This is a genomic window from Pseudomonas sp. B21-012, assembly GCF_024749305.1.
GTDB lineage: Bacteria > Pseudomonadota > Gammaproteobacteria > Pseudomonadales > Pseudomonadaceae > Aquipseudomonas.
Genome location: NZ_CP087197.1, coordinates 1383584 through 1838465, shown reverse-complemented (window position 1 = coordinate 1838465; position 454882 = coordinate 1383584). Strand labels below are relative to the sequence as shown.

Here is a 454882-nt window from a genome sequence, read left to right as displayed (position 1 = left end):
GCCGACGTTGCCGCCTTCGTGCTGACCAACCTCGATGGCCGCAGCCTGCCGCAGGAAGCCAAGGCGGATCCGGCCAACGGCGAGAAGCTGTTTGCCGCCAACTGCGTGGCCTGCCACGGTCCACAAGGCAAAGGCACCCCGGCCATGGGCGCACCGGACCTGACCCACCCGACCGCGTTCATCTACGGCTCAAGCTTCGCCCAACTGCAGCAGACCATCCGCTACGGCCGCCAGGGCCAGATGCCTGCCCAGGAAGCGATCCAGGGCAACGACAAGGTCCACTTGCTGGCCGCCTATGTCTACAGCCTTTCCCAGGAGCAACCTGCACAAGGCGAAAGCCTGTCTGCCAAGTAAAACGATTGAGTAACTGAGCCTTGACTCAAATCGCCGCATCGGCACCCGATGCGGCGGTTCCCTTCGCCCCTTGCGACCAAGTGTCGCACCCCGCCCTGCCCCCGCCTTGCACCCCCCTCGATCACAACTAAGCTTGTTGCCACAGCGACTGAAACAGCCGGTGTGTTTGCACCTTTTTGGGGCATTTTTCGCCAGCGGTTCTGCGCAAAGGCTGATGGGGCCGACTCAAGCGCCGATCGGCGAGTGATGAACGGTACTGCGCACGCGCTCATCGAAAGCCTTTGCCATAGACGAAAAATCAAATTTTGGTACACATATTAGATATTTAATTGTGTACAATTTGCCCGCCACAAAGGCTCGAAACCGCCGTGGAACAGGCTTTGGCAAGGATCGGCGCGGGCGCCATCGCGTTGCAATAACCACACGGTTTATACATACTTGCGCCGATTTTTACCCTATAAAAACACCCAAACCGTGGAACCTTAGAATGAGCACAGCAATCAGTCCGACTGCTTATAACTATAAGGTCGTCCGCCAGTTCGCCATCATGACGGTGGTCTGGGGGATCCTTGGCATGGGGCTTGGTGTCTTCATCGCCTCGCAACTGGTCTGGCCCCAGCTGAACCTGGACCTGCCGTGGACGAGCTTCGGACGCCTTCGCCCATTGCACACCAACCTGGTGATCTTCGCCTTCGGTGGTTGTGCACTGTTTGCCACTTCCTACTATGTCGTGCAGCGAACCTGCCAGACGCGACTGATTTCCGACAGCCTCGCGGCCTTCACCTTCTGGGGTTGGCAAGCGGTCATCGTCGGTGCGCTCATTACCTTGCCGCTGGGCTACACCACGACCAAGGAATACGCCGAGCTGGAATGGCCGATCGCCATTTTGCTGGCCATTGTCTGGGTCACCTACGGCGTGGTGTTCTTCGGCACCATCGTCAAGCGCAAGACCAAGCACATCTATGTCGGTAACTGGTTCTACGGCGCCTTCATCGTGGTTACCGCGATGCTGCACATCGTCAACCACGCCTCGTTGCCGGTCAGCCTGTTCAAGTCCTACTCGGCGTATTCGGGTGCCACCGATGCGATGATCCAGTGGTGGTACGGCCACAACGCCGTAGGTTTCTTCCTGACCACAGGCTTTCTCGGCATGATGTACTACTTCGTGCCGAAACAGGCCGAGCGCCCGATCTACTCCTATCGCCTGTCGATCGTGCACTTCTGGGCGCTGATCACCCTGTACATCTGGGCCGGCCCGCATCATTTGCACTACACCGCCCTGCCGGACTGGGCACAGTCGCTGGGCATGGCCATGTCGATCATCCTCCTGGCGCCAAGCTGGGGCGGCATGATCAACGGCATGATGACCCTCTCGGGCGCCTGGCATAAGCTGCGTACCGACCCGATCCTGCGCTTCCTCGTGGTTTCGCTGGCGTTCTACGGCATGTCGACCTTCGAAGGTCCGATGATGGCGATCAAGACCGTCAACTCGCTGTCGCACTACACCGACTGGACCGTCGGCCACGTACACGCCGGCGCCCTTGGCTGGGTAGCGATGATCTCGATCGGCGCCCTGTACCACATGATTCCGAAGGTCTACGGCCGCGAGCAGATGCACAGCACCGGCCTGATCAACGCGCACTTCTGGCTGGCGACCATCGGTACCGTACTGTACATCTCCTCGATGTGGGTCAACGGCATCACCCAGGGCCTGATGTGGCGTGCAATCAACGACGACGGCACCCTCACCTACTCCTTCGTCGAAGCCCTGCAGGCCAGCCACCCGGGCTTTATCGTCCGCGCCCTGGGCGGTGCGTTCTTCGCCTCCGGCATGCTGCTGATGGCGTACAACGTTTTCCGAACCGTGCGCGCCTCGAAGCCGGCCGAAGCTGAAGCCGCCGCTCAGATCGCTGTAGTTGGAGCTCACTGATGAAGCATGAAGTAGTCGAGAAGAATATCGGCCTGCTGGCCTTCTTCATGGTCATCGCCGTGAGCATCGGCGGCCTGACCCAGATCGTCCCGCTGTTCTTCCAGGACGTTACCAACAAGCCGGTCGAGGGCATGAAGCCGCGTACCGCGCTTGAACTCGAAGGCCGCGACATCTATATCCGCGAAGGCTGCGTGCAGTGCCACTCGCAGATGATCCGGCCGTTCCGCGCCGAAACCGAACGCTATGGCCACTACTCGGTCGCCGGTGAAAGCGTCTGGGACCACCCGTTCCTCTGGGGTTCCAAGCGTACCGGCCCGGACCTGGCCCGCGTCGGCGGTCGTTACTCCGACGACTGGCACCGTGCTCACCTGTACAACCCGCGCAACGTCGTGCCCGAATCGAAGATGCCGGCCTACCCATGGTTGGTGGAGAACAAGCTCGATGGCAAGGACACGGTGAAGAAGATGGAAGTCCTGCGCACCCTCGGCACGCCGTACACCGATGAAGACATCGCCGGTGCCCGCGACGCGGTCAAGGGCAAGACTGAAATGGACGCCCTGGTTGCCTACCTGCAAGGCCTGGGCACCATCATCAAAAGCAAACGGTGACATTGATGGATATCGGGATGATTCGTGGCCTGGGCACCGTCGTGGTGATGGTGGCCTTTATCGGCCTGGCGTTGTGGGTGTTCAGTTCTCGGCGCAAGTCCGAGTTCGACGAAGCGACCATGCTGCCCTTCGCGGATGATCCCGAAGCCAGCAAGCACGTCGAGCAAGCGCAAGCGAAAGCGTCTAGGAGTAACAACGAATGACTACCTTCTGGAGTCTGTACGTCACCGTTTTGAGTCTGGGCACCATCTTCGCCCTGACCTGGCTGCTGCTGTCCACCCGCAAGGGCCAGCGCAGCGAAACCACTGAAGAAACCGTGGGCCACGCCTACGACGGCATCGAGGAGTACGACAACCCGCTGCCAAAATGGTGGTTCATGCTGTTCGTCGGCACCATCGTTTTCGCCCTTGGCTACCTGGTGCTGTACCCGGGCCTGGGTAACTGGAAAGGCATCCTGCCGGGCTACCAGTACCTGGACAACGACAAGAAAACCGAGTTTGCCAACGGCCAGGCCGGCTGGACCGGCGTGCACGAGTGGGAAAAGGAAATGGCCCGCTCGGACGCCAAGTTCGGGCCGATCTTCGCCAAATTCGCGTCGATGCCTATTGAAGAAGTGGCCAAGGACCCACAAGCGCTGAAGATGGGCGGGCGCCTGTTCGCCTCCAACTGCGCGGTGTGCCATGGCTCCGACGCCAAGGGCTCCTACGGCTTCCCCAACCTCACCGACAACGACTGGCGTTGGGGCGGCGAACCGGAAACCATCAAGGCCACCATCATGGGCGGTCGTCACGGGGTGATGCCGGCCTGGGCCGAAGTCATCGGCGAACAAGGTGTTGCCGACGTTGCTGCCTACGTGCTGACCAACCTCGATGGCCGCACCCTGCCCAAGGATGCCAAGGCGGATCCGGCCAACGGCCAGAAGTTGTTTGCCGCCAACTGCGTGGCCTGCCACGGCCCTGAAGGCAAGGGCACCCCGGCCATGGGCGCGCCCAACCTGACCCACCCGACCGCGTTCATCTACGGTTCGAGCTTCGCCCAACTGCAGCAGACCATCCGTTACGGCCGCCAGGGCCAGATGCCTGCCCAGGAAGCAATCCAGGGCAACGACAAGGTCCACCTGCTGGCCGCCTATGTCTACAGCCTGTCGCACCAGCCTGAGAAAACCGCTGAAGCGCAGTAATTCGCCCAGCTGGCAAAAGCCCCGTCAGTGAAACTGCCGGGGCTTTTTTATAGACCCTGCCCCGACCCATGACCTGTGTCAATTGACACGGGCCAATACACTATTAACCGCGATTCCCCAACGCGGCCAAAGGTCGCACCCCTCCCCCCTGGCGGCAGGACAGGCGTATCATGCGCCCTAGAGCAGCAAGCTTTCGACTGCGGCCGGCAGGTACTGGCCGCGGCACTTCTCCACTGCCGTGGGACTCAATGATGAGCAAGCAGATTCCGGTACATGACGTCACCCCGCCTGCCAGTAAAGACACCAGCAGCGTCGATCTCTACGCCTCCCGAGAAAAAATCTACACCCGCGCCTTCACCGGCGTGTTCCGCAACTTGCGCATGGTCGGCGGCGCCGTCCTGTTCCTGCTGTACTTTGGTACGGTATGGCTGAACTGGGGTGGCCACCAGGCCGTCTGGTGGAACCTGCCGGAGCGCAAGTTCTACATTTTCGGCACCACCATCTGGCCTCAGGACTTCATCCTGCTCTCGGGCCTGCTGATCGTCGCCGCCTTCGGCCTGTTCTTCATCACCGTTTACGCCGGCCGCGTCTGGTGCGGCTACACCTGCCCGCAAAGCGTGTGGACCTGGATCTTCATGTGGTGCGAGAAAGTCACCGAAGGTGACCGCAACCAGCGCATGAAGCTCGACAAGGCGCCAATGAGCGGCAACAAATTCCTGCGCAAGCTGGCCAAGCACAGCCTGTGGCTGAGCATCGGCTTTGTCACCGGCATGACTTTCGTCGGCTACTTCTCGCCGATCCGCGAGCTGGTGATTGAGTTCTTTACCGGCCAGGCCGACGGCTGGGCCTATTTCTGGGTCGGCTTCTTCACCCTGGCCACCTACGGCAACGCCGGCTGGCTGCGCGAGCAAGTGTGCGTGTACATGTGCCCGTATGCACGCTTCCAGAGCGTGATGTTCGACAAAGACACCCTGATCGTTTCCTACGACCCGCGCCGCGGCGAAACCCGTGGCCCGCGTAAAAAAGACCTGGACTACAAGGCCAAGGGCCTGGGCGACTGCATCGACTGCACCATGTGTGTACAGGTGTGCCCGACCGGCATCGACATCCGTGACGGCCTGCAGATCGAGTGCATCGGCTGCGCCGCCTGCATCGACGCCTGCGACACCATCATGGACAAGATGAACTACCCCAAAGGCCTGATCAGCTACACCACCGAGCACAACCTGTCGGGGCAGAAGACCCACATGGTGCGCCCGCGCCTGATCGGTTATGCCGTGGTGCTGTTGACCATGATCGGCCTGCTCACTACCGCGTTCGTCATGCGTCCGCTGGTCGGTTTCGACGTCAGCAAAGACCGCGTGCTGTACCGCGAGAACGCCCAGGGGCGGATCGAGAACGTCTACAGCCTGAAGGTCATGAACAAGGACCAGCGCGACCACGTCTACGTGCTCGAAGCCGGCGGCCTGCCTGACCTCAAGCTTGAGGGCGCACGGGAAATCCGCGTCGCGGCCGGCGATATCGTCAGCCTGCCGGTACAACTGTCGATGGCCCCGGAGCAACTGCCGTCGACCACCAACGAAGTCATCTTCACCCTCAAGGACGCTGACGACAGCGCCACCCAGGTTGAAGCCAAGAGCCGCTTCATCGGCCCGCAAATTCGATAAGAGACTGAGCCCATGCCTTCTGCAACTGCCGCAAGCCCCTGGTACAAGCACCTCTGGCCGTGGATCATCATCGGTGTATTGGCCACCTCGGTGACCCTCAGCCTGACCATGGTGACCATCGCGGTGAACAACCCGGACAACCTGGTCAACGACAACTACTACGAGGCCGGCAAAGGCATCAACCGCTCGCTGGACCGCGAGCTGCTGGCCCAGACCCTCAACCTCAAGGCCAGCGTGCACCTGGACGCGCTGACCGGTGAAGTCGACCTGCGCCTGACCGGCAACAGCCAGCCGCAAACCCTGGAGCTGAACCTCATTTCGCCGACCCAGCCGGAGAAGGACCGCAAGATCATGCTGACCCGCAGCGACAGCGAAGCCGGCCGCTACCTCGGCCAGCTTGGCGACAAGGTCGAGGGCCGGCGTTTCGTCGAGCTGCTGGGCAGCCAGGACGCGCATGTCTGGCGCCTGTTCGAGGAAGAAGAAGTCGCTCACGACAAGACCCTGGTACTCGGTGACGAGGCGCTGCAAGGGGCTGAACACCTCGAGAAATGAGTCGTTGCTGATCGCGGGGCAAGCCCGCTCCCACAGGTGCAATGAATCCCTGTGGGAGCGGGCTTGACCCGCGATCAGCCCAACACCACACCTTGCGACTGACACCATGACCAGCCCCACGCCCTGCTACCACTGCGCCCTGCCCGTGCCCGCCGGCAGCCACTTCACCGCCGTGGTGCTTGGCCAGCCGCGGGCGTTTTGCTGTCCGGGCTGCCAGGCGGTGGCCGAAGCCATCGTCGCCGGCAACCTGGAAAGCTATTACCAGCACCGCAGTGAAGCCAGCGCCAACCCCGATGCCCTGCCCCAGCAACTGGTCGACGAACTGGCCCTGTACGACCGCGCCGATGTGCAAAAGCCCTTCGTGCGCCACAGCGGCGAGCTGGCCGAAACCACCCTGCTGATCGAAGGCATCAGTTGCGCCGCTTGCGGCTGGCTGATCGAAAAGCACCTGCGCAACCTGCCGGCGGTGGCCGAGGCGCGTTTGAACCTGTCCAACCACCGCCTGCAGGTGAGCTGGGCCGACAGTGCGTTGCCGCTGTCCAAGCTGCTCGCCGAGCTGCGCCACATCGGCTACGCCGCCCACCCCTACCAGGCCGACCGCGCCGCCGAACAACTGGCCAGCGAGAACCGCACCGCCCTGCGCCAACTGGGCGTGGCCGGGCTGCTGTGGTTCCAGGCGATGATGGCAACCATGGCCACCTGGCCGGAGTTCAACATCGACCTGAGCCCGGAGCTGCACACCATCCTGCGCTGGGTGGCGATGTTCCTTACCACGCCGATCGTGTTCTACAGTTGCGCACCGTTCTTTCGCGGCGCCGCCCGCGACCTGCGTACCCGCCACCTGACCATGGACGTCTCGGTATCGCTGGCCATCGGCCTGGCCTACGGTGCCGGGATCTGGACCGCAATCACCGGCAGCGGCGAGCTGTACTTCGACGCCGTGGGGATGTTTGCCCTGTTCCTGTTGGCCGGGCGCTACCTTGAACGCCGCGCCCGCGAGCGCACCGCCGCCGCCACCGCGCAACTGGTCAACCTGCTGCCGGCCTCGTGCCTGCGCCTGGGCGCGGCCGGGCAGAGCGAGCGGATCCTGCTCAGCGAACTGCGCCTCAAAGACTGCGTATTGATCCAACCAGGCCACGTGATCCCCGCCGACGGGCGCATCGTCAGTGGCCAGTCGAGCATCGACGAGTCGCTGCTTACCGGCGAGTACCTGCCGCAACCACGCAGCGCTGGCGACGCAGTCACCGCCGGTACCCTCAACGTCGAGAGCGCGCTGACCGTCGAGGTCCAGGCTCTGGGCCAGGACACCCGGCTGTCGGCGATCGTGCGCCTGCTGGAGCGGGCACAGTCGGAAAAACCGCGCCTGGCGGAAATCGCCGACCGCGCCTCGCAGTGGTTCTTGTTGTTTACCCTGATCGCCTCGGCCGCCATCGGCCTGCTGTGGTGGCAGATCGACCCGTCGCGGGCGTTCTGGATCGTCCTGGCCATGCTGGTCGCTACCTGCCCCTGCGCCCTGTCGCTGGCCACCCCGACCGCGCTGACCGCCGCCACCGGCACCCTGCACAAGCTCGGCCTGCTGCTGACCCGCGGCCACGTGCTGGAAGGCCTGAACCAGATCGACACGGTAATCTTCGACAAGACCGGCACCCTCACCGAAGGCCGCCTGACCCTGCGCGCAATCCGCCCCTTGCGCGACACCGACGCCGATCGTTGCCTGATGCTCGCCGCCGCCCTCGAAAACCGCTCCGAGCACCCCATCGCCCGCGCCTTTGGCCGCGCCAGCCAGGCTGCCGACGAAGTTCAGGCAATGCCCGGGCTGGGTCTTGAAGGCAAGGTAGGCGAGCACGTGCTGCGCATCGGCGAAGCCGGCTTTGTCTGCGCCCTCAGCGGCGCCCCCACACCGGCGATGCCAGACGAAGCCGGGCAATGGCTGTTGCTCGGTGACCAGCAAGGCCCGCTGGCCTGGTTCGTCCTCGACGACCGCCTGCGCAGCGATGCCGCCGACCTGCTGGCGGCCTGCCGCGCCCGTGGCTGGCAGACCCTGCTGCTGTCTGGCGACAGCTCGCCGATGGTCCACAGCGTGGCCGCCGAACTGCAGATCGACCAGGCCATTGGCAGCCTGCGCCCGGACGACAAGCTGGAGCAACTCAAGGCCCTGCAGCAGCAAGGGCGCAAGGTGTTGATGCTCGGCGACGGGGTCAACGATGTGCCAATCCTGGCGGCGGCCGACATCAGCATCGCCATGGGCTCGGCCACCGACCTGGCCAAGACCAGCGCCGACGCCGTGCTGCTGTCCAACCGCCTGGACGCCCTGGTCCAGGCCTTCAGCCTGGCCCGGCGCACCCGGCGGATCATTATCGAGAACCTGCTGTGGGCCTCGGCGTATAATGGCGTCATGCTGCCGTTCGCCGCACTGGGCTGGATCACGCCAATCTGGGCGGCGGTCGGCATGTCGGTCAGTTCGCTGATCGTGGTCCTCAATGCCCTGCGCCTGACCCGCGTCAGCGGCCTGCCGGCCAGCCATGCGCCAGCCACTGCCACGCATCCCGCGACGGCCTGACCAGGAGCCCCCATGCCCGCGCTTTACATCATGATCCCGGCGGCCCTGCTGATCGTCGCCATCGCCATCTACATCTTCTTCTGGGCGGTGGACAGCGGCCAGTACGACGACCTCGACGGCCCGGCCCACAGCATCCTCTTCGACGACCAGGACCCGCAGCACCAGGCAGCCATGGACGAGGCCGACGGCAAGAAACCCGACGACGGTACCCCGCGCCGTGACTGAACTTCTGCCCCTGCTCAGCTCGGCGTTGATTCTCGGCCTGCTCGGTGGTGGCCATTGCCTGGGCATGTGCGGCGGCCTGATGGGCGCGCTGACCCTGGCCATTCCCAAGGAGCAACGCAGCCGCCGCTTTCGCCTGTTGCTGGCCTACAACCTGGGGCGCATCCTCAGTTATGCCCTGGCCGGCCTGCTGCTCGGCCTGGCCGGCTGGGCGGTGGCCAACAGCCCGGTGGCGACCGCCATGCGCGTACTGGCGGCGCTGCTGCTGATCAGCATGGGCCTGTACCTGGCCGGCTGGTGGAGCGGCCTGACCCGTATCGAGGGCCTGGGCCGGGGCCTGTGGCGGCATATACAGCCGCTGGCCAACCGCCTGCTACCGGTCTCCAGCCTGCCGCGCGCCCTGCTGCTGGGCGCCCTGTGGGGCTGGCTGCCGTGCGGGCTGGTGTACAGCACCCTGCTCTGGGCCGCGAGCCAGGGCAATGCCGCCGACAGCGCGCTGTTGATGCTGGCCTTCGGCCTGGGCACCTGGCCGGTACTGCTGGCCACCGGCCTTGCCGCCGAACGCACCAGCGCCCTGCTGCGCCAGCGGGGCGTGCGTATCGCCGGCGGCGTGCTGGTGATGCTGTTTGGCCTGTGGACCCTGCCAGGGCCACACCAGCACTGGCTGATGGGCCACTGAAGCGGCGTTGATACAAATCAACACGGGTTTGCCCGGCACTCCCTAGACTCCGGACACTGCTGCTCTTTCTGGGGACTGCCCGCATGCTCGACGTTCTTCGTTGGGACTCCGACCTGATTCGCCGCTACGACCTGGCCGGCCCACGCTACACCTCCTACCCGACCGCGGTGCAACTGCACAGCGAAGTCGGCTCCTTCGACCTGCTGCACGCCCTGCGTGACAGCCGTCGTGCCGTTCGCCCACTGTCGATCTATGTGCACGTGCCGTTCTGCGCCAACATCTGCTACTACTGCGCCTGCAACAAGGTCATCACCAAGGACCGTGGCCGCGCCGCGCCCTACCTGCAGCGCCTGGAGCAGGAAATCCAGCTGATCGCCTGCCACCTGGACCCCAAGCAGACCGTCGAGCAGTTGCACTTTGGCGGCGGCACCCCGACCTTCCTCAGCCACGTCGAGCTGCGCCAGCTGATGGCCCACTTGCGCCAGCATTTCAACCTGCTGGATGACGACTCCGGCGACTACGGCATTGAAATCGACCCGCGCGAGGCCGATTGGTCGACCATGGGCCTGCTCCGTGAGCTCGGCTTCAACCGCGTCAGCCTTGGCGTGCAGGACCTCGACCCGGTTGTGCAGCGGGCGATCAACCGCCTGCAGAGCCTGGAGCAGACCCGGGCGATCATCGAAGCGGCGCGCACCCTGCAATTTCGCTCGATCAACCTCGACCTGATCTACGGCCTGCCCAAGCAGACCCCGGAAGGTTTTGCCCGCACCGTCGAGGAAGTGATCAAACTGCAGCCCGATCGCCTCTCGGTGTTCAACTATGCGCACCTGCCGGAACGCTTCATGCCCCAGCGGCGCATCGACAGCAACGAGCTGCCGGCCCCGGCGGCAAAACTGGAAATGCTCCACAACACCATCGAGCAACTGACCGCCGCTGGCTACGTGTACATCGGCATGGACCACTTCGCCCTGCCCGATGACGAGCTGGCGATTGCCCAGGAAGAGTCGACCCTGCAGCGCAACTTCCAGGGCTACACCACCCACGGGCATTGCGACCTGATTGGCCTGGGGGTATCGGCCATCAGCCAGATCGGCGACCTCTATTGCCAGAACAGCAGCGACCTCAACACCTACCAGGACACCTTGTCCACCGCTCAACTGGCGACCAGCCGCGGCTTGATCTGCAGCGAGGATGACCGCGTGCGCCGGGCGGTGATCCAGCAATTGATCTGCCATTTCGAACTGGACTTCGCAACCATCGAGCGGGATTTCACCATTGACTTTCGCGGCTATTTCAACGACCAGTGGCCCGCCCTGCAGGCCATGCACAAGGATGGCCTGATCGAACTAGGCAACGACAGCATCAAGGTGCTGCCCGCCGGACGACTGCTGGTGCGCTCGGTGTGCATGGTCTTCGATGCCTACCTGGACCTGCACAACCGCCAACGTTTCTCCCGGGTTATCTGAGGTTTTTTGTCGCAGTCTTGTCCCGTCTGGCCTCGGCACAATCGTCCAAGCTGGCCGAAACACCCTAGCCTGGGTTACCCTTACGGCTTATGTGTGCTTTCCCACAAGGATTGAAGAAATGTCCGAGCCAGTTAAACTGCGCCCCCATAACCAGGCCCATTGCAAGGATTGCAGCCTGGCGCCTCTGTGCCTGCCCTTGTCATTGAACTTGGAAGACATGGATGCACTGGATGAAATCGTCAAACGCGGGCGTCCGCTGAAAAAAGGCGAGTTTCTGTTCCGCCAGGGCGACAATTTCGGCTCGGTCTATGCGGTGCGCTCCGGCGCCCTGAAAACCTTCAGCCTGAGCGACAGCGGCGAAGAGCAGATCACCGGCTTCCACCTGCCCAGCGAACTGGTCGGCCTGTCCGGCATGGACACCGAGGCCTACCCGGTGTCGGCCCAGGCCCAGGAAACCACCTCGGTGTGCGAGATTCCTTTCGAGCGCCTGGATGAGCTGTCGGTGCAACTGCCACAGCTGCGTCGCCAGCTGATGCGGGTGATGAGCCGGGAAATCCGCGATGACCAGCAAATGATGCTGCTGCTGTCGAAAAAGACCGCTGACGAGCGCATCGCCACCTTCCTGGTCAACCTCTCGGCACGCTTCCGTGCCCGTGGTTACTCGGCCAACCAGTTCCGCCTGAGCATGTCACGCAACGAAATCGGCAATTACCTGGGCCTGGCGGTCGAGACCGTCTCACGGGTGTTCACGCGCTTTCAGCAGAACGGCCTGATCCAGGCCGAGGGCAAGGAAATCCATATCCTTGACCCGATTCAGCTGTGCGCCCTGGCCGGTGGTTCGCTGGAAAGCTGACCCCGCGGATAACAGGTATACTGGCGGGCATTCGTTTCTCAGGATACCCGCCCATGCCCAGCGCCACTTTCGACCTCAAAGCCCTGATCCGCCCCGTACCGGACTTCCCCAAGCCGGGCGTGATCTTTCGCGACATCACCCCGCTGTTCCAGTCGCCGCGGGGCCTGCGCCATGTCGCCGATGCCTTTATCGAACGCTATGTTGAAACCGAGTTCAGCCATATCGGCGCGATGGATGCGCGCGGCTTTCTGATCGGCTCGATCATCGCCCACCAGTTGAACAAACCCCTGATCCTGTTTCGCAAGCAAGGCAAGCTGCCGGCCGACGTGCTCGCCGAGGGCTACCAGACCGAGTACGGCGAAGCCTTCCTCGAAGTGCACGCCGACAGCCTCTGCGAAGGCGACTCGGTACTGATTTTTGATGACCTGATCGCCACCGGTGGCACCCTGCTGGCCGCCACCAAGCTGGTACGGCGCATGGGTGCGCAGGTGTTCGAGGCAGCGGCGATCATCGACCTGCCAGAGCTGGGCGGCTCCCAGCGCCTGAACGACGTGGGTGTGCCGACCTTCTGCCTGACCGAGTTCTCGCTGAGCGAGTATTGACAGCATCGCGGGGCAAGCTCGCTCCCACAGGCTAAGGTTCTGTGGGAGCGGGCTTGCCCCGCGATTAAAGACCCTGGGTTACAGCGAAATCGGTTTGCGCCCGGCGAACGAATGCGCCAGGGTGCCGCCGTCGACCAGCTCCAGCTCACCGCCCAATGGCACACCGTGGGCGATACGGGAAGCGACCAGACCTTTGTCGGCCAGCAACTGGGCGATGTAATGGGCGGTCGCTTCACCTTCCACCGTCGGGTTGGTGGCCAGGATTACTTCGGTGAAGCTGCCCTGCTCCTCGATCCGCGCCATCAGTTGCGGAATGCCGATGGCTTCCGGGCCCAGGCCATCAAGCGGCGACAAATGCCCTTTGAGCACGAAGTAACGGCCGCGATAGCCGGTCTGCTCGACGGCATAGACATCCATCGGTCCTTCTACCACGCACAGCAGCGTGTCGTCCCGGCGCGTGTCGGAACACTGCGGGCACAGCTCCTGCTCGGTCAGGGTCCGGCACTGGCGGCAATGCCCCACCCCTTCCATGGCCTGGTTCAAGGCCTGGGCCAGCCGGGTACCGCCACTGCGATCACGCTCCAATAGCTGCAAGGCCATGCGCTGGGCGGTTTTCTGTCCGACGCCAGGCAAGATGCGCAACGCGTCGATCAGCTGTCGGATAAGCGGACTGAAACTCATGGGAAAAGGCCTTGATGCAAGTGAAGGCGGTTTATACCTGCCTGACTGGGCAACGTCAAATCTTACAGACATTAAGACTAGCCGCGTAAGAAGCTAATGTTTCTTTCACGCTAACAGCAATATTGCCTACATCACATAAAGCATACCACCCCCTTTCTAACACTTCCTGCCTCACTCCTTTCTATAAACACCCAATCTTACAATACCCGGCTAAGTTCCCTCCGCCATCACCACCCTTCTTCCTACATCCAGCCAAACAAATAATCCGCATAATTTCCTGGCGCTCAAAAGCAAGTAAATATGTCTATGCAACACCTCATTTTACTTATCAACGCGCAATCTTAATTAATCCAGTTGGAAAAAAAATGAACAAACGCATTTTCGCTCTTGCCCTGTCCTTACCTCTGTTGGCTGGCGTCACCCTCAATGCCCAGGCAACTGATGGCCTGATCGATTTCACCGGCAGCATCTCGGGCACCACTTGCACCATCAACGGCGGCCCTGGCGGCCAGAACTTCACTGTTGCCATGAGCCCGGCGCATACCACCGAATTCACTACTGTCGGCAGTATCGCCCAACCTCGCCCCTTCGAGATCTCCCTGACCAACTGTGTCGCTGGCACCAGCGGCGAAGTGGACATCGAGTTCCTGGGCGGCGCCAATGTGCAGAACGGCCGACTGAACATGGATGCCGGTCCTACCAGCGCAACTGGCGTGCAGTACCAACTGCTCAACCAGGCGGGCATTCCGATCATTATCGGCGGGGTAAGCGGTGGCCAAAACACTGTCCCCGTAGAACTGGTAGATGGCGCTGCGACCCTGCGCTACACCAGCCAGTACTACGCTTCCGCCGCAGCGGTCACCCCGGGTGCCGCCAACTCCCGCGTTCAGTACGTGATCAATCTGCCGTAATGAACCAGCAGGCGCGCCTTGCGCGTCTGCTACCCCCAATCAGGTCGGATATCGCTTTCATGACTCGCTTTTCTTCCTTCCTGCTGGCTGCCCTCGCGCTACTGGCGGCCAGCGCACCCGCGCATGCCAGCGTTGTAATTACCGGCACCCGTATCATCTTTGCGGCACAAGAGCGCGAGGCTACCGTCAACCTCCTCAACAATGGCAAAGACCCCAGCCTGGTTCAGGTCTGGGTAGACGATGGCGATTCCCGAGCAGCACCCGAGACTCTACAGGTCCCCTTTACCGTAACGCCGGCGCTGGCCCGCATCGAACCTGCTCAAGGGCAGAGTATTCGCCTGTTGCACACCGGCAGCCCGATGGCCAGTGATCGAGAGTCAATCTTCTGGTTCAACATGTTAGAAGTCCCCCCAAAAGCCAAAGACAGCAACGTCCTGCAACTGGCCTTTCGTACCCGCATCAAGCTGCTGTACCGCCCACAAGGCCTGCCAGGCAAGCCCGAGGACGCACCCGCCCTGGTAACCTGGCACCGAGCGCCTGGCCAGGACGGCAAGCCGCACACGCTGGTTGGCCGCAACCCAACGGCCTACTTTGTCAATCTCGGGGGAATAAAAGTCGAATTCAACGGCCAGTCGACGTCCTTGGGCACCGGCTATATTGCACCTTATTCGCTCGCACACTTCAGCCCTTCGGCACCTATTAATCCAAGCGCAACCATCAACTTTACCAGCATTAATGATTATGGCGCAGGCCATAACAATAGCGCGCCCCTAAGTGCAGTGACGGCTACTACACCCAGCCCATAGCCTTACTCCTTATCTGACACTCCGGGCGGTCTCGAAGTTTTCGTGCGTGCCCAGGTTTACTATTGGCACTTCTGAAAATGACGATAATGTTATTGCACTTTCGCTCGTATCGAAAAAGCTCAGCTTCGTTAGTAAGCCGATTACCCGTTGGCCTGGCCAGTCTGTTGCTTTGGCAAGTACCGGCCATGGCCGACACACCTTCGTCCGCAATTGTCGAGTTTGAACCGGCGTTTTTGGGCAACGGTAGTACCTCCCCCGTGGACCTCTCGCGCTATCAGCGACGCAACATCACAAGCCCCGGAACCTACAGCGTGGATGTGCTGGTCAACGATAACTGGCACGGGCGCATGAACCTCAGCTTCAAGGCCTGGCCCGGTAAAGAAGAAGCCCTGGCCTGTTTCGACAACGCTTTGCTGGAGCGTCTGGGCCTGGATATCAGCAAGTTCAGCCCGCAGGCGCAACAGCAGCTGCTTGCCGTCGATACCTGCATCCCCCTGGACGGCGCACTTGACGATGCCAGCAGCCGTCTGGATTTTGCCAGCCAACGCCTGTACCTGTCGGTACCGCAAATCGCGGTCAAGCGCAGTGCGCGTGAAACAGTCGACCCGGCGCAATGGGATGAGGGCATAACGGCGGGTTTTCTCAATTACAACCTCAACAACTACAGCACCCGGCACCGCAATCAGGATAATTCGCGCCAGACCTACCTGGGCTTGGGCGCCGGGCTCAACATCGGGCCATGGCGCCTGCGTCATGACGGTTCACTGAACTGGAGCGACCAGGGCCAGCAGCGCTATCAGAGCATTGCCAGCTATGCCCAACGCGATATCACGCCCTGGCGCTCGCAACTTACCCTGGGCGAAAGCTACACCTCGGGCGAGCTGTTCGACTCATTGAGTTTCACCGGCATACGCCTGGCCAGCGACAATCGTATGCTCCCCGCCTCGCAGCGCGGCTATGCCCCCGTAGTCCGCGGGATTGCCAGCAGTAATGCCCGGGTGGTGGTCCGCCAACGCGGCGTGACCCTGCATGAAACCACTGTGGCGCCAGGCGCCTTCGAAATCGATGATTTGTATGCAACCGGCTACGGTGGCGATCTGGAGGTCACGGTAACCGAGGCCGACGGCCGCGAACATAGCTTCTCCGTGCCTTACGCTGCTGTTCCGTTATCCTTGCGCGCCGGTGCCAGCCGCTTCAGTGCAACCCTGGGTACCCTGCGTAACCAGGCACTGGACAGTGACCCGGTATTTGTCGAAGGTACCTGGCAATATGGCCTGAACAACCTGGTCAGCACCTACAGCGGCATGACCCTGGCATCAGGGTATGGCTCGGCCTTGTTCGGTGGCAGCCTGAACACCGAGCTTGGTGCGTTCGGCGCCGACCTCACCCAGGCCCGCACCCATCTGCCCGGGCTCGGCAGCCAGCAAGGCCAGAGCCTGCGCCTGAGCTACGCCAAGACCCTGAGTGAAACCGACACACAAATCGCTCTGGCGACCTATCGCTACTCGACCCGCGGCTTTTATGGCCTGGAAGACGCCCAGTTGAGCCGCCAGTTCCTGCGCGATGCAAGCGATCAGCGCCACCAGCGTCATCGCAACCGCACGACCCTGTCGCTGGCGCAACCGCTGGCCGAGCACTATGGACAGTTGCACCTGAGTGCTTCGGCATCAAGCTATTGGGACCATGCCGGCAGCGACGTCAACTATTCGATCGGCTACAGCAATCACTACAAGACGCTGGGCTATACCCTCAGCAGCACCAGGGAACGTGACCGCTTCGGGCGCGCCGACAACACCTATTTCCTGAGCTTGTCCCTGCCCCTGGGCGGCGAACGCGCGCGTAGCCTCAGCAGCAGTATTTCCAGGGACGGCAGAGGCAACAGCCGGGCCCAGGCCACGCTCACCGGCGCCCTCAGTGCCGATCAGCAGGTCAACTATGGCATCACCGCCAGCCAGGATCGCTCCGATGGTCTGAACAACCATACGCTGAGCAGCAACGTACTGTACCGCGGCTCTGCCGCCGAACTCAGTGCATCGATCAGTCAGGGCCGGCATACCTCACAAGCCTCGCTCGGCCTGCGCGGCGCCATTGTCGCCCACGCCGATGGCATGACCTTGTCGCAACCCTTGAGTGAGACCTTCGGGTTGATTCAGGCCAAAGATGCCGATGGCGCTCGGGTGATTTCGGCTTCCGCGCTGAAAGTCGACAGCAGCGGCTACGCAGTCGTCCCGAACCTTACGCCTTACCAACGCAATACGGTTGCCATTGACCCCAAGGGCCTATCGACCGATGTCGAACTGCAATCGAGCAGCCAGCAGACCGTGCCGCGCGCCGGCGCCATTGCGTTGCTGGTGTTCCAGACCCGCTCCGGACGTTCGGCCGTCATCCATGCCCGCCAGGCCGATGGCCAGCCGCTGCCGTTTGGCGCCGCAGTGCTGGATAGCCAAGGTAACGAGCTGGGCGCGGTGGGCCAGGGTAGCCAATTGTTTGCCCGCGGCCTGCAGGACGCAGGTGAGTTGATCGTGCGCTGGGACAGCGGCCTGGCAGGCAACTGCCGAATTACCTATGCCCTGCCCGCCGCCGCGAAAAAAGCCGCGAACGCTGCACCACAGCACATTCACTCCGTTTGCCTCGCACCCCCAGCCCACCCTTGACCCGCCGAGACCTGCCCATGTTTTGTTCTCTACCCGCGCGCCTCGCCGGCGCTACAGGATTGTTGCTGCTGGCCCACTGCGCAATCAGTACCGCCAGCTGCCAGCATATCGGCGCAGGCCCGTCCCAGGCTTACATCACCGTAGACTCGAGACTGACGGTGTCTGCCGCAGACCCGGTCGGCACGGTGATTTATGACAGCAACACCCAGTTCGCGACACGCATGGCCTACCGTTGCTCAGCCGCCCATGAGCAGCGCGCCGGCTTTACCCAGGGCTTCACTCACATCGGTGAGGGCATTCATCAAACCAACCTGGAGGGTATCGGTATCAGGATCACCGGTTCCGAAGCCGGCGCCAGTCGTTTTTACCGCTGGCCGGTTCCTACTACCAGACATCCTGCCGGCACTACCGACGTCACCCCCTGGTACAGACTGCAGTTGATCAAGACCGGACCGGTAACCAGTGGGGTGCTGTTTTTCCCTCAGACAATCATTAGCCACACCTTTGAGCCGCATCACATCCCGGCCAATACCGCCAGGCTGACGATGGTGCAAACCCGAGTAGAGGTTGTTTCGGCCGATCCCACCTGCGCCGTCGACCCCGGTTCGAAAACCATCCCCGTTAACCTGCGGGATCATCCAGCAGGGTTCTTCGACGCTGTTGGCAAGGCTACCGCACCCCAGCCACTTGAAATCCGCCTCAACTGTGCCGGCGGCAGTAGCGGCAGCCGCCTCAACGTCAGCTATACCGTCAGCGACGCCAGCAACCCGGGCAACCAGACCTCCATCATCAGCCTGGCCAGTCACGCTACTGCACGTGGCATCGGCATTCGCTTGTTGCGTAGCGACAACACCCCGATCGTGCTGGGCACCCGGCAACCGGGCGGTACGGTCGGAGCAGGCCCGGTAACGCATAGCATCCCCCTGCTCGCGCAGTATGTGCAGACTGCATCCCGGGTAACCCCAGGCTCCGCGCCAGGCCGGGCGACATTTCTGATGAGTTATGACTGAGCAGAAAAAAGCCAGGCAATAGCCTGGCTTTTATTTACGCTGCGACCGCTTCAGAACGGCATCTTGAAGCCTGGCGGCAACTGCATGCCGGCGGTCATGCCGCCCATTTTTTCCTGGCTGTTGGCTTCGACCTTGCGCACCGCGTCGTTGACGGCGGCGGCGATCAGGTCTTCGAGCACTTCCTTGTCTTCCTGCATCAGGCTGTCGTCCAGGCTGATGCGCTTGACGTCGTGACGACCGGTCATCACCACGCTGACCAGACCGGCACCGGATTGGCCAGTCACTTCGGCGTTGGCCAGTTCTTCCTGCATCTTGGCCATTTTTTCCTGCATCTGCTGGGCCTGCTTCATCAGGCCGGCCATGCCACCTTTCATCATGGGGTTCACCTCAACTATTAGCTTACGGGGTGCGGCGAGGGTCGGGCCCGGGCCGCTGCTGTTTTTCCGTTACTCGCCCTGGGCAACCGGGGCGTCGACAGGTTCAATCGTATCGTGGCGGACCATGGCGCCGAACTGCTGGATCATCTGCTGGATCAGCGGATCATCCTCGATCGAGGCCTCGGCCAGGCCCTGGCGCTCGGCGCGTTTGCGGGCTGCGGCCTGGGCGGGGGTTTCCTGCTCCGGGCGAATCAGCTCGATGGTCAGTTTGAGCGTACGGCCCAGGTGCTGGTTCAACGCATCGTTCAGGCGCCGCTGTTGCGTGCTGTTAAACAGGGCGCTGTGGGCCGGGTCCAGGTGCAGCAGCCAGTCGTCGCCTTCGGCGCTGATCAGCGTACAGTTGGCGGCGATATTGCCGGTCATCCCGGAAATCGGCAACTGCGGGAACAATTCCAGCCATTTCAGCGCCAGCCCCGTGGCCGGTTGCGCGGCCGGCAAGGGCTCGGCCGGTGGCGCGTCGACTTCGTGGGCATGCTCGATGGCCAGCTCGTCCAGATAACTGTAGCTGGCCGGGTCCATTTCCGGCTCGTAATAATCTTCGTCCAGCGGCGGTTCGTCGTCGCGGTCCATGCCGGCCGGGCTGTAGCCGATACCGTCGTCGGGCGTCGGCATATCCACTGCGGTTGCCTGCTGAACCGGCGCTGACGGCGCTTCAACGACAAGCGGTTCAGGCTCGACCTCGACCTCGACCTCGACCTCGACCTCGACGGCGACAGGATCGTTCCAGGGCAGATCGACCACCGGCTCAGGCGCAGAGACCCCGACAGGGGTGGGCTCTGGCTCTGCAACGGGTTCCGGTTCCGGTTCAGCAACCACAGGCACCGGTGCAACCGCCATGGCTGGCGCAGCCTGGGGGGCTACTGCCACCGCGCTTGCAGAATCAGCTGTGGCCTGGCTGATCCCCACCGGCTTTAGCACCGGTTTCGGTGCATCGTCGCTGTCGGCGGGGCGGAACGCCAGCATGCGCAGCAGGACCATTTCAAAGCCGCCACGCGGATCTGGTGCCAATGGCAGGTCGCGACGGCCGATCAGGCCCATCTGGTAATAAAACTGCACATCTTCGGCCGGCAATGCCTGGGCCAAAGCCAGCACCCGGTCACGATCGCCCTGGCCGTTGTCAACTGCCTCAGGCAGCGCCTGGGCAATGGCCACGCGGTGCAGCACATTGAGCATTTCGGCGAGCACGCCGTTCCAGTCCGGCCCCTGCTCGGCCAAATGGCGAACGGCTTCGAGCAAGGCCCGGGCGTCACCTTCGAGCAACGCCTGCAGCACGCCATACACCTGGCCATGATCCAGAGTGCCGAGCATCGCCCGCACATCTGCGGCCAACACCTTGCCTTCACCGAAGGCGATGGCCTGGTCGGTCAGGCTCATGGCGTCGCGCATCGAGCCGTCCGCGGCGCGGCCAAGCAGCCACAGGGCATCGTCTTCGAAGGGGACGTTTTCGGCGCCGAGCACATGGCTCAGGTGCTCGACGACCCGTTCGGGGGTCATGTTCTTCAGCGAGAACTGCAGGCAACGCGAGAGGATGGTCGCCGGCAGTTTTTGCGGGTCGGTGGTGGCGAGGATGAACTTGACGTAGGGCGGCGGCTCTTCCAGCGTCTTCAGCAAGGCGTTGAACGAGTGGCTGGAGAGCATGTGCACTTCGTCGATCAGGTAGACCTTGAAGCGCCCGCGGCTCGGTGCGTACTGCACGTTGTCGAGCAGCTCGCGGGTGTCTTCGACCTTGGTGCGACTGGCGGCGTCGATTTCGATCAGGTCGACAAAGCGCCCCTCATCGATCTCCCGGCACACCGAGCAGGTACCGCAAGGCGTCGAGGTGATGCCGGTTTCGCAGTTAAGGCACTTGGCGATGATCCGCGCAATGGTGGTCTTGCCCACACCGCGGGTACCGGTGAACAGGTAGGCATGGTGCAGGCGCTGGTTGTCCAGCGCGTTGATCAAGGCCTTGAGCACATGGGTCTGGCCGACCATTTCGCGGAACGAGCGCGGACGCCATTTACGTGCAAGAACCTGATAACTCATCGAAAACCGTCGCGACTGCAAGCTGAAGACCGCTAATCGTAGCGGAGCGGGGGCAAAATTGCACCCTGCCGATCTCGGCTAAGCTGTCAGGCGGGCCGGCATCAGGAAGGATGCAGCATGTGGCGAATCGTGGGTGCACTGCTGCTGATCAGTTCTGCCAGCTTCGCGCAGCAACCGGTGCTGCGCTTTTCGGTGCCCGAGAGCTGGACCATGGCGCAAGAGCAGCCCCTGGCCTGCCTGGTGCGTAACGATCCGGCCTTGCCGGTACAAGGCATCCTGCAGGCCTTGCTGCGAATGAAGGCGTCCGGGGAGATTGAACGAATGATCGAGCGCTATACACACATCCGTGGACACCCGCCCCAATCAAGCTCCCCGCCACCTTCATGACCGGTCAGCCACCGGGGGCAGCCGGTATGCCCAGCGCTTCGCGGGTCAACCGCAGCAACAGCGCGGCCTCATCCATCGCCTGTTGCAACTGCCGGCCGCGTTCAAGCTGCAAACGTTCGGCCTCGGGCAGGCCGGCCTCGCGTAACCGTTGCGCAGCGCTGAGCTGATTAAAGCGCACATCCAGTTCAAGCCACGCCGAGGCATGCCGCTGATGCAGGTACTCGACCCAGTTCGGTTGCCTGGTCATGAAGCGCGGCAAGCGCGCCTGTACCTGCGCCCCTTGCACATGGGCCAGCGCCGCGTCGAGCTGCGCCGTTGAAAGGGCAAGATCGGTGAGGATCAGATCCCGGGCATCGCCCGGCAACGCAAGCCGCCCGTACAGCTCTTGTTGGTAAAGCAACTGCAACTCGTCTCTGCGCGCAAACAGTTCGGGCTCCAGCAGCACCTGATCGATCACAAAGCGCCGCAACTCCTCACGATTGAAGGAGGCCCGGGCGAAATCCAGCAGTTGTCGCGGCCCGTGCTCCTGCAAGGCATCCAGCAAGGCGCGATGCCCTTGAACCCTGCTTTCCAGATTCTCAAACGCCAGCAACGGATGACCTATGCTCTGTTGCGGATCACCGGCAAAGCGCAACAGGTCTTCGGCCATCGGCCCTTCGACGGCGTAACGCAAGATCCCCGCGACCCGTGTGCGCATCGACTCTGACTGCTCCTGCGCTTCGACGGTCTGGGCCAAGCGCTCCAGGACTGTCATCAAGTTGCCGGCCTGGGGCTCGTTGCGCAGTCGCTGCCAGTACTCGACAAGCTGGCGGTTGGCAGACACCGGTCCGGTCCAGAACTGTTGCGCGGCATCTCCCGCCGCAACCCGCACTGGCGTCGGCGGCGCCTGCAAACGGCGCAGTCGACGATACTGCTCGTCGGACAATGCATTGCCTTCCAGCTCGATCATGCGCAAAAAACTGCGTGGTTCTTCAAGGAAGTGTTCGGGCAACTGGCTGATCTGGTTGTCGCTCAGGTCGACCCACTCCAGCCTTGAGCGATCATGCAGGCTTTCCGGCACGCGGGTGATCTCGGTATTGTTCAAGGTCAGGATACGTAGCTGGGGCAGCCTGCTCACATCGGGCGGGATGCCCAGAGGGTTGCCTTCCAGGTGGAGGCTGTCCAGATTCAAAAGATCACCTATTCGCGCGGCATCGCGTGCATCAAGCACAATCCGGTTGTTGCTCAGGCGCAGGTTCTGCAGGCTCAGGCGATTTTCGATTGCTGGCGGAATCAGGGCCAGCTCATTACCGGAAAGATCCAGATAACGAAGACGGCCAAAGTGGGCGAGAAACTCCGCCGGCACGGTCGCCAGGTTCATGCCTGCCATATCCAGCTCCAGCACATGATGCAGGTCCACCGCCTGCAACCCGGGCAATTCGCCAACCATCAGGCCTCCCAGATCCAGGCGATAACCCAGGGTACGCCCCAGCGGCGTGCGTATGCCCGGCGACTGGTGACGCCAGGCCTGGACCAGGCGCTCGCTGAATTGCTGGCGACCGAGCGCCTGCTCACTGTCCACTGACGCACCTTGCCAGCGCCGCAGCCCGGATTGCAGCCCTTGCAACTCTTCGCGACGGCGCTGCAACAGCGCGCGAGCCTCGGCGGGTCGAGCACGATAGGGCTCAAGGTAAGCGGCGATCTCTTGCGCTGAATAGTCAGGGTAAAGCTCAAGGATTTCTTCTTCAATGGAACGGGGTGACACCGGGAGCCGTGCCCCGCCCCCACTCAGGGCATAGCCCAGGCGACCATCGGCAAAACGCTGAAGCGGCGTCCACCACCGCTCATGTACGCCCCCCAATACGCGTCCAACCATGGCCCGCTGTGCACCGGCCTGTACGCCAAGCTGACGGCGCAAGGCCGGCAGATCTTCTGCAACGTCCAGCCCGGCCAGTTCCCACGCCAGCTCAAGCAGGTCGCGAGGCGCAGCTTCAGGCCGTTGACCGTCGATGTACAGGTCGCCTCGGCGGATCAGGGTCGGGCCTTGCACCGCAGGACCTACCCCTTCGATACCGAGTTCCAGCGCCGCAGGCCAGCGCGGGTCCTGCATCAGCATATGCAGCAGCAGCCGGTCACAATCAGTGTTGGCCATTTGCGGCCAGAAAAACCCCTCCAGCGCATGCGCCAGCCGTGTCTCACCCAAGGCTTGCCGCGCCTGCCTGGCCAGCCGCAGGGGCACACGACGGCCATCAGCCATGCGCAAGCGCTCAGCGCTGGTGGCACTGGCTTCGATTTCCTCGACCATGGCCGGCCCCAGACCAGGGAAATCACGCGCCACCAGGGACGATACAGGTGGCCGCTCGGCGGCCAGGCAGTGCTCGAAAAATCGCCGCCAGTTCGCCTTGAGCCACTCCTGCACCTGCCCTTGCGGCACTGGCTCATCCGCCGAAGAAGGCATCAGTTGCAACGCGCGCATCAGCAAACTTTCATCGGCTACGGCTGCCGGGTTTTGCAACTGCTGGCTAAAACGCTGCAGGCGCCGCTGCAGCCGCGCCCGCTCGCAGGCGTCCACAAGAGCCCCGCCGGGTGGAAGCCGATGCAGATGCAATTGACGCAACTGTGCTTCATCGGCACCACTGACGGCGAGTACCGAAGTTACCTCCTCATCGCCGAGATCTTCAACACTGGGGCCCAGGCGACGAAACAGGTACTGACTGCCTTGCCAGCGGTGTGGACTGTCAAAGCGGCTGCGCCAGGCGCCCTTGCCATTGTGTTCCAGCACCGGCGCCCAAGCGCCACTGCGCACGGGATGGCGAATGCGCCAGCTCCCCGTCTCGGCGTCTTGCTCAACGCGATAGAAACTGTCCTCGATGCGCACAACCTGTTGTTCACCGATCTGGTAAATACCTTGCTCGGACGCCGTCCCGGCAATCGTCGAGTCCAGGTCAAGGGCATAGGGCTTCAGGTCAGGCAAGCAAAGACGTAGCGCGCCATTGTCCTTTCTCACCAGGGCCAGCGCCTTGAACAGTGCCGAGTTGCGTACCAGCGTTGCCGCCGTGCCGACAACGACTGCCCCGGCCGCCAGCCCGGCCACTTCGCCAACAACATGGGTAAGGCAATTGAACGCCTCATGACGATCACCTTCGGCCCAATCATCCAGCCCGGTAAACACCTCTTTCATCAATTGACTGGCCACCAACCCGAACAGCACCTCACCTAAACCTGGCACCACAAAGGCCGCCAGACCCAGCACATCCAGGCCAATTTCCAACGCCTTGTCCAGCGCGGCCTGGCGTTCGCTGGCATCCAGCGTTGCGGTGGGCACCGCGATGAAACGGGCATCATCCTGAAGCTGCTCCAGGCACTGATTGAACAAGTCCTCGAACAGCGGCTCCGGCCGCAGAATGGCATCCAGCGCCAAGGACGGACTGGACAGCGCCACTCGCTGGCCATTGCGCTGTTCAAACAGCCGGTTTTGCAGCTGCGTATGAAGCTCCGGCCATTGACGACGCAATGCCAAACGCATAAAGAACTGCCGGTAGCTGTCCCGGGAGAGCTTGCCGGCCAGGTCCTGCTCGAACTCATCCCAACCGGCGTACTCCTTGAGGGGTGAAAACGGGTCCTGGGGGATGTGCACCAGCAAGCGGACCCAGGACCGCTGAATCGCGGCCAGATGCCCCAGCGGCTGAAAACTGAACTCGAAGACACTGACCCCACGCAGTTCGATCCCCGCCAGCTTCAGCCGTTTGAGCCGTAGCGGCACGCCCTGCTCCTGGATCCCGGTCTTGAGCTCACTGATTTCAAGCACTTGCTTGTACATTGCCGCGCTGATTGCCCCGCGCATCAGCGCCACATGAGCATCGACCTGCAAGGCGTAACGGTCACACTCGCGGAACAGCTCACGGGTCGACTGGGGAATGCCGACAACGCCATCGGGATCGAACACCGAGTCAATGTGTTTTTGATACTGCCCACCCAGATCCAGTTCGCGGCAGAACCTGACGAAATCCAGAACACTGACGCCCTGCACTCGCCTACCGGCATGCCGAAAGGATGACATCCTGACCAGGGCGCTATCACTCTGCTGCTCAGCGGCAGTGAAATTGTGCAAGGCCGCTTGCAGCAATCCCTGCTCGGTGTAATTTCGTTGCCAGAGCCATTTAAGACCGGGGGCTTGCCAGCCACCCATGAGCCGATTGACGCGAATCAAACGATCGCCAGTAGGTTTGAGTCTTGAACCAAAGCGTCGACGCAACGCCTCGTCGAATCGCGCCTGGGCAAACACCTGAACCGACTGCAGTGGCGCCAGCAAGCGGGCCCGCGCCGCCCGACTGGCCTCGCAGGCACGCATGCTGACACTCAGTTTTGCCAACAGTGCTGGCGGAGCAGAACGCAACCAGGCAGGTAGCTGCTGGCGAAGGAATTCGAGATTGAGACTGGCGGCGGAAAAATCCGCAGGTGATGTGGCCGCTGATGGTACTTGCTCGGGGGCTGACATGAAGATTCTCCCTGTAGGTCCAAAACCACAGACACTACGGGGCTGTCGAGCAGCCACGGCACTATAGGGTTATCGCACGCGCGCGAAAAACGGCAATGTAGGTTGTTGGGCCAGCGTTTTGGAAAAATCTTAGAGAGGAGGTGATGCAGAGCGCCAACAGGCAAGATGGGTGGCGACCCCACCAGCCACACCCCGGCACACAATGTTCCCGCTGTGGCTGCTTCCTTCCGGATCTGACCAGGTTCACGGGTAATCGTTGCGGGGGGACCGATGGGGTCACCATAACGCATGCTCATCTGGCGACGAGCCGCGCCATTGTACCGGCATCAACTCAAGATACAACCACTAAATTTAAAAAAACCATCACCACTCAATGACTTGGCATTGCTTCACGGCAGCGCAGCACCCGCTTGGTCGGCTATCGGTGGCGTTGGCTGGGTGACCCGCAGGTGGATAAAGTGCAGCTTGGCAACCACCGGCTTACCCAGCACGAACGGATAGAGATCCACCTGGCCCATGCTGCGCGACAGCTCATTGAGCATTGCTGACAGCTCGACCCAGGCATTGATGAAGGCGAGAAACTCCTTTGCCCCGGGGTCGTCCGGGCGATAGAGGTCCTCACGCGTGAACGGCGGGAAGTCCAGCTCCAGGCTGCTGGCATTCATGCCCAGTGCCAGCGCGGTGTCGAGCGCATCGGTCATGTGCAGGTAGTGTGCCCAGGTTTCAGCCCAGTCTTCCCAGGGGTGCATGGTCGCATAGGCACTGACGTGAGCAGCCGCCCAATCACTTGGCGCCCCTTGCTGATAGTGACGTTCCAGCGCCTCGCTGTAGCTTTCGCGCTCGTCACCGAACAGGTCACGAAAGCCGTCGAGCCAATGGCTGTCGGCAATCAGGCGATCCCAATAGTAGTGACCGACTTCATGACGCAAGTGGCCCAGCAGGGTGCGATAGGGTTCGTGCAGTTGCACGCGCACCCGCTCGCGCCAGTCATCATCGGCCTCGCGCACGTCGAGAGTAATCAGGCCATTGGCATGGCCGGTGATGGGCGCGTTGCCCTCAAGATCGACGCCGATGAAATCAAAGGCCAGGCCCGGGCCGTCCTGCGCGCTTTTCGGCTCCACCGGCAAGCCCAGGTGCAACAGCTGCGCGGTCAGCCGGCGCTTGGCGGTTTCCAGCTTGCGCCAGCGCGGGTGGTTTTCAGCAATGCCAAGGTCGGGGATGGTGCGGTTCAGGCGACAGGCCAGGCACAGGTTGTCGGGCTCATGCTCGGCCAGCAGCCAGTTGCAGGCCGCCGGGGTGTCGAGGTTGGCACAGCGACGCAGCGGCCCGGCTTCAGGCTCGCCATCGAGCAGCCAGAGCCCCTCTGCAGGGCCGGGCGACAGGCTGGCGACACGGTTACTGAGCGGCCAGTAGCCCAGTGCCGACTGGCAGGCCAGGCACTGGCTGTTGCGAAAGAACACCGACTGCCCACACCGGCATTGCCAGACCCGATCCGGACGTTGTTGCTGGCTGACGAAGGGCGCCGCGATCCTGGCGCCCAGCTGTTCGAAAAAACGGTACATGGCGATCCCTCCTGGCTGCCTGCCAAGACTAGACCATGGCGAACGCCACCAGTGCCGCCTTTAGACCTCGATACCCTGCCCGGCCAGGAAGCTGACAAAAGCATCTTCATCCAGCACCTTCAGGCCCAGCTCATTGGCCTTGGCCAGCTTCGAGCCGGCGCCGGGGCCGGCGACCACGCAGTGGGTCTTGGCCGAGACCGAGCCCGCAACCTTGGCCCCCAGGCTTTCCAGCTTGTCCTTGGCCACGTCGCGGCTCATGCGCTCCAGCGAACCGGTCAGCACCCAGGTCTGGCCGGCCAGAGGCAAGCCTTCGGCGACTTTCTTCTCGCTCGACCAGTGCATGCCGAAGTCGCGCAGTTGCGCTTCGATAGCCAGGGCCAGGGCGGCATTCTCAGGCACCTGGAAGAACGCGCGCACCGCTTCGGCCGGCTTGGCCGCCAGGGCCTGGCGCAGGTCGATGCCATCGGCGGCGATGATCTTCTCCAGGCTGTCGAGCTTGGCCACCAGCTTCTCGGCACCGGTGGGCCCGACCGAGGGAATATCCAGTTTGGCAATCAGCCCGGCCAAGGTGGTACTCGCAGCGAATTCGGCGCCCAGCTCACCTTCATCCTGCAATTGCAGGCCGCGCTCAAGCAACTGGGCGATCACTGTGCGGTTGTGTTGGTCTTCGAAAAAGCTGTGGATCTCGTGGGCGACTTCCAGGCCGATATCCGGCAGGTAGGTCAGCACTTGCGGCAGCGCCGCCATGACCCGCTGCAACGAACCCAGCGAGCGCGCCAGGACCTTGGCGGTCTCCTCGCCCACGTCCGGGATGCCCAGTGCATAGATGAAACGCGCCAGGCCCGGCTGCTTGCTCGCCTCGATCGCCGCCAGCAAGTTCTTGCTCGACAGTTCGGCAAAGCCCTCGAGGTCGACAATCTGCTCGAACGTCAGCTGGTAGAGGTCGGCTGGCGAACGGATCAGGCCTTCATCCACCAGTTGCTCGACGCTCTTCTCGCCCAGGCCTTCGATGTCCATGGCCCGCCGCGATACATAGTGGATGATCGCCTGCTTGAGCTGCGCAGCGCAGGCCAGGCGGCCGACGCAACGGTACACGGCGCCCTCGCTGACGGTCTCCTTGCCCTTGCTGCGCTTGACCAGCTGGGTGCGCTCGACTTGCGAGCCGCACACCGGGCACGCGGTAGGAATGTGCACCGGACGGGCGTCTTCAGGGCGACGCTCGGTGACCACCTGCATGACCTGCGGGATCACATCGCCGGCGCGGCGGATGATCACCGTGTCGCCGATCATCAACCCCAGGCGCGCCACTTCGTCCATGTTGTGCAAGGTGGCATTGGACACCGTCACACCCGCCACCTTGACCGGCTTGAGCCGGGCCACGGGAGTTACCGCGCCAGTACGGCCGACCTGGAACTCGACATCCAGCACTTCGGTCAGCTCTTCCATGGCCGGGAACTTGTGGGCAATCGCCCAGCGTGGTTCACGGGCACGGAAGCCCAGCTCGCGCTGGGAAGCCAGGCTGTTGACCTTGAACACCACGCCGTCGATCTCGTAAGGCAGCTCGTTGCGCCGGGCGCCGATATCGCGGTAGTACTCCAGACACTCGGCAACGCCAGCGGCATGGCGCAGCTCGCGGCTGATCGGCATGCCCCAGGCCTTGAGCTGCTCCAGGGTGCCGATATGGGTGTCGGCAATCGGCGCCGAGACCTGGCCGACGCCGTAGCAGCAGAACTCCAGCGGGCGGCTGGCGGTGATTTTCGAATCCAGCTGGCGCAGGCTGCCGGCGGCAGCGTTGCGCGGGTTGGCGAAGGTCTTGCCGCCGGCGTCGATCTGCGCCTGGTTCAAGCGCTCGAAACCGGCCTTGGACATGAACACCTCGCCGCGCACTTCCAGCACCGCCGGCCAGCCCTCACCCTGCAGCTTGAGTGGAATGTTGCGCACGGTGCGCACGTTAACGCTGATGTCTTCGCCGGTGGTGCCATCGCCACGGGTGGCGCCCTGCACCAGTTGCCCGTCGCGGTACAGCAGGCTGACCGCCAGGCCGTCGAGCTTGGGTTCGCAGCTGTAATCGACGGCGGCGCCATCACCCAGCAGGTCACCGGCCGGCAGGTCCAGGCCCTCGACCACGCGGCGGTCGAATTCGCGCAGGTCGGTTTCTTCAAAGGCGTTGCCCAGGCTGAGCATCGGCACTTCGTGACGCACTTGGCTGAACGCCGAAAGCGCCGAGCCACCGACACGCTGGGTCGGCGAGTCAGCGGTCACCAGCTCCGGGTGTTCAGCTTCCAGGGCCTTGAGTTCATTGAACAGGCGATCGTATTCGGCGTCTGGCACGCTCGGCTCATCGAGCACATAGTAGCGATAGTTGTGCTGGTCGAGCTCGGCGCGCAGCTCAAGGATTCGGGATTCGGCGGTCATGGTGTGTCGTCTCTTGCAAAGCAAAAGAGCAGCCTTGGCTGCTCTTGCGTGTTTCTTATCGCGGGGCAAGCCCGCTCCTACTAGCGCTTCTGGGTCAGCGCGCGGCGCTCGAACTCGACAATGCGCTGGCGGTAGTGCTCGATGGTCTGCGCGGTCATCACGCTGCGCTGGTCATCCTTGAGCTCGCCATTGAGTTCGTGGGCCAGCTTGCGCGCTGCCGCCACCATCACGTCGAAGGCCTGCTTGGGGTGACGCGGGCCTGGCAGGCCGAGGAAGAAGCTCACCGCGCGAGTGCTGAAGTGATCGATGTCGTCGAGGTCGAACACACCGGGCTTGACCGCGTTGGCCATCGAGAAGAGTACTTCGCCATTACCGGCCATGCTTTCGTGACGGTGGAAGATATCCATTTCACCAAAGCGCAGGCCGCTTTCAAGAATGTTCTGCAGCAATGCCGGGCCCTTGAAGCCGCCTTCATCGCGGGAAATCACACTGATCACCAGTACTTCTTCAACCGGCGGCAGGTCTTTGTCCGGCGCGGAACCGTAGCCGCTGGTTTTCGGGCTTTCATCCGGGAAGTCGTCGTCGGCATTGCCAAACAGGTCCGGCTCACGCGGTTCGGCGGCCAGGTTCAGGTCGCCCTGCTGAGGCTCGCTGCCGCGCTTGTTGCGCTTGCTCTTGCCGACCTTGGGTTCACGCTCACGCTCACGCCCGGCACTCATCGACGGCAGATCGTGTTCGTCCAGCGCTGGCTCTTTGTGGTTGTCGAGCACACGCGGCTCACCGATCACTTCAGGGGAGCTGTCATCGTCCGGCAGGTTGGAAAAGCTGCGGTCCAGACGGAATTTCAACTTGCCCTTGCCGCCGCGCATGCGGCGCCAGCCGTCGAAAAGAATACCGGCAATGACAATAATGCCGATGACGATCAGCCACTCGCGCAGACCGATTTCCATGTAATCCCGTGCCTCTGTAAAAAATGCTGAAAAATAAAGGGTTTAAACCCCTTTAAAACGTGGCGCCAACTCTATGTTCTGACAGGCGTTTTACCCACGCAAAAAAATAAGTGACATTAAGCTAGCACGACCAAAGATAACTTTACACCGTCTGTCGCAACTGACAGGGCCATTTACCGCAGGTTCACGCGTTATTGCTTCAAATCAGGCGTCGACCATGGCCATCGCCTCCTCCACATCCACCGCCACCAGCCGTGAACACCCCGGTTCATGCATGGTCACGCCCATCAGTTGATCGGCCATCTCCATGGCAATCTTGTTGTGGGTGATGTAGATGAACTGCACCGTCTGGCTCATCTCTTTCACCAGCCGGGCGTAACGCCCGACGTTGGCATCGTCCAGTGGCGCATCGACTTCATCGAGCATGCAGAACGGTGCCGGGTTCAACTTGAAAATGGCAAATACCAGGGCCAGGGCGGTCAGCGCTTTCTCACCGCCCGAGAGCAGGTGGATGGTGCTGTTCTTCTTGCCCGGTGGCCGCGCCATGATCGTCACCCCTGTATCGAGTAGATCTTCGCCCGTCAGTTCCAGGTAAGCGCTGCCACCACCGAAAACTTTTGGGAAAAGTGCCTGTAATCCGGCATTTATCTGATCAAAGGTATCTTTGAAGCGGTTGCGGGTTTCCTTGTCGATCTTGCGAATGACGTTCTCGAGGGTGTCCAGGGCTTCGACCAGATCGGCGTCCTGGGCATCCAGGTAGCGCTTGCGTTCGGACTGCTGCTGGTACTCGTCGATGGCCGCCAGGTTGATCGCACCCAGGCGCTGGATACGCGCATCGATGCGTTCGAGCTCCTGTTCGGCTTCCTGCTCGCTGGCCTGCTCGCCCAGGGTCGCCAGCACCCCGTCGAGGTCGTAACCGTCGGCGAGCAGTTGCTCCTGCAAGGTCTTGCGCTGCACGCTCAGCCCTTGCCACTCCAGGCGGTGCTGCTCGAGCTGGCCACGCAGCAACTGCGATTGCTGTTCGGCCTGGGTGCGGCGTTTTTCGGCATCACGCAGCTCGCGGTCGGCTTCGTCCATGTGCAGGCGCGCCTGACGCATCTCGTCGTCGACGCTCATGCGTTTTTCCAGCAGCTCTTCAAGCTTGAGGCGCAGCTCTTCGAGCGGTGCCTCGCCCTCCTCCAGGTTCAGGGTCAGCTGTTCGCGTTTTTCGCTCAGGCGCTCGGACTGCAGCTCCAGCCGCTCCAGGGCCTGGCGGGTGGAGTCGTGCTGGGCGCGTAGCGACCCCAGGCGCACGGCCAGCTGGTGGCCGTGGTCCTTGTGCTGGCGGGCTTCCTGGCGCACCCGGTCGAGGCGCTCGCGCAGGCTGTCGCGTTGGGCCAGCAACAGTTCGCGCTGTTCGGTGTCCTGGGCCATCAGGTCGAGGGCTTCCTGCAGCTGCAGGCGCGACTCACCGAGGTTTTCGTGCTCGATGCTGCGTTGCTCAAGCAGCTCGGCAAGCTCTTCTTCCAGGCGCCGGCGGCGCAGGCTCAACTGCTCGGCGCGGGCCTTGCCGGCCGAGAGCCTGGCGTTGAGCTCGCTTTGCTGGCGCGCTTGGTCCTGGGCGCTGCGACGCAACTGCTCGCGGCGCTCTTCCAGTTCTTGCTGCTGCTCGCGCAGTTCCTGCAATCTGGTTTCCAGTAGCTCCAGCGCCGCTTCATGCTCTTGCAGCTCTTGGCCCAGGCGCTCCAGTTCCTGGCCACGGGCGAGTACGCCACCCTGGGCGTCGCTGGCGCGGCTGACACGCAAAAAGTGCCGGCCAACCCAGTAGCCGTCACGGCTGATCAGGCTTTGCCCGTCCGCCAGCTGAGCGCGCAGGGTCAGGGCCTGATCGAGGCTCTCCACCGGTTTGACCTGGCCGAGCCAGGGCGCCAGATCGATGCGCCCCTCGACCTTGTCGAGCAGGCTGCCGGGAATACGCACGCCTTCGCCACGGCTGGCGAGCAGGCGCAATTCGCCCTGATCGAAGGCACTGAGGTCCAGGCCATTGAAGTCTTCGACCACTACCGCCTGCAGGTCGGCGCCGAGCACGGTTTCCACCGCCAGCTCCCAACCCGGCTCGACGCGCAGGCCTTCAGCCAGGCGCGGACGCTGCTCCAGGCCCTGCTCGCGCAGCCATTGCGCGGTGCCGGTGCCGGGGTCGAGCGCCGCCTGCTGCAAGGCTTCGAGCGAAGCCAGGCGGCCGCCCAGGCGCTGCAATTCGCCCTGGGCTTGCTGCTGAGCGTGCACCGCCTGCTGCAGTTGTTCGCGCAGGGTTTCTAGCTGCTCGACCACCTGCAACTCTTCTAGCTGGAGCTCTTCGAGCAGCAATTCACTGCTGGCCACCTGCTCGCCCAGTTCGAGAATCGCGGCGTCTTCCGGGTCGGCGCTGAGCTGGTCGCGCTCTTCGCCAAGCTTGCGCTGGCGCTCGGCCAAACGCTCGAGGCTGGTTTCCAGCTGCTGGATGCGCGCCTGCTGCACTTCGGCCTGGCGCCGCGGTTCGGCCGAGCGGGTGTTGAAGCTGTCCCACTGCTCCTGCCAGCCGTGCATGGTGGTTTCGGCGTCTTCCAGGGTGGCGGCGGCCTCTTCGGCGGCGGCCAGGGTCAGCTCCTGCTCGGGTTCGAGCATCTGCAGCTCTTCGCCCAGGGTGGCGAGCATCGTGCGGTCGTGGCCCAGGTGCGACTCGGTTTCAAGGCGCGCGCGCTCGGCTTCCTTGAAGTCGTCCTGCAACTGGCGCAAGCGCTGCTGGCCGTGCTGGATGCTCTGCTCGACCCGGGCGATATCGCCGCCAACCGAATAGAAACGCCCCTGCACCAGGTTGAAACGCTCGGACAGCTCGTGATGGCCATCACGCAGGCGCTCGATGCTGGCATCGGCATTGCGCTGTTCGGCCACCAGGGCCTCAAAGGCCACTTCCTGATCGCCAATCACCGCTTCGCGCTGGCCGACCTGATCGTTCAGGGCCTGCCAGCGCAGGGCTGCCAGTTGCGCCTTGAGCTGGCGTTCCTCGGCCTTGTATTCCTTGTACTTCTCGGCTGCCTGGGCCTGGCGATGCAGACGTTCGAGCTGGCGCTCGAGCTCTTCGCGCAGGTCGGTCAGGCGTTCGAGGTTCTCGTGGGTACGGCGGATGCGGTTCTCGGTCTCGCGCCGGCGCTCCTTGTACTTGGAGATGCCCGCCGCTTCTTCGATGAAATTGCGCAGGTCCTCGGGCTTGGCTTCGATCAGCTTGGAGATCATCCCCTGCTCGATGATCGAATAGCTGCGCGGGCCCAGGCCGGTGCCGAGGAAGATATCGGTAATGTCCCGGCGCCGGCATTTGGCGCCATTGAGGTAGTAGGTGTTCTGCCCGTCGCGGGTCACCTTGCGGCGAATGGAGATTTCCGCATACGCCGCGTACTCACCGACCAGGGTACTGTCGGAGTTGTCGAAGACCAGTTCGATACTGGCCTGGCTCACTGGCTTGCGGCTGGTCGAGCCATTGAAGATGACGTCGGTCATCGACTCGCCACGCAGGTTTTTCGCCGAGCTTTCGCCCATCACCCAGCGCACCGCGTCGATGATGTTGGACTTGCCGCAGCCATTGGGCCCGACCACGGCCGCCATGTTGCTGGGGAAGTTGACCGTGGTCGGGTCGACGAACGACTTGAACCCGGCCAGGCGAATGCACTTTAAGCGCATGCTCAGGCAGTCGCCAGCGCCGCCAGCACCAGCTCGCAGCTGCGCTGGCAGTACTCGGCCAATACCGTGCGGATACGCACCTGGTCTCGGGCCACCACGGCTTCGAGCAGGTTGGCGAACAACACCAGGAAGTCGTTCATGTTGGCCTTGCGCTGGTCCAGCGCCAGGTAATAGGTACGACTCATGGCCGGCTGCAGGTTCTCGACGGTTTCCTGCAGGTACGGATTGTTGGCAAACGGATAGGCGGCGCGCATCACCGCGAAGCTTTCATCGACGAAGGCGCGGATGTCCTGGCGCTCGAACGCGCCGGTCAGGCGCTGCTGGATCTTGAGGAACGGATGCAAATCGCCATCGTTGCGCCAGTTAAGGGCCACGGCGTTGCCGAGCAGGTTGTACAGCTCGCCCATCAGCGTGCACAGGCTGCGCACATTGTGCTCATTGAGCTCGGTCACATGGGCGCCACGGCGCGGCAGGATGGTCACCAGGTGGCGGCGTTCGAGGATCAACAGCGCCTCGCGCACCGAGCCACGGCTGACATTCAATGCCTGGGTGACCTTCTGCTCCTGGATTCGCTCGGCGGGCTTGAGCTCGCCGCGGATGATCCGTTCGGCCAGGTAATGGGCAATTTGCTCGGAGAGGCTGTCCGGCGCCTTGAACGTCATGGTTTTCCTTCAAAATCATTGAACTGTGCACAAGCGCCGAATTGTAGCGCACTTGCCCCCGCGCCGCGCAGTGGCCATGCAGCAGAAGTTGGCACGATTGGCGCAAAAGATTCGGATCACGCAGGGCCAACTATGCTCATAACAGAGCACCTGTGAAAGGGCGGAAGCGCCACGAGAAATTTCCTGACCCAAAGGTCAGAAAATTGTTGACCTGAAAATCAAGTCTGCTTACAGTCCGCTCAACAACAATAAGTCGCTTGTGAGGCCTTCCCGTGATCCAGTTTCTACTTAACCAGGAGCTGCGCAGTGAGCATGCCCTGGACCCCAACCTGACCGTGCTCGAGTACCTTCGTGAACACCTGGGCAAGTCCGGTACCAAGGAAGGCTGCGCCAGCGGCGATTGTGGCGCCTGCACCGTGGTGGTCGGCGAGCTGGCCGAGGGCGAAGACGGCGGCGAGTTCATTCGCTACCGTAGCCTCAACTCGTGCCTGACTTTTGTCTCCTCGCTGCACGGCAAACAGCTGATCAGCGTCGAAGGGCTCAAGCACCAGGGCAAGCTGCACAGCGTGCAACAGGCCATGGCCGATTGCCACGGCTCGCAATGCGGCTTCTGTACTCCGGGCTTTGTCATGTCGTTGTTCGCCCTGCAAAAGAACAGCGACGCACCCGATCTGCACAAGGCCCAGGAAGCCCTGGCCGGCAACCTCTGCCGCTGCACCGGCTACCGGCCGATCCTCGCCGCCGCCGAGCAGTCGTGCTGCCAGGCCCAGCCGGATCAGTTCGACAGCGGCCAAGCGCAGACCATCGCCCGCCTCAAAGCCATCGCCCCAAGCGAAACCGGCGAGCTCAACAGCGGCGACAAGCGCTGCCTGGTGCCGCTGACCGTGGCCGACCTGGCCGAGCTGTACGGTTCGCACCCCGAAGCCCGCTTACTGGCCGGCGGCACTGACCTGGCGCTGGAAGTCACCCAGTTCCACAAGACCCTGCCGGTGATGATCTATGTCGGCAACGTCGCCGAACTCAAGCGCATCGACACTCAAGCCGAACACCTGGAAATCGGCGCGGCCACACCACTGACCGACTGCTACGACGCCCTGAGCCGCGAATACCCGGATTTTGGCGAACTGCTGCACCGCTTCGCCTCGCTGCAGATCCGCAACCAGGGCACCCTGGGCGGCAACATCGGCAACGCCTCGCCGATCGGCGACTCGCCGCCCCTGCTGATTGCCCTGGATGCGCAGATCGTCCTGCGCAAAGGTGACAACACCCGCACCCTGGCCCTGGAAGACTACTTCATCGACTACCGGATCACCGCGCGCCAGGAAAGCGAGTTCATCGAAAAGATCATCGTGCCACGGGCCCGCGCCGACTGGGCGTTCCGCGCCTACAAGGTGTCCAAGCGCCTGGACGATGACATCTCGGCAGTCTGCGCGGCATTCAACCTGCGTATCGAGAACGGTGTTGTCGGCGCAGCGCGCATCGCCTTCGGCGGCATGGCGGCGATTCCCAAGCGCGCCCGCGCCTGCGAAGCGGCGCTGGTCGGCAAGGCCTGGAACCAGGCCAGCGTCGAGCGCGCCTGCCAGGCCCTGGCCGAAGACTTCACGCCGCTCTCGGATTTCCGGGCGAGCAAGGAATACCGCCTGCTCAGCGCGCAGAACCTGCTGCGCAAGTACTTCATCGAACTGCAAACGCCGCACATCGAAACTCGGGTGACCGCTTATGTCTAACCATCACGTCGCCAAAAGCCAGGCCGAAATGGCAGAACTGTTCAGCCAGGACCTGACCACCGGGGTCGGCCGCAGCCTCAAGCACGACAGTGCCGACAAACATGTGTCGGGCGAAGCGGTGTATATCGATGACCGTCTGGAATTTCCCAACCAGTTGCATGTGTATGCGCGCCTGTCCGACCGCGCCCACGCCCGGGTGCTGAGCATCGACACCAGCCCTTGCTACGCCTTCGAGGGCGTGCGCATCGCCATCACCCATGAAGATGTGCCGGGCCTCAAGGACATCGGCCCGCTGCTGCCCGGCGACCCGCTGCTGGCGATCGACACCGTCGAATTCGTCGGCCAGCCAGTGGTTGCCGTCGCCGCCCGTGACCTGGATACCGCGCGCCGCGCGGCGATGGCCGCGATCATCGAGTACGAAGACCTGGAGCCGGTGCTGGATGTGGTCGAGGCACTGCGCAAGAAGCACTTCGTGCTCGACAGCCACACCCACCAGCGCGGCGATTCGGTCAGCGCCCTGGCCAGCGCCCCGCACCGCCTGCAGGGCAGCCTGCACATCGGCGGCCAGGAGCACTTCTACCTGGAAACCCAGATCTCTTCGGTGATGCCCACCGAAGACGGCGGGATGATCGTCTACTGCTCGACCCAGAACCCCACCGAAGTGCAGAAGCTGGTGGCCGAAGTGCTCGACGTGCCGATGAACAACATCGTCGTCGACATGCGCCGCATGGGCGGCGGTTTCGGCGGCAAGGAAACCCAGGCGGCAAGCCCCGCCTGCCTGTGCGCGGTGATCGCCCACCTCACCGGCCAGCCGACCAAGATGCGCCTGCCGCGGGTCGAGGACATGCTGATGACCGGCAAGCGCCACCCGTTCTATATCGAGTACGACGTCGGCTTCGATGACAACGGCCGCCTGCATGGCATCAATTTCGACCTGGCCGGCAACTGCGGTTGCTCGCCGGACCTCTCGGCCTCTATCGTCGACCGTGCGATGTTCCACGCCGACAACGCCTATTACCTCGGCGATGCCACCATCCACGGCCACCGCTGCAAGACCAACACCGCCTCCAACACTGCCTACCGTGGCTTCGGCGGCCCGCAAGGCATGGTCGCCATCGAGGAGGTGATGGACCATATCGCCCGCCACCTGGCCCTCGACCCGCTGGCGGTGCGCAAGGCCAACTACTACGGCAAGACCGAGCGCAACGTCACCCACTACTACCAGACCGTTGAGCACAACATGCTCGAAGAGATCACTGCCGAGCTCGAAGCCAGCAGTGACTACGCCGAGCGCCGCGAATCGATCCGCCGCTTCAACGCCAACAGCCCGATCCTGAAAAAAGGCCTGGCGCTGACCCCGGTAAAATTCGGCATCTCGTTCACCGCCAGCTTCCTCAACCAGGCCGGCGCCCTGGTGCATATTTACACCGATGGCAGCATTCACCTGAACCACGGTGGCACCGAGATGGGCCAGGGCCTGAACACCAAGGTCGCGCAGGTGGTAGCCGAAGTGTTCCAAGTGGATTTCCAGCGTATCCAGATCACCGCGACCAACACCGACAAGGTGCCCAACACCTCGCCGACCGCGGCTTCCAGCGGCGCCGACCTGAACGGCAAGGCGGCGCAGAATGCCGCCGAGATCCTCAAGCAGCGCCTGACCGAATTTGCCGCACGCCAGTACAAGGTCAGTGAAGAGGACGTCGAATTCCGTAACGGCCATGTGCGCGTGCGCGATGAAATCCTCAGTTTCGAAGCGCTGGTACAACAGGCCTATTTCGCCCAGGTGTCGCTGTCGAGCACCGGCTTCTACAAGACCCCGAAGATCTATTACGACCGCAGCCAGGCCCGCGGCCGGCCGTTCTACTACTTCGCCTTCGGCGCAGCCTGCGCCGAGGTGATCGTCGACACCCTGACCGGCGAGTACAAGATGCTGCGCACCGACATCCTGCACGACGTCGGCGCCTCGCTGAACCCGGCCATCGACATCGGCCAGGTCGAGGGTGGTTTCATCCAGGGCATGGGCTGGCTGACCACCGAAGAGCTGGTGTGGAACGCCAAGGGCAAGCTGATGACCAACGGCCCGGCCAGCTACAAGATCCCGGCGGTAGCGGATATGCCGGTGGATTTGCGGGTGAAACTGGTGGAAAACCGCAAGAACCCGGAAGACACGGTGTTCCATTCCAAGGCCGTGGGCGAGCCGCCGTTCATGCTCGGCATTGCCGCCTGGTGCGCGATCAAGGACGCCGTGGCCAGCCTTGGCGACTACCGCGTGCATCCGCTGATCGATGCGCCAGCGACGCCGGAGCGGGTGCTCTGGGGCTGCGAGCAGATGCGCAAGGCGCTGGCGGCGCAGCAGCCTGCTGCCGAGGTTGAGACAGTCGCTCCGTAGGGCGCCAATCGCGGGTCAAGCCCGCTCCCACAGTGGACTACTGTGGGAGCGGGCTTGACCCGCGATGAGGCCAGAACAGGCACCACATAGGTAACTGAACATGCACACCTGGATCAACGCCCTGTCCGACCTGCAGTCCCGCGGCGAGCCCTGCGTAGTGGTAACGATCATCGAAGAGCGCGGCTCGACGCCGCGCAACGCCGGCTCAAAGATGGTCGTCAGCGCCGAGCAGTTGTTTGACACCATCGGCGGTGGCCACCTGGAATACAAGGCCATGCATATCGCCCGGCAAATGCTCGCCGAGCGCCGCGAAGCGCCGCACCTGGAGCGCTTCAGCCTCGGCGCCAGCCTCGGCCAGTGCTGCGGCGGTGCCACCGTGCTGCTGTTTGAGCCGATGGGCCAGGTTCAGGCGCAGATTGCCGTCTTCGGCGCAGGCCATGTCGGCCGCGCTCTGGTACCCTTGCTCGCCGCCCTGCCCTGCAAGGTGCGCTGGATCGATTCGCGCGAGCAGGAATTCCCCGAGAGCATTCCCGCCGGGGTCAGCAAGATCGTCAGTGAAGAGCCGGTGGATGAAGTCGATGAGCTGCCCGCTGGCAGCTACTGCATCGTCATGACCCATAACCATCAACTGGATCTGGAACTGACCGCGGCGATCCTCAAGCGCAATGATTTCACCTGGTTCGGCCTGATCGGCTCGAAGACCAAACGCGTCAAGTTCGAGCATCGCCTGCGCGAGCGCGGCTTTGCCGAGGAGCGCCTGCAGCGCATGCGTTGCCCGATGGGCATCGCCGAGGTCAAGGGCAAGCTGCCGATCGAGATCGCCGTGTCGATTGCCGCAGAAATCATTGCCACCTACAACGCAAGCTTTGGCCAGCACAACAACGCTGCCAACGCCGGCCCCATTGCCCAATTGCTGCCGCCATCACGGCGCAGCCAAGCCATATGACGAGAGCCCTATGAGCGCAACCCGCAAAGCCTACCGTGCCGCCATCCTGCACAGCATCGCCGACCCTGCTGAAGTAGGCGTCGAAGCCTCCTATCAGTATTTCGAAGACGGCCTGCTGGTGATCGACAACGGCAAGATCAGCGCTGTCGGCCATGCCCGCGACCTGCTGCCGAGCCTGGCCGCCGACATCGAGGTCGAGCACCATCAGGACGCCTTGATCACCCCGGGCTTTATCGACACCCATATCCATTTCCCGCAGACCGGCATGATCGGTTCCTACGGCGAGCAGCTACTGGACTGGCTCAACACCTACACCTTCCCCTGCGAAAAGCAGTTCGCCGACAAGGCGCATGCCGACAAAGTCGCGAAAATCTTCGTCGAGGAACTGCTGCGCAACGGCACCACCACCGCCCTGGTGTTCGGCAGCGTGCACCCGGAATCGGTTAATGCCTTCTTCGAAGAAGCCGAGCGCCTGGACCTGCGGATGATCGCCGGCAAGGTGATGATGGACCGCAACGCCCCGGACTACCTGACCGACACCGCCGAATCCGGTTATGTAGAAAGCAAGGCGCTGATCGAGCGCTGGCATGGCAAGGGCCGCCTGCACTACGCAGTGACCCCGCGTTTTGCGCCGACCAGCACCCCGGAGCAACTGGCCCTGGCCGGCCAGCTGCTGGGCGAATACCCCGACCTGTACATGCACACCCACCTGAGCGAGAACCTCAAGGAGATCGACTGGGTCAAGGCGCTGTTCCCGGAGCGCAAGGGCTACCTCGACGTCTACGATCACTACAAGCTGCTCGGCCAGCGCTCGGTGTTCGCCCACGGCGTACACCTGTGCGACGACGAATGTCAGCGCCTGGCCGAAACCGGCTCGGCCGTGGCCTTCTGCCCGACTTCCAACCTGTTCCTCGGCAGCGGCCTGTTCAACCTGCCGCAAGCCGAGAAGTTCAAGGTCAAGGTCGGCCTGGGCACCGACGTCGGCGCCGGCACCAGCTTCTCGCTGCTCAATACCCTGAACGAAGCCTACAAGGTCATGCAGTTGCAGGGCGCGCGCCTGAGCCCGTTCAAGTCACTGTACCTGGCAACCCTGGGCGGCGCCCGGGCGCTGAGCCTGGATGACCGTATCGGCAGCCTGCAGCCGGGCAACGATGCCGACTTCGTGGTCCTCGACTACAAGGCCACGGCGTTGATGGACTACCGCATCCAGCAGTCGAACAGCATCGACGAGACGCTGTTCGTGCTGATGACCCTGGGCGATGACCGCACCGTCAAGCAGACCTTCGCTGCCGGGCGCTGCGTGCATCAGCGCTAAGGCTCGCGGAACAGCCCCTTGTACAGCGCGCCGCCGATCACCGCCCCGATCAGCGGCGCCACCCAGAACAGCCACAGCTGCTGCAACGCCCAGCCACCGACGAAAATCGCCGGGCCCGTGCTGCGCGCAGGGTTCACCGAGGTATTGGTGACCGGTATCGAGATCAGGTGGATCAAGGTCAGCGCAAGGCCGATGGCAATCGGCGCAAAGCCTGCCGGGGCACGGCTGTCGGTGGCGCCCATGATGATCAGGATGAACATCGCGGTCATCACCACTTCACTGGCAAAGCCTGCCGCCAATGAGTAGCCGCCGGGGGAATGCTCGGCATAGCCGTTGGACGCCAGCCCCGCCGACAACTCGAAACCGGCCTTGCCGCTGGCAATGAAGTAGATCACCGCCGCACCGAGAATTGCCCCGATCACCTGGGCGATGACGTAGGGCAGCAGGTCTTTGAGTGGAAACCGCCGACCCACCACCAGCCCGACCGACACTGCGGGGTTGAGGTGGCATCCGGAAATATGGCCAATGGCGAAAGCCATGGTCAGCACGGTCAGGCCGAAGGCCATGGCCACTCCGACCAGGCCGATACCAATGGGGAACGAGGCGGCGATCACCGCACTGCCGCAGCCACCCACCACCAGCCAGAACGTCCCGATCAGTTCAGCACCCATGCGTTTGCTCAGGGGCATCGACATATACCAGTCCTCAAGTAGTTGAAGTTCTACGCAAAGCGCGCAAGCCCAACTGCTTGATGAAGGTTTGCGGTGGATCAGGTGAGAATCTAGCAGAGGCTGGATAACCTGCCAGTGGCCTGAAACGCATCGCGGGGCAAGCCCGCCCCACAGGAGCTCTGTGGGAGCGGCGGTGCGACGATTCGACTTGCCCCGCGATTTGATGTTACTGGCCTTCAACCCTTGAGCGGTGCAACCCCACCCCGCTTCTTGGTTTGCAGCAGGTGCGAGAACACCGCGTGCAGGTCATCCGAAGCGCTGTCTTCGTCGAGGTTGAGCTTGCTGTCGATGTGGTCCATGTGGTGCATCATCAGGCTCACCGCCTGGTTGACGTCACGGGCCTCGATGGCGTCGATCAGCTGCATGTGCTCGTCGTAGGAGCAGTGCGAGCGGTTGCCGCTTTCGTACTGGGCGATGATCAGCGAGGTTTGCGACACCAGGCTGCGCTGGAAGCTGATCAACGGGGCGTTGCCCGCCGCTTCCGCCAGTTTCAGGTGGAACTCGCCAGACAGGCGAATGCCGGCACCGCGATCGCCACGGGAGAAGCTGTCGCGCTCTTCGCGGACCATCTGGCGCAGTTCGTTGAGTTGCTCGGCGGTGGCGTGCTCAACCGCAAGCTCGGTGATCGCGCGCTCTACCATGCGCCGCGAGAAGAACACCTGGCGGGCCTCTTCGACCGTCGGGCTGGCCACTACCGCGCCGCGGTTGGGCCGCAGCAGCACCACGCTTTCGTGGGCCAGGCGCGACAGCGCGCGACGGATGATGGTGCGGCTGACGCCGAAGATCTCGCCCAGGGCTTCCTCGCTCAACTTGGTACCCGGCGCCAGACGCTGCTCGAGGATGGCCTCGAAAATGTGCGCGTAGACGATATCGTCCTGGGTTCCGCTACGACCGGCCTTGCCGGTACGCACTGGTTTCTTGAGAGGTTGCAGCTGTTCGTTCATGGGCACTCGAGCACGGAGATCCGCCAGTCGGACCCTGACTGTAATACCAGCCAGAGGGGCGATGGCAAGTCCTGGTAAGAAAATTAAACGATTAAGGTATTGGCACATTGTACACAGCCGCAGGGATTTCTGCAGGTGCCGATGGCCTTTATAGCTACGCCTGCAAATTATCTGGCCACAACAACGAAAACATTATTTGCATTCTTTGTATACAAACGCATAATCCATCCGTGCAACTTCCTGACCCAGAAGTCAACAAACGGTCCGGTGGCCTGCCATCCCATCCGCCTCACAGAGCCCCCCAGTGCGTGCGCAGGACTGGTTCTGGAAAACAAGAAAAGACTTGAGGAGTACACGCTGTGGAAAGCCGCAAATCCGACGCCCCTACGCTGGATCTTGCCCCACCGCTCGAAACGAGCTGGCTGGAGCGGATTTTCAAACTCAAGCTACATGGCACCACCGTCAAAACCGAGATGATCGCCGGGTTGACCACCTTCATCACCATGGCCTACATCATTTTCGTCAACCCCAACATCATGGCCGATGCCGGCATCGATCACGGTGCGGCGTTTGTCGCCACCTGCATCGCTGCCGCCCTCGGCTGCCTGTTGATGGGCCTGTACGCCAACTGGCCGGTCGGCCTGGCACCGGGCATGGGCCTGAACGCCTTCTTTACCTACACCGTGGTCGGGACCATGGGCTACACCTGGGAAGCCGCGCTGGGCGCGGTATTTGTCTCCGGGGTGCTGTTCATGCTGCTGACTTTGTCGCGGGTGCGCGAATGGCTGCTCAACAGCATTCCGGTCAGCCTGCGCCATGCCATGGGTGCCGGCGTCGGATTGTTCCTCGGACTGATCGGTCTTAAAACCGCAGGGATTGTCGTCGACAGCCCGGCGACCCTGATCAAGCTCGGCTCGCTGCACGAGCCCGGCCCGCTGCTGGCAGCCATCTGCTTTCTGATGATCGCGGTGCTCAGCTACCACCGTGTGTTCGGCGCGATCCTGATCAGCATCATCAGCGTCACCCTCGCCGGCTGGGGCCTGGGCCTGGTCGAGTACGGCGGCTTGTTCTCGCTGCCGCCGAGCCTGGCACCGACCTGGATGGCCATGGATGTTGCCGGGGTGTTCAACGTCAGCATGATCGCGGTGGTGTTTGCCTTCCTCTTCGTGCACATGTTCGACACCGCCGGCACCCTGATGGGCGTGGCCCAGCGGGCCGGCCTGGTGAATGCCGACGGGCGCATCGAGAACCTGTCACGGGCGCTTAAAGCAGACAGCGCCTCGAGCGTGTTCGGCGCGGTGGTTGGTGTACCGCCGGTGACCAGCTATGTAGAGAGCGCGGCAGGTGTCGCCGCCGGCGGCCGTACCGGGCTGACTGCGGTGGTAGTCGGCCTGTTCTTTATCGCCGCCATGTTCTTCGCCCCGCTGGCCGGGATGATTCCTGCCTACGCCACGGCTGGCGCGCTGATCTATGTGGCGATGCTGATGATGGGCAGCATGGCCCACATCAACTGGGATGAAGCCACTGACAGCATCCCGGCGATCGTCACCGCGATCATGATGCCGCTGACCTTCTCGGTCGCCGACGGCATCGCCCTGGGCTTTATCACCTATGTGGTGCTCAAGGCCGGGACCGGACGCTACAAGGAGATCTCGGCCAGCCTGTGGGTGCTGACGGCGATCTTCATTGCCAAGTTTGTGTTCCTGTAAACAAGGCGATTGCGAGACAAGGGCCTCACCTTCGGGTGGGGCTTTTTGTTGTGTGTGAGGGACCTATCGCGGGTCAAGCCCGCTCCTACACCCGCGATGAGGCCGCAGAAAAATCACAGGCAAAAAAAAGCCCGCAGTGTGAGCGGGCAAGGGACCTACGAAGATTCTTCTAGCGACCAACTAGCTTCCACGATAGGTCGAGTAACTGTACGGCGAGATCAACAGCGGCACGTGGTAGTGATCCTGTTCGGCGCTGATGCCGAAACGCAGTACCACCACGTCAAGAAAAGCAGGCTCGGGCAGTTGTAAGCCGCGGGCACGGTAGTAGTCGCCGGCGCTGAACTGCAGCTGGTAAACGCCGCTGCGGTAATCATCGCCTTGCAGCAGCGGTGCGTCGCAACGGCCATCGCTGTTGGTCAGGGTAGTGTTCACCAGTTCCAGCTGCTGGCCTTCGACCCGGTACAGCTCGACCTTGATCGAGCTGCCAGGGCAGCCATGAGCGGCATCCAGTACATGCGTGGTCAAACGTCCCATTGCTTGCTCGCCTCTGTTCTATCTGTGGGCAAAAAATACCCGCACGCCAGCGTCAGGAAGCCCGACAACGTGCGGCTGTCGGATTATTAAGACATTTTTCTATGAAATTGTACACAATAATTCGGTATTCTTTCCTGGCACGCCGCTTATCCCCTGTAAATAGGCCATCAGTCGCAAAACCACGCCAATAGCCGACGCGTCCGTCATTAGCTGACCGATCAGGCAGGTTTCTTGCAGGGCTCCTTATAGAGGTGGGAGTGGCCAAAAAGGCAAAGAAAAGCGAAAAAACAGGCTTACAAATCGCAAACAAAGTTGTATACAATCATTCCATCGTCGTGGCCGATACCCTACCCGGGTGCCCACGCCCTCCGTATTCACGTACAAGAAGGAAGACTGCAGTGAGCGCTGATTACCCTCGCGACCTGATCGGTTACGGCAACACCCCACCTCATCCGCGCTGGCCGGGGAATGCCCGCATTGCTTTGTCTTTCGTGCTCAACTACGAAGAAGGTGGCGAACGCAACATCCTTCACGGTGACAAAGAGTCCGAAGCCTTCCTCTCGGAAATGGTCGCCGCCCAGCCGCTGCAGGGCGCGCGCAACATGAGCATGGAATCGCTGTACGAGTACGGCAGCCGTGCCGGCGTCTGGCGCCTGCTCAAGCTGTTCAAGGACACCGGCGTACCGCTGACCGTCTTCGCCGTGGCCATGGCCGCCCAGCGCCATCCGGACGTGATCCGCGCCATGGTCGAAGCCGGCCACGAGATCTGCAGCCACGGCTACCGCTGGATCGACTACCAGAACATGGACGAGGCCCAGGAACGCGAGCACATGCTCGAAGCCATCCGCATCCTCACCGAACTCACCGGTGAACGGCCGCTGGGCTGGTACACCGGCCGTACCGGGCCGAACACTCGGCGCCTGGTGATGGAGGAAGGCGGCTTCCTCTACGACAGCGACACCTACGACGACGACCTGCCCTACTGGGAACGCAACAATCCCACCGACAAGCCGCACCTGGTGATCCCCTACACCCTGGACACCAATGACATGCGCTTCACCCAGGTACAGGGTTTCAATTGCGGCGAGCAGTTCTTCCAGTACCTCAAGGATGCCTTCGATGTGCTCTACGAAGAAGGCGCCGAGGCACCGAAAATGCTCTCGATCGGCCTGCACTGCCGCCTGATCGGTCGCCCGGCGCGCCTGGCTGCGCTCAAGCGCTTCGTCGAGTACGCCAAGAGCCATGACCAGGTCTGGTTCGCCCGGCGCGTGGACATCGCCCGTCACTGGCATGCCACCCACCCTTTCCAAGCCGAGAACGCCTAATGACCGCATTCAAGACCCTGAAGCCTTCGACCCTGGATCGCACAGCGTTTGTCGAAGCCTTCGCCGACATCTACGAACACTCGCCATGGGTTGCCGAAAAGGCCTACGACCTCGGCCAGTTGCACGAAGCCGACCAGATCGAAGCCCTGCACCAGCGCATGAGCGACATCCTCCTGAGCGCCGACCACGCCGCCCAGCTGGCGCTGATCAATGCTCACCCGGACCTCGCCGGCAAGGCCGCGATCCAGGGCGAACTGACCGAATCGAGCACCAATGAACAGGCCGGCGCCGGTATTCACCAGTGCACCGCCGAAGAGTTCGAGCGTTTCACCGAACTCAACGATGCCTACAAAGAGAAGTTCAAGTTCCCGTTCATCATGGCGGTCAAAGGCAGCAACCGGCACCAGATCCTCGCCGCTTTTGAAAAGCGCATCCACAACTCGGTCGAGGCCGAGTTCAAGGAAGCGCTGGCGCAGATCAACCTGATCGCCCTGTTCCGCCTGCTGCAGCTTTAAGGGCGTCGACCGCCGGGCTGGCCCGAGTGCGCGACGCGAGCGTACCCAGGGCCTGACCGGCGCCACAACGGCACCCTCCACAACACAGAATAAAGAGAATCCGCATGCGCACTTTAGTGATTGAGCCCCTGAGCAAAGAAGCCTTCGCCCCTTTCGGTGACGTGATCGAAACCGACGGCAGCGACCACTTCATGATCAACAACGGCTCGACCATGCGCTTCCATCGTCTGGCCACGGTCGAAACCGCGCAACCCGACGACAAGGCGATCATCAGCATCTTCCGCGCCGATGCGCAGGACATGCCCCTGACCGTACGCATGCTGGAGCGCCATCCGCAGGGCAGCCAGGCTTTCATTCCGCTGCTCGGCAACCCCTTTCTGATCGTGGTCGCGCCCGTTGGCGATGCACCTGTATCAGGCCTGGTCCGTGCCTTCATCAGTAATGGAAGGCAGGGCATCAATTACCATCGCGGCGTCTGGCACCACCCGGTGCTGACGATCGAAAAGCGGGATGACTTCCTGGTGGTTGATCGCAGTGGCACTGGCAACAACTGCGATGAGCATTTTTTCAATGAGGATGAGCAATTGATCCTCGCCCCCCACCAATAAGAGAAGACCTGAGCGCCCGGCTACAGGGTGCCAGGGTAGAGGTAAAGACTGTGGAAGCACATCTGTTGGAATGGCTGAACCTGAGCGTGCGTTGGGTTCACATGATCACTGGCGTGGCATGGATTGGCGCGTCGTTCTACTTTGTCTGGCTGGAAAACAACCTCAACCGGGCCAACCCGCGCGACGGTCTGTCCGGCGATCTCTGGGCGATTCACGGTGGCGGGATCTACCACCTGGAGAAGTACAAGCTGGCTCCGCCAAAAATGCCGGAGAACCTGCACTGGTTCAAATGGGAAGCCTACTTCACCTGGATGTCGGGTATCGCCCTGCTGTGCCTGGTGTTCTACTGGAACCCGACCCTCTACCTGCTGGCCCCTGGCAGCACCCTGAGCGGTGGTGAAGGGATTGCCATCGGTGTCGGTTCGCTGATCGCCGGCTGGTTCATCTACGACTTCCTCTGCGACTCGCCACTGGGCAAGCGCCCTGGCCTGCTCGGCCTGGTCCTGTTCGTGCTGGTCATTGCCGCCTGCTACGGCTTCAGCCAAGTGTTCAGCGGCCGCGGCGCGTACCTGCACACCGGCGCGATCATCGGCACCATCATGGTCGGCAACGTGTTCCGCATCATCATGCCGGCCCAGCGTCAGCTGGTGGCCGCCATCGAAGCCAACCAGACCCCCGACCCGCTGCTGCCGGCCAAGGGCCTGCTGCGTTCGCGACACAACAACTACTTCACCCTGCCGGTGCTGTTCATCATGATCAGCAACCACTTCCCGAGCACCTATGGCAGCCAGTACAACTGGTTGATCCTGGGCGGTATCGCGGTGGCTGCGGTGTTGGTGCGTCACTACTTCAACACCCGTCATGACAGCAACAAGTACGCCTGGACCCTGCCGGTCGGCGCCCTGGCGATGATCTGCCTGGCTTACGTTACCGGCCCTGCGCCGATGCCGACTGCGCCACAGCAGGCCGCCGCCAAGGTTGAGTACCAGCCGCTGCCGGAAACCGCCCTGGGTGGCAAGACCGCTGCCGAGAAAGCCGCCGAACAAGCTGCCGCCCCTGCCCAGCCAGCCGCCCCTGCTGCTGCCCCGGCCGAGGCCACCGCCAAGCTCGACGATGCCGGTTTCGACAAGATCCACAGCGTCATCCAGGAACGCTGCGCGGTGTGCCATTCGGCCAAGCCGACCAGCCCGCTGTTCAGCGCCGCCCCTGCCGGGGTGATGCTCGATACCCCGCAGCAGATCCAGCAACAGGCCGCGCGCATCCAGGCGCAAGCGGTAGCCACGCAGATCATGCCCCTGGGCAACATCACGCAGATGACCCAGCAGGAACGTGAACTGATTGGCGCCTGGGTCGCCAAGGGAGCACCGACCAACTAAGGCAGCCGCAAGCTGCCAGCTGTAAGCGGCAAGCAAAAAAAAGCTGCAAGCCAAGCGCGACCTCCTGCTTCTTCTTGAAGCTTGGCGCTTGAAGCTTGCAGCTCCAAGAATAAAAACAAAACCGAGGTGTTGCATGTCCGAGTCACGCAAGGCGTACATCCCTGTTGCGCCCCCACGACAGCCACTGCCCCTGTTCCAACTGTTCCTGGTGGGTCTGCAGCATGTGTTGCTGATGTACGGAGGCGCGATTGCCGTGCCGCTGATCATCGGTCAAGCCGCCGGACTTTCTCGTGAAGAAGTCGCTTTCCTGATCAATGCCGACCTGCTGGTCGCTGGTGTCGCCACCATCGTCCAGTCGTTCGGCATTGGTGCTGTCGGCATCCGCATGCCGGTGATGATGGGCGCAAGCTTTGCCGCGGTCGGCAGCATGGTGGCCATGGCCGGCATGCCCGGCGTCGGCCTGCAGGGGATTTTCGGCGCGACCATCGCCGCCGGCTTCTTCGGCATGATCATCGCGCCGTTCATGTCCAAGGTGGTGCGCTTCTTCCCGCCCCTGGTGACCGGCACGGTCATCACCTCGATCGGCCTGTCGCTGTTCCCGGTTGCCGTCAACTGGGCCGGCGGCGGCGCCGATGCCGCACCCTTCGGCTCCCCCGTGTACCTGATCGTCGCCGGCCTGGTGCTGGCCACCATCCTGCTGATCAACCGCTTCATGCGTGGCTTCTGGGTCAATGTCTCGGTGCTGATCGGCATGGGCCTGGGCTACATCATCGCCGGCTCCATCGGCATGGTCGACCTCACCGGCCTGAGCGAAGCGCCCTGGGTCCAGGTCGTCACCCCGCTGCACTTCGGCATGCCGACCTTCAGCCTGGCGCCGATACTGTCGATGTGCCTGGTGGTGGTGATCATCTTTGTCGAGTCCACCGGCATGTTCCTCGCCCTGGGCAAGGTCACCGACCGTGAAGTCACCCCGGGCATGCTGCGCCGTGGCCTGATGTGCGATGCCGGCGCGTCGTTCGTGGCCGGCTTTTTCAACACCTTCACCCACTCCTCGTTTGCCCAGAACATCGGCCTGGTGCAGATGACCGGCGTGCGTTGCCGCTACGTTACGGTAGTTGCCGGAGGTTTTCTGATCCTGCTCAGCCTGCTGCCAAAAGCGGCGTTCCTGATTGCCTCGATTCCGCCAGCAGTACTCGGCGGCGCCTCGATTGCCATGTTCGGCATGGTCGCCGCCACCGGCATCAAGATCCTCCAGGAAGCCGACATCGCCGACCGTCGTAACCAGTTGCTGGTGGCCGTCAGCGTCGGCATGGGCCTGATCCCGGTGGTGCGCCCCGAATTCTTTGCACAGATGCCGCAGTGGATGGAACCGATCACCCATAGCGGCATTGCCATGGCCACCGTCAGCGCGTTGATCCTCAACCTGCTGTTCAACATCCTCGGTGGCGCCGAGCGCGCCGCCCACAACGATACCGCCCACCAGCACTGAGCCTTTGGGCGGCGCTTGCCGCCCGGCGTCACCCGAGCAACATGCAAGGCCGTCGACCCGTGGGAGCGGGTCGGCCGGGGCGCTTCGCGCCAAAAAACCGAAAACCAACAATAACAAAGCCGGGAATCACAACATGAAAGGCATCACCACTTCCCTCCTGCTGGGTAGCAGTCTGCTGGCCACCTTGCCAGCCGCCGCAGGGGACTTGCTGCTCTGGCACACCAACAGCCTCACCTACCTCTACGGCAAGGACTTCCAGGTCAACCCGGCGATCCAGCAGACGCTGACCTTCGAACACGCCAACAAGTGGAAGTACGGCGACACTTTCCTGTTCATCGACAAGATCTTCTACAACGGCGGTACCGACCGCAACAAAGGCAGCAACACCTACTACGGTGAGTTCAGCCCGCGGCTGTCGCTAGGCAAGATCTTCGATCGCAAATTCGAGTTCGGTCCGATCAAGGACGTACTGATCGCCATGACCTACGAGTCGGGCGAAGGCGACAACGAGGCCTACCTGATCGGCCCCGGCTTTGACCTGGCGATTCCCGGCTTCAACTACTTCACCCTCAACATCATGCAGCGCAACACCGAAGGCAGCCGCCCAGGTGATCGTGTCTGGCAGATTACCCCAACCTTTTCCTACACCATCCCCGTGGGCAAGTCCGACGTGCTGATCGATGGCTACATGGACTGGGTGGTGGACAACGATCAAACCCGGCGCGGCACCTACCACGCCAACCTGCAGTTCAACCCGCAGGTCAAATACGACCTGGGCAAGGCCCTGAACCTGGGCGCCAAGCAGTTGTACGTAGGTATCGAATACAGCTACTGGAAAGACAAATACGGTATCGAGAACAGTGGGAAGCTCGACACCAACCAGAGCGTTACCAGCGCCCTGGTTAAGGTTCACTTCTAAAAGCTGACCAAACGCACAGTTTTTGCCACACCTGCTCCAGGACGGAGCACTTGAGGACCGGCGCGCAAGCCAGTAATCTGCGCGCCCCCTCGCTCAGGGCAGGACGGATCCTGTCTGCGTTTGCTGACCGCTCAGTCAATGAATTCGGGCGGTTGGCAAGCGTCACGCCATCCAGCAATACCCTTTTCATCTGTTCAGTCTGACGTCGAGCAGGATTGTTGAGCCAGCCCCGAAAAGTTGGCCCAGCTCTTGCCAAACAGCTGTGGCCAATCGAAAAAAACTGACTCAGAAGACAAGTAATTACCCAAAAGGTGCCACACCAGAGCACCGACACAGAATCAATCAAGGGAGCAACTACGCGATGCGTATTACCAACAGCCTGATCCTCGCCAGCGGCCTGCTGGCGGCCAGCACCGGCGCCAGCGCCGGTGACCTGCTGCAATGGCAGAACAACAGCCTGACCTACCTGTGGGGCAAGAACTTCGCCGTCAACCCGTCGATCCAGCAGACCGTGACCTTCGAGCACGCCGATGCCTGGAAGTACGGCGACAACTTCATCTTCGTCGACAAGATCTTCTACAACGGCGACAAGGACTTCAACAACGGCCCCAACACCTACTACGGCGAGATCAGCCCGCGCCTGTCATTCGGCAAGATATTCGACCAGAAGCTGGCCTTCGGCCCGGTCAAGGACGTGCTGCTGGCCATGACCTACGAGTTTGGCGAAGGTGACACCGAGTCCTACCTGATCGGCCCGGGTTTCGACCTGGACATCCCGGGCTTTGATTACTTCCAGCTGAACTTCTACCAGCGCCACACCGAAGGCAGCCGCGCCGGTGACAACGTCTGGCAGATCACCCCGGTATGGTCCTACACCATTCCCGTGGGCAAGTCCGACATCCTCATCGATGGTTTCATGGACTGGGTCGTCGACAACGATGCCACCAGCCGCCGTGGCACCTACCACGCCAACCTGCACTTCAACCCGCAGGTCAAATACGACTTGGGCAAGGCGCTGAACTGGGGCGAGAAGCAGTTGTATGTCGGTTTCGAATACGACTACTGGAAGAACAAATACGGCATTAAGGACAGCGATGCCTTTGATACCGATCAGAACACGGCCAGCTTCCTGGTCAAAGCGCACTTCTGATCTGCACGAATACAAAGTTGCGCCTTACATGGGCGCAACTTTTATAAGCAAGTCAAACTTCGGAAATCTCTTACATCAACTAAGGCGCTTTCCTACAAGCGAATTCAACCGATACTCGCGCGCCGCAGATTCAGACGCAGATACAAACCAGCAGCCGCAAGCCCCGGTGCAATAACCCCAAAAACCAACAGACTGAATAACACCGCCCGGTGATCGATCAGGCGCAGTACATCTGCCAACAGGATTCCCAGGCAGACCAGCACGCCCAGCCCAGCCACGCCCAGGCAACTGCCCGGCACAGTAGCAAAGCGACGCCTGCGCGCGCAAAGCAAAACCATGACGCACAGGCTGGTCCAGGCCAATGCAGTGGCCATGTACAAGCCCAGGTGAAAGACATCGTAGGTCAATGTTCTGAAGGGCATTCATGGGCTCCTTATTTAGTTATCAGGGGCGATTATCATTAGCGCCTCGTGCGCATCCTTGCGGCATGAAAGAACTATCACTATAAACTACAGACAAACTTCTTCACTGCATTTATTTGACAATTTTTTCTCATTTCAAGCGTTAGTTTGCCGCCCCACCTCCCCTGCAATAACAAGGCAAACGCCATGCACGCTACACGCTCAGCGCCGGTGCGCTATCTACTGCTATTAACGTCGTTGTGGTTGGTTATTTTCTTACTGACAAGAAGCGCCCTGTACTTCACTCACCTGAGTGAAGCCGGGGGGCATTTTTTCTCGATCTTTACCACCGGCCTGGTCTATGACCTGGGCTTTCTGATTTATGCCGCCCTGCCCCTGGCCGTCTACCTGCTGCTGTGCCCGGCGCCGCTATGGCGGTTGCGGGCGCATCGCGGGTTGCTGCGAGTGGTGATGTTCGCCAGCGTATTCATCATGTTGTTCGTCGCCGTTGCCGAATGGCTGTTCTGGGACGAGTTCGGCGTGCGCTTCAACTTTATCGCCGTGGACTACCTGGTGTACTCCGATGAGGTACTGAACAACATCCTCGAGTCCTACCCCATCGGCCTGATTCTCAGCGTACTGGCACTGGTCGCGCTGGTAGTGACCCTGGCAATTGCCAAACCGTTGCGCCAGGCCCTGGATGCGCCTTTGCCCAGTTGGCGTAAACGCCTTGCCAGCCTTGCTGGCCTGGCACTGCTGGCTGGCAGTTGCGCGCTGTTGATCAACCAGGACATGCCTCGCGGCCAGGGTGGCAATGCTTACGCCCGCGAACTGGCAAGCAACGGGCCGTACCAGTTCTTTGCCGCGTTTCGCAACAACGAACTGGACTATTCACAGTTCTACGGCAGCCTCAGCGAAAGCGAATCCACCCAGTTGATCCGCGCCGAACTGCAAGAACCCAATGCACGCTTCGTCGATCAGGAACCCATGGGCATTCGCCGGGAAATTACTGCCTCGGGCAGCCCGCGCACGCCGAATATCGTCCTGGTTACCATCGAGAGCCTGAGCGCCAAGTACCTGGGCAGCAATGGCGATACCCGCAACCTTACCCCCAACCTCGACGCACTGCGCAAGCAGAGCCTGTACTTCAACAACTTCTATGCCACCGGCACGCGCACCGACCGCGGCCTGGAGGCGATCACCCTGTCGATGCCGCCAACGCCCGGGCGTTCGATCGTCAAGCGCATCGGCCGTGAAAGCGGCTTCGCCAGCCTTGGCCAGCAACTGGCCGAAGTCGGCTATGACAGCGTGTTCGTCTACGGCGGGCGCGGCTATTTCGACAACATGAACGCGTTTTTCAGCGGCAACGGCTACCGGGTCGTCGACCAGAGCAGCGTTGCCGAAGCCGACATCAGCTTCAAAAATGCCTGGGGCATGTCCGATGAAGACCTGTACACCCAAGCGCTAAAACTGGCGGACGCCGACCACGACAACCAGGTGCCGTTCTTCCTGCAACTGATGACCACCTCCAACCATCGTCCCTACACCTACCCCGATGGCCGTATCGATATTCCATCAGGCAATGGCCGCGACGGCGCGGTGAAGTACACCGACCATGCCATCGGGCGCTTTTTGCAACAGGCCCGCAGCAAACCCTGGTTCGACAACACCCTGTTCATCTTTGTCGCCGATCACACGGCGGGCAGCGCCGGCAAGGAGGACCTGCCGGTCAGCAACTATCAGATCCCGCTGTTCATCTACGCCCCGAAGCTGATCGAAGCGCGCGAGGAGTCAAAACTGGCCAGCCAGATCGACCTCGCACCGACCCTGCTGGGCCTGTTGAACATGAGCTACACCTCGACCTTCTTCGGTCGCGACCTGATGCTCGATGACCGCCTGCCACCGCGGGTGCTGATCGGCAACTACCAGCACCTGGGCCTGTTCAACGGCCAGGACCTGGCCATCCTCAGCCCGCGTGACGGCTTGCGCCGCCACAACCAGGCGCTGGGTGAAAGCCAGGAAGTGAACAGCAGCACCAGTGACCCGTTGATCCAGCGCGCAATCGCCTACTACCAGGTCGCCAGCTACGGCTTCACCCACCACCTGCTCGACTGGCTGCCCGCAGCCAACGAGCGCACAGCACTGAAGAACTGATCGAACCTCGCGGCATCAGGCTCTGGCAGCACGCCAGAGCTTGCCGATGACCGCCACCACCGCCAGTACCGCGGCGCCGGCAACGATACCGACGCCGGCGTTGAGCAAGGCGCCGGTCAAGGCGCCGCCGCGGCCTGCGCTGAAGGCTTCAATGGCATGGTGCAGCGGCGCCACGCCGTGCACCAGAATCCCGCCACCGACCAGAAACATCGCCGCCGTGCCGATCACCGACAGGCTTTTCATCATGTACGGCGCCGCGCGCAGGATGCCGTTGCCGATCGCCTTGGCGGCGCTGGAAGCCTTCTGGGTCAGCCACAGGCCCAGGTCATCGAGCTTGACGATGCCGGCCACCAGGCCATAAACACCGATGGTCATGACAATGGCGATGCCCGAGAGCACGATGATCTGCTGGGTCAGCGGCGCATGGGCGACCGCGCCCAGGGTGATGGCGATGATCTCGGCCGAAAGGATGAAGTCGGTGCGCACCGCGCCCTTGATCTTGCCTTGCTCGAAGGCCACCAGGTCGACTGCCGGGTCCGCCACCGCCTCGGTCAGCGCCGCATGCTCGGCCTGGTCTTGCTCCTTGCTGTGGAGGAACTTGTGCGCGAGCTTTTCGAAGCCTTCAAAGCACAGGAACGCGCCGCCGACCATCAGCAGCGGCGTCACCGCCCAGGGGATGAAGGCGCTGATCAACAGCGCCGCCGGCACCAGGATCAGTTTGTTGAGGAACGAGCCCTTGGCCACCGCCCAGACCACCGGGATTTCCCGCTCGGCGCGCACGCCGGTAACCTGCTGGGCATTAAGCGCCAGGTCGTCGCCCAGCACCCCTGCGGTCTTTTTTGCCGCGACCTTGGTCATTACCGAGACATCGTCGAGTACCGTGGCGATATCGTCGATCAATACCAGAAGACTGCTTCCTGCCATGTTTGCCTGATTCCAGCGGGTTGAGAGGGCCACAGTCTAGCTCAAAGTCGCCACCTTGAGCCGCTTGCGAACGCGGTGCTACCATGCGCAACCGCCCTCCCAGGCCCGGGTGCCGCCAGCGGCCAGACACGAGGAACAGCGTCAACCATGAGCAGCATTCGCGAGCGCAACAAAGAACTGATCCTGCGCGCGGCCAGTGAAGAGTTTGCCGACAAGGGCTTCGCTGCCACCAAGACCAGCGACATCGCGGCCAAGGCCGGCCTGCCCAAGCCCAACGTCTATTACTACTTCAAGTCCAAGGAAAACCTCTACCGCGAGGTCCTGGAAAGCATCATCGAGCCGATCATGCAGGCGTCGACACCGTTCAATGCCGACGGCGATCCCAAAGAAGTGCTGAGCGCCTACATCCGCTCCAAGGTGCGCATCTCCCGCGACCTGCCGTTCGCCTCCAAGGTGTTCGCCAGCGAGATCATGCACGGCGCGCCGCACCTGAGCCCGAGCCAGGTCGAGCAGCTCAACGACCAGGCCCGGCACAACATCGAGTGCATCCAGGCGTGGATCGACCGCGGCCAGATCGCCCCGCTCGACCCGCACCACCTGATGTTCAGCATCTGGGCCGCGACCCAGACCTACGCCGACTTCGACTGGCAGATCTCGGTGGTCACCGGCAAGGCCAAGCTCGATGACAGCGATTATGAAGCGGCGGCGCAGACCATCATTCGTTTGGTGCTCAAGGGCTGTGAGCCGGACGCTTGATCGGTAGTGCATCCATCGCGGGTCAAGTCGAGTCGTCGCACCGCCGCTCCCACAGGGTCAGGTGATTGTGGGAGCGGCGGTGCGACGACTCGACTTGACCCGCGATACATTTTAAGCCGCTACACCGGCATCCGCCGTCAACCCCGCCTCTTCGATCGCACTGATCGCGCACTGCTCGTCGATATCCGACGTATCGCCACTGATACCGATCGCCCCCAGCACCACGCCCTGCTGATTACGAATCAGCACCCCGCCCGGCGCCGGCACCACCGGGCTTTGACCCAGGCCATTGAGCGCGGCGAAGAACGCCGGGCGCTGTTGCGCGTCCAGCGCCAGCAGGCGCGAGCCCTTGCCCAGGGCAATTGCGCCCCAGGCCTTGCCCATCGCCACTTGCGGGCGCAGCAGGCTGGCGCCGTCTTCACGCTGCAGTGCCAGCAGGTGACCGCCGCTGTCCAGCACCGCCACGGTCAGCGGCGCGGAGGAGATCTTGCGCCCGGCCACCAGCGCAGCGTTCACCAGGCTGACAGCGACTTTCAGGGTCAAAGCGTTCATGGAAAGGTCCTCTTGTTGTTAGAAGCCCGAGGGCAGGTGTAAAAATCAATAGAACAAATAGAACACAATGGCGAATATTTTTGTATACAATAATTTCGACGCGATGAACCAATTCTGACGAAACGCCATTTTTAAAGGCTTCCCGACGAAAGCGCCGATCGCCGATGAAAATGGATTGACCAGAGTCGCCTGGCGTGAATACACTCTGGTGAAAAGCCATTTGTATACAATTACAAAATCAAAGAGGCACAAAACCATGAGCAAAATGAGAGCAATTGATGCAGCCGTTCTGGTGATGCGCCGCGAAGGTGTGGAAACCGCGTTTGGCATTCCGGGTGCAGCCATCAACCCCCTGTACTCGGCCCTGAAGAAAGTCGGCGGTATCGATCACGTCCTCGCTCGTCACGTTGAAGGCGCCTCGCACATGGCCGAGGGTTACACCCGCACCAAGGCCGGCAACATCGGCGTGTGCATCGGCACCTCCGGCCCTGCCGGCACCGACATGGTCACCGGCCTGTACAGTGCCTCGGCCGACTCCATCCCGATCCTGTGCATCACCGGCCAAGCGCCGCGTGCCCGCATGCACAAGGAAGATTTCCAGGCCGTCGACATCACCAGCATCGTCAAGCCGGTGACCAAGTGGGCGACCACCGTTCTGGAACCCGGCCAGGTGCCATATGCGTTCCAGAAAGCCTTCTATGAAATGCGCTCCGGCCGCCCAGGCCCGGTGCTGATCGACCTGCCGTTCGACGTGCAGATGGCCGAGATCGAATTCGACATCGATGCCTACCAGCCGCTGCCGGTGCAAAAGCCTGCGGCCAACCGTGTCCAGGTCGAGAAAGCCCTGGCCATGCTCGACACTGCCGAGCGTCCATTGCTGGTCGCCGGTGGCGGCATCATCAACGCCGATGCCTGCGACAAGCTGGTGGAATTCGCTGAGCTGACCGGTATCCCGGTGATCCCGACCCTGATGGGCTGGGGCATCATCCCTGACGATCACCCGCTGATGGTCGGCATGGTCGGCCTGCAGACCTCGCACCGCTACGGCAACGCCACTATGCTCAAGTCCGACGTGGTGCTGGGTATCGGCAACCGTTGGGCCAACCGTCACACCGGCTCCGTTGACGTCTACACCGAAGGCCGCCGCTTCATTCACGTCGACATCGAGCCGACCCAGATTGGCCGCGTGTTCACCCCGGACCTGGGTATCGTTTCCGACGCTGGCGCCGCCCTGGACGTGTTCCTGGAAGTGGCCCGCGAGTGGAAAGCCGCCGGCAAGCTCAAGGACCGCAGCGCCTGGCTCGAAGACTGCCAGCAGCGCAAGTCGAGCCTGCAGCGCAAGACCCACTTCGACAACGTGCCGGTCAAGCCGCAGCGCGTTTACCAGGAAATGAACCAGGTGTTCGGCAAGGACACCTGCTACGTCAGCACCATCGGTCTGTCGCAGATCGCCGGCGCACAGTTCCTCCACGTCTACAAGCCGCGCCACTGGATCAACTGCGGCCAGGCCGGCCCGCTGGGCTGGACCATTCCTGCGGCGCTGGGCGTGGTCAAGGCCGACCCGACTCGCAAGGTCGTGGCACTGTCGGGCGACTATGACTTCCAGTTCATGATCGAAGAGCTGGCAGTGGGCGCGCAGTTCAACCTGCCCTACGTCCACGTGCTGGTGAACAACTCCTACCTGGGCCTGATCCGCCAGGCCCAGCGCGGCTTCGAGATGGATTACTGTGTGCAGCTGGCGTTCGAGAACGTCAACGCGCCGGAACTCAACGGTTATGGCGTCGATCACGTCGCCGTGGTCGAAGGCCTGGGCTGCAAGGCCCTGCGCGTGACCGAGCCTGGCGAGATCGCCCCGGCCCTGCTCAAGGCGCAAAAGCTGGCTGAAGAGTTCCGGGTACCGGTGGTGGTCGAGGTTATCCTCGAGCGCGTGACCAACATTTCCATGGGCACCGAAATCAACGCGGTCAACGAATTCGAAGACCTGGCCCTGGTCGGCAACGACGCGCCAACCGCGATTTCCCTGCTCGACTGATCGCTGCGAAGGCCCTGCTGCCGGGTGCACAGGGCCCCTTTTTGCAAGGAGACAACCATGCCACGTTTCGCCGCCAACCTGTCCATGCTGTTCACCGAGCAGGACTTCCTCGCCCGTTTCAAGGCTGCTGCCGACGCCGGCTTCAGCGGTGTCGAGTACCTGTTCCCGTACGACTTCAGCTCGGCTGAAATCAAGCAGCAGCTCGATGCCCACGGCCTGACCCAGGTGCTGTTCAACCTGCCGGCCGGCGACTGGGCCAAGGGTGATCGCGGCATCGCCTGCGACCCGGCCCGTGTCGAGGAATTCCGCGCCGGTGTCGATCTGGCCATCGCCTACGCCCAGGTGCTGGGCAACACCCAGGTCAACTGCCTGGCCGGCATCCGTCCACAAGGCCCGGACTGCGCCACGGTGCGCAAGACCTTCGTCGACAACCTCAAGTTTGCCGCCGACAAGCTACAGGCCGCCGGGATCAAGCTGGTCATGGAAATGATCAACACCCGCGACATCCCGGGCTTCTACCTGAACACCACCAAACAGGCCCTGGAGATCCAGGCCGAGGTGGCGAGCAGCAACCTGTACCTGCAATACGACATCTACCACATGCAGATCATGGAGGGCGATCTTGCCCGTACCGTGCAGAGCAACCTGGCCAAGATCAACCACATCCAGCTGGCCGACAACCCCGGCCGCAACGAGCCGGGTACTGGCGAGATCAACTATCGCTTCCTCTTCGAACACCTGGACCGCATCGGCTACCAGGGCTGGGTGGGCTGTGAATACAAGCCGCTGACCACTACCGAAGCGGGCCTTGGCTGGCTGAAGACCCATAACGCGATTTAAGGATTCCCTGTAGGAGCGGGCTTGCCCCGCGATAGCGGCGGTACGGCCACTATCAAATCGCGGGGCAAGCCCGCTCCTACAGTGCCCTGCATCCAACAATTACAAGAGGCATTTCTCATGGCTAAAATCGGATTTATCGGCACCGGCATCATGGGCCGCCCAATGGCGCAGAACCTGCAAAAAGCCGGTCACAGCCTGTTCCTCTCGACCCACCACGACGCCGCGCCTGCCGACCTGGTCGCCGCCGGCGCCGTAGCCCTGGCCAACCCGAAAGAAGTGGCCCAGGAAGCTGAATTCATCATCGTCATGGTCCCCGATACCCCGCAGGTTGAAGCGGTGCTGTTCGGCGACAACGGCGTGGCCCAGGGCGTCGGCCCGAACAAGGTGGTGATCGACATGAGCTCGATCTCGCCAACCGCCACCAAAGCCTTCGCCGAGAAGATCAAGGCCACCGGCGCCACCTACCTCGACGCGCCGGTGTCCGGCGGTGAAGTCGGTGCCAAGGCCGCGACCCTGAGCATCATGGTCGGCGGCTGCCCGAACGCCTTCGAACGCGCCCTGCCGCTGTTCCAGGTCATGGGCAAGAACATCACCCGCGTCGGCGGCAGCGGCGACGGCCAGACTGCCAAGGTCGCCAACCAGATCATCGTCGCCCTGAACATCCAGGCGGTGGCCGAAGCGCTGCTGTTCGCCGCCAAGAACGGCGCCGATCCTGCCAAGGTGCGTGAAGCACTGATGGGCGGCTTCGCTTCGTCGAAAATCCTCGAAGTGCACGGCGAGCGCATGATCAAGGGCACCTTCGACCCGGGCTTCCGTATCAGCCTGCACCAGAAAGACCTGAACCTGGCCCTGCAAGGCGCCAAGGAACTGAACATCAACCTGCCCAACACCGCCAACGCCCAGCAAGTGTTCAGCACTTGCGCGGCCATCGGCGGCGCCAACTGGGACCACTCGGCGCTGATCAAGGGCCTTGAGCACATGGCCAACTTCTCGATCCGCGGTGAAGAGTAAGAGGCCAGTTGCAAGCTTCAAGCTGCAAGTAAAAGCAGGCCGCGCATCGATCCGCTTTCTCTTGCGGCTTGGAGCTTGAAGCTTGCCGCTTTCAGCGCCCCTGGGTCGGCCTGCACGGAGGCAGAACCAGGGGCGTTTTCGATTTTGAAAAACAATAAGATTGGAGCCTGCCATGTCGGTCGATCCGCAACACTTTCTGCGCGAGCTGTTCGCCACAGCCATCGATGCCGCGCATCCCCGCCAGGTCCTTGAAGCCCACCTGCCCAGCGACCGCAGCGGTCGCGTCATCGTCATCGGCGCCGGCAAGGCTGCCGCGGCCATGGCTGAAGTCGTCGAGCGCGCCTGGAAGGGCCCGGTTTCCGGCCTGGTGGTTACCCGCTACGGCCATGGCGCCAGCTGCTCGAAAATCGAAGTGGTCGAAGCCGCCCACCCGGTCCCGGATGCCGCCGGCCTGGCCGTGGCCAAGCGGGTACTGGAAATGGTCAGCAACCTCACGGCTGACGACCGGGTGATTTTCCTGCTCTCCGGCGGTGGTTCGGCGCTGCTGGCGCTGCCTGCCGAAGGCCTGACCCTGGCCGACAAGCAACAGATCAACAAGGCCCTGCTCAAATCCGGCGCGACCATCGGCGAGATGAACTGCGTGCGCAAGCACCTCTCGGCGATCAAGGGCGGGCGCCTGGCCAAGGCTTGCTGGCCGGCCACCGTCTATACCTATGCGATTTCCGATGTACCCGGGGATCTGGCCACGGTCATTGCCTCCGGCCCCACCGTGGCCGACCCGAGCACCTCGGCCGAAGCCCTGGCGATCCTCAAGCGCTACAACATCGAAGCGCCTGCTGCGGTCACCGCCTGGCTCAACAACCCGGCCTCCGAGACCGTCAAGGCTGACGACCCGGCCCTGGCCCGCAGCCACTTCCAGCTGATCGCCCGGCCCCAGCAGTCGCTGGAAGCGGCAGCGGTCAAAGCCCGCCAGGCCGGCTTCAGCCCGCTGATCCTTGGCGACCTCGAAGGCGAGTCGCGCGAGGTGGCCAAGGTCCATGCCGGCATCGCCCGGCAGATCGTCCAGCACGGCCAGCCGCTGTCGCCACCCTGCGTGATCCTCTCCGGTGGCGAAACCACCGTGACCGTGCGCGGCAATGGCCGTGGCGGGCGCAACGCCGAGTTTTTGCTGAGCCTGACCGAAAGCCTCAAGGGCCTGCGCGGGGTCTATGCCCTGGCCGGTGACACCGATGGCATCGACGGCTCCGAAGACAACGCCGGCGCACTGATGACCCCGGACAGCTACGCCCGCGCCGCGGCCCTGGGCCTGTCGGCCAGTGACGAGCTGGACAACAACAATGGCTACGGCTACTTCGCCGCGCTCGATGACTTGATCGTTACCGAGCCGACGCGGACCAACGTCAACGATTTTCGCGCCATCCTGATTCTCGAGAGTGCCTGACATGACGCCAGATAAAAAAGTCAAAATCCTCGCCACCCTCGGTCCTGCGATCAAGGGCATCGATGACATCCGCCAGCTGGTCGAGGCCGGGGTGAACATCTTTCGCCTGAACTTCAGCCACGGCGAGCACGAAGACCACGCCCTGCGCTACCAGTGGATCCGCGAGGTGGAAAGCCAGCTCAACTACCCGCTGGGCATCCTCATGGACCTGCAGGGGCCTAAACTGCGCGTCGGCCGTTTTGCCGAGGGCAAGGTCCAGCTGCAACGCGGCCAGGCCCTGCGCCTGGACCTGGACAGCACCCCGGGTACGCTTGAGCGGGTCAACCTGCCGCACCCGGAAATCATCGCTGCGCTGGAGCCGGGCATGGACCTGCTGCTCGACGACGGCAAGCTGCGCCTGCGGGTAACCGCCAAGCACAGCAACGCGATCGAGACCGAAGTGCTCAACGGCGGCGAGTTGTCCGACCGCAAGGGCGTCAACGTGCCGCAAGCGGTGCTCGACCTCAGCCCGCTGACCGCCAAGGACCGCCGCGACCTGAGCTTCGGCCTGGAACTGGGCGTGGACTGGGTGGCGCTGTCGTTCGTGCAGCGCCCGGAAGACATCGTCGAAGCGCGCCAGCTGATCGGTGACCGTGCCTACTTGATGGCCAAGATCGAAAAGCCCTCGGCGGTGACCCAACTGCGCGCCATTGCCGAGCTCAGCGACGCGATCATGGTTGCCCGTGGCGACCTGGGCGTGGAAGTGCCGGCCGAAAGCGTGCCGCAGATCCAGAAGAGCATCATCAACACCTGCCGCGAACTGGGTAAACCGGTGGTGGTGGCCACGCAGATGCTCGAATCGATGCGCTTCTCCCCGGCCCCGACCCGCGCCGAAGTCACCGACGTCGCCAACGCCGTGGCCGAAGGCGCCGATGCGGTGATGCTCTCGGCCGAGACCGCTTCGGGTGACTACCCGCTGGAAGCGGTGCAGATGATGAGCAAGATCATCCGCCAGGTGGAGAACGGCCCGGATTACCAGGCCCAGCTCGACGTTGGCCGGCCAAAAGCCGAGGCCACTGTGTCGGATGCCATCAGCTGCGCAATCCGCCGCATCAGCGGCATCCTGCCGGTGGCGGTGCTGGTCAACTACAGCGAATCGGGGGCTTCGACCCTGCGCGCTGCGCGCGAGCGGCCACGGGCGCCGATCCTCAACCTGACGCCCAACCTGTCCACCGCCCGGCGCCTGAGCGTGGCCTGGGGTGTGCATTCGGTGGTCAACGATCGCTTGCGCCAGGTCGACGAGATCTGCTCCACCGCCCTGGAGATCGCCCAGGCCCAGGGCATGGCCAGCCGCGGCGACACGCTGTTGATCACTGCCGGTGTGCCTTTTGGCAAGCCGGGGTCGACTAACACGCTGCGGATCGAGACCTTGATCTGAGGTAGACCGCTCCCACAGGTTTGTGGGAGCGGGCTTGACCCGCGATGAATGCAACACAAACCCCAGGTGGGACAACCCGGCCCAAAGAGGCTCCCCACTCCACATCAACCCAGACTGCCCCCATGTACACCAAGAATTTCGTCAACCCGTGCCCCGACTGGGCCACTGCCTTGCTCAACGGCTTCAGCCAGGTGCTGCTGCAGCGCAATCCGCTGTGTGGCCTGTGCTGCCTGCTGGCTATCACCCTGACCGCGCCCGACCTGGTCGGCGGCGCGCTACTCGGGGCCCTCGCCGGGCTACTGACTGCCCAGCGCCGTGGCTACAACCGCACTGACCGCCAGGCCGGCCTGTACAGCTACAACGGCGTGCTGATTGGCCTGCTGATCAGCTATGCCCTGCCCTGGTCGGCGATTCTGCCGCCACTGATCATCGCCGCTGGCGGCCTGAGCAGCATGCTCGTGCACCAGTGGCTCAAGCGCGGCCTCAAGCCACTGCTGCCTGCCTATACCGCGCCGTTCGTGTTGCTCGGCTGGGCCGCCCTGGCCATGGCCGAACCCGCCAGCGCCACCAGCACCAGTGTCGAGGCCAACCCGCTGTTCGCCCTGGCCCGCGGCCTTGGGCAGATCTTCTTGCTCGACCAGCCGCTGGCCGGCGTGCTGATCGCCCTCGGCCTGCTGATCTCCAATCGCTACGCCGCCGTCTGGGCCCTGCTCGGCTCGGCCATCGGCGGCAGCGTGGCGTTGATCGGTGGCGAGGCCACGGCGGCCTACAACGGCCTGTTCGGTTTCAATGCCGCCCTCGCCGCCCTGGCCTTCAGCCAGGAACGCCAGCGGCCCTGGCTGCCGCTGCTGGCCATCGTCCTGGCAATTGCCCTGCAACCAGCGGTGAGCCTGCTGCCGGTCGCCGGCCTGACCGCGCCGTTCATTCTCGCCTGCTGGCTGCTGCACGCCGGTGGCCGCCTGCTGCGCCTGCCGCTATCCCACAGCCGGCGTCGCTTGCACAGCTGAGGTGCAGCCCCTAGGCTCTGCCCATCTGCCTTTGGAACGAGCCTATGGACACCCCTTCGAGCTGGCGCGAGCGGCTCTACGTCATCGTCTTTCAAACCGACACCACGGCCGGCCGGCGCTTCGACAAGATCCTCCTGCTGATCATTCTCGCCAGCCTGGTAACGGTGATCCTCGACAGCATCGACGAGGTGCACCAGGGTTATGCCGGGTTGCTGGCGGCCGTCGAGTGGGGCTTTACCGCGATCTTTCTGGTCGAGTACCTGATCCGCTTGTATTGCTCGCCCAAGCCCTTGCGCTACGCCTTCAGTTTTTATGGCCTGGTCGACCTGCTGGCGATCGTCCCGGGGATCATCGCCCTGTACTACAGCGACGCCCAATACCTGCTGATCATCCGCGTCGTACGTATGCTGCGGATCTTTCGCGTGCTCAAGCTCAGCCCCTACCTCAAGCAGGCCCATTACCTGCTCGCGGCGCTGCGCGGCAGCAAGCAGAAGATCATCGTGTTCCTGCTCAGCGTCTCGACCCTGGTCACCGTGTTCGGCACCCTGATGTATGTGGTCGAAGGTCCCGAGCATGGCTTTACCAGCATCCCCAAGGGCATCTACTGGGCGATCGTCACCCTGACCACGGTCGGCTTTGGCGACATCGTGCCCAAGACCCCGCTGGGCCAGGTGTTGTCGTCGATGGTGATGATCACCGGTTACTCGATCATCGCCGTGCCCACCGGGATTTTCACCGCCGAGCTTGCCAACGCCATGCGCGGCGAACAGCTGCAGCACGACTGCCCGGTGTGCCGGAAAAACAGCCACGAGCACGGCGCGGCGTTCTGCTCGCGCTGCGGCAATGCGCTGTTCAAAAAAATGGAATAAGCAAAGCACTTTTTAATCTTTTAGCGCCTAAAGCCCAACCGTTATAGTCGCTGGCATAATGCCTTTAACGCTAACTCGAACAAGGAATGCGCAGTGAAAAAACTCTTCAGTGCCTCGCTTCTGGCCGCAAGCCTCGCCTTCGGCTCCGTGGCCCAGGCCGCTCCGGCGCCGCTGCTGAACGTCTCGTACGACGTGATGCGCGACTTCTACAAGGATTACAACGCCGCGTTCCAGAAGCACTGGGAAGCCGAGCACAAAGAGAAGATCACCGTGCAGATGTCGTTCGGTGGCTCGAGCAAGCAGGCCCGTTCGGTAATCGACGGCCTGCCGGCTGACGTCATCACCATGAACATGGCCACCGACATCAATGCCCTGGCCGACAACGGCAAGCTGGTGCCGGACAACTGGGTCACGCGCCTGCCGAACAACAGCGCGCCGTTCACCTCGGCCACTGTGTTCATCGTGCGCAAGGGCAACCCCAAGGCCCTGAAAGACTGGCCCGACCTGCTCAAAGACGGCGTCCAGGTCATTGTGCCAAACCCGAAAACCTCCGGTAACGGCCGCTACACCTACCTCTCGGCCTGGGGCTATGTGCTGAAGAACGGCGGTGACGAGAACAAGGCCAAGGACTTTGTCGGCAAGCTGTTCAAGCAGGCGCCAGTGCTCGATACCGGTGGCCGCGCCGCCACCACCACCTTCATGACCAACCAGATCGGCGACGTGCTGGTGACCTTCGAGAACGAAGCCGAAATGATCGCCCGCGAGTTCGGTCGTGACCAGTTCGAAGTCATCTACCCAAGCGTCTCCGCCGAAGCCGAGCCACCGGTGAGTGTGGTCGACAAGGTGGTCGAGAAGAAAGGCAGCCGCGCCACCGCCGAGGCATACCTGAAATACCTGTGGTCGCCTGAGGCCCAGGAAATCGCCGCCAACAACTACCTGCGTCCGCGTGATCCAGCGGTGCTGGCCAAGTACACCGACCGCTTCCCGAAAGTCGACTTCCTCTCGGTCGAGAAGACCTTCGGTGACTGGCGCACCGTGCAGAAAACCCACTTCAACGATGGCGGGATTTTCGACCAGATCTACACCGGGCAGTAATGGCCTCATCGCGGGTCAGTCGAGGTGACGCCTCGACTTGACCCGCGATTGCTTCACCCCCTATCGAACTTACCCTCCCATTTGCTGATCAGTTCATTGACTACCCTTTCCGTCATCCACGGCTCAAGGAGTGCCCAGTGACCCGATCTTTACTCACCTTGCTGTTCAGTTGCCTGTTGAGCAGCCAGCTGTTCGCCGCCGAACCTTCGCCCGCCGCACCAACACCTGAACCTGAACCCGTGGTCCAGGGCGGCCTGCTCGGCGCCATTGCCGATGGCCTGGACGATGTCAGCCAGGAACTGGATATCGACAGCCACCTGTTCGACAGCTGGCGCCTGCGCGCCGACCGCGCCGTCAATGAAGTCGATCAACTGGTCAACCGCCACGCCGGTCGCGATGGCCTCGACCTGCTGGGCGATTTCGCCCTGCTGAGCATCACCTGGCTGGTCGCCTTCGCGGTGCTCAGCAACCTCGGCCGCCTGCTGGCCCATCGCAGCAACAACAGCCGCCCGCTGCGCCAACGCCCGCGCCTGCAGAAACTGCTCGGCTACCTGCTGCCCTATACCCTGCCGGCCCTGGCCAGCCTGCCGACCACGCTGTACGTCAGCCACTATCTGGAGCCGTCGGTAGGCCGCGCCCTGGGCCTGAGCCTGGCCTATGCCACCAGCAGCGGTATCTTCTCGACCTCGATCATCCTGTGCCTGATCACCCTGTTCGACACCGGCCACAAGCGCGCGGCGGTGCGCATCATTCGCCAGCTGGCGCCTCGGCCGCTGTTCATGATCGGCTTTCTGGCGGCCTGGAGCGATGCCCTGACCAGCCCGCAGATCGCCCGGCAACTGGGCGGCAACATCACCAGCAGCGTGGCGGTAATCACCGGCCTGCTGGCGACCCTGGCGTTCGCCGTCCTGGTGATTCGCCTGCGCCGCCCGGTGGCGCACCTGATCCGCAACCGCGCGCTCAAGGAGCGCTTGCAGCACCGCGCCGTGCAGGAAACCCTGCGGATCTTTTCCTGGCTCTGGTACCTGCCGATCCTGATGATGATCCTGGTCTCGGCCATCACCCTGATCGGCGCCGGCGAAGAGAGCCAGAAGGCCCTGCAAAACGCTTTGCTGACCACCATTTTGCTGATCGCCACGCTGTTTCTCAGCACCACCTTGCAGCACCTGTTCAAGGCCCACGACATCGAACCCGGGCAACGCCTGCGTCCGTACAAGGAACTGCTGCGCAACCTTGCCCACGCGCTGCTGCGCATCGCCATGGCAGTGGCCTTCATCGAGCTGCTGGGGCGCATCTGGGGCTTTTCGGTGCTCGATTTTGCCCTGCGCAACAGCCTGGGCCGGGCGATCAGTGATTCACTGAGCAGCATCGGCCTGATCCTGCTGGTCACCTGGCTGCTGTGGGTGGTGATCGACACGGCGATCCAGGAAGCCCTCAAGCCCACGGTGGGGCGGCGCTCGTCGCGCCAGCCGAGCACCCGGGTGCGGACCATCCTGCCGATGCTGCGCAATGCCATCAAGATCATCCTGGTGGTGATCTGCACCATCACCACCATGGCCAACCTGGGCATCAACGTCGCGCCCTTGCTGGCCGGCGCCGGGGTGGTCGGCCTGGCGATCGGTTTCGGCTCCCAGCAACTGGTGCAGGACGTGATCACCGGGCTGTTCATCCTCATCGAAGACACCATCGCCATCGGCGACTGGGTGGTGCTCGATTCCGGGCATGCCGGCACGGTCGAGAGCCTGACCATCCGCACCTTGCGCCTGCGTGATGGCAAGGGCTTCGTGCACTCGGTACCGTTCGGCCAGATCAAGGCGGTCACCAACCAGTCACGGCAGTTCGCCTATGCGTTCTTCTCGGTGCAGTTCAGCTACCAGACCGACGTCGACAGCGCGCTGAAACTGATCCGCGAAGTCGGCCAGTCGATCAGCGAAGACCCGCTGCTGCGCCACAGCCTGCAAGGGCCGCTGCAGGTGTTCGGGGTCGACAGCATGAACCTCAACGGCATCACTTTGACCGCGCAGTTTCGCACCAGCTCCGGCGGGCAATATGCGGTCAATCGCGCCTTCAACGAACGGCTGAAAAAGCGCGTCGACCAGACCGACGACGTGAGCTTTGCGCAATACAATCCGCCACCGCAAAAAGTCGCTGAAGAACCGGCCTGATTGCTTTAACCCCAGCGGCCATCGGTGCTAAAGTCGCGGCCATGAACCGCGCCCCCGCCGACCGCCCGCTGATTGCCTGGACCTTGTACTTCTGTGTCCTGTTCAATCTGTTCGCCTGCGGTATCGGTCACGGGCAGATGATGGGCCTGCAACTCAACGGTATCGGCGGCGCCTATTGCTCGGCCATGGGCAGCGCCGGGCCGACGCTGAAAAGCGATTTCGGCGATCAGACGGTGGCCGGCTGGGACAGCATGCAGACCTGCCCGGTGTGCGCTGCCGCCGTGGTCTGCCTGGGCCTGGTGCTGGTCATCGGCTGGCTGCTGGCGGTTACCCGGGTACGTCGCTATCACCGTGAACTGCGCAGCAAAGCGCCGCCGCGATATTGCTGGCCGGCCGCCAACCCCCGCGCCTCCCCGCTTCTGGCTTGAACCTCCTGGCAGCCGCTTGGGCTGCCCGAAACCGGCCGTTTTTTGCTGTGCCTGCCTGACAGGTGCAGGCGGCCGCTGGCTCAATTTCCAGAGTGTGATTCATGCCCTACTCCTATCGCCTTTACGGTTGCGCGGCGCTGCTGTGCGCGTTGCCCTTCCACGCTGTGGCCGAGGCGCCGCTGACCCTGCCCGACCTGCGTATCAACAGCCGCGCCGACGCCGAAGACGGCGTGCTGCTCGACACCCCGTCGCAAACCGCTTCGCGCCTTGGCCTCACCCCGCGGGAAACCCCGGCCTCGGTGAGCATCGTCAACCGCCAGCAGATCGAGCAACGCGGCGCGCAGACCACCCAGGACGCGCTTAACGGCGTGCCCGGTATGACCGCCGCCTCACCACCGGGCTCGGCAGGCTCGGTGGCTTACCGGGGGTTCTCCGGGGGGCAGATCACCCAGTTGTTCAACGGCATCAGCGTGCAGTACGACTCGGTTGCCGCGCGCCCGGTCGACAGCTGGATCTATGACCGCGTCGAAGCCGTCGGCGGGCCGTCGAGCTTCCTGTTTGGCGCTGGCGCCGTCGGCGGCTCGATCAACTACATCAGCAAACTGGCCAGCCGCGACGAGAACTTCAACGAAGGCAGGATCAAGTACGGCTCCTACGACAGCAGCGAGACTTCGTTCGGCTTTAACCATGCGCTCAACGACGGCGATGGCATCCGCAACTACGCACGCCTGGATTTCAGCCACAGCAAGAGCAACGGCTATGTCGATCGCGAAGAGCGCGATGCCTGGACCGTGGCGTTCTCGCTGCTCACCGACATCAACGACCAGCTGTCCCACACCCTGGCCGTGGAGTACCAGAACGAAACGGTCGACAGCCCCTATTGGGGCAGCCCGGTGCTCAACCCGCTGGGCGGCGAAATGAAGGTCGACGAGAGCCGCCGCTTCGAAAACTACAACGTCGAGGACGGCCGCTACGAGCAGCGCGTGCGCTGGCTGCGCTCAATCACCGAGTACCGCTTCAACGACAACACCTCGCTGCGCAACACCCTCTACCACTACAACACCGAGCGTGATTTTCGTAACCTCGAAACCTACGCCTACAACGCCGACAACAGCCGGGTCAACCGCTCCAATGCGCTGCTGCAACGCCATGACCAGGAGCTCAACGGCAACCGCTTCGAATTGCTGCACGAGGGCCAGTTGTTCGGCCTGAACAGCCAGTGGTCGGCGGGCCTGGACTACAGCCACAACGTGCAGATGACCTACCCGCGCTCGATCACCGGTATTTTCGACAGTGTCGATCCGGCCAACTTCGAACCCGGGCATTTCTATGACCTGAAGGGCATGGTCCCGGGCTTTCAGAAGAACCGCGAGAACACCGTCGACACCTGGGCGGCGTTCGTCGAGAACCGCCTGCAACTGACCGAGCGCCTGTCGCTGCTGACCGGCTTGCGCTATGACCATATCGACCTCGATGTGCACAACTACCGCACGGTCGATGCCAACAACCCGCTGGACTTCCAGCGCAGCTACGAGCCCACCACCGGGCGCATCGGCCTGGTCTACGAGCTGACCCCGGCGGCCAACGTCTATGTGCAGTACAGCACCGCCGCCGACCCGCCCTCGGGCATGCTCAGCACAGCCAGTTTTGCCACCGTACGCGACTTCGACCTGAGCACCGGCAAGCAGCTGGAAGTGGGCAGCAAGTTCAGCTTCCTCGATGGCCGCGGCGCCGCCACCGTTGCCGCCTACCAGATCGAGCGCAAGAACCTCGCCACCGCCGATGCCGCTAACCCCAGCGTCACCCAGCCGGTGGGCAAGCAGACCTCGCGCGGGGTAGAAGTGGCCGCCTCGCTGCACGTCACACCGAAGCTGTTGGCCGAGGGCAACTTTGCCTACGTCGACGCCCAGTACGACGAGTTCAACGAGAACGTCGGCGGTCGCTCGATCTCGCGCAAGGGCAATACCCCGACCAACATCCCCGAGCGGGTCGCCAACCTGTGGCTGACCTACGACATCGACCCGAGCTGGCAAATCGGTGCCGACAGCCGCTACGTGTCTTCGGTGTATGCCGACGCGGCCAACACCCGCTACGCACCGGCCTACACGATCTTCGGTGCCTTCGTCGGTTTCAAGGTCGATGACGACACGCGCATCACAGCCCGGGTGCGCAACCTGACCGACGAGGTGTATGCCCGCTGGACCTCCTCGAGCATGCTCTACCTCGGTGCCCCGCGCACCCTGGAGCTGGCCGTGCAGACGCGCTTCTAGGACGCCGCCGATGAAACGTTACCTGTACCTGTGGCACCGCTGGCTGGGCATCGGCTTATGCCTGTTCATGGCCCTGTGGTTCTTCTCGGGGATGGTCATGCTGTATGTCGGCTACCCCAAGCTGACCCCGCGCGAGCACTTCGCTCACCTGCCGCAGTTGCGTTTGCAGGATTGCTGCGTCGACCTCGGCACTGCCCTGCGCAGTGCCGATGCCGAGCGCACCCCGGCCAGCATCCGCCTGAGCACGGTGGCCGGCACGCCGCGCTACCTGTTCAGCTACCCGGGCCGGGCCAGCGTGGCGGTGGATGCCCGCACGGGCCTGCGCCTGCAGGCGATCGATCGCGAACAGGCCCTGGCCAGTGCGCATCAATACGACCCGCAGGCAACAGCCCGTTATGCCGGGGTGGTGACCGAAGACCTGTGGAGCCACTCGCGCGCCCTCGACGCTGAGCGCCCGCTGCAGCGGGTGCAGCTCGACGATGGCGCACGCACCCTGCTGTACATCTCCGGCCATACCGGCGAAGTGGTGCGCGATGCCAGCGCCCTGGAGCGCGGCTGGAACCTGGTCGGCGCCTGGCTGCACTGGCTGTATCCGTTGCGCGGCATTGGCGTCGACGGCCTGTGGAGCAACCTGGTGATCAGCCTGTCGCTGGCCGGCACGCTGATGGCGTTGCTTGGCGCGGTGATCGGGATCCTGCGCTGGCGCCTGCGCAAGCCCTACCGCAGTGGCTCGCGCTCGCCCTACCGGGGCTTTGCCCGCTGGCACCATATTGGCGGCTTGCTGTTTGGCCTGCTGGCGATTACCTGGATTTTCAGTGGCTTGATGTCGATGAACCCGTGGCGGCTGTTCAGCAGCTCAATGCCGTTGAATGTTGCGGCCTATCAAGGCGGGCCGTTGACCGCGGCGGCTTTTCCGCTGTCGGCCTCTGAGGCGCTGGCGCGGTTCGACCAGCAAGGTTTCAAGGCCCGTGAACTGGAATGGCGCTTGATTGCGGGTGCGGGGTACCTGGTCGGTCATGATGGCGCCGGGCGCACGCGGGTGCTGTCGATGGCCGACGGCCAGGTACTCGAACGCCTGCCGCGGGAGGTGCTGGAGGGCGCCGCACAAGCGATCCTGCCCCAGGGCCAGATGCACAGCGAGCAGCTTGAAGCCTACGACTTCTACTACTACGCCCGGGCCGAGCAGAGCATGCTCGGCCACCTGGAAAAGCGTTTGCCGGTATTACGCGTGCGCTTTGCAGACCCGCAACAGACCTGGCTGCACCTGGACCTGTACACCGGCGAAGTGCTGGGTGTACTGGACCAGCCACGGCGCGTGTCGCGCTGGTTGTTCTCGTTGCTGCACAGCTGGGACTGGCTACCGCTGTTGCAACGGCGGCCATTGTGGGATGCCTGGATGATTGCCTTCAGCCTGGGCGGGCTGGTGCTGAGTGTCAGTGGTGTGGTGCTGGGCTGGCGGCGCTTAGGCAAATAACCTGGCGCTACAGGGAGGTGAACACCAGCGCCTTCAAGCCACCCGCCGGATCGCTATCGGGAAACTCCGGCGGGTTGGCCAGGCGCTCGACAAAGGCCAGCCCCGGTGCTTCCTCAGCCATGCCTTCGATGAGAAAGTCCGGGCCGATGGCCGGGTCGTTGACGCAGGCCAGCACCGTGCCGCCGGCGTTCAACAACTCCGGCAGGCGCCGCAGGATCTTGCGGTAGTCCTGGGTCAGGACAAAGCTGCCCTTCTGGAAGCTTGGCGGGTCGATGATGATCAAGTCATAGGGCCCGGACTTGCGCACCTTGCCCCACGACTTGAACAGCTCATGGCCAAGAAAACTCACCTTGCCCAGGTCATGGCCGTTGAGCCGATGGTTATCGCGCCCGCGGCTCAATGCCGAGCGCGCCATGTCCAGGTTGACCACCTGCTCGGCGCCACCGGCAATCGCCGCCAGCGAAAAACCGCAGGTGTAGGCGAACAGGTTGAGCACGCGCTTGCCCGCCGCCTGCTCGCGCACCCAGCGCCGACCATAGCGCATGTCGAGGAACAGACCGGTGTTCTGCTTGAGGCCCAGGTCCAGCTGATAGCGCAAGCCGTCCTCATCGATCAACCAGTGCTCGCTGGGGGTACCCAGCAGCCACTGCCCGGGGCTGTCCGGCAGGTAGCGGTGCTGAATCAGAATGGCCTGGCCGCGCCAGCCTGGCGCCTGGGCAAGCGTCAGGAGCATCTGCTCCAGGGCCGGCAACTGGCCCTCGGGCGGCTGGCGAAACAGCGACACCAGCAACACCCCCTGCAGCCAGTCCACGGTGATCTGCTCAAGCCCCGGCCAGCAGCGCCCGCGGCCATGGAACAGGCGTCGGGTTTCGCTCGGCGCCGGGTCGAGGGCGGCGAGCAGGTGCTGCTGGAGGGTGTCGATCACAGAGGTCATGGGCAGATTCAATCGGGTAAAGCCGGCTATTCTACCCTGCCAGATCAGGTTCGACCCGCGCGATTCAACGTTGCGCAGCCACCAGACACAGCATGGGCCGTTCCTGCTCTTCGGCCAATGCCGGGCAGGCCTGGATCTGTTCAGCGCTCGGCCCCCACTCCTGTACATGGGCCAGAGTAAAACCGGCGCCAACCAGCTGATTGAGCAAGGTGCCCAGGGTGCGGTGGTACTTGATCACGCCATCGGCCAGCCAGTTGGTCACGCGCTGGCCCTCGTGCTGATAGCTGTCCACCGGCCAGGTCTTGCCGCCGTCCGCAGCGACGATCCAGCCAGGATTGCGCGAAGCCATGTAGATCGGATGCTCGATCGAGAACACCAGCCGTGCACCCGGGCGCAAGGCCGCGTGCACGCTGGCGAACAGGCGCGGCAGATCGTCAATGTAATGCAGGGTCAGGGAACTGTAGGCAAGATCGAAGGCGGCCTTGGGCAATTGCAGAGTGTCGAGGTCTTCGCGGGCGTAGCGGATGCGCGCATCGAGCGTGCTCGACCGCGCCTTGTCGAGCATCAGCGACGAGACGTCCAGGCCCAGCACCGAGGCTGCGCCCTGCTCCGCCGCCCAGCGGCAGAACCAGCCGTAACCGCAACCGAGGTCGACCACATCAAGGCCCTCCACTGGCGGCAACAGTGCTTGCAGTGCCGGCCATTCGGCAGCACCGGCCAGGCCTTCGCGCGAGCGCCCGAGCTGGCTGTAACCGTGGAAAAAATCCGGATTGTCGTAGATGTTCTGGGCCATCGGCGAGGTCCTTCATAAACAGGCACAAGCATCTACACTAGCATTCCACCCCTGTGCTGGAGAACGATCATGAGCGACACTCCGTCCATAGTCCTGGTCCATGGTTTCTGGGGCGGCGCCGCCCACTGGAGCCGGGTCATCCTCGAACTGTCACGCCTGGGCCACCGCAACCTGCATGCGGTGGAGATGCCCTTGACCTCGCTTGCCGATGACGCTGAACGCACGCGCAAGATGGTCGCCTCGATACCCGGCAAGGTGCTGCTGGTCGGCCACTCCTACGGCGGCGCGGTAATTACCCAGATGGGCAACCAGGCCAATGTCGCCGGCCTGGTGTACATCGCCGCCTTCGCCCCCGACAGCGGCGAAAGCCCCGGCGCCATCACCGCCAAGAACCCGCCGCAAGCGGCGGCCAACCTGCAACCGGATGGCGATGGCTACCTGTGGATCAAACCCGACAAACTGCACGAGAGCTTTTGCCAGGACCTGAGCAAGGATGAAGGGCTGGTGATGAGCGTGACCCAGAAGGCGCCGCTAGCGAGCACCTTTGGTGACACCATCGATGAGCCTGCGTGGAAGCACAAACCCAGCTGGTACCAGCTCTCGACCCACGACCGGATGATCCACCCGGACAACCAGGCCTTTATGGCTGAACGCCTGCAGCCCAAGGAGCTGCTGCCCCTGGAGGCCAGCCATGCCTCGCTGGTGTCCAGGGCCGCCGAAGTGGCCGCCCTGATCGACCGCGCGGCCGTCAGTCTGGCTTGACCGCCGGGGCCTTGAGCGCAGGCTTGAACCACCAGCCTTGCTGCATGCCGGCCGCGGCCAGGAGGATCGCGGCCACACCCAGCCATTGCAGCGGCGCCAGGCGATGGCCAAAGGCGAACCAGTCGACGAAAATCGCTGCGATCGGGTAGATGAACGACAGCGCCCCGGTCAAGGCGGTCGGCAGCTTCTGGATCGCGCCGTACAGCAGCACATACATCACCCCGGTGTGGACGATGCCCAGGGTCACCAGGCTGGCCAGCGCACCGACGTCGCCCGGCAGGCCACTGGTATTGGCCCAGGGCGCCAGCAGGAGGATGCCGGTGCACACCTGGATCAAGGCGATCAGGTGCGGCGGCGTGCCGCTCAGGCGCTTGATGATCAGCGCCGCCACGGCGTACAGAAACGCCGCGCCCAGGGCCAGGGCGATGCCCAGCAGGTAGTCGTTGCCAGTGCCACCCTGGCTGCCATGGGCACTGACGATCGCCAGCATGCCGGCAAAGGAGACCGCTAGCCAGAACAGCTTGGGCGCGGTGATTTTCTCACCGAGAAACAGCGCCGCCAGGCCCACCAGCATGAACGGCTGGACGTTGTATACCGCAGTGCCGATGGCAATCGAGGCGCGTGAGTAGGAGGCAAACAGCAGCACCCAGTTGCCGACGATGGCCACGCCGCTGAGTACCGCCAGGGCGAAGGTGGCCAGGGTCAGGATACCGGGCTTGAGAAAGCCCATGGCCAGGCAGATCAGCAGCAAGGTTCCGGCACCGAACACACAGCGCCAGAACACCACATCCAGTACCGGTTGCCCGGACACCAGCACGAACCAGCCAATGGTCCCGGATATCAACATCGCGGCGACCATCTCGAACGACCCACGGCGGATTGAACTGTCCATCACTCACCTCCTTGACGATGGGCAAATTATGGCAAGGGCAGCGGCGACCGTTCCAGTGGATAAAACAGGCTAGACTGACCTTGCACCTTTACTATCAAGGCAGTTTTCGTATTTTGCCTAACGAGGCCTATATGACCGACGATATCGACCAACTGTTGATCCAGGCACTGATGGAAGACTCGCGGCGCTCGCTCAAGGCCCTGGCGCAGCTCAGCGGGCTGTCAGCACCGAGCGTCAGCGAACGCCTGCGCCGCCTTGAAGAGCGTGGCGTGCTCAAGGGCTACACGGTAGAGATCGACCCGCGCTGCTTCGGCTACCAGCTACAGGCCATCGTCCGCGTGCGGCCGCTGCCCGGGCAACTGCAGGAAGTGGAGCGGCAGATCATGGCCATCCCCGAGTTCACCGAGTGCGACAAGGTCACCGGCGATGACTGCTTTATCGCGCGCCTGCACGTGCGCTCGATGGAAGAGCTCGACACCGTGCTGGACAAGCTCAACAGCCACGCCGAGACCAACACCGCGATCGTCAAGAAGACCCCGGTGAAACGGCGCTTGCCGCCGATGGCCTGATAACTGCGCAGAAACTACTGCACCGGCTCACTCGACGGCCTGGCAATCAGGCCCTTCAGTTCACTGGTCATCGCAAACTCCAGATTCAGGCCATTGGGCGGGATCGGCTGCTGGAACCAGCGGTTGTAGATCGACTCGATGCGCCCGCTGCGATAGACATCCGCCAACGCTTCATTGACCAGCGCCAGCAAGCCATCATCGCCCTTGCGCACCATGCAGCTGTAGATCTCCTTCGATTGCGCCTCGCCCACCACCACCCAGTCGTGCGGATTGCGCGCCTTGGCCCGCTCGCCCTACAGCAGCGCATCATCCATGTAGAACGCCGCCGCGCGCCCGGACTGCAGCATCATGAACGCCTCGCCGTGGTCCTTGGCACTGATCACCGAAGCCCCCAACTGGTGCTCCAGGTTGTAGTTCTTCAGGTACTTCTCGTTGGTGGTGCCAGCGGTGCTGACCACATTCTTGCCCTTGAGGTCATCCAGGCCCTGGATGCCGCTGTCTTTTTTGGTCAGCAACTGGCCTTTGACGAAAATAAAGCCATAGGAGAAATCCACCTGCTTCTGCCGCTCGGCGGTGACCCCGGTGGTGCCGCACTCCAGATCGACCGTGCCGTTCTGCACCAGCGGGATGCGCGTCTGCGAAGTCACCAGGTTGTAGCGCACCTTGAGCGGCGGCACCGCCAGCTTGGCCTGCAGGTGCTTGACGATCTCAGCCGCAAGATCGACCGAATAGCCCATGGGCTTGCCGCTGTGGTCGCCCACATAAGAAAAAGGAATGGACGAGTCGCGATAGCCGAGGGTGATGCTGCCGGATTCGGCGATCTTCTTCAGGCTGCCGCTGAGCGTCGGCGTTTGCGCCAGCAGCGGCTGGGCAAAACACAATGACAGGGCAAGCAGAGCAGAACGGTGCAAACGGGGAATCGACATCGGGACACTCCTTGCGGTTGTTGTTCTTGTTCGGTTCAGGCCGCCCGTGGGGTCAGGCCGTGCAGGTCGATTGACGGCGCGCGACCCGCGATCAGTTCGGCCAACAGCTGGCCACTGGCGCAGGCCAGGGTGAAACCCAGGGCGCCGTGGCCAAGATTGAGCCACAGGTTGCGGTACGCCGTGGCCCCGAGCAACGGCACGCCGCTGGGGGTGGCCGGGCGCATGCCGGCCCATTCGCGGGCCTGGGCGTAGTCGGCGGCATCGGGCAAGGTCGCCCCGGCCAACTGGCGCATGCTCGCCAGCCGTGCCGGATCGAGCGATTCATCAAAGCCGACGATGTCGACCATGGCGGCGACGCGCAGTTGGTCTTCGAGGCGGGCATAGACGATTTTGCGGTCGTAGTCGGTGATGCTTACCTGCGGCGCCCGCTGCCCGGCCTTGATCGGTGCGGTCAGGCTGTAGCCCTTGAGCGGATAGATCGGCAACTGCAGCCCCGGCAGGCCGAGGCTGGCGCTGCGGTGCCCGGCACACAGCACCAGGCGCTCCACCGGCACGACCTGCTCGCTCAGCTCCAGCGCCTGCACTACCCCACCACTGTGGCGGATGCGCTTCACTGCCTGCCCGAGCATCAGGCGGCATTGCCCCGACGCCTGCAGGCGCTCGACCAGGGCCAGGCAGAAACGATGACAATCGGCGACCTCTTCATCCGCGGTGAACACCCCGCCAATGAACGGCGCATCGGCCAGGGCCGGTTCCAGCGCGCGGATCTCCTGCGCATCCAGCACCTGCTGGCCCTGCGGGTCGAGCAGGTGCTGGCGGGCATGGGCAAAGGTTGCGCGATTACGAAAGGTCACCAGCTTGCCATTGCGCCGCCAGGCAAAGCCGTCCAGGCCATCGTCCTCGCGCCATTGCTTGAGCGTACCCTGGCTGTGCAAGGCCAGGCGTAGCAGGTGTGCGGCATTGGTGCGATTGACCGAACTGCGACACGCCGCCATGAACGCGCCCATCCAGCGCCACTGCGCCAGGTCCAGGCGCGGGCGTAACTTGAGCGGTGACTCGCTGCGCAGCAGCCAGCCCAGCGCCTGCAACGGCACCCCGGCATCGGCCAGCGGCGCGACATAGCGATAGGACAACTGCCCGCCATTGGCAAAGCTGGTGCCGCCCGCCAGGCCCTCGCGTGCCTCGACCAGATCGACGGCAAAGCCTTCGCGCACCAGCGCGTAGGCCGTTGCCAGACCAATCACGCCGCCGCCGATCACCGTTACCCGCTGTGCCATGTGCTTTCATCCGCCAATCTGAAGGCCTTCAGACTAGGCCCGGTGACAGCCTGACGATAATGAATAAAAATGGGCAGACCATAAACAAAGGTTATGGGCTACCCCATGCGCTTGCGCCATATCGAAGTGTTCCAGGCCATCCGCCAGACCGGCTCCATCAGCGGTGCCGCGCAGTTGCTGCACGTCACCCAGCCGGCGGTGTCGAAGATACTCCAGCACGCCGAAGCGCAGCTGGGTTTCCCGCTGTTCCTGCGGGTGCGTGGCAAGTTGCAGATCACCCCCGAGGCCCTGGCCCTGGAACGCGAAGTCGACAAGGTCAGCGACAGCGTTGAAGGGGTGCGGCGCCTGGCCGCCAGCCTGCGCCGGCAACCGGGCATGCGCCTGCGCATCGGGGCGACGCCGGCGCTGGCCCTGGCGTTGTTTGCGCCGGTGATCCGCCAATGGGCCGAGCGCCACCCGCAGTCCGAATGCGAGCTGTCGAGCCTGCACAGCCGCGAGCTGGTGCAGCAGTTGCTGATGCGCGAAATCGATGTCGCCCTGACCTTGCGCCACCCCGAACACCCTGGCCTGAATGTCCAGCCCCTGGCCCACGGCAAGCTGGTGGCACTGGCCCCCAAAGGCTACTGGAGCGCAGACAGCCAGGGCTTGGCGCTGGCAGTTGAAGAACTGGCCGATGCGCCCTTGATCGGCCTGAGCAGCAGCGACCCGCTGGCCGCCCAGGTCGGCCAGTACCTGAAGAACCTTGAGCCGGCGCCGCGCATCAGCATCCGGGTGCAAACCTACTCCCTGGCCCGGGCCATGGTCGAATCCGGAGCGGGGCTGGCCTTGATCGATCCGTTCACCGCCCAAGGCTCGGCGCAAACGCTGGTGCGGCCGTTGGATCCGGCCTTGCCGATTACCCTGTACGCCCTGACCCGCGCCAACGAAAGCCAGCCGCACACGCTCGACGACCTCTTGCAACTGTTCAGCGAACGGGCCGAAGAACAGATCGCCCACGTCAGCCGCGCGTCTCGCCTTGAAAAGCGCTGACAAGCAGCCCATCCTTGCGCCCCCACCTTTGCAAGGATCGCAGCATGGTTCGACTTTTCATTGCGTTTGCCGCGCTGTTCGCCAGTGCCACCGTCCTGGCCGTGCCGCCCGTGCACGTCTATCGCGGCACCCAGGGCGACACCCCCATTGAAGTCGCCCTGACCTACGACGCCCAGCACAAGACCCTCGAGGGTTACTGGCTTGATGAACAGCGCCAGTGGCTGATCCCCCTTGAGCGCACACCCCATGACTATCGCTTGCCGCTGTTGATCAACATCTTCAACAACCCGGAGCTGCCGTCCGCTGCGCTGCTGATTCAGCCGTTTGCCTTCAGCCACGACCGCGAGCTGACCGGCACCCGGGTTGATCTGCGCAACCGCGAACGACAGGCGCTGGCGCTCAAGCGCGTGACCCGCTTCAGCGACCGTCAGGATTCGTCCTGGCAGGGCGAACTGCTGCAACTGCCGCTGGACGGCCGCCGGCTGTTTCGCGTGCATGCACACAAGGCCGCCGGCGAGTATGTCGGCACCATCGATCGCATCACTGTCCTCGATCGCACCAGCGGTCAGCCGGTGCAGGTCATCGATAACCTGGCGCTGTTTTTCCAGGGCACTGCGAGCCTGAGTTTTGCCGACTTCAACGCTGACGGTGTGACCGATTTCAAGGCCATCCCGGTCGGGCAATTGGCCAGCGGCGGTGCTGCAGGGCAAGACCCGCAGTACTACGTGTATCAAGCCGACAGCAATCGCTATGAGCTCAAGACCGAGCAACAAGCCAGGGAGCGCAACCAATGAACACCTTGGGCAAATGCCTGCTGGGCGCCGGGTTGCTCGGCCTGAGCCTGGGCGCCCAGGCTTACCAGTCCGTTTACCAGGGCACCCTGGGCAAGCAGGCGATCACCCTGGTGATCGAGAAAACCAATGACTACAAGCACGGTTTCTACTTTTACGACCGCTACCGCACGCCGATCCGCCTCAAGCGCTCGGTCAACGCCGGCCGCCAGTTGTTCATGGACGAACTGGACAGCGCCGGTCTGCCCACCGCTCGGCTGAAGTTCTACAACCCCGATGACAACGCCGCCACCAAGCCGATACTCGGCACCTGGACGGCCTACGCCAATGCCCGGCAACTTCCCCTGGAGTTGCGCCTGGTAGCGGACTTCGGTCATCAACAGGTCTGGCCTGCCGGCACTGCGTCACTGCCCCAGGCGGCCTCCACCGAGCGTTTCTATTTCCAGATTCCGCTGGCCGATGACCACGACCGGGTGAAGACCATCGAGGTCATCGACAAGGCCAGCGGCAAGCGCGTGCAAACCCTCGAGGTAGGCCTGCCCGGTTGCTACAGCCAGGGTATCGACAGCGTCAAGGTGCGTCTTGAAGGCGGCAGTACCCAGGTGCTGCTGGAAGCCAACAGCTATTGCCTGGGCAAGGTGTTTGAATGGCGCGAGGCCAAGGGGCAGTTCGAAGCGCTGAACTGAGCATCAGCTCGGGCAGCTGTGCTCGCCGTTGTTCAGGCCCTGCTTGTAGTTGCGGCTGAGCAGGCTGGCCTTGCCGTCGTGCCAGGTCAGGGTCAGTACGTACATCGAGTCGAAGTCCTCGCCGTCCCAGTCGTCGGTGATCACCCGTTTTTCACCGAGGGCCTTGCCGGCCACGGTGTTGATCAGTTCCGGCAGGTAGCCGTGGGACCAGGCGGTATAGACGGTGGCGTTGCGGTACTTGTCCTGCAGCAGCTCGTCGGCCAGATCGCCGGTATCGTTGGCGCCGAAGTCGATGTTCACCGGCAGGCCGAGCTTGATGGCACTGGGGCTGATGGTCATCAGCGGGCGGATATAGCTGTAGGCGTCGTCGTTGCTGCCCTCTTCGACGTGCCGGGACGGGTTGGCCGCGAACACATAGTCGGCCTTGCCGAACTTCTCCGGCAGCAAGGTGGCCAGGTCCAGGGCACGGTTCAGGCCCTGGCAGTTGAGCTGCCCCAGGCCCTCGCCGGGCTTTTCGGCATGACGCAGGAACACCAGGGTCTGCACACCGTCCACAGGTGCTGCGCGGCTTTCCACCGCCTCGACGGCCAGCAGGCCGACACCGGCAAGCAGGGCAAGGGACAACGCAGCGTGACGGTGACGCTTGAACAGGGAGGGCAACTTCATAGGGCTCTTCACAGCAAAAAGGGTTGAGGCTGACCCGCCTGTGCCACCCCGCGGCCGAAGCCGCGGGGGGGATCCCTGTCTGATGCTCCATCCGTGGAATCGGGCATGCTTCAGAGTGCAAGAATGCCATTTGGTTCGATCCCTGAGCGCTCGGCCCTGAGCCAGAGCTACTGTAGCGCCTTGATGTTGCTGAATTAAGACCGACGGCGCTCAATCGTCGCGGGTAAGGACTTCGAGCAGCTCGATCTCGAAGGTCAGGTCGGAGTTGGGCGGGATCTTGCCCATGCTGCGCTCGCCATAGCCCAGGTGCGCCGGCACCAGCAGTTTGCGTTTGCCGCCGACCTGCATGCCCATCAGGCCCTGGTCCCAGCCCTTGATCACCCGGCCGGTGCCGATCACGCACTGGAACGGCTTGCCGCGGCTGTGGGATGAGTCGAACTCCGTGCCGTCGGCGAGCCAGCCGGTGTACTGGGTGGTGATCAGCGCGCCCTTGACCACGGCCTTGCCGTCGCCTGGCTGGATATCGATGATTTGCAGTTCGCTGCTCATGCTTGACCTCGTTGAAGCGGGATATGCCTTTGGTGGCCAGCGTTTTCGCAGGGTTGGCGAGGTTTTGCAAGGCCAGCGATCAAGCCTGGGCAGTCACCACCGCCCTGCCCGGCTCGTGCTGGCGCATCGACCAGCAGACGCCGCCGATCACCAGGACAATCGCCAGGCCCTCCAGCAGGCTCGGGCCGCTCTGGCGCCAGATGAAGGCGTAGAGCAAAGCGAACAGGGTCTCGAAGACGATCAACTGGCCGCTCAAGGTCAATGGCATGCGCTTGGACGCGGCATTCCACAGCAGCGCCGCCAGCCACGAGCCGAACACCGCGCAACCCAGGCTGTACAGCCAGAACAGCGTCCAGCGCTCAGGCGCCGCCTCGACCTGCAACTGCGCCGGCTGCCACAGCGCCAGCAGCGCCACCAGCACCAGGCTCAACACGCCGGTCATCACCCCGTTGAGCACCGACCATTGATGGCTGTCGAAATGCCCGCACTGCTTGAGGTAACGGCTGTTGTGCACCGCGTACCAGGTCCAGCAGGCCAGCGCGCCGAGGGCATAAAGTACCCCGGCCAGTTTGTCGGCCACCGCTCCCGGCTCGAGGGCAAAGGTCTGCAGGTTGATGCACAGCATGCCGGCCAGGATCAGGCCCAGCGGCAGCAACAACTGACGCAGCGCCACCCCGCCGCTGTCGTGACGGCCATACAGGGTGATGGTCAGCGGCAGTACGCCGACAATCAACGACGCCGGCGCTACACCCAGGCGCTGGATCGCCGCCACCAGGCAGATGAAGTACAGCAGGTTGCCGATCAGCGCCAGGCGCCCGATCATCCACAGGTCGCCCAGGGTCGGGCGTGCGAGGGCCTTGCGCATGGGAATCGCCAGCACCAGGGTCACCAGGCCGAACAGCACGAAACGCGCGCAGCTGAGCAGCACCGGGCTGAACTCCGGCAACAGCTGCGGCACCATCAATACCAGCCCCCACATCGCACCGGCTACCCCGGCATACGCCACACCCCGTTTCACGTGCCTGCTCCTGATCTAAGAAGAGCGCAGGCTAACGCCTGGACAGCACCTGGACAAAAGATCATTCGGCATGCAGGCATTCCCTGCAGGAATACCTTTCACGCTGAAAGCATCGACCTTATGATTCAGACATTCCCCAGACCGGACCGTCACATGAGCCGCTTCAGCCGTCACCTGCCACCCCTGGACACCCTGATCGCGTTCGAGGCAGTGGTGCGTACCGGCAGCTTTACCCGCGCGGCCAGCGAGCTGTACCTGACCCAGAGCGCGGTGAGCAAACAGATCAAGCTGCTGGAAGAACACCTCGGCGCGCTGCTGTTCGAGCGCCGCGCCCGGGGCATCGCATTGACGGCGGCCGGCGACGGCTTCAATGCCATCGTCGAGCCCATGCTGGAAAGCCTGCTGGCCAATGTGCTGCGTCTTAAAAGCGGCCACGGCAGCCGCAACGTCAGCGTCATCTGCACCCATGCGGTGGCCCAGTACTGGTTGTTTCCGCGCCTGCTGCGCTTCAACGAACAGCACCCGGAGCTGACGGTGAACATTCATGCCAGCAACGAAATCAGCGAAAGCGATATTGGCAATTACGACTTCGGCATTCTCTATGGCCATGGCCACTGGAGCTCGCTCAAGGCCAGCAAGTTGTTCGATGAGGCCATCTACCCGATCGCCAGCGTCAAACGTGCCCTGCCCGCTGTGCAGTCACTGAGTGAGTTGCAAGCCTTGCCGTTGATCCAGCTGGATGCCTCGGCCTGGAACTGCCTGGACTGGCAGGACTGGTTCGGCCATCAGGGCTTGCGCTACCAGGCGCCGGCCAATGCGGTGACCTTCAACCAGGTCAACCTGGTGTTCGATGCGGTGATGCAGGGGATGGGCGTGGGCCTTGGCTGGGAGTTCATGGCCCGCGAGCGGATCGACAACGGCCTGATCCGCCAGGTCTCGGAGTTTGTCGTGCACACCGGGCAAGCCGACTATCTGGTGCACGACAAACAGGCCCTGCGCTCGCCGGCGGCGCAGGTGTTCGAGGACTGGTTGCTGGCGCTTAGCTGAACATGGCCTCAACTTCGGCTGCGGTCATCGTCGGCGTGCCTCGGGCCAGGCAGTAGTACTCAGGTTTCTTGTCGATATACACCTGTAGGTCGAACACCCAGTCGGTGTCACCCTCAAGTACACCCACCGACACCGCGTCGAAATTGCCGGATTTCAGCCGGTACAACAGGTGCGTGCCACAGGCGCCGCAGAACCCGCGCTGGGCCCAGTCGGAGGAGTCATGGAACACCGGCTGGCCGCGGGTGAACTTCACCGGCTGCGCGCAGTGCACCGACAAAAACGGCCCGCCGCCCCACTGCCGGCACATGCCGCAATGGCAGGCGTTGACGCTGGCTTTCTCAAGGCTGACGCTGAGTTTGACGGCGCCGCACAGGCAGCTACCGTGTTTTTCCAGGGACATGATCAAGGCTCCTTGCTGGGAGAAGAGCCGGCAAGTCTAGCAGCTGTCAGGCCGTGACCGGGGTCAGCACCGGCTCGCCGGCAAAAAACGCCTGCAGGTTGCGTAGCACCAGTTGCACGGTGTCGCGCGCCGCTTCCGGCGACTGGCCGGCGACGTGCGGGGTCAGCACTACCGTGGGCAAGGCCTTCAGGGCTTCGGGCACTGCCGGTTCGTCATCGAACACATCCAGCCCGGCACCGGCGATCACGCCGTTTTCCAAGGCATCGACCAGGTCCGCCGTGCTGACGACGCTGGCCCGGGCGATGTTGACCAGAAAGCCCTCTGCCCCCAGCGCTTCAAGCACCGGCTTGTCGATCAACTGGCGAGTAGCGGCGCCGCCCGGGGTGGCGACAATCAGAAAGTCCGATTCCCGGGCCAAGGCCAGGGGGCTGTCGCAATAGTGATAAGCGACGTCGCTACGCGGCGTGCGGTTGTGGTAATTCACCGGCATGTCGAAGCCCTGCGCCGCCCGCTTGGCGATCGCCAGGCCGACCGCGCCGAGGCCGAGAATGCCCAGGCGCTTGCCGCTGACCGACGGGCTGATCACCCGGTTCCACTCGCCACGGCGGGTCGAGGCATCGGCGCGGGGAATATCGCGCACCACCGCCAGCAGCAAGGCCATGGCATGGTCGGCGACCGCCGTGGCATTGGCGCCAGCACCGTTGGTCACGGTAATGCCCCGGGCAGCAGCGGCCGCAAGGTCGACCTGCTCGTAACCGGCACCGATCACGCAGATGATTTTCAAGGCGGGCAACGCGGCCATTTCATCGGCGTACAGGCCCAGCGGACCCCGGGTCAGCACTGCATCGATCTGGCTGCCATGGCGGGCAATGGCCTCGGCGCGCAAGGCCGGGGTCTGCGCGCGGATCAGGCGAAAGCCGTTGTGTTCCAACAGGGGAAGGTAGTCGTCGACCGTTTCTACCAGCACCAGTACCGTCTGTGTCATGCCTTGCTCCCGGGCTATTGGCGAGGGGGCATTATGCGCAGCTCAGGTTACTGGGCGAAAGCCCGGCCCAGACCGCCCGGCACGCCACTGCTGTCGGTTTCCTGCCAGGGGCCGTTGAGGTTGGTCGACCAGCTCCAGCCGTTGTTCCAGCGGTAGTAGGTGCGCTGGCGATAGAAGGTGTTGGTCTTGCCGTCGAGCACATACACGCCCAGGCGCGGGTCCCAGTGGCTGGCGCCACCGGGCGGAGGCGCAAAGCTCGGTGAGGTACGCTGCACTGGCTTGGGCACCGGGGTCACGGCCGGCTTGCTCGGCACCGCGCCCGGCTTGGGCGCAGGCTTGCTGCCCGGGCCCGGCGGCAGGGTTTCGATTGGCGGCGCGGTGGGTTCGGAGGGCTGGTGAACGGTACATGCACTCAAGCCCACAACCAGGGAAAGAAGGGTCAGGCGTGCGATGCTGTTCATAGTCGGTCTCTTACTGGTCCGGGCTGTCGATGGTCAGGTGCTGCGCAGCGGTCGTGCTGCTGGCCAGCGGAGCACCCTTGCCAACCCATTCGCCCTGGGTCGGCTGGCCAGCGCGAGAGATGCGCGCAACCAGTTGGACTTCAGGGAAGCTCGACAGTTTCATGTTCGGCATCATCGCGTCGCTGTCGCTCAGCTCGACCTCGATCGGCAGCTGCGCCACGGTTACCCGCTTGGCCGCCAGCGGCATCGGCGGGCCGGAACTTGCACGGGCAAAGATGAATACAGTGTCATCGGCCTTGACCTTGTCCTTGAGCGCCGCCGCAAGTTCGACCCGAACCTTCAGGCGTGCCGTGCCCTGCTCGGCAACTGCCGGTGCGGCCTTGCCCTCGCCGGCCTTGAGCTTGTCGCTGGCGCGCTCGATACCGCCCTGCAGCGCTGCCCGCGAGGCGTCGCCCTCGGGCAGTTGCGCCAGCAGGCGGTTCCAGTAATCGATGGCTTGCTGGTAGTGCTCAGCCTCGAACGCAGCGATGCCCAGCAGGCCAAGGCTGGTGACTTCGTTGGGGTCGGCCTTGAGCGCTTCGTCGGTGAGGGCCTGCAATTGCCCGCTCCATTGCTTGTTGTTGGCAAAGTACAGCGCCTGCGCCCACTGCCCGAGCAGCTCCGGCTGGCGCCCGGCAACCGCGGCGGCACGCTCGAAGACCTTGGCGGCGTCGGCCGGACGCTCCTGGGCCATGTAGGCACGGCCAAGGAAGTACAAGCCTTCGGCCGAATCCGGCTGGGCCTTGACGGCCAGCTCCAGGCGGCGGGTCATTTCTTCCATGGACTGCGGCGCCTTGGCGAACTGCTGGGTCAGCTCGACCTGCTCGCTGGCACCAAAGTGCAGGTACAGGCCCAGGCCCATCAGCGGCACCAGCACCGCCGCCAGCAGCGGCAAGGGTTTGCCCAGGCGGCCCAGGCGCTGCGGTTCAGCGCCCTCGGTGTCGGCCAGCAGCTCGCGCGCGGCCTCGTCGCGGCCCTTGCCGAACTGCCCGGCATCGAGCACCCCGGCGGCCTGCTGGCTTGCCAGTTCGGCGACGCGCTCCTGATACAGGGCGACGTTGAGGGCGGTACGGTCTTCTTCCTGTTGCGCACGACGGCCGCGCAACACCGGGATCAGCAAAAAGCTCAGGGCCACCAGCAACAGCAGGCCTGCAGCAAGCCAGAAATCAGTCATGGGTCTGTTCTTTGTCCAGCAATTTGGCGAGGCGCTCACGCTCCTCGGACGAAAGGTCGGCGTTGCCTGCTGCCGCCTGGCCACGGCGCTTGCGCACGATCAGCGCGAGCACGGTGAAGCCGCCCAGCAGCAACACGCCAGGGCCAAACCAGAGCAGCCAGGTGCGGGCGCTCAGGGCCGGTTTGTAGCGGACGAAATCACCGTAGCGATCGACCATGAAGTCGATGATCTGCTGATTGCTCTGGCCCTCGCCGAGCATGCGGAAGATCTCCCGGCGCAGGTCGGCGGCAATCGGTGCGTTGGAGTCGGCGATGTCCTGGTTCTGGCACTTGGGGCAGCGCAGTTCCTTGGTCAGCTCGTGATAACGCGCGCGTTCCGCCTCATCGGCAAACTGGTAGGTATCGATCGCCGCCTGGGTTACCCCGGCCAGGCTCAGGCCGAGCACGGCGGCCGCCAGCCAGCGCTTCATGGCTTGGCCTCATCGACCAGGCTCTGGTACTGCGGCGCCAGTTGCTCGCGCCAAACGGTGGCGTCAACCACCCCGACGTGCTTGTAACGGATGACGCCCTTGGCATCGATCAGGAAGGTTTCCGGCGCGCCATAAACACCCAGGTCCAGGCCCAGGCTGCCCTGCTCGTCACGGATGTCGAGCTGGTAGGGGTTGTGGAACTCGGCCAGCCACTTCAGTGCGGCGGCATTGTCGTCCTTGTAGTTGACGCCGTGGATCACCACACCCTGCTCGGCCAGCTTGTTCAGGTACGGGTGCTCGACCTTGCACGACGGGCACCAGGTGGCCCAGACGTTGACCAGCGCCGGCTTGCCGAGCAGGTCGGCCTCGGTCAGCGGCTTGCCGTCGACCGATTGCAGGGCAAAGGCCGGGAACGGCTTGCCGATCATCGCCGAGGGCAGTTCGCTCGGGTCGAGGAACAGCCCGCGGTAGAGAAACACCGCCACCAGCAGAAACACCGCCAGCGGCAGCACCATGATCCAACGTTTCATGCAGTAGCTCCAGACATGCCCAGTGCCTCACGCACACGGGTTTTGACCTTGACGCGATAGCGACCATCCAGTGCCGCCAGCAAACCGCCCAGGCCGGTCAGCAGGCCGCCCAGCCAGATCCAGCGCACAAACGGTTTGACGTGCACCCGCACCGCCCAGGCGCCGTTATCCAGCGGCTCGCCGAGGGCGACGTAGAGATCACGGGTGAAACCGGCATCGATGCCGGCTTCGGTCATCATCGACTGCTGCACGGTGTACAGGCGTTTTTCCGGGTGCAGCACGCTGATCTCACGACCGTTTTCGACCACCCGCACGGTGCCCTTGTCGGAGGTGAAGTTCGGCCCCTCAAAATGCTTGGCGCCCTCGAAGATGAACTGGTAACCGGCCAGCTCCACCGACTCGCCCGGCGCCAGGCGCAGGTCGCGTTCGGCGCTGTTGTTGCTCGACAGCACCACACCCAGGGCGCACACCGCCAGGCCCAGGTGGGCGACGTGCATGCCCCAGTAGCTGCGGTTGAGGCCGCGCAGGCCCTTGAACAAGCCTTTGTGGCGGGTCTTGTCGAGGATGTCGCGGGCCCCGGCCAGGACAATCCACGCAGCCAGAGCGAAGGTGGTCAGCACCTGCCAGTCAAAGTCATCCACCAGCAGGCCGCCAATCGGCGCCAGCACGGCGCTGGCGATCAGCACCGGGGTGAGCATGCCCAGCAACCATTTGCTCGGGGTGTCTTTCCAGCGCACCAGCACGCCCACCGCCATGACCACCATCAACAGCGCCATCAACGGGATGAACAGCGCATCGAAGTACGGCGGGCCGACCGACAGCTTGGCCCCGGTCAGGGCATCGAGAATCAGCGGGTAAAGGGTGCCGAGCAGGATCATCGACGCCGCCACCACCAGTATCAGGTTATTGGCCAGCAGCAGGGTTTCCCGCGACCACAGGGCAAAGCCGACCTGGCTCTTGACCACTGGCGCGCGCAGGGCGAACAGGGTCAGCGAACCGCCGACCACGAACAGCAGGAAGATCAGGATGAATATGCCGCGCTCAGGGTCGGAGGCGAAGGCATGCACCGAGGTCAGTACCCCGGAACGCACCAGGAAGGTACCCAGCAGGCTCAGGGAGAACGCGGCAATGGCCAACAGCACCGTCCAGCTCTTGAACACGCCGCGCTTCTCGGTGACCGCCAGCGAGTGAATCAGCGCGGTGCCGACCAGCCAGGGCATGAACGAGGCGTTCTCGACCGGGTCCCAGAACCACCAGCCGCCCCAGCCCAGCTCGTAATAGGCCCACCAGGAACCGAGGGTGATGCCGATACCGAGGAAGGCCCAGGCGACGATGGTCCACGGCCGCGACCAGCGCGCCCAGGCGGCGTCCAGGCGCCCGCCAAGCAAGGCGGCGATGGCAAAGGCGAAGGCCACCGAGAAGCCCACGTAGCCCATGTACAGCATCGGCGGGTGAACGATCAGGCCGATGTCCTGCAGCAGCGGGTTGAGGTCGGCGCCGTCACTCGGCATCTGCGGCAGCAGGCGCTTGAACGGGTTGGAGGTGATGATCAGGAACGACAGGAAGCCGACGCTGATCATGCCCATCACCGCCAGCACCCGCGCCAGCATCACCTGCGGCAATTGCCGGGAGAAGATCGACACGGCAAAGGTCCAGCCGCCGAGGATCATCGCCCACAGCAGCAGCGAGCCCTCGTGGGCGCCCCACACGGCGCTGAACTTGAAGTACCAGGGCAAGGCGCTGTTGGAGTTGTTGGCCACATAGGCGACCGAGAAGTTGTCGGTCATGAAGGCGTGGGTCAGGCAGGCGAAGGCGAACGCCAGAAAGGCGAACTGGCCCCAGGCGGCCGGGCGCGCCAGGCTCATCCACAGGCTGTCGCCGCGCCAGGCGCCGAGCAGCGGGATGGTGGCCTGGACACAGGCGAAGCAGATCGCCAGGATCATCGCCAACTGGCCCAGTTCAGGAATGATCAGTGCCGCATTCATGGCTTGGCTCCGGCATCGGTGGCGACCTGGCCGCTTTCCTTGAGGGCCTTGGTGACCTCTGGCGGCATGTATTTCTCGTCGTGCTTGGCCAGCACTTCATCGGCCACTACCACGCCTTCGGCGTTGAGCTTGCCCAGGGCGACGATGCCCTGCCCTTCGCGGAACAGGTCGGGGAGGATGCCGCGGTAGGTGATCGGCACCGACTTGTTGAAGTCGGTGACCACGAAGCGCACGTCCAGCGAGTCGCCGGAGCGTTGCAGCGAGCCTTTCTCGACCATGCCGCCAGCGCGGATGCGGGTGTCCAGCGGCGCTTCGCCGTTGGCGATCTGGGTCGGGGTGTAGAACAGGTTGATGTTCTGTTGCAGGGCACTCAGGGCCAGGCCCACGGCAATGCCAATCCCGGCCAGCAGGCCGAGGATGATGAACAGACGCTTTTTACGCTGCGGATTCACGGTTTGTTCTCCCGGCGCAGACGGCGCGCCTGTTCTTGCAAATAACGGCGCTTGGCGCGCACCGGCGCGGCGACGTTGAGGGCCAGCACCAGCAGGCAGATGCCGTAGGCCGACCAGACGTACAGGCCGTGATGGCCCATGGCGAGAAAATCACTGAAGGAGGCAAAGCTCATCGCGCCATCTCCCGACCCAGGCTGTTCAATACCTCCTCCTTGACCCAGCTGGCGCGCGCCTCGCGCTTGAGCACTTCAAGGCGCATGCGCAACAACAGCACGGCGCCGAAGAAGCAGTAGAAACCCAGCACCGTCAGCAGCAGCGGCAGCCACATCTCGGCGGGCATCGCCGGCTTTTCGGTGAGGGTGAAGGTGGCGCCCTGGTGCAGGGTGTTCCACCACTCCACCGAGTATTTGATGATCGGGATGTTGATCACCCCGACGATGGCCAGCACCGCGCAGGCCTTGGCCGCGCTCTCACGATTGCTGATGGCATGGCTCAAGGCAATGAGACCGAAGTACAGAAAAAGCAGGATCAGCATCGACGTCAGTCGCGCATCCCAGACCCACCAGCTGCCCCAGGTCGGCTTGCCCCAGATGGCGCCGGTGACCAGCGCCACGGCGGTCATCCAGGCGCCGATGGGCGCCGCGCATTGCAGGGCGACGTCGGCGATCTTCATCTTCCACACCAGGCCCACCACCCCGGCCACCGCCAGCATCACGTAGCAGGACTGGGCAAGCATCGCCGCCGGCACGTGGATGTAGATGATCCGGAAGCTGTTACCTTGCTGGTAATCCTGGGGCGCGAAGGCCAGGCCCCAGACCACGCCGATGCCGATCAGCAGGATGGCGGCAATCGCCAGCCACGGCAGCATCCGCCCGCTGATGGAATAGAACCATTTGGGTGAACCCAGTTTGTGAAACCACGTCCAGCTGATTGCGCTGCTTTTCATCACGGTACATCCAGGGTCTTTGCTGGGCTGGGCCCAGACCTCATTATTCGCCGACGCTGATCTTCAGGCCAGCCGCTATTGCAAAGGGTGCCAGAGTTACTGCCAGGGCGGTCAGGCTGCCAAGCCAGAGCAGATAACCGGTCGCCGGCATAGCTTGCAGTGCCGCCTGCAAGGCGCCACTGCCCAGGATCAATACCGGGATATATAACGGCAAAATAAGTAGCGCCAGCAGCAGGCCGCCACGTTTCAAGCCGACTGTCAGGGCCGCACCCACGGCGCCCAACAGGCTCAGTACCGGGGTACCGAGCAAGAGCGATGCCAGCAGTACCGGCAGGCACGCCGCAGGCAAACCTAGCATCAGTGCCAGCAAGGGTGCCAACAATACCAGTGCCAGGCCGGAAAAGGCCCAGTGTGCCAGCACTTTCGCCAGCACCAGAAGAGGCAGGGGGTGCGACGAAAGGACCCACTGTTCGAGCGAGCCATCCTCGAAATCACTGCGGAAAAGCCCGTCCAGCGAGAGCAGAACCGATAAAAGCGCTGCCACCCAGACCAGCCCCGGAGACAAGGTTTGCAACAATTGAGTCTCGGGTCCGACCGCCAACGGGAACAGCGCAACGACGATGGCGAAGAACACCAGCGGGTTGGCAAGCTCGGCGGGACGTCGGCACAACAGGCGCGCTTCACGGCGCAACAACAGCACAAAGACACTCATGCGGCCCACTGCCCCAGGTTCAGTTCACGGTAACCGGACGGCTTGCGCTCCAGCGTGTGGTGGGTGGTCAGCACGACCATGCCGCCCTGCTCGCAATGGGCGGCCAGGTGCGCTTCGAGCTGGGCCACGCCCTGTTTGTCGAGGGCAGTGAACGGTTCGTCGAGAATCCACAGCGGCGGGCTGTCCAGGTACAGCCGGGCCAGGGCCACGCGGCGTTGCTGGCCGGCCGACAGGGTGTGGCAGGGGACGTCTTCGAAGCCGCGCAGGCCGACCGCTTCAAGGGCCGTGCGGATGGCCGCCGGCGCTGCCGGGCGATGCAGGGCGCAGAGCCAGGCGAGGTTCTCTTCGGGGCTGAGGACATCCTTGATGCCGGCGGCGTGGCCGATCCACAGGAGGATCCGCGCCAGTTCGTTGCGCTGTTCGGCCAACGGCTTGCCGCTGACTAGAATCTGCCCGGCGGTCGGGCTCATGAGCCCGGCCATCAGGCGCAACAGGCTGGTCTTGCCACTGCCGTTGGGGCCGCTGATCTGCAGCATGTCGCCTGCGCCCAGGTGCAATTCGAGGTTTTCGAAGAGCATTCGCCAGTCGCGCTCGCAGGCCAGGCCCACGGCTTGGAGATGAGGGGTCACGGTTTCGCCTTATGCTTGGGATGCCTGTCTCAAGTCGGTCCCGGCCTTGCCGTTATACTGGCAACGACGATGTGGCCCGGCCGCGCTGATCGCCAAAGATCGGGCGGCATTATACATGTGATGTCCTACTGCAAAGAGGGCTATTTCAACAGGTTGCGAGCGGATGACAGGCGAAATCAACAACCTCGGCACACAGATTCCGGCCAGCCCGCAGCTGCGCTCGGCGATGACCGGCGAACTGCTGCGCCTGCTGCAACCGCAGCAGGCCCTGCTGGCCCCGGGCGAAACCGCCAAGGCCGAGGTCTTGGCCCTGCGCCAGGTCGGCCAGGACTTCCAGATGCTGCTCAAGCTGACCCAGGACAACGGCAAGCAAACCAATGTCCAGGCCAGCAGCACCCTGCCTCTGGCCCAGGGCAGCCAGCTGGCGGTCACCCAGAGCAGCAATGCCAACCTGAGCATTACAGTGCAGCAAGCCATCGCCAGCAGCGTCGCCACCCTGACCCGCATCGACACCCGCGAGCTGCCGGTGGGCACCCTGCTGCAAGGCAAGGTCGTTACCAGCCAGGCATTGCCGGCAAACGCCGGCCAATTGGCGCAGTTTCGCTCGCTGGTCACTTTGCTCGGCGGCCCGCAGGCTGGCGCCACCCTGGCCATCGACAGCCCACGCCCGCTAACGGTGGGCAGCTTGCTCAGCGCCCGGGTGCAGGGCGATCAGTCGCTGAGCTTCGTGCCGCTCAGCGGCCGCCAGGAGCAACTGGCAATCAGCCAGCAATTGAGCAGCCAGCAGAGCCGCCAAGCCTCACTGCAGGGTTTGTTCAGCGCCCTGCAGAAGTTGCGCAGCGATAACAATCAGCCCGCCGAGGTACGCGTCAACGTCGACAAGTTGCTGGCCAGCCTGCCGGATGTGCGTCAGCTCAGCGACCCTAAAGGCCTGGCCCAGGCCTTGAGCAACAGCGGCGTGTTTCTTGAGGCCAAGCTGCTGGCCGGGCTGCCCGCGACTCTCGCACCTGACCTCAAGGCGCAGGTGACGCGCCTGGTGGCGCAACTGCTGCCGGGGCTGCCGGGCAACGTCACCTTCAACCCCGCTGCGGCCGCCAGTACCCTGGCCCAGGTCATGCCCGGCATGGTCCGCAGCGCCCTGGGCATGCTCGGCCAGGTCAGCCCGCGGCCACAGCCCGGCGGCTTCCCCCTGCCCTCACGGTCATTGCCAAGCCAGGATGGGGAAGGCGACCTCGAGCACCTGTTGCGCCTGGCCGCCTCAGCCATCTCGCGCCTGCAAAGCCATCAGCTGGCAAGCCTTGAGCAGACCGGCACCACCGCCGATGGCAACCTGCAGACCACCTGGCAACTGGAAATCCCCCTGCGCAACGGTCAGGACTTCATGCCGCTGCAAATGAAGCTGCAGCGCGAAGAAACCCCGGAGCAGCAAAGCGACCCGGAACGCGAGCGTCGCGATCCTCTGGAAATGCTTTGGCGCATTGAGCTGGCCTTCGATCTCGATCCACTGGGGCCACTGCAGGTGCAGGCGCAAATCACCCAGGGCAGCCTGTCGAGCCAGCTATGGGCCGAACGGCCGAGCACTGCGCAATTGATCGAAAGCCAGCTTGGCAACTTGCGCGAACGCTTGCTGGCCCGTGGCCTGAACGTTACCGAACTGCACTGCCATCACGGCACACCGCCCCAGGGGCCGCGTACGCACCTGGAACAACGATGGGTGGATGAACAGGCATGAGCGACAAGAACCCACGCCAGGCCATCGCCCTGACTTACGACGGTCAGCAGGCCCCGACCCTCAGCGCCAAGGGCGACGACGAGCTGGCCGAGGCAATCCTGAAGATTGCCCGCGAGCATGAAGTGCCGATCTACGAGAACGCCGAACTGGTGCGCCTGTTGGCGCGCATGGAACTGGGCGATCAGATCCCCGAGGCCCTGTACCTGACCATCGCCGAAATCATCGCTTTTGCCTGGCAGCTCAAGGGCAAGGTGCCGGTGGGGTTTGTCGACGAGGGGCCGCAGGAGCGCGATATCACCCCTACCGACCTGAGATTGCCGGGTACCTGAAAGCATCGCGGGGCAAGCCCGCTCCCACACAAGGTGTAGGAGCGGGCTTGCCCCGCGATTGATTCACTACAACCCTCAGCTGCGGTGCAACTTGCTCATCAACTCCGCCTCAGCCTGGGTCAAACCACAGGACTGGGTCAGCTCATCGACGCTGGCACCCATGCCCACCAGCCGCGCCGCTTGCGCAAACGACAGGCTGTTGGGGTCACGCTGCTCCAGTTGCAGGAGCTTGTCCGGCAAGGGCGCAACCACCGCGCGCAGCTCGTGCAGGGCTTCGCCCATACGCACGCTGCCGTTCTGGTAGTCGTCCAGGCTTTTGGCCAGGTCCTTGATGCGCTGGTCACGCACGGCATCGCCCTGGGCCTGTTGCGCGGCCAGCTCGCGCTGGCGCTTGCTGTAGTTCAGGAAGAACCACAGGCTGACCGCCCAGAGCAGCGCCAGAAATATGACTGCAACCTCGAGGATCAACTCAGATGTTCTCCAGCTCGGACCACTCTTCCTCGGTCATCATCTTGTCCAGCTCGACCAGAATCAGCAGTTCGTTGTTCTTGTTGCACACGCCCTGGATGAACTTGGCCGATTCTTCGTTGCCGACATTCGGCGCGGTCTCGATTTCCGACTGACGCAGGTAAACCACTTCGGCAACGCTGTCGACCAGAATGCCGACCACTTGCTTGTCGGCTTCGATGATGACGATACGGGTGTTGTCGGTGATCTCGCTGGACAGCAGGCCGAAGCGCTGGCGGGTGTCGATCACGGTGACCACGTTACCGCGCAGGTTGATGATGCCCAGCACGTAGCTCGGGGCACCCGGGACCGGGGCGATCTCGGTGTAGCGCAGGACTTCCTGCACCTGCATCACATTGATGCCGTAGGACTCGTTGTCCAGCTTGAAGGTCACCCACTGCAGGATCGGATCTTCGGAACCTTGTGCAGACGATTTTTTCATTCCCCTATCCCTCAAATTCCGCCATCGGCGGTGTGCTCAGTGCGGTCGCGGCAGATGCGGCCGATTATTTATGGGTGTTGTGCAGTTGCTTGACTGCGCCGCTGGCGATCAACTCGGCCAGCTCGGCGACGTCGAGCAACGCGCACATGTGTTCAATCACGGTGCCGGCCAGCCATGGCCGCTGGCCACGCTGGCTGCGCCACTTGATCTCGTTGGGGTCCAGGCGCAGCGAACGGCTGACCTGATGCACCGCCAGGCCCCATTCGTAGCCCTGGACCGAAATCACGTACTGCAGGCCCTGACGAAAGTCGTCCCGGTAACGGTCGGGCATGACCCAGCGGGCGGTGTCCAATACCTTGAGGTTGCCGCTCTGGCTCGGCAGGATGCCAAGGAACCAGTCAGGCTGGCCGAACAGTGGTGTCAGTTCATGGCCGGCCAGCGAGTAGATCGAGCCCAGGCACACCAGCGGTACCGCCAGGGTCAGGCCGGCAACATCGAACAGCAGGCATTCGAACGGCTCGGCGGCCCAGGCCGGACGGCCATCGATGGTGGCCGGCGGTACCGGTTGATTGGGCGCCGGCGGCAGGTGCACGTCCACCAGCGGCTCGACCGGTGCAACCTGGGCAACCTCAGGCACTTCGAGCACAGGCTCCAGCACAGGCTCGACAACCGCTGGCAAGGTCAGCGGCAATACCGGCCGAGATGGCTCGGCAAACGGCCGTGGTTCGGGTTTTACCGCGGCCTGGGCCGCCACCTGGGCATCACGGGCCTGCTCTTCACGCACAGCCGCCTGGAATTCGTCGGGCTCAACCGAAACTGGCAGCACTTCGTCGAGTTCTTCGGTGGCCTCCTGCAGCAAGCCATCGAGGTAGCTCTGCAGGGCCATCTGCGGCCGGCTGGCAAGCTGTTGAGGACGATTCATCAGGCCACCTGCAAGGCAAGGTTCTGCGTCAGCAGGTGCTTGAGCAAGGCGCGGTAAGCCACCACGCCGCGGCTTTTGCCGTCGAACTGCGAGGGTGTCAGCCCAGCCCGGCTGGCGTCACGCAGGCGCGTGTCGACCGGGATGTAGCCTTGCCAGATATACTCGGGGTAAGCGTCGCGCAGCACCCGCAAGGTACCCATTGAGGCCTGGGTACGGCGGTCGAACAGGGTCGGCACGATGTGGTAAGGCAAGGCCTGCTTGCGCGAGCGGTTGACCATCGCCAGGGTGCTGACCATGCGCTCCAGGCCCTTGACCGCCAGGTACTCGGTTTGCACCGGGATCACCAACTGCTGGCTGGCCGCCAGGGCGTTGACCATCAGCACGCCGAGCAACGGCGGGCTGTCGATGATGGCGTAGTCGAAATCCTGCCAAAGCTGCGCCAGAGACTTGGCGATCACCAGGCCCAGCCCACTCTGGCCCGGCGACTGGCGCTCAAGCACGGCCAGGGCGGTGCTCGAGGGCAGCAGCGAGATGTTCTCGTCGCTGGTGGGCAACAGCAATTGCCCGGGCAAGCCCTCGGGCACCGTGCCCTTGTGCAGGAACAGGTCGTAGCAACTGTGCTCCAGCGCATCGGGGTTGTGCCCGAAGTAGCTGGTCATCGACCCGTGCGGGTCGAGGTCGACGACAACCACGCGCTTGCCCGCCTCGGCCAGCAGGCCGGCCAGGGCGATGGACGTGGTGGTCTTGCCGACTCCACCTTTTTGATTGGCTACTGCCCAGACTCTCATTGCGTTGCTTCCTCCCGGTACGGCAGCCTGCCCTGCCGGGATCGGTTATAGGGTCGGTGACGGGGAATTGACGCGATTGTCGCCCACCGTCGGTGCTACCGCTGGCGGTGCAGTTTGTGTGCCAGCCCGCTTCATCGCCGCGTCCGGGGTGGCATTGGCGCTGCCAGTGCCAGTCAGGCTGCGGCGTACTTCGAGGTTGCGCGAGATCACCAGCACCACCCGTCGGTTGCGCGCCCGGCCTTCAGCGCTGTCGTTGGCGGCGATCGGCTGGAACTCGCCATAGCCGACCGATGCCATGCGCGCCGGGTTCACCCCTTCCATCGCCAGCAGGCGGACGATACTCGCCGCCCGTGCCGATGACAGCTCCCAGTTGGTCGGGTACTGCGCGGTGCGAATCGGCAGGTCGTCGGTAAAGCCTTCGACGTGCACCGGGTTGGCGAACGGCTTGAGGATCTTCGCCACCTTCTCGATGATGTTGAACGCCACGTCGCTGGGCATGGCGTCGCCGCTGCCGAACAGCAGCGAGGAATTGAGTTCGATCTCGACCCACAGCTCGTTGCCGCGCACGGTCATCTGGTCGGACTTGATCAGGTCGCCGAAGGCGTCGCGCACGTCATCGGTGATGGTCTTGAGCGGGTCGCTGCTGGTTTGCGCCAGGCCCGCATCGACCTGCTCGCTGTCCTTGATCAACGGCTCGGCCGGCTTGACGCTGAGCGGGCGCTCGTCGCCAATGGGGATCGGCTTCATGCTCCGCTCGGGGTCGTTGAACACGCCGATCAGCGCCTGGGAAATGACCTTGTACTTGCCCTCGTTGATCGACGAGATCGAATACATGACCACGAAGAAGGCAAACAGCAAGGTGATGAAGTCGGCGTAGGACACCAGCCAGCGTTCGTGGTTTTCATGCTCTTCGGGTTGTCGACGGCGCGCCATGTGTTACTCCATGAAGCCCTGAAGCTTCAGCTCGATCGAGCGCGGGTTTTCGCCTTCGGCGATCGACAGCAAGCCTTCCAGAAGCATTTCCCGGTAGCGCGACTGACGCAGGGCCAGGGCCTTGAGCTTGTTGGCGATCGGCAGCAGGATCAGGTTGGCACTGGCAACACCGTAAATGGTGGCGACGAAGGCCACGGCAATGCCGTTGCCCAACTGCGACGGGTCAGCAAGATTGCCCATGACGTGAATCAGGCCCATCACCGCACCGATGATACCGATGGTCGGCGCATAGCCGCCCATGCTCTCGAACACCTTGGCGGCCTGCACGTCGCGGCTTTCCTGGGTGTAGAAATCCACCTCGAGAATGCTGCGAATGGCTTCCGGCTCGGCGCCGTCGACCAGCAACTGCAGACCTTTGCGTGCGTACGGGTCCGGCTCGGCATCGGCGACGCCTTCCAGGCCCAGCAGGCCTTCCTTGCGTGCGGTCAGCGACCAGTTGACGACCCGGTCGATACCGCCAGCCAGGTCGACCCGTGGCGGGAACAGGATCCAGCGCACGATCTGCAGCGCGCGCTTGAAGGCGCTCATCGGCGATTGCAGCAAGGCCGCCGCCAGGGTGCCGCCGAGCACGATCAAGGCCGCCGGGCCATTGAGCAGTGCCGACAGGTGGCCGCCTTCGAGGTAGTTGCCGCCAACGATGGCGACAAAGGCCAGGATGATCCCGATAAGGCTCAAGACATCCATCAGACGCAGGCCTCGACCAGGTGCTTGCCGATCTCGTCCAGGCCATACACGGCGTCTGCCAGGTTGGCTTTGACGATGGCCATGGGCATGCCGTAGATCACGCAGCTGGCTTCATCCTGAGCCCACACGGTGCTGCCGCCCTGCTTGAGCAGGCGTGCACCTTCACGGCCGTCGGCGCCCATGCCGGTGAGCACCACCGACAGCACCTTGTCGCCATAGGACTTGGCCGCCGAACCAAAGGTGATGTCCACGCACGGTTTGTAATTCAGGCGCTCGTCGCCCGGCAGGATCTTCACCGTGCCGCGGCCGTCGACCATCATCTGCTTGCCGCCAGGGGCCAGCAGGGCCAGGCCCGGGCGCAGCATGTCGCCGTCCTCGGCTTCCTTGACGCTGATCTTGCACAGCTTGTCGAGGCGCTCGGCAAACGCCTTGGTAAAGGCCGCCGGCATGTGCTGGATCAGCACGATCGGCGCCGGGAAGTTGGCTGGCAACTGGGTCAGAACCCGCTGCAGGGCAACCGGGCCGCCGGTGGAAGTACCGATGGCAACCAGCTTGTAGGGTTTGCGCTTGGGTGCCGGCGAAGCACTCGATGCTGGCGCAGCCGCTGCCCGCACAGGTGCTGCGGCGCGTGGTGCAGGCGTGCTGCCCAGGCTGCTGACGGCAGGTTGCGCGGCTGGCTGCGGCGCGGGCGCCGGGCTTGCGTAGGCACTGAAACGACGGTTGCTGCGGGAAATGGTATGAACCTTTTCACACAGCAGTTGCTTGACCTTCTCGGGGTTGCGCGAGATGTCTTCGAAGTTCTTCGGCAGGTAATCGACCGCACCGGCATCCAGCGCATCGAGGGTGACGCGGGCGCCTTCGTGGGTCAGCGAGGAGAACATCAGCACCGGGGTCGGGCAACGCTGCATGATGTGACGCACGGCGGTGATGCCATCCATCATGGGCATTTCGTAGTCCATGGTGATGACATCGGGCTTGAGCGACAGCGCCTGGTCGATCGCTTCCTTGCCATTGGTCGCGGTACCGACGACCTGGATAGTCGGGTCCGCTGAAAGAATTTCCGAGACGCGGCGGCGGAAGAAACCGGAATCATCCACCACCAGGACCTTGACTGCCATAAACACTCCATTAGGGGGCGCGGCATGTGAGCCGCGCCACCAGAATCAAATACGCCGGGCGGCGTAACGCTTGAGCATGCTCGGTACGTCGAGGATCAGCGCAATGCGCCCGTCACCGGTAATGGTGGCGCCCGACATGCCCGGGGTGCCCTGGAGCATCTTGCCCAGCGGCTTGATGACCACTTCTTCCTGGCCCACCAGTTGATCGACGACGAAGCCGATCCGCTGGGTACCCACCGAAAGGATCACCACATGGCCCTCGCGCTGCTCTTCATGAGCGGCCGAGCTGACCAGCCAGCGCTTGAGGTAGAACAGCGGCAAGGCCTTGTCACGCACGATCACCACTTCCTGGCCGTCGACCACGTTGGTGCGCGACAGGTCGAGGTGGAAGATCTCGTTGACGTTGACCAGCGGGAAGGCGAACGCCTGGTTGCCGAGCATGACCATCAGCGTCGGCATGATCGCCAGGGTCAGCGGCACCTTGATGACGATCTTCGAGCCCAGGCCCTTGGTCGAGTAGATGTTGATCGAGCCGTTGAGCTGGGAAATCTTGGTTTTCACCACGTCCATGCCCACGCCACGCCCGGACACGTCGGAAATCTCGGTCTTGGTCGAGAAGCCCGGGGCGAAGATCAGGTTGTAGCACTCGGTCTCGCTCAGGCGATCGGCGGCGTCCTTGTCCATCACTCCGCGCTTGACCGCAATGGCACGCAGCACGTCGGCGTCCATGCCCTTGCCGTCATCGGAGATCGACAGCAGGATGTGGTCGCCTTCCTGTTCGGCCGAGAGCACTACCTTGCCGCCGCGGGACTTGCCCGAGGCTTCGCGCTCTTCCGGGGTTTCGACGCCATGGTCGACGGCGTTGCGCACCAAGTGCACCAGCGGGTCGGCCAGGGCCTCGACGAGGTTCTTGTCGAGGTCGGTCTCTTCGCCGACCAGTTCCAGGTTGATTTCTTTCTTCAACTGCCGGGCCAGGTCGCGAACCAGGCGCGGGAAGCGCCCGAAGACCTTCTTGATCGGCTGCATGCGGGTTTTCATCACCGCGGTCTGCAGGTCGGCGGTCACCACGTCGAGGTTCGACACGGCCTTGGACATGGCTTCATCGCCGCTGTTCAGGCCCAGGCGCACCAGGCGGTTACGCACCAGCACCAGCTCGCCGACCATGTTCATGATCTCGTCGAGCCGCGCGGTGTCGACCCGTACGGTGGTTTCGGTTTCGCTGGCAGGATGCTTCTCGGCAGCCGGAGCGGCCTGGCGTGCAGGTGCAGGCGCCGCAGCCGCTGCTTTGGCCGCAGGGGCTGGCGCAGCAGCTGGCTTGGCGGCAGGTGCTGGCGCAGGCTTGGCCGCCGCTTTCGCAGGTGCTGCGCTGGCAACTGGTGCAGCCGTGGCTACTGCGTCCGGCGCAAACTTGCCCTTGCCGTGCAGTTCGTCGAGCAGCGCTTCAAACTCGTGCTCGGAGATGTGATCGCCAGCCGCGGCAGGCGCGCAGGCTTCCACAGGCGCGGCAGCAGCGCCCGGCAGTGCATCGACGGCAAAAGTACCCTTGCCGTGCAACTGGTCGAGCAGCGCTTCGAATTCATCGTCGGTGATGTCGCCACTGACATCGCCAGCGGCAGCTGCAGCAGCCGGTGCTTCAGCCGCGCCGCCGAGGTTGTCGGCGGCGAACTGGCCCTTGCCGTGCAACTGGTCAAGCAGCGACTCGAACTCGGCGTCGGTGATTTCGTCACCGGCAGGCTCGGCGTCCTGGGCTTGTGCCTCGGCCTTGACTGCATTGAGCGAGTCGAGCAGTTGTTCGAATTCGGTGTCGGTGATGTCCGCCTCGGCCTCGGCCGCCGGCGCTTCAACCACCTCGGGCTCAGCGGCAGGGGCTGGTGCTTCGTCTTCCCCGGCAGGCTCGGCCAGGCGCGACAGCGCCGCCAGCAGCTCTGGGGTCGCCGGGGTGATGTCGCTGCGCTCGCGAACCTGGCCGAACATGCTGTTGACCGTGTCCAGGGCTTCCAGGACCACGTCCATCAGTTCGGAGTCGACGCGTCGGGCACCCTTGCGCAGGATGTCGAACACGTTTTCGGCGATATGGCAGCACTCCACCAGCTCGTTGAGCTGGAGGAAGCCGGCGCCCCCTTTTACAGTGTGAAAACCGCGAAAGATCGCATTGAGCAGGTCGGCATCATCCGGTCGGCTTTCCAGCTCGACCAATTGCTCGGACAGTTGCTCAAGAATTTCGCCGGCTTCTACCAGGAAATCCTGAAGGATTTCTTCATCGGCGCCGAAGCTCATTAAACGTGCTCCCTAAAAACCCAGACTGGACAGCAGATCGTCGACATCGTCCTGACCGGACACAACGTCTTCACGCTTATCGGCATGAATCTGCGGACCTTCACCCCGAGTCGGATGTTTTTCTTGATCTTTTTCAGCGCGCAGCTGCTGGTGGTCGTGTTCGATACCGGCGAAACGGTCGACTTGACTTGCCATCAGCACGAGCTTGAGCAGATTGCTTTCTACTTCGGTGACCAGCGCCGTGACGCGTTTGATCACCTGGCCGGTCAGGTCTTGGTAGTCCTGAGCCAGAAGAATGTCATTGAGGTGGCTGGCGACCTTGCGGTTGCCCTCCTCGCTGCGCGTCAGGAAACTGTCGACACGCTTGGCCAGCTCACGGAACTCCGGTGCCGCCACTTCGCGGCGCATGAAGCGCTGCCAGTCGACGCTCAGCGCCTTGGCCTCGTCGCTCAGTTCGTTGAGTACCGGCGTGCTGGCTTCGACCAGGTCCATGGTGCGGTTGGCCGCGCCCTCGGTCAGCTTGACCACGTAGGACAGGCGTTCGGTCGCATCGGTGATCTGCGACACTTCCTCGGCTTGCGGCATGTGCGGGTCGATCTGGAAACTGACGATCGCGCTGTGCAGCTCGCGGGTGAGTTTGCCGACTTCCTGATACAGGCCAAGGTCACGGGTCTGGTTCAGCTGATGGATCAGTTGCACCGCGTCGCCGAACTTGCCTCGTTCAAGGCTGTCGACCAGTTCCCGGGCGTGTTTCTTGAGTGTCGACTCAAACTCGCCCAAGGATGATTGTGTTTGCTCCATAGCGCCCCCGTGGCGTACCTCAGCTATTGACGCGCTCGAAGATCTTTTCGATCTTTTCTTTCAGCACCTGGGCGGTGAACGGCTTGACCACGTAGCCGTTGACCCCGGCCTGGGCGGCTTCGATGATCTGCTCGCGCTTGGCTTCGGCAGTCACCATCAGCACCGGCAGGTGCTTGAGGCGCTCATCGGCACGCACTTTGCGCAGCAGGTCGATACCGGACATGCCAGGCATGTTCCAGTCGGTCACCAGAAAGTCGAAATGACCGCTTTCGAGCATCGGCAGTGCGGTGTTGCCGTCGTCGGCTTCCTGGGTGTTGGTAAAGCCCAGATCACGCAACAGGTTCTTGATGATCCGCCGCATCGTCGAAAAGTCGTCCACGATGAGGATTTTCATGTCTTTGTTCAATTAGACCTCCAAGCAGTCTTTAACGCGTTCAGCGCGGAACGCGCATTCAATCAATTCGGCACTACATTTCACGACTGCATCGAACCTGCGTTCAACGCGCCCGCCATTCCCCCAGGCGACCACGCAAACGTGCCGCGCACTGGCTGTGCAACTGGCTGACACGCGACTCGCTCACCCCCAGGACCTCACCGATCTCCTTGAGGTTGAGCTCTTCGTCGTAGTACAGCGCCAGGACCAGACGCTCGCGTTCCGGCAGGTTGGCGATGGCATCGGCCAGGGCTGCCTGAAAACGCTCGTCTTCCAGATCGCGCGAAGGCTCGAGCTGGGCACTGGCACCGTCCTCGTGCAGGCCTTCATGTTCGCCGTCCTGCAACAGGTCGTCGAAACTGAACAGGCGGCTGCCCAGGGTGTCATTCAAAATCCCGTAATAATCATCGAGACTCAATTGAAGTTCGGCAGCAACCTCGTGATCTTTAGCGTCACGGCCGGTTTTTGCTTCAATTGCACGAATCGCGTCACTGACCATGCGGGTATTGCGGTGTACCGAACGCGGCGCCCAGTCGCCCTTGCGCACTTCATCGAGCATGGCGCCACGGATGCGGATGCCGGCGTAGGTCTCGAAACTGGCCCCCTTGCTGGCGTCATACTTGTTGGCGACTTCGAGCAGGCCGATCATCCCGGCCTGGATCAGGTCCTCCACCTGCACACTGGCCGGCAAACGTGCCAGCAAGTGGTAGGCGATGCGCTTGACCAGCGGCGCGTAACGCTCGATCAGTTCGTACTGGGCGTCACGCGAAGCCTTGCTGTACATCCGATAACCACTGGCGTTCATAGCACCGGACCCGCACTCGTCGGTTGCACCAGGCGCTCGACGAAGAACTCCAGGTGCCCCCGTGGGTTGGCAGGCAGCGGCCAGCTATCGACCTTCTGGGCAATGGCCTTGAATGCCAGCGCGCACTTGGAACGCGGGAAGGCTTCATAGACCGCTCGCTGCTTCTGCACCGCCTTGCGCACACATTCGTCGTAAGGCACCGCACCGACGTATTGTAGGGCGACATCGAGGAAGCGATCAGTGACCTTGGTCAACTTGGCGAACAGGTTGCGCCCTTCCTGAGGGCTCTGGGCCATGTTGGCGAGGACGCGGAAGCGGTTCATGCCGTAATCGCGGTTGAGCAGCTTGATCAGCGCGTAGGCGTCAGTGATCGAAGTGGGCTCGTCGCACACCACCAGCAGCACTTCCTGGGCGGCGCGGACAAAACTGACTACCGAGTCACCGATACCTGCAGCGGTGTCGATCACCAGCACGTCGAGGTTGTCGCCGATCTCGCTGAAGGCCTGGATCAGGCCGGCGTGCTGGGCCGGAGCCAGGTGCACCATGCTCTGCGTGCCCGAGGCCGCCGGCACGATGCGCACACCGCCGGGGCCTTGCAGCAGCACGTCGCGCAGTTCGCAACGGCCTTCAATGACATCGGCCAGGGTGCGCTTGGGCGTCAGGCCCAGCAGCACATCAACGTTGGCCAGGCCCAGGTCGGCGTCCAGCAGCATGACCCGACGGCCAAGCTCAGCCAGCGCCAATGACAGGTTCACTGACACGTTAGTCTTGCCAACGCCACCTTTGCCGCCGGTCACGGCGATCACCTGTACGGGATGCATGCTACCCATGTTTGTTCTTTACCTTGTCTTACTTAGACCGAGGCCACATGACTGGGCTGCGCTTTCAACACCTGAAAAATGCCTGGCAGACCATTGATGTAGGTACTTTGCAACGTATTCATATTCCCCTCAGCCCACGCGTTTGCCGGAGCTGTGGTAGAGATCAGCGAACATGTCGGCCATGGCCTCTTCGCTGGGCTCGTCCTGCATCTGCACGCTCACTGCGCGGCTGACCAACTGGTGCCGGCGCGGCAGGTGCAGGTCGTCAGGAATGCGCGGGCCATCGGTAAGATAGGCCACCGGCAGTTCGTGACTGATCGCCAGGCTCAATACTTCGCCGAGGCTGGCGGTTTCATCTAGCTTGGTCAGGATGCAACCGGCCAGGCCGCAGCGCTTGTAGCTGTGGTAGGCGGCGGTCAGCACCTGTTTCTGGCTGGTGGTTGCCAGTACCAGGTAATTCTTGGCCTGAATCCCGCGCCCGGCAAGGGTTTCCAGCTGCATGCGCAGCGCCGGGTCGCTGGCTTGCAGGCCGGCGGTATCGATCAGTACCACGCGCTTGCGCAGCAGCGGGTCGAGGGCCTGGGCCAGCGACTGGCCCGGGTCGACGTGAGTAACCGAAACATTGAGGATCCGCCCCAGGGTCTTGAGCTGCTCCTGGGCGCCGATACGGAAGCTGTCCATGCTCACCAGGGCCAGGTTCTGCGCGCCGTACTTGAGCACGTAGCGCGCGGCGAGCTTGGCCAGGGTGGTGGTCTTGCCCATGCCGGCCGGACCGACCATGGCAATGACACCGCCTTCTTCGATCGGTTCGATTTCCGGCACCTGGATCATCCGCGCCAGGTGCGCCAGGAGCATGCGCCAGGCGTGACGCGGCTCTTCGATTTCGGTGGTCAGCTCGAGCAGTTCGCGGGCAATCGGCCCGGACAGGCCGATGCGCTGCAGACGGCGCCAGAGGTTGGCCTGCTGCGGCTTGTTGCCCTGCAACTGGCTCCAGGCCAGCGAGCCGAGCTGTACTTCAAGCAGTTCGCGCAGGCCCGAGAGCTCCGAGCGCATCGAGTCGAACAGGCGCGGGTCGATGGGTGCCGCGGCCGGCGCAGCAGGCACGGCCGGCGCTTCGACCTGCGGGTCGACCAGCGGCTCGGAAGCGGTCAGCGGCAAGCCGGCAAACAGCTGGCGATTGCCATCTTCGCTCTCGCTACGGCTGCTCAGCTCGGCCTGGGCGGTGACGATGCGCGACTGGGTCTTGCGCAGCTCGTCTTCGAGCTCGACATTCGGCACCCGTGGCGCCAGGGCGGACAGCTTGTAGTCCAGCGCAGCCGTCAGCTCGACACCGCCAGCAATCCGTCGGTTGCCAATGATGGCGGCATCGGCCCCCAGCTCATCGCGAACCAGCTTCATGGCCTGACGCATATCGGCGGCGAAAAAACGCTTAACTTGCATAACCCACTACCTCAGCCGTTCGGGCCCACTGTGGCGACGATGGTAACTTGCTTGTTGTCAGGTATTTCCTGATACGCCAAAACATGCAAATTCGGTACAGCCAGACGACCGAAGCGCGACAGCATGGCTCGTACCGGTCCTGCGACCAGGAGGATCGCCGGCTGCCCTTGCATCTCCTGACGCTGGGCGGCTTCGATCAACGAACGCTGAAGCTTTTCGGCCATGCTCGGCTCCAGAAGAACACCGTCTTCCTGGCCTTGCCCAGCCCTTTGCAAACTATTGAGCAAAATCTGTTCCAATCTTGGCTCAAGGGTGATCACAGGCAGCTCGGACTCAACGCCGACAATGCTTTGCACGATAGCGCGACACAATCCGACGCGCACCACCGCCACCAGCGCGGCGGTATCTTGACTCTTGCCCGGGTTGTTGGCGATGGCTTCGGCAATGCTGCGAATGTCACGCACCGGAACCTGCTCGGCGAGCAACGCCTGCAGTACTTTGAGCAGGCCCGACAAGGAAATGACGCCCGGCACCAGCTCTTCGGCAAGCTTGGGCGAAGCCTTGGCCAGCACCTGCAGCAGTTGCTGCACTTCTTCGTGGCCGATCAGCTCATGGCAGTGCTTGTGCAGAATCTGGTTGAGGTGGGTGGCGACCACGGTACTGGCGTCCACCACCGTGTAGCCCAGCGACTGCGCCTGGCTGCGCTGGTTGACGTCGATCCACACCGCTTCCAGGCCAAAGGCCGGATCGCGGGCGGCAATGCCGTTGAGGGTACCGAACACCTGCCCGGGGTTGATCGCAAGCTCGCGGTCCGGGTAGATCTCGGCCTCGGCCAGGATCACCCCCATCAGGGTCAGGCGGTAGGCACTGGGTGCCAGGTCGAGGTTGTCGCGAATGTGCACCGTGGGCATGAGAAAACCCAGGTCCTGGGACAGCTTCTTGCGCACGCCCTTGATCCGCGCCAACAACTGGCCGCCCTGGTTGCGATCGACCAGCGGAATCAGCCGGTAGCCGACCTCTAGGCCGATCATGTCGATCGGGGTGACGTCATCCCAGCCCAGCTCCTTGGTTTCCATGGCGCGCTGTGGCGATGGCAGCAGGTCCTGCTGACGCTGCACCTCTTCCAGGGCCTTGAGCTTGGCCTGGTTCTGCTTGCGCCACACCAGGTAGGCGCCGCCGGCGGCCAGCAGGCCGAGGCTCAGGAAGGCGATGTGCGGCATGCCCGGCACCAGGCCCATGACGATCATCAGGCCAGCCGACACCGCCAGGGCCTTGGGTGAATCGAACATCTGGCGGTTGATCTGCTTGCCCATGTCCTCGGAGCCCGAGGCGCGGGTAACCATGATCGCCGCTGCGGTGGACAGCAACAGCGATGGCAACTGCGCCACCAAACCGTCACCGATGGTCAACAGTGCATAGACCTTGCCGGCGTCGGCAAAGGTCATGTTGTGCTGGAACATACCGACGGCCATGCCGCCGATCAGGTTGATGAACAGGATCAACAGGCCGGCAATGGCGTCACCGCGGACAAACTTGCTGGCACCGTCCATCGAACCGTAGAACTCGGCCTCGCCAGCCACTTCGGCGCGCCGCGCCTTGGCCTGGGCCTGGTCGATCAGGCCGGCGTTGAGGTCGGCGTCGATGGCCATCTGCTTGCCGGGCATGGCGTCGAGGGTGAAGCGCGCGCTCACTTCGGAAATACGCCCGGCACCTTTGGTAACCACCACGAAGTTGATGATCATCAGGATCGCGAAGACGACGATACCGACCACGTAGTTACCGCCGATCACCACCTCGCCGAAGGCCTGGATCACCTTACCGGCGGCCTCGTGGCCGTCATGGCCGTGGAGCATCACCACCCGCGTGGACGCCACGTTGAGCGCCAGGCGCAAGAGCGTCGCCACCAGCAGGATGGTCGGGAACGCGGCGAAGTCCAGCGGGCGCAGGGCGTAGACGCAGACCAGCAGGACCACGATCGACAAGGCGATGTTGAAGGTGAAGAACACGTCGAGCAAAAACGGCGGGATCGGCAACATCATCATTGCCAGCATCACCAGCAGCAACAGCGGCACACCCAGGTTACCCCGGCCTAGACCGACCAGGTTGCTACGGGCACTGTTGATTAACTGAGAGCGATCCACCGGTATTCCTCGTTAGCTCAAGCAAAACTTTGACGCGTTTGAGGCGCGCAGCGCTGCCTTTGCAAGAAGCTTTCCAACTTTGCCAAACGAGGTGGTTTGAGTGGCTCGGGGCTGCTGCGCAGGCAGCGCCGATCAGGAATCGCGACGCAAATCCGGCGGGATCGGCAGATCCTTGAGCGGCTCCGGCGGCTTGCCCTTGCCGGCGCGATACTGGCGGATCTGGTAGACGTAGGCCAGCACCTGGGCCACTGCCAGGTACAAACCGGCGGGAATCTCTTCTTCAAGCTCGGTGGAGTAGTAGATCGAACGCGCCAGCGCCGGCGATTCGAGCACCTGGATCTTGTGCTCGTTGGCGATCTCGCGAATTTTCAGGGCGATGAAGTCGGCACCCTTGGCCAGCAGCAGCGGCGCCGCGCCCTTCTCCGGGTCGTACTTGAGCGCCACGGCATAGTGGGTCGGGTTGGTGATGATCACGTCCGCCTCGGGAATCGCCGCCATCATCCGCCGCTGCGAAGCCTCGCGCTGCAGTTGGCGAATGCGTTGCTTGACCTCGGGCTTGCCTTCGGAGTCCTTGTACTCGTCGCGCACCTCTTGCTTGGTCATCAGCAGCTTCTTGTGCGCCTGCCAGAGCTGGATCGGCACGTCCACCGCGGCAATGATCAACAGCCCTGCTGCCATCCACAGCGCACTCCAGCCAACCACCTGGACGCTATGGATGATCGCCTGCTCCAGCGGCTCGTTGGCAATCGCCAGCAGGTCATCGCGATCAGCCGACAACACCGTCAGGGCGACGATCAGAATCATGAAGAACTTGGCCAGCGCCTTGAGCAGCTCGGACAAGGCGTTGACCGAGAACATCCGCTTGATCCCCGATAGCGGGTTCATGCGGCTGAACTTCGGTGCCAGGGAGCTGCTGGAAAACAGGAACCCCCCCAGCGACACCGGGCCGATGATTGCCGCAATCAGCAGCACCAGCAATACCGGCTGAGTCGCGAGCAAGGCCATCTTGCCGGAGGCCATGAGGAAAATGCCCATAGACCGCTCATCGATGAGCACCTCGCGGGACAAGCTGAAATTGATGCGCATCAACTCCATCAGGGTTTGCGCCAGGCCACCGCCAAATGCCAGCAGCGCTCCAGCGCCCGCCAGGGTCACCGCGACCGTGTTGAGCTCCTTGGAACGGGCAATCTCGCCCTTCTCGCGCGCGTCCTTCTTGCGCTTGTCGGTGGGGTCTTCTGTTTTGTCCTGACCGCTTTCGCTTTCTGCCATGCTCAGCGCGCCCGTGCCAGTTCACGCAGCCACTGCAAGGCTTCGGAAGCCAGTGACTGATAGTGAGGAAGAATATCGGCCAGGGTGATCCAGAAGATCACCATCCCCAGCACCAGGGTCAGCGGAAAGCCGATGGAAAAGATGTTCAACTGCGGCGCCGCCCGGGTCATCACGCCAAAGGCAATGTTGACCACCAGCAACGCGGTCACCGCCGGCAATACCAACAGCATGGCTGCACCCAGCACCCAACCCAGGCGCCCGGCCAGGTCCCAGAAATGATTGACCAGCACACCGCCGCCCACCGGCAAGGTGGTAAAGCTCTCGGTCAGCACCTCGAAGACCACCAGATGGCCGTTGATGGCAAGGAACAACAAGGTCACCAGCATGGTCAGGAACTGGCTGACCACCGCCACGTTGACACCGTTGGCCGGATCGACCATGGAGGCGAAGGCCATGCCCATCTGGATTGCGACGATCTGCCCGGCGATTACGAATATCTGAAAGAACAGCTGCAGCGCCATACCAAACACGGCGCCAATGATGATCTGCTCGGCCACCAGCAACATTGCCCTGAGATCCAGCGATTCGACCACCGGCATCGGCGGCAGGCCGGGAACGATGACTACGGTGATTGCCAGAGCGAAATACATGCGGATACGTGTCGGCACCAGGGTGGTACCGAAAATAGGCATGGTCATCAGCACCGCCGTGACGCGAATCAACGGCAGAATGAAACTGGCCACCCAGGCGCCGATCTGCGCGTCGGTCAGCTCAAGCATCGCCGGGTCAACCGATCAGCTGCGGAATGCTGCCGTACAACGACAGAATGTATTCCATGAATTTCTGCACCAGCCACGGGCCAACCACGATCAGCGTCACCAACATCACCAGCAGGCGCGGCAGGAAGCTCAGGGTCTGTTCGTTGATCTGCGTGGCAGCCTGGAACATCGCCACCACCAGGCCCACCAGCAGGCTTGGCACCACCAGGATGGCAACCATCAAGGTGGTCAGCCACAACGCATCGCGAAACAGGTCGACAGCCACTTCAGGGGTCATGGACTTCTTCTCCTCGCGGCGTCAGACGCCGCCGAAACTGCCGGCCAGGGTACCCATGATCAGCGCCCAGCCATCGACCAGGACGAACAGCATGATCTTGAACGGCAACGAGATGATCAGCGGCGACAACATCATCATACCCATGGCCATCAGCACGCTGGCGACCACCAGGTCGATGATCAGGAACGGGATGAAGATCATGAAGCCGATCTGGAACGCGGTCTTGAGCTCCGAGGTGACGAATGCCGGCACCAGGATGGTCAATGGCGCCTGATCGGGGCTGGCGATGTCGGTGCGCTTGGACAGGCGCATGAACAGGTCCAGATCGCTCTCGCGGGTCTGCGCCAGCATGAAGTTCTTCAGCGGCGCCTGGGCCTTGCTGATCGCATCCTGGGCGCTGAGTTTCTCTGCCAGGTACGGCTGCACGGCCTCCTGGTTGATGCGCTCGAACACCGGCGCCATGATGAACAGGGTCAGGAACAGCGCCATGCCGTTGAGGATCTGGTTCGACGGCGTCTGTTGCAGGCCCAGGGCCTGGCGCAGGATGGAAAAGACAATGATGATGCGGGTAAAGCTGGTCATCAGCACGACGAACGCCGGAATGAAACTCAGCGCGGTCATGATCAGCAGAATCTGCAGGCTGACCGAGTATTCTTGCTGGCCGTCGGCCCCGCTGGACAGGGTGATCGCCGGGATCGACAGTGGATCAGCCGCCAGGGCCAGCGGCGCCGCCAGCATCAGCAGCAGCGTCAACATCATGCGCAACGCGCCCATCACGACCTTCCCTTCTGATCCTTGCCCATCAGCTCCATCAGCCGCTGGGCGAATTCTGGTGTTGCCTGGCGCGCACTGGCGGGCACTTCAACCGGTTCGGCCATGACATGCAGGGCCTCGATGGTGCCTGGCGAATGGCCGATGAGGATCTGCTCCTTGCCGACCTGGATCAGCAACAGCCGATCACGCGGCCCCAGCGAACGGCTACCGAGGATCTCGATCACCTGGCCACTGCCGGGCGCGGCGTTCTGCACCCGGCGCAGCAGCCAGGCGAGGACGAAGATCAAGCCCAGCACCAGCAGCAGCCCCAGCACCAGCTGGGTCAACTGCCCTGCCGCGCTGCCACTGCTTGCCGGTGCCACTACCGCAGCCGCCGGCTGCGTGGTAGCCAGGGCGACATCCACGTACAGGCCGCAGGCCAGGCCCAGGCCGTTGCGCAGGAGCTTGCTCACTCAGCGCAGCTTCTTGATGCGTTCGCTCGGGCTGATCACGTCCGTCAGGCGGATGCCGAACTTTTCGTTGACCACCACCACTTCGCCGTGCGCAATCAGAGTGCCGTTGACCAGCACGTCCAGCGGCTCGCCGGCCAGGCGGTCGAGCTCGATCACCGAACCCTGGTTGAGTTGCAGCAGGTTGCGGATGTTGATCTCGGTACTGCCGACCTCCATGGAAATGCTCACCGGAATATCCAGGATCACATCCAGGTTCGGACCATCGAGGGTGACCTGTTCGTTGCTGCGCGGCGAGCTGCCGAACTCTTCCATGGCCAGGCGGCTGGACGCCGGTGCGCTGGCGGCGCTATCGGCAGCGAGCAAGGCGTCGATGTCGGACTGGCCGGCATCGCCGGTTTCTTCCAGGGCCGCAGCCCATTCATCGGCCAGGGCCTGGTCCTCCGGGGAGGTGATGTCGTTTTCGTTAGCCATTTTGTCCTCGACGGGCAATCAATTCGGAGTTGGAACCGCGAGCGCCTCAGCGGCGCTCGATCGGATCGATAATCTGCAGGGCCAGGGTGCCCTTGTGCGAACCCAGCTTGGCCTTGAACGACGGCACGCCGTTGGCCCGCAGGATCAGCTCATCCGGCAGCTCGACCGGAATCACATCGCCCGGCTGCATGTGCAGGATGTCGCGCAGCTTCAGCTGGCGACGGGCAACCGTGGCGCTGAGCGGCACGCTGACGTCCAGCACGTCTTCGCGCAGGGCCTTGATCCAGCGCTCGTCCTGGTCGTCCAGATCGGACTGGAAACCGGCATCGAGCATCTCGCGCACCGGCTCGATCATCGAGTACGGCATGGTCACGTGCAGGTCGCCGCCACCGCCATCGAGCTCGATGTGAAAGGTCGAAACCACCACCGCCTCGCTCGGCCCGACGATGTTGGCCATGGCCGGGTTGACCTCGGAGTTGATGTACTCGAAGTTGACCGGCATGATCGCCTGCCAGGCCTCCTTGAGGTCAACGAAGGCCTGGTCGAGGACCATGCGCACCACGCGCAACTCGGTCGGGGTGAACTCGCGACCTTCGATCTTGGCGTGACGACCGTCGCCACCAAAGAAGTTATCCACCAGCTTGAACACCAGCTTGGCGTCGAGGATGAACAGCGAGGTACCGCGCAACGGCTTGATCTTCACCAGGTTGAGGCTGGTGGGCACGTACAGCGAATGCACGTACTCGCCGAACTTCATCACCTGCACGCCGCCGACCGCCACGTCCGCAGAGCGGCGCAGCAGGTTGAACATACTGATGCGGGTATAGCGGGCAAACCGCTCGTTGATCATTTCCAGGGTCGGCATGCGACCGCGGACGATCCGATCCTGGCTGGTCAGGTCATAACTTTTGACACTGCCGGGCTCGGCATTGCTTTCGGTTTGCACCAGACCATCGTCGACGCCATGCAGCAAAGCATCGATTTCATCCTGGGACAGCAGGTCCTGCACGGCCATCTGGGGCTCCTACTGCAATACGAAATTGGTGAACAGCAACTGGTCGATGACCGGCTTGCCGACTTCCTTCTGCGCCACTTCCTGGACACTGGCAGTGGCCTTCTGGCGCAGCATTTCCTGGCCGACCGGGCTGGACAGGGTGTCGAAGCCCTGGCCCGAGAACATCATGACCAGGTTGTTGCGAATCACCGGCATATGCACCTTGAGGGCATCCAGCGCTGCCTGGTCACGCCCCTGCATGGTGATGCTCACCTGCATGTAGCGCTGGCGGCCGTTCTGGTTGAAGTTGACCACGAAGGCCGGTGCCAGCGGCTCGTAGATCGCTGCCGGCTTGAGGTTGGCCAGGGCCGGATCGACCGCAGGCTTATCCTCGGACTTGTGCAGGAAGAACCAGGTGGCGCCAACCGACAGGCCGATGGCAAGCAGCAATGCCAGCACCAACAGCAGGATCAGCTTGAGTTTGCCTGTAGCGGCGGGGTCTTTCTCTGCTTCGCTCTTCGCCATGCCAATAATCCGTCATTCATCGGAGATTTCAGTCACATGGCGAGGGTTGAGCAAGTGTTATGCCAACCTGGAAAAGCAAGGTCGGCCAGCACAAAGAGCACAGCCAATCAGGCGTAGTAATCCACCGCGCTGGAACCCACAACCGACTGCTGCTCGACCGGCATTGCACCTGGAGCGATTTCAGCGGACTCAGCGGATTCACCAGCTTCATTACGCCGTGCGGCCACGCCACTGAGTTTCGGCGTGTCCTGGGCGCCCTGCTGCTGGCCACCACGGGACTGGTCAGCGACGTTGACGTCCGGCTGGCCGAGCCCCTGCTGGGCAAACATTTCCTTGAGCCGGTGCACCTGGTTTTCCAGCGCCTCGCGCACCCCGGCGTGACCACTGACAAAGGTCACCTGGGCCTGCTGTTCCGGCGCCAGGTTGACGCGGATGTCCAGGCGCCCGAGCTCGGCCGGCTCAAGCTTGATATCGGCCGATTTCAGGTTCTGGCTGGACAGGTACATGACCCGGTTGACCAGGCCTTCGGTCCAGCCGCCCTGGTTCATCGCCAACGGCTGCTGCAGCGGCGTGGCCACCGGCACGGCATTGGCGGTCTTGGCCGTGGCGGCCAGGGTCAGGTTGCTCAGGCGCTCGGCAAAGTTGTCGACGCGCGTATCGCTGGAGGCGCTCTTGAGGTCCTTGAGGCCATCATCGAGCAGGCCACTGAAGGCTTTTTCACCCGGCTCGCCTGATTCGGCATCGGCACCCGGCTTGTCCAGCAGGGCCGCCAGTGTATTGACGGCAGGCTGCGCCGTCGGCGCTTCAGGCTGGGCATTGCCGGCCTTGCCGGCGGCATGGGCAGACGTAGTGCCCTGGGCCTGGGCACTTTGCTCAAGGGCCAGGCGCAAGGCTGGCAGGTCAGACAGCGGATCGGCCTCAGGATCGAATTCGGGCGCTTCGGCTACCGGCTGGGCTGGCGCCGCAGCCACCTGCAATTGTGCTGCCGCCTGAAGCACCGGCGCCACGGCTTCAGCCTGGGCCTGGATCAATTGCGCGCCGGGCTGGGCGTCGGTCACTTGACCCGCCACCAGGCTGGGGTCAAGCAGGGTGGGATCAGCCACCAGCGCCGGATCAACCTCGGTGCTGTCCTGCTCCTCAGGCAAACTATTGCCGCTGTCGGCAACCTTCGACGAATCAGCGGCCGTTTTATTGCCGCTGCCCGGGGCGGTGACGACCTTCTCAGGCACAGGCGCGTCCTTGGTGCCTGCAGTCGTCTCGCAAGATTGCTTGGCATACACATCGGAAAAGCCAGACGCCTTGTCGTTAGAGGCCTGCAGCGATTTATCCGGCGCACCGGCAGTGGCGCGCGACGGCTTCGCCACGGCACTGGCTTGCAACAGGGGGTTGGAGGCGACAGGCATGCAGGAGTCTCCGCTACAGAAGTCGTAATCGTGAATTAGCGAAGACTACGCAAAACTCGCGCCAGGTTTGCCCTCGCGCTCAACCAATCGATACTCGCTGGCGTTCGTCGTGGTAAAGGTCACGAACGGCCGCATACTCGCGATCGATCTGGTTGATCAGGTCTTCGATGCCTTGCAGCGGGCCGTGATTGACGCGGTCTTCGAGCTGCCTGCACAACTCGGCCAACGCTACCGCCCCCATATTGCTGCTACTGCCCTTGAAACTGTGCGCGGCATGCGCCAGCTCGTCGGCGTTCTTCGCCTCATGCAATTGACTGAGGCGTTTTTCGGAATCTTCAAGAAAGGTTTCCAGCAAGTACAGGTAGCCATCTTCCATGACCTCCTGCAAGTCGCTGAGCACCTTGCGATCGATGTGAATGTCGGACACTTGCTCACTCCTTGATCAAGTTGGATTATGCCAGAGCCTCCCAGGCGAACTCCACGCATGCGCGGCGCCCCTCGTCGGCCCATTCGGCACGCCGGCTCAACCGGCGTATGAGGGTCAGACCGCGTCCGCACAACCCTTGTTCGGACACAGGCCTGGCCAGCACTTTACTCACATTGAAGCCCTTGCCGCTATCTTCGACTTCAATCTTCAGACGCCCGCCTTGGCGATCCGGCTCGACTCGAAGGGAGACGCGGATGAAGCCCTCGTTCAACGCCTGCAGGCGCTCGTCGCGCATCTGATAGTAGGCGGCAAAGCCCTGCGCATCGCGCTTTAGCGCCGAGTCCAGCCCCAGCACGCCGTGTTCCAGGGCATTGGAATACAGCTCGGTGAGGACACTGTGCAACGCCCCGCTCTGAGCCCGCAAACCGTGTATTTCCTGCAACAGCTGTAGCAAATAAGGTAATGGATTGAAACGTTTTAGCGTGTCGGCGCGAAACTCGAACTGCAGCGACCAGTCCAGCGGACTGGACTGCCCACTGTCAGAATAGATCACCGGCAGCGGCGACAACAGTTGCGGTTCGACCACCTCGATATCCAGCAGGCTGACATCATCGCGCGAGCGACCACGAAACGCTTCCAGCGCCTGCAGCACCTCCTCGAACAACAGTGCCGGCTGTCGATTGGCACTCAGCACCCGACGCAGGCGCTCGACACCGAACAGCTGGTCATTGTCATCACTGGTATCGACCACGCCGTCAGACAACAGAAACAGGCGCTCGCCCAGGGCCAACGGCAGCACCTGGGTGGCGTCATCAAAGCGCTCCGGCGCCAGGATACCCAAGGGCAAATGACGCGATACCAAGGCCACAGGCTCACCCCCACCGGCGGGCAACAGATAGCCGTCGGGCATGCCGCCATTCCAGACCTCGACCACCCGCCGCTGGAAACTCAGGTTGAGCAACAATGCACAACAGAACATGTCCACCGGCAGGATGCGCTTGAGCTTGGCGTTCATCTCGCGCAGGGTTTCGGCCAGGCCGTAACCCTTGGCTGTCATGCCATAGAACACCTCGGCCAGGGGCATCGCCCCCACCGCCGCCGGCAAGCCGTGGCCGGTGAAGTCGCCGAGCAACACATGCATGTCACCTGCCGGCGTGAAGGCGGCCAACAGCAAGTCGCCATTGAACAGGGCATAAGGTGACTGCAGGTAACGGATGTTCGGCGCACTCAGGCAACCGGCATGGGCCACCTGGTCGAACACCGCCTTGGCGACCCGCTGCTCGTTGAGCAGATGAGTGTGATGGCGGGCAAGCTGGTCACGCTGCTCCAGCACCGTGGCCTGCAGCCGGCGCATACGCTCCATCGCCTTGATTTTGGCGGCCAGGATCACCGGGCTGTAGGGTTTTGCCAGAAAATCGTCGCCACCTGCCTCCAGGCAACGGACCAGCGCCTGTTCTTCGCTAAGCGAAGTGAGAAAGATGATCGGCACCAGCGCTTCACCGGCCAGCGCCTTGATCTGGCGCGCCGCCTCGAATCCATCCATGACCGGCATCAGCGCATCGAGCAGGACCATGTGCGGGCGCTGCGCGGCGAACAGCGCCAGCGCCTGCTCGCCATTTTCGGCGGTGAGCACCTGATGCCCCTGCTTGCGCACAAGGGTGGCCAGCAACAAACGATCAGCAGCACCATCCTCGGCGATCAGGATGGTGAGCGCCTCGAAAACATGGGCTGGCTGGTTCAACTGATGTCGAACAGCTTGTCGAAGTTGGAAATGGCGAGGATCTTTCGCACATCGGAGCTGGTGTTGACCACACGGATTTCCGAGTCGTCGCCGCCGACGTGGTCACGCAGCAGCAACAGCATGCCCAGGGCCGAACTGTCCAGATAGGTGGCCTCCTTGAGGTCGACGACCACTGAGTCCGGCATGTTCTGCTTGAGCTCGTAAGCCTGGCGAAATTCCAGGTGCTTGCCAAAGTCAAAACGCCCCCTGACCTTGATCGTCAGTTTTTTCCCATCCGGGGATACTTCAGATAAAACTGCCATGTCGATGATTCCTTCCATTGCGACGATTGCAGACATCTAGAAGGTTTAGCAGCCCCACCCCCCGGCAGCAAGCACTGCCGAGCAAAGCACGCTTCAGTAGCGATCGTGGCGCGGCAGGCGCTGGGACAGTTCATCGAGCAGTTTTTGTTCGCGCTTGTCTTCCACCATGCGCGCCTCGTCGATGTAGCGCTGCACCAGCTTGCGCAAGCCCTCGACCCGGGCGTAGGCCTGCTGCCAGGTGCCGCGGGCGTTCTTCAGATTGTTCTGGTGCCAGGCCAGGCTTTGGCGCTGCTGAGTCATGGCAGTTTCCAGCTGGCCGAGAAAGCTCTGGTAGTTGACCAGCCAGCTACCGGACACGCCCTGCCCACCGCGGTTGATCCACTGCAACTGGTAGTCTTCGCGAAAACGGTCAAGTTCGCTGAGCTTGGCCTGGGCCATGTTCACTTGCTGCTGGAATTGCCCCAGGCGCTGGGCGGCCTGGCGCTCGGCGTTTTCCGCCATCTCCACCACCGGCGCCAGACGCGCGGCACGGCTTGGCTGGGCCATGGCCTATCAGCCGCCTGCCGCAGGCAAGGGGGCAAACACGCCAGCCAGGTGCTCGCGGCTTTGCTGCATGCCGACATTGTCGTTCAGGCCCTGGCGCAGGAAGTGCACCAGGCGCGGCTGCAGGGTAATGGCAAGGTCGGTCTCGGCGTCTCCACCGGCGACATAAGCGCCGACGCTGATCAGGTCGCGGCTTTGCGACAGGCGCGACCACAGCTGTTTGAACTGCTGCGCTTCGGTCATCTGCTCGGGGCTGACTACCTGCGGCATGACCCGGCTAATCGAAGCTTCGATATCGATGGCCGGGTAATGCCCCTCCTCGGCCAGGCGCCGGGACAGCACGATGTGGCCGTCGAGCACGCCCCGCGCCGAGTCGGCAATCGGATCCTGCTGATCGTCGCCCTCGGACAATACGGTATAGAACGCGGTGATCGAGCCACCACCGGCTTCGCCATTACCCGCACGCTCCACCAGCTTGGGCAGCTTGGCGAACACCGACGGTGGATAGCCCTTGGTCGCTGGCGGCTCACCAATAGCCAAGGCAATTTCCCGCTGGGCCTGGGCGAAACGGGTCAGCGAATCCATCAGCAACAGGACGTTCTTGCCCTTGTCGCGAAAGTACTCGGCAATGCGCGTGCAGTACATGGCCGCGCGCAAGCGCATCAGCGGCGCATCGTCGGCGGGCGAGGCCACCACCACCGAGCGCTTGAGGCCTTCTTCGCCAAGAATGTGCTCGATGAACTCCTTGACCTCGCGGCCGCGCTCACCGATCAAGCCGACGACGATGATGTCCGCCTCGGTAAAGCGGGTCATCATGCCCAGCAGCACACTCTTGCCCACGCCGGTACCGGCGAACAGGCCCAGGCGCTGACCGCGGCCAACCGTCAACAAACCGTTGATGCTGCGGATGCCGACGTCCAGCGGCTGGCTGATCGGATCGCGATTGAGCGGGTTGATGGTCGGGCCGTCCATCGGCACCCAGTCTTCGGCTTTCATCCCGCCCTTGCCGTCCAGGGCACGACCGGCGCCGTCAAGCACCCGGCCAAGCATGCTCATGCCCATGGGCAGGCGACCGCTATCGGCCAGCGGCACCACGCGCGCCCCAGGGGCGATGCCGGCAACGCTGCCGACCGGCATGAGGAACACCTTGCCGCCGGCAAAACCCATGACCTCGGCCTCGACACGCACCGGGTGATAGCTGTCGTCATTGATCACCACGCAGCGGCTACCAACCGCCGCGCGCAGGCCTTCGGCCTCGAGGGTCAGGCCGACCATGCGTAGCAGGCGGCCCTCGACCACCGGCTGAGACGGCAAATTGACGGCGTCGGCATACGCCCCCAGGCGCTTGCCGAAACTGGTTCGTTCAAGGCGCATCAGGGGCATCCAGCTCAACCTGCACATCCGCCGCTGCCGGGTGCAGGCTTTGGTCATGGAGCTGATCGAACAATTGCGCCATGGCCTTTTCGATACGGGTTTCCATGCTGGCATCGATACGGCTGTGATCAGTCTCGATGCGACAGCCTCCTGGCAGCAGGGCTTCGTCTTCGAGCAGCTTCCAGCGCTCCTCGTGACGCTCGCGCAGGGCTTTGACCTGCTCGAAGTCCTGCGGATTGATATGGATGCGGATGTTCTCGGCACCCATCGGCAGCAACTTCAGGGCTTCACGCAGTACCTGGCCGATCTGGCTGGAATCGCTGCGCAGCTCGCGACCGATGACCTCGCGGGCGATGTGCCCGACCAAATGGACCACAGCTTTTTCAATCTGGCTGTCTTGTTCGGCGATGGGTTCGAGCAGGTGGGTCATCACCTGTTCGAGGCTGGCCAGCTTGGCGCTCAGGGCCTCTTCGGCTTCCTGGCGAACCTTGAGCTGAGTGCTGTGAAAACCCTCGCGCTCGCCGGTGGCAAAGCCTTCGTTGTAGGCTTCCTGGCGAATGCTTTCAAGCTCTTCGAGGGTCAGTGGCTGGACTTCTTCCAGCGGCACTTCTTCGATTTCGTCCTGAACCGCTTCGGGCTCCGGTTCAGGCTCAGGCTCTGGTTCCGGGTCGAAACTGGGCAGCGCCCAGCGGTCGAAGCCCTCGACGTCGTTAGCGCGAATCAGTTCACTCAGGTGCTCGTTGGTTGACATGATTGCACGCACTCGTAAAGCATCGCGGGCCAAGCCCGCTCCCACAGGAGCGCTGTGGGAGCGGGCTTGACCCGCGATAAGGTCTTAGATCATCTCTTCGCCGCCCTTGCCACCGAGCACGATCTCTCCGGCTTCGGCCATACGGCGGGCGATGGTGAGGATTTCCTTTTGCGCCGTCTCGACGTCGCTGACACGCACCGGGCCCTTGGCCTCGAGGTCGTCGCGCAGCAGCTCGGAGGCACGTTTGGACATGTTCTTGAAGATCTTCTCCTTGACCTTCTCGTCAGCGCCCTTGAGCGACACCACCAGCACGTCGGAAGACACTTCGCGCAGCAGCGCCTGGATACCGCGGTCGTCGACATCGGCCAGGTTGTTGAAGACGAACATCAAGTCTTCGATCTGCTCGGAGAGGTCGCCGTCGATGTCGCGGATCGCGTCCATCAGCTGGCCTTCGACGGAGCTGTCGAGGAAGTTCATGATGTCCGCGGCACGCTTGATACCACCCAGGGTGGTGCGCGCGGCATTGGAGTTGCCCGAGAACTGCTTCTCGAGGATCTGGTTCAGCTCCTTGAGCGCCGCCGGCTGGACGGTATTGAGCGACGAGACGCGCAGGATGATGTCCAGACGCACCTTGTGGTCGAAGTTGCCCAGCACTTCACCGGCCTGGTCCGGGTCCAGGTAAGCCACGACGATGGCCTGGATCTGCGGGTGCTCGTAGCGAATGACATCGGCAACCGCGCGCGGCTCCATCCACTTGAGGCTGTCCAGGCCGCTGGTGTTGCCACCGAGCAGGATGCGGTCGATCAGGCCGTTGGCCTTGTCCTCGCCCAGGGCCTGGGTGAGCATCTTGCGGATATAGCCGTCGGAACCGACGCCAAGGCTGGTCTGGTCGCCGACGATCTCGACAAACTCGCTCATCACCTGCTCGACCTGCTCGCGATGGACGTTGCCCATCTGCGCCATGGCCACGCCGACCCGCTGCACTTCCTTGGGGCCCATGTGCCGCAGCACCTGCGCGGCATCGGTTTCACCCAGCGACAGCAGCAGGATCGCAGCCTTGTCGACACGGGTCAGTTTGGCGGTAAGGGCTCGGTTATCACTCATCGGCGTTGATCCACTCTTTCACGACCTGGGCCACGCGACCCGGGTCTTCGGCCACCAGGCTCTTGATTGCATTGAGCTGTGCGTCATAACCCTCGCTCGGGCTTGGCAGCAGAATGCTTTGCGGACCACCCAGGCTGACGCGGTCGTTGGCCAGCTCGCCATCCAGACCGAGCATGCCGCCCAGTTCCATATCGCCATCGGCACCGGCGCCTTGCTTGCCATTGCCGGTGATGTTGTTAAGTACCGGACGCAGCACGCCGAACACCAGGACGAGGATGAACAGTACGCCCATGACCTGCTTGATGATGTCCCAGAACCACGGCTGCGAATAGAACGGAATCTCGGCAATTACCTCGCCACGGTCGGCGGCGAACGGCACGTTGATCACGCTGACACTGTCACCACGGCTGGCATCGAAGCCCACCGCGTCCTGCACCAGGCGGGTAAAGCGTGCCAGGTCTTCGGCAGCCCACGGGGTGCGCGCGGCATCGCCGGTGGCCGGGTCGACCTTGAGCTGGTCATCGACCACTACCGCCACCGACAGGCGGGTCAGGCGACCCTGCTGCTGGCGGGTGTGGCTGATGGAACGGTCAAGCTCGAAGTTCTTGGTCGACTGCTGACGCTTGTCGGCCGGGTACGGTGCAAGCATCGGCTGGCCGGTGGCCGGGTCCATGATCTGCTGGCCGTTGGCATCGAGCAGCGGCTGGCCAGGCTGGATGGCGCTGGCGGCGGTTTGCGTGCCACCGGTGGTTTGCGGCGCCGAGGCCGGGCCTGGCGGCTGGTTGCTCAGCGCACCAGGCACGCCCTGCGGGCCCATGCTGCTGGAGCGCTGTTCGTTGACCGACTGCTCGCTGCGCAGCGCCGGCTGGTCAGGGTTGAACTGCTCGGAGGTGGATTCTACCGCGCTGAAGTCAACGTCCGCCGATACTTCGGCCTTGTAGCGGTCGTTGCCCAGCACCGGCTGGAGAATGTTGTGCACACGCTGGGTGAGCAGGCCTTCCATGCGGCGGCTGTAGTCGAACTGCTTGCCGGCCATGGTCAGCTCGGAATTCTCGACCTGGTCGGAGAGCAGGTTGCCCTTCTGGTCGACCACGGTGACCTGGGACTTGTTCAGTTCCGGCACGCTGGTCGCCACCAGGTTGACGATGGCCATCACCTGACCGGCTTCCAGGGCGCGGCCCGGGTACAGCTCGACCAGTACCGAAGCACTTGGCTTGCGCTCGTCACGGACGAACACCGAGCTCTTCGGGATCGCCAGGTGCACGCGTGCCCCCTTGACGTTGTTGAGGCTGGAGATGGTCCGCGCCAGTTCGCCTTCCAGGCCACGACGGTAACGGGTGGCCTCCATGAACTGGCTGGTGCCCAGGCCCTGCTCCTTGTCGAGGATCTCGAAACCGACATTGCCATCGCTCGGCGCCACGCCGGCGGCTGCCAGCTTCAGGCGGGCACGGGAAATATCGTCGGCCTTGACCAGCAAGGCGCCGGAATTGGGTTCGACGTTGTAGGGGATATCGGCAGCGGCCAGGGTCTCCATGACCTGCTTGGTGTCCATGCCGGCCAGGCTGCCGTACAGCGGCCGGTAGTCCGGTTGCTGCGACCAGAGCACCACGGCAAAACCGATCGCCACGCTGGCGGCCAGACCGACCAGCAGGCCGACCTGACGCAGCATGGGCATCTGCGAGATGTTTTCCAGGAACGACATACCGAACAACGGCGGCTTGGGCGCTGCTGCGCTGCTTTTCGCGGGCACGTTATCGACGACTGCTTCGGCCATGACTCAATCTCGCCCTTATACCGGCATCTGCATGATGTCTTGATAGGCCTGCACCAGCTTGTTACGCACCTGGGTCAAGGCCTGGAACGACACAGTGGCTTTTTGCGAAGCGATCATCACGTCGGTCAGGTCAACCCCGCTCTTGCCGATTTCGAAGGCGCTGGCCAGCTGCGAGGAAGCCTGCTGGGTGTCGTTGACCTTGTTGACGGCCTGGCCGAGCATGTCGGCAAAACTGCTGGAGCCGACCTCAGGCGCAGCGGCAGCCTTCGGCATCGACATGGCGTCCATTTGCATGGCCCGCATGTCCAACATCAATCGATTAAATTCAACACCTTGGCTCATGGACTTCTCTCTCCGACGGCCCGCATTTTTTTGACACTCACGCAGCGGATAGGCAGGACATAGCAACAAGAGTGCCAGCTCTGCCCGCGGCCCGAACAAAAACTCTAATTCATTAATGGCTCAGCTGGCGTACAGGCTGGCCTCGACGTCCATGCCGGCATCACGCATCTGCGCCAGCTTGTAGCGCAGGGTGCGCGGGCTGATGCCCAGGCGCTCGGCGGCCTCCTTGCGACGACCGCGCTCGGCGCGCAAGGTGTCGATGATCATCTGGAACTCATGGCGACGCATGTCATCACCCAGACCGCCCGCCGCCTCGGTTTCAATATTCGGCACGACTGCGGCGACCGGCGCTGCAGCGAACATCGGCAGGACCCCGGCGAGACAGAAATCCGCCGCTTCGATCACCCCACCCTGCTGCAGGATCAAGGCACGCTGAATGGCGTTGTCCAGTTCGCGTACGTTGCCCGGCCAGGCATAACCTTGCAGACACGCCTGAGCATCAGGCGAGAGTCGAACCGGGGCATGCTTCATTTTATTGACGTGGCGCGCCAGCAATCGCTCGGCCAGCGGCAGAATATCGGCGCTACGTTCGCGCAGCGGCTTCCACGCCAGCGGGAACACCGACAGGCGATAGAACAAGTCTTCACGAAAACGCCCCGCCGCCACCTCGCCGGCCAGGTCACGGTTGGTGGTGGCGACCACGCGAATGTCCAGGGCAATCGGCTTGCGCCCGCCAACCCGCTCCACCTCACGCTCCTGCAACACCCGCAGCAGCTTGGCCTGCAAGCCCAGGGGCATTTCGGAAATCTCGTCGAGCAGCAAGGTGCCGCCATCGGCCTGTTCAAACTTGCCGGCCTGGGCGGCGATGGCGCCGGTGAACGAGCCTTTCTCATGACCGAACAGGGTGGCTTCGAGCATGTTGTCGGGGATCGCCGCACAGTTGATCGCCACGAACGGCTGCTCGGCGCGCAGGGACTGCTGATGTATGTAGCGCGCCAGCACCTCTTTGCCAGTGCCTGACTCGCCGGAGATCAGCACAGTCGAATCGCTGCGCGCAACCCGCGCCGCCAGCTCCAGCAACTGCGCACTGGCAGGCTCGCGCGCCACCGGTCCGTCGCCTTCGCCCGCCGCCGCCACCCCCAGAGCGTGGCGTGCCACCAGCTCAAGCAATGCCTTGGGCTCAAATGGCTTGACCAGGTAATCGGCCGCGCCCTGGCGCATGGCCTCCACCGCGCGCTCGACGGCGGCATGCGCGGTCATCAGCAACACCGGCAACTGCGGCTGGCGCGCGCGCAGCAGGGCCAGTAACTGATGGCCGTCCATGCCGGGCATGTTCACGTCACTGACCACCAGGCTGAACGCCCCGCCAGCGACCACTTCCAGTGCTTCTTCGGCCGAACCTACGGCCTGGTAGGCAAAGCCGCCCAGCTCCAGGGTATCGGCCAGTGCCTGCCTCAGGGCGCGGTCATCTTCGACCAGCAGCACCTTGATTGCTTTCATTACTCTGCCTCCACCGACTGCGCGCCGATCAGCGGCAGGCTGATCCGGGCGCAGGTGCCGCGACCGGGTCGCGAACGTAATTGCAAACTGCCCTGGTGGGCCCTTGCCACCGCCTTGACTACCGCCAGACCGAGCCCGGTGCCGGTAGCCTTGGTGGTCAGGAACGGCTCGCCCAGGCGCGCCAGCAAGGCACTGTCGATACCGGCGCCAGCGTCGCTGATGCACAGGTGCAGGATCTGCCCGCGCCGGTATAGGTGAACCTTGAGCCGCGCAGGCTCGCCACTGGCCTGCAGGGCGTTCTCGATCAGGTTGAGCATGGCGCCGACCAGGGTGTCGCGGTTGCACAGCAACTCGCCCAGGTGACTGTCGCACTGCCAGCGCACCGCATGACCCTGAACATGGGTCTGCGCCGCCTGCTGCAGGGCCTGGAACAATGCCTTGGGTGTCAGCCGATCGGTCAGCGGCAACTCGCCACGGGCGAACACCAGCATGTCGCGCACCTGGTGCTCGAGCTCGTGCAGGCGCTCCTTGAGGTTGCCGGCAAAGCGTTGCTGGGTTTCCACCGGCAAGTTCTGCTCGGCCAGGTGGCTGGCGTATAGCATGGCCGCCGACAAAGGCGTGCGGATCTGGTGGGCCAGCGACGCAACCATGCGCCCCAGCGACGACAAGCGCTGGTGGCGGGCCAGCTGGTCTTGCAGGTGACGGGTTTCGGTCAGGTCATTGAGCAGTACCAACTGCCCGGGCTCGGCATCCAGCGAGCGCGTGGCAATCGACAGGCGCCGGCCATCACGCAGCGACACTTCATGACCGTCATCCTCGCGCGGAGCAAAGCTGCGAGCGATCACTTCACGCCACAACTCACCCACCAGCGGTTCGCCCAACAGGTCGCTGGCGGCGGGGTTGGCCTCACGCACCCGGCCCAGGCCATCGATAACGATCACCCCGCCCGGCAGCAGGGCCAGCAGATTCTGCAGGCGGTTGGCCAGGCGCTCCTTCTCGGCAAGCTCGGCCATGCGCTGGGCGCTGACCACCGCCAGCTCGCCCTTGAGCTCGGTAACCCGGGCTTCGAGCAGGCTATAGGACTCACTAAGCTGGCTGGAAACCTGGTCGAACATGGCAAAGGCCTGCTCAAGACCAAGGCGGCTTTCCTGTTCGGCGGCGTTCGGCCCCTTCGGTTCAGGGACACAGGAGATGGTGGCGACCTGGGGCATCATGCTCTCTCGCGTGGCTGACCGTCATAAAACGGTGTGTTGCCTGCGATATAGCAATAGCCGTGCCGGATAGTTTGGGTGTGGCGGCGAGGAAACCAGCGAGGTGGCAGCAAAGGCCGATGGGACGGACGTTACAGCCCTTTGAAAGATAGGGTTATTAGCCATGATGAGCGCATTGCGCGACTCACCATGGCCACCCAGGCGTCAATCCTCCGCCTGTTCATCCCCTTCCCGCCGGCTCATGCCGTACTTGCGCATCTTCTCCACCAGGGTGGTGCGACGAATGCGCAGGCGCTCGGCAGCGCGGGCGACGATACCGTTGGCATCATCCAGCGCCTGCTGGATCAGGCCCTGCTCCAGGCCACCGAGGTAGTCCTTGAGGTCCAGGCCTTCAGGCGGCAGCATCGCGTGGCTGGCGAAGTTCGGCGTATGGCCGTTGATGGCCACGCGCTCTTCGAGGTCCGAGCGCAGGCTGTCGACCAGTTGCTCGTCTTCGTCGTCGACGTAGCGGAATTTCTTCGGCAGCTCCGACACGCCGATCACCCCGTACGGGTGCATGATCGCCATGCGCTCGACCAGGTTGGCCAGCTCGCGGACGTTGCCCGGCCAGCCGTGCCGGCACAGCGACATGATCGCGGCCGAGTTGAAGCGGATCGAACCGCGCTTCTCGTGCTCCATGCGCGAGATCAGCTCGTTCATCAGCAGCGGGATGTCCTCGACGCGCTCGCGCAGCGGGGCCATCTCGATAGGGAAGACGTTGAGGCGGTAGTACAGGTCTTCGCGAAAGGTCCCCACCTCGATCATGCTTTCGAGGTTCTTGTGGGTCGCGGCGATGATGCGCACATCGATGCTCTGGGTCTTGTTGCTGCCCACGCGCTCGAAGGTGCGTTCCTGCAGCACACGCAGCAGCTTGACCTGCATCGGCAACGGCATGTCGCCGATCTCGTCGAGGAACAGGGTGCCGCCGTTGGCCAGCTCGAAACGCCCGGCACGGCTGGTAATCGCCCCGGTAAAGGCACCCTTCTCGTGGCCGAACAGTTCGCTTTCCAGCAGCTCGGCCGGAATCGCCCCGCAGTTGACCGGCACGAACGGCGCTTCGCGGCGCTTGGAGTGGTAGTGCAGGTTACGCGCAACCACCTCCTTGCCGGTGCCCGACTCACCGAGGATCAGCACGCTGGCGTCGGTATCGGCCACTTGCTGCATCATCTGGCGCACGTGCTGGATCGCCCGGCTGGTGCCGACCAGGCTGCGGAACAGATTGGGTTCGCGCTGGCGGCCGCGCTCGCGGGCCTGGTCGTACATCTCGCGATAGACCTGGGCACGGTGCAGCGAATCGAGCAATTTGCTGTAGCTCGGCGGCATTTCGAGGTTGGAGAGTACGCGACGGCGCAGGTCGTCCGGCAGCTCGGCAGAAGAAATTTCGCCCAGAAGCAGAACCGGAAGGAACTCATCCCATCCAGCCACTGTCTTAAGCAAGCCCATCAGACTTGCCGGAGCATTCACGGTCCCGATCAGGACACAGAGCACTTCACGACTGGATGACAACGACTCGACAACCTGCTGCCAGTCATGGCTCGAGCAGGGCAGATTTTCTTCGCCAAGAAAATTCAACACTACCGCCAGATCACGGCGGCGAGCGCTATCGTCATCGATCAGGAGAATTTTGGTTTCACGCCACATGCAATAACAACTTCCCTAGTCATCTCGGCGCCCTTGTAAGGGCAAGCTCGACATCATTCCGACTGAACGGTCAGTGTTCGGACGTCTGAAATTAGAAAACAGCCACTAGTTAAGTCAAAAAACCGTACATAGTCAAATTTATGGCGCACTGCTTTTTGTTTTGCCCAGTTTCAGCTGAACAAATGGTATACCTTTGCCGCGTTTTTGGCTTGTCGGATCTGCGTCATCTCATCGACTATTGATTGACGCTCCCCACTTGCAACTTCAATTAATTCCTTGTAGACGCCCAGCAACTCCTCAAGCTTGCTGCGCAGCGTCAGCTCATCCACCGACGCTTCGGCCAGCACGTCGTCCACGCACAGACGGCAACTGACGTCGAGCTCGCTGATCGCCTCCCAGTCACGACTGGCCAGGGCACCCAGCAATGCCTCGCGGGTTTGTTCGATACGTTCGAGCACGACACTCATTGCAATCTCCTAGGCGTCGGCGAGTTGATCGCCGATCGCGTCCCAGCCTTCCTTGACGGTAATCAGCAGGCGCGCCACTTCGTTGAGGATTTCCGGATCGTTCTGCACGTTCGCCTCGACCAGGCGCTTGCTCATGTACGAATACAGGTTATCCAGGTCGGTCAGCGAATCGGCGTGGTTTTCCAGGTCCAGGCCTTCACGCAAACCGCCGACAATACCGATTGCCTTGCCGATCAGGATGCCGCGCTGGGCCACGTCGTTACGCGCCATGGCACCCTTGGCCTGGGCAATGCGATCAAGACCGCCCTGCATCAACATCTGCACCAGACGATGCGGGCTGGCCACGGAGGTCTGGGCTACGCCGTTGACTTTCTGGTACTGCCGAAGGGCCAACATCGGATTCATGTTCTACCTCGTCACCGCAAAAAAGGTTTCATATACCGCTTGTATCGCCTGCGCGTCAAAAAACTTTAGCGCGTACGGCAAAAAGCCCGGAGTCCCCCTAGGGGTACTGCCGGGCTTCTGGCACAACGCCGAATCAGGAGTTTTTCTGCTGCGCCTCGATCGAGGCGAACATCGAGGCGATGTTCTTGCGCTGCGCTTCGAGCTTGCCCACCAGGGTATCCATGGCCACGTAGCGCTTGGTCAGGGATTCGGTCAGCGAAGTGATGCGCCGGTCCAGGGCCAGCTGCTGATTGTCGAGGTCCTTTTGCAGCTTGTCCAGGCCAGCCTTGCGGGTGTCGAGGATGCCACCTGTCTGCAGGTACGGCTCGACCGCCTTGGTCATGTGCGCGAACACGCCTTCAGTGCCGGTGAACAGCTCCTGCACGTCCGGGCCGAGCTTCTTGTCCTTCATCGCGGCATCGTACTTGGTGGAGTTGAACTCCAGGGTACCGTCCTTTGCCGTGTTGATGCCCAGCTGGCTGAGGGTGGTCAGACGACCACTGCCCGACTCGGTCGCCAGTTGCTTGCGCAAGTCCGACAGCATCGAGCGCGTGGTCGGATCGTTGGTCAGCGGCCCGAGCACAGTCTTGCCATCAGCGTCCTTGGACACCGCCGTCAGGCTGTTGGCCGCCTTGACCAGGGTGTTGTAGGCATCGACAAAGTTCTGCACCGAGGCCTTCAGGCCGGCAGTGTTTTCACCGACCGTTACCTTGATAGGCTTGTCAGTGGCAGTAACCTGCAGCAGCTCCAGGCTCATGCCACTGATTGCGCCGTCGACGGTATTGGACTTGCTGGTAACCTTCAGGCCGTCGATGCTCAGCTCGGCGTCCTGGGCGAGGCCGTCGATGTAGCCGGCACCATCACCGTTCATTTTGGTAGTACCGTTGATCTTCAGCTCGGCGATACCGTCGACTGAAATATCGGTACCCTCACCGGTCTTGGTCGAGCTGAAGACCAGGCGCGAGCCGTCCTTGCCATTGACGATGTTGGCAGTGATGCCCTGCTCGGCCAGCGACGAGTTGATCGAGTCGCGAACCGATTGCAAGGTCGCACCTGCCCCCACCTTCACAGTGTGGATCACGCCATCCTGGGTAATGGTCAGGTCGCCTTCAGGGATCGAAGTGCTGGCCCCGCCGGTAAAGTTCTGGCTGGCCACCTTGGACGCGGTCGCCAGCTTGTCGACCAGAACGGTGTAGGTACCGGGCACCGCCTTGTTGTTCGACGTGGCCTTGACCGTGGTGTCACTGCTGGAGGTCGCGGTGTAGGCACTGAAGGCTGGCGCCTTCGGATCGTTGAGCTTTTTCATCGCTTCCTGGTAAACAGAAAGCGCACTCTTGAGCGACGCTACCCCGGAAAGCATGGCCGTGTTGTTGGCGGTCTGGCGTTTGATCTGGTTCGCCTTGGGACCGGTGTCCGCCTTGACAAGCACATCAACGATCTTGTTGATGTCTACCCCGGAACCCAGACCGACACTCGGTAAAATTGTACTCGCCATTGCTACTCCCTCATGGTTGCGCGCCGCCCTAGCCTTGCCAGACTAGCGAACTTGCCGCTCAGCCGCCAGCATCAGGCCTTGGCGTTGAACAGCAGGCTGTTTACATCGCTCAGACTGTGAGCGATCTTCAACGCCTCTTCCGAAGGAAGTTGGCGGATCAGCTCTCCGGTCTCGCTGGCGATGACTTTAACTATAATTCGGCCGGATTCTTCATCCGTGGAAAATTCAAGGTTACGTCGCGATGAAGCAAGGAATTTCTCGATATCCTTGACCGCGCTCTTGACCTTCTCAGCTTCGGACAGCCCCTTGTCGGTAGCTTCCTTGACTGGCGTGATGGCTTCAACTGCCGCTACAGGCTTGGCCGCAGGGCGTTCGGTGGTCGGCTCGACCGGCTTCACCGTCGGGTAAGACAGGTTCAGCTTGACGCTCATATCCATGTCACCACCTCTCAATGCAAAAGGCGGAGGAGTGCCGTAGATGCACTCCCCCGCCGACAACTACCGAGTGATTAGCCCAGCAGCTTCAGTACAGCCGACGGCAGTTGGTTGGCCTGGGCCAGAACCGAAGTCGAAGCTTGTTGCAGAGTTTGCTGCTTGGTCATCTGAGCAGTTTCAGCGGCGAAGTCGGTATCTTGTACGCGACCACGAGCAGCTTCAGCGTTCTCGTTGATGTTTTGCAGGTTGTTGATGGTGCTGGTCATACGGTTCTGCACCGCACCCAGGTCAGCACGAGCGGTACCGATCTTCGCCAGAGCGGAGTCGATCGCGCCCATGGCAGCCGAGAAGTTGGTCTGGGCAGTGGTGCTGTCGCTACCGGCGATGGTGATGGCGCTGGTGATACCCAGGTCGCTGGCCAGGAACTTGGCGCTCAGGTCGATGCTGATCTGGTTTTCGCCGCCAGTGTTGGAACCAACCTGGAAGGTCATGGTGCTAGCCGAACCGTCCAGCAGGTTTTTGCCGTTCAGCTGGGTGGACTGGGCGATACGAGTCAGTTCCGCAGACATCTGCTTGAACTCGTTGTCCAGCGAAGTACGGTTAGTCGAATCGTTCGAGTCGTTTCGCGATTGCAGAGCCAGTTCACGCATACGCTGCAGGATGTTGACCTGCTCTTGCATCGCGCCTTCAGCGGTCTGGGCGATCGAGATACCGTCGTTGGCGTTTTTGATTGCCATGGTCTGACCGCGGATCTGCGAGGTCATACGGGTAGAGATCTGCAGGCCGGCGGCGTCGTCTTTGGCGCTGTTGATTTTCAGGCCGGAGGACAGACGGCTCATCGAGGTGCTCAGAGCGTCGGAAGCGCGGTTCAGGTTCTTCTGAACGCCCAGGGAGGTAGTGTTGGTGTTAACGGTTAATGCCATGACGAATTCCTCGTGTTTGGGATACTGCGGCTTCCGGCCCTGGCATCCGCCGGGTGTGGCCTAGAGAACCTTCGTAATAGTTATCGTCGTCTGGCGCGGTTGCTTTAGGGGTTTTTGCAAATTTTTTAATGGCACCCTGCCACCCCAATGAAATCAAGGGTTTGACGCCAAAAAAACACTTACCAATAAATGCTGGAGATAAAAAAAAGCGCCACCGGGCAACCGGCAGCGCTCTATTTTCAGGCTGGCGCAGAAATCAGTCGTTGCGCTCGATAATCGCCGAGCCCCACGAAAGACCTACACCGAAACCGCTCAAGGCAACGCGCTGGTGGCGCGAACCGAGCACGTGCTTCTCAAGCAGCAAGGGAATGCTCGACGACACGGTGTTACCCGTCTCGACCATGTCCTTGACGAATTTGTCCGGGTCATCTTCGAAGCGCCGGGCGACGGCGTCGACAATCGCCGCACTGCCCTGGTGGATACAGAACAGGTCGATGTCAGCCGGTGCCAACTGGCTTTCGCCCAACAGCTCATGCAGGTGCGCCGGCACCTTGAGCAAGGCAAAGTTGAACACCTGGCGACCGTTCATGAAGAACACCCCGTCACTGACCTTCAGGTGCGCAGCGCCGCCGCCGTCAGTACCGAACTTGGCCTTGCCCAGCTGCCACTGGGCGCCCTCGCCCATCCAGGTAACAGTCGCGGCATCACCAAACAGCATGGTGGTGTTGCGGTCTTCAGGGTCGACGATCTTCGAGTAAGGGTCAGCGGTGATCAGCAGACCGTTTTTCAGCCCCGCCGCCTCCATGAAGCCTTTCATGGCATACAAGCCGTAGACATAGCCCGAGCAGCCCAGGGAAATATCGAAGGCCGCCACGTGGGTCGGCAGGCCCAGTTTGTCCTGGACGATGGCTGCAGTGTGCGGCAAACCTTCTTCGTCGCCGTTCTGGGTAACGACAATCAGGGCGTCGATGGACTCAGGCACCAGGCTCGGATTGGCAGCGAACAGGGCCTTTACCGCCTCCACACACAGGTCGGAGGTTTCCTGGCCTGCGTCTTTGCGCGGCAGGAAGGTCGAACCGATCTTGCCGAGAATGAATTCCTGGTCCTTGGCGAATTTCGCACCCTGGGCGTAGTTGTCCACACCCTCGACAGGTACGTAACTCGCAATGCTTTTGATGCCAATCATTGTGGCTTCCCGATAGATATGCGGATTTTCACGGGCACTGGAACCTGGTAACCAAGGGCTTGCGAGCCTGCGCGCACCCCGCCCGCCAGTACCGCCCGACGACTCAATAGATTAAAGATGCCCGTTTCGACTGCCAAGTCACTGTTGCACAAAGATTACCCATCACAAATGTCAGCCATTGGCACTTTGTGACTATCAAAGATTGCTAGTTTGGCGGGTGTCGACGCTGCGAAAGGCACCCCGGGAGGCTGGCGACACGGGACGAGCACGCCATCCACCGGGCTGCCGATCGACTCGGGCAACGCGGTGGACGCGGGGTCAGCTGGGGATCAGGCGGGCAACCAGGCGCTGCGCCAACGCTGCAGATGATCCTCGTCGAGCATCCAGCACCGATGAACGGCATCCCTGAGCTCATCACCGCGGCGCTGGGCAGCATCAAGATTGGCCAGGTGCAGGCCAATAGCCTCGATCCAGTGCTCGTAGCTGTTGTGCACACGGGACACGGGCAAGTCGTCCTGCTCCTGGCCGATGTCGCTACAGATCACCGGCACGGCGCATGCGCCGAACTCCAGTTGACGCTGGTTACCTCTGCAAACATTGAACAGGGTCTGCTGCAGCGGCACCAGAGCGAGGTCCAGGTTCAAGCCTGCCAGCTTTTGTGGGTACTGCTGAACTTCGACACCCTCGTGGTACTCGTGTACATAGGGCCGCAGGCTATTGGGGCAGAAGCCGAAGAAAACCCACTCGACATCCGCAGCCAAGGCCTTGATAACGGGCGCGATAACCTCCAGGTCACTTGCCTGCTCGCTGCTGCCGACCCACCCCAGGCGAGGCCGGCCAGCCGTTCGGCGCTGCCCCTTTATATGGCGCCAGGCGTCGATCGACAAGCGCGTCTCGACCACCCGGATATCGCCATGCAGGCCGGCAAACGCCTGTGCCAGCGCCGCCGTCGGCACCACCAGGCGGTCGACGCACCCCAGGGCTTGCTGCAGGCTGTGGAACACATCCTCGCCCAGGCCCTCACGGCGGGCACTGCCCACCGGCAGATCCGGCAGGTAGTCGCTCAACTCCAGAACCGTAAAGGCACGCGAGAACGCCTGAATCCGCCGCATGACTTCAAGGCGCGGTGCATCCAGCCCACCCTGGAACACCACTACATCCGCTGCCAGGCGCTCCAGCTCGACCAGGGGCGTCAACCCCGGCGACACCCGGCCATCGATGTAACCGGCAGCCTTCAAGCCATTGAATGGACGCACTACCCGCGAATAACCCAGTTCACCCTGATCAAGCGGATGGACCACCAGCACCGGCATCTCTCGCTGCCCCTGTGGCGGCTGCCAGGTCGACTGCAGGCTGGCGACCTTGAAGCCACCGGCATGGGCCAGCGACAGATGGCGGTTGTAGGCCGGATCATGGGCCAGCACCGGCAACCAGCGCGCATACAGGGCGTCCTCTTCTTCCACACTGGCATCGGCCATTGCCGGCCTGTCGATCAACAGTTGTGCATGAGGCGTCCAGACGTTGAGGTAACCGGCCTGGCGCAGGCGCAAGCACAGATCGACGTCCATCCAGCGCGCCAGTGCAGGCGCCTCGTCAAACCCCCCGGCCTCGACAAACAGGTCGCGGCGTACCATCAGGCATTCACCGCTGAGCGCCGAGTAATTCTGATCGACCGTGAGCCGCTGCATGTAGCCGGAGTCGCTGTGAGCGTAGCCGGCAAATACCCGTCCCACCGGCCCGCGCAAGCCCAGAACCAGCCCAGCGTGGTGAATCCTGCCGTTCATCGACAGCAGCTTGGCGCCCACGGCTGCGACCTCCGGACGCTGGGCGTGATTGAGCAACTGCTGCAACCAGCCCTTGGCAATCGGCGCCGCTGTCGCATCCAGCCACAGCAGGTACTCACCGCGTGCCAGTCGCCCTGCGTCATTGCGCAACAGTGCCGGGCACTGGCCCTGGGCAAAAGACAGCACCCGCAACTGATCGCCACCGATTTGCTCGATCCCCTGCAACCATTGGCGCACTTGCGGTTCGTCACTTCCCGGATCGAGCAACAGGACCTCATAGCAGGGGTAGTCGGTGTGCTGCAACAGCGCCTCAATGCAGCGCTGGAACTGTTCGAGGGCACCATCGAGCAAAATCACAATGCTCACCATGGGCTGATCGGCATGCCCATAGTCCAGTCGATAGTGGCCAGGCAGGTGCGAATCGACGTGCGCCTGAGCATAGCCCCGGGCCTTGAGATGACGCCCTACCACCTCCCGCTCGCTGGCACAGTCAGCGAAGCGCAACGCTTCGCTGACCAACAGCGGCTCACTGATATGCTCGATACCACTCAAGCCGCACTGCTCGACCAGGCGCAGCTGGTACTCCAGCTCGAACGCCTGGCCACAGCCGGTATCGAAGCCGCCTTGCGCCAGGAACTCGCTACTTCGCAACAGCCAGTGCGGCGAGACACTGGCCGGCAGGCTCAAAAGCAGATCAAGGTTCAGGTCTGGCCGAAGCGAAATACCCAACGAGCCGTTGCCCATGCGCATGGCTTCGTCAGCGTAGGCGGCAACACAGGCATCGGCTGCATTGACAAGCTCCAGGGCCACCAGCAACAAACCGCCAGGGGTGAACTCGACCCCCGCCTCGACCACCATGAACCAGTCGCAGCCGCTGTCGGCCACGACCCGGTTGATGACCTCGCTACGCTGCGCTGCCTGGCACGGCCGGTGGTGCACCGATAAACCCGGCACGTCTGACGCTGGCGTCGCAGCCCCGAGGGTCACCACCTGCAGGTGGCGATAAAGGCACTGATCGGGAGCAAGGCTCTCAAGGGTACGCATCAACGCCTGATCAGCGTCGTCACTACCCAGCACCAGCACGCCCAGCATCGGCGCGCGGCCGCTGGCCAGGCGCTGCATCAATGCCGCGCGTTGCGGTTCTTCGGGGCAGCGCTGCTCGAGCCAGGCCAGCATGCCTTGCTTGTCCGCCAGTGCCTGCTGTTGCGCTGCCGCCTGGGTTTTTTCAATGAAGACATCCAGCTGCTGCCAGAACGGCTCGGTGACCGCGACGTAACGCTGCAAGGCCCCCTGCACCCCGGCACGGGCAACCTCCAGCGCATCGGTTTCATCCGACAAGGCAAAACCTTGCCTGCCGAAGAAGATACCGTCGAGAAACACCTGATCGACGCTGTGCCCGGCCATGAAGATCACCGGGCAACCGCATAGCACAGCAATGGCACAGGTCATCGACCATTCATAGCTGTACAGCACTTCGGCACTGCGCAGGACCTTGGCCAGTTCAACCAGCGACAGCGGGTTGGCAACACTGAGCAGGCGAATGCCTGCCGGCAGCGAGGCATAGTCCACCTGATCCAGAGGATGCCGGTTCTGATACAGGTAATGCCCCTGGCGAGGCACGCTAGGATCAGGTGCATTGAACAGCGAGATATCGATAATCGGGAAGCACAGCAGGTCGGCGACACTGACCCCCTTCTTGGCGGCGATCCGCGCATCGTAATAGAACAGCAGATCGTCCGGCTCTTCCTCCATCGCCCTGCCCGTCAGGAAGCCCTCGACGTTCAACAGGTAGCGTGCGACTACTTTGCCGCTGAGCGGGTTGCCGCTGGTGACTTCCGGATAGACCGTAATGGGCACCTTGCCGCTGGCGATATGGCGATCGGCGGTCGCCTGGTCGAGCAGTGGCGTTTTCAGCTCGGGGTTGACCACCTTGCCGCCGCAAATATAGGCCTCGCGGCCGCTCAGGTTCAACGCGTGGCACAGGTAATGAAGCGTGCAGACTCCTGAAGACGTCTCCCGGTAATCCGGCGCCGCAATATAGTAGGGATGCGCCGGCTTGGTATAGATCAGCTGCAAGCGAGCCATCGCCTGCTCAAGCCTATACCCATCAACGCCCAGGGTATTCGACATCTTCAAACTCCAGAATTGGTTGGAAACCCGACAGCCGATGACAGGTTGCCCAGGCAACGGCGGTGGCCTGCGAGGCGAACTGTCAATAATCTGCCATCGACCCCCTGCCAGTGCAGGAGCACAAGGCTGTAGACACGGGGGCTTAGCGAATCGCAGGCATAAAAAAGCCGGGCATTGCGCCCGGCTTTGCATATTTCGCGCCAGAGGCCTGTTAAGGCAACCACTCCAGCACGCCGTTGCCACCGGCCACGACTACACGCGAAACGTCAACGCCATGCTCGACATCGACTACAACACGGGTGCTGAAGGCTGCCGGCCAGCGCTGGACCAGCGCTTGGCACTGTTCCCGCACAGGCAATGGCACTGCGATGTTAAGCACTTGCGCCTGGGGTACGCAGATCGCCAGCAAACCGGCTTGTGCAGCCTTCAGGCACAGGTCGACATCGGTACCACCCGCAAGCTGTTCATCCAGCCCGGCACACTGCTCGAACAACGCCTTGCCCACCATCAGGCAGTCGGCCGACACCGCCTGGCAACCTCTTACCGCTTCCAGCCCGGGCAATGTCACTCGCACACGCGAAGCACCCTGCCGGGCATTGCGTACCAGGCCACTGCCGAGCAGCTCGTAACCGGCATGACTGATGACGCCATCGCGATCGAACATCTGGCAACCGACAACACCCACCTCAGGGCGCTGAGCCTGGTTGAGCAGGGATTCGATCCAGGCCGGCGACACCACCTCGCTGCGGCTCGACATCAGCACCAGGTACTGCCCCTGGGCCTGGGCCGCAGCCTGGTTGACCATCTGTGCCCGCACCGACGACTCACAGGCAAACAAGCGCACCCGCGATCCCAGCCCCTGCACCGTGGCAAGGCCTGCGGCTACCGCCTCGGCATTGGCCGCCTCGCAGGTGACGATCACCTCGTAACGGGCATAGCGAGTACGCTGGACCACGCTTGCTAGGCTTACTTTGAGCTGCTCGAGATCGGAATCGGCAACCAGCACAATGCTCACTTGCGGGGTCTGCGGATGACGGAAGTCAACCTGGAAGGTACCGTCGGTACTTTCGTTGACCTGGCCACGGTAACCCAGCACGTTCAAATGACGCTTGAGGGTGGTCAGGGCTTGACCAGCCATCGACTCCGGCGCTTGCTGGCCGATCACCAGGTACTCGTCCAGGTGGGCCATGCCGCTGATACCGCTGGCTTCGACCAGACGCAGGAGCAGATCGAATTCCAGCGCTTGCGCACAGTCTTCACTGTAACCGCCCAGGTCGACAACGGCCTGGCGACGCACCAGCCAATGCCGGGCCATCAGGTCAGGACGACTGCGCAGCAGGTCCAGGTCGCAACCAGGACGTACGACGCTGAGCAGGCGCCCGTCGCTGTCGCGCTGAACTTCGTTGGCACAGATCGCATGGCACGCCTGGGCGCCAGGCAGCTCGACCTGCAAACGCAACAAGCCGCCGGTAGCCAGTACATCGCCCGCCTGCAACATCAGCAGCCATTCGCTGGAAAGCTGGCGTACCACCTGGTTCAGGTGCGCAACCATGTTGGCCGGCGTAACCTTGATAAAGTGCAGGGCATCCCGGGCCGTGGTGATGGCCGGCAGTTCGCCGGCCTTGAGCACGACAATCTTGAAGTTGCGCAAACCGCTGGCGACCAGGCTGTCGAAGGTATCCTGCAAACCTGCGTTATCGTCCGCAAGATCGATCACCACAAAGGCTGTCTGCGGCGCCGGGTTTTTCCCCAGGTGGGCAAAAATGCGCTCGCGGGCGGCGCTGTCCGGAGTGGCCGCAGCGATTGCCGCCAGCACCTTGCCCGAAGGCGTGCTCGCCAGCTGCGTCTGCACAGCGGTAGCCGGCAGCAATTGGAGCTGCTCCAGCCAGGTGCCAAGGTCGCGGCGCAGCCCCTGGTCCTGCTCGCCCAGGCCTGCCAGCAGGCGCTGGCAAACCTGCGGGTTGAACACACCCAGTGCAAAGGCCTGCCAGTAGCGGGCCATGAGGCTCTCGGCGGTATCGTTGGGATGCTCGGCAAGCAATGCTTGCTGCCGTACCCAGGTACCTTCCAGCGCCCGGCTGTGAAGCTGTCCGGCGGGCCAGGCATGGACCATGAACTCGCTCGAGCGCAACTGACCGAACACGCTGCCGTTGTAGTACGGCATATCGACAAACTGGGTGGGCTCGAACGTCACTTGTGGTTCGGACGACAGGCTGTCCCAGCGCGAAGTGAACAGCAATGGCGCCTCACAGCGCGAGTGGGTATTGCGCACGAAGGCATTGAGGACTTCGAAGCCCCTGGCACTGGCAAATACCGCTGCCTGCTCGCCATCCCAGTGCTGGAGCTGGCGCACAGCCTGGCTCAGCAACTCTTCGCGAGCCTGCTCGGAAAGACTCCAGGGACGGTATTCGACCATCGCACTGGTGTGCGCCAGCAGCCGCGATGCACCCTGGGCCAGCAGCCCATAGGAAACCGCCACACACCAGCTATCGAACGACAGGTTCGCCGGCACGCTGCGCACCGCGGTTTTCAACACCTCGGTCCTGATCACTGCCCGCCACGCCTGCAAACCGTACTCGGCATGCACGGCAATACGCCCCAGGGCGTTGCTGGCATGCAACTGAGCCTTGGGTGCAGAGCCGATCTTGTAGTAGTCCACGTCGCCATTACCAGGCTGGTAACCCAGCGAGTAACCTTGAGCCATTACGTAATCGGCGTCATCTTGCAAGGCTTGCACCGCCGCAGCGATGCCATCGGTCAGAAGGAAATCGCACTCCAGGGTCAGCACCGCAAACGCGGTATCGACCTGCTCCAGGGTCTGCAGCACCTGCTCGGACCAGTCACCGACCGACGTTTGCGACGCCGGCGCTGCGAGTGTCTGCAGGTGTGCAAAGCGCGCCTGGTAATAGTGAGCGGCGCGCCCTGAATAGCCAGGCTCGTCCTGACCCAGCAAGACGACGGTGACGTCATCCAGCAGCGCTGCACAACCGATTGCTTGTTCGCCCATAGTGCACCTAGTTCTCATGTTATCTGTCATGGCCAGCATCAAGGCCGGCCACTGTCGTTAATCGGCCAACCAGGCGTTAGCCCAGTGCTGAAGCTTGTCGGGTGTCAGCATGAAGTCGCGCAGCACCACTTCGCGCAGGGCATCGCCCTGGCGATAACTGGCCTGGGGATCGTCCAGATGCATGCGGATCGCTTCCAGCCAGGCCTGCGTCGAGTTGCCTGCCACCCGCGTGCATGGCAGGTAGCCCTGGTAAGCCTTGGTATCGGAACACACCACGGGGAAGCCGCAGGCGCCATACTCGAGCAAGCGCAGGTTGCTCTTGCAGTCGTTGAACAGGTTGGTTTCCAGCGGTGCCAGCGCCAGATCCAGGTTCAGGCTCGCCAGCTTCTGCGGATAGAGCGACATGGCAATGCCGGTGTGGTACTCCTTGACGTAGGGCCTGAGCACCTCCGGGCACATACCAAAGAACACCCAGTCGACCTCGTCGGCAAGCTCGCGGACCACCTCGGCCAGCAGCTCCAGGTCACCTTGATGGCTGGTGCCCCCAGCCCAGCCGACACGCGGCTTGAGGGTAGTTTGTCGATGGCTCTTGAGGTCGCTCCACATGTGCATCGCCAGCATGTTCGGCACCACCCGGATATCATGGTGCATGCTCGACAGCGCATCAGCCAGCGGCTGGGTCGACACCACCACGCGGTCGCACAGGGAAATGCCGCGGCTCACCAGTTCGTGCATGTTCTGCGGCATGTTGCGGCTGTGCGCATTCTTTTTCGGCACGTCGATGATGTAGTCGTCGATCTCGTAGATTCGCCGCGCACTGGAAAAGGTTTTGACCCGCTCGATATCCCGAATGGTACTGGCCATGTAACGGCACTGCAGGATGATCGAGTCCGGCTTGCAACGCTCCATTTCGATAGTGTTGGGCGTGGCGTAATCCAGCTGACCCTGGATCCAGCCGGCCCGCTCCAGCTCGGTAAATGGCTGCACCACCCGGTAATGCCCAACCGCCGTGGTGTTGACCGGCAACGCCAGCACATAGGGCAATGGCCGGCTGATGAACGGGTCCCAACCACTACGCAAACCCGGTTCCAGATTGTAGCTGGACAGCTTCAGGCTAAGGTTGCGGTTGTAGGCCGGATCGTTGGCCACCAGGGGCAGCCAGCGCTGGTAGAAGGCGCGTTGATCCCGCTCTATCGCCTTGGTGTCGACAACCTGCTCGACTGGCAGGCGCGCCACCATCGAAAACGGTGTCCAGACCACCAGGTAACCCTGCTCACGCGCACGCAGGCAGAAATCGGCGTCGAGCAACTCAACGCTGAATGCCTGGACATCCAGACCACCCAGCGCATCGAACAGGTCGCGCCGCACCAGCAGGCAATGGGCGCTGACAGCGCTGAGGTTCTGTACCGCAAGCAAGCGGTTCATGTAACCACCGGCATCGACCGGCTGACCGTAGAACGGGCTTCCCGCCAGGCCATGCACACCCAGCAGCAGCCCGGCATTGACCACCATGCCGGCGCTGCTACACATCTTCGGACCGACAATTCCGACTTCCGGACGCTGGCCCTGGCGCATCAATTCGCTCAGCCACTGGCCATCGAACATCAGGCAGCCAGAGTCGACCAGCAACAGATAGCTGCCTCGCGCCTGCTCGGCGGCCTGGTTGATCAGTTGCTGCCCGGCGCTGTCCTCGGACTGGACAATGTGCAACTGATCGCTGCCCAGTTGCCGCATCGCAGCAAGCCAGGACTGCAGATCCTGAGGCTCGTCACCCTTGGTGGCGATCAGTACTTCATAGTTGCGGTAGGCGGTGTGTTCGAAAATCGATTCGACACAGCGCCGAAGCGCCTGCAGGTCTTGCCCGGCCACGATGATGATCGACACCGCGGGCGTATCAGCGTGCTGGTACAGCACTCGGGTCAACATGCTGTTTTCGGCCGATACCAGCTCGGCCTCGATACCCAGGCGCTGCAGGTGCGCCTGCAATACGCGTGGTGCCTGGGCCAGGCAGGCCGGCTCGGACTGCCAGCTGGAATAGCTGTACTGACTTTGCACCAGCAGTTCGGCGACGTGCTCGACCACCTGCAAACCATGGCTTTCAACCATCCGCCAGAGCAGATCTTGCGGCGCCAGGACGTCATAATCAGCCGTGAAGCCGCCCAGCTCCAACAGCCGGGTCCGCTCGAAGGCCAGCATTCGTCCGACGTAGGGGAAGCTGCGCATCAGATCGAGGTTGAAGTCGGGTTTGAAGATCGGCTGGCCAACCTGCAGGTTATCGTCACTGCCCTCATCGGTGTACAGGCACAACCGGTCCGTGTGCAAGGCCAGGCGCTCGGCCATGATCACCAGGGCATGAGGATGCAGGCGATCACCAGCGCGTAGCAGCAACACCCAGTCTGCCGATTCGGCCCTGGCGATCCGCGCATTGAGCTGTTCAAAACCATTGCCACGCAAAGCGCTGTACTCGACACCCGCATCACTCGCAGGCGGCTCTTGAGTGCCAAGCACCCAGACCTGATGCGGCGCATAAGACTGGGCGGCCAGGCTGTCGAGTGTCGACTTCAACGGCATCGCCTCGCCCTGTGGATCGAACACCACAGCAACGATGCGCGGTTGTCGTGGCCATTGCTCGATCCGTTTGGGCAGCAGGCTGATCTGCGCGGGCGACAAAGTGCGGCACTCAAGCCACTCGGCATAGAGCTCGGCAAAGCTCAGGCTGTGGGTACCGACTTGCTGCTGATAGTGGCCCATCTGCCCGGCGTACAACCGGGTCAGTTCATATTCGTCCCACTCCAGCGTCTCGCCTGGGCGAAAATCCTCAAGCGCCACGTAGCGAATCCAGCCGGTGGCCGGTGGCGCTTCGCCGGTGTTGGCGGCGAGCATCTGCTGCAACCATTCGCTCTCGGTCTTGTGTGCAAGGGTGATGCCGGCCTGATGGCTCAGACGCCCGGCATGGACCCGCTCGATACTGAGCATGTTGGACAGGTAGGCCAGGTGCCCACGGCGCAACAGGCACATGTACAGCGCCATGTCCAGGCGCGCAACGAACCCTGCGCCCTGCTGCACCAACTGCGGCAGGTACTGCTCTACCGCAGCCCGGCGCATGAGCATGTGACTAATGCCGCCAAACAGGTTGGGAACCTTGCTGGTGACCGCATCGAGCATGTCACCGCCGTTGAGGATCGCGCTGCAAGGGGCAATCACGCAGTTGGCCGGCCGCGGCGGCAACAGCGTCTCGTCCGCTGCGCAGATCAGCCGGTGGTTGACCACCATGTTGACCTCGGGGCAATCGGCCATGATCCGCGCCTGTTGCTCGATGCAGTTTTCGATCAACCAGTCGTCGTCACAAAGAAACTTGACGAACTCGCCCCGGGAGTGCTCCAGGCATTGCAGCAGGTTACCGGCAAAGCCCAGGGTCGCGGGGTTGCGCGAATAGCGCAGCTCGCAGCTTGCCTGCGCAACCCTCTCATCGAAAATGGCCTTGATCTCGTCCCCCTGACTGTCGTCACAAACGATGACCTCGAGGTTGGTGTAGCTCTGGGAGATGGCACTGAGCAGCGCGCGACTGAAGAACTCGGGGTTGAAGGCAGGAATGGCGATGCTGACGAGGGGTTGTTCGATCATAGTGGTAGGCCTGGAGAGGGTTCCGGGTGATGCCGGCAGGGGGCATCACCCGGTGATGTTGCGCAAAGATGTATCAGAGCCGGTTGAACAGGCTCAGCGAGGAGATCTTGGTGAACGCCAATTGCGACGCCTGCAGCATTGTCTGCTGCAGGTTCAGGCGGATCAGCACATCGGCCGGATCGGCGTCGCGGATCGAACTCTGGGTCTTGGTATTGGCCATCTTCAGGCTTTCGTTGGTATCGGCCTGGACGTCCAGGGCGGCACCCCGGGCACCGATCGAGCTGATCGCTTCGGCAACCTTGTTGGCGCCGCTTTCCAGGTTACCGATGGCCGACTGCAAAGCCCCCTGGTATTTCTGCCGCGCCGCCAGGTTGTTGTCGACCGGCAATTCAAGCGCCTTGCGAAACTCCGAGATGGTGTCGAGGATATTCTGGGTCTGATGGGTATCGACCTTGACCGAGAACTGGTCGCCGCTAGCCGGCACTGCCGAGAAGTCGAAGTCGACACCGGCAATATTGGCCTTGGTCGCCGGGGTACCGGTCAGGTTGCCAGTGGCCACCGGGCGCGCATCCGGCCCCATTGGCTGGGCATACACTTCATAGGCCGAGGCACTGGTGAACTTGATGATCGCGCCACCGCCAGGAAAGGCATTGTGGTACGCCGTCTGGTCGGTAATCTTGGCTCCGGTGATCTGCGATGACGAGGTATTGCCGGCGCTGCGCGAGCCACTGACTTCGTCGGGTTTGGAGCTTAGCGAGAAGCTGTGACCGGCGATGACCGCGTCCGGGTTGGCCTTGTCGGCATCCGTCAGGTTGATGTCCAGGCGCATCTCGACACCACGGAAGGTGATGTTGGCCGGCTTTTTCGGGTCGAAGGCGCCTTCACCGGTGGCTTCCAGGGTCACGTCGTTGTTGGCTGCGTCAGTGATCTTGAACTGCGTGCTGCTGGTGAAGGTGATGGTGTACGGCTCGCCACCACGGAAACGATCGTTGTACTGGGTGCTGCCGGAGACCTGGCCATTGGACAGACTGACACGGCCGTCATCCACGGCCGGCGAGGTCAGCTTGGTCTGGCTGCGGCTGGTGTTCAGCGCCTGTTCGAACACACTGTAGCCACTCTCGTTGGTAGCCATGGTGAGCATGTCACCGACCTGCAGGCTCAGGGTGCTCTGGTCGCCCTGGTAGGTGTAGGTACCATCGGCATTACGCACGTAGGGCGGGGTGTCGCCACGGGAGCCGGAGAACAGGTATTTGCCGTTCTCGTCACGGCTGTTCATCAGGCTGTAGAGCTGCTCTTCGAGCTGGGTCAGTTCCTGGGCATCGGCCTTGCGGTCGGCGTCGGTGTAGCCACCGCTGCCGGCGCTGATGGCCAGTTCCTTGACCCGCGCCAGGATGTTGGTAATGCCGTTGAGGGTCGACTCGGAGGTGCCCAGGCTGTTGCGCACGTTGGTGATGTTGCCATCGTACTGGTCGATCAGGTTGCTCTGCTGTTGCAGTTGCAGCAGGCGCGCAGCCCCTACCGGATCATCGGCAGCGGTACGCACACGAATGTTGTCGCTGGCCTGCTGGCCGGTCTTGACCACGTTGGAAAAGTTGCGCTGATAGTTCGCGGAGCTGGTTTCGTAAAACTGGGAAGTAGAAATACGCACGGTCTACCACTCCTTAAAGGGCGTTGATCAGCGTGGAGAAAATTTCCTGCGCCGCTTTGATGATTTGCGACGAGGCCGTGTAGTACTGCTGGTACTTGATCAGGTTGCCGGCTTCTTCGTCGAGCTGTACGCCCGACAGCGAATCGCGTGCGCCCCGGGCCGACTCATGCAGGGCGCCGGTAGAGTCGACGTCCATCTGCGCCTGGGCAGTCTTGCCGCCGACGTTTTCCACCAGCTTGCCATAGGCGTCGGTGAGGCTGATGCCCTTGCCGTTGGCGCCGACTTCAACCGTACCTTTGGTCTGCAGGTCGATCAGCGCCTGACCGTTGCGGTTGTTGTCCGAACCCGAGCCGGTCATGCCGATGGTGTAGTTGTCACCCTGCTTGGGTGCACCCGAGACGCTCATCTCGAAGGTGAACGACTTCTGGTTGCCGCTGGCATCCTTGATCGGCGCGCCGGTGGAATCGACCATCGGCACCGAGAACTGCAGTTTGTTTTCCTGACCGGGAATAATGGTGCCGCTACCCAGGGTACCGCCCTTGGCATCGAGCAGCTTGTAGGTCTGCGGGTTGGCCTTTTCGTCACCGAACACCAGCTTGACCGGGGTCGAGTACTTCAGGCCATTCTGCAGATCCAGGCGCTGGGCCGGGTCGTAGATGTCCAGGGTCGAGGTCAGGTTGGGCTGTCCGATGATCCCGGTGCCCTGGTTGCCGGCACCACTGGTAGACGTCAGCGGCGATGCCAGCGCCAGGCGCTTGGGGTCGGTAAGGACGGTGTCCAGGTTGGTCGCGGCATTACGTGTCGGGGTGATCTTGAAGGTGTCACCGGCCTGCAGCGCGCCGCCATTGAGGTTGAGGCTGAAACCGTCGATGACCGGTGCCGGATCGTCATTGAGATCATAGGAACCGACCACGCTGCCCTCCGGCAGCTTCTTGACGCTGTAACCCGTGGCGCTGGTGAAGGTCACCTGATAGTCGCTGGTGCTCAGCTTGCCGGTGTCCTTGATGGTCACATCGAGGTTGCCGGAGCCTGCGCTGTTGCCCGCCTGGGCAATGCTGCGCTGGCTGATCAGTTCGGGGCTGTTGATGTTGTTGAACAGGGCCGCGCCGAACTCGCCGTTCTTGTCGATACCCTGGGCCAGCTGGCTGTTGATCCGGTCGGCCATGACCAAGGCCACGCGCCCCAGCTCGTTCAGCGACGGGTCGAGCACTTCGCTGCGATAGCGCAGCAGGCCGCCGATCTCGCCACCGCGAAGGCTCGAGGTAACGTCCATGGTGGTGCTGCCACGGTTGAGCTGCACGACAAATCGGGTCGGGTCGGTCTTGCTCGGCGCGGTCTCGAGGTTGTTGGTGGTTTTACCCAACACCAGCGGCTGGCCGTTTTCCAGGTAGATATCGAGGTTGCCTTCGCGCTCGACCACCTGGGTACCGACCAGCTCGGAGAGCTGACGTACCGCCTCGTTGCGTTGATCGAGCAGGTCGTTGGGGGTGCCCTGCACCACCGCCACCTTGGAGATCTGATCGTTGTACTGGGCAATGGTTGCCGTCAGCTTGTTGACCTGGTCGGCCATCGAAGCGAGGTTGCCATTGATGTTGCTGTTCTGCTCGTTGAGCTGGCTGGCGATGGTGTTGAAGCGCTTGCTCAGCGATTGCGCGCTGGTCAGCAGCAGCTGACGCGAGGCATCTTCATTGGGCTTGGCAGCAGCGCTCTGCAAGGCACTGAAGAAGCTCTTCAAGGCACCCGTGATACCCGTGTCGGCGCCCGACAGCATCTGGTCGATCGGCCCGACCTGCTTCAGGTACGAGGCGGCATCGCTGCTCAGCGAGGTGGTGGTACGCAACTGGTTTTCAAGGTAGGCGTTGTACACCCGACGCACATCGGAGAGGGTCGTGCCGGTGCCGATGAACACACCGCCAACCTGCTGCGCGCCGTTGGACCGCTGCACATTCTGCTGGCGCGAATAACCGGCAACATCGGCATTGGCAATGTTGTTACCCGTGGTGTGCAGGCCCGCCTGGTTGGCGTTGAGCCCCGACATCCCGATGTTGATCAAACTCGCCATGGTTCAAACCTTATAGTTTCGTTGTAGTGCCAATCGCTGCGTAGCTTTCGTACGATTTCATCTGTTTGGCGATCTGCGAAATCTTGCTCGCGTAATCTGGGTCGGTTGCGTATCCGGCTTTCTGCAGCTCGCGTACAAACTGTTCCGGTTTATCGGCAGCCTTGACCGCTTCTTTATAGCGCGCGTTGTTCTGTAGCAGGCTGACCAGGTCATGGAAGCTGTCCTGGTAGGAATCGTAGGAACGGAACGCCGCGGTCTCCTTGACGAACTGACCGTCACGGAACTCGCTGGTGATCGCCCGCGCCTGGCCGCCCTGCCAGTTGCCGGTAGCCTTGATGCCAAACAGGTTGTGACTGCTGCTGCCATCGGCCTGGCGCATGACCGATTTGCCCCAACCGGTTTCCAGCGCCGCCTGGGCCACCAGGTAGCGCGGATCGATACCGATGCGCTTGGCAGCCTGCTCGGCCATTGGCAGCATGGTGGCAACGAATTCATCCGACGAGCCGAATGCGCGCTTGGCCGGTGCCAGCGGCGGCTGGGCCACGGCGCGACCATAGATGCGCATCGAACCCGGCGCGGCAAAGCTTTGCGCCGACTGCCAGTCACCCTTGACCACGGCATCGGTCATGGCCGTGGTGCGTTGCGGCAAGGCTGCGGTGTTGGTGGTGGCAGCGACGGCACCGGCGGACGGCACGATGCCGGCCAGCAGGCGATCGGTGAGTTTGCCCGGCAGCGCCAGGCGCCGCGAGTTGAGCGCCGCCATGTCGTTGCGGGTAACGGCGGTTTCTTCGCTGCGCGCAGGCTCGGCAACCTTGCTTGCCCACAACGGCCGCTGCTGGATATCCACGCGCGGGAACGGGCTGTTGTTGCTCGCAGCGCTGGCCTTCTGCTTGGACAGCTGGCGCATCAGTACTTCCTGCAGGCCGATACCGCCGCCCTCGCGGGACATGCTCACCGCCAGCTGCTGGTCGTACATCTGCTGGTACTGCTTGGTGGTCTCGGTGTTGAGCGGGTTGTCCTTGGCCAGTACATCGCTGGCCGAGCGCATCGACTTGAGCATCTCGTTGAGAAACAGCGACTCGAATTCCTGGGCCACCTTGCGCAGGTTGGCATCGCTGTCGCGATCACCAACCTTCAGCGAGTTCAGGCGATTGAGGTCGGTGTAGGCACCACTGTCGGCGGCATTGAAAGCACTTTTAGGCATATCCATGGCCAGCCCCCTCAGATCACGATCAGGTCGGCTTGCAGGGCGCCGGCCTGTTTCAGGGCTTCGAGGATCGCCATCAGGTCACCAGGCGCAGCGCCCACCTGGTTCACCGCACGGACGATTTCATCCAGGGTGGTACCGGGGCCGAACTTGAACATCGGCTTGGCTTCCTGCTCGGCATTGACCCGTGAGCGCGGCACCACGGCAGTCTCGCCATTGGAGAACGGCCCCGGCTGGCTGACGATCGGGTCTTCGGTAATGGTCACGGTCAGGCTGCCGTGGGTGACCGCCGCCGGCGACACCTTGACGTTCTGGCCAATGACGATGGTACCGGTACGCGAGTTGATGATGACCTTGGCCACAGCCTGGCCCGGATCGATCTCAAGGTTCTCGAGAATCGACAGGTAGTCAACCCGCTGGCTCGGATCAAGCGGCGCGGTAACCCGTACCGAACCACCGTCCAGGGCCTGGGCCACACCCGGACCGAGCAGCTCGTTGACCTTGTCGACGATGCGCTTGGCGGTGGTGAAGTCGGGGCGATTGAGGTTCAGGGTCAGGCTGTTGCCCTGGTTGAAACCACTGGGCACGGCGCGCTCGACCGAAGCACCACCGGGGATGCGACCGGCCGACGGCACGTTGACGGTAATCTTCGAGCCGTCGCGGCCTTCGGCATCGAAACCGCCGACCACCAGGTTGCCCTGGGCAATGGCGTAGACGTTGCCATCGATACCCTTGAGCGGAGTCATCAGCAGGCTGCCGCCGCGCAGGCTCTTGGAGTTGCCGATCGAGGAGACGGTGATATCCACCACCTGCCCCGGCTTGGCGAACGCCGGCAGGTCGGCATGCACCGACACCGCGGCAACGTTTTTCAGCTGCACGTTGCCCGAGCCTGGCGGCACCTTGATGCCGAACTGCGAGAGCATGTTGTTGAAGGTCTGCAGGGTGAACGGCGTCTGGGTGGTCTGGTCACCCGTGCCGTTGAGCCCCACCACCAGGCCGTAGCCGATCAGCTGGTTGGTGCGCACGCCGGAAATGCTGGCGATGTCCTTCAGACGCTCGGCCTGCACGGCGAACGCAGTGGACAGCAGAATCGTAGCGGCAATCAGCTGCTTGAAGTTGAACATGGTCATCCGAACCTAGAAAGGCCAAAGCGGGCTGATGAAGAACCGGTCAAACCAACCAGGCTGGCTGGCGTCGGCAAACGAGCCGGTACCCGAATAGGTGATGCGCGCATCGGCAACACGGGTAGAAGGCACGGTGTTGTCGGTGGCGATGTCATCGGCACGGATCATCCCGGCGATACGTACCAGCTCATCACCGGTGTTGAGGGTCAGCCACTTCTCGCCGCGCACGGCAATGATGCCGTTGGGCAACACGTCGGCCACGGTGACAGTGATCGAGCCGGTCAGGGTATTGCCCTGAGCCGCCTTGCTGTCGCCCTTGGTTGCACGGTCGCCGCTGTAGCCGGCACTGAGGCTCAGATCGCCATCACCAAATGGATTATTGGTGGTCAAGCCACCGCCAAACAACGAGGTCAGGCCGATATCGGCCTTGCTGTTCTTGGCAATCTGCGAGTTGGCGTTCTTGCTCGCCTGGGTGCGCTCGTTGAGGGTAATGGTGATGATGTCACCCACCCTGAAAGCCTTGCGGTCGCTGTACAGGTTCTGGTCGAAACCGGCCTGGTAGATCGAGCCGTTGTTGGCCGCCGCCGGCAATGGCGTGCGCGGCAATACCGGCGCGTAGTAAGGATCGTTAGGCTTGGGCGTCGGCGCGACGCAGCCGGCCAGCAAGGCGATCCCACTCAGGGCAAGCACGGATAACAAACGACTCATGACTCTGACCTCACGGTGTAACAGGCGCCGTTCAAGCGACCTCGAAGACTTCACTTACAGGTTCTGGGTAACGTACGAGAGCATCTGGTCGGCGGTGGAAATGACCTTGGAGTTCATTTCGTAGGCCCGCTGGGTGGTGATCATGTTGACCAGCTCTTCAACGGTGCTGACGTTGGAGTTTTCCAGGGTTTGCTGCTGCACCACGCCAAAACCGTTGAGGCCTGGGGTACCGATCTGCGGCGCGCCGCTGGCGGCGGTTTCCAGGAACAGGTTGCCGCCCATGGCCTGCAGGCCGGCCGGGTTGATGAAGTCGGCGGTCTGGATGTTGCCGATGATCTGCGCCGCCGGGTTGCCGGCAGTGGTGATCGACACGGTGCCGTCCTGGCCAACGGTGAAGGTCTGCGCCTCTGGCGGCACGACAATCGCAGGCTCCAGGGCAAAGCCGTTGGCGGTAACGATCTGGCCATCGGAATTCAGGTGGAAGGTACCGTCGCGGGTGTACGAAACCGTGCCGTCCGGCTGCAGGATCTGGAAGAAGCCACGACCGTTGACCGCCATGTCCAGCGGGTTCTCGGTGGTCTGCAGGCTGCCGGTGCTGAAGTTTTTCTGGGTGCCGACGATGCGCACACCGGTACCCACTTGCAGGCCCGACGGCAGCTCGCTGTCCTGGGTCGACTGGGCGCCTGGCTGACGCTTGATCTGGTAGAGCAGGTCCTGAAACTCGGCGCGATCACGTTTGAAGCCGGTGGTCGAGACGTTGGCCAGGTTGTTGGAAATGGTCGTCAGGTTGGTGTCCTGGGCGGACAAACCGGTTTTACTGACCCAAAGAGCCGGAAGCATGCTGTTCTCCTCGCGCGCCTGTTTTACGGCGCTACGTCTGTGTAATTAGCCGATCTGCAAAACCCGAGCCATGGCTTCGTCGCCTTCTTTGGCCGTGGTCATCATCTTGATGTGCAGTTCGAATTGACGGGACAGCGCCAGCACCGAGGTCATTTCCTCGACCGCATTGACGTTGCTTGACTCCAGGAAACCAGAAACCACCTGGACGTTGGCGTCGGCAGGCGCGGGCTGGCCGCTCTTGGTGTGGATCATGCCGTCCAGGCCCTTGGTCATGGTCTTGAGGTCCGGATTGACCAGCTTGATGCGGTCGACCTCGGCCATGACCCGCGGGCCTTCGCCCATGGCGCGGATGCTGATGGTGCCATCCTGGCCGATCTCGACCTTCTGCTCTGGCGGCACGGCAATCGGCCCGCCATTGCCCATCACCGGCATGCCGTTGCCGGCGCGCAGCACACCCAGGCCGTCAATGTTGAGGCTGGCGGTGCGCACATAGGCTTCACTGCCATCCGGAGCCTGTACGGCAATGAAGCCGTCGCCGCCGATGGCGATATCCAGGTCACGGCCGGTCTCTTGCATCGAGCCCGGGCTGAAATCGGTGGCCGGGCGCTCGGTCATGGCGTAGGCCCGCGCCGGAAAGCTGTCACCAAACACCGGCATCGAACGCGCCTGCTCCAGGTCGCGCTGAAAACCGCTGGTGGAAATGTTCGCCAGGTTGTTGGCATGGGCCTTTTGCGCCAGCGCGTTCTGGCTGGCACCGGTCATGGCCACGTATAGCATCTTGTCCACAGTCATCCTCCGCTGCGCTGGCGAACACTTGCCGTCCGCCGCTGCTCTGCAGTGCCTGTAGCAAGTTTCAAACCAACTTTTGCAAAAGACCCAAAAGCCCAATAGAACAAGGGTTTCAGCGCTGCGCGAAGACTCGCATGGAGAAAGCGCCGTCGAAATTACGGCGCCGGTTTGCCGCTAGCGGCAAGCTTAGTACTCGCGGCAGGCCGCGTTATTGAAAGGACCGGCAAAACGCTTCCAGCCCTCGCCCGGGGAAAACTGCGCGCACACCAGACGCCCGGTGACCTGGCTTTCCCAGCGATACCAGGGCGCGGCATCGGCCCAGACCTGGCTCATCAACAGCACGGCAAACAGCGCCAGCAGCCATCGCTGCAACATGATCGATACCCCTGAAATACAAGACCCCTTCCGAGAAAGGGGTCTGTTTATACCAACTACCTTACACCCGCATCAGGCCATCTGGATGATGGTCTGCATGATGGTGCTCTGGGTCGAGATGGTCTTGGCGTTAGCCTGGTAGTTGCTCTGCGCCTTGATCAGCTCGACCAGCTCGTTGGTCAGGTTGACGTTGGACGCCTCCAGCGAGTTGGAAGCGATGGCGCCCAGGGTACCGGTTTTCGGTGCATCGATACCCGGGATACCCGAGGAGTAGGTTTCGGTCCAGCGAGTACCACCCATAGGCTGCAGGCCTTGCTCGTTGGCGAAGCTGGCAATCGCGACCTGGCCGATGGCGCGCGACTGCTGGTTGCTGAAGCTTGCGAACATCACGCCGCTGGAGTCGATGCTCAGGCTCGACAGGATACCGGTAGCGTAACCGTCCTGGCTTTGCGACAGGCGCGTGGTCGGGGTGTTGTACGAGGTGGTGTCGGTCATGTCGATGGCGATACCGCCAGCATTGGCAGCCGAACCGTTGGAACCCCAGACCGGTGGCTTGGCACTGGCGTTGGTCACCTCGGCAGGAATCCAGCCGGTCAGCTTGAAGACCTTGTTGACCACTTCGTAGCCCGAGCCCGCAGCACCGGCAGTCATGCTCTTGACGCTACCGTCAGAGTTGAACACGATGGTGCCTTCCAGCGCCTTTGGCGGCTCTTCGGCAGGGTTCAGCGGGTTGCGGCCATCGATCAGAGTGTACGACTTCCAGGTATTGGTCCCGGTCTTGACGTAGTACTGATCCATGACGTGCTCGTTACCCTGGCTGTCGTAGATCTTGGTGGCGAAGGTCTTGTTCCAGCTGTTTTCGTCGGTCGGGCTGAAGGTGGTGGTCGCCGGAATGACCTTGTCCGACGAGTTCAGGTTCAGGCCCTGATCGATCGCGGTGGTGCTCTTTGGCGCCAGCGCCGAGGTGTCGATCTTAAGGTCGGTCAGCACGCCATTGATGATCTTGCCGTTTTCATCAACGCCGTAGCCGCGCAGGCGCAGGCCGTCAGCAGTGACGACATAGTTGTCCTTGTTGGTCTGGAAGGCACCGGCACGGGTGTAGCTGAGCGCACCGTTGTCGCTCAGCACGAAGAAGCCCTGACCCTGGATACCCATGTCCAGCACGTTGCCGGTGTTGGTGATATCGCCATTGGTGAACTGCTGCGATACCGCGGCCAGGCGCACACCGTTACCGATGTTGTTGGTACCGACGCCGAGCTTGTTGGCCGAGTAGACGTCGGCGAATTCTGCGCGCGACGATTTGAAACCGGTGGTGGCGACGTTGGCGATGTTGTTGCCGGTCACGTCCAGTTGCTTGTTGGCTGCATAGAGACCGCTAAGGCCGATATTGAATGACATCTTTCACTCCTTGTGCCGCGTTAGCCGGCTCTATATACCGATGGTTTGGACTTTGGACAGGGCGATACTGCCCAGGCCGGCGAGATTGAGCATCATCTCGCCGCCAGTCTGACTGATGGTGACGCTGCTGACGGTGGCCGGCAGCATGGTGTACATGTCCAGCTGCTTGCCTTCGACGGTGGTCTTGGCGGCAAAGGTGTAGGTACCCGGGTCGACTTTCTCGCCCTTGTCGTTGGTACCGTCCCAGACGAAAGCGGCATTGCCGGCCTTCTGCGCCCCCATGTCGATGGTCTTGACCAGCTTGCCATCCTTGTCGGTAATAGTGACGGTGGCATTGCTGAGCGCCTGCGGGACCACCACCGAACCGTTGAAGCTCTTGGTGGTGTCGACCACGGCCTTGTCGGTCTGGGCGATCACCGAGCGACCGACCAGCGACGAGGCCTGCAGTGCCTGCGAGGACTTGTAGTTGCCGGAAATCGCGGTCACCGACTCATTCAGCGAGGTGATGCCTTCCAGGCTGCTGAACTGCGCCAGCTGGGCCACGAATTCGCTGTTGTCCTGCGGATCGAGCGGGTTCTGGTGCTGCATCTGGGTCACCAGCAACTGCAGGAACGCGTCCTTGCCCAGTGCCTGCTTGTTGGCGCCGGTCTTGCTGTTGGTGGCCGAGGCGATACCGGCGGCGCTGTTGGCACTGGTTTCGCTGTTCTTCTTGCCCGACGCCTTGATGACGTCGTTCAGGCTTACGCCGGCTGTTGGGTCATTAACACTTGCCATTGGCTTAGTCCTTTATCACTGACCCAGGGTCAGGACCTTCTGCATCATGGATTTGGCCGTGTTCATCAGCTCGGCGTTGGTCTGGAACGAGCGGCTGGCGGAGATCATGTCAGCCATCTCTTCCACCACGTTGACGTTCGGGTAGTAGACGTAGCCGTCCTTGTTCGCCGCCGGATGGTTTGGCTCGTAGCGCGCCTCAAGGTTGCTCTGGTCCTCGACCACGCCGAGCACCTGCACACCCTGGCCGGCAGCGTCCTGGTCCTGAAACAGCGACTGGCTGACGCCGGCCTGGGCCTGCTGGAAGGTGGTGGCGAATACCGGGTGACGGGCGCGGTAGGTCTGGTCGATGCTCGACGAGACGGTCTCGGCGTTGGCGATGTTCGAAGCGACGGTATTCAGACGCGTGGTCTGGGCGCTCATGCCGCTACCGGCAATGTTGAAGACACTGGCGAGGGACATGACTTACTCTCCGCGCAGGGCCGATACCAGCCCTTTGAATTTACTGTTGAGCAGCGTGAAGCTGGCCTGGAAACCCACGGCGTTTTCCGCATAGCTCGATTGCTCGAGCTGGGCATCGACGGTGTTCTGGTCGATCGACGGCTGCATCGGCGTGCGGTACTGCAAGGTCTCGTCGCCCATGCTCAGGCCTTCGGCCTCGATGTGCCGGGCGTTGGTACGATCCAGTGCGAAATGGCCCTTGCTGGTCTGCTCGGCCTGCGCCGCCAGCACCGAAGCGAAGTCCATGTCGCGCGCCTTGTAGTTTGGCGTGTCGGCGTTGGCGATGTTGTTGGCCAGCACCTCGGCACGCTGGGCGCGAAAGCCCAATGCCTTTTCGTGGATGCCGAGCGCTTTGTCGAAGCTGATGCTCATGTCGTGGAAACCTTCGAAGGTTTTTCGTTGACTGTGTCAGAGCAAGAGCCATGCCAAAAAACAAAACCCCGTAAATACGGGGCTTTGAGGAGTTTGCCGCCAGCGGCAATGCCAGAAAAGTGGCAAAAGAGCGGCAAGCGGCAAGCTTCAAGCGGCAAGAAAAAGCCAGGCGGCGCGCGAGCGGCTCTCTTTCTTGCCGCTTGAAGCTTGCCGCTAAAGCCTACTTGGCCTGGTAGATGATCCCCGGGCTGCACTGGACCATCTGGTAGTGATCCGGCAAACCGTTGAGCGCTTCAGAAGCCCCCAGGAACAGGTAGCCTCCCGGCTTGAGCGTGCCGTGAATGCGCAGCAGGATGTCCTTCTTGACCTGGGCCGAGAAGTAGATCAGCACGTTGCGACAGAACACGATGTCGAACTTGCCCAGGCTCGCATAACTGTCCAGCAGGTTGAACGAGCGGAACTCGACACGGCTGCGGATCGGGGCCTTGACCGCCCAGCGCCCCGGCCCCTTGACATCAAAGTAGCGCTGCAGGCGCTCCTGGGACAGGCCGCGGGCAATCGCCAGGCTGTCGTACTCGCCGGTCTTGCAGTTGGTCAGCATCGAGCCGGAGAGGTCGGTGGCGACGATCTGCGCACCCATCTTCAACTGGCCGATGTTGCTGCGCTCGAACTCGTCGATGGCCATGGAGATCGAGTACGGCTCCTGACCCGACGAACAGGCAGCCGACCAGATGCGCAGGCGCTGGCCAGGGTTGGCCTTGATCTGCTCGGGCAAAACCTTGTTCTTCAGCACTTCGAACGGATAGGTGTCGCGAAACCAGAGGGTTTCGTTGGTGGTCATGGCATCGACCACCTGCTCGCGCAAACCGCTGCGCGGCTGGCTCTGGATACGCTGCACCAGTTCGCCCAGGGACTTGATACCCTGCTGTTCCATCAGCTTGTTGAGACGGCTGGAGACAAGGTATTGCTTATTTTCGCCCAGCAGGATGCCACAGGCTTTTTCCAGGAAGACCCGGAACTGTTCGAAATCCAAATTACCCGTAGACAATGATGCCGCCTCTTAAATCGTATGTACCGCCAGGGGCAAAGGCCCCCGGCCGTTAGTGCGTGGCCTTGATCCGATCAACAACGCGCTGGGCGAGGTCGTCCGGGCGGAATTTGGCCAGGAAGTCATCAGCACCGACCTTCTTGACCATCGCCTGGTTGAACACCCCGGAAAGCGAAGTATGCAGGATGATGTGCAACTTTTGCATGCGCGGGTCGCTGCGAATCTCGGCGGTCAGGGTGTAGCCGTCCATCTCCGGCATTTCGATGTCGGAGATCATCATCAGGAATTCTTCCTCCGGCCGCTTGCCCTCGTCGACCAGCTTGCGCAGGTAGTCGAGCGCCTGGCGACCGTCGTTGAGCGCCACCACTTCGACGCCAACGGTCTGCAGGCAACGACTGACCTGCTTGCGTGCCACCGACGAGTCATCGACCGTCAGCACCCGCAGCATCACTGCCTTGTCCTGCACTTCGGCATCGACCACGCCGGCGGAGATCGCCTCGGAGGTCGGCGCCACTTCGGCGAGGATTTTCTCCACGTCGATGATCTCGACCATTTTGTTGTCAACCCGGGTCACCGCCGTCAGGTAGTGATCGCGCCCGGTGCCCTTGGGTGGCGGATGGATCTCCTCCCAGTTCATGTTGACGATGCGCTCCACCGAATGCACCAGAAACCCCTGGGTCTTGGTGTTGTACTCGGTGATGATGACGAAACTCTTGCTGGTTTCTTCACTCAGACCGGGCATCCCGGTCGCCATCGCCAGATCGAGGATCGGGATGGTTGCCCCACGAATATTCGCGACACCGCGCACGACGGGGCTGGATTTGGGCATAACAGTCAGGTTCGGACACTGCAGCACTTCCCTTACCTTGAACACGTTGATGCCGTAGAGCTGCTCGCCATTGAGACGGAACAACAGCAGCTCCAGGCGGTTTTGCCCTACCAGTTGCGTGCGCTGGTTCACCGAATCCATTACACCAGCCATGCCAGACTCCTTCACCAAACGCTTCGAGCTTCGTACCCAGTCGGCACGCGCTTTGCTTTTTTTAATCGTATGAACATGAAAACGACATTTTTCCGACGCCTGACCCGCCACCTGCCCGGCTTCCTTGCTGCGCTGTGCCTCGCGGCCCCTGGCGTTCGAACTCTGGCTGACGCTTTCACCTTGCCTGAACAGCTTATCGGTGTCACCCAAGGGTTTCTTGAATTCACCGTAGAAGACTACCTGGCCACCAGCCAGACCGAAGGCCGCTACGAGATCCAGGTCAACAACCTCGACCCGCGCCTGCGCATGCCACTGTGCGACCAGCAACTGGGCGCTTCGCTGGAGAGCCCGGCGCAGCCGCTGGGCCGCGTGACCGTGCGGGTTCGCTGCGACGGCAGCTCACCGTGGACGGTGTTCGTGCCCGCCCAGGTACGTCTTTTTCGCAACGTGGTGACCGTGGTCCGTCCGCTCAAGCGCGACAGCGTCGTCGGCGAACAGGACGTCGCCCTGCGCGAACGCGACGTAGGCATGCTCAACCAGGGTTTTCTCGCCAGCCTCGACCAGGCGGTGGGGCTCAAGGTTATCCGACCAACGGTCATGGATCAGGTCCTCACTCCCCAGCACCTGGAGCAGGCCGAAGTGGTGCGCAAAGGCGACCAGGTGGTGATCACCGCTCGCAGCGGCAGCCTGGCTGTGCGCATGCCAGGCGAAGCGCTGAGCAAGGGCGGCCTGAGCGAACAGATCCGCGTGCGCAACCTCAACTCCAAGCGGGTGGTCAAGGCCAGGGTGACCGGGCCGGGTCAGGTGGAAGTGGCCATGTAGAGCGCTGAATCAATATCAATGCTGGCGATCAGGAACTGCTTTTCCTAAACTGTGTCCATTGGATGCCCCGAACCGGCCGCGCACGCCTTTGAGCATTTGCGCCTAAAGTTTCTTTCGGGTTGGCCGAAAACAAGGCAAGCGTCCAAACACCCAGAGGTTTTCTGATCATGGTCATCGACTTCAGTCGTTTGAATAATTCCCCGTCGGTTGCCGGCGGCGTGCGCACTGGCAGCAGCCAGGAAAGCACCGCCAGCGCAGCTTCGGCCAAGGCCGGCAGCGTTGCTCAAAGCAGCGCCAGCGGGGAAACCGTACACCTCAGCCACGAGGCCCAGCAGTTGCAAAAGGTCAGCGACAAGCTGCGCGACCAGCCGATTGTCAACAGCGCCCGGGTGGCCGAGTTGAAACAGGCTATCGCCGACGGCAGCTACCAGGTCGACAGCAACCGCGTCGCCAGCAAACTGCTTAATTTCGAAGCCCAGCGCTAGCCCCTGGCGCGCTGACTTCAGGACGCTTGAACCAAAGAGCCAGCCATGCACGACACTACTCTGCTGCAACTGATCGAAAACGATATTGCTCCAGCGCAAGAACTGCTCGAATTGCTGCAGACCGAGAACGTTGCCCTGCACGGCCGCGACATGCCGCTGCTGGAAAACATCCTGGCGCGCAAGCAGTCGCTGGTGATCCTGCTCGATCAGCATGGCCGCCAGCGCAGTGAACTGCTTGCCGGCCTGGGCCTGTCCCAGGACCGCGAAGGTGTCGCCCAACTGGCCAGCAACTCCTCTTTCGGTGACCTGCTGCTGCAACAACTGGATGTGCTTGGCCAACTGCTGGCTGACTGCCAGGCGGTCAACGAGCGCAACGGCCGCTCGATCCAGATCCAGCAGAGCACTACCGCCAACCAGATCAGAATCCTCATGGGCGGCGAAGCACCGTCGCTCTATGACAGCCGCGGGGCCACCTCCCCCCTCGCCAAGCCGCGGGCGTTGAGCCAGGCTTGATTCCCTGTATCAAGGCACGGAACATACTGGCAAAATGCCGTAACTTGCGTGTGACGTTTTTGCCTGGAGAATGATTAACCGTGTTCAATGAAGCAGAAGCTCCGCAGCCTCCGAAGGTGCTCACTACTCCTTTGGAAATTGCCGCCAACTTGCGGTCGCTGCAAGAGAGCCATGACCCGCTGATCATCACTTTCCACGAACGCAGCCAGCGTTTTCAAAGCTATGTGGTCGAGGTCGACCGCGAAGGCAATCGCCTGGCCCTTGATGAAATGATCCCTCGTGACGGCGAACGCTATCTGCAGAATGGCGAACCATTTCGCGTTGAAGGCTTTCATGATGGCGTGCGTATCGCCTGGGAATGCAACACACCGTTGAGCATTGTCGAGGAAGATGGCCATCGCTGCTACCGCGGCACCCTGCCTACCGAAGTCGCCTACCACCAGCGCCGCAATGCCTTTCGTGCAGCGCTGAAGCTGACCCAGCTGGTAGACGTCGTGCTCGACGGCGAAAAACTCAAGGGCAACGGCGCGCTGCGCGGCAAGTTGCTGGATATTTCCGCAACCGGCTGCAAGCTGCGCTTTGAAGGCAATGTCGAAGAGCGCCTGCAATTGGGCCAGGTTTACGAGAAGTTCGCCAGCGGTGCACCGCTGGGTTTGTCCCAGGTCGAGGTCGAGTTGCGTCATCTGCATTTCGAAGAGCGCATCAACGCCACCTTCGCCGGCGTGCGCTTTCACAACCTCAACGGGCAGATGCAGCGCAAGGTGGAAACCTTCGTTTACCAGCTGCAGCGTGAAGCACGGCGCTTCGATAAAGACGACTACTGAGTCGACCCCATCGCGGGGCCCGCTCCCACGGGCCCCGCGATGGCATCACACCTGTGTCGGCTTGACCTCTTCAGCCACAACCTCAGCGTCATCCCCCTCCTGCGCCTCGGTATCTTCAGCCGCCACCGGCGTCTGCATCTGATCCTGCACCACCTGCTCGTCAACCCGTGGGTCCAGCGCTGCCGACAACGGTGAACCTGCCGCCGGCATGGCCACGTGATGCAGCGGCGCATCGTCGACCTGGTGCAAACCGGTCACCGCTTTCGGGCGGATCCGCCAGACCAGCACCAGGGCAAAGAACACAAAGAAGGCATAGAGCATCTGGTTGCCCAGCACCTTCATCAACACCCCGGCCACCAGCGGCCCGATACTCGCGCCCACGCCATAGGTCACCAGCAGCATCGCCGTCAGCGACACCCGCCGCTCGCCCTCGACGTGGTCGTTGGAAAACGCCACCGCCAGCGGATACAGGCAGAACTGCAGCAGCGACACGGCAAAGCCTGCGACAAACAATACCTCCAGCGGCACTGATGGCATGATCGCCAGCGGCAGGGCAACAATCGCCAGGCCCACGGCAACGCTACGAATCAGCAAGGCCCGGTCATAGCGATCGGACAACCAGCCCAGCGGCCACTGCACCAGCAGCCCGGCGAAAATGCAGCAGCCCATGAACAGACCGACCTGCTCGGTGCTCAGCCCCTGCTTGGACGCATACAGCGGCGCCAGGCCGTAGAACGAGCCGACGATCAGGCCGGCTCCCAGCACCGTACTCAGCGACTGCGGCACCCGCTTGATAAAGAAGCGCGGCTCCATCGGTGCCGGCCGCAATGGCGCCGGGTGAATCCGTCGGGTGAGTGCCACCGGCACCAGGCACAGGGCAAAGCACATGGCGACCAGCATCAGCAGTTCAAGGCCCAGCTGCGGATGCGCCACCAGGATCAACTGGCCGAGCACCAGGCCCAGGTACGAGGCAATCATGTAGCCGCTGAACACCGCGCCTCGCTGCTTGGCGTCGGCCTGCTCGTTGAGCCAGCTTTCGATGACCATGTACTGGCACATCATCCCCAGGCCGACGATGACCCGCAGCAGCACCCAGGCCGGCAACCAGCTGACCAGGCCATGGCCGAGCACCGCCGCGCCGACAATGCCGGCGCAGGTGGCATAGGCACGGATATGCCCGACCCGGGCAATCAGCCGGTGGCCGATCTTGCCGCCCAGGGCCAGGCCAAAATAGTTGGCGGCCATCAGCGCACCGACCCAGAGGCTGTCGACATGATCGGCAGCCAGGCGCAAGGCCAGGTAGGTACTCAACAGGCCGGAGCCGATCAACATCATCAGCGCAGCGAAATACAGCGCGCGAAAAGACTTCCAGATCTGTCGCATCAGCGTCCCGAACGGCTCCTTGAGCTGGTGGAAAAACTGCTTGAAAGCATAAGTGAAAATAACCGCCTTGCAGTTGATGCAGATAAAAAAACAGGTGCCAGGGTGTTTACCAACACCGCTGCCACCTGCCTTGAAACTGAGCGATTGCCCCGGCAAAAACGCCTCGCCGGTTATGCCTGCGCGGCCAGCACGCGGCGCTCCCACGGGGTGATCTCATCGAAGAAGCTGGTCAGCTCCAGGGTTTTGGTGGCGATGTAGCCTTCGATGAACTCCTTGCCGAACAGTTCCCGCGCAAGCTCGCTACGCTTCAGACGCTCCAGGGCCGCATGCAAGGTACATGGCAGGCTCAAATGATCCGGCACCTCGAATTCGCCCTGGATCGCCGGCGTCGGTTCGAGTTGCTGCTCGATGCCATAAAGCCCCGCGGCGAGACTGGCGGCAATTGCCAGGTAAGGGTTGGTATCGGCGCCTGGCAAGCGGTTTTCGACCCGCCGCGCCACTGGCGAGCTGGCCGGAATGCGCAGGCCGGCGGCGCGGTTGTCTTCAGACCAGCAAGCATTGTTCGGTGATGCATAGGGGTGGCAAAGGCGCTGGTAGGAGTTCACGTTCGGCGCGAACAAGGCGGTGAAGTCGGCCATGCACGCCTGCTGGCCGCCAATGAAGTGATAGAACGCCGGAGTCGGCTTGCCCTCGGCATCGCTGAAGACATTGCCCCCACCCTCCACCGCCACCACGCTCTGGTGAATGTGCATGGAACTGCCCGGCGTATGCGCCAGTGGCTTGGCCATGCACACCACGGTCAGGCCATGCTTGAGCGCGACTTCCTTGAGCAGGTGCTTGAACAACAGGGTCTGGTCGGCCAGCAACAGCGGATCGCCGTGCAGCAGGTTGATCTCGAACTGGCTGACGCCCATTTCGTGCATGAAGGTATCGCGCGGCAGGCCCAGTGCCGCCATGCACCGATAGACCTCGCTGAAGAACGGGCGCAGGCCGTTGTTGGAACTGACGCTGAACGCCGAATGACCTTCTTCGCGTCGACCATCCTTGCCCAGCGGCGGCAAAAACGGCTGGTCGGGATCGCTGTTGGGGGCGAAGACAAAAAACTCGAGTTCCGTCGCCACCACCGGCGCCAGGCCACGGGCGGCGTAACGGGCAATCACCGCCTTGAGCAGGCCACGACTGGAGAGCCCGGAGCTTTCACCGCTAAGCTCGAGCGCATCGCAAATCGCCAGGGCCCGTGGCTCGTCGCTCCAGGGCAGGCGATAGATATGCTGCGGGTCGGCGACCAGCGCCAGGTCGCCGTCGTCGCTGCCATAGAAACGCGCCGCCGGGTACCCGCCCATGATGCATTGCAGCAGCACACCGCGGGCCATCTGCAGGCGCCGGCCTTCAACAAAGCCTTCAGCGGTCATCACCTTGCCGCGCGGTACACCATTGAGGTCCGGGGTAATGCACTCGATCTCATCAATGCCCGTCAATCGCTCGGCGAGAGAGTTTTGGCCATTGGTCGTCATGACTCTATCCTTGTTGTTTTCGCATGCCGGGAACGGCGACGGCTACAACATAGGCACCGGCCGTTCGAAATTTCAAGCGCCAAACGGACGATATGATCGTAATTATCTACACGGACTAACCTGGCAGGGTCAGGCCATTGGCTGGCAGCGGCAGCGCGGTCTTGTAGCGCACCTGCTTCAAGGCAAAACTCGAACGGATGTTGGCCACCCCCGGCAGGCGGGTCAGGTAGTCGAGAAAACGCTCCAGGGCCTGGATGCTGGGCAGCAGCACGCGCAGCAGGTAATCCGGGTCACCGGTCATCAGGTAGCACTCCATGACCTCCGGGCGCTCGGCGATTTCTTCTTCGAAGCGATGCAGCGATTGCTCGACCTGTTTCTCCAGGCTGACATGGATGAACACGTTAACATCCAGGCCCAGCACCTCCGGCGCCAGCAGGGTCACCTGCTGGCGAATCACCCCAAGTTCCTCCATGGCCTTGACCCGGTTGAAGCAGGGGGTTGGCGAGAGATTCACCGAGCGCGCCAGCTCGGCGTTGGTGATACGGGCATTTTCCTGGAGGCTGTTGAGAATGCCGATATCCGTACGATCCAGTTTTCGCATGAGAGAAAATCACCTGTTTTTTGTCTTTATAAGGAATGTTTATCCGCTAGCCGAGGCAAAGGCAACGAAGTTGAGAAAAATATTCTTCAGGCGCCGGAATATCATGTAGGACAAGACTGACTCCCTGGTCACAAGCCGGGTGTCAGCAGCGACCGCTTCAAAGCTCAACAAAAACACAAGACAGAGCGAGCGTAAAAAAGCATGAACGAGTACGCCCCCCTGCGTTTGCATGTGCCCGAGCCTACAGGCCGGCCAGGCTGCCAGACTGATTTCTCCTACCTGCGTCTGACCGATGCCGGTCAGGTTCGTAAACCTCCCGTCGATGTAGAAGCCGCCGATACCGCGGACATCTCCTCTAGCCTGATCCGGGTGCTGGATGACAAGGGCAATGCCCTGGGCCCCTGGGCCGAGGACGTCAGCCCCGAAGTCCTGCGCCAGGGCATGCGCACCATGCTCAAGACCCGGCTGTTCGACAGCCGCATGGTGGTTGCCCAGCGGCAGAAGAAGATGTCGTTCTACATGCAGAGCCTGGGTGAAGAAGCCATCGGCAGCGGCCAGGCCATGGCCCTGAACCGCAGCGACATGTGCTTTCCCACCTACCGCCAGCAAAGCATCCTCATGGCCCGCGACGTGTCGCTGGTAGAGATGATCTGCCAGCTGCTGTCCAACGAGCGCGATCCGCTCAAGGGTCGTCAGCTGCCGATCATGTACTCGGTGCGCGAAGCCGGCTTCTTCACCATCAGCGGCAACCTGGCGACCCAGTTCGTCCAGGCGGTCGGCTGGGCCATGGCTTCGGCCATCAAGGGCGATACCAAGATCGCCTCGGCCTGGATCGGTGACGGCGCCACCGCCGAATCGGATTTCCACACCGCCCTGACCTTCGCCCACGTCTACCGCGCGCCGGTGATCCTCAACGTGGTCAACAACCAGTGGGCGATCTCGACCTTCCAGGCCATTGCCGGCGGTGAGTCGACCACCTTCGCCGGTCGTGGCGTAGGTTGTGGCATTGCCTCCTTGCGTGTCGACGGCAACGACTTCATCGCTGTCTACGCCGCTTCACGCTGGGCCGCCGAACGCGCCCGCCGCGGCCTGGGCCCGACGCTGATCGAATGGGTCACCTACCGCGCCGGCCCGCACTCGACCTCGGACGATCCGTCCAAGTACCGCCCGGCCGACGACTGGAGTCACTTCCCCCTGGGCGACCCGATCGCCCGCCTCAAACAGCACCTGATCGCCATCGGTCACTGGTCCGAGGAAGAGCACCAGGCGGTCAGCGCCGAGCTCGAAGCCGAGATCATCAAGGCGCAGAAAGAAGCCGAACAGTACGGCACCCTGGCCGGTGGCCAGATGCCGAGCCCGGCCTCGATGTTCGAGGATGTCTACAAGGAGATGCCGGAGCACCTGCGCCGGCAGCGCCAGGAACTGGGGATCTGACATGAACGATCACAACACTTCAATCCAGTTGGAAACCGCCATGGCGACCACCACCATGACCATGATCCAGGCCCTGCGCTCGGCCATGGACATCATGCTAGAGCGCGATGAAGACGTAGTCGTCTATGGCCAGGACGTCGGCTACTTCGGTGGCGTGTTCCGTTGCACCGAAGGCCTGCAGACCAAGTACGGCAAGTCGCGGGTGTTCGATGCACCGATCTCCGAAAGCGGCATCGTCGGCACCGCCGTGGGCATGGGTGCCTACGGCCTGCGCCCGGTGGTGGAAATCCAGTTCGCCGACTACTTCTACCCGGCCTCCGACCAGATCGTTTCGGAAATGGCCCGCCTGCGCTATCGCTCGGCCGGCGAGTTCGTCGCCCCGCTGACCCTGCGCATGCCTTGCGGTGGTGGTATCTACGGCGGCCAGACGCACAGCCAGAGCCCCGAGGCGATGTTCACCCAGGTCTGCGGCCTGCGCACCGTGATGCCGTCCAACCCCTATGATGCCAAGGGCCTGCTGATCGCCTCGATCGAAAACGACGACCCGGTGATTTTCCTCGAGCCCAAGCGCCTGTACAACGGCCCGTTCGACGGCCACCACGACCGCCCGGTAACGCCGTGGTCGAAACACCCGGCCAGCGCCGTGCCGGATGGCTACTACACCGTACCGCTGGACAAGGCGGCAATCACCCGCCCGGGCAAGGACGTCACCGTGCTGACCTACGGCACCACCGTCTATGTTTCGCAGGTGGCCGCCGAAGAAACCGGCGTCGACGCCGAAGTCATCGACCTGCGCAGCCTGTGGCCGCTGGACCTGGAAACCATCGTCGAGTCGGTGAAAAAGACCGGCCGCTGTGTGGTGGTGCATGAAGCCACGCGCACCTGCGGTTTTGGTGCCGAGCTGATCGCGCTGGTCCAGGAACACTGCTTCCATCACCTCGAAGCCCCGATCGAACGCGTCACCGGCTGGGATACCCCCTACCCGCACGCGCAGGAGTGGGCGTATTTCCCCGGCCCTTCACGAGTGGGCGCGGCATTGAAACGGGTCATGGAGGTCTGAATGGGCACGCACGTCATCAAGATGCCGGATATCGGTGAAGGCATCGCACAAGTTGAACTGGTGGAATGGTTCGTCAAGGTTGGCGACACCGTCACAGAAGATCAGGTCGTGGCCGATGTCATGACCGACAAGGCCACCGTCGAAATCCCTTCGCCGGTCAGCGGCAAGGTCCTGGCCCTGGGCGGTCAGCCCGGTGAAGTCATGGCGGTCGGCAGCGAGCTGATCCGCATCGAAGTCGAAGGCGCCGGCAACCACCAGGAAGGCACCAGCCAACCTGCTGCCGCTGCAGCAGCACCGGTGGGAGCGGGCTTGCCCCGCGAAGCAGCTCCAGCGGTTCCTGCCAAGGCCGTGGAAGCTGCCCCCAAACCGGCTGCCCCCGCAGCCTCGGCCCACCAGCCCGCCGCCATCGTCCCGCGCCAAGCCCACGACCGCCCACTGGCCTCGCCTGCCGTGCGCAAGCGCGCGCTGGACGCTGGTATCGAGTTGCGCTACGTACACGGCAGCGGCCCCGCCGGGCGCATCCTGCACGACGACCTCGACGCCTTCCTGGCGCAGCCGACCACCCGCACCCAGAGCACCCCGGGCGGCTACGCCAAACGCAGCGACAGCGAGCAGATCCCGGTGATCGGCCTGCGCCGCAAGATCGCCCAACGCATGCAGGATGCCAAGCGCCGCGTCGCCCACTTCAGCTACGTCGAGGAAATCGACGTCACCGCCCTTGAAGAACTGCGCCTGCACTTGAACAAGAAGTGGGGTGACAGCCGTGGCAAGCTGACCCTGCTGCCATTCCTGGTGCGCGCCATGGTCGTTGCCCTGCGCGAGTTCCCGCAGATCAACGCCACCTACGACGATGAAGGCCAGGTCATCACCCGCCACGGCGCAGTGCATGTCGGCATCGCCACCCAGGGCGACAACGGCCTGATGGTGCCGGTGCTGCGCCACGCCGAAGCCGGCAGCCTGTGGAGCAACGCCGGCGAGATCGTGCGCCTGGCCAATGCTGCCCGCGGCAACAAGGCCAGCCGTGAAGAACTGTCAGGCTCGACCATCACCCTGACCAGCCTCGGCGCCCTTGGCGGCATCGTCTCGACACCGGTGGTCAACACCCCGGAAGTGGCGATTGTCGGGGTCAACCGCATGGTTGAACGGCCGATGGTCATCAATGGCCAGATCGTCATTCGCAAGATGATGAACCTCTCCAGCTCGTTCGATCACCGGGTGGTCGACGGCATGGACGCGGCACTCTTCATCCAGGCCATCCGCGGCCTGCTCGAACAACCTGCCAGCCTGTTTGTGGAGTGACCATGCAACAGACGCTCAACACTACCCTGCTGATCATCGGCGGCGGCCCCGGCGGCTACGTCGCCGCCATTCGCGCCGGCCAGCTGGGCATTCCCACGGTGCTGGTCGAAGGCCAGGCCCTGGGTGGCACCTGCCTGAACATCGGCTGCATTCCGTCCAAGGCGCTGATTCACGTCGCCGAGCAGTTCCACCAGACCCAGCAGCACAGCCAGCAGTCGAACCTGGGCATCAAGGTCTCGCCACCGAGCCTGGACATCACCCAGAGCGTGGCCTGGAAAGACGCCATCGTCGATCGCCTGACCAGCGGCGTCGCCGCCCTGCTGAAAAAGCACGGGGTCAAGGTGATCCATGGCTGGGCAAAAATTCTCGACGGCAAGCACGTCGAGGTCGACGGCCAGCGCATCCAGTGCGAACACCTGTTGCTGGCCACCGGTTCCAGCAGCGTTGAACTGCCGATGCTGCCATTGGGCGGCCCGATCATCTCCTCCACCGAAGCCCTGGCACCGAAAACCCTGCCCAAGCACCTGACCGTGGTCGGCGGTGGTTACATCGGCCTGGAGCTGGGCATCGCCTACCGCAAGCTCGGCGTCGAGGTCAGCGTGGTCGAAGCCCGCGAGCGCATCCTGCCGACCTACGACAGCGAACTGACCGCGCCGGTGGCCGAGTCGATCAAGAAGCTGGGGATCAAGCTCTACCTCAAGCACAGCGTCGAAGGCTTCGATGCCGGCCACCAGGCCTTGCAGGTGCGCACGCCCGAAGGCGAACTGCTGCAACTGAGCACCGACCAGGTGCTGGTCGCGGTCGGCCGCAAGCCACGTACCCAGGGCTTCAATCTGGAAAGCCTGGCGCTGAAGATGAACGGCTCAGCGGTGGCCATCGACGAGCAATGCCAGACCAGCATGCTCAACGTCTGGGCCATCGGCGATATCAGCGGTGAACCGATGCTCGCCCACCGGGCCATGGCCCAGGGTGAGATGGTTGCCGAACTCATTGCCGGCAAATCGCGGCGCTTCGAGCCGGCCGCGATTGCCGCGGTGTGCTTCACCGACCCGGAACTGGTGGTCGTCGGCAAGACCCCGGAACAGGTCGAGCAGGAGGGTCTGGACTGCATCGTCACGCAGTTCCCGTTCGCCGCCAACGGCCGGGCCATGACCCTGGAATCGAAAAGCGGCTTCGTGCGCGTGGTCGCCCGTCGTGACAACCACCTGATCCTTGGCTGGCAAGCGGTTGGCGTGGGCGTCTCGGAACTGTCCACAGCCTTTGCCCAGTCACTGGAAATGGGCGCTTGCCTGGAAGATGTGGCCGGTACCATCCACGCTCACCCGACCCTGGGTGAGGCGGTGCAGGAAGCGGCGCTACGCGCCCTGGGTCACGCCCTGCATCTGTAGACACTGAAGCGGCTGAGGCCGATTTGACCCGCTGCCCCGTGCAGCGGGTCCTTTTTCATTCACCGATCTCATCCTTGCCGGCCGCCTTGGCCCGGTACAGCGCCTGGTCCGCGCGGCCCAGCAATTGCGCTTGCCCTTCACCCTCCAGCCATTCGACCACGCCATAACTCATGGTCAGCAATCGCTCGCCCACCGGCGGCGCCTGCTCCAGCGCCTGGCGAATCTGCCGCGCCAGTTGCAATGCCTCTTCGCGCTGGGTGCCCGGCAGCACTGCCACGAACTCATCACCGCCCCAGCGTGCCAGCAAGTCACCGGCACGCAGGCAAACCTTGATCCGCTCGACCGATGCGATCAGCGCCTGGTCACCCTGGGCATGGCCATACTGATCGTTGATCGGCTTGAAGTCGTCGATATCCATGACAATCAGCGCCAGCGGCTGGCGAAACCGCCGTGCCCGCTCGCACTCTTGCTGCAGGACCTTTTCCAGGCGGTAACGGTTGGCCACCAGGGTCAGCGCATCGCGTTCGGCCAGGTCGCGGTTCTCGTCGAGCTGGCGCTGCAGTTGCTGGTTGACCCACGACAGCTCGCGGGTGCGCTCGGCGATCTGCGCTTCCAGCGACAGGTTTTCCAGCTGCAGTTGCTCGACCAGGCGCTTGCCATCGTCGATATTGCGATGAGCGCCGAGCATCCGCGCCACCGAACCATCCGGGTTGCGCTCAATGATGTGACCGCTGTCCTCGATCCACAGGAAGTTGCCGTCCTGGCAACGGCAACGGTACTCGATGCGGTACTGGTCGGAGCGGTCACCGATGTAGTCCTCGAAATGGCGCATCACCCGCGGGTAGTCCTCGGGGTGGATCACGCCTTCCCAGGTCAGCACGGTGTTGTCCAGCGAGTGGCTGGGGTAGCCGAGCATCCGGTACCAGCCGGGGTTGCGGTAGACGTAGCCGGTATTGGCGTTCCAGTCCCAGATACCGTCGCTGATCAGGTCCAGCAGGGTGTGCAACTGCTCTTCCCTGAAGTCGCCCAGCGGGGCCTTCAATGGTGGTGCATCTGACGTTTGAGTCACGGACGATCTCCCTTGTCCAGGCAACTACGCCCCAGCCGGATGTTGGTGCTGCCGGTTTGAAATGACTTGCCGCTGACGGCAAGGGTTTACCTCTTCGGGGCAAAGCATGCGCCGATTCACCAGCCGCCGTACAGCGCTACCCCCTGAATATACTAGCGCGTAAGCCTGTCAGCAGAGCTGGCACAAGACTTGCCACCGATCGAAGGTCAACTTGCATCCATCAAGGAGAGTGATCAGGTGAGTAGCATCAATGCCCTCGGCGTCCACACGCCGGTCATCAACCCGACCCGTGGCGTGGCTGAAGCCGCCGCCGAACAGGCCCAGTTCCGCCCGCCGGTGCCAACCAGCAGTGCCAACCGCCAGCAGCAAAGCCAGGCCAACACCTCCCAGCAAAGTGCCGAAGACGCCCGCGAGGAAGCCTTCGCCAAGCTCAAGGTGCAACTGCAGAACCCCGACGTGGACATGCGCGAGCAAGCCACAATCAGCGCCAGCGAAACCGGCAAGAGCGCTGCCCAGCAATTTCGCGAGTACATGGCCCTGAGCCCGGCAGAGAAGATCAAGCTCAAGCTGCTCAATGAGCTGGGCATCAGCCAGGAAGAGTTCGAAGCCCTGCCGCCGGCGGAAAAGGACAAGATCGAGCGCAAGATTGCCGAGCAGATGAAAAAGCAGACCGAGCTTGAGTCGCTGGCCAGCCTGAACTCCGAACTGCAAGGCCCGGCGATGTCAGCCAAGCTGGTGGCCAACCTGACCGCCACCCAGGGCGGCAGCAATGACGCAAAGGATCAGGACCTGGCGTCAGCCTCGGCCCTGACCCAATCGGCGAAGGCCTGAACCTCGGGGCGCTGCAAGGCGTCCTGACGGCACACCAGGTAGTAGGCAAAACGCGCTGGCCAGGGTTTGTCGAGGGCCAGCTGCAGCTTGCCGCTGGCCAGGTCTTCAGCCGCGTGGGTGTCCTGCACCAGGGCGATGCCCTGGCCTGCAGCCGCGGCACGCAGTAACAGCAGGTCATCCTCGAAACTCGCACCGCGTGCTGCCCGCGGGTCCTCGGCAACGCCATGGGCCTGCAGCCAGAGCATCCAGTCGGCGCGATCGGCATCGTGCAACAACGGGTACTTCAGGCAATCGGCGGGCCGTTTCACGGCCGGCCCTTGGGCCAGCAACTGCGGGCTGGCCACCGGCAGCAAAACCGGCGCCACCAGGCGCACGGACTCCAGCCCCGGATACTGCCCCAGGCCATGGCGCAGGGCGACGTCAATGCGCTCGCGGTGAAAATCCACCAGCTTGGCCGAGGCCTCGACGCGCACTTCGATCTGCGGGTGCAAGGCGTTGAAGCGCCCTAAACGCGGCACCAGCCAGGAGGCGGCAAACGACGGTACGGTGCTGATGGTCAGAGCCTTGCCTGGCGCCAGTTGCTCCAGCAACGCCAGCGACGCCTCGATCTGATCGAATCCCCTGAGCAGCCCCGGGTACACCCGCGCACCGGCTTCGCTAAGGTGCACGCCATGGCGACCGCGCACGAACAGCACCACGCCCATGCGCTCCTCGAGCAGGCGCACCTGCTGGCTGACCGCCCCAGGCGTAACCCCCATGTGCGCAGCGGCGGCCTTGAGGCTGCCCAGCCGGGCCGCTTCAGTGAAGGCCCGCAATGCCAACAACGGTAGAACTGCGCCCATTTCCACCCACTCCATGGTTTAGAAAAACTATCGCCAAAGCGCAGGATTGATCGTTTTTCAAGCAGCCCAGGCGCGCCTAGCATAGCCCGTCTCTGATCACTGCTGAAGAGAAAGCCCATGCCGCTAATTCTGTATAGCGATAGCTCACCTAATGGCTTCAAGATCACCATCGCCCTCGAAGAGCTGGGGCTGCCCTACATCCTCAAGCATGTACAGATCGACCATGGCGAGCATCGCCTGCCTGAGTTTCTCGCACTCAACCCTCATGGCCGCATTCCGGTGCTGGTTGATCCCGAGCGCGATATCACTCTGTTTGAGTCAGCGTCGATCCTTTTGTACCTGGCCGACAAGAGCGCACGCCTGCTGCCCGATTCCCCCCGTGAACGCTGGGCGGCCATCACCTGGTTGCAGTTTCACGCGGCGAGCATGGGGCCGATTTTGGGCCAGCGCGTGCATTTCGAACGGTTCGCCGAACAGCCCTGCCCCGAAGCCATCGCCCGCTACCGGCGCCTGAGCGAAGAGCTGTTCAGCACCCTCGACCAGCGCCTGACCGGCCGGCCCTGGCTGGCGGGCAGCAGTTACTCGATCGCCGACATTGCCACCTTCGGCTGGACCCATATCGCCCGGATCATCGACTTTGATTTCAGCCACTACCGACACCTGAGCGCCTGGCATGAACGCGTCAGTCAACGCCCTGCCGTGCAGCGCGGCATCCGCCTGCCCGCCCCCGCAACCGGCCCCTGAAGGACTAAAAGGAATTAATCGATGAACCCAACCCTGAACGGCGCCAGCGCCCACGCCTTCGCCCACCACCCTGGCTATCGACGCATGTTCGCCGCCGACCGCCTGACCCTGGGGATCTTCCTGCCGCTGCGCTTCTATCGCGGCGACATGGCCGTGCTCACTGGCCAGGCCGCGCTGGTCAGCGACATCGACCGCCTGGGCTTCGCCGGCGTCTGGGTGCGCGATGTGCCGCTGTACGATCGGCACTTCGGCGATGCCGGCCAACTGTTCGACCCCTTTGCCTACTTGAGCTACCTGGCCGCGCACACCCGGCGCATCGCCCTGGCCACGGGCAGCGCGATCTTCGCCTTGCGCCACCCGATCGACCTGGCCAAGGCCGCCTGCACCATCGACCAGCTGTCAGGCGGGCGCCTGGTGATGGGCATCGCTTCCGGGGATCGGCCGGTGGAGTTTCCCGCCTACGGTCTGGATCATGCCGAGCGCGGCGAACGCTTTGCCGAGGCGGTGAACTATTTCCGCCAACTGCTGCACAAGGGCGACCACCCGATTGAATCAACCCTCGGCCAAATGAGCGGCGCGCAGCTGCTGCCCAAGCCCGTTGCCAGCGCCATCCCGCTGCTGGTCACCGGCAGCTCGCGCCAATCCATGCAGTGGCTGGGCGAACAGGCCGATGGCTGGCTGACCTTTCCTGATGCGACTGAAAACATCCTCGGCCCCCGGCGCCTGGCCGAGAAAATCCGCGCCTGGCGCGACTGCATTCCCGGCGGCGGCTTTCGCCCGCACGTGACCAACGAGTGGATCGATCTGGACGCCAACCCCGATTTTCCGCGCACGGCGATGCAGGGCGGCTACGTGCTGAGGACCGGGCGCAAGGGGCTGATTGATCTGCTCGGGGAATGGCAGGATGCGGGGGTCAATCATGCGGCACTGGGCATTCAGTTTTGCCAGCGCCCGGCGGCGGAGGTGATTCAGGAGCTGGCAGAAGAAGTGCTGCCGTCATTTGCATCCCATGAAGGACCGTTGCCGTTGCGCCAGGATTGGTAGATCCCAGGCCGCAGCTGTTGCTGCGGCCTGACACCAGGCATCATCGAGTGTTGCCAATCACCGCACTCATGTATTGATTCAAATCGCGAAAATCCTGAACTCGCCAAGCGTACGGCGCCACCTTCACACCATTCTCGCGCAGCGTTCTGGGGATCAAGTCGCCGTTGGGGCGAAGTATTACCGATGAGACGATAACGCCCGGGTAGTCTTTCAAGCGTTTCTTGAAGGCCGAGGTGGTCAGATCAGGGGTAGGCGGGTTGCTTTTATTCGCCAAGGGTCCGGTCCCCTTGATGTCTGCCCCATGGCACATGGCGCATCGTTGCAAAAAGAGCTGTTTGCCATTGGCATTATCCGCCAAGGACGTGGATGCCTGAATCAACGATAGAATCCCGAGCGCAGCGATGATTAGTCTTTTCATTTTCAGGGCTTTATTGACTCTTCATGCAGCTGCGCGGTTGCCACAAAGAAACGCAGCAGTCAGAAGAATGGCCAGAGAGGCGAAAGTGAGATGGTGTCCCAGGGCAGGTTCGAACTGCCAACCTTCCCCTTAGGAGGGGGATGCTCTATCCAATTGAGCTACTGAGACACAGAGCCGGCAACGGGCGTCGCGCGGCAAGGACGGCGTGCATGTTAACCAGCAGGCCGGCATTTGTCATGTCATCCGTGGGGCTTTTTGCCTGTGGGTTTTTCAACGGATCGTGCAATCTGCAATGAGGCAGTCAGCCATCATTGCAGATTGCACGCAAAAGCGCACAAAAAACCAGCCTAAGCCTCTGATTTTAAAGGGTAAATCACGATAAAGAGGCTGGCATGCAGTGTGCATTGTCTAGTTCATGACACGTGGCTCGGGGCCCCGCCCCGCCTTTGCGGAGTATGTCCATGAACAGCACCCTGCTTCTGCTCAATGCCCTGGCCCTGGCCGCCCTGGTTGGCCTGGTCGTGCAACCCGACAGCATCGCCACTGCGGCACAAGCCCATGCGGCACCAGCGATGAAAGCGCAACTGGCCGTGTTCGGCGCACAGGCTGCGCAAGTGCAAAGCGCACCGCTTGCAAGCAGCGAACGGCTGGCGTTCTAGGCTTCAACCCAGGCCAGGCACACCCTGTTCGCGCAACAGCCCAAGCAAGCGCTGCACCGCCTCGTCCAGCGAGCTGGAGTTGTCCAGCACTTGCACCTCGCCTTCTTCTACCCTCACCTGCTGCGCCCGCGCCAGGCGCTGTTCGATGTCTTGCGCAGTTTCCCGGCCGCGATCCAGCAGGCGCTGGCGCAGTACGTGATGGTCGACCCGCAGCAGCACCGGCAACAGGTCGGGATAGCGTTCACGCGCCTGCTGCAAATGCGCGCGCGAGCCATTGACCAAAACCGCGTGCCCTGCAGCCAGCCAGGCATCGATTTGCACCGGTATGCCATAGGCCAGGCCATTGGCCTGCCACTGCAGGGCAAAGGCGCCCTCGGCGCTCAGGCGCTGGAACTCTTCGAGGGAAACACCGACGGCGTCTTCACCCTTGGCCTCGGCCGAGCGGGTGATCACCCGCCGGGCGATGTGCACGTTCAGGCGCTGCAATTCAGCGCGCGCTGCATCGATAAGGGAATCTTTTCCGGCCCCCGAGGGTCCCATCAGGTACACCAGGCGACCCGGGTTCGCTGTACGCCGCGTCGCGCTTGCGTCATGCTGCATAGCCACTATGCTCAATGGTAGGAAAGCACGCGCATTCTAGACGCTTTCCATGGCCTTTTCTGCCTGATGCATGGCGTTGTCGACGAAGGTCTGCAGGCGCGGAAAAAGAGAAAATGAAAACTTTTCAAACCAGTACTCATTTCTGATAATTGGTACTGGCAAAACGCCTTTATCCGGTTCAATATTTGTCACAGAATTGACGCCAAGGAACCGGCGATAATGAGGCATGATTCACGCCTCATTCACAATTCAGGTTGAACATTTTGACGCCGGGATGGTCGTAGTGACATCGTGCGGCCAATTTCGAGAACCGCTTCCCCCTGAACTAAACCGGTCAATTATATGCGCCCAATGAAACAGGCTATTTACTCAAGCCGCACCGCTGACAAATTCGTCGTCCGCCTCCCCGACGGAATGCGTGAGCGCATTGCCGAGGTAGCGCGCAACCACCACCGCAGCATGAACTCGGAAATCATCGCTCGCCTGGAGCAGAGCCTTATTCAGGAAGGTGCGCTGGGTGAAGAACTGAGCATGCGTCTGGACAGCCCGGAACTGTCCCTGCACGAACGCGAACTGCTGCAACGTTTCCGCCAGCTTTCCCATCGCCAGCAAAACGCGCTGGTGTCGTTGATTGCCCATGACGCCGAGATGGCAGCTGACGCTTCCTGATTGCGTGGCTCAATCACTCAAGGCCAATGCCCGTGCATTGGCCTTTTTTATTGCCTGGGTCAAACCCGCCTGCTGCGCGACAACAACCACAGCAGATAGAAACCACCGAGCAAACCCGTGGTCAGGCCAATGGGCAGGTTGAGATTGAAGGCCAGGCGCTGACTGATCAGGTCGGCCACCAGCAACAACACCGCGCCCATCAACGCGCCAGACAACAGCGGCACTTCTGGTGCAGCGGTCAGACGCCTGGCCAGTTGCGGGGCAGCCAGGGCGACAAAGGCGATGGGGCCCGCTGCCGCCGTGGCAATCGCGGTCAAGCCCACAGCCGCCAATACCATGATCAGCCGCGTACGCTGCGGGGCAATGCCGAGCTGACTGGCGCTGTCATCGCCCATTTCCAACAGGTCGATGTGTCGCGCATGGCCAATCACCACGGGCACGATGGCGATGAAACCCAGTGCTGCTGGCAGCACGTGAGACCAGGTCCGGGTGTTGAGCGAGCCGGCCAGCCAGATTTGCGCCGACATCGCCCGGTCAAGGTCGCCCATCACCAGCAGTACGGTGTTGAGCCCCGAGAGCATCGCCCCCACGCCAATCCCCACCAGCACCAGGCGATAGCCACCAGTGCTGCGCCCGCGCATCGACAGCACGAACACCAGCAAGGCGGTGCCCACCCCCGCCAGCACCGCCGCCAGCGAGGTACCCAGGGGACCGGCATCAAACAGGATGATCTGCACGATGGCACCGCTGGCAGCGCCGGTGGTAAAGCCGATGATATCCGGTGAGCCGAGGGCGTTGCGCGAGATCGACTGGAAAATTGAACCGGCCATGCCCAGCGCGCCGCCGACCAGCAGCGCCGTCAGTACCCGCGGCAAGCGAACCCGTTGAACGATCCGCTCGGCGGTCGAGTTGCCACCACCTGCGAACAGGCTGTCAAACACCTGACCTGGTGTCAGCGACAACGAACCTACGCCCAGCAACATGATCGCCAGCCCTGCTGCCAGTAGCGCCAACAGCGCACACACCACCGCAACCCGAGGCCGCCAACGCAACGAGTAATTGCCCAGGCGCAGCACCGCACCCGTCATGACCGACTCATCCGGAACCTGCGCACGATGACGATGAAGAACGGCCCGCCGATCAACAGGGCAATGATCCCGGCCGCGACTTCCGCTGGCGCCGCCACGACCCTACCGATCACATCGGCGCCCAGCAGCAGGATCGCCGCCAACAACCCGGCATACGGCAGGATCCAGCGGTAATCAGGCCCCACCAGCCGCCGGGCCAGGTGCGGCGCGAGCAGGCCGACGAAACCAACCGGCCCGGCCGCCGCTGTTGCTGCCCCGGCCAGCAACATCACTGCCAGGCACGCGAGCAGCCAGGTGGCGCGAAGATTGACGCCCAGCGCCTGGCCAAGATCCGCGCCCAGGGCCATGGCATTGAGGTTGCCGACCATGGCGATGGCCAGCGCCAGCCCGACTGCAACGACCACCGCCAGCACGCCAAGGGTCTGCAAGCCGCTGCCTTCGACCGAGCCTGCCGACCATTTGCGAAAACTGTCAAATACCTCAAGGGGAGCATTGAGCAGGATGATGCCAGTGATCGACACCAGCATCACCGACAAGCCTGCCCCAGCCAGCACCAGGCGCACCGGATTGGTCCCGGTTTCGTGGGCCTGGCCCAGAACGAACACGGCAACCCCGGCCAGCCCGGCGCCGGCAAAGGCAAAGCCGACATACTCGACAATGCTCACCAGCTTGAACAGGGTGACAGCGATGATCACTGCCAGCGCCGCACCGGCGTTGATGCCCAGCAGCCCGGGTTCGGCCAGCGGGTTACGCGTCAGCGCCTGCATCAGCGCCCCGGCCACGCCCAGGGCCAGGCCTGCGAGAATCGCCACCAGAGTGCGCGGAACACGCAGTTCGCGAATCACCAGATGCTGATTGTTCTGTGGGTCATACGCCCAGAAGGCATCGGCGATTTCGCCAAGAGCGATGCTGCGCGAACCGATCAGCAAGCTGCAGGCGGCGACCAGCGCAAGCACGCCCAGGCCGCACAGCAGCCCCGATGAGCGCATGCGCCGTTGGCGATTGAAAACCATGGCGGGCAACACGGCAGTCGCCATGACTCAGCGCAGGTGCCGGGCGACGGTATCGATCATCTGCCGGCCAGAGTAGTAGTCGATACGAAACGAAGTCGGGCCCAGCGCGTAGACCTTTTTCTGCACCACCGCCGGCAGGTTGGCCAGCAGCGGGTCGGCAACAAACGCCTGTACATCGGCATCGGTGCCACCCAGCAGGAACACGCTTTCACCGGTGATCGCAGCCGAAAGGTTTTCGCGGGAAATGAACTCGAAGTCGACGGCGCGAGTGACCTCACCGGTCAGGGCCGGCGGCAGGCTCGCGACCTTGATCCCCAGCGCGGTGAACAAGCGGGCCTGCGGGCTGGACGCACGGCCAACAGAATAACTGCCACCAATGTTGTAGCCGACGATACTCACCCCGCCCACGGGCGCTTTGATCGTGGCAGCGGTGCGTGCGGTGTAGTCGTCAAAATCCTTGATCGCCGCCGCTGCCTGCGCCTGCAGCCCCGCCGCCTGACCAAGGCGGGTAGCGATCTGTTGCCAGCTCTGGTTCGAATAATTGACCACGACGGTGGCGATGCCCTGGGCCTCAAGCTCGGCCTGGTGCTGGACGACGCTATCGGCGCCAGTGGCAACCAGTACCAGCAGGTCGGGATTGACGCCGATCACCGACTCGATATCGAACACCAGGTTGGGGTACAGCACCTCGACTTTGCGCTGATCCGCAACCGCCGCCCACTGGCTGAAAAAGCCCTTGCTGTCGGTCATCCGGCTCGGCGTGGTGGCCGCGCTGGCAACCAGTGGCGCCTCCATGGCCAGCAAGATGCCGGTGACACTCGGCGAAGTCGAAGCAATGCGCAGCGGTTTGGCGGGCTCGCTGGCGGCACTTACCGGGCTCGGCCCAACGGCGCTGCAGGCAAGCAGGATCAGCGCCGCAACAGCAAGCATTGGCGCGAAGGTGAGCTTTTTCATCGGCAATCGGTCTTTTGCTACAAGGGCGGCAGGAAGGGTTCGAGAACGGGCACAAGCTCGTCTAAACGTGGATGCGATGCAATCGCATTCCATATTGCAGAATTAATTCTGCACATGCAATACTCGCCGCCGAGCTGCCAGCAAGGAAAGGCTACCCATGACGCATCGCCTGCATGCTGACGCCGTGACGCTGCGTTACGATCAGCGCACCATCTCCAGCGACCTCTCCATCGCCATTCCCGACGGCTCTTTCACGGTGATCGTCGGGCCCAATGCCTGCGGAAAATCCACTCTGCTTCGAGCCTTGTCGCGGCTGCTGGCCCCAGCCCATGGTCGTGTGGTGCTCGACGGCAAGAATATCACTGCGCTTGCGGCCAAAGAGGTTGCCCGGCGCCTCGGCCTGCTGCCGCAAAGCGCCACGGCGCCGGAAGGGATTACGGTTGCCGACCTGGTGGCACGCGGGCGCTTTCCTCATCAGTCATTTTTGCGCCAATGGTCGGCAGCCGATGAGCAGGCGGTCAACGCTGCCATGGCCGCCACCCAGGTCAGCACGCTGGCCGATCGGGTGCTTGATGAACTCTCCGGCGGGCAGCGCCAGCGGGTCTGGATTGCCATGGTGCTGGCGCAGGAAACACCGATCCTGCTGCTCGATGAACCGACCACCTTTCTCGACATCGCCCACCAGATCGAATTGCTCGAGCTGCTCAACGACCTGAATCGCCAGGGCCGAACCATCGTCGCGGTGCTGCACGATCTTAACCAGGCCTGCCGCTATGCCACGCACCTGATCGCCATGCGCGATGGCGCGGTGCTGGCCGAGGGCGCGCCCGGGGCGATTTTCACCGAGGCGCTGGTGCAAGAGGTATTCGGCCTGCCGGCGGTGATCATTGCTGACCCCGTCAGCGGCACGCCGCTGGTGGTGCCCAAGGGTCGCCAGGCTCAACCGCGCTGATCGAAAATCCGCCCGCCGGTGGCCTGGTTGACCAGGCCGGCTTCGCGGTGCAGGGCGTCGCGATCCTCTGCTGACTTGAGCTGGCCAAGGTCAGTGACCGTGGTCATTACGCAGGCGATTTCCTGCTGCGCATCGAACACCGGCGCCGCCTGGCCGGTGACGTTCGAGAGCAGATGGCTGGTCAGCTCGGCCCAACGGCCATTACGCACCTGATCGAGCAGCGCCTTGTTAGGCGGCGTGCCACGAAAATGCGCGGGCTGCTGCTTGCGCGCGGCATCGATCACAGCTTTGGGCAGGAAGGCCTGGAACACCAGGCCGCACGCGGTGTTGTCGATCGGCAGGATGTCGCCCAGGGCCAGCGGGTTGATCGAGAAGTAGGCGCTGCGGTACCAGCGCACCAGGGTCGGGCCGCGGTCGGTCCAGATCGCCACCCCGCCGCTGGCGGCATGCTGTTGGGCCAGGGTCTTCATGTGCTGGGCGGCAATATCCACCGCATCGACGCGCTTCAAGGCGCTGATGCCGATGTTCAGCGCTGCCGGCCCCAGGTCGTAGAGGCCGCTGGCCGGGTCCTGCTTGGCCAGGCCTTCCTTGACCAGACTCTGCAAATAGCGATGGGCAGTCGAGCCACCGGTAGCAGTGCGCCGAGCGACCTCCCCCAGCGCCAACTCACTCTCGGCATTGGCCAGTACCTGGAGAAAACGCACCGCAATCGACACCGACTGAATAGTGCCGGAGCGCTTTTCCGGGGCTGATTGCGCCTCTTCGTCCAGGGCGCTCATCTCATTGTTCAATTCTTCGCTCTCCTCGCCGGCGCGCACGGTCGCGCTTGTTGGCGGTCATGATACCGATTCCCTGAATCCGTACCTATTGCCATTTTGTGGAATGAATTCTTTATTGAGGAACGCAATAGCACCGTGCTACCCTCGAACGGGAAAGAGGATCATTCTCATTTGGGGGCATCTTGAAGGCACATCCACATCGCACACTGCGCCAAGGCTTTAGTGTGTTCACACTCTCGACATTGCTGGCTTCGCCCTACGCGTTCGGGCAAAGCGTGGTTACCGGCGACAAGCCGGGTGTAGTTTTCGAGCCGATCATCGTCACCGGTGAAAAGCTCGAGCGCGAACTCAAGGACACCGCCTCCTCCGTGTCGATCAAGACCGCCAAGGAGATCGACAAGGAAAAGACCGGCAGCGCCTCGGTGGCCGAAGTACTCAATGATGTGCCCAACGTGATCTACACCGACTCGGTCGGCGCGCCGATCATCCGCGGCCAGGACACCCAGGGCCCGAACAACGGCCAGAACGTGTTCTGGGGCGGCACCGTGCCACGGGCGACGATCAACCTCGACGGCCACTACCTGAACTACAACGAGATGTTCTTCGGCGCCACCTCGGTCTGGGATATCGACAGCATCGAAGTGTTCCGTGGCCCGCAAACCACCTCGCAAGGGGCCAACGCAATTGCCGGCGCGATCATCGTCAACACCAAGGATCCGACCTTCACTCCCGAAGCTGCCTACCAGACCGAGGTCGGCAGTTATGACGCCAAGCGCAGCTCGGTGGCTGTTTCCGGCCCGTTGATGGGCAACGAACTGGCCGGCCGCCTGGCGGTGGACTACTCGGCGCGCGACACTTTCATCGATTACGACAACCCGAAGTTCCAGCGCGGCAAGGCCGACCAGAACTTCCGCGCCGTCACCGCCCGAGTCAAGCTGCTGTGGGTGCCCGAGTCGCTGCCGGGCCTTGAGGCCAAGTACACCTTCGCGCACAACGACAGCAACCGCCCAAGCCAGGAGGCCGCCTCGGCGCCCTTGCACAAGCTCGACCACGACACCACCACCATGCCCAGCTGGGAGCAGGACACCAACACCAGCGTGGTGGATGTCAGCTACGACTTCGACAACGGCATCAAACTGTTCAACCAGGCGCAATACTCGCTGTCCAACGTGCAGCGGTTCACCGGCATCGCTGGCGAAGGCGACGCCGATATCAAGCAGAAAAACGCCTCCAACGAATCGCGCATCACCTTCGGCGACGCATTGGATACTTTAAGCGGCATGGGTGGCATCTACTACGCCCACACCAAGACCGACGAAACCCTGAACCTGCGCGGGCTCTCGGCCTTCGATGACACCAAGGAGAACCTCGGCATCTTCGGCGAACTCAGCTACCGCCTGAGTGAGCGCTGGACCCTGAGCACCGGCCTGCGCTTTCAGCAGGATCACATCGAGCGCCAGGGCAATTCGGTGCTGGCACCGACGGCACTGGACTACGAGAAAACCTTCTCCGCCCTGCTGCCCAAGGTCTCGCTGGCTTACGCAGCGACGCCGGACTGGACCGTCGGCGCCCTGGTCAGCCGCGGTTACAATCCCGGTGGCGTGTCGCTCAACCTGACCACCCGGCAATGGGCGTACTTCAAGGAAGAGTCGATCTGGAACTATGAGCTGTTCAGCCGCGCCAACCTGCTCGACGACCGCCTGATCCTCAGCAGCAACCTGTTCTACATGGACTTCAAGGACGCTCAGTACAACATCCCGGTGGTGATTTCCCCGGGTGTCGCCCAGTCCTACACCATCAACGCCGAAAAGGCCCACGCCTATGGCCTGGAGCTGAGCGCCGACTACCGTGTGCTCGACAACCTGACCCTCAAGGCCAGTGCCGGCGCCTTGCGTACACGCATCGACAAGATCTCCAGCAACGCCGACTACCAGGCCAACGAGTTTGCCCGCTCCCCCGGTTACACCCTGAGCGTTGGCCCGAGCTGGGACATCACCGACAAACTCAACCTCAACGTCCAGGTCCGTCACCTGGATGGCTATTACTCCGACACCGCCAACACCTCGTCCTACTCGGTGAAGCCCTACACCCTCACCGATGCGCGGATGAGTTACCAGTTCAACAAGCAGGTGCAGCTGTACGGCTACGTGAAGAACGTGTTCGACGACCGCTCGCCCACCTATATGCAGCAGAACCGCGGCATCGGCGGCACCGAGGCGAGCATGACCCTGCCGCGCATGGTCGGCGTCGGCGTCAAGGGCGCGTTCTGAGTCCATCAAAAGACCACAAGGAGAATTGCAAGGATGAGTACCCCCAAGCGCCTGCACATTGGCCTGTCACTGGCACCGACCTGGTTGAGCGGCGATGGCTGGCGGCGCGAGAACAGCAACATAGAAGGTATTTTCACCGCCGAGTTTGCGATTGATCTGGCCAAGCGCGCAGAAGCTGCGCACCTGGACTTTGTCTTTCGCCCCGATGTTCATGCTTTGGTGCCGCAGATGCTCGAAAGCGGCTCGGGCTTCGCCAGCCTCGACCCGAGCATCCTGCTCGCCGCAGTTGCCCAGCACACCTCGAAGATCGGCCTGGTTTCGACCGTATCGACCACCTTCCTGCCGCCCTATGTAGTCGCCCGCCAGTTGCAGTCTTTGAACTGGATCAGCAAGGGCCGGGTCGGCTGGAACATCGTCACCGCGCTGCAAGGCCACGAGAATTTCGGCCTGACGGCAATGCCCAGTGCCGATGAGCGTTACCAGCGGGCTGCGGAGTTCACCCGGGTGGTTCATCAGCTGTGGGACAGCTTCCCCAGCGACGCCCTGAAACTGGATCGCAGCACGGGCCGTTACGCAGACGCCTCACAGGTTCGCCCGATCGACCACGACGGCGCTCACCTGAAGGTCAAGGGCCCACTCAACCTGCCGGTGTACGCCAACACCCGAATCCCGCTGGTGCAAGCCGGCGCATCCGATTCGGGCCGTGACTTTGCCGCGTCGGTGGCCGACCTGGTATTCGCCCCCACGCCGGATATCGACGCTGCGCTCGAGCTGCGTCACGACCTGTCCCGCCGCGCTGAAAAACACGGCCGCGATCCGGCCGACATTCGCCTGCTGCCCGGCCTGAGCCTGTACCTGGCCGAGACCCGCGAACAGGCCCGCGAGCTGTTCATGTGCACCCACGCGCGCATCGACAAGCCGCGCAAGTTTGCCTCGATCAAGGAGATGACCGGGCTCGACCTCAACCAATGGCCAGAAGACCGCCCGATCACCGCCGCTGACCTGCCTGCGCCCGTGAGCAATCCTGGCAGCCGTACCCACACCAACCTGCTGCGACGTCTGATCGAACGTGAATCGCTGCGGGTCAGTGAGTTACTGTTGCGCCCAGAGGTGATCTCGGCTGCACACTGGCAGGTGATCGGTACGGTGGACGATGCCGTCGAGAGTATTGTCGAATGGGCTGCATCCGGTGCCATCGATGGCTTCATCGCGGCGCCCGGTGGCTCGCTGGAATCGGTGCACCTGTTCCTTGAACAGGTGATGCCACGCCTGGTGCAGGCCGGGTTGTTCCGCGAGTGCTACAGCGGCTCGACCTTTATCGAGCACCTCACCGAGCAATAAACGCCAGGCAAAAAAACACCCCTCGCGAGGGGTGTTTTTTGTCGGATGCTCAATCAGAGCAGGAAGATGGTGGCAAGGCCCAGGAAGATGAAGAAGCCACCACTGTCGGTCACCGCCGTGATCATCACGCTGGAGCCCATCGCCGGATCGCGGCCCAGGCGCACCAGGGTCATCGGGATCAATACCCCCATCAGCGCCGCCAGCAACAAGTTGAGGGTCATGGCACCGGTCATGACCACGCCGAGCGACCAGCTGTCATACAGCAGGTAGGCGACCACACCAATCACTCCGCCCCAGATCAGGCCGTTGATCAGCGACACTGCCAGCTCCTTGCGCATCAACCGCGAGGTGTTGCCGGGGCTGACCTGGTCGAGGGCCATGGCGCGCACGATCATGGTGATGGTCTGGTTGCCGGAGTTGCCGCCGATACCGGCAACGATCGGCATCAGCGCCGCCAGTGCCACCAGTTTTTCGATCGAGCCTTCGAACAGGCCGATCACCCGCGAGGCGACGAAGGCAGTGATCAGGTTGATTGCCAGCCACGCCCAGCGGTTGCGCAGCGAGCGCCAGACCGAGGCGAAGATGTCTTCTTCTTCGCGCAGACCGGCCATGCTCAGCACTTCGCTTTCGCTTTCTTCACGAATCAGGTCGACCATTTCATCGATGGTCAGACGGCCGATCAGGCGATCGCTCTTGTCCACCACCGGCGCGGAAATCAAGTCGTAACGCTCGAACGCCTGAGCGGCATCGTAGGCGTCTTCATCCGGGTGGAAACTCACCGGATCGCTGGCCATGACCTCGGCGACTTTCTTCTCCGGGTCGTTGACCAGCAAGCGCTTGATCGGCAGCACGCCCTTGAGGATGCCGTCGTAATCAACCACGAACAGTTTGTCGGTGTGGCCTGGCAGCTCCTTGAGCCGGCGCAGGTAGCGCAATACCACTTCGAGGCTGACGTCTTCGCGGATGGTGACCATCTCGAAGTCCATCAATGCACCGACCTGGTCCTCGTCGTAGCTCAGGGCCGAACGCACGCGTTCGCGCTGCTGGGCATCGAGGCTTTCCATCAGCTCGTGGACAACGTCACGGGGCAGCTCGGGCGCCAGGTCAGCCAGTTCGTCGGCGTCCATTTCCTTGGCAGCGGCGAGCAGCTCGTGATCGTCCATGTCGGCGATCAGGGTCTCGCGGACCGAGTCGGACACTTCGAGGAGGATGTCACCATCGCGCTCGGCCTTGACCAGTTGCCAGACGGTCAGACGATCGTCCAGCGGCAAGGCTTCGAGAATGTAGGCAACGTCGGCGGAGTGCAGGTCGTCGAGCTTGCGTTGCAGCTCGACCAGGTTCTGGCGGTGAACGAGGTTTTCTACCAGGTCATGGTGATGACCTTCCTGACGGTGGGTCAGGTCTTCGACCACGCGTTGACGCTGCAGCAGTTCGACCACCTGGGCCAGGCGATCCTGCAGGCTTTCTTGCGTCTTTTTTACTTCTACTTCAGTCATAGGCGAACTCCACTCCCAGCAGCGGAGCACGCCGGGAGATCAATCAGTCAATTCTTGATTGGCAAAACTTGCTATTGAGTAACTACTGGGTAAGTCCATGGTGGTATTCCACAAGCCCCGGCGGGGCTGACGGGCGCAATCATACACCGCTTGAGCTGTCAGGGTGCTGAAAAAATCGCGGCTAGAACAATCGTTTGCGAGACATACTTGTGACAACGTATGCAGGCAACAGTGCGACGGCGGTAGCGCGAAAAAAAACACATCGGGATCGGCATAAAATAGCGCGGGGCTGGCACGGCAACGATGACAGTCTATTCATCACGCCTTACCGGAAGATGAATGCCGGAAAGCAAAAAGCCCGCCTTGATAGGCGGGCTTTCTGTTGTATGGTGCACTCAGGAGGATTCGAACCTCCGACCGCTCGGTTCGTAGCCGAGTACTCTATCCAGCTGAGCTATGAGTGCAGGTTGGCGCTTGATGGACCAGATCACCTCTGGTTACAGCTAAAGCAACTTTCAAACTGAAAACTGCTTCGGTGTATGGTGCACTCAGGAGGATTCGAACCTCCGACCGCTCGGTTCGTAGCCGAGTACTCTATCCAGCTGAGCTATGAGTGCAGGGTTGGCGCTTGATGGACCAGATCACCTCTGGTTGCAGCTGAAGCAGCATTCAAGTTGAAAACCGCTTCGTCGTATGGTGCACTCAGGAGGATTCGAACCTCCGACCGCTCGGTTCGTAGCCGAGTACTCTATCCAGCTGAGCTATGAGTGCATTTGTTACCGCGCATTATAGGCCGCTAAATCATTTTGCCAACCACTTTTTCGTTTAATTTCAACGACTTAGGCGATTCAGGCAGATTACAGCGTCCTACATGAATAATGGCGGAGAAGGGGGGATTCGAACCCCCGATACCCTTGTGAGGTATACTCCCTTAGCAGGGGAGCGCCTTCGGCCACTCGGCCACCTCTCCGCAACACGGGGCGTATAATAACCAGACCCTTCCCCGTTTGCAAACTCTTTTTTGAAAAAAACTCGATAAAAATTAATGGGTTGGTTCTTCGTCCTTCTCTTTCTTGATCCGCAGGTAGATTTCCTCACGGTGGACGGCCACTTCTTTAGGGGCGTTGACCCCTATCCGCACTTGGTTTCCTTTGACGCCGAGCACGGTCACGGTGATTTCGCCGTCGCCAATGATCAGGCTCTCGGCGCACCGACGAGTCAGAATCAACATAGCTTTCTCCTCACGCAATTCAGTTCAGGGATAACAGTCTGCAAAAAAAAGGGCTTCAGCCTACAACCCGTGACGGCTGCTGACCTACGCCTAAGTATTGACTAGCGCGAGCAAAAGCACAGATTTCTCACGCCAGCCAGAAACACGAAGGGCGCGGCATGGCCGCGCCCCCAGAGGCAGCCGCCTTACTCGCCCTGTCGGGCAGGGGCGTCGAGCTCGAAGGCGGTGTGCAGGGCGCGCACTGCCAGCTCCAGGTACTTCTCTTCTATTACCACCGAGACCTTGATCTCGGAGGTGGAGATCATCTGGATGTTGATGCTCTCCTTGGCCAGCGCTTCGAACATGCGGCTGGCGACACCGGCATGGGAACGCATGCCGACGCCGACGATCGAGACCTTGGCGATGTTGGTGTCACCTACCACTTCGCGAGCGTTGAGCTCGGCGGCGGTCTTGTCCAGGACCTTGTGGGCCTTGTCGTAGTCGTTGCGATGCACGGTGAAGGTGAAGTCGGTGGTGTTATCGTGCGAAACGTTCTGCACGATCATGTCGACTTCGATGTTCGCGGCACTGATAGGGCCGAGGATCTTGAAAGCAACGCCCGGGGTATCCGGTACGCCACGGATGGTCAGCTTGGCTTCATCGCGATTGAAGGCGATGCCGGAAATGATCGGCTGTTCCATGGATTCCTCTTCATCAATGGTAATGAGGGTACCCGGACCCTCCTGGAAGCTGTGCAGCACGCGCAGCGGGACGTTGTACTTGCCGGCGAACTCGACGGCGCGGATCTGCAGCACCTTGGAACCGAGGCTGGCCATTTCCAGCATCTCTTCGAAGGTGATCTTGTCCAGGCGCTGGGCCTGGGCCACCACGCGCGGGTCGGTGGTGTAGACACCATCGACATCGGTGTAGATCTGGCACTCGTCCGCCTTGAGCGCTGCCGCCAGGGCCACGCCGGTGGTGTCGGAGCCACCGCGACCGAGGGTGGTGATGTTGCCGTGCTCGTCGACGCCCTGGAAACCTGCAACCACAACCACGCGGCCGGCCTTGAGGTCGCCACGAATCTTCTGGTCGTCGATCTGCAGGATGCGCGCCTTGTTGTGCGCGCTGTCGGTGAGGATCCGCACCTGGTTACCGGTGTAGGACACTGCCGGAATACCACGTTTGATCAGGGCCATGGCCAGCAAGGCGATAGTCACCTGCTCGCCAGTGGAGACGATCACATCCAGTTCACGCGGAACCGGCTGATCGCTGATCTTCTTGGCCAGGTCGATCAGGCGATTGGTTTCGCCGCTCATCGCCGACAGTACTACCACCAGGTCATCGCCGGCTTCGCGGAACTTCTTGACCTTGTCGGCAACCTGCTCGATTCGCTCGACTGTGCCGACCGAGGTACCGCCAAATTTCTGTACGATCAACGCCATTTCAAAGCCGCCTCAGCCCATGAAGGGCACCCAATAAACATTCAAACGACGCCATGGCCCGCCACTGGACGGCGGGCCGATGTACGCCTTAAACGCCCTGCTCCACGAATGGCACGGTCAGGGCCAGCGCGTTGTCCAGCGCGGCGGTGTCTACGCCACCACCTTGCGCCATGTCCGGACGACCACCGCCCTTGCCACCCACCGCGGCAGCGGCTTGCTTCATCAAATCACCGGCTTTGAGTTGGCCAGTCAGGTCTTTGGTCACACCGGCAACCAGTACGACCTTTTCCTCATGGACACTGCCGAGCAGGATCACTGCGCGGCCGAGTTTGTTCTTCAGTTGATCGACCAGCGCCAGTAGCGCCTTGCCATCCTGGCCATCCAGACGCGCGGCCAGGACTTTCACGCCCTTGACCTCGACGGCTGCACTGGACAGGTCGTCGCCAGCAGCGCTGGCGGCCTTGGCCTGCAGTTGCTCCAGCTGTTTTTCCAGCTGGCGGTTGCGCTCCAGCACTGCCGAGAGCTTGTCGATCAGGTTTTCGCGGCTGCCCTTGACCAGTTGCGCGGCTTCCTTGAGCTGCTCTTCGGCAGCGTTCAGGTAAGCCAGTGCGGCAGCGCCGGTGACCGCTTCGATCCGGCGTACGCCGGAGGCCACGCCACCTTCGCTGATGATCTTGAGCAGGCCGATATCACCGGTACGCTTGGCGTGGATACCGCCGCACAGCTCGACGGAGAAATCGCCGCCCATGCTCAGCACCCGCACGCTGTCGCCGTACTTCTCGCCGAACAGCGCCATGGCGCCCTTCTGCTTGGCGGTTTCGATATCGGTCTCTTCGGTTTTCACCTCGGAGTTCTTGCGCACTTCACGGTTGACGATGTCTTCCAGGGCCTTGAGCTGCTCCGGCTTGACCGCCTCGAAGTGACTGAAGTCGAAGCGCAGGCGCTGGCTATCGACCAGCGAGCCCTTCTGTTGTACGTGATCGCCCAGCACCTGGCGCAGCGCAGCGTGCAGCAGGTGGGTGGCGGAGTGGTTCAGCGAGGTGGCGTGCTGGACGTCGGCATCGACCCGGGTCTGCACCTGGGTGCCGACAGTCAGGGTGCCGCTGGCCACCACACCGTGGTGCAGGAAGGCGCCGCCGGTCTTGGTGGTGTCGCGCACGTCAAAGCGCACGTTGCCCGCTTGCAGGTAGCCGGTGTCGCCCACCTGGCCACCGGACTCGGCGTAGAACGGCGTGCGGTCGAGGATGACCACGCCCTCCTCGCCTTCGCCCAGCTGCTCGACAACCTTGCCGTCCTTATAAAGAGCAACGATGCTGGCGCTGCCTTCGGTGGCGTTGTAGCCGGTGAACTCGGTGGCCACGTCGACCTTGACCAGGGTGTTGTAGTCCAGGCCGAAGGCGCTGGCGGAGCGGGCACGCTCACGCTGGGCTTCCATCTCGCGCTCGAAGCCTGCTTCGTCGATGGTCAGCTCGCGTTCGCGGGCGATGTCGGCGGTCAGGTCCATCGGGAAGCCATAGGTGTCGTACAGTTTGAACACCACGTCACCCGGCACCACGGTGCCCTTGAGCTCGGCCAGGTCCTGCTCGAGGATCTTCAGGCCCTGCTCCAGGGTCTTGGCGAACTGCTCTTCTTCAGCCTTGAGCACGCGCTCGATGTTGGCCTGCTGCTGCTTGAGCTCGGGGAAGGCTTCGCCCATCTCGGCGACCAGGGCGGCGACGATCTTGTAGAAGAAGCTGCCGGTGGCGCCCAGCTTGTTACCGTGGCGGCAGGCGCGACGGATGATGCGGCGCAGGACGTAGCCGCGGCCTTCGTTGGACGGCAGCACGCCGTCGGCAATCAGGAAGCTGCACGAACGGATGTGGTCGGAAACCACTTTGAGCGACGACTGCTCGGCATTGGCGCAGCCGATGGCGGCGGCCGAAGCGCTGAGCAGGTTGCGGAACAGGTCGATCTCGTAGTTCGAGTGCACATGCTGCATGACCGCACTGATGCGTTCCAGGCCCATGCCGGTATCCACCGACGGTGCAGGCAGCGGGTGCAGCACGCCATCGGCAGTGCGGTTGAACTGCATGAAAACGTTGTTCCAGATCTCGATGTAACGGTCGCCATCTTCTTCCGGCGAGCCGGGCGGGCCGCCCCAGATGTCGGCGCCGTGATCATAGAAGATCTCGGTGCAAGGGCCGCACGGGCCGGTATCGCCCATGGTCCAGAAGTTGTCGGAGGCGTAGGGCGCGCCCTTGTTGTCGCCAATGCGCACCATGCGCTCGGCCGGTACGCCGATCTCTTTGGTCCAGATGTCGTATGCCTCGTCGTCGCTGGCATAGACGGTGACCCAGAGTTTCTCTTCCGGCAGGTTCAGCACCTTGGTCAGGAAGGTCCAGGCGTAGGTGATCGCGTCCTTCTTGAAGTAATCACCGAAGCTGAAGTTGCCCAGCATTTCGAAGAAGGTGTGGTGACGGGCGGTGTAGCCGACGTTTTCCAGGTCGCTGTTCTTGCCACCGGCGCGCACGCATTTCTGGCTGCTGGTCGCGCGGGTGTAGGCGCGCTTTTCCTGGCCAAGGAAGCAGTCCTTGAACTGGTTCATCCCCGCGTTGGTGAACAGCAGGGTCGGGTCGTTGCCCGGAATCAAGGAGCTGGAGGCAACTCGGGTGTGTCCCTGCTCTTCGAAGAAGCGAAGGAAGGCTTCACGGATTTCTGCGCTTTTCATAGGTTCTTCCACGGAAACGGCGGCCTTAAGGCAAATGCTTGCGTCAAATTGACGAAACGACGGCAAAGGGCCGCATTATATCGGGCCTTAGGCTCGGGTGCAGTGTGTTTATGCTATAGAAACCGTCAATTGGACGGCCTGCAGCGACAACGTCAGCGAAAAACCGCTCGCTGGCACCCTGCCCGGCCTCTCAGGGCCTGTTGTGATCTGGTGACACGGTATTACTGGGGCCGTATAAAACAATTGGCAAGGTTTCCCTGATGAAATGTCGTTCATCCGGAAAAAACCGTTAGCAGCCTATACGTTTACCTGACATCTGTGCTAATAATTCCCCGCCGCCGATACCGGTGGCAACGTTCTCAGGGCGGGGTGCAATTCCCCACCGGCGGTAATTGCGCGCAATGCGCATAGCCCGCGAGCGCTTGCAGGCCAGCCTGTAAGGTCAGCAGACCCGGTGTGATTCCGGGGCCGACGGTCATAGTCCGGATAAAGAGAGAACGGGATAGGCGCAGCCGCGCCTGTCGCTTTGCACCTGCACGGCGAAATCCCCTTCGATCCAGCGCCCTGTTTCTCATACAAACAGGAGTCCGTTTCAATGCAACCTACCGCAATCGATAGCAAGAACCCTTCCCACGAGCGCATCGCCTTCATCCAGGCTTGCTGGCACAAAGACATTGTCGACCAGGCGCGCAAGGCATTCGTCGAGGAAATGGGTAAACAAGGCTATCAGCCCAGCGACATCGACTTCTTCGAAGTCGGCGGCGCTTTCGAGATCCCCCTGCACGCCAAGCTGCTGGCCCGTGGCGGCCGCTACGCTGGCATCGTTGCTGCCGGTCTGGTGGTCGATGGCGGCCTGTACCGCCACGAGTTCGTCGCCCAGTCGGTGATCAGCGGCCTGATGCAGGTGCAACTGGAAACCGAAGTGCCGGTGTTCTCGGTAGTGCTGACCCCGCACCACTTCCATGCCGGCGACGAGCACCAGAACTTCTACTTCGAACACTTCCTGGTCAAGGGCGTGGAAGCGGCGAAAACTTGCGCCGATACCTTGCAGAAGTTGCGTGCGTTACGCCGTAACGAAGTAGCGCAAAAACGCGCAATCTAGTCCTGCATCACCAGCGCCGGCCGCACCGCTGCGGCCGGTTCTTGGGCCCGTGGCACCGCTCAGCGATGAGCCTGGCAGCCTCCCCGCCTTGCGCACAGATGCATAAATATGTAGTGCCCGGACATGTTCAAACCTCCATAGCCTGACGTTTTCCCAACGCCCAATGGAGTGGACATGTACAACCTAAGCAACCCCAATCCGACTTACTACCTTACCGGGCGCGGCTCGGGCTATGCCCACTTCCAGTATGACGATGACCCGTATCCTGGCGCGGTCCGTCAAGTGATCCTGCTGCATGAGGACAGCAATGTCACCGTCACCTCGGAACACTTCAAGCACTCGATAACCAGCGCCCCTCACACAAGCCAGGTGGATATACAGGTCCGGTCACCTGCTGAAAATATTGAAATTTCAACCCTGGACTGCAACCTGTACGCTGTCATCGGCACGACCAGGTTTGTCCTGGCGATGAACGACGATCAAATACTGGTCCTGCGCACTCAAAACACTGGCAGCAGGATCTGGATCACTGAAGACGTGCATCACCAAGTCATTATCAATGCGGGTAATGGCAACAACCATATTGAAACAGGCAGCGGCGACAGCAAAATCTATGTCGGGGCCGGCAACAATCGTATTGTCCTCGGCACAGGGCTTACCTACATCGAAACGGGCTCAGGGGAAAACCGTATCGACGGCAACATCCTGCTGGGCAGCGCAGGCAGTGAAGCCTTCTACGCCCGCAACTTGCCCGGCGACAGCCGCTTCAGCCAACCGGTAAGTCCTGAACATGCGGCCCTGGGCAATAACAGTATCCGCCCACAAGGGGACTCACGCTTTCAACGCCTGATCGCCGACCACTTAGACCTGCTTCGCAAAACCAGCGCGGGAAGACAGCTGCTGTCGGCGCTGGACAACAGGCCCTCGATCACGGTGGACGAAATCCTGAACCATTTACCCTCGGGCTATGAGCCCGACATGGATTTCGATGACGATATCGGCGATCACTTCGTTACACCGAACGGAGTTCCGGGCATTGCCGACGCTGGCGGCAAACTGCACTTCAACCCTGCAGGACCAGCTTCCGACGACCTGCCCCTGCTGGATTTCTACCGTTGTCTGTGCAATGCCTGGAACTCCCTCACCGGCTCGGTTTTCCCAGGCACCTCAATAGTCACCACACGGGCCGGCAAGCAACAGGAGGTAGCCAATTCGCAACTGCAGGCCATCGGCATTATCACCAGCCATAGGCCTTTTGATTTCGGCTTGTCCACCGATACCCCTGCCCTGCGTACCAACCCAGCGCCTTTTACTGAAAACGCCTTGCGCCTGGAGCTGGGCCTGGCTCCGCGAATTCACTTTTAAGTTCAAACGTGCCCAACTCAAGCAAGGCCCTGATCTGACGCGGGCACGATCAAAATCCCCGCCCGAAGGCCGTTCTTGACTTTCGGGTTGGGGAAAATGATGCGCGCGCCCTGCTCTTCGACAATCCAGCGGGTATCGGCGATATCCTCGGCCAGCAGGTAACCGGGCTCGAGCTCTGAGAAATTCTCGACATCGGCCGGCAGGTTCAGGCGAAAATGCTCGCTGTGCTTGATGATCTCGCGCGCCACGCTGAACAGTTTCAATCCATCCAGGGCCTCAGGCGGCTCGGGTTCGGTGCCATCGATAATCTGTTTGAGGCGGGTTTCCAGGCGATCGACGTTGACCGCGCCGTTCTCTCCGAACGGCCGCGCCTTGCCAAGTTCCAGGGTAAAAGCTTCGGCCCCCAGTTGCTCATAGGTGTAGGCCGTGAAGGTGATCGACACCTTGCTCTGCAGCAGCACCGCCTCCATGCCGGCCGCGCTCAGGCGCGCCAGTTCGCGGCGCGAATGCTGGCGGCCTTCCTTGTACGGATAGAGCGCGAACTGCTCGATCTTCGAACCGCGAATGGCGGTGTGCAGGTCGTAATGCAGACGGGTGCGATCAGGCACACTGAAGAAAGTCGCCGCCAGGCGCTCCAGCTCGCAGGCGCGCAGGGCCTCGGGGCCGCTGGTCTGATCGTGGCGACCATTGAACAGGCGGTTGACGTCTTGCTCGATATAACGCTCGCCGCGGCGGATCGCGTCAGGGTTACCGAACAGGAACAGAATACGCGCGCGCGGCTTGAGATCGCCGCGGGCAATGTCGTGCAGCAACCGGTCAAGCAGCTCGATCGGTGCGGTTTCGTTGCCATGGATACCCGCCGACAGCAGCAGGTCCAGGCCATTGTCAAGGGCATCGGGCGGGCGCACTTCGAGGGCGCCCTCGCCGAGCCAGCGCATGCGTACGCCTTCGACAGTCAGCTGGGTCTTCTCTGCCGGTTCACGACCGGCCAGGGTCAGTTCAAGCAGTTTGCCGAGGGCGAGCATGGGCTATTCCTTAGTGATGGTGGCCGCAATCGGGACCATGGACGTGATCATCATCGTCGCCGGCATCGGCCGGTTCCATTTCCAGCTGCAGGCTCACCAGGTTGGTGGCCAGCGGGCGCAGCAGCAGGTTGGCGTACTCGGTGTCGTCTTCTTCAACGTCGACGCCGATCAGCAGCTGACCACGGCCATCCTGCTGAATCCATACCTCCTTGCCTTGCCAGACCACCGCAAAGCGGGTGCAGGAAGTTTCCAGCTGGGTACCATCTTCATCTTCAAGGATCAGCTGCAGGGCGTCGGACATAGTCGAATTCTCTCTCAAGGTTGGAGTTGGAACGGATAGACCGAACCCAGTTTGAGGATCTGGGTCAGTTCATCCAGTGCCGTACGACATTCCAGCAACAACTGCGGATCGGCCAGGTCGGTTTCGCTCAGGCGATCGCGGTAGTGCTTGTCGACCCATTGAGTCAGGGTGTCGTACAGCGGTGCGGTCATGATAACGCCTGGATTGACCGCCGCCAGTTCCGTTTCATTCAATGCCACACGCAAACGCAGGCACGCCGGCCCGCCGCCGTTCTGCATGCTTTGCTTGAGGTCGAAGACCTTGACCTCGCCGACCGGCCCGCCCGAGCGGGTCAAGGACGACAGATAGGCCCAGACCCGCTCGTTGTTACGGCACTCTTCCGGCACGATCAGCAGCATCGAACCATCGGCGCGAGACAGCAACTGGCTGTTGAACAGGTACGAACGCACCGCGTCCTCTACCGTTACAGCCGAGCGCGGTACGCAGATCGCCTTGAAGTTGCCGCCTCGTTTAGCCAGTTTAGCCTGCAGTTGGCCAAGCATCGCCTCGGTCTCGAGGAAGGCGTCTTCGTGGTAGAACAGCACTTCGCCGTTACCTACCGCGATCACGTCGTTGTGGAACACGCCCTGGTCGATCACCGCCGGGTTCTGCTGGGCGAAGACCACGCCCTCCTCGCTCAGGCCGTGCAGGCGTGCGACGGCTTGCGACGCCTCAAGCGTCTGGCGTGCCGGGTACTTCTGTGGCGCCGGGTAGCGGGTGTCGAAGGCGCTGCGGCCGTAGACGAAGAACTCGACACCGGCCTCGCCGTAGCTGCGGCAGAAACGTGTGTGGTTGGCCGCGCCTTCGTCACCAAACTGCGCTACCGCCGGCAAAGCGGCGTGGTGGGCAAAATGCTTGTTATCAGCAAACATGGCGCCGAGCACGCGGCTGGTGGTCGGGTGCTCGATACTGCGGTGGTACTTGCAGTTGAGGTTGGCGGCGGTGAAGTGCACGCGACCGTCCGCAGTGTCGGCACTGGGGCTGACGGTGGCGGCGTTGGCCACCCACATGCTCGAGGCCGAGCAGCTGGCGACCAGCAACGGCATGGCCTCTTTGGCGGCACGCTCGATCACTTGTGCGTCGGTTCCAGTGAAACCCAGGCGGCGTAGTGCTGCCACGTCCGGGCGCTCCTGCGGGGCCAGTACGCCCTGCTGGAAGCCCATCTCCATCAACGCCTTCATCTTCGCCAGGCCCTGACGCGCCGCCTCACGCGGGTTGGATGCCTGCTGGCTGTTGCTTTGCGAAGCAACGTTACCGTACGACAGCCCGCCGTAGTTGTGCGTCGGTCCGACCAGACCATCAAAATTCACTTCAAACGATTTCATCGGCAAGGCTCCGTGGACCTTTTGTTATAGGGAGACGCCGGGCGTCAGTGTCGCAGGCAGGGTCAGGCTGGCGGTCTCCAGCGAGGCTACCGGGTAAGCGCAATAATCAGCCGCGTAATAGGCACTGGCACGGTGGTTGCCGCTGGCGCCCACGCCACCGAATGGCGCGCTGCTGGCGGCGCCGGTCAGTTGCTTGTTCCAGTTGACGATGCCGGCGCGGCTTTGCAGCCAGAAGTACTGATAGCGCGCGTGGGAATCGGACAACAGGCCGGCGGCCAGGCCGTACTGGGTGTTGTTGGCCTCGGCGATGGCCGCATCGAAATCACTGTAGCGAATCACTTGCAGCAGCGGGCCGAAGAACTCTTCGTCCAGGCGCTCGGCGACTGCGCTGACATCGATGATGCCCGGGGTCAGCAGGGCAGCGGTGGCTTGCGGCTGGGTCATTGGCAGCAGCGACACGCCGCCGTTGCCGAGCAGGTGCGCCTGGGCATCGAGCAGTGCCTTGGCCGCGCCCAGGGAAATCACCGAGCCCATGAACGGCGCCGGCTGCTGGTCGAAGGCACCGACCGTAATGTTCTTGCTCACTTCGACCAGGCGTTTGAGCAGCGCATCGCCCCAGGCGCCTTGCGGCACCAGCAGGCGGCGCGCGCAGGTGCACCGCTGGCCGGCGGAAATGAACGCCGACTGGATGATGGTGTACACCGCAGCGTCAAGGTCCTTGACCTCGTCGACCACCAGCGGGTTGTTGCCGCCCATCTCCAGGGCCAGGATCTTGTCCGGGCGCCCGGCGAACTGCTGGTGCAGCAGGTTGCCAGTGGGGCTGGAGCCGGTGAAGAACAAGCCGTCGATGCCTGGGTTGGCAGCCAGGGCCACGCCGGTTTCGCGGGCGCCCTGGACCAGGTTGAGCACGCCTGCCGGCAGGCCGGCGTCGATCCAGCACTTGACCGTCAGCTCGGCGACTTTCGGGGTCAGCTCGCTGGGCTTGAACACCACGGTATTACCGGCCAGCAGCGCCGGAACGATATGTCCGTTGGGCAGGTGGCCGGGGAAGTTGTACGGGCCGAACACTGCAACCACACCGTGAGGCTTATGGCGCAGCACGGCGGTGGCATCGGCCAGCGGGCCGCTCTTTTCACCGGTGCGTTCGCGGTAGCTCTGTACCGAAATCGCTACCTTGTTGACCATGCTGGTCACTTCGGTGGCGGCTTCCCACAGCGGCTTGCCGGTTTCTTCACCGATGCAGCGCGCCAGCTCATCGGCATTGGCCTTGAGCGCCGCGGCAAAGGCTTCAAGCACGCTGATGCGCGCTTCCAGCGACTGCAGCGCCCAGCCGGCAAAGGCCTGGCGCGCGGCCTTGACCGCACTGTCGACCTGCCCGGCGTTGGCGCCCTGGCCTTGCCAGACAACCTGCTGGCTGACCGGGTTAAGTGATTGCAGTGCTTCGCCCTGACCTGCCTGCCAGCTGCCGGCGATAAAGTGAGTCGTCATTATTTGGCCTCCCGGGCAGCAGACAGTGGTACCGCACGCACCTGGTCACCGGCGCTCAGGCGCAGGCGTTTGGCAGTCTGAGGATCGACCACCAGGGTGCCGGCAGCAAGGCGCGCCGGTGCGGCAGTAATGCGGCAGTCTTCACGCTTGCGGTTGTGGATGATGAAGGGGGTGGCATCGTCGCCTGGAGTGCCAACAGCCAGCACCAGTGCCTGGCTGTCGTGCACCGCACGAATCTTGGCGGTCTCGCACTCCACCGCAGGGCCTGCGTCAAAGATATCGACATAACCCTGGTAGCTGAAACCTTCGCTCTTGAGCATCGCCAGCGCAGGCTCTGTGTCGGTGTGCACACGGCCAATGACGTTGCGCGCCGCTTCCGAGAGGAAGCAGGTGTACAGCGGAAACTTGGGCATCAGCTCGGCAATGAAGGCCTTGTTGCCGACACCGGTCAGGTAGTCGGCCTGGCTGAATTCCATCTTGAAGAAGTGCCGGCCCAGGCTTTCCCAGAACGGCGAACGACCCTGCTCGTCGGACATACCGCGCATTTCGGCAATGATCTTGTTGCCGAACAGCTCCGGGAACTCGGCGATAAACAGCAACCGCGCCTTGGCCAGCAGGCGGCCATTGAGGCCACTGCGGTGATCGGCGCGCAGGAACAGCGAGCACAGTTCGGAGTTGCCGGTCAGGTCGTTGGCCAGGAACAGGGTGGGAATTTCCCGGTAGATGTTCAGCTCCTGGGAAGCGCTGACGGTCAGGCCGACCCGGTAGTTGTACCAGGGCTCACGCAGGCCGACCGCGCCGGCGATGGCAGAGATACCCACCACCACGCCTTCGTCGTTTTCCAGCACGAACAGGTAGTCGGCATCGCCGCGCTCGGCTTCGCCACGGAAGGTTTTCTCGGCCCAGCCGACCCGGTGCGACAGGCGCTCTTCATTGGCCGGCAAGGTGGTCAGGCCGGTGCCGGTGCTGCGCGCCAGCTCGATCAGCGCGGGTAAATCGCTGCTGCGTACGGGACGAACGATCATGCTATCTCCTCGGGCGGCGGCCTTTGGCCTGCCGCAAAACTCGACCTGGGTGCTCGATTATTGAACCGCAGGGATCAAACCGCGACCAGACGCACGCTGGCGCCTTCGCCGACGCCCAGGGCTTCGGCGGCTTCAAGACTGAGGCTGACCGGCTTGCCGGGGGCCCAGTCGAGCTCCAGCAGCACTGCGCGGTAGTCCTGCAACTGGCCATTGCTGACCAGGTACGGGCGCCCGCCCTTGCTGGCAGAGTCGTCCAGCTTGACCGGCATCACCCGGCTCTGGGCAATCGACCGGATCCCGGAAACCCGCGCATGCAGGGTCGGGCCGCCGTCGAAAATGTCGATGTAGTGATCGGTCTCGAAGCCTTCGCGCATCAGGATGTCGAAGGTGATCTGCGCCCGCGGATGCACCTGGCCCATGGCCTCCTGCGCGGCGTCCGGCAGCAGAGGCACGTAGATCGGGTAATGGGGCATCAGCTCGGCCAGGAAGGTCCGGCTCTTGAGGCCGCACAGGCGCTCGGCCTCGGCGTAGTTGAGGTCGAAGAAGTTGCGCCCGATGGCGTCCCAGAACGGCGAATCACCATGCTCGTCGCTGTAGCCGACAATCTCGGTCACCACCGATTCGGCAAAGCGCTCCGGGTGGGCGGCCATGAACAGCAGGCGGCCACGGGAGTTGAGCTCGGCCCAGCCGCTGCCGACCAGTTCCGGCAGTACGTAGAAGCTGGTCAGCAGGCTGTTGCCGGTCAGGTCGTGGCACTGCGAGAGGACGTGGATCTTGTTGTGGATCTTCAGCTCGCGCGACGCATGCACGAAGGTCTCGTTGCGAAAGCTGTAGAACGGCTCGGAATAGCCGGCCGAGGCAACGATGGCCGAGCAGCCGACCAGCTTGCCGCTGCTGCTGTCTTCGAGAACAAAGAAGTAGCTCTCTTCACCGTTGAAGCTGACTTCAGCGGCGAAGGAGGTTTCCGAAGCGGCAATCTTGTCGCTCAGGCGACCGGCATCATCCGGCAAGGACGTGACACCAATGGGGCTGTCTGCGGCAAGACGCTGCACTTCGCCCAGATCAGCCATTTGCGCGGGGCGCATCACCAGCATGGTGTCACTCCTTTCGGGTATACAGGCCGACATCCGCCGGCTCAGATAAAAACAGCAGGCGCCCGCAGGCACCTGCTCTGGAATTCGGTATCACCGGCCCCGCAGGGCCGATGACAGGACTGCAGGCGTGAATCAGGCCTGAGTCAGTTTTGCCGCGGCACGCTCGAAACGATCCAGGCCTTCGTCGATGTCGGCATCTTCGACCACCAGGCTCGGGGCGAAACGCACGACATCCGGGCCGGCTTGCAGGACCATCAGGCCTTCTTTCTCGGCGGCGTTGAAGACGTCCTTGGCCTTGCCCTTCCAGGCTTCAGACAACACGCAACCGATCAGCAGGCCAACGCCACGTACCTGGGTGAACAGGCCGTACTTCTCGCCGATCTGCTCCAGGCGCGCCTTGAACTTCTGGTGCTTGGCCTTGACGCCGGCCAGCACTTCAGGGGTGTTGACCACATCCAGCACGGCGTTGGCCACCGCACAAGCCAGCGGGTTGCCGCCGTAGGTGGTGCCGTGGGTGCCGACGGCCAGGTGCTTGGCCAGGTCTTCGGTGGTCAGCATGGCGCCGATCGGGAAACCGCCGCCCAGGCTCTTGGCGCTGGAGAGGATGTCCGGGGTCACGCCGTAGTGCTGGTAGGCGAACAGCGAGCCAGTACGGCCAACGCCGGTCTGCACTTCGTCGAAGATCAGCAGCGCGTTGTGCTTGTCGCACAGCTCGCGGGCGCCTTGCAGGTAGGCAACGTCAGCCGGGACCACGCCGCTTTCACCCTGGATAGGCTCGATGACCACGGCGCAGGTCTTGTCGGAGATCTGTGCTTTGAGCGCTTCCAGGTCGTTGTACGGCACGTGGCTGATGCCGGTGATTTTCGGCCCGAAACCGTCGGAGTACTTCGGCTGGCCGCCGACGCTGACGGTGAACAGGGTACGACCGTGGAAGCTGTTAACGGTGGCGATGATTTCGTGCTTCTCGGGGCCGAAACGGTCGTGGGCGACACGACGGGCCAGCTTGAATGCGGCCTCGTTGGCTTCGGCACCGGAGTTGCAGAAGAACGCACGCTCGGCAAAGGTCGCGTCAACCAGCTTGTGCGCCAGGCGCAGGGCCGGCTCGTTGGTGAACACGTTGGACACGTGCCACAGTTTGTTGGCCTGCTCGGTCAGGGCGCCAACCAGCGCCGGATGCGCATGGCCAAGCACGTTTACGGCGATGCCGCCGGCGAAATCGATCAGCTCGCGGCCCGCCTGATCCCACACGCGGGAGCCCGCTCCACGGACGGGAATGAAAGCCGCCGGTGCATAGTTGGGGACCATCACTTGATCGAAATCGGCGCGTTGCACCGGAGCTTGCGGAGCGGACATCGGAGTCTCCTGAAGAGGAACGCCTGCCTGGAACTGGCGAGCGATGGGGGGATTGTAAGGACAGATCGGCGCCTGACCTTGCCGCCAAGCGACAACTTCTTATAGCGCCAAACCCTGTTTTACCAAGGCTTACGGCAATGCGACAAATAGGGTCGCAAAGGCGCAGTTTAAACGCTGCGGGGAATACGCGGGTGATTCTGTATGGGCAGTTCGATCGCGGGGCAAGTCGGCTTGCCCCGCGATCAAAAATCAACCGCGCTCGGCCGGCACCGAAGACAGTTCGAACGGGCTGCTGCTTCGTCGCTGGTTACGATCTTCGCGCGGCGTGGCACCGAAGAAGTTGCGATAGGCACTGGAGAAATGCGGCCCGGAAGAAAACCCGCAGGAGAGGCCGATCTGGATGATCGACTTGCTGGTCTGCATCAGCATCTGCCGGGCCTTGTTCAGCCGCAGCTCCAGGTAATACTGGCTCGGCACGCGATTGAGGTACTGCTTGAAGATCCGCTCCAGTTGGCGGCGCGAGACGCATACATGCTGGGCGATCTCGTCGGTGGTCAGCGGCTCTTCGATATTGGCTTCCATCAGCAGCACGGCCTGGGTCAGCTTCGGATGGCTGGAGCCCAGGCGGTTCTGCAGCGGAATGCGCTGGCGCTCGCCGCCCTCGCGAATCCGCTCGACCACCAGTTCTTCCGACACCGCACCGGCAAGCTCGGCACCGTGATCGCGGGCCAGCACCGCCAGCAACAGGTCGATCACCGACATGCCGCCGCACGCTGTCAGGCGGTCGCGGTCCCAGTCGAACAGGTGGCTGGTGGCGATGACCTTGGGGAAACGCTCGGCGAAATCATCCTGCCAGCGCCAGTGCACTGCGGCCCGGTATCCATCGAGCAGGCCCAGTTGCGCCAACGGATAGACCCCCGCCGACAAGCCGCCGACCACGCAACCGGCACGCACCAGTTGCTTGAGTGCGCTGGCCAGGCTCGAGGCTACGGCCTGCGGCGGCTCGTCCGCCAGCAGGAACAGCTTCTGACAGCCTTCGAGTTTGCCCGCCCACGGCTCGCCCGGCAGGCGCCAGGCACCTTCGCCAGGCGCTTCGGCCTGCAGGAAGGACAACTCGTAGACCACTTCCGGATGAACCTTCTGTGCTACCCGCAACACCTCCTCGGCCAGCGCCAGGGTCAGGGCTTTGGTGCTGGGCCAGATGAGAAAACCGATTCGCTGGGTGGTCATGGGATGCGGTCCGAAACCTGAGAGAGGTCAAGAAGTTAGAGCCTGGTCAGGCTGCGCTTGATACGCAGCATGACCCATTTTGGTGCAAAGCGGCAATCTTACTTCAAGCTGCCCGAGAGGAACTGCTGCAGACGTTCCGACTGCGGATTGACCAGCACTTCGCGCGGATTGCCGCTCTCTTCCACCAGGCCCTTGTGCAGGAACACCAGCTGGTTCGACACCTCACGGGCAAAGCCCATTTCGTGGGTGACCACGACCATGGTCCGGCCTTCCTGTGCCAGCGACTGCATGACCTTGAGCACGTCGCCAACCAGCTCCGGGTCGAGCGCCGAGGTCGGCTCGTCGAACAGCATCACTTCCGGCTCCATTGCCAGCGCCCGGGCAATCGCCACGCGCTGCTGCTCACCACCGGACATATGCCCAGGATAGGCGTCCTTGCGGTGGGCGACACCGACTTTGGCCAGGTAGTGCTCGGCTTTTTCCAGGGCGTCTTTCTTCGACATGCCGAGCACGTGCACCGGCGCTTCGATGATGTTTTCCAGCGCGGTCATGTGCGACCACAGGTTGAAGTGCTGGAACACCATCGACAGGCGCGAACGCATGCGCTGCAACTGCTTGGGATCGGCGGCCTTGAGCGCGCCATCCTTGTTGGCTACCAGCTTCAACTCTTCGTTGTTGAGCAGGATCTTGCCCGCGTGCGGCTGCTCGAGCAGGTTGATGCAGCGCAGGAAGGTACTTTTGCCCGAACCGCTGGAGCCGATGATGCTGATCACGTCGCCTGCCTTGGCCGCCAGGGACACGCCCTTGAGCACTTCGTGACTGCCGTAGCGTTTATGCAGGTCTTGGATTTCGAGTTTGTACATGCTGTCGATTCTCACAAAGCAGTCAGTCTTGAGCTAACGCTCAGGGCGAAAAAGTGGGCGCAGGCCGTCAGTGCTTGCGCGGCGCCAGGTAGCCCAGCCAGCGGCGCTCAGCCAGCTTGAACAGGCGCACCAGAATGAAGGTCAGGCACAGGTAGAACACGCCGGCCGTGATGTAGGCCTCGAACGGCAGGTAGTACTGGGCGTTGACCGTGCGCGCCGCACCGGTGATGTCGATCAGGGTGACGATCGACGCCAGGCTGGTGGTCTGCAGCATCATGATCACTTCGTTGCTGTACTGCGGCAGCGCCCGGCGCAGGGCCGATGGCAGGAGGATGCGGCGGTACATCTTGACCCGCGACATGCCCATGGCCTTGGCCGCCTCGATCTCGCCATGGGGCGTGGCCTTGAGGCTGCCGGCGATGATCTCGGCGGTATAGGCGCTGGTGTTGATGGCAAAGGCCAGGCAGGCACAGAAGGTTGCACTGGACAGCCACGGCCAGAGGAAGCTTTCACGCACCGCTTCGAACTGGGCCAGGCCGTAGTAGATCAGAAACAGCTGCACCAGCATCGGCGTACCGCGGATCACGTAGGTGTAGAGCCAGGCGCTCATGTTCACCAAAGGCTGCTTGGAGACCCGCATCAGGCCCAGCGGGATCGCCGCCAGCAAACCGAACAGCAGCGACAGCGCCAGCAACTTGAGGGTGGTCAGCAGGCCGCTCAGGTACAGCGGCAGCGCTTCCCAGATGACGTTGTAGTCGAAAATCATAGATCAGCCGCCTTTACGCCAACCGAGTAGCGCTTCTCGAGGTAACGCAGGGCCAGCAGCGAAACACTGGTGATCACCAGGTACAGCGCCGCTACCGCCAGGAAGAAGGTGAAAGGTTCGCGGGTGGCATCGGCCGCCTGCTTGGCCTTGAACATCATGTCCTGCAGGCCCACTACCGAAATCAGTGCGGTTGCCTTGGTCAGGACCAGCCAGTTGTTGGTGAAGCCGGGGATCGCCAGGCGAATCATCTGCGGCACCAGCACCCGGAAGAACACTTGCAGGCTGCTCATGCCATAGGCCATGCCGGCTTCGGCCTGCCCTTTGGGAATGGCCATGAACGCCCCGCGGAAGGTTTCCGACAGATAGGCACCAAAGATGAAGCCCAAGGTGCCGATACCCGCCATCAGCGGATTGAGGTCGATGTAGTCGTCAAAGCCCAGTAGCGGCGCGACGCGATTGAGCAGATCCTGGCCGCCGTAGAAAATCAGCAGGATCAGAACCAGATCGGGAATCCCGCGGATCACGGTGGAATACAGATCGCCGAGCCAGGCCAGCCAGCGCACTGGCGACAAACGCAGCGCCACACCGATCAGACCGAGCACGATGGCCAGGGCCATGGACGACAAGGCGAGCTGTAGCGTCAGCCACGCTCCGTCGAGGATGACTGCCCCGTAGCCTTTCAACATGATGAGGTCCTCGACCTTAGGGATGAAAAAATGGTGCAAACCTCAGAGTCTCTGCTGCTTGCACCATTGAACAGGTGAAACGTCGACGATTTACTTGGCGTCTGGGCCGTAGATGTCGAAGTTGAAGTACTTGTCCTGAATCTGCTTGTACTTGCCGTTGGCACGGATGGCCGCGATGGCAGCGTTGATGCGATCCAGGTTGGCCTTGTCGCCTTTGCGCACGGCAATGCCGATGCCGTCACCGAAGTACTTGGCGTCGGTGAACGATGGGCCAACGAAGGCGAAGCCTTTACCGGCATCAGTCTTCAGGAAACCGTCTTCCAACAGCGTAGCATCGGCGACGGTGCCATCCAGACGGCCAGCGGCGACGTCCAGGTAGATTTCGTTCTGGGTGCCGTAAGGAACGATGGTGGCGCCTTGCGCACCGAACACTTCCTTGGCGAAGCGATCGTGGATCGAGCCGCGCTGCACGCCGATCTTCTTGCCCTTGAGCTCAGTCAGGCCTTCGCTGACCGCAGTACCTTCCTTCATCACCAGGCGTGCCGGGGTCAGGTAGTACTTGCCGGTGAAGTCCACGGACTTCTTGCGATCGTCGGTGATCGACATGGACGACAGGATGGCGTCGATCTTGCGCACTTTCAGTGCCGGGATCAGGCCGTCGAACTCTTGCTCGACCCAGGTGCACTTGGCCTTCATTTCTTCGCACAGGGCATTACCGATGTCGTAGTCGAAGCCGGCGATGCTGCCATCAGGCTGCTTGAAAGCGAACGGTGGGTAGGCGGCCTCGATCCCGATTTTCAACGGTTTCTCATCAGCCAGCGCTGCCAGGGAAAACACGGACAGCGCCAGGGCGCCAAGCAGTGCGAGTTTCTTCATCTGGAACTCCATCGGTAAAGGGCAATACGAGGCAGGGTTGAGAACTGCCCGATATGCGAATGGGTACAACGCGAGCTGCGCAGGGTCGGCATTGAAGCAGACGCGACGAGCGAGTGATCGGCATTTTAACGACAGCTCCGAAGCCGATATTTCTTCAATGCGACAACTAGTTACAGAAGCGCAGGAACGCGGGGGCGCAGATATTGACAGCTTTCGCGGAATATGCAAAAGCAAAAGACAAATAACCAATCAATGAAGCAATAAGCGGGCCTATTATTGGCAAAGCCTTCTAATCCGGCAAGCGCAGCGTTTCAGCAGGCGAAAACGGGTGGCTGAAATGCCCTGAAAACGTACGGTGGCGTTTCGCAATGCCCCGCTTTTGTGCGAAAGCGGTGACAGAAGGGTTACCGATGATTGTCGAAGTAACAGAAAGCACAAAGCCCCGCCGGAGTAACCCGGCAGGGCTTTGCGTGGACCCGATCGCTGTGTAGGAGCGGGCTTGCCCGCGATACCTTTAGGCCGAAGCCTTGCTCATGTCCTTGTGGGTATCGATCAGGTGCTGTACCACACCCGGATCGGCCAGGGTCGAGATATCACCCAGGCCGTCGTACTCGGCCGTGGCGATCTTGCGCAGGATGCGGCGCATGATCTTGCCCGAGCGGGTTTTCGGCAGGCCGGGCGCCCACTGGATGACATCCGGCGAGGCAATCGGGCCGATTTCCTTGCGCACCCAGTTCTTCAGCTCCAGGCGCAGTTGCTCGGTTGGCTCGACGCCACCATTGAGGGTGACGTAGACATAGATGCCCTGCCCCTTGATGTCGTGCGGCACGCCAACCACTGCGGCCTCGGCGACTTTCGGGTGGGCGACCATGGCACTTTCGATCTCGGCGGTGCCCATGCGGTGGCCGGAGACGTTGAGCACGTCATCGACGCGGCCGGTGATCCAGTAGTAGCCGTCTTCGTCGCGACGGGCACCGTCACCGGTGAAGTACATGCCGCGGAAGGTCTTGAAGTAGGTGTCGACGAAGCGGTCATGATCGCCATACAGCGAACGCGACTGGCCCGGCCAGGAATCGAGGATCACCAGGTTGCCTTCGGCGGCGCCTTCGATCAGGTTGCCAAGGTTATCCACAAGGGCCGGCACCACACCAAAGAACGGACGGGTCGCCGAACCCGGCTTGAGCGCGGTAGCGCCTGGCAGCGGGCTGATCAGCACGCCCCCGGTTTCGGTCTGCCACCAGGTGTCGACGATCGGGCAACGCTCCTTGCCGACGGTGTGGTAGTACCAGTTCCAGGCTTCCGGGTTGATCGGCTCGCCCACCGAGCCCAGCAGGCGCAGGCTGGAACCATCAGCACCGGCGACGGCAGCCTGACCTTCAGCCATCATCGCGCGGATGGCGGTCGGCGCGGTGTAGAGGATGTTGACCTTGTGCTTGTCGATGATCTTCGACACGCGGGTGATGTCCGGATAGTTCGGCACGCCTTCGAACAGCACGGTGGTCGCGCCGTTGGCCAGCGGGCCGTAGACGATGTAGCTGTGGCCGGTGACCCAGCCGACGTCGGCGGTGCACCAGTAGACTTCGCCCGGACGGTAGTCGAACACCCGTTCATGGGTCAGCGCGGCGTAGACCATGTAGCCGCCGGTGGTGTGCAGCACGCCCTTGGGCTTGCCGGTGGAACCGGAGGTGTAGAGGATGAACAGCGCTTCTTCGGCGCCCATTTCCTTCGGCGCGCAGTGGCTGGAAGCAACCTTCATCAGGTCTTCGTACCAGATGTCGCGGTGCTGGTGCCAGGCGATGTCGCCACCGGTGCGCTTGCAGACGATGATCTTCTGCACGCTGCTGGTTTCGGGGTTGGTCAGGGCCAGGTCGACGTTGGCTTTGAGTGCGGTGCGACGACCGCCACGCAGGCCTTCGTCAGCGGTGATGACGATCTTCGACTTGCAGTCGATGATGCGCCCGGCCAGTGCCTCGGGCGAGAAGCCGCCGAACACCACCGAGTGGATCGCACCGATGCGGGCGCACGCCAGCATGGCGACCACGGCCTCGGGGATCATCGGCATATAGATGGTGACCACGTCACCGCGGTGCACATCCTGGCCACGCAGGGCGTTGGCGAACTTGCACACTTGCTCGTGCAGTTCACGGTAGGTGATGTTGCGGTGTTCGGAAGGGTCGTCGCCTTCCCAGATGATCGCGACTTGATCGCCGCGCTCGGCCAGATGGCGGTCCAGGCAGTTGTAGGAAACGTTCAGAGTGCCGTCAGCAAACCATTTGATATCGACATGGTGGTCGTCGAAGGAGGTCTGCTTGACCTTGGTGAAAGGCTTGATCCAGTCGAGGCGCTGAGCCTGCTCGCGCCAGAAGCCGTCCGGGTTGATCACCGACTGCTGGTACATGGCCTTGTAGGTCGCCTCGTCGGTCAACGTCTTGGCCGCAACCTCGGGACGAACGGGATACAGGGGAGCCGCACTCATCTTTGTTACCTCGGTGTAATAGTTGTTTTTGTATGACCTCGTTGTAACTGTACCAGACTGCGCCGGCCATTCGACGTTGGTAGTAACGCCCTGGTCTTTTCTCCCTGCGACAAACCGCGAAGGCTCAAGGTCGGGTCTGCACGGCGAAAAAATAAAATTACCCGGCAGTCTGCCAGGCGATTGTTACAGTTTCTGCCAACAGTGTTTATCAAAACCGTGGCTGTTTAAGCGCAGGCCGCACTCCTAGAATTCACCTCGCCAGCAACGGCACCACGATTAACTTTCTTGTAGCCCCCCACGAAGGGAAGTTAATCGGCAAATAATCGTGATAGTTGATCCTGCTGTACACGCGGCGCCACAAGCGCTGCGTGCCCCCTTACGACCTTAGACAGGTAAAAATGAAGATGAAAGCTTTACTGGTATTGGCACTGGGTAGTCTTTGCAGCGTGGCCATGGCCGACGAAGTTGCAAATGGCGGCGCCGAGCAGATTCCGGTTGAACAGTACAGTTACTCGCAACATCTGGACATCGCCAAGGTCATTTCCATGAGCGAAGTGCCGAATGTCTGCGAAGTGGTCCCGGCGCGCATGACCTACGAAGATTCCCAAGGCAAGCGCCACATTCTCGAGTACCGGGTGATGGGTAACGGGTGCTCGAACGGTTGATCCAACGGGTTGACCGCCTGCAGCGCCTCGGTTGGCATTCAACGAGGCGCGCTGCACTATTTGGACAGTACACCTGCAACTAATAACCTGCCTGCATTACCCATACTTTATTAACGCCAGATTAATCAATCCGTTTTGCCGACTGCATGTTCACGCAACTTGTTGGCAATAGTGGTGTGGGAAACTCCCAAGCGTTTACCCAGCGCCCGGCTGCTGGGAAATTCGCTCATCAAGCGCTCCAGTACTGCCTTCTCGAAACGCCCGACTATTTGCCCCAGGTCGCCCTCAAGGGAAAACTCGCCCAAGGGTTGCCGGCCGCCGTAGTCCGGCAGGCGAATATGTTCAGTCTTGACCACCCCGCCGTCACATAGCGACACGGCCTGAAACAGCACGTTCTCCAGTTGCCGCACGTTGCCCGGCCAGTGGTACTGGCTCAAACGCTCCATGGCCGCTGGCGCAAGCTTGGGCAGCGGGCAACCGATCTGCCGGCTGGCCTGGTCAAGAAAGTGCTCGACCAGCGGCGGCAAGCCATCCAGGCATTCGCGCAGCGGCGGAATATGCAGCGACAGCACGTTGAGGCGGTGGTAAAGGTCCTGGCGGAATTCGCCACGGGCGCACAACTCGGACAGATCGACCTGGGTGGCACAGATGACCCGCACATCCAGGTACACCTCTTCATCACTGCCTACCCGACGAAAGCAGCCGTCCTGCAGAAAACGCAGCAGTTTTACCTGCAGGCGAGGACTCATCTCACCGACGCCATCGAGGAACAGCGTGCCGCCTGCCGTCAGTTCCAGTAGCCCCAGCTTGCCCTCGGCCCGCGCGCCTTCAAACGCCCCCGGGCCGTAACCGAACAGTTCGGTCTCGGCCATGGACTCGGGCAAGCCGGCGCAGTTGAGCGCCATCAACGGCGCCTGGCCACGGGGGCTGGCCAGGTGACAGGCACGGGCCAGCAACTCCTTGCCGGTACCGGTCTCGCCTTCGATCAGCAGTGGTGCATCCAGCGGCGCCATGCGCCGCGCTTCGCGCACCACCGCAGCCATCACCCGCGAACTCTGGAAGATGCTGTCGAAGCCACGCAGCTCCTGCTTGCGCACGTTATAGATGCGCTCGCCTATGCGGTCGGCGCGGTGCAGGGTCAACACCGCACCGGCCAGGGCTTCGCTGTCGTCGTGCTCGGACTGCAGCGGCGCAATATCAGCGAGGAACACATCGCCCTTGACCTTGACCCGCAGGCCGTTGATACGCGACTTGTTGGCACGCACCAGCTCCGGCAGGTCGAAATCCTCGGCATAGCGCGACAGCGGAATGCCCGGCACCTCGTCGACACGCACCCCGAGCAGCTGCGCCGCAGCGCGGTTGGCAGCGACGATGGAGCCGCCCATGTCGATCGACAGCACCGGAAAATCCAGGGCGCCGAGCAAGGCATTGAGCTCCATGTGCCGACGCTCGCTGGGCATCAGGCCGACGCGCTTGACCCCGAACACCCCGGCGATCGATTCGAATTTCGGCCGCAGGGCCTGGAACTGCAGGTTGATCAGGTTCGGGCAGTGCAGATAGATGGCATTGCCATGCTCGCCACCGACCTCACCGCGGGCGACGTTGATGCCGTACTCCACCAGCAGGTTGAGAATGTCGCGCAGGATGCCGATGCGGTTCTGGCAATGCACTTTAATACGCATGAAATGTCCTACAAGAAGGTCTGGTAAGCGCCACGGCAAGCAAGTTTTTGCAGCGACCGAAGAATAGTCGTAAAGATTATGTGACAGATAACCGCAGTTTCAAGGATTAAAGCACCCGTTTTTTCGGGATTCCGGCTATTTCGTAAAGTTATCGTTACAAAATCCGAGGCAGTTCGAGCGCGAAGCTGCCGTCAGGACGCTGCAAACCGGACCAATGCGGGTTATCACTAGGGCAATGGCTTGAACACATAACAAGAATGGCCCTCAGCAGGAGAGCAGCATGAAACAGACGCAATACGTGGCTCGCGAGCCCGATGCGCAGGGTTTTATCGACTACCCGCAGCAGGAACACGCGGTGTGGAACACCCTGATTACCCGTCAATTGAAGGTGATCGAAGGCCGCGCGTGCCAGGAATACCTGGACGGCATCGAACAGCTGGGCCTGCCTCACGACCGTATCCCGCAGCTGGGTGAGATCAACAAGGTGCTGGGCGCCACCACCGGCTGGCAAGTTGCCCGGGTACCTGCCCTGATCCCCTTCCAGACTTTTTTCGAACTGCTGGCCAGCAAGCGCTTTCCGGTAGCCACCTTCATTCGTACCGAAGAAGAACTCGACTACCTGCAAGAGCCGGACATTTTCCACGAGATCTTCGGCCACTGTCCGCTGCTAACCAACCCCTGGTTCGCCGAATTCACCCACACCTATGGCAAGCTCGGCCTGCAGGCCACCAAGGAAGAGCGCGTGTACCTCGCCCGCCTCTACTGGATGACCATCGAGTTTGGCCTGGTCGACACCCCGCAAGGCCGCAAGATCTACGGCGGCGGCATTCTTTCGTCGCCGAAAGAGACCGTCTACAGCCTGTCCGGCGAGCCCGAGCACCAGGCGTTCGACCCGCTGGAAGCCATGCGCACGCCGTACCGCATTGATATCCTGCAGCCGCTGTACTTCGCCTTGCCCAACCTCAAGCGCCTGTTCGACCTGGCCCACGAAGACATCATGGGCATGGTCCACACCGCAATGAAGATGGGCCTGCACGCACCGAAATTTCCACCCAAGGTCGCCGCCTGAGCGACCTTGCAAACCAATAACAAACCACTTGCGGAAAACCTTATGAACGCCTTGAACCAAGCCCACTGCGAAGCCTGCCGTGCCGATGCTCCACAGGTCAGCGACGAAGAACTGCCGGTACTGATCAAGCAGATCCCGGATTGGAACATCGAAGTCCGTGACGGCATCATGCAGTTGGAAAAAGTTTTCCTGTTCAAGAATTTCAAGCACGCCCTGGCCTTCACCAACGCGGTTGGTGAAATCTCTGAAGCCGAAGGCCATCACCCAGGCCTGCTGACCGAATGGGGCAAAGTCACCGTGACCTGGTGGAGCCACTCGATCAAGGGCCTGCACCGTAACGACTTCATCATGGCCGCGCGCACCGACGAGGTCGCCAGCACCGCCGAAGGCCGCAAGTAATGCACTTCGGCGCCATCGGGCGCGTACCCGGCGATCCGATCCTCGGGCTGATGGAGGCGTATGCCAAGGACAGCAACCCGAACAAGTTCGACCTCGGTGTCGGCGTGTTCAAGGATGCCCAGGGCCTGACGCCGATTCCGGCCGCGGTCAAACAGGCTGAACAGCGCCTGCTTGAGCAACAGGCCAGCAAGAGCTACGTCGGCGGCCATGGCGATGCGGCCTTTGGCCGGCTGATCGGCGAACTGGTACTGGGCAGTGACTCGTCGCTGCTCAGCCAGCAGCGTGCCGGCGCCACCCAGACCCCGGGCGGCACCGGTGCCCTGCGCCTGGCGGCGGAGTTCATCGAACACTGTCTGCCGGGCCGCGGCATCTGGCTGAGCGATCCGACCTGGCCCATCCACGAAACCATCTTCGCCGGCGCCGGCCTCAAGGTCAGCCACTATCCCTATGTCGGCACCGACAACCGTCTGAACGTCGCCGGGATGCTGGCCGCCCTGGACGTTGCGCCCAAGGGCGACGTAGTGTTGCTGCACGCCTGCTGCCACAACCCGACCGGATTCGACCTGAGCCAGGACGACTGGCGCGCCGTGCTCGAGGTGGTGCGCCGCCGTGAGTTGCTGCCGTTGATCGACTTCGCCTACCAGGGCTTTGGCGATGGCCTGGAAGAAGACGCCTGGGCGGTACGGCTGTTCGCCGCCGAACTGCCTGAGCTGCTGATTACCAGTTCCTGCTCGAAGAACTTCGGCCTCTATCGCGACCGCACCGGCGCTCTGCTGGTGTGCAGCCACGATGCCGACAAGCTGCTGGATGTGCGTAGTCAACTGGCATTGCTGGCGCGCAACCTGTGGTCGACACCACCGGATCATGGCGCGGCGGTAGTGGCGCAGATTCTTGGCGACGCCGACCTCAAGCGCCTATGGGTCGAAGAAGTCGAGGCCATGCGCCAGCGCATTGCCGAGCTGCGGGTCGGTCTGGTCGAGGCCCTGGCGCCCCACGGCCTGAGCGAACGTTTCGCGCACATCGCCGAGCAACGCGGGATGTTCTCCTACACCGGCTTGTCACCGGAGCAGGTCAAGCAACTGCGTGAGCGCCACAACGTGTACATGGTTGGCACTGGCCGGGCGAACATCGCCGGCGCCGATGCGGCACGCCTTGAAGCACTGGCTGCGGCCATCGCTGACGTCTGTCGTTAAAAGCATCGCGGGGCAAGTCGGATCGCCGCACCGCCGCTCCCACAGACAGTTATGGGAGCGGCGGTGCGGCGATCCGACTTGCCCCGCGATGGCCATTAAGCAGGAAAATTCATACTGTCATTCAGACTCCTGTATCCTGCACAGGCTTTCACAAGCCCATGCGCGCCTTGCGCAGCCTTTCCACACACTTGCGAGGAACGACGAGATGCATGAAATCCCGAATCTTCCCTTCCCAAGCCTGAACCCAGAAGAGCAGACTCCTGCCACTCACAGCGCCGAACCAGCCCAGGCTGAATACGACGGCGACGAAACTTCCAGCGCCGACCAGGAATAACTCGCGCAACGATCAGACTGTGTGAAAACGGCTGATGCAGGGACCACCCCGTCAACACGTTTTCACACCGTCAAGAATTCCCCTCTACGAAAGCCCGCCCATGCCCGACTCACCGCGCCCCCTTGCGGTCACCCTGCAAGTCGTCTCCATCGTCCTGTTTACCTTTATCGGCTACCTGAACATCGGCATTCCCCTGGCCGTCTTGCCTGGCTATGTGCACAACGACCTGGGCTTCGGTGCCGTAGTCGCGGGCCTGGTGATCAGCGTGCAGTACCTGGCCACTCTGCTCAGCCGCCCCTACGCCAGCCGCCTCATCGATAACCTGGGCAGCAAGCGCGCGGTGCTCTATGGCCTGGCCGGTTGCGGCTTGAGCGGCGTGTTCATGCTGCTTTCGGCGTGGCTGCAACATGCGCCCTGGCTGAGCCTGGCCAGCCTGCTGGTCGGGCGCCTGGTGCTGGGCAGCGCCGAAAGCCTTGTCGGCTCGGGCTCCATTGGCTGGGGCATTGGCCGGGTCGGCGCGCAACACACCGCCAAGGTAATCTCCTGGAACGGCATCGCCAGTTACGGCGCGCTGGCCATCGGCGCGCCGCTGGGCGTGGAACTGGTGCAACGCTTCGGCCTGTGGAGCATGGGCGCCAGCATTTTACTGCTGTGCGTACTGGGTTTGGCGCTGGCCTGGCCGAAAACCGCCGCCCCGATAGTGGCGGGTGAACGCCTGCCGTTCCTGCACGTGCTCGGGCGGATATTCGGCCATGGTTCAGGGCTGGCCCTGGGCTCGATCGGCTTTGGCACCATCGCCACCTTCGTCACCCTGTACTATGCCAGCCACAACTGGGACAACGCGGCCCTGTGCCTGAGCCTGTTCGGCGCCTGCTTCATTGGCGCGCGACTGCTGTTTGGCAATTTGATCAATCGCATGGGCGGGTACCGGGTGGCGATCGCCTGCCTGTCGGTAGAAACCCTCGGCCTGCTGTTGCTCTGGCAGGCACCGAGCGCCGAGCTGGCCCTGGCCGGTGCGGCGTTGAGCGGCTTTGGTTTCTCGCTGGTGTTTCCGGCCCTGGGGGTCGAAGCGGTGAACCTGGTGTCCGCCTCCAACCGCGGGGCGGCCGTGGGCGCCTATTCGCTGTTCATCGACCTGTCGCTGGGCATCACCGGCCCGTTGGCCGGGGCGATTGCCGCCGGGTTCGGCTTCGCTTCGATCTTTGTCTTTGCCGCCGGTGCGTCGTTCTGCGGCCTGCTATTGAGCCTGTACCTGTACCGCCAGGCCCGCCTGCAACCGCCGCGGCATTTGCCTCAGTAATCGATCTTGCCGCGCCCGGCCTTGATGGCGCCGCGCTTGCTCTTGGTGTCCAGGCGCCGGGTTTTCGAGCCCAGGGTCGGCCGGGTCGGGCGCCGCGCCTTTTCCACTTTGGTCGCCGAGAGAATCAGTTCGCGCAGGCGCTCCAGGGCATCGGCGCGGTTCTGCTCCTGGGTCCGATACTGCTGGGCCTTGATGATAATCACCCCGTCACGGGTAATGCGGCTGTCGCTCAGTGCCAGCAGGCGCTCCTTGTAGAACGGCGGCAATGACGAAGCCTGAGTGTCGAAACGCAGGTGCACGGCGCTGGAGACCTTGTTGACGTTCTGCCCGCCGGCGCCCTGGGCGCGGATGGCAGTCAACTCGATCTCGTCGTCCGGGATCTGCACCGCGTTGGATAACTGCAACATCACACATCCTTTGATCAAAACATTCAGGCCGACTCAGGTATTCGGCAGCGCCCCCGCTCGGCCTCTTGCGCCCCCAGGCACAGCACCTGGGCTACACGCTGTACGCAGCCCTGGTCCACCGGGGACAACTGGCGAAACAAAATCAGCAGCTCGTTTTCGACTTCACTCAAGCGTTGCACAGGCGAAGCGTTACTTTCCGTGTTGAATGCGCAGGTTTTATGCTCCGACATGATCACCCTTCCCTAGCGAGACTGAATGCATCGACGTTACGAGCAATTCCCTGCGGACCCACCAGGACCGTTCCGAGCGTTTCGTAGGAAAATTGGGATAATAGCTATGCGCCACTACCCTTCGCGTCGTGCATGGCCCCGACAATTCTATGCACAACTTCTTGGTCAGCGATAGCCAATGATCGGTACTGAGCCAGCAATCGCTGTTCCGGTTCATTCAACGAAGCGCCGTCATCGATCGTGCGCACGCCGGTGATCACGTAGCGCACATCGACACCAACCCCGGCGACCGCCGCAAGATACGCCGCGTCCGGGTTGCGCTCGCCTTTTTCATAGCTGCCCTGGGTATTGCGGTTGACCCCGCCAAGCTGGGCGAAATCATCCTGGCGAAGGCCCAGGCGGTTACGCTCCTGACGCAATCGTTCACCGCTTTCTGCCGATTTCGGTGCAGTTGTTGCACAATTTTTCAATCAAAACCCCTTTACACGAACATTTTTTTGGGCATAATCGGCATCCGAACAACACAGACAGCCTTGTCGAGCACTATGCCCCCGCTGTTTACTCCTGGGCAAGGCCAAGCAAAGCACATAAAACCAAACATTCGCACGTTCTATCGTCTAGCCAAAACGTGTGAAAAATCGTCACGGATGACACAGCATCAGGGCTCGCCCTGGTAACTGGTACAGCAGGCATGCCCAGCGCGCCTGACGAGCCATCCGCTGCCGGCCCCACCCTAAGACCAACTACGGCGCGGAGGTTCATTCATTTTCAAAGGACCGAATAATGAACACCAAGCCTTTGTGCACCCTGACCGCACTGCTGACCTTTGTCAGTGCTGGCGCCCATGCCAGCAGCACTGACGTCAACATCAGCGGCACCATCACTCCCGCCGCTTGCACGCCGTCGCTCTCTAGTAATGGTCAAGTCGACTTCGGCAACATCAGCATGCCCGATCTCACTCCGCAGCCCGGCATCCCCGACCACTCGGTCCTGGCGCCGCGCAGCCTGACCTTCAGCGTCATCTGTGACCGTGCCACCCGCATTGCCCTGGTAGCCACCGGCAACCGTCGCGACAGCAGCTCGATCCCCCTGCCCAAGGCGTTTGGCCTGGGCACTACCAGCGGCGGTGAGGCCATCGGCTTCTACAGCGCGACCTGGCCCGACAACGGCGCGACCCTCGACAACCTGCCGGCCGACACCCTGTACTCCGAAGACAGTGGCAGCACCTGGGTAAAAGTCCCGGGCAGCGGCTTCGAGCACCTGGGCGACAAGCCCGAGTCACGCCTGGGCTTTGCCCTGCGCGGGCAGACCAGCCCCAGCGCAGCCGAGGTCCTCAACCTGCGCCTGGATGTCGCCGGCTGGCTGCGCAATGACATGACCCACGTCGATGAGGCACTGCTCGATGGGCACATGACCATCGAGTTGCAGTACCTCTAGCGGGTAACAGAACGCCCACGCGTAACAAGCAATTACTAGAACCCGCCGAACGCCCGACGCCTTTCCCTGGCAAGTCCGACAGGGAATGGACGACTGCGCTCGCGAAACGGGTCATATCGCAACACCCAACACCAACACTTAAAAGGAAAACCGCTGTGAAAAAGTCCGTACTGTCCCTTGCTGTGCTGATCACCCTGGCCACTGCCAACGCCATGGCCGCCACGACCGACCTGACTGTAACCGGCACCATCACCCCCGCCGCCTGCACACCAACCTTGAGCAACGGTGGCCTGGTTGAATATGGCTCGCTGGCCCTGACCGAGCTTGAAGAAACCTCGATTGGTTACAGCCTGCCAGCCAAATCCCTGAACTTCTCCATCGAATGCAGCGCACCGGCAACCTTTGCCCTGATTGCCAACGACAATCGGCGCGATAGTAGCGGAACCAATCCGTGGCTCTTCGGACTGGGCAAACATCAGGATCAGGCGATCGGCTATTACGGGATGCGCTGGACGTACGAAAGCATTGTTGTTGACGGCCAACAAGGCATGACCCTGGCCTCCAACGATGGCGGTAACTCCTGGGATGCCGTCTTCGACGGCGTGCTTCAGGACGCTGGGCGAGCGCCTGATTTTCTAACCGGTTTTTCCACCACTTCGAATCTGGGCCCCATTCCAGCTACCAGCGTCAACCTCACCATGGATGTTGTAGGCAATATCTACAAAGACCTGACCCTGAACGGCGCCATGGAGCTCGACGGCAGCGCGACCATCGAAGTCGTCTACCTCTGACCGCTGCCCCCAAGGGGCGCGAACAGGGACCCCTCGCACCCCGGCCATGACCCACGGCCGGCGCACTCCCCCACCATGAGGCTGCCGGATGCAGCTTGAGGGGAGCTGCGCCCGACGCCGCACAAGAACCTTACAACCATGACTATTGCGTGCAAATCCTTTGCCGGCGGCCTGCTGCCTGCAATTCTCATCTGCACCCTACCCCTGATGCAGGCACACGCCGACGGTATGGTGCCCAGAACCTCGGTGGTGATCGTTGAGGAAGCCCGCGCCAACGGCAGCGACTTCGTGGTCACCAATACTGACCCGCATGCCGCCCTGCTGGCGGTATTTATCGAAAACCCGAGCGAAGACACCGACAACCTGCTGGTGGTCCAGCCCACGGTGGCGCGGGTCGAAGCCGGCAAAGAACAACAGGTGATCTTCCACTACGTCGGCAATGAACCGCTGCAGACCCAACGCCTGCGTCGGGTGATCTTCGAAGGTATCCGCGAAACCGCACCGGGCGATCCCGGGGCCATGCGGGTCAACTTCGGCGTGCGCCAGAACCTGCCGGTGATCCTCCATCCCAAGGGCCTTGCGCGTAACAGCGAACCGTGGAAAGGCCTGACCTGGCGCATCGACGGCAAGCAACTGCGGGTGGAGAACAACACCCCCTACGTGGTGCGCCTGGCCCAGGAGCTGAAACTGTTGCCCGGCCAGCACGCCCTGGACCTTGGCCGCACCTACCTGCTGGCCAATGAAAGCATCACCCTCGACTTGCCTGATGCCGCCGCCGCGGCCAACACCGTGCGCTTTCAGCCGGCCACGGTCTATGGCTTTGCGGTCGATCCATACGAGGCGCGCATCCTGTGAAAGCCATCGTCAATGCCATTGGCAAACCGCGGCCACGCGAGCAACTGATATTGGGCCTGTGCCTGACCCTGCTGGGACTTGAGACCTTCAAGCCGGCACGAGCCGCCAATGAAGCCACCGCGCCCGGGCACAGCGTGTTCGACCAGGAGGTCCTGCGCCAGCGCGGTATCGACCCCAAGCTTGCCGCCCTGTTTGGCCGGCAAACCCGCTTCCCGCCAGGGCGTCAGCAGATCAGCTTGAGCGTCAACGGCCGCGACAAGGGCACTACCCAGGCGCGCTTCGGCGAGGATGGCAGCCTGTGCGTCGATAATCCCTTGCTGGCCTTCGCCGGGCTGCGCCAACCCGCCGAGTGGTCCACCACCCTGGATGCCCAGGAGCAGCCTGCCGATCCCGACTGCCTGGCCCTGGGCACGGCCTTCCCCCAGGCTCAGGTCGAACTGCAGCCCGGTCAGCACCAGGTGCGACTGTTCGTACCGGACCAGGCGCTGCTGGACGAGCGAAAATTGTCCGACGACTACAGCCAGGGCGGCATTGCCGGGCTGTTGAACTACGACATCTTCAGCTCGTTCAACCGCTACGACGGCCAGTCCAGCCGTTATGCCGCAGCCAATACCGAGCTGGGCCTGAACCTGGACAACTGGATCCTGCGCAGCCGCCAGGTGCACAGCCGCTTCGATGGCAAGATGCGCAGCGAAATGCTCGACACCTATGTGCAACGCAGCTTCGCCCAGCACCGCAGCCTGTTCCAGGCCGGCGAGATCAGCCTGGTCAACCCGGTGCTCAACGGCGCGCAGATCATTGGCGCGCAACTCACGCCGGAGTATGGCCTGCTGTCGCAGCTGGACAACGCCAGCGTGCAGGGCATCGCCAACAGCCAGGCGCGGGTCGAGGTGCATCAGAACGGCGCCTTGCTGTACAGCACTGTGGTACAGCCCGGGCCCTTCACCCTCACCAACATCCCGCGCATCACTTCGCGTTCCGACCTGGAAGTGACGGTGATCGAAACCAATGGCGAGCAACGGCGCTTTCGCGTACCGGCCAGCCTCGCCGCCAGCGCCCGCCCGCAAAGCGGCTACAGCATCGGCGCCGGCGTGGTGCGCAGCCATGGCCATGGCAGCGACGACCCGGCGGTGGTGAGCCTGGGCCAAAGCGGCGCGCTGGGCAATACCTCGGTCATCAGCAGCGGCCTGATCCTCACCCAGGGCTATCGCAGCCTTGGCGCCAGCCTCGGCACCGCGCTCACGCCGCAGCTCAGCACCGAGGTGTTTGCCATCGGCACGCAAGCCAGTCGCCTCGACCAGCAGGGCGCGCAACTGGGCGGCCAGCTCAACTGGCAAATGCACGAGCAATGGAGCAGCCTGGTGGCCGCCAACCACCGCAGCCGCGGCTACCGCGAACTGCTCGACAGCACCTACCGCAACAATGATCAGTTCGCCTCCAGCTACCGCGACCAGTTCAGCACCAGCCTGCGCTGGGCCAGCCGCGCCCTGGGCAGCCTCAACCTGGGGTACACGCAAAGCACCTACTACGAGCACGACAGCACGCAACGGCTGTTTTTGTCCTGGGGCAACAGCTACGGCGGCGTCACATTCTCGGCGACGGTGGAAAAAGCCCTGGGCAGCAGCGACGGCTACAACGACGACGCCGTGTATTTCAGCGCCAGCATCCCCCTGGATGGTCGTCGGCGTCTGCGCAGCAGCGTGCGCCATAACGACAGCAGTACCACCAGCACCGTGGCTTACAACGAGCAGGTCAGTGACAGCCTTGGCTATCGCCTGGGCGCAGAACATCGTTCCGGCGATTCCAGCACCCTGGCCAGCGCCGGTCTTTCGGCGTTACCGCGCTACACCCAGCTGGACCTGAACTACAGCGGCGACGGCGACAACAGCAACTACAACCTCGGCCTGCGCGGGGGCATAGCCGTGCATGGCGCCGGGATCACCCCCTCGCCCTACCCGATCCGCGATACCTTCGCGATCCTCTCGGTCACCGACACCCCCGGAGTCAAGGCCAGCACCCCGAGCGGCCCGGTGTGGACCGATCATGCCGGCAACGCGGTGGTGGCCTCGCTCACCGCCTATGGCAAAAGCCCGGTCGAGGTCGACACCCAGAGCCTGCCGACCCACATCAACGTCGACCAGGGGGCCGGCGTGCTGCGCGCCACTCGCGGCGCGGTGCCGCGCCTGAGTTTCCGCGCCTGGAGTGTCCGTCGGCTGCTGCTGACCCTGCTGACAGCAGCGGCCAGCCATTGCCCAGCGGCGCGTCGGTGTTCGACGACCGTGGGCGCTTCATCAACCTGGTGCAACCGGGCGGGCTGGTGTTCATCGACAACAGCGCCGCCATCGGCCACCTGATCATCAGCGACCACCAGGCCCGCGAATGCCGCGTCACCCTCGACCCGGATACCGGCGCCAGCAGCGACAGCTACTACACCCAGGCCCAACGCACCTGCAGTTGACCCCCCTTCGCGACGACATGACGCCAGACGGCAGCTACACCTTGTGTCGTCCTTCCATACACCTCTTTGGTGAGGATGCGTCAAATCATGAACACCCGGTACAAACCCCAGCTTGCAATGCTCCTGCTCTTCGGCCTGCCGCTGACAGCCTTCGCCAATGAATGCCGATTACAGATCACGCCGACGCCGCTGGACTATGGCACCCTCGACCGCAGCCGCCTGCAGCCCGGCAGCCCAGGCCTGGCACTGCCGGAGAAGACCGCGCAATTGACCCTGAGCTGCAGCGAAAGCACCGACCTGAGTGTGTTCTATACAGCCAATGCCCTGGACGGCGAGCGCTTCGAACTCGCCGCTGGCGGGCACTACCGAATACGTGCCGCCGATGCCGTGGTCGACGGCGAACGCGTTGACCTGGCCCGGATCGAACAAACCGGCGCCGTGCCGGGCCCGGCCAGCGCCTCGCTGGGCTGGCAGCCGCGTAGCGGCATGGTCCCGGTCCGGGCCGGCAAAGCCGTGCAAGGCCGCAGCCTGAATCTGACCCTGGTGTTCGAAGCCGAGCTGTCTGCCAAGGCTTTCGAAGTGCGCGAGTCGACCTCATTGCGCAGCAGCGGGCAGTTCGCTGCCCCGGCCTCCGGCAGCACTGCCGAACTGGCTCTGCAATGGCAGATCCAGCCAGCGGCCTGCACGCCATTGCTGTCCCAGGGCGGGGTGGTGGACTACGGCAAGATCAGCCTGCAGAGCCTTAACAGCGACAAGCGCACGCGCCTGCCCACGCGCCAGCTGAACCTGTCGATCCAGTGCGACAGCCCGGCGCGCTATGCCCTGCTGATGCAGGACAACCGCGATGGCACGGCGGTGGTCGATTCGCTGAATTTCTACGGTTTGGGCCGCGATGCCAGCGAGAACAAAATCGGCCTGTACGAGGTGCAGATCGACCCGTTGCACATCAGCGCCGACCAGTTGCCGGCGGTGTACCTCACCCAGTCGACCCGCGGCACCGGCTGGAACACCGCAGGCAGCACCAGCAAAGCGCTGACCACCACCACCCTGCTCGGCTTCAATGATGTCGAGAACAACAGCAACGGCCCGATCGCCATCCGCCACCTGAGCACGCCAATCAACATCATGCCGGTGATCGCCGCCACCAGCGAACTGGACAACCGCCAGGACATCCACCTCGACGGCTCGGCGACGATCGAGATCATTTACCTGTAAACGAAAACGCCCCGGATAACCGGGGCGTTTTTTCAACCGTGTGAATCAGCGCTTGAGCGAGGCCGGGGTAGCCGCTGCCGCCGCTTTGCTGCGGTTGGTTTTCAGGCTGTAGCAGACCACCATCACCAGCAGCCAGACCGGAATCGCGTAGACCGAGATCTGGATGCCCGGGATCTGCAGCATGATGCCCAGGATCAGCACCACGAAGGCCAGGCAGATGTAGTTGCCATAGGGGTACCACAGCGCCTTGAACAGCGGGGTCTGGCCGGTCTTGTTCAGGTGCTGGCGGAACTTCAGGTGCGAGTAGCTGATCATCGCCCAGTTGATCACCAGGGCGGCCACTACCAGCGACATCAGCAGCTCCAGCGCGTGCTGCGGGATGAAATAGTTGAGCAGCACCGCGACCAGGGTCACCGCTGCCGAAGCCAGGATCGAACGCACCGGCACACCGCGCTTGTCGATCTTCGCCAGGCCCGCCGGGGCATCGCCCTGTTCGGCCATGCCGTAGAGCATACGGGCGTTGCAGTAGGTACCGCTGTTGTACACCGACAGCGCCGCGGTCAGCACCACGAAGTTGAGGATGTGCGCAGCAACATCACTGCCCAGCAGCGAGAACACTTGCACGAACGGGCTGGCGCCGTAGGTTCCACCGGCAGCATCGAGGCTGGTGACCAGGCTGTCCCATGGGGTCAGCGACAGCAGCACGACCAGGGCACCGATGTAGAAAATCAGGATGCGGTAGATCACCTGATTGATCGCTTTAGGGATCACAGTCTTCGGCTTGTCGGCTTCAGCGGCGGTGAAACCGAGCATTTCCAGGCCGCCGAAGGAGAACATGATGATCGCCAGGGCCATGACCAGGCCGCTGACGCCATTGGGGAAGAAGCCGCCGTGTTCCCACAGGTTGCTCACCGAAGCTTGCGGGCCGCCGCTACCGCTGGCCAGCATCCAGCTGCCCAGGGCGATCATGCCGACAATGGCCAGGACCTTGATGATCGCGAACCAGAACTCGGCCTCGCCGAACACCTTGACGTTGGCCAGGTTGATCGCGTTGATGAGGATGAAGAAAGCAGCCGCCGAGGCCCAGGTCGGGATCTCCGGCCACCAGTAGTGCACGTACTTGCCGACGGCGGTGAGCTCCGACATGCCCACCAGGATGTACAGCACCCAGCAGTTCCAGCCCGACAGGAAGCCGGCAAAACCGCCCCAGTATTTGTGCGCGAAGTGACTGAAGGAGCCGGCCACCGGCTCTTCGACGATCATCTCGCCGAGCTGGCGCATGATCATGAAGGCAATGAAGCCACAGATCGCATAGCCGAGGATCATCGACGGGCCCGCCGACTTCATCACCCCGGCCGAACCCAGGAACAGCCCGGTACCGATTGCACCGCCCAGGGCGATCAACTGGATATGGCGATTTTTCAGGCCGCGTTTCAGCTCGCCTGAATGCGTGTTTTGTCCACTCATGAACGAAGTCACCTGCTTGTTTTTATCTGTGACGGAATCGGACCCACCGCGCTCGTGGCGCAGCGGAATTAACAAGGTGATTACCTTGAGGATCTTGGCCAACTGCTGCCCGTCCAGGGCATAAGCCGTGGGCGAATCAGCCGGGTGTCAGCAAGAGTGCGCGGTACGCATTGGGGTCACAGTTAAAACGCGGCGCATTGTATACCCCTACAGACGCGCAGGGGTCAACACGTTGCGTGGCTGTCTGACGACAAAACGCACCGGTCCTGGGGAAGGGTTCTAGCCTGGGGAGGTAATCGGCGTACATGGCGCCTCCATTTGTTCTTATTGAATGCCCGGCTCTCCGGCCCGGCTTTGCACACGGCAATGGAGCCTATCTCACCGCTCCCGGGGCCTGCGAACAAGCTGTTGACGGGCAGGTAAAGCGCCCTGGCCCGGGGCTTTCGGCAAGTTCTGTTTACACCCATAGAAATCTCCAGCCAGGGCCCGTGTACCGGCTGACATTTGTAACGATTTATTTACATGATGGTGTAAAAACTTTCCACGGCTTACGGAAGTGTCTGTAAGACAAGGAAATTTGCGCAAAAAAAAAGCCAACCCGAAGGTTGGCTTGTTTAACCGGCCCGACTTACGGGCGCGGTTTGTTGCGGGTGCTGCCCGGACGCTTGGGCGCCGGCTTGCCGCGTTTGTTCATGTCGCTTGGGCGCTCGGCCACGGTGCTGCTGCCACGGCCGCTGTCCTTACGCGGCGCTTCACCACGCGGCTGACGGGCTGGACGCTCGTCGCCACGGGGCTGGCGAACCGGACGCTCGGCTTCACCACGAGGCTGGCGCGCAGGGCGCTCGCCGGTTGCAGCGCCATCCTGGGCCGGACGCAGGGTGCGCACGCGCTCGCCACGGCCCAGCGGACGGGTGGACTTGCGCTGCAGGCGCTCGAGCTTGTCCTTGCTCTTGTGGTTCAGGGCCGGCATGGCCACCGGGGTCAGGCCCACTTCGGCGGCAAGAATGTCGACTTCCTGCTGGCTCATTTCGCGCCAGCGGCCCATCGGCAGGTCGGAGTTGAGGAACACCGGGCCGAAACGCACGCGCTTCAGACGGCTGACCACCAGGCCCTGGGACTCCCACAGGCGGCGTACTTCTCGGTTGCGACCTTCCATCACCACGCAGTGGTACCAGTGGTTGAAGCCTTCACCGCCAGGGGCTTCCTGGATGTCGGTGAAACGCGCCGGGCCGTCTTCGAGCACGACACCGGCCTTGAGGCGGGCAATCATGTCTTCGTCGACTTCACCACGCACACGCACGGCATACTCACGGTCCATTTCGTAGGACGGGTGCATCAGGCGGTTGGCCAGCTCACCGTCGGTGGTGAACATCAGCAGGCCGGTGGTGTTGATGTCGAGGCGACCGATGTTGATCCAGCGGCCTTCTTTCGGCCGTGGCAGGCGGTCGAACACGGTCGGACGGCCTTCCGGGTCGTCACGGGTGCAGATCTCACCGTCGGGTTTGTTGTACATGATCACCCGGCGCACGGTTTCGGCAGCTTCTTCGCGCTTGATCACGCGGCCGTCGACCGAGATCGCATCGTGCAGGTCGACGCGCTGGCCAAGGGTGGCATTGACGCCATTGACCTTGATCCGGCCCTGGCTGATCCAGGCCTCGACGTCGCGGCGCGAGCCCACGCCGATACGGGCGAGAACTTTTTGCAGTTTCTCGCCTGATGGTGGCAATGGCTGGGTTTCTTGCAGGTCTTTTTCACTCATGCTGGGCACCTCCCGGTGTATTTACGAAAATCTGGTATGGCGAACAAGCGCCAAAAAGGGTCGCGAATCATACGCTGATCGCAGCGTGAACGCACCTGAGACTAGCGGAAATTGCAAAAGTTGCCGGGTCTATCCGCCCGAAGGCCAGGGTTACTGATGCGGCGTCTGCGGTTCGGTTGCCAACGGCTCGTCGTCCAGATCCACCTGGGTATCGTCGACCAGGTCATCGAAATCGGTCTTGAGCCCTTCTTCCATGGCGTCCAGTTCGGTCAACAGGCTGCGGAAGCTGGTTTCTTCCTGGGGCTCTTGCGGCTCGGCACTGGCATCGGCCAGCGCCTGCAGGTGCGCCGGTACCGGGGCATCGTCCAGTTCCAGTACCGGTTCGGGCTCAGGCTCCATCTCGCGCAACTCGGCCAGCGGCGGCAGGTCATCGAGGTTCTTCAGGTTGAAGTGGTCGAGAAAGGCCTTGGTGGTGGCGAACATCGCCGGTTTACCCGGCACTTCACGGTAGCCGACGATGCGGATCCACTCGCGCTCGAGCAGGGTCTTGATGATGTTGGTGTTGACCGCCACACCGCGCACGTCCTCGATCTCGCCGCGGGTGATGGGCTGGCGGTAGGCGATCAGCGCCATGGTCTCCAGCAGGGCCCGGGAGTAGCGCTGCGGGCGCTCTTCCCACAGCCGGCCGACCCAGGGTACGTAGTCTTCGCGGATCTGCAGGCGGTAACCCGAGGCCACCTCCTTGAGCTCGAAGGCGCGGCCATTGCAGGACTTGCGCAGCACCTCCAGGGCCTTCTTGAACACCGCAGGTTCCGGGCGCTCGGCTTCCTCGAACAATTCGTACAGGCGCTCAAGGGATTGCGGTTTGCCCGAGGCCAGCAAAAAGGCCTCGAGCAGGGGCGCCAGGTCGCGCGGTTCGTTCAGGTTCATGGGCTTGCTCAGTTGTTACTCGGCGCGGGCGCGGACATGGATCGGCGCAAAGGGCTCATTTTGCACCAGTTCGATCAAGGATTCCTTGACCAGTTCGAGAATCGCCATGAAGGTCACCACCACCCCGAGCTTGCCCTCCTCGGCGCTGAACAGCTCGACGAAGGGCACGAAGCCGCCGCCCTTGAGGCGCTCAAGCACTTCGCTCATGCGCTCGCGGGTCGACAACGCCTCACGGCTGACCTGGTGGCTTTCGAACAGATCACCACGGCGCAGCACTTCGGCCATCGACACCAGCAGCTCTTCCAGGCTGACCTCGGGCAACAGCTTGCGCACCTTGGCCTGCGGCGCGTCCAGGCGCGGCACGATGACCTCGCGGCCAACCCGGCTGAGGCCGTCGATGCCTTCGGCGGCGGCCTTGAAGCGCTCGTACTCCTGCAGGCGGCGGATCAGTTCGGCACGCGGGTCAGCCTCTTCTTCCTCGACCTCGGCCGAACGCGGCAGCAGCATCCGTGACTTGATCTCGGCAAGCATTGCCGCCATCACCAGGTACTCGGCGGCCAGCTCCAGGCGCACGGTCTTCATCAGTTCGACGTACCCCATGTACTGGCGGGTGATTTCCGCCACCGGGATGTCGAGGATGTCGACGTTCTGCTTGCGAATCAGGTACAGCAGTAAATCCAGAGGCCCTTCGAAGGCCTCCAGAAACACTTCCAGGGCATCCGGCGGAATGTACAGGTCCACCGGCATCTCGGTCATGGCTTCGCCATACACCAGCACCAGCGGCAGTTCCTGCTGGGCGCCTGCTTGCGGGTCGATACTGGCTTCGGGGGTGCTCGCCTGGCTCACGCTTCGACCATGAACGGCGCAGGATCGCCGCAACCGACGCGGATCACTTCCGGCTCATCGCCCGCCAGGTTGATCACGGTCGAGGCCTTGAGGTCACCAAAGCCGCCATCGACGATCAGGTCGACGTGGTGCTCCAGAGCCTGGCGAATCTCGTAGGGGTCGGTCATCGGCTGGTCTTCGCCGGGCATGATCAGGCTGACGCTCATCAGTGGCTCGCCGAGCTCTTCGAGCAGGGCCAGGGCAATCGGGTTGGACGGCACGCGCAGGCCGATGGTGCGGCGCTTTTCGTGCAGCAGCAGGCGCGGCACTTCGCGGGTGGCGTTGAGGATGAAGGTGTACGGCCCCGGTACATGGGCCTTGAGCAAGCGAAAGGTGGCGGTGTCGATCTTGGCGAACAGGCCCATTTGCGACAGGTCGCAGCAGATCAGGGTGAAGTTGTGGTTCTTGTCCAGCTGACGCAGGCGACGAACCCGTTCAACCGCGTTCTTGTCGCCGATCTGGCAACCCATGGCGTAGGAGGAGTCGGTGGGATAAACCACCACGCCGCCCTTGCGGATGATTTCGACGGCCTGTTTGATCAGGCGCGGTTGCGGGTTTTCCGCATGAATCTGGAAAAACTGACTCACGTTCTCTTCCTGTTCAGACTGCCGCGATAGGCTGCTCATGTTTGAATCGGCGCCACAGTGGTGGCAGGTCCTCTGGCAATGGCCGGTAGACACCGATCTCGCCCCAGGTGCCAGGGCCATGGAAATCACTGCCGGCACTGGCCAGCAGACCGAATTCACGGGCCAGGATCGACAGAGTGCCTACCTGTTCGGCCGGCATCATGCCGTTGACCACTTCCAGCGCCTGCCCGCCTGCTTGAATATAGTCGGCAATCAGCCGGCGGCGCTTGCTGCGGGTTAAATCGTAGTGCATCGGGTGGGCCAGGCTGACCCAGGCATCGGACTGGCGCAACGTCTCGACGGTCTCCTCCAGGGTTGGCCAGTGCAGCTTCACGTCGCCCAGCTTGCCGGCCCCCAGCCACTTGCGAAACGCCTCGGCGCGGTCTTTTACATAGCCTGCGCGCACCAGGTACTCGGCAAAATGCGGGCGCGCCGGGGCATTGCCGCTGTCGCCCAGTTCCTGCTGGATGGCCCGCGCGCCGTCGAGCGCGCCCTTCATGCCCTTGAGTGCCAACCGTCGGTCGATTTCTTCCGAACGCAACCAGCGACCACGGTGCAGCGACTCGACGGCGGCCTGCAACGGCGCGGCGTCGAGGGGGAAGTTGTAGCCCAGCACGTGAATGGTCGCCCCGCCCCAGGTGCACGACAGCTCGATGCCGCTGACCCAGTGCATGTCCAGGGCCTGGGTGGCGGCGCGGGCTTCGAGCTGGCCTTCGAGGGTGTCATGGTCGGTCAGCGAGAGCATCCGCACGCCGTGCTCATGGGCCCGGGCGACCAGAACCGTAGGCGACAAGGCGCCGTCGGAGGCCGTACTGTGGCAGTGCAGATCAACATTCATAGGTGGCGCTTTCGCTGTCATTGATGTTTGTTATTATGCCGTCACATCCTGCTTCTGGCTGCCACTGTGAAACAATTCATCGATTTCATCCCGCTGCTCCTGTTCTTCATCGTCTACAAGCTCGAACCGCGTGCCATCGAATTTGCCGGGCACACCTTCGAACTGGGCGGCATCTACAGCGCCACGGCGATGCTGATCATCAGCTCGCTGGTTGTCTACGGCGCCCTGTTCCTTCGCCAACGCAAGCTGGAGAAAGGCCAGTGGCTGACGCTGGTCGCCTGCCTGGTGTTCGGCGGCCTGACCCTGGCCTTCCACAGCGAAACCTTCCTCAAATGGAAGGCGCCGGTGGTCAACTGGCTGTTCGCCCTGGCCTTCACCGGCAGCCACTTCATCGGCGACCGGGTGCTGATCAAGCGCATCATGGGCCACGCCCTGACCCTGCCGGAGCCGGTATGGACGCGCCTGAACATCGCCTGGATCGGCTTTTTCCTGTTCTGTGGCGCGGCCAACCTGTTCGTTGCCTTCACCTTCCAGAGCTTCTGGGTCGACTTCAAGGTGTTCGGCAGCCTGGGCATGACCGTGCTGTTCCTGGTGGCCCAGGGTGTCTACCTGTCCCGCCACCTGCACGACAGCGACCCGAGCACTCCGCCTTCCACTCCCAAGCACGAGGAATGACATGCTTTACGCCATCATTGCCACAGACGTAGCCGACTCGCTGGAACAACGCCTGGCCGCGCGCCCGGCGCATATCGAACGCCTGCAGCAGCTCAAGGAGCAAGGCCGCGTGGTACTGGCCGGCCCGCACCCGGCCGTTGACAGCAACGACCCGGGCGCCGCCGGGTTCACCGGCAGCCTGATCGTCGCCGAATTCGAATCGCTCAGCGCCGCCCAGGCCTGGGCCGACGCCGACCCGTACATTGCCGCCGGCGTCTACGCCAACGTCATCGTCAAGCCGTTCAAGCAAGTCCTGCCGTAATGCCGCAGGGCGGTGGCCGAGCCGGCGCACCGCCCCTTGCAGCTTTCTCTTGGCAAATGCTCATTATTCTCGCCCGATGGCCGACAACCTCCTGAACCATCCAATGGAATCAGGAGTTCCGATGCGTCAAGGTCCGTTGTCCCTGCTGCTGTGCCTGTTGCTGCTGACCCCATTGGCCCAGGCTGAAGAGCCCAGCGGCTCCAGCACCCCGCTGTCGCTCAGTGCCGGCAGCCAGATCACCGAGCTGCAACAGCGCCTCAAAGAAAGCGAGCGCCTGCGCGAAACCCTGGTCCAGCAACTGCACAACGCCGACAGCGAACGTGAAAGCGCCCAGCTCACCCGTCTGCGCCAGGAAAACCAGAAACTGAAGCTGGCACTCAAGGAATTGCAGGCCAGCGCCGCGCCGAAACTCATCACCGAGCAGCAACAATGGTTCCTGATTGGTGGCGCAGTTGCCCTGTTTGCAGCACTCTGCGGTATCTTTGCCAGTGGCGGACACAGAAAGCGTCGGCAATGGTTGAATTGAGTGAGTCATGAGCGAGCTGTTACTGATTGATGATGACCAGGAACTCTGCGAGCTGCTCGGCAGCTGGCTGACCCAGGAAGGTTTCGTGGTACGTGCCTGCCACGATGGCCACAGCGCCCGCAAAGCGCTGGCCGAACAGGCGCCGGCCGCCGTCGTGCTGGACGTGATGCTGCCCGACGGCAGCGGTCTTGAGCTGCTCAAGCAGCTGCGCAGCGAACACGCCGAACTGCCGGTGCTGATGCTCTCGGCCCGTGGTGAGCCGCTGGACCGGATTCTCGGCCTGGAGCTGGGCGCCGATGACTACCTGGCCAAACCTTGCGACCCGCGTGAACTCACCGCCCGCCTGCGCGCCGTGCTGCGCCGCAGCCACCCCAACGCGACGCCGAGCCAGGTGGAAATCGGCGACCTGTGCTTCAGCCCGGCCCGCGGCGTGGTCAGCATCGACGAGCAAGAGCTGGCCCTGACCCTCTCCGAGAGCCGCATCCTCGAAGCCCTGCTGCGCCAGCCCGGCGAGCCGCTGGACAAGCAGGAACTGGCGCAGATCGCCCTGGGCCGCAAGCTGACCCTGTACGACCGCAGCCTGGACATGCACGTCAGCAACCTGCGCAAGAAGATCGGCCCGCACGCCGATGGCCGCCCGCGCATCGTCGCCCTGCGCAGCCGCGGCTACTACTACAGCCTGTAATGTCAGCACGGCGCGCAGGCATCTTTACCCAAGCTTTACCCTTGCCTGACCGCCGCTGACCTTGATCTCCCTAGACTGGGCACATCCGGTAACGACCGGCCTCAGAAAGGAGAGTCACCATGCGCAAGACCCTTATCGCCCTGATGTTCGCCGCTGCTCTGCCCACCGTTGCCATGGCCATGCCAGATGCCGGCGGCCCGCGCCACGGCGAGCACCACCGCGGTGGAGCGCCTTTCGCCCAGCTGGACCTGAGCCGCGAACAGCGCCAGCAGATCGGCAAGCTGATGGGCGAGCAGATGAAAAGCCGTCAGGAAATCACCCAGCGCTACCTGGAAAAACTCCCGGCCGCTGACCAGAAGGCCCTGAAAGACGAGCTCAAGGCCAAGAAGGACAAGACCCAGGCCGAGATTCGCGCCCTGCTCAAACCCGAACAGCAAAAGCAGTTCGACGAAATGAAGAAAAAGCAGGATGAACGCCGCGCCGAATGGGCCGAGTTCAAAGCCTGGAAAGCTGAAAAAGCCAACAAGGCCCAGTAAGCTGTCAGCCACCCGCCCGGCCTGCCCCAGCAGGCCGGGCTTTTTCCGTTAGAGGTGCCTCTTTTGCGTTCATTGTTCTGGCGCATCCTGGCCAGTTTCTGGCTGGCCATCGCCCTGGTTGCCGGGCTGTCGATCCTGCTCGGGCACATGCTGAACCAGGACGCCTGGATTCTCAGCCGCCACCCGGGCCTCAATACCCTGGCCAAGAACTGGACCCAGCGCTATGAACAGCAAGGGCCGGAATACGCCCAGCATTACCTCGAACACCGCAAGCGCCGCTACAACATCGATGTGCAAGTGCTCAACGACAGTGGCGACGCCGTCGTGCCCGGCACCTTCCCGCGCCGCGCCGCCGCCTTCGAGGCGCGCCGCCACAACGACGACCGGCGCCTGCCGTGGCGCCGCCTGACCGAGGAATACACCAGCCCCGACAGCGGCGAGACCTACCTGCTGATCTATCGCATCCCGCACCCGGAACTGGATGCCTGGCACCGCGACAGCCTGCTCTGGCCGTTGAGCGCCCTAGGCATCGCCCTGGTGGTGCTGACCCTGTTCAGCCTGCTGGTGACCCTGTCGATCACCCGCCCGCTGAGCCGCTTGCGCGGCGCCGTGCATGACCTGGGGCAAACCACTTACCAGCAGAACAGCCTGGCCCGCCTGGCCAACCGCCGCGACGAGTTCGGCGTACTGGCCAACGACTTCAACCGCATGGGTGCGCGGCTGCAGAGCCTGATCGGCAGCCAGCGCCAGCTATTGCGTGACGTTTCCCATGAACTGCGCTCGCCGCTGGCGCGCCTGCGTATCGCCCTGGCCCTGGCCGAACGCGCCGAACCCGAGCAGCGCCAGGCCCTGTGGCCGCGCCTGACCCGCGAATGCGACCGCCTCGAAGCGCTGATCAGTGAGATCCTGGTGCTGGCCCGGGTCGATGCCGAACAGGCACGGGCCGAACCGGTGGACCTTGATGCCCTGCTGGCCGCCGTGCACAAAGACGCGCAACTGGGCGCGCCGGAGCAGGAGATCCTGCTGCAGCATGAACCCGAGCTCAACCTGCAAGGCTGGCCGACGCTGCTGGAACGGGCGCTGGATAACCTGCTGCGCAACGCCGTGCGCTTCAACCCGGCCGGGCAGCCGATTGAAATCACCGGGGTGCGCGAAAGCGACAAGATTGTGCTGAGTGTGCGTGACCATGGCCCGGGAGTGGCCGCAGAGCACCTGGCGCAACTGGGCGAGCCGTTCTACCGGGCGCCCGGGCAGAGTGCCGCTGGCCATGGCCTGGGGCTGGCCATTGCGCGCAAGGCGGCGGAGCGCCATGGCGGCAGCTTGAGCCTGGGCAATCATCCCCAGGGCGGGTTTGTTGCCACGCTAGAGTTGCCACTGGCAAGGCCTGACTCAATATAGCTTCGCGGGGCAAGCCCGCTCCTACATTGTGGGAGCGGCGGTGCGACGCCTCGACTTGCCCCGCGATGCGGCCCTAACCCCCGCTGCTACTCCCAGGCACTGACAAAATCAGCCGTCGCCAGCACCGGCGCGGTGCGCGGTTCATTTTGTGGAGTACCCAGGTACAGGAAGGCGATGATCTCTTCGTTGTCCGCCAGCCCCAATCCCTTGGCCACATGCTTGCTGTACGAAAGCTCACCGGTACGCCATACCGCACCAATACCCTGGGCATGAGCCGCGAGCAAAATTCCGTGGGCCGCGCAACCGGCCGCCAGGCGCTGCTCGGACTGCGGCACCTTGAAGTGATCCTGCAGCCGCGCAACCACAACCACCAGCAACGGCGCCCGCAACGGCATGGCCCGGGCCTTGTCCAGCGCCGCCTGGCCGGTCTCGCCATTGAGTTTGACCGCTTCGGCGAGCAGTTCGCCAAGCTTGGCCCGCGCCTCGCCCTCGACCGTCAAGAAGCGCCAGGGCCGCAACTGGCCGTGGTCCGGTGCCCGCAGGGCGGCCTGAAACAGCGCCTCGCGTTGTGCGGTATTGGGTGCCGGATCCAGCAGACGTGGAACCGAAACCCGGTTGAGCAATGCGTCGAGAGCCTCCATTGGCTACCCCTTGTGGATAAATGTCGGGCTATTCTAGCGTTTACTTAAAAAGGTCCATAGGTAGAATGGCGCCCTTCCGTTTCGAGTCAGAGCAGATCACATGGCGTTGCCGACCTTAAGGATCATTGGTTTCATCATCGGCATCTTCCTGATCACCCTGGCGATCAGCATGGTCGTGCCCATGGCCACCCTGGTGATCTTCGACCGCACGGGCGACCTGCCGTCGTTCCTGTGGGCCAGCATGATCACCTTTATCGCAGGCCTGGCGCTGATCATCCAGGGCCGCCCCGAGCACGTGCACCTGCGCCCGCGCGACATGTACCTGCTGACGGTCAGCAGCTGGCTGGTGGTGTGCATCTTCGCCGCCCTGCCGTTCCTGCTGACCCAGCACATCAGCTACACCGACGCCTTTTTCGAAAGCATGTCCGGCATTACCGCCACCGGCGCCACCGTACTCAGCGGCCTCGACAGCATGTCGCCGGGTATCCTGATGTGGCGCTCGCTGCTGCACTGGCTCGGCGGTATCGGCTTTATCGCCATGGCCGTGGCGATCCTGCCGCTGCTGCGCATCGGCGGCATGCGCCTGTTCCAGACCGAGTCCTCGGACCGTTCCGAGAAGGTCATGCCACGCTCGCACATGGTCGCCAAGTCGATCGTGCTGGTGTACATCGGCATCACCACCCTCGGCGCCCTGGCCTTCTGGCTGGCGGGCATGAACGCCTTCGACGCGATCAACCACGCTATGTCGGCGATTTCCACCGGCGGTTTCTCTACCTCCGACCAGTCCCTGGCCAAGTGGGACATACCGGCGGTGCATTGGGTAGCGGTGGTGGTGATGATCCTCGGCAGCTTGCCGTTCGCCCTGTACGTGGCGACCATCCGCGGCAACCGCAAGGCGCTGATCAAGGACCAGCAGGTCCAGGGCCTGTTGGCGATGCTGGTGGCGACCTGGCTGGTGCTTGGCACCTGGTACTGGGCCACCACCAACCTGCACTGGCTCGACGCCCTGCGCCACGTGGCCCTGAACGTCACCTCGGTGGTCACCACCACCGGCTTCGCCCTGGGCGACTACAGCCTGTGGGGCAATTTCTCGCTGATGCTGTTCTTCTACCTGGGTTTTGTCGGCGGCTGCTCGGGCTCGACCGCTGGCGGCATCAAGATTTTCCGCTTCCAGGTGGCCTACATCCTGCTCAAGGCCAACTTGAACCAGCTGATTCACCCCCGGGCGGTGATCAAGCAGAAGTACAACGGCCACCGCCTCGATGAAGAGATCGTGCGTTCGATCCTGACCTTCTCGTTCTTCTTCGCCATCACCATCTGCGTCATCGCCCTGGCCCTGTCGCTGCTGGGTGTCGACTGGATGACCGCCCTGACCGGCGCCGCCAGCACCGTATCGGGCGTCGGCCCGGGCCTGGGCGAAACCATCGGCCCGGCCGGCAACTTCGCCACCTTGCCGGATGCGGCCAAGTGGATTCTGGCCTTCGGCATGCTGCTCGGGCGCCTGGAGATCATTACGGTGCTGGTGCTATGTATGCCGGCGTTCTGGCGTCACTGACCGGCGGATCCTCTACCGGGGCCACCACGGCCCCGTTCAAGCGCGCCCGGTACTCGCCAGGGGTGACATCGAACCAGCGGCGAAACGCCCTGAAAAAATTGCTCGGGTCGGCGAAACCCAGAAGATAGGCAGCCTCCAGCAGGGTCATGTTGGCTTGCGCCAGGTACTGCTCGGCAAGCTCGCGGCGGGTATCGTCCAGCAGCGTCTGAAAGCTCGTGCCCTCTTCCTGCAAGCGCCGCTGCAAGGTGCGCTGCGACAGGTGCAGGGCCTGGGCGATGGTTTCGCGCTTGGGCTCGCCCTGGGGCAAAACCCGGCACAACACCTGGCGCGCACGATGGGTAACCCGGCTTTCCGAGAAGCGCGCCAGGTATTCGCCAGCAAAGCGGTCGTGCAAGGTGGCCATGGCCTCGTTGGCCGTCGGCAGCGGCGCCTCCATGTCAGCGCGCTCGAACACCAGCGCATCGTAGGGCGCGCTGAACACCAGCGGGGCATGGAATGCGGTCTTGTAAGGGCCCAAGTCCTTGGGCTGCGGCCCCTGGACCAGCACCCGACGCGGCTGGATCACTCGCCCGCTGAGCCAGCTGCACAGCGCCAGGGCGCAGGCCAGCGAGGCTTCGGCACTGTGCCGGGTGGGTGGCAGGTGATCGCCATGCACGGTCAGAATCAACGCATAGCCGTCGGGCTCAAGGCGAAAACTCAGGTCGGAGCTTTCGGCGATGATCCGCTGATAGCGCACCAGCCGCTCGAAACCTTCGGCCAGGGTGCGGCTCGACATCAGCGCGTAGCCGACCACATGAAAGGACGCCGGGCGTACCACCCGCGCCATGTTCAGGCCAATCGCCTGGTTGCCGGAAAGGTCGACCGCCAACTGCCACAGGCGGGTCATGGAGTCCTGGGTGAAGCGTGCGTCGGGATCGTCCAGTGCGGTGAAATCCAGGCCAAGTTGCTTGAACATGGCACGGCAATCGAGCCCTTCCAGTTCAAGTGCCTTGACGATCCCTGATGCCCAGCTTGCTGACGTGGTTCTTTCGCTCATGGCTGGCTTCTTTTGTTACCGACAAGCCGCTCCTGCGGCGATCTCAAAGGATACTCAATTGGCGCCTATTGTCACTGCTCTGTAGTGTTACTCACTCTAGACTCAGATCAGGCTCCACGCCGTGTATCTTCGTCAGATTGACCAGACTCTGGAGCAGTGTCGTGAACAGCCCTCAGCAATTTCGCAGTTTTGCCGAGTTCTACCCCTATTACCTGGGTGAGCACAGTAATCCCACCTGCCGGCGCCTGCATTTCGTCGGTACCAGCCTGGTCATCGCCGTACTCGCCTTTGCCCTGGGCAGCGGCAACTGGTTGCTGCTGCTGGCCCTGCCCTTTGCCGGTTACGGCTTTGCCTGGGTCGGGCACTTCTTCTTCGAGAAAAACCGCCCCGCCACCTTCAAGCACCCGCTGTACAGCCTGATTGGCGACTTCGCCATGTACCGCGACATGCTGCGCGGCAAGGTCAGCTTCTGATTTCGGCCCGCAAGGTCAGAAACCCGTCCCGTGCGGCCACTGCCCCGACCAACGGTACAGGTAGAGTGCCCTGAAACCCCGCGTTTCGGAGCGCCGATGAACCAGCAAGCCCGCTTTAACCACATGCAGGACGGTACCGAGCAGGACTGGGCAATCATCGCCGAGGATTTCAGGGCCTATGCCAGCCAGCTGGCCGATCGCATCCTGGCGCACCTGCGGCTGCTCGATGGCGACTTCGGCGGCTTTCCCATCGACCGCCTGAGCCACTCCCTGCAAACCGCCAGCCGCGCCTGGCGTGACGGGCGCGATGAAGAGTACGTGGTCTGCGCGCTGCTGCACGACATCGGCGACACCCTGGGCAGCTATAACCACCCAGACATCGCCGCCGCCATCCTCAAGCCGTTCATCAGCCCGGAAAACCTGTGGATGGTAGAAAAACACGGGGTGTTCCAGGGCTACTACTTTTTCCACCATCTGGGCATGGACCGGCACCTGCGCGAGCAATTCCAGGACCATCCGCAGTACCAGCAAACCATCGAGTTTTGCGCCAAATACGATGCCGCTGCCTTCGATCCGGGCTACGACAGCCTGCCCCTGAGCTTCTTCGAACCGATGCTGCAGCGCCTGTTCGCCCAGCCCCGGCAGTCGATCTACAAGGCCGCGCTAAAGCAGCCCGCCGCCACTGCCTGAATCCACCAGCTCCCCCAGCCCGGCCTGGCGCCGGGCGGCTTCGGCCTGGGCGTCGGCCAGGCGATAAAGCTCGATGCTGCCGTCCCAGTGCTCGATCAGTGCCGTGCACGACTCGACCCAATCACCGCAGTTGAGGTAATCCACCTCGCCGACCTTGCGGATCTCGGCATGGTGAATGTGCCCGCAGACCACGCCATGAAAGCCGCGCTTGACGCATTCATGGGCGATTGCCTCCTCGAAGTCGCTGATGAAGCTGACTGCGGTCTTGACCTTGTGCTTGAGGTACGCCGACAGCGACCAGTAGCCGTAGCCATAGCGCGCACGCCAGTGGTTGAGCCAGCGGTTGAGGGTCAGGGTGAATTCATAGGCCGAGTCGCCGAGGAACGCCAGCCAGCGGTGATAACGGGTGATCACGTCGAACTGGTCGCCATGAATCACCAGCAGGCGCCGGCCATCGGCGGTAAGGTGCTCGGCCTGGTCGACCAACTGGATATTGCCCAGCACCAGCTTGGAGTAGCGACGCAGGAACTCGTCATGGTTGCCGGTCACGTAGATCACCTCGGTGCCGCGCTTGCTCATGGTCAGCAGGCGGCGGATCACGTTGGTGTGCGCCTGGGGCCAGTACATGCCGCCGCGCAGCTTCCAGCCATCGATGATGTCGCCGACCAGGTAGATGCGATCGGCCTGGTAGCCTTTGAGGAACTGCGACAGGTGCTCGGCCTGGCAATCCCGGGTGCCCAGGTGCACGTCCGAGATCCACAGGGTGCGCACGCGCTGTTTGCGCGAGGGTCTGGCAAGCTCGGCACGGGTCATCGGCAGGCTCCGGGAAGGTTTGCGCCAGCTTGCCAAGCAGCGGTGAATCGAACGTGACCGCCCGGTGTCGGTCTGATGACATGCCCGGCCCGCCTGCTTGCCTGTACACTGCTGCGATTGCCGGAGGAGCCTTCGATGAGCCGCGCCCCGATACTTTCCCTGCGCCATTATCGCCACGACCTGATCGCCCATAGCCACGACCATCCGCAACTGGTGTTCGGCCTGCGCGGGCGCCTGGAGTTCGAGGTCGAAGGCCGCGGCGCGCAGCTGGACCGCCAGGACCTGATGGTGGTCCCGGCTGGCCGCCATCACACCTGCGGCAGTACTGTCGGCAGCGATTGCCTGGTGCTGGACGTCCCGGTCGACAACTGGCTGGGCCAGAGCCTGGGCGCGCACCTGGACGCCAGCCAGCGCCTGCTGGAGCGGGCCGGGCCGTTGAGCCTGGACACTCGCCAACAGCAACTGGTCGACTGGCTGGCGGCCAGCTCGATCAACGATCCGCTGATCGCCCAGCACGGTGCAGTGTTGCTGCTGGCCAGCCTGAACGGCGGCGCGGCGCCCGTTGCGCCGACAACCTCACTGCCCTATGCCCGCTTCGATGCGCATATCGAGCAGAACGCCGCCTACCCGCTGCAGGTGGCCGACCTGGCGCGCCTGGCCGGGCTTTCCAGCGCGCGCCTGCATGCGCGGTTCATGGCTGAATGCGGGGTCACGCCCATGGACTATGTACGCCAGCGTCGCCTGCTACGCGCGCGGCAGCTACTACGCGATACCCGCTTGCCGATCGGCGATATCGCCTGCCAGGTCGGCTACAGCTCGCAAAGCGCCTTTGCCGCCGCCATGCTCAAGGCCTTTGGCAGATCGCCCGGTGCCCTGCGCCGCGACTCTGCCGACAATTGACGCGAGGACCGCGACAGACAGCGCCAGCGCCGCCCCCGTAAACTGGCGCCGCTGCCCTGCTCTCTGACAAGGACCACCATGAATCACCGCACTGCCCTCGGCGCCCTGCACATCGGCGCACTGTTTTTCGGCCTGACCGGCGTGTTCGGCAAACTGGCCAGCGCCGCACCGGCGATCATCGTCTTCGGCCGAGCCGCTTTTGCCGTGCTGGCATTGGCCGTGTTCGCAGGCTTTGCGCGCAAGGCCTGGCAGCCCCTGCAGGCCCGGGACTGGCGCCGCCTGCTGCTCGGCGGCGTACTGCTGGCCGGGCACTGGGTGAGCTTTTTCATTTCGGTGAAAGTCGCCGGTGTCGCCATCGCCACCCTCGGCTTTGCCAGCTTCCCGGCCTTTACCGTGATCCTTGAAGGCCTGCTGTTTCGCGAGCGCATCCGCACCAACGAGATCGTCCTGGTGCTGCTGGTGAGCATCGGCCTGGTGCTGGTAACCCCGGACTTCGACCTGGCCAGCCAGGCCACCGGCGGCCTGCTTTGGTCGCTGCTGTCAGGCCTGCTGTTTTCACTGCTGTCATTGACCAACCGTGCAGGCTCCGGGCGCATCCCGGCGGTGCAGGCGGCACTGTGCCAGAACGCCGTGGTCGCCCTGTGCCTGTTGCCGGTGGCCGCGCCGGCGCTGGGCCGCGTCAGCGCCATGGACTGGCTGTGGATCGGTCTGCTGGGGTGTTCTGTACCGGCGTCGCCCACAGCCTGTTCGTCGCCAGCCTGGCGGTGATCAAGGCGCGCACCGCTGCCGTGGTGTTTGCCCTGGAGCCGGTCTACGGCATCGCCATGGCGTGGTTGATCTTCGCCGAAACCCCGACTTTGCGCATGCTTATGGGCGGTGTGCTGATCATTCTCGCCATCGTCATTTCCAGCCGCCTGGCGGCCGGCAATCAAGTAGGCAAGGCGGCGCTCGCCGAGGGCTGAGGGTCAGGGCCGGTCGTTGTGGCCCAGATCACGCTGCGGGTCGATCTGGTCGCGCACGCGCTGCTTGAGCACCTTGGCTTCAGGGAAGCCGCCATCGGCCTTGCGCTCCCAGATCTGCACGCCGTCGCAGGTAATACGGAAGGAGCCACCGGTGGCGGGTTCAAGGGCCACCCGCGCCAGATCGTCGCTGAAGGTGCTCAGCAGTTCCTGGGCCAGCCAGGCGGCACGCAGCAGCCATTGGCACTGGGTGCAGTAGGTAATGACAATTTCCGGTTTAGGCGCGGACATACACTGAAGGTCTCCTGACAGGTGGGCGCGCTTATACTAGCGGTCTTTAGCCTTCGCTCCGAGAGTCATGATGCACCGCCTGCTGTTATCCCTGCTGCTGATGTTCGTTTGCTTCCCGCTGCTGGCCGCCGAAGCGCCCCGACCGAAAGTCGGCCTGGTGCTCTCCGGCGGTGCTGCCCGTGGCCTGGCCCATATCGGCGTGCTCAAGGCCCTGGAAGAACAGGGCATCAAGGTCGATGCGATTGCCGGCACCAGCATGGGCGCGGTGGTCGGCGGCCTGTACGCCTCCGGCTACAAGATCGACGAACTGGAAAAGCTCGCCCTCAACATCGACTGGCAGCAGGCGCTGTCCGACGCGCCGCCGCGCAAGGACGTGCCGTTTCGGCGCAAGCAGGATGACCGCGACTTTCTCGTCAAACAAAAGCTCAGCTTTCGCGACGACGGCAGCCTGGGCCTGCCGCTGGGGGTGATCCAGGGCCAGAACCTGGCGCTGCTGCTGGAAAGCATGCTCGCCCACACCAGCGACACCCGCGACTTCGACAAGCTGCCGATTCCCTTCCGCGCCGTGGCCACCGACATCGCCAGCGGCGAAAAGGTGGTATTCCGTCGTGGCCACCTGCCCCAGGTGATTCGCGCCAGCATGTCGATCCCGGCGGTGTTCGCCCCGGTCGAGATCGATGGCCGGCTACTGGTCGATGGCGGCATGGTCGACAACATTCCCCTGGACGTCGCGCGCGAGATGGGTGTGGACGTGGCCATCGTCGTCGATATCGGCACCCCGCTGCGCAGCCGCAAGCAGCTGGCAACCGTGGTCGATGTGCTCAACCAGTCGATCACCCTGATGACCCGACGCAACTCCGAAGAGCAACTGGCAGCGCTGCACCGCGACGACATTCTCATCCAGCCACCGCTGTCGAGTTTTGGCGTCACCGATTTCGGCCGCGCCCAGGACATGATCGACGCCGGCTACCGCGCCGCCCGCGCTTTGGACGCACGCCTGGCGGTGCTCAAGCGCCCGCAGGCCAGCGACGGCGAGCTGCTGGCCGCACGCTCGCCGAGCCAGCGCACACCGGTGATCACCGCGATCCGCATCGAGAACGATTCAAAAGTCAGCGACGACGTGATCCGCTACTACATTCGCCAACCCATCGGCGAGCCACTGGAACTGGGCCGCCTGCAGACCGACATGGGCACCCTGTACGGCCTCGACTACTTCGACCGGGTCCAGTACCGGGTAGTGCACAAGGGTGACGACAACACCCTGGTGATCAACGCCCGTGGCCGTCGCGGCGGCACCGACTACCTGCGCCTGGGTCTGAACCTGTCGGACGACATGCGCGGCGACAGCGCCTTCAACATCGGTGCCAGCTACCGGGTCAACGGCATCAACTCCCTCGGCGCCGAATGGCTGACCCGCGCGCAGATCGGCGACCAGCAAGAGCTGTACAGCGAGTTCTACCAGCCGCTGGATGCCGGCTCGCGCTATTTCATCGCGCCATACATTGACCTCGGCTCGCAAAACATCGAGGCGACCCTGGACGACGACCCGATTGCCGAATACCGTCTGGAGCGCTATGGCTTCGGTCTCAACTTCGGTCGGCAGATCGGCAACAACGGCGAAGTGCGCTTTGGCGTCGGCCAGGCCTGGGGCCAGGCTGAGGTGCGCATCGGCGACCAGGACCTGCCCAAGGTCAACTTCAACGAAGGTTTTTACGAGCTCAAGTACTCGTTCGACAGCCTCGACAACGTCTACTTCCCCCACAGCGGCGAGGACATCAACCTGACTTTGCGCCAGTACGACCCGAACCTGGGCTCGGACCAGCGCTACCGGCAGTGGGACTTGAACATCGACAAGGCCATGAGCAGCGGCCCCAACACCTGGGTGGTAGGCGGGCGCTACGGCAGGACCCTGGATGATGCCGAAGTGGTCACCTCAAGCTTCGTGCTCGGCGGCGCCCGGCAGCTGTCGGGCTTTCGCCAGGATTCGGTATCCGGGCAAAACGTCAGCCTGATGCGCGTGGTCTACTACCGCCGCCTGACCCCACGCGCCTACCTGCCGCTGGACTTCCCGTTGTACCTGGGCGGTTCGCTGGAGCGCGGCCGGGCCTGGAACAACGACAACGAGTTCGACAGTGGCTACATCAATGCAGCCAGCATCTTCGTCGGTTTCGAGACGCCCCTGGGGCCGCTGAACTTCAGCTACGGGGCCAACAGCGAGAATCAGAAGGCGATGTACCTGAACCTGGGTCACACCTTCTGAGCAGGATCAGGACTTTTCCAGGTTGGCCAGGATCCGCGCATGGACGCGCATGCAAATGCGCATGTCCTCTTCGTCAACACCGACGAACAGCTCGGCGCGCAAGGCGTTGGCAATGGTTTCGATCTGGTCGATCAAAGGCTTGGCCGGTGGGCAGAGGAGGATTTTTTTCGCCCGTCGGTCTTCGAGCACCGCCTGACGGCGCACCAGCCCCTGGGTTTCCAGGCTATCGAGCAAGCGGGCCAGGGTCGGCCCCTCGACGCCGACACTCTGGGCCAGCTCGCGCTGGGTCGGCGCCTCGTCGAAACGAGCCAGGTGCAGCAGCACCAGCCAGCGGGCCTGGGACAGGTTCAGCCCGGCCAGGCGGCGATCCAGTTCGGCGCGCCAGCCGCGGGACATGTGTGCCAGCTGCATCCCGAATTTGTGTTGGTCGGTCAACGGCATAGAGAAACTCATCATCAGAACTAATTATTAGTCAGCTAACCATGACCGTGAGCCGCAGGCAAGGCTCATACGGCTGGCGGTGCTTCGATAATCGTTATAAATGATGACAAGGCCGGTTTTACATCTCGAATTCGGCAGCCAGCGCGGCCCGTACGCAATACAAAACACCTTCGGGCACTCGCCCGCCAAACTGCTCGGCAATCGCCGACACCGGCGGCAACTCGCCTTCACCATCGAGGAAGGTATCCTGAACTTCACCCAGCAGGTCTTCCGGCAGGTCCAGGGCCTGGTCCAGTGACAGCTCCTGGCGGCCAATGGCCTCGGCAAGCAGGCTGTAGACGTTCTTTTCGCTGCAGTTCAGCTGCCCGGCGATCTGCATCGGAGTCATGCCGGCGCGGGCCAGGCTGACCAGTTCGTGGCGCAGGTCGGTGACGATCTTTGGCGCTTCGACGCCGCCACCCAGCACTTCGAGGAAGGCTTCGCCGTAACGCTCGAGCTTGCGCGCACCGACGCCGCTGACCCGGCCCATCTCGCTGAGGCTGGTGGGCTGGCTGCGCAGCATCTCCAGCAGTGTCGAATCGGGGAAGATCACATACGGCGGCACGCCATGTTCTTCGGCCAGCTTGCGGCGCAACGCACGCAGGGCTTCCCATTGTTCGCGCTCTTCGCCACGCACCAGCTGGCTGGCCGGGCTGCCGCCACTGCTGCTGCCACCCTTGCTGCTGGTTTGTGGCTTGAGATCTTTACGCAGCTCGAGGCTGACTTCACCGCGCAGCAACGGCCGGCACGTGTCGGACAGGCGCAGGCCGCCGTAACCTTCGAGGTCAATGTCAGCCAGGCCGCGGGCGACCAACTGGCGGAACAGCGAACGCCAGTCGTGCTCGGAGCGGTCCTTGCCGACGCCGTACACGGCCAGTTTCTCGTGGCCGAAATTGCGGATCTTTTCGTTGTCGCGGCCCAGCAGCACATCCACCAGGTGGCCGACGCCATAACGCTGACCGGTACGGTACACCGCCGACAGCGCCTGGCGCGCAGGCTCGGTGGCATCCCAGGTCTGCACGCCATCGATGCAGTTGTCACAGTGGCCGCACGGCTGCGGCAACTCTTCGTCGAAGTAGTTGAGCAGGGTCTGGCGGCGGCAGCGGGTTTCTTCACACAGGGCGAGCATGGCATCGAGCTTGTGTTGCTCGATGCGCTTGTGGCGCTCGTCGCCTTCAGAGTTTTGCAGCATCTGCTTGAGCATTACCATGTCTTGCAGGCCGTAGGCCATCCAGGCATCGGCAGGCAGGCCGTCACGACCGGCGCGGCCGGTTTCCTGGTAGTAGGCCTCGAGCGACTTGGGCAGGTCGAGGTGAGCAACGAAGCGTACGTTGGGCTTGTCGATGCCCATGCCGAAGGCAATGGTGGCGACCATGATCAGGCCTTCCTCGTTGAGAAAGCGCCGCTGGTTGGAGGCGCGGGTCTCGGCAGGCAGGCCGGCATGGTAAGGCAAGGCCGGGAAGCCCTGCTCGCACAGGTAGGCGGCGACGTCGTCGACCTTCTTGCGCGACAGGCAGTAGACGATACCGGCGTTGCCGCGCCGCTCGCCGAGGAACGCCAGCAACTGCTTGCGCGGCTGCTCCTTGGGCACGATGCGGTAGAAGATGTTCGGCCGGTCGAAGCTCGACAGGAAGCGCTCGGCGTTCTGCAGGTGCAGGCGGGTGACGATCTCTTCACGGGTGCGCATGTCCGCGGTGGCGGTCAGGGCAATGCGCGGCACGTTGGGGAACAGCTCGGCCAGTTGCCCCAGTTGCAGGTACTCGGGACGGAAGTCATGGCCCCACTGCGACACACAGTGGGCCTCGTCGATGGCAAACAGGGCGATGTCGAGGGTACGCAGGAAATCGAGCATGCGCGGCTGCACCAGGCGCTCGGGGGCCAGGTAGAGCATCTTCACTTCGCCGCGGCGGATACGCCCGGCCAGTTCGCGCTGCTGCTCGGCACTGAGGGTGGAGTTCAGCGAGGCGGCGGCAACACCCAGTTCGTCGAGGGTCGCCACCTGATCGTCCATCAGCGCGATCAACGGCGAGACCACCACCGCCAGGCCCGGGCGCAACAGGGCCGGGACCTGGAAGCACAGCGACTTGCCGCCGCCGGTGGGCATCAGGACCAGCGCATCGCCACCCTTGGCCACGCATTCGATGATCGCGCCCTGGCGACCCCGAAAACTGTCGTAACCGAAGATGTCCTTGAGGACGCGCTGAGCCTGTTCGAGCATAAAAACTCCAAAAATCGCAGAACCATCCTGGGCACAGGCTGGACGAAAAACCCGCTGGCGACACCCGAAAATGCGTAAGCGGCTTTTACCCGACCCCCGAGTTGCAAGGGCCCTGGGATAAAAGCCGGGCATTATACCGGAGCCTGCGGCCTAGCAGGATGCTCTGCGATAGACGTCTTCCTTTGCCTCGTTTGCGCTGCAAGGTGCTAGAATTCAGTATCGTTTATTCCCAAGGTAGCCCCGTAATGTCCTTCGCCGAGCAACTGACCCGCCTGCAAGCCTTCCTCGACGCCGACGAGCTGCATGAAGAGGCGCTCGACTACGTGGCCGCCCACGGCTTCCTGACCGCGCTGTCGATCGGTGCCGAAGAGGTTCCCGAGCGCGAATGGATCGACGCCCTGTTCGCCGAAGAGCCGCATTACAAGGACGACGCCCAGCGTGAAGAGATCGAAGCCACGCTGATCCAGCTCAAAGCCCACGTTGCCCGCCAGCTGGCCAGCGACGAGGAATTCGAACTGCCGTGCGACCTCGACCTGGGTGAAGACCCGGACGACTCCGACCTGCGCGGCTGGTGCATCGGCTTCATGGAAGGCGTGTTCATGCGCGAAGAGGCCTGGTTCGAGACCGCTGAAGATGAAGTCAGCGAGATGCTCCTGCCGATCATGGTCGGTTCCGGACTGTTCGATGAACAGCCAGAATTCGAAGACATCGCCAAGGACGCCAACCTGCAGGACGACATGATCGTGCAGATCCCTGAAGCCCTGACCGCGCTGTACCTGCTGCTGCACGCGCCGGACGAGAAGCCAGCCCTGCTCAAGCCTCGCCACCACTGAGTCGGCATCCATGCGCTACCTGCTGCTGGCCATCGGCTGGCTCAGCGTCGCGCTGGGGGTGATCGGGATTTTCCTGCCGGTACTGCCGACCACCCCGTTCCTGCTCCTGGCTGCTGCGTGCTTTGCGCGCAGCTCGCCGCGCTTTCACCATTGGCTGGTCAACCACCCCAAGCTCGGGCCGTGGATTCGTGACTACCTCAGTGGCGAAGGCATTCCCCTCAAAGGCAAGGTCTACGCCATCGGCCTGATGTGGCTGAGCATCGGTTTGTCCTGCTACCTGGTGCCGCTGATCTGGGCGCGGGGGTTCATGCTCACCAGCGCGGTGCTGGTGAGCATTTACATCCTGCGGCAGAAAACCCTGCGGCGCCCGTCCTGAGACTGCAGCAACAGGCCTATACGGTATCCACCTTCAACGAATGATCGTTGAGCATGCCGTTGATGATCGTCGCCGTGTCCTGCCCTGCCGCAATCACCCCGCCCGCACCTGCCGTCACACCATAGTGCTGGGCCAGGTTCACCCCTGCCAGGTCGATGGTCTGAGTCGGCGCCGCACCTGCCACCGAGCTGACCTCGATGGTCGACACCACGCTGGCGCCACTGCCGGTGACCTTGAAGTGCAGGTAGTCATCCAGCGACGCTGTCGTTGAATTCTCACCCTGCAACAGTTGCGACAGGTCCAGACGATCGGTGCCCGGGGTGAAGTCAGTGACCACGTCGTGCCCGGTGTTGCCCTGCTGGTACAGGAAGGTATCGCTACCCGTGCCGCCAGTCAGGGTGTTGTTGCCCGGACCGCCGATCAGCACATCATCACCGCCACCGCCAATCAGGGTGTCGTTGCCCAGACCGCCATTGAGCACGTTGGCGTTGTCGTTGCCGGTAAGGGTGTCGTTGTAGTCCGAACCGATCAGGTTCTCGATCGCCACCAGGGTGTCGGTACCGGCACCCCCGGTGTTCTGCGCCCCGACCGTGCTCAGATTGACCGTCACCGCGCTGCCGGCACTGGCGTAACTGGCGGTGTCGATACCCGCGCCACCGTCGAGCAGGTCGTTGCCGGCACCACCGATCAACAGGTCATTGCCATCACCGCCGTAGAGGAAGTCGTTGCCATCCCCGCCGATCAACACATCGTTGCCCGCACCTGCATTGAGGGTATCGTTGCCGGCGCCGGCCAGCAGGGTATCGTCACCGCTGGTACCGGTGAGGGTATTGCCCTCCTGATAAACGATGTCGACATTGCCGGTGCTGCTGCCACCATGCCCGTCGCTGACGGTATAGGTGCCGTAGGCGGTTTCGTTCTGGGCGTTGGAATAGTCGACAGTCATGGTCAGCGCGTAGTTTTCAGCCGCGTTGGTGTTGCTGCCTGACGTATTGGTGAGGTTGACCAGGTGGATGCTGTAGACGCCGGCATGGCTGGCGGTGAAAGAGCCGCCGTCGGCGATGGTTTGATAGCTGCCGCTCTCGTCCTTCCACTCCATCAGGATGTTGCCCGCTGCCAGGTTGTGATCGAGGGTCAGCGTCTCGCCTTTTTTCAGGGTAACGGTCAACAGGTCCTCATCGTTGGCATTGGCAGTGGTCACAGCCCCCAGGTATCCGCTGACAACCAGTGCCGCCGTCATGGCATCGGCCGGGCCTCTGAAGGCACTGCGCGGCAGGTCCCGCAGCTGGTTGGCGCCGGTGTTGTTAGTACCGTTGAAGACAACCGTCGGCGGTGTCCCGCTGCCCACGGTAAAGCCTGCCCCTTTTGCCGCCCAGCCGGTATCGAAGGTGGTCGTCGACGGCACGCTCAGGCGGTCATGGTTGGCGTCGCTGTCATTGGCCAGCAAGGCTTCGGCGGGCACGGTGATGCTGCTCGACAGAATGTTGCTGATGACATGGTCGGCCCCGGCCACTGGCGCGGTGTTGGCGTAGACATTGATCACCAGGTTGGCACTGGCGGTATCGCCATCGTTGTCACTGGCGACGAAGCCGATCTGCTCGACCTGGCCGCTGCCGGTGTCCTTGGGCGGCGTGTAGGTAAAGTCGCCGGTATCCATGTTGACCACGATGCTGCCGCCGATCGCCGTCTTCACGGTAATGCTGTTGGTGCCGGTATCGAAGGTGCCCCGGTCCGCCGCACCGCTGGTGGCATAAGAGCCCGCCCCGCCGTTGCCCTTCGGATCGTAGGTGTAGGTAGTGCCATCGATAACCAGCGACTTGATAAAGCCGCCATCAGCGCCGAACTGGCCGCCACTCATCAGGCTGCCGGTGATCGGTGCGCCCTGCACGGTGCCAGACAGCACCGAGTTGAGCTGGTTGAGGTCGGTGACCACCGTGGCGTTGGTGTCGGTGTGGGTACTACCGTCGTAGGACAACGGATTGAGGTTACCGGCATTGACGCCACTGCCCAGACCGATCGCGTAGGACTTGATCCCATTGCTATCTAGGAAAGTCTCCCAGGCAGCTTCGCGGGGCGCGGTAATCGCGTGCCCCGACGTAGGCGCACCGTCGGAGAAGAAGTACACGATATTTTGCGCACCGGTGATTTTACCTCCGGTGGTGTAGGCCGACTGCGCCGAGGTAATCGCCGAATCGTAATAGGTCGAACCACCTGCGCTGAGGCCGTTGACGATAGCCTTGGCCTGGTCGACGGTCACCCACACAGTTGAAGGCTGGTTGGCCCCGGTGGAGAAGGTCACCAGTTGGACCTTTACATCGCCCATTTCATCGTACTTGTCGAGCAAGGCATTGATCGCCTGCTTGGCCAGTTGCATACGCGTCAGCCCCGGCACGCCGGACGCCTCATTCATACTGCCGGACACATCGATCACCAGCAGCAGGTTGGAGTCCACCTGCCCCGGAGTCACCGAGCGTTCTGCCCCGACTGCATTCGGTACGTCGTCGACAATCTTCACATCGATCGTCGCGTTGGCGGAGCTGCCATCGGTGTCGGTGGCGACGACATTGATGCTCTCGTTGAGGTTGTTGATGCCATTGGCGTTCGGGTGATTTTCGTTGTCGAGCAAGGTGTAGGTGTAACTGACCACCCCGGTGGCCGGGTTGTAACCGGTAATGGTTATCGAGTTACCCAGCGGCGTAGTCCCGCTCTGTGGGAAGCCGTTGACCACCCCGCCACTGACCACGCTGATGCCACCGACGGTCAGGCTTTGCAGGCCGTCAGGGGCCGTCACGGTGAAGGTGCCGCTCTGGGTCAGGGCCGGAGAGTCCGGGCTGGTGCCGTCGCTGAGGTTCTTCTCGTAGACGGTCAGCTCGCCACCGTTGACGTTCAGGCCGTCAATGGTGACCGGGTTGTCCAGGTTGCTGACATTGAGCTTGAGCGTCGCTGTGCTGGTGTCGCCATCGGCATCGCGCAAGGTGTAGGTGAAAGTATCGACACCTGTGCCACCGCCGTGCAGGTTGATGAAGTCCGTATCGTTGGGGTTCAGGGTGTAGGTGTAGGAACCGTCGGCGGCCAGCACCAGGGTGCCGTAGGTACCGACAAAGGTGCCAGCGGTGATCGGCCCGGTTACGCGGTCCGCGCCCTGTACGTCGTTGGTCAGCACATTGCCGGTGAGGGTCAGCTGTACTTCAGTGGCCGTAACTGCGTTGGTGTCGTTAACAGCGCTCGGCAGGTCATCGACGATATTGACGTCGATCGAACCGCTGGCGGTGCTGCCGTCGGTATCGGTGGCGGTTACCGTAAAGCTTTCGTTGAGGCTGTTGGCACCATTGGCCGTCGGATGGTTCTCGTTGTCGAGCAAGGTGTAGCTGTAGGTCACCACGCCGGTGGCCGGGTTGTAGCCGGTGATGGTCAGGGTGTTGCCCAGGGCGGTGGTTGCCGATTGCGGGAAGCCACTGGCCACGCCGCCGCTGACCACGGTGATGCCACCGACGGTCAGAGTCTGCAGGCCGTCCGGGGCGGTGACGGTAAAGCTCGCGCTCTGGGTCAGGGCCGGGATATTCGGGTTGCTGCCGTCGCCAAGGTTCTTCTCGAAAACGGTCAGTTCACCGCCATTGACGTTCAGGCCGTTGAGGGTCACCGGGTCGTTGAGGTTGGTGATATTCAGCACCAGGTTGGCGGTGCTGATGTCGCCGTCGGCGTCCTTCAGGGTGTAAGTGAATGTCTCGGTGCCATTGCCGCCACCGTGCAGGTTTTTGAAGTCTGCGTCGGTAGGATCGAGGGTGTAGGTGTAGGAACCGTCAGCGGCCAGTACCAATGTGCCGTAGGTGCCGACGAAGGTGCCGGCGGTGATCGGCCCGGTTGTCACACGGTCCGCACCCTGCACGTCGTTGGTCAGCACGTTGCCGGTCAGGGTCAGCTGGTTCTCGGTAGCGGTAACGGCGTTGGTATCGCCTGCCGCGGTCGGTACGTCGTCGACGATATTCACATCGATGGAACCGCTGGCGGTGCTGCCGTCGGTATCGGTGGCGGTTACCGTAAAGCTTTCGTTGAGACTATTGGCGCCATTGGCTGTCGGATGGTTCTCGTTATCGAGCAAGGTGTAGCTGTAGGTCACCACGCCGGTGGCCGGGTTGTAGCCGGTGATGGTCAGGGTGTTGCCCAGGGCGGTGGTTGCCGATTGCGGGAAGCCGTTGGCCACGCCGCCGCTGACCACGGTGATGCCACCGACGGTCAGAGTCTGCAGGCCGTCCGGGGCGGTGACGGTAAAGCTGGCGCTCTGGGTCAGGGCCGGAATATTCGGGTTGCTGCCGTCGCCAAGGTTCTTCTCGAAAACGGTCAGCTCGCCGCCGTTGACGTTCAGGCCGTTGAGGGTCACCGGGTCGTTGAGGTTGGTGATATTCAGCACCAGGTTGGCGGTGCTGATGTCGCCGTCGGCGTCCTTCAGGGTGTAAGTGAATGTCTCGGTGCCATTGCCGCCACCGTGCAGGTTTTTGAAGTCTGCGTCGGTAGGATCGAGGGTGTAGGTGTAGGAACCGTCAGCGGCCAGTACCAATGTGCCGTAGGTGCCGACGAAGGTGCCGGCGGTGATCGGCCCGGTTGTCACACGGTCCGCACCCTGCACGTCGTTGGTCAGCACGTTGCCGGTCAGGGTCAGCTGGTTCTCGGTAGCGGTAACGGCGTTGGTATCGCCTGCCGCGGTCGGTACGTCGTCGACGATATTCACATCGATGGAACCGCTGGCGGTGCTGCCGTCGGTATCGGTGGCGGTTACCGTAAAGCTTTCGTTGAGACTATTGGCGCCATTGGCTGTCGGATGGTTCTCGTTATCGAGCAAGGTGTAGCTATAGGTCACCACGCCGGTCGAGGCGTCATAACCGGTGATGGTCAAGGTATTGCCCAGCGCCGTGGTGGCCGATTGCGGGAAGCCGCTGGCCACGCCGCCACTGACCACGGTAATGCCACCGACGGTCAGAGTCTGCAGGCCGTCCGGGGCGGTGACGGTAAAGCTGGCGCTCTGGGTCAGGGCCGGAATATTCGGGTTGCTGCCGTCGCCAAGGTTCTTCTCGAAAACGGTCAGCTCGCCGCCGTTGACGTTCAGGCCGTTGAGGGTCACCGGGTCGTTGAGGTTGGTGATATTCAGCACCAGGTTGGCGGTGCTGATGTCGCCGTCGGCGTCCTTCAGGGTGTAAGTGAATGTCTCGGTGCCATTGCCGCCACCGTGCAGGTTTTTGAAGTCTGCGTCGGTAGGATCGAGGGTGTAGGTGTAGGAACCGTCAGCGGCCAGTACCAATGTGCCGTAGGTGCCGACGAAGGTGCCGGCGGTGATCGGCCCGGTTGTCACACGGTCCGCACCCTGCACGTCGTTGGTCAGCACGTTGCCGGTCAGGGTCAGCTGGTTCTCGGTAGCGGTAACGGCGTTGGTATCGCCTGCCGCGGTCGGTACGTCGTCGACGATATTCACATCGATGGAACCGCTGGCGGTGCTGCCGTCGGTATCGGTGGCGGTTACCGTAAAGCTTTCGTTGAGACTATTGGCGCCATTGGCTGTCGGATGGTTCTCGTTATCGAGCAAGGTGTAGCTATAGGTCACCACGCCGGTCGAGGCGTCATAACCGGTGATGGTCAAGGTATTGCCCAGCGCCGTGGTGGCCGATTGCGGGAAGCCGCTGGCCACGCCGCCACTGACCACGGTAATGCCACCGACGGTCAGGGTTTGCACACCGTCCAGCGCAGTCACCGTGAAGCTGCCAGTTTGCGTCAGTGCTGGCGTATCCGGGTTGCTGCCGTCGCCAAGGTTCTTCTCGAAAACAGTCAACTCGCCGCCTTCAACATTCAAGCCGTTGAGGGTCACCGGGTCGTTGAGGTTGGTGACGTTGAGCACCAGGTTGGCGGTGGACACATCGCCATCAGCATCGGTCAGGGTGTAGGTAAAGGTCTCGACCCCGTTACCGCCGCCATGCAGGTTGAAGAAGTCCGGATCGGCAGTGTTCAGCGTGTAGGTGTAGGACCCGTCGGCGGCCAGCACCAAGGTGCCGTAGGTGCCGACGAAGGTGCCGGCAGTAATTGGCCCGGTGGGTACACGGTCCGCACCCTGCACATCGTTGGTCAGCACATTACCGGTCAGGGTCAGCTGGTTCTCGGTAGCGGTAACGGCGTTGGTATCGCCTGCCGCGGTCGGCACGTCGTCGACGATATTCACATCGATGGACCCGCTGGCAGTGCTGCCGTCGGTGTCCGTCACACTGACCGTGAAGCTCTCGCCCAGGCTGTTGGTGCCGTTGGCGTTCGGGTGGGCCTCGTTGTCGAGCAAGGTGTAGCTGTAGGTCACCACGCCGGTCGAGGCGTCATAACCGGTGATGGTCAAGGTATTGCCCAGCGCCGTGGTGGCCGATTGCGGGAAGCCGCTGGCCACGCCGCCGCTGACCACGGTGATGCCACCGACGGTCAGGGTTTGCACACCGTCCAGCGCAGTCACCGTGAAGCTGCCAGTTTGCGTCAGTGCTGGCGTATCCGGGTTGCTGCCGTCGCCAAGGTTCTTCTCGAAAACCGTCAGCTCGCCGCCTTCAACGTTCAAGCCGTTGAGGGTCACCGGGTCGTTGAGGTTGGTGACGTTGAGCACCAGGTTGGCGGTGGACACATCGCCATCAGCATCGGTCAGGGTGTAAGTAAAGGTCTCGACCCCGTTACCGCCGCCATGCAGGTTGAAGAAGTCCGGATCGGCAGTGTTCAGCGTGTAGGTGTAGGAACCGTCAGCGGCCAGCACCAAGGTGCCGTAGGTGCCGACGAAGGTGCCGGCAGTAATTGGCCCGGTGGGTACACGGTCCGCACCCTGCACATCGTTGGTCAGCACATTACCGGTCAGGGTCAGCTGGTTCTCGGTAGCGGTAACGGCGTTGGTATCGCCTGCCGCGGTCGGCACGTCGTCGACGATATTCACATCGATGGACCCGCTGGCAGTGCTGCCGTCGGTGTCCGTCACACTGACCGTGAAGCTCTCGCCCAGGCTGTTGGTGCCGTTGGCGTTCGGGTGGGCCTCGTTGTCGAGCAGGGTGTAGCTGTAGGTCACCACGCCGGTCGAGGCGTCATAACCGGTGATGGTCAAGGTATTGCCCAGCGCCGTGGTGGCCGATTGCGGGAAGCCGTTGGCCACCCCGCCGCTGACTACGGTGATGCCACCGACGGTCAGGGTTTGCACACCGTCCAGCGCGGTCACCGTGAAACTGCCGGTCTGGGTCAGGGCTGGCGTATCCGGGTTGCTGCCGTCGCCGAGGTTCTTCTCGAAAACCGTCAGCTCGCCGCCTTCAACGTTCAAGCCATTGAGAGTCACCGGGTCATTGAGGTTGGTGACGTTGAGCACCAGGTTGGCGGTGGACACATCGCCATCAGCATCGGTCAGGGTGTAAGTAAAGGTCTCGACCCCGTTTCCGCCGCCATGCAGGTTGAAGAAGTCCGGATCGGCAGTGTTCAGCGTGTAGGTGTAGGAACCGTCGGCGGCCAGCACCAAGGTGCCGTAGGTGCCGACGAAGGTGCCGGCAGTAATTGGCCCCGTGGGTACACGGTCCGCACCCTGCACGTCGTTGGTCAGCACGTTGCCGGTCAGGGTCAGCTGGTTCTCGGTAGCGGTAACGGCGTTGGTATCGCCTGCCGCGGTCGGCACGTCGTCGACGATGGAAACATCGATACTCATGCTCGCGCTGCTGCCATCGGTATCGGTAGCAACCACGTTGAAACTCTCGCCCAGTGAGTTGCTGCCATTGCCGGCGGCATGCGCTTCGCTGCCATTGAGGGTGTAGCTGTAGGTGACCTCCCCGGTGGCCGGGTTATAACCGTTGATGGTCAGGGTGTTGCCCAGGGCCGTGGTGAGTGATTGCGGGAAGCCATTGACCACCCCGGCACTGATCACATTGATACCGCCCACCGTCAGCGATTGCAGGCCGTCGGCGGCGGTCACGGTGAAGGTTCCACTCTGGGTCAGTGCCGCCGCATCAGGGCTGCTGCCAGCTGCCAGGTTCTTCTCGAACAGCACCAGCTCGCCGCCATTGATGCTCAGCCCGTTGAGCTCCACCGGGTCATTGAGGTTGCTGACGTTGAGCACCAGATTGGCGCTGGAAACATCACCGTCGGCATCGGTGAGGGTGTAGGTAAAGGTCTCGACGCCATTACCACCGCCATGCAGATTGATGAAATCCGGATCGGCAGTATTCAGCGTATAGGTGTAGGAACCGTCGGCGGCCAGCACCAAAGTGCCGTAGGTACCGACGAAGGTGCCGGCGGTAATCGGCCCGGTTGCTACCCGGTCTGCGCCTTGCACGTCATTGGTCAGCACGTTGCCGGTCAGGGTCAACTGGTTCTCGGTGGCGGTGACGGCATTGCTATCGGCCACTGCCCGCGGTACGTCGTCAATCACCGTGACATCCAGCGAGCCAGTGGCTACGTCGCCATCGGTATCACTGACCAGTACCGCGATGCTTTCACCAAGCCCGTTGGCACCCGCGCCACTGGGGTGGGTTTCGGCACCGTTGAGTGTGTAGCTGTAGCTGACCACGCCAGTGGCAGGGTCATAGCCGGTAATGGTCAGCAAATTGCCCAGGCCAGTGGTGATCGACTGGCCGATGCCGGTCACCGCACCGGCAGTGACCACATTGATGCCGCCGACGTTAAGGTTGAACACCCCATCGGGTGCCTGCACGGTGAAGCTGCCCGCCTGGGTCAGGGCCGCCGGATTGCTGGCCGAGCCCTGGGGTAGATTGGCCTCGTTCAACGACAGCTCGCCGCCCTCGACGGCAAGCCCTTCGAGGCTGACCGGGTTGTCGATCACCGGCACTGGCGGGGCTTCGTCATTGTTGTTGATCAGGCCGACGTCCAGCTGCGGCAACTCGGGAAAGCCGTTGAAGCCTGCAGTGGGAAAGCCGATATGCGGATCAACGCGCCCGGCCACCTCGTTGAGGATCACGAAGGTATGCCCGCCGCCCAGTGCCCCCGTTGCTCCGCCAGTGCTTGGCCCGGCTGCAGTGGGGTCGGCGTCCTGGCTCGGGTCGGCACCCGCAGCGATGGCTTGCTGGAGTTTCTCGACATCAGACAGTTGCGCCTGGCTGGGGGTCTGCGACTCCGGTGTATCAACATGCGGCGCGCGATCCGCCAGCAGCTCAGGGGTCAAGGTCAGGTTGCTGTCACGGCCGAGGGTCAGTTCGGCACCGTTTTGCAGGTGGACGGCGACTGCGCCAGCAAGGCCTGTGTCCAGCTGCTCGCCGGCATATACCTTGTCGCCTTCAATCAGCGGCCGGCGGCTGCCATCGCTGCCTACAGCGAAGACTTCGCCCACCACCTTGCTGACGACACCGATTAACTTAGCCATGAGCGCACTCCTCCACTGCAAATCGGTTGATTGCAGCAACGTGCGCTGAACTATCGCGTGGCCAGCCCAGCGGAATTAACCCGGGCCAACGCTAAAACAGCCCGGCAGTGCGAGATGATTTCAATGAAATCAATGACTTCGCCTGCCAGAGCTGCGGTGAAAGTGATTGAGCGAAGTGGCCTAGTGACACCTGCCAAAAATTTGTCGCCAAACTTCGCCCCGCCTCCATCCCCTCCGCTACATCCATGCCCTCTGCTGCAAAAACACGGGAACTTTCTCTGACGCCCGAAAAAATGCACCCTAGCGCTGATTCCACGGGCTGCCTGATATGAACAATGTCTCGGATTTCTTAGACCGCATAAGTTTTTTTTCGCATAACTCTTATGAAAAAATCTTCTTAGCTTCGCGCGTAAATGTTCTTAGCTCTGTTGTTACAAGCCTGATACGGTTTGACCTCAGGTTTTCGTCACTTTTTTGACGAATCGCAGGACCATTATTAGAAATCAGGGAGAAGTAACCCATGCGCGTTTTGACCCCCATCACCAGCGCAATTCTGTTGGCCATGGCATGTGCCAATGCCCAGGCGATGTCACTTAATGAGGCTGTGCAAAGCGCCGTGGATTACCACCCGGAAATCGGCTCCAGCAAAAACAGCCGGCTGTCGGCCGATGAAGACGTGAAGTTCGCCCGAGGCGGTTACTTCCCCACCGTCGACCTGGTGGCCGGTTACGGTCGGCAACGCTCCGACAACACCAATACCCGTGGTTTCAATGCCGACGGCACGCGTAATCATAATAAAGAGACACTGACCTACACCCAGTCCGACCTGCGCCTGCGGCAGATGCTCTTCGACGGCTTCAACACCGCCAACGAAGTCGGCCGTACCGAGGCAGTGGTGAACTCGCGGGCCTACTACACCCAGGCCACCGCCCAGTCCGTCGCCCTGAGTACCGTCGAGGCGTACCTGGAGGTGCTCAAACGCCGCGAGCTGGTAACCCTGGCCAAGAACAACCTGCAGGCGCACCTGCGGGTCAACGACCAGATCGGCCTGCGCAGTGAGCGCGGGGTCGGCAGCAACGCCGACCGCGACCAGTCCACTGCCCGTCGCGCCCTGGCCGAGAACAACCTGGATACTGCCGAGGTCGACCTGGCCGATGCCGAGGCCAGGTTCTACAGTGTCGTTGGCCGCCCGGCCGATGAGCTGGAAACCCCGGCGACCATCAAGGGTGAAGTGCCTGCTGACCTGGCTGCTGCACGTCAGGACATGCTCGAAAACAACCCTTACCTGAAATCCGCCCAGGCCGACGTCAATGCGGCCGAGCAGCAGTACGAAGTGGCCAAGTCGCCGTTCTACCCGCGTATTGACGCAGTATTGGCAACCGGTGCCAACAACAACACCGCAGGTCAGGTCGGCCACGACAACAACGACTGGCAGGCCGGTGTCGAGCTCAGCTACAACCTGTTCCGCGGCGGCAGCGACAAGGCCCGCCTGCAGTCCGATGCGCACAAGATCAACCAGGCCATGGACATCCGCAACAACGCCCTGCGCCAGATTACCGAAGACCTGTCGCTGTCGTGGAACGCCATGACCAACGCCAAAAAACAACTGCGGGCGGCCCGCGAATACGCCGAGACCACCACCCGTGTGCGCGCGGCTTATCAGGACCAGTTCGGCCTCGGCCAACGCACCCTGCTCGATTTGCTCGACAGTGAAAACGAGCTGTACAACGCCAACCGCCGCTACACCGAAGTGCGCTACACCGAAGAGTTCTCCATGTACCGGGTGCTGGCCAACATGGGTGAGCTGCTGAACAAGCAGCGCATCTCGCTGCCACCCGAGGCGATCGCCAAGAGCGAAGTGAAGAGCGAGGCGCGCCTGCCCGATATGCGCTAAACCCCTCCAACTGCGGCAGGAGTAGGCGACTGTGACCAGCATGCAACCTGCGAGCTCGGCAATAGATCCGCGCCAGAGTTTCGATGACCCGCTACTCGATGGCTTGCTGATCCTTTGCAAGCTGCATGGTTGCACTGTCAGTCGCGCCGGCCTGAGTGCCGGCCTGCCGCTGCCCGAGCAACGCCTGAGCCTTGAACTGCTGCCCCGGGCAGCGGCACGGGCCGGTTTGCAGGCGCGGATCCTGCGGCGTGAGCTGGGAGCGATCTCGGCGCTCAACCTGCCGGTGCTGTTGCTGCTCAAGGACGGCCGCTGCGCGGTGCTGCGGCGTTGGGGCGATGACGGCCGGGCGCTGATCCTGCCCTGTGAAGCCGAAGGCGGCGAGCAGTGGGTCAGCCGCGAAGAACTGCTGCAAGCCTACGCCGGCGAGGCGCTGTTCGCCCGCCCCCGCCATGAACTCGAAGACCTGCGTGCGCCGTTGATGCCACGGGTCAACGCCTGGTTTCGCGACACCCTCAAACTCTCACGCTGGCTCTACAGCGACGCCATTCTCGCCAGCCTGCTGATCAACCTGCTGGGGCTGATGGTGCCCCTGTTCGTCATGCAGACCTACGACCGCGTGGTGCCCAACCAGGCTACCTCGACGCTGTGGGTACTGAGCGCCGGCCTGCTGATCGGCACCCTGTTCGAATTGACCCTGCGCGTGGTCCGCGCCCACCTGCTCGACCAGGCCGGGAAAAAGACCGACCTGATTCTTTCCGCCACCCTGTTCGAACGCATCACCGGCATGTCGATGAAAGCCCGGCCGGCCACGGTTGGCGGCTTTGCCCAGAGCATTCATGACTTCCAGGGCCTGCGTGAATTCCTTACCGCCGTGACCCTGACCAGCATTATCGACCTGCCCTTCGTGGTGCTGATGCTGGCGGTGATCGGCCTGCTCGGTGGCTGGCTGGTGGTGATCCCGCTGATTGCCTTCCCGGTGACCATTTTCTTTGCCCTGTTCATCCAGGTGCGGCTGCGCGATACCGTGCAAAAAAGCCTGGCCCTGGGCGCCGTGCGCCAGGCGCTGCTGATCGAAACCCTCGGCGGCCTGGAAACCCTCAAGGCCTGCAGCGCCGAAAGCGAGCGCCAGTACCAGTGGGAAAGCACCCACGGCGCCCTCACCCGCCTCGACGCCCACGCCCGCAACCTGTCGGCACTGGCCACCAACGGCACGCTGTTCATCCAGCAGTTCTGCGGCATGGCCACCATCGTTGCCGGGGTCTACAGCATCATTGCCGGCAACCTCAGCGTCGGCGCCCTGGTTGCCAGCTACATGCTCGGCAGCCGGGTGCTGGCACCGCTCGGGCAAATCGCCGGGCTGATCACCCGCTACCAGCAGGCACAGCTGACCATGCGCAGCACCGACGCGCTGATGGCCCTGCCGCAGGAGCGCCAGGCCGGCCAGCAACCGTTGGAGCGCACCCAGTTGCACGGCGGCCTCGACGTCAGCCATGTGAGCTTTCGCTACCACGGCCAGAACGCTGCCGCCCTCAATGACATCAGCTTCAGCGTCAAGCCGGGCGAACGCATCGGCATCATCGGCCGCAGCGGCTCGGGCAAGAGCACCCTGGCGCGCCTGTTGATGGGCTTCTATGCCCCGGACGAAGGGCAGATCCTGCTCGACAACCTCGACCTGCGCCAACTGGACATCGCCGACCTGCGCCACCAACTGGGCTACGTCGCCCATGACCTGCCGCTGCTGGCCGGCAGCCTGCGCGACAACCTGACCCTTGGCGCGCGCTATGTGAGTGACGCGCGCATGCTTGAAGTGGCCGAGCTGACCGGCGTCAGCGAGCTGGCCCGCCAGCACCCGCAAGGCTTCGACCGCCCGGTCGGCGAGCGCGGCCAGCTGCTTTCCGGTGGCCAGCGCCAGGCCGTGCTGCTGGCCCGGGCGATGCTGCTCGAACCGCCGATCATGATCCTCGACGAACCCACCAGCCACATGGACAACAGCAGCGAAGACCAGCTGCGCCAGCGCCTGCATGGCTGGGTGCAGGGCAAGACCCTGCTGCTGGTCACCCACCGCACCTCGATGCTCAGCCTGGTCGACCGGCTGCTGGTACTGGACAACGGCAAGATCGTTGCCGACGGGCCGAAGGAAGCGGTCATCGATGCACTGCGCAAAGGCCGCGTTGGCGCGGCACTCTAGGGGGTCATTCATGTCCGTAAGCCAAGGCCTGCGCAGCTACTTCCAGAGTTTCGGCAAAACCGCCGAACGCGAGTTCATGCCCGATGTGGCCGGCGCCACCCTGCAGGACTCGCCGCGTCTGTCGCGGATCACCGTGTGGCTGGCCGCGGGGCTGTTGCTGGTGGCGCTGCTGTGGGCCAAGTTCGCCGTGCTCGATGAAGTGACCATGGGCGAAGGCAAGGCCATTCCGTCGAGCAAGGTCCAGGTGATCCAGAACCTTGAAGGCGGCATCGTCACCGAGATCTTCGTCCGTGAAGGGCAGATGGTGAACAAGGGCGATACCCTGCTGCGCCTGGACGACACGCGTTTTCTCTCCAACAAGGGCGAGAGCGAAGCTGACCGTTTTGCCCTCACCGCCCAGGTCGAGCGCCTTGCCGCCGAAGCCGAAGGCCGGCCGTTCCAGCTCTCCGAAGAAGTGCGCAGCAAGGCGCCGCAGGTGGCTGAAGACGAGCTGTCGCTGTACCAGTCGCGCCAGCGCCGGCTAAGCAGCGAAAAGCAGACCCTCAACGAGCAACTGCGGCAAAAAACCCAGGAACTGGCCGAATTTCGCTCCAAGGTCGAGCAGTACCGCTCGGCCTTGGCGCTGTTGCAGCAGGAACTGAACATGTCGACGCCGCTGGTTGGCACCGGGGCGATCTCACCGGTGGAGATTCTGCGCCTCAAGCGCAGCGCCGTTGAGGCCCGCGGCTCGCTCAACGCCACCAGCCTGGCAATCCCGCGCGCCGAAGCGGCGGTGGCCGAGATCAAGAGCAAGATCGAAGAGTCCGAAGCCGGGTTTCGCTCAGAGGCGGCCAAGGAGCTCAACGAAAAACGCACCGACCTGTCGAAGATCACCGCCTCGAGCATCGCCATCGATGACCGGGTAACCCGCACCACCGTGGTTTCGCCGGTGCACGGGATCATCAAGCTGCTCAAGGTCAACACCATCGGCGGCGTGGTCCAGCCCGGCAGTGACCTGCTGGAGATCGTGCCGCTGGAAGACAACCTGCTGATCGAGGCCAAGGTGCGCCCGCAAGATGTCGCCTTCCTGCACCCCGGGCAGTCGGCGATGGTCAAGTTCAGCGCCTACGACTACACCATCTACGGCGGCCTGAAGGCCAAGCTCGAACTGATCAGCGCCGACACCGTCACCGACGACAAGGGCAACGCCTTTTACCTGATCCAGGTGCGCACCGACAAGAACCACCTGGGTGGTGATAACAAACCGCTTTTGATCATCCCCGGCATGACTGCCACGGTGGATATCATCACCGGCCACAAGAGCGTGCTCGATTACCTGCTCAAGCCGGTGCTCAAGGCACGTACCGAAGCCATGCGCGAACGCTGAGGCGCTCGCAGTGGCTCAACGCAGATGATTGCGCTCGTAGGTCTCGCGCCCCATCGCCGCAATCTGCCCCTCGATCAGCGCCTCGAACGGTTTTAACAGCGCGTCAAAATTAACCGGCGCCTCCAGCACGTTGAGCGCCTGCACCAGTGCCTCCAGAGTCGATACTGCCCCCGCCTGCGGCGCTTTGCGCAGGCGATAGCGCGAAGGCAGGACCTGGGCCAGGGTTACCCGCGGCAACGTGCCAAGCAACGGGTTCACATGCAACAACTTGCTCGCCTTGCGCCAGGTACCATCGGGCACCACCAGTTGCCACGGTCGCTGATCCTCGCCGTCGGCATAGGCCACCAGCGGCTGCGCCTCATCGCCCGGAAACAGCAAGGCACTGCGGTACCCCGGTGCTTGCAGCAGCTCAGGCAGATCCTCGAACACTTCGCCCACGTGCAATTGCGCATTGCGCAAGCCAAGCGCCGCCAGCTTGGCGGTATTGAGCGCATGGCGCACTTCACTGGGATGCTGCAGCAACAGCACGCGGGTACGGCTGTCGAGGGAAGGGATTAGCGGACAAAGGCAATGGGCTTGTGGGCGCAGGCAGCGCTCGCAGTGGATTCTGGACATCGGGTTCTCCTGAGCGGGCAAAGTGTGCCACAGCAGCCCCGAAAAAAGCCCACTTCCCTGTGGGAGAGACGAAAAGCTTCAGCGGTTGAAACGTTCGGCCAGGCTGTACAGGTAATCGGCCATGCGTTCGAGGTCCTGGCTGATCTCGGCGCCCTGCTTGGCCTGCCCGGCGCTGTGATCGCAGAGCTGGGCAATGCGGGTGATCTGCTGGTTGATGTCCTCGGCGACATGACTCTGCTGTTCCGAGGCTGTGGCCATCTGCTGGCTCATGCCGGTGATGCGGCTGACCGCCTGGGTGATGCCCACCAGCGCCGACTGCACCGCCTCGACGCTGTGCACGCTGTCGCGGGAGATCTGCTCGCCCTTGCTGGCACTGGACACCGCCCGCTCGGCGCCGGCGCGCAACGAGGCGATAATCTGGTGGATCTCCTCGGTCGAGGTACGGGTACGCTGGGCCAGCGAGCGCACCTCGTCGGCGACCACGGCAAAGCCCCGGCCCTGCTCGCCGGCCCGCGCCGCCTCGATCGCCGCATTGAGCGCCAGCAGGTTGGTCTGCTCGGCAATCGAGGTGATGACATCGACCACGCTGCCGATCGACTGGGTCTGGTCGGCCAGGGCATTGACCGCCTGGCCGATGTCGCTGACCGCCTCGGCCATGCTGCCCATGGCGCGCAGGCTTTGCTGCGCCAGGTCACTGCCCTGCTGGGCCAGGTGATCGGCATCGGAGGCGGCCGTGGCGGTGTTTTGCACGTTGTGCGTCACTTCCTGGATGGTCGCTGCCATTTGCGCAATCGCCGTGGCCGACTGATCGGTTTCGCTGCGTTGCTTGTCGAGCATCTGCGCCTGGGCCCCGGACAGGTCGGAGGATTGCGCGGCGCGCGTCTTGACCCCGACACCGGCATCCACCAGGCGCGTCAGGGCCGTTTGCAAGCGGGCTTCTTCACTGATGATCGCCAGGTCCAGCTGGCCCTGCAGGCCGCTGTTGTCGCTGTAGGTCAGGGCTACCAGAGGGCTGGTGAAGGCTTTCGGGTGTTCGCCCAGGGTGCGGCGGATCACTCGGTTCTGCCGCGCCTCGATCAGGTACCAGGCGCTGAGCAGGCTGGCCATCAGCACACCCAGGGCGGCGTACTGGGGCAGCCACAGGTAGCTGATCACAGACAGGATGCCAGCGCCGACCAACGGCCAGCCGTGTTCCACTGTCGCGCCCAGTCGAGCCGCCAGCGGCACCGGGCTGCGCCCCTGGCGCAACCGTGCATACAACGCCGTGGCCCGGCGGATCTGCTCGCGGGTCGGTACCGAGCGCACCGACTCGTAGCCGCTGATCCGGCCGTTTTCGTAAATCGCCGTAACGTAAGCGCTGACCCAGTAGAAGTCGCCGTTCTTGGCGCGGTTCTTCACCACGCCCATCCAGGGTTTGCCCTGTTTGATGGTTTCCCACATATGCCCGAACACCGCGGGGGGCATGTCCGGATGACGCACCAGGTTGTGCGGCTGATCGAGCAACTCCTCATAGGTAAAACCGCTGATGGCGACAAAGGCGTCGTTGCAATAGGTGATGCGGCTGTTGAGGTCGGTGGTGGAAATCAGCCGCTGTTCGCTCGGAAAGGTTCTTTCATGCTCAGTGACGGGCAAATTCATGCGCATCTAGGCGATCCCTGCAAAGGAGAGATGGGAAATTTCATCAAGCCAATACAGGTTTAGCAGAGCAATTACGGGGTCGCGGCCGATATTTTCAGGATTTTTTGCAAGCGCGACTAAATTTTTCAGGGGCCGTTTCGTTCAGGCTGGAGTGAGTTGCGCCTTGAGCAGATCGCGAAAGGTCTGGATCAAGGGTTCGCGGCTGCGGCCACGGCGAATGATCATGGAGAACGGCGCCTGATAGCCGAAGGTCGCCGGTGATAACACCCGCAAATCGCCCTTGTCAGCCCAGGCCTGGGCATAGTGTTCCGGCAGGTAGCCGATATAGGCGCCGGACAACACCAGGATCAGTTGCGCCTCCATGCTCTCCACCGTTGCCGCGCTGTGCTTGAAGCCGTGGCGGGCAAGCTCAGCCTGGCTCCAGTAACCGCGACCGACCATGCGCTGCTGGGTAATCACCTGCTCGGGAATGCGCCGCTCGTTGAACAGCGGGTGGCGGTTGCTGCAATACAGCCAATGTTGCTCGCGGTACAACGGCTGATACACCAGCCCGCTCATGCGCGTGGAAAAGGCGCCGATGGCCAGGTCCAGGCGGTTGTCCTGCACCCCCAGTTGCAGCTCGTAGGGGCTCGACACCGACAGGTGCAAGTGCACCGCGGGGTGCTCCTGGCTGTAGGCACCGATAGCTTCAGCCAAAGGCAAGGCCCGATCACCGACGGTGGAGTCGATCACCCCAAGGTTGAGGGTACCGCGCAATTCGCCCTTGAGCGCCGCCGCGTATTGCTCGAAACCGTCCATTTCTGCCAGCAGGCGCAAGGTCTCCTGGTGGAACAGTTCACCCTTGCTGGTCAGGCTGAAACCGCCACGGCCGCGATGGCAAAGGACGATGCCGAGGGCCGCCTCGAGCTGGCTCATGTAGGTACTGATGGCCGAGGTCGACAGGTTCAGCTCGCGCTGGGCGTTGGCAAACCCCTGGTGGCGCACGATGCTGACGAAGATGCGCAGGAGTTTCAGGTCGGGCAAGGCAGAGGCCATGTGATCGCGGTCCGCAGGGCTACAGATGGCCGGATTCTAACCGCAATACCGGCATTAGTTCAGAAAAACCTGAACTAAGTATTTGCCTGTAGCGATTCTTTTCATCCACTACCTTTTGCAGACTCTGCCGCAATGCACCTGCTTGCCGGTATTTCAGGGGTTGCCCCGGGCCAGCCAGACAGGTTCCAACAACTAGAACAATCGAATCGATGAGGCCCGACCGTGGACAAGATTCTGCACCAACCACTGGGCGGCAACGAAATGCCGCGCTTCGGCGGCATCGCCACCATGCTCCGTCTCCCTCACCTGCAAAGCGCCGAAGGCCTGGATGCCGCGTTCATCGGCATCCCCCTGGACATCGGCACCTCTCTGCGCTCCGGCACCCGCTTCGGCCCACGGCAGATCCGCGCCGAATCGGTGATGATCCGCCCGTACAACATGGCCACTGGCGCTGCGCCCTTCGATTCGTTGTCGGTTGCCGATATCGGCGACGTGGCGATCAACACCTTCAACCTGCTCGACGCCGTACGGATCATTGAAGAAGCCTACGACGAGATCCTCGAACACAACGTCATCCCCATGACCATGGGCGGCGACCACACCATCACCCTGCCGATCCTGCGCGCTATCCACAAGAAGCACGGCAAGGTCGGGCTGGTGCACATCGATGCCCACGCCGACGTCAACGATCACATGTTCGGCGAGAAGATCGCCCACGGCACCACCTTCCGCCGCGCCGTCGAAGAAGGCCTGCTGGACTGCGACCGCGTGGTGCAGATCGGCCTGCGCGCCCAGGGCTATACCGCCGAAGACTTCAACTGGAGCCGCAAGCAGGGCTTCCGTGTGGTCCAGGCCGAAGAGTGCTGGCACAAGTCGCTGGAGCCGTTGATGGCCGAAGTGCGCGAGAAAGTCGGTGGCGGCCCGGTGTACCTGAGCTTCGACATCGACGGTATCGACCCGGCCTGGGCACCGGGCACCGGCACCCCGGAAATCGGCGGCCTGACCACCATCCAGGCGATGGAAATCATCCGTGGTTGCCAGGGCCTGGACCTGATCGGCTGCGACCTGGTGGAAGTCTCGCCACCTTACGACACCACCGGCAACACCTCGCTGCTCGGTGCCAACCTGCTGTACGAAATGCTCTGTGCACTGCCGGGCGTGGTTCGCCGCTAACGGTAGTACACCAGGAGTTGCAACAGGGCAGGAGCCATGACAGTCGGGCCGCAACGACGGCCCACTGAGTAGACGAATGACCCGGCGCCAGGCTTGCCTGGCGCCGGGGTCGATCTCACCATAATAAAGATAATTGGAGACACCCATGGCCTTGGACATATTCGTTGTTCTGATTTATGCCGCCGGCATGCTCGCGCTCGGCTGGTTCGGCATGCGCCGGGCAAAAACCCATGAAGATTACCTGGTGGCCGGGCGCAACCTGGGCCCTAGCCTGTACATGGGCACCATGGCCGCCACGGTACTGGGCGGCGCGTCGACCGTCGGCACCGTACGCCTGGGCTATGTCCACGGGATTTCCGGCTTCTGGCTGTGCGCCGCGCTGGGCCTGGGCATCATCGCCCTGAACCTGTTCCTGGCCAAGCCGCTGCTGCGTCTGAAGATCTTCACCGTTACCCAGGTGCTGGAAAAACGCTACAACCCCATGGCCCGCCAGGCCAGTGCGGTGATCATGCTTGCCTACGCGCTGATGATCGCGGTGACCTCGACCCTGGCCATCGGCACCGTTCTGCAAGTGCTGTTCGACCTGCCGTTCTGGGGCGCGATCCTGCTCGGTGGTGGCGTGGTGGTGGTGTACTCGACCATCGGCGGCATGTGGTCGCTGACCCTGACCGACATCGTCCAGTTCGTGATCAAGACCGTCGGCCTGATGTTCGTCCTGCTGCCCATCTGCCTGTACAAGGTCGGTGGCTGGGATCAACTGGTGGCCAAGCTGCCGGCCAGCAACTTCAGCCTGACCACCATCGGCTGGGACACCATCATCACCTACTTCCTGATCTACTTCTTCGGCATCCTGATCGGCCAGGACATCTGGCAACGGGTGTTCACCGCCCGTGACGAGAAAGTCGCCAAGTACGCAGGCACCACTGCTGGCGTGTACTGCGTGATCTACGGCCTGGTGTGCGCACTGATCGGCATGGCCGCGCATGTCCTCCTGCCGGACCTGGACAACGCCAACAACGCCTTTGCCGCGATCGTCAAATCCACCCTGCCTGACGGTATCCGTGGCCTGGTGATTGCCGCTGCGCTGGCAGCGATGATGTCCACCGCCAGTGCCGGCCTGCTGGCCGCCTCCACGGTCCTGACCGAAGACCTGCTGCCGAAACTGCGCGGCGGCAAGCAATCGAGCCTGGGCATCAACCGCCTGTTCACCCTGTTGACCGGCATCGCCGTACTGGGTATCGCCCTGGTGGTAACCGATGTGATCAGCGCCCTTACCCTGGCCTACAACCTGCTGGTGGGCGGCATGCTGATTCCGCTGATCGGCGCCATCTACTGGAAACGCGCCACCACTGCGGCGGCGATCACCAGCATGACCCTGGGCTTCGTGACCGCCCTGGCGTTCATGATCATGGATGGGATGGATGCCAACACGCCGATCTACTACAGCCTGGCGATCGGCCTGGTGAGCTTTGTGGTAGTCAGCCTGATGTCGCGCCGCCCGGTAGGCGCCGTCAACCTGGCCTGATAGACAGGTGCACCTCGGCCGTCGCATCAGCAATGATGCGGCGGCCGATTTGTTTTAGCGACGTGGCTGGCGCTTGCGCTGTTCTTCGTCGGTAGGGATCGGCACCGGCTGCAGCGGTGGCGGGATCAGGCCCAGGGCAGCGGCCAGGTCGTGGAGCCAGTTGAACAGATGGTTTCTCATAACTCCCCCTTACGGGTCAGCCTGCACGGCGAATAAATCCTGCGATGCTTCATACAGATCATAGTCCCAAGTATTGCAATGCGCATGTCTGTGCAACATGACTTGGGGGCAAGTTTGATCTCAATCAAGCCTCCTGCGCCATCTGCGCTGCCTGGGTAACTGTTTCCCCTTGTTGCAAATCGATCCAGGCGCTCAAATTCGCCCCGCGCATGCCCTTGCGCCACATCAGCCAGGTGGTGGCCTGATCGAACGGCGCCTGCAGGCGATGCACCGCCACTCGCTCACGGCCTGGCAGGCTGTCGAGCATCGACTGCGCCATCAACGCCACGCCGGCTCCGGCGATGACACAGGCGAGCATGCTCGGGTACGACTCGATTTCCATGACCCGGCCCATCGCCGCGTGATCGTGGGCGTACCAGGCCTCGAGGCGCATCCGGTACGAACAGCCCTGACGAAAGGTGAACACCGCTCGCCCGGCGACATCGCGGGCACTGCGCACCGGCCCATGGCCAGGCTCGGTGATCAGCACCAGGGTTTCGTCGCACAGCGGCACGCCGTCGAGCCCGGCCAGGGCCAGCGGCCCGTCGACCAGGGCGGCATCCAGGCGGCCGCTGAGCAAGCCTTCGAGCAACTCGCCGCTGGGCGCCGCCTGCACCTGCAGGTTCACCGTCGGGTAAGCACTGTGGTAACGGGCCAGCAAGTCGGGCAAATGAATGGCCGCGGTGCTGTACATCGAGCCCAGCACAAACTCCCCGGCCGGCTGCCCGCCCTGCACGGCGGCAAAGGCCTCATCGTGCAGGGCGAGCATGCGCCCGGCGTAATCGAGCAGCACCTTGCCCGCCGGCGACAGTTGCAAGCGCTGGCGCTCGCGGCGAAACAGCTCAACGCCCAGTTGCTCTTCGAGCTGGCGCAGGCGCGTCGACAGGTTCGACGGCACCCGGTGCAGGCGCTCGGCGGCGCGGGTCACCGAGCCCTCCTCGGCCACCGCCTGGAAAATCCGCAATTGGCTGAGCTCCACGAGCTATTCTCCAAAACAGAACAAGCTGCTCATCATTATTCAATTTTATTGAAAGTCAACCGGCTTTAGCCTGACGGTCATTCACGCTTGTGCAGGAATTGCCGCCATGTCGCCAGTTGTTCGCCTTCTCGCCTGTGCCGTTGCCCTGATGATGGCCATGGGCATCGGCCGCTTCGCCCTCACTCCACAGCTGCCGCACCTGATCAGCGAAGGGCAGGTCAGCCTGACCGCCGCCGGCCTGATCGCCGCCGCCAACTACCTGGGCTATCTGCTCGGCGCCCTGGACGCCATGTTCGTCCGCCGCCCGGGCCAGGTCAGCGCGCGCCTGCACGGCGGTCTGTGGCTGTGCGTCGTGCTGACCCTGGCGTCGTTCTCGGCCAGCGGTTTCTGGGCTCACCTGCTGCTGCGCTTTGGCACCGGCGTGGCCAGCGCCTGGGTGCTGGTGATGCTCACCAGCCTGAGCCAGCAGGTGGCAGCGGCCAATAACCGGCCACGGCTCGGCGCCCTGGTGTTTGCCGGGCCCGGGGTGGGAATTTTTTTAACCGGAATGCTGGCGCTGATCGCCAACCTCAACGGACTGGGCTCGGCGCCGCTGTGGTTGATCTATGCCGCCGTTGCCCTGTTGATGCTGCTGATCGTGCTGCCAGCGCTGCCACGCCCGCAGACGCTAGCGCCTACTGTCAGCGGGGCGCGCGTCCAGCCAGCCGGGCAAGGAATTGCCCGCCTGGGCCTGGTGTATGCGCTGTACGGTATCGGCTACATCATCCCCGCGACCTTCATGTCGCAGATGGCCAGCGCGCGCTTTCACGGGCAGTGGCTGGCCGACCTGTTCTGGCCCGGCTTTGGTCTGGCGGCGGCGCTGGGCGTGCTGCTGGTCAGCCTGCGCCGCCCGGGCATGGGCAGCACCTCAAGCTGGCTGATCGCGACCCTGTGGCTGCAGGCCGCCGGCGTGTTCGCCTGCCTGCTGGGCAACGGCCCGGGCCTGGCGCTGGGGGTGATCCTCTGTGGCGGCCCGTTCCTGGCCTGCATGCAACTGGTAATGCAACGCTCGCGGGAGCTGGCACCGCACGCCAGCCAGCGCAATGCCGGGCTTTTGACCGCCTGTTTTGCCCTGGGTCAGCTCAGTGGACCGCTGCTGGCGGCGCTGAGCAATCAGTTCGCCGGCAGCCTGCAGCCAGCGCTGCTGATCGCCGCCAGCGGGCTGGTGCTCGCCGGCCTGCTGCTGTTGCGCCCGCAGGCTAGCCGAGCAGGCTGCGCAGGCGCCGGCGCACCCACTGTTCAGCGCTGACCAGGGTCACCCCGAGCAGCACCATGATCGCGCCGAGGACGAAATTCAGGCTCAACGGCTCGCCCAGCAACAGCACGCCGAAAGTCACCCCGAACAACGGAGTAATGAACGAGAACACCGCCAGATTCGAGGCCAGATAGCGGCGCAGCAGCCAGAACCAGGTCAGGTAGCTGAAAAACGACACGATCAGGCCCTGAAACAGCAGACTGCCGATCGACAGCGGGGTGAACTGCACCTGGGTAACCTGGCCACTGGCGACAGCGATCAGCAGCAAGCCGACAAAACCGACTGCCAGTTGATAGAACAGCGTCAGGGTCGCTGGCGCCTCCGACAGCCGCGAAGCGCGCACCACCACGGTGGTTGCGCCCCAGGCCAGGCCCGCCAGCACCCCGAAGGCATCACCGAGCAGCATTTTCCCGTCCAGATGCTCAAGGGAAACGCCACCGGCAAAGGCAAAGGCAATACCGCCAAAGGCCAGCAGGATGCCCAGCCACTGCAAGGGCCGCAGCCGCTCGCTGGGCAGCATGAAATGCAAGCCCAGGGCGGTAAACACCGGTGCGGTGTAGAGGAATACCGACATGTGCGCCGCCGAAGTCAGCTTCAGGCCTTCGGCGATGAACAGAAACTCCAGGCCAAACAGGGAGCCGGCCAGTAGCCCGCCGCGCCAGGTGCTGGAGACCTGGTCCCAGCCGCCACGAAAACACATCAGCAGGCCGACCAGCACCGCCGCCATCCCTGAGCGCATGGCTTGCTGCATTACCGGGGCAATATCCGGTGCGGCCCACTTGATCATCACCTGCTGGATGCCCCAGATCAGGCACAGCACCAGCATCACTTGCAGGGCAAAGGCATCGGTATTGCGGCGGCTGGCGCTCATCGGGCGCCCCCGGTTTCTGGCAGCAACATGGCAAGCTCTCGGCAGAAGTGGATCCAGCGCCGATTATCAGCGGCGGCGGCCGCTCAATGCCAGCCTTGTGTTACCTGCTTCAGGCAATCTGCGCCTTGGAGGCCAAATGATCGAAAGTCGCCTCGTCCAGTGCATCCTCCTGCTCATCCAGCACCTGGCGTGGGTGATCGTTGCCCGGAATGCTGCTGTCCAGCAGGCTCAGCAGCCGCGAGCCCCGCTCGGTAAGGATGAAATTCTCGCCGTTGCCGCCCTCGTCTTCCGGGCGTGAGGCAAAGTATCCGCGCTCGAACAGCAGCTTTTCATACTCACATGCCAGAGTTTTCAGATGATCGAGATCGCCAGGGGCTGCACCTTCGGCCGCCAGCTGGGCCGCATGCTGCTCGGCGTAGGGCCTGGGGGTAAAACTGTGGCCGGCGCTGTTCTGCGCTTCGTGCAACAGGCGTTCGATCAGGTCCCAGTCGTAGGTGGTCATCGGCATAGCCTCAATCAGGGGTAGGTAAGATTGTGACCGGTGCGCGCGGCTGCGGTTCGACTGAACTTTCGCCGCCCGGCCAGGCTCAACCGCAAGACTTCACTTTGATTGCCCAGGAGCCTGCCGATGAAAACCCTGTTGAACATTGCAGCCGCCGCCAGCCTGCTGCTGGCCCTGCCCGGCTGGGCGTGCACGCTGGAAGAAGCGACGGCCAAGCGCGAAGAACTGGCCAAGGAAGTGAGCAAGCTCACCGAGCAGAACCCGCAGAAGGCCAAGGAGATCAACGACGAGCTGCAGAAGATGGAGCTGGGCACGGCCAGCAAGGACTTGCCGGACAAGTGCCAACTGATCGACAAGCGGATGCAGGAATTGAAGACCGCTGAGAAAAAGACTTGAAATCGGGGTGAAACAATCGCGGGTCAAGTCGGGTCGCCGCACCGCCGCTTGTGTCTTGAGGTTGGAATAGAATCAGAAGTGAGAGCGGTGAATGGCAAGCTGTACGCCGGTAGTGCTTAAAGCACGTGTGGGAGCAAAGCTGCCATTCACCTCTCCACTCTGGCCCGAGCCCGAACAGTTGATTGAGCGCCTCTCGAATCACAAGCGTGGGCCAAGCCAGAGCGCTCTCACAACTGAGTGTAAGAGGGTTCAGCCATGTTGTCTTCTGTTGGAATCGACACTGCCAAAGCCACGTTGGAAATCTGCATCAAACCTCAGAAAATCCGCTTCGAAGTAATCAATGAGCGCCCAGGCTTTGATGTGCTGATCGGGCGACTGAAGGACTTCAAGATCAGCAGAGTGTTGATTGAAGCGACCGGCGGCTACGAGAAAGACGTGCTGATTGCATTGCGCTCGGCCGGTTTCGAAACCATCTGCATCAACCCAGCCCGTGCCCGGAAATTCGCCGAGGCGATGGGTAAAAAAGCCAAAACCGATAAGATCGACGCCGAGGTCCTTGCGGACTTCGCTGCACACCTCAGCGCTCCTCAAGACCAACTAATCAGCCCGGAACGCGAAGAGCTGCGCGAGTTGGTGAAGCAGCGCGCCCAATTTGTGCAGAGCCGTGATGACTACAAACGGCGCCGCCTGCAATGCCGCTCGGCAATGGTGATGGCTCACTTTGATGAGCACATAGAGCAGCTGAAAGTGCTGATCAAACGCCTTGACGAAGAAATTGACCAGGCGATGGTGCAACTGGACGACACCAGGGCGCGTCAGTTGTTGGCGGTGAGCGGAATTGGTCGGGTAACCGCCGCAAATCTGCTCGCCTCACTGCCAGAGCTGGGGCAATTGGACCGCCGTCAGATCGCCGCGCTAGTGGGCGTAGCGCCTTACAACAACGATAGCGGTAGCCATCAAGGGCACCGCCAGATATGGGGTGGCCGGGCGCATGTAAGGCGAGTCCTGTACATGTCGAGCTGGATCATCATCCGTCACAACACGGAATTTAAAGCACGCTACGAAGCACTTCGGGAGCGTGGCAAGTGCGCCAAAGTCGCCCTCGTAGCCTGTATGCGGGTGCTGATCGTCAGGCTGAATGCAATGCTGCGGGACAATACCCCTTGGCGAGTGCAAACAGCCTGATCAAGACAGTTGCTCCCACAGGTAGCGTAGGCCTTTAGAGGCGCGAGCTGATCCATTGGCGATGCTGCTCACACTTCACCTTTGCGCCTTGTCGGCGAATGGACCGGCGATGCACGAGAAGCGAAAGCAAAAAAGCGCTCTGCTTCTAGATGTACGTAATTGCAGACGCCACCGATCGTCCCTTGCAGAAGGCCGAGTGGAACCCTTGCGTAGTGGGGCGACGGCCATGGATGGCCGGCGAGCGCCGCAGGGCCAGGGACGGCCCTTCGGCGCGCCCCCACGGGAGCAAGGGTGGAAGGAGGGAACCCGGAGCGCAGCGCAGGGCCGATGAAGGGACAGGGCGTTTTTGGTTACTTTTGCCGCCAAGCAAAAGTGACCCGCCGTAAGGGCGGAAGGCGCCGGCAGCGCCTCATCATCAAATGGATCAGCTCAAACACAGCCTGGCTGCCCCAATACTTGCAAGCTGCTTAAGACAGTTGCTCCCACAAGGGCTGCAAAGAACCTGTGGGAGGGCTATGAAGCCGGCGCTTACTCCGCAGCCGGCGCCGGTTTGCGGCGCTTGAGCGGTGCCAGGCCGTCGGCGCTGGCCAGCGGCGCGTTAGGCTTTGGCTTGGCTGTTGGCTTGCGCTTGGCCACGACCTTCTTGTCGCCCTTTTTATCGGTTTTTTTCTTTTTCACACCGGCCGCCTTGCCCGAGGCCTTGACCTTCTTCGGCCCGGTGTAGGTGCCTTTGACTTCCTTGATCACCCGGCGCTCGAAGGTCTGCTTCAGGTAGCGCTCGATGCTCGACATCAGGTTCCAGTCGCCGTGACAGATCAACGACACCGCCAGGCCTTCGTTACCGGCACGGCCGGTACGGCCAATGCGGTGCACGTATTCGTCGCCGCTGCGTGGCATGTCGAAGTTGACTACCAGGTCCAGGCCATCGACGTCCAGGCCGCGGGCGGCAACGTCAGTAGCCACGAGAATCTTGGCGCCGCCCTGCTTGAGGCGCTCGATGGCCAGCTTGCGGTCTTTCTGGTCTTTGTCGCCGTGCAGTACGAAAGCCTTGTAGTCCTTGGCCACCAGGTGACCGTAGATGCGGTCGGCCATCACCCGGGTATTGGTGAAGATGATCGCCTTGTCGTAGGTCTCGTTCTCCAGCAACCACTGCACGATCTGTTCTTTGTGCTGGTTGTGGTCAGCGGTGATGATCTGCTGGCGGGTGCCTTCGGCCAGCTGGCTGACGCTGTTGAGCATCAGGTGCTCAGGGGTTTTCAGCACCTTGCCGATCATGTCGCGCAGGCCGGCGCCGCCGGTGGTGGCGGAGAACAGCATGGTCTGTTCGCGGTTCGGGCATTCATTGCACAGGCGCTCGACGTCTTCGGCAAAGCCCATGTCGAGCATGCGGTCGGCTTCATCGAGCACGATCACCTGGACATGCTCCAGGTGCAGGTTGCCGGCATTGAGCTGCTCGAGCAGGCGGCCCGGGGTGCCGATCAGCACGTCCGGCACCTTGCGCAGCATCGCGGCCTGCTCCTTGAAGTCTTCGCCACCGGTGATCAGCCCGGCCTTGATGAAAGTGAACTGGGAGAAGCGCTCGACTTCCTTGAGGGTCTGCTGCGCCAGCTCGCGGGTCGGCAGCAGCACCAGGGCGCGAATCTCGACGCGTTTCTGCTTGAGGTCAACCAGGCGGTTGAGCATCGGCAGGACGAAGGCTGCGGTCTTGCCGCTACCGGTTTGCGCCGTCACCCGCAGGTCACGCCCTTGCAACGCCAAAGGGATGGCCGCTGCCTGCACCGGCGTCGGCTCGACAAATTTCAGCTCGGCCACGGCTTTGAGCAGGCGTTCGTGCAGGGCGAATTGGGAAAACACGGGTGTACCTCGGGCATGTGCAAAAAATTCAGTTGCATAGGGTAACGTTTTCCGGCGTCGGAGCCGAATTTCTTTTGGCAACTTCTTGCCGATCCGCGCTCTAATGGCCTTGTTTTCGACTTGCGGACCCTTTACGACACCGTTATGGACATTCAACAGCTGTGGCAAAACACCCTGGACCTCTGGGGCACCCTCGATCAACACCCGCTACTGCACGCCGGTATCGGCCTGGGCGTATTGCTGGTGATCGCCCTGCTGCTCGGCCGCGTGGCGCGCTTTCTGGTGCTGCACGCCGCCCGTCTGCTTGGCCGCCAGCCCGCCCTGCACTGGGTCAATGACCTGCGCGAGAACAAAGTGTTCCAGCGCCTGGCCCAGACCACCCCGTCACTGGTAGTGCAGTTTGGCCTCAAACTGGTGCCGGAACTGAGCGCCACCAGCCAGCACTTTCTCGGCAACCTCGCCCTGGCCTTCACCATCCTGTTCCTGACCCTGGCCCTGAGCGCCCTGCTCGACGCCCTGCTGGACATCTACGCGCGCACCGAGCACGCCCGCACCCGCTCGATCAAGGGTTACGTGCAACTGGCGAAGATGGTCCTGTTCGTGTTCGGCGCCATCGTTATCGTCGCCACCCTGATCGACCGCTCGCCGCTATTGCTGCTCTCGGGTCTGGGTGCCATGTCGGCGGTCATCTTGCTGGTCTACAAGGACACCCTGCTGTCGTTCGTCGCCAGCGTGCAGTTGACCAGCAACGACATGCTGCGGGTCGGCGACTGGATCGAGATGCCCCAGGTCGGCGCCGACGGCGATGTGGTCGACATCACCCTGCACACGGTCAAGGTGCAGAACTTCGACAAGACCATCGTCTCCATCCCCACCTGGCGCTTGATGTCCGAGTCGTTCAAGAACTGGCGCGGCATGCAGCAGTCGGGCGGGCGACGGATCAAGCGCAGTTTGTTCATCGATGCCGGCGGCGTGCGCTTCCTGCGCTCCGATGAGGAGCAGCGCCTGAGCGAAGTACGCCTGCTGACCGACTACATTGCCCGCAAGCGCAGTGAGCTCAGAGCCTGGAACGAGGCCCAGGGCAATGTCGCCGAACTGTCCGCCAACCGTCGCCGGATGACCAACATCGGCACCTTCCGCGCCTATGCCCTGGCTTATCTGAAAAGCCACCCGGAGATCCAGCCGAACATGACCTGCATGGTCCGCCAGATGCAGACCACCGCCCAGGGCGTGCCGCTGGAAATCTACTGCTTCACGCGCACCACGGCGTGGGCCGACTACGAGCGGATCCAGGGCGACATCTTCGACTACCTGCTGGCGGTGATGCCGGAGTTCGGCCTGAGCCTGTACCAGCAACCCAGCGGCAATGACCTGCGCGCCGGCCTGTTACCCTCGACCCTGCCCAGCCAGCAGCGGGCGCTGAGTGCCGAGACGACTGAGCCATAGCGACGCGAGGATCACCGCCCCGCCGATGAACAACCGGCCGAGCGGCTCGTGCTGGTTCCAGATCAGCAAATTGAGCAGCAAACCGACCGGCACGTGCAGGTTGTTCATCACCGCCAGGGTGCCGCCTGAAACCAGGCAGGCACCCTTGTTCCACCAGTACAAACCCAGTGCCGTCGGGCACAGCCCCAAAAACAGCAGCACCAGCCATTGCACCTCGGTGCTCGGCAGGTGCTGGCTGTTGCCGAACAGCAAAAAGGCCGGTAGCACCACCAGCAAGGCGCCCAGGTAGAAATAGCCGAAACGCCGGTAATGCGGCAGGTCGCTGGGGTTGCGTGCGATCAGGTGACGGTACAGCACCTGCCCGGCGGCATAGGTGAAGTTGGCCAGTTGCAGCAGCAGGAAGCCGATGAAGAAATCCGGGCTGATGCTGTCGAAGCGAATTACCGCCGCGCCGGCAACCGCCACCAGCGCCGCCACCAACGCCCAGGGGTTGAAGCGCCGGTTCAGGGCATCTTCGATAAGGGTCACGTGCAAGGGCGTGAGGATGGTGAACAGCAGCACCTCCGGCACCGTCAGCACGCGGAAGCTCAGGTACAGGCAGACATAGGTGATGCCGTACTGCAGCGCACCGATCAGCAGCATCGAACGCATGAAGCGCGCTTCGACCTGGCGCCAGCGGGTCAGCGGCAGGAACACCAGGCCGGCCAGCAGCACCCGCGCCAGCACGGCGAAATAGCTGTCGACATGCCCAGCCAGGTACTCGCCGATCAGGCTGAAGGAAAACGCCTGGATCAGCGCGACGATCAATAAATAGCCCATGTTGGCCCCTTGCTGTGGAGGCGGCGACCTTAACGGTTAGCGGCTGACCCGGCAATAGTCGCTGGCAAGGCCGGCTAGCACGGCAAACCGCATAAAAAAGCCCGGTCACGCGCGAGGCAGACCGGGCAGGTACACCCAAAGGAGCAACAGGTGTCAGGCGGGAAAATTCATTGCCGGCTCACGCCACGGCGGCAAGCTGCGCCTTGGCCTGGTTCAGGCCCTTCTCGTGGAAATCGCCGCCCATGTTCAGGCCTTCGGCATGGATGAAGGTCACGTCGTGGATACCGATAAAGGCCATGACCTGGCGCAGGTAGGGTTCCTGGTGATCGCTGCTGGCGCCGGCATGGATGCCGCCGCGAGCGGTAAGGATGTAGGCGCGCTTGCCGGTCAGCAGGCCCTGAGGCCCGGTTTCGGTGTACTTGAAGGTAATGCCGGCACGCAGTACGTGGTCCAGCCAGGCCTTGAGGGTGCTGGGGATGGTGAAGTTGTACATCGGCGCGGCCAGCACCAGTACATCGGCGGCCAGCACTTCATTGGTCAGCTCGTTGGAGCGAGCCAGGGCCTTTAGCTCTTCGGCATTGCGCTGGGTTTCGGGCTTCATCCAGCCGCCGAGCAGGTTGCCATCCAGGTGCGGCACCGGGTTGACGGCCAGGTCGCGCAGGGTCACCTGGTCGGCCGGGTGGGCGGCTTGCCACTGGCTGACGAAGTCGCGGGTCAGTTGCCGGGAGATCGAGTCCTGCTGGCGGGCGCTGCTTTCGATGACGAGTACACGGGACATGGGGCTTGCCTCCATCGGCGAGTTCGGTAAGTCGATGGAGGCAAGATTAATGATTGACCTATCGATAAAAAAGCGTAAAAACTGGGTCCAACCTATCAGTTAAATTGTTTTATTTCGGCTTGCAGTCCAAGGTGATGCGCAGCTTGATGATTTCCCGGTTGAACTTGGCAGTGGCATCGACGCTTTTTTTCGCCGGCACATTCACCCGGCGTACCCGTGGCGCTTCCGGGCCATTGCGGAAAGTCACCTTGCACTGGGCGTCGACGTCGCCATAGTTGTTGACGCTGATCGAGCCGATGTCACGGTCGGTGTCGTAGGTGGTGTAGTCGACCTTGACGCCGTCGACTTCCTTTTCCACGTCGATGGGATAGGCCAGGGCCGTGAGCGGAAGCAGGGCCAGCAATACAGCACAACATTTCTTCATACGACGCTCTCCATGAAAGAGCGCCAGCTTAGGACAACAGGAGCCGAAGATGAAAGCGCCGCGCGTAACCCTGGATCAGTGGCGGACCCTGCAGGCGGTGGTCGATCACGGCGGTTTTGCCCAGGCCGCCGAGGCCCTGCACCGTTCGCAATCCTCGGTGAGCTATACCGTGGCGCGCATGCAGGACCAGCTCGGCGTACCGCTGCTGCGTATCGACGGGCGCAAGGCGGTGCTGACCGAGGCCGGCAACGTGCTGCTGCGCCGCTCGCGGCAACTGGTCAAGCAGGCCAGCCAGCTTGAAGACCTGGCCCATCACATGGAACAGGGCTGGGAAGCCGAAGTGCGCCTGGTGGTCGATGCCGCCTACCCCAATGCCCGCCTGGTCCGCGCCTTGAGCGCGTTCATGCCGCAAAGCCGTGGCTGCCGGGTGCGCCTGCGCGAAGAGGTGCTGTCCGGGGTCGAAGAGGTGCTGCATGAAGGCATTGCGGACCTTGCCATCAGCGGCTTCAACATTTCCGGCTACCTGGGCACCGAACTGAGTTCGGTCGAATTCGTCGCCGTCGCCCACCCCGAACACAGCCTGCACCGCTTGAACCGGGAACTGAGCTTCCAGGACCTGGAAAGCCAGCTGCAGGTGGTGATTCGCGATTCAGGCCGCGCCCAGCCACGCGATGTCGGCTGGCTGGGCGCCGAACAGCGCTGGACGGTCGGCAGCCTGGCCACCGCCGCCACTTTCGTCAGCAGCGGCCTGGGCTTTGCCTGGCTGCCGCGGCACCTGATCGAACGCGAGCTGCGTGAAGGCTTGCTCAAACCATTACCGCTGGATCAGGGTGGCAGTCGCCACCCACTGTTCTACCTTTACTCGAACAAGGACAAACCCTTGGGCCCGGCAACGCAGATCCTCGTCGAGTTGCTGCGCAATTTCGACACCGCACCGCTGGATGTGCCCTTCGCCGCGCCCGCCCAAGCCTGACAGGAATCACGCCGATGGCCTACTTCGAACATGAAGGTTGCTCGCTACACTACGAGGAATACGGCCAGGGCGAGCCGCTGGTGCTGTTGCATGGCCTGGGCTCCAGTTGCCAGGACTGGGAAATGCAGGTGCCGGAGCTGGCTCGCCACTACCGCGTGATCCTCATGGACATCCGTGGCCATGGCCGCTCCGACAAGCCACGCGAGCGCTATAGCATCGCCAGCTTCAGCGCCGACCTGCTGGCCCTGCTCGAGCGGTTGCAGACCGGCCCCGTGCACCTGGTCGGGCTGTCCATGGGCGGCATGGTCGGCTTTCAGTTTGCCGTCGATCATCCCCAGTGGCTGCGCAGCCTGTGCATCGTCAACAGCGCCCCGGAGGTCAAGCGCCGCAGCCGCAGCGACTGGATCTGGTGGGCCAAGCGCTGGGCCCTGGCCCGGGTGCTGAGCCTTGAAACCATCGGCAAGGGCCTGGCCGAGCGGTTGTTCCCCAAGCCGCAGCAGGCCGATTTACGCCGCAAGATGGCCGAGCGCTGGGCAAAGAACGACAAACGCGCCTACCTGGCCAGTTTTGACGCCATAGTCGGCTGGGGCGTGGCGCAACGCCTGGGGCAGATTCACTGTCCTACCCTGGTCATCAGCGCCGACCAGGATTACACCCCGGTACAACTTAAAGAGCGCTACGTTGCGCTGATTCCACAGGCACGGCTGGCGGTTATCGAAGATTCCCGGCACGCTACACCCCTGGATCAACCTCACGTCTTCAATCAGACGCTGCTGCAGTTCCTGGCGGCGTCCACCACCTCTCAAGGATCATTGAGCCCATGCTGAAAAAACTCCTGCTCGCCACCTGCTCGGTCGTTTTCGCCACCAGCCTGATCGCCGCCGAAAAAGCGCCTCATGTACTGCTGGATACCAGCTTCGGTCAGATCGAAATCGAACTGAACGAAACCAAGGCGCCGATCAGCAGCAAGAACTTCCTGCAGTACGTGGACAGCGGCTTCTACAACAACACCGTGTTCCACCGGGTGATCCCGGGCTTCATGGTCCAGGGCGGTGGCTTCACCGAGCAAATGGTGCAAAAGCCCACCAAGGACCCGATCCGCAATGAGGCCAGCAATGGCCTGCAGAACGTGCGTGGCACGCTGTCGATGGCGCGCACCTCCGACCCGAACTCGGCCACCAGCCAGTTCTTCATCAACGTCGCCGACAATGCCTTCCTCGACCCGGGCCGCGACCGCGGTTACGCGGTGTTCGGCAAGGTCGTCAAAGGCATGGAAGTGGTCGACCAGATCGTCAACTCGCCCACCACAGTGAAAAAAGGCATGCGCGATGTGCCGGTCGACCCGGTATTCATCAAGTCGGCCAAACGCATCGACTGACCTTGGGCTTCACAGGGACGTGAACCAGGCCCGAGGGTCGAACTGAACAGGAGTTACCGTTTTCATGCTGTTTCGCCGCTTCGAAAAACTGATCGACATCTTCCGTGAGGCGCCCACTGCGGCGCCGCCGACCACGGTATGGCCGTTCTACGTGTACTACCTGCGCCAGGTCTGGCCGAGCTTTGCCGCCCTGCTGGTGGTCGGCCTGATCGGTGCGCTGATCGAAGTGGCGCTGTTCAGCTACCTGAGCCGGATCATCGACCTGGCCCAGGGCACGCCGAACGTCAACTTTTTCAGTGAGCACAGCGGCGAGCTGATCTGGATGCTGGTGGTGGCGCTGTTGCTGCGCCCGGTGTTCGTCGGCCTGCATGACCTGCTGGTGCACCAGACCATCAGCCCGGGCATGACCAGCATGATCCGCTGGCAGAACCACACCTACGTGCTCAAGCAGAGCCTGAACTTCTTCCAGAGCGATTTTGCCGGGCGCATCGCCCAGCGCATCATGCAGACCGGCAACTCGCTGCGCGACTCGGCGGTGCAGGCGGTGGACGCGCTGTGGCACGTGCTGATCTACGCGATCAGCTCGCTAGTGTTGTTTGCCGAGGCCGACTGGCGGCTGATGCTGCCGCTGATCACCTGGATCGCCTGCTACATCGGCGCGCTCTACTACTTCGTGCCACGGGTCAAGGCCCGTGCGGTGATCTCCTCCGATGCCCGCTCCAAGCTCATGGGCCGCATCGTCGATGGCTACACCAACATCGCCACCCTGAAACTCTTCGCCCATACCGACTTCGAGCAGCAGTACGCCCGCGAAGCGATCAGCGAACAAACCGAAAAAACCCAGCTGGCCGCCCGCGTGGTCACCAGCATGGACGTGGTCATCACCAGCCTCAACGGCCTGCTGATCGTCAGCACCACGGGCCTGGCCCTGTGGCTGTGGACCCAGTCGCTGATCACCGTCGGCGCCATCGCCCTGGCCACCGGCCTGGTGATCCGTATCGTCAACATGTCGGGCTGGATCATGTGGGTGGTCAACGGCATCTTCGAGAACATCGGCATGGTCCAGGACGGCCTGCAGACCATCGCCCAGCCGGTCAGCGTCAACGACTCGCCTAGCGCGCCCAGGCTCAAGGTCGAACGCGGCGGGGTCAAGTTCGACAACGTCAGCTTTCACTATGGCAAGGGCAGCCGCATCATCGATGGCCTCAACCTGGACATCCGCCCCGGCGAGAAGATCGGCCTGATCGGCCCGTCCGGCGCCGGCAAGTCGACCCTGGTCAACCTGCTGCTGCGCCTTTACGACCTGGAAAGCGGGCGCATCCTCATCGATGGCCAGGACATCGCCCAGGTGACCCAGGCCAGCCTGCGCGCACAGATCGGCATGATCACCCAGGACACCTCGCTGCTGCACCGCTCGATCCGCGAGAACCTGCTGTATGGCCGGCCCGATGCCACTGAAGATGAGCTATGGGAAGCGGTGCGCCGGGCACGGGCTGACGAGTTCATCCCGCAACTGTCCGACGCTCAGGGCCGGACCGGCTTCGATGCCCATGTCGGTGAGCGCGGGGTCAAGCTTTCCGGCGGCCAGCGCCAGCGCATCGCCATAGCCCGGGTGCTGCTCAAGAATGCGCCGATCCTGATCATGGACGAAGCCACCTCAGCGCTGGACTCGGAAGTCGAAGCGGCAATCCAGGAAAGCCTGGAAACCCTGATGCAAGGCAAGACCGTGATTGCCATTGCCCACCGACTGTCGACCATTGCCCGCATGGACCGCCTGGTGGTGCTGGAAAAAGGCCGGATTGCCGAGATGGGCAGCCACTCGGAGTTGCTGGCGCATCAGGGCCTGTATGCGCGGTTGTGGCACCACCAGACCGGGGGGTTTGTCGGGATCGACTGACAGTAACCTCGACTTGACCCGCGATGAGGCCCTCAACTTTGCCGATAAGGCAACGCCATACGCGCTTCCTGGGCATAAGCCAACACCCCTGCCCGCTCCTGCTCAAGGAACTCCTCCACTGCCCGGCGCAAGCCCGGGTGCAGCAGGTAATGCCAGGAGCGGGTGATCACCGGCTCAAAGCCGCGAATCAACTTGTGCTCGCCCTGCGCACCGGCATCAAAGCGCTGCAAACCCTCGGCAATCGCCCAATCCATGCCCTGGTAGAAACAGGTCTCGAAGTGCAGCCGGTCGAACTCGTCCAGGCAGCCCCAATAACGGCCATACAGGCTGTCGCCACCGACCAGGCTGAAGGCCATGGCCACATCACGCCCGCCTTGGCGCGCCATCACCACTCGAATCGCTTCAGGCATGCGCTCGGCCAGCAGGCTGAAGAATTCCCGGGTCAGATACGGCGCACGACGGCGTACGGCATAGGTATTGGCATAACAGGCGAAGACGAAATCCCACTGCGCCTCACTCAGCGCTTCGCCGCGAAACCAGCGAAACTCGATACCCTGCCCCGCCACCTGCTCGCGCTCCTTGCGCATTTGCTTGCGCTTGCGTGAACTCAAGGTATCGAGAAAATCCTGGAAGTCGCGGTAGCCCTGGTTGCGCCAGTGAAACTGGCATCCCAGGCGCTCCATCCAGCCGTCACGCTCGCGCATCAGCGCATCCGCCTGCGCATCGGTGAAGTTGATATGGGCGCCGGACATCCCCTGCTCGAACAGTTCATCGGTCAGTTGATCCACCAACTCGGCCGCCGCCTGCGGGTCGCCCAGCAGCCGTGGGCCGGTCACCGGCGAGAACGGCACGGCACACAGCAGCTTGGGATAGTAGGCAATACCCGCCCGCTCACAGGCATCGGCCCAGCCGTGATCGAACACGTACTCGCCGAATGAATGGGTTTTCACGTAGGCCGGCAAGGCCGCTCGCAGTTGCCCGGCGCCGTCGGTCAGCAACTGGTGCGCGGGGCTCCAGCCGGTACGACGGCTGACACTGCCGCTGTCTTCCAGGCTGGACAGGAATGCATGGCGCAGGAACGGCTGGTCCCCCGGCACCAGGGCGTCCCAGGTGGCAGGCGTGAGTTCGGCTAGGTGTTGCAGGATGAGCTTGGGCATTGGCGCAGTCTGCCTCGTCGCGCAGACGAAAAAAAGCCCCGCGCAAGCGGGGCTGAAGATCTAACGGATGAGGAGCGGTGTTGCTTAGAACACGTACTGCGCGCGCATTACGAAACCGTCGCCGCTGTCGTCGCCGGCAGCGTTCTGGGCGTTGTCGACCTTGGCCTTGACGTACACACCGCTGAGTTTGATCGACTCGTTGGCATACCAGTTCAGGCCGACGTTGTGGACCTTGCCTTCGACATCATCGATGTTGGCAAAGGCGCCGTTGTCGTCATCGACGCTCAGGTGGTCATAGCGGTAGAACACTTCCCAGGCACCGATCTGCTTGTTCGAAGGCTTGATGCTGTCGAACTTGCCGAGCTTGTAGCCACGGGCTTCACCGGTGATGGTGTAGGCCAGCTGGCCGTAGTAGCCGTCTGCCTTGATGTCGGAGAACGAGGCGCTGTCGGCCTGGACGTCACGCTTGACGTATTCGCCCTGTACCGAAAACGGGCCCATGGCCCATGCCGCTTCCAGGCCCCAGGCCTTGTCGGTGTCGTAGGCACCGGCCGGGGTGTTGTTGGCGCCGCCCAGGGTCAGGCGGTTGCCGTTGCTGCCGGCATCCTGGCCACCGTCGGTGCTGACGCCGCGCATGCCCAGGCGGCTGCGGATACGACCATCGAAGGCGGTGTCGGAGAGGTCACGCTGGGCGTAGTTGATACCGAAGTGCAGGACATTGCCGGCTTCGTGCATCGGCGCGAAGACGCCGCGCAGGTTGAACTGCTTGGTGCTGTCGCCGTCCTTGTCCTGGTTGGTGGCGTCCTTGGCGAAGGCACCGACCGAGCCGTACAGCGAGTCACCGACGGTACCCGAAGCCTGGATACCCAGGCCGCCGTTGTGGGCGTTGGTCCAGTCGACAAGGTCATAGGCGGCAGTACGTTCCTGCGCGGTCACCCACTTGGAGCTGGTGGCTTTTTCCAGGCCGAACTCGGGGTCGAAACGACCGACCTTGATCGATACCGGGCTGAAGCCGTTGTAGGCCAGGGACGCTTCATCGAAGTAGCCGTCTTCGGAACGGTTGTCACCGCCGGAGTTGTGCGAGAAGTCGTAGGCGATCTGGTAGGCCCAGTCCTTGTACATCACGCCGCCCAGTTCCAGGTAGGCGCGGCGGAAGTAACCGGCGTCGGCGGTATTGCCGTTGTTGGTGTAGAAACCGTCGAAACGGCTGTAGTCAGCCTGGATCCGACCGCCCAGCTTGAAGCTGAATTCCTTGTCGGTGGTAGCGACCTCGAGGCCACCCTTGGTCTTGACTACGATATCGGCGCCGTCGGTGGTCACGGTACCCGCGAAAGCCTGGGCGGTAACGGCCATGGCCAAGGCGCTGGCTACGAAACCTGCGAAGTGCTTACGGATCATCGAAGAAGCTCCCCTACTTTATGGTCTTGATAATGTTGGAAAAACACGCGGCTCAGGCCACTTGTGCTGGGGAGGAATCTTGGCGGGGGTGTATGTCAGATCAGTGGCTTTTAGATAAATGTTTTGTGACAGGGGAACTTTTTTACTTCGAAATGAAATAAGCCGGAAAGCTCCGTTGCAGAGCCTCCCGAGCCGGATTCAGGAGTTTTTCAGCTCCCGCGCCAGACGCTCGGCCAGTGCCTCGCTGTCGCCCGCCGGTTGTTCCGGCAAAGCCCGTACCGTGGCCTGGGCCACGCGCATCTGCTTGAGAAAGCGCCGGCAATGGCGACAGAACAACAGGTGCTGACGGACCATCAGGCGCTCGCCCAGGGTCAGTTGTCCATCCAGGTAGTCGCTGGAGCGGGCGACGAGTTCCTTGCAGCTCAGCATTGACCGGTTTCCTCGAAATGTTCCAGGGTGGCGAAGACCTTCAGGCGCGCGCGGTGCAGCAATACGCGGACATTGGAGAGGGAAATCTCGAGAAGATTACAGATCTGCTCGAGCTCCAGGCCCTGACGCTCGCGTAGCACCAGCACACTGCATTGCAGTTCCGACAGGCTGAGCAAGGTGTGCTCGAGGCATTCACGCATCTGCTCGCGGCTGAGCAGGGCTTCAGGGGTGTCCTCATGCCAGGCCGAAGGCCCTTGCAGCCAGTGGCCGTCGGTAGCAAAGCGCTCATCGCCAATGGTGCCATGCGGGCCTGGCAGGTCATCGAGAAGCACTTCGCGACGATTTTGCTTGTAGCGGGTCTTGGCCGCGTTGGCGGTAATGGTCAGCAGCCAGGTTTTCAGGCTCGAGCGCTGCTCGAACCCCTTGAGGTTGCGCACCACCGCCAGCCAGGCGTCCTGTACCGCTTCGTCGGCATGCCGGCTGCCGACAATCGCATAGGCCACTGCGCGCATGGCGCCCTGATAGCTGTCGACCAGTTCCTTGAACGCCTGTTGCTCACCCTTGAGCAGCCGCTCCAGCAAGCGGGTTTGTTGTTCAGCAGTCATCGCCATCCATCCATCGTTCTGCGGGTAGAGTCCGATTAGGCGGATTTGTTACAGCCAACGCTATCAGTGAAGTGTCGCAACAACGTGGGACACTTCACCGGTAGTTGCAACTCAACGCTTGCGCAGGATCACGCTACCGATCGAATAGCCGGCCCCGAACGAGCTGAGCACGCCCAGGGCGCCCTGTGGCAGGTCGTCCTGATGCTTGTGCAGGGCGATTACCGAGCCTGCCGAGCTGGTGTTGGCGTAGCTGTCGAGGATTACCGGTGCCTCTTCTTCGAGGGCGTCACGACCAAGCAGTTTCTTCACGATCAGGTGGTTCATGCTCAGGTTGGCCTGGTGCAGCCAGAAGCGCTTGACGTCGCTGACATTGAGGTTGTTCTCGGTCAGGTGCTGGCCGATCAGCTCGGCGACCATCGGGCAGACCTCGCGGAACACCTTGCGGCCTTCCTGGACGAACAGCTTGTCGGGGGCGCCAATGCCCTCTTCGGCCGCGCGGTTGAGGAAGCCGAAGTTGTTGCGGATGTTGTTCGAAAACTGGGTCAGCAGTTTGGTGCTGACGATGTCGAACTGGTGCCTGGAGGTGGCCAGGTCGGCGCGCTCCACCAACACGGCGGTGGCGGCATCACCAAAGATGAAATGGCTGTCGCGGTCACGGAAGTTCAGGTGGCCGGTGCAGATTTCCGGGCTGATCACCAGCACTGCGCGGGCCTGGCCCAACTGTACGCTGTTGCAGGCAGTCTGAATGCCGAAGGTGGCCGACGAGCAGGCTACGTTCATGTCGAAACCAAAGCCGTTGATGCCCAGCGCCTGCTGCACTTCGATGGCAATCGCCGGGTACGGGCGCTGCAGGTTGGAACAGGCAACGATCACCGCATCGACGTCGGCGGCAGTACGCCCGGCGCGTTGCAGAGCCTGCTCGGCGGCGGCCACGGCCATCTGGCAGAGGATCGACGGTTCGTCGTTGGAGCGCTCGGGCAGGCGCGGCTTCATGCGCTGCGGATCGAGGATGCCGTCCTTGTCCATGACGAAGCGGCTCTTGATACCCGAGGCTTTTTCGATGAAGGCGGCGCTGGACTCGGCCAGGGCCTGGACTTCACCGCGCTCGATGGCGGCGGCGTTGTCGCGGTTGAACTGCTGCACGTAGGTATTGAAGGACTCCACCAGCTCTTCGTTGGAAATGCTGTTGGCCGGGGTGTACAGGCCGGTGCCGCTGATGACGACGTTATGCACGGTCGTTCCTCTGTTCGGGGCCATTGCCAGCCCGGCAACGGCCTGTTCGGTCGGTTTGAGTTGGCACCAAAGTACCAACTTTGACTGGCAATGCCCCCAGCTTGCGGGCCACTGCGCAGTGCTGCATGCGTGAGCCGCGCAGGCCCGGCAGGTTATTCCGGGATGCGCGGCGTATATCGGTCAAGTGTGCCACAACTGCAGGGGTTTAGGCTTCCACCTGACTCCACTGCTTGCTCAGTCGTTTGTCGGAAACCGGGACCTTGGTGCCCAACTGCTGGGCGAACAACGACACCCGGTATTCCTCTAGCCACCAGCGGTACAGCTGCAGCTGCTCGTCGCGCTTGCCTTCCTGCAGGTGCTTGTCCAGGCGGGTCTGGTACTGGCTCCAGAGGTTGCCCAGCTCGCCGCTCCAGACCCGGTCCTTCTGCACCTGGGCGCCAAGCTTCTCAAGACGCAACTCGATCGCCTTGAGGTAGCGCGGCAGCTCCTTGAGCCACAGCCCCGGGGTTTCGCGGACAAAGCCGGGGTAGACCAGGTTGCCCAGTTGCTGCTTGATGTCGTTGAGGGCCACGGCCTGGGCCAGGTCGATCTTGCCCTTGAAGCGCTTTTGCAGGCCATGCCAGAGCTTGAGGATTTCCAGGGTCAGGCGAGCCAGACGCTCGGCGTGCTCGGCCCAGCTGCCGCGCTTGCGCTCGGCCAGCGAGGCCAGGCCGGCGCCATCGCGTGGCAGGGTAGCCTCGCCTTCAAGGATGCAACTGTCGAGGCTGGCCAGGAGAATGTCCTCGACCAGCGCCTCGACCCGACCCAGCTCGCGGTACAGCAAGCCCAGCTCGGTCAGCCCCGGCAGCTTGCCGCGCAAAAACTTGGCCGGCTCCGCCAGTTGTTGCAGCAGCAGGCGCTGCAAGGCTCGGCGGTGCTGGAACTCGGCTTCAGCCTGGGTCGAGAAGCGCCCTTCCTTGACCGTGCCGTTTTCTTCCACCAGCGCCGGATAGACCGTCATCGACAGCCCGGCAAACTTTTGTTGCGCAGTCTCGGCCACCTGGGTGAAGGCCTTGGCCTGCACCGGCTGCTGGCTTTGCGCGGTTTGCGGGACCGCCAGCGCGGCCTGGCTGGCCGCGGCAAAGCGCGCGGTCAGCTCGGCCAGGTCACGGCCTTCACCGAGGAACTTGCCCTGGCCATCGACCACTTCCAGGTTCATCTTCAGGTGGCTGTCGACCTGGGCCGCAGCTTCGGCCCAGGCTTCGTCGCTGACCCGCGCACCGGTCATGCGCAGCAACTCGCGGCCAAGCGCCTGGGGCAACGAACCTTCAGCGAAGCTCATGCGCTGCAGGGCGGCCTTGACGAAGTCCGGCACCGGCACGAAATTCTTGCGCAAGGCCTTGGGCAGGTTGCGCACCAGGGCGATGCACTTGGCTTCCAGCAGGCCCGGCACCAGCCACTCCAGGCGTTCGCCCGGCAGGCTCGGCAACAGCGGCGCCGGCACCCGCACGGTAACGCCGTCGCGCGGATGGTTTGGCTCGAAGTGGTAACTCAGGGCCAGGCTCAGGTCGCCCAGGCGCAGGGTGTCCGGGTACTGCGCGGCGGTGACCTCACTGGCCTCGCGGGCCAGCACGTCTTCCTCGCGCATGATCAGCAACTGCGGGTCTTTCTGGCTGTTGACCCGGTACCAGCTGTCGAAGGTTGCGGTCTGGTGGATCTCGGCCGGCAGCCGCGCCTCATAGAAGCCGTACAGGGTTTCTTCATCGGCGAGGATGTCGCGCCGACGGGCCTTGGCTTCCAGCTCGTCGAGTTGCTCAAGCAAGCGCCGGTTGGCGGTCAGGCACCTGGCCTTGGACTGGATCTCGCCGCCGACCAGGGCCTCGCGGATAAACAGCTCGCGCGACATTACCGGGTCGACCGGGCCGTAATGCACCGGCCGCCGGCCAACCACGATCAGGCCATAGAGGGTGACCTGCTCGAAGGCCACCACCTGGCCGCGCTTCTTCTCCCAGTGCGGTTCGAAGTGGTTCTTCTTGATCAGGTGCCCGGCCAGCGGCTCGATCCAGTCCGAATCGATCTTGGCCACCATGCGCGCATAGAGCTTGGTGGTTTCCACCAGCTCGGCGGTCATCAACCATTGCGGACGCTTCTTGCCCAGGCCGGACGAGGGGTGCACCCAGAAGCGCCGTTGGCGGGCGCCGAGGTAGTCACCGTCTTCGCTCTTCTGGCCGATCTGGCTGAGCAGACCGCAGAGGATCGCCTTGTGCAGGCGCGGGTAGTCGGCAGGCTCTTTATTGATGCTCAACTGCAGGTCGCGGCAGATCAGGCTGAGCTGACGGTGAGCATCGCGCCATTCGCGCAGGCGCAGGTAGTTGAGGAAATTCTTCCGGCACCAGTTGCGCAGCGGGCTGGCGGTCAGGGCCTGGCGTTGCTCTTCAAAGCCACGCCACAGGTTGACCAGCGCGGCGAAGTCGGAGTCGGCGTCTTTCCATTGCGCATGGGCCTGGTCCGCCGCTTGCTGGCGCTCCGGCGGCCGCTCGCGCGGGTCTTGCACCGACAGCGCACTGGCGACGATCAACAGCTCATTGAGGCTGCCCTGCTTGGCGCCTTCGAGCAGCATGCGGCCCAGCCGCGGGTCCACCGGCAGGCGCGCCAACTGGCGGCCCAGGGGCGTGAGCTGGTTCTCGCGGTTGACCGCCGAGAGCTCCTGCAACAGGTTGAAGCCGTCGCTGATGGCCTTGCCGTCCGGCGGCTCGATGAACGGGAAGGCGTCAATATCGCCCAGGCGCAGGTGCAGCATCTGCAGGATGACTGCCGCCAGGTTGGTACGCAGGATCTCAGGGTCGGTAAAGGCCGGCCGCGCATTGAAGTCTTCTTCGCTGTACAGGCGCACGCAGATGCCCGGCTCGACCCGCCCGCAGCGGCCCTTGCGCTGGTTGGCGCTGGCCTGGGACACCGCTTCGATCGGCAGGCGCTGAACTTTGGCCCGGTAGCTGTAGCGGCTGATGCGCGCGGTGCCGCTATCGATCACATAGCGGATGCCCGGCACCGTCAGCGAGGTTTCGGCAACGTTGGTGGCCAGCACCACGCGCCGCCCCGGATGGGACTGGAAAATCTTCTGCTGCTCGGCCGGCGACAGGCGTGCGTACAGTGGCAGGATTTCGGTGTGGCGCAACTGCGCCTTGCGCAGCATCTCGGCAGCGTCGCGAATCTCGCGCTCGCCGGGCAGGAACACCAGCACATCGCCCGGGCCCTTGCCCTGGCTGCGCTCAAAGGCGGCAATCTCGTCGAGGGTGGCGAGGATCGCCTGGTCGACGGTGAGGTCGTCCTCGACGCGGTTGCCCTCCTCGTCCTGCTCGCGGGTTACCGGCCGGTACCAGGTTTCCACCGGGTAGGTGCGGCCCGACACCTCGATGATCGGCGCATCGTTGAAGTGCTTGGAGAAGCGCTCAAGGTCGATGGTCGCCGAGGTGATGATGACCTTGAGATCGGGGCGACGCGGCAGCAGGGTCTTGAGGTAACCGAGCAGAAAATCGATGTTAAGGCTGCGCTCGTGGGCTTCGTCGACAATGATGGTGTCGTAGCGCTCGAGAAAGCGGTCGTGCTGGGTTTCGGCCAGCAGGATACCGTCGGTCATCAGCTTGACCAGGGTATTGGCGTCGCTTTGGTCTTCGAAGCGCACCTGGTAGCCGACCAGCGCCCCCAGCGGCGTGCCCAGCTCTTCGGCAACCCGGGTGGCAACGCTGCGCGCGGCAATCCGTCGTGGCTGGGTATGGGCGATCAGGCCGTGCTGGCCGCGGCCCAGTTCCAGGCAGATCTTCGGCAGCTGGGTGGTTTTGCCCGAGCCGGTTTCGCCGGCGATGATCAGCACCTGATGCTCGGCCAGAACCTTCTTGATCTCGTCACGCTTGGCTGCAATCGGCAGGCTGTCGTCGTAACGGATGCTCGGCACGCTGGCCTTGCGCGCGGTGACCTGGGCGCAGGAGGCCTGGACCTTGTCGACCCATTGCGCAAGCCTGGCCTCATCCGGGCGCTTGCGCAGCTCGTGCAACTGCCGGCGCAGACGGTGGCGCTCGGCAATCATGGCGTGGTCGAGGTTTTTCAGCAGTTGATCAATCGCGTGGTCAGTCATGGGGGCTTTTTAGTCGTGCAGGTGAGCCTGCTTTTGCATGATCGGCTTTTCAAGGGCTGCGATTGTCGCAGATTTGCCGACGCTCGGCACGGTTGCGGGCGGGCGGACGATTGTTTAGCCGCGGCTTATCTGAAGTTACCCAAAGGCTGATTTAATGAACCTTCCCCGGCATGGGAGTATCCAGGCATGACTTCGTCTACCGGTTTGCCCCGCCTGCTGCTGCGCCCTTCGTTCCCGAAGGTGCGGGCGCGCTGCGGGGAAAATCCGCTGGTACACATCATTCTCGCCTTCTGGGCTTTGTGGCACTGCCGCCATGCCCGCCCACCGGACGCCCGCCTCGCTCTGCACTGAACCGTGCGGCCAGCTTCTGGCCGACCTTCCTTGTCGAAGACTGCCGCCTGACCGGCTAGACAGTCCTGTGCGCCTGAGGGCGCGAGCGAGCACACCATGCACTTTGCCCCTATCGAGCAGGCCCGAACGTTCCTGTCTGAAAACCCCGATATCGAGATGATCGAGCTGTTCATCCTCGACGCCAACGGCGTGCCACGCGGCAAGCTGCTGCACCGTGAAGAGCTGTTGGCGGTGTACGAAAGCGGACGGCCATTGCCCAGCACCATCCTCGGTTTGACCCTCAACGGCGACGATGTGGAAAACTCAGGCCTGGTCTGGGATGTCGGCGATATCGATTGCCGCGCCTACCCGCTGGAGAACAGCCTGGTGCGTCTGCCGTGGCGGCAGATCCCCACCGCTGCGGTGCAAGTCAGCATGCACCCCAGCGAAGGCCTGCCGGCGACTGTCGCCGACCCGCGCCACCTGCTGGTCAAGGTCATCGATGCGCTCAAGGCCGACGGTTACTACCCGGTGATGGCCTGCGAGCTGGAGTTCTATCTGCTCGACCAGCAACGTGACAGCCACGGCCGCCCGCAACCGGCCCTGGACCGCGACGGCGGGCGCCCGCGTGGCACTCAGGTCTACGGCCTGCGCGAGCTGGAGCAGATCGAGCCGTTTCTCGCCGACCTCTACGCGGCCTGCAAGGCCCAGGGCATTCCTGCGCGCACGGCGATTTCCGAATACGCCCCGGGCCAGGTGGAGATCACCCTCGAGCATGGCGATGCGCTGCTGGCCATGGACCAGGCGGTGCGCTACAAGCGCCTGGTCAAGGGCGTGGCGCACAAGCACGGGATGCAGGCCTGCTTCATGGCCAAGCCGTTCGATCACCTGGCCGGCACCGGCATGCACATGCACGTGAGCCTGGCCGATGCCCAGGGCAATAACCTGTACGCCAGCGAAGACAAGGCCGGTACGCCGCTGCTGCGCCAGTCGGTGGCCGGCATGCTCACGCTGCTGCTCGATTCGCTGCTGCTGTTCTGCCCCAACGCCAACTCCTACCGCCGCTTCCAGGCCAACAGCTATGCGCCGCTGGCGCCGACCTGGGGCGTCGACAACCGTACCGTCAGCCTGCGCGTGCCCGGCGGCCCGGCCAACAGCCGGCACATCGAGCACCGCATCTGCGGCGCCGATGCCAACCCTTACCTGGCCGCAGCAGCGATTCTCGCCAGCCTGCATCACGGCATCCGCCAGCAACTCGACCCGGGCGCGCCGGTCGAGGGCAATGGCTACGCCCAGGCCAGCGAACTGCTACCCACCGACTGGCTGACCTCGTTGACTGCGCTTGAGCGTTCAAGCTGGGCCCGCGAAGCCCTGGGCGCCGAGTTCCTCGGCGTGTACCTGGCGGTCAAGCGCGCCGAGTACCGCCAGTTCATGGCCGAAGTCGGTGAACAGGACTGGCGCTGGTACCTGACCCAGGCCTGACCCTTTATTTTTGCACCAAGGATTTTGTTATGAATGCAGCCGTAAACGCCGGCCCTGCCCAACGCAGCGCCTCGTACTACACCGCCAGCCTCAACGACACCACCCAGTACCCGACCCTCAAGGGCACGGTGAAAGTCGACGTGGCAATCATTGGCGGCGGCTTTACCGGGGTGGCCAGCGCCGTGGAGCTGGCCGAGCGCGGCCTGAAAGTCGCCATCGTTGAAACCAACCGCATCGGCTGGGGCGCCAGCGGGCGCAACGGCGGCCAGGTCACCGGCAGCCTCTCGGGCGATGAAGCGATGCGCAAACAGATGCGCGACAAGCTCGGCGATGACGTCGATGATTTTATCTGGCACCTGCGCTGGCGCGGCCACCAGATCATCGAGCAAAGGGTCGAGCGCTACGGCATCGACTGCGACCTCAAGCGCGGCCACCTGCACGCGGCGATGAAAGACTCGCACATGGGCGAACTGCGCGCCTTCGCCGCCGAGGCCGAGCGCCGCGGCATGGGCGACCAGGTCGAGCTGCTGGGCCAGAACGCCATGCGCGAACACCTGCAAAGCCCGCTGTACCTCGGCGCCTTGAAGAACCGGCGCAACCTGCACCTGCACCCGCTCAACCTGTGCCTGGGCGAAGCCCGGGCCGCACACAGCCTGGGCGCACTGATCTTCGAGAACTCCGAAGTGCTGGACATCATCCATGGCGAGCAGCCGGCGGTGGTGACGGCCCACGGCCGGGTCGAGGCCAAGCAGATTCTGTTGGCCGGCGACGTCTATCACAAACTGGAAAAACGCCAGCTCAAGGGCAAGATTTTCCCGGCCATGGGCGGTATCGTCACTACTGCGCCGCTGGGTGAACTGGCCGCGCAGATCAACCCGCAGGATCTTGCGGTGTACGACTGCCGCTTCGTCCTCGACTACTACCGGCTGACCGCCGATGGCCGCCTGCTGTTCGGCGGTGGCGCCAACTATTCCGGGCGCGATTCACGGGATATCGCCGGCGAACTGCGGCCGTGCATCGAGCGCACCTTTCCGGTGCTCAAGGGCGTGCCGATCGAGTTCCAGTGGAGTTGCGCGATGGGTATCGTGGTCAACCGCATTCCGCAGCTGGGCAAGCTCTCGGACAACGTCTGGTACTGCCAGGGCTATTCCGGGCACGGCATCGCCACCAGCCATATCATGGGCGAGATCATGGCCGAAGCACTGACCGGGACGCTGGAGAAATTCGATACCTTTGCCGGCTGCAAACACATCAAGGTGCCGATGGGCGATGTGCTGGGCAATCCGTTGCTGGCGGCGGGGATGTGGTATTACCAGATGCTTGAAAAACTGCGCTGAAAGCATCGCTGGCAAGCCAGCTCCCACAGGATCGATGGTGGGAGCTGGCTTGCCGGCGATCGAGCGCGAAGCGCTCGCCTTGACTCAGGCGATCTTCTTCAGGCCCAGCTTCTTCAGTTCTTCATCACGCAGTTCACGGCGCAGGATCTTGCCGACGTTGGTGGTCGGCAGCGCATCGCGGAACTCGATGAAACGCGGCACCTTGTAGCCGGTGACGTTTGCACGCATGTGCTCCATCACCTGCTCCTTGGTCACGGTCATGCCCGGCTTGACCACGATGAAGATCTTGATCACTTCACCGGATTTTTCATCCGGCACACCGATGGCCGCGCACTGCAGCACGCCTGGCAACGCCGCCAGCACGTCCTCAAGCTCATTCGGATAGACGTTGAAACCGGAGACCAGGATCATGTCTTTCTTGCGATCGACGATGCGCATGTAGCCGTCGGTCTGGATCAGGGCGATGTCACCGGTCTTCAGCCAGCCGTCACTGTCGAGGATCTCGTTGGTGGCGTCTTCGCGCTGCCAGTAACCCTTCATTACCTGCGGCCCTTTCACGCACAGCTCGCCGACTTCGCCCAGGGCCAGTTCAACACCGGCGTCGTCGATGATCTTGCACAGGGTCGAGGGCACCGGAATGCCAATGGTGCCGATCTGGTTCTGCTCGGCCGGGTTGACCGCCGCCACCGGGCTGGTCTCGGTCATGCCGTAACCTTCGCAGATGGCGCAGCCGGTGATTGCCTTCCAGCGCTCGGCGACGCTCATCTGCAGGGCCATGCCGCCCGACAGGGTGATCTTCAGGCCAGAGAAGTCCAGCTTGCGGAAATTCTCGTTGTTGCACAGGGCCACGAACAAGGTATTGAGGCCGACAAAGCCGCTGAACTTCCACTTGCCCAGTTCCTTGACCATCGCCGGCAAGTCGCGCGGGTTGCTGATCAGGATGTTGTGGCTGCCGATCAGCATCATTGCCATGCAATGAAAGGTGAAGGCATAGATGTGATACAGCGGCAACGGCGTGATCAGGATCTCGCAACCTTCATTGAGGTCCGAGCCCATCAGCGCCCGGCATTGCAGCATGTTGGCCACCAGGTTGCGGTGGGTCAGCATCGCGCCCTTGGCCACCCCGGTAGTGCCACCGGTGTATTGCAACACGGCGACGTCATGGCGGTCTGGATTGGCTTCCTGAAAGGTCTGGCCACGGCCTTTGCTCAAGGCGTCGTTGAACTTGACCGCCTTGGGCAGGTTGTACGCCGGGACCATTTTCTTCACGAACTTGATCACGCTGTTGATCAACAGGCGTTTAACCGGTGGCAAGAGGTCGGCCACTTCGGTGACAATAACGTGTTTGACTTGGGTCTTGGGCACTACCTTTTCGGCCAGGTGCGCCATGTTTGCCAGGCAGACCAGCGCCTTGGCGCCGGAATCATTGAACTGGTGCTCCAATTCCCGCGCGGTATACAACGGGTTGGTGTTGACCACGATCAGGCCCGCACGCAGGGCACCGAACACGGCAACGGGGTATTGCAGAACGTTGGGCAGCTGCACGGCAATACGATCACCCGGCTGCAGGTCGGTATGCTGTTGCAGGTAAGCGGCAAACGCCCCCGACAACTCATACAACTCGCCGTATGTAATGGTTTTGCCCAGGTTGCTAAAGGCCGGTTTATCGGCAAAGCGCTGGCAAGACTGCTTCAATACCGCCTGAATATTCGGATACTCATCAGGATTGATTTGCGAGGCAATCCCGGCTGGGTACTTATCCTTCCAAAAGTTTTCGATCATGGAAGCCCACTCCTCCAGCAACAGCGAATTCTTCACCGCAGTCGATGCGATTATTATTGATATAAGATTACGGTTTATTGCAAACCTGATAATCAGAAGCGGGCCGAGAGTAGCAGCTTTGCCAAGGGCCGCCTAGAGCTAAAGTAGCCCAGACAGTCACGGAAATGACTCTTGATAATCACGTAGTCATTTTTAGAGTAAAGATTCTAAAGCTTCAAGCCACAAGCTACAAGCTGGCCGGGCTTGTAGCTTGCAGCTTCCAGTTCCCTCAGGCTATATCCCGAAGCTCCCTGCGCAGAATCTTGCCCACTGCCGTCATCGGCAGCGACTCGCGCAAGACAATATGCTTGGGCACCTTGTAGCCGGTGAAGTTGGCCTTGCAGTAAGCCTTCAGCTCTTCAAGGCTTACCCCGCCCTCGCGCGGCACCACGAACAGCTTCACCGCCTCGCCCGAACGCTCGTCGGGGATGCCGATCACCGCGCAACTGGCCACTTGCGGATGGCTCATCACCACTTCCTCGATCTCGTTGGGGTACACGTTGAAGCCCGAGACGATGATCATGTCCTTCTTGCGGTCGACGATGCGGGTAAAGCCGTCCGGATCGATCACGGCAATGTCGCCGGTCTTGAACCAGCCTTCGCTGTCCAGCGCCTCGGCCGTCGCCTCGGGGTGCTGCCAGTAGCCCTTCATCACTTGCGGGCCCTTGATGCACAACTCGCCGCGCTCGCCGAAGGGCTGCTCGACACCCGCATCGTCAATCACCTTGAACGCCGTGCCCGGCACCGGAATGCCCACGGTGCCCAGGCGTGCCAGCTGGCCGTAAGGGTTGGTGCTGGCTACCGGCGAGGTCTCGGTCAGGCCGTAGCCTTCGACAATGCGGCAACCGGTGATGCTCTCCCAGCGCTCGGCGGTGGCGCTGACCAATGCGGTTCCGCCGGAGTTGGTGACCTTCAGCGCCGAGAAGTCGAGGTTCTTGAACTCTGGGTGGTTCATCAGCGCGACGAACAGGGTGTTGAGCCCGAGCAGCCCGGAGAACTTCCACTTCTTCAGCTCTTTGACAAAGCCGGCGATGTCGCGCGGGTTGGTGATCAGCACGTTGTGGTTGCCGGTAACCATCATGCACATGCAGTTCGCGGTAAAGGCATAGATATGGTAGAGCGGCAGCGGCGCGATCATCACCTCCTGCCCGTCCTTGATCAGGCGCTGGCCATCGGCACCGTGCTGGGAGAAACACGCCAGCACCTGGAGCATGTTCGCCACCAGGTTGCCGTGAGTCAGCATCGCGCCCTTGGCCAGGCCCGTGGTGCCGCCGGTGTATTGCAGCACGGCGATGTCATCGAGGCCCAGCGCAACCGGCTTGAGCGCCTGGCCGCGGCCCTGGGCCAGGGCGCTCTTGAATGGCACCGCCTGCGGCAGGCGGTAGTCCGGGACCATCTTCTTGACCTTGCTGACGATGGTGTTGACCAGCCAGCCCTTGGCCGTCGGCAGCATGTCGCCCATCTTCGCCTCGATGAGGAACTCGATGCCGGTGTCGGGCAGCACCTCCTGCACCAGCTTGCCGAACATGTTCAGGTACACCAGCGCCCGGGCGCCGGAGTCCTTGAACTGGTGGCGCATTTCGCGGGCGGTGTACAGCGGGTTGGTGTTGACCACGATCAGGCCGGCGCGCAAGGCGCCGAACACCGCGATGGGGTACTGCAGCACGTTGGGCATCTGTACCGCGATGCGGTCGCCCGGCACCAGGTCGGTGTGCTGCTGCAGGTAAGCGGCAAAGGCCGCAGAATAGCGTTCGAGTTCGGCGTAGCTCAGGGTGACCCCGAGGTTGCTGAACGCCGGGCGGTCAGCAAACTTCTTGCAGGAGCGTTCGAATACTTCGACCACTGACTTGTAAGCATTTATGTCAATTTGCGAAGGAACCCCTGCCGGGCGCTTGTCATTCCAGAAATCAGCTTGCATCTATTATTGTCCTCATACCTGAGCCGATCCGGCCCCCTTGCCTGCTTGGCGAAGAAGGTGCTCTGCCGACGTTAGCAGGTATGTCGCAGGTGGCAAATACGCCAAGCGCTGTCATTAACATTGTGAATCTTATTGCTGATGACCCTGCGATCCTGTCCCTGGGTTATACACTGTGCTGACTTACCGAGTTGCGCGCACAAGGACCCGCCATGCACCACGACGCGTTCTGGCTCCCGGCCAGCGATCACTGCAGCCTCTACGTTTATCAATGGCTGCCGGCCTCGCCGATCAAGGCGGTGGTGCTGCTCGCCCACGGCATGGCCGAGCACGCCGGGCGTTACCAACGCCTGGGCGAGGCCCTGAGCAATGCCGGCTATGCCCTGCTCGCCCACGACCAGCGCGGCCATGGACGCAGCGCCGAACTTGGCACTTTAGGCCTGTTCGCCCGACACAATGGCTGGAACAGCGTGGTCAACGACCTGGCCCTGCTCAGCCAGCACATCGGCCAGCAGTTTCCGGGCACCCCGGTGTTCCTGTTTGGCCACAGCATGGGCAGCTACATTGCCCAGGCCTACCTGATGCACCACGGCGCCAGCCTGCAGGGCGCGATTCTCAGCGGCTCGAACTTCCAACCGCCCGCGCTGTACCGCACCGCCTGCCTGATCGCCCGCTTCGAAGCCTGGCGCCAGGGCCCGCTGGGCCATAGCGCACTGATCGAGTGGCTGTCGTTCGGCTCGTTCAACAAGGCCTTCAAGCCCAACCGTACGGCGTTCGACTGGCTCAGCCGCGACAACGACGAAGTCGACAAGTATGCTGCCGACCCGCTGTGCGGCTTTCGCTGCAGCAACCGTTTATGGATCGACTTGCTGATGGGCCTTGAGCAAATCAGCCAGCCACGCAACCTGACGCAGATCGATCCGAACCTGCCGATCCTGGTGATGGGCGGCGAATGTGATCCGGTCAGTGCCGGCAAGCGTCTCAAGGATCTGGCCGGTGCCTTGCGCCTGGCCGGCAATCAGCATGTGCAGTTGCAGCTCTACCCCCAGGCGCGGCATGAGCTGCTCAACGAAACCAACCGTGACGAGGTCACGGCCGCCATCATCGACTGGCTGGAGCAGGCCCTGGCCATTGGCCGCCCCGCCCGCAGCGAATGATCGGCCGACCCGCACGTCAGAAGGAAAGCCAAGCATGACCCAGGTCACCAACACCCCGTACGAAGCCCTTGAAGTCGGCCAGACCGCCAGCTTCAGCAAAACCGTCGAAGAACGTGACATCCAGCTGTTTGCGGCGATGTCCGGTGACCACAACCCGGTGCACCTGGATGCCGAGTTCGCCGCCAAGAGCATGTTCAAGGAGCGCATCGCCCACGGCATGTTCAGCGGTGCGCTGATCAGCGCCGCAGTGGCCTGCGAGCTGCCCGGCCCGGGCACCATCTACCTGGGCCAGACCATGAGCTTCCAGAAGCCGGTCAAGTTCGGCGACACCCTGACCGTGCGCCTGGAAATCCTCGAGAAACTGCCGAAGTTCAAGGTGCGCATCGCCACCCGCGTGTTCAACCAGAACGACGAACTGGTGGTCGATGGCGAGGCCGAGATCCTCGCCCCGCGCAAGCAGCAGACCGTCGAGCTGGTCAGCCCGCCGCCTATCACCATCGGCTGATGCCTACAACTCGGCCAGGCGGCGCTCGATAAAGCGCCGCTCGGGGCCCTGACGGGTCAGTTCGAGGGCACTGCGATAGGCCTCGCGGGCGTGATCCAGGCGGCCCAACTGGCGGCACAGTTCGGCGCGGGCCGAATGGGCCAGGTGATAATCCTGCAACTGGCCACGGGCCAGAATTGCCTCCACTGCCGCCAGCCCCGCCTCGGCGCCATCGCGCCGGGCCAGAGCCGCTGCGCGGTTGAGTTCGATCACCGGTGACGGCCAGCGCTGCAGCAGCACATTGTACAAACCGACGATTTCATCCCAGTCCGTTGCCTCGGCACTGGCAGCTTCAGCGTGCACGGCCGCTATCGCTGCCTGCAGGCTATACACACCGAACTGCTGACTGCGCAGAGCTTGCTGCACCAACTGGCAACCTTCAGCAATAAATGCACGGTTCCACAGGCTGCGGTCCTGCTCATCAAGCAGTACCAACTCCCCCTCGGCGTCGCTGCGCGCCTGTTGCCGCGAGGCTTGCAACAGCATCAAGGCCAACAGCCCGAGCACCTCCGGGTCGGGCAGCAACTGCTGAAGCAAACGCCCCAGGCGGATCGCTTCATCGCTCAGGTCGTGGCGCATCAGGCTCTCCCCCGACGACGCCGAGTAGCCCTCGTTGAACACCAGGTAGATCACCCGCAATACGCTATCAAGGCGCTCCGGCAGCTCGTCCAGCGACGGCACCTGGTAGGGTATGCGCGCATCGCGGATCTTGGCCTTGGCCCGCACGATGCGCTGGGCAATGGTCGCCGGGCTCTGCAAAAAGGCGCGGGCGATTTCTTCGGTGGTCAGGTCACAGACTTCGCGCAAGGTCAGCGGCACCTGGGCATCGGCGGCCAGCGCCGGGTGACAACAGGTGAAGATCAGGCGCAGGCGGTCGTCCTCAAGTTCTTCGTCATTCACCTGAACCTCCTCTTGCGCCTCCAGCGCCTGCATCAACTGCACCTGGGAACGGTCGAAGCGCGCACGTCGGCGCAGGCTGTCGATGGCCTTGAAACGCCCGGTAGACACCAGCCAGGCCCGCGGGCTTGCCGGAATGCCGTCGCGTTGCCAGCGCTCCACGGCAATGAAAAACGCCTCGTGCATGGCCTCTTCGGCCAGATCGAAGTCGCCCAACAAGCGAATCAGCGTCGCCAGGATGCGCCGCGACTCCTGACGGTAGACGGCCTCCAGTTGCGCCCGTACCTGGGCAAGCGTTGCCATCAGTCGGGCATCTGCGTGGTCACCAGCGCCACCAGGCGATCCAGGCTCTCACCCCAGCCCCGGTGAAAGCCCATCTCTTCATGGGCCTGGCAATCGGCGGCACTCCAGTGCCAGGCGCGGGCGGTGTACTGGGTCTTGCCGTGGACATCGTCAAAGGTCACCACGGCGGTCATGAACGCCTTGTTCGACGGCACCCAGCCTGGGCCGAAGGCATCGGTGAAGACGATCCGCGCCGGCGGCACGATCTCCAGAAACACGCCCTGGTTCGGGTATTCGCTGCCGTCCGGGGCACGCATCACCGTACGAAACAAGCCGCCCACCCACAGCTGCATTTCGCATTCCGGCGTGGTCATGCCGTTGGGCCCCCACCACTGGGCCAGCAGTTGTGGCTCGGTCCAGGCGCGAAACACCTTGCGCCGCGGCGCATCGATCAGGCGCGTCAACGACAACTCATGCTGTGCCTTGGGCGGCTCGGGGTGTAAAAGGCTCATCGTGTTGTGCTCCTTGGGTTCAGGGTTGCAACTCGCGCACCGGCCGCACCTCGACACTGCCGACTCGCGCTGCGGGAATGCCCTTGGCAATGTTCAACGCCTCATTGAGGTCGCGGGCATCGACCAGATAGAAGCCGGCCAGTTGTTCCTTGGTTTCGGCGAACGGGCCGTCGGTCAGGCTCATCTGCCCACCGCGTACACGCACGGTGGTCGCGGTCTGCACCGGCTTGAGCGCCTCGGCGGCGAGCATCCTGCCGCTGCCCTGGACCGACTCGGCATAGGCCATGCACTCGGCGTCGGCCGGGCTTTCAGGCAGGCTGTGCAGCAGACTTTCATCACAGTAGACCAGGCACAGGTATTTCATCGTCGTCTCCACCGCTGGGGATACTATGGCGGCAGTTCGCACCGCCTTGAAAAGCGCGATTCGGCATAACTTTCGGGGTTTTCAGCTCAAGGCTTGAGCGAGAACAGCGCGGCACCGGATTCCATGTCGAACGGTGCCGACCAATGCTCATGAATCACCTTCCACTGCCCGTCGATGCGCTGGTAGCCAACGGTCGCGCGCATATAGCAGCCTTGATCCTCACCGCCTTCGCTGCTGGCCGGACCACAGCGGTTGAGCCAATGGGCCAGGGCCAGTTCCGGCGTGGCGTGGATCTGCAGTTGCTCGATTTCGAAGATCATCTCACCGGGGCAGTGATCCATGCAGGCCTGCCAGTGGGCGCGATAGGCGGCCTTGCCCTGGAACTGCAATTGCTGGATGGCATCGAAGGCGCGAATGTTCTCGGCGTAAGGCGCGGTAATGGCCTCGACATCGCGCGCGCGTACGGCGGGAAGCCACTGCTCGATGAGTTGGCGGATTTCGTTCTCGGCGGCACTGTTCATGGTCGTGTCCTCTGCGCGAAGGGGCGCCGGATGCTCGGCGCGTTCACAGATGGTCGAATGGCAGTGGTTGAAATCGACAGGCTGGGGAAATGGATAACCCAGCAACCTCAATTTCGGGTCTAAAAAAAGAGGTTCTTCACGGAATCCCGGGGGCTATGATTCTTGGGTTGGGTTGCGGGCTTATCCATTCGGTGTGGCGCCGCTGTTGGCCCCTTCCGCCCTTACGGCGGGTCCCTTTTGTTCTTGGCAAAAGGAACCAAAACCGCTCGCTCCAGCATACGGCCCTACGCTGCGCTCCGGGTTCCTTCGCTACGGTGCCTTCCAGGGGCATCGCGGCCTACGACTTGCTTCGCCAAGTCTACGTCTCGCGACTTCGGCTCAGGCCGAAGGGTGCTACGCACCAGCCCCCTCCAGACACCTACGCTCAGCCTCCTGAAGTCGCGAAGTTACGGGCGGCGCCTGCACTGATGCATCTACGAAAGCAGATGTTGGCGAAGCCATGCTGACGCAGGAGCGGGACAGCCCGCTGATAAAACGAACACCAACTTGATCTTGATATTCATGCACGCACTTCCAGACGCCGCGAAAAGCGACTTCAGGAGGCCGAGCGTAGGTGCCTGTAGGGGCGGTGCGCAGCACCTTCGGCGGCAGCCGAAGACGCGAGATGTAGACTTGCAAAGCAAGTCGTAGGCCGCGATGCCCCGGAAGGTGCCGTAGCGAGGGGACCCGAAGCGCAGCGTAGGGCCGTATGTAGGAGCAAGCGGTTTTGCCTACTTCTTCCCAAGATGTATGGACCGGAGACATCGCTGACACATGTACGGGGACATGGTTGACACATTATCGCTTGCCATCCGGGTTGTTGAAATCGATGGTTCTCAGCTTGCGGTGGCAGAAGTAGACGTCGAAGTGATCAGGTCCCTTCTCGCTCGGGCGCAAAGCCAAAATGTGGCCCACCAGCGCTTTTGCTATCCGGAATGAGCGCTTCCTGAAGCGGAACTGACTATCGTAGGGTTTGACTAGGATATCTTCGGGTCCGTATTCAAAGGTTGGTACCCGGCTTGGAAACGGCCGTGTGCTCATCTGGTAGCGCTCCCTCGGTACTTGGTAGTCCAACTGCTGGTGGGGTCGCTTGTAGTTGTAGACGCCACGCCACAGGTCGAACGCCTCCTGCGCCTCCCGCAAATCACGGAAGGTGCGGTCCCTGAGCACCTCTGTCTTGAGCGTTCGGTGGAAGCGCTCGTCTTTACCGTTGGTCTGTGGGTGCCCTGGCCGGCTGAAGGTCAAGCGTATGCCCAGACGCACTATCCAGATCCCTAGTGGCGTCAGCTCTCCAGGGTTTCGTGGTGCCCCCCAGGGCGCGCCATTGTCTGCGTTGATCTGCAGGGGAAGGCCATACCGCCTGAACAGATCGGTCAGGTGCTCCTGGACCAATTCGGTTCGCTGATGCGCACAGGCTTGAATCGCCAAGTTGAAGCGCGAGTGATCATCGATCAACGTCAACGGGTAGCACGGCCCCTGACCTGTCTGGAAGAAGCCTTTGAAGTCGATCTGCCAGAGATCATTAGGAGCCTCGCGTTCATAGCGTTTCCACGGCGTAGCTGCAGCACTGGCTTCGGAGGTGATCAGCCCGTGGCGATGCAGAACATTGGTGACGGTACTGGCGCAAATGCGCTGACCCAGTAGATGCCTGATCTTGCGGCCACCCCAGGCAGGGTGCTCCTTGCGGATGGCGATCACTTCTTTCTCAAGCCCACGATCCGTCAGCCTAGGGCTGCTGGCAGGTTTTCTGGATCGTTCCAAAAGGCCTGCCGCACCCTCCTGCCGGTAGCGGTTAAGCCACTTGTAACCTGTCTGGGGACTGATACCGAAGCGTCGGCACAACTCCCTGACATTGGCGTCTGGGTGATTGGCCAGATGAACGAACTCTTCTCTCAAGCTCATGGCGTCTCTCGCGTTCCAAGGCATGGTCGAATTCCCGGCAGGTTTGCTTGCCGAAAAGTGTCAACCATGTCCCCGTACACCTGTCCACCATGTGTCCGGTCCATACACCAAGAGAAAAGTAGGCCGCCGTAAAGGCGGAAGGGGCCAGCAGCAGCCCCACACTGAATGGATAAACTCGCAGCCTCAACATCCCAACCCGGGATTCCGTGAAGAGCCAAAAAAGAGCCCCTTGCGGAGCTCTTGGCGTTACTGTGCAAGAAAACTGTCGCCAGAGCGCTTAGCGCGTTTAGCGGCGTGTTTTTCCTTGGCGGTTTTCAGTGGTTTTTTCTTCGTCATCTTTTTTGCATCCAGACCTTTCATCGAAGATCCTCCTGCCTGACGGCACCTGCGCACCGGTGTCCCGAATCATTATAGACCCGGGGTAGCCGCAGGCACGGCAAGGATGAACTCGCGGTAACCGGAAAGGATCACGTAGCCGGCAAAGTAACAGAAGATGCCCGCCGACAGCAGGTACGACCAGGTCAGCAGGCGGTCACCCAGCAGGCGCCCGCCATGACTGGCAATACCGCACAACGACAGGCACCAGATCAGCCCGGCGGCAAAAAAACCGCTAAGAAACAGCCCGGCCTCAAGCAGGCTGCCGCCCCCTGAACGGGAAATCAGCACCCCGCCGACCGCGGCAAACCAGAGGATGGCGCTGGGCGAGGACATGGCCAGGAAGATCCCGCGCAGGAACTCGCGCCAGCCCGACTCAATCACCACCTCGCCAGGGGTCTGCAGATGGGTGTTGCCGCGCAGCGCCGCCAGCAGCATCTTGATGGCAAACCATACCAGCAACACCGAGCCGCCCAGCCACAGCACCCAGCGCACCGTTTCAAATTGCAGCAGCACGGTCATCCCGGCCAGCGCCGCAATGGCATACAACAGGTCACCGACACAGGTACCCAGCCCCAGCCAGAAACCCTGCAAAAAACCCCGCTGCATGGCCAGGGTGATCATGGCGATATTGGCAATGCCGATATCCAGGCACAGCGACAAACTCAGCAGAAATCCGTTTGAAAAAGGCATCGACGTTCCGTAACCGCGGTTGATGGCAGGCGCTATTAAAACGGTTTTCTGCTGGGCTGTATTGGAAGAAATTGCCTTTATTCAGGCCTGTGCTGCGCGCTCGAAAACTTCATCGGCCCATTGGTTGAGGCTCTTGCCTGCCGATTGAGCGGCGATGGTCGCCGCAGCATGGACTTCTGGCCTGATACGCAGCATGACCTTGCCGGAAGCGGGTTTTTCCGGCTTGACCCCACGCTCGGCGCAATCGGCCAGGTAGTCATCCAGGGCCAGGTGAAACGCCTCGTGCAACTGCCTGACGGCGCTGGCGTGAAAGCTGATGATGTCACGCACCCCCAGGACACGTCCGACGAAAATATCGTCCCGTGGATCGTATTCGACTCGGGCGGTGTAGCCCTTGTAGTTCATAGTGTTCATGGTTGAACTCCTGCCCGTAGAAGAAACTCGCGGCTTCTTCCACCTGATATCGCTTGGCCTCTTTGCCCGGGTGCGGCCGGTGACAGCGCCAGAGCTGACCACCCAGGATCAACTTGACCCTGGAACCCTCACGTTCCTGCACTTGCCCGCCCAGGTACAGCACCAGCGCCTCGATGTCGGTAAACACCAGGCTGGCGCTGGTCGGGGTGCGGAAGACGCTGTCGAGGATCTTTCGATATCGATTGTTCATCGGAAAATGCTATCAAAATAAGATAGCACTTTTTCCAATGCTTCAATTCAGGATTTTTCAATCGCCCGCCAGCACCTGCGCATACCGCTGCCGGTCAATGTTCGCCCCGCTGAGGATCACCGCCACCCTGCGCCCCTGCTGGCGCTCGCGCTCCTGGATCAGTGCGGCAAGCCCGGCGGCGCCTGCGCCTTCGGCGGTGTTGTGAGTGTCTTCGTGGTAGATGCGCATGGCCCGGGCCACTTCTTCGTCGCTGACGCGCACAATGCGTGCGGCATGCTGGCGGATGATTTCAAAGGCTTCGGGCAACGGCATGCGGCAGGCCATGCCATCGGCGAAGGTGTTGGCCGTGGCGGTGGTGACGATGCGGCCCTGCTCCAGGCTCTGGGCAAAGGCGTCGGCGGCGCTGGACACCACGCCGACGATCTCGGTGCGCAAGCCCAGCAGGTTGCGCGCCTGGATCAAACCGCAGATGCCCGAGCCCATGCCGATCGGCACGTAGATGCAATCCAGCTCGTGCACGGCTTCCAGGAGCTCCAGCGCATAGGTGGCGACGCCACGGATCAACTCGGGGTGAAACGGCGGCACGCTCTCATAGCCGTGGAGCCGGGCCAGGCGTGCGGCCTCTTCGCGGGCCTGGTCAAAGTCGGCGCCGTGTTCGATCAATTGGGCGCCCAGGGCGCGCATCGCCGCATTCTTTTCCAGCGAGTTGCCCTCGGGCACGACGATGATGATCGGCAGCCCGGCATTGCCCGCGGCCAGGGCCATGCTCTGGCCGTGGTTGCCGCGGGTGGCGGTGACCAGGCCGCGCACCGCCGGCTTTTGTGCCCGCAGCCACTGCACATACATCAACCCGCCGCGCACCTTGAAGGCGCCGGTCGGGGCATGGTTTTCATGCTTGACCCAGACTTCGCAGCCCAGCCGCTCGGCCAGGCGCGGCCAGGCGTACTGAGGGGTGGCGGGTACGCTGGCATGAACCAGGCGGGCAGCTTCGCGCAGGGCTGGCAGGTCGAACATGGAACACCTCGGCAGGATCGGATTTGACCTGATCCTAGTCGCCGCGCATTGTATGGGTAAATTCCTATATTGCATGGCCAACAATAAATGTGGACCCCTACCCTCTGCGACGATGCCCAGCCGCGCTACCTGGCCCTGGTCGATGCAATAGCCATTGCCATCGAACGCGGCGAGCTGAAAGTCGGCGAACGCCTGCCGCCACAACGGCGCCTGGCCTGGAACCTGGGGCTCAACCCGAGCACCACCCAGCAGGCCTACCGTGAGGCGGCGGCACGCCATTTGGTTTCCGGTGAAGTCGGCCGTGGCACCTATGTGCTGGCTGGCAGCAAGGAGGCCACGCTGTTTCGCCTCAAGCAACGCGACGTGCAATCGAGCCTGATCGACCTGTCGACCAACGTGCCGGTGATCGAGCCGGCCAACCGCGACAGCGAAAACACTTTGCAGGCGCTGCTTGAGGAGGGGCTGGCGGCTTGCCTGGATCACTACCTGAGCGCCGAAGAGTTGCTGCGCGCTCGCGTGCACGGCGCCGCCTGGCTGGCCAACCGCGGTTTGCAATTGAACGAGCGGCAATTGCTGCTGTGCGGCGGCGCCCAGCAGGGTTTGTTCACGGTGTTGCTGTCGCTGTGCCAGCCGGGTGAAACAGTGCTGGTCGAGGCCCTTACCGCCCCCGGCATCAAGGCCGCCTGCCGGCAATTGCGCCTGCCCCTGCATGGCATCGCCCTGGACGATCAGGGCATTGTTGCCGACGACCTCGACCGGGTCGCCAGGGCCACCGGCGCACGGGTCATGGTCCTGACCCCGAGCCTGCACAACCCAACGGGTGCGTGCATGAGCAGCGCCCGCCAGCAGGCGATTGCCGAGGTGGTCGCGCGCCATGACCTGCTGGTGATCGAAGATGATGTCTACGGCGCACTCACCGACCAACCACCGCTATGGCGAATGCTCGGTGAGCGCGGCCTGTTGATCAGCAGCCTGTCGAAAACTGTGGGCGCCGGCCTGCGCCTGGGCTGGATCGTGGCTGAGCCGCAAGTGTTGGAGCAGATCGACCCGCATGCCCAGGCCACTCACTGGCAGGTGTCGCCGCTGAACCTGCAGATCGCCTGCCGCTGGATCGCCGATGGCACCGCACAAAGGCGCCTGGCCTGGCAGCGCGAGGAAATCACCCAGCGCTGGCGCCTGGCGTGCAAGGTGCTCAGTGGCCACCTGCTAAATAGCCGCCTGCCGTCGCCGCACATCTGGGTCAAGGCCGGGCTCAGCGCCGCGCGCTTGGCCGAGGCCTGCCGGGCCCATGGCGTGGCGGTGGTGCCAGGCGAGGTGTTCGCGGTAAAACAGCATGAGCTGGCGGCAATCCGTATCAGCCTGTCGGCCGCTGGCAGCCGCGCCGAACTCAAGCAGGCGCTGGAACAAGTGGCCAAGGCACTGGAGGCCTGATGAGCACGCACGCGTTCTATACCGAGGCACAAACCTGCCTCGCCGCACTCGACCCACAGTGGGCTGCGCACATCGAGGCGATTGGCCCGTGCCTGCACCAGCCCAAACCCACCCGTGACCCGTATCAGGCACTGGTGCGGGCTATCGCCTATCAGCAACTGCATGCCAAGGCCGGCGATGCGATCCTCGCGCGCTTTCTGGCGCTTTACCCGGGCAGCGCCTTCCCCAGCCCCGAGCAGGTGCTGGCGACCACCCCGGAGCAATTGCGCGCCTGCGGCTTTTCAGCGAGCAAACTGGCAACCATCCAGGGCATCGCCCGGGCGCGCCTCGACGGCCTGGTGCCGGACTATCAGCAGGCTCTGATGCTTGAAGACGAGGCACTGATCGAACGCCTGGTGAGCCTGCGTGGCGTGGGCCGCTGGACCGTCGAGATGTTGCTGATCTACACCCTGGAGCGCATGGACATCCTGCCGGCCGACGACTTCGGCGTGCGCGAGGGCTACCGCCGCTTGCAGGGCCTGCAAGGGCAACCGACACGCCGGCAGATGATCGACCTGGGCAAGCACTGGAGCCCCTACCGGACCGTGGCCGCCTGGTACCTGTGGCGAGTGCCGGCCACTCGAGTTTGAACGCAAGACCCGGAGTTTTTCCGCAGCGCCAAAGCCGTAGCCTGAACCCATCGATCAACGCCAGGAGCACCCCGTCATGAGTACAGGCAAACCACGGATCAGCGAATCCGACCCACGCTGGCAGGCCATCCTGGCCCGCGACCCGGCCGCTGACCAGGCCTTCGTCTATGCCGTGCGCACCACCGGCGTGTACTGCCGGGCGAGCAGTAGCTCGCGCCTGCCGCGCATCGACAACGTCGAATTTTTCGACAGCGCCGAACAGGCCGAAGCCGCCGGGTACCGGCCAAGCAAGCGCCGCGGCGCCGACCAGACCCACGTTGCCGAACAGCACCGGGCCCAGGTCACCCGCGCCTGCGCTTTGATCGAAAACGCCGACCCGGCGCCTAGCCTGAACCAGCTGGCCGAGCAATTGAACCTGAGCCCTTTCCACTTTCACCGGGTGTTCAAGGCCGTGACCGGGCTGACGCCCAAGGCCTATGCCTCGGCCCACCGCGCGCACAAGGTACGCACGCAGTTGCAGCAATCGGCAACGGTCACCGACGCCCTCTACGAGGCCGGGTTCAATTCCAACAGCCGCTTCTACGAATCGAGCAACGCGCGCCTGGGCATGACCCCGGGGGCCTATCGCGACGGCGGCGCCAACACCGACATCCGCTTTGCCATCGGCCAGTGCTCCTTGGGGGCAATTCTGGTGGCGCAGAGTGAACGGGGGATTTGCGCAATACTGCTCGGTGACGATCCGCAGGCGCTGCTCAATGACCTGCAGGACAAATTCCCCAAGGCCAACCTGATCGGCGGCGACGCCGGGTTCGAAACCCTGGTGGCCAGGGTCGTGGGCTTTATCGAAGCGCCGGGCATCGGCCTGGACCTGCCGCTGGACCTGCGCGGCACGGCGTTCCAGGAGCGAGTCTGGCAGGCGCTGCGGGCGATCCCGGCTGGCAGTACAGCCAGTTATGCCGAGATCGCTCAGCGCATCGGCTCTCCCAGGGCGGTGCGCGCGGTGGCCCAGGCTTGCGCGGCCAATGCCCTGGCTGTGGCCATCCCGTGTCACCGGGTGGTGCGCAGCGACGGCAACCTCTCGGGTTACCGCTGGGGCGTGGAGCGCAAGCGTGAGCTGCTGGCGCGCGAGAGCCAGTGAGGCGGGTTACTGGAAGTTGACGTCGAAAGCCTGGTAAAAGGCGTTGCCGGTGTCAGCGACCAGCCACAGCAGCACGATTACGTGATGGCCTTTTTTGTTGGCCGGTAGCTTGACCTCGTGCTCGACCTTGGCCACGAGTTTGTCCGTATGGGCCCAGCGCGGCACATAGGGATAAATGTCATCGGCAAAGGGCGTGGTTTCAAGTTGCGCGCGGGTGATGCGCTTACTCTCGTCCCAGCCATCCTTGGTAATAAACCAGCGATAACCGCGGGTGAGGTGTGGCGCCGTATAAGTCCACTCGACTTTTAAGGTTTGCCCTGGTGTCACGTTCAGCAATGGCCATTTAAATTCATGGCCGAGCTTGGCGCTCATTTCAGCATTGGTAAAGTTGACACAATCACGCTTATCTTGCCGACCGCCACTGAGGATATAGCCGTCTGCCGGGGGTACTGTACTTTGTACATCGTCTTGATAAGGCGCAGGTACGGGGCCGGCGACCGTGTCTGGAAAGTTCTTGCCGCCTTCCATTTCATTGACTTCGGACACCCCCAACAACTTCAGCTCAATCGCCGTGGAACCGCGACTGGCAGGGGTAATCACTCGACCGTGACGCAGAATCTTTTCAGGGCTGTTCATTGCAATCACTCCATGTGAGATAAGAAAACCTGTCCACCCTGGACCCGTTTGACCCTAGCTCAAGCCCTGCAATGCGCAACCCAGAGGCGCCGAACGGTATCAGCCGTTGCTGCAGCCGTCGCCCATGGCGCGGTATTCGATGATGTGGCGCTGACCTTGGTGGTCTTCGTAGGTCATGGTTGCCGGTACCACTTCACAGACATTGGGAATGGTCGACAGGCTGATGACCTTGGCGATATCCAGGTTGGTGCTGTAGTCGTACTGCTCGACAACCGGTTGCGCCGCGGCGGTATTGATTTCATCCGCCAGGGCGAACGAAGAAACCGCAACCAGGGCAACTGCAATTAAACCTTTCATGATAATAGGCCTGCAAAGCAATCAAACTAATCGATTGACTTCATTCGCCAATAAGGGCGCGGAGAAGTTGTTATATCAAGCGATGGGACATAACACGAAGACCCGACCCCACTACAACGTATTCTGTGGGATGTGGTTAGTTTACAAGGTACTTCAGGCCGTTAAATCACGAAGCCGGACAATCACTGTTACCACTTGTGCAACAATAACCCCGAGGCACGCCCCTCGACATTAATTGCCTTGCGGTGTAAAAGCCCGGGGTAGAGCCATTGCCAGATCAAACCTGTGACCCGTTTACGCTACTGCCCATTGCTTGCGCCCGAGCGGCCCTTGCTGAATAAATTCTATCGAAACCACGGCTCGCCCATGCGCGCAGCGGCCCAGGGTCGGCTTTGGGTGGCCCGAGCCGAGGAAATCGTCGCCGCCTTGTGCCTGAGTGAAGTGCCCGGCGGCCATTGGCTGACCGGCTTGTTCGTTGCCCCCGCCTGGCGCGGCCAACAGCTCGCCGGGCGCTTGATCGACGCGGCGCTGGCTGAGTTGCAAGGCAATATCTGGCTGTTCTGTCACCCGGGCCTGACAAGCTTTTACGCCCACCAGGCCTTCACCAGCACCGACGCCCTGCCTGCGCCACTGGCCGAGCGCCTGCAGCGCTACCAGCAAAGCAAGCCGCTGCTGGCGATGGTGCGGGTTCAGTCGTCGCTGGCCGGGTCCAGCCCGGGGAACAGCACCTCGGTATAGCCGAAGCGGCTGAAGTCGTGAATGCGCGAGGGGTACAGGCGGCCGATCAGGTGATCGCATTCATGCTGCACCACCCGCGCATGAAAGCCTTCGGCGTTGCGCACGATGGGCTGGCCCTGGGGGTCGACGCCTTCGTAGCGAATCCGCTGGTAGCGTGGCACCACGCCACGCAGGCCCGGCACCGACAGGCAGCCTTCCCAGCCATCCTCGACCTCGGTGCCCAAGGGCGTGATCAGCGGGTTGAGCAAAATGGTTCGCGGCACCGCCTCGGCATCCGGGTAGCGCTCGCTGCGCTCGAAGCCGAAGATCACCAGTTGCAGGTCGATGCCGATCTGCGGCGCGGCCAGGCCAACGCCGCCGACATGCTCCATGGTTTCGAACATGTCGGCGATCAACCGCTCAAGCTCGGCGCTGCCGATCAGGTGCTGCGGCACCGGCGGGGCGATGCGCAACAAGCGCTCATCGCCCATTTTCAGGATGTCATGAATCATGCTGGCTTCGACTCAGGGGTTCGCTGGCAGGCGTGGTTTCATGATCGAGTGAGTGATCGCGGCCCAGCCCGGATACATGCTTTTTATCATGCTCAGGGGCCACGCCATCAAAGTCTTTTTCGCCAGGGTCCTTGCCTTCCTCGGACATATGCTCGATCACCGCGTTCATCTCCGCGCCCAACAGCAATACGGCAGCAGAAATATAGAAGTACAACAGCAGGACAATGATCGCGCCGATACTGCCGTACATGGCGTTGTAGTCGGCGAAGGTCTTGACGTAATAACCAAAGCCCAACGAGGCGATGATCCACACCACCACCGCCAGTACCGAACCCGGGGTAATGAAGCGAAACTTCTGCTTCACATCGGGCATCACGTAATAGATCAGCGCCACCGCGACCATCATCAGAATGATGATCGCCGGCCAGCGCAGCACCGTCCACAAGGTGACGATGAACTCCTGCATGCCGATCTGCGCGGCAATCCATTCCATCACCTGCGGCCCCAGCACCATCAGCGCGGCGGCCGCCAGAAGCATGCCGGCGATACCGACGGTGTAGATCACCGACAGCGGAATGCGCTTCCACACCGGGCGCCCTTCGACCACATCATATGCGGCGTTCATGGCGCTCATCATCAGCCGCACGCCGGCTGAAGCGGTCCACAGGGCAATGACGATACCCACCGAGAGCAAGCCGCCCTTGGACTGCTGCAACTGGTCGATCACCGGGTTGACCTGCTCCAGCGCCTGGGGCGGCAACACCAGTTCCGACTGCAGGCGCAGCCAGGAGAAGAAGTCGGGCAAATGCAGGAAACCGATCAGGGCGATCAAAAACAGCAGGAAGGGAAATAGCGAGAACAGCATCTGGTAGGCCAGCGCCGAGGCATAGGTGGACATCTCGTCGTCGAGAAATTCCTTGACCGTGCGCACCAGCACACGGTGCAACGGCAAGCCGCGCAGGTCGGGAAAAATCATAGCGTCTCCTTTCGCCGCTCGAGGTTCATGGGCGGGCTCCTCACACACTCATCTGACAGGTACGTCCTGAAGTCTAATCGACGATCGCCTCAAAGTTGCGATTGATTGCTGCAGATAGCACAACGGCCACCCGAGGATGGCCGTCGTCCCGCCCTGCTCACAGGGTTCAAGGCTTCTTCACGGCATCCTTGACCTTGCCGACCACTTGCTGGGCTTCGCCTTTGCGCTCCTGCAGTTCGCCTTCGGCGCGCAGACGATCATTGTCGGTCACTTTGCCGACACCTTGCTTGATGTTGCCAACAGCCTCATTGGCCATGCCTTTGACTTTATCTTTAGTGCCACTCATGGGAGTTCTCCTGAAGGGGAAATAACACGCTGTCAGAGTCGACAGTCTGTGGACCCGTGGCCGCTTGCGAGAGTTTCAATTATTTTTCGGCGGGCCGCCTGTCGAGCGCGCAGGGGCAATAGAGAGGCCGGCGAGCAACGTCGCTTTATGTTTCATCGCGTTGCCAGCACAATAAGCGACCTTTCAAGCGTCACCCGTAGGAACCTGCATGAAACTCGACAAACCCACCGCCATCGCCCGCCGCAACCAGGAACTGGAACGCCCCGTGCTCAACAGCGACAACACCCTGTTTGCCGTGCTCGACACCAAGCGCAGCCTGTGGTGGTTCGATGTGCCGGTGAAACTGCTGCGCAAGGGCCAGCCCGACTGGGTCAACCTGCTGCTGCACACCCCCGAAACCGACGAGCTGCAGCATTTGAAGGTGCCGGTGAACTACCTGCAGGCCCATCAGGAAAAAATGGAAGTGCGCCACCCGGGCAAGCGTCGCTCGACCATCAGCCTGGCGCTGAGCGCCGATCGCGACTCGCTGCTCAAAGACCTGCGCCCAGGCGGTGAGAACCTGAGCTTTGCAGGCTTCAAGCAGGTCTGATCAAGCCAGTTCGATGCGGTCGGCGTGGATGACGATGCGGCCATCCTTGTACAAGGCACCGATGGCCTTCTTGAAGTTGCCCTTGCTGACCCCGAACAGATCGCTGATCAACTGCGGGTCGCTCTTGTCGCTGACCGGCAGCACGCCGTTGGCGTCCTTGAGCTTGGCGAGGATCTTGTCGTGCAGGCTGTTGGCCAGGTCCTGGCCGATGGGCTGCAGGCTCAGGGCAATCTTGCCGTCGCTGCGCAGCTCTTTGATGTAGCCCTTCTCCTGCTTGCCCGAACGCAGGAACTTGAACACCTCGTTCTTGTGAATCAGGCCCCAGTGCTTGTTGTTGATGATCGCCTTGAAGCCCATTGGGGTTTCTTCGACCACCAGCAAATCAACCTCCTGGCCGACCTTATAGTTGGCCGGCACCTTGTCCAGGTAGCGGTCCAGGCGCGCGGTGGCAGTGATGCGGCGGGTGCGCTTGTCGAGGTAGGCATGCACCACGCAGTACTCGCCGGCCTTCATCTGGCGCTTTTCTTCGGAGTACGGCATCAGCAGGTCTTTGGGCAGGCCCCAATCGAGGAAGATGCCGATGCTGTTGATTTCCTTGACCTTGAGGCTGGCGAAGTCGCCGACCTGCAACTTGGTCTTTTCCGTGGTGGCGATCAGCTTGTCTTCGCTGTCGAGGTAGATGAAGACGTTCAGCCAGTCCTCGACCTCGGTGGGCGTGTCCTTGGGGATGTAACGGTTGGGCAGCAGGATTTCGCCGTCCGCCCCGCCGTCCAGGTACAGACCGAAGTCTGTGTGCTTGACCACTTGCAAAGTGTTGTAACGCCCAACTAAAGCCATTTCCGGAAATCCTCGTTGCGAGCGGGGCATTCTACACCTCACGCGGCGATTGCGCCCGGTCGCCGATGACGGCCTGTCAGCAAAATGAACCGCACAGGCTTGCCCTGTTCTATAAAGACAAGCAAGCCTTCGCAAGGATTCGCTCATGTACGCCTGCCTGTCCAAGTACCTGCGCACCGTTCTGTTGCTGGTGATATCGGCCTTGCTGGTGGTCGCCTGCAACCGTATCGACCTGGCCTACCGCAACCTCGACATGCTGGTGCCCTGGTCGCTCAACGACTACCTGAGCATGAATCGCCAGCAAAAAACCTGGCTCAATGAACGGCTCAAACAGCAGTTGGCCTGGCATTGCCGCACGCAACTGCCCGGCTACCTGACATGGATCGACGAAATTCAGGCGATGGTCGCCCGCAATGTGATAACCGACCAGCAGTTGCAGGTACGCACTGAAGAAGCCCGGCAGGCGATTGCCAAGGTCGCCGACCAGATCACTCCGTCGGCCGCCGAACTGTTGCGCAGCATGGATGACGAGCAAGTGCGGGAAATGCGCGAAGCCTTTGCTGACGACATTCGCGAACGCCAGGCCAAATACGTCAATACCCCACTGGCGCGGCAGATCGAACGCCGCGCCGAGCGAATGGAAAAACGCCTGAGCACCTGGCTGGGCGAGCTCAGCCCGCAGCAAAAACTTCGAGTCATGACCTGGTCCCAGGGCCTGGGCGAGCAGAACCGCCAGTGGATCGCCAACCGCGCCCATTGGCAGGCACAGTTCAGCGCAGCCATGGACCAGCGCCACAGCGACAGCTTCGAGCCTCGCCTGGAGATCCTCTTGAAAAAGCGCGAAAGCCTGTGGACCCCGGAGTACCGGATCGCCTTCCAGCGCACCGAGCAGGAGGCGCGGCGCTTGTTGGTGGATGTGATGGCGCAGAGCAGCGAACAACAGCGCCAGTACCTGGAGCAGAAGCTTGCGCAGGTGCGCCAGAGTTTCAGTGAGTTGAAGTGCTTGAAGGGGTAGCGGCCGCATTCAACGGTAGGAGCGGGCTTGACCCGCGATGAGGCCAGTACAGCCAGCAAACCAGGAGTTGCCTGGCATACGACCGCTACGCGCTCGATCGCGGGTCAAGCCCGCTCCCACAAGGTCCGGTGCAGGCTGCTCACACAGCGACAAATCGAGTCGTTGGAAAATCCAACGATCGGATTTAGCAGTCCGGCTCATTACTCGATGTCGACGGCACAACGCTATATGGCGGTTGTACGTGGGGCGCCTTCGCATCGCGGGTCAAGCCCGCTCCCACAGATTCACCCTCATTCCTGTGGGAGCGGGCTTGACCCGCGATGTTGTTCAGCCCTCCCGGCACTTGCGCCGGTACGGGAACACATCGATCACTTTGCCGCCGCGGATCGCCGCCTGCAGGCTCTTCCAGTAGTCGGCGTCGTACAACTCGCCGTGCAGCTGGTTGAACAACCGGCGCTGGCCGCTATCGGCGAACAGAAACGGTGGAAACTCCTCGGGGAACACGTCCAGCGGGCCGATCGAGTACCAGGGCTCGGAGGCCATTTCATCCTCCGGCGTGCGCGGCGGCGGGATATAGCGGAAGTTGACCTCGGTCAGAAAGCAGATTTCGTCGTAGTCGTAGAACACCACCCGCCCGTGCCGGGTAACGCCAAAGTTCTTCAGCAGCATGTCACCGGGGAAGATGTTCGCCGCCGCCAGTTGCTTGATGGCCAGGCCGTAGTCTTCCAGGGCCTCGCGTACCTGGGCGTCGTTGGCGTTTTCCAGGTAGAGGTTGAGCGGGGTCATGCGCCGCTCGGTCCAGCAGTGGCGGATCAGCACGGTGTCGCCGTGCACTTCGACGGTGGACGGCGCCACTTCCAGCAGTTCGGCCAGGCACTCGGGCTCGAACTTGCTCAAGGGGAAACGAAAATCGGAGAACTCCTGGGTATCGGCCATGCGCCCGACGCGGTCGACGCTTTTTACCAGCCGGTACTTTTCGATCACCGTGGCGCGGTCGACGTTCTTCGACGGCGAGAAGCGGTCCTTGATGATCTTGAATACGGTGTTGAAGCCCGGCAGGGTAAACACGCTCATGACCATGCCACGCACGCCCGGGGCCATGATGAAGCGGTCATCGGTGCCGGCCAGGTGGTTGATCAGCGCCCGGTAGAACTCCGACTTGCCGTGCTTGTAAAAGCCGATCGAGGTGTACAGCTCGGCGATGTGCTTGCCCGGCAGGATGCGCTTGAGAAAGCCGACGAACTCGGCCGGCACCGGTACATCGACCATGAAGTAGGAGCGGGTGAAGGAGAAGATGATCGACACCTCGGCTTCGTCGGTGATCAGCGCGTCGACCTCGATGCCGTGGCCCTCGCGGTGCAGCAGCGGGATCACCAGCGGCCATTGCTCGTCCTGGGTGTACAGGCGCCCGACCAGGTAGGCGCCCTTGTTGCGGTACAACACCGAGGAAAACAGCTCGACGGCCAGGGCCGGGTCTTTGCAGACCCAGTCCGGCAGGTTCTCGCGCAGTTGCCCCTCGAGGCGTGCCAAGTCGCCGGCAAGGTCCGCGTAGGGCACATCGAAACGGTAGTCGGCAAACACCTGCGCCAGCAATGCGCTCAAGCCGCTTTGTGGCCGATAGGTGCGGGTTTGCGCTGCCCGCTCGTGGCTGCGCAGCGAGGGCCGGGTGGTGTGGATGAACATGCACCCATCGCTGATCAGGTCATGGCTGAACAGGCTGCAGAAGATCGAGTTGTACCAGGTCTCGGACAGTTCATCGTCCAGGCGCGGGTCGATCAGGCCTATATAAGCACTTTTGACCAGCGGCCATAGCGAGACGTCGAGCAGCACCTCGCCCTCGAAGCCCTGGCGCAGCCAGCCGCTGACCTCGCTGACCTTTTCCTCATACAGATTGATGCGCGCCGCCGAGGCGCTCTGGGTCTGTTGCCACTGGGCCTGCTCGAATCGCTCGCGGGCGCCATCGGTGATCTGGCGGAAATGCTCGCGGTAATCGTCGAAGCCATCGAGGATCATCCGGGCGATATCGGCGGCCGGCCATTGCTGGGGCATACGTCAGACCTCTGCGGGAATGTCAAAGCCTGAGCTTAGCCAGTCGCCACGGGCAGGGAAAGCCTGTTGGCGCGGCTGTATCGGCCAAACTCGCCGGGTGCTGAATTCAAGCGCAAGAAAGGGAGAGAGCGCAGGCTGCGATGTAACGTAAACTCGCGCCCTGCCCCAAAGGACCCGGAGAGCCCCATGAGCCCCATCGCCATATCCCGCCTGTTGATTCTTGCTGCTGTCTGGGGGGCGAGCTTTCTGTTCATGCGCATCATCGCGCCGGTGCTCGGCACCCTGCCGACGGCGTTTTTCCGCGTCTCCATCGCCTGCCTCGGCCTGCTGGTGATTCTCGCCCTGCTGCGGGTGCGCTGGGACTTCAATGGCAAGCTCAAGGCCTGCCTGGTGCTGGGCATGGTCAACTCGGGGATACCCGCCACCCTTTATTCAGTGGCCGCCCAGGTGCTGCCGGCCGGCTACTCGGCGATCTTCAATGCCACCACGCCGCTGATGGGCGTGCTGATTGGCGCGTTGTTGTTCCGTGAACCGCTGACCCTGGCCAAGCTCAGCGGCATCTTCCTCGGCCTGTTCGGGGTTGGCATTCTCAGTGGCGCGGGGCCGGTGGCGTTCGACGCCAAGCTGTTGCAAGGCGCCCTCTCGTGCCTGGCGGCGACCGCGTGCTACGGCCTGGCCGGCTTTCTCGCCCGGCGCTGGCTCGACCAGCAAGGCGGCCTCGACAGCCGCCTGTCGGCGCTGGGCAGCATGATGGGCGCAACCTTGCTGCTGTTACCACTGTTCGGCTACAGCGTGCTCACCCAGCCGCCGGCAAGCTGGGGTGGCTGGCAGGTGTGGGCGTCGTTGCTGGGCCTGGGGCTGGTGTGCACCGCCTTTGCCTACATCCTGTATTTCCGCCTGATCAGCGAGATCGGCCCGGTCAAATCCAGCACCGTGACCTTCATGATCCCGGCCTTCGGTGTGCTGTGGGGCGCCTGGCTGCTGGACGAGCCGCTGTCGATGGCGCACCTGTACGGCGGGTTGTTGATTGCCGTGGCGTTGTGGCTGGTGCTCAAGCCAGCTCGCGCCTGACAGGTTAATGCTTGTTCCTGTGGGAGCTGCCAAGCCAGCTTCCACAGTTTCTGGTTTCACCCCTGAAACCAGCCCTTCACTGGCGTTACCGAAAAAAGCCTCTTTTCATTGCACCCGCAATTGCCACGCGCAGTTGTTGTGCAATTTCGTGCCATATAGAAAACCTTGTTTTATATATAAAACAAACAGATTTTCTTGGAGTTCGCGTAAACCATTAAGAAATAGGAGTTTTTACCTTTAGCTGTAGGGATAATCACAACTGGCATTGTTCATGCACTAAACCGCGTATCACCTATAAAACAGACCAGAGAGCTTCCCCAATGGCTGTGAAAGAGATGTACGCAATCCCCTCTCAATGGAATACGCCGCACTCCAAGGAAGACCTGGAGCCGACCGAAATCGAATTTCGCAATGTCGGTAAATGCTTCCCGGCCAAGGGCAAGGCCGAGGCGCCCTTTGCCATTCGCGAGGTGAACTTCAAGATCCGCCGCGGCGAGGTGGTATCGATCATCGGCCCGTCCGGTTGCGGCAAAAGCACCATCCTCAACATGGGCTCGGGCCTCTACCGCCCCAGCGAAGGCGAAGTTTTCGTCGGTGGCGAAGCGGTGGTCGGGCCGGTGCGCAAGGTCGCCTTCATGCTGCAGAAGGATCTTTTGATGCCCTGGCGCAGCATCCGCCGCAACGTCGAGCTGGGCCTGGAAATCCAGGGTATGCCCGCCGCCAAGCGCCAGCCGATTGCCGAAGATCTGCTCAATCGCTGCCACCTGCAAGGCTTTGCCGACCACTATCCGTTCCAGCTGTCGGGTGGCATGCGCCAGCGCGCCGCCCTGGCCCGGACCCTGGCCATCGACCCGCAGGTGCTGTTCCTCGACGAGCCGTTCTCGGCCCTCGATGCGCAGACCAAGATGATCCTGCAACAGGACCTGGCGCGGATGCTGTTCGAAGAAAAGAAAACCGCGCTGTTCATCACCCATGACCTGGTCGAGGCGATTGCCATGTCCGACCGTCTGCTGGTGATGAGCGCCCGCCCCGGCACCATCATCGAAGAAATCACTGTCGACCTGCCGTTTCGCGACAACCCGCTGGAGCGCCGCAAGCTGCCGGAAATCGGCCCGCTGGCCGGGCGCCTGATGGAACTGCTGAAAGTCGGCGAAGACACCGAACTGCATTGATCAACGGCCACCGGCCCATCAACCGATTCAGGAGTACGCATGTTCAAGTCCCTGCAACGCCTGGCACAGACTTCAGTCATCGCCCTGGGCCTTGGCCTGGCGCTCAGCGCCCAGGCAGAGCCGACCAAGATCACCTACCTGCTGCCCGCGCCGCCCAACTCGCCGGCTTTTGCGCCGTGGATCATCGCCAAGGAAAAGGGCTACTACCGTGCCAGGGACCTGGACCTGACCTTCATCGCCGCCAAGGGCGGAGTCGATGTCGCCAAGCAGATCGGTGCCGGCAACGCCATGCTCGGCGGCGCCATCGGTGACACCCCGATCGTGGTCCGCGCCAACGGTATTCCGGTGCGTGCGGTGGCGGTGCTCGGTGCCGGCGGGGTGACCATGATCGCCACCAACGCCGGCGAGAACATCCAGTCGATCAAGGACCTCAAGGGCAAGACCCTGACCGTGATGTCCTACTCCGACACCACCTACTACGCCCTGCTCGCCTCGCTGCGCAAGGCTGGCCTGAACAAGAACGACGTCGATATCCAGGCCGCCGGCCCCTCGGGGGTGTGGCAGCTGTTTTCGGCCAACAAGGCCCAGGCCATGGCCGGGGTGCCGGACTGGGTGGTGAATGCCGAAGAGGCCGGGCTGAAGATCAGCCTGATCCCGCAGAGTGAAATCTTCGAGAGCATGGCCCAGGCGATCCTCGCCTCGGACGACGCCATCAACAACCAGCCGCAGGTGGTCGGCGGCGTGGTCCAGGCCACCCTGCAGGGCATGCGCGACATCATCCAGGACCCGAAAGCCGCCGCCGCCACCTTCGCCAAGGCCGTGCCGGCCTACGCCGGCAAGGAAGCGGCGCTGGAGAAAACCTTGCGCCTGTATGTCGAGCACGTCTACGCCAACCAGACCGTGCTCGGGCGCATCGACCCGGCGCGCCTGGACGCAGTGCGCAAGTTCTACGTCAGCGAAGGCATCGTCGCCAAGGAACCCAAGCTCGACGAGCTCTACAGCAACCAGTTCATCGAAACCACCACGGCCGCGCAATAAGCCTGGATGCATAACAAGGTATTAGCCCGATGAAAAACCTCAACACCTCCGTGCTCGGCAGCGTCGCCCTGCTGATCCTGTTCCTGCTGCTCTGGCAGTGGGGCCCCGGCCTGCTCGGCATGCCCGAGTTCGTCATGCCGCAACTGAGCCGCGTGGCCCAGGAAAGCCTGGTGATGTGGCAGTCCAGCGGCCTGCTGCAGCACACCCTGATCACCGCCTTCGAGATCATCGTCGGCTTTGGCCTCGGCGCCCTGCTGGGCGTGGCCATCGGCGTGTCGCTGGGCCTGTCGCCGTCGGCCGAGGCCATGCTCTCGCCGTACATCCTGGCCCTGCAGATCGCCCCGAAAGTCGCCTTCGCGCCGCTGTTCGTGATGTGGCTGGGCTACACCATCTACCCGAAGATCCTCATCGCCATCCTCATCGTGTTCTTCCCGGTGATGATCAACGTGCTCTCGGCGATCCGCACCGTTGACCCGGACATGATCAATCTGGTGCGCACCATGAACGCCAGCCGCTGGCAGATCTTCCGCCTGGTGGAGTTCCCCTCGGCCATGGCCGCGCTGTTCTCGGGCCTGCGCATCGCCTCGACCCTGGCGGTGATCGGCGTCACCGTCGGCGAACTGGTCGGCGGTAACCAGGGCCTGGGCTTCCTGTTGGTCGACGCTGAAGGCCAGGGCAACACCGCCGGGGTCTTCGTCGCCATCGTCATGCTCACCCTGATCGGCGTGCTGGCCTACGGCGCGGTGGTCTGGGCCGAGAAACGCGTCCTGCACTACCTGCCCAAAGCCATGCTGAGTACCCAATGATGAACCCATTCAAAACCATGCTTGAAGGCCGCCGCGTGCTGGTCACCGGTGGCGCCCGTGGCCTGGGCTATGCCTTCGCCCAGGCCATCGGCCAGGCCGGTGCCCGCGTGGTGATCGCCGATATTCTCCAGGAGCGCGTGCTGCAGGCCGCCTGCGAGCTGCGCGAGCAAGGCTTGCAGGTGACCGGCGTGACCCTCGACCTGGGCAACCCGGAGTCGATCACTGCCTGCGTCGCCGAGGCGGTTGCCGGGCTCGGCGGCCTCGACGGCCTGGTCAACAACGCCTCGATCACCAACTCCGGCGGCAAGACCTGCGAGCAACTGGACATCGACACCTGGGACCAGGTCATGCAGGTCAACGTGCGCGGCACCTGGCTGATGACCCGCGCCTGCCTGCCGGCCCTGCGCGCCAGCGCCAAGGGCGCGGTGATCAACCTGGCCTCCGACACGCCGCTGTGGGGCGCGCCGAACCTGCTGGCGTATGTCGCCAGCAAGGGCGCGATCATCGCCATGACCCGCAGCCTGGCCCGTGAACTTGGCACTGACAACATCACCGTCAATGCCATCGCCCCCGGCCTGGTGCTGGTCGAGGCCACCGCCTATGTGCCCGAGGCGCGCCACCGCCTGTACACCGAACAACGGGCGATTCAGCGCCCGCAACTGCCAGAAGACGTCAGCGGCGCCGTGCTGTTCGCCCTGTCCGACCTGTCGCGCTTCATCACTGGACAAACCCTGCCGGTCAACGGCGGGTTCGTCATGCCTTGAGCAAGGAGAAACCCATGACCGACCTATCCGTACAAAACGCCACCGCGAAAACCTGGGAACAACCCGCAGGCTCGGACCTCGCTGGCTGGATGCAGACCCGCATCGCCCGCTACCAAACCCGCAAGTACGACTGGGACGCGCTGAAGTTCCAGGCCGACTTCGACCCCAAGTTCCGCCGCGCGCAAATGCGTTACGTCGGCACCGGCGGCACCGGGGTCAACAGCGACATGAACACCATCCCCTCGGAGCACTTCACCTTCTCGACCATGGTCATCCCGGCCGGTCATGAAGGCCCGCCGCATATCCATACCGACGTCGAGGAAGTGTTCTTCGTGTTGCGCGGCAAGCTCAAGGTGATCATCGAGAAAGACGGCGAGCGCTTCGAAACCGTGCTCACCGACCGCGACCTGATTTCGGTACCGCCGGGCGTGTACCGCGAAGAGATCAACATCGGCGATGAAGACGCGCTGATGTGCGTGATGCTCGGCGCGAAAAAGCCGGTGACCCCGACCTACCCGCCAGCGCACCCGCTGGCCTCGATCAAGCGCGGTTAAGCCGATGTTGCACGCCACCGACCACTCGCTCGCCGGCCTTGCGGCCCAGTTGCAGCAGCGCTTCCCCCAGCGCCTGGTGCAACTGGCAAGCGGCGCCCAGGCGATCCGCGAAGCCGGGCACGGGCCGGCCATCGTGCTGTTGCATGGCATTGGCTCGGGCGCCGCGTCCTGGCTGCAGGTGGCGCTGCAACTGAGCCAGCACGCCCGGGTGATTGCCTGGGATGCACCGGGCTACGGCGACTCCAGCCCGCTGGCCAACCCTGCGCCGCAGGCGGTGGACTATGCCCGGCGCCTGCGGCATTTGCTCGATGCGCTGCAGATTGACGACTGCCTGCTGGTCGGCCATTCCCTCGGTGCCCTCAGCGCTGCAGCCCTGACCCAGCAGCAGCCGCAACGGGTGCGGCGCCTGGTGCTGATCAGCCCGGCTCGCGGCTATGGCGACCCGGCCCGTGCCGAGCAGGCGCAACAGGTACGCAGCCAGCGCCTGCACAGCCTCGAACAACTGGGCATCGCCCAGATGGCCAACCAGCGCAGCGCACACATGCTCTCGCCAGCGGCCAGCAGCGAAGCCCGCGCCTGGGTGCAATGGAACATGGCGCGGCTGCTGCCCCAGGGCTATCGCCAGGCCATCGAGTTGCTGTGTGGCGATGACCTGCTGCGCTACGCCGCCCTGGCCGTGCCGTACGAAGTGCATTGCGGCGCCGCTGACAGCATCACCCGCCCCGAGGACTGCCAGGCCCTGGCCAAGGCCCTGGGGGCAGCGTTCGCGTTGATTGCCGAGGCCGGCCACGCCAGCCCGATCGAACAACCCGAGGCCGTGGCAACGCTGCTTGCCCGGGCCCTCGAAGAATCCCTGACAGGTACTGCGCTATGAATGATTCGGATCTGTTGAAAGACAACCAGGACAAGTACATCGTCCCCGGCCTTGAGCGCGGCCTGTTGCTGCTCTGTGAATTCAGCCGGCAAAACCGCACCCTCACCGCGCCGGAACTGGCGCGGCGCCTGGAGCTGCCGCGCTCGACCATCTTCCGCCTGTTGACCACCCTGGAAACCATGGGCTTCGTCACCCGCAGCGGCAACGAGTACCGCCTGGGCATGTCGGTACTGCGCCTGGGCTTCGAGTACCTGGCATCGCTTGAACTGACCGAGCTCGGTCAGCCGCTGCTGGCGCGGCTGTGCGATCACCTTAATTACCCGAGCAACCTGGTGGTGCGTGACGGTCGCTCGATCGTCTACGTGGCCAAGGTTTCGCCGCCGTCGGTGTTCTCCAGCGCGGTCAACGTCGGCACCCGCCTGCCGGCCCACGCCACGGTGCTGGGGCGCATCCTCCTTGAAGACCTGAGCCTGGCCGAGCTACGTGAGCTGTACCCGGAGGAGCACCTGGAACAGCACTCGCCGTGCACACCGAAAACCGTACTGGAGCTGTTCGACCTGGTGCAGAGCGACCGTCAGCGCGGCTATGTCAGCGGCGAAGGTTTTTTCGAATCATCGATCTCGACCATCGCTGCGCCGGTGCGCGATCACAGTGGCCGGGTGGTTGCCGCCATGGGCGTGACCATCCCTACCGTGCAGGTTGCGCACATCAATTTCGACGGCCTGCTTGGCCATGTGCGGGGCAGCGCCGACGAGCTGTCGCGCCTGCTCAACTACACGCCAAACGCTGGCTCCGGCCGCGTCACCGCGCTGATGAGGGACTGACATGAGCAACCTCTATCAACTGCACGGGCGCACCGCCATCGTCACTGGCGGCTCTTCCGGGATTGGCCTGGCCTGTGTCGAGCAACTGCTTGAAGCCGGTGCAGCAGTGGCCTTTTGTGGTCGCGATCAGGACCGCTTGAACAGCGCCGAAGCCCGCCTGCGCGAACGTTTCCCCGATGCGCGTCTGTTGGCTCAAGCCTGTGATGTGCTGGATGCCGCGTCAGTCAACGCATTCGCTGCCGCCAGCCTGGCCGCTCTCGGCCCGGCCCAGGTGCTGATCAACAACGCCGGCCAAGGCCGGGTCTCGACCTTCGCCGACACCACTGATGAGGCCTGGAGCGAAGAGCTGCAGCTGAAGTTCTTCTCGGTGATCTACCCGGTGCGCGCCTTCCTGGCGCAACTGCAAGGCCAGGCCGGCGCTTCGATCGTCTGCGTCAACTCGCTGCTGGCCAGCCAGCCGGAGCCGCACATGGTCGCCACCTCGGCAGCACGTGCGGGCCTTAAGAACCTGGTGCGCTCGATGGCCACCGAGTTCGCCGAACAGGGCATCCGGGTCAACGGCATCCTCATCGGCCTGGTCGAGTCCGGCCAATGGCGCCGGCGCTTCGAGGCCCGCGAAGAGCGCGATCTGGACTGGTCGCAATGGACAGCGCAACTGGCGCAACGCAAACACATTCCCCTGGGGCGCCTGGGCCTGCCCAAAGAAGCAGCCCAAGCGATCCTGTTCCTGGCTTCGCCCCTGTCGGCCTACACCACTGGCAGCCATATCGATGTTTCTGGAGGCCTGTCCCGCCATGCGTAATGAAAACACTGTCACCGTTGGCGCTGCCATCACCGCGTTCCTCGAACAATGCGAGGTCAAGGCCGCCTTCGGCGTGATCTCGATCCACAACATGCCGATCCTCGATGCTTTCGCCGTACGTGGCAACATCCGCTTCGTCATGGCCCGTGGCGAAGCCGGCGCGACCAACATGGCCGATGCCTACGCCCGCACCACCGGTGGCCTGGGCGTGTGCCTGACGTCCACCGGCACCGCTGCCGGCAACGCCGCCGGGGCGCTGGTCGAAGCACTGACCGCCGGCACGCCGCTGCTGCACATCACCGGGCAGATCGAAACGCCGTACCTGGACCAGGACTTCGCCTACATCCACGAAGCCCGCGACCAGTTGACCATGCTCAAGGCGGTGTCCAAGGCGGCCTTTCGCGTGCGCAGTGTCGAGACCGCGCTGAGCACCCTCAAGCTCGCCGTGCAGACCGCCCTGACCGCGCCCACCGGCCCGGTCAGCGTCGAGATCCCGATCGATATCCAGTCGACCTTCATCCCCATGCCGAGCGACCTCTCGCCGCTGCCGATCCCGGTTGCGGTGCCGGCGCCGGAAGCCCTCGACCTGGTTGCCGAACGCCTGGCCAGCGCCACCCGCCCGCTACTGTGGCTCGGCGGCGGTGCCCGCCACGCCGGGGCGCAGGTCAAGCGCCTGCTGGACATGGGCGTTGGCGTGATCACCTCGACCCAGGGTCGCGGCGTAGTCAACGAAGACGACGAGCGTTGCCTCGGCGCCTTCTCGCAGAACAAGCTGGTCGAAGGCTTCCTGCAAAGCTGTGATGCGCTGGTGGTGGCCGGTTCGCGCCTGCGCAGCAACGAGACCTTCAAGTACGCCCTGAAGCTGCCGCGCACCACCCTGCGCATCGATGCCAACCCGGCCATCGAAGGGCGCAGCTACTCCAGCGAGCTGTTCATCTGCGGCGACTCGGCCCTGGCCCTCGACGGCCTGGCCGACCGCCTTGAAGGCCGCCTGAACATCGACCCGAACTTTATCGACGAGCTCAAGGCCGTCCGCACGCAATCGCGCGCGCAGCTGGTAGCCGACCTCGGCCCGTACTCGGCGATGGTCGAACAACTGCAGGGGCTGACCGGGCGCAATTTCTCCTGGGTGCGCGACGTGACCCTGTCCAACAGCATCTGGGGCAACCGCCTGCTCAACCTCTACCACCCGCTGGCCGGCGTGCATGCCCTCGGTGGCGGCATCGGCCAAGGGTTGGCCATGGGCATTGGCGCGGCGGTGGCAGCGGCGGAAACCGACCCGCAGCGCAAGGTCTTCGCCCTGGCTGGCGACGGCGGTTTCATCCTCAACCTCGGTGAGCTGGCGACCCTGGTGCAAGAGAAAGCCAATGTGGTGATCCTGCTGATGAACGACCAGCGCTACGGGGTGATCCGCAACATCCAGGACGCCATCTACGGCGCCCGCCACGCCTATGTCGAGCTGCACACCCCGGACTACACCAAGCTGGCCGAATCGATCGGCCTGCGCCATGGCCTGGTCAGCGACCTGAAGGACTTCGGCGCGGTGCTGGACAACGCCCTGAGCCAGGGCGGGCCGTTTTTGCTGGAAGTCGACATGCTCAGCGTCGGCGGCTTTGCCACCCAGTTCGCCGGTCCCCCCAACAGCGAAACCAAAGCCCAGAAAGCCACGGCCTGAGGACTTGCGCATGCTCAATATCACCATGATCGGCTGCGGCGCCATTGGCGTCGCGGTGCTGGAACTGCTGGAGAACGATGCGCAGCTGCGCGTCGAGCATGTGATCGCCTCGGCCGGTTCCGAAGCCCTGGTGCAACAGCGTCTGGCCAGCTTCAAGCGCCCGCCACAGGTGCTCACCGCCCTGCCCGCCGACGCCCGCCCGGATTTGCTGGTGGAATGCGCCGGGCACAAGGCAATCGAGGAGCACGTGCTGCCGGCACTGGAGCGCGGCATCGCCTGCCTGATCGTCTCGGTCGGTGCGCTGTCGGAGCTGGGCCTGGTCGAGCGCCTGGAGGCCGCCGCCGCCCGTGGCAACACCCGCATCGAGCTGCTGCCCGGCGCCATCGGCGGCATCGATGCGCTGTCGGCGGCCAAGGTCGGCGGCCTGGATTCGGTCGACTACACCGGGCGCAAACCGGCCAGGGCCTGGAAGAACACCCCGGCCGAAGAGGTTTGCAACCTGGACGCCATCGACCAGGCCACGGTGATCTTCGAAGGCAGCGCCCGGGAAGCTGCGCGCCTGTACCCGAAGAACGCCAACGTCGCCGCCACCTTGTCGCTGGCAGGGCTGGGCCTGGACCGCACGCGAGTGACACTGATTGCCGACCCGCTCAGCGAAGAGAACGTCCACCACTTCGAAGCCCGTGGTGCCTTCGGCGGTTTCGAGATGAGCCTGCGCGGCAAGCCGCTGCAGGCCAACCCGAAAACCTCGGCGCTGACCGTCTACAGCGTGGTCCGTGCCCTGGGCAACCACGCCCATGCCATTTCCATCTAGGGGAACGTCGATGACGCTGGAACAGACTCTACCTATCTGCATTGCCGGCACCTGGCGCCTGGGCGGCGGTGAGCGCTACGCCACGCGCTACCCGGCCACCGGCGAGCCGGTGGCCTGGCTCAACGCCGCCAGCCTCGAGGATGTCGAAGACGCCGTGCAAGGCGCCCACCAGGCTTTCCTCAACAGCGGCTGGGCCCAGCGCAAGCCGCACGAACGCGCCGCCGTGCTGTACCGCATCGGCGAACTGATCCGCCAGCGCAGCGAAGAACTGGCGCAATTGCAGCGCCAGGACAACGGCAAGCCGATCAACGAAACCCGCGCCCTGGTGGCCAGCGCCGCCGGTACTTTCCAGTTTTTCGCCGCCGCCTGCGAAACCCTGGAAGAGACCATCACCCCGTCGCGCGGCGACTTCGTCAGCATGAGCGTCTACGAACCCATGGGCGTGGTCGCGGCTATCACCCCGTGGAACTCGCCGATTGCCAGCGAAGCGCAAAAGGTCGCCCCGGCCCTGGCCGCCGGCAATGCGGTGGTAATCAAGCCGGCAGAAATCACCCCGCTGCTGGCCCTGCAACTGGCGCAGATCTGCGAGGACGCAGGCTTGCCCAAGGGCCTGGTCAGCGTGTTGCCGGGCAAGGGCTCATTGCTCGGTGATGCGCTGACGCAGCACCCGCTGATCAAGCGTGTGTCGTTCACCGGCGGGACCAAGACCGGCAAGCACATCGCCCACATCGCCGCCGACAAGATGATGCCGGTGTCGCTGGAACTGGGCGGCAAGTCGCCGACCATCGTCCTCGATGACGCCGACCTCGATCACGCCGTGGCCGGGGTGCTGTATGGCATTTTCAGCTCCTCGGGCGAGGCCTGCATTGCCGGTTCGCGGCTGTTCGTTGCCCGCGCCCTGTACGAGCCGTTCATGCAGCGCCTGGTCGCAGGCGCTGCGCGTTTGCGCCTGGGCGACCCGGCGGACGAAACCACGCAAATGGGCCCGCTGATCAGCGCCGCGCACCGCGAGTCGGTGGAGCGCTACGTGGCCCTGGGCCTGGCCGAAGGTGGCCGCCTGCTGCTCGGCGGCCAACGCCCGACTGGCGGCCTGTTTGATCAGGGCTACTTCTACCCGCCAACCATCCTCGAAGGCCTGCGCAACAGCCAGCAGACCTGCCAGGAAGAAATCTTCGGCCCGGTGCTGGTGGCCCTGCCGTTCGACAGCGAGGCAGAGCTGATCGAGCAGGCCAACGACAGCCTCTACGCCCTCGCCGCCGGCATCTGGAGCCGCGACTACAAGCGCGCCTGGGCCCTGGGCCGCAAGATCCAGGCCGGCACGGTGTGGATCAACACCTACAAGCAGTTCTCCATCGCCACCCCGTTCGGCGGCTGGCGTGACAGCGGCCTGGGTCGTGAAAAAGGCCGCCTGGGGATCCTGCAGTACATGGAACAGAAAAGCCTCTACTGGGGCATGAACGAACAACCACTGGCCTGGGCCGGTGTGGAGGCAAGGCCATGAGCGTATTGGGCATCGATGAAGTCACCTACGGCGTCGAAGACCTCGACACCTGCGTGCGCTTCTTCAGCGACTGGGGCCTGGACAAGGTCAGCGAACAGGCCGACGAGGTGGTCTTCGAAACCCTCAACGGCTGCCGGGTGGTACTGGCCGACATCAACAAGCCCGGCCTGCCAGCGGCCATCGAGCCGGGCTCGACCGTGCGCGAAGTGGTCTGGGGCGTGGAGAGCGAAGCGGACCTCGCCCTGTACAGCCAGCGCATCGCCAACGACCCGGGCTTTGTCGAAGGCAACGGGCGCATCGGCTGCACCGACCCCAACGGCCTGGCGATCCGCCTGCAGGTGACCCGCAAGCGCGCACTGGACATCGAGTGCAGCGGCCACAACACCTGGCAGACCAAGGGCCGGATCAACAAGCCGGCGCCGGTGTATGAGCGCGCCACGCCGATCGAAGTCGGCCACGTGGTGTTCTTCGTCAAGGATGTGAATGCCTGCGAAACCTTCTACCACGAGCGCTTCGGCTTCCAGGCCTCGGACCGCTACCCCAACCGCGGCGCGTTCCTGCGCACCGCCGAAGAAGGTGGCCACCACGATTTGTTCATGCTCCAGCTGCCGGCCCCCCGCGCCGGTCTGAACCACGTCGCCTTCACCGTGCGCGACCTGCACGAAGTGTTCGGCGGCGGCATGCACATCTCGCGCAGTGGCTGGGCCACCGAGATCGGCCCGGGCCGCCACCCGGTGTCGTCGGCGTTCTTCTGGTACTTCAAGAACCCGGCCGGCGCCCTGGTCGAGTACTACGCCGACGAAGACCAACTGACCGGCGAATGGCAGCCGCGCGAGTTCGAGCCGGGCCCGACGGTGTTTGCCGAATGGGCGATTGCCGGCGGCATCGATGGCAATACCCGGCGCCAGCAGCATGTCGAGGCGCCGCAAGGCAAGTTCCTTACCGACAAACCCAAACCCTGAGCAGGAGTTGTCCATGTCTTCGTTGAACATCGCCATCAACGGTGCCGGCATCGGCGGCCTCACGGCTGCCATCGCCCTGCGCCAGGCCGGTCACCAGGTCACGGTTTTCGAACAGTCCAAGGCGTTTTTGCGGGTCGGGGCCGACATCAACCTCACCCCCAACGCCGTGCGCGCCCTCGATGGCCTCGGCGTCGGCCCGGCCGTACGCATTCCGGCCGCGCGCCCGACCCACCGCATCAGCCGTATGTGGGACACAGGCGAAGAAACCTCGCGCCTGGAAATGGCCGACGCCGCGCAAAGCCAGTACGGCGCACCGCAATTGACCATTCACCGCGCCGACCTGCTGGCGGCCCTGGCCGATGTGTTCCCGCTGCACAACGTGCAGTTCGCCAAGCGCGCCGAGCAGGTGCTGCAGGATGCCGACGGCGTCGAGCTGCGCTTCAAGGATGGCAGCCGCCATCGCGCCGACCTGCTGATCGGCGCCGATGGCATTCACTCGGTGGTGCGCAATGCCCTGTTCGGTGAAGAGCAGCCGCGCTTCACCGGCGTGGTCGCCTACCGCGCCGTGGTCCCGGCCGAGCGTGTAGCCCATGTACCGAACATCCAGGCCTTCACCAAATGGTGGGGGCCCAACCCGCAGAGCCAGATCGTCACCTTCCCGCTGAACCAGGGCCGCGACATCTTCATCTTCGCCACCACCGCCCAGGACAGCTGGCACCTGGAGTCCTGGACCACCGCCGGTGACGCCGCCGAGCTGCGCAGCCACTACCAGGACTTCCACGCCGACGCCCGGGCGCTGCTCGACGCCTGCGACGAAGTCCTCAAGACCGCGCTGTACGAGCGTGACCCGCTGCCGTACTGGTCCGAGGGCGCCATCACCCTGCTCGGTGACGCCTGCCACCCGATGATGCCGTTCATGGCCCAGGGCGCCGGCCAGGCCATCGAGGACGCGGTGGTGCTGGCCCGTCATCTGCACGGTGTCACCAGCCCGGCGCAGATCGCCAGCGCCCTGCAGGGTTACCAACTGGCGCGCCTGGAGCGCACCAGCCAGATCCAGATCGGTTCACGCGGCAACCAGTGGCTCAAGGCCGGCGGCAACGCCGACTGGGTCTACGGCTACGACGCCTGGACCGTGCCTACCGCCAGCGCTGCCTGAGGCCCGCCCATGAGCGAGACGATGCAACTGACGGTGGTGCTCAAGCACGACCAGTCGAAAAACCTGGAACAGATCCAGGCGCACATGAAGCAGATGGGCTGGTGGGACAGCTTCCCGCCGGCCGGCGTCGAGCTGGTGTCCTGGACCGTGGCCATGGGCCTGGGCCAGATCGTCACCCTGCGCCTGCCGCCGAGCCTGCTCGGCAAGGTCAATGTGGAACTTGAGCGCGCCGCCTGGGGCGTGTTCCGCACCGAATGCTACCCGACGTACGACTTTGTCCCGGTCCGCGAAATGATCCGCGAACGGGTTCGCAATGGAGGTCAATGACATGAGCAACACCCCACGCTATCTGGAGCCCCATCAGGCGCGCAAACGGCCCAACACCCCGTTCGAGGAACTGCTCGGCGATTCCATCGAACGCGCCTACGGCAACGGCATCACCCAGCTGCCCGAGCTGCTGGCGCACCTGAACCTGGCCGGCCCGCCCTGCCCTTTGACCCGCGGCGAGTGGACCGAAGACTCCTATAAAACCCTGATGGCGCGGCTGGGCGCATGACCCGCCGGAGGTAAAACAAGATGAATATGCAATTCACCGTCGATCCTGTTGAGAACCACCTGGCCAACGGCCTCAAAGACCTCTGGTTTCCGGTATTGCCCTCCGGGCTGCTTGGCGACAAGCCGCTGTCGGTGCGCCGCCTGGGCTACAAGATCGCCCTGTGGCGCGACAACGATGGCAGCGTGCATGCCCTCGAAGACCACTGCCCGCACCGCGGCGCGCCGCTGTCCCAGGGCCCGGTGCTGGGCGACCGCCTGCAGTGCCCGTACCACGGCGTCGAAGTGCGCTGCGACGGCACCGTGACCAAGGTACCCGGCAGCCCGGGCTGCAAGCTCGAAGGCAGCCGCCCGACGCGCATGTTCCACACCCGCGAGGCGGCCGGGGCGATCTTTTTGTTCAACGCCACCGACCCGCACCTGGACACCCCGCCAGAACTGGTATTGCCCGAGCAACTGACCTCGCCCGAGTGGAGCAGCTTTCTCTGCTACACCGAGTGGCAAGGCGACTACCGCTACGTGCTCGACAACGTCATGGACCCGATGCACGGCACCTACCTGCACAAGATGTCGCACTCGATGAGCGAAGGCGAAGCCACTGCCAAGTTCGTCACCCGCGATACCGAGCAGGGTTTCTTCTTCGAGAAGGAAGGCCAGCGCGGGGTCAACTTCGACTGGACCGAATTCCTCGACAACGGCTGCCACTGGCTGCGCCTGGAAATCCCTTACCCGAAGACCGGCGGCCCGGGCGGCAACTTCACCATCATCGGCAGCTACACCCCGAGCAGCCGCAGCCTCTCGGCAGTGTTCCACTGGCGCGCACGGCCCCTGACCGGCTGGCAGCGCGACACCTGGCGCTTCCTCTACAAGAACCGCCTGGAAGCCCGCCACTGGGCAGTGCTGGAGCAGGACCGGGTGCTGCTGGAGTTCATGGAGTTCGACGCCAACCAGCGCGAGAACCTCTATCAGCATGACCTCGGTGTGGTGCGCCTGCGCCGCTACCTCAAGGGCAAGGCCAAGGAGCAACTGGCGCTGATCGAAGCGAAGCAACTGTGATGAACCTGCCCGTGCAACGTATCCAGGCACAGGCGGTCACCGAACTGGCCACTGCCAGCTGGTCCAACGCCCTGCTGCTGGGTAACGAGCTGGTGATGTCCGGCATGACCGGCCATCCCGCCACCCGCCAGGCCGCCGAGCGCGGCGCGCCGCTGGATGCCTACGCGCAGACCCTGGTGGTACTGAACAAGATCCGCGCCCTGGTGGAAGCGGCAGGCGGGCACATCGGCAATCTCTACCGTTTGACGCTGTACCTCACCGACATTGCCGACAAGGATGAAGTCGCTCGCGCCCGCCGCGACTTCTTCCAAGGCTTTGCCTGCTACCCCACCTCCACCCTGGTTCAGGTGAGCGCCCTGGTGTTCCCCGAACTGGTGGTGGAAATCGAAGCCAGCGCCCGGCTCGACATTGACTTGCGCACTGCGCCCTTGAGGTGACCGATGTCCAACTCCTCTACCATCACCGCGCTGGTGCACACCCTGCGCCACGAAGCCGAAGGCATCATCAGCGTCGAACTGCGCCCCTGGGGCGACACCGTGTTCGCGCCGTTCGAAGCCGGCTCGCACATCGACCTGCACCTGCCCAATGGCCTGGTGCGCAGCTATTCACTGCTCAACTCGCCGAGCGACCAGGGCCGTTATGTAGTCGGCATTCTGCGTGATCGCAACAGCCGCGGCGGCTCGGCGTTCGTCCATGAGCAACTGCGGGTTGGCACGCAATTGCACATCTCGCAACCGCGCAACAACTTCGCCCTCGACCCGCACGCCAGCCACAACGTGCTGGTGGCCGGCGGCATCGGCATCACGCCGATCTACTGCATGTTTCGCCAGCTGCTGGCGCTGGGCAAATCCGCCGAGCTGATCTACTGCGCCCGCTCGCGCAAGGAAGCGGCGCTGCTGGAAGAGCTCAGCGGGGTCGATGCCAAGGTGCTCTACCATTTCAACGACGAGAAGAACGCGGTACCCGACCTGGCCCATTACCTGGCCGGGCAGCCCGGCGATACGCACTTCTACTGCTGCGGCCCGACGCCGATGCTCGATGCCTTCGAGAGCACCTGCGAAAGCCTGGGCTATCCCCATGCGCATATCGAACGCTTCACCGCCGCCGAACTGCCGCCCTCGGAAGATGCCCAGGACAGCTACAGCGTCGAGCTGAAAAAGTCCGGCAAGACCCTGAACGTCGAGCCTGGGCTGAACCTGCTCGACGTGCTGCTCGAAGCCGGCTGCGATATCGAGTACAGCTGCCGCGAAGGGGTGTGCGGCTCGTGCGAAACCCGGGTGCTGGAAGGTGACATCGACCACCGCGATGGCGTGCTGACCAAGGCCGAACGGGCGGCGAACACATCGATGATGGTCTGTGTCTCGGGCTGCAAGAGCCGGCGCATGGTGCTTGATCTGTAACTGTTGCAACACGCGCAATTGGCCGGCACCGGGTGTGCCGGCTTTTTTTTGCGCGGCTTTCGCAGGCCCGGCGGCCCCAGAACAGTCAATTACTTATTCATTGATAAAACAACCAACGCACTGTCAACGCGCGCTGTGCAGTTAAACCGCACTGCCATTGCCCACTCCTGTTACTTAAACACCACGCTGTTTCACCCACGGCACGAATTAAGGCGTTTCAGATATAAATAATTGTTTTACATCATATTTATTAAAACAACAGTCACTCATCAGCACTGGCACAGTTCCTGCTCTTTACCTCCCGAGTTCAAATAAAAACAACGTGCCACCTATAAAACAATAACAAACCTACCGATGCGCCACCGCTGACTTTCGCTTAACGCCTGATTCCAGGCGGCGGACAGCTGTTGCCCAGAGATACTGCTCAACCTTGCGGGGCATTGATATGAACAAGTACGTGATAAGCCTTGGCCTGATCCTTGGCAGCGCCACCAGTTTCGCTTCCGAGCCCGGCCCGGCGGCGCCGGACCAGCCGCCAGCGGTGAAAAAACCCTTCCCGCACATTGCCTGGCGCAGTGACGACGGCCAGAGTTCGCTGGATATCGGCGGCGCACTGCGGGTCAACTACCGCGATGAGCACTGGGACACCACCGAAAACAACGGGCGCTTTCTCTTCGACACCTTCCGCCTGGATGTCCAGGCCACCCACAAACAACTGTTCAGCGACATCGGCTACTGGTTCCAGGACGACGGCAAACGCTCGATCGACCGCGGCTACGTCGGTTATCGCTTCAATGCCAATTCCAACGTGCAACTGGGCGCACCGTTCAAACCCTTTGGCCTTGAGCCCTACCCGCAGTTCGGCTGGAGTTACCACATCCCGTTTTTCATGGGCTATGGCGTCAGCGCCGGCAGCGGCCTGAAGTACAGCTACAAGGACAAGGACTGGGACCTGCAACTGGGCTACTTCCCGCGCATGCTGCCCAGCGGCATCCGCTACTCGCCGGAAGTCGGCCGTTACAGCGATCTTGACGACAACGCCGTGGCCTTCACCCAGTCGCGCCAGGACAACGAGAAGCGCAACCAGGTCAACGCCCGGGTGGCCCGGACCTTCAGCGGTGACGGCTGGAAAACCGAAATCGGCGCCTCGCTGGCCGCTGCCGAGCTGTACAACGCCACCACCCGTGACGATGGCGACTACTGGGCCGGCGGCGTGCATGCGATCGTCAACGCCGGCAACTGGACGGTCACCAGCCAGGCGATTCGTTATGAGTACGATCCGAAGAACCCTGACGGCGTCAGCAACGACTCGGTGCTGATGGGCGGCAACGGCCTGACCCCGGCCTACCTGATCGCCTCCAAGGCCACCATCGGCTCGATCAACGTCGGCTACGACATCTTTACCCCGGGCCTTGGCCAGTTGAAGAAGATCAAGGTCTACAACGACTACAGCCGCATGATGAAAGACAAAAGCGGCTGGGATGACTCGCAGATGTTTACCGTCGGCGCGCAGTTTTTGGCCATGCCGATCATGGCCTGGGTCGACTTCACCTGGGCGAAGAACGCCAACCCCTTTGGCGGCGCCGAGAACGGCACGGGCTGGACCAGCACCAACTCGGTCGGCAGCAACGACTGGTACTACCGCACCAACATCAACATCGGCTACTACTTCTGACAGCAAACCGCCCGGCGCGCTGCCGGGCGGTCCGTACGGTCAGTCAGCCTGCAGTTGCGCCTGCGTGGCTGCGGGCTTGCGGAACACGAACAACAGGCCGATGACGATCAGCCCCATGCCCAACAGGCTGAGCGCCGCCAGGCGGTTGCCGAAGATCAGGTAGTCCATGACCGCCGTCACTGCGGGCACCAGGTAGAACAGGCTGGTGACATTGACCAGGTTGCCCTTGGCGATCAGCCGGTACAGCAGCAAGGTCGCCAGCAGCGATACCACCAGGCCCATCCACAGCAAGGCGCCGATGAAGCTGTCGGTCAGTTCCACGTGCAGCGGCTGAAACGGCGCGAATACCGCGCACATCAACAGCCCGGCGATGTACTGCAACGGCAGGGTACCCATGGGGTTGCTGGTGATGCGCTTTTGCATGATCGAACCGCAGGTCATGCTCATCAGCGCCAGCAAGGCAAACAGCATCCCGGCCAGCGACACGCCACCGAGGTTGATGCCCTGGTAGACCACCATGATCAACCCGCTCAAGCCCAGGCCCAGGCCGAACAACCGGCTCCAGGAGCGCTGGCGCTCCATCAGCACCACGGTAAGGATCGGTTGCACGCCCATGACCGTGGCCATGACCCCGGGGGTAACGTGGGTGTTGAGCGCCAGCAGGTAGAAGATCTGGTAGGCGCCGAGCAGCACGCAACCGGTGGCCAGGGCTTGCAGCAGCGCCGGGCGGCTGCGCGGCCAGTGCAGTTTGAGCAACGGGCTGAGCAACAGCAGGCCGGCCAGGGCCAAGGCCGAACGCAGCAGCAGGAAGGCAAACGGGCTGGCGTGGGCCAGGCCGAGCTTGGAGACGATCGCCCCGCTACTCCAGAGCAGGACGAACAGGCTGGTAGTGGCCGCCGAGGCCATAGATTGTTTCGATAGAACAGACATGAATGCCACCTGTAATTCGGGCAGATAAGCCGAACGGCGCTACCCGCGAGGGGCAGCCAACCGTATTCAGTAGGGTGCAGGTGTGTGGGGACGCAGCGATTGGCCGCTTAGCCCAGCACTACCACCGCTGGCGGTGCAACGATGCACACGACCACGCTACTGACAGGTGGTGGGTAGTGACTGATCATGGCCGGCTGCTGGCTCGCGCGCGCAACGACAACCGCGTCAGGCGCGGTAGCGAATACGGTGGCTGGGCAGGAAGCTGGCATGAGCAGGTCTTCGGTGAGGGTGAAGTGGGTCTGACTATAGCGGTGAGTTTATCGCGAGGCAAGTCGGGTCGCCGCACCGCCGCACCGGTGGGAGCGGCGGTGCGACGCCTCGACTTGCCTCGCGATGCTGTTTCAGAACAACCAGCGATACAGCAGGTAGGCCACCACCACCGCCAGCACCGGACGCAACACCCGATAGGCCTTGGGATTGGCACGCTTGAACTGCTTCACGCGGCTGCTGATGACATTGCTGAAGCGCTTGCTCCAGGCATAGGCCTGGTTGATCCCGCCCACGCGCTCGTCGTCGGTGTTCTGCGGCGCGGTGGCGCGGCCGAGGAAGGCACTGACCTTGCGGTTGATGCGGGTCATCAGTGGGCTGTTGAGCGGGCGCTCGACGTCGCAGAAGAGGATCACCCGGGTGGTCTCGGTTTCGTTCTTGACCCAGTGCACGTAGGTCTCGTCGAACATCACGTCCTCACCGTCGCGCCAGGCGTACATCTGGCCATCGACGTAGATCCGGCAGTCGTCGGAGTTGGGCGTCGACAGGCCCAGGTGATAGCGCAGGGAGCCGGCGAACGGGTCGCGGTGCGGGTTCAGGTGGCTGCCACCGGGCAGCAGGGCGAACATCGCGCCCTTGACGTTGGGAATGCTGTTGACCAGCGCGACGGTCTTCGGGCACAGCGTCTCGGCCGAAGGTAGCGGCTTGTCGTACCACTTCAGGTAAAAACGCTTCCAGCCCTTCTTGAAGAACGAACCGAAGCCGGCGTCGTTGTCTTTCTCGGCGGCGCGGATGTAACCCTCGTCGAACAGGTGCATAGCCTCTTCGCGGATCACTTCCCAGTTGTCCTTGAGCACGTCGAGCTCGGGGAAACGGCTGCGGTCCAGGTACGGCTTGGACGGCACACCGGAAAACAGGTACATCAGGGCGTTATAAGGGGCGAACAGCGCCGAATGGTTGACGAACTGGCGCAACATTGGCAAACGCGCCTTGCCGCGCAGGTGCACATACAGTGTGCTGCCGAAGAACAGCAGCAGTACACCTGCCTTGGCGACAAAGGAAAAGGTCATGCAACACTCCTTGGAATTTCGATCAGGCCATCGCTGCCGGATTAATCGAACATATTAACCGATCCAGCCCTGCTGAAAACCTGCAGGGCCGGGATTCAGTGTTAAGGATTGTGCAACAAACAGCGGCGCCGGTTATTGCCCGGGATCAGCGCCGCGGCGACTTACTGCTGGTTTTCCTGCTCGGTGAACAGGTCGGCAAACAGCATGCTCGACAGGTAGCGCTCGCCCGAGTCCGGCAGGATCACGACGATGGTCTTGCCCTGCATTTCCGGTTTTTCCGCCAGGCGCACCGCTGCGGCCATGGCCGCCCCGGAGGAAATCCCGCAGAGGATGCCCTCCTCCTGCATCAGGCGCAGGGCCATGGCCTTGGACTCCTCGTCGCTGACCAGCTCGACCTGGTCGACCATCGACAGGTCAAGGTTCTTCGGCACGAAACCGGCGCCAATGCCCTGGATCTTGTGCGGGCTGGGCTTGATCTCTTCACCGGCACGGGCCTGGGTGATCACCGGCGAGCCGAGCGGCTCGACCGCCACCGACAGAATGGCCTTGCCCTGGGTCTGCTTGATATAGCGCGACACCCCGGTAATGGTGCCGCCGGTGCCGACGCCCGCCACCAGCACATCGACCGCACCGTCGGTGTCGTTCCAGATCTCCGGGCCGGTGGTCTTTTCATGGATCGCCGGGTTGGCCGGGTTCTCGAACTGGCCGGGCAAAAAGTACGCCGACGGGTCGCTGGCGACAATTTCGCTGGCCTTTTCGATCGCGCCTTTCATGCCCTTGGCAGGCTCCGTGAGCACAAGCTCGGCGCCCAGGGCCTTGAGCACCTTGCGCCGTTCGATGCTCATCGACGCCGGCATGGTCAGCAGCAACTTGTAGCCACGGGCGGCAGCGACAAAGGCCAGGCCGATGCCGGTGTTGCCCGAGGTCGGCTCGACGATGGTCATGCCCGGCTTGAGTTTGCCGCTGCTTTCGGCGTCCCAGATCATGTTCGCGCCGATCCGGCACTTGACCGAATAACCGGGGTTGCGCCCCTCGATCTTGGCCAGCACGGTGACGCCGCGGGGGGCGATGCGGTTGATCTGCACCAGCGGCGTATTGCCGATGGAATGCGCGTTGTCAGCAAAGATACGGCTCATGGCGGGGGTCCTTTTATGCACCGGGCGGAAAACTTCAAGGGTAAGCCTGCTGCGCCAGTGCGTCCACAACCGGCGAACCCCTGAGGCTGACAGGGGTCAACCGATCACTACCTTGCCGGGAACCGCCGCCGATGAAACGCCGCTATCGCTGGCCCTTGTGGGGGCTGCTGGGTATCACATTGTTACTATTGGCCTTGCACCTGACCCTGCCGCTGCTGGTGCGCAACTACCTCAACGACAAGCTGGCCGACATGGGCGACTACCGCGGGCAGGTCACCGATGTCGACCTGGCGTTGTGGCGCGGCGCCTACAAGATCAACGGCCTGAACATCGTCAAGACCAGTGGCAAGGTGCCGGTGCCCCTGCTTGAAGCGCCATTGATCGACCTCTCGATCAGCTGGCATTCGCTGTGGCACGACCAGGCGGTGGTCGCCGAGGTGACCTTCCTCAAGCCGCAGCTGAACTTCGTCGACGGCGCCAGCAAGCAGAGTTCACAGACCGGCCAGGGCACCGACTGGCGCCAACAACTGGAAAAACTGCTGCCGATCACCCTCAACGAAGTGCGCATCGAAGACGGCACCTTGAGTTTTCGCAACTTCAACTCCAGGCCGCCGGTCAACCTCAAGGCCACCCAACTCGATGCCAGCATCCGCAACCTGACCAACGTCGAGGACCGCAAGGGCCGCCGCGATGCCACGTTCGACGCCAAGGCCCGGCTGCTGGGCGATGCCAGTGTCGAAAGCAGCGCCACCTTCGACCCGTTTAGCGACTTCGACGACTTCAAGTTCCGCCTGCGCGCCACCGCTATCGAGCTGCGCCGGCTCAATGACTTCGCCAGCGCCTATGGCAAGTTCGACTTCAATGCCGGCCACGGCGACCTGGTGATCGAGGCGCAAGCGCAAAACGGCCGGCTCACCGGCTACATCAAACCGCTGCTGCGTGATGTCGATGTGTTCAACTGGCAGCAGGACGTTCAGAACCAGGACAAGGGCTTTTTCCGCTCGATCTGGGAAGCACTGGTCGGCGGCAGCGAAACCGTGCTGAAGAACCAGGGCAAGAACCAGTTCGCCACCCGCGTGGAACTCAGCGGCAGCGTGCATAAAAGCGATATCAGTGCCTTCGAGGCGTTTTTGCAGATATTGCGCAACGGCTTTGTCCAGGCCTTCAACGCCCGTTATGAGCAAACGCCGCCCAAGGCTGACTGAGTCACCGAGTGACGGTCCATTCAGAGACTGAATGGGCCGTCTGCGTTCCCACTCGCCCGGAGCCCGCGTTATAGTCGTGCATGACAATTTTTCCGCCAGGGGCCATGTACCCCCGGCGCTACGTTAGAGGATCGGTTCATGAAGTTCGAAGGCACCAGCGCTTATGTCGCTACAGACGACCTGAAACTGGCGGTCAACGCGGCAATCACCCTGGAGCGACCGCTGCTGGTCAAGGGCGAGCCGGGCACCGGCAAGACCATGCTCGCCGAACAGCTGGCCGAATCCTTTGGCGCCAAGCTGATCACCTGGCACATCAAGTCGACCACCAAGGCCCACCAGGGCCTCTACGAGTACGACGCGGTCAGCCGCCTGCGTGACTCGCAACTGGGCGTCGACAAGGTCCACGACGTGCGCAACTACCTGAAGAAAGGCAAGCTCTGGGAGGCCTTCGAGTCCGAAGAGCGGGTCATTCTGCTGATCGACGAAATCGACAAGGCCGACATCGAGTTCCCCAACGACCTGTTGCAGGAACTCGACAAAATGGAGTTCTACGTTTACGAGACCGACGAGACGATCAAGGCCAAGCAGCGCCCGATCATCATCATTACCTCGAACAACGAAAAGGAACTGCCCGACGCCTTCTTGCGCCGCTGCTTCTTCCACTACATTGCCTTCCCTGACCGCACCACCCTGCAGCAGATCGTCGATGTGCACTACCCGAACATCAAGAAGGACCTGGTCAGCGAAGCGCTGGACGTGTTCTTCGACGTGCGCAAAGTGCCGGGCCTGAAGAAAAAACCGTCGACCTCCGAGCTGGTCGACTGGCTCAAGCTGCTGATGGCCGACAACATCGGCGAAGCGGTGCTGCGCGAACGTGATCCGACCAAGGCCATCCCGCCGCTGGCCGGGGCCCTGGTCAAGAACGAACAGGACGTGCAGTTGCTCGAGCGCCTGGCCTTCATGAGCCGTCGCGGTAACCGCTGAGCCGGGAGCAATAGCCATGCTGCTCAATCTGTTCAATGAAATGCGCGCGGCCAAGGTGCCGGTGTCGGTACGCGAGCTGCTTGATTTGCTCAATGCCCTCAAGCAGCGCGTAACCTTTGCCGACATGGACGAGTTCTACTACTTGTCGCGGGCCATCCTGGTCAAGGACGAGCGTCATTTCGACAAGTTCGACCGGGCGTTCTCGGCCTACTTCAAGGGCCTTGAGAACCTCAACCAGCACCTGGAAGCCTTGATTCCCGAAGACTGGCTGCGCAAGGAGTTCGAACGCTCGCTGAGCGACGAGGAACGCGCGCAGATCCAGTCCCTGGGCGGCCTCGACAAGCTCATCGAAGAGTTCAAGAAGCGCCTCGAAGAGCAAAAGGAACGCCATGCCGGCGGCAACAAGTGGATCGGCACCGGCGGCACCAGCCCGTTCGGCTCGGGCGGTTTCAACCCCGAGGGCATCCGCGTCGGCGATGCCGGCAAGCGCCAGGGCAAGGCGGTCAAGGTCTGGGACCAGCGCGAGTACAAGAACCTCGACGACCAGGTCGAACTGGGCACGCGCAACATCAAGCTGGCCCTGCGCCGGCTGCGCAAGTTCGCCCGCCAGGGCGCGGCCGAAGAGCTGGACATCGACGGCACCATCGACCACACCGCCCGCGATGCCGGCCTGCTCAACATCCAGATGCGCCCGGAGCGGCGCAACAGCGTCAAGTTGCTGCTGCTGTTCGACATCGGCGGCTCGATGGACGCCCACGTGAAGATCTGCGAAGAACTGTTCTCGGCCTGCAAGACTGAGTTCAAGCACCTGGAGTACTACTACTTCCACAACTTCGTCTACGAGTCGGTGTGGAAGAACAACCTGCGCCGCACCTCCGAGCGCACCTCGACCCTGGATTTGCTGCACAAGTACGGCGCCGACTACAAGGTGGTGTTCGTCGGTGACGCGGCCATGGCGCCCTACGAGATCACCCAGCCCGGTGGCAGCGTCGAGCACTGGAACGAGGAAGCCGGCTACGTGTGGATGCAGCGCTTCATGGAGAAGTACAAGAAGCTCATCTGGATCAACCCCTACCCCAAGGACACCTGGGGCTACACGGCGTCGACCAACATCGTGCGCGAGCTGGTCGAGGACCGGATGTTCCCGCTGACCTTGCGTGGGCTGGAAGAAGGCATGCGGTTTTTGTCCAAGTAACATCATCGCGGGTCAAGCCCGCTCCTACCCCCTGTAGGAGCGGGCTTGACCCGCGATGAGGCCCGCTCAGCCAACAAACCTTTCAAGAAACGCCCGCTGCTCAAGCCACGCCATCTCCTGCACCACCGGCCTGAAGCGCACTACACTCCCCGGCAGCAATTGCGCCAGCCGCGCCAACGCCAACGGCGTCAACGCCCCCAATCGCGGATAGCCACCAATGGTCTGACGATCATTGAGCAGCACGATCGGCTGGCCATCCGGCGGCACCTGCACCGCGCCCAACGCAATCCCCTCGGAAATCATCGCCGGCCCCTGGTAGTGCAACACCGGCCCGAGCAAGCGCATGCCCATGCGATCAGCGCGGCTGTCGAGGGTCCAGTCGCGGTTGAACGCTTCAAACAGGCTTGTGCCGCTAAAATCGCCGATCTGCGCGCCGAGCAACAGATCAAGCGGCGACCTGTCGGTAAAGTCCGGCCACAACGCTTCCGGCACTTCTTTGAGCGCCGCTGCCACACCGGCGTATTCCAGCGCTTGCCCCTTGGCCAGCGGCGAGCCCAAACCATCCAGCCCGCCGAGCGCTTCACGTACCACGCTGGCACAACTGCCCAGTACCTGCGGCGCCTTGAAGCCACCCGGCGCAGCGATGTAGGCACGGGCGCCATGCTGGGGCGCATTCAGGCGCAAGCGCTGGCCCTTGCCCATGCTGAAGCTGCGCCAGGGCTTGAGCGGCTGGCCATCGAGGCGTGCGTCGAGGTCGGCGCCGGCCAGGGCCAGGCAACAGTCCTGCTCGGCAATCAGGCTGAAACCACCGAGGGTGACCTCGACCACCGCGGCCTCGGGCGCGTTGCCCAGCAGCCAGTTGGCCCAGCGCATCGACACCCAGTCCAGCGCCCCGCCCTGGGTCACGCCCAGGTGGCGCACGCCAAAGCGCCCGGCATCCTGCAGCAGGCACAGCGGCGTGCTGGCCTCGATCGACAAGCAGCTCATGCCTGTGCCTCCAGCGGGGTATCGTCGCCGCCCAGGTTGATGAAGGTGGCGCGCTCAACCGCCACGAAGCGCACCCGGTCACCCGGCTGCAACAGGCTGTAGCCATCACGCAGGCGGTCAAAAAGCTTGCTCGGGGTGCGCCCGATCAGGTTCCAGCCGCCGGGAGAAACCGCTGGATAAGCGGCGGTCTGGCGCTCGGCAATGCCCACGCTGCCGGCCGCCACGCGTTTGCGCGGGGTGGCCAGGCGCGGCGCGGCCAGGGCTTGTTCGACCAGGCCCATGAAGGCGAAGCCGGGGGCAAAGCCCAGGGCGAACACCTGGTACTCACGCTCGCTGTGGCGGCGAATGATGTCGGCCACCGATGTGTTGCAACGCTCAGCAAGCAGTTGCAGCTCCGGGCCGACACTCGGGTCATACCACACCGGAATCTCGTGCTGGCGGCCTGCGCTGCCAGGGTCCGGCTGCAAGTCGGTGAGCGCTTGCCGAATACAGGCCTGGGCCTCGGCCGGTGACAGCTGGAGCAGGTCAAACTGCACCATCAGCGTGGTATAGGACGGCACCAGGTCGACCAGGCGCCCGGCAAAGGCGCTGCGCAGGCGCTGGCTGGCGGCAAGCAGCCAGGGCATGTTGCCTTCATCGATCTGATCGAACAGGCGCACCATCAGGCAGTCGATGGCCACTACTTCAATACGGTAATTCATGGCACCGCCTGGGCATCGAGGGCCTGACGGATCTGCCGCACGGCGGCGATCGAGCTGTCGTTGTCGCCATGCACGCACAGGGTATCGGCCTGCAGCAGCAACGCGCTGCCATCGCTGGCGCTCAGCGCCTCGCCGCGGGCCAGGCGCAGGGCCTGCTCGACAATCATCGCCGGATCATGGTGCACCGCCCCCGGCAAGCGCCGCGACAGCAAGTGGCCGCTGGCGTCGTAGGCGCGGTCGGCAAAGGCTTCGAACCACAGGGTTACACCGTACTCATCGCCCAAGGCCTGGGCCGCGCTGTTGTCGGCGGTGGCCATCAGCATCAGCGGCAACTGCCGGTCATAGGCGGCCACGGCTTCGAGCACGGCACGCAGCTTGAGCGGCTCGGCCATCATGTCGTTGTACAGCGCGCCGTGGGGTTTGACGTAGGCAACCCGGGTACCCTGGGTACGGCAAATGCCGTCCAGGGCGCCGATCTGGTAATGCAGCAGATCGCGAATCTCTTCGGCGCTGCAGGCCATGGAGCGGCGGCCGAAGCCGGCCAGGTCCGGGTAGGCCGGATGGGCGCCGATGCGCACCTGGCTGGCAACCGCCAGGGCCACGGTCTTGCGCATGATCCCGGGGTCGCCGGCATGAAAACCGCAGGCAATGTTGGCGCAATCAACATAAGGCATGACCTGGGCATCCAGGCCCATGGTCCAGCTGCCAAAACTTTCACCCATATCGCAATTCAATAACAGGCGGCTCACGTGTGACACTCCTTCAGGCTCGGCCTTAATGGGCTTCTAATTGTTTGCCGCGGGTTTCCGGCAGGCTCAAGGCTGCCAGAATTACCACTCCGTAGGACACTGCGGCAAATCCGCCGATGCCCAGGCCCAGGGGAATCTTCTGGCTCAGCAAGCCGATCAGCAGCGGGAAGAACGCTGCCAGCGCGCGGCCGATGTTGTAGCAAAAGCCCTGGCCCGAGCCACGGATGCGGGTGGGGAAGAGTTCGGTGAGAAACGCGCCCATGCCGCTGAAGATCCCCGAGGCGAAGAAGCCCAGGGGGAAGCCCAGCCAGAGCATGACGCCATCGCTGACCGGCATCTGGGTGTAGAGCAGGACAATGATGAACGAACCGACGGCGAAGAGGATGAAGTTCTTTTTCCGGCCCAGCAGGTCGGTGAGGTAGGCGCTGATCACATAGCCGATGTAGGAGCCGAAGATCACCATCGCCAGGTAGCCGCCGGTACCCAGTACGCTCAAGCCGCGCTCGTTCTTGAGGAAGGTCGGCAGCCACGAGGTGATGGCGTAGTAGCCGCCCAGGGCGCCGGTGGTCAGCAGCGAGGCGCGGATCGTGGTGAAGAGCATGCCCGGGGCGAAGATTTCATAAAAATGCGACGGCGCTGCGGTCTTTTCCGCGGCCTTGGCCTGCTGGTAGATCTCCGGGTCCTTGACCAGGCGGCGAACGAAAATCACGAACACCGCTGGCACGATGCCCAGCAAAAACAGTGCGCGCCAGGCATCTTCCGGCGGCAACAGCGAAAACAGCACGGCATACAGGATCGCCGTCAGGCCCCAGCCGATGGCCCAGCCGGACTGCACCATGCCCACTGCCTTGCCACGGTCCTGGGCGCGGATCACTTCGCCGATCAGCACGGCGCCGGCGGTCCATTCGCCGCCAAAACCGAAGCCCATCAGAGTGCGGGCGATCAACAGCTGCTCGTAGTTCTGGGCAAAGCCGCAAAGAAAGGTGAAGAAGGCGAACCACAGCACCGTCAATTGCAGGGTGCGCACGCGGCCGATGCGGTCGGAAAGGATACCGGCGATCCAGCCGCCCAAGGCCGAGGCGATCAGGGTGCTGGTGTGAATCAACCCGGCTTCGGCGGTGCTGATGCCCCACAGGGCGATCAGGGTGGGGATGACGAAGCTGAGCATCTGCGTGTCCATGCCATCGAGGCCGTAGCCGATCTTGCAGCTCCAGAAGGTCCGGCGTTCCTGCTTGTTGATGTTGCGGTACCAGTCGAATGGCCCCGCCACTGACCTGGCTTTGACCTGTTGCTGCACGCCCGATGGGTTCATGGTTGCCTCAGCTTGTTGGTATTGTTTTAACGACGACAACATGTGTCGCGGCTTGAGGATCATTTTTCGACGCCCGCAGGTTGTCGTCCAACGAGAAAAACCAGCTGTCTGGCATAAGAAAAACTTGATCAGTGAGCGCGCCATGAACCTCAAATTCCTCGAAACCTTCGTCTGGGTCGCCCGCCTCAAGAGCTTTCGCCTGACCGCCGAAAAGCTCTTCACCACCCAGGCCTCGATCTCCAGCCGCATCGCCGCGCTTGAGGCCGATCTCGGGGTCAGGTTGCTGCTGCGCGACTCACGTGGCGTGAGCCTGACCCCGGAAGGCAGCAAGGTGCTCGAGTACGCCGAACAGATGCTCGACACCGCCAAGGCCCTCAAGCAATCGCTGGACAGCGACCGGGCCAAGGTCGGGCGCATTCGCATCGGCGTGATGGACACGGTAATCCACACCTGGATGAGCCCGCTGGTGGCGGAGTTGATGGAGCGCTACCCGCAGGTGGAAATCGAGTTGATCGCCGATACGGCGCTTAACTTGCGCGAACAACTGCAAAAAGGCTTTCTCGATGTAATCCTGCAAACCGACCTGTTGCGCCAGGAAAGCATCCGCAGCCTGGACCTGGCGCGCTACCCCATGGGCTGGATCGTCGCCAGCCAGTCAATCTACAACCGCGACTACGCCTCGCTGGCGGACCTGGCCCGCGAGCGCATCGTGACCTTTTCGAAAAATTCCCGCCCGCACCAGGAAGTGCTCAGCCTGCTGCAGGCCGAAGGGGTAGGCGCGCCACGGCTGAACTGCGTGAATTCGGTGGCGGCGATCACCCGGCTGTTGCGTGATGGTTTTGGTATTGGCGCCCTGCCACCGGCGCTGGTCAGCGAGGAACTGGCCCGTGGCGAGCTGATCCTGCTGCCGCTGGCCCAACAGCCACCGAGCCTGGAGCTGGTGGTGGCCTGGCAGACCGGCGTCGAGCTGGTCGACGAGGTGGTGCAACTGTGCCGCAACGTGCTGGAGCGCTACGCCCGCGATGCCGGGCCGCAGCGCATCGTGCTGGTTTAGCGCCAGCTCTCCTGCACCGCCTTGCGCCGCCCGCCGAGGGCCACCCAGCCGAGCAACAGCAGCAGGCTTTCGACCACCAGCGCCAGCAGCAGCGCGCAGCTCAGGCCCCAGGCCAGGGCCTCGGGGTTAAGCAGAATCTGGTAGCGGTAAGCGTTGAGGGTTTCTTCGCGCAGTTGCGGGTTGGCGGTAACCAGCACATGCCAGGTTTTCGCCAGCCACGGGCCCTGCACGATCTGCCATTCCTGCTCGAACTGGCGGTTACGGATCAACAGGCTCTCGATGCTGTTGGCATCGCTGGTGAACACCGGGTCGTCGCTGCTGCGGTAATGGCGCACCAAGGCCTGCAGGTCGCCGTTGAAAAAGCGCTTGGCAGTGTCTTCAAAGCCTTTGAGTCCTTCACGCGATTCAAGCAGGTGCGCCTCGACCCGCTGGCTGTAATCGACGATATAGCCCGGCACCTGCAACCCGACCAGCAAACCGCAGGTAAACAACAGCAAGCGCAGGTAACTTCTGAACATGGGGCTGATCCTTAGCTGGCCTGGCCTTCGGCGATGCATTCGCCACGGCGCCACAGGGCCCACTGGCCAGGTGCGTAGCGATGCCAGGTTTCGTTCTCGGTGAGGGCCTCGGTGGCGATCACCGTGACCACATCGTTAGGGGTGGTTTCGGCCTGGAAGTCGACGATCATGTCGACGTCCTTCAGCCGTGCCGGGCCAAACGGCGCTCGGCGGGTGATGTGCACCAGCTTGGTCGAACAGAAGCAGAACAGCCAGTCGCCATCGCTGAACAGGCAGTTGAACACGCCCTTGCCACGGTATTCGGCGCAGGCCTCGACCAGCACCGGCAGCAATTGCTCGACCTCGACCGGTTCGGGGAAGGCTTCGCGCACGCGGTTGAGCAGGTCGCAAAACGCCGCTTCGCTGTCGGTGTCGCCAACCGGCCGATAGAAGGTCGCCTGGCCCTTGAACTCGCCGAGCTGGCCGTTGTGCGCAAAGCACCAGTTGCGCCCCCACAGCTCGCGCACGAACGGATGGGTGTTGGACAGGCAGACCTTGCCGACGTTGGCCTGGCGAATGTGGCCGATCACCACCTCGCTCTTGATCGGGTAGCGCTGCACCAGGTTGGCGACTTCCGACTCGCAGCTCGCCGCCGGGTCCTGGAACAGGCGCAGGCCACGGCCTTCGTAGAAGGCGATGCCCCAGCCGTCACGGTGCGGGCCGGTGCGCCCGCCGCGCTGCATCAGCCCGGTGAAGCTGAAAACGATGTCGGTCGGCACATTGGCGCTCATGCCCAGTAATTCACACATGCTTGGCTGCTCCGGGCAAAGGCTACAGGCGCGGCTCGACCCGCGTGCCACTGCCGCCCAGCGGCGCTGCAGGTGGCGGGTTACGGTAGCGGTCGCTGCGCTCGGCGGCGAACGGCTCATCGCTCACAGGCTCGTCCGCTTCACGTTGCGCGGCGGCTTGCGCCTGCTCGCGGCGGGCCCTGGCACGGCGCTCGAGCGGCCAGCGGATGAGCACGAACAGCGCATACAGGGCAAAGGCAATCATGCCGTACATGGCCAGGTCGGCTGCGGCGCGCAGGGCGTTGTTGCCGACCTTGAACAGGGTGTCGAGGGCGGCAATGGCGATGGCCGGGGCGAACTTTTCTTTCACCGGGTCGACAATGGTCGGGGTCAGCAGCAGCACCGCCATCAGCACCCGCAGCGGTTCGCGCAACCAGCGCCACATCCATGAGGTCAGGCGAAAGCCCACCAGCAGGCATCCCAAGGCGGCAAGGGCGTAGAGGCCCCAGGCGAGCAGATAGTCGTTCTCGGTCATGGTGTCCGTGGCAAGCTAGGCAAATAGACGCTTATGATAAACACTTTTCCGCGCGCAGGCGCCCCCCAGCCAAGAGAACCCCGCATGTCCGCAGACGCCACCGCTCCCCGTGCCCCGATTGCCCGCAAGGCCGAAGGTGCCGATCCCTATGCCTGGCTGCAGCAGCGCGACACCCCCGAGGTGCTGGCGTACCTGAACGCCGAGAACGCCTATCAAGAGGCGCAGCTGGCCGCTCAGGCGCCGCTGCGCGAGCAACTGTTCGAAGAAATCAAGGCGCGCATCCTCGAAACAGACCTGTCGCTGCCTTCGCCCTGGGGCCCGTACCTGTACTACACGCGCACCACCGCCGGTGACGAATACGCCCGCCACTACCGCTGCCCGCGCCCGGCCGACGATTCCAACACGGTCGATGAAAGCCGCGAAGAGCTGCTGCTCGACCCCAATGAACTGGCCCAGGGCGGCTTTCTGTCCCTCGGTGCCTTCAGCATCAGCCCCGACCACCAGCGCCTGGCCTACAGCCTGGACACCACGGGCGACGAAATCTACACCCTGTACGTCAAGGAACTGGCCAGCGGCGCCATCGAGCAACTGCCGTTCGAGGACTGCGACGGCAGCATGACCTGGGCCAACGACAACCAGACGCTGTTCTTCGCCGAGCTGGACGACACCCATCGCCCGCACAAGCTGTTGCGCCATCGCCTGGGCAGCGGCAGCGTTGCACCAGTATATGAAGAAACCGACGGTCGTTTCTTTCTGCACTGCTACCGCGCCAGCTCCGAGCGCCAGCTGATCCTGCTGCTCAACAGCAAGACCACCAGCGAAGCCTGGGTGCTCGACGCCGAACATCCCGAGCAGGCCTTCACCTGCCTGGCGCCGCGGGTCGAGGGCCACGAGTACTACCCCGACCACGGCCAGCTCGAAGGCCAGTGGCGCTGGTTCATCCGCAGCAACCAGGACGGCATCAACTTCGCCCTGTACCAGGCCCAAGCCGATAGCGTGCCGAGCCGCGAACAATGGCAACTGCTGGTGGCCCACCGCGACACGGTGATGCTCGAAGGCCTGACCCTCAACGCCAGCGCCCTGACCCTGAGCCTGCGCGAAGGCGGCCTGCCGATCATCGAGGTGCGCCCACAAGGCCTGCCTGCCTACCGCGTCGAGCTGCCAGACGCTGCCTACAGCTTGTACGTGCAGGACAGCCTGGAGTTTGTCAGCCCGCGCATCCGCCTGCGTTACCAATCGCTCAACCGCCCGGCCCAGGTACGCCAACTGGAGCTGGCCAGCGGCGCCCAGCAAGTGCTCAAGCAAACCCCGGTGCTCGGCCCGTTCGACCCGGATGCCTACGTCAGCCAGCGCCTGTGGGCCACTGCCGCCGACGGCACCCAGGTGCCGATCAGCCTGGTGCAGCGCCGCGCCGACGTCGGCAAGCCGGTGCCGCTGTACCTGTACGGTTATGGCGCCTATGGCGAAAGCCTCGACCCGTGGTTCTCCCACGCCCGCCTGAGCCTGCTCGAACGCGGCGTGGCCTTCGCCATCGCCCACGTGCGTGGCGGCGGCGAGCTGGGTGAAGCCTGGTACCGCGCCGGCAAGCAGGAGCACAAGCACAACACCTTCGGCGACTTCATTGCCTGCGCCGAACACCTGATCGCCCAGGGCGTTACCTGCGCCGGGCAACTGGCGATCAGCGGCGGCAGCGCCGGCGGCCTGCTGATCGGTGCGGTGCTCAACCAGCGCCCGGAGCTGTTCAAGGCGGCGATTGCCGAAGTGCCGTTCGTCGACGTGCTCAATACCATGCTCGACCCGGAACTGCCGCTGACCGTCACCGAATACGACGAGTGGGGCAACCCCGAGGAACCCGAGGTGTACGAGCGGATCAAGGCCTACGCACCCTATGAAAACGTCCGCGCCCAGGCCTACCCTGCCCTGCTGGTGATCGCCGGTTACAACGACAGCCGCGTGCAGTACTGGGAAGCGGCCAAGTGGGTGGCGCGGCTGCGGGTGACCAAGACCGACGACAACCTGCTGCTGCTCAAGACCGAAATGGGCGCCGGCCACGGCGGCATGAGCGGGCGCTACCAAGGGCTGCGCGATGTGGCGCTGGAGTACGCGTTCGTATTTAACGTGCTGGGCGTGGTGTAAATCGGAAAATTTGTTGTCTGAGTCACCGCCCGCCCCTGTAGGAGCGGGCTTGACCCGCGATTATCAGACACCACAAAACTAAAAGAACGACGTCAATGCCTGAACCCACCCACCTCAACAACGAAATCCGCGACATGCTCATGGACTGCGGCCTGTTCGACCAGTTGCTGCCTGTCGACTTCCAGGCCGCCGCCGGCTATTTCAGCATCAGCAGCATGAGCGAAGGTGAAGAAATTTTCCGCGAAGGCGATGCCGGCACCTTCATGTGCATCATCCACCACGGCGTGGTGTCGGTACGCAAGACCGACGCCGAGCAGCGCCAGGTCGAAATCGCCACCCTGCGCAAGGGCCGTGCCTTCGGCGAAATGGCCGTGCTCGACGGTGAACGGCGCTCGGCCAGTTGCATTGCCGCCAGCGACTGCCAACTGCTCAACCTGGGCAAGGACTCGCTGGAAAAGATGCTCAACGACGCCCCGAAGATCGCCGCCAAGATCATCCGCGCCCTGGCCGTGGCCTTGTCGCGGCGCCTGCGCATGCAGGACGGCCAGCGTCTGGCGCAGCAGGTCTAGTCGCCCTTGCCCTTGCTGTTGTCCGGATTCAGGCCGGGCAACGGCTGGTCCTTGGGTGGAGCGGGCAGCGGCATCGGCGGCAGCAATGGCGAGCCCGGTCGCGCATCACCGGCCCGCGGCGGCGTACTTGGCGTCACCTGCGGATAGGGTGTTGGCGTGGCGGTGCCTGGCGCCCCCGGCACCGGCGTGGCCAGCCGCGGTTGCAGCTCGGCGGCCACGGTGCTTTGCAGGCTGGCACAGATCAGTACGGCAATGATCGCGTAACGCATGCGCAGGCTCCTTGAGGGTCCTGGCTACAGGCTACTCCCACCGCGCACGGTTTGCCTGTCCGAATTGCCCGCCATCGGGCTAAACTTCAAGGCATAACCGTAACAAGCCCGAGAAAAGGTAATCCCATGAGTTCGTCATCCTCTGCCGCCGCCACCGCACGGCTAGACCGCATCCTCGCCGACGCCAAGCGCGACAAGGAAATGGGCTACCGTGACAAGGCCCTGCGCATGTACCCGCACGTGTGTGGCCGCTGCGCCCGCGAGTTCGCCGGCAAGCGCCTGAGCGAGCTGACCGTGCACCACCGTGACCACAACCACGACAACAACCCCCAGGACGGTTCCAACTGGGAGCTGCTGTGCCTGTACTGTCACGACAACGAGCACTCGCGCTATACCGACCAGCAGTACTTCAGCGAAGGCTCGACCAGCAGCCCGAGCATCGCCAAGGCCACCCACAATCCGTTTGCGGCCCTGGCCGGGATGCTGAAGAAGGACTGAAGCGCCCACAGTCGCCGGCAAGCCCGTATAATCGCGTCTTTTTTGCGAAGGGCCCCGGCACGTGGCGAACAAACGGTACAGCTGCATTGGTCTGTTCAACCCCAAGTCAGCAGAGAACGTCGGTTCGGTGATGCGCGCCGCGGGTTGCTACGGCGTCAACTCGGTGTTCTACACCGGCAAGCGCTATGAGCGCGCCCGCGACTTCGTCACCGACACCAAGCGGGTGCACTACGACATTCCGCTGATCGGTATCGACGACCTGCAGAAGATCATCCCCCTGGGCTGCACGCCGGTGGCGGTAGAGCTGGTCGACGGCGCCCGGGCGCTGCCCGAGTACACCCACCCGGACCGCGCGATCTATATCTTCGGCCCCGAAGACGGCTCCCTCGACCCGAGCGTGCGGGCCTGGTGTGAAGAGACCATCTACATCCCGACCAACGGTTGCATGAACCTTGCCGCCACCGTCAACGTGGTGCTCTATGACCGCCTGGCCAAGGGCCTGAACACCCGCTCCGGGCCGAAATTCAAGTAAGCCGACTGAACAGCCCGCCCTGCCCGGCGGTCTGCTGTAGACCATCGTCCCTACTGGAGAATGACCATGACCGAGAAACAGACGCTTATCCCGGCCAATTCAGCGCATATGGCCAGCGATCAGAATGTCCACGGCTGGGAGCGCGCAGGTTCGGTTGCCACCGGGGTGATCATGGTCGGCAAGGGCCTGCGCCGTGGCGGCCTGTTCGGCTTGATTCAGGTGGCCATCGGCGGGGTTGCCCTGGCCCGTGGCATCACCGGCCACAGCTCGGTGAAAAGCCTGATCGAGCGCGGCCGCAGCGACCTGGACAACATCCGCAGCAAGATCGAACGCAGCGGCGCCGAGCTGCAAGCGCTCAAGGCCAACGCCGAAGCCGCTACCCGTGGCACCACGGTGACCGGCAACGACGCGCTCAATGACCCCAAGCCTTAACGCAGCAGCTTGCTCTGCAGCACCTCGGACGACTTGCCCAGCACGCTTTCGCTGAGCTGGATGAACTCGGCGGTGCTGACGCTGTTCAGGCGCATCATCGCCCGGGTGACATCGTCCAGTGAGCGCTGGTTGTGGGTGTGCAGGCGGATTTCCTGGTCAAGTGCGCGCAACAGCAGCACGCCACGGGCGATCACCGCGCTGTCGACCTGCTCGCCGCGCAAGCTGCTGACCTTCTTGCCACTGCGTTCAAGGCTCGCCTGCAGGGCCTGGTAACGCTCGTCGGTCATGCCGCCGGCGCGGCGCAGCAGTTCGCTGGCGTAGTACTCGGCCAGGCTTTCGCTGATCCAGTCGCTGGCCTCGCGATCATTGATTTGCGCAAACACATGCACCAGCTCGCGCAGCACCGGGCTTGAGCCGTTCTCAGCGACCAACGGACGGCTGCTGTGCAGGTAGATGGAGTTGTGCCCGGCGCGAGCGCCGCGCCACAGTTCATCGCGGGCCCCCACCAGCAACAGCTTGGGCGGGTTGCGCGGGAACACCGCCTGCAGCTGTGGCCAGACGAAGGTCAGCAGGGTCAGGTTGTCCAGCCGGCGCATGCCCTGGCCTTGGGGTGCGGCGACACTGACTTCGGTTTCGCCCAGGCGCGCGCGGCGGGTGCCGACGGTGCCGGCGAGCATCCAGCCGGTCGGGCGGTCGAACAGGCGCGAAACGTTGTCGATGCGAAAACGCTGCTTGCCGATGCGCGGCCACGGCGTCTCGACGCTTTTCCAGCCCTTGGGCAGCTCGAAGCTCAGGCGTGCCACCAGTTCGGTGCCGTCGTGCTGGTCCAGGCGTGCCGGCGGCACCAGGTCATCGCCGCGAAACAGCGCCCAGTCCGGGGTCATGCGGGTTTCATAAGCGCCGCCCTTGAGCCGCTGGCTCAGGCGTACCTTGTAGGTGAGCTGGCTTTTGCCCGGCGCCGGTTGCCAGTGGCCACGCTGATCGTCGCCCTGCAGCTGCCACTGGCCGTCGGCCTTGAACTCGCTGTAGGCGCCGTCCTTGCCCAGGTCGAAGTCCAGGCTGCGCACGCTGGCGCCATCGGCCAGGGTCAGGCGCACTTCGGCCTGCTCGCTTTCTGGCAGCAAGCGCACGTGGTAATCCAGATCGACTTTTTTCGCCCAGGCCGGCGAACTGGCCAGCAGGCCCAGCACCAGCCACCCATGGCAACGCACACGCATACAGAAACTCCTTGTTCCGCCAAACGCGCTGTCCGACAACCCTCTGCGAGGCTCAGCCGGCGCGGAAAATCAGATAGTCTTCCCAGTCGTCTTCATCGACGCTGTCTTCGCTGAGCATGCGCCCGGATTGTGAAATCCGTTGCTTGTGCACCTGCTCGCGGTCGCCACACACCAGGTGATGCCAGTCGGGCAGATCCTTGCCCTCGCTGACCAGGCGGTAACCGCAGGTGGTCGGCAGCCATTTGAACTGGTCGGCCTTGCCCGGCGTCAGCTGGATGCAGTCGGGCACGATCTGCATCCGCTGCGGGTAATCGCTGCACTGGCAGGTCTTGAGGTCCAGCAACTTGCAGGCGATACGCGTGTAATAGACGCTGTTGTCGTCTTCATCTTCAAGCTTTTGCAGGCAGCACAGGCCACAGCCGTCACACAGCGACTCCCACTCTTGCGGGTCGAGTTGCTCGAGGGTTTTACGCATCCAGAATGGATTGGCGTTGGCAGTCATGTCGCGGGTGTCCTGTTTCAATTCGTATGCGGCGGCGCGGCGGCGCCAGTCTAGGGCCTGTCACCGGCCATTGCCAGACCGCTTGTCAGCGCTCATATGACACAGTAGTTTGACCAGCGGTCACCTACCCAACTTCAGGAACTATTGATGAGTGCAAATCCTCGCGTTGCCGATCATGCCATCAACGAACAGTTCATCCAGCGCTGGTCGCCGCGCGCCTTCACCGCCGAGCCGATCGACCAGGCCACCCTGCTGAGCTTCCTTGAAGCCGCACGCTGGGCACCGTCGGCCTACAACTCGCAGCCCTGGCGCTTCCTCTATGCCCGCCGCGATACGCCGAACTGGGAACGCTTCCTTGGCCTGCTCAACGAGTTCAACCGCAGCTGGGCCCAGCACGCCTCGGCGCTGGTGATCATCATTTCCAAAACCAGCTTCACCGCGCCGGGCGCCAGCGAAGAAACCCCGGCCCTGTGGCACACCTTCGACACCGGCTCGGCCTGGGGACACCTGGCGCTGCAAGCGAGCCTGAGCGGCTGGCACACCCATGGCATGGCCGGTTTCGACCAGGAACTGACCCGCAAGGAGCTGAAGATCCCCGAAGGCTACGCCCTGCACGCGGCAGTGGCGATCGGCAAGCTGGGCGACAAGTCGACCCTGGCCGAAGGCTTGCAGGCGCGGGAAGTGCCGAGCCCGCGGCGGCCGTTGAGCGAGTTGGCGGCTGAGGGTGATTTCAGCCTTTGATGGGTTTCGCGGGTCAAGTCGAGACGTTTAATAGCCGCGCTGAAAGTCCACTTCCCCGCGCAGCCCTTGACCCGCCTGATACGCCCGCAAGTTCTCGACAAACAAGCGCACCATCGCCGAAGGCGATGTCGGTGCCGAGCTGTGCCCGGTCAGCAGCAAGCCCCAGGCGGTCCAGAACGGATGGCGCTGGGGCAGCGGCTCCTGCCGGCAGACATCGATCACCGCACCGGCCAGATGGCCTTTCTTCAAAGCCTCGACGAGGTCGCCATCGACCACCGCCACACCGCGCCCGGCATTGATGAACAGCGCCTCGGGGTTGAAGCGCTGAAACAACGCGGCGTCGTACAGGTCATGGGTTGCCGGGGTATCGGGCAGCAGGTTGATGACATAATCGACCTCGCCGACCAGACGCCCCAGGTCGTCAAGGCCGGCCACTTCGATAAACGGCGCCTGCTCACGCGGCTGGCTGGCGATGCCGTACAACTGCACGCCAAACGGAACCAGAAACTGCGCCACCTGCTGGCCGATATCACCGGTGCCGACGATCAGCGCCCGGCGCCCTTGCAGGCTGCGTCCGGGGCGGTCATCCCACTTGCGCTCGACCTGGCTGACCAGGCGCGCCAGTACCTCGCGCTCGTGGCCGAGCATGTAGGTGAGCACATACTCGGCCATGACCTGGCCAAAGATGCCCACCGCCCGGGTCAGGCGGTAGTCGCGCTGCAGGCCGTCAGCCAGCAGCGGGGTGATGCCGGCCCAGGTCGACTGCAGCCACTGCGGCTGGTGGCCCTGGCGCAGCAAGGTCGCCAGCAGGTCCGGCTGGCCCAGCCACACCGGGCTGGCGGCGGCCATCCGCGCAAGCTCGGCCGAATCGCCACTGTTCAGGACCTCCAGGTCCGGTGCCATCTCGCGCAACAGCCGAGCGTAGAGGGCATGATCCTGTTCAGCGATCAAAACACGCATGTTCATTGCAACCTTGGGTAACGGCGCAAGCCGCCAGGGGCTGGCGGCGCGACAAAGAAGGGGATCAGACCGGGTCGTTGCGACGCAGCAGCTCTTCTGGCAGGTGCTCGATGTACTCGTCCTCGGCCGGTGGCATTTGCAGGTGGTAACCCTGCTGTTCGAGGTTTTCCAGGACCTTGGCAATATCTTCGCGGGCCAGCTGGCGCTCCGGGCTCAGGACCAGGTCGAAGGCATGCACCGGCTTGCCAAAGAACGGCAGCAGGCCTTGGGGCACGCGCTCCAGGCCGTCGGCCTTGAGCACGTACAGGTACATTTCGTTCTTGCGCGGGCTCTTGTAGATCGAGCAGATACGTTTCATGGTTGGTCTCCGGCGCCCGCCAGGCAATCAAGCAGCGCCTGCCCCATGCGCTCACGGCGCCAGCCGCGCAGCGACTCGGGGAGTTGATAGGGTCCGTTGGGGTAGCCGCTCTTGAGCAGCAGTTCCAGGGTTTTCTTGCGCAGCATCAGCTCGGGGGCGATGTTCAGGCGCTCGGCCTCGGCCTGGCCGATGGCGCGCAGTTGCTTGAGCAGCGCCGAGGCTTCGATCGGCAGCGGCTCGGGCACCGCCGGAGGCCATTGCTCCGGCGGCAGGCTGGCGGCCTGCTTGATCAGGCCGAGCAAAAACTCGCCATCCTGACGAATGGTGCGCGGGTGCATGTCTTCGATCTTGGCCAGCGCCGACAGTGAGTCGGGCTGGGTGCGGGCCATCGGCCACAAGGCGTTTTCACGCACGATGCGGTTGCGCGGCAGGTCGCGCGCACGGGCCTCGCGCTCGCGCCAGGCGCACAGCTCGCGCAGTACCGCCAGTTGCGCACGCGACAGCTTCCAGGCCAGCTTGGCTTCGCGGTATAGCTCAAGGGGATCGGTTTCGCGGCGCAGCTGGGCAACCAGTTCGGCGCCGTCTTCAAGCACCCAGGCGTTCTTGTCATCCGACAATTGCGGGCGCAGGCGCTCGTACAGTTCGGCCAGGTGCACGGCGTCTTCGGCGGCGTAGCTGACCTGGGTGTCCGACAGCGGGCGTTGCAGCCAGTCGGAGCGGGTTTCACCCTTGGGCAGGTCAATGCCCAGCACTTCCTGGACCAGGCGCGAATAGCCCATGGAGAAGCCCAGGTTGAGGTAACCGGCGGCCAGCTGGGTGTCGAACAACGGCGCCGGCAGGCTGCCGGTCAGGCGCGACAGCACTTCGAGGTCTTCGCTGCAGGCATGCAGGACCTTGATCACCTGCGCATCTTCGAGCAGGCCGGCCAGTGGCTGCCAGTCGCCGATGCGCAGTGGATCGATCAGGTAGGCCCGTGCCCCGTCGCCGACCTGGATCAAACCGGCTTTCGGATAAAAGGTATCGACCCGCATGAACTCAGTGTCGAGTGCCACGAAGGGCAGCGTGCGCCACTGCTGGCAATGCTCTGCCAGGCTGCGGTCATCGCAAATCCAGTGAATATCAATGGCCACAAGGCTCTCCCACAAACAATGGCGCGCAGTATATACGGCGCAGGCCATCGTCGGGAAACCACTCGACCGCTATCCCTGCCGCCGCTACCGCGCCTGTGATCAGTGCCGGGCCAACATCGGCCGGCAACTGGCGAACAGGTCCAGCTGCGGCTTGTACAGGGCGGTGTGCACCTGCAGCAGGCCGAGCATGGAATGGAACAGATTGTCCTGGCTCAGCGGTTGATTACGGGCCTTCTGCAGGCAGTCGCTGTCGACGCCGAAGCTGGCCTTGTAACTGTCGGAGAACCACGCCAGCAGCGGCACGTGTTTTTGCTGCTCCGGCGCCAGCATGTACGGCGTGCCATGCAGGTACAGGTTGTACTCACCGAGCGATTCGCCGTGGTCGGAGAGGTACAGCATGGCGGTGTCGACCTTGTCCTGCTTGCTGCGCAAGAGGTCGATCAGCGAAGCGAGGACATGGTCGGTGTACACCAGGGTGTTGTCATAGGCGTTGACGATGCTCTCCTGGCTGCACTGGTTGAGGGCGTTGCTGCGGCACACCGGAGTGAAGCGCTCGTACGCTTTGGGGTAACGCTTGTAGTAGTCCGGCCCGTGGCTGCCCATCTGGTGCAGGACCAGCACGGTGTCCTGTTGCAGGTTGTCGATGAAGCTGTCCAGGCCCTTGAGCAGGATCTCGTCGCGGCACTCGTCATCGGCGCACAGCGCCGGGTCCTTGAGGTTGCTGACATCCTCAAACACCACCCGGTCGCAAGTGCCCTTGCAGCCAGACTGGTTATCACGCCAGCGCACCGCCAGCCCTGCCCGCTGCAGCACATCGAGCAGGCCTTCCTGGTTTTTTGCGGTGCTGGCGTCGTAATCCTTGCGGGTGAAGCCGGAGAACATGCACGGCACCGACACGGCGGTTTCGGTGCCGCAGGAGTGCACGTCGGTGAAGGCGATCAGGCCCTTTTCCTGGCTCAGTTGCGGTGTGGTGTCACGGCCATAGCCGAGCACCCCGAAGTTCGGCGCCCGCGCGCTCTCGCCGACCACCAGCACAGTCAGCGACTTGCGCGTACGTTGCTGCCAGGCGACGTCGAGCCTGGCGTCCTCGCCGATGGCGCGAAACGGCTTGGCGGCGCTGCCAACGCGCTCGCCGACATAGCCCAGGGAGGCGCCGACAAAATTGCTCGGCACCAGCAGCAGGCGGATTTCATGGTGATTGCGAAACAGCGAAGCCAGGCCCTGGTAGTTGATCAGCGCGACGGCGCCCAGCACCACAACACAGGCGACACTGGCGAGTAACTTGCCGAACAATTCACGGGCCCAGTTACGGTATAAAACCGGCGTCTTGTACAACAACAAAGAAGGCAAGACACCTAAAAACGTTATATATAAAAAAAGTTTAATCGAGAGCAGGTCACGCACTTCCGTGGCATTCGTCTCCATGGCATTGCGCAGCATGCCGACATCGATCATTACCCCGTACTGGCTCATGAAGTACGCCACTGCGGCACTGACCATGAACAAGGTAATCAGCAGCGGTTTGAGCAGCGGCCTGAAGGCCAGCAGGGTCAATACCAGGTTGAACGCACAGAGGATCATCACCCCAAAGGCCGCGCGCAGCAGCAGGCCGTGGGCATCGGTGGCAAGCACCGAGGCCAGGTGTTGCCACAATAACGAGTTGAAGCCGATCAACAGGTACAGGCTGGCAATCAACGTGACCCATTCGGCCCGCAGGGGTTTGACCTTGAACATGATGGTTCGCTTATTTAAACGTCGGGAACAGTGCCGTTGCGGCACTACCTGGAAACAGCCCGAACTTTAAGTAGCCAGTCATCAATTTTTTGTGAAAAAGACGCCAACAAATAGTCGCTTGGCGTCTATTTAAGTATTACGTTCAGCGTGTGTTCAGGCACCAGCCTGTTTACCCCGGCAGGTGCACTTTTGAATAGGAATCGCGATCAATATCGATTACCTCGACGCACAGCTGGATGTCCAGCTCCGGCGTGCCTGGCACGGCCTCCTTGAGCACCTCCAGCAGGCTCGCCGACAGCTGGCGTTTGATCTCGGCCGAACGGCCGCTGAGGATCGCCAGCTTGATGTGGGCGAACGCACGCTCTACCGGCGCCACGCCCACGCGAAAACTGCCCAGGGCCACGGCGCGGCTCTTGATGTCCAGCTCTTCGGCAAACTGGCCGCTACCGACCAGGGCGTGGTTAAGGCGCAGCAACAGGCGGTCGACCTCGAGGTTTTTCAGGTTGTCGCTGTATTCCACATGAAGATGAGGCATTGCACGGAGTCCTGGGCAGGGCAAATGTTGCAACAGACTACCCCAGCCGCGAAACCCGGCAAAGCCGACTATCCTCTAAGTTCATGACTTCCACCCCACAAACCCCGGAGAGGTGAAGAAATGCCGGTCAAGCACGATTTACTCGCAGACTTGAATCTGACCAAGGACCAGTTCATCGAGAAGAAACAACACGACCCGCGGCTGAGTCAGCTGCATGAAGACTACAACCGCAAAGACGCCGAAGTCGTCGATGCCGAGAACAATAGCGCCGCCGATGACACCGTCACCCGGCTACGCAAGGAACGCCTGAAGATCAAGGACGAGATCGTCGCCCATCTTAAGTAACCCGCACTACCTGTGGGAGCGGGCTTGACCCGCGATAGCGATCTACCTGCCACATCGCATCGCCAGGCAAGCTCGCTCCTGCCACCCCCCCTTAAGACCGCGCCCACACCACCGGAAACCAGTCCTCGCGCATGCGATCGCCGCTCTTCAGATCAATCCCCGGAAACGGCGGTGAGGTCCGGCCGGGCCGCTGGATATAGCGCACGTCATCACCCATGAAACGCGTCGAGAAGGCCCGGCGGCGGTTGCTGCCGTTGTTGCCGGCGGCGCCATGCACGGTACGAAAATCGAACACCACCGCATCACCTGGTTCAAGCTCCGGCGAAAGAATCTGGTATTCGCCGTTCTCCACGTCCGGCATGTCCATGAACAGGCTTTCACCGGAGCCGGCATCGGTGGCGCCATAGAAATCCTTGTTGCTGGCCCAGCTCTTGGGCCGAACCGGCTTGGGCCAGCGATGGGAGCCGAGGACCACGCTCAGGGTGTTGTGGCGGGTGACCGGGTCCAGCGGTATCCAGTAGCTGGCGGTTTGCAGGCCGTCGACGCAGTAGTACGGCAGGTCCTGGTGCCAGGGCGTGGGCTTGGAGGTGCCCGGCTCCTTGACCAGGATGTGTTCATGGAACACCTGCACTTGCCGCGACTGCATCAGCGCCCCGGCAAGCGCCGCAGCGGGCGAGTTGAGCACGAAGTCCTTGAATGCCGGGATGCGTTGCCAGTTGCAGTAATCCTCGAAGAAGCGCCCGCCTTCGCCACTGCCGACGTTCTCAATGGCAAAGGCGCTGGGCGCGGCCAGGTTCTGTTCAAAACCTTCGCGCAGCGGTTCGATCCAGTCGCGGAACACGCCACGCAAGACCACTGCACCGTCACGCTGGAACTGTTCGATATCGGCATTCATCGCAGACCACCTCTCTTGTTGTAATGACAAAAGTATTGGGCGCCCGCGCGCAGCCGGTAAACCACAGATTACCTATGCGCCACTATAGGCAATCTGTATGGCGCGACGGTTGTCAGCCCGCCGCCTTTGGCCGGTTAATGGCCCTGCCTGTGTCCTACGGCGCCTTGCTATCCAAGAATAAGAACAACGAGGAGTTACCTGGGATGAACGAAAACAGCACCGCCTTGCGGCGCGGTCTGAGTACCCGCCACATTCGCTTCATGGCGCTCGGTTCTGCCATCGGCACCGGGCTTTTCTATGGCTCTGCAGCGGCCATCAAACTGGCCGGCCCTTCGGTGTTGCTCGCCTACCTGATCGGTGGCGCGGCGATCTACATGATGATGCGCGCCCTCGGCGAGATGGCCGTGCGCAACCCGGTGTCCGGCTCCTTCGGGCAATACGCCAGCCAGTACCTGGGGCGCTTTGCCGGTTTTCTCACCGGCTGGAGCTACGCCTTCTCGATGCTGGTGGTGTGCCTGGCGGATGTCACCGCCTTCGGCGTTTACATGAGCTTCTGGTTCCCCGACACGCCGCGCTGGATCTGGGTGCTGGGCATCGTCTTCTTCATCGGCGCGCTGAACCTGTGCAGCGTGCGGGTGTTTGGCGAACTGGAGTTCTGGCTGTCGCTGCTGAAAGTCACCGCCATCGTCTCGATGATCCTTGCCGGCGCCGCCGTGCTGATGTTCGGCATCCAGCTGGGCGGCGCCGGCGAGCCCCTGGCGGCGGTGAGCAACCTGTGGAGCCATGGCGGCTTCTTCCCCAACGGCGTAGGCGGCATGATCGCCTCGTTCACCGTGGTGATGTTTGCCTTCGGCGGCGTCGAGATGATCGGCATCACCGCCGGCGAAGCCAAGGACCCGCAGCGGGTGATCCCCCGGGCGATCAACTCGGTACCGCTGCGCATCCTGCTGTTCTACGTGTTCACCCTGTTGGTGCTGATGTCGATCTACCCCTGGTCGAAGATCGGCAGCGAAGGTAGCCCCTTCGTGCAGATTTTCAGCGGCCTGGGCATTGGCTCGGCGGCGACGCTGCTGAACATCGTGGTGATTTCGGCGGCGGTGTCGGCGATCAACAGCGACATCTTCAGCGCCGGGCGGATGATGTACGGCATGGCCCACAACGGCCAGGCACCGGCCAGCTTCGCCCAGCTGTCGCGCTTCGGTGTGCCGTGGATGACCGTGGTGGTGATGGCCGTGGCCCTGCTGCTGGGGGTGGTGCTCAACTACCTGGCGCCGGACAACCTGTTCCTGATCCTCGCGGCGGTGGTGACCTTTTCGATCGTCTGGGTGTGGCTGATGATCCTGCTGTCGCAGATCGTCATGCGCCGCAGAATGAGCGCCGACGAGGTGGCAAGGCTGCACTTCCCGGTGCCGTTCTGGCCGGTCGGCCCGGCCTGCGCGGTGGTGTTCATGCTGTTCATCTTCGGCGTGCTGGCCTGGTTCCCCGACACGCGCATGGCCCTGTACGTGGGCATCGGCTGGCTGGCCCTGCTGTCACTGGGCTACTGGCTGTTCGTCGCCCGCCAACCGCAGGTCAGGCTGGCCGGATCGCCGGGTAACTGATCAGCTCGCCAGCTGCTCGCTGGCCCAGTCGAGGAAGGCCTGCGCCGCCGGTGACGGGCGCATGGCACTGGACTGGGCCAGCACCACCGGCTGCGGGCTGACCGTTTCCAGCAGAGGCCGGCAGGCCAGCGGCTGGCCGTCGTAGCTGCAATCGGCCACCGGCCGGGTGCAAGACAGCGCCACGCCATAGCCATGGGCGACCAGCCCGCGCTGCATCTCGAAAGTCTGGGTCAGTTGCAGGCTGGCCGGTTGCAGGTCATGGGCCCAGAACAGCGAAAGAAAGTATTCGCGGGTCCGGGCGATGTCTTCGAGAATCAAACACTCCGTGGCCAGGTCCACCAGCGATACCCGCTCCTGCAACGCCAGCGGGTGGTCGGCCGGCAGCAGGGCGTAAGGCGTCAGCTGCGCCAGCACGCGCTTTTCGATCGGCGCATCGAGCCCCACGTCATAGGTCAGCGCCAGCTCCGCCTTGCCATCGGCAAGGCGCCGGTTGACCTCGGCAAGATCGGCCTCGAACAAGGTGATGGTGACTTCCGGATGGCGCCGGCGAAAGCCGCTCAGCAAGCGCGGCGCGTAATAGGGCCCCAGGTCCTGGAAGCAGATCAGGCTCAGGCTCCCGCGCATCACCTGTTGCTGCTCGCCCTTGCCGCTGATGGCCGAGGCCAGGTTGAGCATGTCGCGCGCCTGTTCGAGCAGCTTGCGCCCGGCCGGGGTCAGCTCCAGGCCACGGCTGACCTGGCGATGAAAGAGCTTCTCGCCCAGGCTCGCCTCCAGCTGCGACAGCGCCAGTGACACCGACGGTTGGGAAATATGCTTGGTGCGCGCCGCAGCACTGACGCTGCCCTGCTCGGCGGCAGCGACGAAATACTCCAACTGGCGAAAGGTGAAGCCGATCATCGCAATGCCCCTCTGGGATGCTGGAACCAACAGTCGCGCTGTTACCTCGCCAGCGCCGGGCTCAACGCCGCGGGCGTATGCCAGGGGATATCAGCCCAGGCACCGCTGCCGGGGGCCAGCAACTGGCGCAGATGCTGCTCGTGGAACGCTTCGCCCAGCGAGTCGACGCGAAACGCCGCGACCCACTGCTCGCGCCCCAGTTTATAGGCTTTGCCGAAATCTTCCCAACTGTCGAAACAGTCCTGCGCCCGCTGCGCATTGAGCAGCAGCACACGCCAGGCAAGGTCAGGCTCGAGCCAGCGCATCAGCAGCGCACAACGGGCCACAAACGCCACCCGCGCACAGGCAAAGGCCATGGCCGCACGCGGCTCATCGCTGGCCGTCAGCGCCTGCAGGTCGAGGCTGTACCATTGCTGTTCGAGGCTCGTGCGCAAGTGCGCACGCACGGCCTCGTCATCGCAGTTGCTGCGAACCCCGGCCTGGTGCAGCAACGCTGCCCGCACGATCTTCTGCGCTTGCTCGTTGAAGTGATCGCAGGCCGGCGAGTAGAAGCCCTCGACGCCCATCGCATCGGCCATGGGCCTGGCCAGCAACAGCGACCAGTGCTTGCGCTGGCTGAACAACGGCGCGGCGCGCGGTCGCAATGCCCGCCACAACAACCAGGCTGAAACAACAGCCGCGATCAGTAAAAACATGCGCTTCTCCTTACCTTGCCCGGGCCTGCCAGGCCTGGATTTCCTCACCCTCGGCCGGCGTCATGTCCGGCCATGGCACGCCTTCGGTCTGGTACAGCGGATCATTGAGCTGACGCTCAGCGCGCTTGCTGACGATATGCCGGGTGGCGTACTTGACCGACACCGCTTGCGGGCCAGCCTGCAAGAACTGCTGCGGCTGACGCCCGGCCACCAGCCACTCGACCATGGCCGAAGGCGCTTCGAGGCGCTCGTACAGCTGCGGATAGCGCGCCACCAGGCGGGTCTGCGCGGTCGGGTCGCTGACCTCTTCGATGCGCAGCCAACCGGCATCGGTGCGTACGATGCCGATGGCGATGCAGTCGGCGGGCGTCTGCTGGTCGGTGCCCAGGGCATTCAGGCACTGCAGCAAGTCCTGGTAATAACGCTCGACCGGCGGCCGGTTCTGCTTGCCCTTGACCTGCTCGACGGTCAAGGTGCCGTCGGCCTGAACGATCAGGCTGATGGTGATGTGTGGCTGGCCCTGGCCGTCGCGAAAACTCAACACGCGCATGCGCCGCTGCTCCACCGCTTCGGCATAGCGCTCGCCGTAGCCGCCGGTGAGGGCGCGGCGATCGGCGAACTGGCCCAGGCAGTGGCGCATCACGTAGCTTTCAAAGGCCATCTCGGCGCGCAGCAAAGGGCTCTCGGGGCGCAGCTCCTGCAATACGTGCTCAGCAGTGGTCACCCGCGTGAGCAAGGCCTCGGGCTGGCTCTGGCGCCAGCCCTGCTCGACCCGCGCGGCCATCTGCGCATGCTCCTTGTGCCACAGCGCCAGCGCCTGCGGGCAGTTGATGCGGTCGAGCTTGCCAGCCAGCGCGGTGCCCTGGCGCGAGGTCAGGAACTCCACCAGCAAGGCCTCCTCGGCCAGCAGTGGCGCCTGCTGCGGATCGATCCAGACCAGCGGCGCCTGCTGCGACTGTTTGCCGGCGTCGCCCAAATGCCTGGCCACCCACGGCGGCGGTTCGGCCCCCAGCGCCTCGACCGCCTGCTCCAAGGTCAGGATCGGCCGTGCCGGCTCGAAGTTGCCGACCAGGTGCCGGTAGAAATGGTTGAGCAACCATTTGCCCACCTCTGGTGCATCACCACGGGCCTTGCTGCGCTCGGCAATGGCGCGCTTGAGTTGATCGGCATTGAGTGCGTTGCGCGGGGCGTAACCGGACTGTCGCAGCTGCGGTGTCACTTCCATATCTGCCACCAGGCCTTGCCAGCCGGTTTTTCAACGGCCTGCAGCTCGGCGATGCTCTGGCTGAAGATTTCATTGTTGCTCTGGTCGATAGCGTTGTCCGGATCACTGCGCAGGATCGAGCGCTGGTAGTAGGCGATGGCCTCTTCCTTGCGCCCCAGGCCCTTGAGCACATCGCCGGAGCAACCCAGCAGGCTGGGGATGTCACCTTCGTTGACATAGGGCGCGTAGCGCAGCCACAGGCTGGTGGCGGCCTCCGGCAGGTTGTACGACAGGTACGTGGCCACTTTTATCCGCGCGAACAGTTGCGAGACTTCCAGGTCTTTGTCGGCGACTCCTTGCTCTTCCTGCCATTTGAGCACGCGCTCAAGCCAGATCAGGATTTCGCGTTCGCGGTCCAGGCGGTACAGGGCCCGGCTGACTTCGAACAGGTACTCTTCGGGGTCGTGGCGGCTGTAGCCATAGTCGGCGGCGAAGTGCCAGAGCTGTTCGGCGGCTTCGGCGATGCCCGCGTCATCCCCCAGCTCAATGCGGTTTTGCAGGGTGCCATGATAGTGTTCTGCGAACGGACTGGCGGCAATGCCACGGGCATGCAGCTCCAGGGCCTGCTCATACATGCGCTGGTCGTTATAGCAGCGGTAGTTGATCGCCAGGTTGTTGCAGAGCATTGAGTACATGTGCGCACAGGCATCGTAACGATGCCCGCGACCGGTGGCGAAGCATTGCTCCATGCGAGCCTGGCCGCGTTCGTAGGCCAGCTTTTGTACTTCGCGCAACAACGACCAGGCCTGATCTGCTTCCTCGCTCGAGAGCTTCTCGACTTCCACCTCGACCAGGTCGTCGATGTTGCAAGCGAAACTGTAATAGTTCATGCCACCGGCCATTGTCGGCAGCGGTTGGCGCAAGGCATCGACAATGCCGAACACACTGGCATGGGCGCTGAACAGGCTGTAGGCGCTACGGTGGTCTTGCATATTGCCGGCCGAAACGGCCTCGCGCAGCATCGTAAGTTCAGTGTTGGCGTCGATGCGCCCGGCCTGGCGTTCACGCACTGCCAGCAGGCGGTTGATCCAGGGGAAGTTCGGCGCGCGGCGGCGGGCTTCTTCCAGGGCCTGGGCGAAAACGTTGTCGAGCTGCTCAAGGTCATCGCGGGCAGCATGCAGCGCATCGAGCAGCGGGCCCATGGACGGCGTCGACTCGTCGCGCCATGGCAGCCCGGAAACAAACCGCTCCAAGACCTTTTGATCATCACAGGCGCGCATCACGCACAGCGGCCACCATGGCGACTGGTCCTCGGCATCGAGCAGACGATCGTGTACCCAGTAGGCAGTGCCCGGCCACATCTGGCTGCGAACGCCATAGATTTCCATGAATGCACGCTGCCCGGCGTCGTCGATCTGACCGTTTTCAAGCAACCAGGGCAAGTGGAATTCAACAAAGTTGTCACCGCCGCTGGAGTCCAGTTCCAGGGTCGCCACTTCACAGATTTTCAAGGCGCCGGGCAGGTCGCCCTGGGCCTTCAATGAGCGCGCCGCCAGGCGCGCCAGGCGCACTTCCCACTCGCGGCGCTGGGGCAGCGACAGCTCGGCGATCAACTGCACCACAGGTTGCTCGAACATCGCCAGGCGCAGCGGCACGATCTCGATCAGCGCATCGCCCAGCCACAGCCAGTCGTTGCCGTCGACGTCCTGGTCAGCAGCAGCGGTGCGCAACGCGGTAATTGCCGCCAGCGCCGCTTCGCGAGCCTCTTCGTCACGTTCGTGGGCAGCCAGTACCCGCGCCCGGCGCCGATGCTGGTCGGCATCGTCCCAGGCCCGCAAGGCATGGCGGCCGGGGTTGATCAACGCCAGGGTGTGACGCACCTCGATGGCCTTGAGGGCGACGTCGAGGGTGGTGTGCTGCAGATCGTCAAAAATGCGGTAGCGCCGGTACTGTTCGATATCGAACGCCAGCGACTCGTTGCTCAGTTGCTGCAGGGCGTCGAGGGCCTGCAGCAGGCCTTGCTCGTCTTTGAGGTAGTTGCAAAGGCGCAGCTGGTAGATCAGCAGGTTGACCTTGAGTTCGTTGCGCGCCTCTTCTGGCGTCGCCTCGATCAGCGCCTGGCCGTCGTCGGCCAGCACCGCCCTGGAGGCGTCGGCGTCTCCGGCGTTGACCCACAGCACGTGCAGACGGTCAATCGATTCCAGCGAGGCTGCCTTGAGCGGCTGGGCGCGCAGCAGGCCCAGCACGTGGTCGTCACCGTGTTCCTGATGTTCGACCTCAAGACGGTCGATGAATTGATCCAGCTGGATTCCGGACAGCACGGTGCTGTTCTGCGTCATTGTGAACTCCATTTGCGAATGACTGTGCATCGCCCGATGCGCCCTGCGCCGGCGCCCTTGAACGGGCCAACGGGTACTCGTGTACGTCGGCCCTGGACAGGCAACGATGACGAAAGGGATCGGGCAATACAGCGAGGTGCTGCACGCTACCAGTTGGCGTTTGAAAATCCAAGCGGGTGCAGGGGGTGGGCGCGCTGATTAATGCGCAAACAGCGGATCGACACTGTGCAGGCAGCGCTTGATCGAGTCGAGGTCCGGTGCCGGCGACAGGCACAGTTGAATCCTGGCATTGACCGGCACCGAGACCCGCGAGCAATCGGCGCGTTGCCCTTCATAGATCAGCGCATGGCGGATGCGCGGGTTGTCGTGGCAGAACTTCAACAGGTTGAACTGCCGGGAAGGCACCAGCACCGTGTTGACGATCAACAGGTCGAAGGGTGTGCCCTGCGCCCGGGTCGCGGCTTGCAACGCTTGAAAGCTACTCAAGTGGGCAACGCGGCTGTACCCCAGGCGGTTGAGCATGTTTTCTATCTTGCTTCGCTGATCCTGCTGCCGATCAGCGATCACTATGCGCAATGCTATGTTTGACATTCGGTAAACCTGACAGATGGGCTCCGCGAGTCTTTATAAACGCTGCGACTCGCTGAAGTACTGGCAAGGTTACCGTTGGTCGTGTGCAGAGACTCTAAGACAATTCTCAAACGCCCTTACGCCCAAGCCTTAAGGCGTGGTCAGGGTAATCAGGTAGGCGCCGGAACTCAGGGCCTTGCCGGAAGCATCCAGCAGCGCGTACTGCTGGTTGTAGTAACGTCCGGCCGTGCCGCTGTCGGCCACCAGCCTGACGTTGACCGGCGCATGGTCGGGCGTAGTGACCGAAGCCTGCGGGACGACCTGCTGCAGTTCGATGCGGGTACCCCGGGCCTGGGCCGGGCAATCGCTGAGGTTCAAGGCACCGGCCCGGGCCGAAGGCGTGCACGGCGACTCGACGATGCTGCCGGTGAAATTGATCACGCCCTGGGCAACCGGCGTGGCGGCCATGCAGGCCCCGTTCAGACCCAACAGCAACCCTGCAGCGATAGCAACATATTTACTCTTCATGCCGACACTCCTGCGAAAACGGTTGATACCTTGAGTGTCGGCCAGACGGCGCAATGTTTAAGGATTGTCTGATAGGCATTGTTGCGCTTTGCCAAGCAGGTCGCAGAACCGGACAAATAAGCGCCCGCTGGCTGGTCAACGCCTGCGCCAGGGCCTATGTTTAAGGATTGTCTGATGTCTGCAGCATTCGCGACTCACTAGAGTCGGCGAATGAGATTAAAAAGCTACCTGCTGCAAATCAGCCCGCTTCTTTCCAGCCCCGAAGCCGCCCGCCGCTTGCTGCGGTTGTTCGCCGTGGTTTTGCTGATCGGCATCTTCAGCGGCGTGTACAACTTCCTGTTGTTCACCTTCAACAACGACATCTCCCAGCGTCGCGGCTACATGAGCAGCGCGATCGCCGAGGCGCACACCTTCTTCACCAACCGCGAGGCCTTGCTCGAGAGCCTGAGCCTGTCGGCGGTGCGTAAGTCGAAACAGGCAAGGTCCCTGGTCTACCTGCCATCGAGCGAAGAAGTGCACCTGCAACTGGGCAGCACCAGCGACAACCGCTGGAGCATCTGGCTGACCCAGCGCATGCGCGATTACATGAAGGACAAGCAGGTCAGCCTGCTGTATGTCGACACCGGGCCGAACGCGCAGGTCAGGCGCCTGTACAACTCGGCCCCCGGGGTGCCGGGGTTTTCGCCGCGCATGCTTGAGCAGCTACAGGCGCTCAAGGACAACAGCCCCTACCCCGCCGCCGAACTGTGGCTGACCGACCAGACCGAGCAGCGCTCGTACCTGTACATCTTCATTCGCCTGGATGAGCGCGACGCCGAGTCGGGCTGGCTGGGCCTGGAAATGGACAGCCGCGAGGTGTCGGCGGCGCTCAATGACCAGAGCGCCGGCGAGTTCATGATGCTCAACTCCGAAGGCATGCTGGTGTTCACCAACAGCCACGATGCGCACCTTGGGCAGATGCTGCTCAACTCCCAGGGGGAAAACTTCTTCGGTTTTGTCGGCGACGGCTGGATACCCGACCACCTGGTGATCCGCAAGCACTTGAAGTCCTCGGACTGGCAACTGGTGTACTCGATCGACCTGCTGGCGGTGCTGGCCGGGTTGTGGAAGCAGTTGGTCGGCTCGCTGCTGTTCTGCCTGTTCACCGTGACCCTGATCCTGCTGCTGATGCGCCGCATCGAGCATCGCTTCATAGCACCGGCGATCAACCGCATCCAGGCCCTGATCGAAAGCGAGGCGTTCAGCCGCGATGTGATCCAGACCGCACCGGTGGCCTTGTGCGTACTGCGCCGCACCGACGGCAAGGTGGTGCTGGAAAACACCCTGGCGCAACAATGGCTGGGCGACGGCCTGGAGCGCGATGTGCTGTGCGCCGGCTGGATCAACCAGGCCTTCGCCAGCCAGCAAGCCGAGCGCAGCGACTACTTCGCCACCGCCGATGGCCGCCACCTGTACCTGAGCAGCGCGCCGACCCGCTACAACGGCGAAGACGTGCTGTTCTGCGCCTTCAGCGACATCAGTGCGCGCAAGCAGGTTGAAGCGGCGCTGGAAGAAGCGCGGCAATCGGCCGATGCCGCCAACGAGGCCAAGACGCTGTTTCTGGCGACCATGAGCCACGAGATCCGCACCCCGCTGTACGGTGTGCTGGGTACCCTGGAACTGCTGGCGCGCACCCAGCTCGATGCCCAGCAGCGCGATTACCTGCACGCGATCGAAGGCTCGTCAGCGACCCTGTTGCAGTTGATCTGCGACGTGCTGGATGTGTCGAAGATCGAAGCCGGGCAACTGGCCCTGGAGCTGAGCGAGTTCTCGCCCGCGGAGCTGGTCCACGAGGTCATCCAGGGCTACAGCGCCGCGGCCCAGGGCAAGAACCTGCAGTTGTACGCCTGCTTCGATCCGCAACTGCCGGAGCGCCTGATTGGCGACGTGACGCGGATCCGCCAGATCCTCAACAACCTGCTGAGCAATGCGGTCAAGTTCACCGACAGCGGCCGGGTGGTGTTGCGGGTCAAGCTGATCAACCGCGATGGCGAGCGTTCAAGCCTGATGTGGCAGGTGTCGGATACCGGCAAGGGCATCGCCGAGGAAGACCACCCGTACATTTTCGAGCCGTTCTACCAGACTGAAGGCAACACCAACGTAGTGGCCGGCACCGGCCTGGGCCTGCCGATCTGCCAGCGCCTGACCCAGTTGATGAACGGCCAGTTGCGCATGGTCAGCGAACTGGGCCTGGGCAGCAGTTTTACCCTGACCCTGCCACTGGAAGAAGCCTCGGCCAGCAGCGACCTGCCGGCCCAGGGCAACCTGTTGCCCGAGACCATCTACGTAGTCTCGCCGATTCGCGAGCTGGCGCAGTCGATCAGCGGCTGGCTACGCCGCTGGGGCGCCCGGGCCCAGGTCGGGCGGCCAACGCCGGCGGATGCCGCCAGCGGCCACCTGCTGCTCGAGCTGCACCCCGGCAGCGCCGAGCAAGCGCTGGTGGCCGACTGGAGCGGGCCGCTGATCCTGGCCAGCGCCCATGGCTGCTGCGAGCCGCAACTGGAAGACGGCCGCTGGCAGGTCAACCTCAACCACCTCAGTGCTCTTTACCAGGCCGTCCGCCAGGCCCAGGGGCTGTGGATCGCCCGTACCGATGACCCGCAAAAGCGCGAAATGCAGAAACTCGAGCTGCACATCCTGGTGGCCGAAGACAACATCATCAACCAGTTGATCCTGCGTGATCAGCTCGAAGAGCTCGGCTGCACCGTCGAGTTGGCGGGGGACGGTATCGAGGCCCTGCAATTGTGGAAAAGCGGGCACTTCGACGTGGTCCTGACCGATGTGAACATGCCCAAACTCAATGGCTACGAACTGGCCAGAGAACTGCGCCGCCAAGGCTGCTCGATCCCGATCATCGGAGCGACGGCCAATGCCATGCGCGGCGAAGCCGAACTATGCCTTGCAGCCGGAATGAATCATTGCCTGGTCAAGCCTTTCGCGCTGCGGGCCTTGTTCAACTATCTGGCGCCTTATCAAGAGACCTCTCATGAAGCCCTATAACATCTTGATCGTCGAGGACCACCCGTTCCAGCACATGTACTTGCAGCACCTGTTCAGCGAATTGGGCGATTTCCATTTCGAAGCGGCCCAGGACGGCAAGGAAGCGCTGGAACACCTGCAGCGGCGTGACTTCGACCTGGTGCTGACCGACCTGCTGATGCCCGGCATGGACGGCGTGCAGTTCATCCAGGGCCTGGCCAGGCTGCGCAGCAAACCGGACCTGGCAATCATGAGCGCCGCCTCCAAGCGCATGCTCATGGCTGCAAGCCTGGTGGCCAAAAACCTTGGCGTCGAAGTGATCGGCCTGCTCTCCAAGCCGGTCAAGCCCGATGCCCTGCGCAACCTCACCGATCAGCTCAACGGCAAGAACCGCAGCGCGCCGCCGGTGCCGCCGGCGGTGGCGCAGTTCGACTACCAGGCGCTTATCCATGGGCTGAGCAACGGCCAGTTCCAGGCCTGGTTCCAGCCGAAAAAATCCCTCAGCAATGGCCGCATCGTTGCCGCTGAAGCCCTGGTGCGCTGGATGCACCCGGAGCAAGGCGTGCTGCTGCCCGGCGCGTTCCTGCCGGCGTTCAAGACCTTCGAATTGGAAGAGCGCCTGCTGTGGCTGATGCTCAAGCAGGCGATCCATGCCCAGGCGCGCTGGCGCCAGCAGGGGTATGACATTCCGGTATCGATCAACCTGCCGACCCACCTGCTCAACAGCCATGACCTGGCCGACCGCTTGCTGGAGTTCGTCCTGCACCACCAGGGCATCCCCGGCAAGATCTGCTTCGAGCTGATGGAGTGCTCGGTGCCCCAGGACATCAGTAACTTTTACGCCGGCGCCTGCCGCCTGCGCATCAAAGGCTTCGGCCTGTCCCAGGATGACTTCGGCAAGGGCTACAGCTCGTACATGAACCTGGTCTCGACGCCGTTCACCGAGCTCAAGATCGACCGTGCCCTGGTCCAGGGCTGCCATGAAAACGAAAGCATGACCTCGGCGCTGACCAGCATCGTCGCCCTGGGCCGCAAGCTAGGGTTGACGGTGGTCGCCGAAGGGGTCGAGACGCCCCAGGAGCTTGCCCTGTTGCGCAAGATCGATTGCAACCAGGCCCAGGGTTTTTTGATTTCCCACGCGGTATCGTCCGAGCAGTTTCAGCAATTGCTCACCAATGACGGGCCGGCCACCTTCTATTGAGTGGCCGCAGCGCCCTTGAATTGCCAGCAGAGGTACACTCCATCCAGCCACCACCCTTACTGATACTGCGGAAGCTCCTGATGAAGCACGACAACGCCCTGCTGGAAAAACTCACCCGCAGTTCGTTGCGTCTGAACAAAGGGATGATGGTGTTGCTTGGCCTGGCTTTGCTGTTGGTCGGCACCAGCTACTGGTCGTTTCAGCGCCTGATCGAGGAGCAGCACGACACCGTGCGCTTTCACTTTGCCCGGCTGATGGAAAACATCCGCGAGCAGGAAGTGTTCTTGCGCAGCCTGGCCCAGCGCAGCCATCAGGGCGAGTTGCTCAAGGACGAGAATGCCCAGGTGCGCTTGCTCAAAGCCTTGCCGGAAGAAGGCCCGAATATTTACCAGGGCCAGGAGTTTTCCTACTCCATGCCCTTCAGCGCCAAAATCGACCCAGAGAAAATCGCCGCCAGCGAACACGCCAAGATATTCTCCCTTGGCGTGCACCTGGCGACCTTTTACAGCACGTTCTGGTCGACCTCGCACTACCAGTCGCCGCATGTGTTCCTGTTCAACCAGCACGGCAACTTCGACATCACCGTGCCGGCCGCAGGCCATGCAGGGGCCAAGACCGTACCGCACAACGAAAGCTTCATCGACATGATCCGTAGCGTGATCGATCGCCTGCCGCGCGACCATCAGTTGCTGCGCGAAGGTGAAGTCTGCTGGCAACACTATGGCCCAAGCGCCGCCAGCCCGGGCCCGGCGCGCATGCTGGCGTACATCGGCATCCAGCTGGCCGCGGACGAAATCCACATCAAGGGCGCCGACACCCGGGTGATGATCGCCAGCATCCTCGATTTGTCCCAGGCCAATGACTACGAACGCACCATGGAATGGTCGATCTATGACCACTTCACCCTGGTGGCGCCTTCCGGCCAGGTGCTGATTGGCGCGTTGTGGCCAGAATCGCCGCTGCATGAGGGGATCAACTTCAAGCCCGAAGGCCTGGTGTTCAAGCTGGTCAACCACAATGGCCCGGCGTGGACGGCAGTCTATGCCCTCAACTACCGCAGCTTCTTTCGCTATGCCCTGTGGCCGCTGAGCAGCCTTGGCGCCGCGCTGCTCGCGCTGGTCGCCATGGGCTGGGGTGCCAACCGCTGGTACCGCCGCCAGGTGATCCTGCCGGCGCGCCAGGCGCATGCCAGCATCGCCGAAAGCGAAGCCTTCAGCCGCGTGGTAATCGATACCGCGCCCACCGGCCTGTGCGTGGTGCGCCGCGCCGACAACCAGGTGCTGGTGGAAAACCAGCGGGCCCAGCAGTCGCCGGGCAGCGCCAAGCTGATCAGCGCCCTGGAGCGGCGCACCGACCAGGGCGAGACGGGTGAGACCTACCTGGAAATCGACGGCCGGCACCTGCAGGTGGGGTTTGTCTCGACCCGCTACCAGGGCCAGGATGTGCGCCTGTATGCCTTCAACGACGTCACCCGGCATATTGAAGATGCCACGGCCCTGGAAGAAGCGCGGCGCGCCGCCGATGCCGCCAACGAAGCCAAGACCCTGTTCCTGGCGACCATGAGCCATGAAATCCGCACCCCGCTGTACGGCGTGCTCGGTACCCTCGAACTGCTCGGCCTGACTCGCCTGGAGCCGCGCCAGCAGGAATACCTGCAGACCATCCAGCGCTCCTCGGCTACTTTGTTCCAGCTGATCAGCGACGTGCTCGACGTGTCGAAGATCGAGTCCGGGCAGATGGCGATCGAGTCCATCGAGTTCTGCCCCCTGGACCTGATTGAAGACACCCTGCACACCTATGCCGCCTTCGCCCAGCGCAAGGGCCTGCAGCTCTATGCCTGCACCGACGCCGCGCTGCCCGAGCGCCTGCTCGGCGACCCGATGCGCATTCGGCAGATCCTCAACAACCTGTTGAGCAATGCCATCAAATTCACCGACACCGGGCGCGTGGTCCTGCGCACCCGGGTGCTGGCGCGAGAAGATGACAAGGTCAGCCTGGAGTGGCAGGTCACCGACACCGGCATCGGCATCTCCACGGCGCAGCAGGCCAAACTGTTCGAGCTGTTCTACCAGGTGCAGGACGCCTGCAGCGAAGGTGGCGCAGGCCTGGGCCTGCCGATCTGCTGGTGGCTTAGCGAAATGATGGGCGGACAACTGAAAGTGGTCAGCGAACCGGGGCTGGGCAGCAGTTTTGCCCTGCGCATGAGCTTGCCGGTGCTGGCAGGCCAAACCCTAAGCAGCGCACCAGTTGCAGCCGCGTCGATCCCGGTTTACGTGCGCGCCCCGGTACAGGAGCTGGCGCAATCGCTGGTCGACTGGCTTGTCCGCCTCGGCGTACACGCCGCCCTGGCCCCCCAGCCACTGGAAGCCAAGCATGCGCCGGCGGTACTGGTCGATGCCTTGCCGGCGACCAACGCCCCAGCCTGGCCGGGGCCACGGGTGCTGTGCACGGCCGGTGGGCGCAACCCGCCGGAATACACCGGGCAGGGCTGGAATGTCGACCTGCACAACCTGCGCGCCATCGCCGACGCGGTGGGCATGGCCCGCCTGGGCACGCCGCAGGCATCGCAGCAGCCCGCGCAACAGCAGGCCGACAACCTGCAACTGCGCATCCTGGTGGCCGAAGACAACCCGATCAACCAGGCGATCATCAAGGAACAGCTCGAGGCCCTGGGCTGCACCGCGGTGGTCGCCAGCAACGGCGAACAGGCCCTGCACCTGTGGCAGCCCGAGGTCTTTGACCTGGTGCTGACCGACGTCAACATGCCGGTCATGAACGGCTATGAGCTGGCCCGCACCCTGCGCGAGCATGACCCGCAGTTGCCGATCATCGGCGTCACTGCCAACGCCATGCGCGAAGAGGGCATGCGCTGCATCGCCGTCGGCATGAACGCCTGGATCGTCAAGCCGCTGAGCCTGCAGACCCTGCGCGGCCACCTGCTCAAGCTCTGCCGCCCGGCCTTGCAGAATGCAGCAACGCGGGTCGAGCCAGACACCCTCACCGCCCCCGCCGCCGCCCCGGCCACCGATAGCCTGCAGCTTTCAGAGCGGATGCGCCCGCTGTTCATCACCACCATGCGCGATGACCTGCAACTGATCCGCTGCGCGCTGGAGCAAAGTGACGCTAGAATCGTCGCACAAAGGCTGCACAGCATCGCCGGCGCCCTCGGCGCGGTACAGGCCAGCGACCTGGCCGAGCACTGTACGGCGCTTGAGTGCCGCCTGGCAGGCGGGACAATCGATGCTTCCCTGCGCCTTGAAGTGCAGCAGATACTGAGCCGGCTTGCCGCTGTTGTGGATGCGCTCGAGTAACAACAATCAGGCTTACCTGCGGCCGTATGGACACCCCCTAACCTTCTATACCGGTACTACGGACAGCCACTATGGACAAACTCAAAGTCATCATCGCGGACGATCACCCGATCGTGCTTCTCGGTGTGCGCGAACTGGTAGAACGTGACGAGCGTTTTTGCGTGGTCGGCGAGGCCGTGTGCTCGAAAGGCCTGATCGAACTGCTTGAGCAACAACCGGTGGACCTGGTGATCACCGACTACAACATGCCGGCCGACTCGCCGTATGGTGATGGCCTGAAACTGGTCGATTACCTGAAACGACACTTTCCGCACCTGCAGGTGCTGATCCTGACGATGATCTCCAACCACCTGATCCTCACCCGCCTGCATGAGCTGGGCGTGGTCGGGGTGATCCAGAAGAGCCAGCTGCACACCGAAATCCAGCTGGCGCTCAAGGCCGTGGCCCAGCAAAGCCAGTACCGCAGCCTGGAACCTGCAAAAACCTCGGTCATCGAAACCACCGCGGCGATCGAGGACCGGTTTGCCACACTGTCACCCAAAGAGTTTGAAATACTGCGACTGTTTGTCGCCGGTAAAAGTGTCAGTGATATTGCCCGCAGCCAGAACCGAAGTGCCAAGACCATCAGCGCGCAAAAGATTTCGGCCATGCGCAAACTTGATGTTAATAGCGACCAGGACTTACTGGCTTATTGCCTGGAGCGCAGTATCTTTAACTAAGTTTCCGGGCAACAAGGTCAGGAACCGATAAAGACTTTGTTGCCAGAACGCCCGCCCCACCTGGGCTCAGACCTTATAAGAATCGTCTGATGTTCGGCAAACACCCCCCGTTCTATTGTGTATTGGCATTTTCATGCAGCACTTTCCAACCAATACAAATGGACATCACCATGAAGAAGTTCTCCCTGGCCCTTATCACTCTGTCCGTACTTGCAGCGTCCGGCGCTGCCCTGGCAGCAGAAACGACGCCTGTTCAAGGTGGCAGCGGCAAGATCACCTTCACCGGCGTGATCAACAACGACGCCTGCTCGGTTGACGGCGCCAACGCTGATCGCGTGATCTCCGTGGACATGGGCACTGTATCGATCAAGGACATGGGCACCGCTGAAAGCCCGTCCTCGGGCCGTGTCACCGGTAAAGACTTCAACCTCAACGTCAACTGCAACCTGGGCACCAAAGTCTCGATGATCTTTGACGCCGCCAGCGGCGGTTCGGGCCTGGTCACCGGCAAGAAAGTCCTGGCCCTGACCAAAGGCACCGGCACTGCAGCCAACGTCGGTATCGCCCTGCTCGACAGCAACGGCGCGCTGATCGACCTGAGCTCGAAAACCACCGCCATGATCCAGAGCGACATGCACGGTACCGGCGCTGCCGGTGGCGACGCGATCCTCAACTTCTCCGCCGCCTACGTCACCACTGGCGCAGCGGGCACTGCCACCGCCGGTCGCGGTGACGCCACCCTGCCGTTCATCCTGCAATACGAATAAGTCGTAGCGCCTGAACTGCTTTGTGCGAGGCCGCCCGGCCTCGCCATTGGCCCTGAAGCAAAACCCCTGAATCAAACGGTACAGACCATGTTGCGTCGTTCTATTCCCGCATGCCTGGGGCTGCTCGGCATGCTCATGGCCGGCCAGGCCATGGCCAGTATTTCGCTGAGTGCCACGCGGATTGTCTTTGATGGCAACCACAAGGAAGCCAACGTCACCGTGCGCAATGGCAACCAGGACGTGCTGATTCAATCCTGGGTCGACGACAGCGATGCCCAGCGCAGCGTGCCCTTTGCCGTAACCCCGCCACTGGCACGGGTGTTCGCCCGTGAACAGCAGTTGCTGCGAGTGCTGTACGAAGGTGCCGGGATGCCTGCGGACAAAGAGTCGGTGGTCTGGCTCAACGTCCAGGAAATCCCTCAGGCCGCCGCCGCAGCCAACACCCTGCAACTGGCCGTGCGCCAGCGCATCAAGATTTTCTTCCGCCCCGCAGGCTTGCCTGGCAATGCCCTTATGGCGCCGACCGAACTGCAATGGCAACTGCTGCGCCACAGCGGCAAGACCCTGCTGCAGGTCAATAACCCGAGCCTTTATCACGTCTCGATGGCGGATATAAAACTTGAGGCGGGCAAACTTAGCGAACTGGCAGCGGACTCCACCATGGTCGCGCCGGGTGAAGTAAAGACATTTCCGGTTAAAACCCTGGGTAGCGATAACAACGTGCGCCTGAGTTTTTCCAGCATCAATGATTACGGTGCGCAAAACCAATACACCACGACACTGTCCAGCGGCCAGGCAAGTACCGCTGCCCAAGCGCCGGGCAAACAATAACGGTTAATGCCCAGGCGTTAAGCCTGCGCGTAACTGCGCCCCTCGCCGCGCCCAGTCGTTATTCGGGATACAAGGTTCCTTCGCATGTCTTTATCTTCCGGTAACAGGCCAACTCATTGCGCCGGCCAACGTGCGTGCGCTCCGTCTGCAACTGCCCGTCTGTGGAAGTTGAGCGCCCTGTCGCTGGCCGTGCTTGGCGCGATGCCGGTGCTGGCCGCGCAGGACACCGGCGATGCGCAACAACTGGAAGCCTTCAACACCACCTTCCTGCAAGGCGCACCTTCGTCGGTCGACCTGCAACTGCTGCTGTCGGCCAACAGCGTGTTGCCGGGCAACTACCGGGTCGACCTGTACAGCAACGAAGTGCTGGTGGGCCGGCGTGACATCGATTTCAACCGCAACCCGGCCACCGGCCGCGTCGAACCGTGCCTGACCCTGGAGTTGCTGCAACAGCTGGGCATCGACCTGAACAAACTGCAGGCCCAGGGCAAGTTCGACCCGGACACCCCGCAAAGCTGCTACGACCTGCCCAGCCTGATCGACCAGGCCAGCCTGCGCTATGACGCCGCGCGCCTGCAACTGGCGGCCAGCGTGCCGCAAGTGGCAATGCAGCGCGGTATCCGTGGCTACGTCGACCCGGCGCTGTGGGACGACGGCGTGCCTGCGGCGTTCATCAACTACCAGTACAACAGCAGCCGCAGCGCCGGCGATGCCGACACGCGCATCGCCAATAACCTCGGCCTGCGCAACGGCATCAACCTCGGTGCCTGGCGCTTGCGCAACGAGTCGAACTTCACCAGCAGCACCGGTCGCCCAAGCACCTTCAAGAGCAACCGCAGCTACCTGCAGCATGACGTCACGGCCCTCAAGGGCCAGTTCAGCGCCGGGGATATCTTCAGTGACACCGACCTGTTCGACAGCGTGCGCTATCGCGGTGTGAAGCTTGCGTCCGACGAAGGCATGCGCGCCGACAGCGAACGCGGCTACGCGCCGATCATCCGTGGCGTGGCGCAGACCAACGCCACCGTCGAGATCCGCCAGAACAACTACATCCTGTACACCGCCAGCGTGCCGCCCGGGCCGTTCGAGATCAGCGACATCTACCCGTCCGGCTCCAACGGCGACCTGCAAATCACTATCGTCGAGGCTGACGGCCGCCGTCGGGTAACCACCCAGGCGTTCTCCAGCCTGCCGATCATGGTCCGTGAAGGCCAGGTCAAATACAGCGTCTCGGCCGGCCAGTTCAACAGCAACACCGACGGCATGGCCACCCCGAACATCCTCAGCAGCACCCTGGCCTACGGTATCAGCAGCAGCCTCACCGGGATCATCGGTGTACAGGCCAGCGACAACTACAAGGCGCTGTCGCTGGGCGCCGGCAAGAACACTTCGCTGGGCGCGGTGTCGTTCGACGTCACCCATTCGAGCAGCCGCGCGCTGGGGCAAACCACCCAGGGTAACAGTGTGCGTGCCCTCTATGCCAAGACCTTCACCGGCACCGACACCAACTTCACCCTGGCCGCGTACCGCTACTCCACCGAAGGTTTCCGCACCCTGACCGACCATGTCCAGGATTTGAGCAGCGACCTGGAGCGGCGCCCAGGCAACTCCAAGACCCGCACCGACCTGACCATCAACCAGAGCATGGGCCGCAACCGCGAACTGGGCAGCCTGTACGTCAACGCCAGCGACCAGCGCTACTGGAACCGCGGCGGTTCGCAGAGCTTTTCGGCCGGCTACAGCAACAACTGGGGCGAAGCCAGCTACAACCTCGGCGTCACCCGCACCAAGGATTTGGGCGACGGCTACGGCGGCTCAAGCAGCGATACCCAGTTCAACCTGTCGGTGTCCTTCCCGCTGGGCAGCCGCGCCCGGGCGCCGCGTGCGTTCATCACCACCAGCACACAAAAAGGCGGCGACAGCACCCAGGTCGGCGTCAACGGCTACCTGTCCGAGACCAGCGACACCTTCTATTCGGTCCAGGGCGGCAACAGCAGCTCCGGCGGCAACTCCGCCTCGGCCAACCTCAACACCCGCACCTCGGTGGCCGACATCACCCTGGGCTACAGCCAGGGCCGCGGCTACGACTCGCAGAACCTCAACGTATCGGGCTCGGTGGTTGCCCACCAAGGCGGCATCAACCTCGGCCAGACCGTCGGCGAAACCTTCGCCCTGGCCCAGGTGCCGGGCGTCAAGGGCGCCAAGATCAGCAGCTACAGCGGCGTCGAAACCGGGCGCAACGGCTACGCAGTGATTCCCAATGCGCAACCTTACCGGGTCAACTGGATCAGCCTGGACACCCGCGAACTGGGCGGCGACATCGAAATCGACAACGCCACCCAGCAACTGGTACCGCGCCGCGGCGCCGTGGTAGTGGCCCGCTACACCGGCAAGAGCGGGCGGCGGGTGCAGTTCGAGCTGTTCGACGAACAGGGCGCGATGATCCCGTTCGGCGCCTCGCTGGAAGACGCCAGCGGCAAACAACTGGCAATTTCCGACCCCAACGGCAAGGCGCTGGTGTTGCTGGAAGAAGACCAGGGCAGCCTGACCATCAAGTGGGGCGAGCGCCAGTGCACAGCGCCGTATAGCCTGCCGGAGCGGGACAAGGCGCTGAACTATGAGCGTCAGCGCTTGGTGTGCCGGCCCTGATGCGGCCTCATGTGACCAAAAGCCCCGCAATGCGGGGCTTTTTGTTATCTGTGTGATCTGGAACTTATTAATAGGCAGAAACGAAAAAACCCCTGAATCTTGCGATTCAGGGGTTTTCTCTTGTATGGCGGAGAGATAGGGATTTGAACCCTAGGTACTGTTGCCAGTACAACGGATTTCGAATCCGTCCCGTTCGGCCACTCCGGCATCTCTCCAGTGGCGCGCATGATACCAGCAGTTTGCCGAAAGGCAAAGCCTGTTTGCGAAAAAAATTCGCGTGGTATCAGGCGCTTGCGTGAACTTGCCGGTTACAGCGGCACGCCCAGGCGTTTGGCAACTTCTTCGTAGGCTTCGATAACGTCGCCCAGACCCTGGCGGAAGCGGTCCTTGTCCATTTTCTTGCGGGTTTCTTTGTCCCACAGGCGGCAGCCGTCCGGGCTGAATTCGTCACCCAGGACGATCTCGCCGTGGAATACGCCGAACTCAAGCTTGAAGTCGACCAGCAGCAGGCCGGCATCGTCGAACAGCTTGTTCAGCACGTCGTTGACCTTGAGCGACAGCTCTTTCATCTTCGCCAGTTGCTCGGCGGTGCCCCAACCGAAGGCCACGACGTGGGATTCGTTGATGAACGGGTCGCCCTTGGCGTCGTCCTTGAGGAACAGCTCGAAGGTGTGCGGGGTGAGCTTCATGCCTTCTTCGACGCCCAGGCGCTTGACCAGGCTGCCGGCGGCGTAGTTACGCACGACGCATTCGACCGGGATCATGTCGAGCTTCTTGACCAGGCATTCGTTGTCGCCCAGCAGCTTGTCGAACTGGGTCGCAATGCCGGCTTCTTCAAGCTTTTGCATGATGAAGGCGTTGAACTTGTTGTTCACCATGCCCTTGCGGTCGAGCTGTTCGATGCGCTTGCCGTCGAACGCCGATGTGTCGTTGCGAAACAGCAGGATCAAGCGGTCAGCGTCGTCGGTCTTGTAAACCGACTTGGCTTTGCCGCGGTAGAGTTCTTCACGTTTTTCCATGATGGGCTCCGCTTGCTAAATGATGGGCTAGGCGATTTCACGCCAGTCGAGCCCGGAATCCTGATTGGCCACTTGCAGCCAGTCCGGGTCGCAGCCGAGGGTATCGACGAAGCATTGCCGGGCCAGCTGTGGCTGGTTGTTCTTGCTGCTGAGATGGGCCAGCACCAGGTGTTGCAGGTTCTGCCAGTCCAGCTCCGACACCAGGCGCGCGGCCTGATGGTTGTTCAAATGTCCGTAGTCGCCACCCACCCGCTGCTTCAAAAACATCGGGTACGGCCCGCGTCCGAGCAGGTCGCGACAGTGGTTGGCCTCGATCAGCAGGGCGTCCAGGCCCTGGTAGCTGCTGAGCAGGGCCGCATCATACGAGCCCAGGTCGGTCAGCACGCCAAAGCGCCGGCTGCCATCACCAAATACGTACTGCAGCGGCTCCAGCGCGTCGTGAGTGACGCCGACGGCGGTAACGCTCAGGTCGCCCAGCTGCAAGGTGTCGTTGGCGGCCAGGAAGCCTGCGGCCTCGACCGGCTTGCGCATGCCGCGCAAGGTGCCGCGGCTGAGGTAGACCGGTACATTGTAGCGCCGCGACAGCAACCCGACCCCATGCACGTGGTCGGCATGTTCGTGGGTGACCAGCACCGCGCTCAATTGCGCCGCAGAAACGCCGAGCAGCGCCAGGCGCCGCTCGGTTTCACGCAGGGAAAAGCCGCAATCGACCAGCAGCAAGGTATTGCCACTGGCGATCAGCGTGCCATTTCCCTGGCTTCCACTTCCAAGTACGGCGAAGCGCACTTAACCCAGGTTGTCCTGAATCACGCTCAGCACGCGGCGGGCAACGTCTGCCGGGGCCACGGTGTTGATGTTCTTCTCGACGGTGACCTGGACGTTTTCGCCCACCTTGCTCAGGCGAACCTGGTAGCGCTCGGCACGGGCTTCACGCTCTTCCTTGCTCGGCGCACTGCCGAACAGGCGGCTGAAGAAGCCTGGCTGCTCTTTGGTCTCGGCTTTCTCGGCAAGGTTGATGTAGTACAGGCCCAGGCTGCGGTTGATGTCTTCAACGCGCCATTCGCCCTGCTCCAGGGCACGGCCAACGCTGGACCAGGCGCGATCAAGGTCGGCGCCCAGGTTCAGTACCGGGTTGCCGCTGCCGTCTTCGCTGAGGCTGACGCGGCTCGGGGTATCGAAGTCGCGGGCGGCAAGCAACGACACCGAACCGCCCTTCTCGGCGCTGCGGGTCATGCTGGCGAGCATTTCGTCGACCAGGATGGCGTCAACACCGGTGTTGGCAGAGCGCGCCGGGAATTCCTGCTCGGCAGTGCTGCCGGCCGGGCGTTCGACGGTCACGACGTAGACTTCACTGGTGTTGCGCTGCACGCCCGGCTCGATGCGGATGCGCGCACGGACTTCGTTGTCGCTGCTGCTCGAGGCACTGCCCAGGCGCTTGGCCATGGACGCCGAGAGTTCGTCAAACCGCTGCCAGGTGGTGTTGAACTCACCGGTTTGCGGACGCTCTTCGGCAATCCGGAAGCCGTTGTCTTCAAAGAACTGACGGGCCACTGGCCAGACTTCGGCCGGCGAGCGCTGGGCCAGGACCCAACGCGAGCTGCCGCTCTTCTGCAGGCTGAAATCGCTGATGTCGGCCGCGGCGTTCAACGGCAGCGGACGCGGCACTTCGAATTCGCCCTTGACGTTGTCGTCGGCGACGTTGCGCGGGATCGGCAGCAGCGGGTCGAGCCGCTTGGCGCTGCTGACGTCCGGTGGTAGCTGCATCGGCGGCTTCTGGGTGGCCTCCAGATAATCGCTGCCACGGTCACGGAAGTAACCCTCTTCGCCCCAGAGCCAGCCGCAACCGCTGGTACTGGAGATGATCAAGGCAAGGGCGGAAAGACCAGCCAATCGCTTCATGCGGTGTACGTCCTCAATTAAAACTTCAGGCCGCACTGGCGCATCGCCTGGCGTACCGTATCGTGACAGGATTCGCTCAGCCAGGTCAGTGGCAGGCGGATGCCCTTGTGCATCAGGCCCATTTCGACCAAAGCCCACTTCACCGGAATCGGGTTGGCTTCGATGAACAGGTCCTTGTGCAGCGGCATCAGTTGTTCGTTGATTGCGCGAGCCTTCTGGGCATTGCCCTCAAGGGCGGCTTCGCACAGATCGGCCATTTCTCGCGGGGCGACGTTGGCGGTAACAGAGATGTTGCCCTTGCCGCCCAGCAGGATCAGCTCGACAGCGGTCGGGTCATCGCCGGACAGGACGATGAAGTCCTTGCTGACGCCGTCAAGGATGGCCTTGGCGCGCTTGAGGTCGCCGGTGGCCTCTTTGATGCCGATGATGTTTGGCACGCTCGACAGGCGGATCACGGTCTCGGCCTGCATGTCGCAGGAGGTGCGGCCAGGGACGTTATAGAGGATCTGCGGGATGTCGACGGCTTCGGCAATGTGCTTGAAGTGCTGGTACAGGCCTTCCTGGGTCGGCTTGTTGTAGTACGGCACCACCAGCAGGCAGGCATCGGCGCCGGCTTCCTTGGCGTTGCGGGTCAGGTGCACGGCTTCGCTGGTGGAGTTGGCGCCGGTGCCGGCGATCACCGGGATACGGCCATTGACCTGCTTGACCACCGCCTTGATGACTTCAATGTGCTCATTGACATCCAGGGTCGCCGACTCGCCGGTAGTACCGACGGCAACGATGGCGTGGGTGCCGTTTTCCAGGTGGAAGTCCACGAGTTTGCTGAGGCTGTCCCAATCAAGACGCCCTTGTGCATCCATGGGTGTGACCAATGCCACCATACTGCCCGCAATCATGAAACTGCTCCTGCCGGAAAAAGAGAGCGGTAATGGTACTGGCGCCATCGGCCTTGCACAAGCGAAGCAGGCGGGCGGAGCATTCCCCTCGGCGGCCATTTTCGCTACCCTTCTGTCTTTGATCGGTACATAGTGGCCCGCCGGGCTGCCGACAATGCGCGTAGCCAGCGCCGCAAGGCTCGATCCTGAGCCCCGGGCGCCTGCCTACCGGCCTTTTTGCCACGTCAGGTACCGACCGCTCATCGCTTTAGGAATGCTGCATGTCCACCCCCACCGTACGCGAACAATTCCTTGTCATCAGCGCCCTGGGTGCCAATCCCATGGAACTGACCAACATCCTGTGCCGGGCCAGCAACGACAATCGTTGCTCGGTCGTCACCTCGCGCCTGACCCGCCACGGCGAGTGCAGTGCCCTGGTCCTGCAGGTCGCCGGCAGTTGGGACGCCCTGGCGCGCTTCGAAGGCGCCCTGCCGGGCCTGGCCAAGAAGCACACCTTCACCGTCAACGTGGTGCGCAGCGCCGAACTCGAAGTGCGCCCGCTGTCGCTGCCGTACGTGGCCTATGTCAGCGCCGCCTACCGCCCGGACATCATCAACGAGCTGTGCCAGTTCTTCATCGACCACCATGTGGAGCTGGAGAACCTCACCTGCGACACCTACCAGGCCCCGCAGACCGGCGGCACCATGCTCAACGCCACCTTTACCGTGACCCTGCCGGCCGGTACCCAGATCAGCTGGCTGCGTGACCAGTTCCTGGACTTCTCCGATGCGCTGAACCTGGATGCGCTAATCGAACCGTGGCGCCCACAGAACCCGATGTAAGGAAGCTTTTCATGGCCGTTGAACTTGACCAACCCGTCGCCGATTTCGAGGCTCAGGCCACCAGCGGCCAGACCGTCAGCCTGGCTGGGCTTAAAGGCCAGCAGGTGGTGCTGTACTTCTACCCCAAGGACAGCACCCCGGGCTGCACCACCGAAGGCCAGGGTTTCCGTGACCAGCATGCAGCCTTTGCAGCGGCCAACACCCAGGTGTTCGGCGTATCGCGCGATGGCATCAAGTCCCACGAAAACTTCAAGACCAAGCAGGCCTTCCCCTTCGAGCTGATCAGCGACAAGGACGAGGCCCTGTGCCAGCTGTTCGACGTGATCAAGCTGAAGAAACTCTACGGCAAGGAATACCTGGGCGTGGACCGCAGCACCTTCCTGATCGACAAGGACGGCGTGCTGCGCAAGGCCTGGCGTGGGGTGAAAGTGCCAGGGCACGTGGACGCCGTGCTGGCTGAAGCGCAGACGCTGAACGCAAGATAAGCCAATCGCGGGGCAAGCCCGCTCCCACAGGTTCTTTCACTCACTGTGGGAGCGGGCTTGCCCCGCGATGCTTTTAGAGCAGCGGCGCCACCACCGGCTCGCGCCGCGGCCAGGCATCCAGCACGGCCTTGAACAGGGTCGCCAGCGGGATGGCAAAGAAGATCCCCCAGAACCCCCACAGCCCGCCAAACAGCAGCACCGCGCAGATGATCGCCACCGGGTGCAGGCTCACCGCCTCGGAGAACAGCAGCGGCACCAGCACGTTGCCGTCCAGGGCCTGGATGATCGCGTACACCGCCATCAGGTAGATGAACTGATCACCCCAGCCCCACTGGAACAGCGCAATCAGGGTTACCGGTACGGTCACCACCACCGCGCCGACATAGGGCACCACCACCGACAGGCCGACCAGCAGGGCCAGCAACGCCGCATAGTTGAGCCCCAGGCTGATGAAGGCGATGTAGGTGGCCACGCCACAGATCAGAATCTCGATGCCCTTGCCGCGAATGTAGTTGGCGATCTGCCGGTTCATTTCTTCGGCCACCCGGGTCATCAGCGCCCGCTCCTTGGGCAAATAGCCACTGACCCAATCGGCGATCTGCTCGCGGTCCTTGAGAAAGAAGAACACCAGGATCGGCACCAGCACCAGGTAGATCATGATGTTGACCAGCAGCGGCAGGCTCGACAGCGAGAAGGTCAGCGCCCACTGGCCGAACTTGCCGATCTCGCCGCGCATCACCTCGATGGCCTGCAGCACCTGCTCGTCGGAGACCAGGTGCGGGTAGCGCTCGGGCAACAGCAATAACAGCGACTGCCACTTGCCGAGCATGCCCGGCAGTTCATTGAAGAGGGTGATCAACTGGTGCCAGAGCAGCGGCACCAGCACCAGCAGGAACACCGCCAGGGCGCCCATGAACAGCATGAACACCAGCCCGACCGCATAGCGCGTGGGCACCCGCAGGCGCTCCAGGGCGTTGACCAGGCCTTGCATCAGGAACGCCAGAACCATCCCCGCCAGCACCGGCGCGAGCATGCCACCGAGGGTCAGGACGGCGGTGAACGCCAGAAACAGCAAGACCGCCAGCACCACCGCTTCTTCATCGGAGAAGTAGCGCTGCATCCAGTCGCGAAGCACCTTGAACATTGACGATCCTTTAACAGAAAAAACTCAGGCCTTCTTCAGCCAGTAGGTGTAAACACCGGCCTCGGCCTCTTCGAGCAGCAGCGTATGACCGGCCAATCGGGCAAAAGTGCGAAAGTCGCGCTGGGAACCGGCGTCGGTGGCAATCACCTTGAGCACCGCGCCAGTGGCCAGGCGATTGAGCTCCATCTTCGCCTTGAGCAGCGGCAGCGGGCAGTTCAGCCCGCTGGCGTCGAGTTCGGCGTCATGGGTCGGGGTCTCGCTCATGGGGTTCTCCAGGCAGGAATGCGGGCACAGGTAGCATTTTGAACAAGCCCGGTAGGATACCGCCACTGGTCGCCAACGTGCGAGCGGGCTACAGTAAGGTTCTTTGTCGACCAGAGCTTCGTGCATGAATTTTCTGCGCCCTACCCTGCTGACGCTGGCCTGTTTGATGGCGCTCCCCAGCCATGCCGACGACCTGCCGTCACTCGGCGACGCCAGTTCTGCCATTGTCTCCCCGCAACAGGAACACCAGCTGGGCCGCGCCTGGCTCAGCCTGCTGCGGGGCAATGTCAACCAACTGAACGATCCCCAGCTCAAGGATTACGTCGAAACCAGCGTCTACCGCCTGGCCGAAACCAGCCAGTTGCAGGACCGGCGCCTGGAGTTCATCCTCATCGACAGCCGCGAACTCAACGCCTTTGCCGCCCCCGGCGGGATCGTCGGGGTCAACGGCGGGCTGTTCCTCAATGCCCAGACCGAAGGCGAATACGCCTCGGTACTGGCCCACGAACTGGCGCACTTGTCGCAACGCCACTTCGCCCGCGGCGTCGAGGCCCAGCAGCGCATGCAGTTGCCGATGATGGGCGCGCTGCTGATCGGCATCGTCGCCGCCGCGGCAGGTGCCGGTGATGCCGGTATTGCCGCAATTGCCGGCACCCAGGCGGCCGCCATCCAGGAGCAGCGGCGCTTCTCGCGGCAGAACGAACAGGAAGCCGACCGCATCGGTATCCTCAACCTTGAGAAGGCCGGCTATGATCCGCGCAACATGCCGACCATGTTCGAGCGCCTGATGCGCCAGTACCGCTACGACGCCAAGCCGCCGGAATTCCTCCTGACTCACCCGGTTACCGAATCGCGCATCGCCGACACCCGCAACCGCGCCGAACAGGCGCCCAAGGGTGGCACCGAAGACAGCATGCGCTACCAGCTGATTCGTGCCCGGGTGGCGCTGATCTACGAAGGCACCCCCGGCCTTGCCGCCAAGCGCTTCCAGGCCCAGCTCGACGAAAACCCGCAGATGGACGCCGCCCGCTACGGCCTGGCGCTGGCGCAGATCAAGGGCGGGCGCCTGAACGAGGCGCGCGAGAACCTCAAGCCGCTGCTGGCCAAGGCGCCCAACGACATCACCTACAACCTGGCGCAGATCGACCTGGACATCACCAACAACCGCCTGCCCGATGCCCAGCAACGGGTCGAGCGGATGCGCAGCCTGTACCCGGCCAACTACCCGCTGCAACAGGCGCGCATCGACCTGCTGCTCAAGCAGAACCGCCCTGCCGAGGCAGAGAAGGCGCTGGATGCGCTACTCAAGAACCGTCCTGAAGACCCGGACGTCTGGTATGACGTGGCGGAAGTGCGGGGCTTGTCGGGCAACACCATCGGCCTGCACCAGGCCCGCGCCGAATACTTTGCCCTGGTGGGCGACTTCGACCAGGCCCTGCAGCAGCTCGACTACGCCAAGCAGCGCGCCGGCAACAACTTTGTCCTGGCGTCGAAGATCGATGCGCGTCAGCGCGAGCTGATGGAGCAGCAGCGGATGGTCAAGGACATGATGCGCTAAGCATCGCGGGGCAAGCCCGCTCCTACCGTAGGAGCGGGCTTGCCCCGCGAAGGCGTCGTCAGGCGTTACCGGACAACTTCATCCGCGCTGCCTGGGTGAAGTCGAGCATACGCTTGAGCGGCTTGATCGCCTGGGGGATCAACGCCGGCTCAACGAAAATCTCGTTAGTGCCTTCCCGCAGGCACTGCAAGGTGCGCTCCAGGGTATTCATCGCCATCCACGGGCAATGCGCGCAGCTGCGGCAGGCCGCGCCGTTACCGGCGGTAGGCGCTTCGATGAAGATCTTGTCGGGGCACAGCTGCTGCATCTTGTAGAAGATGCCGCGGTCGGTGGCGACGATGAAGGTCTTGTTCGGCAGGGTCTGCGCCGCCGCAATCAGCTGGCTGGTGGAGCCCACTGCGTCGGCCAGCTCGATTACCGCCTCGGGCGACTCCGGATGCACCAGGATTGCCGCATCCGGGTACAGCGCCTTCATGTCGGCCAGTTGGCGCGACTTGAACTCTTCGTGGACGATGCAGGCACCGTCCCACAGCAGCATGTCGGCGCCGGTCTGTTTCTGGATATAGCGGCCCAGGTGCTGGTCCGGGCCCCAGATGATGGTCTCGCCGTTGTCCATCAGGCTTTCGACGATTTCCAGCGCGCAGCTTGAGGTCACTACCCAGTCGGCGCGGGCCTTGACCGCCGCCGAGGTGTTGGCATACACCACCACGGTGCGCTCGGGGTGCTTGTCGCAGAACGCAGAGAACTCCTCCACCGGGCAGCCGAGATCGAGCGAGCAGGTCGCCTCAAGGGTCGGCATCAGCACGCGCTTTTCCGGGGTGAGGATCTTGGCCGTCTCGCCCATGAAGCGCACCCCGGCGACCACCACGGTCGAGGCCGCGTGGTTCTTGCCGAAGCGGGCCATTTCCAGCGAGTCGGACACGCAGCCACCGGTTTCCTCGGCCAGGGCCTGGATCACCGGGTCGCAATAGTAGTGGGCAACCAGCACGGCATCTTGCGCCTTGAGTTCGGCGGCAATGGCGGCGCGGTAGTCGGCCTCTTGCTCGGGCGTCAGCGGCGTGGGCTGCTTGGCATCGAGGTGAGCCTGGACGAGAAGGCGTTCGGAAATCTGGGTCATGATCGCTGGACCTGCAGGCGCTTGAGCGCGTAAGTCGAGTGTATCACCGAGCCCTGGCAAATCGGCTACAGGCTCCACAGGCAGGGCAAAACAGCCTTGCGCACAGAACCACGGACCAGCTGCGGCCTCGGGTTTTTATAGGATGCCGAAGGCTACAGATAATCGAATGAATTCAAAAGGTTTTTTTAGTGAAACAAGCCCGGGGCGGGCGCCCCGGGCCTGAACATCAACCGCCGGTCGCCTGCATTGCGCTGGCGTTGGCCATGATCACGCTGGCGAACTGCTCAACGGTCATCTTCTGGCCGTTGAAGTCGACCATGCCATCGGCATAGTGCAGCGAGGTAACAATGTCATTGCCCTCGACCTTGGCCATCTGGCTCTGCACCGCCATCATGCTGACCATTTCCCCGGCCTGGGCCGCTTGCTGGGAAACGATGGCAGCATCGGTCTGGCCTTCGAACTGCGCCTGCAGGGTCGCCAGGTCACCGATCATCGGCTTGGACAGCGACAGCTTGCTCTGCAGCTGGGTGATCAGCTGCTTGGACAGCTCCTCGGGCGGCAGCTCCAGGGAGGTCGGGTTGGCCAGGTCGACGCTGAAGCTGAAACGGCTTTCGCCATTGGCAGTCTTGAACGACAGGTTCTCCAGGGCGATCTGCGGCTTGGCTGCCAGCAGGCGCTGCACATCGCTGCGCACCTGGGCCGTTTCAGCCTCGGTCATCGCCAGGTCCGGCATGCCTGCACCTTCGGCAGCGGCCTGCTGGAACTCCGGCAGGCGGCTCTGGTACCAGCCGATCAGCGCTTGCATGGCCGGGATGTCGAGACGCTTGAGGCTCCAGACCATCTCGCCGGCACCGATGGCCTTGCCGTCAAAGTTGATGTCGCCAACCTTGTATTCCATGCGTGCCGAGAGCTTGTCGCCGTCGTTCTTGTACTCGTTGTTCTGCGCCAGGCCCTTGAGCTTCAGGACCTTTTGCTCATCGCCGAAGGTGGCGACCGTATCAGCCACGGCCATGTCCATCTTGCCGACATAGAAGCCGAACGGCGTCTTGGTCATGTCGCCGGTCAGGCTCAGGCCCTTGATCTCGACTTTCAGCACTTTGCTGTCAGGGTCGACCAGGTTCAGGCTCAGGCCGCCCGACTGGCCGGTGAGCTGCACGTGTTCGGCGCCTTCGTTGCCGTGGCCAGTGACTTCAAAGCCGGAGAACTTCAGCGACGAGCCGTCCTTGCTCCACTCGATCGGCGCCACCTGGAAAGCGCTGTCCATCGAGCGATCGTAGCCGTAGGCAACCTGGCCTTGCAGCGGCGAAACGTCTTTGGTCAGGGCGAACCAGTCGGCGGTGGCCGCGTCTTTTTCCAGGCTGTAATGACTGGCTGCCATGACCGGCATCAGCTTCAGCGCCTTGACCCGCGACAGCGGCAACGGCCCGTGTTCGATCTGGTCGACAAAATTCAGCTCAAAGCTTTTTCTGTCTTCGCCAACCTGCAGGTTCTTTACCTTGAGGCGGTATTTGGCGGTACTGCTGAACAGATGGCTGTCCAGCGATACCAGCTCAAGCTCCACGAGGGTGTCCATACCCACCAGCGCCTGCTTGGTCTGGGCGTTGGATTCGGCGATGGTGGTTGCCAGCACGCCTGGCAGTTGCTTGCCGGTGTACCAGGCACCCGCGGTGCACACCGCTGCCACTGCCACTGCGAGGCCGAGTACGCCTGTAGATTTCTTCATGAATTGTTTCGCTTCCATTTGTAGAGAGTTGTAGCGTTGACTAAGCCTTGCGGCCTATTCGTTGACGTCCATGTACTCGCGGGCCCAGACGATGTAGTCGTCCGGTTGCGTGTAGGTATGGGTGAGTTCGGTGGCGCTCAGGTCCGAGGTGCTGCTGGTGATACCGCGCTGCTCGCGCAGGCAGTCGTAGGTGGCCTTGATCGCGGCAAAGTAGGCGCCATGGCCATCGACGGCAATGCGCACGCCCAGTTCGGCCAGGCGCGCATCATCATGCAGTTGCGGGTTGCCGTAGGTGACCAGCATCAGCGGCACGCTCAGGTGCGCGGCAATCTGTTCCAGGTGTTCGAAGTCGCGGATACCGACAATGCACAAGGCGTCTGCGCCGGCGTTCTGGTAGGCCACGGTGCGGGCGATGACTTCTTCGGTGGCAATCAGCGCCGCGTTGGTGCGGGCAATGATCGACAGCTCCGGGTCAACCCGCGCCTCCAGCGCCGCACGGATCTTGCCGACGCCTTCGGCGATGCTGATCAGGTCGGTAGACTTGCGCCCGAACTGGGCCGGCAGCAGGGTGTCCTCGATGGTCAGCGCGGCAATCCCGGCACGCTCAAGCTCGGTCACCGTCCGCATCACGTTGAGCGCGTTGCCATAGCCGTGGTCGGCGTCGGCAATTACCGGCAGTTGCGCCACCCGGCCGATCCGCGTCGCCTGCTCGGCGAATTCGCTCAGGCTGATCAGGGCAAAGTCAGGGGCGGCCAGCACCTGCAGGGAGGCCACCGAACCGCCGAGGATCCCCACCTCGAAGCCCAGGTCAGCGGCAATGCGCGCCGACATCGGGTCGAAAACAGAGGCGGTGTGGTAGCAGGCAGGTGAGGCAAGCAGTTGGCGGAACGCGCGACGCAGGTCTTGGTGGGAGGCTCTTGGCATGGTCTTTCCAGGCTATCGACTTCATTTAGTAGGTCGAACATTACCACTGCTGGCTATCTGACTGACAGCGCCACGCGCTTCAGGGTCTCGCTGGGCAGCTCCTTGAACAGCTTGCGGTAGCTGTCGGAAAACCGTCCCAGGTGCCAGAACGACCAATGCATGGCCACTTCGGCGACGGTGGTATCGCTGGGCGTGCAACTGAGCAATTCACGCCGTGCACTGTTGAGCCGGCGCAAGCGCAGCCACTGCGCCGGGGCCATGCCGGTAAAGGTCTTGAAGGCGTGCTGCAGCTGGCGCAGGGACACCCCGGCAACCTGCGAAAGCTCAAGCAGATTGAGGGTTTCTTCCGGGCAATCTGCCGCCCATTCGCCAACCTTGCGCATGATTGCGCGCTCTTCGGTACGCCGCCACAACGCCCCGCGATCGAGGCAGATGCACGCGTTATCGAGGATGAACAGGCAGTCTTCCAGCAACTGCGCGGCCAATGCGTCCTGGCTTGGTGGGTCGATGGTCTGCGAGATGCGCGTGAGGGTGCCGCTCAGCCAGCGGCTGAACAGCTCGTTCTGCATCGAGTTCAACGGCGCCATGAACAGCCCGTCGAGGCGGGCGATGTCCAGGCTGTGGCGCTGGACGAATTCCGGGCCGAACACCACGGCCACTTCCTGGTAGTTCTCCGGGGTGATCCAGATGTTGCGGCTTTCGCCATTGAGCACGTAAAGGCTGTGATCGTTGCGGTCGAAACAGAACGCCAGGGAGCCGGCCGGCGCACTGAAATTCTGCTCGACCCGAGTGTTCATGCACTCCTCGTAAATCTCCACGCCCTGCAGGTCGAGGCAGCGCAGCTGGCCGGCGAAATGCCCGGGAGACATCTGTTGGTAATGCTGGGTCCAGCCCGGGGTGGCACGGACCTGTTCGGTGACATCGGCGGTATTGAAAGCTTGAACCCGCAAAGGCGTTGACGCTGTCATGAGCTGCTCTTTATGCACTCTTTTGGTGCATTTTAGTCTTGCTGAAAGTGGATAGATCGAATGCGCAAGCGTCACCCAAGATAGACCTCAACGCGCTACAGGGGAAGCCGCTTGGGTGGCAAGCCGGTCGCAACTGCCGGTCCTGGCGTGGATAAAACCAACAACGAGGTCTTTATGAATGCCCCTTTCGATCAGCTGTCTGCGTGGCTGAAAGAACACAAGATTACCGAAGTCGAGTGCGTGGTCAGTGATCTGACCGGTATCGCCCGCGGCAAGATCGCACCGACCAACAAGTTCCTGCATGAACGAGGCATGCGCCTGCCGGAAAGTGTGCTTCTGCAAACGGTAACCGGGGACTTTGTCGACGACGACATCTACTACGACCTGCTCGATCCGGCCGACATCGACATGGTCTGCCGCCCGGATTCGGCGGCGGTGTACGTGGTGCCATGGGCCATCGAGCCGACCGCCGTGGTGATCCACGACACCTTCGACAAGCAAGGTAACCCGATCGAGCTGTCGCCGCGCAACGTGCTCAAGAAAGTCCTCAAGCTCTACACCGACAAGGGCTGGCAGCCCATCGTCGCCCCGGAGATGGAGTTCTACCTGACCCAGCGCTGCGAAGACCCGGACTTGCCGCTGCAGGCGCCACTGGGCCGTTCGGGCCGGGCCGAAAGCGGCCGCCAGTCGTTCTCGATCGATGCCGCCAACGAATTCGACCCGCTGTTCGAAGACGTTTACGACTGGTGCGAAGCCCAGGGCCTGGACCTCGACACGCTGATCCACGAAGACGGCCCGGCGCAGATGGAAATCAACTTCCGTCACGGCGACGCCCTCGACCTTGCCGACCAGATCACCGTGTTCAAGCGCACCATGCGCGAGGCGGCGCTCAAGCACAACGTCACCGCCACCTTCATGGCCAAGCCGGTGGGCGACGAGCCGGGCAGCGCCATGCACCTGCACCAGAGTGTGGTCGACATCGCCACCGGCAAGCCGATCTTCGTCGACGACAACGGGCAAATGAGCGAGCTGTTTCTGCATCACATCGGCGGCTTGCAAAAGTACATCCCCAAAGTGCTGCCGATGTTCGCCCCCAACGTCAACTCGTTCCGCCGTTTCCTGCCCGACACCTCGGCGCCGGTGAACGTCGAATGGGGCGAAGAGAACCGCACCGTGGGCCTGCGCGTACCGACCTCGAGCCCCGAGGCGATGCGCGTGGAAAACCGCCTGCCCGGCGCCGATGCCAACCCCTACCTGGCGATTGCCGCGAGCCTGCTGTGCGGCTACCTGGGCATGGTCGAGAAGATCAACCCCAGTGCCCCTGTGCAGGGCCGCGCCTACGAGCGGCGCAACCTGCGCCTGCCGATCACCATCGAAGACGCCCTGGCGCACATGGAAGACTGCCCGACCATCGAGCAGTACCTGGGCAGCAAGTTCGTCCGCGGCTACGTGGCGGTCAAGCGTGCCGAGCACGAGAACTTCAAACGGGTGATCAGCTCCTGGGAGCGCGAATTCCTGCTGCTCAGCGTCTGAGCCCGAGCTTGTAACAAGTATCGAAAACAACAATTCGAAAAGGTGTCGATATGCGTCCCATGAAAACAGTCGTAACTGCAACCCTGGCGCTGCTGGTCAGCGCCGTGGCCCAGGCCCAGCCCAGTGTCAGCGTGTACAACTGGACCGACTACATCGGTGAAACCACCCTGGCGGATTTTCAGGGCAGCACCGGTATCAAGGTCATCTACGACGTGTTCGACTCCAACGAAACCCTGGAAGGCAAGTTGCTCGCCGGTCGCACCGGCTACGACGTGGTCGTGCCTTCCAACCACTTTCTGGCCCGTCAGGTCAAAGCCGGGGCCTTTCTGAAACTGGACCGCGAGCAGTTGCCGAACTGGAAGAACCTCGACCCGGTGCTGCTCAAGTTCCTCCAGGAGAACGACGCCGACAACCTGCACTCGGTGCCCTACCTGTGGGGCACCAACGGCATCGGCTACAACGTCGACAAGGTCAAGCAGGTGCTGGGCGTCGACCACATCGATTCCTGGGCGGTGATGTTCGAGCCCGAGAACCTGAAAAAGCTCAGCCAGTGTGGCGTGTCGTTCATGGACTCGGCCGACGAACTGTTCCCGGCCATCCTCAACTACATGGGCAAGGATCCGCGCAGCGAAAAGCCTGAAGACTACAAGGCGGCCGAGGCCAAACTACTGACCCTGCGCCCCTACATCACCTATTTCCACTCGTCCAAATATGTCTCGGACCTGGCCAACGGCGATATCTGCGTGGCCTTCGGCTATTCGGGCGACGTGTTCCAGGCCGCCAACCGCGCCAAGGAAGCCAACAACGGCGTCAACATCGCCTACGCCATTCCCAAGGAAGGCAGCAACCTGTGGTTCGACCTGCTGGCGATTCCCTCCGACGCCAGCAACCCGAAAGAGGCCTACGCCTTCATCAACTACCTGCTCGACCCGAAAGTGATCGCCAAGGTCAGCGGCGTGGTCGGCTACGCCAACGCCAACCCGCCGGCCAAGCAGTACATGGACGCGGAGCTGGTCAACAACCCCGAGGTGTACCCACCGCAAGCAGTGCTCGACAAGCTGTACGTGTCCAGCACCCCGACGCCGGCGATCATGCGCCTGATGACCCGCTCCTGGAGCAAAGTGAAGTCGAACAAATGAACCAGTACAGCCCTGAACACGCCCGCTCCTACTACAGCGCCACGGCCCATGACCTGGCGCCCTACCCTGCCCTGGGCGCCGATCTGCAGGCCGATGTCTGCGTGATCGGCGGCGGTTTTACCGGGGTCAACTGCGCCATCGAACTGGCCCAGCGCGGGCTCTCGGTGATCCTCCTCGAAGCCCGGCGCATCGGCTGGGGCGCCAGCGGGCGCAACGGCGGCCAGCTGATCCGCGGTATCGGCCATGAGGTCGAGGGCTTCGCCCGCTACGTCGGCCAGGAGGGGGTGAAGTACCTGCAACGCGCCGGCATCGAATCGGTCGAGGTGGTGGCCGAGCGCGTCCGCACCCACGGCATCGATTGCGACCTGCGCTGGGGCTTTTGCGAACTGGCCAACACCCCGGCGCAGTTCGCCGCCTTGCGTGCCGAGCAGCAAAGCCTGGCCGAGCAGAATTATCGGCATGAAACGCAATTGATCGGGCCTGAGCAGATGCATCAGGTGGTCGCCTCCGACCTGTATGCCGGCGGCCTGATCGACCGCGGCTCGGGCCACCTGCATCCGCTCAACCTGGTGCTGGGCGAGGCACGCGTGGCCGAATCCCTCGGCGTGCGCATCTTCGAACAGAGCCCGGTGCTGGAAATCAGCCATGGCGCCACTGCGCAGGTACGCACCCGGCACGGTACGGTGCGCGCCGGCAGCCTGGTGCTGGCCTGCAACGCGCACCTGGATGAACTGGAGCCGCGCCTGAGCGGCAAGGTATTGCCCGCCGGCAGCTACATCATCGCCACCGAGCCGCTGTCCCAGGCACAGGCCGAGCAGCTGATTCCACAGAACCTGTCGCTGTGCGACCAGAAGGTCGGCCTCGACTATTACCGGCTGTCGGCCGACCGCCGCCTGCTGTTCGGTGGCGCCTGCCACTACTCCGGGCGCGACCCTGCGGATATCGCTGCCTACATGAAACCGAAGATGCTCAAGGTGTTCCCGCAACTGGCCAATACCCGCATCGACTTCCAGTGGGGCGGCAAGATCGGCATCACCGCCAATCGCTTCCCCCAGGTCGGCCGCCTGCAACAGCACCCGAACGTGTTCTATGCCCAGGGCTACAGCGGCCATGGCCTGAACGTCACCCACTGGACCGCGCGGCTGCTGGCCGAAGCCATTCACGCCGGGCACAGCCAGGGCCTGGATGTGTTCAGCGCGGTGCCGCACCTGACCTTCCCCGGCGGCAAGGCCCTGCGCTCGCCGTTGCTGGCGTTGGGGATGTTCTGGTACCGGCTGCGCGAGGTGCTGGGCTAAGGACGGTTAGCCGTCCGACAAATATCCTTCTTTTCCTTGCGACTGACTCAATTGCAGCTACTTTCAGTTAAGTCTTTGTTTCAGCGCATGACAGGCTTCGGAGGGAATCGAAGGATGATTGCAGGTCTCAAGCTCTACCCGCGCCAGCACTGGTTGCTCGGCGCGCTGCTGCTGGCCCTGGCCGGCTGCAGCAACATCGACGCGCGCACCACCGAGTATGTCGGTGCGCCCCACGCCGCCCCCACCAGTGCCGCCAATGTCCAGGTGCTGCGCAGCGAACCGACCCGGCCGCATACCCGGCTCGGTGAAATCGTCGTCGATGCCAGCGTCGAACCACCTCCGCCGATCACCGAGGTCGAGCAAAAGCTGCGCGAGCAGGCCGCCAGCATCGGCGGCGATGCCGTGGTGGTGGTCTACGACCGCATCCAGCCGGTGTCCGCTTACGTCAGCGGCCCGCTGTGGGACCGCGATATCCGCGCCATCGAAGGGCGCAAGCTCAAAGGCATCGTCATCAAGTACCAGTAATCCATGCGGGCTAACCCGTAACAGCGTTTAACTGCGTCACTGATCAGGCGTTCACGCTATGCAAAGGATTCATGCCGTTTGCTTCGCGCTGCCCTGCGCCCTGCTGTTTGCCCAGGCACCACTGGCCAATAACGCCGAGACCGCGAACAAGAGCAACAACCCGCTCAACCTGGCGCCAGGCCTGAACCTTCAGGATTACTACACGCCGTCGCTGTACGACAGCAATGCCCATAGCAACGACCTGCTGGTGCGCGGCACCCTGCCGCTGGCCGCTGGCGACTTCCTGCCGGTGCCGCAACTGCTGCGTGCGACCCTGCCGGTCAGCACCCGCCCCGATCCGCACGGTGGCTACAGCACTGGCATCGGTGACCTGAACCTGTTCGATATCTTTCTGCTCAAGACCGAAGGCGTACAGCTGGGCATCGGCCCGCAAATCACCGCCCCCACCGCCGAACACGACGAACTGGGCACCGGCAAATGGCAGGCGGGCCTGGCAGCGGTCGCTATCGATTCCTCGCCGCGCGGCCTGCTCGGTGCGCTGGTGCAATACCAGAGCTCGTTTGCTGGCGACCATGACCGGGCGCATGTGGAATCGGCCACCCTGCAGCCGTTCATCATCCACAACCTGCCCAAAGGCTGGTACCTGCGCTCCACCGCCACCTGGACCTTCGACCTGAAGAACGACAGCCACTACATCCCCCTCGGCCTGGGCCTGGGCAAGGTATGGAAGTCCGGTAGCAACATCCTCAATGCCTTCGTCGAGCCGCAGTGGACGGTGGAGAAAAAAGGCGATGGCCTGCCGCAGTTCACCGTATTTGCCGGCCTCAACCTGACCCTTGGCAAGTAAGGAGGACTGATGAACCTGCGCCAGCCGCGCCCACGCCCCATTCAACGCCAGCGCCAACCCGGGCAATGGGAAACTGCCGCTGTGGACGGCAAACAAGCACTAATCGACTGAAGGAGCCAAGCCATGGGTACCCGCCTTACTGCACGTCAAACGGCGTTGCTCGTGCTCACCACCGCCCCGCTGCTGGCCCAGGCAGACAACGCCCGCGACTGGCAGAACATCCCCATCGACCTCAACATGGTCTTTGGCTACTACAACCGCATCGATGCCAACACCCCCATCGACACCGCGCTGCCGATCGACGGCCTGTCGCTGGATGCCGACCTGTACATCCTGCGCCTGGCGCGCTCGTTCGACATTGCCGGGCGCAACAGTGCGATCCAGCTGGTGCAGCCCTATGCCGACGTGTCTGCCTCGTTCGACAACGCTCGCTTTTTCGACGGCACCAAGCACAACGGCGGCATGGGCGATACCCAGATCGTTTTCGCCCACAACTTCTTTGGCGGCCCGGCGCTGACTGCCGAGGAGTTTGCCAACTGGACTCCGGAAACCTTTATGACCGGTGCGCTGTGGCTGACCGTGCCCAACGGCGATTACGACAAGGACCGGGTGATCAACATCGGCGCCAACCGCTGGGTGCTCAAACCGGAAATCGGCTTTGGCACGCCCTTCGGCCCGACCTGGCTGGAGATCAACACCTGGGTCTCGCTGTTCGGCGACAACGACGATTACCTGGGCAACAGCAAGCTTGAGCAAAAGCCGCTGTACGCCGTTGAGGGCCACTACAGCTACACCATCAACCGCGCCTTGTGGGCCTCGCTGGACGCCACCTACAGCGCTGGCGGCGAGACCAGGGTCGATGGCGTCGGCCAGGACAACCAGCAGGAAAACGTCCTGCTCGGCGCCAGCATGGGCTTCATGCTCTCGCCGCAGTTCGGCGGCCTGATCGCTTACACCGACACGGTCTCGGAGCGCAACAAGTCGCCTGATGTGAACACCTGGACCTTGCGTCTGAACTACGCCTGGTAACTGCCATGACAAGGACTGGACCATGAGCGCCCTGACTGACATCAACGCCCTGCACGCCGCCATCGCCGAAACGGTACTTGGCCAGGACCAGGTGATCCGGCAGATCCTGATCGGCCTGTTGGCCAACGGCCACGTATTGCTCGAAAGCCTGCCGGGCCTGGCCAAGACCCGCACGGTCAAAGCCCTGGCCCGGCACCTGGACGCACAGATGAGCCGCATCCAGTTCACCCCCGACCTGCTGCCCTCGGACATCACCGGCGCCGAGGTGCTGCAGCAGGTCGGCGGCCAGCATCAGGTGCACTTCCAGCCCGGGCCGCTGTTCGGCAACCTGATCCTCGCCGACGAGATCAACCGCGCCCCGGCCAAGGTCCAGGCCGCCCTGCTCGAAGCCATGGAAGAGCGGCAGATCACCGTAGCCGGCAACAGCCACAAGCTGCCGGCGCTGTTCATGGTCATCGCCACCCAGAACCCCATCGAGCAGGAAGGCACCTACCCTCTGCCTGAGGCGCAGATGGACCGTTTTCTGATGAAGGTGCTGCTCGACTACCCGGCACCCGACAACGAAACCCAGGTGCTGCAACTGCTGCGTCAGGAAGAGCAGCAAGCGGCGGCGCAGACTGCGGCCAATACCTTCAGCCTGGCCCAGGACGCGATCTTCCAGGCGCGCCAGGAGATCGCCGCGATCCATGTCGCGCCGGCCATCGACCGCTACCTGATCGACCTGATCAACGCCACCCGCCACCCCGCCGACTACGACCCGGAGCTGGCCCGCTGGCTGCAACTGGGCGCCAGCCCGCGCGGCGGGATCAGCCTGGATCGCTGCGCGCGGGCCGATGCCTGGCTGCAAGGCCAGGACTTCGTCTCGCCGGACAACGTCCGGGCGATGCTCCACCCGGTGCTGCGCCATCGCCTGCAACCAAGTTACGACGCGGTGGCAGATGGCGTTGGCAGCCAGCAGATTCTCGACCGCCTGCTGGACAAGGTCGCCATCCCGGCATAAGGAGCAGGCCATGGCGCTCAAGGCGCAAGCAGCCGACGGGCTGGTGTATGTGTCGCTGGCCCAGCTGATGGCCCTGGAGGCCGATGCCCAGGGCTTGAGCTTTCTCGCCCGCCAGCCACGGGCCAGCGTGCTGGCCGGCAGCCACGCCTCGCGCCTGCGCGGGCGCGGCCTGAACTTCGATGAGCTGCGCCGCTACCAGCCCGGCGACGACCTGCGCCACCTCGACTGCAAGGCTTCGCTGCGCAGCGGCACGCCGATCGTGCGCACTTTTACCGAAGAGCGTGACCGCCCGGCGTTGCTGCTGATCGACCAGCGCATGTCGATGTTCTTCGGCAGCCAGCGCAGCTTCAAATCGGCCATCGCCGCGCAACTGGCAGCGCTGGCGGCGTGGATGGCACTCAAGGCCGGCGACCGCGTCGGCGCCTTGCTGTTCAACGACCAGAAGATCGAAAGCCTGTCGCCGTTGCGCAGCCGCAGCCGGGTCCAGGCCATCTGCGCGGCCACCGCGCGCTTCAACCAGGCGTTGGAAGCCCAGGCTCCGGAAAGCGACTCGGCGCAGAGCCTGGACACAGTCCTGCAACGCTGCCTGAGCCTGGCCGCCCACGATCACCTGATCTGCATCATCAGCGATTTTGCCGGTGCCAGTGAACGCACCCTGCAGCAGCTACGCCAGTTGCGCGCGCACAACGACGTCATCGCCTTGCAGGTCTATGACCCGCTGGCCCTCGACCTGCCGCGCGCCGGGCGCATGCTGGTCAGCCAGGGCCAGTTGCAGGTCGAGCTTGCCGTCGAGCGCCGCCAGGTGCACAAGCCATTGAGCGAATTTCTGCGCGCACGCCTGCAGGAGGTGGCCGCACTGCTGCGGCGCAGTCAGGTACCGTTGCTGATGTTCAGCACCGCCCTGCCCGCCAGCGAGCAACTGCGCCTGGAACTGGGCAAGCGCCAGGGGCATTGGTCATGAGCAGCGTGCGGCCAAGCATCGACCAGCTCAAGGAACTGGCCCTGCCGCCAGCCCCCAGCTACCTGCCGCAAACCTGGGGCTGGGCAGCCCTTGCGGTGCTACTGCTGGCTGCACTGCTGATCTACGGCGCCTGGCGTTATCGGCGCTGGCGGCTGAACCGCTACCGGCGCGAGGCACTGGCGCAACTGGCGCTGATCGAGTCGCGCCTGGCAGACCCGCAGCAGCATCTGGCGGCCCTGCGCGAACTGCCCGAGCTGCTCAAGCGCGTGGCATTGTCAATGCCGGCCAGCCCGGCTGTCGCCAGTTTGCGCGGTAGCGACTGGCAAGCTTTTCTCAGTGCCCACAGCCCCACAGCGCTGCCTGCGGATTTCGCCGAACAACTGGCGCACCTGGCCTACGCGCCGGACAGCCGCTTGCAAGGCAGCGATGCGCAGACGCTGCTGCAACAGTGCAGAACCTGGGTGGAACACCATCATGTGGCAGTTTGACTACCCCTGGTTGCTGCTCCTGTTGCCGCTGCCGCTGCTCGGCTACCGCTGGCTGCCGCCCTACGAAGAGGCCCGCAGTGCTATCCGCGTGCCGTTCTTCGCAGCCATCAGCCGGGCCAGCGGCCAGGCACCCGGTGTGCCCGGTACCCGCCACAACACCTGGCAACTGATTCTGCACTGGCTGCTCTGGGCCTTGCTGACTGTGGCACTGGCACGCCCGGTGCTGGTCGAACCGCCGCAACAGCATGAACAGCCGGTACGCGACCTGATGCTGGCGATCGATATTTCCCAGTCGATGCAGACCGTCGACCTCAAGGACGCCAACGGCCAGCCGGTGTCGCGCATGAGCGCAGTCAAGGCGGTGGTCCAGGACTTCATCCGTCAGCGCCCCAAGGACCGCCTCGGCCTGGTGGTGTTCGGCAGCGGCGCTTACCCGCAGGCACCGCTAACCCTCGATCACGCCAGCCTGGCCCTGCTGCTGGCGCAGACCGATGTCGGCATGGCCGGCCCCAACACCGCCATCGGTGACGCCATCGGCCTGAGCCTGAAACTGCTGGAGCAGGCCAAGGAGCCAGAAAAGGTGCTGATTTTGCTCACCGACGGCAACGACACCAGCAGCGCCATCACCCCAGCCCATGCCGCCGCCATGGCCGCCGCGCGTGGGGTGGTGATCCACACCATCGGCATCGGTGACCCGCAGGCCGAGGCCGAAGCCAAGGTCGACTTGCAGAGCCTCGAACAGATCGCCACGGCCACCGGCGGGCGGTTTTTTCGCGCCGCCGACCGCGATGCTCTGCAGCAGGTCTATACCACCCTCGACCAACTCACCCCGCACCAGGTCAAGACCCTGACCCACCAGCCCAAGCGCGACCTGTTCTGGCTGCCGCTGGCGGTGGCGCTGCTGATGTTCAGCGCCTATCACCTGTTGGCCCTGGTGTTTTCGCTGCGCCCGCGCATTAACCCTGCAAAGGCTGCCAGGCATGGACATTGACCTGCACAACCTGCATTTTCTGCGCCCGCTGTGGCTGTGGCTGCTGCTGCCTGGGGTGCTGCTACCGCTGGCCTGGTACTACCGCCGGCAAACCCTCGCAGCCGGCCACAGCAACATAGCCGCGCACCTGCTCAAGCATTTGCGCCTGGACGGCCATGACCGCCATTTGCTGCGCCCGGTGCACCTGGCCAGCGCCTTGCTGATCCTCGGCGCCGTGGCCATGGCCGGGCCGAGCTGGGAACAGGACCGCCCGGAGTTTCTCGACAACCGCGCGCCGTTGATTCTGGCCCTGGACCTGTCCGGCTCGATGGACGCCAGCGACATCGCCCCCAGCCGCCTGGAAGCGGCCAAGCACAAGCTGCACAGCCTGATCGAGCGCCGCCAGGGTGCCGCCACCGGGCTGATCGCCTATGCCGGCAGCGCGCACCTGGTGCTGCCGGCGACCCGCGACCCGGCCTTGCTCGACAGTTTTCTCCAGGCCCTGGCCAGCAACCTGATCGAGCAGCCGGGCAAGAACGTGCTGGCGGTGATCGAGCAAGCCAAGGCGCTGGTTGCCGCCGAGGATGGCCCGGCCACCCTGGTGCTGCTCAGCGATGGCGCCGACCGCAGCCAGTTGCCGCAACTGGCCAAGGCCCTGCGGGGCACCCGCCTGCAGGTGCTGGTGCTGGCCGTGGGCAACAGCGACGACGGCCTGATCAAAGGCCCCGACGGCCAGCCCCTGAGCGACAGCCAGGGCCGTCCGCAACTGGGCCGCTTTGACAAGGACGGGCTCAAGCAACTGGCCTCGGCGCTGGACGCACCGCTGGGCAGCCTGACTGTTGATGACGATGACCTGGACTGGATCGAGGCCCATGCCCAGGCACATTTCGACGACGCCAGCGCCGACCCGCAGGCCCTGCACTGGAAAGACGCCGGCTACTGGCTGTGCTGGCCGCTGCTGGTGCTGGGGTTCTTGTGCATTCGTCGCGGCTGGAGCCTGAACTGGAGCGCCTGCCTGCTGCTGGGGCTGTTGCTGCCGGTCGACGGCGCCCGTGCCAATGCCATGGCCGATGCCTTCCTCACCCCTGACCAGCAGGGCCGCTGGGCCTTCGAGCATCATCACTACCCGGCCGCTGCCGCGCACTTCAGCGACCCTTACTGGAAAGGCATCGCCGCCTACAATGCCGCCGACTACGACCTGGCCCTGGCCAGCTTCGCCCGCTTGCAGAGCGCCCCCGCCTATTTCTACCTGGGCAACATCTACACCCGGCGCTTCAAGTTCGACCAGGCCATCGCCGCCTACACTGAAGCCCTGCGCCTGCAACCGGAGTTTGCCGAAGCAAAAGCCAACCTGGCCCTGGCCCAGGCGCTGGCAAAAGACTACGACTCGGCGCAAGAGAACGCCCCTGAGGTAAAGCCTGATCAGGTGGCCTACGACAAGCCGGCCGGCAAAGGCCCGAGCAAACAGGTCGAAACCCCTCAGGCCGGGTCCGATGAACTGTGGCTACAGAACCTGACCACCTCGCCGGCAGATTTCCTGCGGCGCAAGTTCAGGCTCCAGGACCAGGCGCCAGGGGGCACGCAATGAAGCACCTGGTGTTGCTTCTGGCCCTGTTCAGCAACGGCCTGCTGGCCGCCGAGGCGCAGTTGCGCGTGCAGGCGCAACTGTTGCCCGACGACTCGGCAGTGGTCGGTGAAACCGTGCAACTGCAACTGGACGTGCTCACCGACACCTGGTTCACCAGCGCCCCGCAACTGCCCGAGCTGAACCTGCCCGGGGCCCTGGTGACACCGCCGGCAGGCCAGGCCGAACACCTGACCGAGCGCCAGGGCGACATTCCCTGGTTCGGCATGCGCTACCTGTACCAGCTTACCCTGCAACAGGCCGGTGACCTGCAACTGCCGGCCTTGACCGTCACCGCCACCCCGGGCAATGCCCAGGCACCGTTGAACGCCAGTAGCCAGCCGCTGCTGCTGCACGTGCATCTACCGGCCGGGGTTGATGCCGGGCAGCAGGTGCTGGTGGCCAGCCAGGTGCGCTTGAGCCAGCAGATAGCCCCGGCCAGCGGTGATCTGAAGGTCGGCGACAGCCTGACCCGCAGTATTACCCTGCAGGCCGACGGTGCCTTGAGCCTGATGCTGCCGGTCACCCCGCTTGACCACGTCGCGGGCCTGAGCCGCTACCTCAAGACCCCGCAGGTCACCGCGCTCGATGATGGCCGCGGGCATGCACTGGGTGGCCAGCGCATCGACAGCGCCAGCTACCGCATCGAAAAACCCGGCACGTTCCAGCTGCCCGCGCTGCGCGTGCAATGGTGGAGCACCCAGGACCAGACCCTGCACAGCGCCGAACTGCCGGCCATGCGCTTCACCGCCAGCGCCAACCCGCAATACCAGCCGCCGTTCTCGGTCACCGAAGACCTGCAACGGCTCGGCCAGCAATCACGCCTGCACCTGTCCCGGCATTGGCTGACAGCGGCGATCATTGGCGCATTGTTAGGCCTGCTCGCACTGCTCGTCCGTCGCTATCGCGACCAGGGCCGGACTGCCTGGCAGCGCTGGCAAGCTGCGCGCAAGGCGCGTCGCGAAGCCTCTGCCGCCTATGCCTGGCAACAGGTACCCGGGCAACTGCGCCAGCGCCCGGCGCAACTGAGCGCCCTGTACCTGTGGTGGCGGCGCAGCCAGGGCCGGCTGCGCCTGGCCGACGCCGATCAGGGCTTGCTGCGCCAGTGCTATGGCAGCGCCAGCCAGGCAGCACCGGAAGCATTCATCCCGCACCTGCAACAAACTCACCGGCCCACCGCCCGGCACACCCGCACCAGCGCTGGCGCACAGGCCTTGCGCCCGCTCAACCCCATACACGACAAGGAGTTGCCATGAACCTCAAGCCTCGCCAGCCCCTGTGGCTGATGCTCTTGCTGTTGCTGCACTGGCCCGCGCTGCTGCAGGCCGCCGAGCCCTTGCCCAGTTGGCGCGAGGGCGCAGCGCGCAGCGCGATACTGAGCTTTGTCGAACAGGTCACAAGCCAGGGCTCGAAGCAGTTCGTGCCCGCCGAACAGCGCATCGCCGTGTTCGACAACGACGGCACCTTGTGGAGCGAGCAGCCGGCGTACTTCCAGCTGCTGTTCGCCTTCGACGAGATCAAGCGCATGGCCCCCGAGCACCCTGAATGGAAAGACCAGCAACCGTTCAAGGCGGTGCTCGAGAACGACCAGAAAACCCTGGCCGCCGGCGGCATGGACAGCCTGCTGAAGATCGTCGGGGCGACCCATACCGGGATCAGCACCGAGACCTTCATCGGCCGCGCCAAAGCCTGGCTGGCCAAGGCCCGGCACCCGAAAAGCGGCAAGCCGTACAGCGAGATGATCTACCAGCCGATGCACGAGCTGCTCGATTACCTGCGCAGCCAGGGCTTCAAGACCTACATCGTTTCCGGCGGCGACACCGCCTTCATGCGCGCCTTCGCCGAAGAGGTCTATGGCATCCCGCCGGAACAGGTGATCGGCTCCAGCTTCATCACCGCCTACCAGGTGGTCGACGGCAAACCGCAAGTGCTGCGCACCGCCAAGATCGCCCACAACGACGATGGCCCCGGCAAGCCGGAAAGCATCGACGCGATCATCGGCCGACGGCCGATTTTGGCCTTTGGCAACTCCGACGGCGACCTGCAGATGCTGCAGTGGACCGCCGCCGGCGACGGCCCGCGGTTCATGGGCCTGGTGCATCACACTGACGCTGCGCGGGAATGGGCGTACGACCGCGACTCAAAGGTCGGGCGCCTGGACAAGGCGCTGGATGAAGCCAAACGCCAGGACTGGACTATCGTGGATATGGCTGCCGACTGGGCACGGGTATTCCCTTTCGAGGCCACCTCGAAATGAGCATGTGCAGTGACGCTGTCAACGAACAACGCAGTGAGCAACTCATTGGCCGCCGGCTGGCGGTCTGGATCGCGAAAGGGAGGCAAGTCGAATGACTGGCAAACGCAGATGGATACCGACGCTCGCATTGATCGCGGCCTCGGTGCTGGGCATAAGCGCGGGGGCCGCCAATGCGGCGGACAAACCCAACATCCTGGTGATATTCGGTGACGATATCGGCCAGACCAACATCAGTGCCTATTCGATGGGCGTGGTCGGCTACAAGACCCCGAACATCGACCGGATCGCCAAGGAGGGCATGCTGTTCACCGACTACTACGCTGAGAACAGCTGCACCGCCGGCCGCTCCAGCTTCATCACCGGGCAGACGCCATTGCGTACCGGCCTTTCCAAGGTCGGCGCACCGGGGGCGCCCGTGGGCCTGCAGGACCGCGACATCACCATTGCCCAGGCGCTCAAGTCGCTGGGTTACAGCACTGGCCAGTTTGGCAAGAACCACCTGGGCGACAAAGACGAATACCTGCCGACCAAGCACGGCTTCGACGAGTTTTTCGGCAACCTCTATCACCTCAACGCCGAAGAAGAACCCGAGCGCCCGTACTGGCCCAAGGATCCCAACGACCCTTACGTGAAGAACTTCAGCCCGCGCGGGGTGATTCACGCCTTTGCCGACGGCAAGATCGAAGACACCGGCGCGCTGACCACCAAGCGCATGGAAACCATCGACGATGAAACCACCGCCGGTGCCCAGGCGTTCATCAAGAAACAGGTCGAGGCCGACAAGCCGTTCTTCGTCTGGATGAACACCACGCGCATGCACGTCTACACCCATGTGCGGGACTCGATGAAAGGGCAAAGCGGCATGCCTGGCAACGAGTACGCCGACGGCATGCTCGAACACGACGGTGACGTCGGCAAGCTGTTGCAGACCCTCGATGAGCTGAAGGTCGCCGACAACACCATCGTCGTCTACACCACCGACAACGGCCCCAACCAGTTCTCCTGGCCAGACGCCGCGACCACGCCGTTTCGCAGTGAAAAAGACTCCAACTGGGAAGGCGCCTTCCGCGTCCCGGCGATCATCCGCTGGCCCGGCAAGATCAAGGAAGGCACGGTGTCCAACGAGATGTTCTCGGGCCTGGACTGGTTCCCGACGCTGCTGGCCGCCGCCGGTGCGCCGGATGTGAAAGACAAACTGCTCAAGGGTTGGGCACCGAGCACGGGTGGCAAGAACTTCAAGGTGCACCTGGACGGCTTCAACCAGCTGCCGTACCTGACCGGGCAACAGCCTAAAGGGGCGCGCGACGAGTTCTTCTACTTCAACGATGACGGCGACCTGGTGGCCATGCGCTGGGGCGACTGGAAGGCGGTATTCTGCGAACAGCGCCGGCCGGGTGGTTTCGAAGTCTGGCAGGACCCGTTCGTGTGCCTGCGGGTGCCGAAGATCTTCAACCTGCGCATGGACCCGTATGAGCGCGCCGACGTGGTCTCTGACCAGTACAACGACTGGCTGGCGAAGAACGTCTACCTGACCGGCATCGCAACCATGAAGGCGACGATGTTCCTTGAAACCTTCGTCGACTACCCGCCAAGCCAGCACCCGGCGAGCTTCAGCATCGACCAGGTGCGCAAGCAGGTTGACGCCAAGATCGAAGAGAAAATGAAGCAGAACAAGCAATAACCCTGCACGCCCGCCAGCGGCTTCGGGCCGCTGGCGGGCGCGCTGTTTGCAGCCAGAACATTTCGGCCTGCTGACTGGCATTTGCGCTGCTAGGCTCAAGCACTGCCAGTGCGCTATACCGCACTCTCTGCCGATCACTACAAGGCCTTCGCCCGATGCCGGTTGCCAGCACCTCCCGACGCCGCAAAGCCATTCCCGTATCCGCCGCCCAGACCCTGCCTCGCGTGTCCCTGGCGGCCCTGTTGCTGCTGGCTTCCGGCGCCGCAGCGCTGATCTACCAGGTGCTGTGGATCAAGCAGCTGTCGTTGGTGGTCGGTGTCGAGGTGTATGCCATTACCGCAGGCATCAGTGCGTTTTTCGCAGGCCTGGCCCTCGGTGGTTTGTGGCTGGGGCGGCGCGCTGATGGCCTGGCGCGGCCACTGGCTTTTTACGCCGTGCTCGAAGTGGCGGTGGCCGTGCTCGGCATCGCGGCCACGTTCGGCCTGAGTTGGGCCGCCGGGCCTTTCGCACGCCTGGAAAACAGTATCGGCCTGCTCGCCTGGAGCCTGCCCTTCGCCCTGGTCGGCATCCCGGCTCTATTGATGGGCGGCACCCTGCCGGTGCTGGTACGCGCCGTCACCGCTGATGTCGAGGCCGTTGGCCGCGCGGGTGGCCAGCTGTATGCCGCCAATACGGCGGGCGCCATCATCGGCACCCTGCTTGGCGCCTTCGTGCTGATCCCGGCCCTGGGCATCCGTGGCAGTGCCTGCGCCGCCGCCGTGCTCAACCTGCTGGCCGCAGCCGGCGCCTTGTGGCTGGCCCGTGGCAGCACACCCTGCGCCCCTGCAGCCTGCGTCAGGCAGCCACGCACGGGCTCAAGTTATCTGGCGTTGACGCTGTACGCCGTGGCCGGCGGCATCGCCCTGGGTTACGAAGTGGTCTGGTCGCAAGCCATTGTCCAGTTCATGAGCACCCGCACCTTTGCCTTTGCCGTGGTCCTGGCCACCTACCTGGGCGGGCTGGTGCTGGGCAGCGCGCTGTATGCCCGGCGTGCCGACCGCATCGGCGACCCGTGGGGCGCCTTCGCCGTGCTGATCGCTGCGGCCGGGCTGCTGGCACTGCTGGAAATCGCCGGCCTCGGGCGCTGGCTGATCGCCCTGCAAAGCCAGGCCGAAGCAACGGTGCTGGCCCTCGGTGGCAGCGCCCTGGCGGGCATGTGCGCACGCTTCGCGGTGGTCGCGGTGAGCATCGTGTTCTTGCCCACCACCCTGCTCGGCGCAGCCTTTCCGCTGGCCTTGCGCCTGGTCAGTGAGCAAGGCCATGTCGGCCGCGATGTCGGTTCGGTGGTGGCCTTCAACACCCTCGGCGGGATTGTCGGGGTCATGCTTTGCGGCTTTGTGCTGGTGCCGCAACTGGGCCTGGTGCGCACCCTTGGCCTGCTCGCGGTGCTGGCGGCGCTGGTGGCCTTGCTGGCGGTACTGCGCGGTGAACGGGTCGCCAGTACCAAGCGCCGCACGGTGTTCGTGCTGGGCATTGCCAGCCTGGCGATGGCCTGGCTGACCCCTGCCGAGCGCCTGGCGCAGCTGCTGCCCGGGGCGCGCAACAGCGAACTGGTGTTCTATCAAGAGGGCCGCGGCGGTACGGTGGCGGTGGTCGAGCAGCAAAAGCCCCAGGGCAGTTTTCGCCGTCTGTACATCCAGGGCGTGTCCAACACTGGCGATGCCATGCCGTCGCTGCGCTACATGCGCCTGCAAGCCTTGCTGCCGTTGCTGATCCACAACGGCGAACCACGTTCGGCGCTGGTCATCGGCCTGGGCACCGGCATTACCGCCGGCGCCCTGCTGCGTTATCCGGGCCTTGAGCAACGGGTGGTGGCCGAACTGCTGCCCGGCGTGGTCAGCGCTTCGGCGCTGTTTCAGGGCAACTACAACGCCGCCAGCGACCCGCGCCTGCAGGTGCGCATGCGTGACGGGCGCCGCGAGTTGCTGGGCAATGCGCAACGCTACGACCTGATCACCCTCGAGCCACCGCCGCCGTCGGCGGCCGGCGTGGTCAATCTGTACTCGCGCGACTTCTACCGGCTGGCCGCCAGCCGCCTGAATACGCAAGGCCTGCTGGCCCAATGGCTGCCGTTGCCGACCCAGAACGACGAAGACAGCCGCGCCCTGGTGCGCAGTTTTCTCGATGTGTTCCCCTATGCCTCGCTGTGGACCACCGAGTTTCACGAGATGCTTCTGGTCGGCTCGCAGCAACCGGTGCAGCTTGACCTGGCGAGCATCAGCGAACGCCTGCGCCAACCCGAAGTACAGAGCAGCCTGGCCCAGGTCGGCATCGATTCCGCTGCCAGCCTGCTCGCTACCTGGGTCACCGACCGCGACGGCCTGGAGCGTTATGCCGGTGATGTCGCTGCGGTAACCGACGACCAGCCGCGCATCGAGTACGCGCCCTGGGTGCGCAGCGACGAGATCACCCGGGTACTGCCGGCGCTGATGGCATTGAGCAGCCCGGTACCGATCCAGGGCGCCGATAGCTTGTTTCGCCTGCAACTGGGCGAACAGCGCCAGCGTCTGCAGCGCTTTTACCAGGTCGGCCTCACGGCTTACCGCGGCCAGCGCGAAGCCTGGGCCCGGCAAGTGCGCGAGGTGGCCCGCGAAGATGGCCAGAACCCATATTTTCGCTGGTTCCTCGGCTTGCCCTGAGGCGTGCGGACAGCACGCCCCTCTTTCATCGGATCACGGAAGTCTGCATGTCGAAAGATCGTCGCAAGCGTACCGATACCCCGCCGGCCACTGCGCCGGCGCGTCGACTGTTCTGGCCGCTGCTGGCAGCGTTGGCGCTGTTACTGACGGTGATTGCCTGGGTGCTGGTCGAGCAGAGCGTGCCGCTCACCGCCGCCAGCACCGCGCCAGCCCCGATCGTTGCGCCAGTGGCCCCGGCGAGCCTGGTTGACGAGGCCCAGTGCCAGGGCTGCCACCAGGCCCAGAGCAAGCAGTGGCAAGGCTCGCATCACCAGTTGGCGATGCAGGTCGCCAGTGCCGAGACGGTGCTAGGTGATTTCGCCGAACGCAGCTTCAAGGCCGAAAACGAGGTCACCCGCTTCTTTCGCAAGGGCGGGGATTTCTGGGTCAACACTCCCGGTGCAGACGGTCGCAACCAGGATTATCGCGTCGCTTATGCCTTCGGCATCGAGCCGCTGCAGCAGTACTTGATCGACACCGGCGAAGGCCACCTGCAAGCCCTTGGCGTGGCATGGGATACACAGAACAACCGCTGGTTCCACCTTTATCCGGGCCAGGGCGTGGACTTCAAGAACCCGCTGCACTGGAGCAAGCCGCAACAGAACGCCAACTTCATGTGCGTGGAGTGTCACACCACCGGCTTCAAGCGCAACTTCAACGCCGCCAGCGGCGCCTTCGACAGCCAGTGGAACAGCCTGGGGGTCGGCTGCCAGGCCTGCCACGGCCCGGCCTCCAACCATGTGCAATGGGCGGGGCAAAAGCCCGCCAAGCAAGCCAATGCCGGTTTCAGCCGCAGCCTGGCCCATAGCGACAACATCAGCGAAGTGCAAACCTGCGCCCGCTGCCACGCCCGCCGTGCACCGCTGGGGGATGGCTTTCACAGCGACCGCACGCTGATGGACGACTACCTGCCCAGCCGCCTGACCCGCGAGCTGTATGCCCTGGACGGCAAGATCAAGGATGAGGTGTTCGAGTACGGCGCCTTCAGCCAGAGCAAGATGTTCGCCAAGGGCGTGCGCTGCAGCAACTGCCACGACCCGCACAGCACCCAGCTCAAGGTAGCGGGCGATGGTGTCTGCCTGCAATGCCACAACCCTGCCGGCAAGAGCGCCGTGGCCGGCATCGATGGCAGCGGTTTGCAGGCCAAGGACTACCAGTCCATCGAACACCATCGGCACAGTCCCGGCCAGCCGGGTTCACAATGCGTAGATTGCCACATGCCGGGCAAATTCTACATGGTCAACGACTGGCGCCATGACCATGGTTTCAGCATTCCGGCACCGGCCCAGGCATTGCAACTGGGCACCCCCGACGCCTGCCTGGGCTGTCATAAATCCAGCTCCGGCCAGCGCATCGCCGAACAGTTCCGCCTGTGGTACGGCAAGGACGGCGGCAGCACTTACGCCAGCAGCCTGGAGCGCTTGCGCAGCGGCAAACCCGGCGCCGCCCAGGCGCTGCTGGAGCAGTTGCAGGACCGGCAACTGCCGGCCATCCGCCGCGCCACCTTGCTCGCCGAACTGGCCAACTACCCCAGCGAGCAGAGTTTCCAGGCCGCCGTCCGCGAACTGAAGCACTCCGATGCGCAAGTGCGCCTGAGCGCCCTCGAAGCGCTGGCGGCACTCATGCCTGCCGAGCAGCGCGCCGACCTACTGGCACCGCTGCTGCGAGACCCGACACGGGCGGTGCGCATCGCCGCCGCCCATGCCTTGCTGGCGGCCCGGGCTGCGGGCCTTGGCGTGCATGAAGCGGCCTTCAACAACGCAATCGGCGAGTACGAGCAGGTGCAGTTGAGCCTGCTGGAGCGCGCCGAAGCCAACCTCAATCTGGCCCAGCTCTATCAGGCCAAAGGCCGCGGCGCCGAGGTCGAAGGTTACCTGCGCAGCGCGATCCGGCGCGATGCCGATTTCCTCCCGGCGCAGGTAGCGCTGGCGCAATGGCTCGACAGCCAGGGCCGCAACGCAGAGGCACGGGCCGAGCTTGACCAGGCCCTGGCCCGGCACCCGCAAGCCGCCCTGCTGCACCAGGCCAGCGGCCTGGCGCTGATTCGTCAGGGCCAACGCGAGGCGGCGCTCAAGGCCTTTCGCCAAGCCGTCCAGCTGGAGCCCGAGAATGCTGGCTTCGGCTATGTGCTGGCGGTGGCCCTGCATGACCAGGGGCAGCCAGCCAAGGCCCGCGAGCAACTGTGGCGCAGCCTGCAACAGCACCCCTACAACCGTGACCTGCGCCTGGCGCTGATGCACTACCTGCAACAAGAACACAAACCCGCAGAAGCCGCGCAACTGCTCGATGCCCTGCGCCAGATCAACCCCCACGACCCGCTGCTGCAACCAAGGCCGGTGAGCGGCGGCTGAGCGCTCAGCTGGCCGGCAACACGCTCAGCGGATCGATCGGCTTGCCGTTCTGGCGGATTTCGAAGTACAGCTGCACGCGGTCGGTATCCAGGTCGCCGGCTTCGGCGATCTTCTGGCCCTTGCTGACGGTCTGGCCTTCCTTGACCAGCAACTTGCTGTTGTGGCCGTAGACGCTGGCATGGGCAGTGCCATGCTGGAGGATGATCAGGTTGCCATAGCCGCGGATGTTGGTCGCGAACGCGACCTTGCCACCCAGGCTGGCGTACACCGGCTGGCCCGGGGTGGCGGCGATGCGAATGCCCTTGTTGAGCTTGTCGGCGGAGGAATAGCGGCGGATCAGCGTGCCCTGCAGCGGCCACGCCCAGCCGCGCAGGGTGACCTTGGTGGCCGGCGCCACGGGCCGGGCCTTGCTGGCACTGCTGGTGGTGCGCGTGGTGGTTTTCGAGCCGCCGAAGCGGATGGTCTGGCCGACATTCACCGCATAGGGCGCACTGATGCCGTTGTAGCGCGCCAGTTCCTTGAAGTTCCAGCCATGGCGCGAGGCAATCGAGTACAGGGTATCGCCGCGCTTGACCTTATAGGTGCCGGCCACGACTTTGTTGGCGGAGCTACCGGGGCTTGGGGAATGCGAACTGCATGCAGACATCGCCAGCATTACGGCGATCAGAACAAACCTGAAAAACACACCACTTCCTTTTCCCGGAGACGCCGTTGACGAGGGCGCTACTATAAATCAGTCCGCAGCGTTACGCGGCAATGTCCGTGCAAGTTCGATAAAAGCCCGGGTCGCGGGCGAGATGATGCGCTCATCGACCACCGCCAGCCCCACCATCCGCTTGACCGGCGGATCGAGCGGGCGCTGCACATAAGCCAGGCTCGTGGGCAACGGCAAGGACGATTGCGCGACGATGCTCACTCCGTCACCACGGGCAACCATCTCCAGGGTGCTGAGCAGTTGCGAGGTGCGGTAGCGAACCCGGGGTTGCAGCCTGGCGGCAAGAAACAGCCGCGAGACGATCTCGGCTGAACCGGCCTCGGTAAGCACGAAGGGGTCCAGGCACAGTTGCTTGAGCGTCACTGAAGCGAGCTGCGCCAGCGCATGGTCGGCGGGCAGCAGCGCAACCATCTGGTCCTCCAGCAGCGGGTAGCTGTCGAACTGCTCTTCAGGCAGCACCACGAAACCGACATCGATGCGCCGCTCCTGCAGCCAGTGCAGCACCTGGCGGTCCGGACCTTCGTCGACATGCACCTCGATACCGGGGTACGCCTGGCGGTAGGCAGCAAGAATCGCCGGCAGCAAGCGCACCGACGCTGTCGGCCCGAACGAGCCGATGCGCAGCGTACCCTGCTTCATGCCACGGGCATCGTGGGCTTCCTGGCGCAGGGTTTCGGCCAGGCCGAGCATGGCCTGGGCCCGCGGCAGCAGGCGGCTGCCAATATCGCTCAGCTCGATCTGCCCCTGCTGGCGCTCGAACAGGGCCACGCCAAGCTCTTGCTCCAGGGCGCGGATGGCGTGAGACACCCCTGATTGGGAGATTTTCAGTTGCGCCGCGGCAAGGGTGAAGCCTTTGCGCGCAGCGACCACGGCGAAGATTTCCAGCTGGGTCAAAGTCATCGGCAGCCCATGAGCGATTGCTCATTTCCCTATGAGTCGGCATTCGGACAAGTATGGCGCATCACCTGTACGCCGTCAGCCGGGGCCCGCCATGCCGTCTCAGTTTTGCACCTACCTGAAACTTGCGCTGGTCGCGATGATCTGGGGCGGCACCTTCGTTGCCGGTCGCGCCGTGGCCAGCGCTGTCGATCCGCTGCTGCTCGGCAGCCTGCGCTTTGCCCTGGCCAGCCTGGTGCTGGCGATCATCCTGCGGGTGTCGAAAAAGGGTTTTGTCCGGCTGAGCAAGACCCAGGCCGTGCAAGTCGCCGGCCTGGGGTTTGCCGGCATCTATGCTTATACGCTGTTCTTCTTCCATGGCCTGCAGTACACCGATGCCTCCCGGGCTTCGCTGATCGTGGCGAGCAACCCTGCGGTCATGGCGATCATGGCCTACCTGTGCTTCAGGCAGCGCCTGGGCCGCACACAGTTGCTCGGCGTCGCCCTGTGCCTGCTGGGCGCGGGCTGGGTGGTGCTGGCCCGGGCGCCCGCAGCGATTGGCCAGGGCAGCTGGCTCGGCGATGGCTTGATCTTCGGCTGCGTGCTGAGCTGGGTGATCTTCAGTGTCTGCTGCAGCGGCCTGGTGAAACAGCTCGGCGCGCTGCACACGGTGACCTATGCGGTGTTCGCCGGGGCGGCGATGCTCGGCGTGCACGCCCTGCTCAATGGCAGCCTGAGCATCAGCGCATTGCACGCACTGTCGGCGCCCGAGTTGCTCAGCCTGGGGTACCTGGGGGCACTGGGTTCGGCGCTGGCGTACGTGCTGTATTACGACGCCATCGCCAGGATCGGCGCCACCCGGGCGGGCAGTTTCATTGCCCTCAACCCGCTGACCGCCGTGGTCGCTGGCGCCCTTTTGCTGGGCGAGCAACTGAGCGGCGCCATGCTGGCCGGTGGCACGCTGCTGATCAGCGGCATACTGCTGGTCAACCGCGTGCCGGCACGGCTCAGTTGTCCTGCGGCCAGTGCAGGTTCACCGTGCCGGTCTGGCCGGGAACCAGGTTGACGGCGCCCAGTTGCTGCACGCCATTGCGCGAGGCCACCAGGTTGTAATGACCCGGTGGCAGCTTGACGTAGACCATCGGCCCGACCTGGCTCAGTTGCAGCAAGGTTTGCCCCTGCCCGCCCTGGATCGCCAGGTCGACATCCGGCACATACTTGTTCTCGGGGCCGGTCGAGAAGGTCAGATGCAAGTTATAGCCCTGGACTTGCTGAATGGCCCGCGACTCATCGATGCCGATTCCGCCGCTGACATAGCTCACGCCATTCTGCTCCTGGGGTTGCAACTTGACCCCGGACATGTCAATCGGCTCCTGGTACTGCGCAGCTTGAGCGTGCTGGGCCGGCCAGGCCAACAGCAACGCAGCCAGTGCCGTGGTGAACGCAAGTGTGCTGAAGGATTTCATCGCCATGACTCCTGCGCTACAGCGTCGATACCATTTTACCCCTCTCACTCCTGGCGTTTAGATCAATTCGGCGTGAGGCTTGCGGGCAATACAATGAGGGTTTCGCCGCGTGCTAGAGTCTGCGGCCCAATCCGAAGGTGGACCACGAATGGAACTCTCCCCCGCCGAACATCAGCTGTTGCAGGACCACCACCTGGCCCTGTTCGAAGGCTGCGTGATCTTCGATACTCAACCTGCAATCGACGCCGCCACCCTGGCGCGGATCGAAGCCCAACTGAGCGGCCCGCTACCCGCAGGGCTGTTGCAGCTGTGGCAGACCTGCCTGGGCGGTCGCGTCGGCTATGACCTGGAAGTGGTTTACGACGGCCACCGCCACCCGTTCTCCTTCAGCGAGCTGTTCTACCCGGATAGTGACGGCTACCGCGACCTCTGGGGCTGGATCGAGCACGAACAGGAGCAAGCCGAAGAAGCCGCCCGGGAACACGGCCGCCCCTGGAGCGGCAAGCTCGACTACCTGCCGTTCGGCGGATTCGAATATCTGGAGCGCTTGTACGTGTGCGTCACCCCAGGCCCCAACCATGGCGCGGTGATCGCCTGGAGCCGCGGGCTGCCGCCAGCCTGGGCCGGCAGCCTGCACCAGGACAGCCTGGCACGCATCGCCGACGACATCGCCGGGCTGTTCCACCTGCTGGCCTATGAACAAGACCCGTTCGACCCGCAGGCCGAGTACAGCAGCGCCAGTGAACTGCTCGAAGCGCTGGACGAACTGGAAGCAGCCGGTGAGTCGGGCGTAACGCTCAAGGCGCGGCTTGAGACCTTGCTACGCGAACGAGTACTGGACTGGCGCCCGGCACTGGCTGACGGCAGCCTCGCCGGACAACCACGCCTGCGCCAACTGGCGCTGCTCGATGCGGCCAGCCATGGCGATATCGAGCGCCTGGCAGCCCTGCGCAGGGCCGGCTGCGACCTGAGCGAAACGTTGCGTGGACACGGCGCCAGCCTGGAATGCTGCCTGCAGCATGGACACCTGGAAGCTGCCAGCTGGTTGCTCGACCAAGGCATGCCGGTGCAAGCCGACACGCTGCTGGTAGGCGCTGCGCAGGTAACGCCGGCGCTGGCCAAGCGCTTGCTGGGCCTGGGGGCGATTAGTGAACCCAGTGCGGTGCTCAGCGCCATCGCCCAGGACCACCTGGACAGCGCCGAGATCATCGCCCGGCCACTGCTTGAAGCCTCGCCGGACAGTGCCAGTGTCTTGCAAAAGGCGTTGCTCGAACGCGCCGAGCAGCAGCGGCGCGATGCCAAGCGGATCAAGGCCGGCACGTTGTACAGCAACCTCAGTGCCGCCGACTACCTGGCCGAAGCCGAACGCATCGACGCGCTGCGCCAGCGCCTGTTCAACTGACTGTCAGCCGTTACGGGCCTTGATGTAGGCAAGAAAGCTATCAAGGTCCGAGCTGCTGAGCATCCGCGAGACAGCTTTGACTTCATCCATGGGCCAGTCCCACCAGGCCGCTTCGAGCAAGGTGTTGCGCACTTCTTCGTCAAACCGCCACCTGATCTGCTTGCACGGGTTGCCGCCGACCACCGCAAACGGCGGCACATCGCGGGTCACCAGCGCACCGGCGGCGACAATCGCGCCATGACCGATGGTCACGCCCGAGAGGATCACCGCGTTGGTGCAGATCCAGCAGTCGCTGCCGATCACCACATCGCCCTTGCTCGGCGCATAGTCCTTGATGTCCTTGACGGCATCGACCATGGCCGGGAACGGGTAAGTGGTCAGCCAGTCGGTACGGTGCTCACCGCCGAGCAGTATCTGTACGCCCGCTGCGATCGAGGTGTAGGAACCGATCTTCAGCACTGTATCGTCACCGAACTCGACAACTTCCGGAATCCCGTAGGTGCCCACCCCGACGCTATAACGTGGGTAACGCAGCCTGATCTTTTCTGCCGCGCGCTCAAGCTTGTCCATCGAGCGCAGTCGCTTGCGCTCACGCCGCTGTTTGAAGAGGTCGAATAACTTCACAAAGGGGTCCTTGCTGATCAACGGTGCAGTACGAGGCGCTTCAGGCGTTTGAATGTGGTGCGGTTGTAATGGCGTAGCGGGATCGAGCGCAACAGTTGCCAGGCAAATTTCTTGTCGGCGACCACCGCATACTTCAATGCCTTGTTGATCAGCACCGTCCTGCCCTGCTGATAGCCGGGATGCGTTTTGAAGGGCGCCATCGCCAGCATATCGGCATCCAGCAGGACCTTGAACTTTCGCGACAGGTTGTTGGGGTGGCGGCGATAGCGCGTCACGCACACCGGCAACTCGTGAATCTGGTAGCCCTTGCTGGCGATCCTGAGGGTGATCTGGAAATCCTGGACCTTGATCGCCGGGTCGTAGAACTGCGCCGCGCGCATCGCCTGCATGCGGTACAACGCGCCCGGCGCACCGATGACCACTGCCTCGCGGACGATCTGGTCGAAGCTGAAGGTCTTTACCTCGGTGCGCTGCTGGGTCTTGGTTTCGGCGCCATCGCTGTCCATGTAGGCGATCAGGGCGCCGACGCAGCCGACCTCGGGGTGCTCGTCCAGGTACCTGGCCCTGACGCTGAGCGAATGCGGGAGCATGATGTCGTCCAGGTCCGGAGTGGACACATACACGCCCCGGGCATGCTTGAGGCCATTGTTCAGCGTGGCACTGACGCCCTGATTGTGCTGGGTCAGCAGGGTGAAAGCGTAGGTGTCCTGCAGCGCCCGGAGCATGGCAAGGCTGTTGTCCGTCGAGCCATCGTCGACAATGATCACCTCGAAGTTGGGGTAATCCTGGGCAAAGATGCTCTGCAGCGCGGCCTCAAGGAACTTCTCGGCGTTGTAGCAAGGAGCGACGACCGAGATCAGTGGCGGCGACTGGGAAGGCTGCTGGGCGTGTTCTTGGGTCATTACGGGTAAAAGCCTTATGCCGGCCTCACGACGGAGGCGGGTCATCTTTGAGTTCGAAGTGGCACCATGATGCTGGAACTCTGCATGGTTGTCATGGTTCGCTCCAGAAACATGTCGAAACACCTACAGCTGCAAGAAAGGTAAGCGGCGAGATTATCATCAGCAGCGTAACTGCTAATAATTCTCATAAACACTTACATTTAATTTTCACTGGGGTGAAACTTTACATGTCTTGCCAACTTGCTCGTGGTCGTTCATCGCATTCCTTCATGGCTTCAGCGCTGGGCCTTGCCGTCGCTTCAACATCAAGCTATTCGCTCGCCGAGAAGGCGTCCAGCCCGCCTATGGAGCTGGGCAATATCAACATCGATGCCAAGGCCAGCAGCGACTACAAGACTGAACGCTCGGCGTCGGGCAAGTACACCACCACCCTGCTCGACACCCCGCAGACCATCACCGTGGTGCCCTCCCAGGTAATCAAGGAGCAGCAGGCCCTGAGCCTGCGCCAGGTACTGTCCAACGTCTCCGGCATCACCTTCAACGCCGGCGAAGGCGGTGGCGGCTCGGGCGACAGCATCAACATCCGCGGCTTCTCGGCCAACAGCAATATCCAGATCGACGGCTTGCGCGACAGCGCCCAGACCAACCGCACCGACACCTTCAATGTCGAGCAGGTCGAGGTCATCAAAGGCCCCAACTCGGTGTTCGGCGGTGCCGGCACCACCGGCGGTAGCATCAACATCATTAGCAAGCAGCCCCAGGACCAGGCCTTCACCCGCCTGGGCGGCAGTGTCGGCACCGACAGCTACTACCGCATGACCCTGGACAGCAACCAGCCGCTGGAGGGCGTAGGGCATGACAGCGCGTTTCGCATCAACCTCATGGGCCACCAGAACGATGTGGCCGGCCGCGAACAGATCGACCGTGAACGCTGGGGGCTCGCCCCCTCGCTGCGCCTGGGCCTGAGCGAATCCACGCGCCTGACCCTGAGCGCCTTCCACCAGGTCGATGACAACCTGCCCGACTACGGCGTACCGGCCCTGGACGGCAAACGCCTGGCCGGCGTCAGCCGCGAAGACTACTTCGGCTGGAAGAACCTCGACAAGGAAGAGATCGAGCAAAGCTCGTTCACCGCCAACTTCGAGCACGACTTCAACAACAACCTGCGCCTGCAAAACCTTACGCGCTACAGCCACATTGCCCGCGACACCACGGTGTCGGCTTCGCACGTCAACACCACCGGCCTGCCGCCTGGCCGCTATCGCCCCGCCGGCCCCCAGGGCTACGGGCGCGATGCGACCACCGAAATGTGGATCAACCAGACCAACCTGATCAGCAACTTCAAGCTGCTGGGCATGCGTCATGACCTGGTCACCGGCATGGAAGTGTCACGCGAAACCATGGACCTGAAGACCTACGGCTACGGCTTGAGCAACGCCCTGTATCCCGCTAATGGTTATGATCTGAGCAACCCGCCGGGGCACTGGTCGGGGCCGGCCAACAAGGCCACCAGCAGCTACACCGACACCGAGCTGACCAACCAGGCGCTGTACATCTTCGACACCATTGCCCTGCATGAGCAATGGGACCTGAACCTGGGCCTGCGCTACGACAAGTTCAAAGGTCAGACCCAAGGCTACGACGCCGGGCATGTACGCACCTCCGACTTCGACTCCACCGACGAGAAACTCAGTGGCCGTGCCGGGCTGGTCTACAAACCGACTGAGAACGGGCGTATCTACCTGGCCTGGGGCAACTCCTTCAACCCTTCGGCAGAGAGCCTGGCCTCCACCGGCGGCGGCCTGAGCGCGGCCACCGAAAACCTCGCCCCGGAAAAGAACGAAACCTGGGAACTGGGGACCAAATGGGAGCTGCTCGACAAGCGCCTGGAGCTGGACGCGGCGCTGTTTCGGGTAGAAAAGACCAACGCCCGCGAAACCATGGCCGACGGCTCCACCCAACTGGCCGGCAAGCAGCGTGTACAGGGCGTCGAAGTCGGGGTCACCGGGCATATCACCGAGCAGTGGGATGTGTTCGCCAACTACACCTTCCTCGACAGTGAAACCCTCAAGGCCGCCAACACTGCAGCCGGTATCGCCCGTGAAGGCCAGGCCCTGGGCAACACCCCGCCGCGCTCGCTGAACCTGTGGACCACTTACCAGCTGCCGGCTGGCTGGACCCTGGGCTATGGCGCGCGTTATGTCAGCGAACGCAACGTCACCTCCAGCACCAGCGCCAAGCTTGACGCCTACTGGCTGCACAACGCCATGGTGGCGTACCGGGTCAACGAAGACCTCGACCTGCAGCTGAACGTCAACAACCTGTTCAACAAGGACTATGTCGAGCGTGTACGCCAGCAGAACGGTACCGATGCGCGTTCTTCGGCCATCGAGTATGGCGATGCGCGTTCGGCGATTCTGTCGGCGACCTACGCGTTCTGATAGGTAGGAAACGAAAAAGCCCGCGACCTTTGCAGGACGCGGGCTTTCTCTTACAGCGTATGGTGGGTCGTGTAGGATTCGAACCTACGACCAATTGGTTAAAAGCCAACTGCTCTACCAACTGAGCTAACGACCCGTTGGATGGCGCGTATAATACTGATTTCTAACAGGAAATCAACACCCCATCGCAAAATAATTTAAAAATATCTGGTCGGGTCCTCTACACCGGCGGCTTTAAAGCCGTCGGCGCGCAGACGGCAGCTGTCACATTTGCCGCACGCACGGCCTTGATCGTCGGCCTGATAGCAGGAAACGGTCAGGCTGTAATCCACCCCGCGGGCCATGCCGGCCTGGACGATCTGCGCCTTGCTGAGGTTCTGCAGCGGTGCCTGGATGCGAAAGCCGTTGCCTTCGACACCGGCTTTGGTAGCCAGGTTGGCCATGCGCTCGAACGCCTCGACGAACTCCGGGCGGCAATCCGGGTAACCGGAGTAATCCACGGCGTTGACGCCGATGAAGATATCGCGGGCTTCCAGTACTTCTGCCCAGCCCAGGGCCAGGGACAGGAACACCGTATTGCGTGCCGGCACGTAAGTGACCGGGATGCCTTCGCTCGGCGCTTCAGGTACATCGATGCTGCTGTCGGTCAGGGCCGAGCCGCCAATACCGTCCAGGCTCAGGCCGATGACCTTGTGTTCGACCACGCCCAGGTCGCGGGCAACCCGCGCTGCGGCGTTGAGCTCGGCGCGGTGGCGCTGGCCGTAGTCGAAGCTCATGGTGTAGCAGCTGTAGCCCTCGGCCTTGGCCATGGCAACAACAGTGGCCGAGTCGAGGCCGCCGGAAAGCAGAATTACCGCACGTTTCTCAGTCATTGCATCACTCCTGTCAGCGTCCCGGTTCGTCGTTCCACAGCAGCTTGTGCAGCTGCATCTGGAAACGAACCGGCAAATTATCGGCCACGATCCAGTCGGCCAGGTCGGTGGCACTCACCTGGTGGTGGCTGGGCGAGAAGAGGACATCGCCAGCGCGTTTTTCCAGGCCATATTGAATGAGCTTGGACACCGCCCAATCGTAGTCTTCACGGGAACAGATAACGAACTTGACCTGGTCATTCGGGGTCAGCAGCTCGATATTCTCGTAACGGTTGCGGTGAACTTCCTCGGAGCCTGGGGTTTTCAGGTCGACCACGCGACTGACCCGGGTGTCGACCCTGGAAATATCCAGGGCGCCACTGGTCTCCAGCGAAACCTCGTAACCGGCGTCGCACAGCTGCTTGAGCAAAGGGATGGCATTGGGCTGGGCCAGCGGCTCGCCGCCGGTGACGCAGACATAGCGCGGCTTGAAGCCGGCGACCTGGTCGAGGATCGAGTCGAGGGTGCGGATGCTGCCGCCACTGAATGCGTACTCGCTGTCGCAATACTGGCAACGCAGCGGGCAGCCGGTGAGGCGGACGAATACCGTGGGCAGCCCAGCGGTACGCGTTTCACCCTGCAAAGAGTAAAAAACTTCGGTAATGCGTAATGTGTCTTGCATAGTCGCCACGGGCGTAACAGCTAAACAGGCTGTCCGCCTCCGTCAGGCACTGCTGAGAACCCGTCATCGCGTAGTTCGCAGCAGCGTGTTTCATAAAAGGGCAGTGATTCTAACGAAAAAACCCGCGACTAGCGCGGGTTTCTTTTAAAACGGCTGGTTCAGAGCTTTTGCAAATCGCGCTGGGCCAGTTGTGCAGCCGAGGTACCCGGGTACTGGGTAACCACCTGCTGGAGAATGCCCTTGACCCGGTCGGTGTGACCCAGGCGGCGTTCCACGTCGGCGAGCTTGTACAGCGAATCCGGCACCTTGTTGTGCTTGGGATACAGCTGGCTCACTTTGGCAAAGGCTTGCCCTGCCGCTTGCAGGTCACCCTTGGCCAGGTTTACTTCACCAAGCCAGTACTGGGCGTTGCCGGCATACTGGCTGTTCGGGTACTTGCGCAGGAAGGCGTTGAACGCCTGGCTGGCCTTGTCGAAATCCTTGGCTTTGATCAGGTCGAAAGCAGCGTCGTAATAGAGCTTCTCTTTCGCCGGATCGCCAGGTTCGCTGCTGGCGGCAGGCTGTTGGCCGGTGGCAGCACCGGCGCCAGCGCCTGCAGCAGCACCGGCGGCTTCGCCACCGGCTGGGGAATTGGGCGGAGTGGCGGCAGGTGCAACACCGCTTCCGATACGCCGATCCAGGTCCTGGTATCGCTCCAGGCTCTCCTGTTTCATGCGTGACACGTCATTCTGCAGCTCTTCAATGACGCCTTGTTGACGCGCTATCTGCTCCTGCATTTGCTGCAGTTGCATGAACAGCTGGCCCTGTGCCGAGGCAGGGGCCGTAACCCCTCCCCCGGCATAGGCGCCGTTCGTACCATAACCCGCAGGCGGATAGCTGCTTGCGCCGCTATAGCCTGCGTTGTCATCAACAACAGGAACCTCAGCCCAGGCCATGAGAGGCAGGGTGAGAGCCAGGACGGTTACAGCACGACGGCACGTTCGCATATCGAATTACTTACGCAGTTCGACGCGACGGTTCTGAGCCCAGGACTGCTCGTCGTTACCGGTAGCAACTGGACGCTCTTCGCCGTAGGAAACCAGTTCCAGCTGGGCAGGAGAAACGCCTTGCAGTACCAGGTAGCGTTGAACGGCTTTCGCACGACGCTCGCCCAGAGCCATGTTGTATTCGCGAGTACCACGCTCGTCGGTGTTACCTTCCAGAACGACGCGAGCGCCGTTGCCTTTCAGGTCCTTGGCATGAACGTCCAGAGCGCGCATGGCTTCTGGCTTCAGGTCCGAGCTGTCGTATTCGAAGTAGAAGGTGGTGATTGCGCGCAGAGCAGCTTCTTCGCTCAGGCTGCCGTCAACAGCGCCAGTGTTGGCACCGTAGCCAGCGTTAGGATCAACCTGGCCTTGACCAGCATCGTCGCCGCCTTTCGAGGAGCAACCTACAGCTACGGCCATGGCCAGAGCCAGCGCAGCAAACTTACCAAACTTCAGCATTTCCATCGTGAAACTCCTAATGAACCCCAGTGTGTTAAGTAAAACGTAAAGCGCCGCGTCAGTTCAGGTAAGGGGACCAGGACGGTTCTCTGACTTCGCCTTGAGCGGTAGGAAGCGGGAGCCTCACGCGTCCGTTGAGAGAGACGAGCATCAAGACTCCCCGGCCCTGCTGGCGGGTGGCGTAGATTAGCATGGTGCCGTTGGGCGCAACAGTGGGTGACTCATCAAGACTTGTTTCCGAGAGAATCTTTACACTGCCGCGTTGCAAATCTTGTGCAGCCACTTTGAAGTTGGTGAAACCTTGTTGGCGATGAATCATCACCAGGGTCTTTTCATCCGCCGACAGTTTAGGGTTGGCGTTGTAGTTACCCACGAAAGTTACCCGCTCTGCACCACCACCGGAAACATTGGTTTTGTAGATCTGTGGTTTACCACCGCGGTCGGAGGTGAAGTAGATGGTCGAGCCATCTTTACCCCAGAACGGTTCGGTGTTGATACCCGGGCCTGCGGTCACGCGCGACAGCTGGCGCGAACCCATGTTCATCACGTAGATGTCCGGGTTGCCGTCCTTGGACAGCACGAACGCCAGGCGCGAACCATCCGGTGACCAGGCTGGCGCACCGTTGAGGCCTTCGAAGTTGGTGATCTGCTCACGGCGACCGGTATCGATATGCTGGACGAAGATGCGCGGACGCTTCTGCTCGAACGACACATAGGCAATGCGCTTGCCGTCTGGTGCAAAGCGCGGCGACAGGATCGGCTCACGCGACTGCAGCAGGGTTACCGCCCGCGCACCGTCGTAGTCCGAACGCTGCAGGGTGTAACGGGTGTTGTTGGTCGAGAAGCGCTCGGCGGTCACGTAAAGCATGCGGGTAGAGAATGCACCCTTGATGCCGGTGAGCTTTTCGAACGACTGGTCGGCGATGTAGTGGGACATGTCGCGCAGTTGATCGACGCTGCCCGAGACGCTGCCGGTCAGCACTTGCTGCTCGGTGGCGACGTTGAACAGCGCGTACTGCACCTGCAGGCGGCCGCCGGACGGGACGATGCTGCCGACCATCACGTACTGGGCGCCCAGGGCTTTCCAGTCACGGAAGATCACTTCGCTGGCCTGGCTCGGCTGGCTGATCATGTTCTGGCGCGGGATCGGCGAGTAATAACCGGAGTTGCGCAGGTCATTGCCGATGATGTCAGCCATGTCTTCAGGCAGCACGCTGCCGCCCTGCAGCCCGAACGGCACGACCGCGATCGGCGTGGCGCGATCGCTGCCGCTGGTGACCAGAATGTTCTTTTCATCTGCTACGGCCAACCCTGCTGCACAGCAGAGAACGACCAGCAGTCCTCGAAGAAGGTTAATCACAAGGCTAGATCCTCAGGTGTGAATGTCATCTTGAATGAACGATAGGGATTGAATTCGCTCGGTTTCAAGCCCTGCATTTCGGTTAAACGACCAATGTTCTTGACCGCTGCCACAGCCGAGCTGTCAAACGGACCGTCACCACTGGAGCGGGCTACGCTCACCGAGGTAATGGTGCCGTCCGGCAACATGCCGATCTGCAGGACCACCGTCATGTTCTTGCGCGCAGAAGGCGGACGTGCCCAACCCTCGGCCGCACGTGCACGGATCAGGTCGTCGAAATCGCCGGCTACCTGGTCACCCTGCTCGTCAGCCAGGGCCTGCTGCCGTTCGGTGGTATCGGACAGAAGCTCGGCCAGGGCCTGGGCTTTCTTGTCTTCCGCCGCCTTGCGGGCTGCATCCTGTGCCTTCTTCTTGGCCGCATCAGCTGCGGCTTTCTTCTTGGCGTCTTCGGCGGCTTTCTTCTTCGCCTCTTCAGCCGTTGCTTTTTTCTTGGCGTCCTCGGCCGCCTTCTTCTTGGCGTCCTCGGCTGCTTTTTTCTTGGCTTCTTCAGCCGCCTGCTTCTTGGCCTCTTCGTCAGCCTTTTTCTTGGCTTCCTCTTCGGCCTTCTTCTTGGCGATGTCAGCCTGTTGCTTCTCGGCAGCCTTCTTCGCCTCTTCGGCTTTCTTGGCTTCGGCGGTTTTCTTCGCTTGCTCGGCCTTCTCGGCCTGTTCGGCTTTCTTCGCTTCAGCTTCGGCTCGCGCCTCTTCGGCCTTTTGAGCCGCTTCTTCTTTCTTTTGTTCCGCAGCCTTCACTGCCTGCTGCTCGACCTTCTTCTGTTCCATCTGTTCTTCTTCGGTTTGACGCGAAGCAGTCTTCTTGGCCTCACCGGCAATCTTCTGATTGGTCTGGGTGGTGGCCTGGCTCTTGGATTTGAGCTGGTACAGGGTTGCCTGGACAATAGGCTTGGCCGGCGGCAGCTCCGGGGTCATGGCAAAGCTGACGAACAGCATGCCGAACACCAGAACGTGCAGCGCAATGGCCCAGACACTGGGCCAGAAATAGCTTTCCGAGGCGGATGGCTCTCGCTGTTGCATCAGGGCGCCTCGGTAATCAGGCCAACGTTACCGACACCTGCCTTCTGCAACCCGCCCATGGCACCCATGACCGCGCCGTAGTCGACGGACTTGTCGCCACGGATGAAGACCTGGGTCTGCTTGCCCTGGTCACGGCCGGCGCTGATGATCTTGGTCACGGCGTCGGTCATTTGCGGCAAGGTCATGGCCTTGTCCATCTGCTTGTCGGTGTCGACTTCGCTGCCAAGGTTCCAGTAGTAGGTCTTGTCAGCCTTGATCGAAATGGTCAGGACCTGGGTGTTGTTGTCCTGCGGCAAGGCTTCACTGGAAACCTTGGGCAGGTCGACCTTCACGCCCTGGTTGAGCATCGGTGCGGTCACCATGAAAATCACCAGCAGTACCAGCATCACGTCGATGTATGGCACCACGTTCATTTCGGCGACCGGCTTGCGTTTGTGGCGAACTCGGGCCATGGGCTTTTACCTGATCACTCTTCGCTGGTGTGCACTTTACGGTGCAGGATGGCCTGGAACTCGTCGGCGAACGTGTAGTAACGGCCGATCAAGACTTCACTGCGGGCAGCGAAACGGTTGTAGGCAATAACCGCAGGGATCGCGGCGAACAGGCCGATCGCGGTGGCGATCAGGGCTTCGGCGATACCCGGGGCCACGGTGGCCAGGGTCGCTTGCTGCGCCGAGGCCAGGCCACGGAAGGAGTTCATGATGCCCCAGACGGTACCGAACAGGCCGATGTACGGGCTGGTGGAACCGACGGTGGCGAGGAACGGCAGGCTCTGCTCGAGCTTCTCTTCCTCACGGGAGATAGCTACGCGCATGGCCCGGCCAACGCCTTCCATGACCGCGTCCGGGTCGACGCCTGGCTGTTGGCGCAGACGCGAGAACTCTTTGAAGCCGGCGCGGAACACCTGCTCTACACCCGAATCCGGGTCCGGGTTGCTGCCAGCCTGACGATACAGCTTGGACAGGTCGATACCCGACCAGAAGCGCTCTTCAAAGCTGTCCAGCGCACGACGACCGGCGCGCAGCATGGTGCTGCGCTGGAAAATCATGATCCATGACGTTACCGATGCGGCCACCAGAATCAGCATGACCAGCTGCACCACGATGCTGGCATTGCTGACCAGGCTCCACATGGAGGTATGGTCGACGACGTTAGCTTCCACGCTTAATCTCCTGCATTTGAATGAGTACCCGGATCGCCCGCCTCGGCAAAGGCCGCGCGCAGCGCTTGGGGGATGGCCCGGGGTTTGAAAGTATCGGCGCGCACACAGGCCACCAGGAACTGCCCCTCACAGAGCAGCGTTGCATCTTTTTCGCGCCACACCTGCTGCACGAAGCGCAGGCTGGCGCGGTTCAATTCAAGCACTTGCGCGGTAACCCGCAACTCGTCGTCCAGCCGCGCTGGCGCGTGATAGCGCGCCTCGCTGGAATGGACCACGAACAGCAGGTTGTCCTGCGCCAGTGCCGACTGGGCAAAGCCCAGGTCACGCAACCGCTCGGTGCGGGCACGTTCCATGAATTTCAGGTAATTGACGTAATACACCACGCCGCCGGCATCGGTATCTTCGTAATAGACACGACAACGATGTGCGAACGGCTCTAGCTCATTTTGCGCGCGCATACTCTAGTGCTAACTCCTCAGCTTGCCAATCCGCCCCGGCAACTGTTTTTCATCGATTATGTCGTATTGCCAGCGCGACTGAGGCATGCCCGCGGATAGGACCACAGAAACGCTGGATAAATCTGTCATTCATCGGCCTGGGTGGAAAAACCCTCGCCACTGATCGATTCGCCCAGGCGATTGGGAATGTTCAGGCCGAAATGCAGGTAGGCATGCCGGGTCACCACCCTGCCCCGTGGCGTGCGCATGATGTAGCCCTGCTGGATCAGGTAGGGCTCGAGCACGTCTTCGATGGTGTGACGCTCTTCGCTGATGGCCGCGGCCAGGCTGTCGACCCCCACCGGGCCGCCGTCGAATTTCTCGATCATGGTCAGCAGCAAGCGCCGGTCCTGATGATCGAAACCGCGCTCGTCGACGTCCAGCAGGTTCAGCGCCATGTCGGCCACCGGCTTGGTGATGTGGCCCTTGCCACGCACCTCGGCGTAGTCGCGCACCCGCCGCAGCAAGCGGTTGGCAATCCGTGGCGTGCCACGGGCGCGGCGGGCGATCTCGAAGGCACCTTCGTCTTCAATGGGCAGGCCGAGAATGCCACCGGAACGGCTGACGATGGTCGCCAGGTCCTCGGTGTTGTAGAACTCAAGGCGCTGGACGATGCCGAAGCGGTCACGCAGCGGGTTGGTCAGCATGCCGGCACGGGTGGTGGCGCCGACCAGGGTGAACGGCGGCAAGTCGAGCTTGATCGAACGCGCCGCCGGCCCCTCGCCGATCATGATGTCGAGCTGGAAGTCTTCCATGGCCGGGTACAGCACTTCTTCGACGATGGGCGACAGGCGATGGATTTCGTCGATGAACAGCACATCGTGCGGCTCAAGGTTGGTCAGCAACGCGGCCAGGTCACCCGGGCGTTCGAGGATCGGCCCGGAAGTGCTTTTGATCGACACGCCCATTTCCTGGGCAATGATATTGGCCAGGGTGGTCTTGCCCAGGCCCGGCGGGCCGAAGATCAGGGTGTGGTCGAGGGATTCGTTGCGCCCGCGGGCGGCCTGGATGAACAGCGCCATCTGTTCACGCACCACCGGCTGGCCGATGTATTCGGCAAGGCGCAATGGGCGGATCGCCCGGTCCTGGACCTCTTCACGGTCGCGCCCGGTGGCGGCTATCAGTCGATCGGCTTCAATCACTTAGATCATTCCCTTCAGGCTGCGACGGATCAGCTCTTCGCTGCTCAGGCCCTTGGCATCCACGGCGGCGACCGCCTTGCTCGCTTCCTGGGGCTTGTAGCCCAGGGAAATCAGCGCGCTGACGGCATCGGCCTCGGCGCTGGAAACGCTGGCAATCGGCAGTGGACCATTGGGCACAAGGGCAAACATGGCCGGGGAGGTTTCCCAGGCCTTGAAGCGGTCCTTGAGTTCGACCAGCAGGCGTTCGGCGGTCTTTTTACCAACCCCCGGCACCTTGACCAGGGCCGAAGCATCCTGGGCCTGGACACAGCGTACCAGTTCGTCGACCTCCAGGCCCGACATCAATGCCAGGGCCAGCTTGGGCCCCACGCCATTGAGGCGGATCAGCTCGCGAAACAGCTCGCGTTCGCGCTTTTCATGGAAGCCATACAGCAGGTGGGCGTCTTCGCGCACCACCAGGTGGGTGTGCAGGGTCACCACTTCGCCAACCTTGGGCAGGCGGTACAGGGTGGTCATCGGCACTTCGAGCTCATAGCCCAGGCCGTTGACGTCGACAATCAGATGCGGCGGCTGTTTTTCAGCCAGGGTGCCGCGCAAACGTCCAATCACGTTCCGATCCTTCCTCATGGGTACCGGCAAGCGACCGGTCAACCCTAACAGCAAATGCAATGGCCGATGGCATTGCCCAGGCAAAATTTGTTTCAGCAGATGATGCTATCAGAGCCGCAAGCGCCCGCTGCGACTGCGCGCCGTGCCCAGGCCGTGGGGCACCAGGCTTGAGCGGGTATGGGCATGGCACAAGGCGATGGCCAGGGCGTCGGAGGCATCGATCTGCGGCTTTTGCGTCAGTTTCAGCAGGTGCATGACCATCATCTGCACCTGCTCTTTGTTGGCCCCACCGGTGCCGGCCACCGCCTGCTTGACCTGGGTGGCGCTGTACTCGGCGATTTCCAGGCCTTCTTCGATAGCCGCGACGATCGCCGCGCCGCGGGCCTGGCCGAGCTTGAGCGCCGAGTCGGCGTTACGCGCCATGAACACCCGCTCGATGCCCATGGTCACCGGGCCGTGCTGGCGGATAATCTCGCGCACACCGCGAAAGACGATCTGCAGGCGCTCGGGCAGCTCCCCGGCGCCAGTACGAATGCATCCGGAAGCCACGTACTCGCAGCCCCGCCCGCTGTGGTGCACCACGCCATAGCCGGTAATGCGCGAGCCGGGGTCGATGCCAAGAATCAGAGTCATACGTCTTTGCGCCATAGTAAAAACAGAAGCCGGACCGGCTCGCAGGTGCAATGCAACTGCAGGCAGATCCGGCCTCGGGCCGGTAGGAGCGGGCTTGCCCCGCGATTGCGCACTACCACCCAATCGCATCGCGAGGCAAGCTCGCTCCCACCTAAATGAACAACTTGAGACTAGCCGAGCTGTTCCATGACTTCGTCAGGAATTTCGGCATTGGAGTAGACGTTCTGTACGTCGTCCAGGTCTTCAAGCATGTCGATCAGCTTGAGCACCTTCTGTGCGCCGTCCAGGTCGAGTTCGGCGCTGGTGGTCGGCTGCATGACGATTTCCGCGTCAGCGGCCTTGAAACCGGCCTCTTCCAGGGCGTTGCGCACGGCATAGAAGCTGTTGAACGAGGTAAACACGTCGAACGAACCGTCCTCGTTGCTGACCACGTCGTCGGCATCGGCTTCCATCGCCGCTTCCATCAGCGCGTCTTCATCGACGCCGGCGGCGAAGCTGATCTGCCCCTTGCGCTCGAACAGGTAAGCCACCGAACCATCAGTGCCGAGGTTGCCGCCGCATTTGCTGAAGGCATGACGCACAGCGGCGGCGGTACGGTTGCGGTTGTCGGTCATGGCTTCGACCATGATCGCCACGCCGCCCGGGCCGTAGCCTTCGTAGCTGAGTTCTTCGACGTTGTCGGCTTCGGCCGTGCCAGCACCGCGGGCAACCGCCCGGTCGATGATGTCGCGGCTCATGTTGGCCCCCAGCGCCTTGTCCAGAGCCAGGCGCAAGCGCGGGTTGGAGGCAGGATCGCCGCCGCCCTGCTTGGCGGCAACGGTCAGCTCACGAATCCACTTGGTGAAGATCTTGCCTCGCTTGGCATCCTGGCGCTCTTTGCGGTGCTTGATGTTTGCCCACTTGGAATGACCTGCCATAACGCACTCCGAATCCTTTGTAACAATGCCACGCCGCGGCCGCGCTCACGCCCGGCCGAGACCTTTAAATTCATGCGCCTTAACGCAAAGGCGCATCCATCTGGATGCGCCCGGGGCCTGCTTACTCAGCCTTGGGCTGTTCGCGCAGACGGATATGCAACTCACGCAGGGCCTTGGCATCGACCAGGCCAGGGGCCTGGGTCATGACGCACGCGGCGCTCTGGGTTTTCGGGAAGGCAATGACTTCGCGAATCGACTGGGCGCCGGTCATCAGCATCACCAGACGGTCAAGGCCGAAGGCCAGGCCGCCGTGCGGCGGTGCGCCGAACTTCAGGGCGTCGAGCAGGAAGCCGAACTTCTCTTCCTGTTCAGCCGCTTCGATACCCAGCAGACGGAAGACCGCCTGTTGCATCTCTTTGCGGTGGATACGGATCGAACCGCCACCCAGCTCGGTACCGTTGAGGACCATGTCGTAAGCACGCGACAGCGCGGTGGCCGGGTTGGCCTCGAGCTCTTCGGGGCTGCATTTTGGCGCGGTGAACGGGTGGTGCAGCGCGGTGAAGCTGCCGTCGTCGTTCTCTTCGAACATCGGGAAGTCAACCACCCACATCGGGGCCCACTCGCAGGTGAGCAGGTTGAAATCGTTACCGACCTTGATACGCAGGGCGCCCAGCGCCTCGCTGACGATCTTGGCCTTGTCGGCGCCGAAGAACACGATGTCGCCATCGACCGCACCAACGCGATCGAGGATCACGTTGAGGTTGGCCTCAGGGATGTTCTTGACGATCGGCGACTGCAGGCCTTCAACGCCCTTGGCGCGCTCGTTGACCTTGATGTAGGCCAGGCCCTTGGCACCGTAGATGCCGACGAACTTGGTGTACTCGTCGATGCGGCTGCGCGGCATGCTCGCGCCACCTGGCACGCGCAGGGCGGCAACACGGCTCTTCGGATCGTTGGCCGGGCCGCTGAACACCTTGAATTCGACGTCCTTGAGCTGGTCGGCAACGTCGACCAGTTCCAGCGGGTTACGCAGGTCAGGCTTGTCGGAGCCGTAGCGGCGCATGGCTTCTTCGAAAGTCATGTGCGGGAATTCACCGAATTCCAGGTCCAGGACTTCCTTGAACAGCTTGCGGATCATGCTTTCGGTCAGGCCCATGATCTCGGACTCATCGAGGAAGCTGGTCTCGATGTCGATCTGGGTGAATTCCGGCTGACGGTCGGCGCGCAGGTCTTCGTCGCGGAAGCACTTGGCGATCTGGTAGTAGCGGTCGAAACCGGCAACCATCAGCAGCTGCTTGAACAGCTGGGGCGATTGCGGCAGGGCGAAGAAGCTGCCGGCGTGGGTACGGCTCGGCACCAGGTAGTCACGCGCGCCCTCAGGGGTGGCACGGGTGAGGATCGGCGTTTCGACGTCGAGGAAGCCGTTTTCGTCGAGGAAGCGACGGATGCTGGTGGTGATGCGCGAACGCAGACGCAGCTTCTCGGCCATCTCTGGACGACGCAGGTCGATGAAGCGATAGCGCAGGCGGGTTTCTTCGCCAACGTCGGAGTATTCGTTGAGCGGGAACGGCGGGGTTTCCGCTTCGTTCAGCACGGTCAGCTCATAACCCAACACTTCGATGGCACCCGAGGCCATGTTGGCGTTGACTGCGCCAGCCGGACGCGGACGCACCTTGCCGGTAATCTGCACCACGTATTCGCTGCGCACGCGGTCGGCGGCGGCGAAGCTTTCTGCGCGATCCGGGTCGAAAACGACCTGGGCCATGCCTTCGCGATCACGGATATCGAGGAAAATCACCCCGCCGTGGTCGCGGCGACGATGGACCCATCCGCAAAGGGTAATTTCCTGACCTTCCAGGCTCTCGTTCAGTTGGCCGCAATAATGGCTGCGCATCATGATGGTGGTTTCGCTTCTCGTCATTCGTATGTTCAGTGGAGGCCTTGCAGCCCCAAAGGGCTAATAGTGCAAGACCCTGCCGGTGCAATCAACTCAGTCGGCCTTGTCGCCGCCTGCCAGGTTCTTTTTCGCACCGGTCTTGAAGTCGGTTTCGTACCAGCCGGTACCACCCAGGCGGAAGCCCGGGGCCGAAATCAGCTTCTTCAGCGCTGGCTGCTCACACGCCGGGCAATCGGTCAGCGGCGCGGCGCTGAGCTTCTGGAGGACTTCCAACTGGTGGTTGCAGGAAGCACATTGATAGTCGTACATGGGCATAGGCGTGTCTCGTTAACCACAGCGCAGGCTGGTTCGGGCAGTAAAGCGCGGGATTATATATGGTTAAGGAGTGCTGTGCAGCCCGGCAACCGACTAGCGTGCCACTGGCAAGCCGAGCAAATAGACCACGCAGACCACGCGGATCAGCCCGCTGAAATTTTTTACCCCGCCGTGACGCAGGTGTACCTCACGGTCGATATACGACAACACGGCATTGACCGAGCACTGATTGGCCTTGGCGATGCGTTCAAGAATAGTCCAGTAGATCTCTTCCAGGCGCAGACAGGTGGCAAAGCCGTTGAGGCGCACCGACCGCGACAGCGGCTGGGCCAGGCCCATGTTGAAATTGGCCTCGAAAGGGTCGACGCCATCCTTGTGCGGCACGCAGGCTACGCGCCCCGTGCGATTCATCCATGCCGACATAGTCGTACCACGCCACTGTTTAACCGGGAAACAAACCCGCGTGCGTTATGCACGCGGGAACATGCCCTTAATAAAGCGCTGTGTAACGTGGCGGTGCCAGCAGACACCCTGACTCTGAATGTAGGAATACTCGGCACTGGAGCCGGTACTTTAAAACACCGGAAAGTGCTTCCGTACTAACTGAAATGCCCGAACTTCGCACAAAAGTTCGGGCATTCGAATAACAGGGTTAAATCTGCCGGTTACTTGCCTTCAAGTAGCGAGCGCAGCATCCAGGCGGTTTTTTCATGCACCTGCATGCGCTGGGTCAGCAGGTCGGCCGTCGGCTCGTCGCTGACCTTGTCGAGCAGCGGGAAAATGCTGCGCGCCGTGCGGGTGACCGCCTCCTGGCCTTCGACCAGTTGTTTGATCATTTCGTCAGCAGGCGGCACGCCCTCTTCTTCCTTAATAGAAGAAAGCCGTGCGTAGATCGAATACGCCCCGGGTGCCGGGAAGCCCAGCGCGCGAATACGCTCGGCGATCGAGTCGACCGCCAGGGCCAGTTCGTTGTACTGCTCTTCGAACATCAGGTGCAAGGTACGAAACGCCGGGCCGGTGACGTTCCAGTGGAAGTTGTGGGTCTTCAGATAAAGTACGTAGGTATCCGACAACAGGCGCGACAAACCATCGACGATGGACTTGCGATCTTCTTCGCTGATACCGATATCGATTGCCATGTAGTTCCCCTTTCCTTAGTGCTTGCTGATCAAGCGGGTACAAACCACTGTACCAAGAGTTTTCCACCCCTGCAGCCTCATGCCTGCGACACAAGGCTGCAGGCCGCGCGACACACGGTTGGCCGCTGATTTGAGAAGCCCGGGGCTTTGCTGTTAAATAGGCAGCGTGCCGCCCGCGCCGATTGTCATTGCCCGGGCGCATAGGCTGGCCTTCTCACGTTTTTGCGCTTTTTTACCCGTGCGCGCCGTGAAGCCAGCTCTTCCTGTGATCCGCCTTATCAATGTGAGCCAACCAACATGTTCAAGATCGTCCACCTGTTGACGGGCGTTGCAGCTTTGCTGCTGTCCTTCATACCCAGCCTCAGAACCGAAGCAATACCCTTCCTGCAGCAACCGGAGGCGGTTTACCTGGCGCTTTTCGGCCTGCTTAACCTGCTCATCGCTCCTGTGCTCGCGCAGCACTACCGGGGCGTGCGCCAGCAACTGCAGCGCGCTGCCAGTGCTTTGCTGGTGCTTACCGTGATCCTGCAGACCGTGACCTTGCTGGCCCGTCCGGAGCTTGGCAACCTGCCGGCCCTGGCTTGCGCCCTGCTGGCCACCATCCTGCACCTGATTGCCGGTTTTGCCAAAAGCGCTGTGGCCCGTAGCCAGAACACCCAGTACGACATGTCCAATCGCGATACTGGCACGGTGAAGTGGTTCAACACGTCCAAGGGTTTCGGCTTTATCTCCCGCGATTCGGGCGATGACATCTTCGTCCACTTCCGCGCCATTCGCGGCGAAGGTCACCGGGTGCTGGTCGAAGGCCAGCGCGTGGAGTTCTCGGTGATGAACCGCGACAAGGGCCTGCAGGCCGAAGACGTGATCGCCGCCCCACGGCGCTGATCAGCAGCAACAAAAAAACCGCGACGGCATCACTGCCCATCGCGGTTTTTTTTCGCCCCCGAATCAGTAATGCGGCGGCGGTGCCTCTTCTTCACTGGCCTCGTACTGGCCGACCATCTCTTCATAGCGCTTGAGCAGTGCTGCCATCTGCAACTGCAGGCGCTCAACGACGCGCTGCTGTTCGACCAGTACATCATTCAAGGCCAGCAGGGTATCGTCCTGAAAGGCCAGCCGGCTTTCCAACTCGGTCACGCGCGCTTCTAGGGTCATGATTCAAGCCTCCGCGAACTGAAAGTCGTCAACCAATACCTCGGCCAGACGCAAACGGATCTCAGCCAACTGTTGTGGCGCATATTCAATTGCAGGTTTATTGCCCCACACAGGTGCCGGCCAGGCCGGATCAGAACGATGACGAACAATCACATGCATATGTAGCTGGCTAACTACATTGCCGAGGGTTGCCACGTTCATTTTGTCGGCGGCAAAGACGTCCTTGAGGATCTGGGCCAGGGCGTTAGTTTCTTTCCAGAGTTGCTGCTGATCGCTGTCATCAAGTTGAAACAATTCGCTGATTTCGGCCCGACGCGGCACCAGGATAAACCAGGGATAGTTGCCATCCTTGCTCAACAACAGGCGACAAAGAGGAAAGTCCCCCAGGCAAAAGGTGTCTTGTTGAAGACGTTGATCCAGAACAAACACTACGAAATCTCCTACAACAGCTTAATACCTTGCTCACACAACCCTCCGTGAGCCACTGCCAGCAGGATACTCCTGATCGCTCGTCGGGGCATTGCCTGCTGCCTTACTAATGAAGCAATGCACCGATTTAGCCCCCTCCCCTCACCCAAAAGGCCTATGCGTACGTCGGTGTTACGCTGCCCGGGCAAGGAAACGCTACTTTTCGCACCAAAATGAAGCCGTCCGTCGGCGTTTCGCCCAGTGAACATCCACAAACTACTCAGCTTCAGCCTTCAACGGTAACGCTTTGACTTTACGGGCAACTTTTTCCCTTATTCCATTGCGATCGACAGCCGCGAACCAAAGGTTCTTTGACCCCCGGTTTACCGGCACCTGAGGGCCTTCGGAGGGCGAAAGCGTGAAAATTTCGTGAAGCCGTTCGATTTTGTGCACGCTTGTTGCATTGTCATCCGCCACGGTCGGCACGCCCTCTGCACTGATGCAGCGAGCGGCGACAAATAACAACAGCTGCATGGGTTAACCAGGGAGTTTCGGGGGGCAGGGGCTAGATTGTTTTTACCTATCCTTAATCCGCTTGAAACAGCGCTGGAGTTGTACGGCCCGCGAAACCCGGGGCGTGGTTTGCGACAAGGACATAACTGTTAGCGACATGACCGTAAAGTTACCGAAAGGTTCTCGACAGGCATATCGCCAACGCCGGTCAGCGTGATATACATTTCCGCCGACACAAAAAGAAAGAGCCGCGCTGTATAAAAAAACCAAACAGCGACGGCAGTACTCTTCCTAAAAACCAAAGGAGCAAATCACGATGCGCGTGATGAAGTGGAGCATAATCGCCCTGGCTGTTGCAGCCGGCACCTCGCAATTGGCAGTGGCCTCTTCTCAGGATGAGTCCAAGGGTTTTGTTGAAGACAGCAAACTCAATGTCAAAACCCGCATGCTGTACTTTAGCCGTGACTTCCGTAACGTGCCTAACGGCGACCAAAGCCGCGTTGAAGAAACCGGCCTGGGCTTCCTCGGCACCTACCAGTCGGGCTTTACCCAAGGCACCGTAGGTTTCGGTGTCGACGCCATCGGCATGCTCGGCCTGAAACTGGACAGCGGCAAAGGTCGCGCCGGCACCGGCCAGTTCCCGCTGGGCGCAGATGGCCGTTCGCAGGACTCGTTCTCCGAAGGTGGCGCGGCGGTCAAGTTCCGCATCTCCGACACCGTGCTGAAGTACGGCACCCAGTTCACCGCCCTGCCGGTTCTGGCAACCGACGACAGCCGCCTGCTGCCTGAAACCGTCGAAGGTTTCCTGGTGACCAGCAAGGAAATCAAAGGCCTTGAGCTGAATGCCGGTCACTTCACCGCCCTGAATGCTCAATCGCAGTCCTACCACGACAGCATCGGTGGCAAGAACCGCACTACCGGGATCAAGAACCCTGGCCTGACCCAGGCTGACGTGTTCGGCGGCACCTATGCCTTCACCGACACCCTGAGCACCAGCCTCTACTACTCCAAGGTCGAAGACTACTGGCGTAAATACTACGCCAACGTCAACTGGGCACTGCCGATCAACGACAACCAAGGCCTGGTGTTCGACTTCAACATCTATGACACCAAGAGCGACGGCAAGGCCAACGTTACCGCCTTCGATGGTGACAAACTTGATAACCGTGCGTTCAGCCTGTCGGGCGCCTACAACATTGGCGCGCACACCTTCACCCTGGCCTACCAGAAGGTTACCGGTGACGGCGACTATGCCTACGGCATCGACGGCGGCGGCACCATTTTCCTGGCCAACTCCATCGCTCGTTCCGACTTCAACGCCGAAGACGAGAAATCCTACCAGGCACGTTACGACCTGAACTTCGCCGAATACGGCGTTCCAGGCCTGAGCTTCATGACCCGTTATGTCAAGGGTACCGGTGCCAACGTCACTGGCACCGACAACGGCAAGGAATGGGAACGCGACATCGAGGCCAAGTACGTTCTGCAGGAAGGTCCGGCCAAAGACCTGAGCCTGCGTGTACGTCAAGCCACCTACCGTTCGGGTGACGGCGTTTATTACGGTTCGCCATCGATCGACGAACTGCGCCTGATCGTCGAGTACCCGCTGAGCATCCTGTAAGCCCCGGGCTTTCAGTATCCCCAGTACGAAAGAGCCCGGCACTGCCGGGCTTTTTCTTGTCTGAATTCGGGCTGACAACGCCTTCGTGCTCCGGCATCCTGTACGCCACCGAATCGCCCCCGTACAATGCGGGGTCATTTAAAGTCTTAAGCAACCGACAACGGCCTACCATGCGCACCAGTCAATATTTGCTCGCTACTCAAAAAGAAACCCCTTCCGACGCGGTCGTCATCAGCCACCAGCTGATGCTGCGTGCCGGCATGATCCGCAAGCTCGCATCCGGCCTTTATACCTGGCTGCCGATGGGCCTGCGGGTAATGCGCAAGGTCGAAGCCGTGGTCCGCGAGGAAATGAACGCCGCTGGCGCCCTTGAAGTGCTGATGCCGGCCATCCAGCCTGCCGAGCTGTGGCAGGAATCCGGCCGCTGGGAACAGTACGGCCCGGAGCTGCTGCGCCTCAAAGACCGTCACGGTCGCGAGTTCTGCGTGGGCCCGACCCACGAAGAGGTCATCACCGACCTCGCCCGCAACGAGCTCAACAGCTATAAACAGCTGCCGCTGAACATGTACCAGATCCAGACCAAGTTCCGTGACGAGATCCGTCCGCGCTTCGGCCTGATGCGTGGTCGCGAGTTCATCATGAAGGACGCCTACTCCTTCCATGCCGATCCGGCTTCCCTGCAGCAAACCTACGATCGCATGCACCTGGCCTACAGCAACATCTTTACCCGCCTGGGCCTGGATTTCCGCCCAGTGCAGGCTGACACCGGCTCGATCGGTGGCAGCTACTCCCACGAATTCCACGTGCTGGCCGAGTCCGGTGAAGACGATGTGATCTTCAGCGACAGCTCCGACTACGCCGCCAACATCGAGAAGGCCGAAGCCATCCCACGGGAAACCGTGCGCCCGGCGCCGACCGAAGAGCTGCGCCTGGTCGACACCCCGGACGCCAAGACCATCACCCAGCTGGTCGACAACTATGGCCTGGCGATCGAAAAGACCGTCAAGACCCTGATCGTCCACGCCGCCGAAGAAGGCAAGCTGATTGCCCTGATCGTCCGTGGCGACCACGAGCTCAATGAAATCAAAGCTGCCAACCTGGCAGAAGTTGCCAGCCCGCTGGTCATGGCCAGCGACGAAGAGCTGCGCGACGCCATTGGCGCCGGCGCCGGTTCCCTCGGCCCGCTGAACCTGCCGCTGCCATGCATCATCGACCGCTCGGTCGCGCTGATGAGCGACTTCGGCATCGGTGCCAACATCGACGACAAACACTACTTCGGCGTCAACTGGGAGCGCGACCTGCCAGTTGCGCAAGTGGCCGACCTGCGCAACGTCGTCGAGGGCGACCCAAGCCCGGATGGCAAGGGCACCCTGGTGATCAAGCGCGGCATCGAAGTCGGGCACATCTTCCAGCTCGGCACCAAGTACAGCGAGGCACTCAAGTGCCAGGTACTGGGCGAGAACGGCAAGCCGGTAACCCTGAGCATGGGTTGCTACGGTATCGGCGTATCGCGTGTGGTGGCTGCGGCCATCGAGCAGAACTACGACGAAAACGGCATCATCTGGAGCGATACCCTGGCACCCTTCCAGATCGCCCTGGTGCCGCTGCGCTACGAGACCGAACAGGTTCGCGAAGCCACCGACAAGCTGTATGCCGAGCTGACCGCTGCCGGTTTCGAAGTGCTGCTGGACGACCGCGACAAGAAGACCAGCCCGGGGATCAAGTTCGCCGACATGGAACTGATCGGCATCCCGCACCGCATCGTCATCAGCGACCGCGGCCTGGCCGACGGCAACCTGGAATACAAGCACCGCACCGAGCGTGACGCACAGCCGCTGCCAGTGGCCGAGGTGCTGTCGTTCCTGCAAGCCCGCATTCGTCGCTAAGCCAACGCAAGAGTAATCATGTTCAAGCGAAGTACCATCAACCTGGGGGGCGCCGCACTGTGCGGCGCCCTGCTCCTCAGCGGTTGCGCCAACCAGATGTCCCAGCGCAGCGAGCACGAGGAGCGCATCGAGCGCAAGCTGCTCGAACACAGCCTGCAGATCGATGTTGGGGACCCCAAGGTACTCGAGCTGCCGCAACGGCGTGTGCGCATCCACGAACAGAAGAACTTCGAAGTCACCGAGTTCGAGGTTACCCGTCGCTACGATCGCTACACGCCTTACCAACCCTGGCGCGAAGTCTATGAGATTCCGCTGGGCGCGGTGGCGGTGGTGGCCGGTGTCGGCGCCAACGTGGTCAATGTCTTTGCCCTGGGCAACCTGCCCGACAGCGTGACCCATGACTGGTTGAGCTATGGCTTCGACGGCCTCAACCCGTTCATGAACGCCCAGTCCAACGGTCGTGCCCAGCAGAACCTGGCGGGCATCACCGAAGTGCAAAAGGACAAACGCCAGGAATACACCAGCGTACCCTGGAGCGAGCGGCCGGTGTCGGTCAAGGCCGGCAAGATCGACCATGAGCTGACCACCGACCGCAATGGCGTGCTGCACCTGAACCTGCTCGACAGCCCGTTCAGCGAGCAGAACCTGACCCACATCGGCACCCTGCACCTGCAGGTGGTCGATGAAGACAACAACGTGCGTGGCGATGCCAGCCTGCTGATCAGCGCCGGCCTGCGCGGCAAACTGGTGGAAGCCCACGAACTGATTTTCGATGATCTGGAAGACGACGAAGTCAGCCAGTGGGTGCATCGGGTCAAGCGCCTGTCGGAGCTGGGCCTGGAAGAAGAAGCCAGTGAACTGGAGCAAAGCCTGATCGAGCTGACCCGCAACGATCCGGAGCTGCAACAGGAATTCCTCAAGTCACTGACCAAGGACGCCGGCCGCCTGGTTGCCGACCCTGGCGCGCACTGACCTTCGCTGTACCCGGAGAGCGCCAGCCTGCTGGCGCTGCCCTCCTCACTCCCGAGTGAACAGCTCCAGCTGTTCATGCGCACCGCGCAAATCCTGCAAGCGCACACCAATCCCCAATAGCCTCACCGGCTTGCCGCCACGGGCAAAGGCCTGGCTGAGCAAGTGTTGATAGCTGCCCAGGTCACGCCCCGCCCCTGACTGCTCAAGGGTGGTCTGGCTGAAATCATGGAACTTCACTTTGACGAACGGCTTGCCCGGGCGATAACTGTCGTCGATGCGGGCCATGCGCCCGGCCAGGGTTTCCATCAGCTCCGGGAGTTTTTCCAGGCAACTGGCGAGGTCAGGCAGATCGGTGTCGTAGGTGTTTTCGACACTGACCGACTGACGCCGGCTGTCATTTTGCACCGGACGGTCATCGATACCCCGCGCCAGCCCCCACAACCGCTCACCAAAACTGCCGAATTCACGGGCCAGGGCCAGGCGACTCCAGTCGCGCAACTCCAGGCAGGTGATGATGCCCAGGCGGCCCATCTTGTCGGCGGTGACCTTGCCTACGCCATGCAGCTTGCTCACCGGCAAGGCAGCCACGAAGTCTTCGACTTCATTCGGAGTGACCACAAACAGGCCATTGGGCTTGCGCCAGTCGCTGGCGATCTTGGCCAGGAATTTGTTCGGCGCCACGCCAGCCGACACAGTGATATGCAACTGTTGGGCAACCCGGCGGCGAATATCGGCGGCAATCCGTGTAGCGCTGCCCGCAAACCAGGAACTGTCCGACACATCCAGGTAAGCCTCGTCCAGCGACAAGGGCTCGATCAGGTCAGTGTATTCGCGAAAGATGCCGTGAATTTCCCGCGAGGCTTCTTTATAGGCATCCATGCGCGGCTTGACGATCAGCAGGTCCGGGCACAGCTTGAGGGCATGGTGCGAGGACATCGCCGAACGCACGCCGAACGCCCGCGCCTCATAGTTGCAGGTAGCGATCACCCCGCGCCGCTCCGCCGAACCGCCCACCGCCAGCGGCCGCCCGACCAGACGCGGGTCGTCGCGCATTTCGATGGCGGCGTAGAAGCAATCGCAGTCGATATGGATGATCTTGCGTTGAGACATAGGGAGCGTAAGAACAGGTTTAAAGTGATGTAAGCAGTATCTCACCCGCTAGCGGCCCATGCATCACAACTAATTCATTCCCCCCCGGAACCTCTGCAAGGCCCGCCCTTACTGCCTTGCAGCCCTTTTCAGCGGCGCTAAGCGATTGAAGGAGAAAGGATTTCTGCAAACAGGCTATTGACAGCCCCGGGCAAAACTGTAGAATCTCATCTCACAGGCGCGGGATGGAGCAGCCTGGTAGCTCGTCGGGCTCATAACCCGAAGGTCGTCGGTTCAAATCCGGCTCCCGCAACCAGATTCAGGAAAGGCCACTCTCACGAGTGGCCTTTTTCTTTGCCCGAAATAAAGCTCCGGGTAATTTTTTATTGTAAATCAACAATTAAGCGTTGACAGCCAAGCTCAACGCTGTAGAATCCGCCCCACAGACGCGGGATGGAGCAGTCTGGTAGCTCGTCGGGCTCATAACCCGAAGGTCGTCGGTTCAAATCCGGCTCCCGCAACCAAACAACAGAAAAGGCCACTTTGAAAAAAGTGGCCTTTTTTGCGTCTGCCTTCCAGCTAATCAGCCCGCCCCCTGAACGCCCTTCGCCGCTCAGGCAATATGAAACTTCTTTAACTATCCTCAAGGTGCTCAGCGGCCCGATCATATCGGACATTACGCTTCCAAAGGGATTGGTACTTTGACCGGATACACCCTGCTTCCCCTGCGCAAGCCACGAGGTGGCTGATGCGCACCCAGACGCCTGAAACACAAGCCCCTGTGACCGCCGCATTACCCAATGCCGAGCAACGCCTGCGCTGGCTCGAACGCCTGAGCAAGTACCGCCAGCCCATCGGCCTGGGCGTGACCTTGCTGCTGTTCGCTGTCGCCCTGATCGCCTGCCGTCACCTGCTCAGCGAGCTGGACATCTATGCCCTGCATGATTCGCTGCTCAGCGTGCCGCCGCCAGCATTGGCCGGCGCACTGCTGGCGACGGTGGCCGGCTTCGTCATCCTGCTCGGCTACGAATGGTCGGCCAGCCGCTATGCCGGCGTCCAGCTACCGGCTCGCACCCTGGTAATGGGCGGCTTCAGCGCCTTTGCCATCGGCAATGCCATTGGCCTGTCGCTGCTGTCCGGTGGCTCGGTACGCTATCGCCTGTATGCGCGCCATGGCATCGGCGCCGCCGAAGTGGCGCGCATGACCCTGTTTGCCAGCCTTTCCCTCGGCTGCGCGTTGCCGCCGCTCGCCGCCCTGGCGACCTTGAGCAACTTGCCGGCTGCAGCTTCAGCCTTGCACCTGGCGCCTGCGTTGCTGGCAGTGATCGCCCTGGCGGTACTGGGCTTGAGCGGCGCACTGGTCTATGGCCTTTATCGTCGTCGCCTGCCCGAACAACCCCAGGCTGACAACCTGCTGGTACAAGTAGGCCGGCGTACTCTGCGCTTGCCGGGCGCACGCCTGACCCTGCTGCAACTGCTCATTACTGCCCTGGACGTAGCCGCTGCCGCCACCGTGCTGTACCTGCTGCTGCCCGAGGCGCCGCCGTTTGGTGCCTTCTTGCTGGTCTACCTGCTGGCGCTGGCGGCCGGGGTGCTCAGCCATGTGCCCGGTGGCGTCGGGGTGTTCGAGGCGATCCTGCTGGCGGCCTTTGCCGACAAGCTCGGCGCCGCGCCACTGGCCGCCGCGTTGCTGCTTTATCGCCTGATCTATGTGGTGCTGCCACTGCTGCTGGCCTGCGTCCTGCTGCTGGCCAGCGAAGCCAAGCGCCTGCTGTTTGCCCAGCAAGCGATCAGGGCCGCTTCCGGGCTCGCAGCCCCGGTGCTGGCGGTGCTGGTGTTTCTCTCCGGCGTGGTGCTGCTGTTTTCCGGCGCCACCCCGGAAATCGACGAGCGCCTGGAGCATCTGGGCTTCCTCGTACCGCACCGGCTGATCGACGCGTCGCACTTCGGCGCCAGCCTGATTGGCGTCCTCTGCCTGCTGCTGGCCCAGGGCCTGCGCCGGCGCCTGTCGGCTGCCTGGATCCTGACCACCGTCCTGCTGCTGGTCGGCGCCCTGCTCTCGCTGCTCAAAGGTTTCGACTGGGAAGAAGCCAGCATCCTGACCTTCACCGCCTGCCTGCTGGCGGTGTTCCGCCGTTCCTTCTATCGCCCCAGCCGCTTGCTCGAACTGCCGTTCTCGCCGGTTTACCTGGCGGCCAGCGCCTGTGTACTGGGCGCTTCGGTGTGGCTGCTGCTGTTTGCCTATCAGGATGTGCCCTACAGCCATCAGCTGTGGTGGCAATTCACCCTCGACGCCGATGCCCCACGCGGCTTGCGCTCGGCCCTGGGCAGCGCGGTACTGCTGGTGATCGTCGCCCTGACCTGGCTGCTGCGCACCGCGCGCCCGGTTATTCACCTGCCCAGCGCCGACGAGCTGCAACGCGCCAACGCCATCCTGCAAGCCTCCGACCAACCCGACGGCGGCCTGGCCCTGACTGGCGACAAAGCCTTGCTGTTCCACCCCAACGACGATGCCTTCCTTATGTATGCACGTCGTGGCCGCAGCCTGGTGGCGCTGTACGACCCGATCGGCCCGGCCCACGAGCGCGCCGAAATGATCTGGCAGTTCCGCGACCTGTGCGATGTACACCATGCCCGCCCGGTGTTCTACCAGGTTCGGGCCGAGAACCTGCCCTTCTATATGGACATCGGCCTGACCGCGATCAAACTGGGCGAAGAAGCCCGGGTCGACCTCAAGCGCTTTGACCTAGAAGCCAAGGGCAAGGAGATGAAAGACCTGCGCTACACCTGGAACCGCGGCGGCCGCGACGGCCTGAGCCTGGAAGTGCACGAGCCGGGGCAGGCTCCGCTGGAAGAACTCAAGACCATCTCCGACGCCTGGCTCACTGGCAAGAACGTGCGCGAGAAAGGCTTCTCCCTCGGCCGTTTCAGCCCGGAGTACCTGCAGCACTTCCGGATTGCCCTGATCCGTTTCGAAGGGCGCCCGGTCGCCTTTGCCAACCTCCTGGAAACCCGCAGCCTGGAGCTGGCCAGCCTCGACCTGATGCGCGCCCACCCGCAGGCGCCCAAGCTGACCATGGAATTCATGATGATCGGCCTGATCCAACACTATAAGCAGCACGGCTATGGGCGCTTCAGCCTGGGCATGGTGCCACTCTCCGGGCTGCAACCACGGCGCGGCGCACCGCTGACCCAGCGCCTGGGCTCGATGGTGTTCCAGCGCGGCGAGCAGCTCTACAACTTCCAGGGCCTGCGCCGCTTCAAGGACAAGTTCCAACCGGACTGGGAACCTCGCTACATGGCCGTGCCGGCCGGACTCGATCCGCTGGTGGCACTGGCCGACACCGCCGCCCTGATCGCGGGCGGCCTGACTGGATTGGTGAAACGCTGATGATTCGACGCTACTGGCTGTACCTGCTGGTTCCCCTGCTGCTGGCCTTGCTGGCTGCCGCCCTTGGCTTCTGGCTGTGGACCCGGCCGGCCCCCGAAGCCTCCCTTGAGCACCTGAGCCTGGCCGATGGCAGCAGCCTGGTCCGGGTCAACCCCGGCACCCGGGCCAAGGCCCGCGTGGTCATCGCCGTGCCCCCGGACCAGGCCCTGAGCGACAAGCAACTGCTCGACCTGAGCCAGAGCGGCGAGGCGCAGATGGTCCAGGTGGTCCTGCCGCCAGCCGATTGCAACAAGCAGCAACAGGCGCTGCAGCAAGCCATGCAGCAACTCAAGGGCGCGCCGACCCTGGTAGCCGGTATCGGCCCGGGCGCAGCCCAGGCCTGGAGCTGGCTGGCCAGCCAGAGCGATGACAAGGCCCTGGCCATCTCGGTGGACTTCACCCTCGAACAACCCGGCTGCGCCACGCCGCTGCCCAAGTCCGCCGCCCACGGCCACTGGAGCGTGGCCTGGAACGACAACCCGGATGACGCCAGCGCCGCCTTCGTGCGCGACCAGGCCAATGCCGAGACCAGCATCAGCGACTACGACATCCACCTGCCGCAGGTACTCAAGGCGCAACTGACCCAGGCACTGGTGGGTGAGGACGGCAACGCCATGAGCATCCCGGTGGTCGAAGTACCTGCCGGGCAAACCACCGACACCGTCACCCTGTTTCTCTCGGGCGATGGCGGTTGGCGCGACCTGGACCGCGACGTCGCCGGCGAGATGGCCAAGCTCGGCTATCCGGTGGTGGGCATCGACACCCTGCGCTACTACTGGCAGCACAAGACCCCGGAACAAAGCGCCATCGACCTCTCCGAACTGATGCAGCATTACCGGCAGAAATGGGGCACCAAGCGTTTCGTACTGACCGGCTACTCGTTCGGCGCCGACGTCTTGCCGGCGATCTACAACCGCTTGCCGGCCGAAGACCAGAAGCGCATCGATGCGGTGATACTGCTGGCCTTTGCCCGCAGCGGCAGCTTCGAGATCGAAGTCGAGGGCTGGCTGGGCAATGCTGGCAAAGAGGCACCGACCGGGCCGGAAATGGCCAGGCTGCCAGCGTCCAAAGTGGTCTGCGTGTATGGCGAGGAAGAGGCCGACGAGAGCGGCTGTACCGACCATACTGCAGTCGGCGAGCGCCTGAAGCTGCCTGGCGGGCATCACTTCGACGAGAACTACCCGGCGCTGGCCAAGCGCCTGATCGGCGATATCGAGAACCGCCAGGGCAAGACCAGCGTCGCCGAGCAGGATTGAAGCGCGCCTCCGGCGCGCAGCTGCAAGCTGTCAGCCTCAAGCTGCAAGCTAGAGCCAAGCGCGCACGGCTCTTGCTTGCAGCTTGAGGCTTGTAGCTTGCAGCTCCCTATATCTCTACCTGAGTGCCAAGTTCGATCACCCGGTTCAACGGCAAGTTGAAAAACCTCAGGTTGCCGTTGGCATTCTTCAGCAAAAAGGCAAACAGCAGCCCCCGCCAGCGCGACATGCCCACCAGCCGCGACGGGATCACCGTTTCGCGGCTGAGGAAATAGGTCGTGCGCATCGGGCTGAAATCCAGCCCTTCCAGGTGACAGAGCTTCAATGCCGCCGGCACATCCGGCTCATCCATGAAGCCAAAGTGCAACAGCACCCGGTAGAAACCCTCGCCATACGCCTCGACTTCAAAGCGCTGCTGCGCCGGCACCCGCGGGGTGTCCTCGCTGACCACGGTCAACAGCACCACCTGCGAGTGCAGCACCTGGTTGTGCAGCATGTTATGCAACAACGCGTGAGGCACGGCATCCGCCCGTGCGGTGAGAAACACCGCCGTGCCTTCGACCCGATGCGGCGGCTGCACGCGAATGCTGCTGATGAACAACGGTAACGGCAGGCTGCCTTCGTCCAGGCGCTCGACCAGAATCTGCTTGCCGCGCTTCCAGGTGGTCATCAAGACAAACAGGACAATCCCCGCCAGCACCGGAAAAGCCCCGCCCTGAACGATTTTCGGCACGTTGGCGGCAAAGAACAGGCCATCGACAAAGAGAAATCCCAGCAAAATCGGCACCGCCAGCAGCGGCGGCCACTTCCACAGCAGCAACATCACCGTCGACACCAGCAGCGTGGTCATCAACATGGTGCCAGTCACTGCCACGCCATAGGCCGAGGCCAGCGCCCCGGAAGACTCGAAGCCCAGCACCAGCAGGATCACCCCGACCATCAGCGACCAGTTCACCGCACCTATATAGATCTGCCCCTGTTCGTCACTGGAGGTGTGCTGGATTTGCATGCGCGGCACATAGCCAAGCTGAATGGCCTGGCGGGTCAGGGAGAAGGCCCCGGAAATCACCGCCTGGGAGGCAATCACTGTGGCCAGGGTGGACAAACCGACCAACGGTATCAACGCCCAGTTCGGCGCCAGCAGATAGAACGGGTTGCGCGCTGCCTCCGGGTTTTGCAGCAACAGCGCGCCCTGGCCGAAATAGTTGAGCACCAGCGCCGGCAGCACCAGGGCAAACCAGGCGCGGGCAATGGGTTTGCGGCCAAAGTGGCCCATGTCGGCATACAGTGCTTCAGCGCCGGTCAGGGCCAGCACCACGGCGCCAAGAATCGCTACGCCCATGCCCGGGTGAACAATAAAGAAGCGCACGGCCCACACCGGGTTGAAAGCCTTGAGCACCTCCGGGCTCTGGGCGATGCCATGCACGCCCAGAGCGCCGAGCACCACGAACCAGGTGACCATCACCGGACCAAAGAGGATGCCAATGCGCGCCGTGCCATGCTTCTGGATCAGGAACAGCGCCACCAGCACGATCAACGCCACCGGTATC

419 protein-coding genes, 9 tRNA genes, 1 other RNA gene, 5 pseudogenes and 1 riboswitch (2 of these 435 cut by a window edge) are annotated in these 454882 nt (G+C 62.8%); of the genes and pseudogenes, 189 read left to right on the top strand and 245 right to left on the bottom strand.

What is annotated here, in order from left to right:
- The 13 genes from ccoP (LOY37_RS08480) to LOY37_RS08420 form a co-directional block, all read left to right on the top strand.
- Nucleotides 1-354: the final stretch of a cytochrome-c oxidase, cbb3-type subunit III gene (ccoP, locus tag LOY37_RS08480; RefSeq protein WP_045200477.1), read on the top strand. 594 nt of this gene lie to the left of the window's left edge; only the last 354 of its 948 coding nucleotides appear in the window; the start codon falls outside the window, past its left edge; the stop codon is at nucleotides 352-354.
- Nucleotides 355-841: 487 nt separating this feature from the next.
- Nucleotides 842-2284: a cytochrome-c oxidase, cbb3-type subunit I gene (gene ccoN / locus LOY37_RS08475; protein WP_038993873.1), complete on the top strand. Its 1443-nt coding sequence runs from the start codon at nucleotides 842-844 to the stop codon at nucleotides 2282-2284.
- Nucleotides 2284-2892, top strand: coding sequence for a cytochrome-c oxidase, cbb3-type subunit II (ccoO, locus tag LOY37_RS08470; protein WP_036994387.1), 609 nt, complete (start codon nucleotides 2284-2286; stop codon nucleotides 2890-2892). The genes ccoN and ccoO overlap by 1 nt, the downstream gene beginning before the upstream one ends.
- Before the next feature lie 5 nt (nucleotides 2893-2897).
- Nucleotides 2898-3095: a CcoQ/FixQ family Cbb3-type cytochrome c oxidase assembly chaperone gene (locus LOY37_RS08465; RefSeq protein WP_010225992.1), complete on the top strand. Its 198-nt coding sequence runs from the start codon at nucleotides 2898-2900 to the stop codon at nucleotides 3093-3095.
- A complete protein-coding gene (gene ccoP, locus LOY37_RS08460) occupies nucleotides 3092-4072 on the top strand; it encodes a cytochrome-c oxidase, cbb3-type subunit III (protein WP_045200473.1) in 981 nt (326 codons plus the stop codon). The genes LOY37_RS08465 and ccoP (LOY37_RS08460) overlap by 4 nt, the downstream gene beginning before the upstream one ends.
- 251 nt (nucleotides 4073-4323) lie before the next feature.
- Entirely contained in the window at nucleotides 4324-5739 is a 1416-nt protein-coding gene (gene ccoG, locus LOY37_RS08455) for a cytochrome c oxidase accessory protein CcoG (protein WP_045200470.1), read from the top strand.
- Between the two features lie 12 nt (nucleotides 5740-5751).
- Nucleotides 5752-6291: a FixH family protein gene (locus LOY37_RS08450; RefSeq protein WP_045200468.1), complete on the top strand. Its 540-nt coding sequence runs from the start codon at nucleotides 5752-5754 to the stop codon at nucleotides 6289-6291.
- Nucleotides 6292-6397: 106 nt separating this feature from the next.
- Nucleotides 6398-8851, top strand: coding sequence for a heavy metal translocating P-type ATPase (locus tag LOY37_RS08445; protein ID WP_093385420.1), 2454 nt, complete (start codon nucleotides 6398-6400; stop codon nucleotides 8849-8851).
- A 12-nt stretch (nucleotides 8852-8863) separates the two neighbouring features.
- On the top strand, nucleotides 8864-9076 hold the full coding sequence (ccoS, locus tag LOY37_RS08440; RefSeq protein ID WP_093385423.1) for a cbb3-type cytochrome oxidase assembly protein CcoS: 213 nt from the start codon (nucleotides 8864-8866) through the stop codon (nucleotides 9074-9076).
- The gene (locus LOY37_RS08435; protein WP_093385427.1) at nucleotides 9069-9752 is read left to right on the top strand and encodes a sulfite exporter TauE/SafE family protein; all 684 of its coding nucleotides are present in this window, start codon (nucleotides 9069-9071) and stop codon (nucleotides 9750-9752) included. Before ccoS ends, LOY37_RS08435 begins: the two co-directional genes overlap by 8 nt.
- A gap of 83 nt (nucleotides 9753-9835) precedes the next feature.
- Nucleotides 9836-11218, top strand: a complete 1383-nt coding sequence (gene hemN, locus LOY37_RS08430) for an oxygen-independent coproporphyrinogen III oxidase (protein ID WP_258716635.1) — start codon at nucleotides 9836-9838, stop codon at nucleotides 11216-11218.
- A gap of 118 nt (nucleotides 11219-11336) precedes the next feature.
- The gene (gene fnrA / locus LOY37_RS08425) at nucleotides 11337-12071 is read left to right on the top strand and encodes a Crp/Fnr family transcriptional regulator FnrA (protein WP_010226003.1); all 735 of its coding nucleotides are present in this window, start codon (nucleotides 11337-11339) and stop codon (nucleotides 12069-12071) included.
- Between the two features lie 53 nt (nucleotides 12072-12124).
- The gene (locus tag LOY37_RS08420) at nucleotides 12125-12673 is read left to right on the top strand and encodes an adenine phosphoribosyltransferase (RefSeq protein WP_258610142.1); all 549 of its coding nucleotides are present in this window, start codon (nucleotides 12125-12127) and stop codon (nucleotides 12671-12673) included.
- A 78-nt stretch (nucleotides 12674-12751) separates the two neighbouring features.
- Here the strand turns inward: LOY37_RS08420 and recR are convergent, their stop codons facing one another.
- Nucleotides 12752-13354 carry a recombination mediator RecR gene (gene recR / locus LOY37_RS08415; RefSeq protein ID WP_045200459.1) on the bottom strand — a complete coding sequence of 201 codons (603 nt, stop codon included), beginning with the start codon at nucleotides 13352-13354 and terminating at the stop codon, nucleotides 12752-12754.
- 365 nt (nucleotides 13355-13719) lie between these two features.
- Between recR and LOY37_RS08410 the strand changes: the two genes are divergently transcribed.
- The 4 genes from LOY37_RS08410 (at nucleotide 13720) to LOY37_RS08395 (ending at nucleotide 18735) form a co-directional block, all read left to right on the top strand.
- The gene (locus tag LOY37_RS08410; RefSeq protein ID WP_258716634.1) at nucleotides 13720-14265 is read left to right on the top strand and encodes a fimbrial protein; all 546 of its coding nucleotides are present in this window, start codon (nucleotides 13720-13722) and stop codon (nucleotides 14263-14265) included.
- A 59-nt stretch (nucleotides 14266-14324) separates the two neighbouring features.
- On the top strand, nucleotides 14325-15071 hold the full coding sequence (locus LOY37_RS08405; protein WP_045200572.1) for a fimbria/pilus periplasmic chaperone: 747 nt from the start codon (nucleotides 14325-14327) through the stop codon (nucleotides 15069-15071).
- 185 nt (nucleotides 15072-15256) lie between these two features.
- Entirely contained in the window at nucleotides 15257-17725 is a 2469-nt protein-coding gene (locus LOY37_RS08400) for a fimbria/pilus outer membrane usher protein (RefSeq protein ID WP_258716633.1), read from the top strand.
- A gap of 158 nt (nucleotides 17726-17883) precedes the next feature.
- Entirely contained in the window at nucleotides 17884-18735 is an 852-nt protein-coding gene (locus LOY37_RS08395; protein ID WP_258716632.1) for a fimbrial protein, read from the top strand.
- Between the two features lie 50 nt (nucleotides 18736-18785).
- Here LOY37_RS08395 and LOY37_RS08390 read toward each other — a convergent pair whose 3' ends face one another.
- A complete protein-coding gene (locus LOY37_RS08390; RefSeq protein WP_010226011.1) occupies nucleotides 18786-19112 on the bottom strand; it encodes a YbaB/EbfC family nucleoid-associated protein in 327 nt (108 codons plus the stop codon).
- Nucleotides 19113-19181: 69 nt separating this feature from the next.
- Nucleotides 19182-21197: a DNA polymerase III subunit gamma/tau gene (gene dnaX, locus LOY37_RS08385; RefSeq protein WP_258716631.1), complete on the bottom strand. Its 2016-nt coding sequence runs from the start codon at nucleotides 21195-21197 to the stop codon at nucleotides 19182-19184.
- A 117-nt stretch (nucleotides 21198-21314) separates the two neighbouring features.
- Here dnaX and LOY37_RS27540 point away from each other — a divergent pair, with 117 nt between their 5' ends.
- A complete protein-coding gene (locus LOY37_RS27540) occupies nucleotides 21315-21584 on the top strand; it encodes a hypothetical protein (RefSeq protein WP_408980696.1) in 270 nt (89 codons plus the stop codon).
- Between the two features lie 4 nt (nucleotides 21585-21588).
- Here the strand turns inward: LOY37_RS27540 and LOY37_RS08375 are convergent, their stop codons facing one another.
- From LOY37_RS08375 to LOY37_RS08345, 7 genes are all read right to left on the bottom strand, one after another.
- Nucleotides 21589-25914 carry a dermonecrotic toxin domain-containing protein gene (locus LOY37_RS08375; RefSeq protein WP_258716630.1) on the bottom strand — a complete coding sequence of 1442 codons (4326 nt, stop codon included), beginning with the start codon at nucleotides 25912-25914 and terminating at the stop codon, nucleotides 21589-21591.
- A gap of 323 nt (nucleotides 25915-26237) precedes the next feature.
- Nucleotides 26238-26334: signal recognition particle sRNA small type (gene ffs, locus LOY37_RS08370), an RNA gene on the bottom strand.
- A 116-nt stretch (nucleotides 26335-26450) separates the two neighbouring features.
- Nucleotides 26451-27623, bottom strand: a complete 1173-nt coding sequence (locus LOY37_RS08365) for a putative zinc-binding metallopeptidase (RefSeq protein ID WP_258716629.1) — start codon at nucleotides 27621-27623, stop codon at nucleotides 26451-26453.
- A 60-nt stretch (nucleotides 27624-27683) separates the two neighbouring features.
- Entirely contained in the window at nucleotides 27684-30038 is a 2355-nt protein-coding gene (gene ligA, locus LOY37_RS08360) for an NAD-dependent DNA ligase LigA (protein ID WP_258716628.1), read from the bottom strand.
- Nucleotides 30039-30118: 80 nt separating this feature from the next.
- A complete protein-coding gene (gene zipA / locus LOY37_RS08355; RefSeq protein WP_045200443.1) occupies nucleotides 30119-30988 on the bottom strand; it encodes a cell division protein ZipA in 870 nt (289 codons plus the stop codon).
- Nucleotides 30989-31192: 204 nt separating this feature from the next.
- Nucleotides 31193-34681, bottom strand: coding sequence for a chromosome segregation protein SMC (gene smc, locus LOY37_RS08350; protein ID WP_258716627.1), 3489 nt, complete (start codon nucleotides 34679-34681; stop codon nucleotides 31193-31195).
- A gap of 2 nt (nucleotides 34682-34683) precedes the next feature.
- Nucleotides 34684-35343: a GntR family transcriptional regulator gene (locus tag LOY37_RS08345; RefSeq protein WP_045200438.1), complete on the bottom strand. Its 660-nt coding sequence runs from the start codon at nucleotides 35341-35343 to the stop codon at nucleotides 34684-34686.
- A gap of 272 nt (nucleotides 35344-35615) precedes the next feature.
- Here LOY37_RS08345 and xdhA point away from each other — a divergent pair, with 272 nt between their 5' ends.
- From xdhA to guaD, 4 genes are all read left to right on the top strand, one after another.
- On the top strand, nucleotides 35616-37070 hold the full coding sequence (gene xdhA / locus LOY37_RS08340; protein ID WP_258716626.1) for a xanthine dehydrogenase small subunit: 1455 nt from the start codon (nucleotides 35616-35618) through the stop codon (nucleotides 37068-37070).
- Nucleotides 37063-39459 (top strand): xanthine dehydrogenase molybdopterin binding subunit, encoded by a 2397-nt coding sequence (gene xdhB / locus LOY37_RS08335; RefSeq protein ID WP_195883397.1) that lies wholly within the window; start codon nucleotides 37063-37065, stop codon nucleotides 39457-39459. Before xdhA ends, xdhB begins: the two co-directional genes overlap by 8 nt.
- A 100-nt stretch (nucleotides 39460-39559) precedes the next feature.
- Complete coding sequence (xdhC, locus tag LOY37_RS08330) at nucleotides 39560-40405, top strand: xanthine dehydrogenase accessory protein XdhC (protein ID WP_258716625.1); 846 nt, start codon at nucleotides 39560-39562, stop codon at nucleotides 40403-40405.
- 10 nt (nucleotides 40406-40415) lie between these two features.
- Nucleotides 40416-41720, top strand: a complete 1305-nt coding sequence (guaD, locus tag LOY37_RS08325) for a guanine deaminase (protein WP_045200430.1) — start codon at nucleotides 40416-40418, stop codon at nucleotides 41718-41720.
- Here the strand turns inward: guaD and aqpZ are convergent.
- On the bottom strand, nucleotides 41717-42409 hold the full coding sequence (gene aqpZ, locus LOY37_RS08320) for an aquaporin Z (RefSeq protein ID WP_408980723.1): 693 nt from the start codon (nucleotides 42407-42409) through the stop codon (nucleotides 41717-41719). The genes guaD and aqpZ overlap by 4 nt on opposite strands.
- A 218-nt stretch (nucleotides 42410-42627) precedes the next feature.
- Nucleotides 42628-43395 (bottom strand): GntR family transcriptional regulator, encoded by a 768-nt coding sequence (locus LOY37_RS08315; protein WP_036994364.1) that lies wholly within the window; start codon nucleotides 43393-43395, stop codon nucleotides 42628-42630.
- A 359-nt stretch (nucleotides 43396-43754) separates the two neighbouring features.
- On the opposite strand from LOY37_RS08315, the gene LOY37_RS08310 reads away from it, so the two are divergent.
- Nucleotides 43755-45104, top strand: coding sequence for an NCS2 family permease (locus LOY37_RS08310; protein WP_045200426.1), 1350 nt, complete (start codon nucleotides 43755-43757; stop codon nucleotides 45102-45104).
- 180 nt (nucleotides 45105-45284) lie between these two features.
- Here LOY37_RS08310 and uraH read toward each other — a convergent pair whose 3' ends face one another.
- Nucleotides 45285-45638, bottom strand: a complete 354-nt coding sequence (gene uraH, locus LOY37_RS08305; RefSeq protein WP_258716623.1) for a hydroxyisourate hydrolase — start codon at nucleotides 45636-45638, stop codon at nucleotides 45285-45287.
- 398 nt (nucleotides 45639-46036) lie between these two features.
- Between uraH and puuE the strand changes: the two genes are divergently transcribed.
- The 7 genes from puuE to LOY37_RS08270 all read left to right on the top strand — a co-directional run bounded on the left by puuE (nucleotide 46037) and on the right by LOY37_RS08270 (nucleotide 53020).
- Nucleotides 46037-46963 (top strand): allantoinase PuuE, encoded by a 927-nt coding sequence (gene puuE, locus LOY37_RS08300; RefSeq protein ID WP_258716622.1) that lies wholly within the window; start codon nucleotides 46037-46039, stop codon nucleotides 46961-46963.
- Nucleotides 46963-47478: a 2-oxo-4-hydroxy-4-carboxy-5-ureidoimidazoline decarboxylase gene (gene uraD / locus LOY37_RS08295; protein ID WP_045200422.1), complete on the top strand. Its 516-nt coding sequence runs from the start codon at nucleotides 46963-46965 to the stop codon at nucleotides 47476-47478. The genes puuE and uraD overlap by 1 nt, the downstream gene beginning before the upstream one ends.
- Before the next feature lie 104 nt (nucleotides 47479-47582).
- Complete coding sequence (locus LOY37_RS08290) at nucleotides 47583-48086, top strand: ureidoglycolate lyase (RefSeq protein ID WP_045200421.1); 504 nt, start codon at nucleotides 47583-47585, stop codon at nucleotides 48084-48086.
- A 50-nt stretch (nucleotides 48087-48136) separates the two neighbouring features.
- Nucleotides 48137-49462 (top strand): urate hydroxylase PuuD, encoded by a 1326-nt coding sequence (locus LOY37_RS08285; protein ID WP_045200420.1) that lies wholly within the window; start codon nucleotides 48137-48139, stop codon nucleotides 49460-49462.
- Nucleotides 49463-49595: 133 nt separating this feature from the next.
- Nucleotides 49596-50951, top strand: a complete 1356-nt coding sequence (locus LOY37_RS08280) for a nucleobase:cation symporter-2 family protein (protein ID WP_045200418.1) — start codon at nucleotides 49596-49598, stop codon at nucleotides 50949-50951.
- A 133-nt stretch (nucleotides 50952-51084) separates the two neighbouring features.
- Entirely contained in the window at nucleotides 51085-51870 is a 786-nt protein-coding gene (locus tag LOY37_RS08275; RefSeq protein WP_045200416.1) for an outer membrane protein OmpK, read from the top strand.
- A gap of 361 nt (nucleotides 51871-52231) precedes the next feature.
- The gene (locus tag LOY37_RS08270) at nucleotides 52232-53020 is read left to right on the top strand and encodes an outer membrane protein OmpK (protein WP_045200414.1); all 789 of its coding nucleotides are present in this window, start codon (nucleotides 52232-52234) and stop codon (nucleotides 53018-53020) included.
- A 104-nt stretch (nucleotides 53021-53124) separates the two neighbouring features.
- Here LOY37_RS08270 and LOY37_RS08265 read toward each other — a convergent pair whose 3' ends face one another.
- Nucleotides 53125-53442 carry a hypothetical protein gene (locus LOY37_RS08265; RefSeq protein WP_213602029.1) on the bottom strand — a complete coding sequence of 106 codons (318 nt, stop codon included), beginning with the start codon at nucleotides 53440-53442 and terminating at the stop codon, nucleotides 53125-53127.
- Between the two features lie 186 nt (nucleotides 53443-53628).
- Here LOY37_RS08265 and LOY37_RS08260 point away from each other — a divergent pair, with 186 nt between their 5' ends.
- Nucleotides 53629-55575, top strand: a complete 1947-nt coding sequence (locus LOY37_RS08260) for an LTA synthase family protein (RefSeq protein WP_258716621.1) — start codon at nucleotides 53629-53631, stop codon at nucleotides 55573-55575.
- Nucleotides 55576-55590: 15 nt separating this feature from the next.
- On the opposite strand, the gene LOY37_RS08255 is transcribed toward LOY37_RS08260, so the two are convergent.
- Nucleotides 55591-56499 (bottom strand): DUF808 domain-containing protein, encoded by a 909-nt coding sequence (locus LOY37_RS08255; protein ID WP_045200409.1) that lies wholly within the window; start codon nucleotides 56497-56499, stop codon nucleotides 55591-55593.
- A 147-nt stretch (nucleotides 56500-56646) separates the two neighbouring features.
- Here LOY37_RS08255 and LOY37_RS08250 point away from each other — a divergent pair, with 147 nt between their 5' ends.
- Entirely contained in the window at nucleotides 56647-57255 is a 609-nt protein-coding gene (locus LOY37_RS08250) for a TetR/AcrR family transcriptional regulator (protein WP_010225109.1), read from the top strand.
- A 111-nt stretch (nucleotides 57256-57366) separates the two neighbouring features.
- Here the strand turns inward: LOY37_RS08250 and LOY37_RS08245 are convergent, their stop codons facing one another.
- Nucleotides 57367-57807: a heme-binding protein gene (locus LOY37_RS08245; RefSeq protein WP_045200407.1), complete on the bottom strand. Its 441-nt coding sequence runs from the start codon at nucleotides 57805-57807 to the stop codon at nucleotides 57367-57369.
- 256 nt (nucleotides 57808-58063) lie between these two features.
- Here LOY37_RS08245 and gcl point away from each other — a divergent pair, with 256 nt between their 5' ends.
- The 12 genes from gcl (at nucleotide 58064) to LOY37_RS08185 (ending at nucleotide 73856) form a co-directional block, all read left to right on the top strand.
- Entirely contained in the window at nucleotides 58064-59839 is a 1776-nt protein-coding gene (gene gcl / locus LOY37_RS08240) for a glyoxylate carboligase (RefSeq protein ID WP_045200404.1), read from the top strand.
- A 57-nt stretch (nucleotides 59840-59896) separates the two neighbouring features.
- Nucleotides 59897-60679, top strand: a complete 783-nt coding sequence (hyi, locus tag LOY37_RS08235) for a hydroxypyruvate isomerase (protein ID WP_093385501.1) — start codon at nucleotides 59897-59899, stop codon at nucleotides 60677-60679.
- A gap of 117 nt (nucleotides 60680-60796) precedes the next feature.
- Nucleotides 60797-61690, top strand: a complete 894-nt coding sequence (locus tag LOY37_RS08230; protein ID WP_045200397.1) for a 2-hydroxy-3-oxopropionate reductase — start codon at nucleotides 60797-60799, stop codon at nucleotides 61688-61690.
- A 172-nt stretch (nucleotides 61691-61862) separates the two neighbouring features.
- Nucleotides 61863-63131, top strand: coding sequence for a glycerate kinase (locus LOY37_RS08225; protein ID WP_045200395.1), 1269 nt, complete (start codon nucleotides 61863-61865; stop codon nucleotides 63129-63131).
- A gap of 1 nt (nucleotide 63132) precedes the next feature.
- Nucleotides 63133-64548 carry a pyruvate kinase gene (pyk, locus tag LOY37_RS08220; RefSeq protein WP_258716620.1) on the top strand — a complete coding sequence of 472 codons (1416 nt, stop codon included), beginning with the start codon at nucleotides 63133-63135 and terminating at the stop codon, nucleotides 64546-64548.
- Nucleotides 64549-64670: 122 nt separating this feature from the next.
- On the top strand, nucleotides 64671-65555 hold the full coding sequence (locus tag LOY37_RS08215) for an urea transporter (protein ID WP_258716619.1): 885 nt from the start codon (nucleotides 64671-64673) through the stop codon (nucleotides 65553-65555).
- 44 nt (nucleotides 65556-65599) lie between these two features.
- Nucleotides 65600-66424: an ion transporter gene (locus LOY37_RS08210; protein WP_045200389.1), complete on the top strand. Its 825-nt coding sequence runs from the start codon at nucleotides 65600-65602 to the stop codon at nucleotides 66422-66424.
- A gap of 93 nt (nucleotides 66425-66517) precedes the next feature.
- Entirely contained in the window at nucleotides 66518-67519 is a 1002-nt protein-coding gene (locus LOY37_RS08205) for a sulfate ABC transporter substrate-binding protein (RefSeq protein WP_123568109.1), read from the top strand.
- A gap of 137 nt (nucleotides 67520-67656) precedes the next feature.
- Complete coding sequence (locus tag LOY37_RS08200) at nucleotides 67657-69684, top strand: mechanosensitive ion channel family protein (protein WP_258716618.1); 2028 nt, start codon at nucleotides 67657-67659, stop codon at nucleotides 69682-69684.
- A 41-nt stretch (nucleotides 69685-69725) separates the two neighbouring features.
- On the top strand, nucleotides 69726-70112 hold the full coding sequence (locus tag LOY37_RS08195; protein ID WP_093385520.1) for a DUF2946 domain-containing protein: 387 nt from the start codon (nucleotides 69726-69728) through the stop codon (nucleotides 70110-70112).
- Between the two features lie 101 nt (nucleotides 70113-70213).
- A complete protein-coding gene (locus LOY37_RS08190; RefSeq protein WP_258716617.1) occupies nucleotides 70214-72382 on the top strand; it encodes a TonB-dependent siderophore receptor in 2169 nt (722 codons plus the stop codon).
- Between the two features lie 10 nt (nucleotides 72383-72392).
- Complete coding sequence (locus LOY37_RS08185; protein WP_258716616.1) at nucleotides 72393-73856, top strand: PepSY domain-containing protein; 1464 nt, start codon at nucleotides 72393-72395, stop codon at nucleotides 73854-73856.
- Between the two features lie 7 nt (nucleotides 73857-73863).
- Here LOY37_RS08185 and LOY37_RS08180 read toward each other — a convergent pair whose 3' ends face one another.
- The gene (locus tag LOY37_RS08180) at nucleotides 73864-74790 is read right to left on the bottom strand and encodes a class I SAM-dependent methyltransferase (RefSeq protein WP_258716615.1); all 927 of its coding nucleotides are present in this window, start codon (nucleotides 74788-74790) and stop codon (nucleotides 73864-73866) included.
- A gap of 64 nt (nucleotides 74791-74854) precedes the next feature.
- Nucleotides 74855-75583 (bottom strand): bifunctional 2-polyprenyl-6-hydroxyphenol methylase/3-demethylubiquinol 3-O-methyltransferase UbiG, encoded by a 729-nt coding sequence (locus LOY37_RS08175; RefSeq protein WP_258716614.1) that lies wholly within the window; start codon nucleotides 75581-75583, stop codon nucleotides 74855-74857.
- Nucleotides 75584-75652: 69 nt separating this feature from the next.
- On the opposite strand from LOY37_RS08175, the gene LOY37_RS08170 reads away from it, so the two are divergent.
- The gene (locus LOY37_RS08170) at nucleotides 75653-76345 is read left to right on the top strand and encodes an alpha/beta hydrolase (RefSeq protein ID WP_258716613.1); all 693 of its coding nucleotides are present in this window, start codon (nucleotides 75653-75655) and stop codon (nucleotides 76343-76345) included.
- On the opposite strand, the gene LOY37_RS08165 is transcribed toward LOY37_RS08170, so the two are convergent.
- A complete protein-coding gene (locus LOY37_RS08165; RefSeq protein WP_045200370.1) occupies nucleotides 76332-77237 on the bottom strand; it encodes a DMT family transporter in 906 nt (301 codons plus the stop codon). The two genes, LOY37_RS08170 and LOY37_RS08165, sit on opposite strands and share 14 nt — an antisense overlap.
- A gap of 131 nt (nucleotides 77238-77368) precedes the next feature.
- Here LOY37_RS08165 and LOY37_RS08160 point away from each other — a divergent pair, with 131 nt between their 5' ends.
- Nucleotides 77369-77806, top strand: a complete 438-nt coding sequence (locus tag LOY37_RS08160) for an Lrp/AsnC family transcriptional regulator (RefSeq protein WP_258597078.1) — start codon at nucleotides 77369-77371, stop codon at nucleotides 77804-77806.
- A gap of 14 nt (nucleotides 77807-77820) precedes the next feature.
- Here the strand turns inward: LOY37_RS08160 and LOY37_RS08155 are convergent.
- Both LOY37_RS08155 and LOY37_RS08150 read right to left on the bottom strand, forming a co-directional pair.
- Nucleotides 77821-78732, bottom strand: a pseudogene (locus LOY37_RS08155) (transporter substrate-binding domain-containing protein).
- Nucleotides 78733-78767: 35 nt separating this feature from the next.
- Nucleotides 78768-80009, bottom strand: a complete 1242-nt coding sequence (locus LOY37_RS08150) for a D-amino acid dehydrogenase (protein ID WP_258716612.1) — start codon at nucleotides 80007-80009, stop codon at nucleotides 78768-78770.
- Between the two features lie 105 nt (nucleotides 80010-80114).
- Between LOY37_RS08150 and LOY37_RS08145 the strand changes: the two genes are divergently transcribed.
- Genes LOY37_RS08145 through LOY37_RS08135 form a run of 3 tightly spaced genes read left to right on the top strand, consistent with a single transcriptional unit; the run spans nucleotide 80115 to nucleotide 82515 of the window.
- On the top strand, nucleotides 80115-81038 hold the full coding sequence (locus LOY37_RS08145; protein ID WP_258716611.1) for a LysR family transcriptional regulator: 924 nt from the start codon (nucleotides 80115-80117) through the stop codon (nucleotides 81036-81038).
- 44 nt (nucleotides 81039-81082) lie between these two features.
- A complete protein-coding gene (locus LOY37_RS08140; protein ID WP_258716610.1) occupies nucleotides 81083-81832 on the top strand; it encodes a hypothetical protein in 750 nt (249 codons plus the stop codon).
- Nucleotides 81829-82515, top strand: a complete 687-nt coding sequence (locus tag LOY37_RS08135; protein WP_258610105.1) for a hypothetical protein — start codon at nucleotides 81829-81831, stop codon at nucleotides 82513-82515. The genes LOY37_RS08140 and LOY37_RS08135 overlap by 4 nt, the downstream gene beginning before the upstream one ends.
- A 3-nt stretch (nucleotides 82516-82518) precedes the next feature.
- Here the strand turns inward: LOY37_RS08135 and LOY37_RS08130 are convergent, their stop codons facing one another.
- The 3 genes from LOY37_RS08130 to LOY37_RS08120 form a co-directional block, all read right to left on the bottom strand.
- Entirely contained in the window at nucleotides 82519-83181 is a 663-nt protein-coding gene (locus LOY37_RS08130) for a histidine phosphatase family protein (protein WP_258716609.1), read from the bottom strand.
- A 210-nt stretch (nucleotides 83182-83391) separates the two neighbouring features.
- A complete protein-coding gene (locus tag LOY37_RS08125; RefSeq protein ID WP_195883382.1) occupies nucleotides 83392-83730 on the bottom strand; it encodes an FKBP-type peptidyl-prolyl cis-trans isomerase in 339 nt (112 codons plus the stop codon).
- Nucleotides 83731-83809: 79 nt separating this feature from the next.
- Complete coding sequence (locus LOY37_RS08120; RefSeq protein ID WP_258716608.1) at nucleotides 83810-84748, bottom strand: DMT family transporter; 939 nt, start codon at nucleotides 84746-84748, stop codon at nucleotides 83810-83812.
- A 153-nt stretch (nucleotides 84749-84901) separates the two neighbouring features.
- Between LOY37_RS08120 and LOY37_RS08115 the strand changes: the two genes are divergently transcribed.
- Complete coding sequence (locus tag LOY37_RS08115) at nucleotides 84902-85795, top strand: LysR substrate-binding domain-containing protein (RefSeq protein ID WP_093385566.1); 894 nt, start codon at nucleotides 84902-84904, stop codon at nucleotides 85793-85795.
- On the opposite strand, the gene LOY37_RS08110 is transcribed toward LOY37_RS08115, so the two are convergent.
- Genes LOY37_RS08110 through ccmA form a run of 12 tightly spaced genes read right to left on the bottom strand, consistent with a single transcriptional unit; the run spans nucleotide 85788 to nucleotide 94577 of the window.
- Nucleotides 85788-86195: a GFA family protein gene (locus LOY37_RS08110; RefSeq protein WP_045200354.1), complete on the bottom strand. Its 408-nt coding sequence runs from the start codon at nucleotides 86193-86195 to the stop codon at nucleotides 85788-85790. The two genes, LOY37_RS08115 and LOY37_RS08110, sit on opposite strands and share 8 nt — an antisense overlap.
- 46 nt (nucleotides 86196-86241) lie before the next feature.
- Nucleotides 86242-87180, bottom strand: a complete 939-nt coding sequence (locus LOY37_RS08105; protein ID WP_258716607.1) for a 2-hydroxyacid dehydrogenase — start codon at nucleotides 87178-87180, stop codon at nucleotides 86242-86244.
- 47 nt (nucleotides 87181-87227) lie between these two features.
- Nucleotides 87228-87641: a lipoprotein gene (locus LOY37_RS08100; protein ID WP_045200350.1), complete on the bottom strand. Its 414-nt coding sequence runs from the start codon at nucleotides 87639-87641 to the stop codon at nucleotides 87228-87230.
- 10 nt (nucleotides 87642-87651) lie between these two features.
- Nucleotides 87652-88854, bottom strand: coding sequence for a c-type cytochrome biogenesis protein CcmI (gene ccmI, locus LOY37_RS08095; protein WP_258716606.1), 1203 nt, complete (start codon nucleotides 88852-88854; stop codon nucleotides 87652-87654).
- Nucleotides 88847-89323, bottom strand: coding sequence for a cytochrome c-type biogenesis protein (locus tag LOY37_RS08090; RefSeq protein ID WP_045200346.1), 477 nt, complete (start codon nucleotides 89321-89323; stop codon nucleotides 88847-88849). Before LOY37_RS08090 ends, ccmI begins: the two co-directional genes overlap by 8 nt.
- Nucleotides 89320-89853 carry a DsbE family thiol:disulfide interchange protein gene (locus tag LOY37_RS08085; protein ID WP_045200344.1) on the bottom strand — a complete coding sequence of 178 codons (534 nt, stop codon included), beginning with the start codon at nucleotides 89851-89853 and terminating at the stop codon, nucleotides 89320-89322. The genes LOY37_RS08090 and LOY37_RS08085 overlap by 4 nt, the downstream gene beginning before the upstream one ends.
- Nucleotides 89850-91823, bottom strand: coding sequence for a heme lyase CcmF/NrfE family subunit (locus LOY37_RS08080; RefSeq protein ID WP_176794336.1), 1974 nt, complete (start codon nucleotides 91821-91823; stop codon nucleotides 89850-89852). Before LOY37_RS08080 ends, LOY37_RS08085 begins: the two co-directional genes overlap by 4 nt.
- An 11-nt stretch (nucleotides 91824-91834) precedes the next feature.
- On the bottom strand, nucleotides 91835-92290 hold the full coding sequence (gene ccmE, locus LOY37_RS08075; RefSeq protein ID WP_045200340.1) for a cytochrome c maturation protein CcmE: 456 nt from the start codon (nucleotides 92288-92290) through the stop codon (nucleotides 91835-91837).
- Nucleotides 92287-92463, bottom strand: a complete 177-nt coding sequence (gene ccmD, locus LOY37_RS08070) for a heme exporter protein CcmD (RefSeq protein ID WP_038996352.1) — start codon at nucleotides 92461-92463, stop codon at nucleotides 92287-92289. Before ccmD ends, ccmE begins: the two co-directional genes overlap by 4 nt.
- Nucleotides 92460-93236 (bottom strand): heme ABC transporter permease, encoded by a 777-nt coding sequence (locus LOY37_RS08065; RefSeq protein WP_038996353.1) that lies wholly within the window; start codon nucleotides 93234-93236, stop codon nucleotides 92460-92462. Before LOY37_RS08065 ends, ccmD begins: the two co-directional genes overlap by 4 nt.
- A 43-nt stretch (nucleotides 93237-93279) precedes the next feature.
- Nucleotides 93280-93948 (bottom strand): heme exporter protein CcmB, encoded by a 669-nt coding sequence (gene ccmB, locus LOY37_RS08060; protein WP_026001415.1) that lies wholly within the window; start codon nucleotides 93946-93948, stop codon nucleotides 93280-93282.
- Complete coding sequence (ccmA, locus tag LOY37_RS08055; RefSeq protein WP_045200338.1) at nucleotides 93945-94577, bottom strand: cytochrome c biogenesis heme-transporting ATPase CcmA; 633 nt, start codon at nucleotides 94575-94577, stop codon at nucleotides 93945-93947. Before ccmA ends, ccmB begins: the two co-directional genes overlap by 4 nt.
- A gap of 163 nt (nucleotides 94578-94740) precedes the next feature.
- Here ccmA and LOY37_RS08050 point away from each other — a divergent pair, with 163 nt between their 5' ends.
- Entirely contained in the window at nucleotides 94741-96309 is a 1569-nt protein-coding gene (locus tag LOY37_RS08050) for a flagellar hook-length control protein FliK (RefSeq protein WP_258716605.1), read from the top strand.
- Entirely contained in the window at nucleotides 96306-96638 is a 333-nt protein-coding gene (locus LOY37_RS08045) for an EscU/YscU/HrcU family type III secretion system export apparatus switch protein (RefSeq protein ID WP_045200334.1), read from the top strand. The genes LOY37_RS08050 and LOY37_RS08045 overlap by 4 nt, the downstream gene beginning before the upstream one ends.
- 75 nt (nucleotides 96639-96713) lie before the next feature.
- Here LOY37_RS08045 and LOY37_RS08040 read toward each other — a convergent pair whose 3' ends face one another.
- The 58 genes from LOY37_RS08040 to LOY37_RS07755 form a co-directional block, all read right to left on the bottom strand.
- Nucleotides 96714-97106 (bottom strand): DUF2802 domain-containing protein, encoded by a 393-nt coding sequence (locus LOY37_RS08040; RefSeq protein ID WP_038996358.1) that lies wholly within the window; start codon nucleotides 97104-97106, stop codon nucleotides 96714-96716.
- A gap of 1 nt (nucleotide 97107) precedes the next feature.
- On the bottom strand, nucleotides 97108-97587 hold the full coding sequence (locus LOY37_RS08035; RefSeq protein ID WP_010225041.1) for a chemotaxis protein CheW: 480 nt from the start codon (nucleotides 97585-97587) through the stop codon (nucleotides 97108-97110).
- Nucleotides 97588-97651: 64 nt separating this feature from the next.
- Nucleotides 97652-98509 carry a CheW domain-containing protein gene (locus tag LOY37_RS08030; protein WP_258716604.1) on the bottom strand — a complete coding sequence of 286 codons (858 nt, stop codon included), beginning with the start codon at nucleotides 98507-98509 and terminating at the stop codon, nucleotides 97652-97654.
- Nucleotides 98509-99297 (bottom strand): ParA family protein, encoded by a 789-nt coding sequence (locus tag LOY37_RS08025; protein ID WP_258716603.1) that lies wholly within the window; start codon nucleotides 99295-99297, stop codon nucleotides 98509-98511. Before LOY37_RS08025 ends, LOY37_RS08030 begins: the two co-directional genes overlap by 1 nt.
- Nucleotides 99298-99342: 45 nt before the next feature.
- Nucleotides 99343-100230, bottom strand: a complete 888-nt coding sequence (motD, locus tag LOY37_RS08020; RefSeq protein WP_045200328.1) for a flagellar motor protein MotD — start codon at nucleotides 100228-100230, stop codon at nucleotides 99343-99345.
- A gap of 3 nt (nucleotides 100231-100233) precedes the next feature.
- A complete protein-coding gene (locus tag LOY37_RS08015; protein WP_045200326.1) occupies nucleotides 100234-100974 on the bottom strand; it encodes a flagellar motor protein in 741 nt (246 codons plus the stop codon).
- The gene (locus LOY37_RS08010) at nucleotides 100974-102092 is read right to left on the bottom strand and encodes a chemotaxis response regulator protein-glutamate methylesterase (RefSeq protein WP_045200324.1); all 1119 of its coding nucleotides are present in this window, start codon (nucleotides 102090-102092) and stop codon (nucleotides 100974-100976) included. The genes LOY37_RS08015 and LOY37_RS08010 overlap by 1 nt, the downstream gene beginning before the upstream one ends.
- 45 nt (nucleotides 102093-102137) lie before the next feature.
- A complete protein-coding gene (locus LOY37_RS08005) occupies nucleotides 102138-104369 on the bottom strand; it encodes a chemotaxis protein CheA (RefSeq protein ID WP_045200321.1) in 2232 nt (743 codons plus the stop codon).
- A gap of 12 nt (nucleotides 104370-104381) precedes the next feature.
- A complete protein-coding gene (locus LOY37_RS08000) occupies nucleotides 104382-105170 on the bottom strand; it encodes a protein phosphatase CheZ (protein WP_045200319.1) in 789 nt (262 codons plus the stop codon).
- 19 nt (nucleotides 105171-105189) lie between these two features.
- Entirely contained in the window at nucleotides 105190-105564 is a 375-nt protein-coding gene (locus LOY37_RS07995; protein ID WP_036990294.1) for a chemotaxis response regulator CheY, read from the bottom strand.
- Between the two features lie 103 nt (nucleotides 105565-105667).
- Nucleotides 105668-106408 carry an RNA polymerase sigma factor FliA gene (gene fliA, locus LOY37_RS07990; RefSeq protein ID WP_010225024.1) on the bottom strand — a complete coding sequence of 247 codons (741 nt, stop codon included), beginning with the start codon at nucleotides 106406-106408 and terminating at the stop codon, nucleotides 105668-105670.
- Nucleotides 106405-107238: a flagellar synthesis regulator FleN gene (gene fleN, locus LOY37_RS07985; protein ID WP_016393812.1), complete on the bottom strand. Its 834-nt coding sequence runs from the start codon at nucleotides 107236-107238 to the stop codon at nucleotides 106405-106407. The genes fliA and fleN overlap by 4 nt, the downstream gene beginning before the upstream one ends.
- Nucleotides 107239-107358: 120 nt before the next feature.
- Nucleotides 107359-108669 (bottom strand): flagellar biosynthesis protein FlhF, encoded by a 1311-nt coding sequence (gene flhF / locus LOY37_RS07980; protein ID WP_213602055.1) that lies wholly within the window; start codon nucleotides 108667-108669, stop codon nucleotides 107359-107361.
- Between the two features lie 11 nt (nucleotides 108670-108680).
- Nucleotides 108681-110810 (bottom strand): flagellar biosynthesis protein FlhA, encoded by a 2130-nt coding sequence (gene flhA, locus LOY37_RS07975; RefSeq protein ID WP_045200310.1) that lies wholly within the window; start codon nucleotides 110808-110810, stop codon nucleotides 108681-108683.
- 132 nt (nucleotides 110811-110942) lie between these two features.
- A complete protein-coding gene (gene flhB / locus LOY37_RS07970; RefSeq protein WP_045200308.1) occupies nucleotides 110943-112079 on the bottom strand; it encodes a flagellar biosynthesis protein FlhB in 1137 nt (378 codons plus the stop codon).
- 2 nt (nucleotides 112080-112081) lie between these two features.
- Nucleotides 112082-112858: a flagellar biosynthetic protein FliR gene (gene fliR / locus LOY37_RS07965; RefSeq protein ID WP_045200306.1), complete on the bottom strand. Its 777-nt coding sequence runs from the start codon at nucleotides 112856-112858 to the stop codon at nucleotides 112082-112084.
- A 7-nt stretch (nucleotides 112859-112865) separates the two neighbouring features.
- Complete coding sequence (gene fliQ / locus LOY37_RS07960; protein ID WP_045200304.1) at nucleotides 112866-113135, bottom strand: flagellar biosynthesis protein FliQ; 270 nt, start codon at nucleotides 113133-113135, stop codon at nucleotides 112866-112868.
- A gap of 21 nt (nucleotides 113136-113156) precedes the next feature.
- The gene (gene fliP / locus LOY37_RS07955; protein ID WP_258610099.1) at nucleotides 113157-113909 is read right to left on the bottom strand and encodes a flagellar type III secretion system pore protein FliP; all 753 of its coding nucleotides are present in this window, start codon (nucleotides 113907-113909) and stop codon (nucleotides 113157-113159) included.
- Nucleotides 113909-114361, bottom strand: coding sequence for a flagellar biosynthetic protein FliO (gene fliO, locus LOY37_RS07950; protein ID WP_123568043.1), 453 nt, complete (start codon nucleotides 114359-114361; stop codon nucleotides 113909-113911). The genes fliP and fliO overlap by 1 nt, the downstream gene beginning before the upstream one ends.
- A complete protein-coding gene (fliN, locus tag LOY37_RS07945; protein ID WP_093385593.1) occupies nucleotides 114362-114832 on the bottom strand; it encodes a flagellar motor switch protein FliN in 471 nt (156 codons plus the stop codon).
- 46 nt (nucleotides 114833-114878) lie between these two features.
- The gene (gene fliM, locus LOY37_RS07940; RefSeq protein ID WP_045200301.1) at nucleotides 114879-115847 is read right to left on the bottom strand and encodes a flagellar motor switch protein FliM; all 969 of its coding nucleotides are present in this window, start codon (nucleotides 115845-115847) and stop codon (nucleotides 114879-114881) included.
- A gap of 9 nt (nucleotides 115848-115856) precedes the next feature.
- On the bottom strand, nucleotides 115857-116351 hold the full coding sequence (gene fliL / locus LOY37_RS07935) for a flagellar basal body-associated protein FliL (RefSeq protein WP_045200300.1): 495 nt from the start codon (nucleotides 116349-116351) through the stop codon (nucleotides 115857-115859).
- 107 nt (nucleotides 116352-116458) lie between these two features.
- Nucleotides 116459-117754 carry a flagellar hook-length control protein FliK gene (locus tag LOY37_RS07930; RefSeq protein ID WP_258716602.1) on the bottom strand — a complete coding sequence of 432 codons (1296 nt, stop codon included), beginning with the start codon at nucleotides 117752-117754 and terminating at the stop codon, nucleotides 116459-116461.
- Nucleotides 117755-117833: 79 nt separating this feature from the next.
- Nucleotides 117834-118181 carry an Hpt domain-containing protein gene (locus LOY37_RS07925; protein WP_045200296.1) on the bottom strand — a complete coding sequence of 116 codons (348 nt, stop codon included), beginning with the start codon at nucleotides 118179-118181 and terminating at the stop codon, nucleotides 117834-117836.
- Between the two features lie 25 nt (nucleotides 118182-118206).
- Nucleotides 118207-119922, bottom strand: a complete 1716-nt coding sequence (locus LOY37_RS07920; protein WP_258716601.1) for a fused response regulator/phosphatase — start codon at nucleotides 119920-119922, stop codon at nucleotides 118207-118209.
- Nucleotides 119919-120224 (bottom strand): STAS domain-containing protein, encoded by a 306-nt coding sequence (locus LOY37_RS07915; protein WP_258716600.1) that lies wholly within the window; start codon nucleotides 120222-120224, stop codon nucleotides 119919-119921. Before LOY37_RS07915 ends, LOY37_RS07920 begins: the two co-directional genes overlap by 4 nt.
- A 93-nt stretch (nucleotides 120225-120317) precedes the next feature.
- Nucleotides 120318-120770: a flagellar export protein FliJ gene (gene fliJ, locus LOY37_RS07910; RefSeq protein ID WP_045200290.1), complete on the bottom strand. Its 453-nt coding sequence runs from the start codon at nucleotides 120768-120770 to the stop codon at nucleotides 120318-120320.
- Between the two features lie 6 nt (nucleotides 120771-120776).
- Nucleotides 120777-122141, bottom strand: coding sequence for a flagellar protein export ATPase FliI (fliI, locus tag LOY37_RS07905; RefSeq protein ID WP_093385605.1), 1365 nt, complete (start codon nucleotides 122139-122141; stop codon nucleotides 120777-120779).
- Nucleotides 122131-122892, bottom strand: coding sequence for a flagellar assembly protein FliH (gene fliH, locus LOY37_RS07900; protein ID WP_093385609.1), 762 nt, complete (start codon nucleotides 122890-122892; stop codon nucleotides 122131-122133). The genes fliI and fliH overlap by 11 nt, the downstream gene beginning before the upstream one ends.
- Before the next feature lie 84 nt (nucleotides 122893-122976).
- Complete coding sequence (gene fliG, locus LOY37_RS07895) at nucleotides 122977-123996, bottom strand: flagellar motor switch protein FliG (protein ID WP_045189054.1); 1020 nt, start codon at nucleotides 123994-123996, stop codon at nucleotides 122977-122979.
- Complete coding sequence (fliF, locus tag LOY37_RS07890) at nucleotides 123989-125770, bottom strand: flagellar basal-body MS-ring/collar protein FliF (RefSeq protein ID WP_045200285.1); 1782 nt, start codon at nucleotides 125768-125770, stop codon at nucleotides 123989-123991. The genes fliG and fliF overlap by 8 nt, the downstream gene beginning before the upstream one ends.
- 15 nt (nucleotides 125771-125785) lie before the next feature.
- The gene (fliE, locus tag LOY37_RS07885) at nucleotides 125786-126112 is read right to left on the bottom strand and encodes a flagellar hook-basal body complex protein FliE (RefSeq protein WP_045200283.1); all 327 of its coding nucleotides are present in this window, start codon (nucleotides 126110-126112) and stop codon (nucleotides 125786-125788) included.
- 120 nt (nucleotides 126113-126232) lie between these two features.
- Nucleotides 126233-127612, bottom strand: a complete 1380-nt coding sequence (locus LOY37_RS07880; RefSeq protein WP_258716599.1) for a sigma-54 dependent transcriptional regulator — start codon at nucleotides 127610-127612, stop codon at nucleotides 126233-126235.
- Nucleotides 127612-128823: a PAS domain-containing sensor histidine kinase gene (locus tag LOY37_RS07875; protein WP_258610094.1), complete on the bottom strand. Its 1212-nt coding sequence runs from the start codon at nucleotides 128821-128823 to the stop codon at nucleotides 127612-127614. The genes LOY37_RS07880 and LOY37_RS07875 overlap by 1 nt, the downstream gene beginning before the upstream one ends.
- Nucleotides 128824-129027: 204 nt before the next feature.
- Nucleotides 129028-130503, bottom strand: a complete 1476-nt coding sequence (gene fleQ, locus LOY37_RS07870; RefSeq protein WP_038996385.1) for a transcriptional regulator FleQ — start codon at nucleotides 130501-130503, stop codon at nucleotides 129028-129030.
- A gap of 170 nt (nucleotides 130504-130673) precedes the next feature.
- Nucleotides 130674-130970, bottom strand: a complete 297-nt coding sequence (locus tag LOY37_RS07865; protein ID WP_045200277.1) for a flagellar protein FliT — start codon at nucleotides 130968-130970, stop codon at nucleotides 130674-130676.
- A 9-nt stretch (nucleotides 130971-130979) separates the two neighbouring features.
- Nucleotides 130980-131375, bottom strand: a complete 396-nt coding sequence (fliS, locus tag LOY37_RS07860) for a flagellar export chaperone FliS (RefSeq protein ID WP_045200275.1) — start codon at nucleotides 131373-131375, stop codon at nucleotides 130980-130982.
- Nucleotides 131376-131508: 133 nt separating this feature from the next.
- Complete coding sequence (gene fliD / locus LOY37_RS07855; RefSeq protein WP_258716598.1) at nucleotides 131509-132909, bottom strand: flagellar filament capping protein FliD; 1401 nt, start codon at nucleotides 132907-132909, stop codon at nucleotides 131509-131511.
- Between the two features lie 71 nt (nucleotides 132910-132980).
- Nucleotides 132981-133346 carry a flagellar protein FlaG gene (locus LOY37_RS07850; RefSeq protein WP_258716597.1) on the bottom strand — a complete coding sequence of 122 codons (366 nt, stop codon included), beginning with the start codon at nucleotides 133344-133346 and terminating at the stop codon, nucleotides 132981-132983.
- 71 nt (nucleotides 133347-133417) lie between these two features.
- Nucleotides 133418-134266: a flagellin domain-containing protein gene (locus tag LOY37_RS07845; protein ID WP_045200267.1), complete on the bottom strand. Its 849-nt coding sequence runs from the start codon at nucleotides 134264-134266 to the stop codon at nucleotides 133418-133420.
- A gap of 256 nt (nucleotides 134267-134522) precedes the next feature.
- Entirely contained in the window at nucleotides 134523-135452 is a 930-nt protein-coding gene (locus LOY37_RS07840; protein ID WP_093385623.1) for a ketoacyl-ACP synthase III, read from the bottom strand.
- 329 nt (nucleotides 135453-135781) lie between these two features.
- Complete coding sequence (locus LOY37_RS07835; RefSeq protein WP_258716596.1) at nucleotides 135782-139366, bottom strand: glycosyltransferase family 2 protein; 3585 nt, start codon at nucleotides 139364-139366, stop codon at nucleotides 135782-135784.
- A gap of 211 nt (nucleotides 139367-139577) precedes the next feature.
- A complete protein-coding gene (locus LOY37_RS07830) occupies nucleotides 139578-142373 on the bottom strand; it encodes a glycosyltransferase (protein ID WP_258716595.1) in 2796 nt (931 codons plus the stop codon).
- 57 nt (nucleotides 142374-142430) lie between these two features.
- The gene (locus LOY37_RS07825) at nucleotides 142431-145997 is read right to left on the bottom strand and encodes a glycosyltransferase (RefSeq protein WP_258716594.1); all 3567 of its coding nucleotides are present in this window, start codon (nucleotides 145995-145997) and stop codon (nucleotides 142431-142433) included.
- 73 nt (nucleotides 145998-146070) lie between these two features.
- Entirely contained in the window at nucleotides 146071-147645 is a 1575-nt protein-coding gene (locus LOY37_RS07820; protein WP_093385639.1) for a flagellar hook-associated protein 3, read from the bottom strand.
- 13 nt (nucleotides 147646-147658) lie between these two features.
- Nucleotides 147659-149707, bottom strand: coding sequence for a flagellar hook-associated protein FlgK (gene flgK / locus LOY37_RS07815; protein WP_045200252.1), 2049 nt, complete (start codon nucleotides 149705-149707; stop codon nucleotides 147659-147661).
- 10 nt (nucleotides 149708-149717) lie between these two features.
- Entirely contained in the window at nucleotides 149718-150917 is a 1200-nt protein-coding gene (gene flgJ / locus LOY37_RS07810; protein WP_045200250.1) for a flagellar assembly peptidoglycan hydrolase FlgJ, read from the bottom strand.
- 11 nt (nucleotides 150918-150928) lie between these two features.
- Entirely contained in the window at nucleotides 150929-152038 is a 1110-nt protein-coding gene (locus LOY37_RS07805; protein WP_010224970.1) for a flagellar basal body P-ring protein FlgI, read from the bottom strand.
- Between the two features lie 12 nt (nucleotides 152039-152050).
- On the bottom strand, nucleotides 152051-152746 hold the full coding sequence (gene flgH, locus LOY37_RS07800; RefSeq protein ID WP_045200248.1) for a flagellar basal body L-ring protein FlgH: 696 nt from the start codon (nucleotides 152744-152746) through the stop codon (nucleotides 152051-152053).
- A 54-nt stretch (nucleotides 152747-152800) separates the two neighbouring features.
- The gene (gene flgG, locus LOY37_RS07795) at nucleotides 152801-153586 is read right to left on the bottom strand and encodes a flagellar basal-body rod protein FlgG (protein WP_258716593.1); all 786 of its coding nucleotides are present in this window, start codon (nucleotides 153584-153586) and stop codon (nucleotides 152801-152803) included.
- Nucleotides 153587-153631: 45 nt separating this feature from the next.
- Nucleotides 153632-154372, bottom strand: coding sequence for a flagellar basal body rod protein FlgF (locus LOY37_RS07790; protein ID WP_045200237.1), 741 nt, complete (start codon nucleotides 154370-154372; stop codon nucleotides 153632-153634).
- A 189-nt stretch (nucleotides 154373-154561) separates the two neighbouring features.
- Nucleotides 154562-154750 (bottom strand): hypothetical protein, encoded by a 189-nt coding sequence (locus LOY37_RS07785; protein WP_195883366.1) that lies wholly within the window; start codon nucleotides 154748-154750, stop codon nucleotides 154562-154564.
- Nucleotides 154751-154822: 72 nt separating this feature from the next.
- Nucleotides 154823-156148, bottom strand: a complete 1326-nt coding sequence (flgE, locus tag LOY37_RS07780) for a flagellar hook protein FlgE (RefSeq protein ID WP_045200234.1) — start codon at nucleotides 156146-156148, stop codon at nucleotides 154823-154825.
- 30 nt (nucleotides 156149-156178) lie between these two features.
- Nucleotides 156179-156922: a flagellar hook assembly protein FlgD gene (gene flgD, locus LOY37_RS07775; RefSeq protein ID WP_045200232.1), complete on the bottom strand. Its 744-nt coding sequence runs from the start codon at nucleotides 156920-156922 to the stop codon at nucleotides 156179-156181.
- Between the two features lie 15 nt (nucleotides 156923-156937).
- Nucleotides 156938-157381, bottom strand: a complete 444-nt coding sequence (gene flgC, locus LOY37_RS07770; RefSeq protein ID WP_045200230.1) for a flagellar basal body rod protein FlgC — start codon at nucleotides 157379-157381, stop codon at nucleotides 156938-156940.
- A 3-nt stretch (nucleotides 157382-157384) separates the two neighbouring features.
- Nucleotides 157385-157792, bottom strand: coding sequence for a flagellar basal body rod protein FlgB (gene flgB / locus LOY37_RS07765; protein WP_038996408.1), 408 nt, complete (start codon nucleotides 157790-157792; stop codon nucleotides 157385-157387).
- Between the two features lie 220 nt (nucleotides 157793-158012).
- Nucleotides 158013-158840, bottom strand: coding sequence for a protein-glutamate O-methyltransferase CheR (gene cheR, locus LOY37_RS07760; protein WP_038996410.1), 828 nt, complete (start codon nucleotides 158838-158840; stop codon nucleotides 158013-158015).
- 52 nt (nucleotides 158841-158892) lie between these two features.
- Entirely contained in the window at nucleotides 158893-159822 is a 930-nt protein-coding gene (locus tag LOY37_RS07755) for a chemotaxis protein CheV (RefSeq protein WP_010224956.1), read from the bottom strand.
- Between the two features lie 69 nt (nucleotides 159823-159891).
- On the opposite strand from LOY37_RS07755, the gene flgA reads away from it, so the two are divergent.
- The 4 genes from flgA (at nucleotide 159892) to LOY37_RS07735 (ending at nucleotide 162466) form a co-directional block, all read left to right on the top strand.
- Entirely contained in the window at nucleotides 159892-160644 is a 753-nt protein-coding gene (gene flgA / locus LOY37_RS07750) for a flagellar basal body P-ring formation chaperone FlgA (RefSeq protein WP_045200223.1), read from the top strand.
- A 167-nt stretch (nucleotides 160645-160811) separates the two neighbouring features.
- Nucleotides 160812-161129, top strand: coding sequence for a flagellar biosynthesis anti-sigma factor FlgM (gene flgM / locus LOY37_RS07745; protein WP_258597027.1), 318 nt, complete (start codon nucleotides 160812-160814; stop codon nucleotides 161127-161129).
- Between the two features lie 45 nt (nucleotides 161130-161174).
- On the top strand, nucleotides 161175-161642 hold the full coding sequence (locus LOY37_RS07740; protein ID WP_045200219.1) for a flagella synthesis protein FlgN: 468 nt from the start codon (nucleotides 161175-161177) through the stop codon (nucleotides 161640-161642).
- Nucleotides 161643-161722: 80 nt separating this feature from the next.
- Nucleotides 161723-162466, top strand: a complete 744-nt coding sequence (locus LOY37_RS07735; protein ID WP_045200217.1) for a flagellar brake protein — start codon at nucleotides 161723-161725, stop codon at nucleotides 162464-162466.
- A 45-nt stretch (nucleotides 162467-162511) separates the two neighbouring features.
- Here the strand turns inward: LOY37_RS07735 and LOY37_RS07730 are convergent, their stop codons facing one another.
- The 3 genes from LOY37_RS07730 to bkdR all read right to left on the bottom strand — a co-directional run bounded on the left by LOY37_RS07730 (nucleotide 162512) and on the right by bkdR (nucleotide 165964).
- A complete protein-coding gene (locus tag LOY37_RS07730; protein ID WP_045200559.1) occupies nucleotides 162512-163849 on the bottom strand; it encodes an MFS transporter in 1338 nt (445 codons plus the stop codon).
- 170 nt (nucleotides 163850-164019) lie between these two features.
- Nucleotides 164020-165261 (bottom strand): glutamine synthetase family protein, encoded by a 1242-nt coding sequence (locus tag LOY37_RS07725; protein WP_176794338.1) that lies wholly within the window; start codon nucleotides 165259-165261, stop codon nucleotides 164020-164022.
- Between the two features lie 217 nt (nucleotides 165262-165478).
- A complete protein-coding gene (gene bkdR, locus LOY37_RS07720; RefSeq protein ID WP_045189126.1) occupies nucleotides 165479-165964 on the bottom strand; it encodes a Bkd operon transcriptional regulator BkdR in 486 nt (161 codons plus the stop codon).
- A gap of 201 nt (nucleotides 165965-166165) precedes the next feature.
- Between bkdR and LOY37_RS07715 the strand changes: the two genes are divergently transcribed.
- From LOY37_RS07715 to lpdA, 4 genes are read left to right on the top strand one after another with little or no spacing between them, the layout of a single operon-like run.
- Complete coding sequence (locus tag LOY37_RS07715; protein ID WP_045200210.1) at nucleotides 166166-167398, top strand: 3-methyl-2-oxobutanoate dehydrogenase (2-methylpropanoyl-transferring) subunit alpha; 1233 nt, start codon at nucleotides 166166-166168, stop codon at nucleotides 167396-167398.
- Nucleotide 167399: 1 nt separating this feature from the next.
- Nucleotides 167400-168458 (top strand): alpha-ketoacid dehydrogenase subunit beta, encoded by a 1059-nt coding sequence (locus tag LOY37_RS07710; protein WP_258610088.1) that lies wholly within the window; start codon nucleotides 167400-167402, stop codon nucleotides 168456-168458.
- Nucleotides 168459-169757, top strand: a complete 1299-nt coding sequence (locus LOY37_RS07705) for a dihydrolipoamide acetyltransferase family protein (RefSeq protein ID WP_258716592.1) — start codon at nucleotides 168459-168461, stop codon at nucleotides 169755-169757.
- Between the two features lie 2 nt (nucleotides 169758-169759).
- Nucleotides 169760-171145, top strand: coding sequence for a dihydrolipoyl dehydrogenase (lpdA, locus tag LOY37_RS07700; protein ID WP_258716591.1), 1386 nt, complete (start codon nucleotides 169760-169762; stop codon nucleotides 171143-171145).
- A 55-nt stretch (nucleotides 171146-171200) separates the two neighbouring features.
- Here the strand turns inward: lpdA and LOY37_RS07695 are convergent, their stop codons facing one another.
- Nucleotides 171201-172214 (bottom strand): diguanylate cyclase domain-containing protein, encoded by a 1014-nt coding sequence (locus LOY37_RS07695; RefSeq protein WP_408980694.1) that lies wholly within the window; start codon nucleotides 172212-172214, stop codon nucleotides 171201-171203.
- Between the two features lie 237 nt (nucleotides 172215-172451).
- Here LOY37_RS07695 and LOY37_RS07690 point away from each other — a divergent pair, with 237 nt between their 5' ends.
- Complete coding sequence (locus LOY37_RS07690; protein WP_258716590.1) at nucleotides 172452-173045, top strand: hypothetical protein; 594 nt, start codon at nucleotides 172452-172454, stop codon at nucleotides 173043-173045.
- Here the strand turns inward: LOY37_RS07690 and LOY37_RS07685 are convergent.
- Nucleotides 172997-173887, bottom strand: a complete 891-nt coding sequence (locus LOY37_RS07685; RefSeq protein ID WP_258716589.1) for a LysR substrate-binding domain-containing protein — start codon at nucleotides 173885-173887, stop codon at nucleotides 172997-172999. The genes LOY37_RS07690 and LOY37_RS07685 overlap by 49 nt on opposite strands.
- Before the next feature lie 117 nt (nucleotides 173888-174004).
- Between LOY37_RS07685 and LOY37_RS07680 the strand changes: the two genes are divergently transcribed.
- Entirely contained in the window at nucleotides 174005-174631 is a 627-nt protein-coding gene (locus LOY37_RS07680) for a glutathione S-transferase family protein (protein WP_258716588.1), read from the top strand.
- A 21-nt stretch (nucleotides 174632-174652) separates the two neighbouring features.
- Nucleotides 174653-175675: an LLM class oxidoreductase gene (locus LOY37_RS07675; RefSeq protein ID WP_258716587.1), complete on the top strand. Its 1023-nt coding sequence runs from the start codon at nucleotides 174653-174655 to the stop codon at nucleotides 175673-175675.
- Between the two features lie 40 nt (nucleotides 175676-175715).
- Here the strand turns inward: LOY37_RS07675 and LOY37_RS07670 are convergent, their stop codons facing one another.
- Entirely contained in the window at nucleotides 175716-176093 is a 378-nt protein-coding gene (locus LOY37_RS07670; RefSeq protein WP_258597015.1) for a cytochrome c, read from the bottom strand.
- 91 nt (nucleotides 176094-176184) lie between these two features.
- Nucleotides 176185-176261: transfer RNA gene (locus LOY37_RS07665), tRNA-Arg, on the bottom strand.
- Between the two features lie 293 nt (nucleotides 176262-176554).
- Between LOY37_RS07665 and LOY37_RS07660 the strand changes: the two genes are divergently transcribed.
- A complete protein-coding gene (locus LOY37_RS07660; RefSeq protein ID WP_258610083.1) occupies nucleotides 176555-176752 on the top strand; it encodes a hypothetical protein in 198 nt (65 codons plus the stop codon).
- A gap of 3 nt (nucleotides 176753-176755) precedes the next feature.
- On the opposite strand, the gene phnN is transcribed toward LOY37_RS07660, so the two are convergent.
- Nucleotides 176756-177352, bottom strand: coding sequence for a phosphonate metabolism protein/1,5-bisphosphokinase (PRPP-forming) PhnN (gene phnN, locus LOY37_RS07655; RefSeq protein ID WP_258716586.1), 597 nt, complete (start codon nucleotides 177350-177352; stop codon nucleotides 176756-176758).
- A gap of 36 nt (nucleotides 177353-177388) precedes the next feature.
- Complete coding sequence (locus LOY37_RS07650; RefSeq protein ID WP_082075482.1) at nucleotides 177389-177580, bottom strand: hypothetical protein; 192 nt, start codon at nucleotides 177578-177580, stop codon at nucleotides 177389-177391.
- A gap of 114 nt (nucleotides 177581-177694) precedes the next feature.
- On the opposite strand from LOY37_RS07650, the gene LOY37_RS07645 reads away from it, so the two are divergent.
- The gene (locus LOY37_RS07645) at nucleotides 177695-178021 is read left to right on the top strand and encodes an Arc family DNA-binding protein (RefSeq protein WP_010226671.1); all 327 of its coding nucleotides are present in this window, start codon (nucleotides 177695-177697) and stop codon (nucleotides 178019-178021) included.
- A 59-nt stretch (nucleotides 178022-178080) separates the two neighbouring features.
- On the opposite strand, the gene LOY37_RS07640 is transcribed toward LOY37_RS07645, so the two are convergent.
- Genes LOY37_RS07640 through fepB form a run of 3 tightly spaced genes read right to left on the bottom strand, consistent with a single transcriptional unit; the run spans nucleotide 178081 to nucleotide 181076 of the window.
- A complete protein-coding gene (locus tag LOY37_RS07640) occupies nucleotides 178081-179109 on the bottom strand; it encodes an iron chelate uptake ABC transporter family permease subunit (protein WP_258716585.1) in 1029 nt (342 codons plus the stop codon).
- Entirely contained in the window at nucleotides 179106-180146 is a 1041-nt protein-coding gene (locus tag LOY37_RS07635) for an iron ABC transporter permease (RefSeq protein ID WP_258716584.1), read from the bottom strand. Before LOY37_RS07635 ends, LOY37_RS07640 begins: the two co-directional genes overlap by 4 nt.
- A gap of 3 nt (nucleotides 180147-180149) precedes the next feature.
- The gene (gene fepB, locus LOY37_RS07630; RefSeq protein ID WP_408980693.1) at nucleotides 180150-181076 is read right to left on the bottom strand and encodes a Fe2+-enterobactin ABC transporter substrate-binding protein; all 927 of its coding nucleotides are present in this window, start codon (nucleotides 181074-181076) and stop codon (nucleotides 180150-180152) included.
- Nucleotides 181077-181233: 157 nt separating this feature from the next.
- Here fepB and LOY37_RS07625 point away from each other — a divergent pair, with 157 nt between their 5' ends.
- Nucleotides 181234-182028 carry an ABC transporter ATP-binding protein gene (locus LOY37_RS07625; RefSeq protein WP_258716582.1) on the top strand — a complete coding sequence of 265 codons (795 nt, stop codon included), beginning with the start codon at nucleotides 181234-181236 and terminating at the stop codon, nucleotides 182026-182028.
- On the opposite strand, the gene LOY37_RS07620 is transcribed toward LOY37_RS07625, so the two are convergent.
- Complete coding sequence (locus LOY37_RS07620; protein ID WP_258717179.1) at nucleotides 182016-182807, bottom strand: IclR family transcriptional regulator; 792 nt, start codon at nucleotides 182805-182807, stop codon at nucleotides 182016-182018. The genes LOY37_RS07625 and LOY37_RS07620 overlap by 13 nt on opposite strands.
- A 182-nt stretch (nucleotides 182808-182989) precedes the next feature.
- Here LOY37_RS07620 and LOY37_RS07615 point away from each other — a divergent pair, with 182 nt between their 5' ends.
- On the top strand, nucleotides 182990-185077 hold the full coding sequence (locus tag LOY37_RS07615; RefSeq protein WP_258716581.1) for a TonB-dependent receptor: 2088 nt from the start codon (nucleotides 182990-182992) through the stop codon (nucleotides 185075-185077).
- A gap of 33 nt (nucleotides 185078-185110) precedes the next feature.
- A complete protein-coding gene (locus LOY37_RS07610) occupies nucleotides 185111-186418 on the top strand; it encodes an NtaA/DmoA family FMN-dependent monooxygenase (protein ID WP_258716580.1) in 1308 nt (435 codons plus the stop codon).
- A 53-nt stretch (nucleotides 186419-186471) separates the two neighbouring features.
- On the opposite strand, the gene mgtE is transcribed toward LOY37_RS07610, so the two are convergent.
- The 8 genes from mgtE to alaS form a co-directional block, all read right to left on the bottom strand.
- The gene (gene mgtE / locus LOY37_RS07605; protein WP_045200179.1) at nucleotides 186472-187914 is read right to left on the bottom strand and encodes a magnesium transporter; all 1443 of its coding nucleotides are present in this window, start codon (nucleotides 187912-187914) and stop codon (nucleotides 186472-186474) included.
- Nucleotides 187915-188301: 387 nt separating this feature from the next.
- Nucleotides 188302-188378, bottom strand: a tRNA-Arg gene (locus tag LOY37_RS07600).
- Nucleotides 188379-188454: 76 nt separating this feature from the next.
- Nucleotides 188455-188531 (bottom strand) — tRNA-Arg (locus LOY37_RS07595).
- 77 nt (nucleotides 188532-188608) lie between these two features.
- Nucleotides 188609-188685, bottom strand: a tRNA-Arg gene (locus LOY37_RS07590).
- A 108-nt stretch (nucleotides 188686-188793) separates the two neighbouring features.
- Nucleotides 188794-188884 (bottom strand) — tRNA-Ser (locus LOY37_RS07585).
- Between the two features lie 72 nt (nucleotides 188885-188956).
- On the bottom strand, nucleotides 188957-189145 hold the full coding sequence (gene csrA, locus LOY37_RS07580; RefSeq protein WP_010226667.1) for a carbon storage regulator CsrA: 189 nt from the start codon (nucleotides 189143-189145) through the stop codon (nucleotides 188957-188959).
- 185 nt (nucleotides 189146-189330) lie between these two features.
- Nucleotides 189331-190566, bottom strand: a complete 1236-nt coding sequence (locus tag LOY37_RS07575; RefSeq protein ID WP_010226665.1) for an aspartate kinase — start codon at nucleotides 190564-190566, stop codon at nucleotides 189331-189333.
- Nucleotides 190567-190654: 88 nt separating this feature from the next.
- The gene (gene alaS / locus LOY37_RS07570) at nucleotides 190655-193273 is read right to left on the bottom strand and encodes an alanine--tRNA ligase (RefSeq protein WP_258716579.1); all 2619 of its coding nucleotides are present in this window, start codon (nucleotides 193271-193273) and stop codon (nucleotides 190655-190657) included.
- Nucleotides 193274-193624: 351 nt separating this feature from the next.
- A riboswitch (FMN riboswitch) is annotated at nucleotides 193625-193776 on the top strand.
- A gap of 92 nt (nucleotides 193777-193868) precedes the next feature.
- Here alaS and LOY37_RS07565 point away from each other — a divergent pair.
- Together LOY37_RS07565 and LOY37_RS07560 are read left to right on the top strand one after the other, a co-directional pair.
- Entirely contained in the window at nucleotides 193869-194375 is a 507-nt protein-coding gene (locus LOY37_RS07565; RefSeq protein WP_045200175.1) for a 6,7-dimethyl-8-ribityllumazine synthase, read from the top strand.
- 174 nt (nucleotides 194376-194549) lie between these two features.
- Nucleotides 194550-195740 (top strand): M91 family zinc metallopeptidase, encoded by a 1191-nt coding sequence (locus LOY37_RS07560; protein ID WP_258716578.1) that lies wholly within the window; start codon nucleotides 194550-194552, stop codon nucleotides 195738-195740.
- 17 nt (nucleotides 195741-195757) lie between these two features.
- Here the strand turns inward: LOY37_RS07560 and astE are convergent, their stop codons facing one another.
- From astE to acs, 13 genes are all read right to left on the bottom strand, one after another.
- Entirely contained in the window at nucleotides 195758-196765 is a 1008-nt protein-coding gene (gene astE / locus LOY37_RS07555) for a succinylglutamate desuccinylase (protein ID WP_045200172.1), read from the bottom strand.
- A 10-nt stretch (nucleotides 196766-196775) separates the two neighbouring features.
- Nucleotides 196776-197066: a topoisomerase II gene (locus tag LOY37_RS07550; RefSeq protein ID WP_045200170.1), complete on the bottom strand. Its 291-nt coding sequence runs from the start codon at nucleotides 197064-197066 to the stop codon at nucleotides 196776-196778.
- A gap of 14 nt (nucleotides 197067-197080) precedes the next feature.
- On the bottom strand, nucleotides 197081-198430 hold the full coding sequence (astB, locus tag LOY37_RS07545) for an N-succinylarginine dihydrolase (RefSeq protein ID WP_258716577.1): 1350 nt from the start codon (nucleotides 198428-198430) through the stop codon (nucleotides 197081-197083).
- 24 nt (nucleotides 198431-198454) lie between these two features.
- Nucleotides 198455-199921, bottom strand: a complete 1467-nt coding sequence (gene astD / locus LOY37_RS07540; RefSeq protein ID WP_258717178.1) for a succinylglutamate-semialdehyde dehydrogenase — start codon at nucleotides 199919-199921, stop codon at nucleotides 198455-198457.
- Complete coding sequence (gene astA / locus LOY37_RS07535; protein ID WP_045200164.1) at nucleotides 199918-200943, bottom strand: arginine N-succinyltransferase; 1026 nt, start codon at nucleotides 200941-200943, stop codon at nucleotides 199918-199920. Before astA ends, astD begins: the two co-directional genes overlap by 4 nt.
- A 74-nt stretch (nucleotides 200944-201017) precedes the next feature.
- Nucleotides 201018-202037 (bottom strand): arginine/ornithine succinyltransferase subunit alpha, encoded by a 1020-nt coding sequence (gene aruF / locus LOY37_RS07530; RefSeq protein ID WP_045200162.1) that lies wholly within the window; start codon nucleotides 202035-202037, stop codon nucleotides 201018-201020.
- A gap of 132 nt (nucleotides 202038-202169) precedes the next feature.
- Nucleotides 202170-203390 (bottom strand): aspartate aminotransferase family protein, encoded by a 1221-nt coding sequence (locus tag LOY37_RS07525; protein ID WP_258716576.1) that lies wholly within the window; start codon nucleotides 203388-203390, stop codon nucleotides 202170-202172.
- Nucleotides 203391-203639: 249 nt separating this feature from the next.
- The gene (gene argR, locus LOY37_RS07520; RefSeq protein WP_010226652.1) at nucleotides 203640-204620 is read right to left on the bottom strand and encodes a transcriptional regulator ArgR; all 981 of its coding nucleotides are present in this window, start codon (nucleotides 204618-204620) and stop codon (nucleotides 203640-203642) included.
- A gap of 98 nt (nucleotides 204621-204718) precedes the next feature.
- Nucleotides 204719-205483 (bottom strand): ABC transporter ATP-binding protein, encoded by a 765-nt coding sequence (locus LOY37_RS07515; RefSeq protein WP_045200156.1) that lies wholly within the window; start codon nucleotides 205481-205483, stop codon nucleotides 204719-204721.
- 67 nt (nucleotides 205484-205550) lie between these two features.
- A complete protein-coding gene (locus tag LOY37_RS07510; RefSeq protein ID WP_045200154.1) occupies nucleotides 205551-206249 on the bottom strand; it encodes an ABC transporter permease in 699 nt (232 codons plus the stop codon).
- A complete protein-coding gene (locus tag LOY37_RS07505; RefSeq protein WP_045200553.1) occupies nucleotides 206246-206935 on the bottom strand; it encodes an ABC transporter permease in 690 nt (229 codons plus the stop codon). The genes LOY37_RS07510 and LOY37_RS07505 overlap by 4 nt, the downstream gene beginning before the upstream one ends.
- 90 nt (nucleotides 206936-207025) lie before the next feature.
- Entirely contained in the window at nucleotides 207026-207811 is a 786-nt protein-coding gene (locus LOY37_RS07500; protein ID WP_045200152.1) for an ABC transporter substrate-binding protein, read from the bottom strand.
- 514 nt (nucleotides 207812-208325) lie between these two features.
- Entirely contained in the window at nucleotides 208326-210287 is a 1962-nt protein-coding gene (gene acs / locus LOY37_RS07495; protein ID WP_045200150.1) for an acetate--CoA ligase, read from the bottom strand.
- A 404-nt stretch (nucleotides 210288-210691) separates the two neighbouring features.
- Here acs and LOY37_RS07490 point away from each other — a divergent pair, with 404 nt between their 5' ends.
- Entirely contained in the window at nucleotides 210692-210952 is a 261-nt protein-coding gene (locus tag LOY37_RS07490; RefSeq protein ID WP_045200148.1) for a DUF2790 domain-containing protein, read from the top strand.
- A 125-nt stretch (nucleotides 210953-211077) separates the two neighbouring features.
- On the opposite strand, the gene LOY37_RS07485 is transcribed toward LOY37_RS07490, so the two are convergent.
- On the bottom strand, nucleotides 211078-212634 hold the full coding sequence (locus LOY37_RS07485) for a sigma-54-dependent transcriptional regulator (protein WP_093385747.1): 1557 nt from the start codon (nucleotides 212632-212634) through the stop codon (nucleotides 211078-211080).
- A 280-nt stretch (nucleotides 212635-212914) separates the two neighbouring features.
- Here LOY37_RS07485 and phhA point away from each other — a divergent pair, with 280 nt between their 5' ends.
- The 5 genes from phhA to LOY37_RS07460 all read left to right on the top strand — a co-directional run bounded on the left by phhA (nucleotide 212915) and on the right by LOY37_RS07460 (nucleotide 216929).
- The gene (gene phhA / locus LOY37_RS07480; protein WP_045200144.1) at nucleotides 212915-213703 is read left to right on the top strand and encodes a phenylalanine 4-monooxygenase; all 789 of its coding nucleotides are present in this window, start codon (nucleotides 212915-212917) and stop codon (nucleotides 213701-213703) included.
- A gap of 42 nt (nucleotides 213704-213745) precedes the next feature.
- Nucleotides 213746-214102 carry a 4a-hydroxytetrahydrobiopterin dehydratase gene (locus LOY37_RS07475; RefSeq protein WP_036994257.1) on the top strand — a complete coding sequence of 119 codons (357 nt, stop codon included), beginning with the start codon at nucleotides 213746-213748 and terminating at the stop codon, nucleotides 214100-214102.
- On the top strand, nucleotides 214102-215295 hold the full coding sequence (locus tag LOY37_RS07470; RefSeq protein WP_258716575.1) for an amino acid aminotransferase: 1194 nt from the start codon (nucleotides 214102-214104) through the stop codon (nucleotides 215293-215295). Before LOY37_RS07475 ends, LOY37_RS07470 begins: the two co-directional genes overlap by 1 nt.
- A 205-nt stretch (nucleotides 215296-215500) precedes the next feature.
- Nucleotides 215501-215629: a hypothetical protein gene (locus LOY37_RS07465; RefSeq protein ID WP_256326754.1), complete on the top strand. Its 129-nt coding sequence runs from the start codon at nucleotides 215501-215503 to the stop codon at nucleotides 215627-215629.
- Nucleotides 215630-215729: 100 nt separating this feature from the next.
- Nucleotides 215730-216929 (top strand): MFS transporter, encoded by a 1200-nt coding sequence (locus LOY37_RS07460; protein ID WP_258716574.1) that lies wholly within the window; start codon nucleotides 215730-215732, stop codon nucleotides 216927-216929.
- On the opposite strand, the gene arfB is transcribed toward LOY37_RS07460, so the two are convergent.
- The 3 genes from arfB to LOY37_RS07445 all read right to left on the bottom strand — a co-directional run bounded on the left by arfB (nucleotide 216923) and on the right by LOY37_RS07445 (nucleotide 218036).
- Complete coding sequence (gene arfB, locus LOY37_RS07455) at nucleotides 216923-217336, bottom strand: alternative ribosome rescue aminoacyl-tRNA hydrolase ArfB (protein ID WP_258716573.1); 414 nt, start codon at nucleotides 217334-217336, stop codon at nucleotides 216923-216925. The genes LOY37_RS07460 and arfB overlap by 7 nt on opposite strands.
- 23 nt (nucleotides 217337-217359) lie before the next feature.
- Nucleotides 217360-217566 carry a hypothetical protein gene (locus LOY37_RS07450; protein WP_093385766.1) on the bottom strand — a complete coding sequence of 69 codons (207 nt, stop codon included), beginning with the start codon at nucleotides 217564-217566 and terminating at the stop codon, nucleotides 217360-217362.
- A 104-nt stretch (nucleotides 217567-217670) separates the two neighbouring features.
- Complete coding sequence (locus tag LOY37_RS07445) at nucleotides 217671-218036, bottom strand: helix-turn-helix domain-containing protein (protein ID WP_258610072.1); 366 nt, start codon at nucleotides 218034-218036, stop codon at nucleotides 217671-217673.
- Between the two features lie 313 nt (nucleotides 218037-218349).
- On the opposite strand from LOY37_RS07445, the gene LOY37_RS07440 reads away from it, so the two are divergent.
- The 6 genes from LOY37_RS07440 to LOY37_RS07415 all read left to right on the top strand — a co-directional run bounded on the left by LOY37_RS07440 (nucleotide 218350) and on the right by LOY37_RS07415 (nucleotide 224322).
- Nucleotides 218350-219003 (top strand): DUF1120 domain-containing protein, encoded by a 654-nt coding sequence (locus LOY37_RS07440; protein ID WP_258716572.1) that lies wholly within the window; start codon nucleotides 218350-218352, stop codon nucleotides 219001-219003.
- A 155-nt stretch (nucleotides 219004-219158) separates the two neighbouring features.
- On the top strand, nucleotides 219159-219794 hold the full coding sequence (locus LOY37_RS07435; RefSeq protein WP_258716571.1) for a DUF1120 domain-containing protein: 636 nt from the start codon (nucleotides 219159-219161) through the stop codon (nucleotides 219792-219794).
- 138 nt (nucleotides 219795-219932) lie between these two features.
- Entirely contained in the window at nucleotides 219933-220649 is a 717-nt protein-coding gene (locus LOY37_RS07430) for a fimbria/pilus chaperone family protein (protein WP_258716570.1), read from the top strand.
- Nucleotides 220646-223003, top strand: coding sequence for a fimbria/pilus outer membrane usher protein (locus LOY37_RS07425; RefSeq protein ID WP_258716569.1), 2358 nt, complete (start codon nucleotides 220646-220648; stop codon nucleotides 223001-223003). Before LOY37_RS07430 ends, LOY37_RS07425 begins: the two co-directional genes overlap by 4 nt.
- Nucleotides 222916-223107 (top strand): hypothetical protein, encoded by a 192-nt coding sequence (locus tag LOY37_RS07420; RefSeq protein WP_258716568.1) that lies wholly within the window; start codon nucleotides 222916-222918, stop codon nucleotides 223105-223107. Before LOY37_RS07425 ends, LOY37_RS07420 begins: the two co-directional genes overlap by 88 nt.
- Before the next feature lie 87 nt (nucleotides 223108-223194).
- Nucleotides 223195-224322 carry a DUF1120 domain-containing protein gene (locus tag LOY37_RS07415; RefSeq protein ID WP_258716567.1) on the top strand — a complete coding sequence of 376 codons (1128 nt, stop codon included), beginning with the start codon at nucleotides 223195-223197 and terminating at the stop codon, nucleotides 224320-224322.
- Nucleotides 224323-224367: 45 nt separating this feature from the next.
- On the opposite strand, the gene LOY37_RS07410 is transcribed toward LOY37_RS07415, so the two are convergent.
- From LOY37_RS07410 to LOY37_RS07385, 6 genes and pseudogenes are all read right to left on the bottom strand, one after another.
- Nucleotides 224368-225789 carry an amino acid permease gene (locus LOY37_RS07410; protein WP_045200547.1) on the bottom strand — a complete coding sequence of 474 codons (1422 nt, stop codon included), beginning with the start codon at nucleotides 225787-225789 and terminating at the stop codon, nucleotides 224368-224370.
- Nucleotides 225790-226417: 628 nt separating this feature from the next.
- The gene (gene rluB, locus LOY37_RS07405) at nucleotides 226418-227548 is read right to left on the bottom strand and encodes a 23S rRNA pseudouridine(2605) synthase RluB (RefSeq protein WP_045200126.1); all 1131 of its coding nucleotides are present in this window, start codon (nucleotides 227546-227548) and stop codon (nucleotides 226418-226420) included.
- A gap of 171 nt (nucleotides 227549-227719) precedes the next feature.
- Nucleotides 227720-228478 (bottom strand): annotated as a pseudogene (scpB, locus tag LOY37_RS07400) (SMC-Scp complex subunit ScpB); the annotation flags it as partial.
- 15 nt (nucleotides 228479-228493) lie between these two features.
- Complete coding sequence (locus LOY37_RS07395) at nucleotides 228494-229192, bottom strand: ScpA family protein (protein ID WP_177329175.1); 699 nt, start codon at nucleotides 229190-229192, stop codon at nucleotides 228494-228496.
- 128 nt (nucleotides 229193-229320) lie between these two features.
- The gene (locus LOY37_RS07390) at nucleotides 229321-229950 is read right to left on the bottom strand and encodes an L-threonylcarbamoyladenylate synthase (protein WP_045200120.1); all 630 of its coding nucleotides are present in this window, start codon (nucleotides 229948-229950) and stop codon (nucleotides 229321-229323) included.
- A 13-nt stretch (nucleotides 229951-229963) separates the two neighbouring features.
- On the bottom strand, nucleotides 229964-230827 hold the full coding sequence (locus tag LOY37_RS07385) for a PHP domain-containing protein (protein ID WP_045200118.1): 864 nt from the start codon (nucleotides 230825-230827) through the stop codon (nucleotides 229964-229966).
- A gap of 66 nt (nucleotides 230828-230893) precedes the next feature.
- Between LOY37_RS07385 and LOY37_RS07380 the strand changes: the two genes are divergently transcribed.
- From LOY37_RS07380 to LOY37_RS07355, 6 genes are all read left to right on the top strand, one after another.
- On the top strand, nucleotides 230894-231502 hold the full coding sequence (locus LOY37_RS07380; RefSeq protein ID WP_258716565.1) for a septation protein A: 609 nt from the start codon (nucleotides 230894-230896) through the stop codon (nucleotides 231500-231502).
- Nucleotide 231503: 1 nt separating this feature from the next.
- On the top strand, nucleotides 231504-231803 hold the full coding sequence (locus LOY37_RS07375; RefSeq protein ID WP_258716564.1) for a YciI family protein: 300 nt from the start codon (nucleotides 231504-231506) through the stop codon (nucleotides 231801-231803).
- Nucleotides 231804-231924: 121 nt separating this feature from the next.
- Entirely contained in the window at nucleotides 231925-232329 is a 405-nt protein-coding gene (locus LOY37_RS07370; protein WP_045200111.1) for a translation initiation factor 2, read from the top strand.
- 7 nt (nucleotides 232330-232336) lie between these two features.
- Nucleotides 232337-233014, top strand: coding sequence for a response regulator transcription factor (locus tag LOY37_RS07365; protein WP_045200109.1), 678 nt, complete (start codon nucleotides 232337-232339; stop codon nucleotides 233012-233014).
- A 119-nt stretch (nucleotides 233015-233133) separates the two neighbouring features.
- Nucleotides 233134-233550 (top strand): Spy/CpxP family protein refolding chaperone, encoded by a 417-nt coding sequence (locus tag LOY37_RS07360; RefSeq protein ID WP_045200107.1) that lies wholly within the window; start codon nucleotides 233134-233136, stop codon nucleotides 233548-233550.
- A 63-nt stretch (nucleotides 233551-233613) separates the two neighbouring features.
- Entirely contained in the window at nucleotides 233614-234948 is a 1335-nt protein-coding gene (locus LOY37_RS07355; protein WP_258716563.1) for a HAMP domain-containing sensor histidine kinase, read from the top strand.
- 86 nt (nucleotides 234949-235034) lie between these two features.
- On the opposite strand, the gene LOY37_RS07350 is transcribed toward LOY37_RS07355, so the two are convergent.
- A complete protein-coding gene (locus LOY37_RS07350; protein WP_213602085.1) occupies nucleotides 235035-235589 on the bottom strand; it encodes a nitroreductase family protein in 555 nt (184 codons plus the stop codon).
- A 100-nt stretch (nucleotides 235590-235689) separates the two neighbouring features.
- On the opposite strand from LOY37_RS07350, the gene LOY37_RS07345 reads away from it, so the two are divergent.
- On the top strand, nucleotides 235690-237144 hold the full coding sequence (locus LOY37_RS07345; protein ID WP_045200101.1) for a TrkH family potassium uptake protein: 1455 nt from the start codon (nucleotides 235690-235692) through the stop codon (nucleotides 237142-237144).
- Here the strand turns inward: LOY37_RS07345 and LOY37_RS07340 are convergent.
- The gene (locus LOY37_RS07340) at nucleotides 237101-238180 is read right to left on the bottom strand and encodes an AraC family transcriptional regulator (RefSeq protein WP_045200099.1); all 1080 of its coding nucleotides are present in this window, start codon (nucleotides 238178-238180) and stop codon (nucleotides 237101-237103) included. The genes LOY37_RS07345 and LOY37_RS07340 overlap by 44 nt on opposite strands.
- A 161-nt stretch (nucleotides 238181-238341) precedes the next feature.
- Between LOY37_RS07340 and LOY37_RS07335 the strand changes: the two genes are divergently transcribed.
- A complete protein-coding gene (locus LOY37_RS07335; protein ID WP_093385834.1) occupies nucleotides 238342-238653 on the top strand; it encodes a DUF962 domain-containing protein in 312 nt (103 codons plus the stop codon).
- Between the two features lie 96 nt (nucleotides 238654-238749).
- Entirely contained in the window at nucleotides 238750-239343 is a 594-nt protein-coding gene (locus LOY37_RS07330; protein WP_258716562.1) for an HD domain-containing protein, read from the top strand.
- On the opposite strand, the gene LOY37_RS07325 is transcribed toward LOY37_RS07330, so the two are convergent.
- Nucleotides 239317-240156: a UDP-2,3-diacylglucosamine diphosphatase gene (locus LOY37_RS07325; protein ID WP_258716561.1), complete on the bottom strand. Its 840-nt coding sequence runs from the start codon at nucleotides 240154-240156 to the stop codon at nucleotides 239317-239319. The two genes, LOY37_RS07330 and LOY37_RS07325, sit on opposite strands and share 27 nt — an antisense overlap.
- 135 nt (nucleotides 240157-240291) lie before the next feature.
- On the opposite strand from LOY37_RS07325, the gene LOY37_RS07320 reads away from it, so the two are divergent.
- Nucleotides 240292-241056 (top strand): AraC family transcriptional regulator, encoded by a 765-nt coding sequence (locus LOY37_RS07320; protein ID WP_258716560.1) that lies wholly within the window; start codon nucleotides 240292-240294, stop codon nucleotides 241054-241056.
- Nucleotides 241057-241134: 78 nt separating this feature from the next.
- A pseudogene (locus LOY37_RS07315) lies at nucleotides 241135-242018 on the top strand (DMT family transporter).
- A gap of 3 nt (nucleotides 242019-242021) precedes the next feature.
- Here the strand turns inward: LOY37_RS07315 and LOY37_RS07310 are convergent.
- Nucleotides 242022-242306, bottom strand: a complete 285-nt coding sequence (locus LOY37_RS07310) for a SelT/SelW/SelH family protein (protein ID WP_258716559.1) — start codon at nucleotides 242304-242306, stop codon at nucleotides 242022-242024.
- A 70-nt stretch (nucleotides 242307-242376) separates the two neighbouring features.
- On the opposite strand from LOY37_RS07310, the gene LOY37_RS07305 reads away from it, so the two are divergent.
- On the top strand, nucleotides 242377-244566 hold the full coding sequence (locus tag LOY37_RS07305; RefSeq protein ID WP_258597792.1) for a patatin-like phospholipase family protein: 2190 nt from the start codon (nucleotides 242377-242379) through the stop codon (nucleotides 244564-244566).
- A 6-nt stretch (nucleotides 244567-244572) separates the two neighbouring features.
- On the opposite strand, the gene LOY37_RS07300 is transcribed toward LOY37_RS07305, so the two are convergent.
- Nucleotides 244573-245007: a MarR family transcriptional regulator gene (locus LOY37_RS07300; protein WP_045200083.1), complete on the bottom strand. Its 435-nt coding sequence runs from the start codon at nucleotides 245005-245007 to the stop codon at nucleotides 244573-244575.
- 118 nt (nucleotides 245008-245125) lie between these two features.
- Complete coding sequence (gene recQ / locus LOY37_RS07295) at nucleotides 245126-247264, bottom strand: DNA helicase RecQ (protein ID WP_258716558.1); 2139 nt, start codon at nucleotides 247262-247264, stop codon at nucleotides 245126-245128.
- A gap of 245 nt (nucleotides 247265-247509) precedes the next feature.
- Here recQ and LOY37_RS07290 point away from each other — a divergent pair, with 245 nt between their 5' ends.
- Entirely contained in the window at nucleotides 247510-248097 is a 588-nt protein-coding gene (locus LOY37_RS07290) for a YecA family protein (RefSeq protein WP_045200079.1), read from the top strand.
- Nucleotides 248098-248107: 10 nt separating this feature from the next.
- Nucleotides 248108-248473: a YbaN family protein gene (locus tag LOY37_RS07285; RefSeq protein WP_045200076.1), complete on the top strand. Its 366-nt coding sequence runs from the start codon at nucleotides 248108-248110 to the stop codon at nucleotides 248471-248473.
- Nucleotides 248474-248489: 16 nt separating this feature from the next.
- Here the strand turns inward: LOY37_RS07285 and LOY37_RS07280 are convergent, their stop codons facing one another.
- Nucleotides 248490-257831 carry a retention module-containing protein gene (locus tag LOY37_RS07280; protein ID WP_258716557.1) on the bottom strand — a complete coding sequence of 3114 codons (9342 nt, stop codon included), beginning with the start codon at nucleotides 257829-257831 and terminating at the stop codon, nucleotides 248490-248492.
- A 520-nt stretch (nucleotides 257832-258351) separates the two neighbouring features.
- Here LOY37_RS07280 and LOY37_RS07275 point away from each other — a divergent pair.
- From LOY37_RS07275 to LOY37_RS07265, 3 genes are read left to right on the top strand one after another with little or no spacing between them, the layout of a single operon-like run.
- The gene (locus LOY37_RS07275; protein WP_258716556.1) at nucleotides 258352-259725 is read left to right on the top strand and encodes a TolC family outer membrane protein; all 1374 of its coding nucleotides are present in this window, start codon (nucleotides 258352-258354) and stop codon (nucleotides 259723-259725) included.
- A gap of 40 nt (nucleotides 259726-259765) precedes the next feature.
- Nucleotides 259766-261913 carry a type I secretion system permease/ATPase gene (locus LOY37_RS07270; RefSeq protein WP_371128686.1) on the top strand — a complete coding sequence of 716 codons (2148 nt, stop codon included), beginning with the start codon at nucleotides 259766-259768 and terminating at the stop codon, nucleotides 261911-261913.
- A gap of 10 nt (nucleotides 261914-261923) precedes the next feature.
- On the top strand, nucleotides 261924-263279 hold the full coding sequence (locus LOY37_RS07265) for an HlyD family type I secretion periplasmic adaptor subunit (protein ID WP_045193388.1): 1356 nt from the start codon (nucleotides 261924-261926) through the stop codon (nucleotides 263277-263279).
- Between the two features lie 15 nt (nucleotides 263280-263294).
- Here the strand turns inward: LOY37_RS07265 and LOY37_RS07260 are convergent, their stop codons facing one another.
- The 4 genes and pseudogenes from LOY37_RS07260 to LOY37_RS07250 form a co-directional block, all read right to left on the bottom strand.
- The gene (locus LOY37_RS07260) at nucleotides 263295-263894 is read right to left on the bottom strand and encodes a tRNA-uridine aminocarboxypropyltransferase (RefSeq protein WP_258716555.1); all 600 of its coding nucleotides are present in this window, start codon (nucleotides 263892-263894) and stop codon (nucleotides 263295-263297) included.
- Between the two features lie 78 nt (nucleotides 263895-263972).
- A pseudogene (locus tag LOY37_RS27535) lies at nucleotides 263973-264947 on the bottom strand (methyl-accepting chemotaxis protein); the annotation flags it as partial.
- Between the two features lie 279 nt (nucleotides 264948-265226).
- Nucleotides 265227-265532 (bottom strand): annotated as a pseudogene (locus tag LOY37_RS27530) (PAS domain-containing protein); the annotation flags it as partial.
- Between the two features lie 141 nt (nucleotides 265533-265673).
- On the bottom strand, nucleotides 265674-266567 hold the full coding sequence (locus tag LOY37_RS07250; protein ID WP_045193391.1) for a LysR family transcriptional regulator: 894 nt from the start codon (nucleotides 266565-266567) through the stop codon (nucleotides 265674-265676).
- Nucleotides 266568-266789: 222 nt separating this feature from the next.
- Between LOY37_RS07250 and speB the strand changes: the two genes are divergently transcribed.
- Nucleotides 266790-267740, top strand: a complete 951-nt coding sequence (gene speB, locus LOY37_RS07245; RefSeq protein WP_045193392.1) for an agmatinase — start codon at nucleotides 266790-266792, stop codon at nucleotides 267738-267740.
- A gap of 145 nt (nucleotides 267741-267885) precedes the next feature.
- Nucleotides 267886-269265 (top strand): sodium:solute symporter, encoded by a 1380-nt coding sequence (locus LOY37_RS07240; protein ID WP_045193393.1) that lies wholly within the window; start codon nucleotides 267886-267888, stop codon nucleotides 269263-269265.
- Between the two features lie 54 nt (nucleotides 269266-269319).
- On the opposite strand, the gene LOY37_RS07235 is transcribed toward LOY37_RS07240, so the two are convergent.
- The gene (locus tag LOY37_RS07235; RefSeq protein ID WP_010223057.1) at nucleotides 269320-269445 is read right to left on the bottom strand and encodes a PA1414 family protein; all 126 of its coding nucleotides are present in this window, start codon (nucleotides 269443-269445) and stop codon (nucleotides 269320-269322) included.
- Between the two features lie 124 nt (nucleotides 269446-269569).
- Nucleotides 269570-270463 carry a putrescine utilization regulator PtrR gene (gene ptrR, locus LOY37_RS07230; protein WP_258716554.1) on the bottom strand — a complete coding sequence of 298 codons (894 nt, stop codon included), beginning with the start codon at nucleotides 270461-270463 and terminating at the stop codon, nucleotides 269570-269572.
- Between the two features lie 106 nt (nucleotides 270464-270569).
- On the opposite strand from ptrR, the gene LOY37_RS07225 reads away from it, so the two are divergent.
- Nucleotides 270570-271751 (top strand): MFS transporter, encoded by a 1182-nt coding sequence (locus tag LOY37_RS07225; RefSeq protein ID WP_258716553.1) that lies wholly within the window; start codon nucleotides 270570-270572, stop codon nucleotides 271749-271751.
- Here the strand turns inward: LOY37_RS07225 and LOY37_RS07220 are convergent.
- Both LOY37_RS07220 and LOY37_RS07215 read right to left on the bottom strand, forming a co-directional pair.
- On the bottom strand, nucleotides 271702-272628 hold the full coding sequence (locus LOY37_RS07220) for a DMT family transporter (RefSeq protein ID WP_258716552.1): 927 nt from the start codon (nucleotides 272626-272628) through the stop codon (nucleotides 271702-271704). The genes LOY37_RS07225 and LOY37_RS07220 overlap by 50 nt on opposite strands.
- Before the next feature lie 109 nt (nucleotides 272629-272737).
- Nucleotides 272738-273130 (bottom strand): transcriptional regulator, encoded by a 393-nt coding sequence (locus LOY37_RS07215; protein WP_093385881.1) that lies wholly within the window; start codon nucleotides 273128-273130, stop codon nucleotides 272738-272740.
- 126 nt (nucleotides 273131-273256) lie between these two features.
- On the opposite strand from LOY37_RS07215, the gene LOY37_RS07210 reads away from it, so the two are divergent.
- Both LOY37_RS07210 and LOY37_RS07205 read left to right on the top strand, forming a co-directional pair.
- Complete coding sequence (locus tag LOY37_RS07210; RefSeq protein ID WP_045193398.1) at nucleotides 273257-273526, top strand: hypothetical protein; 270 nt, start codon at nucleotides 273257-273259, stop codon at nucleotides 273524-273526.
- 255 nt (nucleotides 273527-273781) lie between these two features.
- Nucleotides 273782-274711, top strand: a complete 930-nt coding sequence (locus LOY37_RS07205; protein ID WP_258715096.1) for a transposase — start codon at nucleotides 273782-273784, stop codon at nucleotides 274709-274711.
- A gap of 528 nt (nucleotides 274712-275239) precedes the next feature.
- Here LOY37_RS07205 and LOY37_RS07200 read toward each other — a convergent pair.
- Nucleotides 275240-276565 (bottom strand): DEAD/DEAH box helicase, encoded by a 1326-nt coding sequence (locus LOY37_RS07200; RefSeq protein WP_258716551.1) that lies wholly within the window; start codon nucleotides 276563-276565, stop codon nucleotides 275240-275242.
- 144 nt (nucleotides 276566-276709) lie between these two features.
- Between LOY37_RS07200 and LOY37_RS07195 the strand changes: the two genes are divergently transcribed.
- Nucleotides 276710-278011 carry a mechanosensitive ion channel family protein gene (locus tag LOY37_RS07195; RefSeq protein WP_045193400.1) on the top strand — a complete coding sequence of 434 codons (1302 nt, stop codon included), beginning with the start codon at nucleotides 276710-276712 and terminating at the stop codon, nucleotides 278009-278011.
- Here LOY37_RS07195 and LOY37_RS07190 read toward each other — a convergent pair.
- From LOY37_RS07190 to LOY37_RS07180, 3 genes are all read right to left on the bottom strand, one after another.
- A complete protein-coding gene (locus tag LOY37_RS07190) occupies nucleotides 277952-278830 on the bottom strand; it encodes a carboxylate/amino acid/amine transporter (protein WP_045193401.1) in 879 nt (292 codons plus the stop codon). The genes LOY37_RS07195 and LOY37_RS07190 overlap by 60 nt on opposite strands.
- 178 nt (nucleotides 278831-279008) lie before the next feature.
- On the bottom strand, nucleotides 279009-279608 hold the full coding sequence (locus LOY37_RS07185; RefSeq protein WP_258716550.1) for an FMN-dependent NADH-azoreductase: 600 nt from the start codon (nucleotides 279606-279608) through the stop codon (nucleotides 279009-279011).
- A gap of 109 nt (nucleotides 279609-279717) precedes the next feature.
- Complete coding sequence (locus LOY37_RS07180) at nucleotides 279718-280032, bottom strand: 3-phosphoglycerate kinase (RefSeq protein WP_258716549.1); 315 nt, start codon at nucleotides 280030-280032, stop codon at nucleotides 279718-279720.
- Between the two features lie 49 nt (nucleotides 280033-280081).
- On the opposite strand from LOY37_RS07180, the gene LOY37_RS07175 reads away from it, so the two are divergent.
- From LOY37_RS07175 to LOY37_RS07160, 4 genes are all read left to right on the top strand, one after another.
- Nucleotides 280082-281005 (top strand): LysR family transcriptional regulator, encoded by a 924-nt coding sequence (locus LOY37_RS07175; RefSeq protein WP_045193404.1) that lies wholly within the window; start codon nucleotides 280082-280084, stop codon nucleotides 281003-281005.
- A gap of 14 nt (nucleotides 281006-281019) precedes the next feature.
- Nucleotides 281020-281832 (top strand): alpha/beta fold hydrolase, encoded by an 813-nt coding sequence (locus LOY37_RS07170; protein ID WP_045193405.1) that lies wholly within the window; start codon nucleotides 281020-281022, stop codon nucleotides 281830-281832.
- Entirely contained in the window at nucleotides 281826-282383 is a 558-nt protein-coding gene (locus tag LOY37_RS07165; protein WP_258716548.1) for a peptidylprolyl isomerase, read from the top strand. Before LOY37_RS07170 ends, LOY37_RS07165 begins: the two co-directional genes overlap by 7 nt.
- Nucleotides 282384-282447: 64 nt before the next feature.
- Nucleotides 282448-284280: an ABC transporter ATP-binding protein gene (locus LOY37_RS07160; RefSeq protein WP_258716547.1), complete on the top strand. Its 1833-nt coding sequence runs from the start codon at nucleotides 282448-282450 to the stop codon at nucleotides 284278-284280.
- A gap of 32 nt (nucleotides 284281-284312) precedes the next feature.
- Here the strand turns inward: LOY37_RS07160 and LOY37_RS07155 are convergent, their stop codons facing one another.
- The 6 genes from LOY37_RS07155 to hrpA form a co-directional block, all read right to left on the bottom strand.
- Nucleotides 284313-285437 carry a GNAT family N-acetyltransferase gene (locus LOY37_RS07155; protein ID WP_258716546.1) on the bottom strand — a complete coding sequence of 375 codons (1125 nt, stop codon included), beginning with the start codon at nucleotides 285435-285437 and terminating at the stop codon, nucleotides 284313-284315.
- An 84-nt stretch (nucleotides 285438-285521) separates the two neighbouring features.
- Nucleotides 285522-286835, bottom strand: a complete 1314-nt coding sequence (locus LOY37_RS07150; protein WP_045193409.1) for an OprO/OprP family phosphate-selective porin — start codon at nucleotides 286833-286835, stop codon at nucleotides 285522-285524.
- A 198-nt stretch (nucleotides 286836-287033) separates the two neighbouring features.
- Nucleotides 287034-287264, bottom strand: coding sequence for an anti-sigma factor (locus tag LOY37_RS07145; protein ID WP_093386024.1), 231 nt, complete (start codon nucleotides 287262-287264; stop codon nucleotides 287034-287036).
- Nucleotides 287258-287869 (bottom strand): RNA polymerase sigma factor, encoded by a 612-nt coding sequence (locus LOY37_RS07140; protein WP_045193411.1) that lies wholly within the window; start codon nucleotides 287867-287869, stop codon nucleotides 287258-287260. Before LOY37_RS07140 ends, LOY37_RS07145 begins: the two co-directional genes overlap by 7 nt.
- 111 nt (nucleotides 287870-287980) lie before the next feature.
- Nucleotides 287981-289102, bottom strand: a complete 1122-nt coding sequence (locus LOY37_RS07135; protein WP_195883324.1) for a beta-ketoacyl-ACP synthase III — start codon at nucleotides 289100-289102, stop codon at nucleotides 287981-287983.
- A 205-nt stretch (nucleotides 289103-289307) separates the two neighbouring features.
- Nucleotides 289308-293213 (bottom strand): ATP-dependent RNA helicase HrpA, encoded by a 3906-nt coding sequence (gene hrpA / locus LOY37_RS07130; protein ID WP_258610025.1) that lies wholly within the window; start codon nucleotides 293211-293213, stop codon nucleotides 289308-289310.
- A gap of 186 nt (nucleotides 293214-293399) precedes the next feature.
- Between hrpA and LOY37_RS07125 the strand changes: the two genes are divergently transcribed.
- From LOY37_RS07125 to LOY37_RS07115, 3 genes are all read left to right on the top strand, one after another.
- Nucleotides 293400-293564, top strand: coding sequence for a hypothetical protein (locus LOY37_RS07125; protein ID WP_213602103.1), 165 nt, complete (start codon nucleotides 293400-293402; stop codon nucleotides 293562-293564).
- A gap of 96 nt (nucleotides 293565-293660) precedes the next feature.
- Nucleotides 293661-295025, top strand: coding sequence for a glutamine synthetase family protein (locus LOY37_RS07120; RefSeq protein ID WP_258716545.1), 1365 nt, complete (start codon nucleotides 293661-293663; stop codon nucleotides 295023-295025).
- 29 nt (nucleotides 295026-295054) lie between these two features.
- Entirely contained in the window at nucleotides 295055-296362 is a 1308-nt protein-coding gene (locus LOY37_RS07115) for an FAD-binding oxidoreductase (RefSeq protein ID WP_258716544.1), read from the top strand.
- An 84-nt stretch (nucleotides 296363-296446) separates the two neighbouring features.
- Here LOY37_RS07115 and fadD1 read toward each other — a convergent pair whose 3' ends face one another.
- Together fadD1 and fadD2 are read right to left on the bottom strand one after the other, a co-directional pair.
- Nucleotides 296447-298144, bottom strand: a complete 1698-nt coding sequence (fadD1, locus tag LOY37_RS07110) for a long-chain-fatty-acid--CoA ligase FadD1 (RefSeq protein WP_258716543.1) — start codon at nucleotides 298142-298144, stop codon at nucleotides 296447-296449.
- Between the two features lie 268 nt (nucleotides 298145-298412).
- Nucleotides 298413-300101 (bottom strand): long-chain-fatty-acid--CoA ligase FadD2, encoded by a 1689-nt coding sequence (gene fadD2, locus LOY37_RS07105; protein WP_045193417.1) that lies wholly within the window; start codon nucleotides 300099-300101, stop codon nucleotides 298413-298415.
- Nucleotides 300102-300310: 209 nt separating this feature from the next.
- On the opposite strand from fadD2, the gene LOY37_RS07100 reads away from it, so the two are divergent.
- Together LOY37_RS07100 and LOY37_RS07095 are read left to right on the top strand one after the other, a co-directional pair.
- Nucleotides 300311-301255 carry an alpha/beta hydrolase gene (locus LOY37_RS07100; protein WP_258716542.1) on the top strand — a complete coding sequence of 315 codons (945 nt, stop codon included), beginning with the start codon at nucleotides 300311-300313 and terminating at the stop codon, nucleotides 301253-301255.
- 34 nt (nucleotides 301256-301289) lie between these two features.
- Nucleotides 301290-301760 (top strand): MaoC family dehydratase, encoded by a 471-nt coding sequence (locus LOY37_RS07095; RefSeq protein ID WP_045187560.1) that lies wholly within the window; start codon nucleotides 301290-301292, stop codon nucleotides 301758-301760.
- 3 nt (nucleotides 301761-301763) lie between these two features.
- Here the strand turns inward: LOY37_RS07095 and LOY37_RS07090 are convergent, their stop codons facing one another.
- From LOY37_RS07090 to LOY37_RS07050, 9 genes are all read right to left on the bottom strand, one after another.
- Nucleotides 301764-302999, bottom strand: coding sequence for an RNA polymerase sigma factor (locus tag LOY37_RS07090; RefSeq protein ID WP_258716541.1), 1236 nt, complete (start codon nucleotides 302997-302999; stop codon nucleotides 301764-301766).
- Nucleotides 302999-303490 (bottom strand): SRPBCC family protein, encoded by a 492-nt coding sequence (locus LOY37_RS07085; protein ID WP_045193421.1) that lies wholly within the window; start codon nucleotides 303488-303490, stop codon nucleotides 302999-303001. Before LOY37_RS07085 ends, LOY37_RS07090 begins: the two co-directional genes overlap by 1 nt.
- A 19-nt stretch (nucleotides 303491-303509) precedes the next feature.
- The gene (locus LOY37_RS07080; protein ID WP_258610022.1) at nucleotides 303510-303854 is read right to left on the bottom strand and encodes a YciI family protein; all 345 of its coding nucleotides are present in this window, start codon (nucleotides 303852-303854) and stop codon (nucleotides 303510-303512) included.
- Nucleotides 303855-303940: 86 nt separating this feature from the next.
- Complete coding sequence (locus tag LOY37_RS07075) at nucleotides 303941-304375, bottom strand: nuclear transport factor 2 family protein (protein ID WP_045193423.1); 435 nt, start codon at nucleotides 304373-304375, stop codon at nucleotides 303941-303943.
- An 837-nt stretch (nucleotides 304376-305212) separates the two neighbouring features.
- Entirely contained in the window at nucleotides 305213-306340 is a 1128-nt protein-coding gene (locus LOY37_RS07070) for an IS481 family transposase (protein WP_258715123.1), read from the bottom strand.
- A gap of 384 nt (nucleotides 306341-306724) precedes the next feature.
- Nucleotides 306725-307384 (bottom strand): LysE family translocator, encoded by a 660-nt coding sequence (locus tag LOY37_RS07065; protein WP_258716540.1) that lies wholly within the window; start codon nucleotides 307382-307384, stop codon nucleotides 306725-306727.
- 81 nt (nucleotides 307385-307465) lie between these two features.
- On the bottom strand, nucleotides 307466-307798 hold the full coding sequence (locus LOY37_RS07060) for a type II toxin-antitoxin system HicB family antitoxin (protein ID WP_195885914.1): 333 nt from the start codon (nucleotides 307796-307798) through the stop codon (nucleotides 307466-307468).
- Nucleotides 307707-308048: a type II toxin-antitoxin system HicA family toxin gene (locus tag LOY37_RS07055; RefSeq protein WP_258716539.1), complete on the bottom strand. Its 342-nt coding sequence runs from the start codon at nucleotides 308046-308048 to the stop codon at nucleotides 307707-307709. Before LOY37_RS07055 ends, LOY37_RS07060 begins: the two co-directional genes overlap by 92 nt.
- 57 nt (nucleotides 308049-308105) lie before the next feature.
- Nucleotides 308106-309062, bottom strand: a complete 957-nt coding sequence (locus tag LOY37_RS07050) for a threonine dehydratase (protein ID WP_258716538.1) — start codon at nucleotides 309060-309062, stop codon at nucleotides 308106-308108.
- An 87-nt stretch (nucleotides 309063-309149) separates the two neighbouring features.
- On the opposite strand from LOY37_RS07050, the gene LOY37_RS07045 reads away from it, so the two are divergent.
- The 3 genes from LOY37_RS07045 to ada all read left to right on the top strand — a co-directional run bounded on the left by LOY37_RS07045 (nucleotide 309150) and on the right by ada (nucleotide 312260).
- Nucleotides 309150-310493 carry a PLP-dependent aminotransferase family protein gene (locus LOY37_RS07045; RefSeq protein ID WP_258716537.1) on the top strand — a complete coding sequence of 448 codons (1344 nt, stop codon included), beginning with the start codon at nucleotides 309150-309152 and terminating at the stop codon, nucleotides 310491-310493.
- Nucleotides 310493-311122 carry a DNA-3-methyladenine glycosylase gene (locus LOY37_RS07040; protein WP_093386074.1) on the top strand — a complete coding sequence of 210 codons (630 nt, stop codon included), beginning with the start codon at nucleotides 310493-310495 and terminating at the stop codon, nucleotides 311120-311122. The genes LOY37_RS07045 and LOY37_RS07040 overlap by 1 nt, the downstream gene beginning before the upstream one ends.
- A gap of 76 nt (nucleotides 311123-311198) precedes the next feature.
- Entirely contained in the window at nucleotides 311199-312260 is a 1062-nt protein-coding gene (gene ada, locus LOY37_RS07035) for a bifunctional DNA-binding transcriptional regulator/O6-methylguanine-DNA methyltransferase Ada (protein WP_258610008.1), read from the top strand.
- Between the two features lie 6 nt (nucleotides 312261-312266).
- Here the strand turns inward: ada and LOY37_RS07030 are convergent, their stop codons facing one another.
- A complete protein-coding gene (locus LOY37_RS07030; protein ID WP_045193429.1) occupies nucleotides 312267-312896 on the bottom strand; it encodes a lytic polysaccharide monooxygenase auxiliary activity family 9 protein in 630 nt (209 codons plus the stop codon).
- A 99-nt stretch (nucleotides 312897-312995) separates the two neighbouring features.
- A complete protein-coding gene (locus LOY37_RS07025; RefSeq protein ID WP_195885909.1) occupies nucleotides 312996-313253 on the bottom strand; it encodes a DUF2790 domain-containing protein in 258 nt (85 codons plus the stop codon).
- Between the two features lie 366 nt (nucleotides 313254-313619).
- Between LOY37_RS07025 and LOY37_RS07020 the strand changes: the two genes are divergently transcribed.
- A complete protein-coding gene (locus LOY37_RS07020) occupies nucleotides 313620-313991 on the top strand; it encodes a GNAT family N-acetyltransferase (RefSeq protein ID WP_309475544.1) in 372 nt (123 codons plus the stop codon).
- Here LOY37_RS07020 and def read toward each other — a convergent pair.
- From def to LOY37_RS07005, 3 genes are all read right to left on the bottom strand, one after another.
- Nucleotides 313943-314482, bottom strand: coding sequence for a peptide deformylase (gene def, locus LOY37_RS07015; protein ID WP_258716535.1), 540 nt, complete (start codon nucleotides 314480-314482; stop codon nucleotides 313943-313945). The two genes, LOY37_RS07020 and def, sit on opposite strands and share 49 nt — an antisense overlap.
- Entirely contained in the window at nucleotides 314472-315458 is a 987-nt protein-coding gene (locus tag LOY37_RS07010; RefSeq protein WP_093386097.1) for a YihY/virulence factor BrkB family protein, read from the bottom strand. Before LOY37_RS07010 ends, def begins: the two co-directional genes overlap by 11 nt.
- 166 nt (nucleotides 315459-315624) lie before the next feature.
- Entirely contained in the window at nucleotides 315625-315804 is a 180-nt protein-coding gene (locus LOY37_RS07005; RefSeq protein WP_045193435.1) for a CsbD family protein, read from the bottom strand.
- Between the two features lie 208 nt (nucleotides 315805-316012).
- On the opposite strand from LOY37_RS07005, the gene LOY37_RS07000 reads away from it, so the two are divergent.
- Nucleotides 316013-316393: a hypothetical protein gene (locus LOY37_RS07000; RefSeq protein WP_038996550.1), complete on the top strand. Its 381-nt coding sequence runs from the start codon at nucleotides 316013-316015 to the stop codon at nucleotides 316391-316393.
- Here LOY37_RS07000 and LOY37_RS06995 read toward each other — a convergent pair whose 3' ends face one another.
- Entirely contained in the window at nucleotides 316394-317230 is an 837-nt protein-coding gene (locus LOY37_RS06995) for a S1 RNA-binding domain-containing protein (RefSeq protein ID WP_045193436.1), read from the bottom strand.
- Nucleotides 317231-317375: 145 nt separating this feature from the next.
- Here LOY37_RS06995 and LOY37_RS06990 point away from each other — a divergent pair, with 145 nt between their 5' ends.
- Nucleotides 317376-318245 (top strand): DUF6279 family lipoprotein, encoded by an 870-nt coding sequence (locus tag LOY37_RS06990; RefSeq protein ID WP_258716534.1) that lies wholly within the window; start codon nucleotides 317376-317378, stop codon nucleotides 318243-318245.
- A 327-nt stretch (nucleotides 318246-318572) separates the two neighbouring features.
- Here LOY37_RS06990 and aceK read toward each other — a convergent pair whose 3' ends face one another.
- Nucleotides 318573-320294, bottom strand: a complete 1722-nt coding sequence (gene aceK / locus LOY37_RS06985; RefSeq protein ID WP_258716533.1) for a bifunctional isocitrate dehydrogenase kinase/phosphatase — start codon at nucleotides 320292-320294, stop codon at nucleotides 318573-318575.
- A gap of 186 nt (nucleotides 320295-320480) precedes the next feature.
- On the opposite strand from aceK, the gene LOY37_RS06980 reads away from it, so the two are divergent.
- The 20 genes from LOY37_RS06980 to LOY37_RS06885 all read left to right on the top strand — a co-directional run bounded on the left by LOY37_RS06980 (nucleotide 320481) and on the right by LOY37_RS06885 (nucleotide 338990).
- On the top strand, nucleotides 320481-321365 hold the full coding sequence (locus LOY37_RS06980) for a DMT family transporter (RefSeq protein ID WP_258716532.1): 885 nt from the start codon (nucleotides 320481-320483) through the stop codon (nucleotides 321363-321365).
- Between the two features lie 335 nt (nucleotides 321366-321700).
- Nucleotides 321701-322537: an ABC transporter ATP-binding protein gene (locus tag LOY37_RS06975; RefSeq protein WP_045193440.1), complete on the top strand. Its 837-nt coding sequence runs from the start codon at nucleotides 321701-321703 to the stop codon at nucleotides 322535-322537.
- Between the two features lie 39 nt (nucleotides 322538-322576).
- Nucleotides 322577-323575 carry an ABC transporter substrate-binding protein gene (locus LOY37_RS06970; protein WP_258716531.1) on the top strand — a complete coding sequence of 333 codons (999 nt, stop codon included), beginning with the start codon at nucleotides 322577-322579 and terminating at the stop codon, nucleotides 323573-323575.
- 29 nt (nucleotides 323576-323604) lie between these two features.
- On the top strand, nucleotides 323605-324381 hold the full coding sequence (locus LOY37_RS06965; RefSeq protein WP_258716530.1) for an ABC transporter permease: 777 nt from the start codon (nucleotides 323605-323607) through the stop codon (nucleotides 324379-324381).
- The gene (locus LOY37_RS06960; protein ID WP_258716529.1) at nucleotides 324381-325145 is read left to right on the top strand and encodes an SDR family oxidoreductase; all 765 of its coding nucleotides are present in this window, start codon (nucleotides 324381-324383) and stop codon (nucleotides 325143-325145) included. The genes LOY37_RS06965 and LOY37_RS06960 overlap by 1 nt, the downstream gene beginning before the upstream one ends.
- A 14-nt stretch (nucleotides 325146-325159) precedes the next feature.
- Complete coding sequence (locus LOY37_RS06955; protein WP_093386119.1) at nucleotides 325160-325699, top strand: cupin domain-containing protein; 540 nt, start codon at nucleotides 325160-325162, stop codon at nucleotides 325697-325699.
- 4 nt (nucleotides 325700-325703) lie between these two features.
- On the top strand, nucleotides 325704-326573 hold the full coding sequence (locus tag LOY37_RS06950) for an alpha/beta fold hydrolase (RefSeq protein WP_258716528.1): 870 nt from the start codon (nucleotides 325704-325706) through the stop codon (nucleotides 326571-326573).
- Nucleotides 326570-327397, top strand: a complete 828-nt coding sequence (locus LOY37_RS06945; protein WP_045193445.1) for an IclR family transcriptional regulator — start codon at nucleotides 326570-326572, stop codon at nucleotides 327395-327397. The genes LOY37_RS06950 and LOY37_RS06945 overlap by 4 nt, the downstream gene beginning before the upstream one ends.
- Before the next feature lies 1 nt (nucleotide 327398).
- On the top strand, nucleotides 327399-328199 hold the full coding sequence (locus LOY37_RS06940; RefSeq protein ID WP_258716527.1) for an SDR family oxidoreductase: 801 nt from the start codon (nucleotides 327399-327401) through the stop codon (nucleotides 328197-328199).
- Nucleotides 328192-329874 carry a thiamine pyrophosphate-binding protein gene (locus tag LOY37_RS06935; protein WP_258716526.1) on the top strand — a complete coding sequence of 561 codons (1683 nt, stop codon included), beginning with the start codon at nucleotides 328192-328194 and terminating at the stop codon, nucleotides 329872-329874. The genes LOY37_RS06940 and LOY37_RS06935 overlap by 8 nt, the downstream gene beginning before the upstream one ends.
- 10 nt (nucleotides 329875-329884) lie before the next feature.
- Entirely contained in the window at nucleotides 329885-330688 is an 804-nt protein-coding gene (locus LOY37_RS06930) for an aspartate dehydrogenase (protein ID WP_045193450.1), read from the top strand.
- Nucleotides 330689-330698: 10 nt separating this feature from the next.
- Complete coding sequence (locus LOY37_RS06925) at nucleotides 330699-332189, top strand: aldehyde dehydrogenase (protein ID WP_258596940.1); 1491 nt, start codon at nucleotides 330699-330701, stop codon at nucleotides 332187-332189.
- Nucleotides 332186-333151: a VOC family protein gene (locus LOY37_RS06920; protein WP_258716525.1), complete on the top strand. Its 966-nt coding sequence runs from the start codon at nucleotides 332186-332188 to the stop codon at nucleotides 333149-333151. The genes LOY37_RS06925 and LOY37_RS06920 overlap by 4 nt, the downstream gene beginning before the upstream one ends.
- A 13-nt stretch (nucleotides 333152-333164) precedes the next feature.
- Nucleotides 333165-334307, top strand: coding sequence for an FAD-dependent monooxygenase (locus LOY37_RS06915; protein WP_258716524.1), 1143 nt, complete (start codon nucleotides 333165-333167; stop codon nucleotides 334305-334307).
- 9 nt (nucleotides 334308-334316) lie between these two features.
- The gene (locus LOY37_RS06910) at nucleotides 334317-334634 is read left to right on the top strand and encodes a hypothetical protein (protein WP_258609984.1); all 318 of its coding nucleotides are present in this window, start codon (nucleotides 334317-334319) and stop codon (nucleotides 334632-334634) included.
- A gap of 1 nt (nucleotide 334635) precedes the next feature.
- Nucleotides 334636-334863 (top strand): recombinase-like helix-turn-helix domain-containing protein, encoded by a 228-nt coding sequence (locus LOY37_RS06905; protein ID WP_045193456.1) that lies wholly within the window; start codon nucleotides 334636-334638, stop codon nucleotides 334861-334863.
- A gap of 20 nt (nucleotides 334864-334883) precedes the next feature.
- Nucleotides 334884-335915, top strand: a complete 1032-nt coding sequence (locus LOY37_RS06900) for an aromatic ring-hydroxylating dioxygenase subunit alpha (protein ID WP_093386150.1) — start codon at nucleotides 334884-334886, stop codon at nucleotides 335913-335915.
- Nucleotides 335915-336352 carry a Rid family hydrolase gene (locus LOY37_RS06895; RefSeq protein WP_258716523.1) on the top strand — a complete coding sequence of 146 codons (438 nt, stop codon included), beginning with the start codon at nucleotides 335915-335917 and terminating at the stop codon, nucleotides 336350-336352. The genes LOY37_RS06900 and LOY37_RS06895 overlap by 1 nt, the downstream gene beginning before the upstream one ends.
- Before the next feature lie 3 nt (nucleotides 336353-336355).
- Nucleotides 336356-337315, top strand: a complete 960-nt coding sequence (locus LOY37_RS06890; protein ID WP_258716522.1) for a PDR/VanB family oxidoreductase — start codon at nucleotides 336356-336358, stop codon at nucleotides 337313-337315.
- A 445-nt stretch (nucleotides 337316-337760) separates the two neighbouring features.
- Entirely contained in the window at nucleotides 337761-338990 is a 1230-nt protein-coding gene (locus tag LOY37_RS06885; RefSeq protein WP_258716521.1) for a hypothetical protein, read from the top strand.
- Nucleotides 338991-339029: 39 nt separating this feature from the next.
- Here LOY37_RS06885 and LOY37_RS06880 read toward each other — a convergent pair whose 3' ends face one another.
- From LOY37_RS06880 to cysK, 3 genes are all read right to left on the bottom strand, one after another.
- On the bottom strand, nucleotides 339030-339920 hold the full coding sequence (locus tag LOY37_RS06880; RefSeq protein WP_258716520.1) for a DMT family transporter: 891 nt from the start codon (nucleotides 339918-339920) through the stop codon (nucleotides 339030-339032).
- A gap of 401 nt (nucleotides 339921-340321) precedes the next feature.
- Nucleotides 340322-341257 (bottom strand): aspartyl/asparaginyl beta-hydroxylase domain-containing protein, encoded by a 936-nt coding sequence (locus LOY37_RS06875; RefSeq protein ID WP_258716519.1) that lies wholly within the window; start codon nucleotides 341255-341257, stop codon nucleotides 340322-340324.
- A 161-nt stretch (nucleotides 341258-341418) separates the two neighbouring features.
- Nucleotides 341419-342393, bottom strand: a complete 975-nt coding sequence (cysK, locus tag LOY37_RS06870) for a cysteine synthase A (RefSeq protein WP_045193464.1) — start codon at nucleotides 342391-342393, stop codon at nucleotides 341419-341421.
- Between the two features lie 131 nt (nucleotides 342394-342524).
- Here cysK and LOY37_RS06865 point away from each other — a divergent pair, with 131 nt between their 5' ends.
- From LOY37_RS06865 to LOY37_RS06855, 3 genes are all read left to right on the top strand, one after another.
- Complete coding sequence (locus LOY37_RS06865) at nucleotides 342525-343598, top strand: DUF748 domain-containing protein (protein ID WP_258716518.1); 1074 nt, start codon at nucleotides 342525-342527, stop codon at nucleotides 343596-343598.
- Nucleotides 343599-343736: 138 nt separating this feature from the next.
- A complete protein-coding gene (locus LOY37_RS06860) occupies nucleotides 343737-344582 on the top strand; it encodes a MoxR family ATPase (RefSeq protein WP_038996581.1) in 846 nt (281 codons plus the stop codon).
- 16 nt (nucleotides 344583-344598) lie between these two features.
- On the top strand, nucleotides 344599-345777 hold the full coding sequence (locus LOY37_RS06855; RefSeq protein ID WP_045193466.1) for a VWA domain-containing protein: 1179 nt from the start codon (nucleotides 344599-344601) through the stop codon (nucleotides 345775-345777).
- Nucleotides 345778-345843: 66 nt separating this feature from the next.
- Here the strand turns inward: LOY37_RS06855 and LOY37_RS06850 are convergent, their stop codons facing one another.
- From LOY37_RS06850 to LOY37_RS06835, 4 genes are read right to left on the bottom strand one after another with little or no spacing between them, the layout of a single operon-like run.
- Nucleotides 345844-346764: a biotin-dependent carboxyltransferase family protein gene (locus tag LOY37_RS06850; RefSeq protein ID WP_258716517.1), complete on the bottom strand. Its 921-nt coding sequence runs from the start codon at nucleotides 346762-346764 to the stop codon at nucleotides 345844-345846.
- Nucleotides 346761-347465 carry a 5-oxoprolinase subunit PxpB gene (gene pxpB, locus LOY37_RS06845; protein ID WP_258716516.1) on the bottom strand — a complete coding sequence of 235 codons (705 nt, stop codon included), beginning with the start codon at nucleotides 347463-347465 and terminating at the stop codon, nucleotides 346761-346763. Before pxpB ends, LOY37_RS06850 begins: the two co-directional genes overlap by 4 nt.
- Nucleotides 347462-348214 (bottom strand): 5-oxoprolinase subunit PxpA, encoded by a 753-nt coding sequence (locus LOY37_RS06840; RefSeq protein ID WP_082075365.1) that lies wholly within the window; start codon nucleotides 348212-348214, stop codon nucleotides 347462-347464. Before LOY37_RS06840 ends, pxpB begins: the two co-directional genes overlap by 4 nt.
- Nucleotides 348215-348239: 25 nt before the next feature.
- Entirely contained in the window at nucleotides 348240-349526 is a 1287-nt protein-coding gene (locus LOY37_RS06835; RefSeq protein ID WP_045193471.1) for an MFS transporter, read from the bottom strand.
- 142 nt (nucleotides 349527-349668) lie between these two features.
- Between LOY37_RS06835 and LOY37_RS06830 the strand changes: the two genes are divergently transcribed.
- A complete protein-coding gene (locus LOY37_RS06830) occupies nucleotides 349669-350580 on the top strand; it encodes a LysR family transcriptional regulator (protein ID WP_258716515.1) in 912 nt (303 codons plus the stop codon).
- Here the strand turns inward: LOY37_RS06830 and LOY37_RS06825 are convergent.
- From LOY37_RS06825 to LOY37_RS06815, 3 genes are read right to left on the bottom strand one after another with little or no spacing between them, the layout of a single operon-like run.
- A complete protein-coding gene (locus tag LOY37_RS06825; protein WP_093386196.1) occupies nucleotides 350577-351098 on the bottom strand; it encodes a DUF2937 family protein in 522 nt (173 codons plus the stop codon). The two genes, LOY37_RS06830 and LOY37_RS06825, sit on opposite strands and share 4 nt — an antisense overlap.
- A gap of 11 nt (nucleotides 351099-351109) precedes the next feature.
- Complete coding sequence (locus LOY37_RS06820) at nucleotides 351110-351886, bottom strand: class II glutamine amidotransferase (protein WP_045193474.1); 777 nt, start codon at nucleotides 351884-351886, stop codon at nucleotides 351110-351112.
- 22 nt (nucleotides 351887-351908) lie between these two features.
- Nucleotides 351909-352400, bottom strand: coding sequence for a hypothetical protein (locus tag LOY37_RS06815; RefSeq protein ID WP_045193475.1), 492 nt, complete (start codon nucleotides 352398-352400; stop codon nucleotides 351909-351911).
- 84 nt (nucleotides 352401-352484) lie between these two features.
- On the opposite strand from LOY37_RS06815, the gene LOY37_RS06810 reads away from it, so the two are divergent.
- Nucleotides 352485-354536, top strand: coding sequence for a S9 family peptidase (locus tag LOY37_RS06810; RefSeq protein WP_093386205.1), 2052 nt, complete (start codon nucleotides 352485-352487; stop codon nucleotides 354534-354536).
- Between the two features lie 95 nt (nucleotides 354537-354631).
- Entirely contained in the window at nucleotides 354632-355105 is a 474-nt protein-coding gene (locus tag LOY37_RS06805) for a cyclic nucleotide-binding domain-containing protein (protein ID WP_045193477.1), read from the top strand.
- On the opposite strand, the gene LOY37_RS06800 is transcribed toward LOY37_RS06805, so the two are convergent.
- On the bottom strand, nucleotides 355102-355374 hold the full coding sequence (locus tag LOY37_RS06800; protein ID WP_213602137.1) for a hypothetical protein: 273 nt from the start codon (nucleotides 355372-355374) through the stop codon (nucleotides 355102-355104). The genes LOY37_RS06805 and LOY37_RS06800 overlap by 4 nt on opposite strands.
- A 126-nt stretch (nucleotides 355375-355500) precedes the next feature.
- Between LOY37_RS06800 and LOY37_RS06795 the strand changes: the two genes are divergently transcribed.
- The 3 genes from LOY37_RS06795 (at nucleotide 355501) to LOY37_RS06785 (ending at nucleotide 356836) form a co-directional block, all read left to right on the top strand.
- The gene (locus LOY37_RS06795) at nucleotides 355501-355872 is read left to right on the top strand and encodes a YajD family HNH nuclease (protein ID WP_038996595.1); all 372 of its coding nucleotides are present in this window, start codon (nucleotides 355501-355503) and stop codon (nucleotides 355870-355872) included.
- Nucleotides 355873-355933: 61 nt separating this feature from the next.
- Nucleotides 355934-356404, top strand: coding sequence for an RNA methyltransferase (locus tag LOY37_RS06790; RefSeq protein WP_093386219.1), 471 nt, complete (start codon nucleotides 355934-355936; stop codon nucleotides 356402-356404).
- Nucleotides 356405-356470: 66 nt separating this feature from the next.
- The gene (locus LOY37_RS06785) at nucleotides 356471-356836 is read left to right on the top strand and encodes a DUF2892 domain-containing protein (RefSeq protein WP_093386224.1); all 366 of its coding nucleotides are present in this window, start codon (nucleotides 356471-356473) and stop codon (nucleotides 356834-356836) included.
- Here the strand turns inward: LOY37_RS06785 and LOY37_RS06780 are convergent.
- Both LOY37_RS06780 and LOY37_RS06775 read right to left on the bottom strand, forming a co-directional pair.
- Nucleotides 356833-358047: a hypothetical protein gene (locus LOY37_RS06780; protein ID WP_045193703.1), complete on the bottom strand. Its 1215-nt coding sequence runs from the start codon at nucleotides 358045-358047 to the stop codon at nucleotides 356833-356835. The two genes, LOY37_RS06785 and LOY37_RS06780, sit on opposite strands and share 4 nt — an antisense overlap.
- A gap of 58 nt (nucleotides 358048-358105) precedes the next feature.
- The gene (locus LOY37_RS06775; protein WP_045193480.1) at nucleotides 358106-358555 is read right to left on the bottom strand and encodes a YcgN family cysteine cluster protein; all 450 of its coding nucleotides are present in this window, start codon (nucleotides 358553-358555) and stop codon (nucleotides 358106-358108) included.
- A gap of 147 nt (nucleotides 358556-358702) precedes the next feature.
- Here LOY37_RS06775 and LOY37_RS06770 point away from each other — a divergent pair, with 147 nt between their 5' ends.
- Nucleotides 358703-359296, top strand: coding sequence for a nitroreductase family protein (locus tag LOY37_RS06770; RefSeq protein ID WP_045193482.1), 594 nt, complete (start codon nucleotides 358703-358705; stop codon nucleotides 359294-359296).
- 27 nt (nucleotides 359297-359323) lie between these two features.
- Here the strand turns inward: LOY37_RS06770 and LOY37_RS06765 are convergent, their stop codons facing one another.
- From LOY37_RS06765 to LOY37_RS06745, 5 genes are all read right to left on the bottom strand, one after another.
- A complete protein-coding gene (locus LOY37_RS06765; protein WP_045193705.1) occupies nucleotides 359324-360256 on the bottom strand; it encodes a D-2-hydroxyacid dehydrogenase in 933 nt (310 codons plus the stop codon).
- Between the two features lie 64 nt (nucleotides 360257-360320).
- On the bottom strand, nucleotides 360321-360614 hold the full coding sequence (locus LOY37_RS06760) for a YcgL domain-containing protein (protein WP_258716514.1): 294 nt from the start codon (nucleotides 360612-360614) through the stop codon (nucleotides 360321-360323).
- Nucleotides 360611-361744 carry a ribonuclease D gene (gene rnd, locus LOY37_RS06755; RefSeq protein ID WP_093386236.1) on the bottom strand — a complete coding sequence of 378 codons (1134 nt, stop codon included), beginning with the start codon at nucleotides 361742-361744 and terminating at the stop codon, nucleotides 360611-360613. Before rnd ends, LOY37_RS06760 begins: the two co-directional genes overlap by 4 nt.
- A gap of 99 nt (nucleotides 361745-361843) precedes the next feature.
- On the bottom strand, nucleotides 361844-363478 hold the full coding sequence (locus tag LOY37_RS06750; RefSeq protein WP_045193485.1) for a phosphoethanolamine transferase: 1635 nt from the start codon (nucleotides 363476-363478) through the stop codon (nucleotides 361844-361846).
- Nucleotides 363479-363647: 169 nt separating this feature from the next.
- Nucleotides 363648-364013, bottom strand: coding sequence for a 5-carboxymethyl-2-hydroxymuconate Delta-isomerase (locus LOY37_RS06745; protein ID WP_093386246.1), 366 nt, complete (start codon nucleotides 364011-364013; stop codon nucleotides 363648-363650).
- A 120-nt stretch (nucleotides 364014-364133) separates the two neighbouring features.
- Between LOY37_RS06745 and LOY37_RS06740 the strand changes: the two genes are divergently transcribed.
- The gene (locus tag LOY37_RS06740) at nucleotides 364134-364358 is read left to right on the top strand and encodes a YdcH family protein (protein ID WP_045193487.1); all 225 of its coding nucleotides are present in this window, start codon (nucleotides 364134-364136) and stop codon (nucleotides 364356-364358) included.
- A gap of 91 nt (nucleotides 364359-364449) precedes the next feature.
- On the opposite strand, the gene LOY37_RS06735 is transcribed toward LOY37_RS06740, so the two are convergent.
- Entirely contained in the window at nucleotides 364450-365253 is an 804-nt protein-coding gene (locus LOY37_RS06735; protein WP_093386256.1) for a phytanoyl-CoA dioxygenase family protein, read from the bottom strand.
- A 203-nt stretch (nucleotides 365254-365456) separates the two neighbouring features.
- Here LOY37_RS06735 and LOY37_RS06730 point away from each other — a divergent pair, with 203 nt between their 5' ends.
- Nucleotides 365457-366854 (top strand): amino acid permease, encoded by a 1398-nt coding sequence (locus LOY37_RS06730; RefSeq protein WP_258716513.1) that lies wholly within the window; start codon nucleotides 365457-365459, stop codon nucleotides 366852-366854.
- Here LOY37_RS06730 and LOY37_RS06725 read toward each other — a convergent pair whose 3' ends face one another.
- The 6 genes from LOY37_RS06725 to LOY37_RS06700 all read right to left on the bottom strand — a co-directional run bounded on the left by LOY37_RS06725 (nucleotide 366855) and on the right by LOY37_RS06700 (nucleotide 373087).
- Nucleotides 366855-367751, bottom strand: coding sequence for a LysR substrate-binding domain-containing protein (locus LOY37_RS06725; protein WP_258716512.1), 897 nt, complete (start codon nucleotides 367749-367751; stop codon nucleotides 366855-366857).
- Nucleotides 367752-367792: 41 nt separating this feature from the next.
- Complete coding sequence (locus LOY37_RS06720; protein ID WP_258716511.1) at nucleotides 367793-368446, bottom strand: DUF1266 domain-containing protein; 654 nt, start codon at nucleotides 368444-368446, stop codon at nucleotides 367793-367795.
- A gap of 10 nt (nucleotides 368447-368456) precedes the next feature.
- Nucleotides 368457-369671 carry a hypothetical protein gene (locus tag LOY37_RS06715; RefSeq protein WP_258716510.1) on the bottom strand — a complete coding sequence of 405 codons (1215 nt, stop codon included), beginning with the start codon at nucleotides 369669-369671 and terminating at the stop codon, nucleotides 368457-368459.
- A complete protein-coding gene (locus LOY37_RS06710) occupies nucleotides 369662-371989 on the bottom strand; it encodes a hypothetical protein (RefSeq protein WP_258716509.1) in 2328 nt (775 codons plus the stop codon). Before LOY37_RS06710 ends, LOY37_RS06715 begins: the two co-directional genes overlap by 10 nt.
- 198 nt (nucleotides 371990-372187) lie before the next feature.
- Nucleotides 372188-372511 (bottom strand): chemotaxis protein CheY, encoded by a 324-nt coding sequence (locus tag LOY37_RS06705; protein ID WP_230090928.1) that lies wholly within the window; start codon nucleotides 372509-372511, stop codon nucleotides 372188-372190.
- 198 nt (nucleotides 372512-372709) lie between these two features.
- The gene (locus LOY37_RS06700; protein ID WP_093386285.1) at nucleotides 372710-373087 is read right to left on the bottom strand and encodes a hypothetical protein; all 378 of its coding nucleotides are present in this window, start codon (nucleotides 373085-373087) and stop codon (nucleotides 372710-372712) included.
- A 210-nt stretch (nucleotides 373088-373297) separates the two neighbouring features.
- Between LOY37_RS06700 and LOY37_RS06695 the strand changes: the two genes are divergently transcribed.
- The 7 genes from LOY37_RS06695 (at nucleotide 373298) to LOY37_RS06665 (ending at nucleotide 385583) form a co-directional block, all read left to right on the top strand.
- Nucleotides 373298-376126: an ATP-binding protein gene (locus LOY37_RS06695; protein ID WP_213602151.1), complete on the top strand. Its 2829-nt coding sequence runs from the start codon at nucleotides 373298-373300 to the stop codon at nucleotides 376124-376126.
- Nucleotides 376113-377306, top strand: a complete 1194-nt coding sequence (locus LOY37_RS06690) for an EAL domain-containing protein (RefSeq protein ID WP_045193498.1) — start codon at nucleotides 376113-376115, stop codon at nucleotides 377304-377306. Before LOY37_RS06695 ends, LOY37_RS06690 begins: the two co-directional genes overlap by 14 nt.
- Before the next feature lie 80 nt (nucleotides 377307-377386).
- The gene (locus LOY37_RS06685; protein ID WP_258716508.1) at nucleotides 377387-380617 is read left to right on the top strand and encodes a hybrid sensor histidine kinase/response regulator; all 3231 of its coding nucleotides are present in this window, start codon (nucleotides 377387-377389) and stop codon (nucleotides 380615-380617) included.
- A gap of 71 nt (nucleotides 380618-380688) precedes the next feature.
- Nucleotides 380689-381336 carry a response regulator gene (locus LOY37_RS06680; protein ID WP_123565844.1) on the top strand — a complete coding sequence of 216 codons (648 nt, stop codon included), beginning with the start codon at nucleotides 380689-380691 and terminating at the stop codon, nucleotides 381334-381336.
- 170 nt (nucleotides 381337-381506) lie between these two features.
- On the top strand, nucleotides 381507-382103 hold the full coding sequence (locus tag LOY37_RS06675; protein WP_093387664.1) for a fimbrial protein: 597 nt from the start codon (nucleotides 381507-381509) through the stop codon (nucleotides 382101-382103).
- An 87-nt stretch (nucleotides 382104-382190) separates the two neighbouring features.
- Nucleotides 382191-382934, top strand: coding sequence for a molecular chaperone (locus LOY37_RS06670; RefSeq protein ID WP_195885873.1), 744 nt, complete (start codon nucleotides 382191-382193; stop codon nucleotides 382932-382934).
- Between the two features lie 84 nt (nucleotides 382935-383018).
- Nucleotides 383019-385583, top strand: coding sequence for a fimbria/pilus outer membrane usher protein (locus LOY37_RS06665; protein ID WP_408980692.1), 2565 nt, complete (start codon nucleotides 383019-383021; stop codon nucleotides 385581-385583).
- A gap of 125 nt (nucleotides 385584-385708) precedes the next feature.
- Here the strand turns inward: LOY37_RS06665 and LOY37_RS06660 are convergent.
- The 5 genes from LOY37_RS06660 to dapA form a co-directional block, all read right to left on the bottom strand.
- A tRNA-Ser gene (locus tag LOY37_RS06660) sits at nucleotides 385709-385798 on the bottom strand.
- Between the two features lie 93 nt (nucleotides 385799-385891).
- Nucleotides 385892-386602: a phosphoribosylaminoimidazolesuccinocarboxamide synthase gene (gene purC / locus LOY37_RS06655; protein WP_093386315.1), complete on the bottom strand. Its 711-nt coding sequence runs from the start codon at nucleotides 386600-386602 to the stop codon at nucleotides 385892-385894.
- A 27-nt stretch (nucleotides 386603-386629) separates the two neighbouring features.
- The gene (locus tag LOY37_RS06650; protein ID WP_093386320.1) at nucleotides 386630-387388 is read right to left on the bottom strand and encodes an MBL fold metallo-hydrolase; all 759 of its coding nucleotides are present in this window, start codon (nucleotides 387386-387388) and stop codon (nucleotides 386630-386632) included.
- Nucleotides 387389-388501: an outer membrane protein assembly factor BamC gene (gene bamC / locus LOY37_RS06645; RefSeq protein ID WP_258716507.1), complete on the bottom strand. Its 1113-nt coding sequence runs from the start codon at nucleotides 388499-388501 to the stop codon at nucleotides 387389-387391.
- 17 nt (nucleotides 388502-388518) lie between these two features.
- A complete protein-coding gene (gene dapA / locus LOY37_RS06640) occupies nucleotides 388519-389397 on the bottom strand; it encodes a 4-hydroxy-tetrahydrodipicolinate synthase (RefSeq protein WP_195885872.1) in 879 nt (292 codons plus the stop codon).
- 260 nt (nucleotides 389398-389657) lie between these two features.
- Here dapA and LOY37_RS06635 point away from each other — a divergent pair, with 260 nt between their 5' ends.
- Together LOY37_RS06635 and LOY37_RS06630 are read left to right on the top strand one after the other, a co-directional pair.
- A complete protein-coding gene (locus LOY37_RS06635) occupies nucleotides 389658-390218 on the top strand; it encodes a glycine cleavage system protein R (RefSeq protein WP_038996628.1) in 561 nt (186 codons plus the stop codon).
- 11 nt (nucleotides 390219-390229) lie between these two features.
- Nucleotides 390230-390703: a peroxiredoxin gene (locus tag LOY37_RS06630; protein WP_258716506.1), complete on the top strand. Its 474-nt coding sequence runs from the start codon at nucleotides 390230-390232 to the stop codon at nucleotides 390701-390703.
- Between the two features lie 73 nt (nucleotides 390704-390776).
- Here the strand turns inward: LOY37_RS06630 and LOY37_RS06625 are convergent, their stop codons facing one another.
- Both LOY37_RS06625 and LOY37_RS06620 read right to left on the bottom strand, forming a co-directional pair.
- Entirely contained in the window at nucleotides 390777-391847 is a 1071-nt protein-coding gene (locus tag LOY37_RS06625) for an AI-2E family transporter (RefSeq protein WP_045193511.1), read from the bottom strand.
- Nucleotides 391848-391871: 24 nt separating this feature from the next.
- A complete protein-coding gene (locus LOY37_RS06620; RefSeq protein ID WP_045193512.1) occupies nucleotides 391872-392111 on the bottom strand; it encodes a sulfurtransferase TusA family protein in 240 nt (79 codons plus the stop codon).
- Between the two features lie 124 nt (nucleotides 392112-392235).
- On the opposite strand from LOY37_RS06620, the gene LOY37_RS06615 reads away from it, so the two are divergent.
- The gene (locus LOY37_RS06615; protein WP_045193514.1) at nucleotides 392236-393669 is read left to right on the top strand and encodes a M48 family metalloprotease; all 1434 of its coding nucleotides are present in this window, start codon (nucleotides 392236-392238) and stop codon (nucleotides 393667-393669) included.
- A 58-nt stretch (nucleotides 393670-393727) separates the two neighbouring features.
- On the opposite strand, the gene nadA is transcribed toward LOY37_RS06615, so the two are convergent.
- The 4 genes from nadA to LOY37_RS06595 all read right to left on the bottom strand — a co-directional run bounded on the left by nadA (nucleotide 393728) and on the right by LOY37_RS06595 (nucleotide 398401).
- On the bottom strand, nucleotides 393728-394786 hold the full coding sequence (gene nadA, locus LOY37_RS06610; RefSeq protein ID WP_258716505.1) for a quinolinate synthase NadA: 1059 nt from the start codon (nucleotides 394784-394786) through the stop codon (nucleotides 393728-393730).
- 226 nt (nucleotides 394787-395012) lie between these two features.
- Nucleotides 395013-396509, bottom strand: coding sequence for a YdgA family protein (locus LOY37_RS06605; protein WP_258716504.1), 1497 nt, complete (start codon nucleotides 396507-396509; stop codon nucleotides 395013-395015).
- Nucleotides 396510-396563: 54 nt separating this feature from the next.
- Entirely contained in the window at nucleotides 396564-397433 is an 870-nt protein-coding gene (locus LOY37_RS06600; RefSeq protein WP_045193517.1) for an oxaloacetate decarboxylase, read from the bottom strand.
- Nucleotides 397434-397486: 53 nt separating this feature from the next.
- Nucleotides 397487-398401 (bottom strand): helix-turn-helix domain-containing protein, encoded by a 915-nt coding sequence (locus tag LOY37_RS06595; RefSeq protein WP_045193518.1) that lies wholly within the window; start codon nucleotides 398399-398401, stop codon nucleotides 397487-397489.
- A 174-nt stretch (nucleotides 398402-398575) separates the two neighbouring features.
- On the opposite strand from LOY37_RS06595, the gene LOY37_RS06590 reads away from it, so the two are divergent.
- From LOY37_RS06590 to LOY37_RS06515, 16 genes are all read left to right on the top strand, one after another.
- The gene (locus LOY37_RS06590; RefSeq protein ID WP_045193707.1) at nucleotides 398576-399934 is read left to right on the top strand and encodes a glutamine synthetase family protein; all 1359 of its coding nucleotides are present in this window, start codon (nucleotides 398576-398578) and stop codon (nucleotides 399932-399934) included.
- Between the two features lie 50 nt (nucleotides 399935-399984).
- Nucleotides 399985-401073 (top strand): polyamine ABC transporter substrate-binding protein, encoded by a 1089-nt coding sequence (locus LOY37_RS06585; protein WP_045193519.1) that lies wholly within the window; start codon nucleotides 399985-399987, stop codon nucleotides 401071-401073.
- Nucleotides 401070-402368 carry an FAD-binding oxidoreductase gene (locus LOY37_RS06580; RefSeq protein ID WP_093386362.1) on the top strand — a complete coding sequence of 433 codons (1299 nt, stop codon included), beginning with the start codon at nucleotides 401070-401072 and terminating at the stop codon, nucleotides 402366-402368. The genes LOY37_RS06585 and LOY37_RS06580 overlap by 4 nt, the downstream gene beginning before the upstream one ends.
- A gap of 114 nt (nucleotides 402369-402482) precedes the next feature.
- The gene (locus tag LOY37_RS06575; RefSeq protein WP_093386367.1) at nucleotides 402483-402893 is read left to right on the top strand and encodes a hypothetical protein; all 411 of its coding nucleotides are present in this window, start codon (nucleotides 402483-402485) and stop codon (nucleotides 402891-402893) included.
- A gap of 58 nt (nucleotides 402894-402951) precedes the next feature.
- The gene (locus LOY37_RS06570; protein WP_249744374.1) at nucleotides 402952-403740 is read left to right on the top strand and encodes a hypothetical protein; all 789 of its coding nucleotides are present in this window, start codon (nucleotides 402952-402954) and stop codon (nucleotides 403738-403740) included.
- Nucleotides 403741-403863: 123 nt separating this feature from the next.
- A complete protein-coding gene (locus LOY37_RS06565; protein ID WP_093386372.1) occupies nucleotides 403864-404769 on the top strand; it encodes a transporter in 906 nt (301 codons plus the stop codon).
- A 22-nt stretch (nucleotides 404770-404791) separates the two neighbouring features.
- Complete coding sequence (locus LOY37_RS06560; RefSeq protein ID WP_258716503.1) at nucleotides 404792-405769, top strand: MoxR family ATPase; 978 nt, start codon at nucleotides 404792-404794, stop codon at nucleotides 405767-405769.
- A 10-nt stretch (nucleotides 405770-405779) separates the two neighbouring features.
- Entirely contained in the window at nucleotides 405780-406730 is a 951-nt protein-coding gene (locus LOY37_RS06555) for a DUF58 domain-containing protein (protein WP_258716502.1), read from the top strand.
- Nucleotides 406727-407218 (top strand): DUF4381 domain-containing protein, encoded by a 492-nt coding sequence (locus tag LOY37_RS06550; RefSeq protein ID WP_258716501.1) that lies wholly within the window; start codon nucleotides 406727-406729, stop codon nucleotides 407216-407218. Before LOY37_RS06555 ends, LOY37_RS06550 begins: the two co-directional genes overlap by 4 nt.
- A complete protein-coding gene (locus LOY37_RS06545) occupies nucleotides 407205-408209 on the top strand; it encodes a VWA domain-containing protein (RefSeq protein ID WP_258716500.1) in 1005 nt (334 codons plus the stop codon). Before LOY37_RS06550 ends, LOY37_RS06545 begins: the two co-directional genes overlap by 14 nt.
- Nucleotides 408199-409776, top strand: coding sequence for a VWA domain-containing protein (locus LOY37_RS06540; RefSeq protein ID WP_258716499.1), 1578 nt, complete (start codon nucleotides 408199-408201; stop codon nucleotides 409774-409776). Before LOY37_RS06545 ends, LOY37_RS06540 begins: the two co-directional genes overlap by 11 nt.
- A complete protein-coding gene (locus tag LOY37_RS06535; RefSeq protein WP_258716498.1) occupies nucleotides 409773-411068 on the top strand; it encodes a hypothetical protein in 1296 nt (431 codons plus the stop codon). Before LOY37_RS06540 ends, LOY37_RS06535 begins: the two co-directional genes overlap by 4 nt.
- Nucleotides 411065-412069 carry an HAD family phosphatase gene (locus tag LOY37_RS06530; RefSeq protein ID WP_258716497.1) on the top strand — a complete coding sequence of 335 codons (1005 nt, stop codon included), beginning with the start codon at nucleotides 411065-411067 and terminating at the stop codon, nucleotides 412067-412069. The genes LOY37_RS06535 and LOY37_RS06530 overlap by 4 nt, the downstream gene beginning before the upstream one ends.
- Nucleotides 412070-412160: 91 nt before the next feature.
- Nucleotides 412161-413750 carry an arylsulfatase gene (locus tag LOY37_RS06525; protein ID WP_093386412.1) on the top strand — a complete coding sequence of 530 codons (1590 nt, stop codon included), beginning with the start codon at nucleotides 412161-412163 and terminating at the stop codon, nucleotides 413748-413750.
- Nucleotides 413751-413905: 155 nt separating this feature from the next.
- A complete protein-coding gene (locus LOY37_RS06520; RefSeq protein WP_258716496.1) occupies nucleotides 413906-416428 on the top strand; it encodes a fused MFS/spermidine synthase in 2523 nt (840 codons plus the stop codon).
- A 47-nt stretch (nucleotides 416429-416475) separates the two neighbouring features.
- Nucleotides 416476-418818, top strand: a complete 2343-nt coding sequence (locus tag LOY37_RS06515; protein WP_258716495.1) for a tetratricopeptide repeat protein — start codon at nucleotides 416476-416478, stop codon at nucleotides 418816-418818.
- Between the two features lie 4 nt (nucleotides 418819-418822).
- On the opposite strand, the gene LOY37_RS06510 is transcribed toward LOY37_RS06515, so the two are convergent.
- Together LOY37_RS06510 and LOY37_RS06505 are read right to left on the bottom strand one after the other, a co-directional pair.
- The gene (locus LOY37_RS06510; protein WP_258596867.1) at nucleotides 418823-419503 is read right to left on the bottom strand and encodes a peptidoglycan DD-metalloendopeptidase family protein; all 681 of its coding nucleotides are present in this window, start codon (nucleotides 419501-419503) and stop codon (nucleotides 418823-418825) included.
- A gap of 48 nt (nucleotides 419504-419551) precedes the next feature.
- A complete protein-coding gene (locus LOY37_RS06505) occupies nucleotides 419552-420433 on the bottom strand; it encodes a LysR family transcriptional regulator (RefSeq protein WP_258716494.1) in 882 nt (293 codons plus the stop codon).
- Nucleotides 420434-420524: 91 nt separating this feature from the next.
- Between LOY37_RS06505 and LOY37_RS06500 the strand changes: the two genes are divergently transcribed.
- Nucleotides 420525-421475 carry a DMT family transporter gene (locus LOY37_RS06500; protein ID WP_258716493.1) on the top strand — a complete coding sequence of 317 codons (951 nt, stop codon included), beginning with the start codon at nucleotides 420525-420527 and terminating at the stop codon, nucleotides 421473-421475.
- On the opposite strand, the gene LOY37_RS06495 is transcribed toward LOY37_RS06500, so the two are convergent.
- A complete protein-coding gene (locus tag LOY37_RS06495; protein ID WP_258716492.1) occupies nucleotides 421417-421875 on the bottom strand; it encodes a carboxypeptidase regulatory-like domain-containing protein in 459 nt (152 codons plus the stop codon). The genes LOY37_RS06500 and LOY37_RS06495 overlap by 59 nt on opposite strands.
- 148 nt (nucleotides 421876-422023) lie before the next feature.
- Here LOY37_RS06495 and LOY37_RS06490 point away from each other — a divergent pair, with 148 nt between their 5' ends.
- Nucleotides 422024-423277: an ankyrin repeat domain-containing protein gene (locus LOY37_RS06490; RefSeq protein ID WP_258716491.1), complete on the top strand. Its 1254-nt coding sequence runs from the start codon at nucleotides 422024-422026 to the stop codon at nucleotides 423275-423277.
- Nucleotides 423278-423280: 3 nt separating this feature from the next.
- Here LOY37_RS06490 and LOY37_RS06485 read toward each other — a convergent pair whose 3' ends face one another.
- Nucleotides 423281-423847 (bottom strand): CatB-related O-acetyltransferase, encoded by a 567-nt coding sequence (locus LOY37_RS06485; protein ID WP_408980722.1) that lies wholly within the window; start codon nucleotides 423845-423847, stop codon nucleotides 423281-423283.
- Between the two features lie 71 nt (nucleotides 423848-423918).
- Nucleotides 423919-424803 carry a glycosyltransferase family 2 protein gene (locus tag LOY37_RS06480; RefSeq protein ID WP_258716489.1) on the bottom strand — a complete coding sequence of 295 codons (885 nt, stop codon included), beginning with the start codon at nucleotides 424801-424803 and terminating at the stop codon, nucleotides 423919-423921.
- A gap of 269 nt (nucleotides 424804-425072) precedes the next feature.
- On the opposite strand from LOY37_RS06480, the gene LOY37_RS06475 reads away from it, so the two are divergent.
- On the top strand, nucleotides 425073-427244 hold the full coding sequence (locus LOY37_RS06475) for a TonB-dependent siderophore receptor (RefSeq protein WP_258716488.1): 2172 nt from the start codon (nucleotides 425073-425075) through the stop codon (nucleotides 427242-427244).
- A gap of 60 nt (nucleotides 427245-427304) precedes the next feature.
- On the opposite strand, the gene LOY37_RS06470 is transcribed toward LOY37_RS06475, so the two are convergent.
- From LOY37_RS06470 to LOY37_RS06385, 18 genes are all read right to left on the bottom strand, one after another.
- Nucleotides 427305-427380 (bottom strand) — tRNA-Lys (locus LOY37_RS06470).
- Between the two features lie 61 nt (nucleotides 427381-427441).
- The gene (gene queC / locus LOY37_RS06465) at nucleotides 427442-428116 is read right to left on the bottom strand and encodes a 7-cyano-7-deazaguanine synthase QueC (RefSeq protein WP_045193531.1); all 675 of its coding nucleotides are present in this window, start codon (nucleotides 428114-428116) and stop codon (nucleotides 427442-427444) included.
- A gap of 13 nt (nucleotides 428117-428129) precedes the next feature.
- Nucleotides 428130-428777 carry a 7-carboxy-7-deazaguanine synthase QueE gene (gene queE, locus LOY37_RS06460; RefSeq protein WP_093386470.1) on the bottom strand — a complete coding sequence of 216 codons (648 nt, stop codon included), beginning with the start codon at nucleotides 428775-428777 and terminating at the stop codon, nucleotides 428130-428132.
- A gap of 158 nt (nucleotides 428778-428935) precedes the next feature.
- On the bottom strand, nucleotides 428936-429763 hold the full coding sequence (ybgF, locus tag LOY37_RS06455; protein ID WP_258609908.1) for a tol-pal system protein YbgF: 828 nt from the start codon (nucleotides 429761-429763) through the stop codon (nucleotides 428936-428938).
- Nucleotides 429764-429769: 6 nt separating this feature from the next.
- A complete protein-coding gene (gene pal, locus LOY37_RS06450) occupies nucleotides 429770-430267 on the bottom strand; it encodes a peptidoglycan-associated lipoprotein Pal (protein WP_010223188.1) in 498 nt (165 codons plus the stop codon).
- Between the two features lie 52 nt (nucleotides 430268-430319).
- A complete protein-coding gene (gene tolB / locus LOY37_RS06445; RefSeq protein ID WP_045193535.1) occupies nucleotides 430320-431621 on the bottom strand; it encodes a Tol-Pal system beta propeller repeat protein TolB in 1302 nt (433 codons plus the stop codon).
- On the bottom strand, nucleotides 431618-432694 hold the full coding sequence (gene tolA / locus LOY37_RS06440) for a cell envelope integrity protein TolA (RefSeq protein WP_045193536.1): 1077 nt from the start codon (nucleotides 432692-432694) through the stop codon (nucleotides 431618-431620). Before tolA ends, tolB begins: the two co-directional genes overlap by 4 nt.
- The gene (tolR, locus tag LOY37_RS06435; RefSeq protein ID WP_045193537.1) at nucleotides 432694-433146 is read right to left on the bottom strand and encodes a protein TolR; all 453 of its coding nucleotides are present in this window, start codon (nucleotides 433144-433146) and stop codon (nucleotides 432694-432696) included. The genes tolA and tolR overlap by 1 nt, the downstream gene beginning before the upstream one ends.
- A gap of 14 nt (nucleotides 433147-433160) precedes the next feature.
- Complete coding sequence (gene tolQ / locus LOY37_RS06430; RefSeq protein WP_010223192.1) at nucleotides 433161-433856, bottom strand: protein TolQ; 696 nt, start codon at nucleotides 433854-433856, stop codon at nucleotides 433161-433163.
- 2 nt (nucleotides 433857-433858) lie between these two features.
- The gene (gene ybgC, locus LOY37_RS06425; protein WP_045193538.1) at nucleotides 433859-434314 is read right to left on the bottom strand and encodes a tol-pal system-associated acyl-CoA thioesterase; all 456 of its coding nucleotides are present in this window, start codon (nucleotides 434312-434314) and stop codon (nucleotides 433859-433861) included.
- Between the two features lie 125 nt (nucleotides 434315-434439).
- Nucleotides 434440-435495: a Holliday junction branch migration DNA helicase RuvB gene (gene ruvB / locus LOY37_RS06420; RefSeq protein ID WP_258609906.1), complete on the bottom strand. Its 1056-nt coding sequence runs from the start codon at nucleotides 435493-435495 to the stop codon at nucleotides 434440-434442.
- Nucleotides 435496-436104: a Holliday junction branch migration protein RuvA gene (gene ruvA / locus LOY37_RS06415; RefSeq protein WP_010223195.1), complete on the bottom strand. Its 609-nt coding sequence runs from the start codon at nucleotides 436102-436104 to the stop codon at nucleotides 435496-435498.
- Between the two features lie 108 nt (nucleotides 436105-436212).
- On the bottom strand, nucleotides 436213-436737 hold the full coding sequence (gene ruvC, locus LOY37_RS06410) for a crossover junction endodeoxyribonuclease RuvC (protein WP_093386484.1): 525 nt from the start codon (nucleotides 436735-436737) through the stop codon (nucleotides 436213-436215).
- A 170-nt stretch (nucleotides 436738-436907) separates the two neighbouring features.
- Nucleotides 436908-437654: a YebC/PmpR family DNA-binding transcriptional regulator gene (locus LOY37_RS06405; protein WP_045193541.1), complete on the bottom strand. Its 747-nt coding sequence runs from the start codon at nucleotides 437652-437654 to the stop codon at nucleotides 436908-436910.
- A gap of 121 nt (nucleotides 437655-437775) precedes the next feature.
- Nucleotides 437776-439551, bottom strand: a complete 1776-nt coding sequence (aspS, locus tag LOY37_RS06400; protein WP_045193709.1) for an aspartate--tRNA ligase — start codon at nucleotides 439549-439551, stop codon at nucleotides 437776-437778.
- A 93-nt stretch (nucleotides 439552-439644) separates the two neighbouring features.
- Entirely contained in the window at nucleotides 439645-439866 is a 222-nt protein-coding gene (locus LOY37_RS06395; RefSeq protein WP_045193542.1) for an FmdB family zinc ribbon protein, read from the bottom strand.
- A 93-nt stretch (nucleotides 439867-439959) separates the two neighbouring features.
- Nucleotides 439960-440289, bottom strand: coding sequence for a ribbon-helix-helix domain-containing protein (locus LOY37_RS06390; protein WP_045193543.1), 330 nt, complete (start codon nucleotides 440287-440289; stop codon nucleotides 439960-439962).
- A 242-nt stretch (nucleotides 440290-440531) separates the two neighbouring features.
- Nucleotides 440532-441005, bottom strand: a complete 474-nt coding sequence (locus tag LOY37_RS06385) for a Dps family protein (RefSeq protein ID WP_045193544.1) — start codon at nucleotides 441003-441005, stop codon at nucleotides 440532-440534.
- A gap of 297 nt (nucleotides 441006-441302) precedes the next feature.
- Here LOY37_RS06385 and LOY37_RS27390 point away from each other — a divergent pair, with 297 nt between their 5' ends.
- A complete protein-coding gene (locus LOY37_RS27390) occupies nucleotides 441303-441890 on the top strand; it encodes a cold-shock protein (RefSeq protein WP_045193545.1) in 588 nt (195 codons plus the stop codon).
- Between the two features lie 63 nt (nucleotides 441891-441953).
- Here the strand turns inward: LOY37_RS27390 and LOY37_RS06375 are convergent, their stop codons facing one another.
- The 3 genes from LOY37_RS06375 to LOY37_RS06365 all read right to left on the bottom strand — a co-directional run bounded on the left by LOY37_RS06375 (nucleotide 441954) and on the right by LOY37_RS06365 (nucleotide 443102).
- Nucleotides 441954-442160 carry a SlyX family protein gene (locus tag LOY37_RS06375; RefSeq protein ID WP_038996659.1) on the bottom strand — a complete coding sequence of 69 codons (207 nt, stop codon included), beginning with the start codon at nucleotides 442158-442160 and terminating at the stop codon, nucleotides 441954-441956.
- 3 nt (nucleotides 442161-442163) lie between these two features.
- Nucleotides 442164-442589, bottom strand: coding sequence for an HIT domain-containing protein (locus tag LOY37_RS06370; RefSeq protein ID WP_258716487.1), 426 nt, complete (start codon nucleotides 442587-442589; stop codon nucleotides 442164-442166).
- Between the two features lie 255 nt (nucleotides 442590-442844).
- Nucleotides 442845-443102, bottom strand: coding sequence for a hypothetical protein (locus LOY37_RS06365; RefSeq protein WP_258716486.1), 258 nt, complete (start codon nucleotides 443100-443102; stop codon nucleotides 442845-442847).
- 295 nt (nucleotides 443103-443397) lie between these two features.
- On the opposite strand from LOY37_RS06365, the gene LOY37_RS06360 reads away from it, so the two are divergent.
- From LOY37_RS06360 to LOY37_RS06350, 3 genes are all read left to right on the top strand, one after another.
- Nucleotides 443398-444702 carry an OprD family porin gene (locus LOY37_RS06360; RefSeq protein WP_045193547.1) on the top strand — a complete coding sequence of 435 codons (1305 nt, stop codon included), beginning with the start codon at nucleotides 443398-443400 and terminating at the stop codon, nucleotides 444700-444702.
- Between the two features lie 170 nt (nucleotides 444703-444872).
- The gene (locus LOY37_RS06355; RefSeq protein ID WP_258716485.1) at nucleotides 444873-446588 is read left to right on the top strand and encodes a proline--tRNA ligase; all 1716 of its coding nucleotides are present in this window, start codon (nucleotides 444873-444875) and stop codon (nucleotides 446586-446588) included.
- An 18-nt stretch (nucleotides 446589-446606) separates the two neighbouring features.
- Complete coding sequence (locus LOY37_RS06350; RefSeq protein WP_045193550.1) at nucleotides 446607-447560, top strand: lipoprotein; 954 nt, start codon at nucleotides 446607-446609, stop codon at nucleotides 447558-447560.
- A 45-nt stretch (nucleotides 447561-447605) separates the two neighbouring features.
- On the opposite strand, the gene dinB is transcribed toward LOY37_RS06350, so the two are convergent.
- A complete protein-coding gene (dinB, locus tag LOY37_RS06345; RefSeq protein ID WP_045193551.1) occupies nucleotides 447606-448670 on the bottom strand; it encodes a DNA polymerase IV in 1065 nt (354 codons plus the stop codon).
- Nucleotides 448671-448888: 218 nt separating this feature from the next.
- On the opposite strand from dinB, the gene LOY37_RS06340 reads away from it, so the two are divergent.
- The 4 genes from LOY37_RS06340 to LOY37_RS06325 all read left to right on the top strand — a co-directional run bounded on the left by LOY37_RS06340 (nucleotide 448889) and on the right by LOY37_RS06325 (nucleotide 453335).
- A tRNA-Met gene (locus LOY37_RS06340) sits at nucleotides 448889-448965 on the top strand.
- Between the two features lie 131 nt (nucleotides 448966-449096).
- Nucleotides 449097-449173 (top strand) — tRNA-Met (locus LOY37_RS06335).
- Between the two features lie 224 nt (nucleotides 449174-449397).
- Nucleotides 449398-452040: a bifunctional lysylphosphatidylglycerol flippase/synthetase MprF gene (gene mprF, locus LOY37_RS06330; RefSeq protein WP_258716484.1), complete on the top strand. Its 2643-nt coding sequence runs from the start codon at nucleotides 449398-449400 to the stop codon at nucleotides 452038-452040.
- Nucleotides 452040-453335, top strand: coding sequence for a virulence factor family protein (locus LOY37_RS06325; protein WP_258716483.1), 1296 nt, complete (start codon nucleotides 452040-452042; stop codon nucleotides 453333-453335). Before mprF ends, LOY37_RS06325 begins: the two co-directional genes overlap by 1 nt.
- A gap of 106 nt (nucleotides 453336-453441) precedes the next feature.
- Here the strand turns inward: LOY37_RS06325 and LOY37_RS06320 are convergent, their stop codons facing one another.
- A protein-coding gene (locus LOY37_RS06320; protein WP_045193554.1) for a potassium transporter Kup crosses the window boundary here: on the bottom strand, nucleotides 453442-454882 show its 3' portion. Its footprint extends 458 nt past the window's final position; the window shows 1441 of its 1899 coding nt (coding positions 459-1899); its start codon lies beyond the right edge, outside the window; it ends in the stop codon at nucleotides 453442-453444.

Bases quoted from the DNA above. Each gene is read 5' to 3' on its own strand.
- ccoN (WP_038993873.1), top strand. From the start codon at position 842: ATGAGCACAGCAATCAGTCCGACTGCTTATAACTATAAGGTCGTCCGC.
- ccoO (WP_036994387.1), top strand. From the start codon at position 2,284: ATGAAGCATGAAGTAGTCGAGAAGAATATCGGCCTGCTGGCCTTCTTC.
- LOY37_RS08465 (WP_010225992.1), top strand. From the start codon at position 2,898: ATGGATATCGGGATGATTCGTGGCCTGGGCACCGTCGTGGTGATGGTG.
- ccoP (WP_045200473.1), top strand. From the start codon at position 3,092: ATGACTACCTTCTGGAGTCTGTACGTCACCGTTTTGAGTCTGGGCACC.
- ccoG (WP_045200470.1), top strand. From the start codon at position 4,324: ATGAGCAAGCAGATTCCGGTACATGACGTCACCCCGCCTGCCAGTAAA.
- LOY37_RS08450 (WP_045200468.1), top strand. From the start codon at position 5,752: ATGCCTTCTGCAACTGCCGCAAGCCCCTGGTACAAGCACCTCTGGCCG.
- LOY37_RS08445 (WP_093385420.1), top strand. From the start codon at position 6,398: ATGACCAGCCCCACGCCCTGCTACCACTGCGCCCTGCCCGTGCCCGCC.
- ccoS (WP_093385423.1), top strand. From the start codon at position 8,864: ATGCCCGCGCTTTACATCATGATCCCGGCGGCCCTGCTGATCGTCGCC.
- hemN (WP_258716635.1), top strand. From the start codon at position 9,836: ATGCTCGACGTTCTTCGTTGGGACTCCGACCTGATTCGCCGCTACGAC.
- fnrA (WP_010226003.1), top strand. From the start codon at position 11,337: ATGTCCGAGCCAGTTAAACTGCGCCCCCATAACCAGGCCCATTGCAAG.
- LOY37_RS08420 (WP_258610142.1), top strand. From the start codon at position 12,125: ATGCCCAGCGCCACTTTCGACCTCAAAGCCCTGATCCGCCCCGTACCG.
- recR (WP_045200459.1), bottom strand. From the start codon at position 13,354: ATGAGTTTCAGTCCGCTTATCCGACAGCTGATCGACGCGTTGCGCATC.
- LOY37_RS08410 (WP_258716634.1), top strand. From the start codon at position 13,720: ATGAACAAACGCATTTTCGCTCTTGCCCTGTCCTTACCTCTGTTGGCT.
- LOY37_RS08405 (WP_045200572.1), top strand. From the start codon at position 14,325: ATGACTCGCTTTTCTTCCTTCCTGCTGGCTGCCCTCGCGCTACTGGCG.
- LOY37_RS08400 (WP_258716633.1), top strand. From the start codon at position 15,257: ATGGCCGACACACCTTCGTCCGCAATTGTCGAGTTTGAACCGGCGTTT.
- LOY37_RS08390 (WP_010226011.1), bottom strand. From the start codon at position 19,112: ATGATGAAAGGTGGCATGGCCGGCCTGATGAAGCAGGCCCAGCAGATG.
- dnaX (WP_258716631.1), bottom strand. From the start codon at position 21,197: ATGAGTTATCAGGTTCTTGCACGTAAATGGCGTCCGCGCTCGTTCCGC.
- LOY37_RS27540 (WP_408980696.1), top strand. From the start codon at position 21,315: ATGTGGCGAATCGTGGGTGCACTGCTGCTGATCAGTTCTGCCAGCTTC.
- LOY37_RS08375 (WP_258716630.1), bottom strand. From the start codon at position 25,914: ATGCGTGCCTGCGAGGCCAGTCGGGCGGCGCGGGCCCGCTTGCTGGCG.
- LOY37_RS08365 (WP_258716629.1), bottom strand. From the start codon at position 27,623: ATGTACCGTTTTTTCGAACAGCTGGGCGCCAGGATCGCGGCGCCCTTC.
- ligA (WP_258716628.1), bottom strand. From the start codon at position 30,038: ATGACCGCCGAATCCCGAATCCTTGAGCTGCGCGCCGAGCTCGACCAG.
- zipA (WP_045200443.1), bottom strand. From the start codon at position 30,988: ATGGAAATCGGTCTGCGCGAGTGGCTGATCGTCATCGGCATTATTGTC.
- smc (WP_258716627.1), bottom strand. From the start codon at position 34,681: ATGCGCTTAAAGTGCATTCGCCTGGCCGGGTTCAAGTCGTTCGTCGAC.
- LOY37_RS08345 (WP_045200438.1), bottom strand. From the start codon at position 35,343: ATGACGTTCAAGGCGCCGGACAGCCTCTCCGAGCAAATTGCCCATTAC.
- xdhB (WP_195883397.1), top strand. From the start codon at position 37,063: ATGTCTAACCATCACGTCGCCAAAAGCCAGGCCGAAATGGCAGAACTG.
- xdhC (WP_258716625.1), top strand. From the start codon at position 39,560: ATGCACACCTGGATCAACGCCCTGTCCGACCTGCAGTCCCGCGGCGAG.
- guaD (WP_045200430.1), top strand. From the start codon at position 40,416: ATGAGCGCAACCCGCAAAGCCTACCGTGCCGCCATCCTGCACAGCATC.
- aqpZ (WP_408980723.1), bottom strand. From the start codon at position 42,409: ATGCCCCTGAGCAAACGCATGGGTGCTGAACTGATCGGGACGTTCTGG.
- LOY37_RS08315 (WP_036994364.1), bottom strand. From the start codon at position 43,395: ATGAACGAACAGCTGCAACCTCTCAAGAAACCAGTGCGTACCGGCAAG.
- uraH (WP_258716623.1), bottom strand. From the start codon at position 45,638: ATGGGACGTTTGACCACGCATGTACTGGATGCCGCTCATGGCTGCCCT.
- uraD (WP_045200422.1), top strand. From the start codon at position 46,963: ATGACCGCATTCAAGACCCTGAAGCCTTCGACCCTGGATCGCACAGCG.
- LOY37_RS08290 (WP_045200421.1), top strand. From the start codon at position 47,583: ATGCGCACTTTAGTGATTGAGCCCCTGAGCAAAGAAGCCTTCGCCCCT.
- LOY37_RS08280 (WP_045200418.1), top strand. From the start codon at position 49,596: ATGTCCGAGTCACGCAAGGCGTACATCCCTGTTGCGCCCCCACGACAG.
- LOY37_RS08275 (WP_045200416.1), top strand. From the start codon at position 51,085: ATGAAAGGCATCACCACTTCCCTCCTGCTGGGTAGCAGTCTGCTGGCC.
- LOY37_RS08270 (WP_045200414.1), top strand. From the start codon at position 52,232: ATGCGTATTACCAACAGCCTGATCCTCGCCAGCGGCCTGCTGGCGGCC.
- LOY37_RS08265 (WP_213602029.1), bottom strand. From the start codon at position 53,442: ATGCCCTTCAGAACATTGACCTACGATGTCTTTCACCTGGGCTTGTAC.
- LOY37_RS08260 (WP_258716621.1), top strand. From the start codon at position 53,629: ATGCACGCTACACGCTCAGCGCCGGTGCGCTATCTACTGCTATTAACG.
- LOY37_RS08255 (WP_045200409.1), bottom strand. From the start codon at position 56,499: ATGGCAGGAAGCAGTCTTCTGGTATTGATCGACGATATCGCCACGGTA.
- LOY37_RS08250 (WP_010225109.1), top strand. From the start codon at position 56,647: ATGAGCAGCATTCGCGAGCGCAACAAAGAACTGATCCTGCGCGCGGCC.
- LOY37_RS08245 (WP_045200407.1), bottom strand. From the start codon at position 57,807: ATGAACGCTTTGACCCTGAAAGTCGCTGTCAGCCTGGTGAACGCTGCG.
- gcl (WP_045200404.1), top strand. From the start codon at position 58,064: ATGAGCAAAATGAGAGCAATTGATGCAGCCGTTCTGGTGATGCGCCGC.
- hyi (WP_093385501.1), top strand. From the start codon at position 59,897: ATGCCACGTTTCGCCGCCAACCTGTCCATGCTGTTCACCGAGCAGGAC.
- LOY37_RS08230 (WP_045200397.1), top strand. From the start codon at position 60,797: ATGGCTAAAATCGGATTTATCGGCACCGGCATCATGGGCCGCCCAATG.
- LOY37_RS08225 (WP_045200395.1), top strand. From the start codon at position 61,863: ATGTCGGTCGATCCGCAACACTTTCTGCGCGAGCTGTTCGCCACAGCC.
- pyk (WP_258716620.1), top strand. From the start codon at position 63,133: ATGACGCCAGATAAAAAAGTCAAAATCCTCGCCACCCTCGGTCCTGCG.
- LOY37_RS08215 (WP_258716619.1), top strand. From the start codon at position 64,671: ATGTACACCAAGAATTTCGTCAACCCGTGCCCCGACTGGGCCACTGCC.
- LOY37_RS08210 (WP_045200389.1), top strand. From the start codon at position 65,600: ATGGACACCCCTTCGAGCTGGCGCGAGCGGCTCTACGTCATCGTCTTT.
- LOY37_RS08195 (WP_093385520.1), top strand. From the start codon at position 69,726: ATGAACCGCGCCCCCGCCGACCGCCCGCTGATTGCCTGGACCTTGTAC.
- LOY37_RS08190 (WP_258716617.1), top strand. From the start codon at position 70,214: ATGCCCTACTCCTATCGCCTTTACGGTTGCGCGGCGCTGCTGTGCGCG.
- LOY37_RS08185 (WP_258716616.1), top strand. From the start codon at position 72,393: ATGAAACGTTACCTGTACCTGTGGCACCGCTGGCTGGGCATCGGCTTA.
- LOY37_RS08180 (WP_258716615.1), bottom strand. From the start codon at position 74,790: ATGACCTCTGTGATCGACACCCTCCAGCAGCACCTGCTCGCCGCCCTC.
- LOY37_RS08175 (WP_258716614.1), bottom strand. From the start codon at position 75,583: ATGGCCCAGAACATCTACGACAATCCGGATTTTTTCCACGGTTACAGC.
- LOY37_RS08170 (WP_258716613.1), top strand. From the start codon at position 75,653: ATGAGCGACACTCCGTCCATAGTCCTGGTCCATGGTTTCTGGGGCGGC.
- LOY37_RS08165 (WP_045200370.1), bottom strand. From the start codon at position 77,237: ATGGACAGTTCAATCCGCCGTGGGTCGTTCGAGATGGTCGCCGCGATG.
- LOY37_RS08160 (WP_258597078.1), top strand. From the start codon at position 77,369: ATGACCGACGATATCGACCAACTGTTGATCCAGGCACTGATGGAAGAC.
- LOY37_RS08150 (WP_258716612.1), bottom strand. From the start codon at position 80,009: ATGGCACAGCGGGTAACGGTGATCGGCGGCGGCGTGATTGGTCTGGCA.
- LOY37_RS08145 (WP_258716611.1), top strand. From the start codon at position 80,115: ATGCGCTTGCGCCATATCGAAGTGTTCCAGGCCATCCGCCAGACCGGC.
- LOY37_RS08140 (WP_258716610.1), top strand. From the start codon at position 81,083: ATGGTTCGACTTTTCATTGCGTTTGCCGCGCTGTTCGCCAGTGCCACC.
- LOY37_RS08135 (WP_258610105.1), top strand. From the start codon at position 81,829: ATGAACACCTTGGGCAAATGCCTGCTGGGCGCCGGGTTGCTCGGCCTG.
- LOY37_RS08130 (WP_258716609.1), bottom strand. From the start codon at position 83,181: ATGAAGTTGCCCTCCCTGTTCAAGCGTCACCGTCACGCTGCGTTGTCC.
- LOY37_RS08125 (WP_195883382.1), bottom strand. From the start codon at position 83,730: ATGAGCAGCGAACTGCAAATCATCGATATCCAGCCAGGCGACGGCAAG.
- LOY37_RS08115 (WP_093385566.1), top strand. From the start codon at position 84,902: ATGAGCCGCTTCAGCCGTCACCTGCCACCCCTGGACACCCTGATCGCG.
- LOY37_RS08110 (WP_045200354.1), bottom strand. From the start codon at position 86,195: ATGTCCCTGGAAAAACACGGTAGCTGCCTGTGCGGCGCCGTCAAACTC.
- LOY37_RS08105 (WP_258716607.1), bottom strand. From the start codon at position 87,180: ATGACACAGACGGTACTGGTGCTGGTAGAAACGGTCGACGACTACCTT.
- LOY37_RS08100 (WP_045200350.1), bottom strand. From the start codon at position 87,641: ATGAACAGCATCGCACGCCTGACCCTTCTTTCCCTGGTTGTGGGCTTG.
- ccmI (WP_258716606.1), bottom strand. From the start codon at position 88,854: ATGACTGATTTCTGGCTTGCTGCAGGCCTGCTGTTGCTGGTGGCCCTG.
- LOY37_RS08090 (WP_045200346.1), bottom strand. From the start codon at position 89,323: ATGAAGCGCTGGCTGGCGGCCGCCGTGCTCGGCCTGAGCCTGGCCGGG.
- LOY37_RS08085 (WP_045200344.1), bottom strand. From the start codon at position 89,853: ATGAAACGTTGGATCATGGTGCTGCCGCTGGCGGTGTTTCTGCTGGTG.
- ccmD (WP_038996352.1), bottom strand. From the start codon at position 92,463: ATGAGCTTTGCCTCCTTCAGTGATTTTCTCGCCATGGGCCATCACGGC.
- LOY37_RS08065 (WP_038996353.1), bottom strand. From the start codon at position 93,236: ATGAAAAGCAGCGCAATCAGCTGGACGTGGTTTCACAAACTGGGTTCA.
- ccmB (WP_026001415.1), bottom strand. From the start codon at position 93,948: ATGAGTGTCTTTGTGCTGTTGTTGCGCCGTGAAGCGCGCCTGTTGTGC.
- LOY37_RS08050 (WP_258716605.1), top strand. From the start codon at position 94,741: ATGACAGGCGAAATCAACAACCTCGGCACACAGATTCCGGCCAGCCCG.
- LOY37_RS08045 (WP_045200334.1), top strand. From the start codon at position 96,306: ATGAGCGACAAGAACCCACGCCAGGCCATCGCCCTGACTTACGACGGT.
- LOY37_RS08035 (WP_010225041.1), bottom strand. From the start codon at position 97,587: ATGAAAAAATCGTCTGCACAAGGTTCCGAAGATCCGATCCTGCAGTGG.
- LOY37_RS08030 (WP_258716604.1), bottom strand. From the start codon at position 98,509: ATGAATCGTCCTCAACAGCTTGCCAGCCGGCCGCAGATGGCCCTGCAG.
- LOY37_RS08025 (WP_258716603.1), bottom strand. From the start codon at position 99,297: ATGAGAGTCTGGGCAGTAGCCAATCAAAAAGGTGGAGTCGGCAAGACC.
- motD (WP_045200328.1), bottom strand. From the start codon at position 100,230: ATGGCGCGCCGTCGACAACCCGAAGAGCATGAAAACCACGAACGCTGG.
- LOY37_RS08015 (WP_045200326.1), bottom strand. From the start codon at position 100,974: ATGGATGTCTTGAGCCTTATCGGGATCATCCTGGCCTTTGTCGCCATC.
- LOY37_RS08010 (WP_045200324.1), bottom strand. From the start codon at position 102,092: ATGGCAGTCAAGGTCCTGGTGGTGGATGATTCCGGTTTCTTCCGCCGC.
- LOY37_RS08005 (WP_045200321.1), bottom strand. From the start codon at position 104,369: ATGAGCTTCGGCGCCGATGAAGAAATCCTTCAGGATTTCCTGGTAGAA.
- LOY37_RS08000 (WP_045200319.1), bottom strand. From the start codon at position 105,170: ATGGAGCAAACACAATCATCCTTGGGCGAGTTTGAGTCGACACTCAAG.
- LOY37_RS07995 (WP_036990294.1), bottom strand. From the start codon at position 105,564: ATGAAAATCCTCATCGTGGACGACTTTTCGACGATGCGGCGGATCATC.
- fliA (WP_010225024.1), bottom strand. From the start codon at position 106,408: ATGAACGCCAGTGGTTATCGGATGTACAGCAAGGCTTCGCGTGACGCC.
- fleN (WP_016393812.1), bottom strand. From the start codon at position 107,238: ATGGGTAGCATGCATCCCGTACAGGTGATCGCCGTGACCGGCGGCAAA.
- flhF (WP_213602055.1), bottom strand. From the start codon at position 108,669: ATGCAAGTTAAGCGTTTTTTCGCCGCCGATATGCGTCAGGCCATGAAG.
- flhB (WP_045200308.1), bottom strand. From the start codon at position 112,079: ATGGCAGAAAGCGAAAGCGGTCAGGACAAAACAGAAGACCCCACCGAC.
- fliR (WP_045200306.1), bottom strand. From the start codon at position 112,858: ATGCTTGAGCTGACCGACGCGCAGATCGGCGCCTGGGTGGCCAGTTTC.
- fliQ (WP_045200304.1), bottom strand. From the start codon at position 113,135: ATGACCCCTGAAGTGGCTGTCGACCTGTTTCGCGATGCGTTGTGGCTG.
- fliP (WP_258610099.1), bottom strand. From the start codon at position 113,909: ATGGGCGCGTTGCGCATGATGTTGACGCTGCTGCTGATGCTGGCGGCG.
- fliN (WP_093385593.1), bottom strand. From the start codon at position 114,832: ATGGCTAACGAAAACGACATCACCTCCCCGGAGGACCAGGCCCTGGCC.
- fliM (WP_045200301.1), bottom strand. From the start codon at position 115,847: ATGGCCGTGCAGGACCTGCTGTCCCAGGATGAAATCGATGCTTTGCTG.
- fliL (WP_045200300.1), bottom strand. From the start codon at position 116,351: ATGGCGAAGAGCGAAGCAGAGAAAGACCCCGCCGCTACAGGCAAACTC.
- LOY37_RS07930 (WP_258716602.1), bottom strand. From the start codon at position 117,754: ATGCCTGTCGCCTCCAACCCCCTGTTGCAAGCCAGTGCCGTGGCGAAG.
- LOY37_RS07915 (WP_258716600.1), bottom strand. From the start codon at position 120,224: ATGGCAGTTTTATCTGAAGTATCCCCGGATGGGAAAAAACTGACGATC.
- fliJ (WP_045200290.1), bottom strand. From the start codon at position 120,770: ATGGCCCAGCCAAGCCGTGCCGCGCGTCTGGCGCCGGTGGTGGAGATG.
- fliI (WP_093385605.1), bottom strand. From the start codon at position 122,141: ATGCGCCTTGAACGAACCAGTTTCGGCAAGCGCCTGGGGGCGTATGCC.
- fliH (WP_093385609.1), bottom strand. From the start codon at position 122,892: ATGTCAACCAACGAGCACCTGAGTGAACTGATTCGCGCTAACGACGTC.
- fliG (WP_045189054.1), bottom strand. From the start codon at position 123,996: ATGAGTGATAACCGAGCCCTTACCGCCAAACTGACCCGTGTCGACAAG.
- fliF (WP_045200285.1), bottom strand. From the start codon at position 125,770: ATGGCCGAAGCAGTCGTCGATAACGTGCCCGCGAAAAGCAGCGCAGCA.
- fliE (WP_045200283.1), bottom strand. From the start codon at position 126,112: ATGAGCCAAGGTGTTGAATTTAATCGATTGATGTTGGACATGCGGGCC.
- LOY37_RS07880 (WP_258716599.1), bottom strand. From the start codon at position 127,612: ATGAAAGCAATCAAGGTGCTGCTGGTCGAAGATGACCGCGCCCTGAGG.
- LOY37_RS07875 (WP_258610094.1), bottom strand. From the start codon at position 128,823: ATGCCCCAGGTCGCCACCATCTCCTGTGTCCCTGAACCGAAGGGGCCG.
- fleQ (WP_038996385.1), bottom strand. From the start codon at position 130,503: ATGTGGCGTGAAACCAAAATTCTCCTGATCGATGACGATAGCGCTCGC.
- LOY37_RS07865 (WP_045200277.1), bottom strand. From the start codon at position 130,970: ATGAGTGTCGTGCTCGAACGTATCGAACAAACCCGCGAGGCATTGCTG.
- fliS (WP_045200275.1), bottom strand. From the start codon at position 131,375: ATGAATCCGATGTTGGCCCTTCGGCAGTACCAGAAAGTCAACGGCGTA.
- fliD (WP_258716598.1), bottom strand. From the start codon at position 132,909: ATGGCGAGTACAATTTTACCGAGTGTCGGTCTGGGTTCCGGGGTAGAC.
- LOY37_RS07850 (WP_258716597.1), bottom strand. From the start codon at position 133,346: ATGGATATGAGCGTCAAGCTGAACCTGTCTTACCCGACGGTGAAGCCG.
- LOY37_RS07845 (WP_045200267.1), bottom strand. From the start codon at position 134,266: ATGGCATTAACCGTTAACACCAACACTACCTCCCTGGGCGTTCAGAAG.
- LOY37_RS07840 (WP_093385623.1), bottom strand. From the start codon at position 135,452: ATGATTGGCATCAAAAGCATTGCGAGTTACGTACCTGTCGAGGGTGTG.
- LOY37_RS07835 (WP_258716596.1), bottom strand. From the start codon at position 139,366: ATGTCGAATACCCTGGGCGTTGATGGGTATAGGCTTGAGCAGGCGATG.
- LOY37_RS07830 (WP_258716595.1), bottom strand. From the start codon at position 142,373: ATGGGCGAACAAGCAATCGGTTGTGCAGCGCTGCTGGATGACGTCACC.
- LOY37_RS07825 (WP_258716594.1), bottom strand. From the start codon at position 145,997: ATGATCGAACAACCCCTCGTCAGCATCGCCATTCCTGCCTTCAACCCC.
- flgK (WP_045200252.1), bottom strand. From the start codon at position 149,707: ATGGCGAGTTTGATCAACATCGGGATGTCGGGGCTCAACGCCAACCAG.
- flgJ (WP_045200250.1), bottom strand. From the start codon at position 150,917: ATGGATATGCCTAAAAGTGCTTTCAATGCCGCCGACAGTGGTGCCTAC.
- LOY37_RS07805 (WP_010224970.1), bottom strand. From the start codon at position 152,038: ATGTTCAACTTCAAGCAGCTGATTGCCGCTACGATTCTGCTGTCCACT.
- flgH (WP_045200248.1), bottom strand. From the start codon at position 152,746: ATGAGTCGTTTGTTATCCGTGCTTGCCCTGAGTGGGATCGCCTTGCTG.
- flgG (WP_258716593.1), bottom strand. From the start codon at position 153,586: ATGCTTCCGGCTCTTTGGGTCAGTAAAACCGGTTTGTCCGCCCAGGAC.
- LOY37_RS07785 (WP_195883366.1), bottom strand. From the start codon at position 154,750: ATGTTGCAGCGATGGCTGCTGGCGCTGTTTGCCGTGCTGTTGATGAGC.
- flgE (WP_045200234.1), bottom strand. From the start codon at position 156,148: ATGTCATTCAATATCGGCCTTAGCGGTCTCTATGCAGCCAACAAGCAA.
- flgD (WP_045200232.1), bottom strand. From the start codon at position 156,922: ATGGCAAGTGTTAATGACCCAACAGCCGGCGTAAGCCTGAACGACGTC.
- flgC (WP_045200230.1), bottom strand. From the start codon at position 157,381: ATGTCCCTCGCCAGTGTCTTCAACATTGCCGGTAGCGGCATGAGCGCC.
- flgB (WP_038996408.1), bottom strand. From the start codon at position 157,792: ATGAGCATCAGCTTCGACAAAGCGCTCGGCATCCACGAAAAGGCATTG.
- LOY37_RS07755 (WP_010224956.1), bottom strand. From the start codon at position 159,822: ATGGCTGGTGTAATGGATTCGGTGAACCAGCGCACGCAACTGGTAGGG.
- flgA (WP_045200223.1), top strand. From the start codon at position 159,892: ATGAACATGAAAACGACATTTTTCCGACGCCTGACCCGCCACCTGCCC.
- flgM (WP_258597027.1), top strand. From the start codon at position 160,812: ATGGTCATCGACTTCAGTCGTTTGAATAATTCCCCGTCGGTTGCCGGC.
- LOY37_RS07740 (WP_045200219.1), top strand. From the start codon at position 161,175: ATGCACGACACTACTCTGCTGCAACTGATCGAAAACGATATTGCTCCA.
- LOY37_RS07730 (WP_045200559.1), bottom strand. From the start codon at position 163,849: ATGCGACAGATCTGGAAGTCTTTTCGCGCGCTGTATTTCGCTGCGCTG.
- LOY37_RS07725 (WP_176794338.1), bottom strand. From the start codon at position 165,261: ATGACCGCTGAAGGCTTTGTTGAAGGCCGGCGCCTGCAGATGGCCCGC.
- bkdR (WP_045189126.1), bottom strand. From the start codon at position 165,964: ATGCGAAAACTGGATCGTACGGATATCGGCATTCTCAACAGCCTCCAG.
- LOY37_RS07715 (WP_045200210.1), top strand. From the start codon at position 166,166: ATGAACGAGTACGCCCCCCTGCGTTTGCATGTGCCCGAGCCTACAGGC.
- LOY37_RS07710 (WP_258610088.1), top strand. From the start codon at position 167,400: ATGAACGATCACAACACTTCAATCCAGTTGGAAACCGCCATGGCGACC.
- LOY37_RS07705 (WP_258716592.1), top strand. From the start codon at position 168,459: ATGGGCACGCACGTCATCAAGATGCCGGATATCGGTGAAGGCATCGCA.
- lpdA (WP_258716591.1), top strand. From the start codon at position 169,760: ATGCAACAGACGCTCAACACTACCCTGCTGATCATCGGCGGCGGCCCC.
- LOY37_RS07685 (WP_258716589.1), bottom strand. From the start codon at position 173,887: ATGGGCGCAGTTCTACCGTTGTTGGCATTGCGGGCCTTCACTGAAGCG.
- LOY37_RS07680 (WP_258716588.1), top strand. From the start codon at position 174,005: ATGCCGCTAATTCTGTATAGCGATAGCTCACCTAATGGCTTCAAGATC.
- LOY37_RS07675 (WP_258716587.1), top strand. From the start codon at position 174,653: ATGAACCCAACCCTGAACGGCGCCAGCGCCCACGCCTTCGCCCACCAC.
- LOY37_RS07670 (WP_258597015.1), bottom strand. From the start codon at position 176,093: ATGAAAAGACTAATCATCGCTGCGCTCGGGATTCTATCGTTGATTCAG.
- LOY37_RS07660 (WP_258610083.1), top strand. From the start codon at position 176,555: ATGAACAGCACCCTGCTTCTGCTCAATGCCCTGGCCCTGGCCGCCCTG.
- phnN (WP_258716586.1), bottom strand. From the start codon at position 177,352: ATGCAGCATGACGCAAGCGCGACGCGGCGTACAGCGAACCCGGGTCGC.
- LOY37_RS07650 (WP_082075482.1), bottom strand. From the start codon at position 177,580: ATGCCTCATTATCGCCGGTTCCTTGGCGTCAATTCTGTGACAAATATT.
- LOY37_RS07645 (WP_010226671.1), top strand. From the start codon at position 177,695: ATGCGCCCAATGAAACAGGCTATTTACTCAAGCCGCACCGCTGACAAA.
- LOY37_RS07640 (WP_258716585.1), bottom strand. From the start codon at position 179,109: ATGACGGGTGCGGTGCTGCGCCTGGGCAATTACTCGTTGCGTTGGCGG.
- LOY37_RS07635 (WP_258716584.1), bottom strand. From the start codon at position 180,146: ATGGCGACTGCCGTGTTGCCCGCCATGGTTTTCAATCGCCAACGGCGC.
- fepB (WP_408980693.1), bottom strand. From the start codon at position 181,076: ATGAAAAAGCTCACCTTCGCGCCAATGCTTGCTGTTGCGGCGCTGATC.
- LOY37_RS07625 (WP_258716582.1), top strand. From the start codon at position 181,234: ATGACGCATCGCCTGCATGCTGACGCCGTGACGCTGCGTTACGATCAG.
- LOY37_RS07620 (WP_258717179.1), bottom strand. From the start codon at position 182,807: ATGAGCGCCCTGGACGAAGAGGCGCAATCAGCCCCGGAAAAGCGCTCC.
- LOY37_RS07610 (WP_258716580.1), top strand. From the start codon at position 185,111: ATGAGTACCCCCAAGCGCCTGCACATTGGCCTGTCACTGGCACCGACC.
- mgtE (WP_045200179.1), bottom strand. From the start codon at position 187,914: ATGACTGAAGTAGAAGTAAAAAAGACGCAAGAAAGCCTGCAGGATCGC.
- csrA (WP_010226667.1), bottom strand. From the start codon at position 189,145: ATGTTGATTCTGACTCGTCGGTGCGCCGAGAGCCTGATCATTGGCGAC.
- LOY37_RS07575 (WP_010226665.1), bottom strand. From the start codon at position 190,566: ATGGCGTTGATCGTACAGAAATTTGGCGGTACCTCGGTCGGCACAGTC.
- alaS (WP_258716579.1), bottom strand. From the start codon at position 193,273: ATGAAAAGCGCAGAAATCCGTGAAGCCTTCCTTCGCTTCTTCGAAGAG.
- LOY37_RS07565 (WP_045200175.1), top strand. From the start codon at position 193,869: ATGCAACCTACCGCAATCGATAGCAAGAACCCTTCCCACGAGCGCATC.
- LOY37_RS07560 (WP_258716578.1), top strand. From the start codon at position 194,550: ATGTACAACCTAAGCAACCCCAATCCGACTTACTACCTTACCGGGCGC.
- astE (WP_045200172.1), bottom strand. From the start codon at position 196,765: ATGCTCGCCCTCGGCAAACTGCTTGAACTGACCCTGGCCGGTCGTGAA.
- LOY37_RS07550 (WP_045200170.1), bottom strand. From the start codon at position 197,066: ATGTCCGACGCCCTGCAGCTGATCCTTGAAGATGAAGATGGTACCCAG.
- astB (WP_258716577.1), bottom strand. From the start codon at position 198,430: ATGAAATCGTTTGAAGTGAATTTTGATGGTCTGGTCGGACCGACGCAC.
- astA (WP_045200164.1), bottom strand. From the start codon at position 200,943: ATGATCGTTCGTCCCGTACGCAGCAGCGATTTACCCGCGCTGATCGAG.
- aruF (WP_045200162.1), bottom strand. From the start codon at position 202,037: ATGCTGGTGATGCGCCCCGCGCAAATGGCTGATCTGGGCGAAGTGCAG.
- LOY37_RS07525 (WP_258716576.1), bottom strand. From the start codon at position 203,390: ATGTCCGCTCCGCAAGCTCCGGTGCAACGCGCCGATTTCGATCAAGTG.
- argR (WP_010226652.1), bottom strand. From the start codon at position 204,620: ATGACCACCCAGCGAATCGGTTTTCTCATCTGGCCCAGCACCAAAGCC.
- LOY37_RS07515 (WP_045200156.1), bottom strand. From the start codon at position 205,483: ATGTACAAACTCGAAATCCAAGACCTGCATAAACGCTACGGCAGTCAC.
- LOY37_RS07510 (WP_045200154.1), bottom strand. From the start codon at position 206,249: ATGATTTTCGACTACAACGTCATCTGGGAAGCGCTGCCGCTGTACCTG.
- LOY37_RS07505 (WP_045200553.1), bottom strand. From the start codon at position 206,935: ATGTTGAAAGGCTACGGGGCAGTCATCCTCGACGGAGCGTGGCTGACG.
- LOY37_RS07500 (WP_045200152.1), bottom strand. From the start codon at position 207,811: ATGAAGAAACTCGCACTGCTTGGCGCCCTGGCGCTGTCCGTGTTTTCC.
- acs (WP_045200150.1), bottom strand. From the start codon at position 210,287: ATGAGTGCGGCTCCCCTGTATCCCGTTCGTCCCGAGGTTGCGGCCAAG.
- LOY37_RS07490 (WP_045200148.1), top strand. From the start codon at position 210,692: ATGAAAGCTTTACTGGTATTGGCACTGGGTAGTCTTTGCAGCGTGGCC.
- LOY37_RS07485 (WP_093385747.1), bottom strand. From the start codon at position 212,634: ATGCGTATTAAAGTGCATTGCCAGAACCGCATCGGCATCCTGCGCGAC.
- phhA (WP_045200144.1), top strand. From the start codon at position 212,915: ATGAAACAGACGCAATACGTGGCTCGCGAGCCCGATGCGCAGGGTTTT.
- LOY37_RS07475 (WP_036994257.1), top strand. From the start codon at position 213,746: ATGAACGCCTTGAACCAAGCCCACTGCGAAGCCTGCCGTGCCGATGCT.
- LOY37_RS07470 (WP_258716575.1), top strand. From the start codon at position 214,102: ATGCACTTCGGCGCCATCGGGCGCGTACCCGGCGATCCGATCCTCGGG.
- LOY37_RS07465 (WP_256326754.1), top strand. From the start codon at position 215,501: ATGCATGAAATCCCGAATCTTCCCTTCCCAAGCCTGAACCCAGAAGAG.
- LOY37_RS07460 (WP_258716574.1), top strand. From the start codon at position 215,730: ATGCCCGACTCACCGCGCCCCCTTGCGGTCACCCTGCAAGTCGTCTCC.
- arfB (WP_258716573.1), bottom strand. From the start codon at position 217,336: ATGTTGCAGTTATCCAACGCGGTGCAGATCCCGGACGACGAGATCGAG.
- LOY37_RS07450 (WP_093385766.1), bottom strand. From the start codon at position 217,566: ATGTCGGAGCATAAAACCTGCGCATTCAACACGGAAAGTAACGCTTCG.
- LOY37_RS07440 (WP_258716572.1), top strand. From the start codon at position 218,350: ATGAACACCAAGCCTTTGTGCACCCTGACCGCACTGCTGACCTTTGTC.
- LOY37_RS07430 (WP_258716570.1), top strand. From the start codon at position 219,933: ATGACTATTGCGTGCAAATCCTTTGCCGGCGGCCTGCTGCCTGCAATT.
- LOY37_RS07415 (WP_258716567.1), top strand. From the start codon at position 223,195: ATGAACACCCGGTACAAACCCCAGCTTGCAATGCTCCTGCTCTTCGGC.
- LOY37_RS07410 (WP_045200547.1), bottom strand. From the start codon at position 225,789: ATGAGTGGACAAAACACGCATTCAGGCGAGCTGAAACGCGGCCTGAAA.
- rluB (WP_045200126.1), bottom strand. From the start codon at position 227,548: ATGAGTGAAAAAGACCTGCAAGAAACCCAGCCATTGCCACCATCAGGC.
- LOY37_RS07385 (WP_045200118.1), bottom strand. From the start codon at position 230,827: ATGAATGTTGATCTGCACTGCCACAGTACGGCCTCCGACGGCGCCTTG.
- LOY37_RS07375 (WP_258716564.1), top strand. From the start codon at position 231,504: ATGCTTTACGCCATCATTGCCACAGACGTAGCCGACTCGCTGGAACAA.
- LOY37_RS07370 (WP_045200111.1), top strand. From the start codon at position 231,925: ATGCGTCAAGGTCCGTTGTCCCTGCTGCTGTGCCTGTTGCTGCTGACC.
- LOY37_RS07365 (WP_045200109.1), top strand. From the start codon at position 232,337: ATGAGCGAGCTGTTACTGATTGATGATGACCAGGAACTCTGCGAGCTG.
- LOY37_RS07360 (WP_045200107.1), top strand. From the start codon at position 233,134: ATGCGCAAGACCCTTATCGCCCTGATGTTCGCCGCTGCTCTGCCCACC.
- LOY37_RS07350 (WP_213602085.1), bottom strand. From the start codon at position 235,589: ATGGAGGCTCTCGACGCATTGCTCAACCGGGTTTCGGTTCCACGTCTG.
- LOY37_RS07345 (WP_045200101.1), top strand. From the start codon at position 235,690: ATGGCGTTGCCGACCTTAAGGATCATTGGTTTCATCATCGGCATCTTC.
- LOY37_RS07340 (WP_045200099.1), bottom strand. From the start codon at position 238,180: ATGAGCGAAAGAACCACGTCAGCAAGCTGGGCATCAGGGATCGTCAAG.
- LOY37_RS07330 (WP_258716562.1), top strand. From the start codon at position 238,750: ATGAACCAGCAAGCCCGCTTTAACCACATGCAGGACGGTACCGAGCAG.
- LOY37_RS07325 (WP_258716561.1), bottom strand. From the start codon at position 240,156: ATGACCCGTGCCGAGCTTGCCAGACCCTCGCGCAAACAGCGCGTGCGC.
- LOY37_RS07320 (WP_258716560.1), top strand. From the start codon at position 240,292: ATGAGCCGCGCCCCGATACTTTCCCTGCGCCATTATCGCCACGACCTG.
- LOY37_RS07310 (WP_258716559.1), bottom strand. From the start codon at position 242,306: ATGTCCGCGCCTAAACCGGAAATTGTCATTACCTACTGCACCCAGTGC.
- LOY37_RS07305 (WP_258597792.1), top strand. From the start codon at position 242,377: ATGCACCGCCTGCTGTTATCCCTGCTGCTGATGTTCGTTTGCTTCCCG.
- LOY37_RS07300 (WP_045200083.1), bottom strand. From the start codon at position 245,007: ATGCCGTTGACCGACCAACACAAATTCGGGATGCAGCTGGCACACATG.
- recQ (WP_258716558.1), bottom strand. From the start codon at position 247,264: ATGCTCGAACAGGCTCAGCGCGTCCTCAAGGACATCTTCGGTTACGAC.
- LOY37_RS07290 (WP_045200079.1), top strand. From the start codon at position 247,510: ATGTCCTTCGCCGAGCAACTGACCCGCCTGCAAGCCTTCCTCGACGCC.
- LOY37_RS07285 (WP_045200076.1), top strand. From the start codon at position 248,108: ATGCGCTACCTGCTGCTGGCCATCGGCTGGCTCAGCGTCGCGCTGGGG.
- LOY37_RS07280 (WP_258716557.1), bottom strand. From the start codon at position 257,831: ATGGCTAAGTTAATCGGTGTCGTCAGCAAGGTGGTGGGCGAAGTCTTC.
- LOY37_RS07275 (WP_258716556.1), top strand. From the start codon at position 258,352: ATGCGCGTTTTGACCCCCATCACCAGCGCAATTCTGTTGGCCATGGCA.
- LOY37_RS07270 (WP_371128686.1), top strand. From the start codon at position 259,766: ATGCAACCTGCGAGCTCGGCAATAGATCCGCGCCAGAGTTTCGATGAC.
- LOY37_RS07265 (WP_045193388.1), top strand. From the start codon at position 261,924: ATGTCCGTAAGCCAAGGCCTGCGCAGCTACTTCCAGAGTTTCGGCAAA.
- LOY37_RS07260 (WP_258716555.1), bottom strand. From the start codon at position 263,894: ATGTCCAGAATCCACTGCGAGCGCTGCCTGCGCCCACAAGCCCATTGC.
- LOY37_RS07250 (WP_045193391.1), bottom strand. From the start codon at position 266,567: ATGGCCTCTGCCTTGCCCGACCTGAAACTCCTGCGCATCTTCGTCAGC.
- LOY37_RS07240 (WP_045193393.1), top strand. From the start codon at position 267,886: ATGGCCTTGGACATATTCGTTGTTCTGATTTATGCCGCCGGCATGCTC.
- LOY37_RS07235 (WP_010223057.1), bottom strand. From the start codon at position 269,445: ATGAGAAACCATCTGTTCAACTGGCTCCACGACCTGGCCGCTGCCCTG.
- LOY37_RS07225 (WP_258716553.1), top strand. From the start codon at position 270,570: ATGTCGCCAGTTGTTCGCCTTCTCGCCTGTGCCGTTGCCCTGATGATG.
- LOY37_RS07220 (WP_258716552.1), bottom strand. From the start codon at position 272,628: ATGAGCGCCAGCCGCCGCAATACCGATGCCTTTGCCCTGCAAGTGATG.
- LOY37_RS07215 (WP_093385881.1), bottom strand. From the start codon at position 273,130: ATGACCACCTACGACTGGGACCTGATCGAACGCCTGTTGCACGAAGCG.
- LOY37_RS07210 (WP_045193398.1), top strand. From the start codon at position 273,257: ATGAAAACCCTGTTGAACATTGCAGCCGCCGCCAGCCTGCTGCTGGCC.
- LOY37_RS07205 (WP_258715096.1), top strand. From the start codon at position 273,782: ATGTTGTCTTCTGTTGGAATCGACACTGCCAAAGCCACGTTGGAAATC.
- LOY37_RS07195 (WP_045193400.1), top strand. From the start codon at position 276,710: ATGGACATTCAACAGCTGTGGCAAAACACCCTGGACCTCTGGGGCACC.
- LOY37_RS07190 (WP_045193401.1), bottom strand. From the start codon at position 278,830: ATGGGCTATTTATTGATCGTCGCGCTGATCCAGGCGTTTTCCTTCAGC.
- LOY37_RS07185 (WP_258716550.1), bottom strand. From the start codon at position 279,608: ATGTCCCGTGTACTCGTCATCGAAAGCAGCGCCCGCCAGCAGGACTCG.
- LOY37_RS07180 (WP_258716549.1), bottom strand. From the start codon at position 280,032: ATGAAGAAATGTTGTGCTGTATTGCTGGCCCTGCTTCCGCTCACGGCC.
- LOY37_RS07175 (WP_045193404.1), top strand. From the start codon at position 280,082: ATGAAAGCGCCGCGCGTAACCCTGGATCAGTGGCGGACCCTGCAGGCG.
- LOY37_RS07170 (WP_045193405.1), top strand. From the start codon at position 281,020: ATGGCCTACTTCGAACATGAAGGTTGCTCGCTACACTACGAGGAATAC.
- LOY37_RS07165 (WP_258716548.1), top strand. From the start codon at position 281,826: ATGCTGAAAAAACTCCTGCTCGCCACCTGCTCGGTCGTTTTCGCCACC.
- LOY37_RS07160 (WP_258716547.1), top strand. From the start codon at position 282,448: ATGCTGTTTCGCCGCTTCGAAAAACTGATCGACATCTTCCGTGAGGCG.
- LOY37_RS07155 (WP_258716546.1), bottom strand. From the start codon at position 285,437: ATGCCCAAGCTCATCCTGCAACACCTAGCCGAACTCACGCCTGCCACC.
- LOY37_RS07150 (WP_045193409.1), bottom strand. From the start codon at position 286,835: ATGATCCGTAAGCACTTCGCAGGTTTCGTAGCCAGCGCCTTGGCCATG.
- LOY37_RS07145 (WP_093386024.1), bottom strand. From the start codon at position 287,264: ATGCTGAGCTGCAAGGAACTCGTCGCCCGCTCCAGCGACTACCTGGAT.
- LOY37_RS07140 (WP_045193411.1), bottom strand. From the start codon at position 287,869: ATGACTGCTGAACAACAAACCCGCTTGCTGGAGCGGCTGCTCAAGGGT.
- hrpA (WP_258610025.1), bottom strand. From the start codon at position 293,213: ATGACTGACCACGCGATTGATCAACTGCTGAAAAACCTCGACCACGCC.
- LOY37_RS07125 (WP_213602103.1), top strand. From the start codon at position 293,400: ATGACTTCGTCTACCGGTTTGCCCCGCCTGCTGCTGCGCCCTTCGTTC.
- LOY37_RS07120 (WP_258716545.1), top strand. From the start codon at position 293,661: ATGCACTTTGCCCCTATCGAGCAGGCCCGAACGTTCCTGTCTGAAAAC.
- LOY37_RS07115 (WP_258716544.1), top strand. From the start codon at position 295,055: ATGAATGCAGCCGTAAACGCCGGCCCTGCCCAACGCAGCGCCTCGTAC.
- fadD1 (WP_258716543.1), bottom strand. From the start codon at position 298,144: ATGATCGAAAACTTTTGGAAGGATAAGTACCCAGCCGGGATTGCCTCG.
- fadD2 (WP_045193417.1), bottom strand. From the start codon at position 300,101: ATGCAAGCTGATTTCTGGAATGACAAGCGCCCGGCAGGGGTTCCTTCG.
- LOY37_RS07100 (WP_258716542.1), top strand. From the start codon at position 300,311: ATGCACCACGACGCGTTCTGGCTCCCGGCCAGCGATCACTGCAGCCTC.
- LOY37_RS07095 (WP_045187560.1), top strand. From the start codon at position 301,290: ATGACCCAGGTCACCAACACCCCGTACGAAGCCCTTGAAGTCGGCCAG.
- LOY37_RS07090 (WP_258716541.1), bottom strand. From the start codon at position 302,999: ATGGCAACGCTTGCCCAGGTACGGGCGCAACTGGAGGCCGTCTACCGT.
- LOY37_RS07085 (WP_045193421.1), bottom strand. From the start codon at position 303,490: ATGAGCCTTTTACACCCCGAGCCGCCCAAGGCACAGCATGAGTTGTCG.
- LOY37_RS07080 (WP_258610022.1), bottom strand. From the start codon at position 303,854: ATGAAATACCTGTGCCTGGTCTACTGTGATGAAAGTCTGCTGCACAGC.
- LOY37_RS07075 (WP_045193423.1), bottom strand. From the start codon at position 304,375: ATGAACAGTGCCGCCGAGAACGAAATCCGCCAACTCATCGAGCAGTGG.
- LOY37_RS07070 (WP_258715123.1), bottom strand. From the start codon at position 306,340: ATGCCTTGGAACGCGAGAGACGCCATGAGCTTGAGAGAAGAGTTCGTT.
- LOY37_RS07065 (WP_258716540.1), bottom strand. From the start codon at position 307,384: ATGCCTTTTTCAAACGGATTTCTGCTGAGTTTGTCGCTGTGCCTGGAT.
- LOY37_RS07060 (WP_195885914.1), bottom strand. From the start codon at position 307,798: ATGAACACTATGAACTACAAGGGCTACACCGCCCGAGTCGAATACGAT.
- LOY37_RS07055 (WP_258716539.1), bottom strand. From the start codon at position 308,048: ATGAACAATCGATATCGAAAGATCCTCGACAGCGTCTTCCGCACCCCG.
- LOY37_RS07050 (WP_258716538.1), bottom strand. From the start codon at position 309,062: ATGTTCGACCTGCCAGCCCTGCGCGAAGCTGCCCGCCTGGTTCATGCC.
- LOY37_RS07045 (WP_258716537.1), top strand. From the start codon at position 309,150: ATGTGGACCCCTACCCTCTGCGACGATGCCCAGCCGCGCTACCTGGCC.
- LOY37_RS07040 (WP_093386074.1), top strand. From the start codon at position 310,493: ATGAGCACGCACGCGTTCTATACCGAGGCACAAACCTGCCTCGCCGCA.
- ada (WP_258610008.1), top strand. From the start codon at position 311,199: ATGAGTACAGGCAAACCACGGATCAGCGAATCCGACCCACGCTGGCAG.
- LOY37_RS07030 (WP_045193429.1), bottom strand. From the start codon at position 312,896: ATGAACAGCCCTGAAAAGATTCTGCGTCACGGTCGAGTGATTACCCCT.
- LOY37_RS07025 (WP_195885909.1), bottom strand. From the start codon at position 313,253: ATGAAAGGTTTAATTGCAGTTGCCCTGGTTGCGGTTTCTTCGTTCGCC.
- LOY37_RS07020 (WP_309475544.1), top strand. From the start codon at position 313,620: ATGCGCGCAGCGGCCCAGGGTCGGCTTTGGGTGGCCCGAGCCGAGGAA.
- def (WP_258716535.1), bottom strand. From the start codon at position 314,482: ATGATTCATGACATCCTGAAAATGGGCGATGAGCGCTTGTTGCGCATC.
- LOY37_RS07010 (WP_093386097.1), bottom strand. From the start codon at position 315,458: ATGATTTTTCCCGACCTGCGCGGCTTGCCGTTGCACCGTGTGCTGGTG.
- LOY37_RS07005 (WP_045193435.1), bottom strand. From the start codon at position 315,804: ATGAGTGGCACTAAAGATAAAGTCAAAGGCATGGCCAATGAGGCTGTT.
- LOY37_RS07000 (WP_038996550.1), top strand. From the start codon at position 316,013: ATGAAACTCGACAAACCCACCGCCATCGCCCGCCGCAACCAGGAACTG.
- LOY37_RS06995 (WP_045193436.1), bottom strand. From the start codon at position 317,230: ATGGCTTTAGTTGGGCGTTACAACACTTTGCAAGTGGTCAAGCACACA.
- LOY37_RS06990 (WP_258716534.1), top strand. From the start codon at position 317,376: ATGTACGCCTGCCTGTCCAAGTACCTGCGCACCGTTCTGTTGCTGGTG.
- aceK (WP_258716533.1), bottom strand. From the start codon at position 320,294: ATGCCCCAGCAATGGCCGGCCGCCGATATCGCCCGGATGATCCTCGAT.
- LOY37_RS06980 (WP_258716532.1), top strand. From the start codon at position 320,481: ATGAGCCCCATCGCCATATCCCGCCTGTTGATTCTTGCTGCTGTCTGG.
- LOY37_RS06975 (WP_045193440.1), top strand. From the start codon at position 321,701: ATGTACGCAATCCCCTCTCAATGGAATACGCCGCACTCCAAGGAAGAC.
- LOY37_RS06970 (WP_258716531.1), top strand. From the start codon at position 322,577: ATGTTCAAGTCCCTGCAACGCCTGGCACAGACTTCAGTCATCGCCCTG.
- LOY37_RS06965 (WP_258716530.1), top strand. From the start codon at position 323,605: ATGAAAAACCTCAACACCTCCGTGCTCGGCAGCGTCGCCCTGCTGATC.
- LOY37_RS06960 (WP_258716529.1), top strand. From the start codon at position 324,381: ATGAACCCATTCAAAACCATGCTTGAAGGCCGCCGCGTGCTGGTCACC.
- LOY37_RS06955 (WP_093386119.1), top strand. From the start codon at position 325,160: ATGACCGACCTATCCGTACAAAACGCCACCGCGAAAACCTGGGAACAA.
- LOY37_RS06950 (WP_258716528.1), top strand. From the start codon at position 325,704: ATGTTGCACGCCACCGACCACTCGCTCGCCGGCCTTGCGGCCCAGTTG.
- LOY37_RS06945 (WP_045193445.1), top strand. From the start codon at position 326,570: ATGAATGATTCGGATCTGTTGAAAGACAACCAGGACAAGTACATCGTC.
- LOY37_RS06940 (WP_258716527.1), top strand. From the start codon at position 327,399: ATGAGCAACCTCTATCAACTGCACGGGCGCACCGCCATCGTCACTGGC.
- LOY37_RS06935 (WP_258716526.1), top strand. From the start codon at position 328,192: ATGCGTAATGAAAACACTGTCACCGTTGGCGCTGCCATCACCGCGTTC.
- LOY37_RS06930 (WP_045193450.1), top strand. From the start codon at position 329,885: ATGCTCAATATCACCATGATCGGCTGCGGCGCCATTGGCGTCGCGGTG.
- LOY37_RS06925 (WP_258596940.1), top strand. From the start codon at position 330,699: ATGACGCTGGAACAGACTCTACCTATCTGCATTGCCGGCACCTGGCGC.
- LOY37_RS06920 (WP_258716525.1), top strand. From the start codon at position 332,186: ATGAGCGTATTGGGCATCGATGAAGTCACCTACGGCGTCGAAGACCTC.
- LOY37_RS06915 (WP_258716524.1), top strand. From the start codon at position 333,165: ATGTCTTCGTTGAACATCGCCATCAACGGTGCCGGCATCGGCGGCCTC.
- LOY37_RS06910 (WP_258609984.1), top strand. From the start codon at position 334,317: ATGAGCGAGACGATGCAACTGACGGTGGTGCTCAAGCACGACCAGTCG.
- LOY37_RS06905 (WP_045193456.1), top strand. From the start codon at position 334,636: ATGAGCAACACCCCACGCTATCTGGAGCCCCATCAGGCGCGCAAACGG.
- LOY37_RS06900 (WP_093386150.1), top strand. From the start codon at position 334,884: ATGAATATGCAATTCACCGTCGATCCTGTTGAGAACCACCTGGCCAAC.
- LOY37_RS06895 (WP_258716523.1), top strand. From the start codon at position 335,915: ATGAACCTGCCCGTGCAACGTATCCAGGCACAGGCGGTCACCGAACTG.
- LOY37_RS06890 (WP_258716522.1), top strand. From the start codon at position 336,356: ATGTCCAACTCCTCTACCATCACCGCGCTGGTGCACACCCTGCGCCAC.
- LOY37_RS06885 (WP_258716521.1), top strand. From the start codon at position 337,761: ATGAACAAGTACGTGATAAGCCTTGGCCTGATCCTTGGCAGCGCCACC.
- LOY37_RS06880 (WP_258716520.1), bottom strand. From the start codon at position 339,920: ATGTCTGTTCTATCGAAACAATCTATGGCCTCGGCGGCCACTACCAGC.
- LOY37_RS06875 (WP_258716519.1), bottom strand. From the start codon at position 341,257: ATGACCTTTTCCTTTGTCGCCAAGGCAGGTGTACTGCTGCTGTTCTTC.
- cysK (WP_045193464.1), bottom strand. From the start codon at position 342,393: ATGAGCCGTATCTTTGCTGACAACGCGCATTCCATCGGCAATACGCCG.
- LOY37_RS06865 (WP_258716518.1), top strand. From the start codon at position 342,525: ATGAAACGCCGCTATCGCTGGCCCTTGTGGGGGCTGCTGGGTATCACA.
- LOY37_RS06860 (WP_038996581.1), top strand. From the start codon at position 343,737: ATGAAGTTCGAAGGCACCAGCGCTTATGTCGCTACAGACGACCTGAAA.
- LOY37_RS06855 (WP_045193466.1), top strand. From the start codon at position 344,599: ATGCTGCTCAATCTGTTCAATGAAATGCGCGCGGCCAAGGTGCCGGTG.
- LOY37_RS06850 (WP_258716517.1), bottom strand. From the start codon at position 346,764: ATGAGCTGCTTGTCGATCGAGGCCAGCACGCCGCTGTGCCTGCTGCAG.
- pxpB (WP_258716516.1), bottom strand. From the start codon at position 347,465: ATGAATTACCGTATTGAAGTAGTGGCCATCGACTGCCTGATGGTGCGC.
- LOY37_RS06835 (WP_045193471.1), bottom strand. From the start codon at position 349,526: ATGAACCCATCGGGCGTGCAGCAACAGGTCAAAGCCAGGTCAGTGGCG.
- LOY37_RS06830 (WP_258716515.1), top strand. From the start codon at position 349,669: ATGAACCTCAAATTCCTCGAAACCTTCGTCTGGGTCGCCCGCCTCAAG.
- LOY37_RS06825 (WP_093386196.1), bottom strand. From the start codon at position 351,098: ATGTTCAGAAGTTACCTGCGCTTGCTGTTGTTTACCTGCGGTTTGCTG.
- LOY37_RS06820 (WP_045193474.1), bottom strand. From the start codon at position 351,886: ATGTGTGAATTACTGGGCATGAGCGCCAATGTGCCGACCGACATCGTT.
- LOY37_RS06815 (WP_045193475.1), bottom strand. From the start codon at position 352,400: ATGACCGAGAACGACTATCTGCTCGCCTGGGGCCTCTACGCCCTTGCC.
- LOY37_RS06810 (WP_093386205.1), top strand. From the start codon at position 352,485: ATGTCCGCAGACGCCACCGCTCCCCGTGCCCCGATTGCCCGCAAGGCC.
- LOY37_RS06805 (WP_045193477.1), top strand. From the start codon at position 354,632: ATGCCTGAACCCACCCACCTCAACAACGAAATCCGCGACATGCTCATG.
- LOY37_RS06800 (WP_213602137.1), bottom strand. From the start codon at position 355,374: ATGCGTTACGCGATCATTGCCGTACTGATCTGTGCCAGCCTGCAAAGC.
- LOY37_RS06795 (WP_038996595.1), top strand. From the start codon at position 355,501: ATGAGTTCGTCATCCTCTGCCGCCGCCACCGCACGGCTAGACCGCATC.
- LOY37_RS06785 (WP_093386224.1), top strand. From the start codon at position 356,471: ATGACCGAGAAACAGACGCTTATCCCGGCCAATTCAGCGCATATGGCC.
- LOY37_RS06775 (WP_045193480.1), bottom strand. From the start codon at position 358,555: ATGACTGCCAACGCCAATCCATTCTGGATGCGTAAAACCCTCGAGCAA.
- LOY37_RS06770 (WP_045193482.1), top strand. From the start codon at position 358,703: ATGAGTGCAAATCCTCGCGTTGCCGATCATGCCATCAACGAACAGTTC.
- LOY37_RS06765 (WP_045193705.1), bottom strand. From the start codon at position 360,256: ATGCGTGTTTTGATCGCTGAACAGGATCATGCCCTCTACGCTCGGCTG.
- LOY37_RS06760 (WP_258716514.1), bottom strand. From the start codon at position 360,614: ATGAAACGTATCTGCTCGATCTACAAGAGCCCGCGCAAGAACGAAATG.
- LOY37_RS06750 (WP_045193485.1), bottom strand. From the start codon at position 363,478: ATGTTCAAGGTCAAACCCCTGCGGGCCGAATGGGTCACGTTGATTGCC.
- LOY37_RS06745 (WP_093386246.1), bottom strand. From the start codon at position 364,013: ATGCCTCATCTTCATGTGGAATACAGCGACAACCTGAAAAACCTCGAG.
- LOY37_RS06740 (WP_045193487.1), top strand. From the start codon at position 364,134: ATGCCGGTCAAGCACGATTTACTCGCAGACTTGAATCTGACCAAGGAC.
- LOY37_RS06735 (WP_093386256.1), bottom strand. From the start codon at position 365,253: ATGAATGCCGATATCGAACAGTTCCAGCGTGACGGTGCAGTGGTCTTG.
- LOY37_RS06730 (WP_258716513.1), top strand. From the start codon at position 365,457: ATGAACGAAAACAGCACCGCCTTGCGGCGCGGTCTGAGTACCCGCCAC.
- LOY37_RS06725 (WP_258716512.1), bottom strand. From the start codon at position 367,751: ATGATCGGCTTCACCTTTCGCCAGTTGGAGTATTTCGTCGCTGCCGCC.
- LOY37_RS06720 (WP_258716511.1), bottom strand. From the start codon at position 368,446: ATGTTTTTACTGATCGCGGCTGTTGTTTCAGCCTGGTTGTTGTGGCGG.
- LOY37_RS06715 (WP_258716510.1), bottom strand. From the start codon at position 369,671: ATGGAAGTGACACCGCAGCTGCGACAGTCCGGTTACGCCCCGCGCAAC.
- LOY37_RS06710 (WP_258716509.1), bottom strand. From the start codon at position 371,989: ATGACGCAGAACAGCACCGTGCTGTCCGGAATCCAGCTGGATCAATTC.
- LOY37_RS06705 (WP_230090928.1), bottom strand. From the start codon at position 372,511: ATGCTCAACCGCCTGGGGTACAGCCGCGTTGCCCACTTGAGTAGCTTT.
- LOY37_RS06700 (WP_093386285.1), bottom strand. From the start codon at position 373,087: ATGAAGAGTAAATATGTTGCTATCGCTGCAGGGTTGCTGTTGGGTCTG.
- LOY37_RS06695 (WP_213602151.1), top strand. From the start codon at position 373,298: ATGAGATTAAAAAGCTACCTGCTGCAAATCAGCCCGCTTCTTTCCAGC.
- LOY37_RS06690 (WP_045193498.1), top strand. From the start codon at position 376,113: ATGAAGCCCTATAACATCTTGATCGTCGAGGACCACCCGTTCCAGCAC.
- LOY37_RS06685 (WP_258716508.1), top strand. From the start codon at position 377,387: ATGAAGCACGACAACGCCCTGCTGGAAAAACTCACCCGCAGTTCGTTG.
- LOY37_RS06680 (WP_123565844.1), top strand. From the start codon at position 380,689: ATGGACAAACTCAAAGTCATCATCGCGGACGATCACCCGATCGTGCTT.
- LOY37_RS06675 (WP_093387664.1), top strand. From the start codon at position 381,507: ATGAAGAAGTTCTCCCTGGCCCTTATCACTCTGTCCGTACTTGCAGCG.
- LOY37_RS06670 (WP_195885873.1), top strand. From the start codon at position 382,191: ATGTTGCGTCGTTCTATTCCCGCATGCCTGGGGCTGCTCGGCATGCTC.
- LOY37_RS06665 (WP_408980692.1), top strand. From the start codon at position 383,019: ATGTCTTTATCTTCCGGTAACAGGCCAACTCATTGCGCCGGCCAACGT.
- purC (WP_093386315.1), bottom strand. From the start codon at position 386,602: ATGGAAAAACGTGAAGAACTCTACCGCGGCAAAGCCAAGTCGGTTTAC.
- bamC (WP_258716507.1), bottom strand. From the start codon at position 388,501: ATGAAGCGATTGGCTGGTCTTTCCGCCCTTGCCTTGATCATCTCCAGT.
- dapA (WP_195885872.1), bottom strand. From the start codon at position 389,397: ATGATTGCGGGCAGTATGGTGGCATTGGTCACACCCATGGATGCACAA.
- LOY37_RS06635 (WP_038996628.1), top strand. From the start codon at position 389,658: ATGTCCACCCCCACCGTACGCGAACAATTCCTTGTCATCAGCGCCCTG.
- LOY37_RS06630 (WP_258716506.1), top strand. From the start codon at position 390,230: ATGGCCGTTGAACTTGACCAACCCGTCGCCGATTTCGAGGCTCAGGCC.
- LOY37_RS06625 (WP_045193511.1), bottom strand. From the start codon at position 391,847: ATGTTCAAGGTGCTTCGCGACTGGATGCAGCGCTACTTCTCCGATGAA.
- LOY37_RS06620 (WP_045193512.1), bottom strand. From the start codon at position 392,111: ATGAGCGAGACCCCGACCCATGACGCCGAACTCGACGCCAGCGGGCTG.
- LOY37_RS06615 (WP_045193514.1), top strand. From the start codon at position 392,236: ATGAATTTTCTGCGCCCTACCCTGCTGACGCTGGCCTGTTTGATGGCG.
- nadA (WP_258716505.1), bottom strand. From the start codon at position 394,786: ATGACCCAGATTTCCGAACGCCTTCTCGTCCAGGCTCACCTCGATGCC.
- LOY37_RS06605 (WP_258716504.1), bottom strand. From the start codon at position 396,509: ATGAAGAAATCTACAGGCGTACTCGGCCTCGCAGTGGCAGTGGCAGCG.
- LOY37_RS06600 (WP_045193517.1), bottom strand. From the start codon at position 397,433: ATGCCAAGAGCCTCCCACCAAGACCTGCGTCGCGCGTTCCGCCAACTG.
- LOY37_RS06595 (WP_045193518.1), bottom strand. From the start codon at position 398,401: ATGACAGCGTCAACGCCTTTGCGGGTTCAAGCTTTCAATACCGCCGAT.
- LOY37_RS06590 (WP_045193707.1), top strand. From the start codon at position 398,576: ATGAATGCCCCTTTCGATCAGCTGTCTGCGTGGCTGAAAGAACACAAG.
- LOY37_RS06585 (WP_045193519.1), top strand. From the start codon at position 399,985: ATGCGTCCCATGAAAACAGTCGTAACTGCAACCCTGGCGCTGCTGGTC.
- LOY37_RS06580 (WP_093386362.1), top strand. From the start codon at position 401,070: ATGAACCAGTACAGCCCTGAACACGCCCGCTCCTACTACAGCGCCACG.
- LOY37_RS06575 (WP_093386367.1), top strand. From the start codon at position 402,483: ATGATTGCAGGTCTCAAGCTCTACCCGCGCCAGCACTGGTTGCTCGGC.
- LOY37_RS06570 (WP_249744374.1), top strand. From the start codon at position 402,952: ATGCAAAGGATTCATGCCGTTTGCTTCGCGCTGCCCTGCGCCCTGCTG.
- LOY37_RS06565 (WP_093386372.1), top strand. From the start codon at position 403,864: ATGGGTACCCGCCTTACTGCACGTCAAACGGCGTTGCTCGTGCTCACC.
- LOY37_RS06560 (WP_258716503.1), top strand. From the start codon at position 404,792: ATGAGCGCCCTGACTGACATCAACGCCCTGCACGCCGCCATCGCCGAA.
- LOY37_RS06555 (WP_258716502.1), top strand. From the start codon at position 405,780: ATGGCGCTCAAGGCGCAAGCAGCCGACGGGCTGGTGTATGTGTCGCTG.
- LOY37_RS06550 (WP_258716501.1), top strand. From the start codon at position 406,727: ATGAGCAGCGTGCGGCCAAGCATCGACCAGCTCAAGGAACTGGCCCTG.
- LOY37_RS06545 (WP_258716500.1), top strand. From the start codon at position 407,205: ATGTGGCAGTTTGACTACCCCTGGTTGCTGCTCCTGTTGCCGCTGCCG.
- LOY37_RS06540 (WP_258716499.1), top strand. From the start codon at position 408,199: ATGGACATTGACCTGCACAACCTGCATTTTCTGCGCCCGCTGTGGCTG.
- LOY37_RS06535 (WP_258716498.1), top strand. From the start codon at position 409,773: ATGAAGCACCTGGTGTTGCTTCTGGCCCTGTTCAGCAACGGCCTGCTG.
- LOY37_RS06530 (WP_258716497.1), top strand. From the start codon at position 411,065: ATGAACCTCAAGCCTCGCCAGCCCCTGTGGCTGATGCTCTTGCTGTTG.
- LOY37_RS06525 (WP_093386412.1), top strand. From the start codon at position 412,161: ATGACTGGCAAACGCAGATGGATACCGACGCTCGCATTGATCGCGGCC.
- LOY37_RS06520 (WP_258716496.1), top strand. From the start codon at position 413,906: ATGCCGGTTGCCAGCACCTCCCGACGCCGCAAAGCCATTCCCGTATCC.
- LOY37_RS06515 (WP_258716495.1), top strand. From the start codon at position 416,476: ATGTCGAAAGATCGTCGCAAGCGTACCGATACCCCGCCGGCCACTGCG.
- LOY37_RS06505 (WP_258716494.1), bottom strand. From the start codon at position 420,433: ATGACTTTGACCCAGCTGGAAATCTTCGCCGTGGTCGCTGCGCGCAAA.
- LOY37_RS06500 (WP_258716493.1), top strand. From the start codon at position 420,525: ATGCCGTCTCAGTTTTGCACCTACCTGAAACTTGCGCTGGTCGCGATG.
- LOY37_RS06495 (WP_258716492.1), bottom strand. From the start codon at position 421,875: ATGAAATCCTTCAGCACACTTGCGTTCACCACGGCACTGGCTGCGTTG.
- LOY37_RS06490 (WP_258716491.1), top strand. From the start codon at position 422,024: ATGGAACTCTCCCCCGCCGAACATCAGCTGTTGCAGGACCACCACCTG.
- LOY37_RS06485 (WP_408980722.1), bottom strand. From the start codon at position 423,847: ATGGACAAGCTTGAGCGCGCGGCAGAAAAGATCAGGCTGCGTTACCCA.
- LOY37_RS06480 (WP_258716489.1), bottom strand. From the start codon at position 424,803: ATGACCCAAGAACACGCCCAGCAGCCTTCCCAGTCGCCGCCACTGATC.
- LOY37_RS06475 (WP_258716488.1), top strand. From the start codon at position 425,073: ATGGCTTCAGCGCTGGGCCTTGCCGTCGCTTCAACATCAAGCTATTCG.
- queC (WP_045193531.1), bottom strand. From the start codon at position 428,116: ATGACTGAGAAACGTGCGGTAATTCTGCTTTCCGGCGGCCTCGACTCG.
- queE (WP_093386470.1), bottom strand. From the start codon at position 428,777: ATGCAAGACACATTACGCATTACCGAAGTTTTTTACTCTTTGCAGGGT.
- ybgF (WP_258609908.1), bottom strand. From the start codon at position 429,763: ATGCGAACGTGCCGTCGTGCTGTAACCGTCCTGGCTCTCACCCTGCCT.
- pal (WP_010223188.1), bottom strand. From the start codon at position 430,267: ATGGAAATGCTGAAGTTTGGTAAGTTTGCTGCGCTGGCTCTGGCCATG.
- tolA (WP_045193536.1), bottom strand. From the start codon at position 432,694: ATGCAACAGCGAGAGCCATCCGCCTCGGAAAGCTATTTCTGGCCCAGT.
- tolR (WP_045193537.1), bottom strand. From the start codon at position 433,146: ATGGCCCGAGTTCGCCACAAACGCAAGCCGGTCGCCGAAATGAACGTG.
- ybgC (WP_045193538.1), bottom strand. From the start codon at position 434,314: ATGCGCGCGCAAAATGAGCTAGAGCCGTTCGCACATCGTTGTCGTGTC.
- ruvC (WP_093386484.1), bottom strand. From the start codon at position 436,737: ATGACTCTGATTCTTGGCATCGACCCCGGCTCGCGCATTACCGGCTAT.
- LOY37_RS06405 (WP_045193541.1), bottom strand. From the start codon at position 437,654: ATGGCAGGTCATTCCAAGTGGGCAAACATCAAGCACCGCAAAGAGCGC.
- aspS (WP_045193709.1), bottom strand. From the start codon at position 439,551: ATGATGCGCAGCCATTATTGCGGCCAACTGAACGAGAGCCTGGAAGGT.
- LOY37_RS06395 (WP_045193542.1), bottom strand. From the start codon at position 439,866: ATGCCCATGTACGACTATCAATGTGCTTCCTGCAACCACCAGTTGGAA.
- LOY37_RS06390 (WP_045193543.1), bottom strand. From the start codon at position 440,289: ATGTCGGCATGGATGAATCGCACGGGGCGCGTAGCCTGCGTGCCGCAC.
- LOY37_RS06385 (WP_045193544.1), bottom strand. From the start codon at position 441,005: ATGGCAATCGATATCGGTATCAGCGAAGAAGATCGCAAGTCCATCGTC.
- LOY37_RS27390 (WP_045193545.1), top strand. From the start codon at position 441,303: ATGTTCAAGATCGTCCACCTGTTGACGGGCGTTGCAGCTTTGCTGCTG.
- LOY37_RS06375 (WP_038996659.1), bottom strand. From the start codon at position 442,160: ATGACCCTAGAAGCGCGCGTGACCGAGTTGGAAAGCCGGCTGGCCTTT.
- LOY37_RS06365 (WP_258716486.1), bottom strand. From the start codon at position 443,102: ATGCAGCTGTTGTTATTTGTCGCCGCTCGCTGCATCAGTGCAGAGGGC.
- LOY37_RS06360 (WP_045193547.1), top strand. From the start codon at position 443,398: ATGCGCGTGATGAAGTGGAGCATAATCGCCCTGGCTGTTGCAGCCGGC.
- LOY37_RS06355 (WP_258716485.1), top strand. From the start codon at position 444,873: ATGCGCACCAGTCAATATTTGCTCGCTACTCAAAAAGAAACCCCTTCC.
- LOY37_RS06350 (WP_045193550.1), top strand. From the start codon at position 446,607: ATGTTCAAGCGAAGTACCATCAACCTGGGGGGCGCCGCACTGTGCGGC.
- dinB (WP_045193551.1), bottom strand. From the start codon at position 448,670: ATGTCTCAACGCAAGATCATCCATATCGACTGCGATTGCTTCTACGCC.
- mprF (WP_258716484.1), top strand. From the start codon at position 449,398: ATGCGCACCCAGACGCCTGAAACACAAGCCCCTGTGACCGCCGCATTA.
- LOY37_RS06325 (WP_258716483.1), top strand. From the start codon at position 452,040: ATGATTCGACGCTACTGGCTGTACCTGCTGGTTCCCCTGCTGCTGGCC.